This window comes from Nocardia sp. NPDC003269, assembly GCF_042888005.1.
GTDB lineage: Bacteria > Actinomycetota > Actinomycetes > Mycobacteriales > Mycobacteriaceae > Nocardia.
Genome location: NZ_JBIAPA010000001.1, coordinates 1,378,314 through 1,823,788, shown reverse-complemented (window position 1 = coordinate 1,823,788; position 445,475 = coordinate 1,378,314). Strand labels below are relative to the sequence as shown.

Genomic DNA, 445,475 nt, shown 5'->3' with positions numbered 1-445,475 from the left:
TCGCGGCGTCTACCGAGGTGACGACGTAGCCGGGGTGGGTGTGACATCGCGGGGTCGATCGCCGAATCCTGGGGTGTCATCTGGTGATTCGTCGGTCGGGGCCCGTACTCCGGTCCGAGGCGGTGGCAGTACCGCAGACCGATGCGCGTGGCGGTCGGCGATTTCTACCGTCGGATCATGCGTACCCGAGTTCTTGCTCTCGCGATCTGCACAACCGCCGTGCTGCTGTCGTCCTGCACGACCGGTGCGGCGGAACCGCTGCCCTCAGGGGTCGCCACCCGCGCGGACACCGTGCAGGCGGATCTCGATGGGCTGATCGGCTCCGGCGCTGTCGGCGCGCTCGCGACGCTCACCGACAACGGCACCATCGTCCTGGCCGCGGGCACGACCGACCTCACGACGCCGATGCCCACCGATCCGCCGCAGCATGTCCGGGTCGGCAGTATCACCAAGACCTTCACCGCAGCGGTCGTGCTGCAACTGGTGGCCGAGGGCAAGGTCGAGCTCGATCGACCGGTCGATATGTACCTCCCCGGGCTGCTCACCGGGGACGGCATCGACGGTCGCGTCATCACGGTCCGGCAGATCCTGGGGCATCGGAGCGGGCTGCCCGAGCCGATCGAGGCCCTGGGGGTGGACGAGCACACGGCGGCGGCGCGGCTCGGGCGTACCTTCACTCCAGCGGAGGAGATCGCCCTCGCTCTGCGGTACCCGGCGCGGTTCAGCCCGGGCGCGCGGTTCGAATACACGAATACCAACTACATCGTCGCGGGGATGCTGATCGAGGCGGTGACCGGACGCGCCTACGGTGACGAGCTGCGTGAGCGGATCTTCGCGCCGCTGGGGCTGTCGGGCACGTATCTTCCGGCCACCGGCGAGACCGGCCTGCGCGATCCGCATCCGACCGGCTACACCACCGTCGACGGCAGCGTCACCGACGAAACGCTGATGGAGCCGTCGGTGCCGTGGGCGTCCGGCGCGCTGGTCAGCACCGGGGCCGACCTCAATCGCTTCTACACCGCGCTGCTGGCCGGTCGGGTGGTGTCGCTGACACAACTGCTGCCCATGCTCGACGGGGTCGATATGGGCGGCGACGACGGCATGTCCTACGGCCTCGGCGTCGGCTACACCCGGCTTCCGTGCGGCGCCCGCTTCGTCGGCCACGTCGGTGGTGTGCGGGGCTTCACCGCCGTCTCCGGCGCCACCGAAGGCGGACGAGCGGTCACCTTCTCCTTCACCGGCACGCACACCGCCGCGGAGATCGGCACGCTGCTCACCCACGCGCTGTGTGACTGACCGGCAACGGAACGGCCCCGCACCGTGCGAACGATGCGGGGCCGGTCCGGGGAACTACTACTTGCCGCCCTGGCTGGCGACGGCGGCGGCGCCCGCGGCGGCGGCCTCCGGGTCCAGGTACTCGGCGGGCTTGACCGGGCGCAAGTTCTCGTCGAGCTCGTAGCGCAGCGGGATGCCGGTGGGGATGTTCAGGCTGGAGATGTCCTCGTCGGAGATGTTGTCGAGGTGCTTGACCAGCGCGCGCAGCGAGTTGCCGTGGGCGGCGACCAGGACGGTCTTGCCGGTGAGCAGCTCGGGGGCGATGGTGGTCTCCCAGTACGGGATCATCCGGGCCACGACATCCTTGAGGCACTCGGTCTTGGGGACCTCGATGCCCGCGTAGCGCGGGTCGCCTTCCTGGCTGTACTCGTTGTCGTCGGCGATCGGCGGCGGCGGGGTGTCGTAGCTGCGGCGCCACAGCATGAACTGGTCCTGGCCGTACTGCTCGCGGACCTGCTCCTTGTTCTTGCCCTGCAGGTCGCCGTAGTGGCGCTCGTTGAGCCGCCAGTCGCGGATGACCGGGATCCAGTGCCGGTCGGCGGCGTCGAGCGCGTTGTTGGCGGTGCTGATCGCGCGGCGCAGCAGCGAGGTGTAGACGATGTCGGGCAGAACGTCGTGCTCGGCGAGCAGCTCGCCGGCCCGCTTGCCCTCGGCGATGCCCTTGTCGGTCAGGTGCACATCCACCCAGCCGGTGAACAAGTTGAGGGCATTCCATTCGCTCTCGCCGTGGCGCAGCAGCACGAGGGTGTAGGTCATGGGGTCATTCTGGCATTTCGCCGATACTTCCGGCCCACCCACCTGCTATGCGGGCGCAATGGCCCCGAAGATCACGCCGCGTCCGCCTCCACCGCCAGCACCCCGGCGCCGACGAGTGTCGCGCCGTCGGCCAGCGTCGACAACTCCACCGTGAGCCCGCGGACGAACTCCAGCCGCGCGTGCCGGGCGACCGCCGCGCGCAACGGCCCCCACAGCGGCTCGCCCGAGTGCGCGAAGCCGCCGCTGATCACCACGCGGTCCACATCGAGCAGGGCGGCGGCGCTGGAAACCGCCTGTCCGAGTGCGGTTCCCGCCCGGGCCAGCGCGGCGGTCGCCACCCGGTCGCCCCGATGGGCGGCCTCGGCGAGTTCGATGCCGGTCGTGCCCGCCCAGCCGTGCTCGCGCGCCCAGCGCACCGTGGACAGCCCGCTCGCCACCGCCTCGACGCAGCCGAACCCGCCGCAGCCGCACGGGGTGTCGTCACCGGGGACGACGATGTGCCCGAGATGACCGCCGTTTCCGGTGCGCCCCACCAGGACTCGCCCGTCCGCGATGATCCCGCCGCCGACCCCGGAGGACACCGTCAGCGCCAGCCCGTCGGCCACCCCGCGCAGCCCGCCGACCCGATGTTCGGCCAGTACCAGGCACGCCCCGTCGATAGCCAGCCGCACTGCTGCGGCCGGGAACAGCGCCCGCACGTGCTCGACGATCGCGAATCCGTCGCGCCACGGCGGCAGGTTCAGCGGCCGGACGACACCGGCGGGCACGTCGACCGGGCCCGCCGAACCGATCCCGACGGCGGTCACCTCGGTGTCGCCCGCCACAACGCGCAGCAGGTCGCGACAGGCCGTCCACGGGTCGTCGGTCGCGGTGGCCGCGCGGCGCACGCCACGCAGCGTGAAATCCGGATCGACCAGTCCCGCAGCGAATTTCGTCGCCCCGATGTCGAGTGCGAGTGCCGTCATCACCCCTCCTGTCCGCGCGGTGCCCGGCACCTTGTCGTCGCAGCCCAACAGGGCCGTGCGGACCACGCGATGTGAGGGATCACAGCATGTGGCACACGACACTTTGACTACTGGTTGGTACGCACGGCCCATTTTCGTTAGATACTTCGACGCGGGTCGGGTCTAGTCAGCTGGGCAGCACAACTCTGATGAAGGATAGCTGTGTCGAAATTTGTCGTATTGGTGTTGAGCTTGCTGTCGGTGGGCTTCCTAGCCACACCGGCGGGGGCGAACCCGTTGTATCCGACCCCCGATCCGGATCCGTTCTTCGCGGCACCGAGTGACATCGCGGCGCTCGCGCCCGGTGACGTCGTGCGCAAGCGTCGCATCGACACCCTGCTCTACCCCGGGACCGAGGGCTGGCAGATCGCGTTCCGCTCCACCAACTCGGCGGGCAACGCGATCATGGGCGTCACCACCGTGCTGATGCCGATCGGCGTGAAGAACCCGCCGCTGGTGTCGTACCAGGCGCTGATCAACTCGATCGGCACCCGCTGCAACCCGTCGCAGTCGCTGTTCAACGGCGAACTGCAGGACGCGCCCGGCGCGATGCTGCCGTTGCAGCGCGGCTGGGCCATCTCGGTCCCGGACTACCTCGGCCCGACCGTCGCCTACGGCGCGGCCAAGCTCAGCGGCATGGTCACCCTCGACAGCGTGCGGGCCGTGCAGAAGGTCGCCGAGCTGGGTGTCGGGAACTCGCCGGTCGCGATCGCCGGGTACTCGGGCGGCGGCATGGCCACCGCGTGGGCGGGTGCGCTGCAGCCGACCTACGCGCCGGAGCTGAAGCTGTCGGCCGTGGTCGCCGGCGGCATCCCCGCCGACCTGGAGCTGATGGCCGACGCCCTCGGCTTCGCGCCGCACCCCGGCTTCGGCCTGGCCTTCGCCGCGGCGATGGGCATCGAGCGCGAGTACCCCGAGCAGGTGCCGGTCTCGGACCAGCTCAACGAGAACGGCCTGTGGTTCCGTGAGTTCACCAAGGACGCGTGCCGCCGGTTCCTGCTGTTCCACGGCATCTTCCGCAATGCCGAGCAGATGGCGGCGTCCAAGGAACTGATGACCAGCCAGGTCGCGCGTGGCGTGCTGCGTGAGAACAGCCTCGTGCACTTCACCGGCGCGCCCACCGCGCCGACCTACATCTGGCAGGGCAAGTACGACACCCTGACCCCGTACGGTCCGGTCGCCGAGTCGGTCGCGCACTTCTGCTCGAAGGGCGCCCCTGTGCAGCTGCAGACGATCGAGATCTCCGAGCACATGACCGCCGCCGCGGCCGGTTTCGTCGACGCCTGGAACTACGTCGAGTCCCGCTTCCGCAACGAGCCGGTCCCGTCGAACTGCTGACGTCGAACCGCTGACGTGACGAAGCCCCGCCGGTCGGTGACCGGCGGGGCTTCGTTGTCGGTGCCGAGCGACCGTCAGACCTGGTCGGCCTCGTCGATCAGGTGCTCGAAGGCGCGCAGGTTCTTGAGGGACTCGCCGCGGGAGACGCGCCACTTCCATTCCTTGCGGATGGATTCGGCGAAGCCGAGTTCGAGCAGGATGTTGAAGTCGGTGTCGACGGCCTCGAGGATCTGGCCGAAGACGCGGTCGAGCTCGTCGGGGGTGACCGACTCGGCCGACATGCGGCCGACGAGGTAGATGTCGCCGACGTTGTCGAGGGTGTAGGCCACGCCGTACAGGCGGCGGTTGCGGCGCAGCAGGTACTTGTAGACGCCTTCGAAGTTCTCGTCCGGCTTGCGGCAGACGAACGATTCGATGCGCACGCCGTGCTTGCCGACGGTGAGCATCACGGTGGTCTTGAGCTTGCGTTCGCCGGGCAGCACGACGATGAAGGTGTCGTCGGTGTGGCGGGTGTATTCGATCTCGCGGTCGCGCAGCGTGTCGTCGATGACCTGCGATACGGCGCTCACCTGCGTACTCCCGTCCGGCGCCGCCACAGCGCCCGCGATCTGGCCTGGCTGGTCTCGCCCGCGTGCAGGGCGATCGGGCCGCGTTCGGCGCGGAACCCGGCCATGGCGGCAGCGTAGCTGTCGAGCAGCCCCTCGGCGGTGTGCGCCCAGGAGAACTCGCTCGCGTGCGTGACGGCGGTGGCGCTCATCCGCGCCAGGCGATCGGGGTCGTCGAGCAGGGCGGCCAGGGCGTCGGCCCAGTCCGGGGTGCGGTGTCCCGGCACCAGCAGACCGGATTCGCGATGCCGCACGGCGGTGCCGAGGCCGCCGACGTCGGCGGCGAGCACCGGGGTGCCGCTGGCCTGCGCCTCGATGGCGACCAGGCCGAAGGATTCGTTGTAGCTGGGCACGGCGACGACGTCGGCCGCGCGGTACACCTGCACCAGCCGGTCCGCGGGCTGCGGCGGCAGGAAGGTGACGTGGTCGGTGATGCCGAGGTCGGCGGCCAGCTCGATCAGCGCGTCGGGGCGGGCCAGGCCGGAACCGGACGGTCCGCCGACGATCAGCACCCGCAGCTTGCGGCGGGGGTCGCGGCGCAGCAGCGCGGCCGCGGCGCGGACCAGCACGTCGGGGGCCTTGAGCGGCTGGATACGGCCGACGAAGGCGACGACCTGCTCGTCGGCCCGCAGGCCGAGCTCGGCGCGGGCCGCGAGCTTGTCGCCGGGCCGGTACCTGGTCAGATCGGCGCCGGGCGGCACCACGTCGATGCGATCAGGCGAGGCGCTGTACAGGTCGACGAGCTGGCGTGCCTCGTCACCGGTGTTGGCGACGAGCCGGTCGGCCTCGGCGATGACCTGCTTCTCGCCGATCACCCTGGTCTCGGGTTCGGGGGCATCGCCCTCGGCGAGCGCGGCGTTCTTCACCGCGGCCAGCGTGTGCGCGGTGTGCACCAGCGGCACCCGCCAGCGGTCGCGGGCCAGCCAGCCGACCTGGCCGGAGAGCCAGTAGTGGGAGTGCACGAGGTCGTAGTGGCCGGGCAGGTGGCGCGCCTCCTGGCGCAGCACCTCGGCGGTGAACGGGCACAGCTGGGTGGGCAGGTCGTTCTTGTCCAGGCCCTCGAACGGTCCGGCGACGACGTGGCGCACCAGCACGCCGGGCCCCGCCTCGGCCACCGGCGGCAGATCCGACGAGGTCGCGCGGGTGAAGATCTCCACCTCGGTGCCCCGTTTGGCGAGCTCGAGCGCGGTTTGCAGCACGTAGACGTTCATGCCGCCCGCATCGCCGGTTCCGGGCTGCGCCAGCGGTGACGTATGCACCGAGAGCACCGCGATGCGGTGGGGCAAAAGTTCCGGACGACGCTGACTCACACCCTCCAGTGTGCACGCCGCGACGCCGCCGCCGACATCCCTACCGGGATCGGTGACGGTCGTCACAGGGTATTCGTGAGTGAGTTCACGTGTGTGTCGACACGAGCCTGCCGGATTCGCGAGATCGGTGCCAGCGAATTCCGGACATCGCGTTCGCGGTGGGTCAGCGCCGCAGCGCCTTGTCGAACATCGGCCAGGACTTGTGCAGATCCTGCTGCCAGTAGCCCCACGAGTGGGTGCCATTGGGCCGCAGATCGACGGTCGCGGGGATGCCGAGCGATTGCAGCCGGTCGCGCAGCTGCTGGGTGCACGCGCCGGTGACCGCCTCCAGCGACGCGCCGAAGAGCAGCTCCATGGTCCGCTGCACCGGGTCGTCCTGGATGCCGATGGTGTCGAACGGCCCGGGAATCCCGTTGCCGGAGGACAGATACACCTCGGTGCCGCGGAAGGTCTCGGCGTGCAGGTAGGGATCGTGCGCCGTCCACGCCGGATCGGTCGGCGGCCCCCACATGTTGCGGACGTTGCCGAGCCTGCTGCCGACCACCGCGCTCACGATCGCCTGTCCGCGTAGGTCACTGGTGCGCACGCACCCGCTGTAGGACCCGATCGCCCGATACAGCCCCGGTTCGGCGAGCGCGAGCTGGAACACCGCGGTGCCCGCCATCGACAGTCCCGCGATGGCGTTGGCGCCGGTGCCGTCGAACGCGGCGTCGATGACCGGCGGTAGTTCCCTGGTGAGGAAGGTGGTCCAACGCTGCTTGCCGAGCACCGGATCGTCGGTGCGCCAGTCGGCGAAGTAGCTGCCCGCGCCGCCGAACGGGATCACCACATTGACCTGTTTGTCCTTGAAGAACTCGACGACATCGGTGCGATCGAGCCAGTTCCCGTCGCTGCCGCCGCCGACCCCGTTGAGCAGATACAGCGTCGGCGCAGGCGAATTCGGGTCGGCGGCCCGCAGCACCCGCACCCTGGCGACGGTATCCATCGCGGGCGAGTACACCCCGATGTCGATGGTGTGATCGGCCTCGATCCGCCGATCCTCGATCCGCGCCGCGGGTTCCGCCGCGGCGGGACCCGCGGCCACCGTCCCGGCGAGCACCGCCAGCACAACTCCGGCGATCCGAGTGCCCACTGCCCGACCGAACATCATCGAACTCCACTCTCGACGCCGAACCCACTTCCTCTGCGATCAAACGGCATTCCCGAACGCTACACACGAATTCACCGAAACATTGTGACGATTACCAGAAGATTTATCGGCGCCCTGTGTGTTCGAACTCCTTAGGCCCGAAGCACAATCACAGTCGTATCACATCGGCGTCCGACACCAACCCGACCTGCTGAAACATTGCCGATGACCTGCGCCGAAACCGTTCCCATAGAGCGCAATATTGCGAACCCAGCGGACAGCCGGAATCGCCTCGCATTTGCTGTGAAAAGACTCACCGGACTCTTTTCCGAGGACCGGTGAGCACGCGATCCGGCAGCAAATATCCGATTCAGCCGACGCGCAGGGCGCGGGCGAACAGCGGCCAGGAGCGATGCAGGTCGTCGGTCCAGTAGCCCCAGGAGTGGGTTCCGTTGGGGCGCAGGTCGACCGTGGCGGGGATGCCGAGTTCGCCGAAGCGGACGGCCAATTGGCGCGTGCACAGGCCGGTGACCGCGTCGAGCGCGCCGCCGACGAGCAACTGATCGATCAGCTTCATGGTGTCGCCGCCGATGCCGGGGCCCGCGGTGGTGTCGAGGTCGCCGGGCAGGCCGGTGCCGGAGGCCACGTAGATGGCCAGGCCGCGCAGCCGATCCGCGTGCAGGAAGGGATCATTGGCGGCCCAGAGCGGGTCGCCGGGTTGTCCCCACATGTTCACCGGGTCACCGTTCTGGCCGGAGACGACGGTATTGACGATGGCGTGCCCCTGCGGACCGCTGGTGGAGACGCAGCCGCTGTAACTGCCGACGGCGCGGTAGAGCTGGGGCGCGGCGAGGGCCAGCTGGAAGGCCGCGGTGCCCGCCATCGAGACACCGGCGATGGCATTGGCTCCGGTGCCGTGGAATTCGGCGTCGATCACGCGCGGGAGTTCGCGGGTGAGGAAGGTCGTCCAGCGCTGGCGACCGAGCACCGGATCGTCGGCGCGCCAGTCGGCGTAGTAGCTGCCGGCGCCGCCGATCGGCATCACCACGGTGACCTGCTTGTCGGCGAAGAACTGTTCGGAGTCGGTGCGGGTCAGCCAGTTTCCGCCGTCGCGCCAGTCACCGGTGGTGCTGCCGCCGTCGACCCCGTTGAGCAGGTACAGGACCGGCGCCGACGAGGCCCGGTCGGCGGCGGGCAGCACGGCGACGTGCACCGGCTTGCCCATCGCCCCCGAGTAGACGACCAGGTCGACGACCCGCCCCTGCCCCGGCGTCGCCGAGATCAGCCGCGCGGCATCGATGCCGCGCGGATCGGGCGGCGCCGCGCCGGCGACCGCTTGGGCGCAGACCAGCCCCGCGACGAGAAGCAACCCACACCGTGCCAGGACGCTCATGCGTCACCTCCCTGCCCGGCCGAGAACGAGACCGTGCGAGAGAGGTTAGGCAGGTCAGGCTGCCCGCACCCGCATTTCTGAAACATTGATAGTTCACAGCAAGAAAGGCGCGGTGCGGGCGCCGGAACTCAGTCCAGCGCGTCGATGAACGCGCTGACCTCGGCGAAGAAGCGCGGCCGGTCCTCGATGAAGAGCCCGTGCTGGGCGCCCTCCCAGAGCGAGATGCTGGCGTTAGGGGCATTGTCGGCGATGTACTGCCCGTTGGCCGCGGGCACCACCGGGTCCTCGGTGCCGTGCAGGACCAGGACCGGGATGTCGAGGCCGCGCAGGGTGCCGGTGTTGTCGACGGTGCGGTAGAACAGCGCCTTGCGGACCGAGGGCGGGGTGGCCAGGCTGATGCCGAACAGCCGCTGAGCATCGACGCCCTTGTCCGCGCCGGGACCGGTATTGGCATTGCCGAACACCGAGAAACCCCGCACCGCGCGACCGGCCGCCTCGTCGAAGACACCCGGAATCGCCTTCTCCATGGCCGAGCCGGGCGCCGCGCCGGGCACCTTCGGGCCGATACCGGCCTGCGACCCGCAGTAGACGGCCGCGGCGACGGCGGCGCTGCCGTGCGTGGCGAGGTAGTCGGTGGCGACGATGCCGCCGTAGGACCAGCCCAGCAACACCGCGCCCGATTCGATGCCCTCGGCCGCCAGCACGGCGGCGACATCGCCCGCCCACGCCTTGGGATCGTCGTAGCCCGCGCCCGGATCGTCGGAGTAACCGTGCCCGCGCAGGTCGACGGCGATGACCCGGTAGCGCTGGGCCAGATCGTCGGCGGCCCCGCCCCAGCAGCGCAGATTGCCCGCCCAGCCGTGCAGCAGCACCAGCGGCCTGCCGGTCTCCGGGCCGCTCACCCGGTAGACGATCCTGGTTCCGTCGGCACTGACAGCATCACGAATAGCCATGCCGACAGGCTAACGCCGGTACACATCACGGTGATCCCAGCCATGGCGACGGCGAATCCACGGCGAATAGGATCAATCCACATGAGCACTCGCACCGCCGTCGTCACCGGAGCCAGCTCGGGAATCGGTGAAGCCACCGCCCGGGAACTCGCCAAGCAGGGCTACCACGTCTACGTGGGTGCCCGGCGGTTCGATCGGGTGCGGCGCCTCGCCGAGGAGATCGGCGGCACCGCCGTCGAGCTGGATGTCACCGTCGAGGAGTCGGTGCGCGCGTTCACCGATTCGATCGACCGGGTCGACGTGCTGGTCAACAACGCGGGCGGCGCCAAGGGCCTGGCCACGGTCGCCGAGGCCGACCTCGACGACTGGCGCTGGATGTGGGAGACCAACGTCCTGGGCACCCTGCGCCTGACCAAGGCGCTGCTGCCGAAACTCGTCGACTCCGGCGACGGCCTGATCGTCACCATCACCTCCATCGCCGCCTTCCACGCCTACCCGAACGGCGCCGGCTACACCTCGGCCAAGCACGCCCAGGCCGTGCTGCACCGCACCCTGCGCGACGAGCTGCTCGGGCAGCCGGTGCGGCTGACCGAGATCGCGCCCGGCGCGGTGGAGACCGAGTTCTCCCTGGTCCGCTTCGACGGCGACGCCGAGCGCGCCGCCAAGGTCTACCAGGGCATCGATCCGCTCTACGCCCAGGACATCGCCGAGATCGTCGGCTTCGTCGCGAGCAGGCCCGCGCACGTGAACCTCGACACCATCGTCGTCAAGCCCCGTGACCAGGCGGGCCCCGGCAGCTTCGCGCGACGCTCCTGACCTGCGGCGTTCAATCCCCGGACCGGGCAACCGAATCCGGGGACCAGCGCTGCCCGAGTGGCGGCCCGGCCCGTCGGGGCCGATACTGCCCAGGACCGGCCGACGGCATAGCTACGAATTCGCTACCAGTTGGGGCGGTCGCTAGCATCACCACGTTTGCCGATAGCCAGTCTTAGGAGTGCTCCACCGATGCGCAGTATCAAGTCCGTGTTCGACGGGTTCAAAGACTTCCTGATGCGCGGAAACGTCATCGACCTCGCGGTCGCGGTGGTCATGGGCACCGCCTTCACCGCCGTCGTCACCTCGTTCACCAAGGGCATCGTCAACCCGCTGCTCGCGGTGTTCGGCTCGTCGAACGAGCTGGGCCTGGGCGTCCAGCTGATCGCCGACAAGCCGGCCACCTTCATCGCGCTCGGCCCGATCATCACCGCGTTCATCGACTTCTTCATGGTCGCCGCGGTGCTGTACTTCGTGCTGATGCTCCCGATGAAGTCGCTGAAGAACCGCTTCGGCACCACCAAGGCGGCCGAGCCCACCGAGACCGAGCTGCTCATCGAGATCCGCGACCTGCTGGCCAAGCAGCAGGGGCTCAGCACCGATCAGACCGAGACGCTGAGCAAGGAACGCGCGAGCGAGTCCGCCTAGCGGATAATCGCCCGCATGAGCGAACCACCGGACGGGCTACCGATCTACCGCGTGCTGACCGGCCCGGACGACGAGACGTTCTGCCGCCGGGTGAGCGCGGCGCTGGCCCTCGGCTACGAACTGCACGAGGGCCCCGCCGTCACCTTCAACGGCACGAACGTCATCGTCGCCCAGGCGGTGGTGTGGCCGACCGGCTAGCGACGCGGCAGCAGTAGCGCCGGGATCATCGCCAGCGCGATCATGACCGGGGCGATCCAGTAGGTGTGCTGGAAAGCCTCGGCCAGGGCCGGGGCCAGCTCGGCGCGTTCGACCTGGTCCATGCCGTGCAGGGCCTGGAGCCCGCCGGTCACCGGGAGCAGCGCGCCCAGCGTCACCGAGCTCACCGCGGTGCCGACCGCCATGGCCGTGGTGCTGATCATGTTCAGCACCGTCGACCCGGCCGGCTGCTGTTCCCGGCTCAGCGGCCGGGTGGCGGTGGTGATCACCGGCATCATGGTGCCGCCGCCACCGGCGCCCATCAGCAGCATGGTCAGGCCGAGCGCCCAGTACGGCGCGTCCGCGTCGAGCTGGAGCACGAACAGCACGAAACCGGTGAGCGCCACCGTGATCGACACCGGCAGGTAGCGACCGGGCGGAATCCGATCGATCAACCGGCCCGCCACCTGCATGGTGGCGCCCGACGCCAGCGCGAACGGAATCCCGAGCGCGCCCGCCACCAGTGCCGATTCACCGCGAACCACCTGGAAGTACAGCGGCAGCAACAGCATCGAACCGAAGTAGCCGCTCGCGAACAGCGCGAGCAGGGTCGCGGAGATCCCGGTCGTGCGGTTGCCCAGGACCCGCAGATCCAGCAGCGGCACCGGCGTGCTCAGCGAGCGCAGCACGAACGCGACGATGAGCCCGGCGCCCGCCAGCAGCGGCACCAGCACCGACGCCGAGACGAAACCGGCGTTCTCCCCCGCGGCGGTCACGCCGTAGATCACCAGCGCCAGGCCCGGCGACATCAGCAGCAGGCCGATCACGTCGAGCGGCCGCGGCGGCTCCGGCGCGTCGTCGGGCACCACCCGGGCCGCCAGCACCAGCACCAGCGCGCCCAGCGGCAGGTTCAGGAAGAACATCCAGCGCCAGGACACCTCGTCGATGAGGTAGCCGCCGATCACCGGACCCAGCAGCGGGCCGACCAGGATCGCCAGGCCGAGCGTGCTCATCAGGCGCCCCAGCCGCTCCGGTCCGGCCGCGCGCAGCAGAATCGTCATCGCGACCGGCATCAGCAGGCCGCCGCTCGCGCCCTGCACCAGCCGGAACGCGATGAGCGACTCGATGTTCCAGGCCAGCCCCGCCAGGACCGAGCCGACCGCGAACGCGGCGATCGCCGTCAGATACAGCCGCTTGGCGCCGAAGCGGCCGACCAGCCAGGCCGAGGTCGGCACCACGGCGCCGAGGGCGAGCGAGTAGCCGGTGGCCACCCACTGGATCGTGCTCAGTCCCGCGTCGAATTCGACGGAGAGTTTGTTGATGGCGACGTTGACGATCGTCTGATCGAGCGTCGCCATGATCATGCCGACCACCAGCACCAGCGCGATGCGCATGGGGTCGCGGGCGACGGGCGGGGTGGTCGCGGTCCTGGTCAGCACGGCGATCACTTCCCGTAGGGGCGGACGGCGCGGGCGGCGCGCAGGGCTTCGGCCCACCAGATCAGCTGGTCGAGCAGGACCGCGGCGGCGGCTTCGGCGGCGTCCGGGTCGGTCAGCGCGCCCGCGTCGTCGAATCTGCCCCAGGGATGGGGCAGGGCGACCGAGTCGCGGACGGTGACCGCGTGCAGTTCGGCGAAGACCGGGCGCAGGTGTTCCACGGCCCGCAGCCCACCGGAGATGCCGCCGTAGGAGACGAAGCCGACCGGTTTCGCCTGCCACTCGGTGTGGTGGGTGTCGATCAGGTTCTTGAGGGTGCCCGGGTAGCTGTGGTTGTACTCGGGTGTCACCACGACGAAGGCGTCGGCGCGGGCGAGCTTGCCGGTGGCCTCGGCCACGGACGGATGCTCGGCGGTGGCGCCGAAGGCACTGGGCAGTTCGACCCGACCGGTGTCGACCACGTCGACCTCGATCGTGTCGCGCAGCGAGGCCAGCCGGACGAACCAGTCGGCGACCGTGGGACCGAAGCGCCCCTCCCTGGTGCTGCCGATGACGACGACGACCCGCAGCGGGCGAATGGCGGTGCGGGCGTGCTCAACCGTGGCGCTCATGTGTTCCTCCGACTCAGGTGGCGGCCGCGTGGCCGCCGCTGCGCACAACGGTGCTACCTCAACTTCCCTTCAGGTCAAGCGGAGACTTTCCACCCCTTGACCGGAATACCCCCCATGGGTATATAGTTGCATCAGTACGCAGATAACAGACCATGCATGTCCGGGAGGGACGACCGTCATGACCACCTCACTGTTCGCCCACCGGGACTACCGCCTGCTGTTCACGGCGCAGGTCGCGGCCCTGTTCGGGACCGGGCTCACCACGGTCGCCCTCGGCCTGCTCGCCTACGAGCTGGCGGGCGGCGACGCCGCGATCGTGCTCGGCACCGCGCTGACGCTGAAGATGGTCGCCTACGTCATCGTCGCCCCGATCGCGGGCGCCTACGCGGGGCTCCTACCGCGCAGGCAATTCCTGATGGCGCTCAACGGCATTCGCGGCGGCATCGTGCTGGCGCTGCCGTTCGTCGACCAGATCTGGCAGATCTACGTGCTGATCACCCTGTTGCAGATCGCCTCGGCCGCCTACACCCCCACCTACCAGGCCGTGCTGCCGGACATCCTGCCCGACGAGCGCGACTACACGAAGGCGCTCTCGGCCGCCCAGCTGGCCGCGACCATGGAAACCCTGCTCAGCCCGATGCTGGCGGCGCTGGCGCTGAGCGTGATCAGCTTTCACTGGCTGTTCGTCGGCACCGGTATCGGCTTCGCGGTCTCGGTCGCCCTGGTGCTGGCGGCGCGCATCCCGAACGCGGTGGTGGGCGACGGCGCGATCGGGCAGCGGCTCGCCGCAGGCCTGCGGCTGTTCGCGGCGACCCCGCGACTGCGCGGCCTGCTCGGCCTGAACCTGGTGGTCGCGGCCGCGGGCTCGGTGGTCATGGTCAACACCGTCAACTACGCCCGCGACGTGCTCGGCGGCGACCAGTCCGGCGTCGCGCTGCTGCTGGCCGCCAACGGCTTCGGCACGATGCTCGTCGCGCTGACCCTGCCCAAGATCCTGGACCGGCGCGGTGAACGTCCGGTGATGCTCACCGGCGCGGCCGTGCTGGTCACCGGCCTGGTCGCCGCGATCACGCTGTCTACCACGGGCATCGGCGACTGGAGCTGGGCCGCCGCCCTGGCCACCTGGGCAACCATCGGCGTCGGCACCGCCCTGGTCCTCACGCCAACGGGCCGCGTCCTGCGCCGCTCGGCCCGGCCCGAGGATCGCCCGGCGATCTTCGCCGCCCAGTTCTCGCTGTCGCACCTCGCCTGGTTGATCACCTACCCGATCACCGGCTGGCTGGCCACCACCGCCGGCTTCACCACCACCTGGGTCACCCTGTCGGTCATCGCCGCCCTCGGCGCCATCGCGGCGATCCGGCTGTGGCCCCGCCAGGATCCCACCGAGATCACCCACATCCACGAGCTCGGCACCGTCGACCCGGCCATCCTCACCGACGCCGTCGAGATCACCCCCGGCCGCTACCAGCACACCCACTCATACGTGATCGACCGCAACCACCCCCGCTGGCCCAGCCGCACCCCGGCCCTGGTGTGACGAAACACCGGCAGAACAGCGCACCCCGCACGCGTTCAGCGTGCGGGGTGCGTCGGCATCCGGGCCATGGCGAAGTCCGGTACTCGCGCTAGCGTGGCCCGGCGGCCGATCCACCCGACGAGGAACCGGCGGGCAACGCCGACATGGACTGCCAGGTCGGCCAGTCGATGGCCCAGTCGTAGATGTCGCCGTCAGCCTGGGAGAGCTCGATGGAGGTGCCGGTGACCTCGACAGGGTCGCCGTAGCGGGCGGTCGGGAAGTAGGCCTGGGCGTCGGCGGGTGAGAGGTTGATGCAGCCGTTGGTCACGTTGGACGAGCCCTGGGCGGACAGGGATTCCGGATTGGCGTGGATGAATTCGCCGTTGTTGGAGATCCGGACGGCCCAGCGCTCGCGAACGTTGGTGTAGTACGGCGGATTCGACATCATGAAGTCCTCGTACTTCTCGGTGACCACGTGGGTGCCCGAGCGGGTGACGTTGCGCGGCTCGTTGCCCTCGCCGTAGGACACGGCGAAGTCGAAGACGGTGAGGCCGTCGCGGACCACCTGCATGCGATGGCTCGGGGCGTTGGCGATGACGATCTGGCTGCGGCCGATCGTGAAGTCGGAGGTGAGATCGGAGTCGCCGTACGCGCCTCCGCCGAGGTCGACGCCGTACAGCTTGGCCGCGACGTGCACGGTGGTGCCGGGGGTCCAGTAGTTCTTCGGCCGCCAGTGCACCCGCGAACCGCCGTCGTCGGGCAGCCACGCCCACGAGCCCTCGGTGCCCGGATCGGTGGTGACGGTGAGCGCCTTCTCCACCGCGGCCTTGTTCGTCACCGGGCCGGTGAACTTGATGATGATCGGGGCGGCGATGCCGACCTCCTGGCCGTCACCGATATTGATCGTGGCCGGGATCGTCGACTTCGGTGTCAGCGTGCGGAAGGTGCCGTCGATCGGGACCGGCTTGCCGTCGGTGCCGATCGCGGTGCCGGTCCAGGTGTAGGTGGCGTCGTAGCCGAGCGGCTCGGTGACCTGGTAGCTCGCGCGATCGGGGCCGAAGGTGCCCGCGACCTGCTTGCCGTTGGCGTTGGTGAGCGCGATCTGGTCGATCCGGCCGCCGTCGACCGTCACCGACACGGGGGTGACCGGCGCGACATCGGTCGCCCCCGCCGCCGGCGTCATGGTGACCCGCGCGACCGGCCCCGCCTGCGCGGCGTCGCCGCCGGACCGGTCGATCGTGCAGCCGGTCAGCACGACCAGCGCCGCCAGCAAGATCACCGCAACCACGGGGCGCCCGCGCCGAACACCCACGCCACCGCTGTCGGCGGCCAACGCGCGCCGGACATGCCGAACTGCCGTCCCGCGCGCACGCAACGAGGCGGTTACCGAAGGTTTGCTCACGGCATCGAATGTACGCCGGGCTACCGACCGCGCCGCGGCGCCGCCGGGCTCAGAGGGTGAGGCCGACCGTCACCGGCTCCGGTTCCAGCGTCACGCCGAAACGGTCCTCGACGCCGGCGCGGACCGTGCGGGCCAGCGCGACGATGTCGGCGGCGGTGGCCGCGCCGCGGTTGGTCAGCGCGAGGGTGTGCTTGGTCGAGAGCCGGGCCGCGGCCTGCTCGCCGGGGAAGCCCTTGGCGAATCCGGCGCGTTCGATCAGCCAGCCCGCCGAGAGCTTGGTGCCGTCGGGCGCGGGGTAGGTCGGCACCGATACTTCGCCGAGGTGCGCGGTGATGGCCGCTATGACCTGCGGCAACCGGTCCTCGGCCACGACGGGGTTGGTGAAGAACGAGCCGGCGCTCCAGGTGTCGTGGTCGGCGGAGTCGAGCACCATGCCCTTGCCCGCGCGCAGCCGCAGCACCTCCGCGCGCACCGCCGCGGCCGGGCGGGACTCCCCGTCGCCCGCGCCGAGCACCTTGGCGAGTTCGCCGTAGCGCAGCGGCGCGCTCAGCCCGGACGGGTCGAGCCCGAATTCCACCGCCAGCACCACCGCGGCGTCGCTGTGCTTGAGCACGCTGGTCCGGTAGGCGAAGCCGAGTTCGCCCGGCTCGGCCCAGCGGACCTCGCCGGTCGCGCGATCGAGCAGCCGCACCCGGCGCAGCAGCGTGGACACCTCGGCGCCGTACGCGCCGACGTTCTGCACCGGCGTCGCCCCGGCCGAGCCGGGAATCCCCGACAGGCATTCCAGTCCGCCCAGGCCGGCCGCCACCGTCGCCGCGACGACCTCGTCCCAGTTGGCGCCCGCCTCCGCGAACACACTGTCGGCACCGATCCGCACGCCGGTGGTCGCCACCCGGACGACGACCCCGTCGAAGCCGGCGTCGTCGATGAGCAGGTTCGACCCACCCGCGATCAGCAGCACCCGGATACCGGCCGTGTCCAGCGCCGACACCGTGGCGATCAGCGCCTCCGTGGTGCCGCACTCGGCGACCAGCGCCGGCCCGCCGACCCGCAGGGTGGTCAGTTCGGACAAACGCACCGATTCCCGCACCACCGCGCCGGTATCGGCGAGGAGGTCACGCACCTGATCGGCGGACACCACCTGTGTTGTTCCCACGTTTGAAGACGGTAGCCTGTCGCGCATGGCTACACCTCTGGCGTACACGGCTCGCTACACCAAGCCGGTCGCGGCCGTGCGCGCGGCGTTCTCCGACGAGCAGTACTGGAAGGCCCGTATCGAAGAGGTCGGCGGACCCGGCGCCCGGCTGGATTCCTTCAGTGGCACGGGTGACCAGGTGCGCGTGCAGATGGTCCAGTCGATCCCCGCCGATCAGCTGCCGCCCGCGATCACCGCGGTCCGCCCCGGCGACCTGGTGATTCCCCGCACCGAGAGCTACACCGGCACGACCGGCACCATCGAAGCCCACGTCGACGGCGCGCCCGCCAAGGTCAACGCCACCGTCACCCTGACCGACGAGGGCACCGGCTCGATCGCCACCATCAGCGGCACCATCGAGGTGAAGATCCCGCTGTTCGGCGGCAAGATCGAGGCCGCGATCTCCGAGCACCTGCTCGAGCTGCTGAGCAACGAGGCCGGCTTCACCGAGCAGTGGCTCGCCACCCACTGACCCGCACAGCCACCGGTCCGGGGCGCCCGCGTCGAGCGCCCCGGTAACGTGTCCCCTCATGGCACGTCGACTTGACTACTCCGCCCGCTACCCGCTGCACACCACCGAAGAGCTCTACGCGGCGCTGCAGAGCAGGGAATACTGGGAAGCGCGCGTCGCCGAGATGCGGAAGTACTCCCCGCACAACGAGGTGATCAGCCACGAGGTGAGCGACTCCGGCATCGAGGTGGTGCTGGCGCACACGCTGCCGCGCGAGATGCTCCCCGAGATCGCCCAGACGGTGATGCGCAAGGACATGGTCATCACCCGCAAGGAGAGCTGGGGCCGGTTCGACCACGACGAGACCGAGGGCCGCTTCTCCGCGTCCATCCCGGCCGGTCCGGGCAGTCTCACCGGTGACATCCGGCTGTTCCCCACCGAGACCGGCGCCACCATGCGCTTCTCCCCCACCGCCAAGGTGTTCATCCCGATGGTCGGCCCGCGCCTGGAGCAGCTGATGCTGGTGAACCTGGTCGACCTGTTCCGGGCCGAGCAGGAGGAGACCTCGCGCTGGCTGGAAGAGGCCGCCGCGAAGAAGTCGGTCTGACCCACCCGCAGGAGAGACGACCGCCGTGGACCGCAAACGACCGGCACCGGTCGGCACGATCACCCGCGGCACCACCGGCGTCAACCGCCTGCGCCGCAGCGACCGCTGGCTGACCAACGACGACCTGGTGACCGACCGCCTGCGCGCGGCCGCCGATCCGCTGGTCGTCGACCTCGGCTACGGCGCCGCGCCCTGGACGACGTTCGAACTGGCGGCCCGGCTGCGCACCGTCCGCCCCGATCTGCGGGTGGTCGGGCTCGAGATCGACCCGGCCCGGGTCGTCGACGGCCGCGACGGCGTGCGCTTCGCCCGCGGCGGCTTCGAGCTGGCCGGGCTGCACCCGGTGCTGGTTCGCGCGTTCAACGTGCTGCGCCAGTACCCGGAGGACGCCGTGCCCGACGCCTGGGCGCGGATCCGGTCGAACCTCGCGCCCGGCGGCCTGTTCGTCGACGGCACCTGCGACGAGCTCGGCCGCCGCTGCGCCTGGGTGCTGCTCGACCGGCAGCGTCCGCTGTCGCTGACGCTGGCCTGGGATCCGTTCACCGTCGAGCGCCCGTCCGATATCGCCGAGCGACTCCCGAAAGTGCTGATCCACCGCAACATTCCGGGCGAACCGGTGCACGCGCTGCTCACCGCGGCCGACCGCGCCTGGGACCGCGTGGCGGCGCTGGCACCGTACGGGCCGCGCGTCCGCTGGCGTGGCGCCGCGGAGCTGTTGCGCGAGAGCGGGTTTCCGGTGCGCGCGTACCGGCGGCGGATGCGCGACAACGTGCTGTCGGTGCCGTGGCCGGTGGTCGCGCCGAACGGCTGGTCAGACGCCGGTTAACGCCCGGCGCACCCGGGCGGCCGCGCGCGGGGCGAGTTGCTGTCCACCCCACCAGATCTCGTCGATGTCGCAGCGGTGGATGGCGATCGCGTCGGCCACCACCTCGTCCAGCGCCGACTGCGAGATCTCGGTCTCGGCCAGATCGAGCACGGTGCGCACCGGCGTGGTGACCAGGAACGGCCCGGCCGATTCGACATCGGGCCCGTCCAGCTTGCGCCGGGTGAGCACCAGGCGCGGTGTCACCGGCGGGCGCCCCGCCGACACCGACAGATGCAGGAACCGCGGCTGCAAGCGGCCGATCCCGTGCAGTTCGGCCGCGCTCTGATACGACACCGCCGCGGCGCCGTCGAACCAGGCCGCCCACATCGCGTACTCGTCGAGCGGTCCGGCCCGCCACTGCGCCAGCCGCATCATGCCGACGCCGGCCCTGGTCACCGATCCGTCGCCGAGCGCCGCTCTGACCTGCAGTTCACAGCCGGTTCGCAATACCTGACGGGTCGTGAAGAAGCCCGCGTGCCGACCGGCGAGCCGCCGCAGCACACGCCACCGATGATCCGCCGTCCCCTGCACCCGGCGCACACCCTCGCCAGTCATGGATCAAGGCTACGCCCGGTGAAGTGCTCCAGGTCACACTTTGCTGCGAAGGCTTTCACGCCCTCCTCAGAGCAGACACAGAAAGATCCGGAAGAATCCGATGCCATGACCACGCAGACACCCCAACGCCCCAAGGTAGGTCGGCGCACGCTGGTGATCGCCTTGGTCGTGGTCGCCGCGCTGCTGGTGGCCGCGATCGTGGGCACCGAAGCCTATGCCCGCCATCAGATCTCGCGCTGCATCAGCAGCTCGTTCGAGCAGCAGATGGGCTCGAGCATCGACGTGGGCTTCGGCCCGAAGCCGATGCTGCTCACCTACCTCGACGGCAAGGTCGGCTCGGTCACCATCGACAGCGAGGACAACAAGTTCGGTCCCGCGGTCGGCATGGTGGTGCACGCGGAGTTCGACGACATCGAGCTCACCGACCGCGGTCGCGGCGGCGGCACCATCGGCAGCTCCTCGGCCGAGGTGACCTGGAACAACGACGGCATCCAGCAGACCCTCGGCGGCATGGTCAGCGGCGTGACCTCCTCGCGCACCACCGGCGTGCTCACCCTCGACGTGATCGGCGGCCTGGCCCAGCTGCAGGTGCAGCCGATGGTCCGCGACGGCAATGTCGTGGTGGAGACCAAGTCGGCGCAGCTGCTCGGCATCGGCCTGCCCACCGACCTGGTGCAGGGCATCGTCGAGACCTTCACGCAGAGCCTGCAGAGCTACCCGCTCGGCCTGCGCGCGCAGGAGGTGCGGGTCACCGACGACGGCGTCACCGTGCTGCTCGCGGGCGGCAAGACCACGCTCGAGTCCGCGCCGAGCGGTCAGCAGGCCGAATTCACCTGCTGATGGCGTCAGCCGGGGAAACCGTCGAGCACCGCGGCGGACTTGGACAGCCCGAGCCGGGTGGCGCCCGCCGCGATCATCGCGGCCGCGTCCTCGGCGGTGCGGATACCGCCACTGGCCTTGACCCCGAGCCGGCCGCCGACGGTCTCGGCCATCAGCCGCACCGCGTGCACGCTGGCCCCGCCCGCCGGGTGGAAACCGGTGGAGGTCTTCACGAAATCGGCGCCGCCCTCCTCGGCGGCCCGGCACGCGCCGACGATCGCCTCGTCGGTGAGCGCGGCCGATTCGATGATCACCTTGAGCACGGCGCCGCGATCGGTGGTCGCCTCGCGCACCGTGATGACGTCGGTGAGCACGGCGTTGAAGTCACCTGCCAGCGCGGCGCCGACGTCGATGACCATGTCGACCTCGGCCGCACCCTGCTCGACCGCGAAGCGCGCTTCAGCACCCTTGACGAGCGAGTGGTGCTTGCCGGACGGGAAGCCGGCGACGGTCGCCACGACCAGCCCGGGCGCCCGCACCGGCAGCATCGAGGGCGACACGCAGATCGCGTACACACCGAGCGTGCGCGCCTCGGCGATCAGCTCCTCGACCTGGGCCGGAGTGGCTTCGGGGGCGAGCAGGGTGTGATCGATCATCGCGGCAACGTCGGCCCGGGTCAGCGGTGTCGAGACGGTCATGGACTCGAGCATGACACACCGCAACACGGCGGCCGCCGCGCAGGCCGCCACGTAAACAGCGTTGCGCGGGTCTACCCAAATCCGGGAGACTTAAGCGTGGCGGTTTTCGACCGGCGCCGGCCGCCGAGGATACGGAGACGATTGTGCTGATCCGTCGAGAGACCCCTGCGGACGCCGCGGCCATCGCCGCCATCCACCGCGACGCCTTCACCCCCCACTACGCCGACGACCCGTCGATCACCGAACCACCCGAGGTGGCACTGGTCGACGCGCTGCGCACCGACGAATCGTGGATGCCGACGCTGTCACTGGTCGCCCTCGAATACGAGACGGTCGTCGGGCACCTGTGCCTCACCAGGGCCGGGATCGGCCCGTTCCCGGTGCTCGCGCTCGGCCCGCTCGGCGTCGATCCCGACCATCAGAAGACCGGGGTCGGTTCGGCGCTGATGCACGCCGCGCTCGGCGCGGCCGACGCGCTCGACGAATCGGTGGTCGGCCTGGTCGGCAATCCCGACTACTACGCCCGCTTCGGATTCGTGCCCGGCGCCCGGCTCGGCATCGTGCCGGACGAGGCCGACTGGGCCGAGTTCTTCCAGGTGCGCCCGCTGACGGCCTACGACCCGGCCGTCACCGGCGAATTCCGCTACCCGGCACCGTTCTACGACCTCTGAGGACTACTCGAAGACGACCGTGCGGCGGCCGTGCACGAGCACCCGGCCCTCCAGATGCCAGCGCAGGCCGCGGGCCAGCACGACCCGCTCGATATCGCGGCCCTGCCGCACCATGTCGCGCACGTCGTCGGCGTGGTCGACCCGGATGACGTCCTGCTCGATGATCGGCCCCGCGTCCAGCTCGGCCGTGACGTAGTGGCAGGTCGCGCCGATCAGCTTCACGCCGCGGGCGTAGGCCTGGTGATACGGGCGCGCGCCGACGAACGACGGCAGGAAGCTGTGGTGGATGTTGATCGCCCGGCCCGCCCAGTGCTCGCACAGCTCGGCGGGCAGCACCTGCATGAAGCGCGCGAGCACGACGGCGTGCGGATCGTGCCCGTCGACGAGGTCGCGGACCTGCTCGAAGGCCGGGCCGCGCTCGGCCGGGTCCTTCGGGAACGGCACGTAGTGGAACTTCACGCCGTGCGCCTCGGTCATCCCGGCCAGGTCGGGGTGGTTGCCGATGACGGCCTCGATGGTGGCGGGCAGCTCGCCCGCGGCCGCGCGGCCGAGCAGGTCGTGCAGGCAGTGGCCGTCCTTGCTGACCAGCAGCACCGCCCGTCGCGGCGCCCCGGAGTCGTGCAGCTGCCACTCGGTCTCCGGACCGAACTCCGCGGCCACCTCGGCGAAGCGGGCGCGCAGTTCGTCGATGCCGAACGGCACCGTCGCGGCCTTGACCGCCTGCCGGGTGAAGAACCAGCCGATGTCACCGTCGGAGTGGTAGCCGGCCTCCACGATCGAGCCGCCGAATTCGGCGATGAACGAGGAGATCCGGGCGATGATGCCCGGCCGGTCCGGGCAGCCGAGGGTCAGCACGAACCGGCGGTCATCCGAGGTCACAGGGGCAGAACTCATCCGCCCATCCTCGCAGGCCCTCAGGCCAGCGCGCGCACAGGCTCACGCACGGCGGCCAGCACGCCGCGCAGCTCGGCGTTGAACAGGTCGTAGCGCTCGACATTGCCGAGGTGCCCGGTGGGGAGCACCGTGAACCCGGCGAGGTTGCCCGACTCGCGCAGCAACTCGGCCAGCCGCTCGGCGTGCAGGGCCGGGGTCATGTCGTCGCGATCGCCCGCCAGCACCGTGGTCGGCACGCTGAAGTTGCGCGCGGCGTCGCCCAGATGCAGCTCGGCGAGCAGCAGGCCGTAGCGCGACCGGGTCATCATCGGGCACCCGCGCACCACCGACAGCGCGTAGTTCAGCTTCTCGGCCGTGGTGTCCAGCGTCATCACCTGACGGGCGAAGATCCAGCGCACCGGCTTGATCGGCGGGAAGACGACCGGCGTGCCGAGGATGAGCCTGCCGAGCCAGTCCGGGGTCGGCATCTGGCGGCCGCCCAGGATCCGCAGCGGCTTGTTCAGCCCGGGGACCATGGTCGAGACCTCGACCAGCGAGTGCGCGCCGGTATTGGTGAGCACGACGGCGTCGGCCTGCTCGGCGACCCGCTCGGGGTAGCGGCCCGCCCAGGCGATGAGCGTCATGCCGCCCATGCTGTGGCCGACCAGGACCGCGCGCTGACCGGGCAGCAGGACCGCGTCGAGCACATCGCACAGGTCGTCGGCGAGCAGATCGGTGCTCGGGCGCGCGTAGCCGTTGGTGCTCTCACCGTGGCCGCGCTGGTCGTAGGCGACCACGCGGTACTCGCCGGCGAAGGCGTTGATCTGGGCGTTCCAGTATTCGATCGAGCAGGTCCAGCCATGCGCGAACACGATGACCGGCGCGTCGACGGGCCCGTAGGCGTGCACCCGCAGCCGGGCGCCGTCGGCGGTGACCACGGGGATCACCTCGGCGGGCACGGTCGGCGGATCGAACGCCGCGATCCCGTGGGTTCGGGTCCGCAGATCGGCCCGGTGGGCCGCCAGGGCGGTCTTGACCACGAGGGACGCGGAATCGACCAGGTTCAGCAGAGCCGTCGGCAGCTTTGCGCGCATCGGCACACTCCTTTGTGTTACTGCCAGATACAGTAACACCGCGTACCGCTTACCCGCGAGAGATCCGCGCCGGAAATCCGGCGCGCGTCGTCACCAGCGCGGGCCGCGCTGCACCTCGTCGACCTTGGGGCGCACATCCGCGAGGTAGACACCCGTCGCGATGATCGCGATGAACGAGGTCAGCATGCCGAAGCCGGCGATGCCGAGCAGCAGGAAGACCAGCGCGCCCGCGAGGATCGCCAGCCAGATCGGCTTGGTCATCTTGTCGACCGCCGTGAAGGCGTCCGCGCGCTGCCGCACGGCGTGGATCAGCGCGAAGACCGTCGCGCCGAAGGCCGCCACCCACAGGGCCAGCAGGATCAGCGACGTCAGACCGTTCACCATGTTCACTCCCCCATCATACGAACAGCGGCCCCGCTCACCACTGGTGCGCGGGGCCGCTGTTCGCGGTAGAAGATCAGGCCTTCTTGGGGGCGGCCTTCTTCGCGGGGGCCTTCTTGGCCGGGGCCTTCTTGGCGGCGGGCGCCTTGGCGGCCGCAGCCGGGGCGGGCTCCTCGGTGCTCACGGCGACGACCTCGGCGTCGACGACAGCCGCGACCTCGTCGGCGACGGTCTCGGCCTCGGCCTTGCCACGGCCCAGCAGGTCGGTGACCTTGGCGAGGGCATCCTCGGCGCGGGCGGAGGCGTCCTTGTACAGGCTCTCCACGCGGCCGATCTGCTCGTCGACGGCCTGGTTGGCGCGCAGCCGGTCGACGGTCTCCTCACCGCGGACGGCGAGGTCGGCGTAGATGTCGAGCGCCTGGCGGTAGTACTGCTCGGCCAGCTTGCGCAGCTCCTCCGGGGTGAACTTCTCGCGCAGGTCGGCGAGGTCCTCCGGCAGCTCCGACGGCAGGCCGGCGATGCGCTCGCGCAGGGTCTCGAACTGGGCCTGCACGTCGGCGGGCACGTTGGCGATGCGCTCACGGGCCTCGTCGACGCGGGCCTGGACGTCGGTGGCGCCGACGCGACCACGGACGTCGGCGACGACGTCGTTCACGGCGGTGTAGAGGGCGTCACCCGCGCCGACGGTGGCGAACAGCGGCTTGGTCACGGTAGCGGTCTTCTCGGTCATCAGTCTTCGTTCTCCTGGCGTGGCGGAGTGTCAGTTGTCGTGAACGAAACGTCGCTGTCCCGTTCGATCCCCCCTGAGCCGGTTTCTTCCCCGTTTTCCCGGCGAAACGACTCATAGATTTCCAGCAACACCTGTTTCTGCCGCTCGGTCACCGAAGTGTCCGCGAGCAGGGCGTCCCTGACCGGGCTGTGCGGACGCTGCTCGAGATATCCGGCCCGCACATACAACACCTCCGAGGACACCCGCAGCGCCTTGGCGATCTGCGCGAGTACTTCGGCGGAAGGGTTGCGCAATCCGCGTTCGATCTGGCTCAGGTACGGATTGCTCACCCCCGCCAGTGCGGCGAGCTGACGTAAGGACACCTGCGCTGCTTCACGCTGGGACCTGATGAACCCTCCGATGTCTTGTGCCGCGTGCGCTACACGTCCCTCGGGCTGGTCTGCCATCACTCACCTTCTGGCGGTTGTACGGTCAATACTAAATCAGGGTGCTAGCTATTGCAAGCACTTCTGTTAGCACAGGTTCGGCTAACGGTTCGGCTCAGTGGAACAACAACTGCGAGATCGTGTAGATGGCCAGGCCTGCCAGCGCGCCGACGACCGTTCCGTTGATCCTGATGAACTGCAGATCCCGGCCGACCTGCAGTTCGATCTTGCGGCTCGCCTCGTCGGCGTCCCAGCGCGCGACGGTGTCGGTCACCAGGGTCGTGATCTCGGCCGAGTAGTTACCGACCAGATAGCGGGCGCCGCGATCGATCCAGCCGTCCACCTTGCCGCGCATGGCCGGGTCGTCGCGCAAGCGTTCACCGAGCTGCTGCACATTCTCGGCCACCTTGCGGCGCAACGTGGAATCGGGGTCCTCGGCCGACTCCAGGATCAGCCGCTTGGCCGCGCGCCACGTCGCCTCGGCCATGCCGGTGATCTGCTCGCGGCCCATGATCTCGGCCTTGACCTTCTCCGCCTTGGCGATCATCGCGTCGTCGTGCTGCAGGTCGTCGGCGAAATCCTGGAGAAAGCGATCGGCGGCCTTGCGCAGTTCGTGGTCGGGATTCGAGCGCACCTTCCAGGTGAACTCGACCAGTTCCCGGTAGATCCGCTCGGACAGCAACGTGTTGACGAACTTCGGCGCCCACTGCGGCGCGTCCCGCAGCACGATCCGGTCGATCGTCTCCTGCGAACCCAGCGCCCACTGATGCGCGCGCTCGGCCAGCAGATCGATCAGCGGCAGCTGGCGATTGTCGGCGATCATCTCCGAGAGCACCCGGCCGATCGGCGGACCCCACAGCGGTTCGGCGATCCGCTTGACGATGGTGTTGTCGATGATCTGCTCGACGTCCTCGTCGCGCAGCACGCCGACCACCGCGGTCAGGATGGTCGCGCTCTCCTGCGCCACCCGCGCCGCGTGACCGGGGTCGGCCATCCAGGTCCCGACCCGCAGCGAGATCTGCGCCGAGTCCAGGCGCGCCGACACCACGTCCGGCGCGAGGAAGTTGGTGCCGACGAAGGCGCCCAGGCTCGACCCGAGCTGGTCCTTCTTCTTGCGGATGATCGCGGTGTGCGGGATCGGCAGCCCCAGCGGGTGCTTGAACAGCGCGGTGACCGCGAACCAGTCGGCCAGCGCGCCGACCATGCCCGCTTCGGCGGCGGCCCGCACATAGCCGACCCACTCACCACCGCCGCCGCGCGATTCGAGCCAGCGGCAGAACAGGTACACGACGCTGGCCACCACGAGGAATCCGGTGGCCAGCGCTTTCATCTTGAAGAGGTCACGTTTCTTGCCCGCCTCGTCGGTCATGACCGCGAAACCCGCTGGTCGCGCTGCGGGCTCGGTGCGCGGCGCGAGAACCGCCGTGTTGCCGGGAGCTTTCTCCATAGCCCCCATTCTGCTGTGCCCGTCGCGAGCGCGCCGCCGCGAACCCGCGTGGCGACCACAGAACCGCCCGGTTTGTCTTACGCGCGGGTAGACCAGCGGTGTGGTAAATGCCGCAACCTCGGCCAAACGAGCGCTACCCCACACCGGCGCGCCTAAGCTGTAGAACCAGAGACGCCACATCGATTAAGGGGGCTGTTCTGTCCACCGAAGACCTTGTCGAGATCGGCGAGCAGACCGGTCGCGCCACCGTACGCGGCGGCGGTCCTGTCGACGGCCGCAAACGGCGGTGGCGGCAGCACAAGATCGACCGGCGCGAAGAGCTGGTCGACGGCACGCTCAACGCCATCCGCGCGCGCGGCAGCCAGGCGGGCATGGACGAGATCGCCACCGAGATCGGCGTGTCCAAGACCGTCCTGTACCGCTATTTCGCCGACAAGAACGACCTCGTGCACGCCACCATGCAGCGGTTCATCGAGACCACGCTGCTGCCCCGCGTCTACGGCGCGATCAACCTCGACGCCGACGAGTACCAGCTGGTGCGCGCCGCGATGACCGAGTACGTCGGCACCGTCGACGACGACCCCGAGGTCTACCGGTTCATCATGAGCAACTCCGCGGGCGACAAGTCCTCGCTGGCGGAGTTCGAGCGGCTCTTCGCCGAGGTGGTCACGGCCGTGCTCGTCGACCGGGCCGGCGCCAAGGGCGTGCGCACCGACGGCGCCATGCTGTGGTCGTATGTGCTGGTCGGCGGCATCCAGCTGGCCACGCACTGGTGGACGACCACCGAGAAGGCGATGCCGCGCCAGGACGTCATCGACTACCTGACGATGATGGCGTGGTCGGCGATCGAGGGTGTCGCCAAGGCGGGCGGGTCGCCCGAGTACTTCACCTCGCAGAGCCACGAACTGCCCGAGATTCCCGTTCAGCCCTCCTGACCGGGCGATCCTCGCGTTCGCCGGAGCCGGGCTCGACATCGCGGCTCGGTTCGTTACGCTGAACCGAGCGGGGCGCTGTGGCTTGCGTCACCGCGGGTGGTCGCGCGCGCTGTATGGGCGGTGACCGCCCTGCGCGTCGGCACCAACGGAGGTACCTCGATGGCGAAAAACGTGCCGACATCCCGGCTTGCTCGCGGGACGAAGCTGGGGGCAGTAGCGGCGAGCTCGGTGATCCGCTCGAAGAAGACCAGGCTGTCCATGCGCGGGCGGTCCGAGGCCGTACGCGCCCGGATGGCCGAGGAATCGATGATCCGCACCACCGAGCAGGTGGTCATGGTGCTCGGCACCATGAAGGGCGTGGCCATGAAACTCGGCCAGATGATGTCGGTGCTCGACCTGGACCTGGTGCCGCCGGATCATCGCGACCGGTTCCAGCAGCGGCTGGCCGTGCTGCGCAACGCCGCCCCGACCGTCTCGTTCGAGGCGATGCGCGCGGTCGTCGAGGAGGACTTCGGCCGCCCGCTGCCCGAGGTGTTCGCCGAATTCGACCCAGAGCCGATCGCGGCCGCCTCGATCGGCCAGGTGTACCGGGCCACCCTGCACGACGGCCGGGCCGTCGCGGTGAAGGTCCAGTACCCCGGCGTCGACGTCGCGGTGCGCGCCGACCTGAAGAACCTGACCATGTTCCGCCGGGTGCTGGCCTCGGCGATGCCGTGGATCACCCCGGCCGTGCTCGACGAGCTGAAGCTCAACATGGAGGCCGAACTCGACTACGTGGCCGAGGCGGTCACCCAGTCCGAGATCGCGCACCTGTACCGCGACCACCCGTTCATCGTCGTCCCCGACGCGGTGCGCGAGCTCACCACCACCCGCGTGCTGGTCAGCGAGTTCATCGAGGGCACCGGCTTCGAGGACATCCGGAATCTGCCCGCCGCCGAGCGCGATCGGGTCGGCGAGATCATCTACCGCTTCTACGTCGGCTCGCTGTTCACCTTCAACGAGTTCTGCGGCGACCCGCATCCGGGCAATGTGCTGCTGGCCCGCGACGGCCGGGTGGCCTTCCTCGACTTCGGCCTGTTCAACCGCATGGACCCCAAGCTCGTGCACTTCGAGATCCTGTGCCTGCGCGCCGCCGCCGAGGACCGCGCGGAAGACCTGCGGCAGTTGATGATCGACCGTGGCGTGATCGATTCGCCGGACGAGATCGGCGCCGAGGAGTGTCTCGAGTACGTGCTCGCCGCCTCCGAATGGTGCCTGGTCGACGAGGAACTGACCATCACCCCCGAGCTCGCCAGCGGCGCGTTCCTGCTGGCCGTCGACCCGAGGGCCAGCGAGTTCACCGGCATGAAGCAGCAGAACCTGCCGCCGGAGCACCTGTTCTCCCGCCGGGCCGACTTCCTCACCTTCGGCATGCTCGGCCAGCTCGACAGCACCAACAACTGGCACCTGATCGCCCGGGAATGGCTCTACGACGAGCCGCCGGTCACCGAACTCGGTCTGGCCCACCGCGATTGGCTCGCCACCCATCCGCCGAAACCGACGAAGAAGCCGCGCGCCCGCAAGGCGAGCACTCGATGAAAGGCGCCCCTGTGCCGCAGTCCCGCGAATTCGACCTGATCCTGTTCGGCGCGACAGGTTTCGTCGGCAAACTCACCGCCGACTACCTGCTCACCGCCGCCCCCGCCGACGCCCGGATCGCGCTGGCGGGCCGCTCGGCCGACAAGCTCGCCGCCGTGCGCGCCGAACTCGGCCCCGCCGCGGCCGGGTGGGAACTGGTTCTCGCCGATTCGAACGATCCCGCCTCGCTCGCCGCGATGGCCGAGCGGACCAAGGTCGTGGTCACCACGGTCGGTCCGTACCTGCGCTACGGGCTGCCGCTGCTCGGCGCGTGCGCCACCGCGGGCACCCACTACGCCGACCTCACCGGTGAGCCGCTGTTCATCCACGACGCGATCGAGCAGTTCGAGCAGGCCGCAGTGGATTCCGGCGCCAAGATCGTGAATTCCTGTGGCTACGACTCGATTCCGTCGGACCTGAGCGTCTACGAGCTCTACCGCGCCACCGTCGCCGACGACACCGGCGAACTGGAGGACACCACCCTGGTGGCCTACCTCAAGGGTGGGATGAGCGGCGGCACCATCGATTCCGGCCGCGCCATGATGGAGGACATCGCCGCCGATTCCGGCCGCGGCAAGATCCTCGCGCACCCGTACTCGCTGAGCCCCGATCGCTCGATGGAGCCCGATGTGGGCCGGCAGTCCGATCAGGCGCTGGCCCGCGCCGACAGCATCGATCCGAGCCTGGACGGCTGGGTCACCACGTTCATCATGGCCTCGCACAACACCAAGGTCGTACGCCGCACCAACGGCCTGCTCGGCTGGGCCTACGGCAAGCAGTTCCGCTACCGCGAGGTGATGAACGCGGGCCGCTCGGCGGCGGCGCCGCTGGTGGCGGCGGGTATCGCGGGCGGCATCGTGGCGGGCATGGCCTCGGGCGCGGTGCTCTCGCGGGTCTCGTTCGGCCGCAAGCTGCTCGACCGGATCCTGCCCAAGCCGGGCACCGGCCCCAGCGAAAAGGCCCGCCTCAGTGGCTGGTTCACCATGAAGACCTTCGCCCGCACCAGCTCCGGCGCCAAGTACCAGGCCACCTTCTCCGGCACCGGCGACCCCGGCTACCAGGCCACCGCCGTGCTGCTCGGCCAGGCGGGCCTGAGCCTGGCCTTCGACGAACTCCCGCCGCGCGCCGGCATTCTCACCCCGGCCTCGGCCATGGGCGAAGCACTCACCGAGCGGCTGCGCGGCGCCGGCATGACCATCGAGGTCGCGCGGCAGTGAACCTCGCGCGCAAGACCATGAACGCGCCCGCGCTGGCCGCGGTCTACGAGCACGCGTGGCGACCCACGCTGTTCTACCTCGCCAGCGGCCGCACCACCGGCAGCGATCGGCGCGAGGCCGTCGACACGCTGCGGCTCGGCGGCGGTAAGAAGGTGCTCGACCTCGCCTGCGGCCCCGGCAATTTCACCCGGTACCTGAGCGAGTTCCTGGCCGGTGACGGCTTCGTCACCGGCCTGGACTACTCCGAGCCGATGCTGGCCAAGGCCGCCGCCGACAACGCGGGCCCCCGGGTCGGCTACGTCCGCGGTGACGCGCGGGTGCTGCCCTTCGCCGACGGAACCTTCGACGCCGTCTGCTGTTTCGGCGCGCTGTACCTGATCCCGGATCCGATCGCGGCCACCCGCGAGATGATCCGGGTGCTCGCGCCGGGCGGCCGGATCGCGATCACCACCAGCTACCGCGAGGACAACCTGTTCGGCCGGGCCAGCACCATGGCCGCGGGCCTGAGCGGGCTGCGGCTGTTCGACCGCGACACCTTCCCGCGCCTGTTCGCCGAGGCCGGGCTGGTCGAAATCGACCAGCGCGTGCACCGTTTCATGCAATACGTCGACGCCACCCGGCCCGCCTGACCTTTTCCCGGGTTGCCCGGCGGTAGCCTTCGCCGCATGGACACGCTGAACTCGGTCGTCGTCGATGTCAACGACGTGTTCTGGAACTGGCTGCTGATCCCACTGGTGATCGCGGCCGGGCTGTACTTCACCGTGCGCAGCGGTGTCGTGCAGTTGCGGATGCTGCCGGAGATGCTGCGGGTGGTCGCCGAGAAGGGGCAGCCCGCCGCCGACGGCAAGAAGTCGGTGTCGGCGTTCGGCGCGTTCAGCATCTCGGCGGCGGCGCGGGTCGGCACCGGCAACATCGCCGGCGTCGCCACCGCGATCAGTGTCGGCGGGCCGGGCGCGGTGTTCTGGATGTGGGCGATGGCGACCCTGGGCGCCGCGTCGGCCTTCGTCGAATCCACGCTCGCCCAGCTGTACAAGCGGCCGGAGCACGAGCCGGGCACCTTCCGCGGCGGGCCCGCCTACTACATGGAGTACGGGCTGCGACGGCGCTGGCAGGGCCTGATCTTCGCGGTCATCATCACGGTGACCTTCGGTTTCGTGTTCAACGCGGTGCAGTCCAACACCATCGTGGCGACCACGCGGGCATCACTGTCGGGCCTGGACGGTGACTGGTTCCCGCTCGCGGTCGGGCTCGCGCTGATCATCCTGCTCGGCGTGGTGATCTTCGGCGGGGTGCGCCGGATCAGCCACATCACCGAGGTGCTCGTGCCGATCATGGCGATCGTGTACCTGCTGCTCGGCATCGCGGTGGTGGTGCTGAACATCGACGATCTGCCGCGGGTGCTCGCCGATATCGTCGGCGGCGCGTTCGGCCTGCGCGAGGTGGTCGGCGGCGGGATCGGCGCCGCCATCGCGCAGGGCATCCGGCGCGGCATGTTCTCCAACGAGGCGGGCCTGGGCTCCTCGCCGAACGCCGCGGCCGCCGCCGACGTCTCGCATCCGGTGAAGCAGGGGCTGGTGCAGTCGCTCGGCGTCTACTTCGACACCCTGCTGATCTGCTCGATCACCGCGTTCATCATCCTGACCAGCGATCCCGACCTGTCCGAGCGGCGCAGCGCCGACCTCACCCAGAGCGCCCTGCAGCACAGCCTCGGCACCTGGGCCGGGCACGTGCTGACCGCCGTGGTGTTCCTGCTCGCGTTCAGCTCGATGATCGGCAATTTCTACTACGGCCGGGCCAATATCGAGTTCATCACCGACCGGCCGCAGGTGCTCACCGCGTTCCGGGTGGCCGTGCTGGTGGCCGTGTTCGGCGGCGCGCTCGGCTCGGTGAGCCTGATCTGGAACCTGGCCGACGTGTTCATGGGCGTGATGGCGCTGGTCAACCTGGCCGCGATCATCCCGCTCGGCGTCGTCGCGTTCCGGCTGCTGGCCGACTACCGCGCGCAGCAGGCGGCGGGCGCCGACCCGGTGTACGTGCACCGGCCCGAGATCGCCGATCCGGCCGGTGTGGCCTGCTGGCAGGCAACGATTGCGTCGAGCTTGCCGGTCGATCGCGCGCAGTAGTGGTAGGCATGGGAAATGGCGAAACACTGGGCCGAACCCGTCACCACCGCGCTGCGGGCCGACGGCCAGCGGATCATCGACCTCGACACCTCGGCGACGCCGGGATTCACCGGTGACAAGGCCCGCGGCAAAGAGCTGCTGACCGAGCGCGCCGCCGTGCTCTCGGACCTGCAGGAGAAGCTGTTCGCGCACGGCCGCACCGGCGGCAAGCACAGCGTGCTGCTGGTCCTGCAGGGCATGGACACCGCGGGCAAGGGCGGCATCGTGCGCCACGTGATCGGCTCGGTCGACCCGCAGGGCGTCGACCACGCGTCCTTCGGGGTGCCGACCGAGGAGGAGAAGCAGCACGACTTCCTCTGGCGCATCCGCAAGCGCCTGCCCGCGCACGGCCAGATCGGCGTGTTCGACCGCTCGCACTACGAGGACGTGCTGGTCGTGCGCGTGCACGACCTGGTGCCGCAGTCCGAATGGGAGCAGCGCTACGGCCTGATCAACGCCTTCGAACACGAGGTCGCCGACGCCGGGACCACCATCGTGAAGGTGGCCATGTTCGTCTCGCTCGAGGAGCAGAAGCGCAGGCTCCGCGAGCGGCTGGAACGCCCCGACAAGTACTGGAAGTTCAATCCCGCCGACATCACCGAACGCGGCTACTGGCCCGAGTACCAGAAGGCCTACCAGGCCGTGCTGGAACGCACCAACACCGATCACGCGCCGTGGTATGTGCTGCCCGCCGACCACAAGTGGTACGCGCGCCTCGCGGTGACCGAATTGCTGATCGACGCGCTGAACGGCCTGAAACTGGATTGGCCGCCCGCCGATTTCGATGTCGCCGAGCAGCTGCGCAGGCTCGACGCGTCCTGATCGGATCGTTGAAGAAACTCTCAGGTTCGGCCCGCATGATGTCCCCGGTGGGGAGACCACGAACGAAAGGCGTGTGACAACGGTGAGCACGGGCAAGCAGAATCCGCTGGCGGCGGCCGAAGCAGCCGACAGGAAGCGCAAGATCGCGATCCAGGTCGGCGTCGCCGCCGTCCTGGTGGCTCTGGTGGCGGCGATCGGCATCGGCATCGCCGTCAAGCAGTCCGACTCCGACAGCAGCACCACGTCGGCGGCCCAGCTGCCCGCGACCGGCGGTTCGGTGACCGACTCCGGCGCGGTGCGCATCGGCAACCCGGACGCCAAGGTGAAGGTTCGCGTCGTCGCCGACCTCCAGTGCCCGGCCTGCAAGCAGTTCGAGGCCGCCAACGGCGAGGCGCTGGCGCAGGCCGCGGCCGACGGCACCGCCGTGATCGACTACCAGATCATCTCGTTCCTCGATCGCGCGTCCACCACGCAGTACTCCTCGCGCGCGGCCAACGCCTCGTTCTGCGTGGCGAAGTCGGACCCGAGCAAGTACCAGACCTGGCTGCAGACCATGTTCGCCAAGCAGCCCGCCGAGGGTACCGCCGGGCTGAGCAACGAGCAGCTGATCCAGATCGCGACCGAGGTGGGCTACACCGATCCCGCGGTGGCCACCTGCATCAATGACAAGCCGTACAACGACTACATCACCCAGGTCACCCAGGAGACCCTGAACAGCGGCGTGCAGTCGACGCCGTCGGTGTTCGTCAATGGGCAGCTCATCCAGTCCGACGCCCTCTTCACCGAGAACGGCATGGCGTCCGTGATCGCCGACGCGGCCAAGTGATCACCGCCCCCGCCCGCTCGGCGTGGCTGCTGCTGATCGCCGGGCTGGCGGGGTGGCTGGCCTCGTTCACGCTGACCGTCGAACGCTTCAAGCTGTTCGTCGACCCGAACTACGTCACCTCGTGCAGCATCAATTCGGTGCTCTCGTGCGGGTCGATCATGAAGACCGACCAGGCCGCGGTCTTCGGTTTCCCCAACCCGCTGTTCGGCATCGTCGGTTTCTCGGTGGTGGTGACCCTCGGCGTCCTCGCCGTCGTCGGCGTCGGCTTCCCCCGCTGGGTCTGGGGCGGCCTCTGGCTCGGCACCGTCCTCGGCGTCGCCGCCATCTGCTGGCTCATCTTCCAGAGCCTCTACCGCATCAACGCCCTGTGCCCGTACTGCATGGTCGTCTGGGCGGTCACCCCCCTCCTGTTCGCCGTCACCACCCAGGAAACCTGGGGCCGCTCCCGCGGCATCATGGCCATCCTCGCCGAATGGCGCTGGACCCTCGTCGTCGTCTTCTACGCCGTCGTCCTCCTCCTCGTCTTCCTGAAGTTCCAGGACTACTGGCTGAGCCTGGTGTGAACCGGCCCCCTGGATCGCAGCGATGACCATCGATTCGAAACCCGCCGACCGGCTGGAGTACTGGCGGGGCGCGACGCTGGCGACAGCGGGCGCGATGGTCATCGGGGTGACCTTGTTCGGGGCGCTCGCCGCGTTGTCCGATCGTCGGCATCCCGACCTGGATCCGGGTGCGCCCGGCCTTGTCTCGATCGTCGTTCTGACGCTGTGCGTACTCGCGGCCGCGATCATCGCCGTCCGCAGGTCACCGCGACTGCTCGGAGTTGCCACCGGAGTGTTCGCCGCCGCGATGGTGATCGGCCTCGCCGGCCTGGTCCTGCGGTGACCGCGTCCGGCACGGAGCGATCCGCGGTGTTCGGACCCGAAAGCTTCCTGGCGACGCTGGCCGGATTCGCGTGTATCTCGTTGCCGTATCTCGACATGACGTTCCGGCAGGCGTGGTGGCTGATCGTGTTGCCGCCGGTGGTCGGGATCATCGCGCTGGCGCTCGGCGGGGACGCTTCTCCCCTGCGGTTGTCGTTGCAGCGGGTCGGTGTCGGGCTGCTGGTCGCTTTCGCCGGGTTCGTGCCGTCGGTGGCCGGGCTGCTCGGGGCGATCGGGATCGCTTCGCTGGTCTAGTTCGGGGTGCCTTCGGCGAGGACTACGTCGATGGTGCGGGTGGTGCCGTCGGGGGCGGTGATGTCGAGGCGGATGCGGTCGGCGGGTTTGCGGGTGTTGATCGCGGAGCTGAGGGCTCGGGCGGTGGTGATGGGGCGGCCGTCCAGGGCGGTGATGATGTCGCCGGTGGTGATGCCCGCGGCGCGGGCGGGTTGGCCGTAGAAGGCCCAGTTGACCTGGGCGCCAGCGGGTTTCGCGTCGACGACCTGAACGCCGAGGGTGGCGGTGGGGCCTATGTGGACGGTCTCGGTGGGGGTGCCGGAGCGGATCTGGGCGACCACCCGCATGGCCGTGTCGATCGGGACCGCGTAGCCGTTGGCCTGCTTCGGCGGCTCGCCGTCCGGGCGCTCGCCGGAGGCCGCGGTGATCACGCCGACGACCGCGCCCGAACTGTCGGCCAGCGCGCCGCCGGACTGCCCGCCGACCACGGGCGCGGCGATCTGCACCATGCCGCGCAGCGACTTGCGGGTCAGGTCGGCGGAGTTCATCGCGACGATGCTCGCGTCCAGGTCGGTGATCGGCCCGGCGACCGAGGTCGGCGCGCCGCCGTCGCCGCCCGCGTCGCCGATGGCCAGCACGTCCTGGCGGATCCGCAGCTCGGCCGATGACCCGAGCCGGGCGGTCGGCAGGCCGGACGCCCCGGCCAGCGACAACAGCGCGATATCGGCGGTCGAGTCGTACCCGAGTACGGTGGCCGCGTAGACCAGCCCGTTCCCGATATCGGTCACCGAGACCTCCTCGGCGCCTTTGATCACGTGATGGCTGGTCAGGATCTGCCCGTCGGGGGTGAGCACGATCCCGGAGCCGGCGGCGGTGGTCCCGAACACCGCGGCGTCGACGGAGATATTGACCAGCACGGGCTGCACCTGGGCCGCGACCAGCGCCGGGTCCAGCGGCACCTGCGGCGGCGCCTGCACGACCGCGACATAGTCCTGCGCGTGCGGTTTCCAGGGAAGTACCAGGTCACCGCGGTATCCCAGGAAAGCGCACACGCCGATCAGCGCGACGACCAGCGTCGCGAACACCCGTCCGACAGCGTGCACGCGCCCGTCCTCTCTCGCGAGCCGACACCTCCATTGTGACCCCGATACACAGTCATCCGGTATCGATCCGGCCGCGCCTGTTGGCAAACGACGCATGCGGCGGTAGGCATGACTCCATGAGTACCGCAGCCGCCTACGCCATCCCCGCCCCCGACGGGTCCTTCGAGAAGGTCACGATCGAGCGCCGTGAACTCGGCCCCGACGACGTCCTGATCGACATCAAGTACGCGGGTATCTGCCATTCCGACATCCACACCGCCCGCGACGAGTGGGGCGGCAGCAAGTACCCGTGCGTGCCCGGCCACGAGATCGCCGGCATCGTCGCGGCCACCGGCTCCGCCGTGCGCAAGTACAAGGTGGGCGACCGGGTCGGCGTCGGCTGCCTGGTGAACTCCTGCGGCAAGTGCGTGCCGTGTCTGGCCGGCGAGGAGCAGTACTGCACCAACGGCGCCACCTGGACCTACAACACCCCGGTCCCGGAGTCCGTGCAGCCCGGCGGGTACACGATGGGTGGTTACGCGACCCAGATCGTGGTCGGCGAGAGCTTCGTCGTCACCATTCCCGAGGGCATCGGCCTCGATGTCGCCGCGCCGCTGCTGTGCGCGGGCATCACCCTGTACTCGCCGCTGCGGCACTGGAACGCCGGGCCGGGCAAGAAGGTCGCGATCATCGGCATGGGCGGGCTCGGGCACGTCGGGGTGAAGATCGCGGCGGCGCTCGGCGCCGAGGTGACGGTGCTGAGCCAGTCGCTGCGCAAGCGCGACGACGGCCTGCGGATGGGCGCGCACCACTACTACGCCACCAGCGACCGGGAGACCTTCCGCCAGCTGCGCGGCTCGTTCGACCTGATCATCAACACCGTCTCGGCGAATCTGCCGATCGACCACTACCTGCGCCTGCTCGCGCTCGACGGCACCCTGGTGATCCTGGGCCTGCCCGATCAGCCGATGAGCGTCACCGGTCGCAACCTGGCCGCGTTCCGCCGGTCGCTGGCGGGTTCGATGATCGGCGGTGTCGCGCAGACCCAGGAGATGCTGAACTTCTGCGCCGCGCACGGCATCGGCGCGGAGATCGAGCTGATCTCGGCCGACGAGATCGATTCCGCCTACGAGCGCGTCGTCGCCAGCGACGTCCAGTACCGCTTCGTCATCGATACCGCGACCATCTGAGCCCCGCGCGCCAGCGCGCGGAAATCGGCGCGTCCTCGGTACCGTGACGTGGTGGCCGACGACGAATCGACTTCTGGTCCCGCCGCACCGGCGACCGGCCCCGCGCTGCCCGCGTTCTGGACGGTCCGCACGCCGCCGCGCTGGCTGCCGCGGTCGCTGCTCTACGCCGCGCTCGCCGTCGCCGGGCTGATCGCGGCGTTCTGGATCCTCGGCAAACTGCAGGGCCTGCTGACCGTGCTGCTGGTCTCGCTGTTCCTGGCGTTCGCGATCGAACCCGCGGTGAATTGGCTTGCCGCCCGCGGTGTTCGGCGCGGCGCCGGCACCGGCGCGGTGTTCGGGGTGCTGCTGCTGGTGATCGTCGCGTTCGTGTGGACGCTGGGCGCGCTGCTGATCAGCCAGGTGACGATGCTGGTCGCCAACGCGCCCGGCTACGTGCAGGACGTGGTCGACTGGATCAACAAGACCTTCGACCAGGACCTCTCCGGCGACGATCTGACCAAGTACGCCTCGGAGTGGAGCTCGACGATCGAGGGCTACCTGGTCGGGCTGGCCGGAAACGTCTGGGGCATCGGCACCGTCGCGATCGGCGCGATCTTCCAGCTGCTCGGCGTCTTGCTGTTCACCTTCTACTTCGCCGCCGACGGCCCGCGCTTCCGCACCTGGGTGTGCTCGCTGCTGCCGCCCAAGCAGCAGAAGCACGTGCTGCGGGCGTGGGACATCGCGGTCGAGAAGACCGGCGGCTACATCTATTCGCGCGCGCTGCTGGCGCTGTGTTCGGCGATCGCCCACTATGTCGCGCTGCGGGTGCTCGATGTGCCGTCGGCGTTCGCGCTCGCGCTGTGGGTCGGCGTGGTCTCGCAGTTCATCCCGACCGTCGGCACCTATCTGGCCGGCGCGCTGCCGGTGCTGGTCGCGCTGGTGCACGATCCGATCAGCGCGCTGTGGATCCTGCTGTTCATCGTCGGCTACCAGCAGTTCGAGAACTACGTGCTGCAGCCACGGATCACCGCGACCACCCTGGACATGCATCCGGCGGTGGCCTTCGGCGCGGTGATCGCGGGCGCGGCGCTGCTCGGGCCGACGGGCGCGCTGCTGGCCATCCCGGTGACCGCGACGATGCAGGGTTTCGCGGGCGCCTATGTGCGGCGCTACGAGGTCGCCGAGGACGCCGAGACCCCGGCGCCGCCGAAGAAGAAGCGCAAGTCCAAGCAGCCGGAGCCCACCGACCAGGCCGAGGAGTAGGCCGGCCATGGCGATCCTGCTGTCCCTGGTGTCGATGCTGTCGACGCTGTTCGGCGGCTTCGTCGCCATGCGGATCGGCGACCGCAGGCACCTGGTGCTCGGGCTGGCCGCGGGCGTCATGCTCGGGCTGGTCGCCTTCGACCTGATCCCGGAGGCGCTCGAACAGTCCTCGGGCGAGGTGTACGGCGTGCCGGTGGTGCTGATCGCGGCGGTGGTCGGATTCCTCAGCATCCACATCATCGAGCGCGCGGTCGCGATCCACACCGGCCACGAGAGTGAATTCGGCTCGCACCATCACGGATTCGAGTCGGTCGGACTGCTCGCCGCGGCGGGCCTGATCTTCCACAGCACCCTGGACGGTTTCGGCATCGGGATCGGTTATCAGGCGGGCGCGACCGTCGGCCTGTCGGTCGCGATCGCGGTGATCTGTCACGACTTCGCCGACGGCTTCAACACGTTCACCATCCCGACGCTGTACGGCAACGCCCGCAAACGTGCCCTCACCCTGCTCGGGCTGGACGCCATCGCCCCGGTCGTCGGCGCGATTCTCGGCACCCTGATCCACGTGCCCGAAGAGTGGATCGGCCTGTACCTCGGCTATTTCGCCGGTTTCCTGCTCTACCTGGCCACCGCCGACATCCTCCCCGAGGCGCACGCCGAGCATCCGTCCCGGCTGACCCTGCTGAGCACCGTCACCGGCGTGGCCGCGATGTTCGGCGTCGCCGCGATCAGTCACTGAACCAGGCGCACAACGGCGTCCACCGAGGACTCGACCAGGGCATCGTCGAGCGGCAGGTGACCGAACAGCGCGCGGAAGTAGATCGGCGCGGCCACCACGTCGAGAACGAAGTCGAGGTCGATGCCCGGGTCGACCTCGCCGCGCGCCATGCCCGCGCGCAGGGCGGCCGCGGTGCTCGCCCGGCGCGGTTCGAAGACCGTCGCCAGGAAGTGCGCGCGCAGCTCGGGGTCGTTGGCGAGGTCGGCGACCAGCGCGGGCAGTACCCGATCGAGCGAGGTGTCGCGCAGGGCCGCGACCAGATCACGCAGGGCCACGGTGAGATCCGCGCGCAGGTCGCCGGTGTCGGGGGTCGGACGCATCCCCAGCGCGTCGGCCACCACCGCGACCACCAGGTGCCGCTTCGACGGCCAGCGCCGGTAGATCGCGGGCCGGTGGATCCCCGACCTGGTCGCCACCTCGCCGATGGACAGGTCGGCGTAGCCGTTGTCGTCGAGCACCGCTCGGGTCGCGGCGAGCACCGCGGTGTCGATCCGGTCCTCGCGCGCGCGGCCCGGCATCAGAACACCGGCCGCGGCACGAGCATGACGATCCAGCCGTCCGGATCGGGAAAGGCCATGCCGCCGTTGGCCGCCCAGTACGGGTTCTCGGCCGGGACCGGTTCCGCACCGAACTCGCCGAGCCGCCGCACCGCGTCGAACATCGCGGAATCGCCGTCGAAGTAGAGCACCAGCAGGTTCTCGGCGCTCGGCGCGGCGCCGGGACTGCCGTCGACGTGGGTGGTGAATTCGAGGTGGTAGTCGGTGCCGGGCAGGCCGAGCATCACCCCGTCGTAGCCCGCGTGGTTCTCGAAGCGGTAGAGCTCGCGCAGCCCCAGCCCGTCGACGTAGAAGCGCACCACCTCGTCGAGCCGGTCCGTCGGGCGGGCGATCCGGACCTGCGCGACGCGCAGTGGGTCCGGCCAGGTCGTGGCGTCCATGCCAAAACAGTACAGTACGTACCGTAATGAAACCAGGGTTCAGGTCAGGTCGTGCAGCAGCTCGGTGAGGGTCAGGCGGAGCTTGTCCATGCGGGAGCGGCTGTAGAGAGCGGTGTCGTATTCGAGCTGGAGGGTGAGGCGGCCCGCGATGGTGAAGACGGTGAGCTTCGGCGGCATGGCCGGGCCCATGGCGAAGACGTCGTCGCGCAGGAAGGCGAGGTCGTCGGGGAACGAATGCGGCCGCAGGCGGCCGATATTGGAGATGGCCAGGGTCGGCGGGGCCGCCAGCAGGGCGGCGGTGAACTCGTCAGCGACCCGCTGGACGGCGAGCGGGAAGCGGGCGGGTTCGTGACGATCGAGTCCGGCGTGTAAGCCGTCGTCGACCAGCCGGGCCAGTTCGAGGGGACCGGCGTCGTCCGCCGCGCGCACGAGCATGCCGGAGCCCGAGGCGTAGTTGACCATGGCCTCCACCGGCACCGGCGGCCGCACCGCGCCGCGCACATCGGCCGCGTAGCCGAAGAACAGCGGCAGCGGGCCCGGCTCCGGGAACCGGGTGCGGACGGCGGCCAAGGCCGCGCCACTGACCACACTGTTCACCGAAACCCCCTGCTCGCGAGCCACTGCCACGAGGTGGGCGGTCGCCTCGGCGGTCAGCTCGATGCGCTGCATGGCGAATCGGCCCAGCGGGTCGGCGCCCGTGCCGTCGCCGTCGTGGGGCAGCATGCGCGGGGCGTCGCCGGGCCCCAGCGTCGTCGCGCCCGCCCGCAGGTCGTCGAGCCACGCGTCGGCATCGGCCGCCGTCACCACCTCGGCCAATCGGGTGTCCATCGCGGCAGGCAGACGCTGGTCCGGATCCGCCTGCGGCACAGCACCTCCGGTCACGTGCGCGGTGTAGTGCCGCCACAGCCGATCCAGCAGCGCGAATCCCGATCTGCCGTCGGAGATGCCGTGATGGACGACGAGCACGATCTGCTGTCGCACCCCGGCTCGCAGCAGGTACGCGCGGAACAGCCCGTCGCGCCAGTCCTGCGGCGTGTTGAGCAGCGCGAGGTACTCGGCCTCGTCGCCATCGAGCACATCGAAGCGGGGACGGAAACCGTCGTCACGAACGAGGTGGCCGTCCGCCACCCGGCTGCGCAACAGCGGGTGCGCGGCGGCGAGCTCGTCGAGCACCCGGCACAGGACCGCGAGGTCCAGCGTGCCGTAGACGGTGGTGCCGAGGAACAGCGGCATACCCGCGGTGGGCACGGTGCCGAGCGTGGTGCCGGTGCCGAAGTAGGTGGATTCCACCGTGCCCGGGTGGGAACCCGAGAAGATCTGCTCGACGCGGCCAAGCGCTGCCTCGCCGAACGCGGCTACGCCCGCACCACCGTGCGCGATATCGTCGCCGCCTCCGGCACCAACCTGGCGGCCATCAACTACCACTTCGGCACCCGCGACAAGCTGCTGCAACAGGCGATGCTGGAGTCCAGCGCCGCCGCGGTGCAGCACATCCTGGACTCACTGCCCGCCGACGACCCGGCCGACCCCACCGCCCGACTGGAAGACTTCTGGCAGCGCCTGATCACCTCGTTCGGCGAAGACCGCGCCCTCTGGCAGGCCAACGCCGAATGCCTCAACCAGGCCCTGCACTCCCCCGAACTGCGCGCCGAACTCGCGACCGCCCAGGATCTCGCCCGCACCGGCCTGTCCCAAGCCTTCGGCGCCGACTCCGATATCGGCGCGGTCCTGCAGACGATGATCGGCGGCCTGCTCCTGCAATGGCTGATCGACCCCGACCACGCCCCCACCCCCACCCAGCTCACCGCGGGCGTCCAGGCCCTGCGCCCCCGGACATGACGATGGGCGCACCGGATTCCGGTGCGCCCATCGCCTGGGGTCCTACTCCGCGGGTGCGACCTCCGCGGCCTCGGCGGCCAGGGTGCGGCGGCGCACGCGGCGGGCGGCGGCGACCATATTGCGCAGCGAGGGCTCGAGCTGCCAGTAGTGGCGGGTCTTCAGGCCGCCGTCGGGGTTGGCCCAGAGTCGTTGCGGGGTCACCGCTTCGGCGGCCTGGGTGAGCAGTTCGTCGAGCTCGTCGATATCGGGGATGCGGGCCGAGCGGCTCTCGTAGACGCCGGGGCCGACGCCGTGGCTGAGGCCGTGGCCGGTCGCGGCGTCCTCGGTGAGGGCCTGCATCACCCATTCGATCGAGCGGGTGGCCACGATCGCGGTGACGTCGGCGTCGAGCTGCTCGATCGCGTCGACCACCTCGGTGCGGCCGGAGTAGCCGATGTGGGTGTGGATCTGGGTGTCGGCCCGCACGCCGGAGGTGGCCAGCTTGAAGGCGCCGACCGCCCAGCGCAGGTACTCCTCGCGGCCCTGCGGGCGCGGCGGCAGCAGCTCGCGGATGGCGGGCTCGTCGACCTGGATGATCGCGATGCCCGCCTTCTCCAGGTCGACGACCTCGTCGCGGATGGCCAGGGCCACCTGGTCGGCCGTCTCGTAGAGCGGCTGGTCCTGGCGCACGAACGAGCGGGCCAGCATCGTCACCGGGCCGGTGACCATGCCCTTGACCGGCTTGTCGGTCAGCGACTGGGCGTAGGTGGTCCAGTCGACCGACATCGGCGCGGGCCGCGACACGTCGCCGTAGACGATCGGCGGGCGCACGCAGCGCGAGCCGTACACCTGCACCCAGCCGAAGCGGGTGGTGGCGAAGCCGTCGAGCTGCTCGGCGAAGAACTGGATCATGTCGTTGCGCTCGTGCTCACCGTGCACGAACACATCGAGGCCGATGTCCTCCTGGAGCCGGATCGTCGCTTCGATCTCGGCCTCGACCTGCTTGCGGTAGTCCTGCTCGGACAGCCTGCCCTGGGCCACCTCGTGGCGGGCCTGGCGCAGCTTGCCGCTCTGCGGGAACGAGCCGAGCGTGGTCGCGGGCACCACCGGCAGGTTCAGCCGTTCCTGCTGGGCGGCGCGGCGCTCGATGTAGGGCTCGCGCTCGCGCATCTCCGGGGTCACCGCGTACACGCGCTGACGCACGGCGTGCTTCTGCTTGAAGTGCACCTCGGTCGGGCGCTTGCGCCAGTTGTCCGACGGGCCCTCGGTGAGCGCCTTGGCCAGCGAGACCACCTCGCCCACCTTCTGCTTGGCGAAGGCGAGCCGGTCGGCGACATTGCCGTCGATGTCGTATTCGGCGAGCACGTCGTAGGGCACGTGCAGCAGCGTGGTTCCGGTCGACACGACCAGGTCGGGGCAGACCTCGGCGATCGAGTTCAGGTAGTTCAACGTGACGAAACGATCGGCACGCCAGACATTGGTGCCGCCGATGACACCGGCGTACAGACGCTTGCGCTTGATCCCCGGGATCGCGGCCAGCTCTTCCGGCGTCATCCGGTAGGACGCCAGGTCCAGGCCGATCGCCTCGACATTGCTCGCGGCCAGGATGCGCAGCGCCTCACCGAAATCGCCGTACTGGCCGGTGACCAGGATGCGCGGGCGCAGCGGGGCCTTGGCCAGCCGCTGGTAGGCCTTGTCGAAGGCGGCCAGCTCGGCGGCCGAACGCTCGCCGGTGAAGCAGGGTTCGTCGAGCTGCACGCAGGTCGAGCCGCGCTTGGCGAGGATCTCGAACAGTTCCTCGTAGAACGGCAGCAGCTTGTCGAGCAGGCTCAGCGAGTCGAACTCGGTCTCGCCCGGCACGTGACCGGCCTTGGACAGCAGCAGCAGCGACACCGGGCCGAGCACGACCGGGCGCAGCTCGATCCCGCGCGCGATCGCCCGGTCCCACTCGTCGAGCAGGGCCTCGGGGTGCAGCGAGAACGTGGTGTCGGCGTCGAGTTCGGGCTGGCGGTAGTGGTAGTTGGTGCCGAAGAAACGCACCAGCTCCAGCGGCGGCAGGTCCGGGTTGCCGCGAGCCATCAGGAAGTAGAAGTCCAGGGGGTGCATGCCCTCCTGGTGCTCCTTGAACCGCGACGGCACGGCGCCGAACAGCAGCGCGTTGTCCAGGATGTGGTCGTAGAAGGAGAAGGTGTTGCCGGGGACCTGGGTCAGCCCGGTCGCGGCCAGCTCGTTGAACTGGCGCTCCTGGATGTCACGGCCTACCGCGAGCAGTTCCTCGCGCTCCAGCGATCCGCGCCAGTACGCCTCGAGCGCACGCTTGAGCTCGCGGTGCGGACCGATCCTCGGGTATCCGAGAACGCTCGACCCGAATCCATCGGTGACGTTGACCATGACCGGGATACTCCCTTTCGATCACCTGCGCGGTCACCCGGACGCTCGCCGGTCCCCGCGCATTGCTGCGCTCGACATATCGCCGGGCCGCGCTGGCGCGTCCGGCTACAGCAGCTTAGGCCGCGAGCGCGACCCTTCGCTGTTCCCCCTGCAAACACCCCCGAAATGGCCGAAGGCCACCGTCATCGGGTCGTTGGTGATGACGGTGGCCTCCGGGGAGCAAACCCCTACTTGCCGTACTGGTAGAAGCCGGCGCCGGTCTTCTTGCCCAGCAGACCCGCCTCGACCATCCGCATCAGCAGCGGCGGAGCCGAGTACAGCGGCTCCTTGAACTCGGCGTACATCGAGTCCGCGATCGACTTCACGGTGTCCAGGCCGACCAGGTCGGTCAGCGCCAGCGGGCCCATCGGGTGGGCACAGCCGAGCACCATGGCCTTGTCGACGTCTTCCTTGGTGGCGAAGCCCGACTCGACCATCCGGATGGCCGAGAGCAGGTACGGCACCAGCAGCGCGTTGACGACGAAGCCGGAGCGGTCGGCCGAGCGGACGACCTGCTTGCCCAGGATGTCGGCGGCGAACTGCTCGGCGCGCTTGGCGACCGGCTCGCTGGTCTTGAGGGTGGTGACCAGCTCGACCAGCGGCAGCACCGGCACCGGGTTGAAGAAGTGCAGGCCGACCACGCGCTCGGGGTTCGCCGTGGCGACCGCGATCTTCATGATCGGGATGGAGGAGGTGTTGGAGGCGAGCACGGCGTCGGGGTCGGTGACGACCTTGTCCAGCTCGCTGAAGATGGCCGTCTTGACCTCTTCGTTCTCGACAACGGCTTCCACGACCAGCTGACGGTCGGCGAAGTCGCCGAGATCGGAGGTGAAGCGCAGCCGCCAGGCCGCCTGCTCCCGCTCGCGCTCGGTGATCTTGCCGCTGCTCACGCCACGGTCCAGCGAGCGCAGGATCCGAGCGCGGCCCGCAGCGGCGAGTTCGCGACTGGTCTCGTAGACGAGGACGTCGACGTGCGCGCGTGCGCACACTTCCGCGATGCCCGCGCCCATTTGTCCGGCGCCGATGATGCCGACGCGCTGAATCTTCTCGCTGCTCACGTCCCGCTCCTGCTGTGTGTCTGGCTCTGGGGTGGCTGGGGTGGTCATGACGACCAAGTTATAGGGATGCCCTCCCACGCCGGGGCTGTTCGGCGTGGGAGGGCGTACACCCCTACCGAGGTAGAGGAATGGTGTTGCTAGTCAAAGCAACCCCGGCGGATCAGTGGAACTGACCCTCTTCGGTGGAGCCCTTCAGGGCAGCCGTCGAGGTGTTCGGGTCCACGGTGGTGGCGATGGTGTCGAAGTAGCCGGCACCGACCTCACGCTGGTGCTTCACGGCGGTGAAGCCACGCTCGGCGGCAGCCTTGAACTCGCGCTCCTGCAGGTCGACGAACGAGGTCATGCCGTCGCGGGCGTAGCCGTACGCCAGGTCGAACATGCCGTAGTTCAGCGAGTGGAAGCCGGCCAGGGTGATGAACTGGAACTTGAAGCCCATCGCGCCGAGCTCACGCTGGAACTTCGCGATGGTCGCGTCGTCCAGGTGCGCCTTCCAGTTGAACGAAGGCGAGCAGTTGTAGGCCAGCAGCTGGTCCGGGAACTCGCTGCGGACGGCCTCGGCGAACTTGCGCGCGACCTCGAGGTCCGGCACGCCGGTCTCCATCCAGATGAGGTCGGAGTACGGGGCGTAGGCCTTGGCACGCGCGATGCAGGGCTCGATGCCGTTCTTCACACCGAAGAAGCCCTCGGCGGTACGGGTGCCGTCCAGGAACTCACGGTCGCGCTCGTCCACGTCGGTGGTGAGCAGGGTGGCGGCCTCGGCGTCGGTGCGGGCGATGATCACCGACGGCACGCCGGCGACGTCGGCGGCCAGACGCGCGGAGGTCAGGGTGCGGATGTGCTGCTGGGTGGGGATCAGCACCTTGCCACCGAGGTGGCCGCACTTCTTCTCCGAGGCCAGCTGGTCCTCCCAGTGGACACCGGCGGCACCAGCGGCGATCATCGCCTTCTGCAGCTCGTAGGCGTTCAGCGCGCCACCGAAGCCGGCCTCGGCGTCGGCCACGATCGGGGCCAGCCAGTTGGCGACCGAGTTGTCACCCTCGACCTTGGAGATCTCGTCGGCGCGCAGCAGCGCGTTGTTGATGCGACGGACCACCGACGGGACCGAGTTCGCCGGGTACAGCGACTGGTCGGGGTAGGTGTGGCCGGACAGGTTCGCGTCACCGGCGACCTGCCAACCCGACAGGTAGATGGCCTTCAGGCCGGCGCGGACCTGCTGCACGGCCTGGTTACCGGTGAGGGCACCGAGGGAGTTGATGTAGTCCTCGTTGTTGACGAGATCCCACAGGATCTCGGCACCACGACGGGCGAGGGTGTGCTCCTCGACGACGTTGCCCTGCAGGGCGACGACCTGCTCGGCGGTGTAGTTGCGGGTGATGCCCTTCCAACGGGGGTTGGTGTCCCAGTCGTTCTGGATCTCCGCAGCGGTCTTCGGGGTGCCGACAGTCGACATCTCTGACTCCACTTCCTCGGTGTGGTCGGTGCTCCTACGGTCCAGTCGTGAAACAACCGGCGGCTTAACGCTTTCGGTTGCGCGACTCGTACTGCTGAAGCAATTTGCAGGCTTGCTAGGACTAGCTAGGGCCTGAGGGGTGTACTTCCACACGATGGCACACCAGGAAATAGCCGTCTACCTGTTGCTTATGTGAATCTCAGCTAGGTTTGCCGCCGCGTTTGCTAACTTTGCGAAATTTGCGGGCTAATTGCAAGCACCCATCCTACCGACCGGTAGCGCTGACCAGGAGTTTTAGCATAACGCCCGTACTGTTAGCACTGCCCGCCCGGGCACTGCCCGACACGCCCAACTCTCGCACCCTGTGACCTGTTTCACACACCACGCCGGGCAGGAATGGTGTGCGTGTCGTCACTGAATCGCCCGACATCGCCGCCCACCCCGGAAATGGGGGCAGCGCGCGCAGTCCTGGACACTCGTCCGCGAAGACGAGAGGGTGACCCCATGAGGATTTCGAGGATCGCGGCGACGTCGAAGGTCGCGCTGGCGGTGGTCGCGGCGACGGCCGCGGTGAGTCTGGTGCCGACGGCGGCGGGCGCGCAGCCGGGACAGCGGGCCGGGAGTGTCGTCGGCGTCGAGGCGCTGTCCACCGCGGCGACGCTGCCGGGTGCGGCGCGGGCCGAGCGGCTGATCTACCGCTCGACGACGGCGGGCGACCAGCCGACGACCACCAGCGCGGCCGTGTACCTCCCGGCGGGGGCGGCGCCGGCGGGTGGGTGGCCGGTGATCGCGTGGGCGCACGGCACCGTCGGCCTCGGGGACGACTGCGCGTACAGCGTGGCCGGGCCCGCCGCGGTCGAGCGCGACTGGGCCTACCTCGGCACCTGGCTGAACCAGGGGTACGCGGTCGTGGCGGCCGATTACGCGGGCCTGGGTGGTCCGGGAGCGCATCCGTACCTGAACGGCGTGGTGGAGGCGCACAACGTGGTCGACGCGGTGCACGCGGCCACCGCGCAGTACCCGGAGCTGTCGAACAAGTGGGCCGTGGTCGGCCAGTCCCAGGGCGGCGGCGCCGCGGTGTTCACCGCCCGCTACGCCACCGAGTTCGGTGGTCCCGCCCTCGACTATCGCGGCGCCGTCGGCACCGGCGTGCCCGCCTACATCGAGGACGTCATCCAGCTGCTCGGCCCCGGCATGCCGCCGATGGCGCTCAGCGCGCACCTGTCGGCGTACGTGCTCTACATCCTCAACGGCCTGCGCACCACGTTCCCCGAGCTCGGCATCGACGGCCTGCTCACCGAGTCCGGCCGCGACTGGGTAGCGCGCGCCGAGACCGGCTGCATCGGCCCGCTCGGCGACGAACTCGCCGCCGCGAAGCCCAGCCTCGGCAGCCTCTTCGCCCGACCGATGTCGTCGATCCCCGACGTGCACGGCCTGCTCTCGCGCTACATGGGCCTGCCCGAATCCGGCTACGACCGGCCCGTGTTCCTCGGCCAGGGCCTGCGCGACACCGATGTCGTCACCCCCGAGACCCTGCGCTTCGCCGCGGTCCTCACCGCGAACCGCCAGCCGGTCACCGTCCGCACCTACCCCACCGACCACGACGGCACGGTCAACGCCTCCCTCGTCGACTCCCTCCCGTTCGTCCGGAATCTCTTCGCCTGAGCACGAGACCCGGCCCGCCATTCAGGGCCGGGCCTCGGCCAGCACCGCGCGCACGACCGCGGCGTACGCGGCCGGGTGCGTGAGGTTCCCGTTGTGGCCGCCGGGGAATTCGACCAGCGGCGTGGCGCGCAGGTCGGCCAGCTCCCGTGCGCATTTGTGGTCGAACACGTGGTGCGCCCGGTCGCGGGCACGGTGCACGAAGCGATGGCCTGGCGCCCATCGACGAATCAGCTCCAGGGGATCAGCAACAGTCCGCGCTACGAGGCGTGGCATCGATGGGATCTGGCAATCTCGCTGCGGCCATGCGGAATACACACCGCCAGTCGCCAAACGTGCACTGCCAGTGAAAGCATAGCTTCAAGATCGCTTGCACCGGCTCATCGCCAGATCGACACCACCCATACCGCCCCGATAGCATCAGGCTTCATGAGCAGCCCTGGGGGGGAACCGTCTCTGACGGTAGTTCCCGACAAAGTCCGAGAAGTCGGCAACTACGTCTATGGACTTGCCGATACTTTGCGAAGCGCTTTGGCGTCCGCGACTCGCGAAGTGGAAGCATGCGCAGGATCGAGTTGGACAGGGACCGCAGCGGACACGTTCGCCACCGGCTGGTCGGAAACCAACTCCGGCGGCCAGACCATAATCACGGCCCTGACCGACATGGCAGAGAAGCTTGGAGTCACCGCCGATACCTACACCGGATGCGATGAAACAAATTCGGCCGCGTTGGAATCATTCAGCCTCAACATGGAAGGTTGAGCAGTGGGAGACGAGTTCAATGTAGACCTCGATCATATCGATCAGATCGTTTCCAAGCTCTCCGGCCTTTCCGGATTTATTGGCGACCACCTCGACGAGATCGACGATAAGGTAGCAGGGCTCATCGGAACGGGGTGGGAGTCCATTGCCGCTCAGGCATATCAAACGGCACATCAGCAATGGTCCACTGGCGCTCGGGAATTCGTCGAAGGAATTCGAGAAATGAGCGACGCCGCGAAGTTTGCACACACAGCCTACTCCGAGGCAGTCGATGCCAATACCAGGATGATGCGGGGCAGCTGAAGCACCGATGAGCATTCGAGTAGACCCACAGACTTACTATGATGCAGCAACCAGATGCGCAAAATTGAACTCGGAGCTACTGTCCGAGTTCTCAAAACTTTGGAATTCATTACAATCAACCGAGAACATGGCCGGCAGCTACGACAAGGTTGCACGGTGGGCATCCGACTACGACAACGTATCTGCCGACCTGTTGGGAACATGCGCGTCGCTGTCGAATGCAATGGCCAACTTCTCCAACATTCTCAACACAGCGGGGAACAACTGGGCATACTCGAACTGGAAAGCAAATACAGATCCAAACAAAGGCGAAGCTCCATCCACACCTTTCCATATCCCTCAAGGAATGGTTTTCACCGAAGGCATTCAACCCGCACCGACATCGCTGGGAGGAAATTCACAAGGCCTGGATACCAGCATTCCAGGTTTGATTTCCGAGATCGGGTTCACCGTCCCCAACGGCGATCGTGACAAACTGCAGACCGCAGAGGATGCGTGGCGGAAATTCGCCGAGTCCGCCGCAGTCAAAAACATCAAATCCGAAATCGAGAAAATCAGTTCGTCTTTCGACTCCGCCCAGACGAAGGCGCCCGATCTAGCCGACGTCAAGGCACACTTCAGCACGCTTGCCAATGGTGGCGACGCACTGACGACTGTGGCTGGATCCACCTACAACGCCGTTGGCACGCACCGCACTGATCTAGTCGCATTCCGAAGCGACCTGGACAGCAAAGTCAACGACCTCATGCTCGAGCTGTTGGCTATCGCGGCAATCACCGTAGCGGTCGTCGTCCTCACCGAGATCCTGACAGTCGGTATCGCCACACTCGGCCCCGCTGAGGCAGAAGTAGCCGCAGGCACGGCGGCCGGCGCCGCGGCCGTCACCTCGGCGGCAGGCCGGATCAAGAAACTGTGGGAGATCTGCCGCCTGTTCCAAACCATTGAAATCGGACTGGGAATCGCAATCGCCACCGATGCCGCCCATCCGCTCGACATACAGTCAGCACTCGACGATCTCGCGGCCCTCACAGCCGTCACGGTAGCTGGCGCGTTCGTGGCCGCGATGGCGAAAGGTGGGCGCCAAAATGTGGGCGATACCGGAATTTTGCAAGAAGCACGTGACTTGATGGCACGCGAAGGCCTCACAGAGAAGCAGATATGCGAAGCCCTGGCTAAGATGTGGGATGAAGCAAAAGGGGACAGCGCACGTAGGAAGAGAATCTATTCCACCCAGAAGGCAAAGAACTGCAGACACTCAAGTCTCAGTGGCGATCGCTGACCTCGGAGGAGTAAAGCCATGTATAGCGGAAACATCGACAAAGACCTCAATTCGAGCGATCCAGACGTTCGGGTCGAAGCCCTGATAGAGTTGATCAAGCGAGATGATCGAACCTACGCGACAACTGTAGTCGACCTTTTCTCCGAACCGGACGAAGCCGTGCGAAGCGAAGCAGTGCGTGCCGCGGGGTATCTCGGACGGGACGCCCCGGATACCATTGGTCCATATTTGGTTGCCATGCTGTCCGATTCAGATGAGATGGTTCGCAGCCAGGCGGCGGACGCCCTGGGCCTTGTAGTCTTTCCTCCTGCCGCCGCGCCACTCAGTGAATGTCTGAAATCCGACCCGTCCTGGATCGTGCGGGCAGCAGCCGCGGAATCTCTCGGAAACTATGGCGGCGGGGGTTTGATCGAGTTGATGAACCGAGCCCTCGACGACACGGAATATCTCGCCGTTCAGCGATACGCGATCGAATCTTTGGGAAAATCGAACGGGTATCTCCCCCGCGCCGAGATGGAACGCCTGGTCACGGAGCTCGGCAACGATCCAGAACTCGGCGTTCAAGTGCGCATAGCCGCGTACCGATTCGGCATCGAAGAACAGCTCGCGTCCTTGAAACTTTTGGCCCCCGTGATCGACGAGCCTCAAACAGATTTCCTCATGAATGACTTCTGGGACATGCTCGGCCCTCCGCGCCCACCAAGCCTATTCAACGATGCTGAAACTATCAGTCAGATTCTCGATATCGTGGTCGTGCGCTGGCCGGTCTGGAAGTCTAGGGCCGAGGAGATTCGCCGTGTGGTGCGGAGAAGTTCACCGCCTAACGGTGATTGAAGTTCGCAAACCCCTTCGCCTGACCACGAGCTCCGGCCCCAACCTTCAAGAATGGGAACGGGTCTCGGCCAGCACCGCACGCACAGCTTCGGCGTAGGCGGTGGGGTGGGTGAGGTTGCCGTTGTGGCCGCCGGGGAATTCGACCAGCGGCGTGGCGCGTAGGTCGGCCAGTTCCCGTGCGCATTTGTGGTCGAAGACGTGGTGCGCGGTGGTGCGCCCAGTTGCGGGGACGATGCGCGTCGGCGAGTCGCGGAGCGCGGCGACGTCGATGTGGTCGGCCCGGACGGCGGTGAAGTCATGGTCGAGGAAGTACTCGAAGTTGCGCGCGCGGTCGGCGTCGATCGGCGCCAACCGCACGCCCGGCTCGATCTCCTGGTTCGCCGGATCGATGCCGAGGGTGCGCACCATCGGCGCCAGTGCCGCTCGCCAGCCCTGCGCGCGGAAGACCTCCTGGCATTCGGCCAGCTCCGCGAGGTGATGCGCGCGCTCGGTCGCGGCGAGCAGCCATGGACTCACCGGCTCGTGGGCGATCAGTGTGCTCAGCTGACCCGGATGGGTGACCGCCAGGTGCAGGCCGATCGACGCGCCCATGCTGCAACCGAGCATCGCCACCGGCGCGTCGGTGAGCGCGGCCAGCAGCCGGTGCGCGTCGTCGGCATGGGTGGCGATCGATCCGCCCGGCGTGCCGTGGATCCGGCTGCGCGAGAGTCCGCGCCGGTCGTAGGTGATGACGGTGAAGTCCGCTTCCAGTTCCCGCACCAGCGCCTCGCTGCGCCGCGCGCCCCCCTCCCCGCTCTGCGAGATCAGCAGCGTCGGGCCGCGACCGCGCATCTCGTAGTACAGCTCGGCGCCCGGAACCGGCAGCGTGTCGGCGTGAATCGTGCTCATGCCGTCCACCGTAATTCATCAAATTTGATTCATCAATAGTGATGCATCAACTGTGATGTATCTTGGTGGCATGGATGGAGTCGAACTGTTCCTGCTCGGGCGGACGCTGATGAAGATCGGCGAGGAGGCCCTGCCCACCGAGGGCCTCGGCAGCGGTCACCGGCCGGTGCTCGTCGTCACCAGCGACATCGTCGCCCATCCGGACAGCACAGTCGGCGAGATCGCGCGCCGCACCGGACTCCCGCAGAGCGCGGTGTCCACGGCCGTGGCCCGGCTCGAGGAAGCGGGCTCGATCACCACCGACACCGACCCGCGCGACCGCCGCCGCACCGTCATCCGCCCGGCCGACCGGATCTCCGCCCGGGTCGCCCAGATCCGCGCCTCCACCATCGATGCCGCCGTCACCGCGGCACTCCCCACCGACGACCCAGCCGCGACCGCCGAGGTGCTGAACGCCCTCGACATTCTTGCCCGGCACCTGCGCCCGAGAGCCACTACAACGCAATAGAACCGGCTGTACCTCGGAGATCGGTACTGCGGCGCAACAGAAACCGCGCATCCCCGAGTTCGATACTGCGGCGCGACGGAATCGCCGCGTCCCCGAATTCGAGAGCGCGGCGCGACGGAACGGACGCGCCCCCGAATTCGAGAGCGCGGCCGCACTTCTCACACCAGCGGCGGATGAACCTTGCGCCAGTGTTCGGCGATATCGATCCGCCGGGCGACCCAAACCCCGTCATGCGCTTGCACGTGATCGAGGAACCGTTCCAGCGCCGCTGTCCGGGCAGGACGACCCGCGAGGCGGCAGTGCAATCCGATCGACAACATCTTCGGACTGCCCTCGGCCCCTTCGCGATACAGCACGTCGAACGCGTCGCGCAGGTGCGCGAAGAACTCGTCGCCGTTGGCGAAGCCGGCCGGGGAGGCGTAGCGCATGTCGTTGGTGTCGAGGGTGTAGGGCACGACCAGGTGGTTCTGGCCGCGCACCTCGGTCCAGTACGGCAGATCGTCGGCGTAGGAGTCGGAGTCGTAGACGAAACCGCCGTGCTCGACCACCAGTTCCCTGGTGCTCGGCGAATCGCGCCCGGTGTACCAGCCCAGCGGTGCCGCGCCGGTCAGCTCGGTGAGCACGCGCACCGCCTCGGCCATGTCGACGCGCTCGATATCGCGATCGATGAGCTGGTAGGACTTCCATTGCAGCCCGTGACAGGCGATCTCGTGGCCGAGCTCCCGGAAGGCCGCCACCGCTTCGGGATTGCGCTGCATGGCCCGTGCCACCGCGAAGACGGTCAGCGGCAGGCCGCGCCGCTCGAAGGCGCGCAGTACCCGCCACAGCCCGGCGCGGGAACCGTACTCGTAGAGCGATTCCATGCTCATGTGCCGGTTCGGGAACGCCTCGGCCGGCGTCATCTCGGAGAGGAACGTCTCCGAGTGCGGTGACCCGTCGAGGACGTTGTTCTCCCCGCCCTCTTCGTAATTCAGCACGAACTGCACGGCGATCCGCGCGCCGTCGGGCCACTGCGGGTCCGGTGGATTCGGCCCGTAGCCGACGAAATCCCGGATGTCGCTCATGCGCCCAGCTCCCCGAAGAGCCGCAGCCGCGCGAGGCCGCCGTCGGGATAGATGTCGAGGCGCACCTCTTCCACCGAGGCGGCGGCCGGGGCGAGCGCGAAGCGGTGCCTGGTATCGGGCAGCAGGTCGGTGCGCGGCAGCAGTTCGACCTGGGTGCCGTCGTTGGTGAAGCCGGTGAGCGCGGCGGCGCCGGGGCTGTTGCCGAGGAAGCAGGAGGTGTCGATCTCGGCGAGCCGGATCGCGCCGGGGCCCGCCAATCTGATGCGTACCCAGTCGTTTCCGTCGTCGCGGCGGCGGGCGGTTTCCCAGCCGTCGCCCATGACCCTGGCCAGGCCGGGGTAGAGCAGCTGGTTCGGTGAGCTGTAGAAGCGGTTGGAGCAGTCCAGGACCAGCGCGCCGTTCTCCAGCGCGGCCAGGTCGAGCGGACCGAGCCCGAGCAGCGCCGGGTCCGGCCTGCCCTCACCGTGCACGCGCAGCCGGGCGACGCCGCCGTCCGGGTGCATGGTGAGTTTCACATGGGTCCAACGGTTCTCGTCGACGACGGCGAAGGGGTTGCGGCTGTCGCCACCGACCTTGACCCGGTCGAGCAGGGTGACCCAGTCGGTGCGGGCGGCGATTTCCTCGGCGGGCGGATAGCCCTCGATCGCCAGCGCCGACAGCGAGACCTCGGGCGGGTAATTGCCCTTGAACCAGGCGGTGTCCACCACGACGCCGCGGATCACGCCCGGCACGCCGAGCCGCACGATGGCGCTGTCGTCGCCGGGCCTGCCGCGGTGCCGCCGGGTCTCCCAGCCGTCGTAGACCTGCCCCTTGTGCCCGAACGTGGCGGGCTGATACTCCGACGGACCCGGGTTGACCAGGTTCTCCTTCTCCGCGAAGAACTCGTCGTTCGCCCAGATCACCGAACCACCGAGCGATCGAACCGCCAGGTCGGGGAGCAGCGTGAAATCGTCGCCGCCGAGGTGTGTGGTCACCGTTGCCTCCTATGCCTCAGGTGCTGCGGGCTCTCGCCCGCCATGGGGGTACTGCCTGTGCGTATCGCCGCGCTCGAATCAGCGTCGCGCCGCGGCCATCCGGTCGCGACATCGACCGAGCCGCATGGCGTTGGCCTGCCGATGCCCAGGCACTCCCCGGTGTGTCATCGCGCGTCCGGTGCCGAGTAGGTACGCGCGGCCAGCGCCTCGAGCACCGGGACGGTGAGTTCGGCGGCCCGCGTGGCGAGTTCGTCGGCGGTGACGGCGCCGCAGCGCAGGCCGCGCAGCACGGTGGTGGCGAGCGCTTCGGCGGTGGCCGGCTCGTCGATCACCCCGCCGGAGCGCCGGTCCAGGTAGGCCTGCAAGCGCGGGACGGCGACGTCGGTGGCGGTGCGGAAGAAGTCGTAGGTTGCCAGCCACCGGGTGACCAGGTGTCCGGGATGCATGTCCCAGCCCTGGTAGTAACCGCGCCGCAGGGCCCGCTCGACCAGGCGGTGGTGATTGCGGAAGGCGCCTTCGGGGTCGGCGTCCGGCACGATCTGGGTGGACCCGTCGCAGATCCACACCCCAGTCTGGGCGGCCGCGACCTGCATCACGGCCTTGGCGTGGTCGGCCGCCGGATGATCGAGGGCCTGATCGGTGGCGGCGATGCCGCAGGCGGCGGTGTAGTCGTAGGTGCCGAAATGCAGGGCGCTGCACCGTCCGTCGGCGAGGGTGATCATCCGGGAGATCGGCGCGCTGCCGTCGGGCGCGATGATCGCCTGTGGGCTCTCGATCTGGAGTTCGAAGCGCAACGTCCGCTCGGGCAGCCCGTGCACCGCCTCGATCCCGGCGCACAGGTCGACGATCGCCGAGACCTGTTCGGCCGCCCTGATCTTCGGGACGGTGAACACGAACCCGGGCGCCACCCCACCCGCCGCGTCGAGCACGAGTTCGAGGGTGCGCAGGGCCCGCCTGCGTTCGTTGGCGGCGAGGCCCTTGGTCCGGACACCGAACGAGGTGGGAGCGCCGGGCTGACCGGCCCAGCTCGCCAGCGCCTTGCCCGCGGCGGTGGCGGCCGCGTCCTCCTCCGCGTCGGCGCGGAAGCCGTAGCCGTCCTCGAAGTCGATCCGCAGGTCCTGCACCGGCTGCTCGGTCAGCCTGCGGCGCACCGCCGACAGCGCGTCGGTGACATCGAGGCCGACGAGGAAATCGGCGTGCCGGTGCAGCAGTTCGAGCGCGGCAGCGCCCCACTCGGCCGGGGTGTCGGCGGTGGTGCGGTCGGCGCCGACGTAGGCGGTGTGCACCGGCTGGATCCGGTCGCCCGCGCCCGGGTAGCGCGTCCGCAGACCTGCGTCGACGGCGTCGAGGGTGGCGTCGATGCGGGCACGGATATGTTCGGGTAGCTGGGAGTTCACCCGGCGGCTCCTTCCGCGATGATCCGCCACACGCGGTCGGCGGTCATCGGTAATCGGTCCGGTCGGGCGCCGACGGCGTCGCGGATCGCGTTCGCCAGGGCGGGCGCGACCGGGTTGTAGGGGGACTCACTCATCGATTTGGCACCCAGCGGGCCCAACTCGTCACTGGTTTCGGCGAAATACACCTCGGTGCGGGGCAGATCGGCGAACTGCGGAATGTGATAGTGCCGCAGCGTCCGGGTGGTCACCACGCCCGCGTCGGTGCGCATGTCCTCGTAGAGCGCGGTGCCCAGCGCCTGGGCGACACCACCCTCCACCTGGCCGCGCAACTGCACCGGGTTGACCACCGTGCCCGCGTCCGCCACCTGGATCGATTGCAGAATCCGCACCTCACCGGTGCTCGGCCGGACCGCCACCCGGAACGCGTGCACATTGAAACTCACCGAGCGTGGCGTCCCCGCGTGTGTGCCGTGCGCGACCAGCTCGCCGTCGGGGAGCAGCTGTTCGGCGGTCATCAGGTCGGTCCCGCACCGCACCCCGCCCGCCTCCAGCACACAGTCGCGTTCCGGATGCCCACTGACCTTCGCGGCCCTGGCCAGCAGCATCGCGCGCAGCTCCAGGGCGGCCGCGTAGGCGGCCTTGCCCGCGACCATCGTGCCGGTGGACCCGAACGCGCCGGTGTCGTGCCCGACGACATCGGTGTCGGACTGCCGGATCCGGATCCGGTCGGCGGTGGTGGCCAGCGCGGTCGCGGCCAGCTGCGCGTGCACCGTGGTGGTGCCGTTGCCGAATTCGGCGGTGCCGACGCCGATCTCGTAGGTCCCGTCGGCCAGCAGGCGCGCGGTGGCGTCGGCGTGGTGACCGCGCGGTGGCACGGTGGCGATCATCGCCACCGCCATGCCCTCGCCGATCCGCCACTCCGGCGCCGGCGCGGCGACGCCGTTGCCCCGGCGCAGGGCCCGCTGGGCGGTGTCGAGGCACTGGTCGAGGCCGTAGCTGCCGAAGGTCAGGTCGCCCTCGTCGACCTCGGCGCCGGTGAACCGGTCACCGGGCACGACCACATTGCGGCGACGGAATTCGAACGGGTCGATGCCGAGTTCGCGGGCGAGTTCGTCGATGGCCGACTCCACGCCGAAGATCACCTGGCCGAGCCCGTAGCCGCGGAACGCGCCGGAGGGAATGTTGTTGGTGTACACCGCCTGTGCGTCAACCCGCTTGTTCGGGCAGCGGTACACCGCCACGGATTCGCCGACGGCGTGGAACATCACGCCCGCGCTGTGATTGCCGTAGGCGCCCGCGTCGGTGAGCACGTCGACCGCGAGCGCGGTCAGCAGGCCCGCCGCGTCGGCGGCCGCGGTGACCGCGACCCGCATCGGATGACGGCAGGTGGCGGAGGTGAATTCGTCGGTTCTGGTGAACTCGTACTGCACGGGATGCCCGCTTCGCAGCACCGCCAGCGCGATCAGGTCCTCGGCCAGCATCTCCTGCTTGGCCCCGAATCCGCCGCCGACCCTGGCCGCGAACACCCGCACCTTGTCCCGCTCCAGCCCGAACACATGGCACAGTTCGTCGCGCACCAGGAACGGGACCTGGGTGCTCGTCCGGATGACCAGCCTGCCCGCGTCGTCCAGCCAGCCGATCCCGCCGTGTGTCTCCAGATGCACGTGCTGCACGCGCGGCGAATGCCACACCCCGCTGACCACTTTCGCGGCCCGCTCGATCCCCGCCTCGAAATCTCCGACTCCACCGTGGATCTCGGCCACGAGGTTGCGCTGCGGGTCGGCGATCCGCGCCGACTCCGGTTTGTCGGCGTGGAGCTTCGGCGCGTCCGCGGCGAGTGCGGATTCGGGCTCGAAAACAGCTGGTAGCAGCTCGTATTCGACGCGCAACGCACGCACTCCGGCACGTGCGGCATCGAGCGTCTCCCCTACCACCGCGGCCACCCGCTGGCCCGCGAACCGCACCGTGCGATCGAGGACGAAGGTGTCGTCGGGATCGTCCTCCCGCAGTTCGTGCCGGGCCGTCGAGAAGGCGGTGGACGGCGCGTCCGCATGGGTCAGCACCAGCCGGACACCCGGCACAGCCTCTGCCGCAGCAGAATCGATGGACACGATGCGCGCGTGCGGATGCGGACTGGCCAGCACCGCCAGGTGCCACGGCGCGACAGGCGGCATCCGCTCACCCGCCCCTGGCACCACATCCAGCGTGAACGCCTCGGCACCGCGCACGATCCGCGTGCCCGCCGGTGCCCGCACGCCGTCGCCCATCTGCCCCGGACCGTGCCTACCCCGCATTGCCGCCTCGACCGCCCCCACTGCGGAACTGCTGACCTCCGGTCCCTCCGCCGCCGGCACGACGGTGACCTCGGCCTCCCCCAGCCCCGACCGCCCGGCGGACGCCGCGAGCGCCGAGCCAACACCCTGATCGCCACGAGCCGGAGCGTCCACCGCCGACCTGCGGGGTTCGGGGGTGGACGTAGTTGTGCACAATGCTGCACAGGATCCAGTCAGCGCGTCGCCGATGGCGCGGTATCCCGTGCAGCGGCACAGGTTTCCCTTGAGCAACTCGGCCCGTTCGGCATCGATGACGGCGGAGTGGTCGGCCGGTGCCGCGGAGTCGCCATCGCCGGTCCGACCGGCCGCCAGACCCGTCGCCGTCACCACCATTCCCGCAGTGCAGAAACCACACTGGAACCCGGCGTGCTCGACGAAGTTGCGCTGCACCGCGTTCGGTCCGTCGTCGTCGGCCAAACCGGCGGCGGTGATGACGCTGCGGCCGTCGGCGCGGTGGGCCGGGATCAGACAGGAATGCACGGCCGCGCCGTCGAGCAGGACCGAGCAGGCGCCGCAATCGCCGGAGTCGCACCCCTTCTTGACCGCGAGTTCGCCCTGTTCGCGCAGCAGGGTGCGCAGGCATTGCCCGGGGCGCGCGGTCGCCTCGACCGCGCGTCCGTCGATCTCCAGTCTCATGAACCACCTCCTGGTGCCGTGGTCAGCACGAGCCGGCCGCGCAGGCCGCCCTCGGCGAGCCGGGTGTGGGCGCGCGCCGCGTGTTCCAGCGGCAGCGTGTCGGCCACGCGCAGCGTGAGATCGTAGGCGGCGATGGTCGCCAGGGCGGCACCGTCGGCGCTGATCCAGGTGTGGTGAACGCGGATGCCGCGCAACGGGATCGGGTCGGCGCCACCGACGACGGTGACGAAGGAGCCGCGATTGCGCACGGCGGCCAGCGCCCTGGTGCTCAGGCCCGCGGTGTCCAGCACGGCGTCGACCCCGCCGGGCACCAGCGCGCGCACGGCCTCGGCCAGATCGGTGACCTCGCGCGACACCACCCATTCGGCGCCCAGCGCCCGGACGAGATCGGCGTCGGCGTCGCCCACCTGCGCGACCACCCGCACCCCACGCCACCGCGCGGCGATCTCCACCGCGAACCCGCCGACCGCACCGGCCGCGCCGGTCACCAGCAGGGTCTCGCCCTCGGCGAGGTCGAGCAGGTCCAGCGCCTGGAACGCGGTGAGCCCGTTCAGCGGCAGGGTGGCCGCCTCGATCGCGGACCGTCCGGCGGGCGCGGGCGCCACGGCCGACGCGTCGAGCACCAGATAGTCGGCATAGCTGCCCAGCGACCGGTCGAGCAGATCCCGCAGCCCGATCACCCGCTGACCGGCGGCGAACCCGGCCACCCCGGCGCCGACCGCGTCGATCTCGCCCGCCACGTCCCAGCCGATCCCGGTCACCGCGCGCGGCGCCATCAGCCCGGCCTCGACCAGGGCTCCCGTCCTGGTCACCGCGTCCACGGGATTCACCGCCGCCGCCGCGACCCGGATGCGGACCTGCCCCGGTCCCGGTACGGGGACGGGAACGTCGACGATTTCGAGTGCTTCCGGTCCGCCGAAACTGTGGACGACCACTGCGCGCATGATGCTGTCTCTCTCTTCCGTAGGTACTTGTCGAACCTAGGGAGAGCTACTCTCTATCGGGAAGTACGCACCGCGAAGTGCGTACCGCACGCGAGGGAGAGCGATGACCACACGCACCGCCGCCGAACGCCGCGCCGAGGCGGGCGCGGCCTACAACGCCTACGTGGCCGCGTGCCCGGCCCGGCAGCTGCTGGACCGGATCGGCGACAAGTGGGTCAGCCTGGCGATCAACGCGCTGGCCGACGGCCCGCTGCGCTACAGCGAGATCAACCAGCGACTGGCCGGGGTGAGCCAGAAGATGCTCACCCAGACCCTGCGCAATCTCGAACGCGACGGCCTGCTGACCCGCACCGTGCTGCCCGAGGTGCCGGTCCGGGTGGACTACCGGCTGACCCCGCTCGGCCTGGAACTGCTGCCGGTCATGCGGACGATCAAGGGCTGGGCCGAGCAGCACATGGATCAGGTGCTGCTCGCCCGCTCCGCCTACGACGCGCGGTCCTGAGGTCACGCCGTCCCCCTGAGCTCGGCGGCCACCTCGGCGGCCAGCAGTCCGGTGACGTGCGCGCGCCAGTCCGGCGCGCCGTGTGGATCGTCGAACCACACCTCCGGTTCCAGCTCGGTCAGCGCGACCGCGAGATCGAATTCGGTGGGGACCGTGTCGAAGTCGAGCACCACCGGCCGCACCGTCGACGCGGTGACGGTGATCGCGCACCGCCCGTCGGCCTCGCGCCTGCCCATCACCACCGCGCCGGAGCGCCCGAGCGGGGCCAGCGCGATCTTGCGGAAGCTGGTGCGCGCCAGCAGACTCGCGGTCGGCACCAGGAAGGACCGCACGACAGCTCCGGCGGCGAGGATGTTCTCCCCGGGCCCGGTCACGAAGTCGCGCAGCGGAATCCGCCGCTCACCACCGCCGCGCGGCCAGATGACGGCGGTCGCGTCCAGCGCCACCAGCGCGCCGAGGACCGCACCGGCGGGTAGCGACAGGCAGACGTTCCCGCCGACGGTCGCGGTGCGCCAGATCTTGTGCGAGGCGAGCAGCGCCCGGCAGGACTGCGCGAACAGCGCCGTCCCCGGCCACCCCGGTCGCAGCACGTCCGACCCCAGTTCCCGGCCGGGATGCGCCCCGGCGAACTCGGCCAGCGTGCAGGTCGCGGCGATCTCGAGCCCGTCGCAGCGCTCCAGCAGCGGCGCCCAGCCGAGCGTGGTGATATCGACGAGCCGATCGAGCCGATCGTGCGGTTCGGAGAACAGGAATGTGCCGCCCGCCAGCACCGCGCTACCGGCGCCGACCTGTGCCAGGTCGGCGCGGTCACGGGCGAGAACCACCTCTCGAACAGTGTCCAGATCCACGTTCACCTCGCTTACCTCACCGGCCACAGTAGGGGCCGGGAGTTGCCACGATGTTGCGCGAAACCCGCGCCGGATTGCGACGCGGTTAACCCGGGGTACGCCATCCAGTGTGCCCCGAATTCGGCGTCATCGCTGTTCAGCGCACCGACCGCCGGAGTAACAAGATCATCGGCCCGCCCCCTCGCGCTCACGCACCAGCCAGCAGCGTCGACTGCGCCTCGGCGACATCGGCACCGACCGCCGCCTCGTCCACCGTGGTGACCACCCCGTCGCGCACCACTTCGCGCCCGTTCACCAGCAGCGCGGCCAGCGGCGGCGCCGACCCGAGGACCAGCGCGACGACCGGATCCTCGATCCCCGCGTGCGCGGGCGTGTCCAGCCGCCACAGCGCCAGATCGGCCAGCTTGCCCGGCTCGATCGAGCCGATCTCCGCGGCCCGGCCGAGCACCCGTGCCCCGCCCATGGTCGCCAGTTCCAGCGCGGCGCGCACGGTCATCGCCCGCGGCCCGCCGACGGCCCGCGCGTACAGCAGCGCGTTGCGCGGCTCCTCGATCATCGAGCTCGACTCGTTGCTGGCCGCGCCGTCCACACCGAGACCGACCGGCACGCCGGCGGCCACCAGATCCGCGGTCCGCGCGATGCCGGCGCCGAGCCTGCCGTTGGAGGTCGGGCAGTGCGCGACGCCGGTCCCGGTGCGCGCCATCGCGGCGATCGCCGGATCGTCGAGGTGCACGGCGTGGGCGTACCAGACGTCGTCGCCGAGCCAGCCCAGCTGTTCCATGTACTGCGCCGGGGTGCACCCGAAGGTCGACTGGCAGAAGTCCTGCTCGTCGATGGTCTCGGCCAGGTGGGTGTGCAGCCGCACCCCCGCCGACCTGGCCAGCGCCGCGGATTCCCGCATCAGGTCGGCGGTCACCGAGAACGGCGAGCACGGCGCGAGCGCGATCCGCACCATCGCGTCGGCGGACGGGTCGTGCCACCGCTCGATCGCCGCGCCGCTCGCCGCGAGGATGTCGTCGATCGATTCGACCACGTCGTCGGGCGGCAGCCCGCCCTTGCTCTGGCCCAAGTCCATCGACCCGCGCGCCGGTTGGAACCGCAGCCCGACCGCCGAGGCCGCGCCGATCTCGGCGGCGAGCAGGTCACCGCCGCCGCGCGGGAAGACGTAGTGGTGATCCGACGAGGTGGTGCAGCCGCTGCGCGCCAGCGAAACCAGCGCGCCGGTGGCGGCCACCCGCACCGACTTCTCGTCGATCCGCGACCACACCGGATACAGCGTGGTCAGCCATTCGAACAGGGTGTTGTCGGCGGCCAGCCCCCGGGTGATCCACTGGTACAGGTGGTGGTGGGTGTTGACCAGCCCCGGCGTCAGCACGCAACCGCGCCCGTCGATGCGGGTCACCTCGGGCCCGAGCTCCGGCGGCGCGCCCGCGCCGACCGCGTCGATCCGGTTGCCCCGCACCGTGACCCAGCCGTCGCGGTATTCGGTGCCCGCCGCGTCGACGGTCACCACCGCGCACCCGGCGATCAGCAGATCGGGCGCGCTCACGGCTGCCATGCGATCCCCGCCTCGGGTGCGTCCGCGCGCCGCAGGGTCGCGTGGATGGAGCCGTAGGGGCGGTCCGCCGCCCAGAACACCTCGCCGTTGTTCTCGACCCCGAAGCGGGCGAGGTCGTAGTCGAAGTGGTGCTTGTTCGGCGCCGACAACCGGATCTCGGCGAGCACCGGGAACCGTTCCAGCGCCGCGGTTCCCATCGCGTGCAGGGTCTGCTGGAGCGCCTTGGAGTAGGTCGTCGCGAACAGTTCGAGCAGCGTGGCCCGGATGCCGTCGTAGGTCTCGTCCCAGTCGAATCCGCTGGTCTCGGCGAAGCGCCACTGCACGATCAGCGAGGTGGCCAGCACCCGGTCGTGGGTGGGGGCCAGGGTCGTGTACTCGTCGGTGAGGAAGTCCGCGAACTCCGACCCGGTGGACTTGAGCACCACCAGGTCCTTGATCCCGCCGATCACCCAGGTGCGCTGGTCGGCGCCCTTGCCCGCCACCGTCACCGCGGCGGTGCGCACCTCCGGCCCCTGCCGCACCCAGGTGTGATCGTGTTCCTTCCCGTCGATCGATACCCGCTGCCACCCATAGGACTCCACATCGATCCGCGCGCTCGACACGGGCTCCACGGTGTCGGTGAAATGCTTCGCCAGCGCGATCGCGTAGTCCTCGACGGTGTCGAGTCCCGGCCGCTTCGCGAAGACGAAGGCCATGTTCTTCTGGGTGTCGGTGGGCAGGACGTGACGCTGGTCACCCTCGGTGTAGGCCGCCGCGAAATCACCACGGAGCGTGGTCGAGACGTTCACATCGCGGATCTCGTGGCGCGCGTTCTCCTTGTGGAAGCGCACCACCCGGTTCTCGGCCTTGCCGTAGCGATTGTCGGCCAGCTCGATCGGACCACTCAGTGGCATCTGGTTGCTCAGCTCCCTCGGTAGGTGGAATAGGCGAACGGCGACAACAGCAGCGGCACATGCAGATGCGGCTGCTCACCCACCGTGAACGCGACGCAGACCTCGGGATAGAAGGTCTCGACTCCCTGCGCCGCGAAATAGCTGCCGGTATCGAAGAACAGGCGGTAGTCGCCCGGATTCAACCCGGCGGCAAGCTCTTTCACCCGGCCGTCGGCATCGGTCAGCGCCTCGGTGAGACGCTGCTCGCCGCGGGTCAGCCACACGGCGACGCCCGCCGCGGGCACCCCGCGCACGGCGTCGAGCACGTGCGTGCTCAGCCCGGTCACGACGACGCCACCAGTCGGGCGAGCCGAAGCCGATTGATCTTTCCCAGTTCGGTGCGCATGACCTGCCTCTCGGTCGACGGATCGTTGTCCAGCCGTGCCCGCAGGACGGCGAGCAACTCCGCGCCGTCGCGCCCTGCCGCGCAGACCAGATAGAGATGGCCGAACTTGGCCTCGTAGTCGCGGTTGCCCGCGGCCAGCGCGGCCTTGACGTCGGCGCCCGCGACGCCCGCCTGCTCGCGGGCCGAGGCCGCCGAGGTCGGGCGATCCCCGATCCGCGGGTGACCGGCCAGCGCCGCGTCGAGCTCGGCGTCGTCGAGCGCGGCCGAGGCGGCGTCGGCCGCCGTGAGCAGCGCGTCCGTGCTGGTATAGGGCCGCGCGGCGGCGATCGCCCGCGCCCAGCCCGGTGCGGAGCAACAGGCGAGCAAGGCCGCTTCGGCGGCCGCGGCGGAGAGCGCGTTGAACTCCGCCAGGCCGATCGATTCGCTCGTCATCGATCCAGCATCTCCCCATCACCGACCGCGGGCCACCGATGTGCGGTCGGTCACGTCGGCGTGTCGTCGTCCTTGCGCTCCCCTGCTGTAATCGAGCGGCAACATTGCGCAATTACCTTCACCGTCATGCCCCCGATCGACCCTCCCGTGCCGTCGGCGTGCACGGGTGTCGTCCTCGCGGCGGGCGCGGGCACCCGCTACGGCAAACCCAAGGCACTCGCCGAAGACGGCGCCTGGCTGCGCGCGGCGATCACCGCCCTGCGCGACGGCGGCTGCGATCCGGTGATCGTTCTGCTCGGCGCCACCGGGCCCGATCCGGCCGCCGTGCACCTGCCGCCGGAGACCGAGTGGCGGTGGGTCGCGGACTGGGCCACCGGCCTCTCCGCGACCGTGCGCGCGGGCCTGCGCGCGGCCGCCGAGGCGGGCACCCGGTATGTGGCGTTCCTTCCCGTCGACACCCCCGATATCGGAGCCGATGTGGTCGCGCGGGTACTCGCCGCGGCCCGCGCGAGCGAGAGCGGACTGGCTCGTGGTGTGTTCTCCGACACACCTGGCCATCCCGCTGTGATCGAGAACAAGCACTGGGACGCCATTTCGGCGGAAGCCGTAGGCGATGTGGGAGCTGGTTCCTATTTGGGCGCCAGTCAGGATATGGTGTGCGTCACGTGCGACGACTTGGCGACAGGGAACGATCGCGATTTCCCGGTAGTCGGCGCACGGTGATCGGAGTTTTGGGATATGCGCGATATCGTCGATGACCTTCTGCGAGTGTGGCATTCGGGCCGTACCGGCGGCCTCGCCACCGTGGTCCGTACCATCGGCACGAACGCGCTGCCGATCGGGTCGGGAATGCTCGTCACCCCCAATGGCGGAGTCTTCGGATCCATTGCTTCCGGGCGCCTGGAAGAGACGGTCTACGAGGCGGCACTGGAAGCCGCGCAGACCGGCATCCGGCAACTACGTCGCTACAGCCTGATCACCGGAATGGAATCAGGATCCGACGACGGCGAACTGGTCGATATCTTCATCGAGCCGTTCTCCTGCCGCGATTTCCCGGAATTCCCCGCTATCGCCGCCGATATCCAGGCCCATCGCCGGGTCACCGTGTTCACCGTGGTGTGGAACCAGGATCCCGATGTCATCGGTCAGCATCTGGTCACCGATCGCAAACACGCCACCGAGCTGGTCGCCCTGCCCGAGTCGGACCTGTTCGTCGCCTCCTACTGCCCGCCGCCGCGCCTGATCATCTTCGGCGCCAACGCCTACGCCGCCACCCTGGCCGCCCAGGCCAGGATGATCGGCTACCGGGTCAGCATCTGCGATTCGCGTCCCGAGTTCGCCGATCCCGCGTCGTTCCCCGGCGCCGAGGTCGTCGTTGACTGGCCGCACCGCTACCTGAACACCCTCTCGGCCGCGGGCGAGATCGACAGCAGCACCGGCATCGTGGTGCTGGCCAACGAGCCCCGCTTCGAGATCCCGCTGCTCACCGTCGCCTTACGACTACCCGAGCTGGGCTACCTCGCCGCGCTCGGCTCGCCCGCCGACCAGGCCCGTCGCCTCGACGACCTGCGCGCAGGCGGCTTCGACGAGCCCACCCTGGCCCGCCTGCACGTGCCGGCCGGCCTCGAATCGGGCCCGCGCACGCCGGCCGAGACCGCCGTCTTCGTCACCGCCGACTTCCTCGCCTCGCGCGCGGGCCTGCGCCTGGCCGCCCGCCGCGACTACGGGTCGGCGGCGGTCGGCCTGGCGATCTAGGACTACTTCAACCCGGGGTTCTCCGCGTAGACCTCGCGCAGGATCGACAGGTCGAACAGCTGCTCGGCCTTGATGTCGATCTTCGCCGTGCGCAGCGCGGCGATGTTCTGCTCGATCAGCGCGTCGGTCATCGACAGCAGACCGTCGGTCTTGGTCGAGGCCGAGACGACCAGGTCGTTCTGCGCGATGGCCTCCTTGGTCTGCTCGCCCAGCTCGAGCTTCTGGTCCTTGCCGTAGACCTCGACGGCCAGCCGGGCCGACTCGGCGGGATCGGCGACCGCGTCGCGCCAGCCCTTGATCTCGGCGATCAGGAACGCCTTCAGCTTGTCGCGCTCGTTGTCGATGGTGTCCTGGGTGACCGTCAGCGTCTCGGCGACCAGCGGCAGGCCGAAATCGGCGAACAGGAAGTGGTCGTTGGCGAAGCCCTTGGCGGCCAGGGTGATCGGTTCGTTGGTCACGTAGCTGACCCAGCCGTCGACCTCGCCGTTGGCCAGCGGTGTCGGGTCGAACTGCGCGGGCACCACCGTCACCTCGCCCGGCTTGATGCCGTTGGCGGCCAGCAGGGCGCTGAAGATCAGCTGGTTGGTGTCCTGCACGCCGATCTTGCGGCCCTTCATGTCCGCGGGTGACTTGATCGGCTTGCCCGCCGCGCTGACGATCGCGAACGGATTCTTCTGATAGGTCGCGCCGACGATCTTCGCGGGCAGTCCCTCCAGGATCGCGGGCGCGGTGGTCTGCGGCGCGGACAGCCCGATCCACACCTTCCCGGTGTCGAGTCCGGCCTCCACCGAGGTACTCGCCGCGCCACCCGCGATGAGGTCTACCGCACCGAATCCCGCATCCTTGAAATATCCCTTCGAATCCGCGAAATACTCACCCGCGAATTCGATGTTCTTCAGCCACGACAACTGCACCGCGACCTTGCCGTATTTCGAGCCGTCGTCACTCGAACCGTTCGACGAACTCCCCGAACTGCTTCCGCACGCGGCCAGCAGTCCGGCCCCGCCGAGCGCGGCCCCGGTCAGCGCGGAATAGCGGAGAAAGGAACGACGGTCGATACTGTTCATGCGCCGAATGTAGTTTCGGTGCGTTTCGTTCTCTTTGCGTCTGCGTTCCGCCGCTATTCCTTCCCGATCAGGCCCGCCCGGCGCTCGGGCCGAACCGCGCGAGCACCAGATTCTCGACGACGCCGACGATCGCGTAGAGCAGCACCGACACCACCGTCACCACCACGATCGAGGCCCACAGCCGGTTGTACTGGAACATCGGAATGGCGCGCACCAGGCTGGCGCCCAAACCCGTTCCGCTGCCGAGCCATTCACCGAGCAATGCGCCGATCAGCGCGCCCGGCACCGAGACCCGGGCCGCGGCGAACACCGAGGGCAGCGCGGCGGGAACGGCGACCATCCGCAGCCGGGTCCACCGCGAGCCGCCGTAGGCGGTCACCAATTCCATGGCCTGCCTCGGCGCTTGGCTCAGCCCGGTCATGATCATCACCAGCGCCGGGAAGAACACCACGATCGCGGCCAGCACCGCGACGCCCACCGTGCCGCGGCCGAAGACCAGCACCACGATCGGGCTCAGCGCCACCAGCGGCACCGAGCGCAGCAGCATCGCTACCGGCATGAACGTCTGCCGCACAGCCGAATACAGCACGAACAGCGCGGCCACCCCCAGGGCGCCGAGCATGCCGACGGTGAAGCCGATCGCGGCGTCGCGCAGGGTGATCGCGAGGTCGTCGAGGATCGCCTGGCGGGCCGTTGCGGCGCCCGGCGCGGTCACCAGGTAGCGCCAGATGTCCGACGGCGTCTTGCCGACCCGCGGCCCGATCTGCGGGAACGCCCGCAGGAACAGCGACCAGATGACCAGCAGCAGGATCAGCGAGGTCGCCAGCGGCAGCAGGAAGCGGCCGATCCGGCGCAGCACGGTGGTCGTCATCGCCGCTCCTCCGTACTCGCCGTCCACGGCGTGATCAGTCGCGCGGCCACCGCGACGAGCAGATAGCCCAGCCCGGCCAGCGCGGCAGCGGCCAGTGCCATGCCCCAGGTGCGCGGCACGTTGTAGGCGGTCTGCGCGGCCGTCAGCGCGACGCCGATCCCGCTGTCGACACCGCCCAGGTATTCGCCGATGATCGCGCCGAGCACGGCCGACGGCGCGGCGATCTTCAAGGCGGCGAACGTATTCGGCAACGCCGCGATCGCCTGCACCCGGTACAGCCGCTGCCAGCGACCGCCGCCGTAGGCGCGCACCAGATCCAGGCTCGCCGGGTCGGCCGAGCGCAGGCCGGTGACCGCGCCGACCATGGTGGTGAAGAAGCAGTACATGGCGGCCAGGAACACCGTCGGGGTGCGACCGCCGAAGACCACCAGGATGATCGGGCCCAGCGCCACCAGTGGCGTGCAGTAACTCAGGATGGCCAACTGGGTGGCCAGCGGCTCGATTCGCGGGATCAGCATGATCAGCGCGGCGAGCCCGATCGCGAGGGCGTTGCCCCACAGGAAGCCCTGGAGCGCGCCCGCCGCCGTCACCCGGAAGTTCGGCCCGTACAGGCCCCAGCCGTCCGACCACATGGTCGACAGCACCCGCCAGGGCGTCGGCACCGTGCCACCGGCCACGCCCGCGGCCGCCAGCACCCACCACAGCGCGATCAGGGCGGCGACGCCCAACGCACCCGCCATCCGATGACCACGGAATCCCCCTCCGAGCCGCGCACGAATCGCGCTCACCGGCGGCTGCCCGCCCGTGGCCTCGACCAGCGGCTCCGACCCCGCGAGTGCCTCACTCATGCGACACCACCGCGGCCGAACAGCAGCTCGGAGAGGTAATCGCAGAGCTTGTGGAATTCCGGCGTCCGCATCATTTCGGGCGTGCGCGGGCGCGGCAGATCGATCTCGACCAGCTCCAGCACCCGTCCGGGACGCGGGCTCATCACCGCGACCACGTCGGAGAGGAACACCGCTTCCCCGATGCCGTGGGTGACCATCAGCGTGGTCGCGGGCTTCTCGGTCCAGATGCGCAGCAGTTCCAGGTTCAGCCGCTGCCTGGTCATGTCGTCGAGGGCGCCGAACGGTTCGTCGAGCAGCAGCACCGACGGCTGCACCACCAGTGCGCGGGCGATCGAAACCCGTTGGCGCATACCGCCGGACAACTGCGCGGGCTTGGCCTTCTCGAAACCCTCCAGGCCGACCAGCGCGATCAGCTCGGCGATCCGCTCCGGTTCGGCGGGCAGCCCGGCGACCTGCAGCGGCAGCCGGATGTTCGACTCGACGCTGCGCCAGGGCAGCAGCGCGGAATCCTGGAACGCGATCCCGAGCTGATGGCCGCCGCGCAGTCGCTCCGGCGTCAGCCCGTTGATCGTGGCGGTGCCCGCGGTGGGTTCGTCCAAACCGGCCAGAATTCGCAAAACGGTCGATTTGCCGCATCCCGACGGGCCGAGCAGGGAGAGGAATGCGCCGTTCGCGGTCCGCAGATCGACCGAGTCCAGCGCGCGCACGGTATCGCGACCCACCCGGAACGACTTGCTCAACCCGCTGATCTCGATCCCGGCCGACGCGCCGCCGGGGATTTCCTTACCCATGGCCGTCACCATAAGAGCGGCTGGTTGCGGCGGTATTTCCGATTCGCGGGCAGTATTGCGCGGTCGTTAACCGTGCTCGAGGTCACGGCGAATTGTGAACCAGTAACGATTCTGTCCCGCCGGAGGACATAGAGTGTCGGAGGATCTGACAGCCCCGCAGCCGTCGAGCGCGCATCGTTCGGCCAAGGGGGGAAGCACTGCGATGACGGAGCCGACACGGCCCGTGGACTGGAACCGACTGTTCGATGAAGCTCTCTGCTGTACGTACCGTGGCCGCCTTGCGCACCACCGCCGTAGCTCTGACCGCCGCGCTGTCGGTGGCCGTGATCGCGGGCGGCGGCGCCGCCTCGGCCGAACCCGAGAAGCCCTCTGCCGTGTCGTCGATCGTCAAGGACGGGCGCACCTGGCACCTGAAGGTGTACTCGGCGGCCATGAAGAAGGACATCACCGTCGACGTGCAGCGTCCGGTCGACGAGTCCAAGCCCGCCCCCAACCTCTACCTGCTCAACGGCCTCGACGCCGGTGAGGGCACGGCCAGCTGGGCCGCGCAGACCAACGCGCTCGGCTTCCTGGCCGACAAGCAGGTCAATGTCATCCAGCCGGTCGGCGGCCGCGGCAGCTACTACGCCGACTGGCAGAAGGAAGACGCCCGCCTCGGCCTGAACAAGTGGAACACCTTCTTCACCCAGGAGCTGCCGCCGCTGCTCGACAGCACCCTCAACTCGACCGGCCTCAACTCGCTGGCCGGCCTGTCCACCTCCGGCACCTCGGTGCTGCAGCTGGCCGAGGCCAAGCCGGGCCTGTTCAAGTCCGTCGCCGCCTACTCCGGCTGCGCGCAGATCGCCGACCCGATGGGCAGGCAGTTCGTCAAGTTCTCCGTGGAGACCTGGGCGGGTGGCGACACCGAGAACATGTACGGCCCGGACAACGACCCGGCCTGGGTCGCCAACGACCCGGTCCTCAACGCCGAGAAGCTGCGCGGCACCAACCTCTACATCTCCAGCGGTAGCGGTCTGCCGGTGATGGAGGACGTGCGCTACTACACCGAGGGCAACGGCCCGATGGGCGTGGTCAACCTCGGTCTCGGCGTCGCGATCGAAGCCGCGACCAACGCGTGCACGCAGAACCTGAAGACCAAGCTGGACTCGCTGGGCATCCCGGCCACCTACATGTTCAACCCGGTCGGCACCCACTACTGGCCGTACTGGGAGCAGGCGCTGCACGAGTCGTGGCCGATGCTGGCCCAGGGCATGGGCATCTGATTCTCCGCAGAACCGAAAAGGGAGGCGTCCGATCGGACGCCTCCCTTTTTCGTCGGCTCAGGTCGTCCGGGATGCTCAGGTCGGCAGTGCCGAAGGCCGGACCGACAGCCCGGACCGGATGAAATAGGCGATCTCGTCGCAGATCTCGTCGACCGAGATCGCGTCACCGGGAACGGTGGCGTGCACCATCTCCTGCGCCAGAGAATTCACCGCGCCGATCAGCGCGAGCGTGAACAGGTGCACACTGCGCGATTCCGCTTCCCCGCGCGCGGCGGCCCGCTGGGCCTCCCTGGTGAGCAGGCCGGAGACCGATCGCCGCTGCGCGCGCCGCCACTCCTCCACCGCCGGGCTCACCCCGACCACCTCGACGTAGAACACTCTGGCCGCGCGACGATCCCGGCAGGTCACGGCGAGAAAAGCCCGGAAGCTCTCCACCACGCGCACCACCAGCGGCTGCTCGCTGGTGCGTTCCAGCGCCTCGTCGACCCGGTGCAGCGCGGCGGTGTTGAGCCGGTCGACCAGGGCGATCAGCAGCGCCTCGCGACTGCCGATGTCCTCGTAGAAACTGCGGGTCGACACATTCGCCGTCGCGCACAGGCGCTCGATCGAGGTCGACGAATAACCCTGGGTACCGAATAGTTCCAGTGCGGCATCGGTCAACCGGTTTCGCCGCATGGCTACTCGCTGCTGGCGCGACAATCCACCGTAACTACGACCACTATCGGTTTCATCCACACGCCGAACCACCCGTGCATGCTAGCGCGCACCCGGCGGGCATCCGGGCGAATCGGAAATTGGTACTGCCACGAATTCCGCTGGCACAGCGGAATTGTCGCGCCGGTAACTCAGTCCTGTTCCGGCGCCGGTTCACCCTCGTCCAGCGGTTCGGCCAACGGCCAGCCACCGGCGGCCAGATGCGAAGCCACGCGCGAGACGTCGTCCGGCGCGGGCTGCTGCTTGGCGAAATCGGCGATCGCCGCCGCGATCTCGGCCTCGCTGATCGATTCCCGGTTCGGATTGGCCTCGATCAGCTTCTCGCCGATCACGACCACCTCGTAGTCGGTGAGGTGCCGGTGCAGGACCGCGAACAGCGCGACATAGTCCGATTGCGGGATGCCCTGCGGATATCCGGCGCGCAGCCAGCCGAGCACCCGCGAGAGCAGGTTGCGCCGGACGGCAGGCGTTGGAGTCGGATCTGTCATCGCGTCCTCGCTCATGCTTGACCGAACAGATGGATGCCGAACTGATGGGCGATGAAGGCCTTCGCGGTGAACAGGATTCCGGTGATCACCACCATGACGATGACGACCACGCAGATCAGCGCACCGGCCAGCGCCGGGTAGTTGCGGCGGACGCGACCGTCGGCGTCGACCGTCTCCGCCTGGGCCCACCACCGCACGGCGAAGGCGAAGACCGCGGGCACGCCGGCGCCGAAGACCAGCGCGGCCAGCACCACTTCCCACAGTGAACTCAGATTCGTGATCACGGATTGCACGATCGCTCCTTTACCCGGCGTGGTGCTGTTCGACCGACGACGGCGTCGCCGCGGGCGGCACACCCTCGGGCCACTCGTTGACATTGTGGGTGCCGACCGGATCGCGGCGCGACCGCAGATAGATGCCGAGCGCACCGCCGATCAGGATCGCGAACACCACCAGGACGCCGGGCAGGCCACCGATGAGGTGCGCGATGGCCCAGCAGATCGCGCCGACGATGCCCGCCATCGGCAGCGTAAGCAGCCAGGCGACGGCCATCCGGCCCATCACCCGCCAGCGCACCTCGGCGCCCTTGCCGATGCCGGTGCCGAGGATCGAGCCGGTCGCGGTCTGCGTGGTCGACAGCGGCAGGCCGAAGTGCGCCGAGGTGAGGATGATCGCCGCCGAGGTGGACTCGGCGGCCATTCCCTGCGGCGACTCGATCTCGACCAGGCCCTTGCCCAGGGTCCGGATGATCCGCCAGCCGCCGAGGTAGGTGCCGAGGGCGATCGCCACCGCGCAGGCCGCCATCACCCACAGCGGCATGTGGTCGTCCTTGTCGAGCGTGCCGTAGGCCACCAGCGCCAGGAAGATGATGCCCATCGTCTTCTGCGCGTCGTTGGTGCCGTGGGCCAGCGAGACCAGCGACGCCGACCCGATCTGGCCCCAGCGGAAGCCCTCGTTCGCCTTGTCCTCGTCGACGCCACGGGTGATCCGGTACACCAGGAAGGTGGCGATGGCCGCGACCAGCGCGGCGATCACCGGGGCCAGGATCGCGGGCACCACGATCTTGATCAGCACGCCCTCCGAGCCCGACGCCCAGATCACGCCGTTCCAGCCGAGCGCGGCGATCGTGGAGCCGATCAGGCCGCCGAACAGCGCGTGCGAGGAACTCGACGGCAGCCCGAGCAGCCAGGTCAGCAGGTTCCACAGGATGCCGCCGACCAGGCCGGCGAAGACGATGACGAGCAGGTCCTGCCCGCCCACGTCGTTCAGCTGCACGATGCCCTTGGCCACAGTCGCCGCCACCGATACCGACAGGAAGGCGCCGATCAGATTCAGCACGCCGGAGAGCGCCACCGCCACGCGCGGCTTCAGCGCCCCGGTGGCGATCGAGGTCGCCATGGCATTGGCCGTGTCGTGGAATCCGTTGGTGAAGTCGAATGCGAGAGCTGTGACGATGACGATCAACAGGACCATTAGTTCGGCGCTCACCCGAACAGTGTGTCGTATGCCGATACCGGATTGCCAAACTGTTGCAGGTAAGTCCCCGACGGGTCAGCTCACGACCCCCAGCGCGCGCACCGCGTCGATGGTGTCGGCCTGCTCGGGCTCCTTGTCCGGCCGGTAGCGCAGCACCCTGGCGAAGCGCAGGGCGACACCGCCCGGGTACCTGGTACTGGCCTGGACACCGTCGAGCGCGATCTCGACGACGAGCCGTGGGCGCAGGAACACGGCGTGCCCGTCGGTGTGGGTCTGGTGCCGGGGGAACTCCGCGGTCTGCCAGCGCAGCAGCTCGTCGGTGAGGCCCTTGAACGTCTTGCCGACCATCACCGGCTCGCCCGTCTCCGGGTCGCGCGCGGCCAGGTGCAGGTTCGACAGGAACCCGGTGCGCCTGCCGTAGCCCCACTCCGCGCCGATCACCAGCAGGTCGAGGGTGTGCGCCGGTTTGATCTTCTGCCACGCCTTGCCGCGCCTGCCCGCCGCGTACGGCGCGTCCAGTGCCTTGACCATCACGCCCTCGTTGCCGACGGCCAGCGCGTCGTCGTAGTACTCGGCGGCCGCCTCGGCGTCGGGGGCGACCAGCGCCGGGATGACGTGCTCGCCCGCCACCCCGGCCAGCGCGGCGCGGCGGGCCCGCAGCGGTTCGTCGATCAGGTCGACGCCGTCGAGGTGCAGGCAGTCGAAGAAGTAGGGGTGCAGCAGCAGGTCCCTGGCGTCCTCGCCGACGGTCGCGAACCGGCTCATCGTCTCCTGGAACGGGCGCGGCCTGCCCGCGTCGGTCAGCGCGAGGGTCTCCCCGTCCAGGACCACGCTCGTGCAGTCGAGTCCGGCGACCAGCTCGACCAGCTCGGGCACGCTCGCGGTGATGTCGCGCAGCGTGCGGGTGAAGACCCACACGCGCTCGCCGTCGCGGTGCACCTGGATCCGGGCGCCGTCGAGCTTGTGCTCGACGCTCACCTGCGGGCCGAGTTCGGCCAGCGCCTCGTCGAGCGAGCCGCCCGGTGACGCGAGCATCGGCGCGACCGGCCTGCCGACCTCGAGCCGGAACGCGGTGAGCGCCGCCTCCCCGCCGGTGACCGCGGCGACGGCGGTCGCGGGTAGCTGACCGGACAGCATGTGCGCGCGCCGCACCACCTCGACCGGGATGCCGGTGGCCAGCGCGAGCGCCTCGACGACGACCGCGGTGAGCGCGCCCTGGCGCAGTTCCCCGGTGAGCAGCCGGATCAGGAAGGACTGTTCGTCCTCGGTCGCGGCGGTGAACAGGGCCGTGAGCAGTTCCCGCCTGCGCAGTGTCGAGCCGGTGCCGCTGAGCCCGGTTAGTTCGGTGAAGACGCCGTCGACCTCGCCGACGGTCAGCCGCGGCGCGCCGCTCGGTGGCGTCTCCAGGCCGGCCACCGTGCGCCACCCCGCGCCGATCCGGCCCTGCACCAGGTCACCGGAGAGCCAGGCGACGACGGTCCCGATCTCCGCCGGGCCCGCGGCGGCGAAGAGCTCGGCCAGCGCGGCGATCTTCGCCTTGCGCGACCTGGTCGCTCGCACGGCCGCCGAGGCCGCGACGACATCGCTGAACAGCACCCGACGACGGTAGCGCGACGGTGTGACACATCGCTCAGCCCCCGCTGTTAAGAATCCATTGGCAAGGTTGCGAAACCGCCCATAAACTGGACATATGGCCAAGACCTATGTCGGTGCGCGGCTGCGCCAGCTGCGGACCGAGCGCGGGCTGAGCCAGGTCTCGCTGGCCCAGAAGCTGGAGATCTCGGCCAGCTATCTCAACCAGATCGAGCACGACGTGCGGCCGCTGACGGTGCCCGTGCTCAAGCGGATCAACGAGGTCTTCGGCGTCGATCCGGCCTTCTTCTCCGCCCACGACGACACCCGGCTCATCGCCGAGTTGCAGGAAGTCGTGATGGACGCCGAGCTCGGCATCGAGGCCGACACCCAGGAGATCGCCGACATGGTCTCGGCGCATCCGAGCATGGCGCGCGCCCTGGTCGCCATGCACAACCGGTACCGCAACACCAGCGCCCAGCTGGCCGCCGCCACCGAGGACCGGTTCTCCGACGGTTCCGGCAGCGCCGCGATCAGCAAGCCGCACGAGGAAGTGCGCGACTACTTCTACCAGCGCCAGAACTACATCGACGAACTCGACACCGCGGCCGAGGACCTCACCGCGCGCATCCGGTTCCACGGCGGTGAGGTGAGCACCGAGATCGTGCGGCTGCTGCGCGCGCACGGCGTGCGGATCGTCGAGCGGATCGACCTCGGCGAGGGCGTGCTGCACCACTACGACCCCGAGACCAAGCAGCTCGAGATCTCCCCGCACCTGTCCGGCGGGCAGCGCACCTTCAAGCTGGCCGCCGAACTGGCCTATCTCGAGTGCGGGCCGCTGCTCGACAAGCTGGTCGAGGAGGGCAATTTCGCCTCCGAGGCCTCGCGCAAGCTGGCCATGCTCGGCCTGGCCAACTACTTCGCCGCGGCGACGGTGTTGCCCTACACCCACTTCCACGAGGTGGCCGAGGACTTCCGCTACGACATCGAGCGCCTGTCGGCCTTCTTCTCACAGAGTTACGAGACCATCTGCCACCGGCTCTCGACGCTCCAGCGGCCGAGCCTGCGCGGCGTGCCGTTCTCCTTCGTCCGCGTCGACCGCGCGGGCAATATGTCGAAACGCCAGTCCGCCACCGGTTTCCACTTCTCCGCCAGCGGCGGCACCTGCCCGCTCTGGAACGTCTACGAGACCTTCGCCTACCCCGGCAAGATCATGACCCAGATCGCCCAGATGCCTGACGGCCGCAAGTACCTCTGGGTCGCCCGCACCGTCGAACGCCGCGCCACCCGCTACGGCCAGCCCAGCAAGACCTTCGCCATCGGCCTAGGCTGCGAACTCCGCCACGCGGGCCGCGTCGTCTACGCCGACGGCATCGACCTCGGCGAAGCCACCGCCACCCCGATCGGCGCCGGCTGCCGCGTCTGCGTCCGCTCCAACTGCCCCCAGCGCGCCTTCCCCCCACTAGGCAAGGCCCTCGACATCAGCGAACACCGCAGCTCGGTCTCCCCCTACCTGATCAAGTAGTCCACCGACTCAGCTACTCAGTTCACGCACTGAGGGGATGACGGGCCAAGTATTCGGCTACCGCCCGGCGCAGGACATCACTCGGCGTCGTCTCGGCCTGGTCGGCGTACGCTGCCAGACGCGCATCCAACTCGGCCGGAAGTCGTACAGTCCGGACCGGACTCTTCCCGCCGCGGGCCCCACCGATCGGCCGCCCCATCGTCAATTCGGGCCCCGCTTCGATCGGGCCGACGACCGCGTAGTCGCCGTGCTCGAACTCGGCAGCCATCGCTTCGTACTCTTCAGCACTTCGCTTTGCCATCAAGGACTCTCCGTTCCACTCCATGAACTCCGTTGCGGCCGTTGCCGGATCGCACACGGCAGCGAGATGCCTGCCAGCGCGTACACCTCGGCAGCAACTCGCGCGGTCAGCCGCATACCTCCCGGGTGATGTCCTCGACGCTCTCTGCCACCACCTCGAGCCACGGCTCGTTGTCCAGCCGCCCGACGAACACGAACACTGCCGCTTCCGGGTCCATCCTTGATCTCACCGCGCATCGCAGCATCGGATACGAGATGATCGCGCGAATCTCGTCTTCCAGGATGCCGTGCTTCAACGCAGATTGGTTGACGTGGATCCGCACCAGATAAGTGTATGACACTTACCTGGTGCACGCCACTACCTATCGGCGGCGGTCAGAAGGCTTCCTCCGGGATGGACATGATGTCGTTGTCGAGGGTGGCGAGGATGTTCCTGGTGGCGGTGAGTTCGGGGAGGACGTTCTTGGCGAAGAAGCTCGCCGCGGCCACTTTGCCCTGGTAGAAGGGGCGGTCCTTGGGGGCGGTGTCGGCGGCGAGGGCCGCGGCGGCGATGTCGGCCTGGACGAGCAGGCGCCAGGCGATGAGCAGGTCGCCGACCGACATCAGGAAGCGGACCGAGCCGAGGCCGACCTTGTAGAGCTCGGTGGGGTCGGTCTGGCCCGCCATGGCGTAGCCGGTGAGGGTGGACGCCATCGCGCCGATGTCGGCCTGGGCGGTGCGCAGCAGGGCGCGCTCGGTGGCGAAGCGGCCGGTGTCGCTGTCCAGGTAGGCGGTGATCTGCGCGTTCAGGTGCGCCAGCGCGGCGCCGCGATCGCGAATGATCTTGCGGAAGAAGAAGTCCTGGGCCTGGATCGCGGTGGTGCCCTCGTAGAGCGAGTCGATCTTGGCGTCGCGGATGTACTGCTCGATCGGATAGTCCTGCAGATAACCGGAGCCACCGAAGGTCTGCAGCGACTCGGTGAGCAACTGATACGCCCGCTCCGAGCCGACCCCCTTGACGATCGGCAGCAGCAGATCGTCCACCCGGTGCGCCAGCTCCGCGTCGGCGCCGGAGACGAGCTGTGCCACGTCCTCGTTCTGATGCGCGGCGGTATACAGATACACCGCGCGCAACCCTTCGGCGTACGCCTTCTGCATGGCCAGCGACCGCCGCACATCGGGGTGATGGGTGATGGTGACGCGCGGCGCCGCCTTGTCCGCCATCTGCGTCAGATCCGCGCCCTGCACGCGCGTCTTGGCGTACTCCAGCGCGTTCAGGTACCCCGTCGACAACGTCCCGGACGACTTCACGCCCACCGTCATCCGCGCGTTCTCGATCACCTTGAACATCTGCGCGATGCCGTTGTGCACGTCGCCGACGAGCCAGCCCTTGGCAGGCACCGCGGTGCCACCGAAGGTGACCTCACAGGTCGGCGAGGACTTGATCCCCATCTTGTGCTCGACCCCGGTCACGTACACGCCGTTGCGGTCACCGAGCTCGAACGTCTCGGGATCGAAGAGGAACTTCGGCACGTAGAACAGCGACAGCCCCTTGGTGCCGGGACCGGCACCCTCCGGCCGGGCGAGCACCAGGTGGAAGACGTTCTCCGCGATCTCACCCACATCACCACCGGAGATGAACCGCTTCACGCCCTCGATGTGCCACGATCCGTCGGGCTGCGGCACGGCCTTGGTCCGGCCGGCGCCGACGTCGGACCCGGCGTCGGGCTCGGTGAGCACCATGGTGCCCTGCCAGCCACGCTCGAAGCCGCCACGCGCCCAGCGTTTCTGATCCTCGGTGCCGACCTCGTAGAGCACCGAGCCCATCAGCGGGCCCATATTGAAGAAGCTGGCCGCCGGATTGGCGCAGATGACGAGCTCGTTGATCGCCCACATCAGCACGTTCGGGGCGGCGGTGCCGTCCATGCCCTCCGGCATGCCGAGGCGGAACCACCCCGCCTCCTGCACCGCGGCCACCGTCTTGCGTAACGGTTCGGGCACGGAGATGTCGAAGGTGTCCGGATGGAATACCACGGGGTGCCGGTCGGCGTCGGCGAACGAGTCCGCGATCGGCCCCTCGGCCAGCCGTTCGACCTCGGCGAGAATCTGGCGCACCGTCTCGGAATCCAGGTCGCCGTAGGCGCCGGTATCCAGGAGCTTGTCGAGGTTGAGCACCTCGAACAGATTGAACTCGATGTCCCGCACGTTCGCCTTGTAGTGCCCCACGTGGCGCCTCCTCGACTGACCACACACGGCCCGAGTGCCGCGTGCTCCGGCTGTTCGACGTCGTACGAATTCGAAGCGTGCCGCACCGTGGCGTCCCTACGCAACCGTAGGCGCGCAGCCGCCGACACCCGCCGCCGAGCAATTGTTCACATGGATGAAACAGACGAAACGGACACGTGACCGAGAGATATTCCGGTGCAACAAGTTCCCTCTACTGTTCCGCTCACGAATACAGCCGCTGTATACAACTCGGTGTACGTCCAGTCACCGGGGCAGACCGCGGTGGTGTTCGTTGTGGCGCGTGTGGCGCCGCCGTTACACCTGATGAGGAGAACCGCCCCATGTATCGATCCCGTTTGGCCAAGGCACTCGCGGTGCCCGCCGCGGTGGCCGTCACCGGCCTGTTGCTCACCGGTTGCGGTGCCCGTGACGACGCGTCGTCCGGCTCGACCGCCGCCTCGTGCGTCGACACCACCAAGGACACCATCAAGGTCGGCTCGCTGCACTCGCTGTCCGGCACCATGGCCATTTCCGAAGTCACCGTGGCCAATTCGACCAAGCTGGCGATCGACCAGATCAACGCCGCCGGCGGTGTGCTCGGCAAGAAGATCGAGATCGTCCTCGAAGACGGCGCCTCCGACCCGAAGACCTTCGCCGAGAAGGCGGAGAAGCTGATCAGCTCCGACTGTGTCGCCGCGGTGTTCGGCGGCTGGACCTCGTCGAGCCGCAAGGCCATGAAGCCCAAGTTCGAGAGCCTGAACTCGCTGCTCTACTACCCCGTGCAGTACGAGGGCCTGGAAGACAGCAAGAACATCTTCTACACCGGCGCCACCACCAACCAGCAGATCATCCCCGCGCTGGACTACCTGAAGCAGAAGGGCATCAAGTCCCTCTACCTGGTCGGCTCGGACTACGTCTTCCCGCAGACCGCCAACCGCGAGATCAAGGCCTACGCCGCGGCCAACGGCATCGAGATCAAGGGCGAGGACTACACCCCGCTCGGCTCGACCGACTTCTCCACCATCGTCAACAAGGTCCGTAATGCCAAGGCGGGCGCGGTCTTCAACACCCTCAACGGTGACTCCAACGTCGCCTTCTTCCGCGAGTACACCAACGCGGGCCTGAAGGCCGCCGAGATGCCGGTGGTCTCGGTGTCGATCGCCGAGGAAGAGGTCGCCGGCATCGGCGCGCAGAACATCGCGGGCCAGCTGACCGCCTGGAACTACTACCAGACCGTCGACACCCCGGTGAACAAGAAGTTCGTCGCCGACTACAAGGCCGCCTTCGGCGCCGACAAGCCCACCTCGGACCCGATGGAAGCCGCCTACGCCTCGGTCTTCCTGTGGAAGAACACCGTCGAGAAGGCCAAGTCCTTCGCCGTGGCCGACGTGCAGGCCGCCGCTGACGGCGTCAGCTTCGAAGCCCCCGAGGGCACCGTCACCATCGACGGCTCCAACCACCACATCACCAAGACCGCCCGGATCGGCGAGATCCGCCCGGACGGCCTGATCTACACGGTGTGGGACTCCGGCAAGGCGATCACCCCGGACCCGTACCTGAAGTCCTACGACTGGGCCAAGGGCCTCAAGTAAGTAGCCCGACAGGTGTGGGACGCGCCGTCCGGCGCGTCCCACACCGCCCCATTTCCAAGGAGTCCGCTGCAATGGACGTGCTGATCGGCCAGCTCTTCACGGGGTTGAGCCTGGGATCGATTCTTCTGCTCGCCGCCCTCGGTCTGTCGCTGACCTTCGGTCAGATGGGCGTCATCAACATGGCGCACGGCGAATTCATCATGGCCGGCTGTTACACCACCTACGTTGTGCAGCAAATCTTCTCGTCGGCGGGCGTCTCGCTGGTCGTCTCGTTGTTCATGGGCTTCCTGATCGGCGGCCTGCTCGGCGCCGCCCTGGAAATGGGCCTGATCCGCTACATGTACGACCGTCCGCTGGACACGCTGCTGGTCACCTTCGGCGTCGGTCTCGTGCTGCAACAGGCCGCGCGCGACATCTTCGGCGCGCCCGCCAAGAACGTGCTGGTGCCCGAATGGCTCAGCGGCGGTATCACCATCGCGGGCGCGGTGGTGCCCAAGACCCGCATCTTCATCCTGGTGCTGGCGATCGTCGCGGTGACCGCGCTGGCCGCCGTGCTCAAGACCACCCCGATGGGTCGCCGCATCCGCGCCGTCGTGCAGAACCGCGGCCTGGCCGAAACCTCGGGTATCTCTTCGCGATTCACCGATATCAGCACGTTCTTCATCGGGTCCGGCCTGGCCGGTGTCGCCGGTGTGGCGCTGACCCTGATCGGCTCGACCAGCCCGACCATCGGCCAGAGCTATCTGATCGACGCGTTCCTGGTGGTCGTCATCGGTGGCCTCGGCCAGATCAAGGGCACGGTGATCGCGGCGTTCGCGCTCGGCCTGCTCAACTCGTTCATCGAATACTCGACCACCGCGTCCATCGCGAAGGTCATCGTGTTCGTGCTGATCGTCATCTTCCTGCAGGTCCGCCCGCAGGGCCTGTTCACCGTGCGGACGAGGAGCCTGGCATGACCGCACTCAAGGACCGTCTCAGCGCCTACCCCCGGCTGACCCCGCTCGCCGGTTTCGCCGTCGCCGCCTTCATCCTGTTCGCGGTGGCACCGGCGGTACTCAGCGACTTCCGGCTGAACCTGCTCGCCAAGTTCCTCTGCTTCGCCATCGTGGCGGCGGGCATCGGATTGGCCTGGGGCCGTGGCGGAATGCTCACCCTCGGCCAGGGTGTGTTCTTCGGCATCGGCGCCTACATCATGGCCATGCACATGCAGCTGGCCGACGCCGCCCGCCTCGGCAACGACGTCCCGGAGTTCATGGAGATCTCCGGCATCAGCGAACTGCCGGGGTTCTGGCAGCCGTTCACCTCGGCGCCGGTGGCCATCCTCGCCATCCTGGTGCTGCCCGCGCTGGTGGCCGCCGTGCTCGGCTACGGCGTGTTCAAGCGCCGGGTGCGTGGCGCGTACTTCGCCATCCTGAGCCAGGCGCTGGCCGCGGCGCTGGCCATCCTGCTCACCGGCCAGCAGGCCATCGGCGGCTTCACCGGCCTGTCGGACTTCCGGTCCTTCTTCGGGTTCCGGCTCTCCGACCCGGCCAACCGCCAGATGCTGTTCTTCATCGCCGCGGGCACGCTGCTGCTGGTCGTCGCGCTGATCCGCCAGCTCAACCGCAGCCGCTACGGCGAACTGCTGGTCGCGGTGCGCGACGCGGAGGAGCGGGTGCGCTTCCTCGGCTACGACCCGGCCAACATCAAGATCGTCGCCTACGTGGTGGCGGCGTTCCTGGCCGGTATCGCGGGTGCGCTGTTCACCCCGATCGTCGGCATCATCTCCCCCGCCGACATCGGCGTCGTCCCGTCCATCGCGTTCCTGATCGGTGTCGCGATCGGTGGCCGTACCACGCTGCTCGGCCCGGTCCTCGGCGCGATCGGCGTCGCCTGGGCGCAGACCTCGCTCTCGGAGTCGTTCCCGTCGGGCTGGACGTACATGCAGGGCGTGCTGTTCATCGTGGTCGTCGGGTTCATCCCCGCCGGCCTGGCCGGGCTGTGGCCGCTGTTCAAGGGCTGGTGGCAGAGCCGGAAACCGGAACCCGCACCCGCACCGGCGCCGGCCGAACCCGCCGTCGTCACCGAGGAGAAGGTGGAAGCGCGATGACCACACACGAGCCCAAAGCGGGCGGCAACGCGGGCATGGACAGCGACTACCTCGAAATCCGTGGCCTCTCGGTGAGTTTCGACGGATTCAAGGCAGTCACCGATGTCGATCTGACGGTGCTGCAGGGCGACCTGCGGTTCCTGATCGGTCCCAACGGCGCGGGCAAGACCACGCTCATCGACGCCATCACCGGCCTGGTGCCGGCCACCGGCTCGGCTCAGAAGTCGGGCACCGAGCTGCTCGGCAAGAAGGTGCACCAGATCGCGCGGCTCGGCGTCGGCAGGACCTTCCAGACCGCGAGCGTGTTCGAGCAGCTCAGCGTGTTGCAGAACCTGGATATCGCGGCGGGAGCTGGCCGTTCGCCGCTGTCGCTGCTGCGGGCGCGCAAGTCGGTGCTGCCGAGCATCGAAGAGGCCCTGGAGACAACGGGTCTCACCGCGCTGCGGGACAAGCCCGCCGGGGTGCTGGCACACGGGCAGAAGCAGTGGCTCGAGATCGGCATGCTGCTGGTGCAGAACGCCTCGGTGCTGCTGCTCGACGAACCCGTCGCGGGCATGAGCGCCGAGGAGCGCGAGGAGACCGGAAACCTGTTGCGCCGCATCGGCGGTGACCGCGTGGTGATCGTCGTCGAGCACGACATGGACTTCATGCGCTCCTTCGCCACCTCGGTCACCGTCCTCGCGGGCGGCAAGGTGCTCAGCGAGGGCAGTGTCGAAGAGGTGCAGGCCGATCCGAAGGTGCAGGAGGTCTACCTCGGCACCGCGGCACTGGCCGGGGACGCGACGAACAAGGAGTCGGCCGATGCTTGAACTACACGACATCCACTCGGGCTACGGGCGCACCGAGGTGATCCACGGTGTCAGCCTGACCGTCCCGGACGACAGCGTGGTCGCCATCATGGGCCACAACGGCGCGGGCAAGACGACGCTGCTGCGCACCGCGGTCGGCCTGCTGCCGACCAAATCGGGCACGATCACCTTCGACGGCGACAAGATCACCAAGCTGTCCCCGTCGCAGCGGGTCAAGCGCGGCATCGCCTACGTGCCGCAGGGGCAGCAGAGTTTTCCCCAGCTGACCACCGCCGAGAATCTGCAGGTCGTCGCCGACGGGCGCAAGCGCGGCAAGGCGCTGATCGAGGAATCGCTGGAACTGTTCCCCGCCCTGCGTGAGCTGCTGACCCGCAAGGCCGGGCTGCTCTCCGGCGGTCAGCGCCAGCAGCTGGCCATCGCCCGCGCCCTGATCACCGAGCCCAAGCTGCTCATCCTCGACGAGCCGACCGAGGGCATCCAGCCGTCGGTGGTGGCCGAGATCGAGCGCACCATCATCGATCTCACCCAGCGCGGTGGCCTCAGCGTGCTGCTGGTGGAGCAGCACATCGGCTTCGCGTTGCAGGCCGCGCAGCACTACTACGTGCTGCATTCGGGACATCTCGGCTCGTCGGGTGCGGGCGGTGCCGGTGCGGAATCCGCGGTCCGCGCGGCGATGGCGATCTGACCGCAGGCCATGAACCGCAGGGGGCGGGTGTCTCTGGCCGAGCGCGTCTACCTGGCGCTGCGCGACGACCTCGCCACCGGGACCGTCCCGCCGACCGAACGACTACGCGCCGAACGGCTGGCCCAGCGGTACGGCGTCTCGCGCACTCCGGTGCGCGAGGCGCTGGCCCGGCTCCAGGCCGACGGGCTGATCCAGCGCCACCAGGACGGGCTCTATCTGTACCGGCCGCGCCTGGCCGAGCTGGACGAGCTCTACGAGCTACGAATAGTGCTGGAGGCCCGGGGTTTCCAGCGCATCAATGCCGCCGACTCGGTCCAGCCGCACAGTCCCGCCTCGCACGATCTGCCCGCCGTGCGCGCGGAACTGGAACGCTGGCGCGAGTACCGGGACACCCCGCCGGAACCGGGGCCGGAGCTGGTGGCGGCCGACGAGCGATTCCACACCGAACTACTACGGGCAGCGGGCAACTCGGCCCTCGCCGATGCGCTCACCGCGGTCTATGTGCGGGTGCGCCCGGTCCGCACCATGGACGTGCCGACCGCCGAGCGGGTCGCGGCGATGACGGCCGAGCACATCACCATCGCCGAACAGGTCCTGGCGGGCGCCGGCGAGGCGGCCCTGCACACCCTCACCGCGCACATCGATTCCTCCCGCGCGCATGTGAGGGTACGGGCCGAGCAGGCGATCGCCTTCACCAAACTCGGTCGCGCCGTGCGGGATTGAGCGCTCAGCAGCCGTTCTGGAACGGCCAGCACTCGACTGGCCGCTGACCGGCGGGCGTCGAGGACGGCACCCTGGTCGTGCTCTGCGAGGTGTCCGAGCTGGGGCGCGGCTGCGGCGAGTCCCGCAGCAGGGCCTGGCCGACCACCAGGAACACCACGAACACACCGAGCACGGCCACGGCGAACAGGATCAGCCCGACCAGCTTCCCGCGCTCGGCCGGCTGGGCGGGCGGCGGAGCCTGGATCGGTTCGGTGAACCTGCGCGGCTGCGGCGGGAGCGGCGCCGGCGCGGGGCGGCTGCCCGCGAAACCGTCGGCGGCCAGCTCGGCGCGCGGCGGCGTCAGGGTGCCGACGCCCAGCGCGGTGCAGGTGGTGAGCACCCGGTCGATGGTCCAGGCCGGGGGCCCGGCGGAGAAGCCCTCGAGGTAGACCCGCAACTCGTGCGCGTCGACGGTATTGGCGACCAGCACGTCCAGCCCCGGTCGCAGCGCGGTGCGCGCCGGCCGCACCACCACGCCCCGGTACGGCACCATCACCACCGCGCCGCTGACATGCCTGCTGTCCTGCAGCGCCTGCTCGAGCGCGACGCGCACGGCGTGGATCCCGTGTTCGAGCCGGTCGGTGAGGCCGCCCGAGGGGTCGGCGTCCAGGTCGAGCGGGCTGTCGCTGATCGTCCACTCGCCCGCCGCCGAGACCGCGAGCAGGCCGCTCTGCCGTCGCCGGAAGCCCTTCACCTCGATGACCGTGATCCCCCGTGGCGTCACGACCACCGCGCCGAGCCTGCGATCGCCCACCCGGCAATCCACCAGCGCGAGCCCCGTGCTCGGATAGGCGTGCAGGCAATCCACGAACTCCCGCTCGGCGCCGGTGAGCTCCGCATCCGGCCTGATCCGAACCAGCATTCCGATGTTCCCCTACCAGTGCTGCGACCTCACACCGCCGCTGCGCGCTGCGGTACCCACCGATCATGACGCGCAACTGTTGCGAAAACCACTGGAAACCAAAGAAAACCGGCACGACTCCCACAGTCGCCGTCGGGATCACGTACCGGCGAGTACGCTGCGAACCGGCCGGGCGAGCACGAGCAGACAGGTGGAGATGTGATGGATCCAGCGCCCCTACCACGGGTTTCCCCGGGACGGTTCGCCGAACTCGGACCGATCAACTGGGTTGTCTGGCAAGTGCTTTCCCGCGCGTCGGGCACCGATGACGCGCACCTGTTCAGCACCCTCGGGCGCACCGGCGGGCTGTTCCGCGGCTGGCTGCACTTTTCCGGCAAGCTCATGCCGGGCGGGCGGCTGCCGCGCGCCGAGGCTGAGCTGGTCATCCTGCGGGTCGCGCATCTGCGCGCCTGCGACTACGAGACCGACCATCATCGCCGCCTCGGCCGCAGGGCCGGGCTGACGGCCGTGGAGATCGACCGGGTCGCCGCCGGACCGGACGCGGAGGGCTGGACGCCGCGGCAGCGGGCGCTGCTCACGGTCGTCGACCAGCTGGTGACCGGCCGCGATGTCGACGACGCCGCGTGGGCCGGGCTCGTCGCGCACTACGACGAGCGGCTGCTCATCGAGATCGTGCTGCTGATCAACCAGTACGAGGGCCTGGCCGCCACCATCACCACGCTGCGGATCAACAGGGACAGCTTCTGAACATGTGACACAGGTCATACAGCGGAACCGGCGACCTCCTCGCCATCGTTAAAGGCGTACAACGTACGGAGTTCAACACCGAGGAGAGAACCCATGCAGATCACCGGCTCCGCCATCTCGCTCAATGTCGCCGACCCGCAGGCCTCGGCGACGTTCCTGATCGACCACCTCGGCTTCACCGAGCAGATGGCCGCCGACGGGTTCGTCTCGCTCCAGCGGCCCGATGCCGGGATGAACGTCATCTACCTGCGCACCGGCCTGAGCACGTTCAAGCCGGCGCGCATCGCGGGCAGCGCGGGCGACGGCACGCTGGTGGTGTTCGTCGTCGACGACATCGACGCCGAGTACGAGCGCCTGCGCGCCGCGGGCGTCCCGATCGAGACGCCCATCGAGACCGAGGAGTGGGGCGAGCGCTACTTCCAGCTGAGCGACCCGAACGGGATCGTCATCCAGCTGGTGCAGTGGGTGTGATCAGCGGCGCGCCACGCGCAGCGCGGCCACGACCATCGGGATCTGCAGCGGCAGCCGCGCCAGCACGCCTGCCTTGAACAGGCCGGGCGCCTTCGGGTTGCCCACCACGTCGACGGCCATCTGGATGTTCGCCGGGAAGACGCCGATGAACAGCGCCGCGGCCAGCCAGCCGCCGAGGCGACGGGTGCGCGGCACCGCGAGCGCCGTCGCCACGCCGAGCTCGGCGACCCCGGAACCGTAGGTGTAGGTCCGCGGGTTGCCGGGCAGCTGCGGCGGCACGATGCCGTCGAAGGGCTTCGGTGCGACGAAGTGCAGGACGCCCATCACGAACAGCAGCCCGCTCAGGTAGGAGTGCGTGCGTCGACGGGGAGTTTCGGTAGCCACACCCGAACTCTGCCACACGGCTCCCCGTCGGCCCACCCCCGGAAATCAGCCGAGGATGGCGCGGAACGCCTCGGCGGGCGGGGTCACCGGGCGGCCGAGGAGCTTGGCCAGATCACCCGTGCGGACCTCGAGCAGGCCGTCGGCGATGCCCGAGTCGGCGTCGGCCAGCGCCGCGGCCACGGGCGCGGGCAGGCCCGCCTGGCCGAGGATGGCCGCGTAGTCGGCTTCGGCGAGATTCTCGTAGCGCACCGGGGAGCCGGAGACCTCGGTGAGCACGGCGGCGATGTCGGCACCGCTCAGGGCCTCGTCACCGCCGAGCTCGTAGACGCGGCCCTCGTGGCCGTCGGTGGTGAGCACGACCGCCGCCGCCTGCGCGTAGTCGGCGCGCGGAGCGCCGGAGACCTTGCCCGCACCCGAGGCGCCGGCCAGCACCCCGGTCTGCGTGGCGTGCGCGGCGCCCGCCGCGTAGTTCTCCCAGTACCAGCTGTTGCGCAGCAGGACGGTCGGGATCGACGCGGTGGCGAGTACTTCCTCCGTGCCGCGATGCTCCTGCGCGAGGATCATCCGGTTGCCGTCCGCGACGGGAATGCTGGTGTAGGCGAGCAGCCGGACACCGGCGCGCTCGGCGGCCCGGAGGACAGTGGTGTGCTGGGCGACCCTGGCACCGAATTCGTTGCCGGAGACCAGCAGCACCCGGTCGACGCCGGCCAGCGCGGCGTCGAGCGCGGCGGGGTCGTCGTAGCTCGCCTGCCGGACCTGCGCGCCACGTTCGGCCAGGTCGGCCACCTTGGCGGGATCGCGCACGATCGCCACCGGCTGTTCGCCCGCCGCCAGCAGGGCTTCCACGACGAGCCTGCCCAGCTGTCCACTCGCTCCGGTCACCGCGACAGTCATGATCTACCTCCAGGGTTGGTACCGATTTTCTAGTACTAACTATTCGTAAGCACTATGCATTCCGCAAGCACTCTGGTCAAGAGCGGTACGATCGGCGGTATGAGCACGCAGCCCTCGTCGACCGACGACGATCAGGCGCTGGAAGCCGACGTCTTCGCGCGCAATTGCGAGTCGCGGCCGGTGCTGCAGAATGTCGCCGGCCGGTGGGGCGTCCTGGCCCTGGTGGCGCTACGCGAAGGCCCCTACCGGTTCAGCGCGCTGCGCAGACGGGTCGACGGCGTGAGCGAACGGATGCTGTCGCAGACCCTGCAGGGGCTCGAACGCGACGGGATGGTGCATCGCGAGGTACTCGAGGCCATCCCGCCCCGCGTGGAGTACACGCTCACCGAGCTCGGCGCGCAGGTGGCCGAACGCCTGGAGTCGCTGATCGTGGTCCTGGAGACCAACATGGACACCGTCCGGGCGGCCCAGGCGAGCTATCACCGTTCCGCCGCTCCGCGCGGCTAGGCCGGTGCTCGCCGCAGCAGGTCGGACACGGTGGTGAAGTCGTAGCCACGCGCCCGCAGGCCGGCCACGATCTCCGGGAGGGCGGCGGCGGATTCGCGGCCGTGCATGACGTGCAGCAGCACGATCGAGCCGGGTTTCGTCTGCGCCAGGGTGTCGTCGACGATGGCGGCGCGGGTGGCGCCGCCCGCGGAATCGGGTTCGACATCCCAGGTGACCGTGGTGCGGTCGTGCTCGGCGAGATAGCTCGGCAGCGCCCAGAGCTTCTTGCCGTAGGGCGGGCGGAAGGTGATCGGGCCCTGATAGCCGGTGCGGCGGATCTCGGCGTCGGTGCGCTCGATCTCCGCGCGCACCGTGTCACCGGAGATCAGCACCATGCGGCGGTGCGAGTACGAGTGGTTGCCGATCTCGTGGCCCGCCGCCGCGATCGCGGCACCGTATTCGGGATGGGCGGCCAGGTTGTCGCCGATCAGGTAGAAGGTCGCCGGGACCCGCAATTCGGCGAGCGTGCGCAGGATCTCGGGGGTGCGTTCGGTCGGCCCGTCGTCGAACGTCAGCGCGACCAGCTTCTCGTCGGTGTCGACGCGATCGACCAATCGGCCGGTCAGCTGGTAGGTCCGCGAATTCATGAGCACGTACAGCCCGGCGACGATCACCAGCAGCAGCGCGACCGCCGAGGCCCCACCGATCAACCACTTACGCACTGTTCCGCCTCTCCGCGTATTCAGGCCAGACTAAGGCGCGGGGGGCGTGAGCGTTGGCGGGCGGCGGCGGTTCACCGGGTCGGGTCAGCCCGTGCCCGGTGAGTTACCCATGTTCGTTCGTTCGGGCGTTGCTCAGTCGATGACCTGGGTGATGTCGCCGGGGTTCAGGTAGTCGAAGAAGCGGTGGGCGCCGTCCTCGGTCATCCGCACACAACCGTGCGACTTCGAATTGACCGGGCCGACATGGAATGCCATGTCACCGTTGAAGAAGGTGGCCCAGCGCATCGGCGCGTTGTGCATCGTGCTCCAGTGGAATTCCCGCTTGAAGGAAATCCGGGTGACGGCGGGCGGAGTTTCGTATCCGGCCATACCGTGCGAAATCGGCGTCGGGCCGAAGATCACCCGGCCGTTGTCGACGAGCCACGCCTCGTTCGTCGACAGCCGCATGCACGCCCTGGCCTCGACCACCGGGCACGGGGAGGCCGTCGGGAGGATGGCGGGAACGCCGGGAACGTCGGGGCCACCGGGGAAAAGCGGTTCGGCCATCGCGGGTGCCATGGTTCCGAATCCGGCCACCGCCACCAATGCCGCAGCACGAGCTACCCAACCGAAAATACGCATACGAGTCCGTTACCTCTCTGTCCGCCTCCCCGCGACTCTTGCCGGTCGTCGACAAGTCGAAAATCAGGGCGCCGGGCTGGCGGTCACGAGGAAGTCAGCTTGCGGGCGTGCCCGGCGAGTTACCCATGTACTCACGAGATCAGGTGTAGCGACTGACAGGCGAACGAAGAACTACACGGATCATCGTGGACGGCCCCCCAATTCGCCAAATCAACGCCCGCAATATTGGCCGAAAAGAAATACACGGAATTCGTGTCGCCGACACGACAGAGGGGCGGTCGCCCGGCGACCGCCCCTCGTGTCCTCGACAGATCAGAAGTTGATCATGTGGCCCGCGAGGCCGTGGATCGCTTCCTGCAACGCTTCGCTGAGCGTCGGGTGGGTGTGCACGTTGCGCGCGAGCTCGTTGACCGTGAGGTCCCACTTCTGGGCCAGGGTCAGCTCGGGCAGCAGCTCCGAGACGTCGGGGCCGATGAGGTGGCCGCCGATGAGCTCGCCGTGGGTCTTGTCGGCGATCAGCTTCACGAAGCCGGTCGGGTCGGCCAGGCCGTGCGCCTTGCCGTTGGCGGTGAACGGGAAGGTCGCGACCTTCACGTCGTAGCCCTCGTCGCGGGCCTGCTCCTCGGTGAGACCGAAGCTGGCGACCTGCGGCTGGCAGAAGGTGGCGCGCGGCATCATCCGGTAGTCGCCCAGGGTCAGCGTCTCGGCACCGGCGATGGTCTCGGCGGCGACCACACCCTGCGCCTCGGCGACGTGCGCGAGCTGCAGCTTGGCGGTGACGTCACCGATCGCGTAGATGCCCGGCACATTGGTGCGCATGTACTCGTCGATCTCGATGGCGCCACGGTTGGTGAGGGCGACACCGGTGGTCTCCAGGCCGTAGCCATCGACGCGGGGCGCGAAGCCGACGGCCTGCAGCACCTTGTCGACGGTGACGGTCTCGACCGCGCCGGACTTGTTGTCCTTGATCTGGACGGTGACCTTGGAGCCGTCGTCGTCGATCGTCTGCACGGCGGCACCGGTGGTGATGGTGATGCCGAGCTTCTTGTACTGCTTGGTGATCTCCTTGGAGACGTCCTCGTCCTCGTTGGGCAGCGCGCGGTCGAGGAACTCCACGATCCGCACGTCCACGCCGTAGTTCTTCAGGACGTAGGCGAACTCCATGCCGATCGCGCCCGCGCCGACGATCAGGATCGAGCCGGGCAGGTCGCGGGTGAGGATCTGCTCCTCGTAGGTCACCACGTTGGCCGAGAGCTGGGTGCCCGGCAGCAGCTTGGTGGTGGTGCCGGTGGCGATGATGACGTTGTCGAACGTGATCGCCTCGACGCCGCCCTTGGTGAGGGCCACATCCAGCGAGTTCGGGCCGGTGAAGGTACCGAGGCCGTCGAACTCGTCGATCTTGTTCTTCTTCATCAGGAAGTGCACGCCTTTGACGCGCCCGTCCGCCACCTTGCGGCTGCGGTCGAACGCCGCGCCGAAGTCGAAGCTGACCTCACCGGAGATGCCGAAGGTCTTGGCTTCCTTGTGGAAGATATGGGCCAGTTCGGCGTTGCGCAGCAGTGCCTTGGACGGGATGCAGCCCACGTTCAGGCACACGCCACCCCAGTATTTCTGCTCGACAATCGCTGTTCGCAGGCCGAGTTGAGCGGCACGGATCGCGGCGACGTATCCGCCGGGACCAGCGCCGAGAACGACGACATCGTAGTGGGAAGTCACGACCCCGAGCCTAACTCTGTTCCGGGGAGTTCACCCACCCGTCCCCCACTTCGGTGAGGTGCGCGCGAGCGGGCGCTACGGGCCGCCGAGCACCTTGCGCAGAGTGACGGCCACGGCCTCGAGTTCGGCGGCGCTCACGTTGGCACCGAGCCGACGTTCGATGCCGGCCAGATAGTGCGGCGCGGCCTCCCGGAACCGCTGCCTGCCGAGGTCGGAGATGGCGACGAGCGCGGACCGGCCGTCGTCGGGGTTGGACTCGCGGCGCAGCAGGCCGTTCGCCTCCAGTTCCGCGACGAGGCGGCTGACCCTGGTCCGGCTGAGGACGACCTTCTCGCCGAGGTCGCTCATCCGCATCGGTCCGGCCGCGTCGAGTTCCAGGAGGACGTCGTACCAGGTCAGCGGCAGTCCGGTGGCCCTGCGGAGTTCGGCGTCGAGCTCGGGGACGAAGGCCGCGTGCACCTGGAGCAGCGCGGCCCACGCGGCGACCGCGGCACGACGGGACGGCTGATCGGTGGGCACCGGACCAGCTTAGCCACTTGCGTGCGTGCGCACACAACTAGTAGCGTGTGCACGCACATAAATTTCCTCCGAACGACCGAGGTGACCCATGACCGCACTCATCACCCGCGACGAGCTGGCCGCGGAGATCGCGGCGAACACCGTGACCGTGCTCGACGCGCTGCCGCCGGACTACTACGCCAAGGCGCACCTGCCCGGCGCCCTCAACCTGGTCGAGGACGAGGTCGACGACCGCGCCCCCGACCTCCTCCCCGACCGCGACGCGGCGATCGTGACCTACTGCACGAACGCGGTGTGCGGCAACAGCCAAGTTGTCGCGAGCAAGCTGGAGGCCCTCGGCTACACCAATGTCCGCAAGTACCGCGAGGGCATTCAGGACTGGTCCGAGGCGGGCCTGACAGTCGAGACGTCGGCCTGATCCCTCGGCGTTCGCCCGGTCACCGCGGCCGGGCGAACGCGCACCGGGCCCTTCGCGTCGGCGCAGTAGGGTCGCAGAGGTGAGTGGTGTTGCGGCGGAGGGGATCGGTAGCCGTCTCGACGGCACGGTGTCCACCCATCTCCTCCGGCTGCTGCTGCGGGCCGCGCGGGCCGCGGGTGTGGCCGAGGACCAGCTGGCGCGCGTTCCCGGCACCGACGAGGTGATCCTGAGCGGCGAGCTCAACCGCATCCCGATGACCTCGCTGCTGCGCCTGTGGGAGCTGATCGCGCAGGCGCGCCCCGGTGCCGGGTCGGGGGCCGCGATCGCCGCCGCCGCGCCGCTCGGCTCCCTCAACACCTGGGACTACCTGGTGACCACCGGTGCGACACTGGCGGATTCGCTGCGCGCCGCCCAGCCGTATCACCGCCTGGTCACCGCGGCCACCGAGGGTTTCGACCTCACCGGCGACGGCGATCTCACCATCGGCTACCGGACCTCGGCCGGCGATCCGGCGGTGGCGGCCGTGGTCAACGAGTACGTCCTCGCCTACTACCTGCGCCGCGCGCGCGAAGCGCTCGGCCGACCGCTCGTGCCGACCCGGGTCAGCTTCGGCCACGCCGCACCGGCCGACCGCACCGGCCTGATCGCCGTATTCGGCACCACCGACATCGAATTCGACGCGGAGTCGGACGCGATCACCTTCCACGCCGACGACGCCACCGCCCCGCTCGCGCGCGCCGACCCGATGCTGTCGGACCTGATGCGCAGCCACGCCGACCTGGTCCTGGCCTCCGCCCGCCCGATCGCGGGCCCACTCGACGCCTTCCGCATCGCCCTCGGCGCGGCCCTGGACGCGGGCGACCCGGCCCTGGCCCGGGTCGCGAAAAGCCTCGCCATGAGCCAGCGCACCCTGCAACGCCATCTCGCCGACCACGGCACGTCCTGGCGCGACGAACTCGACCTGCTGCGCTACGAGCGCGCGAAAGCCCTGCTCGATCAGGGCCACAGCACCTCGACCGTCGCGCAGCGCCTGGCCTTCACCGACGACCGCGCCCTCCGCAAGGCCTTCCACCGCTGGACCGGTGCCTCGCCGACGAGCCGTTAGTCGGAATCGCCTGGCCGCAAGGTCTTTCCGATCTCGTCGGCGAGCAGGAAACTCGCCAGGCCGTGGCCGTGCTTCTCCCGGCGCACGAGCGAGATGATGTTCACGTCGAAGGCGTCGCGGACGTGCCGGAAGGCCAGCCGACCGTCCCGCAGTTCCTCGGCGACGTCGAATTCGCTGAGAAAGGCGATGGCCTCGCCGGACATCGCGAGCCGTTTCATCGTCTCGATCGAATTGGTGTGGAACGCGGGCTGGATATCGAGACCGGCGTTGGCGAAGGCCTCGGCGACGATGCCGTGAATCACCATCGAGCGGTCGGCGAAGATCAGCGGGAACGGCGTGCACTGCGCGAGCGGAATCGTCTCCATCGGAGCCAGCGGATGCTGCGGCGAGACGACGACGCCCAGCCGCGTGTTCATCTGCCAGCAGACCTCGAGCTGCGCGGACGCCGGGATGTTGAAGCCGAGGCCGAGGTCGGCCTCGCTGTTCTCGATCGCCTGCACGATGTCGAGGGTCGACATGGTGCGGATCGAGATCCGGATCTGCGGATGCCTGGCACGGAAGGTCGTGGCCGCGGTGGCGACGACGCTGCTGGCCAGGCCGGTCATGGTGGCGATCACGACCTCGCCGCTGCCGAGGGCGCGCAGATCACGGATGTCGGCCACGGTCTCGCGATACTGCCGCAGCGTCTGCCGGATGTGCACGAGCAGCGCCTCCCCCGCCGGGGTCAGGCGCATGCCGCGCGGCAGCCGTTCGAACAGCGGCTGATCGAGTTCGGCCTCCAGCAGCAGGATCTGCCGATTGATCGCCGAGGGCGCGACATGGAGCCGGGCACCGGCCGCGCGAATGGACCCGAGCCGCGCCACCTCGTCGATGTACTGCAGCAATCGTGAATGGAGCACCGCTCACCTCCCGGAATTAGTGTACGAAATTTTAGTACACCTCGTGCGAAAACGAATGCTTGTGGGCAACGGTACCGATCGCGTCCAATCGATACACGCACCCGACAGTGCGGGAATATCGAGGTGAGGACCCCTATGCCCCAGCAGAATTCGACGACCGAGGTTTCCACCCAGGACGATCACGTCCGCAGTATCTTCGCCATCCTGGAAGGCGAGCAGGAAGCCGACCTGCTGCTGCGCAATCTGCACATTCTCGATGTGCACAGCGAAACCGTGTACCCAGGCACCCTTCTCGTCCACGGCGGACGCATCATCGCGCTCAGCCCGGACGAATCGATCGTGCGTTTTCGCGAATCCTTCGATGGTGAGGGGCTTTACGCGATTCCCGGCCTGATCGACGCGCATCTGCACTTCGAATCCCAGCTCGCGCATCCGGCTGCTTTCGGGGAGGCGATCGTGCCGAGCGGCACGACGACGGTCTTCGGCGAGACCCTCGATTTCGCCAGCGCCGCAGGCGAGGAGGCGGTCGAGGCCGCGCGGGCGCTGTTCGCCGATCACGACAAACTCCCCTACCGGCTCTATGCCTTCGCCCCGGGAAAGAAGACCTCGCCCGAGGTGACCGAGGCGATGCTGGCGATGGATCCGGTGATCGGCCTCGGGGAACTGGCCCACCTGTCCTATATGACCGGCAATGCCGACGATTTCCGCAAATCCGCGCTCGGCCGGGCGAATGCCGGATTCGTGAACTGCCACTGGGGTGTCACGTCGCTGTCGGACATGCTGCTCAATTACATGCCCGCGATCGGCGTCGACAACAACCACGACGTGTGGAACGAAGCCGATATCGAGAAGAGCATCCGCTACGGCCTCAACACGCAGATCAAGTTCGGCGTCGGTAGTCCCGAGGTCATTCGAACGATGTTGCGCGCCATCGTGAAACGCCGCTGGCCCGCCGAGAACTTCCAGCTCTGCGCCGACAATATCTCCGTGGACCGGGTCCTGCGGCAAGGCCATATCGACTGGGTCGTCTCGCTGGCCGTGGAGATGGGGATGCCGCCGATCAAGGCGATCAAGATGGGCACGCTCTATGCCGCGCGCTCGTTCCACAAGGACCGTGATCTCGGCTCGCTGAGCCCGGGCCGATTCGCCGACATCGTGCTCACCGACAGCCTGTCCAAGATCAACCCGCGCTACGTCTTCAAGGGCGGCGAGCTGGTGGCCGCGGACCGGCGGCTGCTGGAGCCGGTCGGCATCGACTACTCGGTCCTGGCCAAGCGGCCCCGGCCCGGACTCGGCGACCTGCGGCCCGAATCGCTCGAGCTCACGCCGATCGAGATCTCGGCCGACGGCACCCTGGCGAAGGTGCTGCTCTTCGACGTCTACGGGCGCGGGCATCGCAAATTCGCGCAGGAGGTGTGGGTTCCGTACCGTGACGGCGCGGTCGTGCCCGAACACGACGGGGCGCGGCTCAACCGGATCTCGGTCGTGCAGCGCTACGCCGACGGCCCGCGGCACATCGTGAACGGCCTGTTCCAGGGCGTGTCGATCGATCGCGGCGCGGTCTCCACGTTCTGGCCCGCGCCGTCGGCCTACTTCGTGGTGGTCGGCTCCGACAGCGCCGAGATGTGCGACAACCTGCACCGGCTGGACGGTCTCGTGGGCGGCTGCGTCGTCACCGAGGACCGCGAGGTGAGGGCCGTGCTGCCGCTGGACTTCTACGGGGTCATGGCCGATATGGACCTCGCCGAACTCGTCGCGGCGACCAGGTCGATCGATGACGCGCTGCTGAGGCTCGGCCATCACAACGAAGGTGAACCGGTCGTCAACAAGCTGCTGACGCTGTTCATCTCGCTCGACCGCTTCGGCTTCATGAAATAGCCTCGGCTACCAGAGCAAGGGATCCACCGCTATGCAGCACGACAACGACGCGGCAGTCATCGACAACGGAAGCAAGGTGCGCCGCTGGATCACCTACGTCGCCGGTATCTACATCCTCACCCTCGGCCTCAGCCTGGCCATCAGGGCCGGGATCGGCATCTCCCCGCAGAGCAGCCTCACCCGCACGATGACGCTGGTGTTCACCCCGCTGAGCCAGGGCAATTACAACCTCATCCTCGAGATCATCATGCTCGGCCTGACCTTCCTGGTCAGACCGAAGGCCTTCAAAGCGAGCTACCTGCTCTCGATGATCCCGGCGCTGGTGCTGGCCCTCCTGCTCGATCTCAACCTGTGGCTCACCGACTGGATCCACCTCGAGCCGTACGTGGCCAACCTGGTCCTGCTGGTCTTCGCCGACGCGATGCTCGCCCTCGGCCTGTTCCTGATGATCCGCGCGAACCTCATCCTGATGCCGATCGACCTGTTCGTGAACACGATCCAGCAGAAGACCGGGCGCAAGTGGGGCAACATCAAGACCGTGTTCGACTGCACGCTGCTGGCGATCTCGGCGTTGATCGGCCTGGCCTTCCTCGGCGCACCGCATTTCATCCGCGAGGGCACGATCATCAACGCGATCCTCGTCGGCCAGTACGTGAAGGGGTACTTCTTCCTGGTCGAGAAGTTCTCGGCGCGCAAGCGCCCGGCCGTGCCGGTGCCCGTCGCCGACTAGCCGACCCGCCACCGCCCGGTCCTGTCGTGAACGGACCGGGCGGTGGCGTCCGCGGACCTGGGAGCGCGGGCACGGCCGCCATAACGTAGTCGGCACCGGAGAAAAACACCGGCTGACCTCGAAAGAAGGCTCGATCATGTCGAACTCGACCAGCGCCGCGCTGCCCACCACCACCCGGGAGATCCACCTGGCCGCCCGGCCGGACGGCGCTCCCGTCGCCACCGATTTCGCCCTGGTCGAGCGCCCGCTGCCCGAGCTCGCCGACGGCCAGATCCTGGTCCGCAACACCTGGATGTCGGTCGACCCGTACATGCGCGGCCGGATGGACGACAAGGAGTCCTACATCCCGCCGTTCGAACTCGGTGCGGCACTGGACGGTTCGGCCGTCGGCGAGGTGATCGCCTCGCGCTCGGCCGAGATCGCGGTGGGCGCCACAGTCTCGCACTTCGCGGGCTGGCGGGAGCACGCGGTCGTCGACGCGGCCACCGCGACGCCGATCGACCCGGAACTGGCCGCGCCGCAGCAGTTCCTGAGCGTGCTCGGCACGACCGGCCTGACCGCCTACGCCGCGCTCACCGATGTCGCCCCGGTGCGCCCCGGCGACACGGTGTTCGTCTCGGCCGCGGCGGGCGCGGTCGGCAGCGTCGCGGGGCAGCTCGCCAAGGCGCTCGGGGCGAAGCGGGTGATCGGCTCGGCGGGCGGGCCGGCGAAGACCAGGACGCTGCTCGACGAGTTCGGTTTCGACGCCGCCATCGACTACCGCGCGGGCGATCTCGGCGGGCAGCTCGCCGCGGCCGCGCCCGACGGCGTCGACGTCTACCTCGACAGCGTCGGCGGCGAGCACCTGAAGGTCGCCATCGAGGCGCTCAACCAGCACGGCCGGATCGCGCTGGTCGGCGCGATCAGCGGCTACAACGGCGCGGGCGCCCAGCAGATCCCGGACCTCTACCTGGCCGCGACGAAGGAGGCGACCCTGCGCGGCATGCTGGTGACCAGCTACTTCCCGCTCTTCGGCGAGTACATCGGCAAGGCGGCGGGCTGGCTGGCCGACGGGACCCTGCGCACGACCGAGACCGTCTACGAGGGCCTCGACCAGGCTCCCGCCGCCTTCCTCGGCGTCCTCACCGGCGCCAACACCGGCAAGATGCTGGTGCGCCTGGGCTGAGCCGGCGCGAGATCACTCAGGGACGTCAGTCGCGCCAGACCTGCCCCGCGACTCTGGCGAAGTTGCCGCCGAAGATCGCGGCGCGCTCCCCGGCGTGGAACCCCCGGTCGGCCAGCAGCTCGTCGAGGCCGGGGGCACCGGATTCACCGAGCAGGTCCTCCGGGGGAACCCACTGGAGCGGGCCCCATTTCGTGTACGACTCGGAGAAGGCGCCGGGGTTGGCGCGGATCTCGTCGTTGAACTCCTGGCCGTCGAAGGAGTAGTCCGAGCCGACGCCGATGTGGTCGAGCCCGACCAGATCGACGCCGTAGCGGATGTGGTCGGCCATCGCGGCGAGGCGGGCGGCGTGGTCGCCGGGGGCGTTGTGGCCCAGGAAGATTCCGACACCGTTGATGCCGATCACGCCGCCGGTCTCGGCGCAGGCGCGGGCCTGATCGTCGGTGATATTGCGCGGATGTTCCCACAGGGCGGCGAAATTGGAGTGGCTGTAGATCATCGGGACGGCGGTGCGGGTCGCGATGTCGAGGCCGGTGCGGCGCGAGCAGTGCGAGCCGTCGGCGAACATGCCGACCTCGTTCAGCTTGCGCACCAGGTCTTTTCCGTAGCCGGTGAGGCCGGTGTCGGCGGTGTCGAGGCAGCCGCAGCCCGCCGCGTTGGCGTGGTTGTAGCTCGGCAGCAGCGAGCGAACGCCGAGCCGGTAGAACAGCTCCACATTGTCGAGATCGCCGCCGAGCGGGCCGGAGTCCTCCAGGTCGAAGGCCAGCGCGATCGCGTCGTCGGCGCCGATGTCGGCGCGGCGCTCGACCAGCCTGAAGCGTGGATCGGCCGCCGCCTGGTCACGGAACCGGTGCACCAGTTCCAGCGAATCCGCGGTGGTCTGGGCCGAATACCCGACATTGACCGAGAGATACGACCCGAGCGGATACCGGGCGAGTTCGCCGATGCGCGCCGTGTGATGCAACGGCAGACAGCAGTGCTGCTCCCACAGGAAGGGCGCCATATTCACCTCCGGTCGTTGTTCGTGACCTGCGATCCTACGTTTCGCAACACAGCCGGAACCGTAGCGACGCTAACGCGATGTCTGATTAGTCCGATTAATCAGTACCTTCCTCCCACTGCCCGAAGGCGGTGCGACATGCGTCGCTTCCTCGTCCTGTTCACCACGCTCGCGGCCTGCGCGAGCCTGTGGACCCTCCCAGCTGCCGCCGCCCCGTCCTCCTGCGGCGTCACCTGGGGCTCGCTCGACAAGTCGAGCGCGAACTACTCCACCGCGACCGTCGGGGCTGTCCGGTCCGGCCGCCACGACTGCTTCGACCGGCTCGTCATCGATCTGTCGGGCCCGCTGGCCGGCTACCGCGTCGGCTACGTCGACACCGTGACGATGGACGGCTCCGGCGCCACCGTCCCGTTGCGCGGCGGCGCGTACCTCCAGGTGATGGTGCAGGCCCCGGCCTACGACGGCGCGGGCAACAGCACCTACCGCCCGGCCGACCGCACCGAACTCGTCGACGTGCGCGGCTACCCGACCTTCCGCCAGGCATCCTGGGCGGGCTCGTTCGAGGGCCAGACCACCCTCGGCCTCGGTGTCCGCGCCCGGCTGCCGTTCCGGGTCACCACCCTCGACGGTCCGGCGCGCGTGGTGATCGACGTCGCCCACGCCTGGTGACGGCGCTCCACCGGCCGGGCGAGCACCCCGGGCGGTGAGCTGGCCGAGGATGCGATCGGCCACATCGGCAACAATGTGGGGATGAGCGGCGTTGAGCAGGACGTGACGGATCCCTATCTCTGGCTCGAGGATGTGACCGACGAGGCCGCGCTGGACTGGGCGCGGGCCCGCAACGAGGTCGTGGCGCGGCGGTTCGCGGCGACGGAGCGCTTCACCGCGCTCGAGCAACGCGTCCTCGCGATGCTCGACGACGACACCAAGATCGCCTACCCCGGTCGGCGCGGACCCTGGCTGTACAACTTCTGGCGCGACGCCGAGCACCAGCGTGGCCTGTGGCGCCGGACCACCTTCGAGTCCTACGCGACCGATGACCCCGAGTGGGACGTGCTGATCGATGTCGACGCGCTCGCCGAGGCCGACGGTGAGAACTGGGTCTGGTCGGGCGCTGCGGTCCTGCGGCCCAGCCAGGAGCGCGCCATCATCCACCTATCCCGGGGCGGCGCCGACGCGACCGTCGAGCGTGAATTCGACCTGACGACAAGGGAATTCATCGCACCGGAGGACGGCGGGTTCTACCTGCCGGAGGCCAAGTCCCGGATCGGCTGGATCGACGCCGATACCGTCTATGTGGGAACCGATTTCGGCCCCGGCTCGCTCACCGATTCCGGGTACCCGCGCATCGCCAAGCGCTGGCAACGCGGCACCGAGTTGTCCGCGGCGGAGACGGTGTACGAGGGGAAGCCGGGCGATGTCTCGATCAGCGCCGGCTACGATCGCCACCCCGGCTACGAGCGACACTATCTGCACCGGTCGACGGACTTCTTCAACAGTGAGGTGTCCCTGCTCGACGACGGCGAGTGGCGGTTGATCGAAACGCCGACCGACGCCGACGTCGACTGGTACCGCGACTGGCTCCTGGTGCGCCTGAAGACCGCCTGGACACCGGGCGCGATCACCTACCCGCCCGGCGCCCTGCTGGTCACCGACGTGAACGACTTCCTCGCCGGCGCACGCGAATTCGAGGTGCTGTTCACCCCGGACCCGCACACCTCGCTGGAGACGTGGGGCTGGACCGAGAACCACCTGATCCTCACCACCCTGCGCGATGTGCAGACCGGGCTGCGCGTGCTCACGCCCGGACCCGACGGCTGGACCAGCGCCGAACTCGCCGACTCCCCCGCCATGTCCTCCACGTCGGTGAACAACCTCGACCCGCTCGAGGGCGGCGACGAATTCATGCTCACCACCACCGGTTTCACCACGCCGACAACACTGCTCAGCAGTGCCATCGGCGATCAGGCCACCGTACTCAAGCAGGCGCCCGGCTACTTCGACGCCACCGGCATCGAGACCGAGCAGTTCTTCGCGACCTCCGACGATGGAACGGCCGTGCCCTACTTCGTGATTCGTCACCGTGACCGTCGCGGCACGCCCGGACCGACGATCATGGACGGCTACGGCGGATTCGAGGTTTCGCGGACCCCGGTGTACCTGGGCGCCCCGGGGATGGCCTGGCTCGAGAAGGGCGGCACCTTCGTTTTGGCCAATATCCGTGGTGGCGGTGAATACGGACCCGAATGGCACACCGCCGCGCTGAAAGAGCACCGGCACCGGGCATTCGAGGATTTCGCGGCGATCGCGCGGGATCTGGTGGACCGCGGGATCACCACACCGGACCGGCTCGGCGCCAAGGGCGGCAGCAACGGCGGCCTGCTGATGGGCGTGATGCTCACCCGCTACCCGGAACTGTTCGGCGCGATCGTGTGCCAGGTGCCGCTGCTGGACATGCGGCGCTACCACCTGCTGCTGGCAGGCGCGTCCTGGGTGGCCGAGTACGGCGACCCGGACAAGCCCGAGGAATGGGCCTACATCAGCGAGTACTCGCCCTACCAGAACACCGACACCGACCGGCAGTACCCGCCGATCCTGCTCGCCACCTCCACCCGCGACGACCGCGTGCACCCCGGGCACGCGCGAAAGATGGCGGCGCTGCTGGAATCCCAGGACCGCACCGTCTGGTACTACGAGAACATCGAGGGCGGGCACGGCGGCGCGGCCGACAACAAGCAATCGGCCTTCCTGTCCGCACTGGTCTACGAGTTCTTCACGCAGATGCTGATGGAGGGCAGGCGCTCGGCGTAGGCGCTAGCGGTCGCGCAGCCACTTCTCGACGACGTCGACCGTGGAATCCGGATTGGTGATCCAGCCGTTGTGCCCCAGCGCTTCCGGCTGGAACCACCGGGTCACCGGCGCCGCGGGCAGTTTGCTCAGCAGGTGGTCGGCGGAGGTCTGCGGGGCCAGGTCGTCGCCGGCCACGGTGATCGACAGGACCGGGAACTTCAGCCGCGAGATCCGTTCCTCGTAGTCGATATCGGCGCCGACGGGCACGAAGCGCCCGGTCCGGGCCAGCCGCGCCCAGTCCGACATGAGCACCTTGGACTGCCTGCCGTAGGCACGGCGGCCGAACATGTCGCCCGGCCAGAAACCGGCCAGATTCGAGGCGACCGCCACCGCGGCCGTGCCGACCAGCACGCCGGGACCGAACACCCCGCGATAGCCGCGGAAGTAGGGGGTGCCGGAGGCGACCAGGATCAGCCCGGCGATCCGGCCGCGCGCCCTGGCCGCGTACAGGACGGCGAGCTGCCCACCCATGCTGTGCCCGAGCAGGTACGGCGTGCTCCCGGGGAACCGGTCGCGCACGGCCTGCAGCATCGCCGGGAAGTCGACGGCGGCCAGTTCGTGGTAGCCGTAGGCGCTCTCGGCGTCCGGGCGGTGGGTGCTGTCACCGTTGCCGCGCAACTCGCCGATGGCCACGTCGAAGCCGCGCTGGGCCAGCCGGTCGCCGAAGTATTCGTAGAACTCCCCTGGCACGGCGAGGCCGGGCACGATGACGACGACCGGCCGCGGCGCGTCCGGGGTCACCGGATGTCGATGCGGGCCACGGGCCGGGATGAGCCGCACGGGCAGGGTGGTGCCGTCGGGCACCTGGATCGGGACGACCTCGACCCGGGGCATCAGGCCCCTACCGCACCGAGGATCACCCGGCTCAGCACTTGGATCACGTCGTCGAGCGGCGGCCGCGGCTCGGAGCCGCTCCAGCCGTCGACGACATAGTTGACCGCGCCGATGATCGCCAGCACGCGCAGCTCGTAGTCACCGGAGGGGATCTCGCCGTGCATGGCGGCGTCCTCGGCGGCACTGGCCAGCAGCGAGCCCCACACCCGGCGTAGCTCCAGCCGGAACTTCTCCACCTTGGGACCCGCGCCGACCACCTCGACGAGCGCCACCCGCGCCTTGCGCGGATCGGCGCCGATCGCCTCGACGTAGGCGCGCACGGCGGCGTCGATCTGCTCGAGCACCGTCGCGTCGGTCTTCGCTTCGAGAGCAGTGGCGACCGCTTCGCGCGATTGCCGATCGATCTGCTCGTACAGTTCCAACAGCAGCGACTCGCGGCCGGTGAACTCCTCGTAGAACTGACGGGACGAGAGTCCCGCGTCCTTACAGATGGCACCGACCGAACTGTTGGCGTACCCGTCGCGCGCGAAGACCGTCAGGCCTGACTCCAGAAAACGCGCACGCCGCTGGCGTTGCCGGTCCTCTACGGGTTGCCCGGCATACATTCGTCCCGTATTCGCATCCTGTGACATTGTCGCTGACAATACCGAAGGGCCCGATCCCCTCGTCATGGATCGGGCCCTTCGGCCGCCCTTCCGGCTTACCGCGCGTTAGCCGAAAGTTGGCTACAGTCCGCTCAGTTGCCCGAGGCCTGCGCAGAACCGGTGCTGAGCGAGCTGGTGAGCAGGCCGAGCAGCAGGCTCAGGATGTTGCCGTCAGAGCTGTCATCGGTGATGTTGTAAAGCATGTGTCACTCCAAGTTGGTGCTTTGTGACTACGTTGTCACTGGCCATTTGCCGTCTCGGACGATACCGAGGCAAATGTGAACAGGGAGTGTTTTAGAGGAATTCTCTAGAACTTTTTTGTCGCTTGGCACAAGCCCCAGGAACTTCCGGCTCACCCATCGATCCGGACCGTCGCCCCGCCGCCGCGCATCGTCGGCGCGCTGGGACAACCAGAATGTGAAACGGGATTGTACCGACGCGCGGCAGTCGCAGCCGCCGAACCGCGAAGTACTCGCCGTCGCCGCGCTCGAATTCGGCAGCGCGGCCGCGACCTTCGCCGCTTCGCGGGTACGTGGCGGCGAGGGGCTTGCCGAGGTCGGTCGGGCGAACCATCCTTACCGGATGAGCGAGAAGCCGCCGGAGGTCGAGACATTCGTCGGATCGGCGCGCGAGTACTGCGCGGTCGTCGAAGGGCTCGGCGGCGAATGGGAGCCGGCGGCACTGGCACGGGCGCTCGTGCCGGTGCTGGCCGGGCTCGTCGCCGCCGGTTGCGCGCTACCGCAGGTGGAACCGACCTCCACCGCGGTGCCGGATTTCATCAGCCGCGACCGGTGGTTCGAGCGGTTCGAGCGGCTGAGCGAAGTCCTCGGCCGCACCGATCACTACTGGTCGAATCTCGACCTGACCACCGAAGCTCCGGTGAGTGCGGGCTCGCTGGCCGACGACCTGACCGACATCTGGCGCGACCTGCGCCACGGTCTCGACGCGCTCGACACCGGATCGAATTGGCGTGACGTGGTATTCGAGTGGCGGCTGTCCTTCATCGCGCACTGGGGCAGGCACGCGGTCGACGCGCTGCGTCCGCTGCACGCCGCCCTGCGCGCCGACCTCCTCCGGAAATAGGCGCCGCCCCCTGGCATGCTCTCCCGCATGACCGCGAACGAGGACGACGACACCGACTACGTGCGGGTGGTGTTCCGACTGCCGGAGGACCCCGCGGGCTGGCACGCGTTCAGCACGGAGCGGATGTGGGCGGTGCGGCTCGACGAGCGGCGGGTTCGGCTGGACAACATCCCTTTTCACGCGCGGGCCGTCGCGCTCGGCGATGTGGTCGCGGTCGAGGCGGACGACGAGGGTGTGCTGTGGGCCGGTGAGGTGCTCGAGCCGTCGGGGAACTGCACGATCCGGGTCATCCCGGCCGAGGGGTGTCTGCGCGCCGAGGTCCGTCAAGCCGTGCTCGACGCCTTCGAGCCGCTCGGCGTCGAGGGCGAGGGCAGCGGCACCGGCCTGGTCGCCCTGAACGTCCCCGCGAGCAGCGACCTCGAGGAGACCAAAGCCACCCTCGCCCAGGGCCACGCCGACGGCCTGTGGATCTACGACATCGGCGCGGCCACCGAGCAATGGCGCACCGCCACACCGGCACTCGCCGACAACAACCCCAGCGACCCACCCCCGGCGTCCTACGGCCTCGCCTTCCCCGCCGACCTCGCCGCCTTCGTCTACAACACCGTCGCCACCGGCGAGTGCCCCGCGCTGGTCGTCGTCCGCGACCCCGACGGCGAATGGATCATCGGCGACGGCTCCGACGCTCCCCTCGCCGCCGACACCGCCACCGTCCTCCCCATCCAGCACGTCACCGACACCGACTCGTCCGTCCTCGAACTGGCCGCCCTCCCACCGGCCAAACTCGCCTGGCGCGACCACCCCACCGACCCCTGGACCATCGAGGACTTCACCTACACCGACGAGGACACCGACCACCCGGAGTAGCGGCGGAGTCTCGTCGACCGGGCTCGAACCGGCGTCCACCCGGTCCGAGCCGGGCGCTCTACCACTGAGCTACGACGAGACCTCCGCTTGTGCTGTCGACCGGGCTCGAACCGGCGTCCGCCCGGTTAGGAGCCGGGTGCTCTACCGCTGAGCTACGACAGCTCCGCGATCGTGCCCCATCAGAGGTGCGGGTGTCCACCGGATTCCGCCGACAGTTCGGCGGCGTAGCCGGCCTTGACCGGCTTGCCGCTGAACGCGCCCGCGCTGCGAAGCAGCATGGCCCACAGCGGATCCGCGACTTCGACGCCGTGCACCAGCTCCGGCGTCGGGCGGAAGGTGCCGACCCGGCCCGGTGGTTTCGGTGCCGTCCAGCCACCACGCTCCGGATCGACCGCGGCGGCCGCGCAGGCCGCGCGGACGTCGGCCGCGGTGCAGGCGGCCCGGCCCGCGAGCACCTCCCACGGCAGTGGCAACGCCGCCCAGACCCGGGTATCCGGGTGCGGGCCGGATCCGGCCGCACTGTGCCACGCCGCCAGGTCTCCCGCGATCAGCATCATCGCCTTGCCGGGACAGACGGTGTCCAGCAGACCGGTGGCGCCACTCGCCGCGAGGCAGGACAGCCAGGCGGCGCGGGCCGCGTTGTACGCACCGCACAGCAGATTCCAGGTCGAGGAGTCGTTGCCGCGGCGGACCACCATGCCCTGCCGGTCGAATTCGCTGGAGTTCCAGACCTTTTCCAGCATCTCGGCCGTCGCGCGGAGCACGGCGGACCACCGGCCGACCAGCATGCCCCGTTGTTCGTCGGTGAGGCGGTCGAGCACCTCCGGCGTCGCGTAGGCCTGGGCGATCATCCACCAGTCGGTGTCGTCGTTTCCGCGGCAGCGGGCGAACAGGAGCTCGGCGACCTCGTCGAACGGATTCGCACGACCCTCCAGGGTGAACTCCCGGCGGAGCTTGCGCTTGGCCGTGTAGTAGGCGACGAAACAGGCCGCGTTCGGGTCGGCCCGGAACCGGTCGAGCGTGAGTTCCGCGGCGAACCCGGCGCGCGCCCGCACCGCGAGCTGCCTCTTGCGCCGCTCGGCCGCCAGCTTCTCCGCCTTGGCGGTCAGCCTGGTCAGCGCCCGGAATCGGCGGTTGTACTGGCGCTTGGAGACGTCCATGCCGGCGTCCGCACGCTGCTGCCGGTTGAGCCGATCGGCCAGGAAGTCGGTGCGTCGCGGGTCGAATCCGATCTCGGTACCGATCGACTCGGCGAAGGCCAGGAGCGAGGCCGGGGTGTCGGCATCGACCTTCGCGGTGACATCGAAGAGCCTGCTGGTCGCCGCGACCTGGTGCGCGCCACCGACCGGACGCGCGAAATCCTCGGTCATGGAACTCAATCCGTCCCACCTCCGCGCCGCCCCCGCGACCCCGGCCAGCCGAGCGTGCTCATCGCTGCGCAGATCCCGTTTCAGGCAGTACAACGCGAGCCGCGCCACACTCTCCGGCCGGTACCGCGCGTCCAACGACCGATGCAACTCGACCAGCGCCTCATCCCGCCCCATCGTCATGCGGTCGATCATCACAAGTCCCGACGTCGCGCTGCAACGCCAATTCGGCGGGTAGGTGGTCGATCATCGTTATGGTTGCAACGACCACTACCGTGGTGGCAGGATGGCCCGCACATGATGCGGGATATGGATAGTGCTCGGGACAGCCTCGAAGGGTTGTCGGTGGGAGATGCGTTGGGGGCGCAGTTCTTCGTGCCCGGTCGGTCGGTGGCCGAGCTGATGAGTGGGCGGGTGCCCGCTGGGCCGTGGGAGTGGACCGATGACACCGAGATGGCGTGTTCGGTGTTCACCGAGATCAGGGCGCGGGGGCGGATCGATCGGGACGCGCTGGCGGCCGTGTTCGCCGATCGGTGTGAACCGTATCGGGGGTACAGCGGTGGGACAGTTGTCGTGCTGCATCAGATTCGGGATGGTCGGCCGTGGCCGGAGGCTGCGGGGGCACTGTTCGACGGGCGGGGGTCGTGGGGGAACGGTGCGGCGATGCGGGTGGGGCCGCTCGGGGCGTATTTCGCCGGTGACCTCGATCGGGCGGCGGCGGAGGCGGCGTCGGCGGCCGAGGTGACGCATCGACACCCCGAGGCGATCGTGGGAGCGATGGTTGTCGCGGTGGCCGCGAGCTGGGCGGCGGCGAGTCGCGGCACGGACCGCGCGCCGGAGGAACTCCTGGCGGCGGTCGAGCCGTACCTCATTCCCGGGCGGACGGCGAATGGGGTGCGTCGCGCCGGGGAACTACTCGGGCGGTCGATCGCCGAGGCCGCGTACGAGCTGGGCAACGGCGCGCAGGTGAGCGCGCAGGACACGGTGCCGTTCACACTGTGGGTGGCGGCGAGCCACCTCGACGACTATCCGGCCGCGATCACCGCGTGCGTCGCAGCCGGTGGTGACGCGGATACCACCGCGGCGATCGTCGGCGGAATCGTGGCCGCGCGCACGGGGATCGGGACGCCGGGCGGTGTGCCCGAGGACTGGCGGGCAGCCAGGGAAGCGCTGCCGGCCTGGGTGGGTGAAGGCGCGATGTGACGACGCCCGCACAGGCCAGGGGCGAGCTGCGGAAAATCCGACCGGGGGCGGGGGCTTCGCGGGTCGACGATGCCTATGCTGTGCGTGACAGACCGTCACACCCATCCCGGAGGCACCGTTGCCGAACAATCTCGAAGCCAGCATCGACATCGCCGCAGCGCCGGAGAAAGTGTGGTCGATCCTGGCCGACCTGCGCCGCGTCTCCGAACTCAGCCCGACGACGCTCAAGATGATCGCCCTCGGCGGCGTCCGTGACGGCGCGTTCACCGTCAACGTCAACAAGGTCGGCTGGAAGATCTACCCGACCACCTCGCGCATCGTGACCTTCGAGCCGAACAAGTCCTTCGCGTTCCGGATGAACGAGAACCGCACGGTGTGGCGCTACGACCTCGTGCCCACCGCCACCGGCACCCGGGTGGTGGAGACCCGCACCGTCGATGCCAAGGGCCTGCCCGGCTGGCTGCGCGGGACCATCAAGGTGGCGATGGGCGGCGAGCAGAAGTTCGAGGCCGACCTGGTCGCCGGAATGCGGGAGACGCTGAGCAAGGTCAAGGCCGCCGCGGAGCGCTGACCCGCACGACACCCAGAGAGCCCGCCGGATGATCCGGCGGGCTCTTCGTCGTTCCCGGGGTCAGAGGTCGGCGCGGATCTCGTCGAGCGCCTCCGCCGTGCGGGTGAGCAGGGCCGTGACCGCGGCCAGTTCCGCGGCGGTGAACCGCGCGGCGAGGTCGCGTTCCACCGCGACGGCGCGGACGTCGGCGGCCGCGGTCACCTCCCGGCCCGCTTCGGTCAGCCGGGTCTCCAGCACGTTCTTGTGCCACTCGTGCGGTGTCCGCTCGACCAGGCCGCGGTCCTGCAGGTTGGTCAGCACGGTGTTCATGGTCGGCGGCGTCACCCCGGCCAGCCGTGCCAGCGCCGCGGCGGAGATGCCGGGGTTCTCGGCCAGGTGCAGCAGGGCGCTGTACTGCGGAACGGTCAGCCCGGCCGGCTTCAGCGCGGCGGTCTTCGCCGCGATCAGGGACTGCTCGGCGCGCTTGATATACGTGCCGAGCCTCTCGGCGGCGGGCATGGACGTCATGGGTGCATGCTATCCGCCCATCATCTCGTAATGCCCTTGACGATCATTAGAACTCTAACTTACATTCCTGCCTATTACTTGATGTCTGGCATTACATCACTGAGAGGCTTCATCATGATCAGGACCAGCGCCACCCTCGCCCTGGCCGTCGCCTGCCTGTCCCTCATCGCGTGCGGCACCGCCGCCACACCCCGGCTGAGCACCGCTTACGAGCTGCCCGGCAGCGCCGTCTATCCCGAGGGCATCGCGGTGGACGCGCGCTCCGGTGACAGCTATGTGGGCTCGTTCGCCGACGGCGCCGTCTATCGGGCCACCCCGGGCGCGACGCGAGCGGAGGTGTTCCTGCCCGCGGGCGCCGACGGCCGCAAGACCACCAACGGCCTGCGGGTCGACCGGAACGGCAGGCTGTGGGTGATCGATTCGAGCGCCGGCGTCGCCGTGTACGACACCGGGTCGCGCGCGCTGCTGGCCTCGTTCGCGGTGCCGGACAGCGCGCCACGATTCGTCAACGATCTCGACTTCGGCGCCGACGGCACCGCCTACCTGACCGACAGCTTGCGCAATGTCGTCTACCGGGTGAGCCCGGACCGGGTATCGAAGGGCAGCGGGGACTTGGACATCGGTTACGACCTGAGCCCGGTACTCGGTCCGCGCGATCCGCAGGTCTACGAGCTGAACGGCATCGTCGCCGATCCAGCGGACGGGTACCTGCTGGTCGTCGCGATGTCGGCGGGCGAGCTGTACCGGATCGATCCGAGCGGCGCCGAGCCGATCCGCAAGGTCGCGCTGACCGGTAGCGACGTCCGCCACGGCGACGGCATGGAACTGCGCGACGGCACCCTGTGGGTGGTCCACAACACCGAGAACACCCTCAGCCGGTGGACCGTCGCCGACCACGGTGCCACCGCGACGCGCGTCGCCGAATTCCACGATCCCGCACTGGCTGTCCCCACCACGATGGCGCACGTCGGCGATCGGGCGCTGGTCGTGTCGTCGCAGTTCGACAAGGGCGGACCGCTGGGCAGCGCCGGAACGCCGGGGACCTTCGTGGTGACGGCGGTCGACGGGTTCTGATCAGGTCTCGGCGACGAATTCCCGCAGTACCGCGACGAATTCGTCCGGCTGCTCGACCTGCGGGGAGTGCCCTGCGTGTTCGACCAGGTGGGTGCGCGCGCCCGCCGCGGCGTAGCGGTCCAGGGTGGCGGTGCTGTCCTAGAGGTGGTCGTGGCGGCCGTGGATCGCCAGGACCGGCAGGTCGAGGGCGGCGGCCCGAGCGTCGAGGGGACGCGCGGCGAGGTCGTCGCCCCGGGGACCGGCGGCGTAGGCCAGGCCGGCGGGCACGGCCGCGCGGAAGTCGCGCACCACCGCGTCGGCCAGGCCGGGCGCGGAGTCGTAGCGGAAGCGCGGCGCGAACGCCGTCCGGTTCGCCAGCCGGACCACCAGGGCCGGTGTCCAGCGCTGCGCCAGCCGGACCGTCCACGGGCGGACCACCCAGGTCGCCACCGCCGGGATCGCGGCGATGCGGTAGTCCGGCGCCTGGCCGACGACCACCGCCCTGGCCACCCGCGGGGAGACCGCGGCGAGTTCGAGGGCGATCTCGGCCCCGAACGAGTGCCCGACCACCGTGACCCGGTCGAGGTCCAGCTCGTCGAGGAGTTCGACGAGCGGCGCGGTCCGGACGGCGGCCGTGAAATCACCGGAGCCGGCGCCCTGATCGTGGACGTCGACGCGGATCACCCGGTACTCGCGCGCCAGCCGCTCGGCCACCGCCGCGAACCAATCGACCGAGCCGGGGATGCCGTGCACGAGCACGATCGCCGGGCCGGTCCGGGGGCCTTCGTCCAGAAACAGCACCTGTCCAGACTATCGAGACCGATCGGTTCGATCCCTGCCCCGTTCAGTCAGCGTGGCGCATCCTGCGCTCGGCGCGGGCCATCATGCGCGGGACCAGTCTGCGGTGCCCGATGCCGACGATCGTGAAATACAGCCGCCCCAGCGGATTTCGGTAGCGCACCAGCGTGGCGAGGGTGACGTGGCCATCGACGACGCGGACCGAGGCGACGAAGTCCAGCATCGGCATCGACTTGCCGGTCAGGTGTTCGGTCGGCGACACCGCCTGCTCGGGAAAGGCGTTGCGGCCGAAGATCGCCCGGGTCCAGGCCGCCGGGTCGGTGGTGGCGCCGGGCGGCACGTCGACGGAGTAGGCATCGGCGTAGTCGGGGTCGGGGATGGCCGCCTCGGCCAGCGGCGCCGCGGTGACGATCGGCATGGTCAACCTCCATACTGTCCCGTATGGATTCGACCATACGGTAGCGTATGTGAATGCCGCAAGAGGGGAACGCGAAGTCGGCGGGGCGCCGGCTCACCGCCGACGACTGGGCACAGGCCGCGCTCGAAGCCCTCGGCGAGGGCGGCCTGGCCGCGGTCGCGGTCGAGCCGCTGGCGAAGCGCCTCGGCGCGACCAAGGGCAGCTTCTACTGGCACTTCAAGGACCGGGCCGCGCTGGTCGACGCCGTTCTCGCACAGTGGGAGCGGCGCGGCACGCAGGACGTCATCGACGAGCTCGATCGATTGCCAGGGCCCGCCGAACGATTGCAGCAGCTGTTCACCCATGTCATCGACTACGCCGCGCACGGCAGGGAAGATCTCGCGCTGCTCGCTTCGGTGGATCAGCCCGCCGTCGCCGCCGCGATGCGCCGGGTCGCCGAACGCCGGATCGCCTACGTCGCCGCGCAATTGCGGCTGCTCGGGGTGCCCGATCCGCAGGCGGCCACCCGCGCGGCGGTCGCCGTCAGCATCTATCACGGGTTCAATCAGCTGGCCAGGGTCGCGCCGGGGACGCTGCCCGCCACCGACGAACTGGTCGACGCCGTGCTGCTCCGGCTGCTCGATCCGGCGGCGCCGAATCAGTCCGATTGACAGCGCGTTCACCCCGCGTAGCAGCCGATTTCGGGATCGGGGCGATGATTGTCGATGCACCAGTGGCGGTATTCGGCCTCGTCGAATACGCTTCGCCGCGGATGAAAACGCCTCATGGAGGGACGAGTGATCACTCCGAACAGGGCGGAGGACGTAGCCGAAGCCCGGCATACCGTGCCGTTGACACAGCTGATACACCTGATGGCGGAGTATCAGCACCTCGGCGCGCACCGTGACACCTTCCTCGCGACCCCGGCCGACGACACGTTCGTGCGCGGCTGCGGCATCGTCGCGGGGAGCATCGCCACCATCGGCGTCATCTGCACGGCTGTCGGCGCCTGGCAGGGTGGCGTCGCGCTGCTGACGATCGCCGCGGTCCCGGTGCTGCTGGCGTTCCGCCGCGGAATCCTCAACCGGCAGAACCGCGCCGCCCGCATCGACCTGTTCGACCACGGCGTCACCGTCTACCGCTCCGGCCAGCGCGTCGCCGGATTCCGCTGGGACAGCACCGAAGTCCGCCAGCAGATGATCCCGTTCCACGACACCATGCCGGTGTCGTACTACCTGGAACTCAGCGGCCCCGGCGGCGTCGAGGCCACCGTCGACGAGGAGGGCTTCGCCCGCGCCCGCGAATGGGCCAGGGCCATCCAATCCGCCGTCACCGCAACCCAACTCCCCGCCGCCGTCACCGCCATCGACAACGGCGACACCGTCGCCTTCGGCGAGCTCGCCCTCTCCCTCGACGCCCTCACCTACAACGGCGAGGCCTTCCCCTGGGAGAACATCCAGCTCATCGACGCCCGCAGCGGTCACATCCGCATCAAACTCGCCGGCATGTGGATCTCCCTGACCCCCGTCAGCACCATCCCCAACTTCTACATCTTCAACGAACTCGCCGAAAGACTGCGATTGACCCCGGTGGGGTGAGGGCTTCCCCGCACCACCGGATTACCGAGCCGGGTCCTTCTTCGCCAGGTCGATCAGCGCGGAGCAGCCTGCCCACAGCAGGACTGCGCCGATCGCGACCTTGACCCCGTCGATCACATTGTTGAAGAACTTCACGTCGGTGTAGTTCGCACCGGATTTCGACATCGAGCAGCCGTCGCCGGGGTTCATGTCGTAGCTGGAGAAGTCCAGGACGAAGACGTTCCAGGTGTGGCAGGTGACCACGTCGTTGCGCAGGCCGAGCAGGCCCGACACGATGAACCAGCCGCAGATGATCCCCATCAGGACGCAGAACACCCAGTACTTGCGGACCGTACGGACGATCGTCGTCGTCATCTCCCCCACACCCCCGAGGCTAGCCGACCCGCCCGCGCGTGGCCTGCTCCGGACAGGCCGAAGGCCGGTTCACTCGGGGAGTGGACCGGCCTTCGGTGACTTGCGGGAACTAGTGATCCGGGGGGATCAGAAGTCCATGCCGCCCATGCCGCCGGTCGGGTCGCCCGCGGGGGCGGCCTTCTCCGGCTTGTCGGCGACGACGGCCTCGGTGGTGAGGAACAAGGCCGCGATGGAGGCCGCGTTCTGCAGGGCCGAACGGGTGACCTTGACCGGGTCGGCAACGCCGGCGGCCAGCAGGTTCTCGTAGACGCCGGAGTCGGCGTTCAGGCCTTCGCCCTCGGGGAGGTTGGAGACCTTCTCGGCGACGACGCCGGGCTCGAGGCCGGCGTTGAAGGCGATCTGCTTCAGCGGGGCCGACAGCGCGACACGCACGATGTTGACACCGGTGGCCTCGTCGGCCGACAGGCCGCTGAAGCCGTCCAGCGCGGGGGCGGCCTGGAGCAGGGCCACGCCACCACCGGCGACGATGCCCTCTTCGACGGCAGCCTTGGCGTTGCGCACGGCATCTTCGATGCGGTGCTTGCGCTCCTTGAGCTCGACCTCGGTGGCGGCACCGGCCTTGATCACCGCGACACCGCCGGCCAGCTTGGCCAGGCGCTCCTGCAGCTTCTCACGGTCGTAGTCCGAGTCCGAGTTCTCGATCTCGGTGCGGATCTGCGCCACGCGGCCCTTGATGGCCTCCGCGTCGCCCGCGCCCTCGACGATGGTGGTCTCGTCCTTGGTGACGACGACCTTGCGGGCCTGGCCCAGCAGCTCCAGACCGGCGGTCTCCAGGGAGAGGCCGACCTCTTCGCTGATGACCTCGCCACCGGTCAGGATGGCGATGTCGGCGAGCTGCGCCTTGCGACGGTCACCGAAGCCCGGGGCCTTGACGGCGACGGACTTGAAGGTGCCACGGATCTTGTTCACGACCAGGGTCGACAGGGCCTCGCCCTCGACGTCCTCGGCGATGATCAGCAGCGGCTTGCCGGCCTGGATGACCTTCTCCAGCAGCGGCAGCAGGTCCTTGACGGTCGAGATCTTCGACGACACCAGCAGGATGTACGGATCCTCGAGGACCGCTTCCTGACGCTCGGGGTCGGTCACGAAGTAACCGGAGATGTAGCCCTTGTCGAAGCGCATGCCCTCGGTGAGCTCCAGCTGGAGACCGAAGGTGTTGCTCTCCTCGACGGTGATGACGCCTTCCTTGCCGACCTTGTCCATGGCCTCGGCGATGAGCTCACCGATGGACGCGTCGCCGGCCGAGATACCGGCGGTGGCAGCGATCTGCTCCTTGGTCTCGACCTCCTTGGCGGTGTCGAGCAGCTTGGCGGTGACGGCCTCGACGGCCTTCTCGATGCCGCGCTTCAGGCCCAGCGGGTTGGCGCCGGCCGCGACGTTGCGCAGGCCCTCACGCACGAGCGCCTGGGCGAGCACGGTGGCGGTGGTCGTACCGTCGCCGGCGACGTCATCCGTCTTCTTGGCGACTTCCTTGACCAGCTCGGCGCCGATCTTCTCGTACGGGTCCTCGAGGTCGATCTCCTTGGCGATGGACACACCATCGTTGGTGATCGTGGGGGCGCCCCACTTCTTCTCGAGCACGACGTTGCGACCCTTCGGGCCCAGCGTCACCTTGACAGCGTCGGCGAGGGCGTTCAGACCCCGCTCGAGACCGCGACGGGCCTCTTCGTCGTACGCAATTGTCTTGGCCATTGCGTTGAGATCCTCCACATGTCTATGGCTGACACACGAGACGACCACAGGTTGGATCGCCCCAAAGTACGCTGGCCAGGTGCGGTGCCCGCGACGGACGACCGAGGGTGTCGATGGATCCCGATCTCACCGTCCCGACCTGGCACTCAACAGACGTGAGTGCCAAAGCCATTTTTAGCACTCGGGTAGTGAGAGTGCAAGGTCGCGCCCGACGGGAGGACCGCGCCGGGCGCGTCCGCCGCCTCAGGACTCGTACTCCGCCGCGGCCAGGAACTGGTTCAGCAGCTCGACGAGCTCGGCTTCTACCACAGCCTTGTCCAGGCCGAGGCCGCTGAGCACGCCCGTGCCGTTCTCCTGCTCGAGCAGCGCGAGCAGGATGTGCTCGGTGCCGATGTAGTTGTGACCGAGGCGCAGCGCTTCGCGAAAGGTCAGCTCCAGCGCCTTCTTGGCGTCACCGTCGAACGGGATGAGCGCGGGGATGTCGTCGGTCGCGGGCGGCAGCGCGGCGAGGGCCGCCGCGCGGACCGCGTCCAAACTCACGCCCCTGGCCACGATCTCCTTGGCCGCCAGCCCCTCGGACTGATCGATCAGACCGAGAATGAGATGACCGAGGGTGATCTGGTTGTTGCCCGCGGACCTGGCCGATTCCTGGGAGCCGACCACGACCTGCCGCGCCCGGTCGGTGAACTTGGCGAACCCGGCCTGCGGGTCCATGGCCGCCGCGTCACCGGGCTGCTTGGGGACGAAGCGCTTCTGGGCGGCCTGCTTGCTGACGCCCATGCTGACGCCGATGTCGGTCCAGGAGGCGCCGGAGCGGCGGGCCTGGTCGACGAAGTGGCCGATGAGGTGGTCGGCCACCTCGCCGAGATGGCCCGCGGCCACCACGGCGTCGGAGAGCTGGTCGAGAACGTTGTCGGGACGGGCCTTCTTGATGCCGTCGATCAGGTCGTCGAGGCGAATGTTCGAAGTGCTCATGCGTCAACTCTAAGTTGACGATTCGTTGGCGTCAACCACTGGTTGACGACAGGTCGATGGCACCATGTCCGCATGGGGAGATTTCGGCGCACGGCCCGCTGGGCGCTGCGCATCGTGGGGATCGTCGTGACACTGGCCTGTGTGATCGGCCTCGGCCGGTTCCTGTGGCCGCAGCCGGGCATCGACGCGCAGCCCGGGTCGGCCGAACGTCAGCTGGCGTTCCTCCGGGACGCGCTCGACGACGGGGCGGATGTCGCCGCGCAGCGCCAGTTTCCGGAGGGGCACTTCTTCCTGAACGCGCTCTACGGGCTGTCGTGGGTGCAGGCCGCGCGCACCGATCCGGATCTGCGCGAGCAGGTGTTGCGCGAATCCCGCTGGGCGCTGCAACGATTGGAGTCGGCCGACGGGCGGGCGGTGTTCAGCCCGGCACTGCGGCCCGCGTACGGGGTGTTCTGGGCGGGGTGGACCAACTGGTTGCGCGGAGCGATCCTGTCGCTCGATGCCGGCGATCCCGCCGAGGTGCAGCGGTTCGAAGCGCACAGTGCCGAGATCGCGGCGGCGTTCGCGGCGTCGGAGACACCGTTCCTGCAGGCCTATCACGGGCAGGCGTGGCCGGTCGATTCCACCGTGGCGGTCGCGTCGCTGCGGTTGCACGACAGGCTTTTCGGCGAGCGATTCGGCGCGGTGACCACCCGGTGGCTGGACTCGGCGCGGGCACACCTCGATCCGGCCACCGGCCTGCTGCCGCACGACGTCACGCCGGACGGAACCCAGCTCGACGGTGCGCGGGCCACCTCGCAGACGGTGATCCTGCGGTTCCTGCCGGAACTCGACGCCGACTTCGCCCGCGACCAATACCGCCTGTTCCGCGACCAATTCCTCACCTACCCTGGCGGTTTCGGACCCGCGCTGCGCGAGTACCCGCGCGGCGTGGACAAGCCGGGCGATGTCGATTCGGGGCCGCTGGTCGCCGGGATCAGCCTGTCCGCCACGGTGGTCGGGCTCGGGGCCGCCCGGGTCAACGGCGACCACGAGCTGGCCGCCGCGCTCGGCGCCGAGGGCGAACTGCTGGGGCTGCCGGTGGATCTGCCCGGCTCCAAGCGGTACGCCTTCGGGCTGGTGCCGATCGGGGACGCGTTCGTGGTGTGGTCGTCGACCGCTCGACCATTCACCACGGAACCAGCTGCGGGCGAGCTGGATCTGCGCTGGTGGTGGCGGGTGCCGTGGCTGATCGTGCTCGGCGTGCTCGCTGTCGTCCCCTGGATCGGGTCACTCGTCGGAGCGCTCAGGAGAAACCCCGCCGCCTTCGGCCCGCGCGGGTAACGAGCGGCTGGGGGTGGACACGGCTCCGCGCTCAGCGCAGGCCGGCCGCTCGGCCCGCGATGCGGACGATCCGCTCCTTGACCCAGGCACCGGCGCGTCCACGGACGACACGGTTCGCCGGGCTGTCGTCGGCGTTGAGGAACTGGATGACGGCATCGTGGCGGCCCAGGCTGATGCACTGCAGCTGGTAGCGGAAGGTCATCGGCTTCGGCTCGGCGCCGCCCGCCCTGGCGACGATCGCCGTGGCGACGTAGGAACCCGCGGGCAGGGCGGTCGCGCAGGCCATCCGGAGGGGACGGTCGCCGGGGCCGTCGATCAGCGCGGCGTCGCCCGCGGCATAGACATCGGGGTGCGAGATCGAGCGCAGGGTGGCGTCGGTGCGGATACGGCCCTGTTCGTCGACGGCGAGGCCCGCGCGGCGGGCCAGGTCGGGCACGGTGAAACCGGCGGTCCAGACGACGGCCGCCGCGGACAGCACGGTGCCGTCCACCAGGCGGACACCGTCGGGCAGCACCTCGGCGACCTTGACGCCGGACCGGATCTGCACGCCGAGCCCGGTCAGCGTGGTGCGGATGTGCTCGGTGGCCGCGGCCGACAGCCAGCTGCCCGGCTCCTCCGAACCCAGCAGCGTGACCCGCGAATCCCGCTGCGACTCCGCCAGTTCGGCCGCCAGCTCGATGCCGGTCGACCCGGCACCGACGACGATCACCGGACCGGCGGGCAGCGCCCGCAGATCCTCGGGCGTGGCGACGGAGTGCGCGTGGTCGGCGACGCCAGGCACGCTCGCGCGGTCGGCGGCACTGCCCAGGGCGTAGACGAGGGTGTCGTAGCCCATCGACCACTCGCCGTCGAGCCACACCCGCTTCGCGTCCGGATCCAGGGCGGTGACCCGCGCCCGCACGAACTCGACACCCTTGCGCTCCAGCAACTCCCGCAGGTCCCAGCGCCCGATCGACTGGCCCGCGGCCGCCTGGTGCAGCCGCACCCGTTCGACGAACTCCGCGCGCGTATCGACCACCGTGATCGTGGTGTCGCGTGCCTTGCGCGCCAAGCGGCGGGCCGCGCTGAGTCCCGCGTAGCCCGCGCCGAGGACGACGATTCGCTGCTGCTGCCCGGTCATGGTGTGGCTCCTCTCGACAATGCCGACACCCTCCAGACCGGACAGCCCGCGATTTCCTGACAGGTCCCGGACGTGATCCGGGTCACGCCTCGGCAGCGACCAGAAAGCCCAGCTTATCGGGGTTGACGACGATGCGGATCGCGTCGACCCGGCCGTCGGCGTCGAGCTCGAAGAGCATGACCGAGCTCGCGACGACACCGTCCGCGCGCACCACCAGCGCGGGTTCGCCGTTGATCTCGTCGACCGAGAACGAGCTCGCCGGGGTGAGGAACTTGTTCAGGCCGACGAGGTAGCGCGCGACCGGATCGCCGCCGTGCACCGGGCGCCGGGCCGCGGTGATCTTGCCGCCACCGTCGGCGGTGGAGACCACGTCGTCGGCGAGCAGCGCGCGCAGGGCGGTGACGTCACCGGTCGAGGCGGCGAGCAGGAACCGGTCGATCAGCGTGCGGGCGTGCGCGGCGGGCACGGCGAAGCGCTGCTTGCCCGTGCGCACCCGCCCGCTCGCGCGGTGCAGGATCTGCTGGGAGTTGGCCTCGGTGAGGTCGAGCATCGCGGCGATCTCGGCGTGCGGGTAGCCGAACGCCTCGCGCAGCACGAAGACCGCGCGCTCGATCGGGCTGAGCCGTTCCATCGCGGTGAGCAGGGCCAGCGAGATCGACTCGCGGGCCTCGACCGTCTCCAGCGGGCCGAGGGCGCCGCGACCGGTCGGGACGGGTTCGGGCAGCCACGGGCCGACGTAGGTCTCGCGGCGGGCGCGGGCGGAGACCAGCGCGGTGCGGCAGAGATTGACCGTGACGGTGGTCAGCCAGGCTTCGGTGTTGCCGATCTCGGCGCGGTCGGCGGCGGCCCAGCGCAGGTACACCTCCTGCACCACGTCCTCGGCCTCACCGGCGGCGCCGAACATGCGATACGCGAGCGCGAACAATCGCGCCCGGTGCCCGAGGAACTCCTCGACCTCGTCGGATTCCACCCTGCCCCCTTCACCTCCGCCGCCGTGGCGACGCACCCACCGATGCCGGATTCGGCGCGGTATCCCGCTCCCCGGATACCGCGCCGACAGCCGACAACCTCGCGGCCCGCGGGCCGCCGGAACTCAATCCCGCGGACGACGCAACCGCAACCGGGCCGACCCGCGGATCGCCGGTCGCCGGATCTGCGGGATCCGGCTCTGCGCGCGGCGCTGAGCCCGCCGCTCGGACGGCTTGTGCTGCCAGGTCTCCGGGCGCGCCGCGACCCAGCGCGCCGAGCGCCAGGCGAACGGGATGTGCGCCAGGTAGAGGCCGACCAGGATGAGCAGCAGCACGATCGGGTAGGTCACCAGCAGCGCGGCGGCCAGCGCCACCAGCACCAGCAGGCCCGCGGCCGCCTGCGGGGCGACCGAGACCGACTTCATCGCCAGCGTCGGGATGGTGCTCACGCACAGCAGCGCGGCGAAGATCGTCCACGCGGCGACGAAGGCGAAGCCGTCCCACCAGCCGTCCCCGAACTGCACCTTCAGCGCGATCGGGACCAGGGCGATCAGCGCGCCCGCTGGCGCCGGCACGCCGACGAAGTACTCACGCGCCCAGTTCGGGCGGGAGTCGTCGTCGAGCAGGGTGTTGAAGCGAGCCAGCCGCAGCACCAGGCTCACCGCGTACAGCAGGGCGACGATCCAGCCCGCGCTGTAACCGTCGAGCAGGGTGACATAGAGGACCAGCGCGGGCGCCACACCGAAGGAGATCGCGTCGGAGAGCGAGTCCAGTTCGGCGCCCATCTTGCTGGTCGCGTCGAGCATCCTGGCCAGCCTGCCGTCGAGGGTGTCGAGCACGGCGGCGGCGCCGACCATGGCCAGCGCCACGTCCAGCTCGCCGTCGAGCCCGAACTTCACCGCGGACAGCCCGGCGCACAGCGCGAGGATGGTGACGACGCTCGGCAGCAACCGCACCGAGCGCGGGCGCTTGCGGCGGGCGGCCTGTTCGATCATCCCAGCACAGCCAGGACTGTTTCGGCCCCGATCGTGCGCTGGCCGGGGGCGACCAGCAATTCGGTGCCCACCGGGAAGTACGTGTCGACTCGCGAGCCGAACCGGATCAGGCCGTAGGTGTCGCCGATGGTGAGCACGTCGCCCGCGCGCGCGTCGCAGACGATGCGCCGCGCCAGCAGACCGGCGATCTGCACGACCACGACCTGCTTGCCGTCGGCGGTGTCGATCACCATGCTGTTGCGCTCGTTGGCGTCGCTGGCCTCGGGCAGGTCGGCCGAGAGGAACTTGCCCGGCTGATGCAGCACCTCGCGCACGGTCCCGGACACCGGGACGCGCTGCACGTGCACATCGAGGACCGACAGGAAGATGCTGACGCGCGGCAGCGGCTGATCGCCCAGGCCGAGCTCGGCGGGCGGCACCGCGGTGTCGACGAGGGCGACCTCACCGTCGGCGGGCGCGACGACGACGCCCGCCCGGTTCGGCGGCACCCGGTGCGGGTGCCGGAAGAACGCGGCGCAGGCGGCAGCGGCGGCGAGACCGGCCCGGCGCACCCATTTGTTCCGTCCGCCGACGACCGCGACCGCGAGCGGCGCCGCGACGAACGGCAGGCCGGCGGGGTGTAGCGGAGGTACAGCGGCCCGCACCAGGTCGACGACATGGCCGACGCCGGTGGTTTCGGGCGTGCCGGGCGGAGTGGGGCGGCGTGCCACGGGCTCCCTCTTTCGTGGTGTGACGACAACGCAAGCGTTCACACCTTACGGGAACCCCGCCGCATCCACCCGTGGTCAGTGTGCCGCTTTACGCCCTGTGAACAGCTTCACCAGGAACAGCAGGACGCAGGCGCCCGCCAGACAGGTGAAGAAACTGAAGATCCAGCCCGCGCCCTCGACGTCGACGCCGAAGAGACTGAGGACGAATCCGCCGAGCAGACCCCCGACGACGCCGACGACGATGTTGAGCAGGATGCCCTGCTGCGCGTCGGTCTTCATGAACTTGCTCGCAATCCAACCGGCGAGGCCGCCGATGATGATCCAACTGATTATCCCGAGTCCAAGCATGGTGTCCTCGTTCCCTCGATGGGTCGGCGAGCAATCGCCTTGTCTCCAAGGTATACCCCGGACCAGTTGTGACATAAGACACGAATCGGCCGGGCGAACGCGCTAATATGAGGAAGCCTCATGTCTGCCCGTTCACATGTTGTCCACGCGGGAGTCATGGGCGATGAGCGACGGATTTCGATGCTTCGGGTACACCCAGCGGTGCGACCGCAGGTTGACAGGTACATAGGAGACGCAACATGGCTGCTCGAATCGCCCAGACGACTGGGGCTGAGCACACCGCGATTCTCGGGCTGGGCGTCTACCGCCCGGCCCGGGTGGTCACGAACGACGAGGTCGCGGGGCCGATCGACTCGAGCGACGAGTGGATCCGCACCAGATCGGGGATCAAGACCCGGCGCTTCGCCTCGGCCGAGGAAACCATCCAGACCATGAGCGTCGCCGCCTCGCGCGACGCGCTGGCCGCGGCGGGCATGGCGGCCGACGAGGTCGACTGCGTCATCGTCGCGACGTCGACCCATCTGCTGCTCACCCCGGCCATCGGACCGCAGATCGCCACCGAACTCGGCATGACCGGCGCCGCCGCCTTCGACATCTCGGCGGGCTGCGCCGGGTTCTGTCACGCCCTGGCGCTGGCCTCGGATCTCGTGCGCGCCGGCACCTCGAAGAACGCGCTGGTGATCGGCGTGGAGAAGCTGACCGACACGGTCGACTTCACCGATCGCTCGACGGCGTTCCTGTTCGCCGACGGCGCGGGCGCGGTCGTCGTCGGCCCGGCCGAGGACCAGGGCATCGGCCCGACCGTCTGGGGTTCGGACGGCACCCAGCACCACGCCATCCGGCAGAACAAGGACTGGATGGAGTTCTTCGCCGAGATCGACGAGAAGGGCACCGACGCGGTGCGCCCCTACCTCGCGATGGAGGGCACCGCGGTGTTCCGCTGGGCGGCGCACTCGCTGGAGAAGGTCTGCCGGGACGCGATCGACCGGGCCGGCCTCACCACCGAGGACCTGAACGCGATGATCCCGCACCAGGCCAACGGCCGGATCATCGAGATCATGGCCAGGGTGCTCCAGCTGCCCGCGGACTGCGCGCTGGCCAACGACATCGAGGACTCCGGCAACACCTCGGCAGCGTCGATCCCGCTGGCCATGGAGGCCCTACTACGCAAGGGCGAGTCGAAGCCGGGTGACACCGCCCTGCTGATCGCCTTCGGCGCCGGACTGTCCTACGCCGCACAGGTTGTCACGCTGCCCGACTGGCGCTAGCCCGACCAGCAACTTCGCCCACCGCAACGGTGGTCTGCCCCGCGCAGGCCACCGAGCGGTGGGCTCGCCGTGTCCACGCTGTCCCGCTTGCACCAACTCGGACATGCTGGCAAACTCTTCGCTAATCGCCGTTGCTGATCGACGATGCTCAGCTCCCAGCGTTCCCGTCGTCAACCCGAGGTGATCGGCCGTGAAAATGCGCTCCTTCCTGCCACGCAGGCACACCAACGACGTCCCGCTGCTGCCGACCATCGAGCCGGAGGACGGCTCCGCGCTGCGCGCCGCCCTCACCCGCCGCAAACGCGACGAACGCCTCGAACGCCTGCTCACCCCCAGCGAACTGGATCTGGTGCTGCACAACCAGCTCTGACCGCGCGCGACGGCGCGGCACCGCCGCGGAGGGGGATACTTCTCTGGTGAGCACTCCAGCGGTAACCAAACCGGCCATTCTGAGCGTCGACGACGATCCCGGGGTCTCCCGGGCGGTGGTGCGTGATCTGCGCCGCCGCTACGGCGCGGACTACCGGATCCTGCGGGCCGAGTCGGGACCGCAGGCGCTCGAGGCGCTGCGGGAGATGAAACTGCGCGGCCAGCCGGTCGCGGTACTGATCGCCGACTACCGGATGCCGGGCATGGACGGCATCGAATTCCTGGAGCAGGCGATGGACCTGCATCCCTACGCGCGCCGCGTCCTGCTGACCGCCTACGCCGACACCAACGCCGCGATCGACGCGATCAACGTCATCGATCTCGACCATTACCTGCTCAAGCCGTGGGACCCGCCGGAGGAGAAGCTCTACCCGGTGCTCGACGGCCTGCTCGACGCCTGGCGCAGTGCCGAGCACCGCCCGGTGCACGAGACGAAGGTGGTCGGCGATCGCTGGTCGCCGCGCTCCTCGCAGGTGCGGGAGTTCCTGGCGCGCAACCAGCTGCCGTATCGCTGGTACCCGGTCGACGAGCCGGAGGGCGCGCGGCTGCTCGAGGCGGCGGGCGCCGATCCGCTGGCCTGTCCGGTGGTGATCACCGCGGCGGGCACCGCCCTGATCCAGCCCAGCGACAGCGAACTCGCCGAGAACGTCGGCCTGACCGTGCAACCCAGCGGTGACTTCTACGACCTGATCGTTGTCGGCGGCGGCCCGGCCGGGCTCGGCGCCGCCGTGTACGGCGCGTCCGAGGGCCTGCGCACGGTGCTGGTGGAACGCACCGCGACCGGCGGCCAGGCCGGGCAGAGTTCGCGGATCGAGAACTACCTGGGCTTTCCCGACGGCTTGTCCGGCGCGCAGCTGGCCGATCGGGCGCGGCGGCAGGCCACCAAGTTCGGCGCGGAGATCATCACCACCCGCGATGTCGTCGGGCTCGAGGTCAACGGCTCGGCGCGCACGGTGCGCTTCGCCGACGGCGGCACGCTGTGCGCGCACACGGTGCTGATCGCGACCGGCGTGGACTACCGGCGTCATCCGGCCCCCGGCGTCGACGAATTCACCGGTCGCGGCGTGTACTACGGCTCGGCGATGACCGAGGCGGCCGAGTGCGCCGAGCAGGACGTCTACATCGTCGGCGGCGCCAACTCCGCCGGGCAGGCCGCGGTGTTCCTGTCCCGCAACGCCCGTCGCGTGCACATCGTGGTCCGCGGCGACGCGCTGGAGAAGTCGATGTCGCACTACCTGATCCAGCAGATCGCGCAGATCCCGAACATCGTGGTGCACACCGAGACCGAGGTGGTCGGCGTCGACGGCGACGATCACCTGGAGCGGATCGTGCTGCGCGACAACCGCAACGGCACCGAGGACAAGGTCGAGGCGCAGCGGTTGTTCCTGTTCATCGGCGCCGCGCCGCAGACCGGCTGGCTCGACGGCGTCGTCACCCGCGACAACGCGGGCTACGTGGTGGCCGGACCCGACCTGATGGTCGACGGCGCCCGCCCGCCGGGCTGGGAACTGCCCCGGCCACCGCATCACCTGGAGACCAGCGTCCCCGGCGTCTTCGTCGCGGGCGACGTGCACGCCGAATCGGCCAAGCGGGTCGCCTCCGCGGTCGGTGAGGGCGCCATGGCGGTCATGCTCGTCCACCGGTACCTGGCATGAGAGGACAGCGGGCATGACCGACAGCATGCTGATCTGCGATCCGAACGAACTGCGCACCCTGTTCCTGTTCGAGAAGCTCGACGACGACCAGCTCGCGCAGCTGTGCGAGGCGGGCCGGATCGAGTACATCGACCCGGGCCCGGTCTACCGCGAGGGCGAACCGGCGACCTGCTTCTACGTGCTGATCGACGGCGCGGTGCGGCTGACGAAGCTGTCCGGCGGCATCGAGATCGAGATCAACCGCACCGACCACCGCGGCGTGTACGCGGGCGCCTGGATGGCCTATCTCGGCGACAAGGTGAGCCAGGACTACGCGGGCTCGATGTACGTCGAGCGGCGCTCCCGGTTCCTGGTGCTCGCGGCCGCCGACTTCGCGCGGATGGTCAAGGACTGGTTCCCGATGGCGGTGCACCTGCTCGAGGGCGCGTTCTACGGCGGGCAGAAGTCCAGCCAGCGGATCGCCGAGCGGGAGCGGCTGCTCGCGCTCGGTTCGCTCTCGGCCGGGCTCACCCACGAGCTCAACAACCCGGCCGCCGCCGCGGTGCGGGCCACCGCGGGCCTGCGCGAACGTGTCGCGGGCATGCGGCACAAGCTCAAGATGATGGCCACCGGCAAGTTCCCGCCCGAGGCGCTGGTGCACCTGGTCGACCTGCAGGAACAGGCGGCCGAGCGGGTCGCCAAGGCCCCCGATCTGTCACCGCTGGAGGCCGCCGACCGGGAGGACGCGCTCGCCGACTGGTTCGACGACCACGGCATCGCCGACGGCTGGAACCTGGCACCGACCTTCGTCCAGGCCGGCCTGGACATCGACTGGCTCGAGGGCGTGCACGCGACCCTGGAGGCGTGCCAGGCGCAGGTCTTCGAGGGCGCGATCCGCTGGCTGAACTACACCATCGAGACCGAGCTGCTGATGAACGAGATCGGCGACTCGACGGCCCGCATCTCCACCCTGGTCGGCGCGGCCAAGCAGTACTCGCAGATGGACCGCGCGCCCTACCAGGTGGTCGACCTGCACGAGCTGCTCGATTCCACGCTGGTGATGCTCAACCGCAAGCTCGGCGACGGCGTCCAGGTGGTCAAGGACTACGACCGCGCGCTGCCGCCGGTCCCCTGCTTCGCCGCCGAGCTCAACCAGGTGTGGACCAACCTGATCGACAACGCGGTCTACGCGATGGGCGGCACCGGCACCCTGACGGTGCGCACCTACAAGGAGAACGATTGCGCCGTCGTCGAGATCGGCGACACCGGCCCCGGCATCGCGCCCGAGGCCAAGGGCCGGATCTTCGAGCCGTTCTTCACCACCAAACCGGTCGGTGACGGCACCGGACTCGGCCTCGACATCTCGTTCCGGATCGTGGTCAACAAGCACAACGGCGACATCCGGGTCGAATCCGAACCGGGCGACACCCGTTTCATCGTCCGCCTGCCGCTCGACCCCCAGGCGGACAACGACAGCACCCCGTCGAACACAGGAGATCAGTGATGGCCGAAGAGTTCGAAGGTATCGATACCAGCGTCCCGCCGAGTGGCGCCGGTTGTCAGGAGTGCGACGCCGCGCGGGGCTGGTGGGTGCATCTGCGCCGCTGTGCCGAATGCGGGCACGTCGGCTGCTGTGACAGCTCGCCCAGCCAGCACGCGTCGAAGCACTTCGCCTCGACCGGGCATCCGTTCATGCAGAGCTACGAGCCCGGCGAGGACTGGTTCTACAACTTCACCACCAGCGAGATGTACAGCGGTGGTCCCGAACTCGCGGCGCCGACCAGTCACCCGATCGGCCAGTCCGTGCCGGGACCGGCCGACCGGGTGCCCGCGAACTGGCAGTCACTGGTCCACTGAGCAGCGCTACGGCGTGATCCCGGCGGCCTCGGCGACGGTCTTGTCGGCGTTGCCCGGCGCGAGGCAGACCAGCTTCGCGGTACCGAGTGCCACATTCGGGCTGCCCTCGAAGGGGCTGCCCGGGTTGGCCGCCAGGATCTGCTCGATCGCCTGCTTCTCACCCTCGGTGTCGAGTTCCTTGAACTGACCGCAGGTGATCTTCGCGCCGGTGGCGGCGGCGGTGGGTGCGGCGCTCGACGTCGTCGTCGCGCCCGCCTTGGTCGTGGTGGTGGCACTCGCGCTCGCGCTCGAGGTCGGTGTGCCCTTGCGCAGCCCGCTCGCGTCGGCGGTGTCGTCGGAACCGCATCCGGCCACCGTCAAGCACAACGCCCCAGCAGCCAGGACGACGAGGGAGATTCGATTCATCTGCAGCTTTCCCCGGTGGATCGCGGCGCCGGCACCTCCGGCGCGTCCGGTGCAGCGTACCGGCTGGTTGCGGTGGTTCGTCATGTCAGCCACTTTCGCCCCTCGACCTTGCGGTCTGCCAAAGGATCGCTCATCGCCGGAGCGAATTCGCCGGGACGCGGCAGAATGGCACAGTGGCTGAACTCTCGCTGACCGCCCGGCTCAACCCTTCGGCGGCCGATGCCCGGCGCGGGGTGGTGCGCCTGCACCCCGAGACGTTGACCGCGCTCGGCCTGCGCGAATGGGACGGCATCGGCCTGACCGGCGCCCGCAGGACGGCGGCGGTGGTGGCCAAGGCCCCGGCGGGCACCCCGCCCGGCGTGGCGCTGCTCGACGACGTGACGCTGTCGAATGTGGGGCTGCGGGAGAACGCGGCGGTGACGGTCGCGCCGGTGACGGTCTACGGCGCCAAGCAGATCTCGCTGAGCGGATCGGCGCACGCGACGGCCAGCATCCCGGCGGCCACGCTGCGCCAGGCCCTGCTCGGCAAGGTCGTGACGGTGGGCGACACGGTGTCGCTGCTGCCGCGCGATCTCGGCCCCGACATCAGCTCGGCGGCCGCCACCCAGGCGCTCTCGCGCGCCTTCGGCATCGCCTGGACCACCGAGCTGCTCACCGTCACCGCGATCGATCCGATGCCGGGACCGGTGAGCGTGCAACCCAATTCGGCCGTCGGCTGGGGCCGGGGCCCGGCCGCGATCATGCACGCGATGGAACGCGACGCCGATCCGGGCCAGAACGGACTGCCCTCGGACGTGGTGTCGGTGAGTTCGGGCAGCGCGCCGATCCAGGTGGAGGAACTGGCCGGGGTGCAGGGGCAGGCGGCCAAGCTGTCGGAGTGGCTGAGCCTGGCCCTCGACGAGCCAGAGCTGCTGAAAACACTGGGGGCACCGGCACATCTGGGTGTGCTGGTCACCGGACCGGCCGGGGTCGGCAAGGCGACGCTGGCCAGGGCGGTCGCCGCGCCGCGCCGGGTGGTGGAACTCGACGGGCCCAGCGTCGGCGCGATGGAGAGCGGCAGCAGGCTGCGCGAGGTCGCCGAGGCCGTCGGTGACGTCGCCTCGGGTCAGGGCGGCATCCTGCTGATCACCGATATCGACGCACTGCTGCCCGCCGAAGCCGAGCCGGTCGCCACGCTCGTCCTCGATCAGCTGCGCGCCGCGATGCGCGCGCCGTGCGTCGCCCTGCTGGCCACCACCGCCCATCCGGCGCAGGTGGATTCGCGCCTGCGCGCGCCGGACCTGTGCGATCGCGAACTCGCCCTGCCGCTGCCGACGGCGGTGGTCCGGCGCGCGCTGCTCGAGCAGCTGCTGCGCAAGGTGCCCGCCGGCACGCTCGACCTGGATCTGGTCGCCTCGCGCACACCGGGTTTCGTGGTCGCCGACCTGGCCGCGCTGTGCCGGGAGGCCGCGGTGCGCGCGGCCGGGCGGGCCAGTCGCGAGCAGACCGAGCCCGAACTCGCCCAGGAAGATCTGGTCGGCGCGCTCGACGTCATCCGGCCGCTGTCGCGTTCGGGGACCGAGGAATTGGCGATCGGCTCGCTCGACCTCGACGACGTCGGCGACATGGTGGAGACCAAGCAGGCGCTCACCGAGGCGGTGCTGTGGCCGCTGCGGCATCCCGATTCCTTCGCCCGGCTCGGCATCGACCCGCCGCGCGGGGTGCTGCTCTACGGTCCGCCGGGCTGCGGCAAGACCTTCCTGGTGCGGGCGCTGGCCGGGACCGGTCAGCTCAGCGTGCACGCGGTGAAAGGCGCCGAGCTGATGGACAAGTGGGTCGGCTCCTCCGAGCGGGCGGTGCGCGAGCTGTTCCAGCGCGCCCGCGATTCGGCGCCGTCGCTGATCTTCCTCGACGAGGTGGACGCGCTGGCGCCGCGGCGCGGGCAGAGCAGCGACTCCGGGGTCTCCGATCGGGTGGTCGCCGCGCTGCTCACCGAGCTCGACGGCGTGGAACCGCTGCGCGATGTGGTGGTCCTCGGCGCGACCAACCGCCCCGAGCTGATCGACCCCGCCCTGCTGCGGCCGGGACGGCTGGACCGGCTGGTATTCGTGCCGCCGCCGGACGCCGCGGCCCGGCTCGACATCCTGCGCACCGCGGGTCGCTCGGTGCCGCTGGCGGCCGACGTCGACCTGGCCGCCCTGGCCGAGGACCTCGACGGCTATTCGGCCGCCGACTGCGCGGCCCTGCTGCGCGAGGCGGCGCTCTCGGCGCTGCGCCGCGATATGGCGGCCGCCGACGTCACCGCCGAGGACGTCGCGACCGCGCGGGCGAGCGTGCGGCCGTCGCTGGATCCCGAACAGGTCGAGTCGCTGCGCCGGTATGCCGAGAGCCGGGCCTGACCGATCCCGAATCGTCGACAACGTCGCAGCTAGACGGGCCTTTCGGCGAGTATCGTCGAACTGTGCCCACGTTCGGGGATGGTGTGGATGCGGTCACGGCGTTCGCAGGTGCCGCGATCGCGGGAATCGCACTGTTCGTGCCGTTCACCTCCCGCTCCAGCACGGTGATCGACACCCCCTATCAGGTCGCCGGGTGGGCCAACAGCGTTCCCCGCGCGACCACGCTCGGACTCATCGTCGCCGTCGTCGTCGCCGCGCTGATCCGGCCCGGACTCGACTGGCTGGTCGCCGCCTGCGCCGCCGCGGCGCTGGGATTCAACTACTTCGTCGGCCACACCATGGACTCGGCCGAGGTGCTCACCACCCAGAACTATGTGAACGCGCTGTTCGGCGGCGTGATCTTCGGCGCCCTGTGCCTGTGCTCGCTGCGAATGCGCTGGGCCGCGGCCGGGTTCGCGCTCGGCTCGGTGGTGGTGTTCGTGTACGGCGAGGTGATCGCGCTGGTCACCGAGAACATGCTGACGACGACGGACCGGGCCGTGCACAGTCCGTCCGGGCTGATCATCGCCGCCGTCGTGCTGCTCGCCGTGAACACCGTCCGGCATCGGCAGACCATCAAGCCACCCGCCGGGCCGTCGGCCACCGCCGAGCTGCCGATGATCCCGATCGTGGCCGCGACGGTCCTGTCGCTGTCGCTGCTGCTGGCCACCGAATGGCTGCAGCGGGAGTTCGCCGAGGGCCCCCAGGGCTTCTGGCGGATCGCGGTCGCGGTGACGGTCACGGTCGTCGCCGCGTTCGTCGCGGCCACCCTGCTGCCCGGTCGCGACGGTGCTGGTGTGCTGGTCGCCGTCAGCCTGGCGGCCGCGGGCGACTCGGTCATCGACGGCCCGAGCCTGGGCTGGAAGATCGTGCTCGTGCTCGGCGCGGCGGCCGTGGGCGTCCTGGCCGGACAGCGGTGGGCCTCGCCGTGGGCCGCGCTGTGTTTCGTCGCCGCCATCTGCGTGTTCGTCACGTTCTCCGCCCGCCTGCCGTGGACGTTCGCCTGGACGGCAGGCGCGCTGGCGCTGGCCGTGGTCGCCGGGTACGTGTTCGGCTCGATCCGCGTCGCCCACGGGCCCAGCGCCGTGCTCGGCCTCGGCGCGGTGTACCTGCCGTCGATCCTGTGGTCGATACCCACCAGTCTGCGGAACTGGCCGACCGGCGCCGCCCCGGTGTCCGAAGCCACGGCGGGCCGGGTCGCGCTGGCCATCACGATCGGCGGCGCGGCCGCGCTGCTGCTGCTGTACCGGATCCGGCCCGTCGAGCCTGCGCCCACCGCCACGCCCTAGCCGTACCGGCGATCCGATCGTGATATCCCAGGTGGGACGGCGTTCGCCGGTATCGTCGAAGGGGTGCCCAAGATCCGGGATGGTCTGGACGCGGTGACGGCGTTCGCCGGGGCCGCGGCGGCGGGAATGTCGCTGTTCCTGCCGTTCACCTTCGGCGCCGAGTCGGTCGACTCGCCGTACCGGGTCACCAGCCTGATCAACAGCGTGCCGCGCGCGGCGGCGCTCGGGCTCATCGTCGCCGTCGTCGTGGCGGTGCTGGCCCGGCCGATCACCCGCCCCGGGCTGGTCTGGCTGGCCGCCACCGGCGGGGCGCTCGCCCTGGCGATCAACTATTTCGTCGGCCGGACGATGACCTCGACCGACGTGCTCACCACGCAGAACTACATCGACTCGCTCTGCGGCGGCGTGCTGTTCGGCGCGCTCGGCATCTGCGCGCTGCGCCTGCGCTGGCCCGCGGTCGGCTTCCTGCTCGGGGTCGTGACGGTGTTCGTCTACGGCGAGGTCGTCGCCGTGTTCAGCTCGAACACCTCGGCCACGGCCAGCAAGTCGGTGCACACCCCGGCCTGGCTGGTGATCGCCGCCGTCGTCCTGCTGACGCTGAACACCCTGCGGCACCGGCACGGCATGATGCCCGGTATCCCCCGTCTCGCCGCCGACCTGCCGATCACCCCGATCGTGGCCGCCACCGTGCTCGCGCTGACGCTGCTGGTCGCCACCGACTGGCTCGATCGCGAATTCGACGACCTGAACGGCAACACCTGGCAGATCACGCTGGCCGTGGTGGTCACCCTGGCCGCCGCCTTCGCCGCCGCCACCCTGCTGCCCGGCCGCGACGGCGCGGGCGTGCTGATCGCGGTCAGCCTGGGCGCCGCGGCCGACTCGCTGGCCGACGCGACGAGTCTCGGCTGGAATCTGCTGCTCGTCCTGCTCGTCGCCACCGCCGCCATCCTGGCCGGGCTGCGCTGGTCGAGCCCGTGGGCCGTGCTGCTCGGCGCGGCCGTGATCTGCCTGTTCGCCACCGTGGCCGAGCGGTTTCCGTGGGCGTTCGCGTGGACGGCGGGTCTGCTCGCGCTGACCGCCGTCGCCGGCTTCGCCGCCGGTTCGCTGCGGGTCGGCTACCTGCCCAGCGCCGTGCTCGGCCTCGGCGCGCTGTACCTGCCGTCGATCCTGTGGTCCATTCCCACCCGGCTGCGGCACTGGCCGACGGGCACGACCTCGGTCGACGAGAGCATTCCCGGCTGGGTCGCGCTGACCATCACCATCGGCGCCGCCGCCGCGCTGGCCGTGCTCTACCGAATCCGGCCCGCCGAAACGGAATCCGCGCCGCGGCGATAGCCGAGCACCCGGCGACATGGCCGACGCGACAGCGCCGGTGCCGCGAAACCCGGCACGATCGCCCGTAGGATCGGGGCGCACTACTCGACCGCCACCGACCCGACGGAGGAGGAGTTGCTCGCCGTTCTACTCGCCCACGCGCTGGCCGCACTGGTGGCCCCGCTGTGTGTACGAGTGCTGGGCCGCAACGCTTTCTACCTGCTCGCCCTGGTCCCGCTGGGCAGCCTCGGCTGGGTGCTCGCGCACTGGGGCACGACCGTGCGCACGCACGTGCAGTGGGCGCCGCAGATTTCGATGGACATCGACCTGCGCTTCGATTCCCTCGCCGCGGTGATGAGCACGCTGGTGCTCGGCATCGGCGCGCTGATCCTGGCCTACTGCGGCCGCTACTTCGATCGCGACGAGGTCCGGCTCGGGGTCTTCGCCGCCGAGCTGATCGGTTTCGCCGGTGCCATGTTCGGCCTGGTCACCAGCGACAACATGCTGCTGCTCTACGTGTTCTGGGAAATCACGACCGTGCTGTCGTTCCTGCTGGTCGGCCACTACGCCGAGCGGGCGGTGAGCAGGCGGGCGGCGATCCAGGCGCTGCTGGTGACCGGCGCGGGCGGGCTGGCCATGCTGGTCGGGATCATCGTCCTCGGCAACCGCTACGGCAGTTTCCTGCTCTCGGATCTGCTCGCGACCGCGCCGCCCGGCGGGACGGCGGTCTCGGTCGGGATCGGGCTGGTACTCATCGGCGCGATCAGCAAATCGGCGATCGTCCCGCTGCACTTCTGGCTCCCCGGCGCGATGGCAGCGCCGACCCCGGTCAGCGCGTATCTGCACGCGGCCGCGATGGTGAAGGCGGGCATCTATCTGGTGGCCCGGCTCGCGCCCGCCTTCGCCCAGACCCCGCCCTGGCACGCGATGCTGCTGCCGCTCGGTCTCGTCTCCATCCTGCTGGCGGGCTGGCGGGCGATGCAGGTGTACGACCTCAAGCTGGTGCTGGCGTTCGGCACCGTCAGCCAGCTGGGCCTGCTGATGACGATGATGGCGATCGGCACGCCGGACGCGGCGCTGGCCGGGATCACCCTGCTGGTGGCGCACGCGCTGTTCAAGGCCTGTCTGTTCATGGTGGTTGGCATCATCGATCACGGCGCGGGCACGCGTGACCTGCGCGAGCTGTCCGGGCTCGGGCGGCGGGCGCCGTGGTTGTGCGCGACCGCCGTCGTCGCCGCGCTGAGCATGGCCGGGATCGCGCCGCTGCTCGGCTTCGTCGGCAAGGAGTCGGCGCTGACCTCGGTGTGGTCGGCGGAGGTGCTGACGACCCCGGTCAAGCTGGCCGAGCTGGCCGGCATCGCGATCGGCTCGGCGTTCACGGTGGCCTACAGCACCCGGTTCATCTGGGGCGCCTTCGGCAAGACCGCGGATCCGGCCCGCCCGATGACCTGGCACGCGCCGGGCCCGCTGCTGCTCGCCCCGCCCGCGGTGCTCGCCGTGGCCGGCGTCGCGGGTGGGCTGGACACGACCGACGTCGACCGCTGGCTGAGTCCCTACGCCCAGACGCTGCCCGGCGAGCTGGACGCCCATCTCGCGCTCTGGCACGACCTCACCTGGCCGCTGGTGCTGACGCTGTTCATCATCGCCGCCGGTGTCGCGCTGTTCCTGATCCGGGGCCGGATCGACGAGCCGGTCCATCCACGCCTGGGCAACGCCGACCGCGCCTACGACGCCGCGCTGCGGGCGATGGACCGGCTCTCGCTGAAGATCACCGGCACCGTGCAGTCCGGCTCGCTGCCCGCCAGCCAGGCCACCATCCTCGGCACCCTGATCGTGCTGCCGACGGTGCTGCTGGCGGTGGGGACCCGGACCGGTGTGGAACTGCGGCTGTGGGATTCGCCGCTGCAAGCCGCGATCGGGGCGATCATGATCGCGATGGCGCTGGCCGCGACGGTACTGCGCAACCGGTTGGCCAGCGTGCTCGTCGTCGGGGTCACCGGGTACGGCTGCGGCGTGATCTTCGCGCTGCACGGCGCGCCCGACCTGGCGCTGACCCAGTTCCTGGTCGAGACGCTGACGCTGGTGATCTTCGTGCTGGTGCTGCGCGCGTTCCCCGCCGAGATCGCCGAGGACCAGGCGACCGCCTTCAAGGTCCGCCGGGCACTGCTCGCGATCGGCGTCGGGATCACCGTCGCGGTGCTGGCCGCGTTCGCCACCGCCGCGCGACGCGCCGAACCGATCTGGCAGGCCATCCCGGACGCCGCCTACCGGATCGGCGGCGGCAAGAACGCGGTGAACGTGCTGCTCGTCGACATCCGCGCCTGGGACACCCTGGGCGAGATCTCGGTGCTCGTCGTCGCCGCGACCGGCGTCGCCTCGCTGGTGTTCCGCAGCAGGCGCTTCGGCAGCGCGCCCCGCGCGGCCGACGCGCCGAACTACGATCCCGACGCGGTGAGCTGGCTGCCCGCCGCCCGGCTGGTCGACCGGCGCTACCGCTCGATGGTCCTGCAGATCACCACCCGGCTGATCTTCCCCACCATCATGGTGCTGTCGGTGTACTTCTTCTTCTCCGGGCACAACGCGCCGGGCGGCGGCTTCGCGGGCGGCCTGGTCGCCGGGCTCGCGCTGACCCTGCGCTACCTGGCGGGCGGACGCTACGAACTGGGCGAGGCGCTGCCGGTCGACGCCGGGCACCTGCTCGGCGCCGGGCTCACCCTGGCCGCGGGCACCGCGACCGCCTCGCTGCTGCTCGGCGCGCCGCCGCTGTCCTCGGCGATCATCGAGGTGACGCTGCCGGTGCTCGGCCACATCAAGCTGGTCACCGCGATGTTCTTCGACCTCGGCGTCTACCTGGTCGTGGTCGGCCTGGTCCTCGACGTGCTGCGCAGCCTCGGCGCCCGTTTGGACAAGGAACTCGTATGAGCGAGCGCAGCGAGCGGCAGATCAACACAGCCGCCATCGCGGTCATACCGGAACCGAGCGACAGCGAGGTGGAGGGATGAGCGCGAACCTGATTCTCCTGATCACCATCGGCGCGCTCACCGCGTGCGGGGTGTACCTGCTGCTCGAGCGGGTGGTCTCGAAGATGCTGCTCGGGATGATCCTGCTCGGCAACGCGGTGAACCTGCTGATCCTCACCATGGGCGGCCCCGACGGGCGGCCGCCGATCCTCGGCAGTTCCGACACCTCGCACGAGGGCATGGCCGACCCGCTGGCCCAGGCCATGGTCCTCACCGCCATCGTCATCACCATGGGGCTGGCCGCGTTCGTGCTCGCGCTGGCCTACCGCTCCTACATGCTGACCACCAGCGAGGACGTCGACAACGACCCCGAGGACGCGCAGATCGCCGCCCGGCGGGAACAGGAGGATCCCGAACAGTGACCCTGTCCCCGGATCTGCTCCCCACCCTCGCCGCGCTGCCGGTGCTGGTCCCGCTGCTCGGCGCCGCGGCGACCCTGGTGTTCGGCCGCCGCCCGCGGCTCCAGGCGATGATCTCGCTGAGCGCACTGACGTGCGTGCTGGTGATCAGCGCGCTGCTGCTGTACCTGGCCGATCGCGACGGCACCACCGCGGTCCAGGTGGGCGGCTGGCCGTCGCCGATCGGGATCACGCTGGTGGTGGACCGGCTCTCGGCGGCGATGCTGCTGGTGTCGGCCTTCGTGCTGCTGGTGGTGTCGATCTACGGTGCGGGCCAGAACATCTCCGACGGCGACGAGCACCAGCCGACCTCGATCTACCGGCCCACCTACCTGGTGCTGACCGCGGGGGTCTCGACCGCGTTCCTCGCCGGCGACCTGTTCAACCTGTTCGTCGGCTTCGAGGTCCTGCTGGTCGCCTCGTTCGTGCTGCTCACCGTCGGCGCGACCGAGGAGCGCATCCGCACCGGCATCGCCTATGTGATGGTGTCGATGGTGTCGTCGCTGATCTTCCTGATCGGCATCGGTATCACCTACGCCGCCACCGGAACCCTGAATCTGGCGCAGCTGGCCGTGCGCCTGGACGCCACCCCGAGCGGCGTGCGCACCGCCTGCTACGCGGTGCTGCTGGTGGCCTTCGGGATCAAGGCGGCGGTGTTCCCGCTGTCGAGCTGGCTGCCCGACTCCTACCCCACCGCGCCCGCGCCGGTGACCGCGGTCTTCGCCGGTCTGCTCACCAAGGTCGGGGTGTACGCGATCATCCGCACCCACACCCTGTGGTTCCCCGACGGCGCGTTCGACGACATCCTGCTGGTGTGCGGACTGGCCACGATGCTGGTGGGCATCCTCGGCGCGATCGCGCAGACCGATATCCGGCGACTGCTCTCGTTCACCCTGGTCAGCCACATCGGCTACATGGTCTTCGGCATCGGCCTCGCCACCACGGCGGGGCTGACCGGCGCGGTCTTCTACGTCGCCCACCACATCCTCGTGCAGACCGGGCTGTTCCTGGCCGTCGGTCTGATCGAACGCCAGGCGGGGTCGGTCTCGCTGCGCCGGATCGGCGGGCTGGCCACCGCGAGTCCGCTGCTCGGCGTGCTGTTCCTGGTTCCCGCGCTGAATCTCGGCGGCATTCCGCCGTTCTCGGGGTTCATCGGCAAGGTCGCGCTGCTGGAGGCGGGCGCGGCCGACGGCAGCGTGCTGGCCTGGGTGCTGGTCGCCGGCTCGGTGATCACCAGCCTGCTGACGCTGTACGCGGTGGCGCGGGTGTGGAGCAAGGCGTTCTGGCGGCCGCGCGAGGAGGCGCCGGAGGGTCATCTCACCGCGGCGAAACCGCCCACCCTGGTGGAGGACTCGACCGATGTGCACTACGAGGACCGCACCGACCCCGGCCGGATGCCCGCGCTGATGGTGCTGGCGACCGCGAGCCTGGTCACCGCCGGGCTGGCGCTGACGGTGCTCGCCGGGCCGATTCTCGGCATCGCCGAACGGGCGGCCGCCGACCTGGACGATCCGGCGGTCTACATCGGTTCCGTGCTCGGATCGGAGCCGCGATGACGCTCGGGCGGCTGGTCAACCGCGACAACGTGCTGCGGATCGGGGTGCTCGCGTGGCTGACCGCGGTCTGGGTCGCGCTCTGGGGCGACCTGAGCGCGGCCAATGTCGTGGCGGGCTTCGTCGTCGCGCTGATCGTGGTCTTCGCGCTGCCGCTGCCCATGGTCCCGGTGACCGGCCGGTTCCATCCGCTGTCGTTCCTCGAACTGATCGTGGTCAGCGCCTATTACGCGCTCGAGTCGAGCGCGCAGGTGGCCTGGTTCGCGATCCGGCCCGCCGGTCCACCGGTCTCCGGTGTGCTGCGCGTGCACCTGGGCATCCAGTCCGATCTGGTCCTGGTGATGGCCACCGACCTGCTGAACCTGATTCCCGGCACCATGGTGCTCGAGCTGGACCGGCCGCGGTGTGTGGTCTACGTCCACGTGCTCGACGTTGGCAGCGAGAAATCGGTGCTGAAGTTCTACCGCACCACCCGGCGATTGGAGCATCTGCTGATCAACGCCTTCGAACGGCCGAGCGAACGCCGCAGGCTCGACCCTGGCCCGGAGGTGCGGTCATGACGGTCGTCGCCGTGCTCGCCGGCATCCTGCTGACCGCCGCCGCGGTGATCACCAGCTATCGGGTGCTGGCCGGGCCGAGCACCCTGGACCGGGTCGTCGGGATCGACTCGCTGATGGCCATCGCCGCGTCCGGGCTCGCGGTCTGGGCCGCCTACAGCAACGACACCACGGTGATCCCGGCCATCGTGGCGCTGGCCCTGGTCGGCTTCCTCGGCTCGGCCGCGGTCTCGCGCTTCCGCGTCAGGGACGACCGATGACGGCGTGGGAGTGGGTCTCGGCCGTGCTCATCCTGACCGGCTGCGTGCTCGCGGTCACCGCCGCCATCGGCATCGTGCGCTTTCCCGACACTCTCACCCGCATGCACGCCGCGACCAAGCCGCAGGTGGTCGGGCTGGTCCTGGTGATGATCGGCACCGGCATCGACATCAGGGGCGACGTGAACGTCTGGATGCTGGTGCTGACCGGCCTGTTCACCATCATCACCGCGCCCGTCATCGCCCATCTCCTCGGCCGCACCGCCTACCGCGAACAGCGGCACCGCGACGGCCTGCTGCGGATCAACGAACTCGGCCGCGACGCCGACGACTAACCGGCCACCGGCGCGAGCTCCCGCCGCGGCGCCGCCGCGAACCAGGTCGCGTGGAACGCCGCGGCCACCGCGGCCAGCAGCCCGAGGACGACGGCGCCCGCGAGCACCGGGTACTCGGCCATCGGCACCGCGAGGTACCGGAACGACAGCAGCAGCCCGGCGAACACCACCGCACCGAAGCCGACCATCCGCACCCGGAACGCGCCCCAGCCGCGTTCGGGCGCCCGCAGCGCCGACTCGACGGTCAGGCACAGCACCGCGCCCGCCACCAGGTCGACGCCGTAGTGGTAGCCGAACCCGAGCGTGGCGGCCACGGTCGCGGCCAGCCAGAACGCGCCGCCCCAGCGCAGCCAGGCCGGCGCCCGCGACCCGTCGACATCGCGACGGGTGTGGATGAACAGCGACAGCGCCCAGGCGGTGTGCATCGACGGCATGCAGTTGCGCGGGGTGAACGCGTCGAACGGCAGCGCGGCCGGGTTGTGATCGATCGGCGGCAGCATCGAGGGCCAGAAGTTGCCGACCTGGAAGCCGTGCCCGTCCGCGCCGAACGCGAACATCGGCCCGACGACCGGGAACAGCACGTAGAACAGCGGACCGACCAGCCCGAGCACCAGGAACGTGCGCACCAGGTAGTGCGTCGGCCACTCCCCCGTCGGGACGACCCGGCGCAACTGCCACACCGCGACCACGATGGCCGCGACCGGCAGCTCGATGTAGACCCAGTGCAGCACGCCGTACACCTCGGGCCCGAGCACCTCGAGCACCCGGCCGAGGACCCAGGACGGGTCACCGAGCGCGTGATCGGCGAGGACCAGGTATTCGTCGAGCACCGAGGGCCGCACCGCCGAGGTGACGTGCAGCCACACATCGCCCACCTTGGTCGCGAGCACCAGCAGCGCGCCCAGCGCCGCCGCCTTCAGCGCGTCGGTGCGTTCGCGCCCACGCCAGCGCACGGCCGCCACGATCACCAGGCCGGTCAGGACGATGGTCGGTCCGTTGCCGACGGTGAACGGCTTGCCGTCGAGCAGCCGCAGCGCGGCGTAGATCGCGTCGATCCCGATCGCGGCGGCCACCGCGTACAACCGCCTGCGCGCGTTCACCCCGACGAGGGCGAGCAGCAGACCGGCCCACGGCACCGACATCGATTTCGGCGTCCCGATGTAGTCGCGCGCCAGGCTCGCGAGCGGGCCGTCGAACCCACTGACCCAGGCGGCGATCTGCAATCCGACCAGCAGCGCGAGCACCGCCGACACCGCGACGACGGCGAGGGTGCGTGGCTCACGCAGACGGTTCCGTAGGGTGGCACCCCCCGCATCGGTGCGCGGATGTTCGACAAGCATCCAGCCATCGTAAACGGCGGGTTAACGCCACCTCGCCGTGCAGCTGAACGCTACTGATCCAGCTCTCGCACCAGCGAATCCACGACAGCGACAAGATCACCCTGTGATTGCGCCGCGACTCGGCGTTGCCGCTGGTAGGAGGCACCGTGGCGGGGAATGTCGGCGACCGACGCCAATTCGTCCGAGCAGCCCAAACGCTTGGCGGTCGGCTCGAGTTTGTTCAGCAGTTCCATCAGATCGTCTGTGACCAAACGCTCATTGCTGGCGTCGTCGACGATCACGATCGCGTCGAGCCCGTAGCGCGCGGCGCGCCATTTGTTCTCCTGCACGTGCCACGGCGGCAGCGTCGGCAGGTCCTCGCCCGCGTCCAGCCTGCGCTCCAGATCGACGACGAGGCAGTGGATCAGCGCGGCCACCGCGGCCAGTTCGGCCCGGCTGGACAGCCCGTCGCACACCCGGATCTCGATGGTGCCCCACTTGGGCGCGGGCCGGATGTCCCAGTGCATGCCGCCGAGCTGTTCGAACACACCGGTTTTGAGCTGGTCGTGCACGAAACCCTCGAACTGCGGCCAGTTCTCGAACTGGAACGGCAGCCCGGCCGTCGGCAGCTGCTGGAACATCAGCGCGCGGTTGCTGGCGTAGCCGGTGTCGTCGCCGGACCACATCGGCGAGGAGGCCGAGAGCGCGAGCAGATGCGGGTACGACAGCAGCAGCGAGTTCAGGATCGGAAAGACCTTGTCCCGGTGCGAGACTCCCACGTGCACGTGCACACCCCAGATCAGCATCTGGCGGCCCCACCACTGGGTGCGCTCGATCAGCTCGTCGTAATGCGGTGAGCGGGTGAGCTGCTGGGCCGACCACTGCGCGAACGGATGGGTGCCCGCGCAGAACAGGTCGACGCCGAGCGGATCGGCCGCGCGGCGCACCGCGTCCATGGTGCCGCGCAGGTCCTCGACCGCGCCGCCGACCGTGTCGTGCACACCGGTCACCAATTCGACGGTGTTGCGCAGCAATTCCTTGGTCACCTGGGGCGTGCCGTCGTGGGCACGCCGGTCACCGACGGCGTCGAAGACCGCCGAGGCGGTGTTGGACAGATCACGCGTCACCTTGTCGACGAGCGCGATCTCCCATTCGATGCCGATGGTGGGCCGGGGCGAACCTGGGAAGGGTACCGACTGGATTGCCCCGGCCATGTGCGTCTCGCTAACCGACCACGCCGCAGGCGACCCGGGAGCCCGCGTCACCGGTGGACAGCGTGGTCTCGTCGGGGCCGGTGCCACCCTCGCGGGTGTACCGGGACGGGATGTTGCCGAAGTTGTCGGCGCCGGAGTGCACGATCAGCGCCTTGCCCTTGATGTTGTCCAGGGTGACGGTGTCGGTGCGGGTGACCAGCTTGGCGGTGCCGTCGGCACCGACCTGCAGCGAGGTCAGGTCGCCGCTGGCCGGGTGCGCGTTGGCCGCGCCGACCTGCAGATGACCGCCTGCCGAGGTGAAGTCGCCCTCACAGGTGCCGTTCTGGTGGAAGTGCAGGCCGTGGAAGCCCGGGGTGAGTCCCTGCGCCTCGACGGTGACCACCAGGTGGCTGCCCTCGGTGACGAAGGTCGCGGTGCCGACGCTCGCGCCGGAACCCGACTTGAGCTCGGTCTTCAGGCCGCCCGCCGCGGGCGCGCCGTGGTCGCCGCCGCCGTGGTTCGCGGTCGTCGGGGTGCCGTGGCCGCCGCCGTGCTCGGTACCGGAACCCGCGGGCGCGGCCGAGCTGGTCCACACCGGCGGCGTGGTTCCCTTGACGTCACTCGACTCCTGGCTGTTGGAGCAAGCGGCGAGCCCGAACGCGGCAACCGCCAGCACCGGGGTCACAATGCGCCAGGACGGGCGACGAGTTGTCGACGTGGCCATCAGGGAACTCCTTTACGAGTACCGAGTTTAACGAGTAAAGCTGGGTGGACAGGGGCTGTACCGCTCAAGATGATGCCACAGCGCACGTTCCCCACTCGGCACCGCGTGCCGAGCCTCGTTCAGCGACCGGTCAGTACGACGACCACGCCCGGCGAGGTGTCGCCGGTCTTCGGCGCGACGGTCCCGCCGATCTCCGCGGCGATCTCGGCGGCCGCGGCCTTGTCGCCCGCGCCGCCGCCGTAGAACACCGTGGTGGTGGTGAGGTTCTCGCCGCTGTAGTTGCCGGTGCTCACGTTGCTCCAGCCCGACGAGGTCAGCTCGCCCGCGGTGCGCGCGGCCAGGCCGGCGACCAGGCTGTTGTTCAGCACCCGCACGGGCACGCTCTGGTCGACCGTGGCCGCGGGCGCGGTGCTCGGCGCCGCCGTGGTGGTCGGCGCGACCGTCGTCGTGGTGGTCTTGGCGGTGGTCGGGGCAGCGACCGCGCTGGTGGTCGTCGCGACGGCCGTGGTGGCTGGCGCCTGCGCGACCACGCTCGACGTCGTCGTCTCGGTCGGCTCGGCCGAATCGGCGGAGTCGGCATCGGAGTTCGACAACGACATCGCACCCAGACCCGCGAAAACGATGGCCAGGGCGATCAACACCATCGCCAGCGCGCGCAGCGGCGGGCCGCCGGGGGTGGGATTCGGGTTGCTCACCCGCGCAACCCTAGTCGCAACCGGTGCTGTGTGGCCGTCATGTCAGACCTGGAAACCGAGTCGGCGTGCTGCGCGAGCCTTCTGCCTGCTGGCCCGCAGCCTGCGCAGGCGCTTGACCAGCATCGGGTCCGCCGCCAGCGCCTCGTCCTTGTCGACGACCGCGTTGAGCACCTGGTAGTACCTGGTGGCCGACATGGCGAACAGCTCGCGGATCGCGTCTTCCTTGGCGCCCGCGTACTTCCACCATTTGCGTTCGAAGTCGAGGATGTCGAGCTCACGGCGACTCAGCCCGCTGCCTTCGTCGGGGGCCGTGTCCTGTGTGGTTCCCGCCTCGATGTTGCGAGCCGCTGCGCCGTCCATCTTGCTCCCTCGCCGAGTATCACGAGATGAAAATGACGCTTGCACGTCGCGGATCATTCAACCACGCAGGAGCCGGATCCTCCGAGCGATGTCCCGGCGTGTTGACTACGGGCCAGTAGGGTGTCGTACCCCACAGGGGCCGCCGCTCACCCACGCGCGCGACCGGCGATAATGGCGCTCATGGCAATTCTCCCGATCGTGATCGTCGGTGACCCCGTCCTCCACAACCCCACCGCACCGGTGACGGAGACGCCGGCCGAGCTGGCCGACCTGATCGCGGACATGTACGACACCCTGGAGGAGTCCAAGGGTGTCGGCCTGGCGGCCAACCAGGTCGGGGTCGGCAAGCGGCTGTTCGTCTACGACTGCCCCGACTTCGACGCCGCGGGCAAGCCGATCCGCCGCAAGGGCCTGGTGATCAACCCGGTGCTGGAGACCTCCGAGATCCCGGAGACCATGCCCGATCCCGACGACGACGAGGAAGGCTGCCTGTCCGTGCCGGGCGAGCAGTTCCCCACCGGTCGCGCCGACTGGGCCAGGGTCACCGGGACCGACGAGAAGGGCGAGCCGGTCGACATCGAGGGCACCGGCTTCTTCGCCAGGATGCTCCAGCACGAGGTGGGCCACCTCGACGGCTTCCTCTACGTCGACGTGCTGATCGGCCGCAACGCCCGCGCGGCGAAGAAGGCGATCAAGCGCAACGGCTGGGGCACACCGGGTCTGAGCTGGATCCCCGGCACGGTGCCCGACCCGTTCGGCCATGACGACTGAGATCCCGCTCGGCCGCCGCGTCGTCATGCGGTACCAGCTCCCCGAGGGCTATCCCCAGCCGCTCACCGATGTGATCGGCGAGCTGGTGTCGCTGAGTCCGCCGTCGGTGCGGACCGCCGAGGGCGAACTGGTCTCGGTGGCGCCCGATCGGGTCGTCGCGCTGAAGGCCCTGGGACCGCGGCCGATTCGCACCAGGGAGATCCGCTCGCTGGAGACCGCGGCGGCCGCCGCCTGGCCGGGCAGCGCGCATCTGTGGATCGACGGCTGGCTCGCGCGAGCGGGCGCCGGTTACACCGGGCGCGCGAATTCCGCTGTGCCGCTGGGGGAGTCCGGCGTGCCCGCGGTGCTGTCGATCGACACCATGCACAAGATCGCGGACTGGTACACCGCCAACGGGCTGCCGCTGCTGCTGCAACTGCCCGATCGGCTGGCCCCGGTGCCGCCGGGCTGGAACACCTGGAGCGAGACCGTCGTCCTCGGGCTCGACATCGCGAATTTCGTTCTGCCGCAGGGCCCGTCGATGGTCAAGATCACCGGCGCGCCGAGCGAGAGCTGGCTGCGCACGCACCGGTATCGCGGCGAGATCCCGCTCGATCCCGCCGTCCGGGAACCGGACGTCGCGGTACTCACCTCGGTGATCGACGGCACGCTCGGGTTCGCCTCGCTCGGCCTGCCGGAGGCGCTGGCGATCGGCCGCGGCGCGGTCACCACCGCGCCGGACGGCAGGCGCTGGGTCGGGCTGACCTGTGTCGCGGTGGCAGCCGCGCACCGGCGCAACGGCCTGGCCTCGCTGCTGTGCGCCGAGCTGATCCGCTGGGGCGCCGAGCACGGCGCCACCCATGCCTACGTGCAGGTGGAGGTAGGCAACGCCACCGGACTCGCGCTCTACCGCGAGCTCGGCTTCCTGGAACACCACAGCTACCGCTACGCCGCGCCGCCGAGCGCGTCGTAGGAAAGGACCGCGACCCGTGCGTCTCGCCACCTGGAACGTCAACTCGATCCGCTCCCGCGTCGATCGGGTGACCGCCTTCCTGGACCGCCACGACATCGATGTCCTGGCGATCCAGGAGACCAAGTGCCGCGACGACCAGTTCCCCTACGAGCAGTTCGACCAGGCGGGCTACGAGGTCGCCCACGTCGGGCTGAACCAGTGGAACGGGGTCGCGATCGTGTCCAGGGTCGGTCTCACCGACGTCGAGACCGCGTTCTCCGGGCAGCCCGGTTTCGACAAGAACGCCGGTGACTCGCTGCTCGAATCGCCGGTGGTGGAGGCCAGGGCGATCGGCGCGACCTGCGGCGGGGTGCGGGTGTGGAGCCTGTACGTGCCCAACGGCCGCGCGCTCGACGACCCGCACTACGCGTACAAGCTCGACTGGCTGTCGACCCTGCGCGAGCGGGCGACCGACTGGCTGACCGAGGACCCGGCAGCGAAGATCGCGCTGGTCGGCGACTGGAACATCGCCCCCACCGACGACGACGTGTGGGCCCCGGAGCTCTTCGAGGGCAAGACCCACACGTCCGCGCCCGAGCGGGCCGCGTTCCAGGGCATGCTCGACACCGGCTTCCGCGACGTCATGCGCCCGTTCGCGCCCGGCCCCGGCGTCTACACCTACTGGGACTACACCCAGCTGCGTTTCCCCCGCAAGGAGGGCATGCGCATCGACTTCATCCTGGCCTCCGCCGCCCTCGCCGACCAGGTGAAGGACGCCTCGGTCGACCGGGAGGAGCGCAAGGGCAAGGGCGCCAGCGACCACGCCCCGGTCATCGCGGAGTTCTCCGACTGACCCGGCTCGCGTCGCCCGAGCGGTACCGTGGATGACAGGATCATCCGACCTGCGACGTAGCGGGAGGTGTGCTTGTGGCGTTCTACCGGCAGCTCGGGTCTGTGCCACCGAAGCGGCATACACAGCATCGGGATGGGAGCGGCAACCTCTATTACGAGGAGCTGATGGGCGAGGAGGGCTTCTCCGGTGACTCCTCGCTGCTCTACCACCGTGGCCTGCCGCCCGCGATCGTCGACTCGACCGTGTGGCAGCTCCCCGATCAGTCGCTGACGCCGAATCACCCACTGCGCCACCGTCATCTGCGCCTGCCCGCGCTGTTCCCCGGTGACACCCCCGCCAGGACCGACCCGGTGACCGGCCGCAGGCTGCTGCTGGCCAATGCCGACGTGCGCATCTCGTATGTGGTCGCCAAGGGCGCGTCCCCGCTGTACCGCAATGCCATCGGCGACGAGCTGGTGTACGTGGAATCGGGTGCGGCCGTGGTGGAGAGCGTGTTCGGCGCGGTCCCGGTCCGGCAGGGCGATCAGCTGATCATGCCGCGCGCGACCACCCATCGCTGGCTGCCGACGGGCGAGGAACCGTTGCGCGCGTATGTGATAGAGGCGTCCAGCCACATCACCCCACCCAAGCGCTATCTCTCGAAATTCGGCCAGCTGCTGGAGAATTCGCCCTACTGCGAACGGGACCTGCACGGTCCCGCCGAACCGCTGCTGGCCACCGGCACGGAGGTGGAGGTGCTGGTCAAGCATCGGCCGGGCGCGGAGGTGGTCGGCACCAGGATGATCTACGCGACGCACCCGTTCGATGTGGTCGGCTGGGACGGCTGCCTGTATCCGTACACCTTCAACATCGCCGACTTCGAACCGATCACCGGCCGGGTGCATCAACCGCCGCCCGCGCATCAGGCGTTCGAGGGGATCAACTTCGTGGTCTGCAATTTCGTGCCGCGCAAGGTGGACTATCACCCGCTGTCGATTCCGGTGCCGTACTACCACTCCAATGTCGACTCCGACGAGATCATGTTCTATTGCGGCGGAAACTACGAGGCGCGCAGGGGTTCCGGGATCACCCAGGGTTCGGTGTCGGTGCATCCCGGCGGTTACGCACACGGCCCGCAGCCCGGCGCCTACGAACGCAGTATCGGCGCCGAGTTCTTCGACGAACTGGCGGTGATGGTCGATACCTTCCGGCCACTCCAGCTCGGCGAGGGCGCGCTGGCCTGCGAGGACCCGGCCTACGCCTGGACCTGGTCGGGCCGCGGACCGGGGCCGCGATGAGCGGGCGGCTGCTGCGGGTCGAGGTGGCGCCGGACTCGCTGTTCGGGCCGGAGAACCTGCCCTACGGCGTCTTCGCGCCGCCGGGGGGCGGCTTCCGGGTCGGCGCCCGGCTGGGCGATACCGTGCTCGACCTCGTCGCGCTGCTCGGCGATCCGGTCTTCGCCCAGCCGTCCATGAACGCCTTCCTGGCCGCCGGGCCCGACCACTGGCGGACGGTCCGCGACCGGTTGCGGGAGCTGGCCGACACCGAGCTGCCGATCGAGGCGGTGCACCCGGTCAACGGCGTGGAGATGGCGCTGCCGATCCACATCGGCGACTACGTCGACTTCTACGCGAGCATCGACCACGCCACCAATCTGGGCAGGCTGTTCCGGCCGGACAGCGAACCGCTGCTGCCGAATTGGCGGCATCTGCCGGTGGGTTACCACGGTCGGGCCGGCACCGTCGTGGTGTCGGGGACCCCGATCATCCGGCCGCTGGGTCAGCGCCGCACCGATTCGGCCACACCGGATTTCGGGCCATCGCGGCGGCTGGATATCGAGGCCGAGCTGGGTTTCGTGGTCGGCACCGGGTCACCGCTCGGTGTTCCGGTGCGCGTCGACGAATTCAGCGACCACGTCTTCGGCGTCGCCCTGGTCAACGACTGGTCGGCCCGCGACATCCAGGCCTGGGAGTACCAGCCGCTCGGCCCGTTCCTCGGCAAGTCGTTCAGCACGTCGCTCGCGGCGTGGATCACCCCGCTCGCCGCGCTCGCCGATGCCCGCGTCCCGCTGCCGCCGCAGGACCCGCCACCCCTGCCCTACCTGCGGGGCAGCGACGATCACGGCCTCGACATCGACCTGGCGGTCCGCTGGAACGGCGAGGTGGTCGCACACCCGCCCTATGCGCGGATGTACTGGTCACCGGCGCAGATGCTCGCCCATCTCACCGCCAACGGCGCCTCGATCCGGCCCGGCGACCTCTACGCCTCCGGCACGATCTCCGGACCGGAACCCGACCAGCGTGGGTCGTTCATCGAATTGTCCTGGGGCGGTGCGCAACCCATCGCCGTCGGCGACGAATCGCGGACCTTCCTCGCCGACGGTGACACCGTCACGATCACCGCCACCGCGCCGGGCACCGCGGGCCGCCGGATCGGCCTCGGCGAGGTCAGCGGCCGAATCCTGCCCTCGCGGACGCCCTGACCACCCGGGTGACCCGGCTTCGATGATCACCGCGGCAACCACCCAGGGGCGGAGATGGTAGTGGTACAACCTCCACCTTGGGGTGGTATCGAGCATATTTCTTTGCGGGATACGGTGACGTCCGACGATCCCTAGCAGAGAGCTCGACGATGTTGACGAGAATCGCCCGCGCCGCCGTGGCCCGACCACGACTGGTCGTCGCGGTCGCCCTGTTGCTGATGATCCTGAGCGGCGCCATCGGCGCCACCGTGCACTCGCACATGAAGTCGGGCGGATTCGTCACCGATGATCTCGACTCGGTGCAGGCGAGCCAGTACCTGAGCGACCATTTCCCCGGCTCCGAGCCGAACTACGTGCTGCTGGTGACCGCCGAGGACGGCGCCGATTCGCCCGCCGCGCGCGCCGCCGCGGACACCGCGATCGCTCAGCTGCGCGGCCACTCCGACATCGTCAGCGGGGTGCAGTCGTACTGGACCTCGCGCCCCGATCTCCAGCAGGCGCTGCGCAGCAAGGACGGCAAGCGGGCGCTCATCCTGGCCAGCATCGAGGGCGACGACGCCCAGCTGCCGGACCGCGCGGGCAAGCTCAGCGAGGAACTCCGGGTCGACAGCGGGCCGGTGACGGTCGAAGCGGGCGGGCTCGCCGCCTCGTTCTCCGATATCAACACCCAGATCAGCAAGGACCTGGTGATCGCCGAGGCCGTCGCCATCCCGGTGACGGGCCTGCTGCTGGCCCTGGTGTTCGGCAGTGTCGTCGCCGCGGCGCTGCCCATCGCGATCGGCCTGTTCGCTATCGCGGCGGCGCTGGGCATCCTGCGCGTGCTGACCGCCGTCACCGACGTGTCGATCTTCGCGCTGAACATGACCACCGCGCTCGGGCTGGCGCTGGCGATCGACTACAGCCTGTTCATCGTCAGCCGGTACCGCGAGGAGCTGACCGCGGGCGCCACCCCGGCCGCCGCGGTGCAGCGGGCGATCCAGACCGCGGGCCGCACGGTGGTCTACTCGGCGCTGGTCGTCGCGCTGTCGCTGTCGGCGCTGCTGGTGTTCCCGCAGTACTTCTTCAAGTCGTTCGCGTACGCGGGTATCGCGGTGGTCGCCGCCGCCACCGCCGCCGCGGTGATCGTGCTGCCCGCGCTGCTCATCCTGGTCGGCGACCGGATCGACGCGATCGACCTGCGCGCACCGCTGCGCAGGCTGTTCCGGCGGCCGCCGCGGGTGGACAAGCTGCCCCAGCAGACGTTCTGGTATCGCCTGGTCACCGCCGTGATGAAGCGGCCGCTGCCGATCGCGCTGGCGACCACCGCGTTCCTGCTGCTGCTCGGGTCGCCGTTCCTCGGCGTCCAGTTCGGCTACCCCGACGACCGGTCGCTGCCCACCGGCGTGGCCAGTCGGGAGGTCGGTGACGTGCTGCGCACCGAGTTCGACGCCGACATGGCCGCGAGCGCGACCATCGTGCTGCCGGAGTTCCACGGCACCCCCGCCGAGCTGGACAGCTATGCCCTCGCCCTGTCCAAGGTGCCGGACGTGCCCGCCGTGCTCAGCAGCGCCGCCGTCTATCGCAACGGCTGGCGGGTGGCCTCGGGCGTGCCGGAGATGTCGGACCCGTCGGCGGGCGCGTACCTGTCGGTCGCGACCACGCTCGACCCCTACTCCGACGCGGGCCGGATCCAGCTCGACGCGATCCGGGCCGTCCCCGCGCCGTCCGATGCCCTGGTCACCGGTCCCGCCGCGCTCAATCAGGACTCCGTCACCGCGATCACCGGCAAGCTGCCGCTGGCCGGCGCGCTGATCGCGATCACCACCCTGGTGTTGCTGTTCCTGTTCACCGGCAGCGTGGTGCTCCCGGTGAAGGCGCTGGCGCTGAACATCCTGTCGCTGGCGGCGACGTTCGGCGCGATGGTGTGGATCTTCCAGGAGGGCAACCTGTCGGGGCTGCTCGGTTTCACCTCCACCGGCACGCTCAACCTGGCCATGCCGATCCTCATGTTCAGCCTGGCCTTCGGCGCCTCGATGGACTACGAGGTGTTCCTGCTGTCCCGGATCCGGGAGGAATGGCTGGCCGGGCCCAAGACGACCGAGGGCAATACCGAGGCCGTCGCCATGGGTGTGGCCCGCACCGGCCGCATCTTCACCGCCGCCGCGCTGCTCATGAGCATCGTGTTCCTCGGCGTGGCGACCTCCGGCGTGTCGATGATGAAGCTGTTCGGTCTCGGCTGCGCGCTGGCCGTGATCAGCGACGCCACCGTCATCCGCGGCCTGCTCGCGCCCGCCCTGATGCGGATGATGGGCACCTGGAACTGGTGGGCGCCCAAGCCGCTGGTGCGGCTGCACGACCGGTTCGGGCTGCACGAGGCCGACGAGCCCACCGTCGACAAGGTCGACCGGCCCGAGCCGACCCCGGTCTCGGTCTGAGCCGAGCGCGGCCCGCGCGGGACTTCCCGAGCGGGCCGCGCACCACGGCGGGTATCGTCGGCCCGGAAAATTTCACACACGCCAACGGGGGCTCGCACCAGCGGGCTGAGAGGACGGCTAGCCCATTTCTCGGGCGATCAGGGCCGTCGACCGTATGAACCTGACCGGGTAATGCCGGCGTAGGGAGGAATCACCATGGGCACAGCCACGTCTTCGACCGGGGCGGTCGACACCGTCACCACCGGGCCGATCCAGGGCAGCGTCAAGCACTACCAAGAGGTCGACGGCCTGCGCATTCCGGTGCGCCGGATCAACCTCACCAACGGCGAGCACTTCGACGTCTTCGACACCTCCGGCCCGTACACCGACGACAACGCGGTGATCGACCTCGAGGCCGGACTGCCGAAGCTGCGCGACGAGTGGGCCAAGCCCGCCGTCGACGGCCCGCCGACCCAGCTCGCCTGGGCCCGCCAGGGCATCATCACCGCGGAGATGCGCTTCATCGCCGCCCGCGAGGGTGTCTCCCCCGAGCTGGTGCGCGACGAGGTCGCCGCCGGTCGCGCGGTGATCCCGGCCAACCACAAGCACCCCGAGCTGGAGCCGACCATCATCGGCAAGAAGTTCCTGGTGAAGATCAACGCCAATATCGGCAACTCGGCGGTGACGTCGTCGATCGCCGAAGAGGTCGAGAAGATGGTGTGGGCCTCGCGCTGGGGCGCCGACACCATCATGGACCTGTCGACCGGCAAGAACATCCACGAGACCCGCGAGTGGATCCTGCGCAACTCCCCCGTCCCGATCGGCACCGTGCCGATCTACCAGGCGCTGGAGAAGGTGAACGGTGATCCCACCAAACTCACCTGGGAGATGTACCGCGACACCGTGATCGAGCAGTGCGAGCAGGGCGTCGACTACATGACCGTGCACGCTGGCGTGCTGCTGCGCTACATCCCGCTGACCGCCAAGCGGGTCACCGGCATCGTCTCGCGCGGTGGTTCGATCATGGCCGCGTGGTGTCTGGCGCATCATCAGGAATCGTTCCTGTACACGCACTTCCGTGAGCTCTGCGAGATCCTCGCGAAGTACGACGTCACCTTCTCCCTCGGTGACGGCCTGCGTCCCGGCTCCATCGCCGACGCCAACGACGAGGCCCAGTTCGCCGAGCTGCGCACCCTCGGCGAGCTCACCAAGATCGCGAAATCCTATGGCGTGCAGGTGATGATCGAGGGCCCCGGCCACGTGCCGATGCACAAGATCGTAGAGAACGTGAAGCTCGAGGAAGAGCTGTGCGAAGAGGCGCCGTTCTACACCCTCGGCCCGCTGGCCACCGATATCGCGCCCGCCTACGACCACATCACCTCGGCCATCGGCGCCGCGATCATCGCCCAGGCGGGCACCGCGATGCTCTGCTACGTCACGCCGAAGGAGCATCTGGGCCTGCCCAACCGCGACGACGTCAAGGTCGGCGTGATCACCTACAAGATCGCCGCGCACGCCGCCGACCTCGCCAAGGGGCACCCGCACGCGCAGGACCGCGACAACGAATTGTCCAAGGCGCGTTTCGAATTCCGCTGGCACGACCAGTTCGCGCTCTCGCTCGACCCGGACACCGCCCGCGAATACCACGACGAGACGCTGCCCGCCGAGCCCGCCAAGACCGCGCACTTCTGCTCCATGTGCGGTCCGAAGTTCTGCTCCATGCGGATCTCCGCCGACGTGCGCGAGTACGCCGAGAAGCAGGGTCTGACCGACGTGGCCGCCATCGAGGCGGGCATGGCCGAGAAGTCGGCCGAGTTCGCCGACCAGGGCAACAAGGTCTACCTGCCCGTCGTCTGATTCCGAGGTCCCCGGGACCGGCACGGCTGCGCCGCGCCGGTCCCGGCCCTGTCCGGGGCTAGCATTGTTCCGGCACAGAGCACCTGTGCGCAGCCTTTTCTGTACCGACCGGAAAGGGATCACTCGCATGTGCACTTCGTTCACCGTCACCGCCGCGGACGGTTCGGTCACCGCCGGACGGACCATGGAATTCGCCTTCGATCTCGAATCGCGCCTGCTCGTCTTCCCCCGGGGCATGTCCTACCAGGCCAAGAGCCCCGACCCCGACGCCCCCGGCTATTCCTGGCGCGGCTCCTACGGCACCGTCGGCATGAATCTGCTCGACCGGGAATGCCTGCTCGACGGTGTGAACGAAGCCGGTCTGTATTTCGGCGCGCTGTACCTGCCGAACTTCACCGAATACCAAGCGGTGCCGGTCGGCCGCGAATCCGAGTCGATGTCGCAGATCCACGATGTCGGCAATTACCTGCTGTCCACCTGCGCGTCGGTGAGCGAGGCGGCGGCCGCCCTGGAACGGGTGCTGGTGTGGGGCCAGCCCGATCCCAGCACCGGGCAGCCCATCGAACTGCATTACACACTGCACGACGCGAGCGGCAATTCGCTGGTCGCCGAATACATCGACGGCGAACTCCGGTTGCACGACAATCCGCTGTCGGTCCTGACGAATTCGCCCCCGTTCGAATGGCACCTGCTCAATACCGGCAATTACGTCAATCTCTCCGCCGTCAATGTCCCCGACCTGCCACTGTCGGGATACGACGTGAGCGCCCTCGGCCAGGGCAGCGGAATGCTCGGCCTCCCCGGCGATTTCACCCCGCCCTCCCGCTTCGTCCGCGCGGTCGCCCTCACCCAGGCCGCCGTACCGGCCCCCGACGCCCCCGGCTCCGCCATCGTCGCCGCCCACATCCTCGACAGCTTCGACATCCCCAAGGGCTTCGTCCGCGCCGGCGACAGCGGCCCCGACTCGATCGAATACACGGAATGGTCGGTCATCGCCACCCTCGCCGCCGACCACCGCCGCTATCTCGTCCGCTTCTACGACAGCCCGGTCTGGTGCGCGGTCGACCTGGCCGAACTCGACTTCGACCAGGCCGGGGTCACCACCGTCGACACCGGAGCGGCCTGGTGCGTCGACATCACACCCTCGACCTGACCGGGGACCGGGGCGTGAAGGCTCACCAGTCGTCGAGGTAGTAGAGGGTCAGGGAAACGGTGCCGTCGGGAAGTTCCCTGAGGCTGATGCTGGTTTCGTGGCGGTCCAGGGGCCAGCCTTCGAGGGGGCACTCGCCCCACCAGTAGCCATCGGTGGGGGTGGTTCCGCGGTTGTGTTCGAAGGCGCAGGAGCGGGTGTCGGTGAAGTGGCCGCGGAGGCGGTCGGTGATCTGGGTGGGGGTCGCGTCGGGGGCGCCGATGGCGAATTCGCGGGTGCAGCTGCTGTTCGACGAGAGGGAGGCGCAGTAGCCCGGCTTGGTCGAGCGCACGGAGAGTTCGGCGGGCAGCGGCTGGATCGCGTCGGCGGGCGGTATCCAGGACCAGCGGCCCATGAGGGTGAACATCGGGACGATGTACACCATCGCCAGCACCACCACGACGCAGCAGACATTGCTGATCACATAGCTGATTCGCCGACGGGTCGCGGTGGCCGGTGCTTCGTCTTCCACCTCACCCTCGACCGACGGCCCCGACACCAGCACGGCGATCGTCAGGCACACCAGGGCGGCCAGCATCGTGGCCTGCCCCTCGTAGAAGACCCACCGGCTGATCACCGCGTACTGCGCGAACGCGAGCGCGCCGAGCAGCCCGAGCCCGATCAGCAGACCCCGCCGGGTCGCCGCGATCAGCGGCCAGAGCACCAGCGGCAGGAAGAGCAGACTGAACCACACCACCAGGCGACCGTATTCGAGGGGCCCGGTGGTCCGCATGCGATAGCGGCACGGCGACCCGCGCCCGGCGCGACCTGACGGGCAGGTGCTGTCCTATCGACTTTCGTAGGGGGTGACAGCGCCGTTCGGCGGATTCGCCGGGTGGGCCGGATACCTAGGTTCGTGGCATGGGAAGCAGAGCGAGGGTGTTGGCGGCGGTCGCCGGGGCGGTCGTCGGGCTTGTCGTGCCAGCCGTAGCTGGGGCAGAGCCGGAACGGATCACTGTGTCCGCCACTGCTTTCGACGACTTTCTCGCCGAGTCGGTGCGCGATACCGGACTGCCGGGACTGTCGGCGGTGATCACCCGGAACGGGGAGATCGTGCACGCGGCGGGCTACGGGCGGGACTCCACCGGGGCGGCGATCACCGCGCGGACGCCGATGCGGATCGCCTCGCTGACCAAGGCGTTCACCGCGACGGCGGTGATGATGCTGGTCGAGGACGGGGTGATCGGGCTCGACCGGCCCGTGGCCGAGCAGCTGCCGGGGTTCCACACCGCCGACCCGCGCTCGGATCGGATCACGGTGCGGCAGTTGCTGAACCAGACCTCCGGGTTCGCCGATCGGACCGTCGACATCCGCGCGACGGAGTCCGCCGATTCGCTGGAGCGCTACACCGCGACGCTGCGGACCGCCCGGCTCGCCGCCGAACCGGGCGCCCGATGGGCGTATACGAACGTCAACTACAACCTCGCGGCGCGGCTGGTCGAGGTGGCGAGCGGGTCGGATTTCGGAGAATTCCTGCGGCAGCGGATCTTCGACCCGCTCGGTATGCCGGACAGCGCCCTCGGCGACGCCACCATCACTCCCACCGCCGGTTTCAACTCCCTGTTCGGCCACTGGACCGCCCGCGCCGAACTGCGGGGCTTCCTCGACGACAGCGGCAGCGGCGGGGTGGTCACCTCGGCGGCGGATATGGGCCGGTGGCTCATCGCCCAATCCGGCGACGGCCCACCGCTGGTCGGCGCCGACAGCCTGGCACTGATGCACGCGCCGACCCCGGCGCGCGATTACGGCATGGGCTGGGGCCTCGACACCGAGCACGGCGCGCCGCTGCTGACCCACTCCGGCAACCTGTTCACCTACACCTCGGCGGCCGCCCTCGACCCGGCCACCGGCTACGGCTTCGCGGTCCTGGCCAACAGCGCCGCCCTCCACGACAACGCCTACGCGATCCTCACCGGCCTGGTCGCGTTGGGCCGGGGCGAGCCGCCCGCACCGCTCGTCGACGCCAGGCTGCGCATCGAGGCCGCGCTCGCGGCTGTCATGGCGGGCGTGCTCGGACTGGGCGTCGCCGGGGTGCTCCGCTCCCGGCGCTGGGCCGAACGGCGTGGGGGCAGCCGGTGGTGGTGGATCGTGCCGCGCTGCGTGCCCGCCGCCCTGCCGATCGCGCTGTTCGCGAGCTGTCCCCAGGCGATGTCGGTGCTGATGAACGGACGGACCGTCACCTGGGCACAGCTCACCTATTTCCCCGCACCGCTCACCATAACCCTGCTGACCTGCGCGTTCACCGGAGCCGCGATCCTGATCGCCCGGCTGTCCCGGCTGCGCTCACTAAGCTCGGGCCGATGAGGAACTACGCCGGGCTCGCGCTGCTCGCGGGCGGGTGCGCGCTCAACGGGTTCTTCCTCGACGCGCTGCCCGCCTGGCGGCAGGCCGTGTTCGCCGGGCTCGCGGTCGCCGCGTACCTGTACGGCCGCCGGGTGCCGGTCACGCGAGGCTGGCTGGTGCAGGCCGTGGTCGCGGCGCCCGGCCTCCTCTACTGCGCGGTGGACTTCTCGATCGGGCTCGGGGCGATCCTGAGCCAGACCGTGTTCGTCGTGCTGCCGTGGCTGGCCGGACGATTCCGGCGGCAGCAGGCCGCGCTGATCGTGGCGGGCCGGGACCGGGTGGCCCGGCTCGAGCAGGAAAAAGCCCTGATCGCCGAGCGTGTCGCCCTGCGCGAGCGCGCCGCGATCGCTGCCGACATGCACGACTCGCTCGGGCACGACCTCGCCCTCATCGCCCTCCAAGCCGGGGCGCTCGAACTGTCCACCGATCTCGCCGAGCCGAATCGGGCTGCCGTGCAACGCCTGCGGGCCTCGGCGGTGGCGGCGACCGATCGACTGCGCGGCACCGTCGCGGTCCTGCGTGACGGTGCCGCGCCGTCCGTCCCTCGCGACGAACCCGTCGCAGTCTTGGTGGAGCGCGCGATCGACGCGGGAATGGCGGTCGATCTACATCTGCCGAACGACGGTGAACCGTTGCCGCCCTTGCTCGACCGCGCGATCTACCGGGTGGTCCAGGAATCCCTCACCAACGCGGCGCGCCACTCACCCGGTGCCCCGGTGACGGTCACCCTCGAACAGACATCGGCGCAAGCGACAGTCACCATCGCCAATCCCCTGCGCGACAACATCACCCGGCATCCATCGCGCGGCTGCGATGGCTCGCCCGCACGACCCGACCGGAAGGACGCGGGCGACGATGACGGCAGCGGACTCGACGGCCTGCGTGCCCGCGCACGCCTCGCCGGTGGCACGATGACGGCGGGCGTCGAGGGTGCCATGTTCGTGGTGCGCGCTCGATTTCCCACGGCGGCACCGTGATCCGGGTCCTGCTCGCCGACGACGAGGCGATGATCCGCGCCGGGATCCGCTCGATCCTCGGCACCGACCAGGGGATCGAGGTCGTCGCCGAGGCAGCCGACGGCCGGGAAGCCGTGGATCTGACCATCGCGCACCGACCCGATGTCGTGCTGATGGATGTGCGGATGCCGCGCCTGGACGGACTCGCGGCCGCCGCGGCGATCCGGGCGGTGGCACCCGAGATCGCCGTCGTCGTCCTCACCACCTTCGACGAGGACGACTACGTGACGGCGGCGCTCGACGCGGGCGCGGCCGGTTTCCTGCTCAAGGCCTCCGATCCGCGCGAACTGCTGCTCGCCGTGCACGCGGTCGCCGACGGCGGCGCCTACCTGTCGCCGCGTATCGCGAAGAAGGTGATCGCGCGCTGGGACGGGAGCGGTTTCGCGAACAAGACCGCGGCCCGGGCCCGGATCGCCGAACTCACCGACCGGGAGCGGGCGGTCCTGGCGGGCGTCGGCCGGGGGCTGGCCAACCAGGACATCGCCGCCGAACTGTTCGTCGCGGAATCCACGGTGAAGGCCCACGTCAGCGGCATCCTGCGCCGCCTCGGCCTGACCAACCGGGTCCAAGCCGCCATCCTCGCCCACGACGCGGGCCTGACCGGGCGCTGAGCGAGCCCAGGATTTCGGGGGCTTTCCCCGTGCGCCCCGGTCAGTAGGGTGCTGACATGCAAGCACGCACGAAACGCTTCGTCGCCGGCGCCGCCGCGGCCGCCGCACTGTCCCTCGCCGCCCCGCTCGGCACCGCCCAGGCCGCAACCCCCGTCGCCGACTCCGGCTCCGCGTCCCTCGGTTGCACCTCCACCGACATCAACCCCTGCCCCATCCGCCCCCTCCTCGACCTGCTCACCGCCCTGACCACCGGCTCCGCCGGAGGCGGGCAGTAGCCTGCGGTAGCGTCGGCGATATGGCCGATGCGTTCTATCTCCCCGATCCCGCGGACCCGAACCGGTTCGAGTCGACCGAGCTCACCCGCGGGCCCTGGTCGCCGGACGCGCAGCACGCCGGTCCGCCGTCGGCGCTGCTCGGACATGTGATCGAGCGGTGCGAGCCCCGCGAGGGGTTCCAGGTGGGACGGGTCGCGGTGGAAATCCTCGGGCCGGTGCCGCTCGCGCCGCTGACCGCGACCGCCGAGGTGGTGCGGTCGGGGCGGAGCGTGGAGCTCATCCAGGCGACGTTGTCGTCGGAGCGGGGGCCGGTGATGCAGGCCAACGCGTGGCGACTCAAGCGCAGTGAGCCCGCGCTCGATCTGCCGGTCGAATTCCTGCCGAGCGGCACGCGTCCGCTGCCGACGGCGACCGAACCCGAGGTGTTCCCCTCCGATCAGGCGATCGGATTCCACACCGGCATCGAATACCGTTTCGCCTCCGGCTCTTTCGGGCGACCGGGGCCCGCGGTGTGCTGGATCCGGTTGAAGTACCCGATCGTCGCGGGCACCACGCCGAGCCCGCTGGAGCGGACGCTGGCCGCGGCCGACTCGGGTAACGGGGTGAGTTCGGTGCTCGACTGGGCGAAGTACCTTTTCATCAACACCGACCTCACCGTCACCCTGCACCGGCAGCCGGTCGGCGAATGGGTGTGCCTGGACGCGGTGACCCATCCGCAGCCGCACGGCATCGGCCTCGCCGAATCGGCGCTGTTCGACGAGACCGGACCGATCGGGCGCAGCACGCAGACCCTGCTCATCGCGCCGCGCGGCTGATCAGCGCAGGGCGTCCAGGTTCACCAGGTCGTCGTTGCCGTGCTTGCGCAGTTCCAATTCCGCGGTGCTGGTGCGCCGGAACGGATCGCCCTGGCCGGTGGTGAGCAGGCCACGCAGGCTCGTGGTGAGGTAGGCGCCCCAGGCGTTGGAACACACCTCGTAGCATTCGCCCGCGGGCACCAGACCCCGATGGGTGAAACGGATTTCGGTGCCGTCCGCGCCTTCGGTGATGTCGAAGACGACGTCGGTGTCCTCCCATTCGGTGGTGTCGGCGATGAACGCGAGGTGCGAGTCGGTCACGTGCCAGACCAGGCGGCGGCCGGGCACGGACTCGGTGGTGGTCATGGTGCAGCGGTGGATGCCGGGGACCTCGAACAGGTAGCTGTCGCCGACAGTGCCGGTGCTGCCCTCGATGGTCTCCGACCACCAGGACCAGACGTCGTTGACGGCGGCGAAGGCCTCGTCGGGAGTCTTGTCGACGGTGATGGTGACGGTGAAATCGGTGTCGCTCATTGCTTTTCCTTTCGGCTCAGCCGTCCAGGTGACGGCGGAGCGCGTCCAGTGGGCCGTCCCAGTCGCGCGCCAGCGCGGCCAGGAACTGTTGGGCCACTCGCATGGGTGCGGAATCGAGGCGATAGCGCACGCGCCGCCGTTCGCCGGGTTCCGCGATCACCAGGCCGGCGTCTGCCAGCAGGGCGAGGTGTTTGGCGATCGCCTGCCGGGTGATCGGCAGGCGATCGGCGAGGTCGGTCGCGGTCGACGGCCCGTCCGCGGCGAGGGCGGCCAGGACCGACCGCCTGCTCGGATCGGCCAGCGCGACGAAGACCCGTTCGGCGGTGGCCTCCAGCTCAGGCCGCATCGAGGTACACGACGAGCTCGCCCAGCTCGCTCTTCCAGCCGCCGGTGTTGCCGTCGAACGCCTCCTTGTACTGCGCGTCGGGCAGCTGGGCGAAGCCGGCCTCGATCACGGTCAGCCTGGTACCGGCGCCGACCGGTTCGAGAGTGAATTCCACGTAGGTGCGACGCGGGTCGTCGTCGGGCAGGCCGTAGATCTGCCAGGTGTAGCCGAAGACGTTCGGCTCCTCGACCCGCTCGACCCGCATATTGGCCACGTGACCTTCCTTCCAGGTCATCCGGGCTTCCCCACCCGGGCGCAGGTCGATGGTGGCGGTGTTGCCGAACCAGCTCGCGAGCCCCTCGGCGGTGGTGAGCGCCGCCCACACCTTGGCGGGCGGATGGGCGAGCTCGACGGTTCGCACGATCTGATCAGGGAATCCCATGGCGTTCTCCTCAGTCAGTAGCAACCAGTTGGTTGCAACTCAGGGTATGGCAACCATTTGGTTGCGTCAAGGGTCAGTGCCCGCCGGTGACCCGGAACCCGCGCGGGACCAGCCACACCGCGCCGACCGCCACCAGCGCGACGACGATCGCGGAGATGTAGGACGTCGTGGTGAGCGCGGTGTCGAAGGCATGGCTCGCGGCGTCGACGAGCTGGGTGTGCGCGGGTTCGGGCAGTTCGGTGGCCACCTCGTAGGCCCCGCCGACCGACCCGCTCGCCTGCTCCACCTTGTCGGCCGGGACCGGCGGGTTCGCCATGTGCTGACTGAAGATCCTGGCGTGCAGACTGCCGAGCAGCGCGACGCCGAAGCCCACGCCGACCTCGTAGTTGGTCTCCTCGACCGCGCCCGCCTGACCGGCCCGATCGGCGGGCACGGCGCCGACGAGGACGGCCGCGGCCGCGGTCACCGCCATGCCGTCACCGAGCCCGAACGAGACGAGCACCAGCGCGACCACCGGATAGGTCGTCGGCTCCGGGCTCACCGCCAGCAGCAGGAACCCCAGCGACACCGCGCCGAGGCCGACCCCGAGCACCGCGCGGACGCCGAACTTGTCCATGAGCATCGGCGTCAGCAGCGAGGCGGTGAGCAGCGTGAGGGCCGCGGGCAGCATCCGGATGCCCGCCTGCGACGGGCTGTAGCCGTGGACGTATTGCAGCCACAGCGAGACCAGGAACATGGCCGCGCCGATGGCCATCATGGCGAGCAGGGTCGCGACGGCGGCCGCGGTGAACGCGCCGTTGCGGAACAGGCGCACGTCCAGCAGGGGATCGTCGGCGGTGAGCTGGCGGCGGACGAACCAGTACATCGCGCCGATGCCGACGAGCAGGATCACCCAGTCGACCGGTCCCGCTTCACCTTTCGCGAGATGCTTGATGCCCCAGGCCAGGCACACGATGCCGATCATCGACAGCGCCGCCGCGAACCAGTCGAGGCTGCCCGCCTGCGGCGCCCGGTATTCCGGCAGCACCCACAACCCGACCACCACCGTCACCAGGACCACCGGCACATTCAGCCAGAACGCCGAGGACCAGCCGAAGTGCTCGACCAGGAAACCGCCGATGATCGGCCCGACCGTGGCGCCGACGCCGGCGACCGCGGCCCAGATCCCGATGGCCATCGTGCGCTCGCGCGGGTCGGCGAAGATATTGCGGATCAGCGAGAGCGTCGATGGCATCACCATCGCGCCACCGATCCCGAGCAGCACCCGGCCGCCGATCAGCTGGGCCGCGCTGCCCGCGGTCGCCGCGACCACCGAGGCGATGCCGAAGAGCACGAAACCACTGATGAACAACAGCTTTCGGCCCACCCGGTCACCGAGCGCGCCCGTGGTGATGAGCAGCCCGCCGAGCACGAGGCCGTAGATGTCGATGATCCACAGCTGCTCGAGCGGACCCACCTGGAGATCGTCGATGAGCGAGGGCAGCGCGACATTGAGAATGGTGGCGTCCATCGCGACCAGCAACAGGCTGGCGCACAGCACCCCGAGCATCACCCACCGGATGGCACCGTAGGTCTTCGTCGTCTCGCTCACCATGCCGCCTCACCGCCGATTCCTGGTCGTGACCGGTTTCCGGATCCGTGGCGCTCGATCCGCTGCTCAACCTACCGAGTCGGCGGCGGTTCCGGCCGGAGCGAGCGCGGCGGCGCAGCGCACGCTCAGCGTTCGGGCAGCACCGCGTCGACGAGGGTGCGCGCGGCCCGCCCGGTGCGCTCCCGGTCACCGGTGATCACCCGATCCTGGATGATGCCGCGCAGTCCCGAGACGAGCAGGGTGGCGACCACCTCGGGATCGCCCGCCAGGCCCGACCGGCGCAGCGCGGCGGCGAGTTCGGCGACGAAGGTGGCGATGGCCGCGTTCGCGTAGTCCTGATACGGCGAATCCGGCGCGCACGCCGCGCCGAGCACCTGGAGCAGCACCCGCACGCTGTCGGCCTCGGCGCCGTCGGTGTTCAGGTCGAAGAAGCCGAGCAGCCGGGCGCGCAATCGCGTCACCTCGGTGACGTCGGCGAAGACCGCGGCCAGGTCGGGACGCTGCGTCGCCAGCGCCTGGACCAGCAGTTCCTCCTTGGTGTCGAAGTAGTAGATGAGCATGCGCGAGCTGGTGCCGAGCGCGGCCGCCAGCGGGCGCAGCGACAGTTCGGCCAGGCCGTGCGCGGCGATGTACGACACGACGCCGGCCAGCAGGTCGGCGCGTTTGCGGTGGTCGAGGGGACGGGCCATGGGTTGACTGTAGCGACTGCTACAGGTATTCATGACGGCGTGACTGTACCGATCGCTTCAGAAACTCGGCGCGGCGTCGTGGTGACCGCGTACGCGGCGACCACCGCCCTCGCCGACACCATGGACGAGACCTGGTCGCGCCTGCTGCGCGGGGAGAGCGGAATCCGCGCGCTGGCACCGGAATTCCTCGCCGAGCACGACCTGCCGGTCCGGATCGGCGGCCCGCTGGTCACCGCGCCCGATGCGGAGCTCACCCGGATCGAACAGCGCAGGCACTCCTACGTCGAGCGGATGGCACTGGTCCTCGGCCGACAGGTCTGGCAGGCGGCGGGCGCGCCGGAGGTCGACCCCGAACGGCTGTCCGTGGCCATCGGCACCGGGCTCGGCGGCGGTGACGCGCTGATCGACGCCGTCGACGCGATGCGGGCGGGCGGCTACCGCAAGGTCTCACCGCTGGCCGTTCCGATGGTGATGCCCAACGGCCCCGCGGCCACCGTCGGACTCGAGATCGGTGCGCAGGGCGGCGTTTTCGCGCCGGTCTCGGCCTGCTCGTCGGGGTCGGAGGCGATCGCGCACGCGTGGCGGCTGATCAGTACCGGCGAGGCCGACGTGGTGGTCACCGGTGGCGTCGAGGGCCATATCGACCCCGTTCCCATCGCGGGTTTCGCGATGATGCGGGCGATGAGCACCCGCAACGACGAGCCGGACCGCGCCTCGCGGCCGTTCGATCGCAACCGCGACGGCTTCGTCTTCGGCGAGGCGGGCGCGCTGCTCGTCCTCGAATCCGAACAGCACGCGCGAGCCCGAGGCGCGCGGATCCACGCCAGAGTGCTCGGCGCGGGCATCACCTCCGACGCCTTCCACATCGTGGCCTCCGATCCGGCCGGGGCCGGGGCGGCGCGCGCGATGCGCAAGGCGATTCGGACCGCGGGCCTGCGGGATTCCGATATCGACCACGTGAACGCGCACGCGACGTCGACGTCGGTCGGCGACGCCTCCGAAGCCACGGCCATCACCGCGGTCACCCCCGGCGCCTCGGTGTACGCGCCGAAATCGGCACTCGGCCATTCGATCGGCGCGGTGGGCGCGCTGGAGTCGGTGCTCACGGTCCTGAGCCTGCGCGAGCAGATCGTCCCGCCCACACTGAATTTCGACCACCCCGACCCGGCGGTCGAACTCGACATCGTCGCGAGAACGGCCCGGCCACAGCGCATCGACTACGCGCTCAACAACTCGTTCGGCTTCGGCGGGCACAACGTCGCCCTGGCGTTCGGAAAAGCGTAGCGGCGCCGCCGATCCGGGATCGACGGCGCCGCGTTCGGCTCGGTGGCGACTACGCCTTGTCGAATCTGGTGTCGACGAAGGACGCGAAGTCGACCTTGCCCGGGATGGCCTTGGCCGCGGTGAAGGCGTCGGCGATCTCCTGCTCGGACGCGATCACCTGATCGGTGAGCTTGATCGGCTCCTTGATCGAGCGGGTCCAGGTGGTGCGGGACGCGTCGACGCTGATCTGGGTGAGTTCGGCGTACTTGGTCGACCAGGTGTCGAGGTTGTCCGAGGACCACTTGGTGGCGGCGGCGTAGCGCTGGAAGAAGTCCGCGATCGCGGCCGACTTGCCCGCGTCGGCCACGGCGTGCTTGCCCGCCGCCCAGAAGTTGTAGCCGTTGGCGGCCTGATCGGCGGTGGCGATCGGCTTGGCGCCGATCTCCTTCTCGGCGATCGCGGTGTAGGGATCCCAGGTGGCCCAGGCGTCGACGTCGCCGCGGGTCAGTGCGGTGTAGCCGTCCGCGGGCGCCAGGTAGACCGGCTCGATGTCGCCGAGCGACAGGCCCGCCTTCCGCAACTGCAGCAGCAGATTGGCATTGGCCGAGCTGCCCTTGTAGACGGCGACCTTCTTGCCCTTCAGCGCCGCGACGGAGCCGATCGAGGAGTCCTTGCCGACCAGGATCGCGTCGCCCTTGCCGGTCGCCGAGAGCGCGCCGACGATCTTGATATCGGCATCGGACGCCGCACCGAAGATCACCGGGGTGTTGCCCGTCTGCGCGATGTCGATGCCACCGGCGCTGGCCGCCTCGACCAGCGGCAGGCCCGCGGTGAAGGTGGAGAACTCGATCTTGTAGGGCAGGTTCTCCAGCTGACCGGAGGCCTTCAGCAGCACTTCGATCGAGATCGCCTTCTGGTCACCGACTTTCAGCGTGACGGTGCTCAGGTCGACCGGGCCCGACGGCGCGGCGTCGGTCGCCGCGTCGTCCCCGCAGGCGCTCAGCGAGAGCGCGGCGACGACGGCGAGGGCGAGCCCGGCCAGGCGGGACTTCGGAGTGCGTTTCACGGGAACAACTTTCGTGCGGGGGTGGAAATCTCAGTGGGTGACGCCGAGCAGGGCCAGCAGGCGCGTCGCGTACTCGGCGACCTCCGGCGCGGCCGCGGTGCGCGGTCGCGGCAGCTCGATGGCCACCTCGGCGGCGATGCGGCCCTCGTCGAGGACCAGGACGCGGTCGGCCAGGGTGATCGCCTCGAGCACGTCGTGGGTCACCAGCAGCACACCGAACGCGTGCTGGGCGTGCAGGCCGAGCAGCAGCTCGTGCATGCTCAGGCGGGTGAGCGCGTCGAGAGCGCCGAAGGGCTCGTCGAGCAGCAGCAGCGTCGGCTCGGCCACCAGCGCGCGGGCCAGCGCCGCGCGCTGGGCCTCGCCGCCGGACAGGGTGAGCGGCCAGGCATCGGCGCGCCCGGCCAGGCCGACCTCGGCGAGCAGATCGCGCGCGGCCCGCTCGTCCGCGCGCCGGTTGCGCGGCTTCGGCCTGCCCAGCGCGACATTGCGGACCACCGGCTGCCACGGGATCAAGCGCGGTTCCTGGAACACGATCGTCGGCCTGCCCGCAACGGAAACCGCACCGCGACCGGCGGTATCGAGCCCACCGAGGATGCGCAGCAGCGTGGACTTGCCCGAACCGCTGCGCCCGACCAGCGCGACGATCTCACCAGCACCGATCTCGAGGTCGATCCCGTCCAGCACGGTCCGGTCACCGAACTTCTTGCCCAGACCGGTGATTCGGGTGGCGGGGGCGCGGTCGGCGGCCTCGGCCGAGATGGGTGTGACTGCGGCGGCGGTCATGACGGGATCCTCGCGGTAGAGCGGCGGCGGGTGGCGGGCCAGCCGAGGGCCGGGACGGGGTGGGTCCGGCGATCGGCGCGGGGAGCGGGGGGGGACATCAGCGATGGACCGCCGGGCGCCAGCGCAGGGCGCGGCGTTCGAGCAGGCGCACGACGGAGTCGGTGGCCAGGCCGAGCAGGCTGTAGATCACCAGGCCGAACACCACGATGTCGGTGCGCAGGAATTCGCGGGCGTTGTTGACGACGAAGCCGAGCCCCGCGCTGGCGTTGATCTGTTCGGCGACGATCAGCGAGAGCCAGGCGATACCGAGGCTCTGCCGCACGCCGACCAGGATCTGCGGCAGCGCGCCGGGCAGGATCAGCAACCGCAGCCGTTCGGCCAGGCCGAGTCGCAGGGCGCTGCCGAGCTCGAGCAGCTTGGGATCGAGCTGGCGGATGCCGGCGAAGGTGTTGAGGTATAGCGGGAAGAACACGCCGAGGGCGATCAGGTAGACCTTCGGTTCCTCACCGATGCCGAACCAGATGATGAACAGCGGGATCAGGCCGAACAGCGGGATCGTGCGGATCATCTGCAACGGCGGATCGACCGCGTACTCACCGATCTTGCTCAGCCCGGCCAGCACGCCGAGGGCCAGCGCCAGCACCGCGCCGAGCACGAAGCCGTAGAGCGCGCGCTGGCCGGAGACCAGCAGCGCTTCCCCGAGCTGACCCGAGCGGAAGGTCTCCAGCCCCGCGTCGAAGACGACCGAGGGGGCGGGCAGCTTCTTGGCCGGAATCCAGCCACTGGTGCTGCCGATCTGCCAGATCAGCAGCAGCACGACCGGCGAGAGCGCGCGCAGGAAGCCGGAGCGGCGGTACAGCGGGATCCGTCGCTCGTCGGTTTCGGTGGGGCTCGCCAACAGCATTCGTGCATGGTGCCCGGCCGCACGGGTCGCCCGACAGGGTTCGGATCAGCTCGAGGATTTCTCGGCCCGCGCCGAGATCTGCTGGACGGCCCAGCCGTTGCCGTCGGGATCGCTGAAGAAGACGAAGCCGACATTGTCGAGCGGATGCGGTGTCGGCCTCGGGTTCTGACCGAGTGACTGCACCTCGGTGACCTCGACGCCACGGGCCACCAATTCGGCGTGCGCCCGCTCGATATCGGGCACCACCAGCTGGAGCCCCTTCAGCGAACCGGGCGGCATCTCGGGCACCGCGCCCTTGCCGATCACGATCGAGCAGCCCGAGCCCGGCGGGGTGAGCTGCACGATGCGTACGTCGTCGGAGATCACGGTGTCGTGGTCGACGACGAAGCCGAGCTGATTCGCGTAGAAGTCCTTGGCCCGGTCGATATCGGAGACCGGGACGATGACGACTTCCAGGGTCCAGTTCACGGAGTGCCTCCCGAGGTGTGGTTCGGTCACGCGGTGGTGCCGAGTCTGCCATCGGCACCGGCTCGACGCGGGCTGAACAGGCTGTTCACAGCCTGCGCTCCCAGCGCCAGGCGTATTCGCCGTCGGCGGGTGGCGGACCGGGGAGGTCGCCTTCGGCGGTCATGCCGTCGAGCAGCAGAGCGAGCACCCGCTGGCGCAGCTGCGCGGTGCGCACCGGATCGGGCATGGTCACCGCGGCACACGCCTCCAGCAGCAGCCCGACGTCCTGCGGATCGAAATCGGCCCGCAACCGGCCGCTCGCGTGCGCCCTGCGCACCAGCTCCGCGCCCGCCTCGCCCGCGTGGATGACGTCGGGCAGCATCGCATCGTCGGGGGTGAAGGTGCCGGCGAGCTTCACCGTCAGCGAGTGCACATCGGCCTCGACCACCCGTTCCAGGAAGCCGACGAAGCCGCGCCAGCCGTCCGGATCCGCCAGTGCCGCATCGGCTTCGGCGTTGAACCGGCGCAGCCCCTCGTGGCACAGCGTGCGCAGCAGCACCTCCTTGCTCGGATAGCGCCGGTAGAGGGCACTGATGCCGACGCCGGCGCGGTCGGCGACGGCCGCGATCGGCGCGGTCGGATCGTCCAGGAAGACGGCGCGGGCGGCGTCGAGGATGAGCCCGTCGTTGCGCGCGGCCTGTGCCTTACGGCCGGACAGGCGGGGCTGAGCTGCGGTTTCGGTCTGGTTCGGCATGAATCCCAGAATACCACTTGAAACGGAATGATCCGTTCTGCTACGTTTGGAACAGAACGAAGCATTCCGTTTCGAAAACTAGGAGTCGACATGACCGCCACGGCCACCATCACCCCCTTCCGCATCGACGTGCCCCAGGCGAAGCTCGACGACCTCGCCGCCCGCCTGCGCGGCGCCCACTTCCCGGACGAGCTGCCCGGCGTCGGCGACGCCTACGGTGTCCCGGCCAACCGCGTCCGGGCCCTCGCCGAGTACTGGCTCGAGGAGTTCGACTGGCGCGCACTGGAATCCGAGCTGAACGCGTACCCGCAGTTCACCACCGAGATCGAGGGCGAGAACATCCACTTCCTGCACATCCGGTCCTCGCGGGCCGACGCGACGCCGGTGATCCTCACCCACGGCTGGCCGGGCTCGATCCTCGAGTACGTCGACGTGATCGCCCCGCTCACCGAGCCGGAATCGGCCGAGGATCCGGCCTTCCACCTGGTCATCCCGTCGCTGCCGGGCTTCGGTTTCTCCGGCCCGACCCGCAGCACCGGCTGGAACCGCTACCGCACCGCCCGCGCCTGGGCCGAACTGATGGCGCGCCTCGGCTACGAGCGCTACGGCGCCATCGGCAACGACGGCGGCTCGATGGTCTCCCCCGAGCTCGGCCGGATCGCGCCCGAGCAGGTGCTTGGCGTGCACGTCACCCAGCTGTACTCGTTCCCGTCCGGCGATCCGGCCGAGTTCGAGGGCCTCTCGGAGGCGGATATGGCCGCGCTGGCGCACCTGCAGTGGTTCCACGAGAACAAGATGGCCTTCAACACCCTGCACAGCCAGCAGCCGCAGACCCTGGCCTATGCCCTGGCGGATTCGCCGGTCGGGCTGCTCGGCTGGAACGCGCAGCTGTTCGGCGAGTCGATCGACGCGCGGTTCGTCGTCGCGAACATCGCGCTGTACTGGCTCACCGGCACCTCGGGCTCGTCGCTGCGGTTCTACTACGAGGACGCCCACACCACCGAGCACCCGACCGAGCCGACCACCGTGCCGACCGGGCTGGCCATGTTCGCCGGTGACTTCCAGTCGATCCGCCGGTTCGCCGAGCGCGATCACAGCAATATCGTCAGCTGGAATTCCTACGACACCGCCGCCGCGACGGGCGGCGCGAACGACGCGGCCGGACACTACGCCGCGCACGAGGCGCCCGAGGTGCTGGTCGGCGACATCCGCCGATTCTTCGCCGACCTCGCCTGATCCGGCTTCGGTGCCGCGGCCCACGCTCCCCTCATCGGTGCGTGGGTCGCGGCCCATTCGAATCATGCACCAGCGCAGTGTTATACGCGCACCAAAGAACGCAATCAGTGATGCTCGTGCAGGTCGCCCCAGGCCGGGAAGGGATCGGCGAAGCCGGCCCACCCGGCCGGACCAGTGGCGAACTCCGCGTCGGTGAGCAGCGCGGTGTCGAGGGCGCGCCGGACCGCGGGCGCGTCCAGGCGCACGCCGATGAACACGATCTCCTGACCGGCGGGCACGTCCAGCGCCGACCACCACGCGCCCGGCTCGAAGGTCAGGTTCGGACCGGCCTGCGACCAGATCGCGGCCAGCTCGGGGCGGCTGGCGATCCAGCAGAATCCCTTGCTGCGCAACATCCCCCGCAGCCCGGACAGCGCCTCGGCCAGCCGGTCCGGATGGAACGGGCGATCGGCGGTGTAGGCGAGGCTGCTGATCCCGTATTCCTCGGTCTCGGGCGTATGGCCGCCGGCCAGCTCCTCGGCCCAGCCCTCGGCCTCGGCGGCCACCACGGGGTCGTAGCGGCCGGTGGCGAGCACCTCGTCCAGCTCGACCACACCCTTCTCGGTGCGCAGGATGCGCGCCCTCGGGTTGAGCCTGCGGACGGTGGCCTCGACGGTGGCCGCCGCGTTCGCGCTCACCAGATCGGTCTTGTTGATCAGCAGCACGTCGGCGAACTCCACCTGGTCCACCAGCAGATCCGCGATCGTGCGCGTATCGCCCTCGCCCGCTTCGAGTTCCCGCTCGGCCAGCGCCTGGCCCTTCACCAGCTCGGCCAGGAAGGTCGACGCGTCGACCACGGTCACCATCGTGTCGAGGCGGGCCAGCTCGCCCAGGCGGAAGCCGTCCTCGAACTCCCAGTCGAAGGTCGCGGCCACCGGCATCGGCTCGGAGATGCCGGTGGACTCGATCACCAGCTGGTCGAACCGGCCGTCGCGGGCCAGCCGGGCGACGGCCTCGATCAGGTCCTCGCGCAGCGTGCAGCAGATGCAGCCGTTGGTGAGTTCGACCAGTTTCTCCTCGGTCCGGTCCAGATGACCCTGGCCCGCGACGAGCGCGGCGTCGATATTGACCTCGCTCATGTCGTTGACGATGACCGCGACCCGGCGGCCGTCCCGGTTGGCGAGGATGTGGTTGAGCAGCGTGGTCTTGCCCGCGCCGAGGAACCCGGACAGGACGGTGACGGGCAGGTGCGCGGTGGGAGCGGAGTTGGTCACGAGTTAATGATAATGGTTTTCATTTGCTTTTCGCGGGTGGGGTCTCCGAACGGCGCGCCCGGTCGTAGGGTTGGGGCGTGAAGATGTTGCCGCTGACCCCCGATGGCCAGACCCCTGTTCGCGCGCTCACCATCGCGGGTACCGACTCCGGCGGCGGCGCCGGTATCCAGGCCGACTCGCGGACGATGGCGCTGTGCGGCGTGCACGCGTGCGTGGCGGTGGCGGCGGTGACCGTGCAGAACACTGTGGGCGTCAGCGGATTTCACGAGATCCCGCCGCACATCGTGGCCGACCAGGTGCGGGTGGTCGTCCGCGATATCGGGATCGGCGCGGCCAAGACCGGCATGCTGGCCTCCACCGCGATCATCGAGGCCGTCGCCGAGGTGTGCCGCGAGGTCGGGATCGGGCGCGACGCCGCCGTGCCGCTGGTCGTCGACCCGGTCGCGGCGTCGATGCACGGCGACGCGCTGCTGCACGCCGAGGCGCTGGACGCGGTGCGCAACACCCTCATCCCGCTGGCCACGGTCGTCACCCCGAACCTCGACGAGGTCCGCCTGATCACCGGCATCGACGTGGTCGACGACGCCACCGCCCGCAAGGCCGCCGAGGCGCTGCACGAGCTGGGCGCACAGTGGGCGATCGTCAAGGGCGGACACCTGCGCTCCTCGGAGTACAGCACCGACCTGCTCTACGACGGCGACACCTTCCGCGAGTTCACCGCGCCGCGCATCGCCACCGGCAACGATCACGGCGGCGGCGACACCCTGGCCGCGGCCATCGCCAGCGCGCTGGCCAACGGCTATCCGGTGCCCGACGCGGTCGCCTTCGCCAAGGAGTGGACCTACCGCTGCCTGGCCGCGTCCTACGATCTCGGCGCGGGCCACGGGCCGGTTTCGCCGCTGTGGCGGCTGCACACCGACGCCTAGCGTGGCGTCGCGAACTTGTCGGTGGGTGGGTTCATACTGAACCCATCGCACCCACCACCGGTTCCAACGACGCAGCCGGCGAGAACAACGGAGTTCGCCTCGGGCGCGAAGACTTTCAGCCGACGACGAACGCGTCGCGCAACGGCCGCGACGGATCGATCCTGACTCCGTTGAACCGTGCGTGCGCCAGGGCCAGCGCCGAGATGCTCTCGGCCAGATAGTCGACGAATCGCTCCACCGGCATCGCCGAGACCTCGCGCTGATTCGCGCCGAGCCACCAGTCCGTGGCCGAGGCCACCGCGCCGAAAATCGAATAGTTCACCAATTCGATCCCCGCCACGTCGATCGATTCGGTCGGCAGCAGATCGGCGAAGAATTCCGCGGCGCGGCGTGCCGATTGCCTGGCCGCGACCAGCGCCCGTTCCGTTTCCTTGGCCTGCTGACTGAAATGGCTGTGCAGCATGAACCGGAAGACGTTCGGATGCTCGGAGACGACGGTCACGTATTCGGCGGCCGCGCGCCGGACCAGGTCGGCGACGGAATCGTCGGTGAGATTCACCCCGCTGAGCATCCGCTCCCACAGCATGTCGCGGACCCGGTCGACGATCGCGTTGTAGAGATCGGTCTTGTCCTCGAAATGCCGATAGAGCTTCGGTTTGGCCGCGCCCGCCTCCTTGGCGATATCGCCCATGCTCACATCGGGGCCGACCCGATCCAGCGCGCGGAACGCGGCGTCGACGAATTCGATCCGGACCTGCACCCGGTGTTCGCGCCACCGTTCCGTCCTGGCGTCGACACGACGGACCGGCTCGTCTGCTTTCCGGTAACCGCGTGTCACGGTCAGCAGCTTATTGGCGTGGTCGGCCTGGGTGCTGCGCGGGGCGACATTTGCCGAACCGGCAACCTTTCTTGCGGAATTGTCGCGGGTGCCCGCACCATCGAATCGTCTACGCGTCCGCCGACCGACAGGAGCCCCGATGACCGAGACCGCGCCGACCCCCGAACAGTTCTGGGAGGACTTCTACCGCGAGCGGGACCAGATCTGGACCGGCAACGCCAACAGGACCCTGGTCAGCGAGGCCACCGAGCTGACGCCGGGCACCGCGCTCGACCTCGGGTGCGGTGAGGGCGGCGACGCGATCTGGCTGGCCCGGCAGGGCTGGCAGGTCACCGCGGTCGACGTCTCCGCGACGGCGCTGGAGCGGGGCGCGCGGCACGCGGCCGACGCGGGCGTTCGCGTCACCTGGGAACGCCACGACCTGCAGACGAGCTTTCCGGCGGGCACCTTCGACCTGGTTTCCGCGCAGTTCCTGCACTCCCCGGTGGAACGCCCCGACGAGCGCGCGACCATCCTGCGCCGAGCCGCGGCCGCCGTCGCACCGGGTGGCTCGCTGGTGATCGGCAGCCACGCGCACTGGCCGACCTGGGTCACCACCCCGCCGCACGACGTGTCCTTCCCGACCATCGAGCAGATGCTCGCCCAGCTCGACCTCGGCCCCGAGTGGCACGTGGAGACCGCGGGCCTGATCACCAGTCCGTCGAAGAGCCCCGACGGCGTCGAGGGTGAGCGCGCCGACAGTGTGTTGCGCGTGCGGCGCGGTTAGTCGGAGGCCGCCCTGGGCAGCGCGTCGCCACCGCTTCGGCGGGACAGCAGATAGAGCACCCACATGACGATCGGCAGCAGGATGTCGGTCCACAGCGGGACGCCGATGTTGTACGGCTTCGTGTTGTCCTCGGCGATCCAGAAGTAGATGTGCCCGGCCGCGTCGCCCCAGTACTGAATGGTCAGGACGACGATCGTGCACAGCCAGAAGTGGCCGCGGAACCAGTAGGCCATGATGCCGACCACGCCGATGGCCAGATCGCCCATCGCGTTCTCCCACTGGAAGCCGCCGTCGCCCCGGGTGTAGCCGATCTGCTCGGCGACATTCGCGCCGTCGAAGATGTGCGCGGCGGCGCCGAGCACCGAGGCGACACCGACGACGGCCACCATCCACCAGACCAGGTGGATATCGACCGCGCGGCGGCCGGGCTGACGCCGGCTCTGGACGAACGCGCCGACGAGGGCGACCAGCACCGCGATGATGGTGGGCATCGCAACGCCTCCGACTCGGTAGTCGAGCACTGTTCCAGCAGGTAGTCGAGCCTTTCCAGTGTAGCGGCCCGGATCCCCAGGAACCTCCCAGCTCTGTCCCAGCTCGGTGGCAGCGCCGCCGTCGAGGGTAGGTTCCATGACCCAGACCGAGGCCGAGCCACAGCCCACGCAGAGCCGCCGCGCGCCGGTGCTCGACGTGGTGATTCCCGTCTACAACGAAGAGACCGACCTGGGCGTGTGCGTACGCAGGCTGCACGCCTACCTGCGGGACGGGTTCCCGTTCACCGCCCGGATCACGATCGCCGACAACGCCAGCACCGACGCCACCCTCGAGGTCGCGCGGCTGCTGGCCGCCGAACTCGACGGCGTCGGGGTGCTGCACCTGGACGCCAAGGGCCGCGGCCGGGCGCTGCGGGCGGCGTGGGCGGGGTCGGACGCGACGGTGGTCGCGTACATGGACGTCGACCTGTCGACCGATCTGAACGCGCTGCTGCCGCTGGTCGCGCCGCTGGTGTCCGGCCATTCCGACCTCGCGATCGGCACCCGGCTCGACGCGTCCTCGCGGGTGGTGCGCGGACCCAAGCGCGAGATCATCTCCCGCTGCTACAACCTGCTGCTCAAGACCACCCTGCGCGCGCACTTCTCCGACGCGCAGTGCGGTTTCAAGGCCGTGCGCACCGATGTCGCCCGTGAGCTGCTGCCGCTGGTGCGCGACGGGGAGTGGTTCTTCGACACCGAGCTACTGGTCCTGGCCGAACGCGCCGGCCTGCGCATCCACGAGGTGCCCGTCGACTGGATCGACGATCCGGACAGCCGGGTCGACATCGTCGACACCGCCCGCAAGGACCTGCGCGGCATCTGGCGGCTGACCAGGGCGCTGGCCACCGGCGCGCTGCCGCTGGACGAGCTGCGCGCCGCCGTCGGCCGCGAACCGCTGGTGGCGGGCGTGCCGCTCGGGATGGTCGGGCAGCTGGTGCGTTTCGCCATCGTCGGCGTCCTGTCCACGCTCGCCTACGTGGTGCTGTATCTGCTGCTGCAACCCTTCTTCGGCGGGCAGGGCGCGAACCTGGTGGCGCTGCTGGTGACCGCGGTCGGCAATACCGCCGCCAACCGGGCCTTCACCTTCGGGGTGCGGGGACGTGGTGACGCGATGACGCACCAGTTCCAGGGCCTGGCCATCTTCGCGTTCGGCCTGGCGATCACGAGCGGTTCGCTGTTCGCGCTGCACCGCTGGGCACCAGCGGCACCCGTCGCGGTGGAGCTCGGCGTCCTGATCGCCGCCAACCTTCTCGCGACGCTCACCCGATTCGTCGGACTGCGCTGGGTGTTTCGGAACGCGACCGAAGAGGCCGTCACCGCCGAGCCGGCGCGACGCGTCTCCGTGGAGGCGAACCGATGAGCACTACGCCGTCCCCCGTCGGCCGAGGCCACTCGTCCCCGCAGGCGATCACCGAGCCGATCACGCGCATCGGTGATGTCGGGTCCGACCGCGCGGCGATCACCGCCGAGCGGGCGGATTCGGCACCCGGCAGTTCGGAGGTGTCCCGATGACCGTCACGATCGCGTCACCGCGGACAGCGAGCACCGTGCCCGACCCCGCGCCTCGACCCCGCTGGGAACTCCCTGCATTGGCGGTTCTGCTGCTCGGCACCACCGTCGCCTATCTCATCAATCTCAGTGCCAACGGCTGGGCCAACGACTTCTATGCCGCTGCGGTGCAGGCGGGTTCGCGGTCGTGGGAGGCGTTCTTCTTCGGCTCCTCCGATGCCGCCAACTCGATCACCGTGGACAAGCCACCCGCCTCGCTGTGGGTGATGGAACTGTCGGTGCGGCTGTTCGGGCTCAACAGCTGGAGCATGCTCGTGCCGCAGGTGCTGCTCGGCGTCGCGACGGTCGCGGTGCTGTGGGCGACGGTGCGCCGATCCTTCGGCCCCGCGGCGGGTCTGATCGCGGGCACCGTGCTCGCGGTGACACCCGTCGCGGTGCTGATGTTCCGGTTCAACAACCCCGACGCCCTGCTGGTCCTGCTGATGACCGCGGCGGCCTGGGCGATGACCCGCGCCGTCGCCGACGGGCGCTGGCGGTGGCTGCTGCTCACCGGCGGCCTGATCGGCTTCGGCTTCCTGGCCAAGCAATTGCAGGTGCTGCTCGTCGTGCCCGCGCTGGCGCTGACCTACCTGTTCGCGGGCCCGCCGCGGCTGGGCAAGCGGATCGCGCAGCTCTTCGCCGCGGGCGCCGCGATGGTGGCCGCCGCGGGCTGGTGGCTGCTGACGGTGGAGCTGTGGCCCGCCGACCAGCGACCGTGGATCGGTGGGTCGCACGAGAATTCGATCATCGAACTGACCCTCGGCTACAACGGGCTCGGCCGGTTGAACGGCAACGAGCGCGGCAGCGTCGGCCCCGGCGGTGAACTGCCACCGGGCGGCAACGGCATGTGGGGCAGCACCGGGATCACCAGGCTGTTCGAGCCGGCGCAGGGCGGTCAGATCGCCTGGCTGATCCCGGCCGCGCTGGTCGCCCTGGTCGCCGGACTCGTCCTGTGCGGGCGGGCGCCACGCACCGACCGGCGCCGGGCCGCGCTGATCCTGTGGGGCGGTTGGCTGCTCGTCACCGGCCTGGTGTTCAGCTACATGGCGGGCATCTTCCACCAGTACTACACGGTGGCCCTCGCACCCGCCGTCGCCGCCTTGATCGGCATCGGCGCGGTGCAGCTGTGGGGCGCACGCGACCGGCTGTGGGTCCGCCTGACCTGCGCCCTCGCCATCGGTCTCACCACCGCCACCGCGTGGGTGTTGTTGTCGCGCAGCGCTTCCTTCCAGCCGTGGCTGCGCTGGACCATCCTGGTCCTCGGCGTCCTCGCGACCATCGCGGCCGCGTTCCCTCTGGCCCGCAGGCAAGCCCTGATCGCCGCCATCGCCGCCACCTTCGTCGGCATCGCCGGCCCCGTCGCGTACTCCATCGACACCCTCGCCACCGCGCACTCGGGCGCGATTCCGTCAGCCGGGCCGAATGCCGGTGGGATGCACGGGTTCGGGGGTCGTGGTGGACCGGGTATGCGGCCCGGGGGTGATGGGCGGATAGGCGCGATGCCGGGCACCGACGGTGCGAATTCGTCAGGTGGTGCCGCCGCGCAGGGTGGTCAGCTGCCGGGCGGCGCGAACACTCAGGGCGGCTTGCCGCCGGGCGGCGCGAATACGCAGGGCGGTCTGCCGCCGGGCAGCGCAAACACGCAGGGCAGTCTGCCGCCGGACGGCGCAAACACGCAGCGCGGCTTGCCGCCGGGCAACGCAAACACGCAGGGCGGCTTGCCGCCGGGCGGCGCCAACGCGCAGGGCGGTATGCCGCCGGACGGCGCCAACGCACAAGGCGGTCTGTCCTCGGGCGGCGCGAATGCGAAGGGCGGCGGTATGCCGTCGGGTGGAGCTCCGGGTGGCGGTACGCAGTCGGACGGTGGTGCGGCCCAGCAAGGTGCCGGTGACCAGATGATGGGCGGGCCCGGTGGGCTGCTAGGTGGCTCGCGTCCGAGTGAGCGGATCGTCAGCCTGCTCGAGCACGACGGCGAGAACTACACCTGGGTCGCGGCGACGGTCGGTTCGAACAGCGCCGCCGGATACCAGCTAGCCACCGAACTGCCGGTGATGCCGATCGGCGGGTTCAACGGCAGCGATCCCTCCCCCACTCTGGAAAAGTTCCAGCGCTACGTCACCGAGGGCAAGATCCACTACTTCGTGGCGGGCGGCCGGGGAGGCCCCGGCGGCAACAGCACGTCGACCAGTTCGGCGATCACCGCCTGGGTCACGGCGAACTACACCGCGACCACGGTCGACGGGGTGACGCTGTACGACCTCACCGAACCGAAGTAGTCGGCAGGCCGAACGCCCACAGCCGCAAGCACACTCGAGACCCGGCCCGGTCGGATCAGACCGATCCGGCCGGGCCGGCCTCGACGCCGGGTCGACACGCCCAGCCTCGATACCGAGTCGATCCGCCCGGTCTCGGTGCCGAGTCGTCAGCCCAGGTTTCACCGGCCGCAGGCAAATCGACCCCTCCGGTTTCGCCCTGTAGAAATGCCGAGCGGACCAGCCAGGGTTCGCCGGTGCCGCTCGCGGCGGGGTCGGCGTCGAGGATCCGGCCCGCGACCGAGAAGCGTGCCGCCCTGCGAGGCAAGTCAGCTCGCTCCGGCCGCCACCGGGACCGGGCGGCGACTCGGCAGTCGGTTGCCTTGGGGCACTGCGCTTCACCCGGCGACGGCGGGCACGCTCGCCGCGATCCATTCGGCGAAGGTCGGGCCCGCGAGGGTGGCGTGGGTGGACGGGAGGAGGGTGCCGTTCTCGAACTGTTCGCGGTCGGGGTTGGTGTTGTCGGAGATCTCGATGACCTGGCGGGTGTCGCCGCGGGCGGCGAACAGGGTGGTGGCGGCGGCCGCCATCGTGTCCGGCTGGGGACCGGCGATCTCGGGGAACGGGATGTCTTCGGCCGGAATCGGATTCGTCGCGAGGTCGACCAGGGCCTCGGCCACCGTGCGGGCGGCGACCAGCTGGGTGCGCATCGCGGGCAGGTAGGCCACCGCACCCTGGGTGCCCCACTGCGCCATCACCTCGACGAGTTCGTGGAACTGCGCGGCGCGCAGGATCTGCACGGGCACAGCGCCCTTCAGCAGTTCCTGCTCGTGGGCGAGCTTGGCGGCGTTGTACCCGGCGAGGGAGCCGTCGATGCCGATGATGGAGACCACGACGAGCCGCTCGACCCCGGCCCGCTCGCCCGCGGCGTGCAGGTTGCGGGCCGACGCGGTGAAGAACTCCGTCGCCACCTGCTGGTCGGCCGACGGGGTGCTGGACGCGTCGATCACGAGGTCGACGCCGGTCAGCGCCGCGTCGAGCCCGGCGCCGGTCTCGATGTCGACGCCGTTCGCGCGGGAGAACGCGACCACCTCGTGGCCGCGCTCGGTCAGCACGTCCACCACGTGCTTGCCCAGCCTGCCGGTCGCCCCCGCCACCGCGATCTTCTTCTGCTCACCCATGATCCGCTCCTTCTTCGCTTCTTTCGCGTTCACAGAGACGACGAAGTGGGGGCGGGGAGTGTGACATCGGATCAGGACGTGCCGAGACTCCCGCGCGGCGCGATCCAGCGATGGTTCAAGTCGACGACAGCGGCGACCGTTTCGAAGTCGGCGTCGTAGTGGAAAAGCACCAGCCGATGCTCCACGGCCAGCACCGACGCGAGCAGGTCATGGATGCCAACCGCACGATGACGACCCGACCGGGCGAGTTCACGCTGGATCGCGAAGGCGCTCTGCCAGTGTTCGTCATTGGTGTGCAGGTACTCGAACAGTGCGCGCCGGTCTGCTCTCACCTGCTCGTACTCGACCGGCGTGCGTGCGCTGTAGAGCACCTCCGCATCGATGGGTGCGCAGGTCGCGACGACACCCGCCTCGATCAGCGGAACGAGTTGGGCGGCGACTTCCGGGTGGCGCATCCGCGCCAGCGCGCTGGTATCGACGAGGTAGCGCGCCGTTATCGCCATACTTCGTCGCGCCGATCCTTGTCGGCCATCTCTTCCATTCCGCCGTTGATCAACCACTCGACATGGCGTGCGCGGGCAGCCGCCACCGTCGCCGAACGAAGCGCCGCCCGGACCGTATCGGAGACGCCCGAGGTTCCGAGCGCGTCCTGCGCGGACTCGAGTAGCTCGTCGTCGATCTCGATCAGCCGCTTGGTCATGCCACAATCCCTCGTTATATATTCCCCCATGCGAGGAATATATACTCGCCGCTGACCAGCGTCAATGGCGAAATCTCGCGGCTCAGCGCGGCGGGTTCAGCGCCGAGTGCAAGGTCACCGCCCACTGGTCGACGATCAATTTCCGGCGCGCTGAGTCGTCGGTGAGGACATCGGCCAGCCCGAGCCCGCGGGCCAGGTCGAGGGTCGCCTGAACGAGGTGATGGTTGACCGGATCGGAGTCGTCGACACCGAGCGCTTCGACCGCACGCCGATGCGCGATCCGGCCGAACCTGGCCTCGAGCGGGACGATGCGTTCGCGCAGCGCCGGGTCGGCGGCGGCGTGCGTCCACACCTGCAGGGCCGCCTTGAACAGCGGCGAGGTGTAGGACTCGACCAGCCCGGAGACGACGGCGCGGGTGCGGCCGACACCCTCGGCGACCTCGCTGATGGCGGCGGCCTCGGCGGCCGACTGATCCATCCTGGTGTCGAACATGTACTCGAGCGCGCCGGTGATCAGGTCTTCCCTGGTCGGAAAATGATGCTGGGCGGCGCCGCGCGACACCCCGGCCCGTTCGGCGACCACCGACACGGTGGCGGCTGCCCAGCCGGTCTCGGCCAGGCAGTCGATGGTCGCCTCGAGCAGCCGCTGCCGGGTGGCCCGGCTGCGGTCCTGCTTGGGTTCGTGGGGTGTCGCCATCGGACTATTGTGCCCAGCTGGGCGGGCGCTTCTGGAAGAAGGCGGTCATGCCCTCGATCACCTCGGGGGTACCGAAGAAACCGGCCGAGCGCTGCGCGAGCTCCTCGGCCTCGGCGTCGAAGCGCGCGAGCAGGGTCGAATTGACCAGCTTCTTGGACTCGGCCAGCCCCTGCGGCGAACCCTTGCGCAGCTCGCCACACAGGCGCTTCACCTCGGCGGCGGCATCGGCGGCCGCGATGGTGACCAGGCCGATCTCCCGCGCGGTCGCGGCGTCGAACTTCTCGCCGGTCAGGAAGTAGCGGCTCGCCGAGCGCTGGTCCATGCGCGGCACCAGGGTGAGCGAGATCATGAACGGCGCCATGCCGATGCGCACCTCGGTGAGGGCGAAGCTGCTGCCGGGCCCGGCCACGACGAGATCGCAGGCGCCGATGATGCCCATGCCACCGGCCCGGACATTGCCCTCGATCTGGGCGACGACCGGTTTGGGCGAGGCGAGGATCCCGCGCAGCACATCGATCATCACGCGGGTACGCTGATCGGCCGCGGTCGCCGGATCGGCGGTGCTCGCCTCCTTCAGGTCGGCGCCCGCGCAGAACGTGTCGCCGGTGTGCGCCAGCACGATGCCGCGGACGGCGGGATCGGTGTTCGCCGCGTCCAGTCCGGCCAGCAGCTCACGCACCAGCTTGGACGAGAGCGCGTTGCGGTTGTGCGGGGAATCGAAGGTCAGCGTGGCGAACCCGTCGACGACCTCGTAGCGGACGAACGGTGTTTCCGTCGCGTCACTCATCGGGACTCCTGTTCATCCGGGAGGAACGGCGGCCGCCCAGCTGAGCGGCCGCCGTAGGGCCTAGTACGAGCGTGGAAGACCGAGCGAGTGCTGGGCCACGAAGTTCAGGATCATCTCCCGGCTGACCGGCGCGATGCGCGAGATGCGCGCGGCCTGCAGCATGGCCGAGAGCCCGACCTCGCGGGTCAGACCTGAACCGCCGTGGGTCTGGATCGCCTGGTCGAGCGCCTTGATGCTGGCTTCCGCGGCCGCGTACTTGGCCATGTTGGCCGCCTCGGCGGCGCCGAACTCGTCACCGGCGTCGTAGAGCACCGCGGCCTTCTGCATCATCAGCTTGGCCAGTTCCAGCTCGATCTTGACCTGGGCCAGCGGATGCGAAATGCCCTGGTGCGCACCGATCGCCGACTTCCAGACCGTGCGCTCCTTGGCATACTCCACCGCCCGGTCGATGGCGTAGCGGCCGAGGCCGACCGCCATGGCCGCGCCCATGATGCGTTCGGGATTCAGGCCGGCGAACAGCTGGGCGATGGCGGCGTCCTCGGACCCGACGAGGGCGTCGGCGGGCAGGCGCACGTCGTCGAAGAACAGCGTGAACTGGTTGTCCGGCTCCACGATGTCCATCTCCTGGACGTTCTTCACCAGGCCGGGCGCGTCGACCGGCACGATGAACAGCGCGGGCTTGAGCTTGCCGGTCTTGTGGTCCTCGGTGCGCGAGACCACCAGGATGGCCTCGGCCTGATCGACACCGGAGATGAAGATCTTGCGGCCGTTGAGGATCCAGTCGCCGCCGTCGCGACGGGCAGTGGTGGTGATCTGGTGCGAGTTGGAGCCGGCGTCGGGCTCGGTGATCGCGAAGACCATCTTCGACGAGCCGTCGGCCAGCTTGGTCAGCCAGGTCTGCTTCTGCGCGTCGGTGCCGTACTTGGTGATGATGGTGCCGCAGATCGCCGGGGAGACGACCATCAGCAGCAGCCCGGCGCCCTGCGCCGCCAGTTCCTCCTGCACCAGCGCCAGCTCGTACATGCCCGCGCCACCGCCGCCGTACTCCTCGGGCAGGTTCACGCCGAGGAAGCCGAGCTTGCCCGCCTCGTCCCACAGTTCGGTGAGCGGCTCGTTCTTGCGTGAGAGCGGCAGCACGTAATCGCGGTAGTTGTACTTCGACGCCAGCGCGGCGACCGCCGCGCGCAGCGCCTTCTGCTCTTCGGTTTCGTGGAAGCTCATGCCTGCTCCTGCTCTTCTTCCTCGACGACGGCGAGGACGGTTCCGACCTCGACCTGCTGGCCGACGGTCACGTTGAGTGCACTGAGGACGCCGGTGGCCGGCGCGACGATCGTGTGCTCCATCTTCATGGCCTCCAGCCACAGGATGGGCTGCCCCTGGGTGACCTGGTCGCCCTCGGCGGCGCCGAGGCGGATCACGCTGCCGGGCATGGGCGCGAGCAGCGAGCCCGCCGCGACCTGCTCCGACGGGTCGGTGAAACGGGGCAGCCTGCGCGCGGCGACCGGGCCGAGCGGCGAGTCGACCGCGACGAGGTCGCCGTAGCGGGCGATCTCGAACTGGCGGCGCACCGGACCACGCTCGCCCGGTACCGCCAGCACCACGCGCTCGGGCGTCACCGAGATCAGCGCGAGGCCGTCGTGGCCGTCGACCTCGATGTCACCGGCCCTGGTGAACCGGTACCGCACCTCGTGCGTGCCGCTGGTGCGGCTCTCGTAGGACTTGCGCTGCGGCTGCGAGGCCAGGTTGCGCCAGCCGCTCGGAGCGAGCTTGGCGAACCGGTTCGTGGTGTGCGCCAGCGCCGCGTCGGCGAGGGCGGCGGCCACGATCGACAGCGCTTCGTCGGCGTCCGACACCAGCGGCGCGGACAGCGCGGCCAGGTCGTGGGTCGCGAAGAACGCGGTGTCGGTGTCACCGGCCAGGAACGCGGGATGCCGCAGCACCCGCACGAGCAGGTCGCGGTTGGTCACCAGGCCGTGGATCTTGGCCCGCTGCAACGCGGTGGCCAGCAGATGCGCCGCCTCGGCCCGGGTTTCGGCGTAGGAGATGACCTTGGCCAGCATCGGGTCGTAGTGCACGCCGACGAGCGAGCCGTCGACAACGCCGGTGTCGAGCCGCACGCCCGCCTGCTCGAGGACGGTGAACTCGCCTGCGGTGAACGGGATCTCGATCTTGTGCACCGGACCGCTCTGCGGCTGCCAGTCGTGCGCGGGATCCTCGGCGTAGAGCCGGACCTCGATCGAGTGGCCGCGCTGGGCGGGCTGGGTCGCGGGCAGCGGCACACCCGAGGCCACCTGCAACTGCAGGCGGACCAGGTCCAGGCCGGTGGTCTGCTCGGTGACCGGATGTTCCACCTGGAGGCGGGTGTTCATCTCCAGGAAGAAGAAGTCACCCTTCTCGTCGGCCAGGAACTCGACGGTGCCCGCGCCCTCGTAGCCGATCGCCTCGGCCGCCAGCCGGGCCGCCTCGAACAGCCGATCGCGCATGCCGTCGATCTTCTCGACCAGCGGCGAGGGCGCCTCCTCGACAACCTTCTGGTGCCGACGCTGGATCGAGCACTCACGCTCGCCCACCGCCCAGGTCGTGCCGAAAGTATCGGACATGACCTGGACTTCGATGTGGCGGCCGGTCTCGAGGTAGCGCTCGCAGAACACGGTCGGATCGCCGAAGGCCGACTCGGCCTCGCGCCGCGCGGCGGCGATCTGATCGTTCAGCTCACCGAGCTCACGCACCACGCGCATGCCGCGACCGCCACCACCGGCGGACGCCTTGATCAGCACCGGCAGGTGCGCCTCGGTGACCTCGGCGGGATCGAGCTCGGCGAGGACGGGGACACCGGCGGCGTCCATCATCTTCTTCGACTCGACCTTGGAGCCCATCTGCTCGATCGCCGCGACCGGCGGACCGATCCACACCAGGCCGGCGTCCAGCACCGAGCGCGCGAATTCGGCGTTCTCGGAGAGGAATCCGTAGCCGGGGTGGATGGCGTCGGCCCCGGCCGAGAGCGCGGCCTCGATGATCAGCTCGCCGCGCAGGTAGGTCTCGGCGGGGGTATTGCCGGGCAGCCGGATGGCCGCGTCGGCCTCGGCCACGTGCGGGGCCGAGGCGTCGGCGTCGGAGTAGACCGCGGTGGTGCCGATCCCCATCCGGCGGCAGGTGGCGAACACGCGGCGCGCGATCTCACCACGGTTGGCAACCAGAACGTTCGTGATACCCATGCTGTCGCGCCTCACATTCGGAAGACGCCGAAGCCCTCGGCGCCCTGGATCGGGGCTGTGTGAATGGCCGACAGGGCCATCCCCAGCACGGTGCGGGTGTCGCGGGGGTCGATGATGCCGTCGTCGAAGAGCCTGCCCGACAGGAACATCGGCATGGCCTCGGCCTCGATCTGCGCCTCGACCATGGCGGCCAGCCCGGCGGCGGCCTCCTCGTCGAACGGCAGGCCCTTGGCCTCGGCCGCGCCGCGCTGCACGATGGTGAGCACGCCGCCCAGCTGCGCGCCGCCCATCACGGCCGACTTCGCGCTCGGCCAGGCGAACAGGAAGCGCGGGTTGAACGCGCGCCCGCACATGCCGTAGTGACCGGCGCCGTAGGACGCGCCGACCAGCAGCGAGATATGCGGCACCGTCGAGTTGGCGACCGCGTTGATCATCATCGCGCCGTGCTTGATGATGCCGCCGTGCTCGTAGTCCTTGCCGACCATGTAGCCGGTGGTGTTGTGCAGGAACAGCAGTGGCGTGTTCTTCTTGTTCGCCAGCTGGATGAACTGGGTGGCCTTCTGCGATTCCTCGGAGAACAGCACGCCGCGCGCGTTGGCCAGGATGCCGATCGGGTAGCCGTTGATCTCGGCCCAGCCGGTGACCAGGCTGGAACCGTAGAGCGGCTTGAACTCGTCGAAGTCCGAACCGTCGACGACGCGGGCGATCACCTCGCGCGGGTCGAACGGGATCTTCAGATCCGAGGGCACGATGCCGAGCAGTTCCTCGGGATCGTAGAGCGGCGAGATGACCTCGGCGCGCGGCTCGGGGCCCTGCTTCTTCCAGTTCAGCCTGCGCACGATGTTGCGGCCGATCCGGATCGCGTCCTGCTCGTCGGCGGCCATGTAGTCGGCCAGACCCGAGGTGCGGGCATGCATCTCGGCGCCGCCGAGGGTCTCGTCGTCGGAGTCCTCGCCGGTGGCCATCTTCACCAGCGGCGGCCCGGCCAGGAAGACCTTCGCGCCCTCCTTGACCATCACCACGTAGTCGGACATGCCGGGGATGTAGGCGCCACCGGCGGTCGAGTTGCCGAACACCAGCGAGATGGTGGGAATGCCCGCGGCCGAGGCCTGGGTGAGGTCGCGGAACATCGCGCCGCCCGGGATGAAGACCTCCTTCTGCGTCGGCAGATCCGCGCCGCCGGACTCGACCAGCGAGATCACCGGCAGGCGGTTCTGCTTGACGATCTCGTTGATACGCAAGGTCTTACGCAGCGTCCACGGGTTGGAGGTGCCACCGCGCACGGTCGGGTCGGGCGCGACGATCATGCACTCGACGCCCTCGACGATGCCGATCCCGGCGATCGTGGACGCGCCGACGTGGAAGTCGCTGCCCCAGGCCGCGAGCGGGCACAGTTCGAGGAACGGCGAGTCCTCGTCGAGCAGCAGCTCGATGCGCTCACGGGCGGTGAGCTTGCCGCGCTTGTGGTGCCGGGCCACCTTGTCGGGGCCGCCACCGGCGATCGCCTTGGCGAACTCGGCCTCGACCTCGGTGAGCTTGGTGGCCATCGCCTCGGCGGCGGCGGTGTACTCCGGCGACGCGGTGTCGACGGCGGAACGGAAGGTCGTCACGACTGGTACCCCAATACTTTCGACGCCAGCATGGTCAGGATCTCGTTGGTGCCACCGCCGATGCCGATGATGCGCACATCGCGGTAGATGCGCTCCACCTCGGACTCGCGCATGTAGCCCATGCCGCCGTGCAACTGGACCGCCTGGTTGGCGACCCATTCCGCGGCCTCGACGGCATTGTTCTTGGCGAAGCAGACCTGGGCGATCTGGTTCGTGTCCCCGGCGACGAAGCGCTCGACCAGGGCCCGGGTGTAGGTGCGCGACACGTCGACCCGCTGGGCCATCTCGGTCAGCGTCATCTGCACCTTCTGGCGGCTGATCAGCGGGCGGCCGAAGGTCTCCCGGTCGCGGCACCACTGCACCGTGAGGTCGAGGGCGCGCTGGGCCAGCGAGTACGCCTGCACCGCGAGGCCGACCCGCTCGCTGACGAACGCGTTGGCGATCTGCGCGAAGCCGGTGTTCTCGCCACCGACCAGGTTCGCCGCGGGCACCCGCACGTCGACGTAGGACAGCTCGGCGGTGTCCGAGCACAGCCAGCCCATCTTCTCCAGCTTGCGGCTGACGGTGAAGCCGGGCGTCTCGGTGGGCACGATGATCAGCGAGACGCCCGCCGCGCCCGCGCCGCCGGTGCGGACCGCGGTGACGACGAAGTCGGCCCGCGTGCCCGAGGTGATGTAGGTCTTGGCGCCGTTGATGATGAAGTCGTCGCCGTCGCGCACCGCCGTCGTGGTCAGGTGGCCGACATCGGAGCCACCGCCGGGTTCGGTGATGGCCAGCGAGCCGATCAGATCACCGCGCAGCGTCGGCACGGCCCACTTCTCGATCTGCTCCCGATTGCCGGAAGCGATGATGTGCGGCAACGCGATTCCACAGGTGAACAGCGAGGCCCACAGCCCGCCGGAGGCACCGGCGAGATGGATCTCCTCGCCGACGATCATCGAGTCGATGATGCTGCCGCCCTCGCCACCCGCCGATTCCGGGTGCTCGATGCCGAGCAGGCCGAGTTCACCGGCCTTCTTGTGCAGTTCGCGGGGCAGTGCGCCGTCGCGTTCCCAGGTGTCGAGGTCGGGCAGGATCTCCCGCTCGACGAAACCGCGCACCGTGGCGCGCAGTTCCTTACGTTCCGGTGTGTCCCAAACAGATGTCATGCGAACAGCTCCGTCGGCATATCGATGTGGCGGGAGCGCAGCCATTCGCCGAGCCCCTTGGCCTGCGGGTCGAACCGTGCCTGGTAGGCGACGCCCTTGCCGAGCAGACCGGAAATGATGAAGTTGACGGCCCGCAGGTTCGGCAGCACGTGCCGGGTGACGGTCAGCTCGGCCGTCTCGGGCAGCAGTTCCTGGAGCTTGCCGACCGTGAGCGTGTGCACCAGCCAGCGCCACTGCTCGTCGGTGCGGACCCAGACGCCGATATTGGCGTCGCCGCCCTTGTCGCCGCTGCGGGCCAGGGCGATGGTGCCGAGCGGGACGCGAGCGGTCTCCGACGGCGGCAGGTCGGCGGGCAGCTCGGGCTCGGCGACCGGTTCCAGCACCGCGGTTTCCGCGGCGGGCTCGATGGCGACGCGGGTGCCGTCGGCCAGCACCGCGGTGTGCGGCACCTCGTGCGCGTCGACGAAGCCCGGCGTGAAGACGCCGTAGGGCGAGCCGTTGCCCGGCAGGGTGGTGAAGGTCGCGCCCGGGTAGCTGGCCAGCGCCAATTCCACGGCGACATTGGAGAATCCGCGGCCCACCTTGTTCGGGTCGGGGTCGCGCACCACGCAGCGCAGCAGCGCGCTGGCCTGCTCCTCGGTGTCGGCGTCGGGGCGGTCGAGCCGAGCCAGCGTCCAGGTCAGCTCGGCGGGCTTGGCGGGCAGCCAGGCTTCCAGCTGTCGTTGCGCCAGCGCGGCCTTGGCCTCGATCTCCAGGCCGGTGAGGATGAACTCCATCTCGTTGCGGAAGCCGCCGAGGGTGTTCAGCGAGACCTTGAGCTGCGGCGGCGGCGCCTCGCCGGTGACGCCGCTGATCAGCACCCGGTCCTTGCCGTCCTGGCTGAGCTCGATGCTGTCCAGGCGGGTGGTGACGTCGGGGCCCGCGTAGCGCACGCTCTGGATCTCGTACATGAGCTGGGCTTCGACGGTGTCGACCGTGACCGCGCCGCCGGTGCCGTCGTGCTTGGTGATGACGCTGGAACCGTCGCGGCGGATCTCGGCGATCGGGAAGCCCGGGCGGCCGATATCGCCGAGTTCGGTGAAGAAGGCGAAGTTGCCGCCGGTGGCCTGGGTGCTGCACTCGATCACGTGGCCCGCCACCACCGCACCGGCGAGGGCGTCGTAGTCGGTGCGGCCCCAGCCGAAGTGGGCCGCGGCGGGACCGACGATGACGGAGGCGTCGGTCACCCGGCCGGTCACGACGATGTCGGCGCCGGAGTTCAGGCATTCGACGATGCCCCACGCGCCGAGGTAGGCGTTGGCGGTCAGCGGCTGGCCGAGACCGAGGTCGGCGGCGCGGCCGATCAGGTCGTCGCCCTCGACGTGCGCGATCTTGGCGTCCAGGCCCAAGTCGGCGGCGACCTTGCGCAGCCGCTCGGCCAGCCCGGCCGGGTTGAGGCCGCCCGCGTTGGTGACGATCTGGACCTTGCGCTCCAGGGCGAGGGCCAGGCAGTCCTCGATCTGCTTCACGAACGTCTTGGCGTAGCCGAGGCTGGGGTCCTTCATCCGGTCGCGGCCCAGGATGAGCATGGTGAGCTCGGCGAGGTAGTCGCCGGTCAGCACATCGAGGTCGCCGCCCTCCAGCATCTCGCGCATCGCGCTGAGCCGGTCGCCGTAGAACCCGGAGCAGTTTCCGATCCGGATCAGGTCCGGGTCCGCCGAGAGTGCACTCATGAACCCCAGGATCACATCGGTTCAGAAAAAAAGCAAGCATGCGTGCTTGTTAATTGCGGGCAATCCACCAGGCAAGATGGAAGCCATGTCATCGGTCCTCCTCTTCGCCCTGGCCGGCTTCCTGCTCGGCGGCGCCTACACGACCTGGAAGAACAACCGCGCGATGTCGATCGCCCTGATCGCCGCCGCCGTCCTCGCCGCCATCGGCGCGGCCCTCTGGCTGCAGTAGCGTCACCAAGCATTTCGAAAGCGGCGGGCAAGCCCACCGCGATTAGCTTTCGCCGTCCTGTTGTCCGGCCTGTCGGCCGCCTCGCGTCGGGGGAAGCATCCATGTTCGATTGGTACGTCGGTCTGCTCGCGTTCAGTGGTATCGCGATGATCGTGATGGCGAACGTCAAGGGCGGGCAGAGTGAGTTCGCGCAGGTTCTCAACGCCGTCTTCGGTATCGGGTTCCTCGGCTACGCGGGCTACCTGGCGTTCGTCTTCGACGGCGGCAGCTACCTGATCTTCTTCCAGGCGTTCATCCTGCCGGTACTGCTGCTGATCAACTTCGTGAAGTCGACGAACTGGACCGCGCTGACCACCAGGCCGACGCCCACCCAGCAGGCCTGGCGCGCGTACCAGCGCGAACAGCAGCGGGGCTGAGCTCAGCTCGGGGCGCTGAGTTTGAAGATGCGGACGTCCTCGGGGACGCCGTTGAGGGGGGCCGCCCAGAAGTTGCGTTTGTAGGGCTTGACGGTGGCGCCCAGTTCGTCGAGGGTTTCCGGGCGCAGGGCGGCGAGCGTGGTGCTGGACAGCATCGTGTTGCCGTTGCCGCCCGCCTCCATCATGCGGGCGGCGATGTTCACGTCGACGCCGAGCCAGTCGCCGCCGATCTCGCGGGGGGAACCGGTGTGCAGGCCGACCCGCATGCGGGGCTTGTAGCCCTCCACCTCGACCGCGGCCAGATTGCGGCGGGCGGCGACGGCGGCGCGGACCGCGCGATCGGGGGACGAGAAGACCGCCATCAGGCCGTCGCCCATGCGCTTGACCACCTGACCGCCCCGCTCGGCGATCGGCGGCTCGATGGCCTTGGCGACCTTGCGCAGCAGTTCCAGGGTGCGCTCGTCGCCCGCGGACAGCGACCAGCTGGAGAACGCGACCAGGTCGGTGAACACGATGGTCACCTCCTCGGTACCGCGACCGCGGCCGATCCGCTCCAGCGCGGCCTGCCACACCTGGAGCGCGCCGAAACCGATCTCCCTGGCCGCGCTGGGCGTGCCACCCACGATCTTGTCCGCGGCACGGGCGACCGCGCGGGCGCCACCGGGACCGGAGACCGAGAGCGGATCGCCGAACGCCGGGTCACCGGGGAGCTGCTGACGAGCCTTGCGCACCGCACCGATCACATCGGCACGCCGATTGGCCGCCTGCAATTTCGAGGAGAACTGGACGCGCCGCCGACCGGACCGGGCATCGTCGGCGTCCGACGTCTCGGACCGCGCATTTTCGGTGGGCTCCAACGGGATAACCACCTCCGCGGCAGCGTCACGCCGCCGCGGATCCACCCCGCCAGAAGGCGTTTCACTCACGCCCAGATCGTACCTGTTCCGCCCCGCTGCTCTTCCAGACGAAAAGAAGCCCTCGGCGTCCGGGCAGCGGACGCCGAGGGCGGTCCCGGGCATCTGCGAGGGCAGCCCGGGACGTCTGTCAGGCGTCTCGGCGGTTGATCATCACCAAGGCACCGGCGAACACGATCGCCACGAACACAGCGAAGTAGATCAGACTGCCCCACACGCCCCAGTGCCAGTTGCCCGAAACGTCCTCGACGGTCAGGAAGCGGTTGGCGTTCTGGAACGGCAGGAACGGCTTGACAGTACGGCCGAAGCTGCCGAACGCGCCGAGCAGACCCTCCAGCAGCAGCGACCACAGCACGATCAGCGAGATCGCGGCGGCGGACTGGCGCACCAGCACGCCGACGCCGATGGCGAGCACCACGCACAGGAAGGCGTAGATCGGGATGCCGTAGATGGCGCGCCAGTTGCCGTCGAGCACCAGCTCCGGCGCCTCGTCGCCGACGAACAGCTTGGCCACCACGAAGGCGATCAGCGCGAGCACGCCGGTCAGCACCGCCGCGTACCCACCGACCAGGCCCGTCTTGGACAGCACCACCTTCGTGCGGTTCGGCACCGCGAGGAAGCTGGCGCGGATGACGCCGAAGCGGTATTCACTGGTGACCGTCAGCGCGGCCATGATCATCAGCACCATCACGCCGAAGCCGGAGACACCGGAGACCACCACGCTCGGGGTGAGCAGCGTCGGCACGTCCCCCGGCTGGGTGTTCTCGGCCTTGGTGACCAGCGCGATCAGCACGGCCAGGCCGATGCCGAGGAGCACGACGATCGCCGAGCACCACCAGGGCGACCGGGTCGAGGTGAGCTTGATTCGTTCCGCAGCGAGCACGCCCATCAGAGCGCACCTCCCATCACCTGGTCGAGGCCGGCGCCGTGGTACTCCACGGCGCCACCGGTCATCCGCATGAACGCCTCCTCGAGCGACGCCTGCTGCGGCGCCAGCTCGTAGAGCGTGACGTTGTTGGTGCCCGCCACCTTGCCGACCTCGTCGCTGGTCACCCCGGCGACGATCAGCGCGGCGTCGCCCTCTTCCCGCACGGTCATGCCGTGCGAGGTGAGCAGGCTGCGCAGCTGATCCAGCTGCGGGCTGCGGACCCGGACCGACTGCTCGGAAGCGCGGTCGATGAAGTCCTTGGTGGTGGTGTCGGCGATGAGCTGACCACGGCCGATCACGATCAGGTGCTCGGCGGTCTGGGCCATCTCCGAGAGCAGGTGGCTCGACACCAGCACGGTGCGGCCCTCGGCGGCCAGGCGCTGCATGAAGCGGCGGATCCAGAGGATGCCCTCGGGGTCGAGGCCGTTGACCGGCTCGTCGAACAGCAGCACCTTGGGATCGCCGAGCAACGCGCCCGCCAGGCCGAGCCGCTGGGACATGCCCAGCGAGAAGCCGCCGGCGTTCTTGCCCGCCACCTCGGACAGGCCGACCAGCCGCAGCACTTCCTCGACCCTGGACTTGGGGAGGTCGTTGGAGGCGGCCAGCCACTCCAGGTGCGCGCGCGCCGATCGGTTCGGATGCACCCACTTGGCATCCAGCAGCGCGCCGACCTGGGTCAGCGGACGCTCCAGATCCTCGTAGCGCTTGCCGTCGATCAGCGCGGTGCCCGAGGTCGGCCGGTCCAGGCCGAGGATCATCCGCATGGTCGTCGATTTACCGGCACCGTTGGGTCCGAGGAACCCCGTCACCTGTCCGGGATGGACGGTGAACGAGAGGTCCTGCACCGCGACGGTCTGGCCGAATTGCTTCGTCAGGCCCTTCAGCTCGATCATGCGCCCCAGCTTGCCGCACGAAGAACGCGAGCGCGTCGCCGTGAGGTCGCGAGTCGGGTCATCCTCGAGGATGACCCGACCCCGAGCCGGGGACTACCGGGCTGGGGAGGAAGCCTGAGCCCAGAAGCGCTTGGGGATGCGGCCCGCCTCGCGGGCCAGGTAGCCGGCGCGGACGGCGGCGGCCATGGCCGAGGCCATCAGTTCCGGGTCGCGTGCCCTGGTGACGGCGGTCGCCAGGAGGACGGCCGAGCAGCCCAGTTCCATGGCGAGGGCGGCGTCGCTGGCGGTGCCGATGCCCGCGTCGAGGATGACCGGGACGCCGGCGGCGGCCACGATCATCTCGATGTTGTGCGGGTTGCCGATGCCGAGGCCGGTGCCGATGGGGGCGCCGAGGGGCATCACCGCGGCGCAGCCCGCGTCCTCGAGCCTGCGGGCCAGCACCGGGTCGTCGTTGGTGTAGGGCAGGACGACGAAACCGGCGTCGACCAGCTGTTCGGCGGCGTCGAGCAGCTCGAACGGGTCGGGCAGCAGGGTGCGCTCGTCGGCGACGACCTCGAGCTTGACCCAGTTCGTCTCCAGCGCCTCGCGCGCCAGCTGCGCGGTGAGCACGGCCTCGGCGGCGGTGCGGCAGCCCGCGGTATTGGGCAGCAGGGTGATGCCGAGGCGCTGGAGCAGGTCGAGCACGCCGGTGCCGCCCGCGGCGTCGACTCGGCGCATGGCGACGGTGGTGAGCTCGGTGCCGGAGGCGATCAGGGCCTCCTCGAGGACAGCCAGGTTCTCGGCGCCGCCGGTGCCCATGATCAGGCGCGAGCCGAACTCCTTGTCCGCGATCCGCAGCGGCGCGGGCTCAGCCACCCTGCACCGCCGTCAGCACCTCGATGGTCCAGCCGCGGCCGACCGGCTCGTCCCAGCGCGACTTCGGGAACACCGCGCCGTCGACCGCGAGGGCAACGCCCTGACACGGCAATTCGAGCCTGGTCAGCAAGTCGCGGATGCTGAGCGGCTCGGCGAACTCGTGGTCGACACCGTTGACGGTGACGCCGATCGGGATGGTCGAGGTCATCGAACTCCTCCTGGGGACAGCCGCAGCGCCGGAAAGCGTTGCGGTGATGCGATCTCCGCGATGGCGGACGACTCGGCGTCGAGCAGTCCGGGGACGAGGGTCGCGGTGAGCGCGAGGGTGAGCATGCCGTTGCGGCCGTGGCCGGTGGCGGCGACGACCCGGTCGTCGAGCGCGCCGAGCAGCGGCAGGTTGTCGGGGGTGCCCGGCCGCGAGCCCGCGTTCGCCTCGGCCAGTTCGTATTCCGCGATGCCGGGCAGGATCGCCTCGGCGTCGGCGATCAGGTCGCGGACCCCGCCGACGGTCACCGCGGTGTCGAACCCGGCCTCGTATTGGGTCGCCCCGACGACGATCCCGTCCGCGCGCGGCACCAGATAGACCTGCCTACCGTGCACCCTGGCCCGGATCACCCGGCTCGGCGCCGGTTGCACACCCGGCCGGTGCCGCAGGCGCAGGATCTCGCCCTTGACCGGGCGCACCGGCAGCCCTGGCCACAGCTCGGCGGAGTGCGCGCCCGCCGCGAGCACGACCCGGTCGTGCGGCAGGTCGGCGAGGGCGGTGACGGCTTCGGTCCGGATCAGCACCCCGGCGCCTGCGCAGGCGGCGCGCAGGGCGGTCAGCACCCGGCGATTGTCGACGGCGGGTTCGGTGGTGGCCAGCAGCCCGGCGCGCACGGTGCGGGCCAGCGCCGGTTCGAGCGCGCGCACCCCGGCCCGGTCGAGGACGCGCAGGTCGTGACCGAATCCGGCGAGCCAGTCGGCGACGGTGCGCAGGTCGGCGGCATCGGCGCCGTCGAGGGCGACGGTGAGCGTCTCCTCGGCGACGAACACCGAATCACCGGTGATCGCTCGCAGCCGCTCGGCGAAAGCGGGCCAGGCGGCCAGCGCGGCGGCGCCGAAGGCCAGCACCCGGTCCTCCCCCGGCCAGCCCTCCGACAGCGGCGCGAGCATGCCGCCCGCCACGAACGACGCGCCGGAGCCGGGCGCCGGATCGAAGACGGTGACGGTCCAGCCCGCCTCGGCGGCCTGCCATGCGACAGCGAGTCCGACGGCGCCGCCGCCAACGACCGCCAGAGTCCGCATCACGTTCCACCTGTCTTTTTCCGCCTACCGAACGCCTCGGCGTTCGCGTCTCCACGGTAGCGCGACTACCGTCGACACTGTGCAGCCCTCCCATCCGAATCGTTCCGTCCCGCCCAGGGAGCGCCTGTCGAACGCGCTGCTGTATCTGTGCACCGACGCGCGCCGGGAGAAGGGCGATCTGGCCCGTTTCGTCGATGCCGCGCTAGCCGGTGGCGTCGACATCGTCCAGCTCCGCGACAAGGGGTCGCCCGGTGAGGCCGAGTTCGGCCCGCTGGAGGCCAAGGCCGAGCTCGGCGCGCTCGCCGAGATCAAGGCCGCGACCCGCAGGCACGGCGCGCTGCTCGCGGTGAACGATCGCGCCGATATCGCGCTGGCCGCCGGCGCCGACGTCCTGCATCTCGGACAGGGCGATCTCCCGCCCGCCTACGCGCGGCGCATCCTCGGCCCCGATGTCGTCATCGGCCGGTCGAGCCACAGTCGCGCCCAGGCGGGCCTGGCGGCGATCGACGGTCATCTCGACTACTTCTGCACCGGCCCGATCTGGACGACCCCGACCAAGCCGGGTCGCCAGGCGGCAGGCATCGATCTGGTGCGCTCCACCGCCGACGGGCACCCGACGATGCCGTGGTTCGCGATCGGCGGCATCGACACCGAACGCCTGCCCGAGGTGCTCGCCGCCGGTGCGCGCCGGATCGTCGTGGTCCGCGCGATCACCGCGGCCGCCGATCCCGAAGCCGCGGCGCGCGAGCTCAAGCAGGCGCTGGTCGCCGCGTCGGGATAACGGATTCAGGTCAGCAGCGCGGTGAGCGCCTCGGCCAGGTCATCGCTGGGCTCCGGGCCGATGGTCACCTCGTCGCCGGGTCCGTCGGGCTGCGCGTGCAGCCAGAAGAACCCGCGATCGGCGACTTCGACGGTCCGGGGCAGGTCGGCGACGGGCTCGGCGGCGAAGCGCAGACGCAGCGGCGCCGCGCGCAGCTCCACCCACGCCGCGGCGAAACCCGGGTGCAGCGGGAGGTCGTCGACCTCCTCCTCGGCCACCCAGACCAGCTCGGAGCTCTCCTTGTTGGCGACGGTGGGCAGCGGGAACTCGGCGTCGGCCAGCACGGTGGTGTAGGTCCAGCCGCTCGGCGCGGTCATCGTCAGCCGTTCGGCCCGCACGCGCAGCGCGTCGGCGGTGATGCCCGCTTCCTCCCAGGCCTCCCGGACCGCGGCGTGCTCGGCGCTCTCGTGGGAATCGCGCGCGCCGCCCGGGATCGCCCAGGTACCGCCCTGATGACTCCACGGCGCCCGGTGCTGTAGCAGCACCGCCGACCCACCCCGGGGCAGCGGCGCGCGCAGCAACAAACCCGCCGCGCCGTACTTGCCCCAGTGCCGAACTCCGCCCGGACTGTTCGACCAGCCGTCTCCGTCACCGCGCATCCAATACTCTTTCCTCCGTAGCAGCCGAGCAGCAACCGCTTCGGGGGTGTCTGAGGGGCTGCGCCACCGGTAGGACCACAATAAACTCCGCACCACGAGGGGTGCGCGGACAGCACGGGGAGGTGAACGATGGTCGAACCCGGGAATCGCGATGCCTCGACCGAGGTCGCGGCCGTTCGTTCCGGCCCGTCGTCGCAGGCCACGCAGGGTGCGCAGGGCTCGGTGGCGGCCGCGGCCGAGCCGGTGACGGGCCGCCGCGCCGCGTTGCGGAAACCGGCGATCGTCGTCGACCGGCCGCCCGCGCCGGATGTGAAGGCGCTGCGTGCGCAGTTCCACCCCGCCCGGATGCGCGGCTTCGTGCAATCGTCACCGGGCCGGCTGGTGGCTGCCGGACTGGTGCTGATGGTGCTCTGCGTCACCGCGGGCGCGGTGACTTCGACGACCGTCAGCGACCGCCAGCAAGCTCTCGGCGTCCTGCTCGACGACACCGAACCCGACGCCCACTCGGCCAATCACCTCTACACCTCGCTCTCCATCGCCGACGCCGCCGCGGGCACCGCGTTCATCGCGGGCGGGCTGGAGCCGAAGGCCGTGCGCGACCGCTACACCCAGGCCATCGGCGAGGCCGCCGCCGAACTGGTGACCCAGGCCGGGCACATCTCCGTCGAGGAGGCCGCCGACCCGTCGGGCACCGATCGCAAGCTCCGCACCGGCATCGCGACCGGGCTGCCGGTCTACACCGGCCTGATCGAGACCGCGCGCGCCAACAACCGCAACGGCTACCCGGTCGGCGCCGCCTACCTCAGCGAGGCGTCGCACCAGATGCAGACGACGCTGCTGCCGATGGCCGAGGAGCTGGAGAACCACCGCCTCGACGCGGTCACCGCCGCCCAGCACCGGCACGTGCTGCCGCCGTGGCCCGCGATCGTCCTGCTGATGGCGACCCTCGGCGCCCTGCTCTGGGTCCAGGTGGAGCTGGCCAAGCGCTCGCGCCGGGTGTTCAACATGGGTCTGCTGATCGGCACCGGCGCGCTCGCGCTGACGCTGGTGTGGACGGTGGCCGCCGGCTCGGTGTCGGCGGTGTCGATGATGCGCTGCCGCGACCAGGGCGCGGTGCCCGCCGCCCGGCTGGCCGAGAGCCGCATCCTGGTGCAGCAGGCCAGGTCGGCGGAGATGGTCAAGCTGGTCCGCCGCGACGCCACCGGCGACTACGACCGCATCTTCGACACCAACACCACCCGGCTCACCGAACTGCTCGCCGGCTACCCCCAGGACGCGCCGGCGCGCACCGAGGTCGCCGACGCCCGCGCCGCGCTCGCGCGCTGGCAGTCCGCGCATCAGCGGATGAACGACACCCTCGCGCGCGGCGATTTCACCGGCGCCGCCGCGGTCGCCACCGGACCGAGCGCCGCCGACGCGGCCGCCCAGGTCGACGCGATCGACCGCGCCCTGGACAAGGCCGCCGCGGCGACCAGGGACACCTTGCGCGACAAGGTCTCCCAGGCCATCGACGTGCTGGCCTTCCTCGCCCCAGGCGCGTTCGTCCTCGGCATCGTCGCGGCGGTCTGCGTCGCGCTCGGGCTCTGGCCCCGGCTGCGGGAGTACCGGTGAGCCGCGGGCGGATCGCCGCGGCGCTGCTGCTCACGGCGGCGGCGCTGCTCGGCGGCTGCGCCGACAGCACCCCGGCACCGGACGACAACAGCGTCTACTCCGAACCGCCCCTGCCCGCCAAGGCGATCCCGATCGGCACCGACACCCCGGTGCCCGCCCGCGGCGGCGAGCAGTGCGGCGACCCGACGGCCAGCCTGCGCCCCAGCACCTCGCGCGGTCCGACGATCGACGCCATCCGCGCCCGCGGCAGGCTGATCGTCGGCCTCGACGCCGGCAGCAACCTGTTCAGCTTCCGCGACCCGCTGACCGGCCGGATCGTCGGCTTCGACGCCGACATCGCCCGCGAGATCGCGCGCGACCTGCTCGGCAACCCCGATCTGATCGAATACCGCAGCCTCGCTTCGGAAGAGCGCGAACGGGCGCTGCAGGACCACACCGTCGACCTGATCGCCAAGACGATGACGATCACCTGCGAGCGCCGCCAGCGGGTGGCCTTCTCCACCGTGTACCTGCGCGCCGACCAGCGCGTGCTCGCGGTGAAGAACTCCGGCATCAACAGCCTGGCCGACCTGGCGGGCAAGCGGGTGTGCGTGGTGCGCGGCACCACCTCGCTCGACCACATCCGCCGCGATCAGCCCGCCGCCACCATCCTGACGGTGCCGACCTGGGCGGACTGCCTGGTGGTGCTGCAACAGCGCCAGGTCGACGCGGTGAGCACCGACGACGCGATCCTGGCCGGCCTGGCCGCGCAGGACCCCTACACCGAGGTCGTCGGCGAGAGCATCAGCGCCGAGCCCTACGGCATCGGCATCCCGAAGGGCGACGACGACCTGGTCCGCTTCGTCAACGCCACCCTGGAGCGCATCCGCAACGACGGCACCTGGACGCGCATCCACCGCCGCTGGCTCGCCTCCCTCGGCGAGACGCCGAGCCCGCCCGCTCCGACGTACCAGGACTGATCGACGATGACCACACCGACGAACGGTGAACCGGCGCAAGAGGATCCGGCGCGGCAGGAACCGACCCAGCTGGCCCACCGGCCCGAAGGCGAGCTGCCCGGCGGCTGGACGCTGCCGCCAGCTCCGGCCGACGACGAGACCATGCCGCTGCCGATCCAGGCGGGGCACGCGCCCACCGAGATCGCGGTCAGGCCCGCCGCACCGGACCAGCCACCGGCCACCCAGCGCGCCGCGCACGCGGTGACCGAACCGCCCGGCACCCAGGCCACCCCACCGCGATCCGGTTCCGGCGACGCAGCCTGGCCCTCCGGCGCCCAGACCGGGCCGAGCACGTCCAGGTCCGGGCGCAGTGTGCGCACCGCCAGGTCGCGCCCCACCCGCAGGCTCGGCGCCGGCCTGGTGCCGATCCCCACCGTCACCCCGGCCGACCCGCGCGAGGCGGTGCTGGCCGATCCGGTGGTCTCGGAGGGCAGGCGGTTCTGCTGGCGCTGCGGCGACCCGGTCGGCCGCTCGACCGCGACGCACGCCGGGACCTCGGCCGGGCAGTGCGCCACCTGCGGCGCCGCCTACGATTTCCGGCCGTCGCTGCACGAGGGCGACATGGTCGCCGGGCAGTACGAGATCCAGGGCTGTATCGCCCACGGTGGGCTCGGCTGGATCTACCTGGCCATCGACCGCAATGTCAGCGACCGGTGGGTGGTGCTCAAGGGCCTGCTGCACGCCGGTGACGCCGAGGCACAGGCCGTCGCGGTGGCCGAGCGCCAGTTCCTGGCCGAGGTGGCGCATCCGAGCATCGTCAAGATCCACAACTTCGTCGAGCACACCGCGGCCGACGGATCGAGCACCGGCTACATCGTCATGGAGTACGTCGGCGGGCACTCGCTGCGCGACATCCTCGACGCCAAGCCCGTCGGTGAGCGGATGCCGCTGGCCGAGGCCATCGCCTACGTGCTGGAGATCCTGCCCGCGCTGGACCACCTGCACTCGATCGGCCTGACCTACAACGACCTCAAGCCCGACAACGTGATGATCACCGAGGACCAGGTGAAGCTGATCGACCTGGGCGCGGTCGCCACCATCGAGGCCTACGGAAACCTCTACGGCACCAAGGGCTTCCAGGCGCCCGAGATCGCCAGGACCGGTCCGACCCCGGCCTCCGACGTGCACACGGTCGGCCGGACCCTGGCCGCGCTCACCCTGGCGCTGCCCACCGAGCACGGCCGCTATCTCGACGGCATCCCCGACCCCGCCGACGAGCCGCTGCTGGCCCGCTACGAGTTCTTCCACCGGTTCCTGCTCACCGCCACCGACCCCGATCCAGCCCGGCGGTTTCCGTCGGCGCGGGCGATGTCGGCCCAGCTGGCGGGGGTGCTGCGGGAGATCCTCGCCTACGACACCGGCGCCGAGCATCCCCAGCTGTCCACCGTGTTCAGTCCCCAGCGCACCAGCTTCGGCACCGAGGAACTGATCAGCCAGACCGACTCCTACCTCGACGGCGTCGGCCGCTCACCGCTGCTCGACTCCGGTGATGTGGTCGCCGCGCTGCCGATTCCGCTGATCGACCCGGCCGATCCGTCGGCTCCGCTGCTGGCCGCGACCGCGAACCTGGACCCGGAGCGGGTGCTGGAGGCCCTGCACGAGGCCCGCGAACGCGCCGAGGCCGACCCGGACAACGCGCCGGAGACCCTGGCGGGCGAACTGGTCTTCGCCGAGGCGCGGGCCCGGCTCGAACTCGGCGAATCGGCCGCGGTGCTGCACCTGCTCGACCGTGTCTCCGGTGAATCCGATTGGCGCGCCGACTGGTTCACCGGTCAGGCGCACCTGCTCGAGCTCGACTACGAGGCCGCCTTCGCCGCCTTCGAGGCGGTGCTGCGGGTGCTGCCCGGCGAGATCGCACCCAAGCTGGCACTGGCCGCCACCGCGGAACTGATTCTGCAGCACTGGGATTCCGACGCGCCCGAACAGTGGCGGGCCTTCGCCGAGCGCTACTACGACACCGTGTGGCGCACCGACCGCGCCGTCGTGAGCGCCGCCTTCGGCCTGGCCAGGCAGCTGGCGGTGGCGGGCCGGGTCGGCGAGGCGGTGCACGCCCTCGACGACGTCCCCGCGGCCTCGCGGCACTTCACCACCGCCCAGACCACCGCGATCCTGTTGCTGCTCACCAGCGCTCCCGTCGACCGGCTCGACGAGCAGGTGCTGCGCCTGGCCGCCTCGCGCGCCCAGTCCATCCCGCCCGGCGAGCACCGATCCACCCTCATGCGCACCCTGGTGCAGGGCACGGCACTGGCCTGGCTACAGGCCGGGAACACCCCGAAGCGCAAGGACGCCAAGCTGTTCGGCCGCCCCTTCGACGAACGCGATCTGCGCGACGGCACCGAGACCGGCCTGCGCGCGCTGGCCCGCAACGCCCCCGATCGCGTGCACCGCTACGCCCTGGTCGACCTGGCCAACTCGCTGCGCGCGAAGTCCTGGTTCTAGGCGGACCCGCCGACCAGCTCGTGCGCGGCCCTGGCGATCGCGAGCTCCTCGTTGGTCGGCACCACCAGCACGTGCACCGGCGCGAACTCCGGCGAGATGTGCCGGACGCCGGGGGTTCTGGTCTCGTTGCGGACCGGGTCGACCTCGATGCCGAGGTTCGCCAGGCCGGCGAGGGCGTCCGCGCGCACCGACGCGCTGTTCTCCCCAACGCCCGCGGTGAAGACGATGGCGTCGACGCCGCCGAGTTCCACCAGGTAGGCGCCGAGGTAGCGGCGCAGGCGGTGGATGTAGACGTCGTAGGCCAGCTTCGCGGCGGCGTCGCCGTTGTCGATGAGCTGCTGTAGCTCGCGGAAGTCGTTCACCCCGGACAGGCCCTTGATGCCGGAGTTGCGGTTGAGCAGCTGCTCGACCGCGGGCAGATCCAGCCCGGCGACATTCATCAGGTGCGGCATGATCCCGGGGTCGAGATCACCCGGCCTGGTACCCATCACCAGGCCCTCCAGCGGGGTCATGCCCATGGTGGTGTCGATCGCGACGCCCCCGGCCACGGCCGAGGCCGATGCCCCGTTGCCGAGGTGGAAGACGATCTGGTTCAGCTCCTCGACCGGCCTGCCCAGGTATTCGGCGGCCTTCGCCGACACGTACTGGTGTGAGGTGCCGTGGAAGCCGTACTTGCGGACACCGTGCGCGGCAGCCAGTTTCGCGTCGATCGCGTAGGTCTTGGCCGCCTCCGGCAGGGTGTGGAAGAAGGCGGTGTCGAACACCGCGACCTCCGGGATACCGGGCAGCAGCTCCCTGGTCGACTCGATGCCGATCACATTGGCCGGATTGTGCAGCGGCGCGAGGACCGACAGCTCGTCGATGGTGCGCAGCACCTCGTCGGTGATCAGCGTCGGCTGCCAGAACACCTCGCCGCCGTGCACCACCCGGTGCCCGACCGCGCCGATCCCGATCGTGGCCAGGTCGATGCCGGTCTCCTGGAACATCTCGAACGCCCGGCGCAGACCGGCCCGGTGATCGGCGATGACGCCCTCGTGCACCAGCTTTCGGTCACCGCACTCGTGCACGATCCGGCCGCCGTGCGACTCACCGATCTTCTCGACCAGCCCGGAGGCCAGCACTTCGGCCGAATCCGCGTGCAGCAGCTGGTATTTGATCGAGGAGGAGCCGCAGTTCAGCACCAATACCAGGTCGCTCACGCGTCTTCTCCCTGCGCCTGGATGGCGGTGATCGCCACGGTGTTCACGATGTCGGCGACGAGCGCGCCGCGCGAGAGGTCGTTGACCGGCTTGCGCAGACCCTGCAGCACCGGGCCGATCGCGACCGCGCCCGCGCTGCGCTGCACGGCCTTGTAGGTGTTGTTGCCGGTATTGAGGTCGGGGAAGACGAAAACCGTTGCCCGCCCGGCCACCTCGGAATCGGGGAGCTTGGTGCTGGCCACCGTCGGCTCGATCGCCGCGTCGTACTGGATCGGACCCTCCACCGGCAGTTCCGGTGCGCGTTCCCGCACGAGCTCGGTGGCGACCCGGACCTTGTCGACATCGGCGCCGGACCCCGAGGACCCGGTCGAGTACGACAGCATCGCCACCCGCGGGTCGATCCCGAACCGGGCCGCGGTGCCCGCCGAGGAGATCGCGATATCGGAGAGCTGCTCCGAGGTCGGATCGGGGACCACCGCGCAGTCACCGTAGGCGAGGACGCGATCGGCCAGGCACATCAGGAACACACTCGACACCGTCGCCACGCCGGGCACCGTCTTGATGATCTCGAAGGACGGCCGGATGGTGTGCGCGGTGGTGTGCGCGGCGCCGGAGACCATGCCGTCGGCGATCCCCTTGTAGACCATCATGGTGCCGAAATACGAGATGTCGGCCATGGTTTCGCGGGCGCGCTCGAGCGTCATGCCCTTGTGCTTGCGCAATTCGGTGTATTCGGCGGCGAATTCGTCGAGGTAGCCGGAGGTGCGCGGATCGAGCACCTGCGCGGCGGCGATGTCGACACCGAGTTCGGCGGCGCGGGCGCGCACCGCGGTCTCGTCGCCGAGGATGGTGAGGTCGGCGATCTTGCGCTGCAAGACCCGGCCCGCGGCGCGCAGGATGCGGTCGTCGTCGCCCTCGGGCAGCACGATCCGCTTGCGATCGGCCCTGGCCCGCTCGATCAGCCGGTACTCGAACATCTGCGGGGTGACCACGTTCGACGGCGGTACCTGGATGCGCCGCAACAGTTCCGGCGCGTCGACGCGCTCTTCCATCAGCGCCAGCGCCGTGTCCACCTTGAGCGGGCTGCCCGCCCACATCCGGCCGCGGGTGCGGTGCACCGCGCTGGCGGTGTCGTAGGTGCCGAGTTCGGTGGTGAGGATCGGCAGTTTGGGGTGCAGGCCCTCCATCAGGCGCGCGATGGCCGGATGCGGGCGGATGCCGCCGTTCATGATGACCCCGGCCAGCGACGGAAAGCCCGCCGCCTCATGGGCGTTCACCACGCTGAGCAGAACATCGGAGCGGTCGCCCGGGGCGATCACGACCACTCCGTCGGATAGTCGTTCCAGGATGTGCTCGGCGGTCATGCCGCCGACCATGATCCGCAGTGCCTCGCGCTGGAGCAGTTCCGGGTCGCCGCTGTAGATCTCGCCGTCGATGGCGCCGCACAGCTCGCCCATGGTCGGCGCCATCAGCAGCGGCACCTCGGGCAGCGTCCACGACGGAACGTCGAAACCGGCCAGGGCGCTGCCGATCTCGTCGATCTCGTCCGGCGCGCATCGATTGGCGACGACGGCGACCAGCTGGGCGTGCTCGGCGGCCAGCTCGGTCGAACACAATTCCACCAGCTGCTTGACCTCGGCGGGCGTGCGGTCCGCGCCGCGCACCACCAGCAACACCGGCGCGCCCAGGTTCACCGCGATGCGGGCGTTGTAGCGCAGCTCGCTCGGGCTGGCGACATCGGTGTAGTCGCTGCCGACGATCACCACCGCGTCGCAGGCCTTGGCGACATCGTGGAACCGCATCACGATCTCGCTGATCGCGGCGTCGGGGTCGCGGTGCACGTCCTCGTAGGTGACGCCGATGGCCTGCTCGTAGCCGATATCGGCGGTGCTGTGCTCGAGCAGCAGCTCGAGGATGTAGTCGGGCTCGGCGGTCGAGCGGGTGATCGGGCGGAACACCCCGACGCGCGCGGCGGTCGCGCACACCATCTGGAGCACGCCGAGCGCCACGGTGGATTTTCCGGTGTCACCCTCGGGTGAAGCGATGTACACGGTGGACGTGGCATGTTCGACCATGGTCGCGAGCTTAGTTAATCGATGGCGATTCGGGGGTTCGGTGTGGCGCGATCGGCCGCGTTATAGTCCGGCCCATGACATCGCAGTTCCCGGATCGGCAGTGGGGTTCGCGCACCAATCTCCTGTCCCGCGCCGCCAATCGTTTCGCCGCGACGAAGCCGGGTTCCTGGCTGATCCGCACGGTGACCCCGCTGGATCGGGCCCTGCTCGAACGGACCGACGCCAAGTACACCGTGCTCGGCCCGATCGGCGCCCCGGTGATCCTGCTTACCACCACCGGCCGCAAGTCCGGCGCGCAGCGCACCCAGCCGCTGCTCTACGTGCACGACGGCGACACCCTCTACGTGGTCGGCTCCAACTTCGGCCAGGAGCACCACCCGGCCTGGACGGGGAACCTGCTGGCGAACCCGGCGGCCACCGTGGCCATCGCGGGCGAGCGCATCCCCGTCGTCGCCACCCCGGTCCCCGACGCGGAGAAGGACCCCCTCTTCGCCCGCTTCATCGAGATCACCGGCGCCTACGCCGCCTACCGCGACCGAACCACCCGCAACCTGCGCATGTTCGCCCTGCGCCGGGCATAACCCGAGCCGCCGCGGCGTTCTTGCCTTGACGCCGACGGCAAGGTCTACCTTGACGGCCACGGTCATCGAGGAGGTCGCATGCTGATCGGCGAACTGGCGGAACGCACCGGTTCCAGCGCTCGCGCGCTGCGCTACTACGAGCAGCACGGGCTGGTCGAACCGCGCCGCGACAGCAACGGCTACCGGGTCTACGACGAGGTCGAACTGCGCGTCGTCCACAAGATCCACGCGCTGCGCACCGTCGGCTTCGAACTGGCCGACATGCACCCGTTCGTCGCCTGCCTGCGGGCCGGCGACGGCTCGGGCGACGGCTGCCCCGATTCCGTCGAGGAGTTACGCCGCAAACTCGACGAGGTCGACGCGGCCACCCGGCGCCTCGCGACCATTCGTGGGCAACTGGCCGCCCAGCTCGCCGACGCTCTCGCCGCCGAGCCGGGCGAGCCCGCCTGCGGCCTCCGCCGATCGGTCGTCCAGTGAAGTTCGCGATCAGCTACAACACCCCGCTCTACGGTACCGACCCCGATCGGCTCGTCGCCTTCGCCCAGCACGCCGAACGGTGCGGGTTCGAAGGGCTCTACCTGCCCGACCACATCGCACTGCATCCCGGCGCGACCGTCGGCGCGATCGAACTGGATCCGACGCTGGCATTCGTCGACCCGCTCGACACGCTGAGTTTCGTCGCCGCGTCGACGAGCCGACTGCTCCTCGGCACCGGCGTGCTGCTGCTGCCGTACCGGCATCCGGTGGTGCTGGCCAAACGGCTGGCCACCATCGACCAGCTCTCGCGCGGCCGGATGCGCCTGCTCACCGTCGGGCTCGGCGCGCTGCCCGCTGAGGCGGCGGCAGTGGGGGTCGACTATCGCAGTCGCGGCAGGCGGGCCGACGAGGCCATCCAGGTCTTGCGGGCGCTGTGGTCCGGCGATGCCGACGGCGTCGAATTCCACGGCGAGTTCTTCGATTTCGCCCAGCTGACCAGCTATCCCAAGCCCTACGGCACGGCCCGGCTGCCGATCCACGTCGGCGGTTCCAGCCGGGCCGCCGCGCGCCGGGCGGGCCTACACGGCGACGGCTGGTTCCCCGGCGGCATGCTCGCCCCGCTGGAGCGGGCTGAGCAATGGAAGCTGGTGCGCGACACCGCGATCGCGGCCGGGCGCGACCCGGCGGCGATCGACTACACCCGCTGGGGCTCGATCGATATGCCGCCCGAACGCGTGGAAGGCCTTGCCTCCCAGGGTGTCACGCGGATCGTCGTCGGCGCGACGGCGAGCGAACCCGCCCGGCAGTTCGACGAGATGTCGGAACTGGCCGAGCGGTTCGCGCTCACGGTCAGCCCAGGGCGCGCAGGCGCGGGGCCAGGTCGCGCTTGAACAGGTCGAGGAAGCGCAGCTGGTCGTGGCCGGGGGCGTGGAAGACCAGGTGGTTGAGGCCCGCGTCCAGGTAGGGCTTGATCTGGGCGACGGCCTCGTCGGGATCGCTGGCCACGATCCAGCGCTTGGCGACCTGCTCGATCGGCAGCGCGTCGGCGGCGGCCTCCATCTCGATCGGGTCGGTGATGTCGTGCTTCTGCTCGGCGCTCAGCGAGAGCGGGGCCCAGAAGCGCGTGTTCTGCAGCGCCAGTTCGGGATCGGTGTCGTAGGAGATCTTGATCTCGATCATCTTGTCGATGCCGGCGAGGTCGCGCTCGGCCTTGGCCGCGCCCTCGGCGACGGCGGGCAGCAGCTTCTCGGTGTAGAGGTCCATGCCCTTGCCCGAGGTGCAGATGAAACCGTCGCCCGCGCGACCGGCGTAGCGGGCCACGACCGGGCCGCCCGCGGCGATGTAGACGGGGATGCCGCCCTTGGGCACGTCGTAGATGGAGGCGCCGACGGTGTGGTAGTACTCGCCGTCGAAATCGGTGCGCTCGCCGGTCCACAGCGCGCGCATCAGCGACACCGATTCACGCAGGCGGGCGAAGCGCTCCTTGAAATCGGGCCATTCGCCCTTGTAACCGGTGGCGATCTCGTTGAGCGCCTCACCGGTGCCGACACCGAGCATGACCCGGCCCGGGTACAGGCAGCCGAAGGTGGCGAAGGCCTGGGCGATCACCGCCGGGTTGTAGCGGAAGGTGGGGGTGAGCACGGAGGTGCCGAGCATGATGCGCTCGGTGCGCTCACCGGTAGCGGCCAGCCAGGCCAGCGAGAACGGCGCGTGCCCGCCGTTGTGCCGCCACGGCTGGAAGTGATCACTGACGGTCGCGCTGTCGAGACCGTGTTCCTCGGCGGCCACCGCCAGCTCGACGAGCTCACGCGGCCCGAACTGCTCTGCCGATGCCTTGTATCCGAGCTTGAGATCAACCATCTCAGCCACTCCTGTCGTTCGCTTCGTCGCGGCCCCTGCCGCATCGACACTAACCAACACCGCCGCCGACTTCTCCGGTAGCGGTGGCTCGCACCGCCGCCGGTTTTAGCGGATGATTAGCTGGTGACCGCCAAGGATGAGCAGATCTTGTCGTACCTGACCGACATGGACGGCGTGCTGGTGCACGAGGATCAACTGATCCCCGGCGCCGACGAATTCCTCGCCGAGCTGCGCGACAACGAGATCCCGTTCCTCGTCCTCACCAACAACTCGATCCGCACCCCGCGTGATCTGCAGGCCCGGCTGCGCCAGACCGGCCTGGACATCCCCGAGGAATCCATCTGGACCTCGGCGCTGGCCACCGCCACCTTCCTCGACGACCAGCGCCCCAACGGCACCGCGTACGTGGTCGGCGAGTCCGGCCTGACCACCGCGCTGCACGAGATCGGCTATGTCCTCACCGATGTCGACCCCGACTATGTGGTCCTCGGCGAGACCCGCACCTATTCGTTCGAGGCGATCACCACCGCGATCCGCCTGATCGACCGCGGTGCCCGCTTCATCGCCACCAACCCCGACGCGACCGGCCCGTCCCGCGACGGCGTGCTGCCCGCCACCGGCTCGGTCGCCGCGCTGATCACCCACGCCACCGGCAAGGACCCCTATTACGTGGGCAAGCCGAACCCGCTGATGATGCGCTCGGCGCTGCGCCGGATCGGCGCCCACTCGCAGACCACGGTGATGATCGGCGACCGCATGGACACCGACGTCATCTCCGGCCTGGAAGCCGGCCTGCGCACGATCCTGGTCACCTCCGGCATCTCCACCAAGACCTCGGTCGAGAAGTACCCCTTCCGGCCCACCCTGGTCGTCGACTCGGTCGCCGACCTGATCGGCCGCACCCGCACCCCCTTCCCGGAGTAAGGTCGCCAATTCCGCGTCAGAGCTATGCTAGATCTGATCCAAACCTGCAACCAGGATGATGCATTCTGGTCGTGAATACGTCCACATAATAGAAAGATGCGAGGATAACCGGGTGGGAAATATTATCGAGGGTATCCATATCGAGAATTTTCGCTCTTTTCGGAAGACATGGATTGACACCCCCGGTGACGCACTACCCATTCTAGGGCTAAACTCGGCGGGAAAATCGAACATCCTAAGAGCGTTGGACCTATTCTTCAACGACTCGATTGACGGGCAACCGATCGACTTTACCCGAGACCTAAGCGCACACCTCCCCCGGAAGACCAAGAAGAAGATCGGAGTGGGAGTCCACCTTAATTACCCCCCAACGTTCGGACTCAAAGGAATTCAGGACTTCTTTCGCACCCATGGATTAGCGCACAAGATTGCTGTATACAAGGAATGGACCCTTGATCCCAGCAATACTCCGCAGTGCGCCGTATCCTTTGGCCCAAGCATCGACGGTCTCAATGCACCCAAGTCTGCGAGCGACCATGCCGCAGTTACATCGCTCATTCGGTCGATAAAATACCACTACGTAACAAATCACGTACGTCCCGCGGATAAGATCACCGAAATACTCGAGGCCTTGAAGCCTGAGATTATGAAGAGCTGGAAGAATACATATCGCCAGTCAGACGACTTCCTGGAACACTTAACCGCCGCCGCAAATCAAATGTTTGAACCTGTGTCGAGATTCGTATCGGAAGGCATACAGGGACTTCAAATTTCTGCGGCTGTACCTCAAGACATTGGCGAACTCGCTTTCGAGTTGGGCATGAATGCGATTGCAAACACTGACATCGCACACGAACTTGCGCAGGAGGGATCCGGAGCCCAAGCCTTTGCCCTTCTTCACTTTCTTGACCTGCAGGATAGCGCAGCCAGGAAGCGGAATTTCGGATGGGCCCAGGCGAGCATATGGGGACTGGAGGAGCCTGAGTCATTCCTACATGCCGGATTGCGGACCAGATTCGCCTCAGACCTTCGGCGCTACTCCGAAAGCGAACGTCGCCAATCTCTACTCACCACCCACGACGACGACTTTGTTCGAGCAGCACCAAATGCATTGATCGTGTCGGCAAGCACTGGCGGATCACATGTAGCAATGAGCAGCAGCCGATCGGCACTCGAAACTACAGCCAAATTGAGAATTACCTCGTTCCGGCACCCGCTGGTTACATTCGCAGACGAGCCACTCTTGCTTGTCGAGGGAAGAACCGACAAGATTTACTTGACGGCAGCAATCAAGAAAGCAAACATGCGACCGCGATGGCGGATCGTATCGCCAGATGACGACCTAGAGAACGGCACATCTGGCGACGCCTTACTTTCCTACCTCAAGAGCAATACCGCAGCCCTCTCAGCACGGCCAGACGAGGCTTTTATTCTCGTCCTGAGAGATTGGGAGGATCGAAAAGCCGAGGATAAGTACAGCAAAGCGCTGTCGTGCCATCAATTTTCCAGAGCAATCACATGCCCGGAGGAATTGTGCAACCCGAAGCTCGGGCAGAGATTTGTCGGAATTGAACGATACCTGCCAGACGAACTGATCAGAGATACCACAACCAAACTGGAAATCGGAATTGAGGACGGGGTGCTCGGTATCGACCGCACCCAACTTGAGCGAATCAAGCCGGAACTCGCATCAAGAGTCGAGCTCGGTGCTGATATTGGACATCACATGATCGATATCATCGAATGGCTTGATCTGGAATTCGAGAAGACGCTCTCGGCCGTACCAGTAGACCGCTTCCTATAGCCACGAACCACCGATCCTGGTCATCGAGACATTTTCCCTGAGCAGACATCGTTGCAACATAGTCAGGCTTGATGGTCTACACCTTCGACCATCAAGCCCGAGCTGTTCAATTATGTGAGCTGCCTCACAGCGGAATAGGTTCCCACCCTCGCTGGTTATAGTTGCCATGGCAACCAAAGCGAGTCGAGGAGGGCCCGTGCAGTTCGGAATCTTCACCGTGGGCGATGTGACCACCGACCCCACGAACGGCCGCACCCCCACCGAGGCCGAGCGGATCAAGGCGATGGTCGCGATCGCGCAGAAGGCCGAGGAGGTGGGGCTCGACGTGTTCGCGATGGGCGAGCACCACAACCCGCCCTTCGTGCCGTCCTCGCCGACCACCATGCTCGGCTACATCGCGGGCCGCACCGACAAGATCATGCTGTCCACCTCCACCACGCTGATCACCACGAACGACCCGGTCAAGATCGCCGAGGACTTCGCGATGCTGCAGCACCTGGCCGACGGCCGGGTCGACCTGATGCTCGGCCGCGGCAACACCGGCCCGGTCTACCCCTGGTTCGGCAAGGACATCCGCGACGGCATCCCGCTGGCCATCGAGAACTACCACCTGCTGCACCGGCTCTGGCGCGAGGACGTCGTCGACTGGGAGGGCAAGTTCCGCACCCCGCTGCAGTCGTTCACCTCCACCCCGCGCCCGCTCGACGACGTCCCGCCGTTCGTCTGGCACGGCTCCATCCGCAGCCCGGAGATCGCCGAGCAGGCCGCCTACTACGGTGACGGCTTCTTCGCCAACCACATCTTCTGGCCCACCGACCACTTCCAGCGGCTGATCGAGCTGTACCGGCGCCGCTACGAGCACTACGGCCACGGCAGCGCCGACCAGGCCATCGTCGGCCTCGGCGGACAGGTGTTCCTGCGCAAGAACTCCCAGGACGCGATCCGGGAATTCCGCCCGTACTTCGACAACGCGCCCGTCTACGGACACGGCCCGTCGCTGGAGGAGTTCACCGAGCAGACCCCGCTCACCGTGGGCAGCCCGGAGCAGGTCATCGAGAAGACGCTCACCTTCCGCGAGCACTTCGGCGACTACCAGCGCCAGCTGTTCCTGGTCGACCACGCGGGCCTGCCGCTGAAGACGGTGCTCGAGCAGCTCGACCTGCTCGGCGAGGAAGTGATTCCGGTGCTGCGCAAGGAATTCGCCGCCGGACGTCCCGCACACGTCCCCGACGCCCCGACCCACGAATCACTGCTCGCCGCCAAGACGTCCACGGAGGTGACCGCATGACGACCCGCATCGCGGTGGTGTCGGCCGGGCTCTCGCAGCCCTCGTCGACCCGGCTGCTGGCCGACCGGCTGGCCACCGCCACCGCACGCGAGCTGCGCGCCGCCGGGGCCGAGGTCGAACTCGACTTCGTCGACCTGCGCGATCACGCCCGCGACCTGGCCGACAACCTGATCACCGGTTTCCCGGCCCCGGCGCTGCGGTCGGCGATCGATCAGGTCGTCACCGCCGACGGCCTGATCGCGGTGACCCCGATCTTCAGCGCCTCCTACAGCGGTCTGTTCAAGACCTTCTTCGATGTGCTGGAACCGGATTCGCTCGCGGGCAAGCCGGTGCTGGCCGGGGCCACCGGCGGCACCGAACGGCACTCGCTCGCTCTCGAACACGCGGTGCGTCCGCTGTTCGCCTACCTGCGCTCGATCGTCGTACCCACCGCCGTGTACGCCGCGTCGACGGACTGGGGCGCCAACGGCGCCGACCAGTCGCTCAACAACAGGATCGACCGCGCCGCGGCCGAATTCGCCACCCAGATCCTCGGCAGGCCCGCCACCGGACCCGCCGACCCGTACGACGAGCCGACCCCGTTCGCGGATCTGCTCGCCGCCCACCTTCCGCGCTAGAACCCAACCCCCACAAGGAGTTCCCATGACCACCGCCATCGCCAACGGCCTCACCGCGGGCACCTGGGCCATCGACCCCACCCACTCGACCGTCGGCTTCTCGGTCCGCCACCTGATGGTGAGCAAGGTCCGCGGCCGCTTCACCGACTTCGACGGCGCCCTCGTCATCGGCGAAGACGGCACCGCCTCGGCCACCGCCGAGATCCGCGTCGACTCCCTCACCACCGACAACGCCCAGCGCGACGGCCACCTGCGCACCGCCGACTTCTTCCACGCCGAGCAGTTCCCGGTGATGACCTTCAAGTCCACCGGATTCCGTGGCGAGGGCAGCGATTTCGTCGTCGACGGCGAGTTCACCGTCCGCGGCAACACCAAGCCGGTCTCCCTCGAGGTCGAGTTCCTCGGCGTCAACGAGGGCATGGGCAACGGCCCGGTCGCCGGCTTCGAAGCCAAGACCGTCGTCTCCCGCCGCGACTTCGGCCTCGACATCGACATGCCGCTCCCCGACGGCGGCGCCGTCATCGGCGACAAGATCACCCTCACCCTCGAGATCGAGGTCGGCCTCCAGAGCTGACCCCGGCCCCTGTTCGACGCCCCCGTCGCCACTCCGGCGCCGGGGGCGTCGTGCTGCGTCAGCCGCCGCCCGGCGCCGTGGGGTTCATGGCCGCCGCACAGCCCGGGACCGCGGCGCGCGCTTTGTCCAGCTCCGGTGTCGGCTGCTTCTGCTGCTGCTGGAGTTCGAGCCCGCGAGTGGCGATTGCGGCGAGCACCTGCTGGAAGTCCTCGAAGGCCGAGTCCAGCGCTTCCTGTGACGTGGCCGAGCGGATACGGTTCGCGCTGTCCGCCAGTTCCCGCGCGGACAGGCGGGTGGCGGCCACAGCCTGTTCATCGGTGCCCGAGCTCTCCCCGTTCGGTGGTGCGCCCAGTTTCTCCACATCGGCCAGCAGGTCTTCGTAGGCACGCGCCATCTCCGCGATGATGGTGGCGAGGTCGGTCTGGATGGTCGGGCCGCCCACCTCCATCATCCGGCGGCTCAGATCATGCAAGCGGGTCTGGGTGCGCATCGTGATCTCACACTCGGACCTGACGTAGGCGTCGAGGCTGTTCACTTCCTCGCCGCTGCCGCAACCACTGAGCAAGACCGCGGCGAGCATTGCGGTCGACACGATAACCCGCAGGCGGGCGACAGAATCCAACATGGCATGCCTTCGTTCTTCTCAGCCGGTGTTGTCGGGCGGTACGGGGAGCTGGTCGCAGACCTGGATGTAGTCGATGTCCTTCGAGATCCAGTCCCGCCACTGGGCGTGGCTCATGTTCTGCGACACCTTGCCGCACAGGTCGTCGTGCCAGGCCGTCGGTCCCGGCCACAACCAGGCGCTGACGTAGTCGCCCGGTTCGATGTGCAGCGCCAGGATGCGCCTGCCGTCGGCACTCAACGCGACCCTGGCGACATCATCTTCGCCGCTGACCAGAGGATCACCGATCGCCATTCCGGTCGCGGCGTCCCAGAACCGCAGGGTGCGATCCTTGCTGCCGGAGACGATGATCCGGCCGTCGGCGGTTACCGCGACCCCGCCGATTAGGTTCGAGTGGCCCTGCATCGCCGTGCCGATCGGCGTCCCGGTGGGAATACTCCAGCGGCGCAACGCTTTCGATCCGCCGACGACGGCGAAATCGCCGACAGGGCTGACCGTCAGGCTGCCCGACACGTCAGGCCCGGTCACCGGTGAGCTGAGCTGTTCGTAGTTCCGGGCGTCCCACATGCGCACCGAGAACTGGCTCAGAGAGACGATCGTGGCGCCGTCCCCGCTGAATCCGACGGAGGTCACCTCGGATTCGTGCCCGGTCAGTCCAGCCAGATGGCCGCCGGTGGCCGTGTCCCACAGGTGGACGAGCTTGTCCGCACCACCCGCCGCGACGACCCTTCCGTCCGGGCTGAACACCGGACTCATGATCCCACCTGCGCTGCCTGGCAACGGCACACCGTCGGCGCCGCCGCCAGCCAGGTCCCACAGCCGGACCGCACCGTCCCCGCTCTCGGAGATCAGCCGTCCGCCGTCCGGGCTGAAGGCGAGCGCACGGATCCGGGCCCTGTGCCCGCTCAGCGTTCGATCCCGTGCACCGGACGCCGCGTCCCAGACGACGACGGTCCGGTCGGTGCCCCCGGAGGCGATCCAGCGGCCGTCGGCACTGACCGCGGTGACCTCGACCGGACCGGTGTGCCCACGCATCGGCGTGCCGACGGGCCGCCCGGTGTCGGTCTCGAACTGCCAGAGCGAACCATCGCGGTAGCCCGCAACCATTCGGCGGCTGTCCGGCGCGAAGGCCACACTCGACGGAACCGGAAGGCCGGCACCGATATTCGGTCCCGTGATGCGGTGACCGCCGGAAGCGTGGGTGTCGGTGTGCCAGATCCGTACCGTTCCGTCGAGGCTGCTCGAGACCAGCCGAGCGTCGTCACGGCTGAACGCCACGCTCATCACCCATCCGGTGTGCCCCGTCGCGTACCCGCGCGACGCGCGGGTCTCGGTGTCCCACAGGTGAACCACCGCGCCGATGCCGCCCGCGGCGAGCCGCCGTCCATCCGTACTGAACGTGACCGCCATGCCCGTGTCATGACCGTCGGCCGGGAGCGGGTCGCCCACCGTGCCGGAATCCGGATCGAACAGCCGGACGCCGCTCTGCGCGGTAACCGCGACCTGGCGATTGTCCGGGCTGAAAGCGACGGAATTCACTGTGTCGCCGATAGCGAGCGGCCCGCCGATCGCCGTCTGGCGCTGCGCGTCCCAGATCCGCACCGACTCGTCGCCACTACCGGAGACGATCCGGCGACCGTCCGGGCTGAACGCCACCCCGAGCACGTGGCCGGTGTGCTCACTCATCGACGCTCCCACCTGCTGCCGGGTGGTTGCGTCCCAGATCCGCACGGTCTTGTCGGCCCCGCCGGAGACCACCCGGGAACCGTCGGCGCTGAAGCCGACGCTGCGCACCATGCCGCGATGCCCGTCGAAGGTCCCGATCCGGGTCCGCGACTCCGCGTCCCACAGCTGCATGCCGAGCCCACCCGCGACGATCTTCCGGCCGTCCGGGCTGAACGCGACGCTTGTCACGGACAGCAGATTCGGGAACGAATCACCGATCGGCTGCCCGGTTTCGGTGTCCCACAGTTGAACTCGCGAGCCACCGGTCACCATGCGGCGACCGTCCGGACTGATCGCCGCGCTCCAGACCACGCCGATGCGCATCGGGTCGATGCCACCCTCGGGCTGAATGGTCAAGCCGGACAAGTACGGTTTCCCGACCCGGATGATCCGGTCGGTGTTCGACAGCTGCTTCAGCGTCCGGATGAGAACCCCGGGGTCGGCGCCCGGCGCGAGCCGTTCCGAAGCGAGCGCCTGCATGATGGCGCGCTCGTCGTCGCGCGACTTCGATCCGTTGAGCATGGACTCGGCATCGCCGGCCAAGCGCAGGCCGATGGCCGTATCCCGTTGCCGGATGGCCTCATTGCGCTGGTTTTCCGCCTCACGACGTTGCACGAAGGCGATCGAGGCCGCGAGCAGAGCCAGCACGGTGAGCACGACCAGCCCGGCGACGGCGGCTCGCCGCAAACGCCGGAAGCGGCGCAGCTCACGCACGTCCTCGCCGGCCAGCTCGGCCTTGTCCTTGCCGTGGATCGGCGCGGCCAGGTCGGTGATCTTCTCCCGGAACAGCGGCTCCGTCGGGTCCCACGGCGCGTCGTCGCCGACATCGACGTAGAACGGCTCGGTCGGCAGGGCCCCCGGCCTGGTGAGCACGGGCAGCGCGGCATCGGAGTGGTCCGGATCGAAGCGAGCGGTGGCCTCGTCCCACCGCAATTGCCCGTCGGCGAGGACGAACATCAGCCGATCGGGACCATGGACCGTCAGCCAGTGGGCGACCTCCCGGTCGACCCACCGCGACGCCGCCGCCTGCGGCGACAGCACCACGATCAGGTACCTCGCCCGATCCATCGCCGCGGTGACCTTGCCCCACAGATCCGGGCTGGCAGTCAAATCGGTCGAGTCCCGGAACACCCGTAGCGCCCGCAGCCTGCCGACCCGCCTGCCGATCCGATGCAATCCCCGCTGGATCCCGGCCGCCACCGGCCGGTCCCGGTGGGTATAGGAGATGAAGGCGTCGTAGTCGAACGCCGCTTGCCGAGGCTGGGTGAGGCCGGCCTCCAGGTCAGCCGTCACGGCCGTCTCCCTGTCCGAGCTGGCGCCTGGCCGAGGGAACCAGGACCATCCAAGCGTGACGTACCCACCACCCCGGTGTCGCGGGTAATGCACTACTCGCTCGCCACGTGACCGCCGCGATATTCGATCATGCGCAGGTCATGCCGCCGTGCGCGCTGGATCAGCCCGCGTCGGCGATCGCGTCCAGCACCGCGGACAGGCGGGTCAGCGTCGCGACGGTAGCCGCGAACTCTGTTGGTCCGAGCGCGTCGGCCAGCCGCCGCGCCATCACTGCGTGCTGCGGATTGATCCGCTGCACGGCGGCCTGGCCCGCCGCAGTGACGGCCACGAGCTTGGCCCGCTTGTGCGCCGGGTTGGGGCGGTATTCGCACAGGCCCTTGTCGACGAGCAGGTCGGCGATGCGCTGGACGCTCTGGCGGGTGATGCCCATCGCGCGGGCGATGCCCGCGACCGGGAGCGGTTCGGCGAGGACGGCGCCGAGGACCTGCCACCACGCGGCGGTCAGGCCGGCCGGGGCGGCCAATTCCTCGGCGATGGCGAGGAATTGGCCGTTGAGCTTGAACGAGGTGATCGCCGCGGTGGAGAAGAGTTCCTGGTCGCGGGCTGTCACGCGTGTGCGGCTTCGTATTCGGCGAGCACGGCGTAGGCCGCGGGGTCGCGGTGCGCGAACAGCTGGTACCACGCCTCGATGACGTGCGGCTCGGACACATCGAGCCGGGTGAAGACCTCCCTGGCGAACTCGAACGGCGACATGCCGTCGGCGGTGATCACGTCCCGGTCGGTGACAGCCGGTGCGTCGACGTAGTGCTCGGCGCCCGAGTATCCGCTGTAGACAAGATATTCGGCGGCATTGGAGGTGTGCGCGCGGTCGTCGAGCAGGCCCGCCTTGGCCAGGCCGAAGGTGGCTCCGCAGATGCCGGCGACCGGCACGCCCGCCGCGACGAACTCGCGCGCCTTGTCCGCGAACGGCACCAGTTCCTCGCCCTCCCAGAGATCGGCGCCGGGCAGGATCAGCATCGCACTGTCGGCCGGATCGAGATCGGCCAGCGCGAGGTCGGGCGTGACCCGCAGGCGGCCCATCGTGGTGATCGGTTCGGTGGTCAACCCGACGGTCTTCACCTGGAAGGTGCCCGGCTCGCGATGCCAGCTGCCATTGGCGAGCTGCGCGGTGGCGGCGCCCACCTCCCAGTCGGCGAGGGTGTTGTACACGGCCATGTGAACTGTTCGCATCGTCATGACAGTATCCTGTCATATTTGACAGCTTGCTGTCAATAAGAAAATTGAAACCCACCGAAAGGCCGTCCGCCGTACGCTGACGTCACTCGGTGCGAGACAAGGAGACTCAGCGCGATGACCGACCCGGTACACGGCCTGACGGGCACCCTCACGTCACCGATCCGGGCCGCGGGCGCGCTGGGCGAGGTACTCGTGGCGATCCGCGGGGGAACCGAGACCTACCTCGCGCGGGCCGACGAGCCGCTCGCGGCCGGCGCCACCGTACTGATAGTCGCGGTGCATCCCGGCCGGCTGGTCGACGTCGTCGCCTGGATTCCGCTCACCAAGGAGGACTGAACATGCTGGGTTATCACGTTCCCGATCCCGACGAGGCGATGCTGGTCAGCGGCGCCAAGACCAAGGACAACGCCCCCTTCAAGGTGGTCATCGGCCGCGGCGCCTGGGTGGTGCCGCTGTTCCGCAAGGTCCGCTACCTCTCGCTGGCCATGTTCGAATCCGAGATCAGGGAACGCTGCGTCACCAAACAGGCCATCCAGCTCGATGTGCGCGCGGTGATCGCGTTCAAGGTCGCCAACGACACCTCCTCGATCGTCAACGCGGCCCAGCGCTTCCTGTCCGAGCAGGAGCAGGAGATGTCGGTGCTCACCGGCCGCATCTTCTCCGGCCACCTGCGCTCCATCGTCGGCTCGATGACGGTCGAGGAGATCATCCGCGAGCGCCAGAAGCTGGCCGACGAGGTGCTGCTCGCCTCGAAGGTGGAGATGAGCAATATCGGCCTGTGGGTCGACTCGTTCCAGATCCAGTCGATCGACGACGGGAACCTCGGCTACATCAACGCCCTGGCCGCACCGCACAACGCGGCCGTGCAGCGCGACGCCCAGATCGCCCAGGCCCAGGCCGCCCAGCGCGCCGCCGAGGCCGAGCAGGAGTCGCTGCGCCGCCGGGCCGAGTACGAGCGGGAGACCTCGATCCTCAAGGCGCAGTACCAGCGCGATATCGACAAGGCCAATGCCGAAGCGGCCCAGGCGGGTCCGCTCGCCGACGCCATCGCCCGGCAGGAGGTCCTCACCGCCCAGGCCGAGCAGGCCCGCAAGAACGCCGAACTGCGGGAACAGGAACTGCAGGCCGAAGTCGTGAAACCCGCACTGGCCGAGGCGGAACGCGTCCGCATCCTCGCCGAGGCCGAGGCCGACCGCACCCGCATCCAGGCCGAGGCCGCCGCCTCCAACAACCGGATCGCCCTGGACCAGTTGCTCATCGAGCAGCTGCCCGAGATCGTCAAGCAGGCCTCCAACGGCCTCGCCAACGCGAATCTCACCGTCCTCAACGGCCCCGACGGCGTCGGCGAACTGGTCAACGGCATGGTCGGCCAGGGCCTGACCGTCTTCAACTCCCTGCAGAAGGCGCTGTCGAACGGCGATACCGACAGCGCCTGATCCCGGTATCCGGCCGGGCGCCATTAACGGCGCCCGGCCGGATGTCGATTCTCTGGCACGAACGCCGGGATCGACGCAAGGAATGACTGATGGGATTGTGGATCGGCAGCCCCGAGCTGGACGCCTCCGAGAAGGTGATCTGGCAGCAACTCGCCAATCGAACGCAGGGCGGCAGGGCCGTCGGTGGACGCCTCTACCTGACCGGAGCCCGCCTGCTCTTCGTGCCCAACCACCTGGACGCGCTCACCGGCGGCAAGCGCTGGGAGGTGTCCCTGAGCCAGGTGCGTGCCGTCGGCCGACAGAGCCCGGACGGCGGCCTGTTCAGCGGCGGCCTGCGCACCCGCCTGCTCATCGAGACCGACACCGGCACCGAGCTTTTCGTCATCGGCCAGCTCGACGAGGTGATCGGGATCCTCGAAACGGCGGTCCCGCTGTAGCGCCGCCGGGTCAGCCCCGCCAGTTCGACGGCGCCTGCTGGAACCCCGGCCGCGGAGTGTCGAAGGTCGCGATCACCTCGCGCACGACCCGCACCGCGGCACCCGGGCCGACCTCGGGCCATCGCTCGATCGCCTCGAACTTCACCGCCGAGCCGCTGTAGACGATCAGCTCGTCGGTCCGGGCGGGATAGAAGCCGTAACCGATGCCGTCGGTGGTCTCGTAGTACTCGTGCCGCGTCGAGTAGGCCGAGTCGATCCGACCCGGTTCGGGCAGCGACACGATGCCGTCGGCGACCGCGCGATCGAGAATCTTCCCCATGACCCCGGTGAGACCGATGGCCGTGGCGTAACCGACCTCCGCCGACCACGGGCCCCGGTGCTCCTCGCGCAGTGGCAGCTCGGCGGCGGGCCCGGTGAAGATCCGCCCTGCCCACGCCACGATCGCGTCGTCGATCGGGAAAGTCCAGGTGCGCTCGTCGAAGAGCTCTTTCGCCCGCTGCCTACGACGATCGTTCTCGGCGTAATAAGCCTGGAGTTCTTCGGCGTCCATCACCCGAAACTAACAGCGCGCCAGGACATCCGACGTCGATAGCCTGGCGCGCTGCGGGTTTTCAGCTCAGGGCGTGGTCGAGGTCGCCGAGGAGGTCTTCGATGTCCTCGAGGCCGACCGAGATGCGGACCACGCCATCGGACAGGCCTATCGACGCGCGGCCCTCGGGGCCCATCGCGCGGTGGGTGGTGGTGGCGGGGTGGGTGATCAGGGTCTTCGCGTCGCCGAGGTTGTTGGAGATGTCGATGATGCGCAGGCGGTTGAGGACCTCGAAGGCGCGCTTCTTGCCGTCGTCGCCTGCCAGCTCGAAGGTGACGACGGTGCCGCCGCCGGACATCTGCGCGGTGGCGAGGGCGTGCTGCGGATGCGATTCCAGGAAGGGGTATTTCACCCAGTTCACGGACTTGTTCGTCTCCAGGAACTTGGCGACCTTCAGCGCGGATTCGGTGGACTGGCGCACGCGCAGCGGCATGGTCTCGAGGCCCTTGAGCAGGGTCCAGGCGTTGAACGGGCTCAGCGCGGGGCCGGTGTGGCGCATCAGGTTCTTCACCGGGCCGTCGATGTAGTCCTGGGCGCCGAGGATGGCGCCGCCGAGCACGCGGCCCTGGCCGTCGATGTGCTTGGTGCCCGAGTAGACCACCACGTCGGCGCCGAGTTCGAAGCCGCGCTGCAGCAGCGGGGTGGCGAAGACGTTGTCCAGCACCACCTTCGCGCCCGCGGCGTGCGCGAGCTCGGTGACCTTGCGGACGTCCACCAGGGTCTGCATCGGGTTGGCCGGGGTCTCGAAGAACACAGCCTGGGTGGGCACCGAGAGCGCCTGCTCCCACTGCTCGAGGTCGTCACCGTCGACGAAGACGGTCTCCACGCCCCAGCGCGGCAGGATCTCGTTGCACACCACGAAGCAGGAGCCGAACAGGCTGCGGGCGGCGACGAGGCGGTCGCCCGCCTTCAGCAGCGCGCCCAGCGCCGTGAACACCGCGGACATGCCCGAGGCGGTCGCGAACGCGGCCTCGGCGCCGTCGAGCAGCCGGATGCGCTCCTCGAACATGGCCACGGTCGGGTTGCCGTAGCGGGAGTAGACGAAGTGCTCGACCTCGCCGGTGAACGACGCCTCGGCGGCCTCGGCGCTCTCGTAGACGAAGCCCGAGGTCAGGTAGAGCGCCTCGGAGGTCTCCTCGAAGCCGGAGCGGCGCAGCCCGCCGCGGACGCCGAGAGTGGCCGGGCCGACGCCCTCGGGCAGTGGCTTGTCGAACGAACCACCGGTGATCATGCGTTTCTCCTTATGCCTGACGCCACGGCAGGCCGACCGCGCGCCAGCCGACGCTGCCGCGCTGCCCGAACGCGTCGGGGCCGCCCTCGAAACCGTCCAGCACGTTGTAGGACGGGGTGAAGCCCGCCGCCGTCGCCACGGTCGCCGCGCCGATGGAGCGCTGACCGGAGCGACACAGGAACACCACGGGCGCGTCGTCCGGCCGCCCGGCCAGCGCCTGCTCGAGCTGCGCGCCGAAGTTCGGATTGCGGGTCCCGGTGCCGTCGACCCACTCGATGAAGTGGGCCGGGCGCTCGATCGAGCTGGTGTCGGGGATGCCGATCTGTGCCCACTCGCCTTCGGTGCGCACGTCGACCAGCACCGCGTCGGGGTGCTCGGTCAGGATCTCCCACGCCTTCTCAGGGGTGATGTCGCCGGCGTAAGTCATGTCGAACCTCCTGCGTGAATCCGCTCTTGCCGTGCCGGTTCTCCGGGCACACGGCCAGGTCGTCACCCGGAGCACCCCACCGCGGAGGAGGGTTGCCGACCAGCGAGCCGGGGCTTGGCGCTGGTACTCATGACCTTGCGATCTGAGATTGCCCCGGCGGAGGTCACCGTGTCAAACAGTTCTACGGGGTGCAGACCAGCCAGTTGCCATCCACCCTGGTCAGGTTCCAGGTGCTGGTGGACGACGTGTCGCCGATCCGCACGGTGGCGTCGATCTTGGCCCGGTCACCGTTCACCGTCGCCTTGTCGAAACCCTTCTTGTCGATCGTCACTTCCGATTTCGGGCCACCGAGCCGTTCCGACAGGCCCGACTTCTCCTCGTCGAAGCCGGGGCAGGCGACACCGGGCGGCGGACGCAACTCACTGCGCGAGCGCGCGTCGATATAGTTGGTGACGGCGGCCGCGAGCCGGTCGGCCTCTGTGACATTTTTCTCAGCGGGCGAGAGCAGCCCGCCGAGCACGATGCCGACGAGCACGATCACCGCGATCACCGCGGCCGCGACGAACGGGACGATGGAACGCTTGTCGGTCTGATCCACCACGATGGGCTGGTCTTCCGAGCCTGTCTGCTCCTCGTTCATGCTGTAATCCTGACAGACCAGGTGCGGGCAACCACACCGCACGCCGGGTGGCCACAACGCCGCAGATAGAATCGCCAGAATGCGGTGTGCCGCCGATCTCGAAGGCGGCTGCCAGCAGCCGGATCGTCAACTTAGCCTAAGCTAAATTGACGCCGTCAACAGTTCTCGACCAAAGGGTGCGCGTAGAAAATGACCGAACAGAGTGCAGCGACCCGCCCGCTCCGCATTGCGATCGTGGGCGCAGGACCGGCCGGTATCTACGCCGCCGACGCATTGATGAAGTCCGATGCCGATGTCAGCATCGACCTCTACGAGCGCATGCCCGCGCCCTTCGGCCTGATCCGCTACGGCGTCGCGCCCGACCACCCGCGCATCAAGGGCATCATCACCGCCCTGCACAAGGTCCTCGACAAGGACCAGGTGCGCCTGCTCGGCAACATCGACTACGGCACCGACATCACCCTCGACGACCTGCGTCAGTTCTACGACGCGGTCATCTTCTCCACCGGCGCCAACGCCGACCGCGCCCTGCCGATCCCGGGTATCGACCTCGACGGCTCCTACGGTGCCGCGGACTTCGTGTCCTGGTACGACGGTCACCCCGACGTGCCGCGTTCGTGGCCGCTCGAGGCGGAGAAGGTCGCCGTGCTCGGTGTCGGCAACGTCGCCCTCGACGTGGCCCGTGTGCTGGCCAAGACCGGTGACGAACTGCTGCCCACGGAGATCCCGCCGAACGTCTACAAGGGTTTGAAGGCCAACAAGGCCGTCGAGGTCCATGTCTTCGGCCGTCGTGGTCCCGCCCAGGCCAAGTTCACCCCGCTCGAGCTGCGCGAGCTCGACCACTCGCCGACGATCGAGGTCATCGTCGACCCCGAGGACATCGACTACGACGAGGGCTCCGAGGCCGCGCGCCGCAACTCCAAGCAGGTCGACATGGTCGCCAACACGCTCGAGCAGTGGGCGATCCGCGATCAGGGCAACCGCCCGCACAAGCTGTTCCTGCACTTCTTCGAGTCCCCGGCCGAGGTCATCGGCGAGGACGGCAAGGTCGTCGGCCTCAAGACCGAGCGCACCCAGCTCGACGGCACCGGCAACGTCAAGGGCACCGGCGAGTTCAAGCAGTGGGACGTGCAGGCCATCTACCGCGCCGTCGGCTACCTGTCGCAGAACATCACCCAGCTGCCGTTCGACGACCAGGCCGGCACCGTGCCGAACGAGGCCGGTCGCGTGATCTCCGACGAGACCGCAGAGGGCGACGCCCGCTTCATGCCCGCCACCTACGTGACCGGCTGGATCAAGCGCGGCCCGGTCGGCCTCATCGGCCACACCAAGGGCGACGCCAACGAGACCATCGCCTGCCTGCTCGACGACGCCAAGGACTTCGCCCCGGCGCCGCAGCCCGAGCTGGACGCGGTCACCACGTTCCTCGAGAGCAAGGGCATCCCGTTCACCACCTGGGCGGGCTGGTACCGCCTCGACGCCCACGAGCGCGCCCTCGGCGAGCCCGAAGGCCGTGAGCGCGTCAAGGTCGTGGAGCGCGAGGACATGCTGCGCGCCTCCGAGCCGAACAAGGTCTAGCCACGGACGTCGGGCCCGAACTGTTCCATTCCGCCGAACTCGAGGCATTCTGTACAAGTGTTCGATGCCCACGTCCACATCATCGATCCGCGGTTCCCGCTGATCGAGAACGAAGGCTATCTGCCCGACCCCTACACCATCGCGGACTACCGAAAGCGGATGGAGCACTTCCATGTTCGCGGTGGTGCGGTGGTCAGCGCGTCGTTCCAGGGTTCCGACCAGTCCTATCTGAAGGCCGCGCTGGCGGCCCTCGGTGAGGACTGGGTCGGGGTCACCCGGCTGGATCTGGACGCCACCGACGACGAGATCATCGAGCTGGATCGCGCCGGCGTGCGCGCGCTCCGGTTCAATCTCAAGCGCGCCGCCGCCGACATCACCGAGATGACGTTGCAGGCGCTGCGCGCGCACGAGCTGGCCGGCTGGCACGTGGAGCTCTACATCGACGGCCAGATGCTGGCCTCGCTGCAACCGGTGATCTCGAAACTGCCCGCGCTGTCCATCGACCACCTCGGCATGTCCGAGGAGGGCCTGCCCTACCTGCTGGATCTGGTCGATCGCGGCGCAAGGGTGAAGGCCACCGGTTTCGGCCGGGTCGACATGGACGTGGCCGAGACGCTGCGCCGCATCCACGCCGTCAACCCCGGCGCGCTGATGTTCGGCAGCGACCTGCCCGGCACCAGGGCGGGCAGGCCGTTCGCCGACGCCGATGTCGAACTGATCTGGCAGGTGGTCGGCGCCGACCTGCACGCGGTGCTCGAGGACAACGCCAGGGAGTTCTACCGGCTGCCGATCGCGGACCGATCAACGGCCGATCCGCTGCCGACGACGCCGATCCCGCGCACCGACAATCCGACCGTGCCGATCCCCCGCGACGAACTGCCCGGCGCGGGCGAGCACACCCGCCCGCTGCCGGTCATCGAATAACTCAGGCCAGCATCGCGCCGGTGAACCAGACACCGGCGGCGATCAGCGCGCCGAACAGCTCGACCAGCATCGACAGGCCGACACCCTTGAGCGCGTGCAGCGTCGCGGGCCAGGCCAGCTCGTTGGTCTTCAACCGGTACAGCTCGGCCAGGTACACGCCGAGCACGAAGCCGATGAACAGGCCGACGATCGGGATGACGAAGAAGCCGACGACCCCGAGGACCGCGCCGAACAGCAGCGCCTTGTTCGACACCCCCGCCTCGCGCATCCGCCTGCCCGGCCAGGTGTACTTGACGACGCCGGAGATGACCAGCGCGACCGAGGCGATCGCGAGCACCGTCCACGCGGTGCTGCCACCGGTCATGAAGGCCCACACCGCGATTGCCGCGAAGATCAGAATGACGCCGGGCAGAATCGGTACGATCACACCGATCAGGCCGACCAGAATGACGAGGCCTACAATGACCTCACCCCACACGCTCACTACCGGGTTCCTCCCATTGTGGCGCCGAGTCGCGCCACCGGAATTCTGACCCATGCCCTACCCGGCTCGCCATCCCGACGCTATTGTCAATGTGTCAATACCGTTCGACGATGAACAGAGGTCAGGTGTGAGCGAGTCCGCCGCCAAGCAGGGACCCCTCGCGGGTATCAAGGTCATCGAGCTGGCCGGCATCGGGCCCGGTCCCCACGCCGCGCTACTGCTGGCCGATCTCGGCGCCGATGTGGTCCGCGTGCAGCGTCCCGGCATGATGCCCGGATACATGGAGCGACCGCAGTGGCGCGGCCGGACCATCGTCGAGGCGAACCTGAAGGATCCGGCCGACGTCGCCAAGATCCTCGACCTGGTCGAGCGGGCCGATGTGCTGCTCGAGGGCTTCCGCCCCGGCGTCACCGAGCGCATGGGCCTCGGCCCCGACGACGCGCTGGCCCGCAACCCGCGCCTGGTCTACGGCCGGATGACCGGCTGGGGCCAGTACGGTCCGCTCGCCGATCGCGCAGGCCACGACATCAACTACATCTCGCTGACCGGTGTGCTCAACGCCATCGGCCGCAAGGGTGAGCGGCCGGTGCCGCCGCTGAACATGGTCGGCGACTTCGGTGGCGGCTCGATGTTCCTGGTGTTCGGCGTGCTGGCCGCGCTGGTCGAGCGGCAGAGCTCCGGGCAGGGCCAGGTCATCGACGCCGCGATGGTCGATGGCGCGCTTGCCCTTTCGCACATGATGTGGGGCATGCGCGGGGTCGGCCTGTGGTCCGACGAGCGCGGCACCAACCTGCTCGACACCGGCATGGCGTTCTACGACACCTACGAGACCTCCGACGGCAAGTACATGGCCGTCGGCGCGATCGAGCCGCAGTTCTACGCCCAGCTGCTGGCCGGGCTGGAGATCGACGCGGAGGGCCTGCCGATGCAGCTCGACCCGAACGGGCAGGACCAGCTGCGCAAGCTGTTCGCGGACAAGTTCAAGACCAAGACCCGCGACGAGTGGGCCGCGATCTTCGACGGCACCGACGCCTGCACCACCCCGGTGCTCACCTTCACCGAGGCCACCGAGAATCCGCACATCGCGGCCCGTACCGGCCTGATCGAGATCGAGGGCGTCGTCCAGCACGCGCCCGCGCCGCGGTTCTCCCGCACCCCCGGCGGCGTGCCGACCCCGCCGCCGTCGGAGACGACACCGATCGAATCGGTCTGGGCTGACTGATTCTCCGGCCTGTCGTCGGTAGTCTCAGCGACTATCGACGACAGGCCACGGATCCGAACCGGCCACCGGCCACCGAAGGTGCTCACCGCGCTGATCGCGGTCACCACCTTCGGCGCCGCGCTGCTCGCCTTCGCGGTGGCCGAGGCCCTGCTCGACGATCGCCACGCGCAGCTCGCCGAATCCCGTTGCCGCAGCGACCTGCCGGTCCCGATCACGGTCAGCCTGCTCAACGGGCTCGCGGCCGGGCTGCTGGCGGCCACCACCATCGCGCTGGTGTGCCTGCTGATGCTGCTGTTCCGCTATCCGTCCGCGCGCGGCGGCGTCGCCGTGCCGCTCACCACCGTGGCCATCGTGATCTCGACGCTGTTCATGCTCGGCGCCGGGTACGAGACCGTGCGGCCGCACCCGGCCACCTACCACTCGTGCGGATTCGGCTGACTCAGTAGCAGGTGAGCGGCTGGAGCGGATCGGCGGCGCGCGGGGTCAGCGCGTCGTAGGCGGCGGCGATGGATTTCACGGCCAGGCGCAGCTCGGCCTCCGGGTGGGTGAAGGGCAGGCGCAGGAACCGCTCGAACGCGCCCTGGACGCCGAAACGCGGTCCGGCGGCGAGCAATACGCCGTGATTGGGCGCGGTGGCGGCCAGTGCCGTCGACACCGGGCTCGGCAGCTGCGCCCACACCGACATGCCACCGGCGCCGGGCGTGATGTGCCAGCCGGGGAGATCCTCGGCGACGGCGTCGAGCAGGGCGGTGCGCTGGGCACGCAGCTGCTCGCGACGGCGCGCCAGGATCGGTTCGGCGTGCTCGAGCAGGTGCACGGTGGCGAGCTGGTCCATCACCGGGGTGCCGAGGTCGACGGTGGCGCGGATGCCGAGCAGCTTGGTGATCAGCGCCTGGTTGGTGCGGATCCAGCCGACCCGCAGGCCACCCCAGAACGACTTCGACGCCGAGCCGATGGTGATGATCTCCGGGCCCTTGGCGAACGCGGCGACCGGCGGCGGCATGGTGTCGCCGGACAGGTTCAGCTCGCTCATCGACTCGTCGACGACGATGGTCATCCTGGTGTCGCGGGCGATGGCCGCCAGTTCGGCGCGGCCGTCGGCGTCGAGCAGCAGGCCGGTGGGGTTGTTGAAGTCGGGGACCAGGTAGGCCAGCGTCGCCGCGGTCTGCCTGGCGGTGCTGCGCAGCCCGTCGAGATCCCAACCGGCGTGCGGTGATTCGGGCCGCAGCGGCACCGGGATCGGGCGGGCGCCGACATCGCGGATGGCCTCGATGGCGTTCGGGTAGCTCGGGTGCTCGATCAGCACGCGCGCGGCGGGCGAGGTGAGCACGTTGAGCAGCAGCCGCAGGCCGTGCTGAGCGCCGAGGGTCACCAGGATCTGGTCGGGTTCGGTGGGCAGGCCGCGGGCGGTGTAGCGACGGGCCAGCGCCTCGCGCAGGGCCAGCACGCCGACCGGGTCCATGCCGTGGGTGCCGAGGTAGGCCGGGATGCCTTGCAGCGCGGCGGAATACGCGTCGTGCAGTTCCGGCGGTGCCGACATGGCCGCGTAGGTCATATCGATGGTCGGCAGCTCGGGCTGGGCCATCAGGGCCATGATGCCGCGGGCGGGCTTGGAACCGTCGTGCTGGATCGCCGGCGGCAGCGCCACCGTGCTGCGCGAACCCTGGCGGCTGATCAGGTAGCCGTGCTCGCGCAGCAGCGAGTAGGTGGAGGTGATCGTCGTGCGGCTGACGCCGAGGGTGGCGGCCAGATCGCGCTCGCTGGGCAGCGCGACGCCGAGCGGGGCGCGGCCGTCGTGGATCAGCAGCCGGATGGCCTCGGCCAGGGCCAGATAGGCGGGCCGGTGCGGACGGCGCTCGGGGGAATCGCCGTCGGTTTCGGGGTCACGCCACCGGCCGAGGTCGCGGGCCAAGCCGGACGCGCCGATCACTCTTGTCGCCATGAAGTCCAGTATTCCGTAAGTGGATATTTCTAGGCAAGGCCAGTCGGAGGATTCTTACGTCATGACCACTTTTCTCGCCCTCGCCGTCGCCGCCGCCTTCGGATACGCGGTCTACCACTTCTCCCCGAAACAGGGCGAGCTGCCGTTCTGGCCGTTCCAGTCCTCGCCGCACGACCGCGCCTTCGGCACCTATGATGACCAGCGACTTTTCCGCGACCTCGATGCCGTGCGGGTACACGACGACGAGCCGCTGGGCGAAGCGCAGAAGGCCACGGAAACCAGTCCAGTCCAGTTGCCGGAAACTGGCCTTCTCGAGGCCGGTGAGCGCGGGCCACTCGCCGCGTGACCGGGGGCGGACCCGAATCTGTCACCGGGTCGGCGCACACTGTGCTCATGAGTTCCGGAACCCGGACCGAACCGGTTGCCGCGGCACTGTTCGACACCGCGATCGGCCTGTGCGCCATCGCCTGGCACGGCGACACCGTCGTGCGGTTCCAGCTGCCCGAGGCGAGCGAAGAGGAGACGCTCGCCCGGATCACCAGGCCGCTGGCGGGCGCGCCGGTCGTCGAGGACGAGCCGGGACCCGTGATCACCGCGGCGATCACGGGCATCCGCGCGCACCTGGCGGGCACGCTGGACACCCTGCGCTGGATCGACGTCGACCTGCGCGGCGTGCCCGAGTTCTACCGGGGCGTGTACGCCGTCACCCGCGACATCGACCCCGGCCACACCCTCAGCTACGGCGACATCGCCATCCGTCTCGGTGCTCCCGGCTCGGCCCAGGCCGTCGGACAGGCGCTGGGCCGCAACCCCATTCCGCTCATCATCCCGTGTCACCGCGTGCTCGCCGCCGACCACGCGCTGCACGGCTTCTCCGCACCCGGCGGCATCGGCACCAAGGCCCGGCTGCTGGAGATCGAGCGCACGCCCGGCTTCGGCGAGCCGATGCTGTTCTGACCCGGTCCGACCGATGAGTTCCCGGTCGCCGGGTGCGTCCGCATGGACGGTGGCGCAGCACGCGCACCTCGGGAAACCCGTGCCGACCTGCGATGGACGCGATCGCGTACCGTCGAGTCCGGTGGTCACACGGCCCGAATGCGAGAGGAACCACGATGCAGACTGTGACGTCGGCCGACGGCACCACGATTGCCTACGACCGGGTCGGGGACGGAACGGCGGGCACCGTCATCCTGATCGGCGGGGCGTTCAGCTACCGCGAGTACACGACCATGGTCGAGCTCGCGCAGACCCTGGCGACCGATTTCGGTCTGACGGTGCTCAACTACGACCGGCGCGGGCGCGGTGACAGCGCCGACTCCCCCGGCGTGTACGACGTGGCCAACGAGATCGCCGACATCGCCGCGCTGGTCGAGGCCGCGGGCGGGAACGCGGCGCTGTTCGGCTGGTCCTCGGGCGCCGCGCTGGCACTGCTCGCCGCGCGCGAGGTGGCGGGGGTGACCGCGGTGGTCGCATTCGAGCCGCCGTTCGTCGTCGACCCGAAAGACCATGTGCCGCCGAAGAACCTGGCCGACAAGCTGCATCCGATGATCGCCGCGGACAAGCGCAACAAGACGGTGCGGTACTACATGACCAAGGCGATGGGCATGCCGTGGCTGATGGTCTCCGCGATGCGGCTGACCCCGTTCTGGAAAAACCTTGCCGCGACCTCGAATTCGACGGCCCACGACTGGGCGGTGATGCGGCCGTTCATGCTCGGCAAGTCGCTCGATCCCGCCGACTGGAGCGAGGTGAAGGTCCCGGTCCTCGTCCTCGCGGGCGACCGCACCTCCCCGATGCTCACCCGGGGCGCCAAGGCCGCGGCCGCGGCCCTGCCCGACGCGACCTTCGCCGAACTCCCCGGCGTGAGTCACAACCCGAAGATCTCGATCCTGGCCCCCGCGATCGGCGATTTCCTCACCGCCACCCCCTGAACGGACCTGCTGATCAGGGTGGCGGTGGGTGATCGCGGTAGAACTGGCAGGGCTCGCCGGTGAGGTAGCCGTCCATACAGGCGAAGTAGGTCTGGACGCAGGCGTTGCTGGTGCAGCCCGCCGTGTACAGCATGCCCCGGATGCGCTCGTTGCGCTGTTGCGACGGCGCGAGGGTCTGCGCGGGCGGGAGCACCGAACTCACCGGCGCCGGGCTGGGTGGCGGCGTTGTCTCGCTGGGCGACGAGCAGCCGGACACGACAGCGACCGTCACCAGCGCTGACAAGGCCAGACCCGCGCGCACCGTCATCCGTCACCTCCGTCCGAAACCCGACTCGACGGTACTACCGAGGGTCCGGCCTGCCCAGGGCGGCGCGGTGGACACCGCCCGGTTCAGCGTCTAGAGCGTGGCGCCGTAGCCGCTGCCGAGCACACCGCCCGCGACCGCACCGGCAGCCGCGGCGGGGATTCCGAGCGCCGCGGCGCCGACGGCCGCGCCCGCGGCGGCACCGATCGCGGCGCCTGCCCCGGTGGTCGCCGCCGCGATCGGCCACGCAGCGGCGAAGCCGCCGGCGATAGCGGGGAGCGCGCCGGCGCCGGCGGTGGGAATGGCGGCCGCACCGGCGAGGATCGCGGTCGCGCCCGCGGTGCCCGCGGCACCGACCGCGAAGCCGACACCGGCACCGATTCCGGCGCCGATCACGCCACCGCCCACGGCGCCGACGGCGGCGGCGGGGACACCGACGAGGGCCGCACCGGCCAGCGCGCCACCGACCGTCGCGGCGGCGATCTTGTCGGAGCGGCTGGGGTTGATGCCGATCGAGCGGCCCTGGGTGGCGATGGCGGCCTCGACATCGGCGGCGGTGGTGTTCACGCCGTCGAGGACCTCGCCGGGAACCTCGTCGGGGACGGGGCTGGTGAAGTCGCCGACGCGCAGGGTGCGCGGGGGCGGGGCGATGGGCGCCACGGGCTCGACCGGCTCAGGGAGGTGCAGCTCCTCGATGACGATCGGCGGCGGCGGGGCGGTGTACTCGGGCACCGGACGCGATTCCGGGCGTTCGGGGGCGAGGCGCTCCAGGGTGTCGGGAACGTCGAAGTTCGCCAGATCGGAACGGCCGTCGTCGGCGGGCGCCGGCGTGTTCACGCCGGGCTGTTCCGGGTTGATCCCCGGCTGCGGCACTGCGATCGCGACACCGGCACAGGCGACGGCCAGCGCCATCGGCAGCACGCCGACGAGCGGGCGAGCGACCCGCCGCGCCGTCGAAGAGTTCACATCATCGGACCGACGGATCACGCCGAACACCCACTCACACACTCGACACAGTGCGGCACGTCCCCGCGTACCGCGCAGCGACGATAGCGGTAGCCGAGCGGATGCTGTCAAATCGATAGCGAGTCGACATCACTCGCGCGTGTCGACCCTGAACTGCGAAAATGGCCCCTCCCCGAGCACGGGAAGGGGCCATTCGCGAAGGAAACTCAGCCCAGCACGTCGTGGCGCACGATCGTCTGATCGCGGCCGGGGCCGACGCCGATGCACGAGATGCGCGCGCCCGAAAGCTCTTCCAGCCGCAGCACATACGCCTGCGCGTTGGCGGGCAGCTCCTCGAAGGTGCGGGCGTGCGAGATGTCCTCCCACCAGCCGGGCATCTCCTCGTAGATCGGCTTGGCGTGGTGGAACTCGGTCTGGGTGGTCGGCATCTGCTCGACCCGCTCGCCGTCGATCTCGTACGCGACGCAGATCGGCACGGTGTCCAGGCCCGACAGCACGTCGAGCTTGGTGAGGAAGTAGTCGGTGATGCCGTTGACGCGGGTGGCGTAGCGGCTGATCACCGCGTCGAACCAGCCGCAGCGCCGGGCGCGGCCGGTGGTGACACCCACCTCGCCGCCCTGCTTGGCCAGGAACTCGCCGAAGTTGTCGAACAGCTCGGTCGGGAACGGGCCGGAGCCGACGCGGGTGGTGTAGCACTTGAGGATGCCGAGCACCGTGTCGATCTTGTTCGGGCCGATGCCGGAACCGACCGCCGCGCCGCCCGAGGTCGGGTTGGACGAGGTGACGAACGGGTAGGTGCCGTGGTCGACGTCGAGCAGGGTGCCCTGCGAGCCTTCCAGCAGGATGGTGTCGCCACGCTCGAGCGCCAGGTTCAGCTCGAGGCGGGTGTCGGCGATGCGGTGCTTGAACGACTCGGCCTGGCCGAGCACCTCGTCGACCACCTGCTGCGGGTCCAGCGCGCGGCGGTTGTAGATCTTCACCAGCACCTGGTTCTTGAATTCCAGTGCGGCCTCGACCTTCTGGGTGAGGATCTTCTCGTCCAGCACGTCGGCGACGCGGACGCCGACGCGGGCGACCTTGTCCTGGTAGCAGGGGCCGATGCCACGGCCGGTGGTGCCGATCTTGCGGCTGCCGAGGAAGCGCTCGGCGACCTTATCGATGGCCACGTGGTACGGCATGATCAGGTGCGCGTCGGCCGAGAGCAGCAGGCCGGAGGTGTCCACCCCGCGCTCTTCCAGACCGGCCAGCTCCTCGAGCAGCACGCCGGGATCGACCACGACACCGTTGCCGATGACGTTCTGCACACCGGGGGTGAGGATGCCGGACGGGATCAGGTGCAGCGCGAACTTGTCGCCGTTGGGGAGCACGACCGTGTGGCCTGCGTTGTTGCCGCCCTGGTAACGAACGACCCACTGCAACCGCTCACCGAGCAGGTCGGTAGCTTTGCCCTTACCCTCGTCGCCCCATTGGGCGCCGATGAGGACGATTGCCGGCATTTCGCGTCTCCTACAGATCGACGGCAGCACACGGTGTACTGCAGCTACCTGCCGATTGAGGCGGTGGCCGGAGACACAGTCTAGTCGACGCCTGATCAGGGCCCTCCGACCTGCCCTGTCCGAGCACGCCGACCCCCGGCCGCTCCGGGTGCCACGATCGGTTACGGTTACTTGCCGGCAGGGGGTTTGGCCGTGTTCGAGGGCGACACACCGTCGACCCGACCGAGGAGGGTGTACCGCAGTTTGAGTACCCACGTTCTCCGATGTGGTGACATGCCGGTCCCGATCGCGCTGGCCTCGCAGCCGACCACGCAGACCGAGCCGGTGCCCGATACCGCCGTGATCGATGAGCTGCTGCCGGTGCTGGCCGCCGACAGCCTGCCGCGCCTGATCGTGCTCGGCTCCGACGCCGCCCTGGCCGCCGTGCTCACCCATCTGATGCGCACCGAACGCCTGCACGTCGAGGTCGGGTTCGTCCCGGTCGAGACGACCTACGCCTCGCGGGTCTATCAGACCGCGACCGGCAACGCCGCCGCGAAGATCGCGCTGGAGGGCCGGGCCATCGAGACCCCGCTGATCCGCGACGACACCGGCACCGTGCTCGTCGGCCGGGCCAGCATCACCGGCATCGACGGCGCCAAGCTCGAGGGCGAGGCCTACGTCGACGACACGCTGCTGTTCACCGGCATCGTGACGACCATGCTGATCTCACCGACGATGACGATGCCCGGTGTCCGCGCCAGGGTCCGCAAGGGCTTCCGCAAGCGCACCTGGGTGTCGGGTCGCGCCGCGCAGCTCGGCACGCCGGGCGCGATCGTCACCCGCGACGGGATCACCACCGAACGCAAGGTGCCCCGCTCGACCTTCTACCGCTTCGAACAACCCTGGCTCCTGGTGCGATGACGTCTTCCTTCCCCACCGGCAGGCGGACCGGCCACAGCGCCGTCCGCCCGAGCCCGGTCTTCCTGCTCATCGTGTTGATCACCGTGCTCGGCGGCGCGCTCGCCTGGGACGCCGACATCGAGTCGGTGCGCGCCAAGGTCGGCGTGTTCGTGCTCGTGGTGTTCGGCTGGATCATCAGCCTGTGCCTGCACGAATTCGCGCACGCCTATGTCGCGTGGCGCGCGGGTGATCATGAAGTGGAAGTGCGGGGATATCTCACCCTGAATCCGCTGAAATACAGCCACCCGGTGCTCTCGATCGGATTGCCGCTGATTTTCATCGCGCTCGGCGGTATCGGATTGCCCGGCGGCGCGGTGTATGTGGACACGACCCGATTCCGCTCGGCGGTGCAGCGGCTGGTCAGCGCGGTCGGTCCGGCGTCCAATCTGCTGTGCGCGGTGGTGCTGCTCGTGGTGATCCGCGCGTTCGGGACGATGCAGGAGCACGCCGGGTTCTGGTGTGGGCTCAGTTTCCTGGCGTTCTTGCAGATCACCGCGTTTCTGCTGAACATCCTGCCGGTGCCGGGCCTGGACGGGTTCGGGATCATCGAGCCCTCGCTGAGCTACGAGACCCGGCGGTCGCTCGACCAGATCAAGCCCTACGGAATGCTCGTTCTCTTCGCTGTCATCTTCTTCACACCATTGAGCCGGGTGTTTTTCGACGCTGTTTACGCTTTGTTCGAACTTTCCGGGGTACCTGACGGGTGGGCTGCCTACGGTAGCCACATGACCCGCTTCTGGCGTTGATAGCCTGTCGCCGGTCAACCTCGACTCTGGAACGGAAACGCGTATGGGCACCACCGAATCGCCCGTAGTCCTCTCTGTCGTCATCCCGGTACTCGACGAAGCCTCGGTCATCGCCGCCTGCCTGGAGCGGCTGGTCGGTCAGGACGCCATCGACGAGATCGTCGTCGTCGACAACGGCAGCACCGACCGCACCAGGGAGATCGTCGCCGAGCTAGCCGCCCGACATCCGAAGATCGAGCTGATCGACGAGCCGAATCCCGGCGTCGCGCACGCCCGCAACACCGGCTTCGACAAGGCGCGCGGCGACTACCTCGGCCGCATCGACGCCGACACCATGGTCGCGCCCGACTGGGGCGCCACCGTGCGCGCGCACCTCGACGCGCATCCGGACACCGTCGCGGTGACCGGCATCAGCACCTACCACGACTCCCCGATCGGCTTCTTCCTCGCCGCCGCGATCGGTGGCCAGCAGCGCCTCGGCCTGATCAAGCACCAGCCCGTCGGCAATGTGCACGGCGCCAATATGGCGATCCGGCGGACCGCGTGGGAGCAGGTGCACACGGACACCACCACCCGTCGCGACCTGCACGAAGACCTCGACCTCGCGCTCTGCCTGACCAAGGCGAAGCTGCGCATCGACCAGCTGCCGCAGCTGCGCGCGGAGATCTCGGCGCGCCGCCGCCAGACCCCGCCGAGCGTCTGGTGGAAGTACCAGCTGCGTGGCCTGGAGACCATCGCCAACCAGGGCTACAACGTGGTGGGCTTCCACCGCGCCGTGATCACCGGCGCCTGGGTGATGCACACCTCGCAGTGGCCGATCTACCGGGTGTGGGACTTCGACCGCAAGCGGTTCACGCTGCGTCCCGGCCGCCCCAGGGTCTCCCCCGTCGGCGACTGATCCCTCACTCTTCGGGCGTCACATACGGATTGGGCACGGTGGGCGGGAGCAGCGCCATCGCCGAGATGCGCTGCATCCCGCACACGACCATCAGATCCACCACGATCGACCGGATCTGCGCGAACACCACGTGCGCCGAAAGACCGGCCCCGACAACGAGTTCGGGCCTGGCCTTCTTGGCGACGCTGCGCAGCGCGCGGGTGGCCTCGGCCTGATCGGGCTGCTCGCCCGGATCGGCCAGCATCATCCTGCGGACCACATCGGTGGCGTTGCCGAGCTGGTCGACCAGGTCGATCAGGCGGGGGTCGAGCACCTCGTCGTCGCGGACGAGGGTCAGGGAACGGCGCAGCAGCACCCGGGTATTGCGGACGGCGTTGTCGAGCGGGTCGGCCGCCGAATGGATGCGGGCCAGGCGCTTGCGGGAGTTCCAGTACAGCGGCGAGATCCGGCTGACCTCGCGACCGCCCTCCAGCGCCGAGCGCAGGGCGTCGATCTGCTTCTGGGTGGCGCGCACCGCGGTCAGCGACTCGTGCACCTTGTCCGAGTCCTGCTCGAGCAGGCCGTCGGCGCAGGTGATCATCGACTTGCTCATCACCGACAGCACGTCGGCCGCGTGCTCGCGGGCCCGGCGCACCGGATGCAGCGGGATCAGCCCGACCATGAGCACGCCGACCAGCCCGCCGACCAGGGCGTCGATCATCCGGCTCGGGCCCGCCCCCGGCGATTGACTCAGCGTCGAGACCAGCACCGCCGACCCAGCGGCCTGGATGGTGATGATCGAGCCGCCGTCGAGGAATACCGAGCACGCCATCGCGGCGGCGACCACCAGGCCCACCTGCCAGACCCCGGTGCCGACCTGGGCGATGAACAGGTCACCGATGCCGATGCCGACGGCGACCCCGACCACCAGCTCCACCGAGCGCCGGATCCGGGCGCCGAAGGAGATGCCGATCGAGACGACCGCGGCGGTGGGCGCGAAGAACGGGTCGGGATGCCCGATGACGTTGTGCGCGATGAACCACGCCAGCGCCGCGCCGAGCGAGCACTGGATGATCGGGATGGTCGACAGACGCAGTCGCACCGCCGACGCCTTCAGGCGATCGACGGTGCTGTCCTTGGCGGCGGTGACGACCGGAGTCGCCGCGGCGACGACGGAATGGGGATCGCTCACCTACGGCTCGGATCCGGTCGCTCGCTCAATCCAGGCCGAGTTCGGCCGCCGCGTGCGGATCGCAGTCCTCGAGCAGGTCCAGGCAGCGGGCGTATTCCTCGGTCTCGCCGATGAGCTTGGCCGCCCTGGCCAGCGCGCCGACGCTGCGCAGGAAACCCTGGTTCGGCTCGTGATTCCACGGGACCGGGCCGAAACCCTTCCAGCCGTTGCGGCGCAGCAGGTCGAGGCCGCGGTGGTAGCCGGTGCGGGCGAAGGCGTAGGCGGCGACGGTGTCGTGGGTGACCTCGTCGCCGGCGCGCTCGAGCGAGGCCTCGGCCAGTTGCGCCCAGGCGATCGACGCGGCCGGATGATCGGCGGCGACCTTCACCGGGTCGGCGCCCGCCGCGATGGCGTCCTCGGCGTCGATCAATTCGGGAAGGAGGACCGGCTGCGGTCCGAGCAGGTCACCGAAGGAGGTCATGGGTTCATTGTGCACCGCGGCCCGTCACGACGTCGCCCGGCCCGCCGCGAGGCGATCGGCGAACCCCTCGGCGCGACGCGCACTAGGCTGAGGCGCGAGTGGAACGTTCGAGCCTGAGCGAGGGGTACTAGGTGTCCGACCCGACCGACGAGAACAACGCGGCAGCCGAATCTGCCGAGCCCGGCGCGACCGCCCAGCGCGGCGCCGATTCGTCGAGCACCGCGCCGTCGACCGGCGCGCCCAAGTCGACCCCCGAAGCGGTCACCGAACCGGGCAGGCCGACCGTTCCCCCAGGCACCACGGAGACCGTGGTCATCCGCCGCGGTGATCTGCCGGGTGCGGCCGGGCAGGGTTCGAGCCCGTCCGGACGGGCTGCCGACTCGGCCGGTGACGCGGCCGGTCCTTCGGGCGGATCGGGCAGTTCCTCGTCGGGACCCGGCAACGCGACCGGTGGCCTGCGCCCCGATGACCAGTCGACCGAGCGACATACGAACGCGCCCGGCGGACGCCAGTCGTCCGAACGACCCGCGAACGGCCCCGGCGGCCACCAGCCGTCCGCACCCGGCGGCCAGCGGCCGGGCAACCCACCGGCCGGACAGCAGCCGCCGGGGCGCCCCGGTGGCCCGCGCCCGCAGGCAGAACCCGCCGCACCTCCGCCACGCCGAGCCCAGCCGGTCCGTTCCTCGAACCCGGCTGCCGGACAGCAGCCTTCAGGCCCCGGCAGCCGTCCCAACGGCCCGGGCAACCCGCCCGCCGGACCTCGCCCCCAGGGTGGACCCGGCGCGCCGATCGGCCGTCCCACCGACGCGCCAGGTGGTCGTCCGGCCTTCGGTCCGGGCAACGCCCCCGGCGGGCCCCTCGGTCGTCCCGGCGGGCAGCAGCCCTCCGGCCCCGGCAACGCACCTGGCGGACAGCGCCCCGGCGGTCCCGGCAACGCACTCGGCGGACAGCGCCCTGGCGGTCCCGGCCCGCAGCAGGGCTTCGGCCCGAGCAATGCGCCCGGCGGCCAGCGGCCTGCGGGTCCCGGCGCTCAGCGCCCCTCGGACACCCGTGGACCGCAGGCATCCGGACCCGGTAATCCGCCTGGCCCGCAACGGCCTTCGGGTCCGGGCGCACCGCAGGTGGGTCGCGCGCCGGGCGCACCAGCCGGTGGTCGACCCGGCAATGCGCCTGGCGGACAGCCCGTTTCGGGTCCGGGCAACGGTGGTGGCGCCCCGGCCGGGGCCTCGCCGCTGGCTGGTCTCTCGCAGGGCCTGCCCGGTGGGGATCGCGCGAACCAGAGCGGTGTGGACCCGGCGGGACGCGGCAACGAGCGCCCCGCCGACCTCGCCGGACCGGACGCACCCACCACGGCGATGTCGATCCCGGGCCGGAAACCGTCCACCACCAAGGGTGATTCGGCCGACGACCGCACCGTCAAGGTCCCGAGCGCACAGTCCCGGGCCGCCCAGGCCGACATCTCGACCGCCGAGATGAACCAGGCCGACCGCCCGTCGAAGCCGGACGCGAAGCCCGGCAAGGAAACTGCCGCAGCAGCAGGCGTCGCGGTCGGCGCGGCCCTCGCCGGAGCGGCCGCCGTTGGCGCACGCGATTCCGACACGGACCAGGCGGCAGACGCGGCCACCGGCACCCCTGAAGACTCAGCACAAGCGGACCGCAGCGCCGCAGCCTCAGACATCGATGCCACAACCGCCGATGCGACCGATGCGACTCGAAGTGGCGAGTCGCCGGATGCCGACACCACGGCGGGTGCCGATGCAGCAGCAGCAGGCTCACCGACCAGCACAGGCGCCGCAGGCGCGGATACCGCAGGTGTAGGCGCAGGTGCCGCTGGCGCAGGCGCGACAGGCACAGGCGCGACAGGCACAGGCGGGCCAGGCACGGCGGGCGCAGGCGCGGGTGGGCCAGGCGCAGGTGGGCCAGGCGCAGGTGGGCCAGGCGCAGGTGAGGCGGCCGCAAGTGGCGCAGGCGAGGGCGCGGGCGCTGGCGCGGCAGGCGCTGGCGCGGCATCGAGCGCAGGTGCCAACGTTGCTGGCTCACAGACCGGCGCGGGCGCTGCGGCGGATGGATCGAACTCCGCTGTCGGAGATGCTGATTCGGTAGCGACGGGCTCTGCGGGGGCGAACGACAGCGCTGCGATGAAGGCAGGATCCGCGGCGGCCGCAGGCGCTGCCGCCCAGACCGCTGCATCCGCAAGCGGCCGCTCGGCTGCCGGCGCTGATGCTGCGGCGGACGGTAGCCGCTCGGCCGGCGGCACTGATGCTGCTGCGGCGGCAGACGGCACCGGGGCCGACGGATCGGCGGCCGCGGGTCCGGGGGCAGGCGGGGTGGGGGCGAACACCGGCGGTCCACGCGGTGCCGATGCCGCGCAGGCGGATGCCGACGCGCCCACGATCTCCGGAGTTGTCGCCGGCGAGGGTGTTTCGAGGTCTCGGGATTTCGACGCGACCGAGAAGTTCCAGACCGCAGCGGGTTCCGGCGACAAGGGCACGCCGCAGGGAGCGGGTGCCAAGCAGGAAGGCCGACCCGGCGCGGACGCGGGAAATCGGCCGGGCGCTGCCGCTGCGGCGGCGGGCGCTGCCGCTGCGGCGGCGGGCGCTGCGGCGGCCGGGGCGGCGGGTGCTGCCTCGTTGCGCAAGGGCGGGGGTGAGGTGCCCGCGTCGGAGGATCAGACGATCGCGATGCGGGTGGTGAATCCGGCGGACGCGCCGACCACCGCCATGCCGGTGCAGCGGCCGCAGGGGACGGATCGGGTGGTGCCGCCGTCGGGTGGCAGGCCGATGACGCCGCCGCCGAACACGCCGCGTGGGCCCGCGGGGCCGCGGCAGGCCGGGCATCAGGGACCCGCCGGGCCGCACGGGCCGGGGGTCGAGGAGACCCAGCCGTCGCCGCCGCGCGCGCCGATCGCCCCGCCCAAGCCGGCGTCGGCGCCGTCGCCCGCCGACATCCAGCCGACGCGCCCCGCGCAGCAGCTGGCCGAGGGCAAGCGTCAGGTCGCGCCGCCGGAGGCACCGCGCCCGGTCGCGCCGCCGCAGCGGATCGAGGCTCCGCAGGAGCCCGCGGCCGACAAGCCGGCCCGCTCGAAGCGCTGGCTGCTGGCGGCGGCAGGTGCCGCGGTGCTGGTCATCGCCCTGATCGTGACCGTGGTGACGCTGATGACCGGCGGGGACAACTCGCCGGAGGGCCAGGTCCGCACCGCGATCGGCGCCTACGCCGACGCGCTGGGCTCCGGCGACCTGGACGACCTGCGGTCGAGCACGTGCGGCCAGCTGCACGACTTCTACCAGGGCATCACCGCCGACCAGTTCAAGGGCGTGCACCAGCTCTCGACCGAGCGCGGTTCCATCCCGGTCGTCGCCAGCGTGGATGCGGTGCGCATCACAGGCGACACCGCGCTGGCCGAGGCGACCGTGTACACCTCGGCCGATCCGGCGAAGCGGACCGCGCGGACCTTCGACCTGCAGCGCACCGACGGTAGCTGGAAGGTCTGCGACCCCGCGGGCACCCCGTAGCGGCGGTGTCGACCCGTCGTAGCGGCAGTTCATGGCCGCTATGACGGGTCACACATAACTGGTCATCCGCTTGGGTACTCGAGTAACATTTTCCGGATCATGAGCAGGGAACAGACAGTGTCGCCGCCGGGCACCGAAGCTGTGGTCCCGGACGCGGCGCTGGTCGGCCAGCGCTTCGGTTTCCGCGATCACTACGAGGTCGGCCGCGAGAAGATCCGCGAATTCGCCAGGGCCGTGCAGAACACGCACCCCGCCCACCACCAGGAAGTCGACGCGCGCAAGCTCGGGTACGACGGCGTCATCGCGCCACCGACCTTCGCCTCGGTGATCGGGATGAGCGCCACCAGGGCGCTGCTCGACAGCGTGCTCACCGAGTACGACCTCTCCCAGGTGCTGCAGACCGACCAGGTCTTCGAGATCTACCGGCCCATGCTGGCCGGCGACCGGATCCGCACCGAGATCGAGATCGAGTCGATCCGCCAGTTCGGCGACAACGACTTCGTCAACGTCGGCTTCAAGCTGATCAACTCCGACGACCAGATCGCCGTGCAGGGCACCACCACCATCGTGGCCCGCCGCGGTGTCGAGGTGGACCCGAACATCGTCGAGGCCGTCGAGAACATCAGCATGCACGCCCGCCCGGCGGCCATCGCCGGCGTCGACACCGACGACATCCTGATCCGCCGCACCGGCCCCGCACCCGCCACCCCGGAACGTGAGTTCGCGCCGGTCAACACCGTCCCCGAGTTCGGCTCCGTGGCCAAGGGCGACGAACTGCCCGCGGGCATCGCCAAGGTGACCCGCGGCGACCTGGCCAACTACGCCGGCGTCTCCGGCGACCCGAACCCGATCCACTTCAGCGATCGCGCCGCCGAACTGGCGGGCCTGCCGACCGTCGTGGCCCACGGCCTGCTCACCATGGGCCTGGCCGCCCAGTACCTGAGCGACTGGCTCGGCGACCCGACCGCCATCGCGAAGCTGGCCGTGCGCTTCTCCGGTTTCGTGCCGGTGCCGCCTGCCGCCGCGGGCGTCATCGAGTTCTCCGGCAAGGTCAAGTCGGTCGACCCGGAGCGCCGTGGCGCCACCATCCTGCTGAGCGGAATCTCCGAGGGCCGCAAGCTCTTCGGCCGCGCCGTCGCAGAAGTCCGCCTCACCTAGCCGCTGATCGCCGGTGGCCCGGGCGAATCGCCTAGGCCACCGCGATGAACGTCAGGATCGTCGCGCCGATGCGGATGAGGTCGCCGTCGGCGAGCAGGGCGCCGCTGTCGATCGGCACCTCGTTCACGTAGACGCCGTTGGCCGAATGCAGATCCTTGATCAGCAGGCCGGCGCGGCTCGGCATGATGTGGGCGTGGTAGCGGCTGGCCTTCGGGTCGTCGAGGACCAGCTCGTTGTCGGTCATCCGGCCGATCCGTAAGCCGCCGTGCGGAATCGGGATGGTGCGGCCGTCGGCGAAGCGCAGATTGCCGTTGCGGATCGAGCGCGGCACCTCGGTGACCGTCTCGGTCATCGCGGCCGCGAGCTGCTCGGATCGCTTGGCCTCCACCACATTCAGCGGTTCCTGCCGCAGCACCCGCTGTTCCAGGTCGATCAGCGCGGCACCGGGGTCGATGCCGAGTTCCTCGGCCAGCACGGCGCGCACCCGGCGGCACGCCTCCAGCGCGTCGGCCTGGCGCCCGGACAGGTAGAGCGCGGTGATCAGCTGACCCCACAGCGGCTCGCGCAGCGGGTGCTCGTTGGTCATCGAGACCAGCTCACCGATCACCGAAGACGCTCGGCCGCAAGCGATCTCGGCGTCGACGCGGGCGGAGACGGCCAGCAGCCGCTCCTCGTCCATCGCCGTGGCGAAACCGTCGGCGAACTGCAGCCCGGCCAGGTCGGCCAGCGCGCGGCCGGACCACTCCCGCAGCGCAGCGCCGAACAGATTGGCCGCGCCGGGGTGGTCGCCCACCTCCAGGCAGCGGCTCCCCGCCTCGCGCGCGTTCTCGAAGCGGCCGAGATCGCACGCGGTGTCCGGGATCTCGAGCCGATAGCCCGCACCCTCGGTGCGCAGGACCTGAGCCGAGTCGATGCCCGCGTTGCGCAGGGCCTTGCGGATGTTCGAGACGAACACCTGCAGGCTGGCGGCGTAGGAGTCCGGCGGATCCTCGTTCCAGACCATCTCGGCCAGGACGGCAGAAGACACCGCGCGCCGTCGATTGACGGTGAGCGCGGCTAGCAGAGCGCGCGGCTTGGGCCCGCCGACCGCCACCGGCTCACCGCCGACCAGCAGTCGAACGGGCCCGAGCACACGGACATCAAGACTCATGAGCTCGGGCCCCGTTTGATTGTCGCGAAAAGGCCGATCAGGAACCGCTGACGGAGCGTCCGGCCGACTTCAGGTCGTTGCAGGCCTCGACGACGCGCGCGGCCATCGAGGTCTCGGCCTTCTTCAGGTAGCTGCGCGGGTCGTAGACCTTCTTGTTGCCGACCTCACCGTCGATCTTCAGCACACCGTCGTAGTTGGCGAACATGTGGCCGGCGACCGGGCGGGTGAAGGCGTACTGGGTGTCGGTGTCGACGTTCATCTTCACGACGCCGTAGCGCAGCGAGTCCTCGATCTCGGACTTCAGCGAGCCCGAACCACCGTGGAAGACGAAGTCGAACGGCTGCGAGCCCTCGGGCAGCGCCAGCTTGGCGGCCGCGACGCGCTGGCCCTCGGCCAGCACCTCGGGCTTGAGCACCACGTTGCCCGGCTTGTACACGCCGTGCACGTTGCCGAAGGTGGCGGCCAGCAGGTACTTGCCGTTCTCCCCGGCGCCGAGCGCGTCGATGGTCTTCTCGAAGTCCTCGGGCGAGGTGTAGAGCTTGTCGTTGATCTCGGCCTCGACGCCGTCTTCCTCGCCACCGACGACGCCGATCTCGACCTCGAGGATGATGTTGGCGGACTTCGAGAGCTTCAGCAGCTCCTTGGCGATCTCGAGGTTCTCGTCGATCGGGATGGCCGAGCCGTCCCACATGTGCGACTGGAACAGCGGGTTCAGGCCGTTGTTCACCCGCTCCTGCGAGATGGCCAGCAGCGGACGCACGTAGGTGTCCAGCTTGTCCTTGGGGCAGTGGTCGGTGTGCAGCGCGATGGTCACGTCGTACCTGGCCGCCACCACGTGCGCGAACTCGGCCAGCGCCACCGCGCCGGTGACCATGTCCTTCACGCCGAGACCGGAGCCGAACTCGGCGCCACCGGTCGAGAACTGGATGATCCCGTCGCTGCCCGCGTCCGCGAAGCCCTTGATGGCGGCGTTGATCGTCTCCGACGAAGTGCAGTTGATAGCCGGGAATGCGAACGAGTGCGCCTTGGCCCGGCCGAGCATCTCGGCGTAGACCTCCGGAGTCGCGATAGGCACAGCAGTGACCTCCGTGTGTGGGGAGCGAAAAACCAATTCTGTCAGGCGTCAGCCTACTGTGGGCCACTCATGTCACAGATTCGCCCGGTACTGTGGGGGCCGTGACTTTGCTGGCGGTATCCGATGCGGTGACGAACAACCTTGCGTTGACCCAGTTGCTGGACCCGATGTATCTGCTCCAGGAGACCTGGCTCAAGAACGCGGTCCTACCCGCCATCCTGGCGATCGTCTTCATCGAGACCGGTCTGCTGTTCCCGTTGCTGCCCGGTGACTCGCTGCTGTTCACCGGCGGCATGCTCGCCGCGCAGCCGAACCCGCCGGTCTCCATCTGGGTGCTCGTGCCGCTGGTGATCCTCGTCGCGTTCGCCGGTGACCAGTGCGCCTACTGGATCGGCAGGCGGATCGGTCCGGCGATCTTCCGCAAGGAGGACAGCCGCTTCTTCAAGAAGCAGTACATCACCGAGACGCACGAGTTCTTCGAGAAGCACGGCCCCAAGACCATCATCCTGGCCAGGTTCGTGCCCATCGTGCGCACGTTCATGCCGGTGCTGGCCGGGGTGTCCAAGATGGACTACCGCAAGTACGTGGCGTTCGACATCGTCGGCGCGGTGCTCTGGGGTGGCGGCGTCACGGTGCTCGGCTACTTCCTCGGCAACGTGCCCTTCATCCGCGACCACATCGAGGGCATCTTCCTGCTGATCGTGTTCGTCTCGATCCTGCCCGCGATCATCACCGTCGGTAAGAAGGTGCTCGACAAGCGTCGCGGTACCGCGCCCACCGAGGACGCGCCCGCCGCCGAGCTGGCCGCTTCGGCGAACGAGATCCGCTGAGCAAGTGACCGCAGTACCGTCGACCCTGGCACTGGGCAGCTTCGATCCACTGATCTCGGCAGGCCCCGCCGTGGTCTGGACGGTTGTACTCGTCTTCGTCTTCCTCGAATGCGCCTTCATCATCGGGCTGTTCCTGCCCGGTGACTCGATGCTGATCACCGCAGGCATCGTGATGGCCTCGCACGCCAACGGCGAAGCCCAGGTCTGGGCCTTGTCGCTGGGCACCATGGTGGCCGCGATCGCGGGTAACCAGGTGGGCTATGTTGTGGGCCAGCGCACCGGGCATCACCTGGTCGCGCGCAAGAACGGCCGCTATATCAACACCAGGAATCTGGCCAAGGTCACCGCGCTGCTGGAGAAACACGGCTTCCTCGCCGTGCTGGTGGCGCGCTGGATTCCCTGGGTGCGCACGCTGTGCCCGATGGTGGCGGGCGCGGCCGGGATGGACCATCGCCGCTACACCGTCGCCAGCACCCTCGGCGCGATCATCTGGGCCCCGGTGCTGCTGCTGATCGGCTACTACGCGGGCGAGTTCCTCGAGCAGGTGCCGTGGCTGATGCCCGCGGTGATCGGCACGATGATCGTCGGCCTGATCATCGGCACGATCCTGGGCCTGCGCCACTACCGCCAGGAGATGGCCAAGCCGGCCGAGGACTTCGATGTCGAGCGGGCGCCCAGCGTCGTCGGCGAGGCCGAGCGCTGACGCTCACAGCCCGGCGGCGGTGACCTGGTAGGCGGCTTCCATCAGCATCCAGCCGGACAGCTGCACCGACAGGTCGCGTTCCGGCACGACCGAGGCCGTCACGGAGCCGCCCGCCGTGAACTTGCCCGCACCGGCCGTGCCGCCGGGTAAGCGGGCGGGCTTGCTCCAGTCGTGGCCGAACAGCGGCTCACCCTCGACCTCGAGCCGGTTGGCCCAGGCCGCGGTGGCGGACGCCTTCACGATGGCCGCCGCGGTCCGCCGATCGGTCTCCTGCTGCTTGCCCTCGCCGGGCAGCATCAGCGCGACGACCGCCAGGTAGCGGGCCAGGATGCCGTTGAACAGGCCGCCGTCACCACCGCCACCGCCGGAGATCACCAGGCGGGTGGTCATGTGCTCCTCGACGGCGGCCAGCAGGCGGCCGACCCGGGCGATGTGCCGCTCGTCGTCGTCGATGTGCACGGCCAGCTCGGTCTCCAGACCGAGCACGACGCCCTGGCAGTAGCTGAACACCGGCCGTTCGATCTCACCGGACGGCAGGTGGATGCCGTCGAGGATCAGGCCGGACTCGGGATCGCGCAGGGTGGCGTCGATCCAGTCGGCCATCTCCTGCGCGCGCTCGACCCGGCCCAGCCGCAGCAGCGCGATGCCCGCCGGGCCGTTGGCGGGCGCGTTGAAGAAGTCCGAGCGGACCCGCCACGGGATGCCGCCGCCGGTGTCCGGGTCCCAGGCGCCGTAGAGCTGCTGTTCGAGCGCGGCCAGGCCGCGCCGGGCCTCGGTCAGGTCCTGGGTGCGCTCGGCGCGTTCCAGCGCGATCGCGAGCCAGGCCATGTCGTCGTAGTAGCGGTTGGTCCAGCCGGTGATGTTGCGCATGCGGATGGCGCGGGCGATCGCGCCGATCCGCCTGCGCCGGGCGGGGGTGGGCACCCGGTTGGCGGCGTCGACCGCGATGTCGAGCAGATGCGCCTGCCACCAGTAGTGCCAGCCGGCGAAGGCCCGTTCGCGCCGGGTGGCCGGCCAGCCGACGACACCCAATTCCGTTCCGGGACAACCCCACAGCATGCGCAGGTGCCGCGAGATGATCGCGGACTCGGCCATGTCGGCGCGCTCGGACCACAGCGCCGGTGTCGGCACGGATCCGGCGCGATCAGTGGGCTGTGGGCGCCGGCCGCTGCGCGAGGTCATAGCACCATGGTGCCAGTTGCTGCCCGGTTTCCGCGCCCGTTCTGTTACCGATTCGAGGCTGATTCGATCACAACCGGGCCGATACACACATGGAGACGGTCAGGAACCGACCGCTACCAGGCCAGCGAGAGGTCGGCGTGTTGCCTGATCCAGGCGTGCATGGCGATCCCGGCGGCGACGCCCGCGTTGATGCTGCGCGTCGAACCGAACTGGGCGATCGAGACCGTCAGCGCCGCAGCGTCTTTCGCGTCGTCGCTGACGCCGGGCCCTTCCTGGCCGAACAGCAGCAGGCAGTCGCGGGGCAGTTGCGCGGTCTCCAGCGGGACGGCGCCGGGCACATTGTCGACCGCGACGACGGTCAAACCCTGCGCCGCGGCGAATTCGCGCAGCTCGGCCAGGTCGCTGTGGTGCACGAGGTGCTGGTAGCGGTCGGTGACCATGGCGCCGCGCCGGTTCCACCGCCGCTTGCCGACGATGTGCACCGCGGCCGCGGCGAAGGCGTTGGCGGTGCGGACCACCGTGCCGATATTGGCGTCGTGCCCGAAGTTCTCGATGGCCACGTGGAAGGGGAAGCGACGCGCGTCGATGTCGGCGACGATCGCCTCGCGGGTCCAGTACCGGTAGGCGTCGACGACATTGCGCCGGTCACCCTCGGCCAGCAGCACCGGGTCGTAGCGTTCGCCGGTGGGCGCCGGGGTGCCGTACTCCTGCTCCCACGGCCCGAGCCCGTGCGGATGCTCGCCCCATTCGGTCGGACCCGCGACCTCGACCTCGGGCGATGGCACTGACTCGTTCACCCGGAGAATGCTAGGTGGACCTCGGCTAGGCCGTTGATTCGGCTGCCCCCACGAGGACGAACACCACCACACTCGCCACGGTGACGAGCAGCGCCACCACGAGCACCGCGGTGCCGACGATCCCCATGATGTAGCCGGCGTACGCCTGCGAACGGCCACCGACCCGGCCCTGCGACGCGTCGATCTCCGCGAGCACGGAGCGGCCCTTCGCCCAGGCGAACGGCGCGAGGATGCCGCACAGCGCGAGTCCGAGGATGCCGAGGATCAGCGCCGTGGTCGCCTGCGGATGATCCGGCGGCGGCCCGTAGCCGGGATATCCCTGCGGCGGGGGCTGAGTGCTCATGCGCGAATCGTAATCCCGGACGCCCCGAAGCGGGCGGTGACGCGACCTATCCTGGAGGCGTAGGGCTCACGGGTGGTTGTCGGTATGGAGCACACGCGCATTGTTCAGGCGCTGACCTGCGTCGTCGCGATGTATCTGGTCGCGCTGGCGGTGTGGCTCGGCTGGCTCGCCCCGCATACGCCGCCGGGCACGATGCCCTATCAGGTCCTCATCATGGTCGGGCTGTTCGGCTCCTGCGCCGGTATCGCCATGGCGATCGCGTCCATGCCGACCAGGGCCGACCGCAAACTGCGCAGGCACGGGCTGGAGGGCTGGGCGCGCATCGACGGCATGCGCCCGCTGGCGCGCACCGATCATTCCAGTGAGCTCACCGAATTCGATGTCGAGCTGACCGTGCCGGGGTCGGCCACCTATCACGGGAAGATCGTGGTCGACGTGATGCCGGTCGACAAATCCCGGATGACGATCGGCCAGACCATCCCGATCCGCGTCGACCCGCTGAACAGGAATCGCATCATGCTTGTGCTGTAGCCCCCGGCGTCGGCAGGCCGACGATCGGTTTGCCGCGGCGCAGGGTGCGTTGCCAGCGCTGGAAGTCGAAGACAGCGGGTTCGGTGCTGTCGATGAAGGCGCGGATCAGTTTCACGAAACGGTCCGGGTCGTAGTGGTGCGGGAAATGTCCAGCGCCGTCGAAGATCTCGAGCATCGAGCCGGGGAACGCGCGGTGGGCGCGTTCGGCGTGGCCGGAGGGGATGACGGTGTCGCGGGTGCCGCCGATGATGAGCGTCGGCAGGTGCGCGGCCAGGTAGCCGCGGTCGAGCATGGTGATGGACTGCCCGTGCCGGTCGGCGGCGGCGCGGATGGTGCGCAGGAACGCGTTGCGCGCGCCGGTGTCGGACAGCTGGCCGTAGAGGCGCAGCACGTAGTCGACGTCCGGGCCGAGACCGAGGCCACCGAGCCCGTTGACCACCGGGATCGCCGCGCGCACGACGGTGCGCACCGGCCAGCTGGTCACCGCCATCAGTCCGGGACCGGCGCCGGGCAGCGTGGCCAGCCGGAACGCCGGATGCACCCCAGCGCCCATGCCCGCCGGGCAGACCAGCGCCAGCCGCTCCACCTTCTCCGGGAACTGGTAGGCGAACTGCATCGCGACGCCGCCGCCGAGCGAATGCCCGACCACGGTCACCCGCTCGAAGCCGAGCACGCTGAGCAGATCACGCATGCCGTTCGCGTAGGCGGCGACGGCGTAGTCGGCCCGGGGCTTGTCCGATTCACCGTGGCCGAGCAGGTCGGGCGCGAGCACGGTGAAGTGCTCGGCGAGCGCGTCGAACACCGGCGCCCAGGTCCCCGAGCTGTCGGAGATGCCGTGGATGAGCAACAGCGGCGGCCCCGACCCCGCCATCCGGAACGCGCGGCGATAGCCGTGCACCTCGATGAACTGCACTTCCCCGGTCATCTTCGAAGCGTGCGCGGCCGGTGTTGCCGCCCGAGGACGCCCAGGTAAGCGCTGTGTGACAGGGAGTATCAGGCACCGCGCCGAGGCGTGCCGACCTCCGGATCGGTGAGGAGGTACTGCGCGGCCGCGTAGGTCGCCAGGATGACGCCTTCGCTGATCCGGCGGGTCCGGTCGTCACGCGCGAACAGGCGGCGCAGCACGATCAGGCCGTCCGACACCGTGAACAACAGCGCGCCGACGCCCAGCCTGCTGCGCGGGTCGCCGTTCGGGATGTTCAGTCCGGCGACATTGCGCGCACCGGGCGCCAGGGCCGGATCGGAGGCCAGCGTCGCGGCGGTGCCGAGCGTGGCGCCGTAGGCGGTCAGCGGCACCGCGAGCACCGGGGCCTTGGCCCGCAGCAACCCGGCCGCACCCGCCCACGCCACCAGCCGGGGCGCGGCGATCGCGGCACGCGGCCTGGCACCGCGTCGCCACCACAGCATCGAGTAGCCGGTCTGCATGACGGCGAACGAGGACGCGCCCGCGATCAGGCGCTTGTCGTCGTCGGGGTCGATCAGCAGCACGTCACCGACGGTGGCCGCGGCCAGCGAGCCGAGCAGGATGCGGCGTTCGGCCGGATCGAGCTCGACCCCGCTGGTGACGGTGTCGGCCGCCAGCAGTGGCATGAGCAGTGGCTTGGTCAGCCATTGCAGCCGTTCGCGACCGGTGACGGCACCGAAGACGGTGACCGCCGCCGCCGCGAGATATCCGGCTCGCAGCGGTCGCACGTCAGAAGCTCGTTTCCTTCGGGGCGGGCGGCAGGGTGACGACCTGGCCCGCGTAGCTCAGTCCGGCGCCGAACCCGAGCAGCAGCGCCAGCTGACCACCCTTCGCCTTGCCGGTGACCAGCATCTCCTCCATCGCCAGCGGGATCGAGGCGGCCGAGGTGTTGCCGGTGTTCTCGATGTCGTTGGCCATCGGGATGCCGTCGGCCAGGCCGAGGTTCTTCTTCATCAGCTCGTTGATCCGCGCGTTGGCCTGGTGCGGGATGAACACCTCGATGTCCTCCTTGGCCACGCCGGAGGCGTCCAGCGCCGCCGACAGCGCGCGCGGCAGCGTCACCGCGGCCCAGCGGAAGACCTTGGGGCCCTCCATGTGCAGCGACATCCGGCCGATCGGCTCGACCGCGGGGTCGGTGCCCTGCATGGCCTGGGCCTTGTTCATGTACGCGAGGAAGTCGACGTCCTGGGCGATGGCCTCGGCGTTCTCGCCGTCGCTGCCCCAGACCGTCGGCGAGATGCCGTTCTCCTCGGCCGGGCCGACGACGACGGCGCCCGCGCCGTCACCGAAGATCATCGCGGTGCCGCGATCGGTCGGATCGAGGCCGACGGTCATCGTCTCGGCGCCGATCACCAGCACGTATTCGACCGAACCGGCCCGGATCAGGTCGGCGGCGACGCCGAGGCCGTACCCGAAGCCGCCGCAACCGGAGGTGAGGTCGAAGGCCGCGACGCCGTTGAGACCGAGGTCGGAGGCCACCGAAGGCGCGCCGTGCGGGGTGAGCTTGAGCCAGCTCGAGGTGCACAGCAGCACCGCGCCGATCTTGTCGCGCTCGATCGGGGTGTTCTTCAGTGCGCGATCACCCGCGGCGACGGCGATCGACCGGATGGTCTCGTCGCCACTGATCCAGCGGCGGTTGTGGATACCGGTGCGCTCGAAGATCCACTCGGGCGTCGAGTCGAGCTGTTCGCACACTTCAGCATTGCTGACGATGCGCTGCGGTCGGTACGCACCGATCCCGAGCATCGCAACGTTGTCACGACTCTTGTTAACTGCAATGCTCACCACAGGTGACTCACACGTCCTTCAGACTTACCGGACGACCACATCGTCATCCAGGTTTGGCGTTGTTCAGGCTAACCCAGAGCAAGGTCATCGAGACCGAGGATGGACCGATACTCCAGTCCCTCCGCGGCGATGACCTGGTCAGCACCGGTTTCCCGGTCGACGACGGTGGCGACGCCGACCACGATCGCGCCCGCGTCGCGCAGCGCGCGAACCGCGGTCAGCGGCGAGTTGCCGGTGGTGGTGGTGTCCTCGACGACCAGCACCCGTTTGCCGACGATGTCGGGGCCCTCGATCTGGCGCTGCATGCCGTGCGCCTTGGCGGCCTTGCGGACGACGAACGCGTCGATCGGACGACCCGGCGCGTGCATGACCGCCATCGCGACCGGATCGGCGCCCATGGTGAGTCCACCGACGGCGTCGAAGTCCCAGTCGGCGACCAGCTCGCGCAGCAGCGAACCGATCAGCGGGGCGGCCTGGTGGTGCAGCGTCGCGCGGCGCAGGTCGACGTAGTAGTCGGCCTCCTTGCCCGAGGACAGCGTCACCTTGCCGTGCACGACCGCGAGCTCGCGCACGAGCGCGGCCAGCTGGTCGCGATCCGCCTCGGTGAGCGCCTGACGTGCCTGGTCGATCATCGTTTGCGTGTCCTTTCGGTCATGAGCCGGGCCGGTGATAACGCTACGCGCTGCTTCTCGGCCCAGCGCTCATGCCCTAGGTCCGTCCGCGCGCGTTGAAGAGTCCGCGATTGAGGCGGGTCACCAGGGTGCGTGGGACGAACCCCGCCACCGCGGTGAGCACCTTGTACTGCACACCGGGCACGCTGATCACCTTGCCGGAATCCAGATCCTGCAGGCACCCGTCGACGACCTGGTCGACGTCGAGCCACAGGCGCTTCGGCAGCGAACCCATCTCGATGCCTGCGCGCTCGTGGAACTCGGTGTGCACGAACCCGGGGCACAGCGCCTGGACGCGGACACCGGTGCCCGCCAATCCACCCGCCAACCCCTCCGAGAAGGATACGACGTAGGCCTTGGAGGCCGAGTAGGTCGACCCCCGGCCGGGGATCAGCCCGGCCACGCTCGCCACGTTCACGATCGACCCGCTCGCCGCGGCGATCATCGCGGGCAGCGCGGCCCGGCTCAGCTGGAGCACCGAGGTGACGTTGACGTCGAGCTGGGCCTGCAACTCGGCGGGCTCGAGCGTCCAGAACTCCCCCGAATGCGCGAAACCCGCGTTGTTCACCAGGAATTCGAGGCCCTGGGCGGCGCGCTCGGCGACCCTGGCGCGGTCCTCGTCGTCGGCGAGGTCGGCGACGAGCACCTCGGCGGAGGTGGCGTAGCGGCGGCCGAGCTCGTCGGCGAGCGCGCGCAACCGCTCCTCGTTCCTGGCGACGAGCACCAGGTCGTAGCCGAGGCTGGCGAGGCGGTGGGCGAAACCCTGCCCGATCCCGGACGTCGGTCCGGTGATCATGGCGACGGGACGGTGCACGCCGGGGAGGCGCACGGGACTATCGGTCATCGCTGGTCGATTCCACTGGTCACTTCGGTACCGGACCCTGATACGGGCGGAACCCCGGATGGAACGGCCCGCCGGGCTGTCCCGATTCGGCGTCGTCGCCCTGCGGCAGCGGCGGTTCCACGCGCGGCCGCGGTTCGGGGACGACGGCCAGCGACGGGCGCTTGGGCGGCTCGCCGAGGGGACGGCGGCCGGGCGCGGGCTGATCCTCGAAATCGGGATCGTCGAGGTCGGGGTCGTAGTCGTCGGCGGTGTAGGCGGGCCTGCCCGCCGGGCGACGGCCGTACTCGTAGTCGTCGGGCGCGGCGGCGGCCTGCGGCGCGGCGCCGCGCGAGCCGTAGCCCGGCTCGTCGCGATAGCGATCGGCGTCGTCGTCGAGGTCGTCGTCCGGGCCGGGGAACCGGGCGCGGCCGTGGTCGGAGTAGTCCTCGGCGACCGGGCGGCCTGCCGCGAACTCGCTCGGCGACCGCTCGTCGTCGAAGTCGTCGTCCTCGTCGTAGGCCGGTCGCGGGGGCGCGGTCAGCGGCTGGTCGGCGTTGCTGCGCGGACGGGTGAATTCGCTCGGTTCGGCGACCGGCGGCAGCACGTGCAGCAGCCCGGACAGGCGCAGCACCGCGTCGATCGCGGTCTCCCAGTCCTTGGCACCGCTGCCGACGGGCAGCATGCCGAGGGTCCAGTTGCCCTCGCTCCACAGCATCTGCACGGTGTCGGTGAGCGACTCGATGAAGCCGACCATCCGCTGGTCGACCGCGTGCCTGGCGATCTCGGGATCGGTCGCGAAGACGACGCGGTCACCGATCGCGCCGAGCAGTTCCAGATCGTGGTCCTTCGGCGGCGACGCGGTCTTGAGCCGCATGTCGACGTCGATCTCGGAGCCGATCTGCCTGCGCACGGCCACCAGGGTCGCCGCGTCCTCCAGGTCGAAGAGCACGAACTTCTCGCCCTTGCGGATGCCGGAGACCACGTCGACCGCGGAGAGGTAGCCGAGCTTGGCCAGTGCGCCACGACGCCACGTCGAGGCGAGCGCCGGCTCGACCGAGACGTAGGTATAGCCCTGGGACTTCGCCCAGACCTGGCGGGCGTGCCCGGTCCGCTGTCGCTGGACCCGATCGAAATACAGCAGTACGACCGCACCCACGAGTGCGATCGCCGCTAACCCGAACCACATAGCCGTCATCGTCGCCTAGCCTATCCAGCCGTCGCCGTGATCGCCCGGCAGTGCCGGGCTTTCGACGCGCGGGTCGCTCATCGGGGGCCGCTTGGTAACGCCGTACTGATGATGATCTTGGCGTGGATCGACCCGTCTGGGTTCTTGTCGCCCTGCACCATAACCATGTCGCCGACGGGCAGCTCGCTCGCCTTCGTGCTGGTCAGCGAGATCACCTGGGTGGCATCGTCGATCAGCACCCGGACCGTCGACCCGCCGAGGGTGCTCATGGTGATCTCGGTGCCGGTGTTGGCGGTGATGCTGCCCATCGTGGCGCCGAGATCGTCGCCACCGCCGAGGCCGGGCAGCCCGGGCAGGCCGCTCGCGCTGGGCGGCACGACCGGAGTGGTCTGCCGATTGGTCGGCGGCACCAGCACCTGGCTGGTCGTCGCCCCCGACGCGGTGTTGTCGTCATCGGACTTGTTGCCGCTCAGCACCAGGCCGGCGAGCACGCCGCCGACCGCGATCAGCGCGAGCACGCCGAGGCCGAGCGCGATCCACAGACCGGTGTGCCGCTTCGGCGGTTCGCCCTGGTCACCGTCCTGTGGCCGGGGCGGATAGCCCGGTGGCGGGGCGCCGGGGTAGCTCTGGCCGTAGCCGGGTGGCGGCTGGTGCGGTGGTGGTTGCGCTGCGGGATAACCACTTTCGTAGGCGCCCCACTGCGCGTCGTGCGGAGGTAGTGCCTGCGTCGGGTTCGACGGCTGCCCCCACTCGTCGAAGCCACCGCCGCCGTACGGCTTGGTCGAATCCATGCCCGGCGAACCCAACCGTTCGGTCGGCGAATCCTCCGGGCGTTGCCCCCACGGATCGTTCGGGTTCGTCATGAGCTCCAGCGTAGGTCAGCGCGGTGCGTTGGGAGGTCCCTACGCACCGCGCTGTGGATTATTCACGAGCTGTGGACAGCCTCCCGGCCGACGACCAGCTTGTCGGCGGCGTCGTCCACACTCACCCGCACCGTGTCGCCGTCGACGACCGCGCCGGAGAGCAGTTCCTTGGCCAGGCTGTCGCCGATGGCCTGCTGGATCAGCCTGCGCAACGGCCGCGCGCCGTAGGCCGGGTCGTAGCCGCGCACCGCCAGCCACTGCTTGGCCTCGTCGGTGACATCGAGGGTCAGCCGCCGCTGCGAGAGCCGCTTCTGCAACTGCCGCAGATTGATGTCGACGATCGACTCCAGCTGCTTCGCGTCGAGCGCGTGGAACATCACGACGTCGTCGAGCCGGTTGAGGAACTCCGGCTTGAACGCCCGCCGCACCGCCTCCATCACGTGCTCCCGATCGCCGCCCGCACCCAGGTTGGAGGTGAGGATGAGGATCGTGTTGCGGAAGTCGACCGTGCGGCCCTGGCTGTCGGTCAGCCTGCCCTCGTCGAGGACCTGCAGCAGGATGTCGAAGACGTCGGGATGGGCCTTCTCGATCTCGTCGAACAGCACCACCGAGTACGGCCGCCTGCGCACCGCCTCGGTCAGCTGGCCGCCCTGGTCGTAGCCGACGTAGCCGGGCGGGGCACCGACCAGGCGAGCCACCGAGTGCTTCTCGCTGTACTCGCTCATATCGATGCGGACCATGGCGCGTTCGTCGGCGAACAGGAAGTCGGCCAGCGACTTCGCCAGCTCGGTCTTGCCGACGCCGGTCGGCCCGACGAACAGGAACGACCCGGTCGGGCGGTTGGGATCGGCGACCCCGGCCCGTGCCCGGCGCACCGCGTCGGACACCGCCTGGACCGCTTCCTCCTGCCCGACGACGCGCCCGGCGACCTCGGTCTCCATCCGCAGCAGCTTGGCGGTCTCGCCCTCGAGCATCCGGCCGACCGGCACGCCCGTCCACGACGACACCACGTCGGCGATGTCGTCGGGGGTGACCTCCTCGTTCAGCATCACGTCGCCGTCCGGCGCCGCGCCGCTGACCTGCTCGGCCGTGGCGAGCTCCTTCTCCAGCGCGGGAATCCGGCCGTAGCGCAGCTCGGCGGCCTTGCCGAGGTCACCGTCGCGCTCGGCCCGCTCGGACTCCCCGCGCAGCGCCTCGAGCTGCTCCTTGAGCCCGCGCACCGAGTCGATCGCGTTCTTCTCGTTCTGCCAGCGCGTGGTGAGCTGGCTGAGCTTCTCGCGGTCGTCGGCGAGTTCGGAGCGCAGCTTCTCCAGCCGCTGCTTGGAGCCCTCGTCGGTCTCCTTCTCCAGCGCGACCTCCTCGATCTCGAGGCGGCGCACGGCCCGCTCCACCTCGTCGATCTCGACCGGGCGGGAGTCGATCTCCATGCGCAGCCGCGAGGCCGACTCGTCGATCAGGTCGATCGCCTTGTCGGGCAGGAAGCGGGAGGTGATGTAGCGGTCCGACAGCGTCGCGGCCGCCACCAGCGCGGAATCGGTGATCCGCACGCCGTGGTGCACCTCGTAGCGCTCCTTGATGCCGCGCAGGATGCCGATGGTGTCGGCCACCGACGGCTCACCGACCATGACCTGCTGGAACCGGCGCTCGAGCGCCGCGTCCTTCTCGATGTACTTGCGGTACTCGTCGAGCGTGGTCGCGCCGACCAGGCGCAGTTCGCCGCGCGCGAGCAGCGGCTTGATCATGTTGCCCGCGTCCATCGCGGAGTCGCCGGTGCCGCCCGCGCCGACGATCGTGTGCAACTCGTCGATGAAGGTGATGATCTCGCCCGCGCTGTTCTTGATGTCGTCGAGCACGGCCTTGAGCCGCTCCTCGAACTCACCGCGATACTTCGCGCCCGCGACCATCGCGCCCAGGTCGAGCGAGACGACCTTCTTGTTGCGCAACGACTCCGGGACGTCGCCCTCGATGATCCGGCGCGCCAGACCCTCCACGATGGCGGTCTTGCCGACGCCCGGCTCACCGATGAGCACCGGGTTGTTCTTGGTGCGCCGCGAGAGCACCTGCACCACGCGGCGGATCTCGGTGTCGCGACCGATCACCGGGTCGAGCTTGCCCGCGCGGGCGGCCTCGGTGAGGTCGGTGGAGTACTTCTCCAGGGCCTGGTAGCTGGCCTCCGGGTCGGGATTGGTGACCCGCGCGCTCCCGCGCACCGTGGTGAAGGCGTCGCGCAGCGCCTCCGGGCTCGCGCCGTGCCTGCGCAGCAGCTTGGCCACCTCGGAGTCGCCGTCGGCGAGGCCGACCAGCAGGTTCTCGGTCGAGACGTACTCGTCGCCGAGTTCGGTGGCCAGGCGCTGCGCGGCGGCCAGGGCGGCCAGGGCCTCGCGGCCGAGCTGCGGGGTCGTGGTCGCGCCGGTCGCGCGCGGCAGCCGGTCGACGATGTCGCCCGCTTCGCGCTCGACGGTCGCCGGGTCGACACCGATGGCCTTCAGCAGCGGGGCGGCGATGCCATCGGTCTGATCCAGCAACGCCACCAGCAAGTGCGCCGGACGGATCTCCGGGTTGCCTGCCGCCGAAGCGGCCTGAAGGGCGGCGGTCAGCGCCGCCTGTGTCTTGGTGGTGGGATTGAACGAGTCCACAGATCTCCTCCGGGGTAGGTCAGGTATCGACTGGTTCAACGCTCACAAAGTTGAGTCTGTTCCACTCAACTTCAACTTTTTCCGGCGGACACCGAATCGGTGTTCACGCTACGCCGCGACACCACCGAAGACGATCAATCACCGCACGTCGCAAGGCTGTCCGCCTAGGATTGCCGTGCCCGGACCACCCGAGGAAGAGGAGCCGACCGATGCGCGCGATCGTGGTTCAGAAGTTCGGTACCACTCCCGAACTCGCCGATATGCCGGTGCCGGAGCCCGGGCGCGGGGAGGTGCAGGTCGCGCTGGACGCCGCCGGCGTCAACCCGTTCGACCTGAAGATGGCCGACGGCATCCTCGAGGGCAAGATGCCCACCGACTTCCCGATGATCCTCGGCGTCGACGGCGCGGGCACGATCTCGGCGGTCGGCGCGGGCGTGCGCTCGTTCGCGGTCGGCGACCGGGTGGTCGGCAAGTTCCTCACCGCCCCCGCCGGGCACGGCAGCTGGGCGCAGTACGCGACCCTGCCCGAGGACGCCACGCTGGTGCCCATCCCCGACGGCGTCACCTCGGTCGCGGCCGCCGCGCTCCCCGTCGCGGGCGTCACCGCCCAGGACCTCGTCGACACCGCGCAGATCCGGCCCGGCCAGACGGTGCTGATCGTCGGCGCGACCGGCGGCGTCGGGTCCTTCCTGGTCCAGCTCGCCAATATCGCGGGCGCGCACGTCATCGCCACCGCCCGCGGCGACGCCACCGACCAGGTCGCCCGCCTCGGCGCCGCGGAAACCATCGACTACACCCAGATCCGCCCCGCCGACCCGAACGTGGTCGACCCCGACCCCGCCACGAAACGCGACTCCAGCATCACCGGCGCCGTCCGCTTCACCCACCCCGACGGCATCGACGTCCTCTTCGACCTGGTCAGCAGCCCCGCCGACTTCGCCACCCACGCCACCCTCGTCCGCCGCGGCGGCCGCGCCTACTCCACCACCTGGGCCGCCGACGAGAACGCCCTGCGCGAACACGACATCACCGGCGGCAACTTCGAATCCAAGGGCCGCGGACCGGAACTCAGCCGCCTGCTCGCCCGCGTCGCTTCGGGCGACGTAGTCGTCCCCGTCGAAGCGACCGTCCCCCTGGAAGCCGCCCCCGCCGTCCTCGGCGCAGGCCGCGCCCGCGGAAAAACCGTCCTGGCCATCTGATTTCAGCAGACGCCACCTTCGCCGATCACCCATAGCCATTGCGCGACGATGGCGTGTGCGACCCGTCTTCACCCACCCCATGTGGTGTGACTATACACCATCATGGTGTATAGTCACACCACATGGTGAGCAGGGGGCGGCACCCGAAGAAGGCGATCAATACGGCGCTTGCCGAGCTCGATATCGACCTTTTCGAAGTCGAGGAAGTGCACCGAGGGCATCGTTGGGGTGTTGTCCGTCATCGGGCGACCGGTGACACGATTGCCATTTGGTCGACCCCACGCGTACCCGAGGACAACGCTGATGCCATCCGACGGTTCGCGCGGCAACACACCGACACGAAGGAATCGATATGAGTCACCACGAGTTCACGCTGGTACTCGATCACACACCGACCGACGACGAACTCGACGCGCTGTACGACGCCGGGCTCGACGACACGACGCCGGAGTTCGGGCCACGAACCACCCCGGTACTGCACGTACATCGCGATGCCGATTCGCTGGCATCGGCCATCATCAGCGCGGTCGGGCAGACGGAAGCGGCGGGGTTCGCCGTGGTGGGTGTCCGGACCGAGAACCTCGTGACGCTCAAGACGATCGCGGGCAGGACCAACCGGACCTATGAAGCCGTTCGCAGGCTTGCCAACGGCGAGCGGGGGCCCGGCGGGTTCCCGGCCGCGATGAGCGGCGATGGCTACGCCCTGTACTCCTGGACAGAAGTCGCGCGCTGGTTCGCCGAGCACTACGGGATCCCGGACACGACGACTCGATACGACCGAATTATCGCAGCAGCAGACCATCTGGTGCGTGCTCGTCGACTACTGGGTGGCGAGGCCGGGGAACTCACGGCACTCGCCAGTTGAGCGGCGCGGTGGTCAGTGGGGGCGGTAGGTGCCGGTGCGGGCCTTGGTGGCGGTGGTGGTGAGGATCGAGGCGAGGGTGGTGTGGAGGCGGGTGGGGGTGGTGGGTTTGGCGATGAAGGTGGATTCGCCGTAGAAGACGTAGCGGCCGTCGTTGGTGAGGTCGTGGAGCTGGAAGTCGTCGCGGCCCTCGGTGTGGCGGTTGTCGACGCTGGCGTGCGCGTAGACGCCGATGTGGGTGAGGGTGTCGGTGGGTTTGGCGAGGAAGGTTTCGAGTTGTTCGCGCGGGGTGGGGTTCCAGCGGTCGCGGACATGCGGGCGGGGGGCCGCGAGTTCGGCTGCGGTGACTTTGATTTCACGGCCGGTGCCGGGGCCGACCTTGGGGAGGGTGGACAGCACGGCGGCGGCCAGGTCGTCGGGGGCCATCAGGTGCAGCGCGATGTCGCCCGGGTCGGATTCCTCACCGGGGGCCTGAACGGCCAAGGCGGCGTAGGTGTCCCGGGTTCCGCCGTGCGCGCGGATCGTTCGTGTGGTGCCGCACGCGCCCGCCACTTCGACGCGCGCGTGCGGCGCCAGCAACGCGGCCATGGCGGCGTCGAGGTCGCTGTCGAACTCGGCCATCATGTTCTCGGCGGCCTTGCTGCGCAGCCGGAGGATCTCCGCCCGGGATTCGACACCGACGTGGCGGTGGTGCAGGGGGTACGGCAGGACGTCGCGGCCCGCCGCTTCCCACAGGGTGCGGAAGTCTAGAGCGGTGAGATGCCAGGTACGCACGGGAGATCTACTCTGTTCCATCAGGTTTCGCGATTCAGTCGGCGCCGATGACGGGCGGCACCAGCTTGGGCAGGTTGTCCAGACCGGTGAGTTCGTCACCGTGTTCCTGGGTGACCAGGTAGTCGGGAATGCCCCTGGTGGATTCGTCGTCCTTGCCACCGCCCCTGGCGCCAGGGGCGCCCATGCCCGGCATGCCGGCCCGGCCCGCGGCACCGCTGCCCGCGCCCGCCGCCCGCGCGCCCGCTGTCGTGGTGCCCGCGGCCGCGCCGCCACCGGGGACCGCGCTGCCCGGCGCGGGCGAGCCCGGCGAGCCGGAGCCGGGAGTTCCCGCGCCGCCGGGTGATCCGGACGGTGACCCGGATCCGGGCGTGGTTCCGCTCGGCGTCGTGGATGCCGGCGTGGTCGCGCCAGGGTCGGTCGACTGGGGGGCGGTCGACTCGTCGTCGGTCGTCGTGTCGTCGCCCGCGGTCGTGTCGTCGTCGGTGGTGTCGTCGTCGGCCGGGGTGGTCGACGCCGGAGTGGTGGCCGCGGGGTCGGTCGCCGGTTGCCCGGTGCCCGGGGTGGTCGAATTCGGGTTGTTCGAGTTCGGCCTGGTCGACCCGCCGGTGTCGTCGGGATCTCCGCCGCCGTTCTCGACGGTCTTCGGAATGGGTATGACCGGAACCTTCGTATCGGATTCGATGATCACCGGGGCATAGACCGATGTCAGGACGCGAACCGCCTCGACCCGCGCGTTCTCCTGTGCGACATCGTCATTGCGCCAGGCGCGGCCGGTGAAGAGGCCACCGAAATTGTCCAGACCGCTGCGATGTTCGGGCTCGAACGGAACCAGCCGCTTCGTCGGTTCGAGGCCGGTGCGCAGTTCGTCCAGCTTGCTCCTGGTGAGCGCGGCGGCGGTGGTGACCTTCTTGCCCGTAGCGTCGTAGGCCGCGACGGTCTGCGCCGCCGCGGTCGCTGCCGCCCCGGACCAGACATCGGGTGCCATGCCCCGGGTGATCTGCTTGCGGAACTCGTCGAGCGAGGTGCTGTTGCGGGTGGAGATCTCGTTCCACGCGCTGATCAGATCGTTGACGGCGTCGAGGTCGATCTTGTCCACCTTCGCCCGCAGCTGGGCGACGGTGCCGAGGAAGTCGTCGGTCTTCGTCACCATCGCGGGACGGAATTCACCGTCGAAACCGAGTTCGGCCGCCCGCTGCCGGTTGGTCGTGCGCTGGTCGTTGTAGCGATCCTGGACGTCCGCGATGTCGGAGGCGTCGAGTTCGCCGTCGTCGCCGAACGGGGACATGACGAAATTGCGGAGGCCGCCGAAGAGGTCGAGTCCGGCGATATTGGGCTGCATCTACTTCACCTGCTCGGTGGTGTAGTCGAGGGCGTTGGCGTTTTCGATGTCCTGGCCGGTGAGGTGTTTGAAGGAGATTGAGAAGACTTCGCGCAGTTGTTTGACGGCTTCGATGTCTTTCATGATGACGGCGTCGACGGAATTGTCGTCACCGGTCGCCTGCCGGAGGAACTGCTTCTCCAGCTGCCTGGCCATGTCGAAGTCGCCGAAGCCGCTGACGGCCTGCGCTCGAATAGCCACGGCGCGTAGCGAATCCAGATCGGTGAGCCGCTTATCGCACGCCTTGTACATGTGGTACGCGGCCGCTTCGTCGTTCAGATAGACCTCGCCCGCGCGCGCCTTTCCGAGCAGGTCCGAATACGGGGATTCAGCCATGTCCGCCCCCTCATCTCGGGAAGGTCGGAACGAGGGTCTCCCCCACGCGCACCAAGGACACGCACGGATCCGTCAGCCCGTCCAGACTCGCGCGGTTCAGGACCTGCAACTGCACGACGCCTTGCGAGACCGGGAACACGACGTTGCAGTCGAGCTTCTTCGACGCGCCTTCGACGCGGAATTCTTCCCCGGATCGCCCGGCGATCGTGACGGTGCGGAAGTCGACATTGCCGGGCTTGGACTTGAACTGATCCACAGCCTTGTTCGTGGCGTAGACGGTGACGGCGAACGTCGGCCCGTCCCATCCACAGATCTCCCACCCCGACTGCGGAACCCCGGCAACCCCCTTCTCCTCGGAGGCCGGATCCACCCCCGCCGCCGTCAGCGCGTCATCCGAAATCTCCGTGCACGGGTTCCACAGCGTTGGCTTCGCCGTCGTGGTCGCCCCCTTCGACGACGTCTCCCCCGAGTCGCACGCGGCCAGCCCGACCACCGCAAGGCCCGCCACGATCAATGCTGTACCTGCGCGTTTCAATCCCCGCCCCTTCTCGCCGTCCACTGCTCTGACCTGGGACATTAGCATGGGAAAGAGTGGTTGAGCCCGGCCGCGTAGGTTGGTCGACCATGAGTGGACTTCGACTTTCGGCGCCGTTCGACGGGCGCGATCCCGGGGGCAAACCGGTGGTGAATCGGCCCGGGCTCGACGCGCGGGTTCGGGATGTGCCGTTGAACTTCCACACCGACGGGGTGTTCGTGTGGCCGGGAGCGGTTCCGCATTACCTGCGCAAGTACGGGGTGCCGCCGGAGCCCGCGTTGGTCCAGCACATCGTCGGCAAGAAATTCGAGATCGGGGAGGTCGGGGAGGACGCGCGGCAGGCGGCGGTGCGCTTGGTCACCGGCTGACCCGGCGGCGGACCAGATCGCTGACGTCGCGGCCGGTGAGGAGCAGGAGCAGGTCGAGGGTGGTGCCGCGGATCTCGGGTCCGGAGCCGACGGTCCAGGGCGAATCCTCGGCGACGAGGGTGACGTCGGCGAGGCGGCGCTTGGCCCAGAACGGCCAGCCCATGGTCCAGACCCGTTGGGCCGCAACGGCCGCCGCGGCGGGATCGACGGTGATGGTGCGACCGAGGGGCCGGGCGATGTCCTGGGCGTGCACGATGACGTCGTAGTGGATGTTGCGGTAGTTGGTGACGACGGGCAGGCGGCGGGAGTCGGCGACGGCCGACAGGTCGGCGGCGAGGTCGGGGGTGGCGTCGGCGTGGCGGACGGCGATGTCGTGATTGAGGCGGTGGAAACTGCCGCGGGCGCGGGCCGCCTCGCGGAGCATGCCGAGGGGGCCGGGCGGTTGCGGAGCCAGTGCCACGTGGGCGGCGACGTCGCGAATACGCCAGCCGTCGCAGAGCGAGGGGCTGTCCAGCTCGGCGGGGGTGAGGGTGGTGAGCAGGTCGGCGATGGCGCGGCGCTGCTCGGCGATGATCCGCCAGTGTTGATCGACATCCACGGTCGGCCTCCAACTCGTCAGCCTTTCTGACTAATATAGTCAGTGAAGCTGACCGGATCAAGGAGCAGGATGACCGACGACGACGCCCTCAACCTCGGGGTTCTGCTCTTCGTTCCCTATCGGGAGATGGAGCGACGCGTGCTCGTCGCGCTGACCGAGAGCGGATTCGCGGATCTGACGCAGGCGCAGGCGCGACTGGTCGCGCGGATCGGGCCGGAGGGGTCGCGGCTGACCGACCTCGCCGCGCAAGCGCAGGTCACCAAGCAGACCGCGGGGGTACTGGTGGATCAGCTCGTACGGGCGGGCTACCTGGCACGTGAGCCCGACCCGAGCGACGGCCGCGCCAGGCTGCTGCGGCTGGCGGAGAAGGGGCAGCAGGCAGTCGCGGTGGCCAATCGGGCGGCAGTCGAGGTGCAGGCAGAATGGGTCGCACACCTGGGGCCGAGGCGTGCCGCCACCCTGCGAAAGTCCCTCGTCGCACTGCGGGAGATCACCGACCCCTACCGAAAGAGCTCGATGGCCGGCCCCGATCTGCCGCCCGGTCAGGCGCTCAGACGGCCACCAGTGTGAGCACCGGGTCCAGACCGCGGAAATCATCGACATTGCTGGTGTAGAGCGGTAGGTCGTTCGCGGAGGCGATCGCGGCGATCATCAGATCCATCTTGCGCGGCTTCGGATTTCGCCCGCCGGCGATGACGAGTTTGGCCATCGTCGCGAATCGGCGCGCGGCCGCGGAGCACAGCGGCAGGGCGTCGAACGCGTGCTCCACTTCCAGCATGCGCTCGGTACGGAGGGCGAGCGTTTTCGGCTCTGTCGCCAACGCGATCCCGATCCCGAGTTCGACCAGGGTGACCGTGCTGATCCGCGAACGGATCGGGAGCTTCGCGTCATCGATTCGCGGGAGATCGATGAGTACACAGGTATCCAGCAGTCCGACCGGGTGCCGCGGCGGAGTCTCAGTCATCGAGACGCTCGGCGCCGAAAGCCGCGTCGATCTCCGCTCGCTCTTCCGCCGCGGTGCCCGCATCGGCGAAACGCGCGAGTCGTGCCTTCAGCTCGGCCGTGCCGATGTCGCGCTGCGGGCGGATCGGGCGCAGCTCGCCGACCGGATGGCCGTTGCGGGTGATGATGAAGTCGTCACCGGCCTCGAGGGCATCCATCACCCCGGCACTGCCGTTGCGCAGCTCAGCTTGGGTAATCATCCTGGTCACGCCCCCAGGATAGCAAGCGATGCTATGCGTCGCTAGATCCTCCTCGGACGCCGCACGCATCGAGGACGCGGTCCGAGCAAGATCACCGACCCGTATCGATCAGGGCGACAGCGTGCCAACCCGCGATCGACGGCTTACGATCCGTCCGGCGAATGGGACGGTGACGAGCATCCCTGCACCCAGCGGCATGTTTCGGGGGATACTTGAGGAGGTGCCCGTCGCGAGGCGGGGCCACATCGCAGCAATTTCAGGGAAAGGGAGCTTGACGACGTGGATGCGCGTTCGCTTGCGCTGGTCCGCGCCGATTTCCGCGGGGTGTCGGAGACGCCCGGTGGTGCAGAGCGGCTGATCAGCGCTTTCTACGGTCACCTGTTCGCGCAGAACCCGGCGTTACGGGAGCTGTTCCCCCCCGCCATGGACATGATGCCCAAGCGTCTGGTGACGGCGCTGCAGTATGTCCTGGACAATCTGGAGGACTTCGAGCGCGCGCAGAAGTTCCTCGAGCAACTGGCCCGCGACCACCGCAAATACGGGGTCGAGGCGGACCACTACGACATGGCGGGCCGGGCGCTGCTCTCGGCCCTGCGTTCCTTCCACGGCAACCGGTGGACCAAGGAACTGCACGAGGGCTGGAGCGATATCACCATCCTCGTCTCGGCCTCGATGGCGATCGGCGCCAACGAGGACAAGTCGCAGCCGTTCTGGGGCGCGACGGTGGTCGGGCATCGCAAGGTGCTCGACGATCTGGCCATCGTGCGACTACAGGCCGACGGACCGATTCCGTTCAAGGCCGGTCAGTACGTGCCGGTGCAGGTGCCGCAGCGGCCGAACATGTGGCGCTACTTCTCCCCCGCCATCCCCGCCAACCCGTACGGCGAGATCGAGTTCCACGTGCGCCGGATCAGCGGCGGCTGGGTGAGTCCCGCGATCGTCAACGACACCAAGGTCGGCGATCGATGGAAGATCGCCGGTCCGCTCGGCGGCCTGCACGTCGACCGGGAATCCGGGCGCGACGTGCTGTTCATCGGCTCCGGCACCGGGATCGCGCCGCTGCGCGCGCAGCTGATCGAGATGAGTCAGCGCGGGATCAATCCGCGCGTGCACTTCTTCGTCGGCGGCCGCTTCCCCGGCGACCTCTACGACGTCGACAACATGTGGCAGCTCTCCCAGTCCAACCCCTGGCTGACCGTGGTGCCGGTGTGCGAGGAACGCGACGATCCGTGGTGGTATCCGCAGCGTCCCGCGTCGACGCCGACCGGCATGTACCGTCGCCTGGTCGGTAATCTGGGTGCGGTGGTGACCAGCTTCGGCGCGTGGGCCGACCGGCAGATCCAGCTCGCCGGCTCGCCCCGGATGATCGCCGACACCCGCCGCGCCCTGATCCGGGCCGGCACGCCGCCGCAGATCATCGCCGCCGACCCGGTCGGCTGAGAACCCGTCCCGCACCACCCGTTTCGCGAAAGAGACCGATGAGCGAGATTCCCGCCCCGGCCTGGACGGCGACTGTCGTCGGCCACCACCGTCTGCGCAACGACATCGCCGTGATCCGGCTGATCGGCGACTTCGTGCCGTTCGCGGCGGGCGGTTCGGTCGAGGTGGAGGTGCCCCAGCATCCCGGCGTGCGGCGCAGGCTCTCCCCCGCGCTGCCGCCCTCGCTGGACGGCAAGCTGGAATTCCACGTGCGCACGGTGCCCGGCGGCTGGTGCTCGAGTTCGATCGTCGCCGACACCAAGCCCGGCGATCAGTGGCGGATCAACGCGCCCTATGGCGTCTTCCACGTCGATCCCGAGGCCACCGAGGTGGTGATGGTCGCGGGCGGCACCGGTCTGGCGCCGATGCGCGCCCAGATCCTGGAGCTGGCCCGGCGGGAGAATCCGCCGCGCACGTACCTGTTCTACGGTGGCCGCTCCCCGCGCGACCTCTACGCCTCGGACATGCTGTTCCTGCTGTCCGGCGAATTGCCCTGGCTGACGGTGATTCCCGTGGTCGAGAGCCCCGACGATCCGTCGATCCGCGACGAATGGCACGAGCACTCCCGCGTCGACATCGGCTTCGCCCCCGCCGAGATGCTGCACGGCACGCTCGCGGACGTGGCCGCCGCGCACGGCCCGTTCGGTCAGCAGGTCCTGGTCTGCGGCTCCCCCGCCATGGTCCGCACCACGGTCGACCGGCTGATCGAATCCGGCACTCCCCCGGCGAACATCACCGCCGAGGGGGCCTAGAACAGGGGGTCGTGGCGGATCGACTTGGCCTGGGTGCCCGCGGCCATCAGGCGGAACTTGGTGGTCTGGACCATGGAGGGCGAGCCGACGATCTGGACGTCGCGGTCGGCCCAGGGGCCGTAGCTGGCGACGACCTTGCCGATCTGGCCGGTCATCCGGGGCTCGAGGCCGGGGAGTTCGGCCTGGGGTTCGCCGGAATCGTAGAACCACCAGGGGTTCTCGTCGCTCTCGCTGACCGGGGTGACGGTGAGCCACTTGTTGGCGATGGCCAGCTGGCTCAGGACCTGCAGGTCGTAGAGGTCGCAGGGGTGGTGGCCGCCGACGAACAGGTGGACCTTCGGGTTCACCCGGCGCTGGGCCATCGCCATGATCTGCGCGCGCAGCGGCGCGATGCCGGTGCCGCAGCCGACCATCAGCATCTTGCGCTTGGTGTTGCGGGGCACGCCGAGCCCGCCGAGCGGCGAACCGAGCAGCCACTGGTCGCCGACGGTGGTGTGCGAGACCATGGCCGGGCTCACCCAGCCGCCGAGCACGCTGCGCACGTGGAACTCGATCTCACCGTTGGCGTTCGCCGGGTTGGCCGGGGAGAGATAGCGCCACATCCGGGGCCGCGCGGGCACCTGGACGCTGAGGTACTGGCCCGCCGCGTACTGCATCGGCTGATCGAGCTGCACCCGGATGACCGCGAGATTGCGCAGCACCTCCCGGCGTTCGACCACGGTCGCGCTCCAGGCGGCGGGCGTCGTCTCCTTGTCGGCGGCGCTGATCATCGCGCCGCTGATGGTGGCCAGGCCCTCGTCCCAGGCGCTGGCGACCTCGTCGGTCCACATCTCGGTGCCGGCGAACTGGCGCATGGCCGACTTCAGCGAGTTGGCGACCGCGACGTAGTGCGCGGGTTGCACGCCGTACTTGCGGTGATCGCGCCCGAGCTGGGCCAGGAAGGGAAGCAGCTTGTCCGGCTCTTCCAGCCGGTCGAGCGCGTAGGAGATCGCCTTGACGAGCCGGTCACGCTGGGAGTCCATGGCGGCCGGGAAGTAGTCGCGGACGCCGGGATAGTCCGTGAACAGGATCGAGTAGAACGACCTGGCTAGCTTCTCGGGCCCACCGTCTTCCGCAGCAACCGCCTTGAACGTAGTTCGGATCAAAGCGACAGTCCGCGAATCCATATGTGTCACAACCTCGTTTCGCCATCGAACGCTAGCCGCGCCGGCGAGTGACGGGCTGGGAGGACACTCGTCAGCAGCCGATGCGAGAAGTCTAGGCGAGGTTTGCCAGCTTCGTAATCGTACTCTTAAACATCACGAGTGTAATTCTCTAAAAACCATACGGTACTCATCAGTATCACCTGAAAACATACCTCAAGATCGTTAAAGACGGGTGAACGCTACCTCACACTTTGCTGATCTTGCCCGCAAAAGCATCAATCCCGCACCGATGTGCCTGGTAGAGCGACCCTTCCGCTACGAATCCGCAGCCCCGAAATCCGACGCGCCGTGCCGCGACACGCGGGGAGGGCGGGTCGGAGCGCCGGGATTCTCCTGCGGAAACAGGCTCCGATTGGTCCGAATTCAGCGTCCTTCCAGCAAACTTCCGTGATGGTTCCGAGATATATCCCCACCTCACAGCGTTGCACCGGGTGACAGCCGGAGCAAGATCACGAATAAAGAGGTTGCTGGAGAATCACCAGCCGGTCGCCGGGGATTGACCGAGCCCCCGGCCCGCGACCGCGGGAGCGGATCGCGAACCGGGGGCCCGGTCGAAACGTGGAACTCAGCGCCGGTGCCGTGGCTGCCAGACCACGAGCGCGGTGCTGCGCTGGGGCGGTGACAGGTCGGGCCGGTAGCCCGCCCGCAACTGCTCCAGCTCGGCGCTCATCTCCTCGACGCGCTGTTGCAGCGCCTCCACCTGATTGGTGAGCTCGATGATGCGCTTGATGCCGGCGAGGTTGACGCCCTCGTCCTGCGACAGCCGCTGCACTTCGCGCAGCAGCTCGACGTCGCGGGCCGAGTACCGGCGTCCGCCACCCGAAGTGCGTTGGGGGGTGACCAAACCCAGCCGGTCGTACGTGCGCAGCGTCTGCGCGTGCATACCCGCCAGCTGAGCCGCCACCGAGATCATGAAGAACTCGGCACGCGAGGTCCCACCCGACGCGGACTTCGGATCATCGGCCATCAAGCACCCGCCCATCCTGCACGCGGATCGAAGCCACCGGCCCGCTCGGCCTCCTGATAGCGCTTGAGCGCATCGGTGGCGTCGGAGTCCAGGTTCTGCGGAACCGCGACCTTCACCGTGACCAGCAGGTCACCGGCGCCGCCCGCCGCGCCGCGCTTGGGCACACCACGACCGCGTACCCGCAGGATACGCCCGTCGGCGGTGCCCGGCGGCACCTTCACGCCGACCCGGCCGTCCAGCGTCGGCACGGAAACAGTTGTCCCCAGCACCAATTCGCTGTAGCTCACCGGGAGCACCAGGGTGAGGTCGTCGCCCTGACGGCCGAACACCTTGTCCTGGCTGACGTGCACGGTCACGTAGAGGTCGCCCGAGGGCGCCCCACGCAGGCCCGCTTCGCCCTGCCCGGCGAGCCGGATCTTCTGCCCGTCACTGACACCCGGCGGGATCCGCACCGTGATGGTGCGGGTCCGGTTCTGGATGCCGGTGCCCGAGCAGTCGGTGCAGGGGTCGTCGATGATCGACCCGGTGCCGCGGCAGTCGTCACAGGGCTCGCTGAATCCGAACGCGCCCTGATTACGGCTGACCACACCGGAACCGTTGCAGTGCGGACACACTCGCGGGCTGGTGCCCGGCTTGGCGCCGCTGCCGTGACACGTGGTGCACGGCGACGGACTGGTCATCCGCAGTGGAACGGTGACGCCCTGCGCCGCCTCGCGGAAACCCAGCGTCGTCTCGGTCTCCACATCGGAGCCACGGCGCGGACGGCTCGCGCCACGCGCGCCGCCCCGGTTGAACAGCCCGCCCAGCAGATCGCCGAGCCCACCGTCGCCCGCACCGGCGCCGCCGGCCTGGCCGAAGATGTCACCGATGTTGAAGTCCTGCGAGAAGCCGCCGCCGGCGCCGGGGGTGAACCCGCCGCCGCCGTAACCGCGCCCGCCGCCGCCCGCGAACAGGCGACGGGTCTCGTCGTACTCCTTGCGCTTGGCCGGATCCGACAGCACGGCATTGGCCTCGCTGACCGCCTTGAACCGCTCCTCGGCCTTGGTGTCACCCGGGTTGGAGTCCGGGTGCAGGTCGCGGGCGAGCTTGCGGTAGGCCTTCTTGATCTCGTCCTGCGAGGCGCCGGAGGAGACACCCAGCTCCTTGTAGAAGTCCTTCTCGATCCACTCCCGTTGGCTCACCGGGCATCTCCTCCTCTCGAGTTGTTATTGAGTGTCGCCGTCGGCATCCGAATCCGATGCCCCCACGGCCTCGGCATCGGTTACCCCGACCAGCGCGTGCCGAAGCACCCGGTCGCCGAACCGATAGCCCTTGCGCATGACCAGGCCGATCACCGGATCCGCGCCCGAACCCTCGTGCTGCACGGCCTCGTGCAGCGTGGGGTCGAACGGGTCACCGACGCCACCGAATTCGACGAGACCCTGCTTGGTCAGCGCGGTCTCGAGCTTGTCGGCGACGGCCTTGAGCGGGCCGGTCTCCAGGTCGCCGTGCGCCCTGGCCCGGTCCAGATCGTCGAGCACACCGAGCAACTCGGTCACCACCGCGGCCTTGGCCGCGTCGATGTTCGCCTGACGATCCCGCTCCACCCGGCGGCGGTAGTTCGCGTATTCCGCGGTCAACCGCTGCAGGTCGGCGGTGCGCTCGGCCAGCTCGTCGCTGACCGGCGCGTCGGCCGCGCCGTCGGTGGACGGCTCCGCCGCCGCGTCGGCGGCGGAGTCGGCATCGATGACGATGTCTTCGATCAGCTCCTGCTCGGAGTTGGCCTCGGTCACTTCTTCTCCGTGTCGACCGGCTCGTCCACGACCTCGGCGTCGACGACGCCGTCGTCATCGGCGGGGCCCGCGCCGTTGCCCTCGGCGGCGGCGTCGGCGGCCTGCGACTCGTAGAGCGCCTGGCCCAGGGCCTGCGACTCGGTCGCCAGCTTCTCCACCGCGGTCTTCACGGCCGCGATGTCGGTGCCGGCCAGGGCGGTGTTCGCCTCGGCGATGGCCTCTTCCACCTTGGACTTGATGTCGGCCGGGACCTTGTCCTCGTTGTCCTTGATGAACTTCTCGGTCTGGTGCACCAGCGACTCGGCCTGGTTGCGGGTCTCGGCCTCCTCGCGGCGGGCCTTGTCCTCGGCGGCGTGCGCCTCGGCGTCCTTGACCATCCGGTCGATCTCTTCCTTGGACAGGCCGGAGCCGTCCTGGATCTTGATCTTGTTTTCCTTACCGGTGCCCTTGTCCTTGGCGGTCACGTGCACGATGCCGTTGGCGTCGATGTCGAAGGTGACCTCGATCTGCGGCACGCCACGCGGGGCCGGGGGCAGGCCGGTCAGCTCGAAGGAGCCGAGCAGCTTGTTGTGCGAGGCGATCTCGCGCTCGCCCTGGAAGACCTGGATCTGCACGGACGGCTGGTTGTCGTCGGCCGTGGTGAAGGTCTCCGAGCGCTTGGTCGGGATGGTGGTGTTGCGCTCGATGAGCTTGGTCATCACGCCACCCTTGGTCTCGATGCCCAGCGACAGCGGGGTGACATCGAGCAGCAGGACGTCCTTGACCTCACCCTTGAGCACACCGGCCTGCAGAGCGGCGCCGACGGCGACGACCTCGTCCGGGTTCACGCCCTTGTTCGGCTCACGGCCACCGGTCAGTTCCTTGACCAGGTCGGAGACGGCGGGCATACGGGTGGAGCCACCGACGAGCACGACGTGGTCGATGTCGGCCACGTTGATGCCGGCGTCCTTGATCACCGACTGGAACGGCGCGCGGGTGCGGTCCAGCAGATCGGAGGTGATCTTCTGGAACTCGGCGCGGGTCAGCTGCTCGTCGAGGAACAGCGGGTTCTTGTCCGCGTCGACGGTGATGTAGGGCAGGTTGATCGAGGTCGACTGGCTCGACGACAGCTCGATCTTGGCCTTCTCGGCGGCCTCGCGCAGGCGCTGCATGGCCATCTTGTCCTTGGTCAGGTCGATGCCCGAGGACGCCTTGAACTTGTCGACCAGCCAGGACACGACGCGCTCGTCCCAGTCGTCGCCACCGAGGTGGTTGTCACCGGAGGTCGCGCGGACCTCGACGACGCCCTCGCCGATCTCCAGCAGCGAGACGTCGAAGGTGCCGCCACCGAGGTCGAAGACCAGGATGGTCTGCTCTTTGTCACCCTTGTCCAGGCCGTACGCGAGCGCGGCCGCGGTGGGCTCGTTGACGATGCGCAGCACGTTCAGGCCGGCGATTTGGCCGGCTTCCTTGGTGGCCTGACGCTGGGCGTCCTCGAAGTAGGCCGGGACGGTGATGACCGCGTCGGTGATCTCCTCACCGAGGTACGCCTCGGCGTCGCGCTTCAGCTTCATCAGCGTACGCGCGGAGATTTCCTGCGGGGTGTACTTCTTGTCGTCGATCTCGACGTTCCAGTCGGTGCCGATGTGGCGCTTGACCGAGCGGATGGTGCGGTCGACGTTGGTGACGGCCTGGTTCTTGGCAGGCTGACCGACGAGAACCTCACCGTTCTTCGCGAAAGCGACGATCGACGGGGTGGTGCGTGAGCCTTCCGAATTCGCGACGACGACCGGCTCGCCGCCTTCGAGAACGGAGACGACAGAGTTCGTGGTCCCGAGGTCGATTCCGACCGCACGAGCCATAGTGATTCCTCCTGTTTGACGAACTTGGGGGTAACAGTCTCAGTAACACTGAGTGTGGTGGGCTCAATCCTGCCCTCGAGATCCATCCCGAGTCAACCCAGACTTGAGTGACACACGCTCAATGTTGTCGATCTGCACAACCAGCAGCTGCGGCGATTCATTCCCGCCGCCCGAAAAAACTTCCCGACCCCGGGCCATTCTTGCGCCGACCTCGCTCAACCGCAGCACCCGACACCACATCGTGACCGGCTGGAGATCTCCGTCAGCGAGTGAGGCCGGGGTGGATGCCGGGGCGCAGACCGTTGCCCGCGGCGGTGCGCTGGAGGAGGTCGAGGAAGGTGGCCCGCTCTTCGGGGGCGAGGGGGGCGAGGAGTTCGGCGTCGAGGGATTCGACGACAGCTTCGGCCCGCGCCAGGAGGGCGTGGGCGGCGGGGAGGAGGTAGACGGCGTGGGCGCGGCGGTCGGTGGGATGCCGACGGCGTTCGACCAGGCCGCGAGCCTCGAGGTCGTCGACCAGGGTGACCATCACGTTGCGGTGGATATCGAGCGCCTCGCCGAGTTCCTGCTGGGTGCGGCCGTCGTGCTGGCCGAGCAGCTTCAGCATGCCGAAATGCCGGGGCTTGATGTCGAGCGGGGCGAGCAGGTCGGCGAACCGGTACGCGGTATGGAAGCCCAGCTGGCCGACGAGGAAGGCGGCGTGGGCGGACAGCGGGGCGGCGGCATCGGTCACACAGCGAGGATACCCAATCCATGCACGAGTAGTGATTGCACTCTTGTGTGATTATCACTTGAGGTGCATAGTTTGAGAGGTCTCCACCACCGACCAGAAGAGGGACCTCCCGTGACTTCCCCAACCACCACAGCGGACCCGCGCCGCTGGATCGCGTTCGCGGTGGTGCTCGCCGCCGGGTTCATGGACCTGCTCGACGTGACCATCGTCAATGTGGCGGTGCCGAGCATCCAGAGCGATCTGCGGGCCGAGTACTCGCAGATCGAATGGATCATCGCCGCCTACGTCCTCGCCTTCGCCGCCGTCCTCATCACCGGCGGACGACTCGGCGACATCTACGGACGCAAACGCGTCTTCCTGCTCGGCATGGCCGGTTTCACCCTCGCCTCGGCGGCGTGCGGACTCGCCACCGACCCGGATGTGCTGATCGCGGCCCGATTCGCGCAGGGCGCGATGGGCGGGCTGATGGTGCCGCAGATCCTCGCGATCATCCAGACCACCTTCCCGAAGGAGGAGCGGGCCAAGGCGATCGCCGTCTACAGCGGCGTCGGCGGCTCGGCCTCGGCCGTCGGGCTAGCCCTCGGCGGCATCCTGGTGCAGGCCGATCTGTTCGGCCTGGGCTGGCGGACGATCTTCCTGGTGAACATTCCCGTCGGCATCGCGGCGTTCGTCGCGGCCTGGTTCGTGATGTCGGATTCGAAGTCGCCCGCCGCGCCGAAGCTGGATCCGGTCGGCATGGTGCTGGCCATGGCCGCGGTGCTGCTGCTGGTGTTCCCGCTGGCCGAGGGGCGCAGGCTCGGCTGGCCCGCGTGGACCTTCGCGATGATGGCGGCCGCCGCCGGCGTGTTCGCGGCCTTCCTCTTCTATGAGCGATCGCTGACCCGGGCCGGGCGCTCGCCACTGGTCGACCTCGGACTGTTCCGGTCCCGGCCGTTCGCCGTCGGCCTCGGCTCGTGGCTGCTGTTCTGGATCGGCATGGGCGGGTTCTTCCTGGTGTGGACGCTGTTCATGCAGGCCGGGCTCGGCTGGACGCCGATGCGCGCCGGACTCACCGCCGTGTTCTTCGCGGTGGGCGCCGGGGTGGGCGCCGGCGTCTCGGTGGGCGTGCTGGCCGCGCGGTTCGGGCGCCGGGTGCTGATCATCGGCGCGCTGATCAACGCGGCCGGGTTCGGGATCTACGGCGCGATGGCCGTGCGCTACGGCAGCGAGTTCGCCTCGTGGCAGATGGTGTTGCCGCTGATCGTCACCGGCGCGGGCTTCGGCATGGTGGTCGCCCCGACCATCGACCTGCTGCTCGGCCAGGTGCCGGTGCGCGAGGCGGGCTCGGCGTCCGGACTGCTCAACACCGGGCAGCAGCTGGGGACCGCGCTCGGCGTCGCGCTCGTCGGGGTGCTGTTCTTCACTGTGCTCGACCATGATTCGGACCGGGGCGTGGCGGCGGTGACGCCGCAGATCCGCGCGGAGCTGGCCGCCGATGGCGTGCCGGTGTCGGTGCAGGATCAGATCGTCGCCGGGTTCGGGGCGTGCGTGGGCGACCGCTCGGCCCAGGCCGATCCGACCGTGGTGCCGGACAGCTGCCTGCCGCCGGCGAATCTGCCTGGCGGCGAGGAGGTCTCGCGGCTGCTCGCCGACGCCGGGGCCGAGGCCAACGCGGTGAACTTCGCCGAGACCTTCCGGTACACGCTGTATTACGGCATGGGCATCCTGCTGCTGGTCTGCCTCGGATTCTTCGCGCTACCGAAGGAGGCCAAACTGGAACAGCGCCCACTCGACCCCGAACCGGAAATCGTCACGGTATGAAACCCAGGGTGGGCGTGCGGGACAGCGCGCCCACCCGCTCCCGATCGGAGGAAGCACATGTACACCGTGGATCTGCTGATCGTCGGCCGCAGCCGTCGCGTCGTCGACACCGCCACCGCCTACCTCGCCACCGTCGACATCCACGCCCTCGGCGCGACCGAGGACGACGAAGCCCTCGCCATCCTCGACCGCGAGCGGGTCCGGATGTTCGTCATGGGCGGCGGTGTGGAATCGGAATCCCGAAAGATACTGACAGCCAAGGCCGAGGAACGCGGGACGGCGATCATCGCCGCGAAGCGCGCCGGACGAGAGGTCGAGCAATACCTCGCCGAGGAAGTCGTCCCTCTCTTCCGGGCCGATTCCTGATCACCGTCGAGCCGCCCTGCCCCGGGGATTGGGGGCAGGGCGGTGGGTGGGTTGGTGGGTTAGTTTCGGGGGATGTTGAAGCGTGGGATCTGTGGGTTGCTGGTGAGTGGTGCGGTGGTTTTCGGGGGCGCCGGGGTGGCGTCGGCGGAGACCGGGGTGGTGGCCGATGACGGGTGCACGTTCTCGTCGGTGGGTGGGTCGTGCAGTGATCCGGGGCCGGTGGGGCACGCGTTGATCGCGGTCAGGGAGTTCGCCAAGAGCCTCGGTTACGGGACCGGGAGTTCCTCGGGGACCGCGTACTTCATCTGACCGGGCGGGAGAGTTCGGCCAGGATTCCTTCGGCGCTACGGGCCGCCGCGCGACAGGCGGTGGCGGTGGCCTGATCGGCCAGCGGGTGCGCGGCCCTGGTGCGCCAGGTGCGCACCGCGCTGAAGGCCGTGGCGCGGACGGTTTCCAGGTCGGCGTCGGCCGGGAGGCCGAGTCGCAGGTGGGCCGCCACACCCGCGCCGCCGAGGATGCGATGTAAATCGGCGAGAACCGGTGCGGGCAGCGGGAGTTCGTCGGTGCGCAGGCGGCCGAGCAGACGCAGTTCGGTGAAACCGTGGACGTCGGCGAGCCGGGCCCGCACCCGGGGACGGAGCTGGTCGGCCTCGGTGCCGGAGTAGGCGACGAGGATCCGGTCCAGGGTGCTCAGCGCCGAATGCGCCTTCAATTCCTCGGCGCGCTGGCCGAACTGGACCTCGAGCACCGAGCGCAGTTCATCGATACCGCTGCGCGCGGCCAATTCCGCGGCCAGCGAGGCGGAATCGCGCACGCCGAGGCGAATCAGCATGGTGGCCATGCGGATACCGAACAGGCCGAAGCGATCCGCCAGCTGCGCCCGCAGTTCCGGCGCCACCGGCAGCGCGATATCGGCGCGGGCGAACCGGTCCGCCGAGAGCAGGGCGACGCCGAGATCCTCCGCGGGCACCGTGGCCAGCGCCTCGAACGCGGCGAACTCCGGCTGCCGCAGGGTGGACGCGGCGAACGCGAGCAGCCCCGCCACCGGAATCACCGCCTGGCACAACCCGGTTCGCTCCAGCTCACCCGCGAAGCGGGCCGCGACATCGCGCGCGGAATGCAGGGCGTCGATGCGACCCGCGCCGATCTCGTCGGCGCGCGACACCACGCCGATCACCCCGAGCGGTCCGGCGCCACCGGCACCGGCGCCGATCTGTTCGAGGAACTGCACGTCGGTGGCGTCGAGGCGGCGCAGCAGGTAGACCACGGCGTCCGCGCCGGGCGCCGTGATCGCCGACCCGCGCGGATCGGTCCCGGCGGCGGCGGGTGTGAGCAGCCGCGCGGTGCGCTGCGACACCTCACGCGACAGCGACGAGGTGCCGGGGGTGTCGATGATCGTGGTCTGCGCGAGCGCGGCCGACGGCCAGCCGACCTCGAGATGATCGACCTCGCGGGGGCGCCCGCCCTCCCAGTTCAGGGCGTTCAGGTCGAAGGTGAGACCGTGCGCGCCGCTGCCGCGGCGCACGATCACATTGGCGCGGGCACCGTCGGCCGCGTGCGCGGTGACGGTGGGGGTGGCGCCGTCGCGGTACCAGGTGACCACGCGGGTGCATTCCGTGGCATCGGTCGGGGCCACGGCCTGCCCGACCAGCGCGTTCAGCAACGTCGACTTGCCCGCCTTGATCGAACCGGCCAGGGCGACGCGCAGCGGCTCCCGCAGGCGGTACTCGCACTCGGCGAGCAGGGCGCGCGCGTACTCGTCCCGGCCGAGCATCCGCGCCGCCGCGCCGACCAGCTCGTGCGCCTCGGCCAGGATCCTGGGTGCGGCCTGCGGTGCGGCGGTGTCGAAACGGTGGGTCACCCAGATACCGTACCGTCGGCCCGTCCCAGCTCGGCTTGCATGGAATCCGCGTAGCGGCGCAGTTCCGCGACGGCGGTCAGCTGGCGTTCCAGCACGACGGTGCGCTCGGCCCGGTTGGTCGCGGCCATCGTCGCCGCGTCCTGCGCGGCCCGCAGCGAGGCATCGATCGAGCGCAGGCTGCGCTCGGCGACCCCGGCGAAGTGATCGCGCAGGGCACGGTGGATGCGGTGCAGGCGGTCCTTGGTGTCCTTGCTCGCCTGGAACGCCACGTCGTCGAGGAAGCGGCGCACCTCCGCGTTGCCCTCGATCCGGCGGCGGGCCAGGCGCGCGGTCTTGTCGTCGCGATAGGCCTTGCCACCCACGATCAGGCCCGCGCCGAGGGAGATCGGGTTGAGCATCGCCAGACCGGCGAAGGTGGTGGCCAGGCCGACCATCAAGACACCGCCGTAGGAACCGCGCATGCCCACCAGCACCTTGCTGGCGAAACCGATGTCCGGTTCGAGGTCGGCCAGGGAACCCGAGCCGGCCAGATTCCGCTCGTCGTCCATGCCGGTGTGGACATCGGGCAGGTCGACGGCGCCGACCTCGGCGAAGTGACCGGCGATGCGTTCGGCGAGCAGTTCGGCCCGGCGATGGGTGAGCAGCAGGTTGTCGCCCAGCGCGGTGTCGACGGCGCCGGTGAGCCACTCGGCGATCGCGCCCCAGTGCCTGCCGGGATCGTGGTCGTCGATCCATTCCTGACCGGTGCGGGCGACGCCGCGCAGGCGCTCGCGCAGGTCGTGGTCGACATCGCCGACGAGGTCGGTGATGCCGTCGGTCAGCGTCTGCTGCCAGCTCGCGGTGCGGCGCTGGAGATCCTCGGCGGCCGCGCGCGCCGCCTGGAGCTCGGTGACGGCGGCCGAGCCGAGCGCCGGATCACGCAGCGCGACCAGCTCGCTGCCGAGCGCGAGCGCCAGATGTTCTGCCGCCGAAGACAATTCGCGGGCGACCGCCTGACGGGTGGCGACCTGGTCGCGGGCGACCACCCGGTCGCGCAGGAAGCCGAAGAGCGCGCCGAAGCCGGACTCCGCGCCGAGCTGCGCGTCCTGCAGGCGCAGCGCGTGCGCGCGCAGCAACGCCGACACCGGGATCAGCGAGACGTCGGTTTCCGCGCGGGTCAGGTGCGCGCGATCGGCATCGAGCACCTGGTGCCAGTGCGGATACAGGTCGGTCTTGGTGAGCAGCACCGCGACCGTGGGGCACAACTCGCGGATCTGCCGGAGGAAGGTGAGCTCGGGGGCGGTGAGCTCGGTGGAGGCGTCCGACAGCACCAGCACCGCGTCGGCGGCCGCCGCGATACCGAGAACGCCTGCGGCGCTCGCGTTTCCGTGACCACCGACGCCCGGGGTGTCGATGAGTACGACGCCGTCGGCCAGCAGCTGGTTCGGCAGTTCGGCCTCGATCCGCACCACCTGCCTGCCCTGCGCTACCTGGCTGCGCGGATCGACGACGCCGATCTCGTCGAACGGGATCTCCACCCGCGACTCGTCGACGCCCGGCGCGGTGAGGACCAGGAACGCGCGCTGCTGCTCGCCGTAGGCCAGTTGCAGCGGGAGGACGGTGGTGGTGTCGTCACCGACCCGGCACACGTCCAGCCCGAGCAGCGCGTTCACGAACCGGCTCTTGCCCTGGCCGAGCTGGCCGGTGACGACGATCCGGTGCCGCGGATCGCGCACCCGGACCGCGACCTTCTCCAGGCGCCCGACCAGGTCGTCCCGACCAGCGGCGCGGGCCGCTGCGACGGTGTCGGTCAACACCGTCGTCAGCGGCACCGCGTTCGGTGCGAGAGTCCCCATCGCAGCGCCCGTTTCGCTCAGTGGAACAGTCCGTCGGTGTGGGTGTCCACACCGGTCTCGGCGACAGTACTCGACTCGCCGAACAGCGACGCATCGCCACCACCGAGGGCCGAACCGTGCAGGCCGGAGCCGAACGCACTGGACACATCGACCGAGGACCAGGTGTCGGCCGCGGTCGTCACCGCCCCCTGCGCGGTGCCGCCGAGCGCGCCCGACGTGTCGGTGTGCGATGTTCCGGTGAGGTCGCCGGTCACGGCGGTGCTGCCCTGGGTCGCCCCGCTCACCGTGCCGCCGAGCTGCGCGCCGGTGCTCGTCGCGCCGGACAGGCCCGCGTCGGCGACGCCGTTCAGGCCCGCCTGCGTGCTGCCCGCGACCGAGCCGGACAGGCCGGTGCTCGCGTCGACGGCACCGCCGAGGCCGGACTGGGCGCCACCGGCCACCGAACCCGTCAGGCCCGTGCCCGCGTCCACTGCGCCACCGAGACCGGACTGGGCACCGCCGGCCACCGAACCCGTCAGGCCCGTGCCCGCGTCGACGAAGCCGCCGAGACCGGCCTGCGCGCCGCCTGCGGCCGAACCCGCAAGGCCGACACCGGTTTCCGCCAGACCCGACAGGCCGGACTGCGCACCACCGGCCACCGAACCCGTCAGGCCCGTGCCCGCGTCGACCATGCCGCCGAGGCCGGCCTGCGCGCCGCCTGCGGCCGAACCCGCAAGGCCGACACCGGTTTCCGCGAGGCCCGACAGGCCTGCCTGCGCGCCACCGGCCAGGCCGAGGCCGGAATCCACGGCGCCGCCGAAGCCGGCCTGGGCGCCGGTGGTCAGGTCGGTGCCGAGGGTCGCGGCGGTGTCGAAGCCGGCGCCGGTCGTGGCGGACAGGCCCGTTTCCAGACCGGAGGAGACCTCGCCGCCGCCGGTGAGCAGTCCGTCGAGCCCGAAGCCGCCGCCTGCGCTACCGGTCAGGCCACCGATCAGGCCGGTTCCGGCCGACGCGGCACCGCCCAGCCCGGTCTCCAGGCCGGTCCCGAATTCCGCACCGGCGCCGACGGCGCCGTCGAGACCGGTGATAGCGGTGGTGGTCGCCGCCGCGCCGAGGCTGCCCGCGGCCTGCGCACCGGCCGAGGCTGCCGCACCCAGCCCGCCCGCCGCGGTGGTCGCGCCGCTCACGCCGGCGTTCAGCCCGCCGCCGAGCTGCGCGCCCGCCTCAGCGCCGAGACCGGCGGCGCCGTCCACCAGGCCGGTCAGAGCCGTGCCCAGCCCGGTGCCGAGCGCACCACCGGCACCGGCCGCACCGGTCAGCGCACCGTCGAGTCCGGCACCAGCCGCACCCGTCAGCGCACCGCCCACACCGGCGCCCACATCCACAGCTCCGCCCAGCCCGGCCGCGAGATCGGCGCCCGCGCCGACCGCCCCGGTCAACGCACCACCGACCCCGACATCGACCGCACCGCCCAGCCCCGTCTCGAGACCGGCACCCGCACCCAGCGCACCCTCGAGACCGGCGCCCACCGCCCCGCCCACACCGGCGGCGACATCAGCTCCGGCGCCCACCGCACCGTCGAGCCCGGCACCGACGGCACCGCTCAACGCACCGCCCGCACCGGCGGCGAGGTCAGCACCCGCGTCGAGTGCGCCGTCGAGGCCTGCACCAAGTCCGGCGTCCGCGTCGACAGCACCACCGAGACCGGCACCGACCGCACCGCCCAGCCCGGTCTCGAGACCAGCGCCCGCACCCAGCGCTCCCTCCAGGCCCGCACCTACGGCGCCGCCCACACCGGCGGCAACATCGGTTCCGGCACCCACCGCTCCACCGAGACCGGCACCGAGCGCGCCGTTCAGCGCACCGTCCGCTCCGGCAGCGAGGTCAGCGCCTGCATCGACGGCACCGCCGAGACCGGCACCAAGCGTGCCCTCGAGCGCACCGCCCGCTCCCGCACCGAGGTCAGCACCCGCATCGACGGCACCGCCGAGACCGGCACCGAGCGAGCCGTCCAGAGCACCGCCGATCCCACCGCCGACGGCGCCGTCCAGCGCACCGCCCACTCCGGCAGCCAGGTCAGCGCCTGCACCAACAGCACCGCCGAGACCGGCACCGGCACCCAGCGCACCTTCGAGGCCCGCACCGACCGAACCGTTCAGGCCGGTCGCGAGATCGGCGCCCGCACCGAGCGCGCCATCCAGACCGGCGGCAAGATCAGCGCCCGCGCCCACAGCACCGTTCACAGCGCCGTCGAGACCGGCACCCGCGTCGATCGCACCGTTCAGCGCGCCGCCCGCACCGGCAGCAAGGTCAGCACCGGCGCCGAGTGCGCCGCCGAGACCCGCGCCTGCACCCAGGGCACCCTCGAGGCCCGCACCGACCGCACCGTCCAAGCCGGTCGCGAGATCAGCACCCGCACCCAGCGCTCCATCGAGACCCGCGCCCGCGCCCAAGGCACCCTCGAGGCCCGCACCGACCGCACCGTTCAGGCCGGTCGCGAGGTCCGCTCCCGCACCGAGTGCGCCATCGAGACCGGCGCCCACACCGGCCGCACCGTTCACGGCGCCACCGAGACCAGCGGCAAGATCAGCGCCCGCGCCCACAGCGCCACTCAGCGCACCGTCCAGACCCGCACCGGCACCAGCAGCACCGTTCAAGGCACCGCCGAGCCCGGTAGCGAGATCGGCGCCCGCACCGACAGCGCCGTTCAGCGCACCGTCCAGACCCGTGCCGACACCAGCCGCGCCGTTCAAGGCACCGCCCAGACCGGCCGCAAGATCAGCGCCCGCGCCCACAGCGCCATTCAGCGCACTGTCCAGACCCGTGCCGACACCAGCCGCACCATTCAACGCGCCGCCCAGGCCTGCGGCGAGATCGGCGCCCGCGCCTACCGCACCGTCCAGACCAGCGCCGACCCCGATCGCGCCGTTCAGCGCGCCGTCGAGACCGGCAGCGAGATCTGCGCCCGCACCGACAGCGCCGTTCAGCGCGCCACCGAGACCCACACCGGCACCAGCAGCGCCGTTCAGCGCGCCACCCAGGCCGGCAGCGAGATCAGCGCCCGCGCCGACAGCCCCGTTCAGACCCGCGCCAGCGCCGATCGCGCCGTTCAGCGCGCCGCCGAGACCGGCCGCGAGGTCGGCGCCTGCGTCCACCGCGCCGTCGAGACCGGCGCCGATCGCGCCACTCAGGCCCGCGCCAGCGCCGATCGCGCCGTTCAGGGCACCACCGAGACCAGCCGCGAGGTCGGCGCCCGCGCCGACTGCGCCGTTCAGGCCTGCGCCGATCGCGCCGTTGAGGCCGGCGCCCGCGCCGATCGCGCCGTTCAGGGCGCCGCCGAGGCCGGCGGCGAGGTCGGCGCCCGCGCCTACTGCGGCGTCGAGGCCGATGCCGGTGCCGAAGGCGGCGGCGATGTCGGTGGCCAGTTCGCCGCCGACGTTCACGCCTGCGCCGATGTCGGTGTCGATGTCGACGTTCGCGCCGGTGACGGCCGACAGGGCGGCTTCGAGGCCCGCGCCGACCTGGGCCGCGGCGCCCGCGACGGCCGAGGCGGCCGCGCCGAGGCCGACGTCGAGGCCGATGCCGAGCTGGGCGTCGGTCGCGGTCGCCGCTGTGACGGCGGCGGCCGCGGTGGCCGTCGAGGCGAGGGCGGCGGTCGTGCCGGCCGCGGCGCCGGCCGCGACGATCGCCTGCAACTGGGAGCCGCCGCTGACCAGCGCGGATTCCGCCACCATCGGGGCGACGGCGGAAATATCCTCGGGCGTCACGTCGAGCCCGGCCACAGTCAGGGCCTGGCACGGGTTCGCGCAGTAGCTCGCGGCGGCCTGGGGGTCGCGCAGCAGGTTGAGGATGAATTCCAGAATCGCATTCGGTGTCATCGAGATCAGCTCCTCCAGATCATGGGCGATCCGTTGTCGTCGGAATGTCTTTCACGCTAGGTCCGCGAGCCGTTACAGGTAACGGGGCGAATACCTAGTTCACGCGGGGCGTCCCCCATTAGGGGCGCACCGCCGATTAGGGGAATTTCCCCGTACTTCCCCCGGCACAGGTAACAGCTGTCCCCTAGCAACCGACAGTTCGAGTGGGACGCCGACCACCCCGGCGATCTCGCTGTATTCACCTTTTCCGGTCCGCCGGAAGTCCTGCGAACGGGGTTGTCCAATGACAGAGCGGCTGGCGCTCGGCATTACCGTCGGGGCCGCGAATTCGGTCGCCGCGGCCACGACGGCCGACGGGTCCGGAACCACCGTTCGCGCGCACCACAGTGCCCTGCTGCTCGGCGCCGACGGCTCGACCGGCTTCGCCGACGCCGCCCAGCACGCGCGCGGCGTGGTGGTCGACGACTACCTGTCCCGGGTCGGCGACCCGGTAGACCTGCTGGCAGAGGACGGTTCCAGCCACGACGCGGCCGACCTGGTCGCCGCCGCGACGCACGCGCTGGTCACCGAGCTGGCCGGCCGGGCGAGCGCCGAGGCGACCATCGTGGCCTGCTACCCGGCATGGTGGTCGGAACCGACCGTCGAGACGACGCGCGCGGCGCTCACCCGCGCGGGCCTGCCCGAGGTGACGCTGGTGCCAGAGCCGATGGCCGCGGTGCGCCGCTACGAGATGGAGAACGGTCTGCTCGACGACGGCGCGCTGGCCGTCTACGACTTGGGCGCGAGCGGCCTCACGGTCACGGTGCTACGCACCGGCGACCAGGCGGGCATGCTCGGCGCACCCCTGCACAGCACGGCGATCGCCGGTACGGAATTCGATCTGCTGACGATGCGCTATGTTCTGGCTAACGCGCTGGACGGTCAGGATATCGATCCATTCGACCCCGTTGTCGAGGCGGAATTATCGGCCTTGCGCGCCCGCTGCAGAAATGCGAAAGAAGAGCTGTCCAGAATTACCGCGACGGTGATCCCGGTGGGTCTGCTCGGGGCAGCGCACACCGCACAGGTCCGGCTGACCCGCGGTGAACTCGAAGACCTGCTGCGCCCGACCCTGTTCGATTCGATGAACCTGCTGCACGACGCGGTGCGCCGCGCCGGACTCACCATGGGCGATATCAGCCGGGTGCTGCTCACCGGCGGTGGCGGGGCGATCCCGCTGGTCGCCGAGCTGATCTCGACCGAGTTCGGGCTGCCGGTCGCCGCCTGCGCCGACCCCGCGTCCTGCACCGCGCACGGCGCCGCCGAGATCGCCCTGGACGTGGCCGCGGTCTCCGTGCCCACCGAGGCCATTCCCGCCGCCGTCGTGGCGCTGCCCGCGGTGGCGGCACCGGTCGTCGACGACATCGCGCTCCCGGCGGACGAACCCGCCCCCACCAAGATGTTCACCGCCAAACGGGCGGCGATCATCGCGGCGGCCGCGGTGACGATGGCCGCGCTGGCCACCGGCACCCTCGCGCTCGGCGGGGTCACCACCCCGTCCACACCGAGCGGGCCCGTCGCGACGACGAGCGGGGCGCCCGTGCCCGGCGCCACCGCCGCTACCAGCACGGGTGGCGCGCCCGGTGCGGTCGACGGCACCGACTCGACCGTCGCCGACCCGACCCGTCCCGGCGCACCGAGCACCGCGACACCGCCGGGCCAGACCCAGGCGGGCACCACGCAGCCGGGGACGCCGGGCAGCGCCCCCGCGGCCGCGGGCAGCCCGGCACCGGCAGGCGCGCAGGCGGGCGACAGCCCGGCACCGGCCCCCGCGGCCGGACAGCCCGCTCCGGCCACCCAGCAGCCCGCCGAACAGGCCCCCGCACCCGCCCCGGCTCCGGCTCCGGCGCCCGCTCCGGCCCCAGCGCCTGCTCCCGCCCCGGCCCCGGCACCGGCGCCCGCCCCGGCACCCACCAGACCGACGCTCCCGCCCATCAAGGTGAACCCCGGCGACCTGCTCGACGGCGTGGGCGGCGCGGTCGACGAAACCCTCGAGACGGGCACCCAGCTGCCGGGCCAGATCCTCGGAGGAAATGGTGGCTGACATCGCCCTCGACTCCCTGCCCAGCGCGCGCACCGTCATCCGCGAACTCGATACCGCCGACAAGCAGCCGGTGCTGCTGATGATCCGCGGCCGGGCCGGTACCGGAAAGTCCGTGCTGCTCAACGCGGTTCGCTCACATCTGCGCGATCGCGGCATCCCGATGACCGACTCGGTGCACGACGACGCGACCGACCGGGCCGTGCTCATCGCCGACAACGTGCACCGGTACAGCGCCGTCGACCTGCGAAACCTGTGCGCCGCCATCGAATCCGGCCGCCGCTCGGTGGTGCTGGCCACCCAGCCGCGCCCGCACGATCCCCGACTACGCGCCCTGTCCGACATCGTCTCGCGGCACGGCCGCACGGTGGAGCTGCGCGCGCTCGGCAGCGCCGACACCGCGTCGTTCGCCAGGGAACTCGGGGTGGCGGTGTCGCAGCCGCTCGCGCTGCGCATCCATCAGCTCACCGCGGGCATTCCCGGCGGCGTCGTCGCGGCGCTGGCCGCCGCGCGCACCGCCCCGCTGGAAACCTGCGTGACCGCCGTCGACGAGGCGATCACCGCGTGGACCCGATCGATGCTCGACGCGGCCGAACCCGAGCTGCTCGACACGCTCGTGATCGCCGCCACCGGAACGGGTTTGGACGCCACCGAACTCACCGAGGTGCTCGGCGTCGACACCGCCACCGCCCACGATCTGATCGACCGCGCGCGAGCGGGCGCGCTGGTCACCGACGCCGATCTGCTGCTCACCCCCGCCGTCGGCCCGCTGCGCATCCTGCTCGGCGACCGCCGCTATGTCGAGGTGCAGCGCCGCCTGCTCGCCGCGCGACTCGACGCGGGACTGCTGCGTGACTGCACGGCGCTGATCCTGGCCGAGTCGGGCGTGGTCGACTCGCGCCTGGCCGAATTCCTGTGCCGCACAGCGGAGAAATCGGGACAGCCCGCGCGCTACTACGCGGCCGCGGCCGCCGCGGGCACCCCGGTCGAGTCGATCGCGCTGCGCTGGGCCGAGGCCGCCGCGCGCGCCGGCGACGCCGACACCGCGCTGCGGCTGGCCCAGCCGCTGCTCACCGCGGACGGCATCGCCGCCACCGATCTCGTTGCCGCGGTGCGGATCTGCGCGGCCGTGCTCACCCGGCGCGGTCTGGTGAGCCGCGCGGCCGGGTTGTACACCTGGCTCGGACCCGATCGGGTCGGCGCCGACTGGGCGCCCGCCGCGATGGTGCTCACTCTGGCCGGGGAGACCGCGGGCGCGACCCGGATGGCCGCCGCGGCCCAGCTGTGGCCACCGACCGAGGCCGACGCGGGCGCGCGGCTCATCGCCGGCGCCCTGCACGAATCCCTCGACCCGCACGGAACCGGAACGGCCGCCGCGATTTCCGCGCTGATCCAGGCGGGCAACACCGACACCGACGACCGCTACCTCCCCTGCTCGGCCGTCTCGATCGCCACCCTGCTGTGCCTGGGCACCGGCGAACCCCGCCGCGCGGGCGACGCGCTGCGCCGCGCCGCCGGCCGGGGCGCGGGCACTCAGCTGCCCGTGCTCACCGCCTGGGCCGCGCTGCTCGGCGGCGACGAGCAGCGCGCCGCGAACACCCTCGCCGAGGTCGACATCGCCGCGCTCGAACCGCGCGATCAGCTGCTCGCGCACGCGCTGGCCGTCGGCCTGGCCCGTCGCGGCGGCGACCACGCGGCGCTGACCCGCGCGTGGCAGGCCGCCAGCCCGCTGTTCGACGAACTGGAAGCCGACCTGCTGAGCCTGCTGCCGATCGGCGAACTGTGGCTGGCCGGCCTCCGGTTGCGCGATGTGCGCCGGATCGAACCGCTCGTCGACGCGGCCCGCGGATTGCTGCGCAAACTGGGCCGCGCGCCCGCCTGGACCAACCTGTTCCATTGGTACGGCGTCCAGGCCGCGCTCGCCGACGAATCGCCCAGCGACCTGCTCCCGCACGCCCACGCGCTCAAGACCGCCGCGGCGGCGGGCGACCAGCAGGCCGCCGCGCTGGCCGACGCGGGCCGCACCTGGGTGCTCGTGCTGCGCGGTCAGGTGGTGGCCGCCGAGGTGCAGGCCGCGGTGTCGGCGCTGGCCGAGTTCGGTCTCACCTGGGACGCCGCCCGCCTGGCCAGCGAGGCCGCGCTCGCCGTCGGCGACTCCGCCACCGCGACCACACTGCTCAAACTGGCCCGCTCGGTGCGCGTGCGGGCGCAGCCGGTGGAACAGCCACTGCCCGCGACGCAGCCGCTGCCGCAGGGCGCGGAGCAGCCCGCCCCGCGCCCGCCCGACACGGCCGCGCTCAGCGATCGCGAGCGGGAGGTTGCCGAGTTGGTGCTGCTCGGTCTGACCTATCGGGAGATCGGCGCGCGGCTGTACATTTCCGCCAAGACCGTGGAGCATCACGTCGCGCGAATCCGACGCCGGATAGGCGCGCGCTCACGATCCGAATTATTGTCAATGCTCCGCGCCATGGGACACGGTTCACTGCTTGTGTAACACGACGCGGCCTGTCGTCGTCGCCCGAAGCGAGGTAAACCGGATGGCCACTGGGGTCGGCCTGCGCATCGCCGATGACGAGTGCATCGCGGCGGTGGTCACCGAGGACGGCACGGTGCGGCTCGTCGAACGCGACGCACTGCTGCACATGTCCGACGAGGGCGACGCCGCGCTCGGCGGACCGGCTCCCACCGGGCACGCGCACTCGATCGCCGGTTTCGTGCGCGCGATCGGCGACCCGGCGGGCATCGATGTCGACGGCGGCGAGGCCTACCGCGCCGAGGACCTGCTGGCGACCGCGATGTTCTGCCTGATCGACCTCACCACCGAGCACCTCAGCGGCCCGGCCGAGTTCTACGCGACGCATCCGGCGCAGTGGACGCCCGAGGTGGTGCGCGGCGTGCGCGAGGCACTGGACTATCTGGGCCTGAAGTCGGTGGCGCTGCTGGGCGAGGACGAACTACCCCCGCCCGCCGACGGCATCGATCCCGGCCGCTCGTTCGCGACGTCGGCCGCGGAGGCCGCGCTGGTCGCGGTGCTGGCGACGCCTGCGGGCGCGACGCCGCCCGATCCGATCGTCACCGAGAACTCCCTCGTCGTCACCGACGTGATCCCCGCGCTCGCCCGGCCGGCGGCGACCGCGCAGGCCTATTCGGCGGCGATGCCGGTGACGGCGCAGCCGACGAAGGCGCTGGCCACCCCGACCTCGGCGCTGCCGGTCGTCGCGGTGGAACCGCAGGAACCCCAGCGCAGCCGGACGCCGCTGCTGATCGCCGCCGCCGCGCTGATCGGGCTGCTGCTCGGCGGCGTCGCGGTCTCGGTGATGCTGCGCGGTAGCGACACCACCCCGCCGCCACCGATCTCCGACGCCCGCCCCGATTCGCTGACGGTGACCCCGACGCCCGCGCCCGCGCTGCCCCCGCCGCCGCCGGTCGTCGAACCGACCACGCGCGCACCGGTCGTCACCACGACGCCCGAGCCCGAGCCGGAGCCGTCGACCAGCACCGAAGCGCCGCCGACGACCACGCCGGAACCGACGACCACCGACCCGTCGACCCCGCCCGGCCGCAGCACGACCCGCCCGCTGCTGCCGTTCCAGACGTACCCGCCGGGGTATCTCCCCTCGCCCATGCGGATTCCCGGATACAACTGATCCGGTGCGGGGGTACGGTAACCGCGCCCTCCGCGCGCCCGTGCCCTAGAGTGATGCGCTGATCGACATCACAGCCGCCGGCGGTGGTCTCGATCACTCGTGCCGACGAAGGGATTTCATGCGCAAGTTGGTGGCGCGTCGCGCCGCAGTCAAGGCAGCCTCCGCCGGTTTCGCCGCGACTGTTCTCCTGGCACCTCTGTTCGGCCCCGGCGTCGCGACCGCGGAACCTTCGGCGCCCCTTCAGCTGTCGGCCGACGCCTTACCGGCCGAGCTGGTGACGGCACTCTCGCGCGACCTCGGGATGACCCCGACCGAATACCTCGACCGCGCCGCCCGCGCGCAGCAGCTGCGCGACTACGCCAGCGACTTCCGTGCCGAGAACCCCGACACCTTCGCCGGCGCCTGGATGACGCCGGAAGGCAAGGCCGTCATCGCCGTGACCAACGCCGAGGCGGGCAAGATCGCCGCGGCCGACGGCTACCAGACCCACCTCGCCCCGATCTCGGCAGGCGGCCTGGAGGGCGCGCTGGTGCAGCTGGCGCAGTGGATCGCGAGCCTGCCGCGCGAGATCTCCGCGCCGATCAGCTCGATCGCCATCGACGCGCTCAACAGCCAGCTGGTGCTCAACATCGCCAACACCGGCCCCGGCCACCTGCTCAACCTGCCGACCCTGATCGCCACCATCAAGGTCGTGCTCTCCCCCGGCGGCGGCGGTCCGGTCGAGTACAAGCCGATGGGCGGCGACACCTACATCACCGCGACCAAGGACCTGCACGACACGACGCTGCGCGGCGTCGACGTCTGCTCGTTCGGCTTCAACAGCACCGATGCCGCGGGCAACGCGCTCAACATCTCGGCGGGCCACTGCAACCCGAACGTCGACAACGGCGGCACCGCGCCTGTCTACGTGCCGAACGTGCGCGACATCCCGAACAGCCCCGAGGTCGGCTCGTTCGCCAAGGCCGTGCTCGGCGGACCCGCCGCGCTGGACTACTCGGTGATCAAGCTGAACGAGCGCGCGGTCAACGCGGGCATGGACCAGCCGCGGGTGCGCGGCGCGAACGGGACGTCGCTGTACATCACCGGCACCGCCGAACCGGTCACCGGCGCCCCGGTCTGCAAGACCGGCCAGTCCTCCACCTTCACCTGCGGTTTCGTCTCCGCCGACCATGTGGAGACCCAGCTGTTCACAGCCGAGGGCGTCAGCAAGACGATCCGCGGCTTCGCCAGCAGCGCCTGCACGCTCGGCGGTGACAGCGGCGGCGCGATCGTCACCGGCACCCTGGCACTCGGCATCACCAGCGGCTCCAACGCCGCCGAGGCGCCCAACTGCACCGAGGCCAACACCCAGCTGGCCCCGTACGGCGGCACCGCCTCGCTCGGCGTGCCGATCCGGCCGATCCTGACCGATATCGAGGCCACCTCCGGTGGGGGTCTCGGTAGTGGAATCGCCGTGCGTACCAAGCCGAACGCAGGCTGACCTCACAACGAATCGCCGGACCGGACCGGGTGAGCGAAATCTCTTGCCCGGTCCGAGTAGGCATAACCCGCTCCAGCCCATATAGTTCGATCATGCTCCTGCCACGTATGGGTCGCACCCCGTCCGCGCGAAGCTCGAGAAGAGCTCGGAAGTCCGTGATCGCCGCTTCGGCGGCGATTCTGCTGTTCGGCCCCACCATGGCAGTCGCCGACGCGCAGCCCGCGCCCGCTGCCGACCTGCCCGCGCAGCTGATCGAGGCGGTCACCCGGGATCTGAAGATCTCCCCCGACGAGTACCTGCGCCGCGCCGATGTCGCGCAGCAGGTCGCCGCGTTCTCCACCACCGCGCAGCGCCAGTTCCCGCAGGCCTTCGCCGGCGCGTGGCTCAACGACGCCGGTAACGCCGTCGTCGCGCTCGCGCAGGGCCCCGGCGCCGACCAGGCCCGCGAGGCCGCCCAGTCGGCCGGTTTCGAGGTCCGCAACGTCGCCAAGAGCGAGTCCGCGCTGCGTGGCGAGAAGACCGCGTTCGAGAACTGGCTGGCCGCCGCGCCGCCGGAGGTCGCCAACCTGGTCCGTGGCGTCGTCATCGACACCGTGAACAACGCGATCGCGGTGCGCGTGGAGCAGGCCGGTCTGCCGCTGCCGAGCTTCATCGACCCGTCCCGTGTCGTCGTCACCGCGCCGCCGGTGGCGGGCGAGCGCGTCGACCTGTCGGCCACCCCGGTCGCCGGCGACGGCAACGGCGCCCTGGCCGGCGGCGACGGCTTCGCCTCGGTGATCGGCCGCAGCTCGCTGCGCTGCTCGCTGGGCTTCAACGGCACCGACCGCGCGGGCAACGTCATCAACATCTCGGCGGGCCACTGCAACCCCGACATCGGCTCGGCGGGCACCGGCAACGCCGCGGCCGTCTACGAGCTCAACGGTGATCGCGCGGGCGCCCAGCTGGGCACCTTCCAGAAGTCGGTGCTCGGCGAGCAGGACTACTCGATCATCCGGATCAACGACAACGCTCGGGCGCGCTTCGAGAACAACCTGGTCCGCGTGCCGGGCAACGCCCCGATCGCGGTCGACGGCGTGGCCACCCCGGTCGTCGGCGCCCCGGTCTGCAAGTCGGGTTCGCGCACCGGCTTCAGCTGCGGCATCATCAACGGCGTCGACCAGACCGTCCAGGTCGGCGACCGTCAGCTCACCCAGAGCTTCTCGGCCAACATCTGCGCCCTGCCCGGCGATTCGGGTGGCGCGATCGTGACCGGTCGCCTGGCCCTCGGCATCTCCAGCGCGTCGTCGGTCGCCGACTACCCGATCTGCGAGATCCCGAACATCATCGGCGCGATCACCGGTGACGTCCCGCAGCTGTTCGCGCAGCCGCTGAGCGTCGTCCTCTCGGACAACCCGGGCCTGGCGGTCCGCACCAACTGATCGCGGGTCACACCGCAGGCACAGAGCAGCCAGAAAAGGCCGGTAGCAGTGCGCTACCGGCCTTTTCGGTGTCCAGGGCATGCTTGGGGTCATGTGTCTGGTTCTGCTCGCCTGGCGAGCGCACCCCGAGTACCGGCTGATCGTGGCCGCCAACCGGGACGAGTTCTACACCCGCGCGACGGAGTCGCTGCGCTACTGGCCGGAGGAGCCCGGACTGCTGGCCGGGCGTGACCTGGGCGCGATCGCGGTGGGCACCTGGCTCGGCCTGCGCACCGACGCGGCCCGCTTCGCCGCGGTCACCAATGTCCGTGATCCCCAGGACACCCCGGCGCGCCCGCGTTCCCGCGGGGCGCTGCTGATGGACTACCTGCGCGGCGCGGACCGCCCGCCCGAGTATCTGGCCGCGGTGGCCGGGGCCGCACCCGACGCCTACGTGGGCTACAACCTGCTGGTCAGCGATCTGCGCAGCCTGTGGTGGCAGTCGAACCGCAGCGGCGTCGGCCCCACCGAGCTGGCACCGGGGCTGCACGGGCTGTCCAACGCGGCGCACGTGGCGACCGTGCCCGGATCCGTCCACAGCCATCCCCAGGTCCGCCCGACGGTGCTCGGCGCCGGCGCCCCGCCGCTGTGGCCGAAGGTCGACAGCGGCCTGACCGGCCTGCGCGACATCGTCGCCACCGCACCGGATTCCGTCGACGACTACTTCACCCTGCTCGCCGACCGCACTGAGGCGCCCGACGACCGCCTGCCGCACACCGGCATCCCCCTGGAATTCGAGCGGTCCGTCTCCGCGCGCTTCGTCGCCCACGACCTGCACGGCACCCGCGCGAGCACCGTGCTGCTGATTCGCGAGGACGGTCGCTACACCATGGCCGAGCGCACGTTCGGCCGCCACGGGGTCACCGGCGGTGCGGAATCGGTGTCCGGGGAGCTGGTCCTGGACTGAGAAACGCGGAAGGCCCCGCTCCGGGATCGGAGCGGGGCCTTCGCGGTACGGCTGTGGATCAGTTGGCCGGAGCGGCTTCCGGCGCGGGAGCGGCGACAGCCTTCGGCTTCTCGGCCCACACGGTGGTGCCCTCGGGCGCCTGCATCACGCTGAGCAGCTCGACGCCCGCGGCCAGCATGGTCGGGCCGCCGATGGCGATCATGCCGAGGATGCCACCGACAGCGGCACCCAGCGGCAGGCCGGCGAGGCAGCCGACACCGAACAGCGGCAGACCGAAGACGCAGCCGACGAGGGCGCCGATGGCGGTGCCGACGAAGGTGCCGATGGCGGTACCGATGCTGAACTTGCTGGCGAAGTCGTTGATCGCCTTCTGGTTCTCCTGCGCGGAGGCGATCGGCGAGGCCTTGAGGACCGGCTTCACGCCGACCGGCTCGGTGCCCAGCTGCAGGCCCTCGGGCTTCTCCGGGGTCAGCTCGAGGACGGTGCTGTCCTTGGTGACGGCGGACTTGGTCGGGATCTCGGTGCCGTTGACGGTGAAGTCGATCGGCAGCGACACGACCGTGGCACCGGTGGTGTCCTTGATCTCGGCGACCTTGGTCTTCGGCGCTTCGGGGGTCTCGCCGTCCTGCTCGACGATCGCGAAGGTGCCGTTCTGCAGGGTGGCGACGATGGTCTTGTCGACCAGCTTCACCGAGTACTTGATGTCCTGAGCCGCGGGAACGGGCTCAGCGTGCGCGGTCCCCAGCGACACGGTCATGGCGCCGATAACCAGTGCGGCAGCCGCAGTGGTCCTACGGAAGTTCATTAAGGTTCCAATCCATCAGGTGTGGTGCGGCGTGCGATCCGCGACACGCGAGACTCGTCAAGCAGAGACACACCGTGAGGTGTCCCTTACTTCTCCCCGAGCAGTGTGAAGACCGGCACAGCAGACAGAACAGCTGGAGCCTAATGGACCGAATCCGCTGAGGCCAGAAGGAATCTCGACAGCCGGAGTAAGCCTGTCCTTAGCTCCGTCGCAGATCACGCACGGTTTACGGTGTTCACCAGCAGCCCTAGGAACCTTTCGGCAAACATTTATGTGACATTGCTCACAGGCAAAACCTAGGTCAAGCCGCAGTAAACAAGGTCAGAGCGCAAATGCCGATCCTACGGTGGACACCGGTAGTTACTGGCCGGTAACTTAGCGCCGGTTACGATACGAGCCAACCGGGTGAGTCCGTCTCACCCAAGACCCTCGTGTTGCCTCTAAAGAAAGGTCGCGACATGAATGCCCTGACAATCACGTTGGGCACGATTGGAGCACTGCTCAGCCTGTTGTGTTGGGCGTCGTTCCTCAGCGGCGCGTGGAAGATCGGCAAGGCCGTGACGATCGGCCAGTCCGCGCCGGATCGGTGGCGACCGTTCTTCCCGCGATTCAAGACCATGATCGTGGAGTTCATCGCGCACACGCGGATGAACAAGTTCCGCACCGTCGGCTGGGCGCACTGGCTGGTCATGATCGGCTTCCTCGCCGGTGCGCAGTTCTGGTTCATGGCCTACGGGCAGACCTTCGATCCCACCTGGTCGTGGCCGTTCATCGGCGAGACCTGGTGGTTCCATCTCGGTGACGAGATCCTCGGCGTCGGCACCGTCGTCGGCATCGCGACGCTGATGATCATCCGCCAGCTGAACCACCCGCGCCTGCCCGCGCGCCTGTCGCGCTTCAGCGGCTCGAAGTTCGGTCCGGCGTACTTCGTCGAGTGGGTCGTGCTCACCGAAGGCATCGGCATGGTGCTGGTGAAGGCCGGTGTGCTGTCGCTGACCGGGCACTCCACCTGGACCGACCCGATCACCGGGCAGATCGCCAAGATCATCCCGGCCAACGTCACGCTGATCTCGATCTTCGCGTTCGTCAAGCTGATGTCCGGCATGGTCTGGCTGTTCGTGGTCGGCCGCAACATCACCTGGGGCGTGGCCTGGCACCGGTTCTCGGCCTTCCCGAACATCTACTTCAAGCGTGAGGCCGACGGCGGCGTCGCCCTCGGCGCGGCCAAGCCGATGATCTCCAACGGCAAGGTCCTGGACATGGAGAACGTCGACCCCGATGTCGACAACCTCGGGGTCGGCCGCATAGAGGACTTCTCCTGGAAGGGCTGGCTGGACTTCAGCACCTGCACCGAGTGCGGTCGCTGCCAGTCGCAGTGCCCCGCCTGGAACACCGGCAAGCCGCTCTCGCCCAAGCTGCTGATCATGTCGCTGCGCGACCACGGCTACGCCGCCGCGCCGTACCTGCTGGCCGGTGGCCGCAAGGATCCCGGCGGCGACGAGATCGGCCTGGTCGACGCCGACGGCAAGCCCGACGAGGCGAAGCTGGCCAAGATCCCCGAGGCCGCGCGCCTCGAGGCCGAGCGCCCGCTGATCGGCGGCGAGGACGTCAACGGCGTCATCGACCCCGAGGTCCTGTGGAGCTGCACCAGCTGTGGCGCCTGCGTCGAGCAGTGCCCGGTGGACATCGAGCACGTCGACCACATCATCGACATGCGCCGCTACCAGGTGCTGATCGAGTCGGAGTTCCCGTCCGAGCTCGCCGGTCTGTTCAAGAACCTGGAGAACAAGGGCAACCCGTGGGGCCAGAACTCCAAGGACCGCCTCAACTGGATCAAGGAAGTCGACTTCGACATCCCGGTCTTCGGCAAGGACGCCGACAGCTTCGACGGCTACGAGTACCTGTTCTGGGTCGGCTGCGCCGGCGCCTACGAGGACCGCGCCAAGAAGACCACCAAGGCGGTCGCCGAGCTGCTCGCCACCGCGGGCACCAAGTTCATGGTGCTCGGCGCCGAGGAGACCTGCACCGGTGACTCGGCCCGCCGCGCGGGCAACGAGTTCCTCTTCCAGCAGCTGGCCATGCAGAACATCGAGGTCATCAACTCGGTGTTCGAGGGTGTCGAGCAGTCGAAGAAGAAGATCGTCGTCACCTGTGCGCACTGCTTCAACGCGCTCAACAACGAGTACCCGCAGGTCGGTGGCACCTACGAGGTCGTGCACCACACCCAGCTGCTGAACCGCCTGGTGCGGCAGAAGAAGCTGGTGCCGGTGGCCTCGGTGTCGCAGAACATCACCTACCACGATCCCTGCTACCTGGGTCGGCACAACAAGATCTACAACGCGCCGCGTGAGCTCATGGAGGCCTCGGGTTCGACCCTGGTCGAGATGCCGCGCCACGGCGAGCGGTCCATGTGCTGTGGTGCCGGTGGCGCCCGGATGTGGATGGAAGAGCAGCTCGGCAAGCGCATCAACGTCGACCGCGTGGACGAGGCACTGTCCACCAACCCGACCAAGATCGCGACCGGCTGCCCGTTCTGCCGCGTCATGCTCACCGACGGTGTCACCGCGCGTCAGGAGCAGGGTCAGGGCGAGGGCGTCGAGGTCGTCGACGTCGCGCAGCTGATGCTCGACTCGATCACCCGGGTCGACGCCGCCGAGCTGTCGGCGAACCTGCTCGTCGTCCAGGAGCCGAAGGCCGAACCGGAGCCCGAGCCCGAGCCGGAACCCGCGCCGGTCGCCGAGGTAGCCGAGGAGGCCGCCCCGAAGGCCGCGCCGACCGGTGGTGGCCTCGGCATGAAGGGCGCCGCCAAGGCGCCCGGTGGCGGACTGGGCATGAAGGGTGCCGCGAAGGCACCCGGCGGTGGACTCGGCATGAAGGGTGCCGCCAAGGCGCCGGGTGCGCAGGCACCCGCCGCCGAAGCCGCGCCCGCCGCGGCCGCACCCGCCAAGGGTCTGGGTATGAAGGGTGCCGCCAAGGCGCCCGGCGGCGGACTCGGCATGAAGGGCGGTGCGAAGGCGCCGGGTGCGAAGGCAGCCGACGCGGCGCCCGCCGCCGAGACCGCGGCCCCCGCGGCTCCGGTCAAGGGTCTGGGCATGAAGGGTGCCGCCAAGGCACCCGGTGGCGGACTCGGCATGAAGGGTGGCGCGAAGGCCCCCGGCGCGAAGGCTCCGGCCGCTCCCGCCGAGGCCGCGGCGCCCGCCGAAGCCGCACCCGCACCGGCCGCCCCGCCGGTCAAGGGTCTCGGCATGAAGGGCGGTGCCAAGGCTCCGGGTGCGAAGGCTCCCGGCGCGAAGGCCCCCGCCGCCGCGGCTCCGGCCGCCGCTCCGGCAGCAGCAGCGGCCCCGGCCGCCGAAGCTCCCGCCGCGGAGCCGGTCTCGGCCCCCACCGAGACCAAGCCGACGGTCGCCGCCAAGGGCCTGGCCATGAAGTCCGGCTTCAAGCGCCCCGGCCCGAAGGCCCCCGGCGCCGCAGCCCCGGCCACCCCGGCCCCGGCTGAGCCGACGGCCCCGGCTGAGCCCGAAGCCACGGCGGAACCGGCCACCCCGGCCGAGCCCACCAACGGCAACGGCACCCCGCCGGTGGCCCCGCCGACCGCCAAGCCCGGCGGCCTCGGCTTCAAGTCCGGCGCGAAGGCCCCCGGCCGCAAGAACTGACAACTGAACACAGCGAGAGGCGCGGATTCTTCGGAGTCCGCGCCTCTTCGCTTCTCGTGTGGACCCCGATCCCGCGGACCGGTTCGTGCATGAGCACCATGGTCGCGCTCCCCCGGGAAATCGTTCCGAGGGTAGAGGTGGTGGCCGACAGGTCGACCTAGGGTGAGCGAATGGTCGATGAACGAGTCGCGGTCTGGCTGCGCGCGCGGACGGCGCACGCGGACGCGGTCATCGTGATCGCGCTGATCACAGTGTGTTTCCTGGCCGGAGCACTGGTCGACGCCGGGCCGGACTACTTCGCCTTCTCGGTGGCCCTGCTGGTTCCGCTGACCTGGCGGCGGAGATGGCCGGAGTGGTCGGCCGCAGTCGTCGCGGTGGTGGCGCTCGTCCAGTGGGCGACGGTCCAGGCCACGACCGGCGCGCTGCCCGCCGATATCGCCGTGCCGCTCGCGGTCTACACCCTCGCAGCCTATGCCGATCGGTGGGCGAGCCGCGCGGGTCTCGTGGCGGGGTTGGCTGGGGCGGCGCTGGGCGGCTGGAGTTGGCCGCAGCTTCCGATGCCGGCGTCGGCGCATGTGCTCGTCGGGGTGTCCTTGGCGGGCGCGGTCGTCGCGGCATGGCTCGGCGGCGCCTGGCAGCGTGCCCGTCGCGGCGAGTTCGAGGCGCTGGCTCGACAGACCGCGCTGCTCGAGCGCGAGCAGGAACAGCGGACCCGGATGGCGGTGCTGTCCGAGCGGAACCGGATCGCCCGCGATATCCACGACATCCTCGCGCATTCGCTGGCCGTGATCGTCGCGCAGTCCGACGGTGGTCGCTACGCGGCGCCGGCCGAACCGCGGCGCGCGGTCGAGGCGCTGACCGCCATCGGTGACCAGGGCCGCGCCGCCCTCGCCGAAACCCGCCGCGCCATCGGCGTCCTCCGCGAGGACGACCGCGACGAGCCCGATCCCGCCCCGGCACCGGGGATCTCGGACTTGACCCGCCTGGCCGGCGACCTGAGCGACGCCGGCCTGCCGGTGGACCTGACCGTCGACCTGGCCGGGGAGCCGCTCGACACCGGCGTGAGCCTGGTCGTCTACCGCCTCGTCCAGGAAGGTCTGACCAATATCGTCAAACACGCCGGAGCCGGTGCGCGCGCGGAGGTTTCGGTGCACGTCGACGATGCCTGCTTACAGGTCAGCGTCCGGGACGACGGACACGCCGAGGGTGGGTCCGTCAGTGCCGGATACGGCCTCGTCGGCATGCGCGAGCGCGTCGCCGCCTACGGCGGCAGCATGGAGTTGCGCCGCCGCTCCGACAGCGCCGGGCATCTCCTCCAGGCCCGCATTCCCCTGGCGGTCCACCGATGATCGGGGTGCTCCTGGTCGAGGACCAGGCCCTGGTGCGGGCCGGGTTCCGCATGGTGGTCGATTCCCAGCCAGATCTTCGGGTAGTCGGCGAGGCTGCCGACGGCGCCGCCGCCCTCGCCGCGGCCGGGCGGCTGGCGCCGGATGTGGTCGTCATGGATGTCCGGATGCCGGGGATGGACGGCATCGAGGCCACCCGTCGGCTGACGGCCGCGCGTCATCCGCCCAAAGTGCTGGTCCTCACGACCTACGACCTCGACGATTACGCGGTCGCCGCCGTGCGCGCGGGCGCGAGCGGATTCCTGCTGAAAGAGGCGCCGGCGGAGGTCTTCCTGTCCGCGGTGCGCAGCGTGCACGGCGGTGACGCGGTGCTCGCCGCGTCCACCACCCGGCGCCTGCTCGATCGGCTCGCCCCGCCGATCGATCCGGCGGCGCGACAGCTGGTGGCCACCCTCACCGGCCGCGAGCGCGACGTACTCACCGAAATGGCCAGGGGATCGTCCAATGCCGAGATCGCGATGGCGCTCGACATCGGCGCGGGCACCGTGAAAACCCATGTGCGCCATATCCTCACGAAACTGTCGGCGCGAGACCGGGTGCGGGCGGTCATCATCGCGCACGAAGCCGGACTCGCCCGCGGCGGGCCGCGTTAGCCGTCACTCCCGTCGGCACTGGAGGTCGGCCGCGGGCAGGACACCGTCGAGCAGATACCGCTCGACGGCGGTGTCGACGCAGCGCGAGCGCTCGAACAGGTAGACGCCGTGCCGGAACACGCCGGTCATCGTCACCGAGCGCGACCCGGACAGCGCCGCGCGCAGTGCCCGCTGCCCGGCGATCGGTGCGACCGGATCTCCCTCGGCGCCGACGAGCAGCGCCGGGGCCGAGGTATCGATCTCGGTGGCGGGTTCGACCGGGCGCGTCGGCCACACCGCGCACGGGGTGAGGTGACGGGCCAGGGCGCCGAACAGCGGTTCGGCGACGCGATGCTCCTCGATGTCGGCGTAGTGGGCTTCGACATCCCTGGCGGCTCGATCCGCGCATTGATTGGCGACTGTCGCGCTGAACCCGAATTCGGGGATCACCTCGGTCTCGGCGTAGAGGGCGAGCTTGGCGGCCGAACTCGGCGGCAGGTCGACGACCAGGCCGCGCGACGCGTCGGACAGCGCGCGCACGAGCGCGCCGAACTCGGTGTACGACTCGTCGGTGTCGTCGACGGTCAGCAGCAGGCCGGGAACCATGTCCGCCGTGAGCGTGATCCCGGCGACCACAGGAGGACGCTCGGCGATCCGGGCGGCCATGGCGTCCACTTCGGCGAGCACCGCCTGCTGTGTCGTACCGAGGCCGAGTTCCGGGTCGTGGTCGGCGGCCCAGCGGGCCCAGTCCGCCAGCGCGGCCGCGGTGGCCGGTGCCGTGGCGCGGGTGAGATCGGGGCCGGGCGCCCGCGGATCGAGGGCGCTGTCGAGCACCATCCGGTCGACGGTGTCACCGAACATCTGCAGGTAGACGGCGCCGAGATAGCTGCCCCACGACCAGCCGAGATACGACAGCCGTTGCTGGCCGAGCAGTGTCCGCAGCAGATCGAGGTCGCGCGCCACGGCGCGGGTCGAGGCGTGCGGCAACAGTTCCCGATGCGGTGCGCACCGCTGCGCCAGATCCCGCGCCACGTCGACGGTGCGGTCGAACCCGGCGCGGTCGGTCGGCGCGCCCTGTGCGATGCCGAGATACTCGCCCGTCGGCCAGCCACACTCGAGCGGACTGCTCGCACCGAAGAATCGCGGGTCCAGCGCGACCAGGTCGTAGCGCTGCGCCAGTTCCGGCGCGGCCGGATAGCCACCCTCATGGCCCTCGACCAGCATCGGCACCCCCTCGCGTGACGGGCCGGGTCCGCCGGTCTCCACGACCAGGGTCCCGAGCCGCCGGACTGGATCGCTCGCGGGCCGCAGCGCGACCGCGATCGTGACCGTCGGCCCGAACGGACGCGCGTAATCCACCGGCGCCTGGAACTCCCCGCACCGCGCGCCCACCGCGGCCAGCCCGCGCCCCACCGCGTCCTCCGGCGAAGTGTCGCAGTCGTGCCATTCGATCCGCTGGTTCCCGATCCGATCCGGCAGCGTTCCGTGCGACGGCGCCACCTGCTCAGGTGCCGCACAACCGATCACCGCTGCCGCGGCACACCCCGTCGCGACCGCGGCCGCGCTCCGTCCACTGGTGAAGATTCCCATGGTCGAACGGTATTTCCGCCCCGCCGTCGCCCGCGTCTACCGGCTGAGTGACTTTGTCGGCCGCGCATTCCGCCGCCGGGAAGAGGCCACCTCAGCAGTCGGCGAACCAGGCCTTGACGTACCCCGCCGACTGATAGGCGTAGTCCCAGGCCCAGCGGGCCGGGGAGAGGTGGGGTTTCGGGTCGACGAAGAGGAGTTCGCCCGGCCAGCAGGTGCCGAGGATGTAGCGGGCTCGGGAGACGTGTGGGGTGAAGGTGACGACGATGACGCGGGACCAGCCGGTGCCGAGGCGGGCCAGTTCGCGGCCTTCGCCGAGGGTGGTGCGGGGGCTGGGGTCGAAGCAGATGACCTCGAAGCTGTAGCCGCCGTGGCAGATCCGGTTCACCATCGGGCTGTGTTCGTAGGGGTTGGAGACGAGGACGCGCGGTGCGTAGCCTTCGGCCGCCAGTCGCAAGCCGAGCTGTTCGCGACCGTCGTGGGCGCCGCCGAGGACCAGGATCGCGTCGGCGGGCAGCGGCGCGTCGACGCGCGGACGCACATACACCGGCCACAGCGCGGCCACCGCGACGATCACCGCGAGCAGCAGCGCACCGAGGACGACAACGGACCGGCGCACCGGCCCGATGCTAGCGACGCGCCGCCACCCGACCCCACCGACACGTCCACACCCGCGGACACCCTGCACACCCACGATCCGAACCTTGCACCCCAACAGCACCCATCACCGCAGGTAGCAGCCTCGCGAATGCCGCCGACCAGCCGATGTCTCCCCCTGTACACCAGATGTTGCGCCCGCTCTTGCCTCGCTGACGCGGCGTAGCCACGCGCGCGGCTTACCAACAGAACTATGCGATGCACAGTCTTCGGAACGGGGTACCTGGGGGCCACGCATGCCGCGTGTATGGCCGAGCTGGGGCACGATGTGGTCGGGGTGGATGTGGATCCCGGCAAGGTGGCCAAACTGGCCGACGGTGTGGTGCCGTTCTACGAACCCGGTCTGGACGAGGTGCTCCAGCGCAACCTCGCCGCGGGCCGCCTGCGGTTCACCACCGACTACGAGGACGCCGCGGCCCACGCCGACGTGCACTTCCTCGGTGTCGGCACACCGCAGAAGAAGGGCGAGTACGGCGCCGACCTGAAATACGTCCACGCCGTGGTCGACACGCTGGCGCCGATGCTGGAGCGCCCGGCGATGATCGTCGGCAAGTCCACCGTGCCGGTCGGCACCGCCGCGGCCCTGGGGGAACGGGCCCGCGCGGCCGCGAACGTCGACGTCGAGGTGGCCTGGAACCCGGAGTTCCTGCGCGAGGGCTTCGCCGTGCAGGACACCCTGCGCCCGGATCGCCTGGTCCTCGGCATCGACCACGCCCGGGAACGATCGACGTGGGTCGAGGAGCAGATCCGCGAGATCTACGCCGAGCTGATCGCCGCCGAGATCCCCTTCCTGCTCACCGATCTGGCCACCGCCGAACTGGTGAAGGTCTCGGCGAACGCCTTCCTGGCGACCAAGATCTCGTTCATCAACGCGGTCTCGGAGGTCTGCGAGGCGACCGGCGCCGATGTCACGATGCTGGCCGACGCGCTCGGCTACGACGCCCGCATCGGCCGCCGATTCCTCAACGCCGGACTCGGTTTCGGCGGCGGCTGCCTGCCCAAGGACATCCGCGCGTTCATGGCCCGCTCCGGTGAGCTGGGCGCCGACCACGCGGTGGCGTTCCTGCGCGAGGTCGACAACATCAACATGCGCCGCCGCACCAAGGTGGTCGACATGGCCGCGCGGGCCTGCGGCGGCTCGCTGCTCGGCGCGAACGTGGCGGTCCTGGGCGCGGCGTTCAAGCCGGAGTCCGACGACGTGCGCGATTCGCCCGCGCTCAACGTCGCCGGGATGATCCAGCTGCACGGCGCGGTCGTCACCGTGTACGACCCGAAGGCGGTGGAGAATTCGCGCCGGGTCTTCCCGACGCTGAACTACGCCACCTCGGTCGCCGAGGCCTGCGATCGCGCCGACGTGGTCCTGGTCCTGACCGAATGGAACGAGTTCACGGCATTGACCCCCGCCGATCTGGATCCGGTGGTGCGGACCCGGTCGATCATCGACGGCCGCAATTGCCTGGACCGTACTGCCTGGCGGGACGCCGGGTGGGTGTACGCCGGACTCGGTACCCCGTAGAGTGGCGATCCAAGCGGGGGCTGCCGGGCATCGTCCCGAGTGTGCAGGCTCCGCATGTCGTGCAGTAGGGAACGAGATGGGCAGCTGATGAGCGCGGTATTGGGAGTATCGGTGGGCGCCGGCACGGTGCGCCTCGCGCGCCCGCAACACGGTGGCCCCCACGGATTCGTCCCGCCGTATTCCTTCGAACTGCACACCATTTCGATGCCCGAGCACCAGGCCGAGGAATCGGCCGCCGACACGATCGCCGCGACGCTGGCCGCCGCGCCCGAGGTCGCGGCCACGACGGTCACCTTCCGCAGTGAACCGCAGGCCAGGGCGATCCGGGCCGCGATGGCCCGGCGTCAGCTCACCAACTATCAGCTGGTTCCCGAAGCGGTTGCCGCCGTGCACTTCGCGCACGCGACCACCGACATGCGCGAGGTGTCCACGCTGGCGGTCTACGACCTGGGCAGCTCGGGTCTGACGGTGAGCGTGGTCAACGCCCGCACCAGCGACGTCTACCAGTGCGAGCGGATCAGCGACATCAGCGGCGACTACCTGGATTCGCTGATCCGGGAGCAGCAGATCGCCTCGGGCCGGATCGCGCATCCGGCCGACCCGGTGGGTCTGGCCGAGCTGGACGCGCTGTGCCGGGCCGCCAAGGAGCAGCTGTCGAGCACCAATGCCGTCGCGCTGCCCAGTGAGCAGGGCCTGGTGCTGCTCACCCAGGAGAACTTCGAAGCGCTGATGATGCTGGCGATCGAGTCGTCGGCGCGGATGACCCGCGATGTGATCATCCGCGCGCAGCATCCGGTGCAGGCGATCATGGTGATCGGCGGCGGCGCGCGGATTCCGCTGATCGCCCGGGTGCTGGAACGCACGATCGGGGTGCCGGTGATCGTGCCCGCCGAGCCGGAGACCGCGCTGGCCCGTGGCGCCGCGCTGCTCGCGCGGCCCGCGCAGGTCCAGCAGGCGCCCGCGAGTCCGGCGCCCGCCCCGACGACCGAGATCGACGACGCGACACCGGCCTGGCTGACCGCGCCCGCACGCCGTCGTCGGCCGCTGAGTTCGCTGACCAGCCGCAACGGCAACAATCGCCGCGAACTGAACGCCGCCGTGCTGACGGTGAGCTCGCTCGTGGTGGTCGCCGCGATCGGCCTCGGGCTCGGTTACGGCCCCGAGGTGCTCGAGCGCGGCAATTCCAGCGACGGCTCCCAGGCGGTGCCCGAGTCGACCGCGCCCCGGCCGACCCTGGCCGGCCCGTCCTCGGCGGCCGCCCCGACCACCGACGCGGTGCACGCGACGGTGGCCGCGCCGCCGGTGACCAGGCAGGACTCGCAGCCGACCACCTCGACTCCGCCGCCGCAGGGCCCCAACACCATCACCGTGGTACCGGGGCTGCCGCCGATCATCGTCCCGACGATCCCGCCGGTGGTGTTGCCCGGCTTCCCGCCGGCGGGTCAGTAGCGCTCAGTTCCTGGCGTGCCGGGCCCGCTGCGGCGGCGCGGCGACCTGCTTGGCGCCGAACGGCCGGGCCAGCAGCACCGCGATCAGGGTCGTCAACGGCACCGACAGGGCCAGTGCGATGCCACCGACCGCCGACCGCGCGATCTCGATGGCGACGGCGTCGCCGGTGAGCACGTCGTTGATGGACCGCCCGGCGACGCTGAACAGCAGCAGCAGCGGCAGCGCGCCACCGGCGTAGGCGAGCACCAGGGTGTAGACGGTGCTGGCGATGTGGTCGCGCCCGACCCGCATGGCCGCGGTGAAGATCGCCCCGCGGGACGCGCCTTGGTCGAGCGCGGCGAGCTCGAACGCCGCCGAGGCCTGGGTGATGGTGACGTCGTTGAGCACACCGAGCGAACCGATGATGAAGCCGGCCAGCAGCAACCCGGTGATGCTGACGTGCTGGATGTAGGTGGCCACGTTGGTGTTCTGCTCTTCGGAGAGCCCGGTGAGATTGGTGATCTCGAGCGCCACCCAGGACAGCAGCGCCGCGACGAGCATCGAGGCGAGCGTGCCGAGCAGCGCGGAACTGGTCCGCAGGTTCACCCCGTGGGCGAGATAGAGCACCACGTAGAGGATCAGCGCGCCCGACACCAGCGCCACCGGGATCGCGGGCTTGCCGTCGAGCAGCGCGGGCAGCAGGAACATCACGACGACCGCGAACGCGAACACGAGCCCGAGCAGCGCCCGGAACCCGCGCCACCGCGCGACCACACAGATGACGATCACGAACGCGAGCACGATCACCAGCAGCGGCAGTCCGCGCGAGTAGTCGTCGAAGTCGTAGATGGTCGTGCCGCTGGGGTCGGCCGCGCGCACGATCCGGATGTCGTCGCCCGCCCGCAGGTCGGGCTGTCCCGGTCCCGGCGCGATTTCGAACAGCGTCTTCTTGCCCTCGTCCGGCCCGGAGCGGATGTCGACCACGCTGCGCTGACAGGTGTAGGAGGCGGCCCGCGGCTCGACCGGCTGCCCGGTGAACACCCGCCCGTTCGACGGACTCCCGCACGGCCCGATGTCCTGCAGCACCACGGTCCCGGCCTCGGTCTGCACCGCCCCACCCGACACGGTCTGCATCGGCAGCGGAATCTCGACATGCTGCGCGCTCGGCCACAGCATCGCGGTCGCCACCAGCACCACCACCCCGATCACCGCGAGCAGCCCCACAACGACCTTCGCCGCCGTATCCCCGATAGCGATGGGCCCCGAATGATCGTGATGGTGATGGTGGTGATGATCGCTCACCGCCAAAGCTTAAAGGATGTCGTTTTCAAGAACGACCCGACGCAACCCCGCGATCACGCGAGAACATGGGTAACTCACCGGGAACGGGCTACCGAAACCCACCCACCAACCACCGGCCGCCAACGCAAAACTCCCCGGGACTCGGTCTGGCCTGAATCCCGGGGAGGCGGTGCTGCGCTGTGGGGGCGGCGGAGAGCAGGGGGATGTCTCCGCCGCCCGCAGGCAGGCGCCCAGGGGGGTAGGCGCGCTTACCTGAGGCTCTCGATTGTCCAGGGGGGGTAGACAACCGGGCCGGGCGCCGAAGCGCCGAGGACTACTGTACACAAAACTTGGACTTTTGCACTAGTAGCTCTTCAAAATCTCCGAGATTCCGAACTTGGAGTCTGTTTTGGTCTATCTATACAGATGACCAGGTTGCCCAAACCCCTGAAACTCACTGGTCACAGCCCCGCGCGGTGAGGACTCACTGACGGTAGCTGGCGAGGAAGTTGCCGAACCGCTCGATCGCCACCGCCAGATCCCGCGCCCAGGGCAGGGTCACGATCCGCAGGTGGTCGGTGTCGGGCCAGTTGAACCCGGTGCCCTGCACCATCAGGATCTTCTCTTGCAACAACAGATCGAGCACAAGCTTCCCGTCGTCGTGGATCTCGTGCACATTCGGATCCAGTCGCGGGAAGGCGTACAGCGCGCCCCGCGGCTTCACGCAGGACACCCCGGGGATCATGTTGAGCCGCTCCCACGCCACGTCGCGCTGCTCGAGCAACCGCCCGCCGGGCAGGATCAGGTCCTCGATGCTCTGGTGCCCGCCGAGCGCCACCTGGATCGCGTGCTGGGCGGGCACGTTCGGGCACAGCCGCGAGGAGGCGAGCAGATCGATGCCCTCGAGGAAACCGGCCGCGTGCTCCTTGGGCCCGGTGATGGCCAGCCAGCCGGAGCGGTACCCCGCCACCCGGTACGCCTTGGACAGGCCGTTGAACGTCAGGCACAGCAGATCGGGCGCCAGCGAGGCCAGCGAGATGTGCTTGGCGTCGTCGTAGAGGATCTTGTCGTATATCTCGTCGGCCAGCAGCAGCAGGCGATGCTTGCGCGCCAGGTCGACGATCTGCTGCAGCACCTCCGCCGAGTACACCGCACCCGTCGGGTTGTTCGGGTTGATCACCAGCAGGGCCTTGGTCTTGTCGGTGATCTTCGATTCGATATCGGCGATATCGGGCTGCCAGCCGTTGGCCTCGTCGCACAGGTAGTGCACCGGGGTGCCGCCGGCCAGGCTGGTCATGGCCGTCCACAGCGGGTAGTCGGGCGCCGGGATCAGCACCTCGTCGCCGTTGTCGAGCAGCGCCTGCATGGTGACGGTGATCAGCTCGGAGACGCCGTTGCCCAGGTAGACGTCGTCGACGTCGAGCTCGGGGAAGCCGGGCACCAGCTCGTATCTGGTGACGATCGCGCGCCGCGCCGACAGGATGCCCTTGGACTCGGAGTACCCCTGCGCGTACGGCAGCGCCGCGATCATGTCGCGCATGATCACGTCGGGCGCCTCGAACCCGAACGGGGCTGGATTGCCGATGTTCAGCTTGAGGATGCGGTGCCCCTCGGCCTCCAAACGCGCCGCGTGTGCGTGTACCGGCCCACGGATCTCGTAGACCACGTCCTGCAGCTTCTTCGACTGCTCGAGAACGCGCGGCGGCACATGCGGCGATTGAGGACTCACCCGACCAATGGTGCCATCCGCCGCAAACCGGTTTCCGGCGCACCGCCCCTCATCTGCCTGGTGGCAGGCCCGCGGCGGCGGTGGCGCCGCAGAATTCCTCGATCCGCTCGTCGAGCTGGCGGGCCTCGAGCGCGTCGCGATAGGCGGGCGCGGCGATCCGGCGCCGCACCCCGGTCAATCGCTCGCCGAGCTGGGCGATGCGGCGGTCCTCGGGCAAGCCCAGGACCGGGCGCAGGGCGTCGGCGGCGCCGTCGATGCTGCCGTTGATGAGGTGGGCCGCGGCGTTGTCGACCCGGGCCAGTGACTCGGCGCCATAGGAGCGCTGCAGGGCGGGCCCGCTGGAGTACAGGGTGATGGCCCGTTCGGTGGCGGCCAGCGCCTGCTCGGCGCGGCCGAGCTGGATGCAGGTGGCGCCCGCGTAGTAGGCGGCCTTCGGCGCGCCGAAGCCGAACACGCCGCCGATCTCGTCGTGCAGTTCGTCGCGCCGGTCGCTGACGACCGTCTCGGCGGCACGCAGGCACCGGTCGGTCTCGGCGTCGCTGCCCAGCCGCGCCCACACCCTGGCCTCGATATTGAGCAGCCGGACCCGGGCCAGGCCCTGCCCGGCGAATTCCTGGCCGCTGCGCGCCAATTGGACCGCGTTGCGCGGCCGGTCCGACCAGTTCTCGATCAGCGCGTGCATGCCGCGGGTCCACGCGCGTAAGCCGTTGTGCCCGCTGAGTTCGGCGTATGCCCAAGCGGCCCTGATCTGTTCGCCCGCGGCGTCGAGGTACCCCAGGTCGGTGCTGGCGTTGGCCATCAGACCAGACAGGGTGCCCGCGAGCAGGTAGAGGTGACTGGTGTCGCCGGGCTTCTGCTGCCCGTCGAGTAGTCGGTACACCCGGCGCCGCACCCGCAGCATCTCGACCATCATCGGCGCGGGCGCGGCGTGCACGTACTCGTTGGCGATGCGCCGGACGTCGGCGTCGAGCTGTGCCAGCGTCGTCGCGCCCACATTGGTGCTCTCCGCCGCGGCCGCGTGTTCGCTCGCCTCGTGCGCAGCCGCCATGATCAACTCCCTCTCCGACATCACCTCGGACACAGCGCCTTTGATCGCACCGGCGTCGACGAAAGCGAGCAGGTCGGCGTCGGCGCCGGTGGGCGCCAAAAGAGTAGAGAAACGTGCGCGGACGACGTCGTCGGACCGAGCCAGCGACGTGTCGAGCGCGGCTTGATTCACCGGCCGCGGACGCACCCGCGCGCCACCGGCCTCCCATTTCGAGACCAGGCGTTCGTGCACGCCGAGATGAGCCGCGAACTCCCGGATGCTCATTCGTTTGGCATCGCGAAGAGCTCTGGCCTCCCTGCCTGTCCACTCCCCGACCACGGCGTCACCTCATCCGACGGACTACTGCCTCCAGAGTACGAGTGCGACAGTGAGACACACCACATCTTCGCGGAATCGGTTGCCTGAGGCAGTGAAAGGGCGGTGCGGGGCAGTGGTCGCGCGCACGCGTAGCAGCGATCCTGGAAAGGTGGAAGCCAGAACTGTCGATGACTGGGTGTCTTGCTACCAGCGCGAATTCGGGCTACCCGTTCGCGAGCGCGGTGGCTTCGTGATGCTGCCGATCACCGATCGGCTCTGCGTGGTGCATCTGCCGACCACGCGGGCCGAGTCGGTGCTCGCGACCTTACGGGAGCAACGCCGGGCCGGTCCGGTGCTGGCCAGGCAGATCCGCTGGAGCCTGCTCACCGAACCCGACGCCCGGCCACCGGCCGAGGTGATCACCGAGCTGGCGGGTCTCGATATCGATATCCCCGGCGTCGGCAGCGCGGTCATGCTGCCGACCAGCCTGGGCCGCTGGAGCCGCGAGGGCTGTCACTGGGTGCGGCCACCGAGCCGCGAGGACGTGCTGCCGCCGCTGTCGCTGGTGCTGCACCTGGCGCTGGCGGTGACCCCTCAGCGGGTCTCGACGGCGCTGAGCGAGGCGGGCGGCAAGGGGAAGTTGAGGTACGACCGCGACGGCGTCGGCCCGCGCTGCCCCTGATACTTCGAGCCTGCCGCGGCGCTGCCGTACGGGTGCTCGGCCGGGCTGCTCAGCCGGATCAGGCACAGCTGCCCGATCTTCATTCCCGGCCACAGCGTGATGGGCAGGTTCGCCACGTTCGACAGCTCCAGGGTGATGTGCCCGCTGAACCCCGGGTCGATGAACCCCGCCGTCGAGTGGGTGAGCAGCCCGAGCCTGCCCAGGCTCGACTTGCCCTCCAGCCGCCCGGCCAGGTCGTCGGGCAGCGAGCACACCTCGAGGGTGGACCCGAGCACGAACTCGCCCGGGTGCAGCACGAACGGCTCACCCGGCTTGGGCTCGACCAGGCTGGTCAGCTCGTCCTGCTGCATGGCCGGGTCGATGTGGGTGTAGCGACTGTTGTCGAACACCCGGAACAACCCGTCCAGGCGCACGTCGATGCTCGACGGCTGCACCATCGAATCCAGCATCGGTTCGACACCGAGACGCCCAGCGGCGATCTCGGCCCGGATGTCACGATCGGAGAGCAGCACGCGCCCAGTGTAAGCAGCCTGATGCCGCAGGTAGACCGCCCCCACCCCCGGAGCGCGCGGGCACCCGTGTCGGTGGCCTCGGCGAATCGATGTCACCGGCGAGACCACCGACGGCGGAATGCCGGGCGTTACTGCGTCGGCTGGACGATGCCGCCGGGCCCGGTCGGCGGGGACTTCACGGTCGGGTTGACGATGCCGCCCGGTCCCGTCGGCGGCGGCGCCACCGTGGTCGGGTTGACGATCCCACCCGGGCCGGTCGGCGGTGGCGCCTCGGTGGTCGGGTTCACGATCCCGCCCGGCCCGGTCGGCGGCGCCTCGGTGGTCGGGTCGACGATGTCGCCCGGCCCGGCCGGAGGGACCGGCGCGTTGGTCTCGACCGGCGGTGCGGTCGATTCCTGGTGACCGCCGTGCTCGGCCGACGTGGTCGTCGTCGCGCTGGTGGTCGTCTTACTGGTGGTAGTCCCGGTCTCGGACCCGGAATCGTCCGAGCACCCCGCCCCGAGCACGGCCAGCGCCGCGATCGCCGGAACCAACAGAACCCGCTTCATGCAGTCAGCCTTTCGCCATCCCGGCCCCACCCGACCCGACGCCACCGAGCCGAAACATCGAACCGGAGAACCTGTTACGCCGCACACCGCGACCCAACCGACCCCGCACGCAACGCTGACCAACTGTGCGGACCCGTCGACGCACTGTAGAACGCCACCCCACCGAAACGGCCCGGTTTCACCCCGCCCACCCGTCAACACCGGTCGACGCCCACTCGCCGAATCAAAGAGTTGACCGGCACACGAGCCGGTCTGATAGAGTCGCGAACGCGCTCGATGAACGCACGCCGATGTAGTTCAATGGTAGAACTTCTGCTTCCCAAGCAGACAGCGCGGGTTCGATTCCCGTCATCGGCTCCAGCACGAAAGCCCCCAGGTCACCCGGGGGCTTTCGTCGTTTCCGCCGGGTATGCGCACTCGGGCTCCGTGCCACACACGTGCCACTTCGGCCCGTAGATCACCAGTGAAAGACGCTCGGGGGTTCGCTCGGCGGCGGTTGTGGAGGATCGAGCGCAGGTTCGGGTGGCCGTCGACGCGCGAGCACCGCGAGCAGACCAGGAAACACAACCCAGCCGGTGACCAACACCAACCAGAACAACGGTGGTACCGGGACCGGGCCAGGCTCGGGATGCTCGAACGTAAAAGTCCTGAAAACCCCCGAAGCCCAAACGAGCCACAGCGCGAAATCGGCGAAGAACAACGAGCAGCCACCGATGATTACCCACCGCCACCCGCTCGCCGCACCGACGATCAATGCCACACCCGCCATCCCCGCGACAATCAGCTTGGCGACGAGCAGGGCACGACTACCTGCCGAGACTTCCTCGTCAGGCATACCTCCGACCAGCAGAAAAAACGCGTAGACCAACGCCAGAACGCCAGCGACACAGGCGCCGAGCCCGGACAAAACGCGCGTCCAGACACTCGATGACAACATGACGGCATGGTAGTCAGTCGATCTCGACGCTCCAGTACGAAAGCCCCCAGGTCACCCGGGGGCTTTCGTCGTTTCCGCGCTATTGACCCTTCAGGGCTCGGTCGGCGCGGTTGACCAAGGCCGCGGTGGTGAAGGTGCCGATGGTGAGGGCGACCATCAGGATCTTCGCGGGCCATGGCCCTTCGATGACGGCGCCGACGGTTCCCATCAGGACGAGGCCGCTCGCGGTGACCAGCATCGTCATCGCCCGGGTGGTTCCGTTGATCTCGCCGCGCAGAATCCGCCGTGACGCCGTGAGCAAGCTGAGGGCGAGAATCCCGGGCAGCAGCGCGACCACGCAGACGACGATCAGGTACTGGCGATCGACCAGGCCGGCCACCACGAGTCCGGCGGAGCAGGCCGCGAGCACGCTACCCAGCGCGATCCCGGCGGATCCGGCGAGGCGGGTCGATCGTCGAACCGCGGGCTGGTTCGCGTAGGGCGACGGCACGCCCGCCCGCATCGCATCGATCTGAGACATTCGAAAACCCCCGTGTGACAGTGGAAATGGCGGGCGAGAACGGCTTTCCGCAGCTCGTGCCGACTGTCCGAATCCCCCCGCCCGAAGGCTACCGTCCCCGATCACCCGCGAACAACCGATACCGAGCGTTCGAGGCAGCGCCGCCATCGACGACGAAGGCCCCGATCGTCGGATCAGGGGCCTTCGTCGTCGAATCAGCCCGCGTGCAGCGTGCGGAACTTGCTGCCGTGGAACACGAGTGGGTCGAGGTCCTCACGCGCGGCGACGCGGTTGACGCGCAGGATGACGACGAGGTGGTCGCCCGCGGGGACGTGGGTTTCCGGGACGCCCTCGATCCAGGCGGTGGCGCCGTCGATGAAGACGGCCTCGCCGGTGCCGCGGTGCAGGGCGGTCTCGCGGAAGCGGTCGCCGTTGCGGGCGCCGAGGGCCTTGGCGGCCGCCTGCTGGTCGGTGCCGAGCAGACTGAGGCCCAGGTGGCCGGCGCCGGCCAGTTTCGGCCAGGTCGACGAGGAGTTCTGCACGCAGAACGAGACCAGCGGCGGGTCGAGGGAGACCGGAACGAAGGTGCTCACCGCCAGGCCGTGCGGTGTGCCGTCGATCTCCGCGCACACCGCGACGACCCCGCTGGGGAAGTTCGCGAAGGCGCGGCGCAGCCCGGTGCCGTCGGCGGGAAAGTCCAAGAGTTCACGCATGATTCGTCGCCTCCACCGGCTGTTCGAGCAATGCCGTGACGACGGGCGCCCAGCGTTGGGCATACGCCTCGATGACGCCGTCCTCGGCGAAACCACGATCGGCGAGATAGAGCCCCGGCAGCGCCGCGGTCCCGCCGATCTCCACCAGCACCGGCTTGAGCAGCAGATCCGGCGCGAGCGCGTGGGCCGGCCCGGCGCCGAGCATCACCGGCACGGTGACCACGCCCGCCAGCCCGGTGCCGCCGTCGAACTGTTCGAGGAACAGTTTCAGCAGCCCGGTGTAGGTGGCCTTGAAGGTCGGGCTGGCGAAGACCACCAGCTCCGAGGCGGCGACGGCGCGCGCGGCCGCAGTGACCTCGGGGTCGCCCCAGCCGAGCAGGCCGGGGCCGAGAGTCACGAGATCGATCACCTCGGGTTCGGCGCCGGGGCGCAGCGCCCGCGCGACCCGCACGGCCGCGTCCAAGGTGCGAGACGCCGGCTTCGGATTGCCGACGACGACGGTCACTGTCACTGGATGTACCTCACTCTGTCTTTCGTCCGTGCTCAGATGACGCCGTGCAGCGGCGGCGGCCGATCGTGCAGCACCGCCCGGCCGATGTGCTGGTACTTCCAGCGCACCGGGTCGTGCAGGGTGTGGGTGCGCGCGTTGCGCCAGAAGTGGTCGAGCCGATGCCCGGCCGCGGCGCTGCGCGTGCCACCCACCTCGAATATCGCCGCCGACGCCTCGTTCGCAGCGCGATCGGCGAGGACCTTGGCGGTCGCGACCGCGATCGATGCCCGCGCGGCGTCGTCCCGGTGCTCGCCCGCGTCGGCCCGCTCGGCCGGGGGACGGAGGGCGTCCCCCGCCGCCGAGGTTCCGCGGATCGCCGCGTCGACCGCCGCACCGGCGACGACCAGCGAGGATTCCGCCGCGGCCACCGACACGGCCAGCTCGCCGAAGCGCTGCACCACCAGCGGATCATCGATCGCCCTGTCGACCCCGGCTTCGAACCACGGCCTGCTCCGCGTGCGCACGAATTCGGCGGCGGCTTCCAGCGCGCCCCGCGCGATGCCCGCATCGATCGCGGCGTGCAGCAGCTGGGCGAACGCGCCGTAGCCGGTCGGCGCGTGCACCGCGGCGGCGCGCGGGACCAGCTGGTCGGCGTCCACGGTCACCGCGTCGAACTCGACGGTGCCGCTGCCGGTCGTCCGCTGGCCGAGCGCGTCCCAGTCGTCGACGATGCGCACGCCCGGTTCCAGCGCGGCGACGAAGGCCACGTACTCCCCCGGCTCCCGGCCCGAAACACCCTGCGGGTCATCGAGTCTGGTCAGCACCGCGAGCACGTCGGCGAACAGCGACCCGGTGCAGTAGTACTTGGTGCCGTCGACGACGAACCGCCCGTCGACCGGACGCACCGTCGTGGCGATGTCGGCGACGGTGGCCCCGCCCCGTTCGGACTGCGCGTTGGCGATGCGCGCGCCGGCGAGCACCCGCCCGAAGTACTCCCGCTGCTGCGCGGGAGTTCCCGCCAGCCGCAACAGGTTCAGATACACGAAGTGACTGTGCGGCACCTGCGCGATGTTCGGATCGGCGCTCGCCAGGACGCGGAACACCTCGGCAACCACGCTCGGCGGCAGGTCGGCACCGCCGAAGGCCGCGGGCACCGTGATCGCCAGCAGCCCACTGGCCGAGAGCTGATCGAGTTCCTCGTGCGGCAGCCTGCGCGCGTGATCCCGCTCGGCCGCGCCGCGCGCGAAGTCGGCGGCGAGTTCGGCGGCGATCGCCAATGCCTGTGCGGCCGTGGTGATCCGCTCGGCGGTCACCACGGTCATCAGCGTCCCACCGCGACCGGGGTTGCGGCGGCCTCCAGCTCACGCACCAGCGGCAGCACCTTGGCGCCGAAGTACTCGATCTCCTCCTGGAAGTGCAGGAATCCGGCCAGGATGAGGTCGACACCGAGCGCCCGGTACGCCACGATCCGCTCCGCGATCTGCTCGGGCGTGCCGATCAGCCCGGTGCGGAAACCGTCGTTGTACTGGACCAGGTCCTCGAACGTGGAGTCGGCCCACATGCCCTTGCGATCGGCGGTCGAGGCCCCGGCCTGCTGCACGGCGTCGCGGAACCCCTGCACCGCGGGCTTGTTCGCCTTCTCGACGATCTCGCGCAGGGTGTCGCGGGCTTCGCGCTCGGTGTGGCGGGCGATGATGAAGCCGTTGAGCCCGAACTTCACCTCGCGGTCGTTGTCCCTGGCGACGGCGCGCAGATCGTCCAATTGCTCGGTGACACCGTCGAAGTCCTTGCCGTTGGAGAAGTACCAGTCGGCGTAGCGGCCGCCGTTGCGGCGCGCGGCGGTGGAGTTACCACCTTGGAACAGTTCGGGATTCGGCCGTTCCGCAGTGTTGAGCGGCTTGGGCTTGAGGGTGAAGTCGCGGATGCGGTAGAAGTCGCCGCCGTAGTTCACCGCGTCCTCGGTCCAGATCTTGCGGATCACCTCGAGGAATTCGGCACTGCGCCGGTACCTTTCGTCGTGCTCGAGCCACGGCTCGCCCAGCGCCTGGAACTCACCGGCGAACCAGCCGGACACGACGTTGATCGCGAACCGCCCACCGGAGAGGTGGTCGGCCGTCGCGCCGAACTTGGCCAGCACGGCCGGATGCCACAGCCCCGGATGGACCGCGGCGATCACCTTCAGCCGCTCGGTCGCCCCGAGCAGCGCGAGGCTGAACGAGGTCGACTCGTGCTGGTACTCCGCGCCATAGGAGGCGGTGTAGCGGACCTGGGAGAGCGCGTAGTCGAAACCGTTGCGCTCGGCGGTCTGCGCGAGCTTCTTGTTGTATTCGAAGTCCCAGCCGGTGCGCTGCTCGATCTCGCTGGTCACCAGCCCCCCGCTGACGTTGGGGACCCAGTAGGCGAACGAGACCTGGTCGGCGATTCTCTCCGTTGTCATAGCGGCTCCTTCTCGTCGGCGTTTCCAGTGCAACACCGGCGTGGGAGCCCGACGAGGGTTTGAATCGCCGCGATCGATACGGCCCGCGGCTCAGCGGCCCAGGTGCACGCAGTTCTCCGCGATCTTGGACTGCGCGGCGCCCACCTTGGCGGCGTCGTCCTGACCGAGCAGCTTGGCCGGATCACCGGACTGCGCGTTGGACACCATCACCCGCAGCCCGTCCTGCGACATGCCCGAATCCAGGAAGACCTGCGCCGCGCAGTCGGCCAGCTCCGGATTGGTCAGCCCCTTGTCCTGCAACGACTTCGACAGCTCCGCCTGGGTGACCGCGGGCGCCTCGTCGCCGCCGCCACAAGCAGATAGCACCGGCACGGCGAGCAGCGCCGCGGCGAGCAAACAGATCCGCACTCTCGAGTCCTCTCGATCGGCGCGCATCGGCCGATGCGCAGCCGTGGAGGATCATGCCGCACCGCCGCCGCGAGGGCCACACCGTCCTGCCCACGCAGAACTGACTCGCGAGTAAGGTAGCCCCATGGGAGACCACATCACCGTGCGCTTCGACAGCGATCGCGCATATATCGCCTTGAACCGGCCGGGCAAACACAACGGACTGACGCTGGAAATGCTCCGCGATCTCGTCGCCGCGGCCCGAAAAGTGGCCGAGCACAAAGAGACCCGGGTCGTCATTGTCAGCGGTAACGGTCCCAGTTTCAGTAGCGGACTCGATATCGCGGCGGCCACCCGCGATCCGCTGGCTATCGTCCGGGAATTTCTCCCGCGACCGTGGCGCGGAACGAATACTTTTCAGGAAGCCTGCTGGGCCTGGCGCCGCCTCGACGTGCCGGTGATCGCCGTGGTACACGGACGCTGCTACGGCGGCGGCCTCCAGCTCGCGCTGGCCGCCGACTTCCGGATCGCCTCGCCGACGGCGGAGTTCTCGGTGATGGAGGCCGCCCACGGCCTGATTCCGGACATGTCGGGCGTCGCCACGTTGTCGCAGCTCATCGGCATAGACCAGGCCATGCTGCTGACCATGACCGCCGACCCGATCGACGCCGCCCAGGCCGCCCGGATCGGCCTCGTCACCGAGGCCGCCGACGACCCGCAGGCCGCGGCCGCCGCCCTCGCCGACCGGATCACGGCCCGCGATCCGCGCGCCGTCGCCGCCGCCAAGCGCCTGTTCGACCGATCCTGGCAGCGGAATTCCCGCGCGACCTTCGCCGCCGAACGCGCGGCCCAGGTGCCATTGCTCCTGCGTAAGGCCCTGAATCGTAGCTAGTGACAGGCAACTGATCATTTGTTCATGCCGAGCCACGATCCGATGTACCACACCTCACACCGATCGGCTGTTAGCATCGCTGCGATTCGCCCAATAGTCGAAATGTGGTCCCCGACACAGGTGAACCTGAAGCGGGCTCGAATTTCGGCGTGACCCGGAGGCTCCGACGACCGTGAAGAAGACCGGTTCCATCCTGCTTGCCGCGTTCGCCGGAGCCACGGCGATGCTGGTGAGCGGGGCGACGCCCGCCGTCGCGAATCCCAACGCGATCAACCCGATCCCGGTGCTCAACGGAACCAACGGCCTGCCCGCCCTACACGGGCGCACGCAGGCCGTCTTCCAGGTCACCGGCATGGCCAGCCCGAACAACACCCAGAACTACAACGTCCTGGGCACCGACCTCGGGATCATGTGGGACAACGGCCGCGGCGAGATGCTGACCGCCTTCGGCGACACCGCGGGCATCGGCTTCCCCAACCTGCTGGCGGGCAGCACCTGGGCGTGGCGCTCGAACATCCTGGTCCGCAGCCACACCAAGGACCCCGCGGGCGGCGTCTTCTTCGACAGCGTGGTGCGCGATGTGGTCGGCCAGGCGCGCGACCTCATCCCCAGCCCGAAGATCCCGTTCCTGGAGATCAGCCGCATCCCGACCGCGGGCATCTCGGCCAACGGCGTGCAGTACATGTCGCTGATGTCGGTGAAGACCTGGGACGCCCCCGGCGAGTGGACCACCAGCTTCTCCGGCCTGGCCGCCTCCGCCGACAACGGCGAGACCTGGGCCGACCTCGGGCACACCCGGCGCCCCGACGAGGGCGGCAACACCAACTTCCAGATGAACGCCTTCCTCAAGGACGGCGGCTTCGTCTACGAGTACGGCACCCGCTCGGGCCGCAACAACGACGCCTTCCTCGCCCGGGTGCCGGAGGCCCAGATCGAGAACCTCGGCGCGTACGAGTACTGGGACGGCGGCGGCTGGAAGCTCAACGACGTGAACGCGGCCGCGCCGATCATGGGCGGCGTCGGCGAGCTGTCGGTGATGTACAACGAGTACCTCGGCCAGTTCGTCTCGCTGACCACCGACCCGTTCAACTCCGTGGTCATGCGCCGCGCGTCGTCACCGGAGGGCCCGTGGAGCGCCCCGGAGGTCCTGATCGACGCCCGCGAACTCCCCACCGCCTACGCCCCGTCGATCTTCCCGTACCAAACGGGCCGCGACCTCTACTTCATGACGACCATCCACACCCAGTACAACGTCGTCCTGATGCGCACCCGGCTGTAGCGCCGCCCCATAGACTGGCGGTATGGACGCGGCGGAATGGGATGCCAGGTATGCCCATAGCGAATTGATCTGGGGCGCACCGCCGAACAGCACGGTGGTCGAGTACGTCTACGGCCTCGACCGCCGGATCCAGCTGCTGCCCGACGAACCGGGCGGCACCCCACCCGCGCTGCCCCGCGCGCTGGACCTGGCCTGTGGCGAGGGCCGCCACGCCCTGTGGCTGGCCACGCACGGCTGGCAGATCGACGCCGTCGACTTCTCCCAGGTGGGGATCGACAAGGGCCGCACGGTCGCGGCCCGGCTGTCCCGCTCGGTCCGCTCGCGGGTGAACTGGCACTGCGCCGACATCACCGAGCTGGCCGACGCGGGCATCACCGGGCCGTACGAGCTGATCCTGATGGTCTTCGTGCACCTGCCCGCCGACCAGCGCGGAGCATTGCTGCGCGAACTCGCGGGCATGCTCTCCCCCGGCGGAGTCCTGCTGGTGCTCGGTCACGACACCCGGAATCTGACCGACGGCTACGGCGGCCCGCAGGACCCGGCCATCCTGTTCACGCCCGACGACATCCGCGCGGAGCTGGGCGCCGCGGGCGAGCACCTCACCATTCGCATCGCCGACGCGGTGCTGCGGCCCACCGAGGGCCCTGACGCGATCGACGCGCTGGTCCTGGCCGAACGGGACCTGCCGGAATCAGGCGAACCGACCGCGTAGCTGCTCGGCGAAGCCGCGCGCCGAGGTCAGATCGTCGGGGCTGGGACGGCCCTTGTTGAGCCCGCCGACCAGCGCGAGCGGACCCATCGTGTCGAGTCCACGACAGGCGAACCCGCCCACCACCTCGAAGCCCTTCTCGGTCAGCTGGTCACCGAGATTGCGCAGGTAGGGCCGGAATTTCGGCTCGGGCAAGCCGCTGGTGGCGAAGACGAACGCCTCGCGTCCCTGCCCGGCGGGCAGTTCGTCGACGAACTCGCGCAGGCGCGCGTCCAGGGCCATCCAGTACACCCCCGACCCGAATCCGACGAGGTCGTAACCGGCGAGTTCGGCCGCGGTGATCTCCGCCGGGTCGACCACCCGCGCGTCGAGCACCGACCCGATGGTGTCGGCGACCTTCCTGGTGTTGCCGTGCGACTTGGACGTGCAGACGATGAGCGCCTTCATGCCGTGCCCCCTGCCTCGATCGAAGCGTGCTTGCGCGGCCAGCCTAGCGCCAGCGGGCGAACCAGGGTTCGACTGTCGCGGCGATCACGTCGAACCCCGTGCGGAACGAATGTGCCTGCTTGGGGATCACTTTCACCTCGGCGGCATCGGCGGGATCGGGCACGCCGAACGGGTCGCTGCCGCCGTTGATCACCACGACCTCGATGTCCCCCGGCGCGAGCAACTCCGCCCGCCTGCTCTTGTCCGGCTTCCCGGGCGGATGCAACGGGAACGACAGCGCGATCACCCCGCGCGCGCCGACCGCCACGGCGGTGCGACACGCCACGCGCGCGCCGTTGCTGCGACCCCCCTGAACAATCGGCACCCCGTCAAACCTGGCCCGCAGCGCGGCCACGATCTCGAGCCACGCCTCGTCCTGCTTGTCCGCCGACCCCGGCGCCCGGCGCCCGGCCACCCGGTACGGCTGCACCACCCTGGCCACCGCGCCACCGGCTTCGACCGCCGAATCACGTACTGCCAGAATGTCTTTCGCATCGACACCGCCACCGGCGCCGTGCGTGATCACCAGCAGGAAAGCCGGGTCGTCGACCTGGTCGAGCTCGATCTCGGCGGGTCCGGCACTCGTCTCGATGCGCACACCTCACGGTAGCCCCGCCGTCGCGGCGAGCAACGTTTCGGCGCCCGTGCGTGTTTTTCACGTCACATTGCCCCCAGCCCCTTTGCCGAGACGATTACTCACCGGTAATATGGTCCATAAGTTACCCGCGAGTAGCATGCGGAAAACCGGCACGCTACCCGGTGGACGTCACACGGGCGGGAACGGCGCACAACCGACCGCACCAGAACTCAACGGAGAGTGAGTACTCACATGGGCCACTACAAGGCAAACGTTCGCGACCTCGAGTTCAACCTCTTCGAGGTCCTCGGCATCGACAAGCTGCTCGACGCGGGCACCTTCGGTGACCTGGACACCGACACCGTCAAGGAGATGCTCTCCGAGGTCCGTCGCCTGGCCGAGGGCCCGCTGGCCGAGTCGTTCGCCGACGCGGACCGCAACCCGCCCACCTTCGACCCGAACACCCACACGGTCACCCTGCCCGAGTCCTTCAAGAAGTCCTACAAGGCGCTCGAGGACGGCGAGTGGGCCAAGGTCGGCGTCGTCGAGGAGCTCGGTGGCCTGAACGCTCCCTCCGCCATCACCTGGGCGCTGTCCGAGATGGTGCTCGGCGCCAACCCGCCGATCCAGATGTACGCCGCGGGCGCCGGCTTCGCCCAGGTGTTCTTCAACAACGGCACCGAGGAGCAGAAGGGCTGGGCGGCCAAGATCGCCGAGCGCAACTGGGGCGCCACCATGGTGCTGACCGAGCCCGACGCGGGCTCCGACGTCGGCGCAGGCCGCACCAAGGCGGTCAAGCAGGAAGACGGCTCGTGGCACATCGAGGGCGTCAAGCGCTTCATCACCTCGGGTGACTCCGACGACCTGTTCGAGAACATCATGCACCTGGTGCTGGCTCGCCCCGAGGGTGCCGGCCCGGGCACCAAGGGTCTGTCGCTGTTCTACGTCCCGAAGGTCCACTTCGACTTCGAGACCGAGACCTACGGTGACCGCAACGGCGTGTTCGTCACCAACGTCGAGCACAAGATGGGCATCAAGGCCTCGGCCACCTGTGAGGTCACCTTCGGCGGCCACGGCGTGCCCGCCAAGGGCTGGCTGGTCGGCGAGGTGCACAACGGCATCGCGCAGATGTTCGACGTCATCGAGAACGCTCGCATGATGGTCGGCACCAAGGCCATCGCGACCCTGTCGACCGGTTACCTGAACGCGCTGGAGTACGCCAAGACCCGCGTCCAGGGTGCCGACCTGACCCAGATGACCGACAAGGCCGCGCCCCGCGTGACCATCACCCACCACCCGGACGTGCGTCGTTCGCTGGCCACCCAGAAGGCGTACGCCGAGGGCCTGCGCGCGATCTACCTCTACACCGCCGCGCACCAGAACCCGGAAATCGCCGAGGCGGTCTCCGGTGCGGACAAGGACGTCGCGTTCCGCGTGAACGACCTGCTGCTCCCGATCGTCAAGGGTGTCGGCTCCGAGCGCGCCTACCAGTACCTGACCGACTCGCTGCAGACCTTCGGCGGCTCCGGCTTCCTGCAGGACTACCCGATCGAGCAGTACATCCGCGACGCGAAGATCGACTCGCTCTACGAGGGCACCACCGCCATCCAGGCGCAGGACTTCTTCTTCCGCAAGATCGCCCGCGACCGCGGTGTGGCCCTGGCCCACGTGGCCGGCCAGATCCAGAAGTTCATCGACGCCGAGGGCGCCAACGAGCGCATCAAGGGCGAGCGCAAGCTGCTCGCCACCGCGCTCGAGGACGTCCAGACCATGGCCGCCACCCTGACCGGCCACCTGATGGGCGCCCAGGAGCAGCCGACCGAGCTGTACAAGGTCGGCCTGGGTTCGGTCCGCTTCCTGATGGCGGTCGGCGACCTGTTCATCGGCTGGCAGCTGCTGCAGCAGGCCGAGATCGCCCTCGCGGCCCTGGACAACGGCGCCACCGGCTCCGACGTCGCCTTCTACACCGGCAAGGTCGCCTCGGCGCAGTTCTTCGCCCGCAACGTCCTGCCGGAGCTGACCGCGACCCGCGCGATCCTGGCCAACCTGGACAACGACATCATGGAACTGGACGAGGCCGCCTTCTGAGGTTGACGGTCTGACCGATTCCCGAACGGCCCGGAGTCTTCCGACTCCGGGCCGTTCGTCGTTTCCTGACTATCCGGCGAACCAGCCGGAGGGGCCGACTTCGGTGCCCATGCGGGGGACGTACTGGTCGAAGTAGACGCGGGCGATGAGTTCGCGGCGGCTGCGGACGCCCGCCTTCTCGAAGATCGACTTGAGGTGGTCCTGGACGGTGTAGGCCGAGACGTGCAGGGCCGCGGCGATCTCCTTGGTCTCCACGCCCTGGAGGACGAAGCGGGTGACGTCGTGCTCGCGCGGGGTCAGGCCGAAGGCGGCGACGACCAGGGTGACGATCTCCGGCGGCCGCGCCTCTTCGATGGTGACGACGACATCGCCGACGGCGCCGTCGCGCCCGGCCAGCGGTGACGCGTGCAGCACCAGCCACACCCCGGACGGGGTCCGCACCCGCGCCCTCGGCATCGCGGCGCCGGGCGTCCCCAGCATCCGCCGCGCCGCGCTGACCAGCGAGATCACCAGGCTCAACGGATCGCCGCTGTGCACCGACGACCGTAATTGGGCGAAGCGTTCCTCGGCGCCGAGGCTGATCTGGGACACCTCGTCGTTCGCGTCGACGATGACGACGGCCGGACCCGCGGTCTCGGCGCCCAGCTCCGGGGCGTCGGCGAGCCGCGTCAGCACGCCCGCGCGCACGCCACGGGCGAACGCGCCGGACAGCGAGGCCAGATAGTCGACCTCGTCGTCGGCGAAGGCCGGGTCGTCGGTGCCGCGGAACAGCGCCAGGCACCCCCACGCGCCCGAAGCGTCCCGGAACACCAGTCGCGCTTCGTCGGCGAAGCCGTAGAGCGGGCGCATCAGCCGCGACATCCGCTCGCAGCGGTCGATGTCGTCGCCGAGGACCGCGTGCATGCCGATCGCGCGCCGGTCGGAGACCGCGAGCGAGCGGAACGAGGTCGCGTCCTCGGTGCCGTACTCGATGAGGCCGAAGAGCCGGTCGTGCTCGTTCGCCGACACCAGCGACCCGTACTTGCGCGCGCTGGTGAGCATCATCGTCGCGGGATCGTGGGTGCCGACGCACGCGGCCACCGCCGGTACCGCCCGGCGCACCGCGTCGGTCGCCTCGACGAGGAATTCGTCGAGATCGAGACCGGCACGTGAGAGCACATCCAGATCGCTCCGCACGCGCTCGGGGACAAGCCGGCTGCGCATGTCCCCCAGTATGCGCCGCGGACCATAGGCCGCCATATCCCAGACGGCTGGGATATCCGATTCCCCAAACGGCTGGGATGGCCCCGACCAGGGCGAACGCGCGAATCTGGAGCACGTGACCATCACCATCGAGACGAACTCGGTCGACGAGTCGGGCCGCCTCGTGCACGCCGAGGACGCCGCCGCACAGCTGTGCCTGGCGTTCGAGCGGCTCGAGTCGGCGCTGGCCGCGCACGGGCTCGGTGCGTCATCGATCGTGCGTCTGCGGGTCAGCGCCCGCGCGCCCGCCGACGCCGCCGATCTCGCCGATCTCGTCATGGAATGGCTCGACGGTGCCCCGGTGCCCGTCGACCTCGTCGATGTCGCGCACCTCGCGCTACCCGGCACGCTCGTCGAGCTCAGCGCGCTCGTGATCCCCACTCCCTCCGATCCGAAGGACCGACCATGAACCCGACCACGACCGCCCTGCGCGACCTCGCGCTCCTGCCCGGCGACCCCGGCTACGACGCGGCCTGCACCCCGTGGAACCTCGCCGTCCGGCAGCGCCCCGCCGCCGTGGCGGTGCCGCGCACGGTCGACGAGGTCGTCGACATCGTCCGGGCCGCCACCGCGCTCGGCCTGCGGATCGCGCCGCAGAGCACCGGGCACGGCGCCGCCGCCCTCGCCGATCTCCAGGACGTGCTGCTGCTCCGGCTGCACGAGCTGACCGGCGTCACCGTCGATCCGGTCGCCCGTCGCGCGCGCGTCACCGGCGGCACGCTCTGGCGCGATGTGCTCGCGGCGACGGCACCGCACGGACTCACCGCCCTGCACGGCAGTGCCGGTGATGTCGCGGTGGCCGGGTATCTGCTCGGCGGTGGTCTGTCGTTCTACGGCCGCGAACACGGTCTGGCCAGCTCGGCCGTGCGCGCGATCGACATCGTCACCGCCGACGGATCGCTGGTGCGGGCGACCGCCGAGGAGCATCCCGACCTGTTCTGGGCCGTGCGCGGTGGCGGCGGCGGTTTCGGCGTCGTGGTGGCGATCGAACTCGAGCTGCTCCCGCTCGCCGACGTCTTCGCGGGCATGCTGCTGTGGGATATCGAACGCGCGCCCGAGGTGCTGTCCGCGTGGCGGGACTGGACCGCCGCGGTCCCCGAGTCGGTCACCACCTCGGTGCGGCTCATGCGGTTTCCCCCGCTGCCCGAGCTGCCGCCGTTCCTGTCCGGACGCGCCCTGGTGGTGATCGACGGCGCCGTGCTCGAAGCCGACGACCGCGCCGCCGAGCTGCTCGCCCCGCTGCGCGCGCTGGCCCCCGAACTCGACACCTTCGCCCGCATCCCGGCCGCCGCCCTGCTCGACGTGCACATGGACCCGCCCGGCCCGACCCCCGCTGTGAGCGATCACGCGCTGCTCACCGACCTCCCGGCAGCAGCCGTCGAGGCCCTGCTCGCCGTGGCGGGCCCCGGCGTGCAGACCCCGCTGATGTTCGCCGAACTCCGTCACCTCGGCGGCGCGCTCGCCCGTCCCCAGGACGCCGCGCTGACCCACCTGGCCGGCGCGTACGCCCTGTTCGCGGTGTCGCCCGCACCGACCCCGGAACTCGCCGCGCTCGGCGAGACCGTCACCACCGGCGTCGTCGCGGCGCTGCGGCCCTGGGCGGCGCCGACGTCGTTCCTGAACTTCGCCGACCGCCCGATCGACCCGGCCACCGCCTTCGGCCCCACCGAATGGCAACGGCTCCAGCACATCCGCGACACCTACGACCCGGCCCGGGTCTGGGTCGCCGCGCACGCCGTCGACGCGTAGCCGAGCTCACGACGGTGCCGCGCGGACGAGGGGTTCGCGCGGCATCACTCGTGACCTGTTTTCCTGATCTCTCCCTCCGAACCCGGCGTACCCTGGGAATTGCCGTCGGTCGGGGTGAGGCTCGGGGGTCGTGATGGGTGAAAGTACCGCGCTCAGTGTGTATTTGCGGGAACGCCGGATGGCGGCGGGCCTCGCGCGAACCGAGCTGGCCGCGCGGGCGCAGATGGCGCCGCTGCTGATCAGCCAGATCGAGTCGGGCGCGCTGGTCCCGAATTCCCCTATGCTCCAGCGTCTTTTCGATTCCCTCGATGTGCCGCTGTGGTATCGCAAGCACATCCTCGTGCTCGGCCTGCCCGCCCTGGATTCCGGCACCCCACCCGCCGCGCCGACGGCGGAGGACCTAACGGACCTGGCCAGCCTCACGCATCCGGCGTGCTTCCAGCGCTTCCCCACCATGGACGTGCTCGCCGCGAACGCCGAATACCAGCGCCTGTTCCCCGGGCTCGGCGCCGGAGTGAACGCGCTCGAATGGATGTTCCTCGACCCGACGGCCAAGAAGGTGTTCATCGACTGGACCACCGAGGCGCAACTGCTGGTGCACGCGTTCCGCATGCTCGCTCCGCTGGCGCCGACCCAGCGGGTCACCGCGATCACCGAATCCTGCGGTCAGTCCCCCGACTGGGACCCGATCTGGACCAGCGACGTCCGCCCCCAGGACATCGCCCGCCGTCACCTGCGCATCCGGGAACGCAGCACCGGCATCGAACGCCGCCTGCTGCTGCGGATCTACGACCCGGCCTTCCCGTCCCGCCCGTGGTGGCTCTACCGCCTGATCCCCGCCAGGTAGATGACGGAAAACGGCGCCCGTCGCATCCGACGGGCGCCGTGAAATCCCAGGTAGCTCAGGCTGCCGAACCGCTGGCGAACGCGAGCAGGATGGGCAGGATCTGGACCAGGCTGTCGAACATTTCTTCTCCTTCTAGACGAATACTGAGTTCCTATCACGGCAGAATTACGCGAAACATAATTCAAATGAACGTGAGGAGAACTCGTCGTCACAGGGCGAGCCGTCACGCTGTGCGATAGCGGTCAGCCGAGGCGGAACCGGTTCCGGTATTCGGTCGGGGTCGTGTCGAGGCGGCGCCGGAAGGCCCGGGTCAGGGTGTCGACGGTATTGAAACCGCAGGTGGTGGCGACCCGCGCGAGGGTGTCGTCGGTCGTCTCCAGCCGGTGTCGCGCCACCTCCACCCGCGCCGATTCGAGATAGGCGGCGGGCGTCATGCCGAGTTCGGTGCGGAAGATCCGGGTGAGCTGACGCTCGCTCACATGCGCCTGGTCGGCCAGATCGGTGACGGTGAGCTGGGTACCGATATTGCCGGAGATGTAGTGCCGGAGATCGTCGATGCGGCGCGTGGTCGACACCGGCTCCAGCGACACACTGAATTGACTCTGCCCACTGGGCCGTTTCAGATACATCACCAATTGCCGCGCCACCCGCAGCGCCAGCTCGTCGCCGAAATCGTCGGCGACCAGTGCCAGCGTCAGATCGAGGCAGGCGGTGAGTCCCGCTCCGGTCCAGATGTTCTCGTCGCGGATGTAGATCGGATCAGCGTCCACCTCGATCGCGGGATGCTCGGCCGCGAGTTGCTGCGCGGTCGACCAGTGCGTGGTCGCGCGCCTGCCGTCGAGCAGCCCGGCGGCCGCGAGAATATGCGCGCCGACGCACACCGAAGCGACCCGCCGCGCGTCCTTCGCCAGCACCGTCACCGCGTCGACGACCCCGGGATCCACCAGTGCCCGCACCCGGCGGCTGCTGTCGGTCTCCACCGCGCCCGGCACGACCACCGTGTCGATCCGCCGCGCCGCGACCTCGGCGAAGGTCACGTCGGGCAGCACCCGCACCCCCGCCGACGTGGTCACCGGCGCCATCGTCTCGGCGGCCAGCACCACCTGATACCCGGTCGGCTCGTCCATCTCCCGCTGCAACAGCGAGAACACCTCGGGCGGACCGGTGACATCGAGCAGGTCGACGCGATCGAACAGCACGATCACCACGAGCCGATCCGCCACCCCAACACCTCCATGTCCGAATCTGCAGGTTACATGACATTGCCGACATTCCCGCCGCTCCCTAGCGTGGAACGCATCCCCGATAGGAAGGCTTTCCGATGGCTTCGACCACCCTCCGCCAGCTCAACGGTTTCGACGAGACCCCGGCCGCCCTGGCCGACTCCACCCTGATCCTGATCGACTACCAGAACACCTACACCCAGGGCGTCATGGAGCTGACCGAGTGGAAGCCCGCCCTCGATGCCGCCGCCGAATTGCTCACCAAGGCACGCGAATCCGGCGCGACGGTCATCCACGTCATCAACGACGGCGGCGCGGGCACTCCCTACGACATCACCGCCGAGATCGGCCGCATCCACGACGCGGTCGCCCCCACAGCCGACGAACAGGTCATCATCAAGACCGTCCCCAACGCCTTCGTCGGCACCGACCTGGGCGACCTCGTCGACGCGGCGGGCCACGACACCGTCGTCATCGCCGGCTTCATGACCCACATGTGCGTCACCTTCACCACCGAAGGCGCCTTCCTCCGCGGCAACAAGCCGACGGTCGTCGCCGACGCCTGCGCCACCCGCCCCCTCGCCGACGTCACCGCGAGCCAGCTCCACGACAGCGCCCTCGCCGCCCTCGCCGACCTCTACGCCGTGGTGGTGCCGACCGGCGCCGCACTGCGCTGACCAGCCCCGGACGAACGACTCCCGCACGGACCACGGCGGGAGTCGTTCGCCGGTTCAGGCGATCGGCGCCGGGGTCGGCCGGGTTCGCGCGTCCATCCTGGCCATCACCCGATGACCGAGGCGCAGGAAGGGTTGCTCGATCTTGTTGTAGGTCAGCGTGGCCAGGCCGATCGCGACGACCATCCACGTGCTCCAGGTGAGCCAGGCCGCATTGCCGCCGAAGATCGACTCCGGCCACTTGGGCACGACATTGTTCACCAGGCCGTGCACCAGATACAGCGAGAAACTGATCCGTCCGAGGAACAGCAGCGGCCGGGGGAAAGAATAGCGGCGCAGCAGCAGCATCACCGCGAACAGCAGGTAGGCGACCACGATTGTGAACGCCGGACCTACCAACCCGCCCCATTCCGCGGCACCGGCGGAATCCGAGACGGTCTGCTGAACGAATCGCGGCGCGAGCAACAGACCCGCGGCGATCCCGAACACTCCCCAGCCGACCCAGGCGGAGATCTCGCCGGCTGTCATCCGATAGAGCACCGTGCCGACGAACATCGTCGCGAAGATCGCCGCGGAATACCCGGACGCCCCAGGCTGATTGAGCACCAGCGGGACAGCGAGCACCGCGATCAACACCGCCGTGCCCGCCGAATTACCCCGAGCGGCCGCGCGGTACCCGAAGAAGACCGCGACAACCACCGTCACCGCCGCGACCATCAGTCGAGTGGCGAGGTTCGCCTCGGGCCCGCCGACCAGCGCGGTCGGCAGGAACAGCGCCGCCAAGGGAATCACGCCGATCGCCAGGCAGGCCACCGGCACCGATCGCCGGTTGATCCCGCCGAGGAACAACAGCGACACGAACGCGTAGAAGGCCAGCTCGTACGAGAGCGTCCACGCGACGATGAGAATCTCCGAATAGTGCCCGGCGAGAAACAGATGCGCCATCGTGGCATTCGTCGCGAGATTCCACACCGGGTCGACCATGAAGCCCGGCGGCCCGCCGTACATGCCCACGTAGTGCAGCACCACCGCCGCGATCAGGAACACCCAGAACAGCGGGAACAGCCGGAAGAACCGGCCCACCCAGAACGCCCCGAGCGACTTTCCCCGCTCCAGCGATGCCGGAATGATGTAGCCGCTGACGAGGAAGAAAGCGAAGACACCGAACACGCCGAAATTGAAGTACTGGCCGATGATTCGACCGTACGACGACCACAGCGGGTCCGTGAAATGCTCGATCACCACCGCCAGCGCCGCGATCCCGCGCAGCGCGTCAAGAAACTCGAACCGACCACCGCGGGTACGTCCTCGCTGTTCGACCGCTTCGGCCGAATCAGCGTCCCCCTCGACAGATTTCATAACTCCCCACCACTGGACAATCGAATCGGATCACACACATAACGTCACCCCACCGCGATCACCCAGCTCTGCTGACTACCGACCGCCTGGCCGATCTCGCCGACGAGCAGCCCGGCGGGCGCGTCGACATTCTTTCTCGTCACCACGACACGAGCACCCGTCGCCAATTCGTCGGGAGTGCAAACGAACGCGGCGGTGACCAACAGCTCCATCATCGGGGCATCGTCGGCGCAGACCCGCACGCCCTCGCGAGCCCCGGCCAAGACGAGCGGAACGACCTCGGCCCACGCCTCGTGCGGTCGGCGCTCCAGAACGATCGGCCGACCACCCGCGGCCGCCGCCATCGCGTCCAGAGCGGCCGGAATGCCGATCATTTCGTGTCGCCGATTCGCCAGCGAGTTCGTCAGCCCAATCACCACGAGCCCGACGACGAGCAAACCGGCGACGGCGTATTTCAGCCACCCGATCCGCTGGGTGAGGCCGATCAGGGCGAGCATGATCATGAACAACGGGATCGCGTAGGAGAAGTAGCCGATGTACGCCTCGCCGATCTGGTCGATGCCGATCATCGCGTAGACCGTCATCAGCACCGCGGCCGCCGCGCAGAATGCCACACCACTGGCCAGGAACTTCTCACCCCGCGCCAGCCGCGCGACGAGCGCGAACAGCACGACGAACACGATCAGGCCGACGATGCGGTTCGGCCCCCAGAATTGCACGGTGTAGGCCAACGCCGTCCACGGCAGATGGATCCCGTGCCCACCCCCGTACCCGACGTACTTCGGGAATTCCCCGGGGAAATTCACGATCGTATTGAGCAGAATCGGCGCCGCGAATACCGCCGCGACCCCACCGAACCGCCACCAATCCCGCTCGGCGACAACCAGTTTCCCGCGCCACGCGAGGTACAGCGGCACCCCACCCAGCAACGGCACGAAGAACAGGAACTCCGCGTGCCCGTGGATCAGCAAGCCGCCCGCGAGCGCGACGATCCACAGGTGTTCGGTCCGCCGGGCCACCACCGAGGACACTGCCACCAGAAACACCAGGAACGGCGCAAAATACACATAGGGAAACCAGAGACCGCTGAGCAGCTCGCGATACACGGTGAGAAACAACAGGCTCGCCCCACCGAGCCCCGCGACCAGCGTCCACGACGGATACCAGGCGTAGACAATCCACAATGCCAGCGCTACCAGCGCGGCATTGAGCAGCAGAATGGCGACCGCCTGCCCGTTCCACGGCGACGGCACCCACCGCAGCACATCGTAGAAAAGCCACTCCCCGAACGCCTGCACATAGATGAACGCGGGCCCGGGATGATGGAATCCGACCCGGGAATAGTTCCCGACCAGCAGCTCGAAATCCTTCGCGGCGAGCACCTGGATCGAGACAGTCGCCGCGTCACCCTCCTCGAATACCACCCGGGTGAACAGGTCCCGGCTGCTCATCAACAGCGCTGTGGCATAGGCGAGCCAGGCGGTGAGGAAAACCCACAGGGAACCGAACCGACCACGCCCGGCGGATAATTCTCCGGTGGTCGAGGAGCGCACCGCGTCCTGTTCCACGGTGAGCGACTGTGGTGCCGACATGGCACTCCCCCCATCGAAACAATCATCCGGCGCACACCGACCGAACACGGGTGCGCCCGACCGCACAGTAGGGCCTGTCACCCTTGCACACAAACGGACCGAATCAGAGTGCGTACCGCATCGACCGAGCAAGAATCGAAGGCCACGCACCGCCGGTACGTGGCCTTCTCGTCGATGACGACTACGCGCCGGCGCCCGTGCCCGGGTCGGTGCCGCCGCCGGTGCCCGGGTCGGTCGGGTCGGGGGTTTCGGCGGAGCCGGTGGTGAGGGCCTTCAGGATGGCGGCGAGGCTTTCGGCGGAGCCGGTCTCGGGCTCGGCGATCGGGGTGACGCGGGCGGCGGGCGTGGTTTCGGTGCCCGGGTCGGTGGGGTCGGTCGGGTCCGTGGCGCCGGCGGAACCGGTGGTCAGCGCCTCGAGCACGGCGGCGAGGCTTTCTGCGGAACCGGTGCTGGGCTCGTCGGCGGCGGTGGCGATGCCGGTGCCGAACATGGCCATTCCGGCCGCGAGAACGAGACCGAAACCGAGCGTGCGGATCTTCTTCATGAAGTGAAACCCCTTGGGATGAATGGTGATCGTCGACCTCCCTGCCGACTGGAAGTTTCTAACACGCGTGTCAGTCGCCACCACAGCCCCGAGTTTTCGGGACATTCGCCTGTCGGATGCTGAAAGATTGCCAGCGCCAGTCATTCTGCGGATCGGCACCATGCAATCCCTCAGATCAATTCATCGGTGCGCAGGCCTCGCGGATCGAGTGATCGACCTTGAATGTCACGTAAGCACTGATCAATCGATCGAACCGGGGGGCTACTCGCGAGGAAACAACAAAGCGAGGCCATGAAGGCCTGGCATACCAGTGGTGAACCCTTATGAATTCCCCGCTATCACCCGGTTTACACCATGATAGATATCACTTCTCGAACCGGTAACGGTTGGTGATCTCAATACGATTGGCACCGCCATCATTGGAGATCGAGATCGAGCGACCGCTTCCACACCGGCAGGGAGCGCGTCGCCACGCCACCTGTTTTCTGAGTGATGTCTGCGATGTAGCCAGATTCCATCCAGGGGGATGCTGTGCGAAAAATGGCCGCGCAGGCCTCACCGACCCCCATGTCACAGTGACGAATCAGGGCAGTGGAGCACGAATCCAGCTCTCTACCCGCCGAATACAGATCGGGCGGCCCGGAGAGTTCCGGACCGCCCGATGTCGCCTGCCGCTACGACGGGCAGTTGACCGTGTACTCCCACTGCGTGTCGTCGGGGCCGCTGACCCGGACGGTCACCGTGGTCGCGGTGCCGCCGGGGAGGGAGACGACGGCGGAGCCGGTGCCCTGGTTCAGGTTGTCGCCGACGTAGCCGGTGTCGAGCACCTGACCACCTTCGTAGAAGACCTGGATTCGGTCGGGGATGTTGAGGGTTTCGTAGGACAGGACGAAGGAGGTCGGGCCCGCCACGCCGAGCTGATGCGTGGTGGTGGTGACGCCCGCGCCGCCGGACTTGGTCGAACGATTGCAGGGCTGCACGCTTTCCGACGAGCCACCCGAGCTGCCACCGAGGATGCCGCTGCCGGTGTCGAGTAGGTCGCCGAGAATGCCACTGCCGGTGTCGATCACACCACTGCCGGTCGAGCCGCTGCCGGTGTCGGCGCCGGCCAGGCCGGGCACCACCATCAGCGACCAGGCCGCCGTCGTCATCGCGATAGCCATCGTCTTCTTCACAACGCTTCCTCCACACCACTTCGAGCCAACGGATCATCAGGTGAAATGCGCTGGGCGGCCGCAGGATCGCCGCCCGATCGGGGAGTCGAACATCCCAGGTTTGCCAGCCCCGCAGACTGGGCACAGCAGTTCTAACACGCGTTTCCGGGCACGGGAACGGACCGGAATCGGGGCAGCGGACTGTTCGGATGCCGGAGGGTAACCGGAATTTCCGGCCCGGAATATTGGCATCACGGCAACACCGGATCGCCCGCCCAGCAGGCGTCAGGCAATTTCTTAGCTCGGAGAAGAAAGCACCGGTCGGTAGACCAAGTTGCCGGGAAAAGCGAAGTGCCGCAACCGATCAGCGAACGCAATTCGCGAAAATGAGTAATCTCACAGCGAATTCGCGTAACGGTGGATTCGCGGCCACCGATCGGGCCGCCGAAAAAGGAACGGGCCGCACCTCCGGAAGGGAGATGCGGCCCGTGGGGTACCGGGGTCAGCGCAGGGTTGCGGTGAGGTGGGGGTAGCCCTTCTTGGGGTTCAGCATGGAGAGGTCCCAGCCGGAACCGACCTGCTCGGCGTAGATGTTGACCGAGGCGGGCAGGAAGACCGGCTTGCCGAATTTGACCGTGTAGGTGGTCTTCTCGGGGATGCGGCCCTCGACGGTGCCGAGGATGTTCGCGGCCGACCACATGCCGTGGGCGATGGTCTTCGGGAAGCCCATGGCCTTGGCGCCCAGTCCGGAGACGTGGATCGGGTTGTGGTCACCCGAGGCGGCGGCGTAGCGGTTGATCATCTTCTGATCGACGCGCTGCACGCGCAGCGGCGGCGGGGGGACCTCGTCGGCGGGCGGCGCCGACTTCGGGCCGCCCGACAGGGAGGTGCGCTGCTGGTGCAGGAAGGTGGTGACCTGCCGCCAGACCAGCTCCCGGCCGACGCGGATCTCGGTGATCGCGTCGACCAGCAGGCCCTTCGGGTGCTCGCGCAGGTTCTCGATGTGCGCCGTGAAATCGAGCGGCTCGGCGACCGAGATCTCCCTGGTGCGCTCGATGACGTTCTCGAAATGCACCGCGCCGACCGCGCTGAACGGGAAGTCCCGCGCGACGACCAGCTGCATCGCCAGCGGGAACGCCAGGATGAACGGGTAGGTCAGCGGCAGGGTGTCGCTGAAGCGCAGGCCCGTCGCGTGGCAGTACGCCGCCAGATGGTCCGGGTCGACCTGGAAACCGTCCAGGACGACGCGGCGGTCGGGCAGGGTGGGCTTGCGACCCGACAGCGGGGCGGGCAGCGGGACGGCGCCCAGCGCCGCCTTCGCGTACAGCCCGCCGTTCTTCGGAACCTCGGAGAGGGTGATCGTCTGGGTCATCAGGCGCCGATCAGGCTCTGACCGCAGACGCGAACCACGTTGCCGCTCACCGCGTTCGACGCCGGGCTGGCGAAGAAGGCGATGGTCTCGGCGACGTCGACGGTCTGGCCACCCTGCAGCAGCGAGCTCATCAGGCGACCGGCCTCGCGGGTGCCGACCGGGATCGCGGCGGTCATCGCGGTCTCGATGAAGCCGGGGGCCACCGCGTTGATGGTGATGCCCTTCTCCGCCAGCAGCGGGGCCTCGGCGTCGACCATGCCGATGACGCCGGCCTTGGAGGCGCCGTAGTTGGTCTGGCCGCGGTTGCCCGCGATGCCTGCGATGGAGGACACGTCGATCACGCGGCCGCCCTCCTTGAGCACACCCTTGGCCACCAGGCCGGAGGTGATGCGGTGCGGGGCAGCGAGATTGACGTTGATGACCGAGTTCCAGCGGCCCTCGTCCATGTTCGCGAGCAGCTTGTCGCGGGTGATGCCCGCGTTGTGCACGACGATGTCGATGCCGCCGAACCGCTCGGTGGCGAACTCGGCGAGGCGCTCGGCGGCGTCGGGAGCGGTGACGTCCAGGGCCAGGGCGGTGGCGCCGACCTTGTTCGCGGTCTCGGACAGGGCCTCACCGGCGGCGGGGATGTCGGCGACGATGACGGTGGCGCCGTCACGGGCGAAGACCTCGGCGATGGTGGCGCCGATGCCGCGGGCGGCACCGGTCACGACGGCGACCTTGCCGGCCAGCGGCTTGTCCCAGCTGGCCGGGGCGACGGAATCGGCCTTGCCGACCCGGATGACCTGGCCGTCGACGAAGGCCGACTTGCCCGACAGCAGGAAGCGCAGGGTGGACTCGAGGCCGGTCGCGGCCGCGCCCGCCTCGGGATGCACGTAGACGAGCTGACCGGTGGCGCCGCGCAGCAGTTCCTTGGCGACCGAGCGGGTGAAGCCCTCGAGCGCGCGCTGGGCGATCTGCTCGTCGACCGAGCCGACGAGTTCCGGCGTGGTGCCGATGACGACGACACGCCCCGAAGGTGCGAGGTTGCGCATCGCGGGCTGGAAGAATTCGAACAGCTGCGAGAGCTTGTCGATGGAATCGATGCCGGTGGCGTCGAACACCAGGGCGCCGTACTTGGTGCCCGAGTCGAGCGAATCCGCGACGGTGTAGTCCGCGAGCAGCGCGCGGATCGGCTCGGCGAGACGGCCCTTGCCGCCCAGCAGGACCGGGCCGGGGAGCGCGGGCTCGCCGGCCTTGTAGCGGCGCAGCTCCGCCGGCTGGGGCAGGCCCAGCTTGCTCGCCAGGAACGCGCCGGGGGCGGAGTGGATGAAGGATCCGTAGAGGTTGGGTGCACCCTTGCTCTTGGCTGCCACTGTTCCTACCTTCTCTGTGCTCGACGTGTTGTATGACCGTGCTCGCCCAGTGTCCCCCGTGTGAATCACATTTGCGGGTACGGTGTCGACAACGAACTTACTCCAGAGTAAGTTTAATGTAAACCGATACGCCCGGCGTACCCGGAACCGACGAGACCATGGAGAACTCGAGTGACAAGCAAAGCCCGCTCGGCGAAGACCCCGGCCAAGACCGCGAAGACCCAGCGCCCGGTCGCGATCGTTGGCGGTAACCGAATCCCGTTCGCTCGCTCCGACAAGGCCTACGCGAAGGCCTCCAACCAGGACATGTTCACCGCCACCCTGGACGGACTGGTCAGCCGGTTCGGTCTGCAGGGCGAGCGGCTCGGCATGGTCGTCGGCGGCGCGGTGCTCAAGAAGGTCGGCGAGCACAGCCTGATCCGCGAGAGCGTGCTCGGCTCCAAGCTCTCGCCGTACACCCCGGCCCACGACCTGCAGCTCGCCTGTGGCACCGGCCTGCAGTCGATCGTCACCGTGGGTGACGCGATCGCGCTCGGCCGGATCGAGTCGGGCATCGGCGGCGGCGCCGACACCACCTCCGACGCGCCGATCGGCGTCAGCGAGGACATGCGCGAGTGGATGCTCACGGCCAACCGCGCCAAGACCAACAAGGACCGGGTCAAGCTGGTCGGCCAGCTGCGGCCCTCGATGCTGGGCATCGAGATCCCGCGCAACGCCGAGCCGCGCACCGGGCTGTCGATGGGTGAGCACGCCGCCATCACCGCCAAGGAGTTCGGCATCGCCCGCGAGGCGCAGGACGAGCTGGCCTACCTCTCGCACAAGAACATGGCCGCCGCCTACGACCGTGGCTTCTTCGACGACCTGATCACCCCGTTCCTCGGCCTGACCCGCGACGACAACCTGCGTCCCGGCTCGACCGTGGAGAAGCTGGCCACCCTCAAGCCGGTGTTCGGCACCAAGCTGGGCGACGCCACCATGACCGCGGGCAACTCCACCCCGCTCACCGACGGCGCGTCGGCGGTGCTGCTGTCGAGCGAGGAGTGGGCCGCGCAGCGCAACCTGCCGGTGCTCGCGCACCTGGTGGACTCCGAGGTCGCCTCGGTGGACTACATCCACGGCCCCGACGGCCTGCTGATGGCGCCCACCTACGCGGTGCCGCGCCTGCTGGCCCGCAACGGCCTGACCCTGCAGGACTTCGACTACTACGAGATCCACGAGGCCTTCGCCTCCGTGGTGCTCTCCACGCTGGCCGCGTGGGAGTCCGACGCCTACTGCAAGGAGCGCCTGGGCCTGGACGGCGCGCTCGGCTCGATCGACCGCAGCAAGCTCAACGTCAACGGCTCCTCGCTCGCCGCGGGCCACCCGTTCGCCGCCACCGGCGGCCGCATCGTCGCCTCCACCGCGAAGATGCTGGCGGAGAAGGGCTCCGGCCGCGCGCTGATCTCGATCTGCGCCGCGGGCGGGCAGGGCGTCGTGGCGATCATCGAGCGCTAGTCACGGGCCGATACGACGACGGCGGGTGGTTTCCGGAGATCGGAAACCACCCGCCGTTTCACGTTGTCAGCGGCACATCGGGTTGGGGTGGGGCTGGGTGGAGCCCCAGGGGCCGCAGACGAGGAGCTTGAGGAGGCCGAGGGGGAGGTCGATGGCGGCGGAACCGGTGCCCGCGGAACCGGATTCGGCGATCACCGCCGGGGCAGCGGGGGCCGCGATGGCCGGGGAGGCACCGGCGGCGATGCCGGCGATGGCTGCGGTGGCGACCAGGATGCGGACCATACGACGTTGCATGACAAGCCTTTCGAGAACAAATGATCTGAGCTAACAACATCATCGTTGGGTTCAATGTGCTTGTTATCCAGAACTTTTCGGGGCTTGACGCCGCGATACGCGACCGATCGTTCTAGTTGGCTCCGATAGCGTCCGCGATCATCGGCCAGGAGTTGTGCAGGTCCTGTTCCCAGTACTTCCAGGTGTGGGTGCCCGCGGCCCGGAACTCGGTCTGGGCGGGGATGTTCAGTTCCTGGAGCCGGGCGGCCAGGCGCTGGGTGCACACGTTGGCCGCGGCCTCGATGGCGCCGCCGAGCAGGATCTGGTCGGTCATGCCGATGACCTTGCCGGGATTCGCGCCGGCCGGGAGGGTCTCGGCGACGCCGGGCAGGCCGGTGGCGCTGGAGAGGTAGATGGCCTTGCCGCGCAGGCGTTCCGCGTTCAGGTACGGGTCGTTGGCGCGCCAGGCCGGGTCGTCGGGCTCGCCCCACATATTGGCGGGGTCGGCGCCGGCGCGGGCGAAGACGATGTCGACGTAGGCCCGGCCCATCGGGTCGGCGACCGAGGCGCAGCCGCTGTAGGCGCCGACGGCACGGTAACGGTCGGGGGCCGCGATGGCCAGGTTCAGCACCGCGGTGGCCGACATCGACAGTCCGGCGATGGCGTTGACGCCGCTGGCGTGCAGCGTGTCGTCGATGATCGGCGGCAGTTCCTCGGTCAGGAAGGTCTGCCACTTGTTGCGGCCGAGCTTGGGATCGTCGCGCTGCCAGTCGGTGTAGTAGGAGAACTTGCCCGCGGCGGGGGTGATCACGTTGACGTTCTTGTCGGCGAAGAACTGCACGATATCGGTCTGGTTGTACCAGTTCGCCTTGTCCTCACCGCCGCCCGCGCCGTTGAGCAGATACAGCGTCGGGCGCGGAACGGAGTTGTCGGCCGCGGTGATGACCTGTAGCGGGATCACCCGATCCATCGCCGCCGAGTACACGTGCAGCACCTGCTGCCGCTGCCCGGGCCGCTCGATGTGGTCGAGCCGGGAGCCGTCGGCGCCCGCGGTGCCGATCGAAGCGACCGAGAGCAGCACCAGCGCCATGGCCGACACCGCGACCGCGCGGGAACGGGAGAACACGAACATCAATCCTCACTACAGAAGGGGCGGCCCGAGGGCCCAGAGCGCCGGGACGGCAGCGCGAGACCGTCCCGGCGACCAGGTGCTACGCGATCAGCTACCGATCAGATTGCGCAGCACATCGGAGATGACGTCGCTGAGCGAGCCGGTGGAGCTCAGCTGACCGTCGGAGGAGCCGAGGCCGTTGTCGCCCAGGCTGCCGATCACGGTCTCGCCCGCGTTCGCGCCGCGCGCGGTGAAGCAGGCGGTCAGACCCGGCATCTCGTTGCTGACACCCACGGTGCCCGCGACGCCGACGCCACCGCTGGTGATCTGCTGACCGGCCTTCACGCTGTCCGGCACCGGGTAGGTGATGGTCAGGGTGACCGGGTTGCCGGAGTTGACGAACCAGCCGGTGCTGGTGACCTTCCAGCCACCGGCGTTCGGCTCGGGGGTGACGTCCTCGGTCACCTGGCCGCCGATCGCGTGGTAGGCGGTGATGGTGGTCTTGGTCGGGGCCCCGAAGCCGACCGGCGGGAAGTCGGTGATGGTGTTGACGTAGGGATTGCCGATCCCCGTGGTGCCGACGACCACCTTGTAGGTCACCGAGGTGCCGACACCGATCTGCTCGGCGCTGGCCGTCTTGTCGTAGACGTGCGTGATGCCGACGGTGCTGGCATCGCGCTTCTCGGCGTGGCTGGTGACCGAGCAGGAGCCAGCCGCGACGGCGGTGCCGGAACCGAGAGCGACACCGACACCGGCGACGACCAGAGCGGTGGTGGCGACGCCCGCGGTGATACGCGAAGTCCGGATCATGATTTTCCTCCAAGCCCCGGCGAAGTCGGCCGGGACGAATTCCTCATCGAGTGGTCTATCCCCCTCTGACCAGAAGGTATCCGCTGGACTGGACGGTTGTCCTGGAAAATAAGAACGTGTTCTCATCTTTGTGGAAGATTATCGTTTCACTCTCGAGGAGGGGTCACCGGGGGTAGCATCCGAGATTTTTCGGCATCGGCGAATCCGCCCGAAAAGCGCACACCGGCCCTCCGCCGGGGCAGCGAAGGGCTGGCAAACGTCGTCAATACCCCTGGACGGACTACTTCCCCGGGAGCTCGTTGTGGCCGCCGAACGCCTTGCGCATGGCCGAGAGCATCTTGTCGGCGTAGAGCGCCTCACCCCGCGAGGAGAAGCGCTGGAACAGGGCCGCCGACAGCACCGGGACCGGCACCGCCGTGTCGATGGCGGCGTCGATCGTCCAGCGGCCCTCGCCGGAGTCCGAGACGCGACCGCTGTACCCGTCCAGGTTCGGGTCGGCGTACAGGGCGCTCGCGGTGAGGTCGAGCAGCCAGGACGCGACGACCGAGCCCCGGCGCCACACCTCGGTGATGTCCGGGATGTCCAGGTCGTACCGGTAGTACTCGGGGTGCTCCAGCGGGGTCTCCTCCGCCGAGTGCTCGCCGTCGCCCTGCGTGGCGCCCACGTTGGCGTGCTGGAGGATGTTCAGGCCCTCGGCGTAGGCGGCCATCGCGCCGTACTCGATGCCGTTGTGGACCATCTTCACGAAGTGGCCAGCCCCGGCTGGGCCGCAGTGCAGCCAGCCCTGTTCGGCCGGGGTCGGCGCGCCGGTGCGGCCGGGTGTGCGCGGCGCGGCCTCGACACCGGGCGCGATGGACTCGAACAGCGGCTGGAGGTAGCTCACCTGCTCGGCCTCGCCGCCGATCATCAGGCAGAAGCCGCGCTCCAGGCCGAACACGCCACCCGAGGTGCCGACGTCGAGGTAGTGGATGCCCTTGGGCGCCAACGCCTTCGCACGCGCGATGTCCTCGTGGTAGCGGCTGTTACCGCCGTCGATGATGATGTCGCCCGGTTCGAGCAGCTCGGCCAGATTGTCGATCGCGGCGCCGGTCGCGCCCGCGGGGATCATCACCCAGACGACGCGGGGGGCGTCGAGCATGGCGACGAACTCCTTCAGGTCGGTGCTGCCGTCGAAGCTGTCGCCGAGCTCGGCCTTCAGCTCGTCGATGTGACCCTGATGGCGTTCGTGACCGACGGCGGTGTTCCCGTCGCGCACGATGCGACGCACGATATTGGCACCCATCCGGCCGAGGCCGATCATTCCCAGCTGCATCAGTTCTCCCTCGTTGCGCGCTACCTGGTGTCGAGTCTCACGTGCGATTGTCCCGCGCGAGGGCCCGGATCGGCGCGGTGGCGCCGCCGGGGGCCGCCGAAACTGCCCGGAAAAACGGCTGTAACGCCCCGGAACGGGCCGCGATAAACAGATCGGCTCCGTGTAGTTGCCAGACCCCCGACCCGGCAACTACGCGGAGCCTTCCTGCTGTCCATCCACTGTTGCCAGGGTGCCGAGGACGACGAACACCGTTACCCTTGGCCGAGGCCCCGCAAACATCTGGGGCCGGGCGCACCTGATCCAGGACGACGCCATAACACCCAACGGAAGGACCTCCGTGCCCAGCGAGTCGAATGTCGGCGGACCGGCCGACCGACCAAGGGGCGAGGTCGGACTACGCAAGCTGCTCGAAGCAAATCGCACTTTCGATGCCGACGTCACCGCCGCCCTGCCCACCCAGCCCCTCGCCACCGTGACCCGTGACCGCTGGTCGCCTGCGCCCGCCCCGGCGGCGCCGCAGCCGTCGACCGGCGCCGGTACCCCGCAACTGGCCAAGCGGATCGGCATCGCCGTCGGCGCCGTGTTCGCCGTCGGCGCCGCCGCCTACCTGGCCGACCTGGCCCTGAGCAACGGCGAGGTGCCGCGCGGCACCGTCGTCGCCGGGGTCGACATCGGCGGCATGGACGAGTCCGAGGCGAACGCGCTCCTGCACGCCGAGCTCGGCCCCAAGGCCGAGCGACCGCTGCCGGTCCGGATCGGCGACGTGCAGGCCAGCATGGTGCCCGCCACGGCCGGTCTGCAGGTGGACTGGGACGGCACCTGGGACGCCGTCGGCGACCAGCCGCTCAATCCGGTGAGCAGGCTGATCTCCCTGTTCGGCACCCGGGACGTCGCGGTGGTCAGCACCGTCGACGCGGCGGCGCTGGATCAGCAGGTGGCCGGTTTCCAGGCGCACGACAACCCGACCGTGGAAGGCACGGTGCGGTTCGTCAACGGCAAGCCGGTCGCGGTCGCGCCGGTGCCCGGCCGGGTGCTCGACACCGCGGCCGCACGTACCACGATCACCGAGCGCTGGGCGTCGAGCAGCGAACTGGACCTGCCCGTGGTGGCCGCGCCCGTGGCGGTGCGCACCGAGGCCGTGCAGGCCGCGCTGCGCGATATCGCCACGCCGGCGATCTCCGCGCCGATCACGGTGAGCGGCAAAGACATTCGCGCCACGCTCACGCCGGAGCAGATCGCCGGGGTGCTCGGCTTCGTGCCCGACGGGAACGGTGGCCTGGCGCCGAAGATCGACAACGACGCCGCGATCGCCCTGCTCGCACCGCAATTGGCGGCCTCCGAGGTGGAGCCCAAGGACGCCACCTTCACCGTCGGCGCGGGCAAGCCGACCGTGGTGCCCGCCGTGGTGGGCAACAAGGTCGACTGGCCCAAGACGCTGGAGAAGCTGCCCGCCCTGCTCACCGCCACCGGTAACCGCAGTACCGAGGCGGTGTACCAGCGGATCGAGCCCAAGCTCACCACCGACGCCGCCAACGCGCTCGGCATCACCGAGATGGTCGGCCAGTTCACCACCGGCGGCTTCAGCGGCCCGTCCGGCGTGAACATCCGCACCGTCGCCGCCAAGGTCGACGGCGCGGTGGTGAAGCCGGGAGATACCTTCTCGCTCAACGAGTTCACCGGTCCGCGCACCGCCGCGGAGGGCTACGTCGAGTCCGGCATCATCGACAAGGGCAGGCCGAGCACGGCGGTCGGCGGCGGCATCAGCCAGTTCGCCACCACGCTGTACAACGCGGCCTACTTCGCCGGCATGGAGGACGCGGGCCACACCGAGCACAGCTACTACATCTCGCGGTACCCGGCGGCGCGCGAAGCCACCGTGTTCGACGGCGCGATCGACCTGGCGTTCCGCAACACCACCGCGACCGGCGTCTACATCCAGGCGGTCGCGACGGGCTCGGACATCACCGTGCGCCTGTGGGGCACCAAGACCGTCGACGTGGAGTCGATCACCGGCGAGAAGTCGAAGCCGACCGAGCCGCAGGAGATCACCCTGCCCAAGGGCAAGGACTGCATCGCCTCCGAGGGCGCGCCCGGGTTCACCATCTCCGACACCAGGGTGATCACCGATCGCAAGACCGGCGCCCAGGTCTCCCGGCACACCCGGACCGTGAAGTACGACCCGATCCCGATCGTGAAGTGCGAGTGAGGGTTTCCTAGCAGTTGCAGTTGCAGTCGCAGCTGCAGCAGTCGCCGCACCCGCAGTCCTCACCGCAGCAGTTGCCGCAGCAGTCACCGCAGTCGCAGCAGCTGCCGCAGTCGCAGTGCTTGGCCCAGGCGTCCTTCTGCTCACCGGTGCACGGACTGGTGTGGTCGACGCAGCAGGCGACGCCGGTGCAGTAGACGCCCAGGATCAGCCCGCCCGCCTTCAGCGGACCGGGCCTCCTGGTCGGCCGCTGCCCGGGAGGGGTCGGGAACTGGTACGGCGAATGCTGCTGCGCGACCGCGGAAGTGCGGCAGACATGGCCGACGGCGAGACCGAGGCCCTGCCCCATTCTGCGCAGCAGCGCGGACAGCGGGTCGAGCAGCGCCCAGCGGACGGTGGGCAGCTGGTCGAGCTTCGCTTCGGCGGCGGCCGCGCGGATACGAGATTCGCTCTCGCGCAGCAGATCATAGGCGCGCGGCATGTCGGTGCCGGTCGCTTCCAGTGGGTTGAAGCGGCCGCGCAGACGGTCGCGTTCGAGGTCTTCGATGGCATCGGCGAGATGCGCGATCCGGCCGACATGGCGACCGATCTCCTGCAGGGCCGCAACGTTTTCCGGGCGGCCCGCCAGGGTGGCGGTGTGGCCGAACAGGGTGGCCGCGCAGAGCTGGGTCGGGCCGGTCAGCTGATCGAGGGCGATCGGCGTGGTACTCGAGTCGTCGGTGCGAGCCATGGTCGGCCCATGCGGCTTCGCGGGCGACGACGCGGCGCCGACCCACCCCGCCGCCTGCCGAACGGCGACCGCCGCTTCGGTGACGCGGCCGGGGCCGTTCGCCGCGGCGAGCGCCTCCAGCGCAGCCTGACTGTCGATAGCCGTGAACAACGGGCCGACGTCGAGGCCGATCCGGTCGGCCTGCGCCTGGGCGGCCGCCGACCAGATCCCGGCGACCCGCCCCATCGGACGGCGAGCGAGCCGACCAGCGTCGCCGTCGTCGACGTGGTCGCGAATCTTGGCCGCGCCCAACAGCAGTGAGGCCGTGGCGGCCAGCTGCACACCGGGCGCGTCGGCCGCGACCACCGACGCCCGGCGCATCCCACGCAGCGGGCACGGCCCGGCGGTGGTGCGGGCGTCGGCGTCACCGGACTGAGCCTCGGTGAGCACACTCAGCACGATCGCGTCGGTGTTGGTCGCCGCGCGCGCCAGCTGTCCGTGCCCGTCGCGCAGGCCGAGACACAGCCCGCACATGTGCGCCTGCCAGTGCCCCGGATCGATGCCGTATTTCGCCGCGCCGTGCGCACACGGCTTCAACACACCGAACACTGCCACCCCGTCTGTCGTGGAACTCCCGGGCGCCCGCACCGCGGCCCCGCCCGGTCCGACGATGGCCGCGCCTCAGCGCCCGCTGTCGAGCACGATGGCAGGTCGGACGAGCGCGAGCAACCGGTGGCGGGCTATTCCGCCTTCTTGCGACCGGCCAGGCCGCGCCAGGCCAGATCGTCGAGCAGGTCGACGGCCTCGGCCACCTCGATCCGGCCGCCGGCGACCCGGTCGGCGATCGCCTCGCCCGCCCCGATCACCGCGGCCGCGACGACCTCGAAATTGGTGCCGGGATCGGCGTGCTTGGCACTGGACTCGAGCAGTTTCGCGGTGAGCTCGATGACCCGCTCGCGCGCGTTGTCGATCTCGGACGCGAAAGCTTGCTGACCGATTGCCTGCCGATAGAGCACCTGCCACGACTGCCGGTTGCGGTCGACGAAGTCGAGGAAGCCCTCCAGCGCCGTGCGCACCTGCTCGTGCGGGGTGAGTTGCGGGTTGCCCGCGGGCGCCACCGCCTCGATGAAGCGCAGGCCCTCGCGCTGGATGCAGGCCCGGAACAACTCGTCCTTGGAGCCGTAATACAGGTAGAGCATGGGCTTGGAGATTTTCGCCTCGGCGGCGATGGCGTCCATCGAGGTGTCGTGGAAGCCCTTGCGTGCGAACACCTCGACGGCGGCGTCGAGCATCTGTTGCTCACGAACCGCCCGGGGAAGTCGCTTCGTTCCGCCCGCCATCCACTCTCCTACCGCAGGGTGAACCCCTATATTACTCCAAGGTAAGTTCGCCCGTGCCCATTTGCCGCACAGTCGCCGGACCGCCTCAGCAGCCCAGCTGTACGCCCTTGTAGCGCGCCATCCGCAGCACGGAGGCGTCGACCCGGTCGGCGGGCAGTTTGCCACTCGCCACCGACTGTTCCAAACGGTCGAGCACCTGGGGCACCGCGTCGGTACTGATCCACAGGGCATTGTCGGCGCCGGCGACCAGTGCCGCCTCCACCGCGTCGGAGATCGACATGCGGGCGGTGATGGCCGCCATGCCGCCGAGATCGTCGGTGAAGATCGGGCCGTTGTACGGCGGCGCGCCGTAGCCGGTGCCCTCGCGCAGCAGCGACATCACGGCCGGGCTGATGCTGGCCGGGACGTCGGGCTCGGTCAGGCCGGGCACGTCGAGGTGGCCGACCATCACGGCCGCGCCGGAGTTCACCAGATTGCGGAACGGGACCAGGTCCTTGTTCTGCAGCTCCGACAGCGGCGGCGTCCGGACCGCGCCGGTGTGCGAGTCACCGGAACCGGAGCCGTGGCCGGGGAAGTGCTTCATGACCGCGCCGAGGCCGACCTCGTTGGAGGCGCGGATGTAGGCGCCCGCGTACTCGGTGACGACCTGCGGGTCGTCGCTGTAGGAGCGGTCGCCGATGACGCTGTCGGCGGGCTGGCTGCTCACGTCGACATCGGGGGCGAAGTCGACGGTGACGCCGAGGTCCTTCAGGGCCTTCGACCTGGTCAGCGTGTTCTGGTAGTGCTGCTCCGGCGTCTGGGTCTGCGCGATCTCCCTGGCCGACGGCGCGACGCCGATGAGGTTCTTGGCGCGCGAGACCCGCCCGCCCTCCTCGTCGATGGTGACCATCAGCGGTGCCTTGGCCAGCGCCTTCACCGCGTCCAGCTGGGTGTTGTTCAGCAGGCCGGGATCGGTCCAGCTGCCGATGAAGATGCCGCCGACCTGCTCGGTGCTCACCACGTTCGTGGCGTCGGCCGAGCCGGTGATGCCGACGGTCAGCAGCTGCGCGAGTTTCTCGCGCTGGGTGAGTTTCGCGAGATAGTCGGCGCCGCAGGCGGATTGCGCGGGCGTGCCGGTCACCGGCGAGGTCGGGTCACCCCCCTGCGCGGCGGAGGGGACGCCGGTTCCGCTCGCCGTCGGTGTCGTCTCGGTCGACGATCCTCCCGAACAGGCGGTGGCGACGGCGGCTAGGACTGCGAACACGACCACAGGCGATTTCCGCATGCGCTCCACGGTAGTCCCGGCCGGGCCCGACCCGCGGCACCGGATCCGGTTGGACCCGGTCGGGCGGGGGTAATCTGACTGCACAAGACGCTGTACCAGCGCAGGAGGTCGTCATGGCTTGCGATCGGATGCTCATCGCCTACGACGGTTCCGAACACGCCAAGCGGGCCATCGAGTACGCGGGCCGCTTCCTCACCGCCGAGCGCGCCATCCTGCTCACCGCCTGGGAACCGATGGTGCGCCAGGCGGCCCGCATCTCCGGGCTGGCCGGGGTGATGCAACCGGACTGGGTGCCCGACGAGGAGATCGAGGACATCGCCTACACCGATGCCCGCAAGATCAACGCCGAGGGCGTGCACCTGGCCGAACTGGCGGGCATCCACGCCGAACCGCGCACCGCCGAGTGCACCACGACCATCTGGAACGCGATCGTGGACTGCGCCGACGAGCTCGACGTCGACATCATCGTCGCGGGCACCCGCGGCGCCACCGGACTGCGCGCGCTGCTGCACAGCAGCGTGGCCGAGGCGGTGCTCAAGCACGGCCACCGGCCCGTCCTGCTGGTGCCGCCGGAGCACTGAGAGTTCGATCGCTCCCCCGTTCCCGGCCACGGTCGGCGCGGCTATGGTCGAACCACCATGAACCGATTCCTGCTGGCCCGCCCCGACGGGGTGCTGCGCGCGGCGGGGGTGCGCGCCAGCTACCCCGACCCGCGGCAGGCGGTCGACACGCTGCGCCGGTGGACGGCGCCCGGCAGCGGGACCGGTCCGCGGCTGATCGTCGGCGCGCTGCCGTTCGACCCGGAGGAGCCCGCGGCGCTGTGGCAGCCGGAGACCGCGCTGCACACGGCCGGACCGTGGCGGCCCGCCGCACTGCCCGCGCTGCCCGCCGTTCGGGTCGTCGCCGAGCTGCCCACCGCCGCCGAGCACGTGGCGCGGGTGACGAAGCTGGTCGAACAGCTCGGCGATCCCGGCACCGAGCTGCGCAAGGTGGTCGCCGCGCGGACCCTGCTGATCGAGGCCGACGCGCCGCTGGAACCGGAGGTCGTCGCCGGTCAGCTGCTGACCCGGCATCCCAACGCCAATGTGTACGCGGTGGACCTGACGGCGGCCGGGCGACCGGGCGAGACGCTGCTCGGCGCGACGCCGGAGGTGCTCGTCGCGCGGCACGGCACCCGCGTCAGCCTGCATCCGCTGGCGGGCACGCTGCCCCGGCTCGCCGATCCGGACGCCGACGCTGCACAGGCCCGGGAACTGCTGTCCAGCGCCAAGAACCACGACGAGCACGGGTACGTGATCGAGTGGATCCGGCAGCAGCTCACCCCGGTCTGCCGGGAGCTGCACATCCCCGACGCGCCCGAACTGCTGAGCACCGAACAGGTCTGGCATCTGGCCACCCCGATCCACGGCGTGCTGCGCGACCCGTCGACCACCGCACTCGACCTGGCGCTGCTGCTGCATCCGACACCCGCCGTCAACGGGACGCCGTTCGCCGCCGCGCTGGCCGCGATCACCGCCGACGAACCGCGCCGCGGTTTCTACGGCGGCGCGGTCGGCTGGTGCGCCGACGACGGCGACGGCGAATGGGTCGTCGCGATCCGCGGCGCCGAGCTCGCGGCCGACGGGCGCACGCTGCGCGCGAGCGCGGGCGGCGGGATCGTGGCGGCGTCGGATCCGGCGGCCGAGCTCGCCGAGACCACCGCCAAATTCCGGACACTGCTCGGCGCGCTGCATTGCGACGTGCCCGATCACTGACCTGACGGCCGACACCTGCTAGGTTGACCGAGGTACCACCCCGACGTCGAGCGTATTGGAGTGCGCGATGAAGTTTGCTGTTCCGGCTGTTGCCAGCGCGGTCGGCGGCGCCCTGCTGAGCGCTATCGCCGTCTTCGCGATCACGGCCGCGGTGCAGCAGAACTCGGCGCCCTCGATCGACCGCAGCGGTGACAAGGATTCCTCGCTGCTCAACGCTCCTGAATACGGCAGCCGCTGAGTCCGACGCCCGCGCGTCACGCCCCCTAGCGGGGCACCCGGACACGGCTCCACTGGGTTGGCGCTGGTTCGTCGGCACGGTCGTAGCCGCCTTCGTCCTGACGTTCGCGCAGGCGCCAGGGCTCACCGTCGCGGACACCAAGTACGACCTCGCTCAGAACCCGCTCGGATTCCTCGCACGGGCATCGCACCTGTGGAGCAGTCAGGCTCCGATGGGCCAGGTGCAGAACCAGGCCTACGGCTACTTCTTCCCGCACGGCACCTTCTTCTCCGCCGGTCATCTGCTGCAGCTGCCCGCGTGGGTGACCCAGCGCGTCTGGTGGGCGCTGCTGCTGCTCGCCGGGTTCTGGGGCATCGTCAAGCTGTGCGAGACGCTGGGGATCGGCGCGCGCGGGTCGCGGGTGATCGCCGGTATCGCGTTCGCGTTGTCGCCGCGGGTGCTCACCACGCTCGGCTCGATCTCCTCGGAGACGCTGCCGATGATGCTGGCGCCATGGGTACTGCTGGCACCAGCCGCCCTCGGGGTCGCGGTACGGAACCGGCGGGATGCGGGCGGGCCCGGTGCGGCAGCGACCAAGGGGAACAGGCGGGGCGGGGCGCTCTCACCCGCCGGTAGCGCGCTCGCACTGGCTCTGATGGGCTCGGTGAACGCCGTCGCGACCGTGGCCGCGTTCCTGCCCGCCGCGCTCTGGTGGGCCTCCTACCGGCCGAATCGGCGCTGGTGGCGGTTCACGGCCGCGTGGATTCCGCTGCTGGTGCTGGCGACCTTCTGGTGGGTCGTGCCGCTGCTGCTGCTCGGCAAGGTGAGCCCGCCGTTCCTCGACTACATCGAGTCCTCGGGGGTGACGACGCAGTGGGCCTCGCTGGCCGAGGTGCTGCGCGGCACCGACAGCTGGACCCCGTTCGTCTCGCCGGAGCGGATCGCGGGCGCGGTGCTGGTCACCCAGCCCGCCGCGGTGCTCGCGACCGGGCTGCTCGCCGCGGCGGGCATGGCCGGGCTGGCGCGGTCGTCCATGCCGTACCGGGGGCGGTTCACGCTGATCCTGCTGGTCGGGCTGGCCGGCATCTGCGCGGGCTACGTCGGCACGCTCGGCGGTCCGTTCGCCGAATCGGTGCGGGTGTTCCTCGACTCCGGCGGCGCGCCGCTGCGCAATGTGCACAAGCTGGAACCGCTGATCCGGCTGCCGCTGGTGGTCGGCCTCGCCCACCTGCTCGGCCGGGTACCGCTGCCCGCCTCGGTGCCGCTGCGCGAGTGGCGCAACACCTTCGCCCACCCGGAGCGGGACCGGATCGTCGCCGTCGCCGCGCTGATCCTGGCCGCGCTCACGCTGGCCACCTCGCTGGCCTGGACCGGCAAGCTCGCGCCGCGCGGCGCCTACGACCGGGTGCCCGCGTACTGGACCGACACCGCCGAATGGCTGGCCGACAACGCCGCCGACACCCGCGCGCTGGTCGTGCCAGGCGCGCCGTTCGGCAGCCAGATCTGGGGCCTGACCCGCGACGAACCGCTGCAAGCCCTGGCCGAGACGCCCTGGGCCGTGCGCGACTCGGTGCCGCTGAATCCGCCGGGCACCATCCGCGCGATGGATTCGGTGCAACGGCTCATCGCCGACGGCAGGCCGTCGACCGGGCTGGCCGCCACCCTCGCCGATCAGGGCATCGGCGTCCTGGTGTTGCGCAACGACCTCGACCCCGAGACCTCCCGCTCGACCCGGCCGATGCTGGCGCACCGGGCGATCGAGGGCTCGCCGGGGCTGACGAAGGTGGCCGAATTCGGCGACCTGATCGGGCCGCGCGCGGCCGACGCGGGCCTGGTCGTGGACAACGACCTCCAGCCCGCCTACCCGGCGATCGAGATCTATCGGGTCGAGGTGCCCTCGCCGGGCACCCCGGTGACGGTGCGCGGCGGGACCGGCGCGCCGCCGGGATTCCCGGGCGCGTACACCGTGCCGCTGGACACCGTGCCCGTCGTCCAGGGTGGTCCCGAGGTGCTCGAGCGCGTTCGCCGCGACACCGGAAACCCCACGGCCCCGGTGCTGCTCACCGCCGACGCCGCGCGCGCCGGGCTGCCGCCGAAGCCGGTCCTGCTGACCGACACCCCGATGGATCGCGAGGCCGATTTCGGCCGGGTCGACAACCACAACTCCGCCGTCCGCGCCGCCGACGACGCCCGCCGCACGCACAACCTGGTGCCCGACTACCCGGTCGAGGGCACCCCCCTCGTCCGGGGCGAATGGTCCGGCGCGAAGGTGACCGCGTCCAGTTCCGCCGCCGACGCCACCCAGATCGGCGGCGCCGCGCCCGGCAGCTCGACCGCCGCCGCCGTCGACGGCGATCCGAGCACCGCCTGGATCAGCAACGGCGCCGAACCCGCGCTCGGCCAGTGGCTCCGGCTCGATCTGGACAAGCCGATCACCGTCGGCTCGCTGCGTTTCACCACCACGGCCGCCGCGCTGGGCGACCCGGTGAAATGGGTGGAGGTCCGTACCTCCCGCGGCACTGTGTCGGCGCGGATCACCGAACCCGGTGCGCCGGCGACGGTTCCGCTGCCCGCGGGCGAGACGGACTGGGTGATGATCACCGCCGCGCGGACCGAAACCGGTACCAGCGGTGGCCAGTTCGGGATCAGCGAACTCACCCTCGACGACTACAGCGTGCGTGACGCCCCGGTGCGGGTCGACATCCGGCACCGGGTCGTGCTGCCCGACGTCGCGCCGGGCACCACCGTCACCGGCTGGGACCTCGGCCAGGAATTCCCCGGCCGCAGTGCCTGTTTCGACGGCCCCGACCGGGTGCATTGCAGCAAGGGACTCGGCCTGCCCGCCGAGGAGCCGGGCGTCTTCGGGCGCACGCTCGCCGTGCCCGAACCACTCACCGCCAGCACCGACCTGACCGTGCGCACCCGGCCCGGCCCGGCGCTCGAGGCCCTGCTCACCGACCACACCCGGCCGGTGGCGCGCGGCAAGGCCGACGTCGGTGACCTGCGCGGCGCCGCCTTCGCCGCCACCGACGGCGATCCGAAGACCACCTGGACCGCGCCCGAGGCCACGGTCCGCGGGCTCGCCGGGGCCAAACCCACCCTGGTGCTGGAACTTCCGGAACCCGCCGAGGTCACCGGACTCGACATCACCACCGCGCTCGGCGGGCTCCCCGCCACCGCCACCGCCGTCATCGTCAACCTCGGCAACGGTCCGCAGGTGCGCGAACTGCCCGAGCGCGAACACGGCGAACCCGCGCGGATCTCGCTGTACCCCACCGTCACCGATCGCGTCGAGATCAGCATCCAGAGCTGGAACGAGGTGCTCGACCGCACCGCGCTCGGCTTCGTGCTCACCCAGCCGACCGGCCTGGCCGAGGTCGAGGTGCTCGGCCCCGAGTATCCGGCGCACGCGGCGGGCGACCGGCTGGTCACCATCGGCTGTGAAGACGGTCCGGTGATCGCGATCGGCGGTCGCACCGTGCAGACGACGATCACCGCCACCGCCGACGAACTCCGTTCCGGCGCACCGGTGTCCGCGCGGGCCTGCGCGGCGGACGCGGCCGATCTCGAGCTGCTCCCCGGCCATCCCGATCTCACCGTCGCGCCGACCGAGCTGTTCACCGTCGACCGGTTGCGGCTCGTGCGCACCGATCCGATCGCGCCCGCGCCCGCCGATCCGGGCACCCAGCTGCTCGTTCTGCCGCTGAGCACCAATGTGGGCTGGCAGGCGCACACCGCCGACGGGCGCGCGCTGTCACCGGTGGTCGTCGACGGATGGCAGCAGGCGTGGCTCGTCCCGGCGGGCACGACCGGGGAGATCACCGTCTCGTTCCCGGCCGACCGCTGGTACCGGCTCGCCATCTTCGGTGGGCTGCTGCTGCTGATTCCGCTGGTCCTGCTGGCGATTCCGCGGCGGCGCGAGGTGCCCGACGCCGGGCCTGCGCCGGTGACCTGGGGCGTGCGCTGGGCCGCCGCGCTCGGGCTGACCGGTGTCGTGACCGTGGTGTCGGGGCCGGTGGGCGCGGTGTTCACGCTGCTCGCGCTGGCCGGTAGCCGGTTCCGCCCCGCGCTGACCGCGCGGACGCTGCCGTGGGTGGCCGGGCTCGGGACGCTGATCTCGGCGGCCGCGCTGTCCACCGGCACGTGGCGTTCGGGCAGCCCCTACATGGGCGGCTCGCTGTGGGCGCAGGCGCCCGCGGTCATCGCCGTGATCGCGGTCGGTGTCGCGGCGCTGCCACGTCGTCGGCGTTAGCGCGACGCGGCGACCGCCTCGGCCCGCGCGGCGCGGCGGGCGGCCGCGGCCTTGTCCCAGCGCCGGGCCAGCCGCCGCGCCGGGTCCTCGATCAGCGCGAAGCTCGCGGCGGCCAGCGGCAGGGTCAGCGCGGTGGTGAGCACCAGGACGTAGCCGAAGTTGCCGTTGAACGGGAGCAGGCCGAACACCGGGAACACCATGGTGAGCACCACCAGGTGCCACAGGAAGATGCCGTAGGACCAGCGACCCAGCGTGGCGGCGGTCGGCGATTCCAGCCAGCGGTGCGGCGCGGCGTCTCCGGGGCGCAGCACCAGCGGGGCGAGCAGGCCGAACCCGATGATCGTGCCGAGCAGCATCTTCATCGCGTACTGCCACGGCTCCGCCCGCTCCAGGCCGGCCGGGCCGCCGAACTCGGTGGCCGAGAGCAGGAAGGCGGCCAGCGCGATCGCCCACATCAGCGGTTGACTGGCGAACGGCGCGCGCCACCAGGCCTCGGGCCGCGCCTGGTAGATCAGCTCGGCGAGCAGCATGCCCGCCGCGAACCACGGCAGATAGCCGGGCAGCCAGTTGTCGGCGTGGATGGCGTCCGGGGTCGGGACGGGCCACAGATTCCAGGTCAGCGTGACCGCCATCAGCGCGCAGATCACCGGGACGCGCCAGCGCGCGGCGGCGCCGCGCAGCCGCACGATCGCGAAGGCCAGCAGCGGCAGCACCAGATAGAACGCCACCTCCACCGACAGGCTCCACATCTGGGTGAGCCCCTCGGTCAGGGTGAGCGGCACGAACACCTGCAGCAGGAACAGGTTCGACACCCACACCCGCAGATTCGCCGACTGCGCCGCGCCGGGCAGCAGCACCAGCACGAACACCACCACCGCCCAGTACGCGGGGATGATGCGCATGAGGCGATGCAGCAGATAGCGGATCGTGCCGGGGGCGGTGCCGAGCCCGCGCGCTGCGGCCGCGTGCGGGCGCCACAGCAGATAGCCCGACAGCGCGAAGAACACCGCGACCGCCATGTCGAAGCGCTCCAGGATCGGGCCGATGACCGCGATCCCGCTCGCACCGGTCTGGAACGCGACGTGGGTCAACAGCACACCGAGTGCCGCCATTCCGCGCATCCCCTCGAGGGCGGGATTGAAGGCGCGGGGCGGTGAAACGGGGGCGGTAGCGGTCGTCATCACGCTCCAGTCTGCCGTGTCGGCGATTTACCGGGCGCAGCACGGCACACTGCGCAGTCGGGCTGTTAGTGTCGGGGCTCACGAGGGCTAGGTGCAATACCAGACCACCGGAGGATCCGGTGTTCGAACGACGAGGAGAGTTTGCATGGCACTGAGTGCCGGTACCAGAAGGACGGTCGCCTGCGTGCTCGTGGGTCTGGGCGCGGCATTACTCGTCGCCGCGCTGATGATCCCCACCTACACCGTGAGCAAGGTGGCCAAGACTCCGCTCGACCTCGAGATCACCACGATCGCCGAGAACCAGAAGGGCGAGGACAGTCTCGTCCTCGACTCCAAGTCGCTGACCACCGGCGACGGACCCGCCGTCGTGAACAAGGACGTGCCGCTGGTCTCGCAGCGCTTCGTCACCGTCGAGGAGCCCTCCGACGCCGACGAGATGACGCTGCAGGCAGGCCAGACGCTGCGCCGCACCGACGTGCAGGGCGACACCGGTCTGCTCACCGCCACCATCGACCGCGTCACCATCGACCGCGTGACCGGCATGCCGGTCGACACCGAGCCCAACGGCTCGATCGCGGTCACCGTCAACAAGGACGGCAGCGTCATGGAGCCGGTGCAGCACACCGGCCTCGGCTACCGCTTCCCGATCGGCACCGAGAAGAAGACGTACCCGTACTTCGACATCAACGTGCGCAAGTCCTTCGACGCGAACTTCATCGAAGAGACCGAGATCAACAGCACGAAGGTCTACCACTTCCAGATGACCGCGCCGGTCACCAGCACCTGGGACGTCGTGCAGTCGCCGACCAACCGGCTGACCCTGCCCGCGTCGAAGTGGGGCGTCACCGACGTGCCCGCCGATCAGCCGGTCACCATGACCCGCTACTACACCAATGTGCGTGACCTGTGGGTCGAGCCGGAGACCGGCACCGTCATCAAGGGCGGCGAGTCGATCCACCTGTTCTACGCCCGCTCGGCCGACAAGCCCGAGGTGACCGCGCTCAAGTCGCACATCGTGTTCGACGAGAACACCATCGAGTCGCAGATCGCGATCGCCAAGGAGAACACCGACAAGCTGTCGCTGTTCGGCCGCGTCGTGCCGATCGTGTTCGGCATCCTCGGCGTGATCGCCCTGCTCGCCGGCCTGTTCCTCGGCCTGCGCGGCGGCGGCAGCACCCCGCAGCACGCCAGCCCCCGCGGCGCCCGTCCGACCCCGGCCCCCACCGCCGCCCCGGACGACACCGCGAGCTGGGACGCCGACGACGCGCCGACCACCCAGTTCAACCGGGGTGACTACGACGCGCCGACCGAGCAGATCGATATCAACAAGCGTCCCTGAGGGATGTAGTTCCCGCGCACGGCCCCGGTCATCACGACCGGGGCCGTTGTCGTTTCCTGGCCTCGCTCACGTCGTTGTCCACAGATGATGTGGATGCCTGTGGAACCACGCGACTTTCGTTCCCGGGCTACGAGACGCTGCCTGTCGAGACGGTGGGGGCGGGGTTGCGGGTGGTCGCGCGGGCGGCGGTGCGCAGGACGACGACGGCGACGATCAGGGTGGTGACGGCGGCGACCGAGACCGCGGTGGTGATCAGTGCGCCGATGGTGCGGGCGAAGGTGAGCATGAGGGTCACTTCGAGGACCAGGCCGATCCAGGTGACGGCGGCCAGGGCGGTGCGTTCGACGGCGATCGCGGACAGCAAGGCGCCCTGGAGGACGGCCAGGATCGCGCCGTGCAGCGCGAACAGCCACAGCATGCCCTGGATCGGCGCGTAGTCCTGCCCGGCGAACAGCGGGGCGAGCGGGGCAGCCAGCGCGGCACCGAGCACCGCGACGACGCCGATGATCGACAGCACCGACAGCGCGTCGCGGATCGCGCGGGCCGAGTGCGTGGGCTGGGCCATGCGCGGATACAGCACGACGCCGACGGCCTGGGGCAGCCAGAACGCGATCTTCGTCGCGATGGTGCCCAGCGAGTAGCGGCTCGCGTCGACGTCGTCGAGCACGATCCGCACAACGATCAGGTCCGCCGAGGACAGCGCCATGAGCGCCGCCTGCACCTGCACGGCCCGCAGCACCGGCAGCACACCGATCGTCCGGTTCTTCGCCCCGGCGGACTCACGGTCGTCCGTCGCGCCGCGCCGCGATACACCCGCACCGACCTGCGGCGACGCCGACGCAGGGATCGACGAAGCCGCACGCACCCCGGCCTGCGGACCGCCCTCGGCGGACTCGCGGTCGTCCGTCGCGTCGCGCCGCGATCCGCCCGCACCGACCTGCGGCGACACCGAGGCCACGATCGACGATCCCTCGCGCACCCCGGCCTGCTGCGGGTGCGCGGCCGCTCTGGCGTCCGGCTCGCGCCCGGCTTGCTCCGGACGCGCAGCCGCTCCGGCGTCCAGCTCGCGCCCGGCCTGCCCCGGATGCGCGGCTGTCCTGGCGTCCGGCTCCGGCTCGCGCGCGGTCGAGCGGGCGATGCGGCCCGCGATGATCGCCGCGCAGACGATGCCCGCCGCGCCCGCCCACAGCGCACCGGCCGCGCCGCCGCCGAGGGCGAGGGCGAGCAGCGCGGGAGCGACGCGTGCCGTTCCGGCCATCGCGAGCACGGCGGCCAAGGCACGGAAGTGGTTGCCGCCTTGCAGGATTCCCTGTTCGCCGGAGAGCACGACCAGCGCGGGAGCCGCACCGAGCGCGGCGGCGGCCGCCCACACGCCGACGTGCAGCAGCCCGGCGACCACCGGGACCAGCACCACCGCGACCGCGGCGACCAGCGCGGCACACCGCCACTGCATCGCCCGCACCGCGCGCAGATCCGCGCCGCGGACCACCTCGCGCGCCACCACGTTCTGCATGGCCAGCGCGGGCACGGCGCACAGCAGCTGCACGGCGAGCAGGCTCGCGAACTCGCTGTACCCGGCGACGCCGAGCCAGCGGCCTGCGAGCAGTTGCAGCAGGTACCCGGCGACGTTGGCGGTCATCGCGCCTGCCGTCACCCAGGTCAGGTCAGCAACGACAGGGGGGCGACGGACCGAGGACACGCCTCATCGTCGCACCTCCGCGCCCTTCGTATCACCAGTACCCCGAAAATGTGAGTCCGGCCGGACTCACCTTGGTGCCGCCAGCCCGCCGGGCCCGCGACCGATCGACGGGACGTAAGGTGCACTGGCGTGACGGGAGATCGGCGTGCGAGGGCCTGGGTGGCCGGATATTGCGCGCTGCTCGCGCTGATCATCGTCGGACCGCTGGCCGGTTCGGGGTACCTGCTGCTCCGCGACGCCGTCAGCACGCCCCGCTCCTACCTCACCGATTCCGCCCTCGGCCTCGGCGCCGCCGCCCCGCGCGCCGTCCCGCAGGACGCACTGCTCGCCGTATTGTCGCCGGTGATCGACGGTGGCCTGCTGGTCAAGGCGATCCTGATCGTCGCCCTGTGGGCCGCCGGCTACGGCGCTGCCGCCCTCACCCGCGAATTCCTCACCGCATCCACCCCCGCCCAACTCGTCGCCGCCACCATCGCCCTCTGGAACCCCTACGTCGCCGAACGCCTCCTCCAGGGCCACTGGAGCCTCCTCACCGGCTACGCCGCCCTCCCCTGGATCGCCCTGGCCGCCGCCCGCGTCCGACAAGCGACGCAGCCCCGCAGCCAGGCGGTCTCGGGCACGAGTGCGACTAACGGCATCCAGGCCGACGGGGCATCCTCCGGCAGGAACGCGGTACACGGCACCACGGCCGACGGCACGACAACCTCCGGCAGGACCGCGGCACACGGCACCACGGCCGACGGCGCAGCATCCTCCGAGAGGAGCGCGATACACCGCACCACGGCCGACCGCGCAGCGCCCTTCGACAGCAGCGCGACACACCGCACCACGGCCGACCGCGCAGCGCCCTTCGACAGCAGCGCGACACACCGCACCACGGCCGACGGCAACACGTCTTCCACGAAGAGCGCGGCGATCGGCGCCTGGGCTGCGCTGACAGCGGGTTTCGCGGCGGCCGGGCTGACGCCGACGGGGTCGCTGCTGGCCGCGATCATCGGGCTCGCGCTGGTCGGGCGGCGGGCTTTCCTGCCCGCCACGGTCCTGTGGATCCTCACGTGCGCGCCCTGGCTGACCGCGACGGCGCTCGGCTCCGGCGCCGAACCGTCGGATCCGGCGGGCGTGTCGGCGTTCGCGGCCAGGGCCGAGCCGTGGCTCGGCACGCTGGGAAGCCTGGCCGGGCTGGGCGGGATCTGGAACAGCGAGGCGGTACCCGCCACCCGGACGACGCCATTGGCACTGGTCGGCACCGTGCTGTTGCTCGGCATCGTCGCGCTCGGCGTGCGCACTGTGTGGACGCTGGGCCGCGACGGCCGGGCACTGCTGGTGATCGCCGCGCTGGCGATCGTGCTGCCCGCACTCGGCGCGACCGGCCCCGGTCTCGCGGTCGGCGAGTGGCTGGTGGTGCACGTCCCCGGCGCGGGCCTGCTGCGCGACACGCAGAAGTACGTCGCGCTGGCGTTGCCCGCCTACGCGCTGTGCGCGGCAGCGGCGTGCGGAACGGTCCTCCGCTGGGCCCGCCGGACAGCATCGGCACAACCGGGTCCAACGACAAGCCAAGACGTCCAGCACGCCGGTCCGGCGGGCACACCCCTCGCCGGCCCGACAAACTCCGTCGAAGCCGATCCGACGGAGTCGACCCACGCCAAGCCCACCGGCTCGATCGACGCCGGTCCGGCGGACGCCAGCCGGGCTGCACCAACAGACTCCATCGACGCCGGTCCGGCGGATGCCAGCCGGGCTGCACCAACAGACTCCATCGACGCCCATCCAGCGGACGCCAGCGCAGCCGCACCGACAGACTCCATCGACGCCCATCCAGCGGACGCCAGCGCAGCCGCACCGTCACACTCCATCTACGCCAATCCAGCGGACGCCAGCCGGGCTGCACCGACAGGCCCGGTCGATGCTGCACCGACAGCCTCGGACCACGCAGATCCGGGGAACACGGACATCGCCACTCCGACAGCGGCTACCGCACGAACCGAACGCGGAACCTCCACGGTGGCCGTCCTTTTCATAGCCCTGCTGATCCTCCCGCTGGCCGATCTGGCCTGGGGTGTCGGCGGCGAGATGCGGCCGGCGCACTACCCGGCGGGGTGGGCGCAGGTTGTCGAGCGAATGGACGCGCCCGGCGATGTGGCCGTTCTCCCGACCGGCATGTTCCGCCGATTCCCCTACAGCGGAACAGCTCCCGTGCTCGATCCGGCGCCACGCATCCTGCCGAACGACGTGCTGCAAACCGGTGAGCTGCGGGTCCGGGGCTACGCCGTCAACGGTGAGGGCAACCGGGCGCGCCGGGTCGAGGACGCGCTGCTCAGGGGCGCGGCACCCGCTGAGATCGCCGCGCTCGGCGTCGGCTGGATCGTCGTGGAACGCACGACGCCGGGCCCGCTGGGCGACTCCGGGAAGACCCTCGCCGCGGCGGAACTGGCTTATCAGGACGCGGATCTGGCCCTGTACCGGGTCGCGGACCACGCCCCCACCGATATCGCCACGCCGGCGCAACGGTGGATTTCCGCGGCGGCGCACCTGCTGTGGGCGACGCTGCTGATCGGCGGATTGCTCACCGCCGCACTGCTTCCGCGCCTCAGTCCCGCGCGGGCGGGGCGACCAATCCGGTGACGAACGCGCCGCGGGCGGCGGCGGACAGCACCTCGTAGACCCCGGAACCGGTCTGCTCCCAGGAGAATTCCCGTGCGCGGGCCCGCGCCTTCTCGCCCATCATGAGCCGGGTCTCCGGATCGGCCAGCAGGTCGGCGGCCGCCTCGGCCAGCGCGGGGGCGTCGTCGACGAGCAGTCCGGTGACGCCGTCGACGATGGAGTCGGTGAGGCCGCGCGAGCTGCGGTAGCCGATGGTCGGCACGCCGTGCTGGGCCGCCTCGATGACGGCCAGGCCCCAGCCTTCCTTGCGCGACGGCATCACATGCACCCACGCGGTCGACAGGATCTCGTGCTTGCGCTGTTCGTCGACGTGGCCGTGGAAGGTGACGGCGTCGGCGATGCCGAGCTCGTCGGCGCAGGCGCGCAGGTTCGGCGCCCACCAGCCGTCGCCGATCACGTCGAGGTGCACGTCGGGGAAGCGCCCGCGCAGGGCGGCGACGGCGGTCAGCGCGTCTTCGATCTGCTTGTGCGGAACGAGGCGCGACAGCACGGCGATGCGCGGATGCGCGGCGCGGGTGCCGTCGGCGCCGGGGACGACCTCGGCGGGCACCGGCTCGGCACCGTTGCGCACGACGGCGATGCGCTCGCGGTCGACGCCGAGCACCGCCAGCTCCTCGGCCGAGGGCAGCGAGACGGTCAGGTACTGGTTGTCGCGGTGCACGCGCGGCGAGAGCCGCGACTCGATCCACCAGCCGATCCGCCCGACCAGCTTGCCGGCGACCGGCCACTGCTCCCGGTGGCCGTGGTGCACCAGCACCACCGAGGGCACACCGGTGGCCGCGGCGAAGAAGGGAATGCCGTTCTGGGTGTCGATCACGACGTCGGGACGCACTCCGCGCAGGGGGCCGATGCCCAGCCGACCTGCGACGATGGCGGCCAGCGCCCGGGGATAGACGGTGAAGCGCCCGCCAGCGCGGCTGATGTCGATGCCGTCGATCCGCTCGCGGCGCGCCGCGCCCGGGTAACCGGCCGTCCGCAGGGTGACCTTGATCCCGCGGGCGGCCAGCTGGGCGCCGACCTGCTCCAGGTACCGCTCGCTGCCGCCGCCCTGCGGGTGCCCCGTGTCACGCCAGCACAGCAGGAGGACTTCACGCACGGTCGGGGCTCGCAATCGGTTCGGTCGAGGACAAAGGTCGGCACCCACCCTAGCGGGTGTGGTCTGCGCGACACATCTGTATCGGCACGTCCGTCCCGCTGTGTCCCGCCGGACCACGCGATCGGCCCCGGTGACGCTGCCCATAAACTCTGGCCGTGCCGACCGCATCCCTGCCGAGAACCGAGCAGCCCGTCCAGCGCCGCGACCAGTCCAGGTTCGCGCGCCGCGCGACGCTGCGCCGCTCCCTGCGGCTGCTCACCAGCTTCCGGTTCGAGCAGTCCGACCCGGCCAGGTTCTACGGCGGCATCGCCACCGACAGCGCCGACCTGATCGGCGACTTCTACGCCGACATCACCGGCCGCGACCTCACCGGCACCGTCGTCCTCGACGTGGGCGGCGGCCCCGGGTACTTCGCCGACGAGTTCACCGCGGCGGGGGCGCGCTACGTGTCGGTCGAGCCCGATCCGTCCGAGATGCACGCCGCCGGCCTGCGGGTCTCCGGGTCGGTCCGCGGATCGGGCATGGCACTGCCGTTCCGTGACGACGCCTTCGACGTCTGCTTCTCCTCGAACGTGGCCGAGCACGTGCCGCACCCGTGGGTGATGGCGGAGGAGATGGTGCGCGTGACCAAGCCCGGTGGCCTCATCGTGTACTCCTACACGGTGTGGCACGGGCCGTTCGGTGGTCACGAGACCGGCCTCTGGCACTACCTCGGTGGCGAGTACGCGGCCCGCCGGTACCGCCGTAAGCACGGCAGGGAACCGAAGAACAGGTTCGGCAGGTCACTGTTCGCGGTGACCGCCGCCGACGGTTTGCGCTGGGCGGCAACGACTTCAGCCGACGTCCGGACGGTCTTCCCCCGGTACCACCCGCGCTGGGCGTGGTGGCTGGTTCGAGTTCCGGTGATCCGCGAGCTACTGGTGAGCAACCTGGTGGTCGTGGCCACCAAGGGCGATCAGGCCAGCCAGCTCAATCGACGCGACCGGCGGACCGGCTCGGGTAGCGCGGCCACCCACGGCGACTCCTGAATCGCCAGGCCCACCGTCTCCAGCGTGGTCAGGCCGACCTGATCAGCCAGCGCCCCGACCATCGCGACCGCCTCAGCGGCCTGAATGGCGGCAGTTGCCTGCTCGATCGTGAGCGTCCGGCCGGGCAGGAATGACACAACCCATCCCCCGCTGCCTACACTCTTCGCTTGATGGTCGGTCTGGTCGCTGGTCATCAACGATCGGCCGATCACTTGCACAGCCATGAGTCGGTCTCCCCAATTCGCTGTAAAGGTCTGATGAATCGAGCGAGCTGATCAGTAGCTAAAGCATCCCCTTTTCAACAACAGAACGCAATAGTGCGTTTACCCGAAAAGCGAACCGACAGGTTGGAATTCGCCCTGTTCACAGTCGTTGCGGCACAGCGAATTAGAACGTGTTGCAGACAACCCGGCCACAAAACTGTAACGTGTTCTTATGCACTACGACAGTCTGTTCATCGGCGGGAAGTGGACCACCCCTGCCGGTAGTGACCGCATTTCCGTGGTCTCACCCGCAACGGAGGAGACCGTCGGCAGCGTGCCCGCGGTGACGAAGGCCGATGTGGACGCCGCGGTCGCCGCGGCCCGCGACGCCTTCGACAGCGGACCGTGGCCATCCACACCGCCACTGGAACGAGCAGAGGTGCTCACCAAGGCGGCCCGACTGATCGAGCAGCGTTCGCCCGAGTTGCTCGCCGCGCTCACCGCGGAGATGGGCGCGCCTTCGTTAGCCGCCTTGACGCTCAACCAGCTTCCGGCCGTCGCCGCGCTGGACGCGTGGGCGGCGCTGGCGAAGACCTTCCAGTGGAACGACACTCGCACCGGCCTGTTCGGAACCTCGCGCGTCTCACGGGAACCCCGCGGCGTCGTCGCGGCGATCACCGCCTGGAACGTCCCGCTGTTCCTGGCCGCCAACAAGCTCGGCCCCGCCCTGCTGGCCGGCTGCACCGTGGTGCTCAAGCCCTCGCCGCTGACCCCGCTGACGGCCAACATCCTCGCCGACATCTTCACCGAGGCCGGTCTGCCGGACGGCGTGCTCTCCGTCCTGCCCGCCGACGCCGCGGAGAGCGAGTACCTCGCGAGCCACCCCGGCGTCGACAAGGTGACCTTCACCGGCAGCACCGCGGTCGGCCGCAAGCTGGCCGCGATCGCGGGCGAGCAGCTCAAGACGGTCTCGCTGGAGCTCGGCGGCAAGTCGGCCGCCATCGTGCTCGAGGACGTCGACCTCGCCGCCAGCATTCCCGTGCTCGCGTTCTCCGGGTTGATGAACAGCGGACAGGGCTGCGTCGCCCAGACCCGCATCCTCGCCCCGCGCAGCCGCTACGACGAGATCGTCGACGCGCTGGTCGCGCACGTCAAGACCATGCAGGCGGGCGACCCGACCGACCCGGCCACCCAGCTCGGCCCGCTGATCAGTGAGAAGCAGCGCGAGCGGGTGGAAGGCTACATCGCCAAGGGCAAGGAAGAGGGCGCGCGCCTGGTCCTCGGCGGCGGCAGGCCGGCCGGCGTCGAGCGCGGCTGGTTCGTCGAGCCGACGATCTTCGCCGACGTCGACAACGCGAGCACCATCGCCCAGGAGGAGATCTTCGGCCCGGTGCTCTCGGTGATCCCGTACGAGACCGAGGAGGAGGCGATCGCCATCGCGAACGACTCCGACTACGGCCTCGCCGGTTCGGTGTGGACCACCGACATCGACCACGGCCTCGAGGTCGCGGCGAAGGTGCGCACCGGCACCTACGCCATCAACTGGTACGCCTTCGACCCCACCGCGCCCTTCGGTGGGTACAAGAACTCGGGCATCGGCCGCGAGAACGGCCCGGAGGGCCTGGACGCGTTCTGCGAGCAGAAGTCCGTGCTGATGCCGATGGGCTGGACGGCGGAGTAGTCGTTCAGTTCTCCGGCATCTGCACCCGCAGTACCGGCTGTCCGGCCACTTGACCGCGGGGTGGCAGGTCGACCACGTCGACCCGCCACCCCGGCGGCAGTGCGCTCTGCAAACGTCCCGCCACGCGTTGCAGCGGGGTACTCGAGTAGGTGTCGGACCCGTATCCGGTCACCACATCGGTCATGCGTCAACCACCTCTCAGCGTCGATCTCATCGGGACCGCATCGGCGGTGCTGGAGTCTCGAAAGGGAGTTAGCTCGGATGGTGCGACGTGCGGAGGAGCCTGACCAGGAATATAAGTCACGACTCCCGCCCAACGGCAGCGACCCTCTGACATCGACAGATGTACCCAGAATCGAGTCGGGGAAATCGTCCACGCCGGATTCTGTCCGGAAACTCATAGTTCGCTTGTCCAGTTCATCACCGCCCGCCGCCCCGAAAACCGCGGCGAAATCGGGATTCCGACGGAACCGTGTCAGTGCCGCAGCGAGCGGCGATAGGCCGACGGCGTGAGCCCGGTGGCGAGGCGCAGATGATCACGCAACGCCGTCACACTGCCGAACCCGGCGCGCTGCGCGACCGCCTCCACCGGAAGGTCGGTGCGCTCGAGTAGTTCCCGCGCGCGACCGAGCCGTTGCGCGTCGAGCCAGGCGCCCGGGGTGGCACCGACCTCCGCCTTGAAGCGGCGGATGAACGTGCGCTCACTCATCAGCGCGTGCGCGGCCATGGCCGAGACATCGCGGGCGACTTCGGGATTCGCGGCCGCCCAGGTCAGCGTGGCGGCCAGGCCGCCGTGCGGATCGGGGCCGCCCATCGGCTGCGGGATGTACTGCGCCTGGCCGCCCTCGCGATGCGGCGGCACCACATTCCAGCGGGCGAGGTCGGCGGCCGCGGCCGCGCCGAGTTCCCGGCGCACCAGGTGCAGGCACAGATCCAGGCCGGCCGACAGGCCCGCCGAGGTGAGGATGTCGCCGTCGTCGATGTAGAGCGCCGTCGGGTCGAGTTTCACCGCCGGATAGAGCTCGGCGAACTGATCGCAGTAGCCCCAGTGGGTGGTGGCCGGGCGGTCGTCGAGCAGCCCGGCCTGGGCGAGCACGAAGGCGCCGATGCAGATGCTGGCGATCGTCGCGCCGCGATCGGCCGCCGCGCGCAGGGCTTCGAGCACGGGTTCCGGCGTCGGCAGCGTCGGCAGGCCGATGCCGGGGACGACGATCAGATCGGCCTCGGCCAGGAGCTCGAGACCGTGCTCCACCCGCAGGTCGAAGCCGTTCGGCGTCCACACCGGACCGGGCCTGACCCCGCAGGTGCGCATCGCGAAGCCCACCGGTTCACCGGTGACGCCGGGCCCGTGCCGGAACGTCTGCACCGCGCAGGCCAGGTCGAACGTCATCACCCCGTCCAGTGCCAGCGCGGCGACCTCGATCATGTCTCCAGTTTGGCACGAATCCACGCATTGCTGGCATTTCCGCCACTTCACCGGCCGGGTCCGCTCCGCGACACTCGACGGACATCGCGAAACACGCGTCGGAGGAGATCGAACATGCTCACCGTGACACCCGCCCTCGACTGGGAGTGGGCCACCAGCACCGGCGGGAATCTGACCGCCGCCCAGCGCCGGGCCCTCACCGTGCGCCTGCTGCGCACTGTGCCCGCGATGGTGCCGGGCCGCGTGCGGCAGGCACTCGGCAAGCGCGGCTCGGGGCGGCTGGCACTGGCCGAACTGCGGCTACCGGACACGGCGCTCGCTCGCGCCGCCGAAGCCGAAGCGCGCGAACGGCTTTCGGACACGATGCTGGCGCACTCGTACCGCACCTACTTCTTCGCCCGCGCCCTCGCCGAGCTCGACGGCGTCGACCACGACGACGAGATCGGCTACGTGGCCAGCCTGCTGCACGACCTGGAACTCGAACAGCCGACGCCGGGCCGGTGTTTCGCCGTGGTCGGCGGCGAGACGGCGAACGCGTTCGCGGTCCGGCACGGCGCGCCCGCCGAGCGCGCGGCGGCGATCGGCGCCGCGATCGCCGCCCACCTCAACCCGGACGCGGCCGAGAACCTCGCCGATCCCGGCGGTTTCGTCTCCGCGGGCGCCTCGGTCGACGTCCTGGGCCGACGGCTGGCCGATCTCGACGCGGGCTTCGTCGACGACCTGCTCGTCCGGCACCCACGCCAGGACTTCAAGCGGCACCTCGTCGCCTGCTTCACCGCCGAGGCCGCCGCCGTCCCCGACGGCCGCATCCACTGGCTCACCGGCGCGGGCTTCCTGCCGATGATCAAGCTGGCGCCCTTCGCCGAATAGACGAAACCGCCCGTACCGCATGCGGTACGGGCGGTTCGCTGTCGCGGGGCGGATCAGCCCAGGCGCTCCTTGAGTGCCTCGAACTCGTCACGCACGCCCGAGGGCAGCTTGTCACCGACGAACTGGAACCACTCCTCGATCGACGGGATCTCGTTGCGCCACTCCTCGACGTTCACCGCGAGCGCCTCGTCGACATCGCCGACGACCACGTCGAGGCCTTCCAGGTCGAGGTCGGAAGCCGACGGGACGTTGCCGACCGCGGTCGCCTCGGCACCCGAACGGCCCTCGATACGGCCGACGATCCACTCCAGCACGCGGGAGTTCTCACCGAATCCGGGCCACAGGAAGCGGCCGTCGCCACCACGGCGGAACCAGTTGACGTAGAAGATCTTCGGCAGCTTGTTCGCGTCGGCGTTCTTGCCGAGGTTGATCCAGTGGTTGAGGTAGTCGCCCACGTGGTAGCCGAGGAACGGCAGCATCGCCATCGGGTCGCGGCGGACGGTGCCGACCTTGCCCTCGGCGGCGGCGGTCTGCTCCGAGCCCATGGTGGCGCCCATGAACACGCCGTGCTCCCAGCCGAACGACTCGGTCACCAGCGGGACGGTGGTCTTGCGGCGACCGCCGAACAGGATCGCCGAGATCGGCACACCCTGCGGGTCGTCCCACTCGGGGGCCAGGATCGGGCACTGCGACATCGGGGTGCAGTAGCGCGAGTTCGGGTGCGCGGCCAGGGTCTCCGACTCGCGGAGGTTCCAGTCGTTGCCCTTCCAGTCGATCAGGTGATCGGGCTCGCCCTCGAGGCCCTCCCACCACACATCGTTGTCGTCGGTCAGGGCGACGTTGGTGTAGACGGTGTTGCCCGCCTCGATGGTGGCCATCGCGTTGGGGTTGGAGCTGCGGTTGGTGCCCGGCGCGACGCCGAAGAAGCCGAACTCCGGGTTCACGGCGTAGAGCCGGCCGTCCTCGCCGAAGCGCATCCAGGCGATGTCGTCGCCCAGGGTCTCCGCGCGCCAGCCCGGGATGGTCGGCTGGATCATCGCGAGGTTGGTCTTGCCACAGGCGCTCGGGAACGCGGCGGCGACGTAGTAGTTCTTGTTCTCCGGCGAGATCAGCTTGAGGATCAGCATGTGCTCGGCCAGCCAGCCCTCGTCGTGGGCCATCGCCGAGGCGATCCGCAGCGAGTAGCACTTCTTGCCGAGCAGAGCGTTGCCGCCGTAGCCGGAACCGAAGGACCAGATCTCACGGTCCTCGGGGAAGTGGGTGATGTACTTGGTGTCGCTGCACGGCCACGGCACGTCGGCCTCGCCCTCGGCGAGCGGGGCGCCCACCGAGTGCAGCGCCTTCACGAACGGCTTGTCGGCGCCCAGCTTGTCCAGCGCGGCCTGGCCCATGCGGGTCATCACGCGCATCGACACGACGACGTACTCCGAGTCGGTGATCTCGACGCCCAGCTTGGGGTCCTCGGCGCCGAGCGGGCCCATGCAGAACGGCACCACGTACATGGTGCGGCCCTTCATCGAGCCGCGGTACAGCTCGGTCATGGTGGCGCGCATCTCGGCGGGGTCGACCCAGTTGTTGGTCGGACCGGCGTCGGCCTCGGTCTTGGAGCAGATGTAGGTGCGCGACTCGACGCGGGCGACGTCGGACGGGTCCGACAGCGCCAGGAACGAGTTCGGCTTCTTCTTCTCGTCGAGCTTCTTGAAGGTGCCCGCCTCGACCAGCTGGGTGGTCAGGCGATCCCATTCCGCGTCGGAGCCGTCGGCCCAGACCACGCGATCCGGCTGAGTGAGCTCTGCGACTTCCTGTACCCAGGCGAGCAGTTCACTGTGCTCGGTCGGCGCCGTGCCGTCGGATCCACGAAGACCAGGAATGGTCGCTGAGGTCATGAAAACTCTCCTGAGATGGGCGGTTCTTCGATGCGAAGTCCATCGATCGCCACCGGGCGGGAAGGCGTCCGCAGCGAACCAACCACCGCACAACCCCAAATGGACGGCGTACAGCGACGTCCATGGACGGAGGCCGCGCATCGACTGGCACGGAGCGGACGCCCAGGTTCCTGGTTAAAGGTTAACGCGATATGACGATCGATATTGAATCGGGTTGGGAATCCGGTTCACTGTTAACTACCCACAGGTCGATCACCCAATCACGGCCTCGGCGCGATCCAGCGCGGCGAGGTCTCGCTCGCACGCCGCCAGCTGCGCCGGGCGCTCGGCGACGAGGCGTCGCGCGAGGGTGTCCAGCTCGCCGACCCGGCGGTCGACCGCGACCGCGCGCGCCGTCGATTCCCGGATGACGTGCTCGGCCAATTCTGCCTCGACATCCACCAGAACCGCGGCGACACGCTGCTCGAGCTGGGCTTTCACATTCACCAGCGCCTCGGCCACCCACTGCGAGAGGTGATTGCGCTCGGCCAGCTGACCCCGCGCGCGCACCACCCAGTAGGCCGCGCCGGCGCCGAGCAGCAGCGTCACCGGGACGCTCGCGGCGTCCAGCGCTGGCACCAGCGACAGCGGCGCGACGACCAGTCGACCGAGGCCGACGCCAGCCGACGCGCCGAGCGCGATCATGAGGTGATCTTCGACACCACGGTGTCTCGGCTCGGGATCGGGGCCGACCTGCGGGGCCGGATCGTGCCTGCGTGCCGCGGGCGGGGCGGTGCCGACGCGGCGGGCGGTCTCGATCACCCTGGCGTCGATCGCGGTGTCGACCGCCACCGACAGCTCGGCCACGGCCTGCCGCAACCGCTGCGGGTAGGCGCGCAACTCGGCGCGGTCGCAGCGGTCGAGTTCGGTGCGCGAGCGGGTGTGCAGGGCGCGCACCAGCGCGCCGACCTCGGTGGTCAGGTCGACGCGGGCCAGCTGGACCTGGCTGCGCACCGCGGACAGCCCGGTCTGGCGGCCGCCGTCCCGCTCGGCCAGCAGCGCCACCCGTTCCTCGCGCAGCCGGGTCGACTCGGCGCCCGCCCGCAGCGCGGTGACCTGCTCGGTGATCCTGGCCCTGGTGTCGGCGAACACCCTGGTCAGCACGACCGAGCGGCGCACGGTGCCGTCGGTGGGCCGGTGCGCGGTCGCCGCGGCCAGCGCGGCGTGCAGCGCGGCCAGGCCGGAGCGGTCGAGCAGGGCGGAGTCGTCGGCGGCGCGGGCCGCGGCGGACAGCCGGGCCGAGACCGGCAGCACGGGCAGGTCGGTGATGCCGCGGGCCGCCAGCAGGGCGAGGCTGCGTTCGCGGGTCGCCTGCCAGTCCTGATAGGCGTGGAAGCCGTTCATGGCGAGCACGATCCGCTCGCCCGCGGCGCGCAGGCGGTCGATCACGGCGAGCATGTCGGCGCCGAGCACGCTGCCCGCGTCGAAGACGATCAGGGCGGCGACGGGATCGGCCGACGCGGTGACGGCGGCCGGGTCGGTCAGGTCGACGCGCGGTTCGAAACGAGCCAGTTCGGTCCGCAGCAGGGTGGTGTTGGCGTCGTCGACCGCGTAGAAGGCGACGGTCGATCCGGCGCCCGCCTGCGCCATCGCCCGCAGCAGGGCGGCGCCCTGCGGGTTCCAGCGCTCGACGACGGCGGCGAGCTCGTCGGACAGCGGCTCGTCCGGTTGCTCAGAGCCCGGCACTCGTCATCCGTTCCCAGGCGCGCACATAGCCGTTGTGTACGCGCAGGGCGGCGCGGCGGGCGGCGGGCGGCATGTCGCTGGAGACCACGGCCCGCCAGCGGGTGGCGCGGGCGAGCGCCTCGTCGGCGTCGGCGGGCGCGGGCGAGGGGTAGCCGGCGGCCAGGTGGGCGACCTGCGGGCAGGCCAGTCCCGCGCACAGTCCCGCCCACAGCGCGTCGTCGCCGACGAGATACTGCTCGATCAGCTCGCGGGCGCGGCCGCCGTCGGCGGGCACGGCGCGCGCGGCGAGCCGGACCAGTTCGTCGAGCAGTTCGCCGCCGCGCACCGCCTCCACCTGCTCGTAGCGGCGGTGCACGAGCCGGTGCAGTGGATCGACGCCACCGGCCGAGTGCAGGATCTGGATCAGCGCGGCCGAGGTCAGGTCGGGGTCGGCGCGCAGCGCGGTGAGGGCGCAGTCGACGCCGTAGAGGTCCCAGTTGGCGATCAGCCGCCTGCGCGCGTCCTGGTCGGAGCCGGTGCCGATGAACAGGTCGGCCGACAGCACCGACGGCACATCGGGGCCGACCGCGAGCCTGCGCAGGTCGGACAGGTCGGCGGCGTCCACCGCGCCCGCCCTGGTCCGCGCGGCCAGCGAGGCGACGACGGGCACGATCGGCAGCCCCAGCTCGCGGGCCGACCGCTCGGCGGCCGCCACCGCGTCACCCCAGCGCGCCCCGACCGCGTCGGCCTTGTTCAGCACCACGACCCCGCGACCCGGCGGCACCGTGGCGAGCACGCGGTGATCGGCGGCCTGCGGCGCACCGGCGAGGACATAGATGACGAGGTCGCCGTCGAGCACCGGGTCCGGCTGATCGGGCTGATCGACCGGCGCGGTCTCCTCCGCCGACAGCAGCGCCAGCGCCCGCAGCACGGTGGTCCGCCCGCTCAGCGCCCGCCCCGCGACCTGGATGTGCAGCGGTCGGCGGCGCCGGGCGACCGCCGCGGCCAGCCGATCGGCGATCGCCGGATCGGTCCCCCGCCCGGCACCGATGGCCCCGATCAGCTGGTCGAGCTGGTCGGATGCCCGTGACTGTGCGGATTCGGTGGCTGTCGACATTCTGCACACCCCCTTTTCGGAGGGCATTCTGTCAGATCCGGGTGCCGGTGGCCGTCGCGAACCATCTCCCCGACCTGGGGCAACACCGCCGCTACACCGTGCGGATCGCTGGTGCGCGGTCCGGACCAGCGCACGCGCCTGCGACGTAGCTCGGCGCATGCTGGACAATGGACGGCGTGAACGACGCCGCCAACCACCCTGTCGAGTCGGCGCCGGGGCAGCCGTCCACCGGCTCGACCCATCCCAAGCTGTCCGAGATACCGCACGAGGCGGGCCGCCGCTCGACCACGGGCTCCCGGCTCTACCCCCGCGTCACGAGCTTCCGCTCGCGGCGCGGCGCGCTGACGCCGAATCAGCAGGTCTCCTGGGAGCGCACCTGGCCGGTGATCGGCCGCGACGTCGCCAACGAGCCGCTCGACGCCGACACCTGGTTCGGCCGCAGCGCGCCGCTGGTCATCGAGATCGGCTGTGGCACCGGCACCGCGACGGCCGCGATGGCCCAGGCCGAGCCGCACCTGAACCTGATCGGCATCGAGGTGTACCAGCCGGGTCTGGCCCAGCTGGTCTGTCAGATCGAGCGCGAGGAGATCGGTAACATCCGGCTGCTGCGCGGCGACGCCGTCGATGTGCTGGAGAACATGGTTGCCCCGGAGTCGCTGACCGGCGTCCGGGTGTTCTTCCCCGACCCGTGGCCCAAGGCGCGCCACCACAAGCGCAGGCTGCTGCAGGCGCCGACCTTCGCGCTGATCGCCAGCAGGCTGAAGCCGGGCGGCGTGCTGCACGTCGCCACCGACCATGCCGATTACGCCGAGCACATCCTGGAAGTAGGCTCGGCGGAACCGCTGCTCACCGGCCTGAACGACACCACCGGCGGCGACAGCGCCGCCAACCGCGTCACCGCGCCGATCGGTTTCGAACGGCCCGTCACCAAGTTCGAGGGCAAAGGCCTGCGTGCCGGTAGCGCCATCAACGAGTTCATATGGGGGAAGATCGACAGATGAGCGTGAGTGAGATCGCCACCGAGATGCCGGAAATCGCCCAGGGAGCAGCCGGCAGCGAGGCGTTGAGCAGTTCCGGCTCCGATGTCCGACGCGTCCTGCTCGTCTGGGACGCGCCGAACCTCGACATGGGACTCGGCGCCATCCTCGGTGGTCGTCCCACCGCCGCCTATCGCCCCCGTTTCGACGCGCTCGGCCGCTGGCTGCTCGCGCGCACGGCCGAGCTGTCGGTCGGCGCGAAGGGCCGCGTCGAACCCGAGGCGACCGTCTTCACCAATATCGCCCCCGGCACCGCCGATGTGGTCCGGCCGTGGGTCGAGGCGTTACGCAACGTCGGTTTCGCGGTCTTCGCCAAGCCCAAGATCGACGAGGACTCCGACGTCGACGCCGACATGCTGGCGCATATCGCGATGCGCGAGCGCGACGGCGGTCTGGCGGGCATCATGGTGGCCTCGGCCGACGGTCAGGCCTTCCGCGAACCACTGGAAGCCATCGCCGCCAAGGGAATCCCCGCTCAGGTTCTCGGTTTCCGTGAGCACGCGAGTTGGGCGGTGACTTCCGATACTCTCGAGTTCGTCGACCTCGAGGACATCCCGGGAGTATTCCGGGAGCCGCTACCGCGGGTGAGCCTCGATTCGCTGCCCGACGAGGGTGCCTGGCTGCAGCCGTTCCGGCCGCTGTCGGCACTACTCACGTCTCGCCCTGGTCAAGGAGTCGCTTAAGTGTTCACCCGCTGGGGCGATCTGGTCTATCGGTTCCGCTTCGCCGTCATCGTGGTCGTCGGTGGGGCGATGTTGGCGCTGGGTGCCTACGGCATGGGCCTCGGCCCGCGCCTGTCGCAGAGCGGCTGGTTCGATCCGGGCTCGGAGTCGGTGCAGGGCGCGCAGATCGCCGACGGCTCGTTCGGGCGCGACCACAACGCCGACGTGATCGTCATGTACAACGCCCCAGAGGGCAAAACGATCGATGACCCCGAGTTCGCGCAGAAGGTCGTCGGCAGTCTGACCACGATCCTCGCCGAACATCCGGATCAGATCAGCAAGATCAACGGCACCTACTGGAAGGTGGGCGACGCGCCCGCCGTGCCGTCGGCATTCGGGTCCAAGGACAAAAAACACGGCTTCGCCGCCATCGCCCTCGTCGGCGACAACGACACGGTCATCATGGCCAATTACCGTGCCGTGCAAGATGTCTTCGCCATTCCCGGCGTCGATGTCGAGGTCTCGGGCCTGCAGCCCATCGCGGTCACCCTGACCGACACCATGGATCACGACGTCAAGCGGATGGAAGTGCTTGCCCTCCCCGCGGTGGCGATCCTGCTGTTCTTCATCTTCGGCGGCATCGTCGCAGCCGCGTTGCCGCTGATCATCGGCGGGTTGACGGTTCTCGGCGCCACCGGCGTCGTCATGGCGTTGACCAACTTCGTCGAGGTCAACTTCTTCGTCACCGCTGTCGTCTCGATGATCGGTCTCGGCCTCGCGATCGACTACGGCCTGTTCATCGTCAGCCGCTTCCGCGAAGAACTAGCAGAGGGCTACACCACGCCTGCCGCCGTCCGGCGATCGGTGATGACCGCTGGACGAACAGTGGTGTTCTCCGCGACGATGATCGTCGCCAGCGTCGGCGGCATCCTGATCTTCCCGCAGGGATTCCTGCGCTCGGTCGCCTACGGCACCATCGCCGCAGTCTCGCTGGCGGCGCTGACCGCGGTCACGATCCTGCCCGCGATGCTGGGCATCCTCGGCCCGCGCGTCGACATGCTCGGTCTCAAGTGGTTCCGCAAGACCAGGACCGCCGAGGAAGTCGAGAACGGTTTCTGGGGCAACCTCACCCGCTGGGTGATGCGGCACCCGCTCAAGATCGCGATCCCCGTGACGGTCGGCCTGTTGTTGCTGATCATCCCGGTCAAGAATCTGGCATTCGGCGGGATCAACGAGAAGTACCTGCCGCCGGACAATGAGACCAGGGCCGCGCTCGAGCACTTCTACCAGGTCTTCCCGCAGAAGAAGACCGACCCGATCCAGCTGGTCTTCGTCTCCGACAACACGGTGGCGATCGGCAAGGTCTGGAAGGAAGCCAACCAGGCTCCCGGGCTGGTCGGCCCGTTCGAAGTACCGACCAAGTCGCCGACCAATCCCGAGGTGTTCCGCACCTCGGCGACCCTGGTCGATCCCACCGGCGGTGCCGAACCGACGATCGACTACCTGCGCTCGATCGAGGTTCCCGACGGCGTCACCATGTACGTCACCGGTCAGCCCACGCTCATGGCCGACAGTATCGACACGCTGCTCGAGCTGATGCCGTGGATGATCCTGATCGTCCTGTTCACCACCTTCGTGCTGATGTTCCTGACGTTCGGTTCGCTGGTGCTGCCGATCAAGGCCGCGCTGATGAGCGCGCTCGGACTCGGCTCGACCCTGGGCATCCTCACCTGGATTTTCGTCGACGGCAACGGTTCCGGGATTCTCAACTTCACCCCACAGCCGATCAGCGCCCCGGTGCTGATGCTGATCATCGCGATCATCTACGGCCTGTCGACCGACTACGAGGTCTTCCTGCTCTCCCGCATGGTGGAGGCACGCGCGCAAGGCGCGTCGACCACCGAGGCCGTGCGGATCGGCACCGCCCAGACCGGCCGCATCATCACCGCCGCCGCGCTGATCCTGCTGGTGGTGACCGGCGCGTTCGCGTTCTCCGACATGGTGATGATGCAGTACATCGCCTACGGCATGATCGCGGCGCTGTTCATCGACGCGACCGTGCTGCGCATGCTGCTGGTGCCCGCGATCATGAAGCTGCTCGGCGACGACTGCTGGTGGGCGCCGAAGTGGATGAAGCGGATCCAGGAGAAGATCGGGCTCGGCGAGCCCATTCTCGACGACGAGCGGCCGCAGAAGGGCGCCGTGGTCGACCTGGTGAAGACCACGCCGATCACCGATCCGCCGACCATGCAGATGACGGTGGTCCCCGACAGCAAGCTGGCCAAGACCCCGCGCCGCCCGCGCACGGTCGCCGAGATCGAGGCCGAGGCGCCGACCGCGCACCTGGACAAGATCACCGAGCACACCGACCCCGCCGAGCCGGCGCGGCCGCGGCCGCCGATGTCGCCCGATCCGACGCGTCCGCGCGCGCCGATGCTGTCGGGCGAGCCGACCCGGGTGCTCCCGGTGGTCAAGCCGGGCGCCGAACCGCCGAAGCCCGAACCGGATTCGGCCGCGAAGGCGCCGGAGGCCACGCCGCCGTCGATGTTCACCACCGGTGAGCCGACGCAGATCCTGCCGGTCGTCAAGCCCGGTGCCGAACCGCCGAAGTCCGAGCCTGTCCCCGATCGTCCGGGCCGGGACGCGCCGCGCGGCGAGGTGGGTTTCCGTGCGCCGGAGGCGAACTCCGCCGCGCCCGCGACGCCCGGCGATTCCGGGGTGATCGGTGGCGAGAGCACCGGACCCGCGATCGACGGCGTCATCGGTGGACGCGACCTGTCTGCCTTCGCTCCCGCCCCGGCACCCAATCGTGGTCGGGGTGCCGTCCCCGGTTCGGCTCCCGCTTCCGGCCCGACTCCGGCCCATGGCTCGGGTCCGGCCGCTGGCTCGGCTCCGGCTCCTGGCTCGGCTCCGGCCCATGGCTCGGGTCCGACCGCTGGCGCGACTCCGACCCACGGCTCGGCTCCGGCTCCTGGTGCGGCGTCGGCCCCCGGCTCGGGCCCGGCCGCTGGCTCGGCTCCGGCTCCTGGCTCGGCTCCGGCCCACGGATCGGGTCCGGCCGCAGGCTCGGCGCCGGCTCCTGGCTCGGCGCCCGCTCGTGGTCAGGGTGGCGCTCCCGGTCCGGCCGCCGCCCGTGGTCAGAGTGCCGTTCCTGGTTCAGCTCACGCTTCCGGCCCGACGCCGACACATGGCTCGACTCCGGCCCCGGCCGCTGGCTCGACTTCCGCCAGCCCGGGCGCGGCGCCGAGCCGCGATACCCCGCCGCCGCGCGGATCGGCGCGGGTGCAGCCGCCGAGCGGCTACAGCCCGTCCGCACCCCGGGTGTCGACCCCGGGTGAGGCGCCCGGATTCGGCGCGCCCGCAGAGGATTCCGACGCGCGGCCGAGCATCGTGCCGCCCGCCCGGCCGAGCATCGTCAACCCGCAGCCGCGTGGTGTGGTGCCGCCGCCTGCGCCGAGCATCGTGAACACGCCGCCGCCCGGTGTCGTGCCGCCGCCGGCGCCGAGCATCGTCACCCCGCCGCCGAGCATCGTGTCGCCGACGCCGCGACCGGTCGAACCGCCCGCGGGCGGGACGTTCAGCGGATTCACCCCGCTGACCGGCTTCGAGCCGACGCCTCGCGAGGAGGCGCCGGAACCGGAGCCGCGCAGCACGGCGTCGGCGAGCGACGATCTGTCGGTGACGCCGGGCGCGCATCGCGCCGAGTCGCCCGCGAACGACGTCGCGCGGCCCGCGCAGGACGACGAGCCGCGTGGTGTGTTCGGCACCTCGGTTCCCGTCGAACCGCAGCAGCCGACCTCGCCGTGGAACGGCAGCCCGGCCGCGCCGAGCGGATTCACCGCCCCCGAATCGGACAGCGGACCCCGGTTCACCCCGGTCACGCCGTCGCCGGAGCAGGACTCGGCGCGACCGGAGGTGCGCCCGCAGGTGGCCCCGCCCGGTTTCACCGCCGTCCCGTCCGGCGAGGTGCCCCCGGCAACCGAGCCGATGCCGCAGACCGAAACCGCCGAACCGCCGTCGAACCCGAGCCGGTGGCAGGCCCCTGACGGCTTCACCGCCGTGCCCGCGCCGACGGCCGCCGAGCCCGAGGCGCCGTCCACGCCGGAGCCCGCCACGGACGACAGTGCCACCAGCGCACCGGATCTCGACGAGCCGCAGGCGGACAGCCGCAACGAGATCGAGAACTGGATGGCCCAGCTGCGTTCCTCCCGGCGCGGCACCGCCGCCGCCGAGGAGGGTCGGCACAGCGGCAACGAAGGGCGCACGGTCAGTGTGAACGAGCTGCTGCGCCGTCGCGAGGACGACTCCAACTGAGCCGAGCCGCGCTCGAACGCAAGGAAACCCACGGCGACCTTTCGCCGTGGGTTTCCTCGTTCAGCGCTCAGCCGAGCGGTAGCACCTGCCGCCGGGGAACGTCTCGATCAGCCGGTGCCCGCGGACCATGGCGACGGCGGCGTGTCTCGCTCGGATCGGCTGAGTCCCTTTCGATTTCGCTTCATCCGACAACCACCGGGCCGGTCCGATGAGGGGCGCGCTCACAACGGCACCGCCCTCGGCGGGGGCCCGCTAGCTGTTCGGGCGGGTGGGCGCCGCGTCGGCGAAGGCACGCGCGTAGCGAGTTCCGGTGAGCAGCAGGAGCATTCCGACCACCAGGAACGCGGCCACGCGGACCAGGCCGGACAGTGTCGACAGGTCGAACAGGAACAGCTTGGCCAGTGCGGCGGCGGCCACCAGCAGGCCCGAGACCAGGCAGACCTTGGCGACGGCGGGCGAGCGGGACAGTCGGCGCAGGCCGTAGAACAGCGCGGCCGTGGCCGCGGCCATCCACACGATGGTGGCGATGCTGTGGCCGAGGATGAAACCGTCCGGCCCGCCGAGGGATACGCCCAGCGAGACCGACGCGACCAGCACGTAGTAGAGCCCGGCGACACTCACCGCGATCCACACCCCGGTGACGAGCGCCTGCTCACCCCAGCCCCGCACCCGGGGCACCGTCCACGCCACCATGGCCGCGACGCCGAGCCCGAGGACGGCGGCACCGGCGGTCGCGAGGTCGAGGCGCTGGTCGGCGAGGCGGTGCAGCGCCAGGGTTTCCGGCGTGGCCATCGCCAGCAGCACCAGTCCACCGAGTGCGGCGAAGGCGATGCCGAGGCCGGCGCTCACCCGCGTCCGGCTCGTCGCCGCGACCGCGAGGAAGGCCAGGGCCACCGTCGCGAACGCGATCGGCAGCAGCCGCGGCTCACCGCCGGTCCCGGTGACGCAGGTCAGCAGCAGGGCGACGGCGCCGGTGAGCGCAGCGACCAGCGCGGTGTGCCGGGGAATCCCGATACGCTCGGCGAGCCCGGCGACCAGCGTCGTCGCCGCCAAGCCGAGCAGGATCGCGGCCTGCGTGCCGGTGATCGCCGTGGTCACCGGGCGGTCGAACAGCAGCGCGGCGGCGAAGACGGGCAGCGCGGTGAGCGCGATCGTGACGCTCGCGGTGATGTCACCGGAGCGGCGCCGGACCACCAGCAGCGCGCCGGTCAGCCCCACCACCGCGCTGGCGACGGCCGCTGCCAGCAGCCCGCCGCGCTCCTCGACGACCTCGTCACCGGCGATGGCCGCCGACAGCCCGCTCAGGGCGATCATGCTCAGCGCGGCCAGCACCACCGGCAGGGTCCGCGCCACGTGCAGCACCGGCCACTCCCGGCGCATCTGCACCGGCACCCCCGCCGCCTGCAACACCACCAGGAACCCCAGCAGCAGGAGCTCGGTCGTCAACACGGGCGACAGCACCGCCGCGCCGAGCACCACCCCCACCGCCAGCGGTTGCGACTGCCACCGCATCGCGATCCCGACCCCCGCCGACGCGACCCCCAACGCCACCGCGAGCCCGATCCCCGGCGCCACCCAGTGGTAATACCCGGTCACCGCGACCACATCCAGGTAGGCACCGGCAATACCGGTGGCCACCAACGCGATTCCGCCGACCCGCCCACCGGGCCGCCCGAACACCCGCCACCCGGCCGCGACCAACCCGACCGAAAGCACTCCCCCGGCAACAACTCTCGCCACCGGCCCGAAGAACCCGGCCTGCGCCGCCAGCACCAGCAACATCAGCACACCGATGAGCGTCACCCCGACACCCGCCACCGCCAGCGCCCGCGAAATCACCCCTTCCCGCTGCCACCACGGCGTCCGCGGCTCCCGCACCACCGGCGCCACCCACCCCCCACCGGGCCGCCCCGCCCCATACCCCGACGCCCGGTTCCACCCCCCGTATGACGGCGGAACATGCTGCGCCCCAGCCATTTGCCGCACCTGCCCATACCCCGGCGCCCACGGCGACTGCCCCACCCCAGCACCACCAGGCACCCCACCGATGAACTGCCCACCCGGGCCGAACCCACCCACCGGCGGCTGCCCACCAACCGGCACACCCCCGACCACGTCGCCACCACCGACCGGCACACCACCAGCCACCTGGCCACCAACCGGCGCAGCGCCAGGCGCCTGGCCGCCACCGACCGGTGCAATGCCGGGGATCTGTCCACCGGCGACAGGCACTCCGCCCGGAGCCGGAATACCGCCGCTCGCTGCGACATTCGATGCCGCAGCGCCGGGAACTCCGGAATTCGATACCGGCCCGGCAATTCCGGCGGGGGCACCCGTCGACGCGGCCGCAGGGGAAACCCCCGGAATCGATCCAGCTCCAGCGCCTGTGGGAGCGCCCCACGGCGGAACCGCCGCCGGTGCATCGCGAACCGCGCTGTCAGCGACCACACGCCCGTCCGCCTCCGCGGCAACCGCCCTTCCTGGCGGATCGCCCGGTATCGCCACATCTCCGGCAACGCCTTCGCCCGAGTCGGACGCACCACCGTCCGTCCCACGGGTAGGCGAGGTGGTGATGCCGGTAGCAGCCGGAGCCCCGGATGCCGCATCGAGCATCGGCCCAGCCGGTACCGGATCGGGCGAAGTCGCATGCGGAGTCGCTGTCGCGCCCGGATAGGGCGACGCCGGAGTCGGCGCCGGTGCCGCCACGAACCCGGGGTACACCGCGGTCCGACCCGGCGCGGGCGCACCCGCGATCTCCCCCTGCAACTGTGCGCGCAGCACCTCCAGGTCACCGCCGAGCTGCCCCATCCGGGCACCCAGCGTGGTGAACTCGCCCGAGAGGCGGGCGACGAGCGCGGGATCGATCGAAGTACTCATGTCCTCATCGTCGGCGCGCGGGCCGCGCGGGACATGAGTAGAAACCCCTGCCGGGGTGCCAGTTCCTACCCGAAAACGGTCAGGAGCCGAGGAAACGCCGCCACTGGACCATGAGCGGGTACTTCGCGGTGACCGAGCCGAACCGGACGCGGCCGTGCACGACCAGGTGCAGCGGGCCGATGGGTGGGCCGGTGCGGACCTTGTTGGTGACGCCGGAGCCGATGAGTTCCAGGCCGTTGAGGTCGACGGTGGCCGCCGCGGGGACCAGCAGGGTGAGGCCGCTGAGGTAGTCGTCGACCTTGATCTCGACGATCTGGGTCTGCATGACCGCCTCGGTGAAGTCCAGGGTGACGCCCGAGAGCAGGTTGTTCAGGTGCAGGACCGGCGGCACCTGCCAGGGTCCGCGGCGGTGCACGCCGGAGAGGCGGCTGCGCATCAGGCCGGGGATCGAACCGCCGGGCGGGACCGGGCGCGGCCGCGGCATCGCGGCGGGCTGCGGCGCGCCCGCCACCCGCATGCCGGGCAGGTCGACGAGCACGGCGTTGAGTTCACCGCGGGTCTTCGCGGCGAGCGCGGTGTCCATGCGTTCGGTGAACTCGCCGAGCGAGAGCATGCCGAGGCCGACGGCGCGTTGCAGCAGCTGGCCGACGTGCTCGCGTTCGGCGTCGGAGACGCGCAGGTCCCGGTCGCCGACGGGGCCGGCCGTCGTGGCGCCGGGTACGAAGAGGGATTCGGGACCGCCCATGTCATCGAGGGTAGCGACGGCGGCACCCCCGGCACATCAGGGCAAACCCCTATTCGAGTCCCTGTTCGATGGCGTACCGGGTGAGTTCGACCCGGTTGGCGAGCTGGAGTTTCCGCAGCGTCGCCTGCACGTGGTTCTCCACGGTGCGATGGGAGAGATTGAGCCGCGAGGCGATCTGCTTGGCGGACAGGCCCTTGGCGACCATCCGCAGCACCTCGGTCTCCCGCTCGGTCAGCGACGGGCGATGCGGTTCGTCGGCGGCGGTCGGCGCGGTCGCCATCCGCCGGTACTCGCCGAGCACGAGGCCGGCGAGGCCGGGCGTGAACACCGGCTGCCCGGCGGCGGTGGCCCGCACCGCGTCGATCAGCTCGGCGGCCGACGCGCTCTTGACCAGATAACCGCTGGCCCCGGCCTTGATCGCGTCGAGCACGTCGTCGCGCTCGGCCGACGCCGAGAGCACGAGCACCCGGCTGTGCGGGGAGACCCGCAGCACCTCGGCGGTGGCGGCGGCGCCGTTGCCGTCGGTGAGCTGCATGTCCATCAGCACCACGTCGGGCTGGACCGCGGCCGCGCGGCGGGTAGCGGTGCCGACCCCGTCGGCGGTCGCGGGGACGGCGAATCCGGCCTCGGTGAGGTCGCGGGAGACGCCCTCGCGCCACATCGGGTGGTCGTCGACCACCATCACCGTGATCGCCTGGTCCGTCATCGCGGCTCCTTCGCTCAGCGCGCCGGGTGGCGCGGAATCCGGAATTCCCATTCGGTGCCGAAGTCCTCGCCCTCGGTCAGCAGTTCGGCGGTGCCGCCCAGCGCCTCGACCCGGCCGACGATGGAGCGGGAAACCCCCATCCGCCCCTCGGCTTCGGCCGCGGCGAGCCGCCCCGCCGGGATACCGATCCCGTCGTCGCGCACGCTCACCACCAGCATGTCACCGGTGTCCTCCAGCAGCACATAGGCTTTCGCGTCCGGCCCGGCGTGCAGGTCGACGTTCGACAGCGCGGTGGCCACGGCGGCGGCGATCTCCTGCGCGGCGGTCCTGGCGATCAGCACCGGGTCACCCGGTGTCGCCACCGAGACCTCCGGCGTGGCCCGTGCGGTGAGCATCGGCCGCAGATCCACCTCGGCCGCACCGGAATCCGGCTGTTCGGCCTGCTCGGACAGCAGGACCCGCAGCGCCACTTCCTGTTCCCCGGCGCGCTGCGCGAGTTCGGTCGCCGGTCCACCGATCTCGGTGCCCCGCCGCTTGATGAAGGCCAGCACTTGCAGCACGCCGTCGTGCACTTCGCGGGCCAGCCGCTCCCGTTCCTGCGCGGCGGCGGTGATCCGCAGCGCCCGCTCGAGCTGGCCCTGGGCGCGGCGCGCGGTATTGGCCGCCAGGCCGAGCGCGAGGCCGACCGAGACCAGCACCGGCGCGGTCGCGTCGCCCCACACGTCCTGTCCCCACTGCTCACGCACCGTCACCACCACCGCCGACATCCCGAGCCCGGCGAGCACCCCGGCGACCGGACCGCGCAGGATCGCCATCGAGATCACCGAGTTGGCGATCCACAGCGTGGTCGGCAGCGTCTGATGACCGTGGTACCAGTCGTAATCGGCGACCAACCGGGTGGAGGCGATCAGCAGGATCGTCACGACCTGGTCGCCGAAGACCACCCAGCCCCGGATCCGGCCGGTCGCGGTGGGGAAATACCACTGCGAGAGCAGCAGCGCGGACGTGCCCGACCAGATCGCCATCAGCGCGATCAGCACCCAGCTCAGCCGCGGGTGCTCGTAGTAGGACACCGACGCGATCTGCTGGCCGATCGCGTACAGCAGCGTGACCAGCCGAAACGCCTGGGCGGCCCGCCACAGGGGCGCGGTCGCCGCGTCGGCCGAGCTCAGCTCAGCTGTGTGCGTCCGCATCGCCGGGCTCCGCCTCGGTCTTGCTCTCTTCCTTGCGCAGCGTGCGCGCGATGTCGAACCGGCCCGGCTCCGGTTTGTCCGGCTCGGCGGCGAACATTCTTCGGTCGTCGCCGACGAGTTCGCCGTAGACCTCCTCCGGACTGTCGGCGAGCAGATAGCGGATCGCGGTATTGCCGACCGCGATCAACGGCACCGCCAGCAGCGCGCCCGCGATCCCGCCGACCACCAAGCCCGCGGTGATCGCCAGGACGACGGCCAGCGGATGGATGCTCACCGCCCGGCCCAGCAGCAGTGGTTGCAGCACATGCCCCTCGAGCTGCATCACCGCGATGATGATGCCGAGCACGATCAGCGCCGTGACCGGCCCTTTGGTGACCAGCGCGATGAACACCGCGACGAACCCGGCGAAGAACGCGCCGATGATCGGGATGAACGCGCTGATGAACACCAGCGAGGCCAGCGGCAGCGCCAGCGGGACGTGCAGGATCGCCAACCCGGCGCCGATGCCGATCGCGTCCACCGCGGCCACGACGACGGTGGCGCGCACGAACCCGACCAGCGTGCCGAAGCCCAGCTCACCGGCGGTGCGGACCTTCTCCCGGTGCGCGGTGGGGATGATCCGGGTGACGAAGTGCCAGATCTGGTCGCCGCCGTAGAGGAAGAAGATGAGGATGAACAGGATCAGGAACGCGCCGGTGAGGATGTGCCCGATCGCGGTGGCGGTGGTCAGCGCGCCGCTGGTCAGGCTCTCGCGGTTGTCCTGGATGGTGCGCACGATGGTGTCGCCCGCGCTGCGGATCTGCTGATCGCTCAGGTGCGGCGGGCCGTTGATCAGCCAGTCCTGCACCTTGTGCACGCTGTTGGTGACCTCGTTGGACAGCCCGGGCACACCGTCGACGAACTGCTCGACGACGAAGGTCAGGATCCCGGCGAGCAGCCCGATCGACCCGACCAGCGCGACGAACACGCCGAGCGAACGCGGGATTCCGACCCGCTGCATCCAGTCGACCAGCGGCGCGAGCAGCGCGGCCGCGAGCAGCGCGATCGCCAGCGGAATCACCACGGTGGCGAACTTCTGCACCAGCATCCCCACCGCGAGCAGGGCGGCGAAGATGATCAACAGCCGCCAGCTCCAGGCGGCGGCTTTGCGGACCAGGGGATGGACTGCCTCGGCGTCCGCGCGCCACGGCACGGACGTGGGCCCGGAATCTACCTTCTGGTCGGTCACCCGAGAGAGCCTATCGGTCCGAACGCTAGATTGGTGGTCGTGTCGGCGCCCCTGGAAGCGGTCAAACAGACCATGCGAACGCGCTGGCCGCTGTATCTGACCTCGGTACTGCTGGCCAATGCCTTCGGCGCGGTCCTGGTGTGGGCCTTCATCCAATACGGCCTGCCCGTTCCCGAGGGCGATCCCGGTGGCGTGCGCCAGACCGGTTTCCTCGCGCCGGTGCTGGTCTTCGGTGCCGCCGCGGTGCTGAGCATCGCCGGTGCCGCGCTGATGCTGCGGCCGGTGATGCGCTGGCAGATGCGCGGCGGCCCGCCCAGCAGGCAGGAACAGATGGCGGCGCTGCACGTGCCGCTGCGCCAGTCGATCCTGCACCTGGTGCTGTGGATCATCGGCGGCGGCATCCTCGCGGCGCTGATCATCGTCGAGTCGCCCGAGCTGGCCGGCGCGGTGATCGTCACCGAGTGTATGGCCGCCACCATCGTGTTCGGCTTCACCTACATGCTCGGCGAGCGCATCCTGCGCCCGGTCGCCGCCGAGGCGCTGACCGAGGGCACCTTCGACCACACCCTCACCCCCGGCGTCGGCACCAGGATGGCGATGACCTGGGGCATGGGCACCTTCGCGCCGACCATCGCGATCGTGCTGCTGTGCGTCACCCAGATCTCCTCCGATGTGAAGTTCTCGGCGAAGTCGCTGGCCATCTCGATCCTGCTGCTCTGCGGCGTGGTGATCATGCAGGCGCTGGCGCTGTCGATGCTCACCGGCTCCTCCATCTCCGACCCGGTGCGCCAGCTGTCCCAAGCCATCAACAGGGTGCAGGGCGGCGCGCGCGACGTGCAGGTGGAGGTCTACGACGGCAGTGAGATCGGCCTGCTCCAGGTCGGCTTCAACCGGATGATGGAGGAGGCGGCCAAGCGGCGCAAGCTCCAGGAACTGTTCGGTCAGCACGTCGGTGAGGACGTGGCCCAGCGCGCCCTGGACTACGGCACCGAGCTGGGCGGTGAGACCAGGTTCGTCGCCGTGCTGTTCGTCGACATGGTCGGGTCGACCGCCGCCGCGGCCGAGCGTCCGCCGACCGAGGTCGTCAGCCTGCTCAACGAGTTCTTCCGGGTGGTGGTCGACGTGATCGACCGCCACCACGGTTTCGTCAACAAGTTCGTCGGTGACGCGGCGCTGGCCATCTTCGGCGCGCCGCTGGACCGGCCCGACGCGCCGAGCGCCGCGCTGGCCGCCGCCCGCGACCTGCGCGAAGCGCTGCGCGAGGTGACCAGCCTCGACGTCGGCATCGGCGTCTCGGCGGGCCTCGCGGTCGCCGGCAACATCGGCGCCGCGAATCGTTTCGAATACACCGTGATCGGCGACCCCGTCAACGAGGCGTCGCGGCTCACCGAATTGGCCAAAGATCAACCCGGCCGCGTTCTCGCTTCGGGCAGCGCGCTCTACTTCGCCGACGAAAGCGAGCAAGACCATTGGGAAACCGGCGACGAGGTGCAACTGCGTGGCAGACGCAGGAAAACCCGCCTGGCCTGGCCGAAACCGCCGAGCGCCGCACCCGGAGCGGACGAGGAAGAACAGCTCCGTTCGTTAGGCTGAGACCGTGACGGCCGACGGCGACCTAGCAGGCGATCCCGCCTCGCCTCCGGCCGAGCGCCGCCGCCGGTTCCGGTGGGTGAAATGGGTGCTCGGCGCGGTGCTGCTCGCGCTGCTCATCGGCGAAGGCGTCTACCTGTGGCCGCGCCTGCACGAATCGTGGCGCACGCTGACCGAGATCCACTGGGGCTGGCTCGTGCTGTGCATCGTGTTGCAGGCGATGTCGATGAGCGGATTCGGCCGGGTGCAGAAGCAGCTGCTGCACGCGGGCGGGGTGGACGTCAGCCAGGGCAAGTCGGTGTCGGTGGTCTACGGCGCCACCGCGATGTCGGTGACCCTGCCCGCCGGGCAGGTCTTCTCCACCGCGTTCACCTACCGCCAGACCCGGCGCTGGGGCGCGAGCCCGATCGTGGCGTCCTGGCAGCTGGTGTTCTCCGGCGTGGTCGCCGCGGCCGGGCTGGCGCTGCTCGGTATCGGCGGTGCGGCGCTGGTCGGCAATCAGATCGGTCCGAAGCTCATCGGGTCGGTGGTGATCCTGGCCGTGCTGCTGATCGCGGGCAACTACCTCGCCCGGCATCCCGGCACGCTGGAGGCGATGCTGCGCCGGGTGCTCGCGCTGGTGAACCGGCTGCGCAAGAAACCCGCCGGTCACGGCATCGCCAAGCTGGGCGAGATCCGGCGGCAGCTCGAATCGGTGGACCTGGGCAAGAAGGACGCCGCGCTGGTCGGGCTCTGGGCGCTGGTGCACCGGTTCGCCGACGTGGCCTGTCTCGGCGCGGCCTGTTACGCCGTCGGCGCCGATCCCAAGTTGTCCGGCCTGCTCATCGCGTTCACCGCGGGCAAGGCCGTCGGTTCCATCCCGTTCGCGCCGGGCGGCATCGTCTACGTCGACGCGACCCTGATCTACGGCCTCACCGCGGGCGCGGGCCTGCCCGCGTCGCAGGCGGTGGCCGCGGCGTTCGTCTACCGGCTGGTCAGCTTCATCCTGGTCGCCATCGTCGGCTGGATCGTGTTCGCGTTCCTGTTCCGCACCCCGCAGGCCGACGACGAGGAATACGAGGAAGAGTTCAAGCAGCAGCGCCGGATCTGAGCTCAGCGCAGGGCGCTCAGCGCGGCTCGCCAGCCCAGCAGGAACAGGGCCAGTACACAGCTCGCGACGATGATGAAGCTCACCGCCACCCCCTGACCGCTGACCGCGCGCAGCACCATCCCGCCGACCAGGGTGCCGAGCCAGATCAGGATGCCGCTGGGCCACAGCACCGTCGCGTCGAAGCGGGTGCCGCGGGCGACCAGCACTGCCAGCGCCCAGCCGATCAGCAAGCCGATCGCGAAGGGCCACACCGTTTTCACGAGACCGGCGATGACCGCTTCGTCGTGACTGCGCCTGCCGATCGCGCAGAAAACGATCACCAACAGGGCATCAGCGGCGAACGGCGCGAACTTCTTCACCCGAGCAGCCTAACCGTTCGTGATCTTCATCGAGCCCGCGCCGAGCCCCACTGATCAGTGCACACTCTGTGCGTGCAGCCGCGCTACGGCTCGGGCGACGCCAGCGATTTCAGCAGGACGGCGGCCAGCCGCGAGGTCGCGTCGCCGCTGTCGGCGTCGGCGATGTGCACCGCGAAGACCAGGTCGCCCATGGTGGCCAGCAGCCAGCCGTCGGGGCCGCCGGTCGCCGCGAAGGCGGTGACATCCCGGAAGCCACGCAGCGCAGCGGTTTCCGGCTTGCCGATGCCCTCCATCATCAGGCCGCGCAGCCGGTCGACCGCGGGCTGGGTGAGCGCGGGCACCGGCGTGTCGGTGGTGCTCGGCTTGCCGTTCTCGATCATCGGCGGCACCACCGAACCGCGCGAGATCGCGGCGGCGGCGATCGCCATGCCGAAGGGACTGACCAGCACCGCGTCCGACCCGGCGCCCTGCCGGACCTGCTCGGTGCTGCGGCCGGGGGCGCTGATCCGCCCGGTCACCTCGTCGAGCCCGTGCACCTTGAAGTCGACGCCGACGCCGAGCGCGGTGGCCGCCTCCGCGGCCTCCTGCACCGAGACATCCTGCGGCGCTTTGTTCTTCGCGGCCGCGGCGACGGTACGGAACAGTTCCATGGTGCCGCCGGCCGGGTACAGCCCGGTGAACGCGATCGGGCCCTTCTCGGTGGCGTAGCTGTTCTGCGCGACGGCCACCACCGCGCCGGTCGACGGCTGGATCGCGACCACCGAGGCGGGCGTGCCGACGCTGACCACCGCGTCCTCGGCCGCGCGCTGCAGGCGCTGGTCCATGGTCGCGGAGATGTCGGGCCCGGCCGGGCCCTGGTAACCGGCGACCTGGTTGACGAACCGGCCGTCGGCCTCGAAGATCTGCACGCCCCAGCCGGAGGTGGTCTCCTGGCTGTCCTTCCACACCTCGCGCAGCGCGTCCAGCATCGGCGACCAGGTGCGGCGATCGGCGGAGATCAGCTTGGGCTGCTTCTCCATCACCACGCCGGGCACCCGCGCCATCCGCGGTTCCAGGATCGCGAAATCGCCCTCGCGCAGATTCACCGCGACGACCGGCTGACCCTGCGACGCGGCCAGCTGCTGCATCAGCGACGGCCCGGTGATCAGCGGCGCGACCGGTTCGATCGCGTCGGCGAGCGCGTTCGTCGACCCCACCAGGTCGCCGGTGCGGCTCGGATCGATCTTGATGACATTGATCGTCTGCTCGGTCATCAACAGCTCACCGGGCAGATCGACCACGCGCGGCGGCGGCTTGGCGGTGGTCCGCACCAGCTTGACGGTGCGATTGTTGGCCAGCTGCGGCATCACGACGGCCGGGTCCCAGGAGATCCGCCAGCCGATCGCGAGCTTGCGGACGGTGCCCTGCAGTGTGTAGGTCCAGTCCTTGTGCTCGCCGAAGTTCCAGGCGACCTCCATGCTGAAGATCGCCGACTGCCGGTCGAGGTCGATGACCTGGCTCGGCTCGTAGTCGACCTTGCCGGTCGCCAGACCCTCGAACATTTGCTTCATGGTTGCCGAAGCGGCGGCGGGGTACGAGGTCAGGTCGGCGGCTTTGGTGTAATCCTGCGCGTCCAGCAGATCGGTGAACCGCTGGACAACCGACTCCGACTCACTCGGCTTCCCACCCACTCCGCACGAGCACAGCGCGATGGCGAGGGTCGCAACCCCCGCGATCGCCATTGCGCCCCGTGCGCGAAAGCGGCGGGATCCCCACACATCCATATCGCCCACTCTTCACTCTTGCCACTCCGGTAACAAATCCACCGTACCGGAAGTTGACCCGTCTCCGATGCCCCGGTAACACGGGACGCTACCCGACCTCAGCACCTAGATTGTGCCCGAAATCTCGCCCCGATGAGGGTCTGATTTCGAACCTCGCCCAGCCAGTGGCAACATCTGGCGCGCTAACCGTACCGACCGGCGCGCCGAGTTGTGCGGATCTCGCATTGTCCGGCGATTCAACGTCGGGGTACCCAGCCCGGCCGGCGCTCAACCCAACGCCCCCGACCCGGGCCGACCGGGAACACTCGCGTTCACGCAGAGCATAAACCGCTACGCATATATCGGCGTAATCTTGTAATCATCGCAACGTGCGCAACAGAGATAGCAGGTGATTTCCATGCGGAACGCCCATCGCGAACGCGGATTCGGCCGACCCGGCGGTTGGCAGCAAGCAGACCTGCCCGACCCGGCCGACGCCGCCGACTGGTTCGCCGGACGATTGCCCGACGACTGGTTCACCGGCCCGCCCGAGATCGAGATCGACCGTGACGAGATCGTGGTCGTCGGCGAACTGCCGGTGCCACAGCCCAAGTCGGCCGACGCCGACGCGCCGCCGGTCTCGGCGGCCACGAAAGAGGGAGCGCTGGCCCGCTTCCGCGAGTCCACCCGCCCGGCCAGGATGCGGATCGCCGACGAGGCCCAGCGCCGCTACGGGCGCAGCGTCGCCTGGGGCGTGCAGGTCGACGGCGAGCGAATCCTGTTCACCCACCTCGCGGTTCCGGTGATGACGCGGCTTCGGCAGCCCGAGCGCCAGGTCCTCGACACCCTGATCGACGCGGGCGTGGCCCGTTCCCGCGCCGACGCGCTGGCCTGGACGGTGAAACTGGCGGGCAAGCACGCGGAGTCCTGGCTCGCGGAACTCCGCGAGGCCATGCGCAAGGTCGACGACCTGCGCTCGGAGGGCCCGACCGGCCTGTGAATTAAGGTGGCCTGCATGGCAGACACCGTGCAGGCCACCGGCCCGATCCTCGTGCTCAACGGGCCGAACCTGAACATGCTCGGCACCCGCCAGCCCGAGATCTACGGCGCCGACACCCTCGACGACGTCATCGCCCTGTGCGAACGGACGGCCGCCCGGTTCGGGCGCGAGGTCGTGACGTTCCAGTCCAATCACGAAGGCGCGCTGATCGACCGGATCCAGCAGGCCCGCGGCGAGGTGTCGGCCATCGTGATCAATCCCGGCGGCCTGACCCACACCTCGGTCGCGCTGCGCGACGCCCTGGTGATCCCCGAGGTGCCGATCGTCGAGGTGCACATCAGCAATGTGCACGCCCGCGAGGAATTCCGGCACCACTCGTTCGTGTCCCCGATCGCCACCGCGGTCATCGCGGGCCTCGGCATCCAGGGCTACGCCGCGGCCATCGAGTTCTTGAGCAAAGACTAGGCCAGCCGGAAAACCGGGAACCCCGGTGCGATAGCGGCGAGTTCGGCATCGGTCGCGTTCTTGTCGACGCCCTCGAAGAACTTGCCGACCTCCCAGCCCCACTTCTCCAGGTAGAGGCGCAGCAGCGGGACCTTGTCGGCATCGGCGATCTCGGTGGCCGTGAAGGATTCGACCTTGCGGCCCAGCCGCAGTTCACCGTCGCCCGCGACGCGCAGGTTGCGCACCCACTGGGTGTGCCCGCGCGGGGCGACCAGGTAGCGCGCGCCGTCGGCGGCGGTCATCACGTTGACCATGGTGGTGCGCCATTCGCCGCTCTTGCGACCGCGCACGGCCAGCAGCCGCGAGCCCATGACGCTGATCCCCAGCTTGGGCAGCAGGTTCGCGATCTTGTTCATGATCGGGTCGAAGCCGGTGGGGCCGAGGTAGCGGGTCGCGTTGTCCATCTTGATCACTCCTGAACTGTGAGCACTGCTCTCTGTTGAGTACAAGCATGCGCGCTCGGCGGCGACATGTCAAGAGCACTGCTCTCACTTTCCGAAATGCCCGATTCGGCCGAAGTATTGCCGCGATGAAATGTAGTACGTATGCTACATCTCATCGAAGGTTAATGACTGGGAGGACTCATGACTTCGAGTAACAGCGTTGTGCTCGACGTGCGACAACTTCGGATGCGCTACGACGACACCGACGTCCTGCACGATGTGACATTTCAGGCCGCTCGCGGCGAAGTACTCGTCATGCTCGGGCCCAACGGCGCGGGCAAGACCACCACGATCGAGATCCTCGAGGGGTTTCGCAGGAGGTCGGCCGGCCGGGTCGACGTGCTGGGGACCGATCCCGAACACGGTGACGAACAGTGGCGCGCGCGCATCGGCGTCGTGCTGCAGTCGTGGCGTGACCACGCCAAATGGCGTGTGCGCGAACTACTTCAGCATCTCGGCTCGTATTACGTGCCCTATGCCACCGCGCGCACCCCACGGCCGTGGGACATCGATGAGCTCATCGAGCTGGTCGGCCTGACCGACCACGCGAACGCCAAGATCTCCACCCTGTCGGGCGGTCAGCGCCGCAGGCTGGACGTGGCGATCGGCATCGTCGGCAAGCCCGACCTGCTGTTCATGGACGAGCCGACGGCGGGCTTCGATCCGGCCGCGCGCCGCGACTTCCACGACCTGGTGCACCGGCTGGCCGATCTGGAGGACACCACGGTGCTGCTCACCACGCACGACCTGGACGAGGCGGAGAAACTGGCCGACCGGCTGCTGATCCTGGCAGGCGGCCGGATCATCGCCGACGGCTCGCCCGACGAGCTGTCGCGCTCGGTGGCGGGCGAGGCCCAGGTGAGCTGGACCGTGGACGGTCAGCGATTCGTGCACACCACCACCGAGTCGACCAAGTACGTGCACGAACTGTTCAAACAGCACGGCGAGGCCATCGGCGATCTGGAAGTCCGCCGGGCCTCCCTGGAGGACACCTACATGGCCCTGGTCCGCCGCGCCGAATCCGGCGACGCGGGCGCGCCGGTGCGCACTCTCGCGGAGGTCACCCGATGAACGTCACCGCCATTCGCGCCGGTCTCGCCCGCGGCGGGATCGAATTGCGCCAGCTCTACACCAACGCCCCCGATCTGATCGGGCAGTTCCTCACCCCGGCGCTCTCGCTCGCGGTGCTGTTCCTGCTGCGGAACAAGATGTACGGCGAGAGCGGGCTGTCGGTCGCCGAGCTGGCCGTGCCCGGTCTGCTCGGCGCCATCATCGCGTTCAACGGCCTGTACGCGATCCTCAATGTGCTCGTCCTCGACCGCGAGGACGGCACGCTGCTGCGGGCCAAGGCCGTGCCCAAGGGCCTCAGCGGCTACTTCGTCGGCAGGATCACGGCGGGCGCGGGCGCGGTGCTCGCGCAGGTGGTTATCGTGCTCGGTGTGGGCATGGTGATCATCGGCGGTTCCTCGCTGACCGACGCGGGCGCGATCGCGACCTTCGCCGGGATACTGGCGCTCGGTCTGCTGGCCGTGCTGCCCTTGGGCACGATCCTGGGCAGCCTGCTCGACAGCCGCTCGTCGTTCCTGCTGACGATCCCGCTGATGGGCCTGGTCGCCATCTCCGGCATCTTCTATCCGATCACCGCGCTGCCGGGCTGGCTGCAAGCCGTCGGACAGGTGTTCCCGATGTACTGGCTCGGCCTCGGCATGCGCTCGGCGCTGCTGCCCGCCGACGCCGTCGCCGTCGAACTCGGCCAGTCCTGGCGGCACCTGGAAACCGTTGCGGTGCTGGGCCTCTGGGCGGCGGCCGGGTTGCTGATCGCGCCGGTCGTCCTGCGCCGGATGGCGGCGCGCGAATCCGGCTCGGCGATGGCGGCGCGCAGGGACAAGGCGATGCAGCGTGCCTTCTGAGGTCATCTACAACCGCATCGCGATGCTGCGCGCCGAGCGCGGCATCTCGCGGCGGGACCTGGCCGAGGCGCTGGGTGTGCACTACCAGACCGTCGGCTACCTCGAGCGGGGCGAATACAGCCCCAGCCTGCATCTCGCCCTGCGGATCGCGGCCTATTTCGAGGTGGCGGTCGAGGTGGTGTTCGCCACCGAACCGTTCCCCCGGCTCGGCGCCGAGACCGCCTGACCACCCGAACCGTCCGGTGCCCGCGGGCCCGGACGGTTCCGGCGTGTCCGGCTCAGGCCGCGCCGCGGATCAGCTCGAAGGTCGACACCGGCTTGCCCGCCGCCTCGCTGGCCTCGACCGCCCTGCGCCAGTACGACTGGGCCAGGTGCGAGAAGCCCGCGTCGACCCCGACCTCCTCGCTGGCGTCGATGATGTGCTGCGCACCGGCCACCATCATCTTCAGCGAGGCCAGATCGGCCCAGCCGCCGTTCTGGTTGGCCACCGAGAACTCCTCCATGAAGTACGGGTAGGCCTGGCTGGACCGGATCGCGAACGGCACGAACTGCGCGATGTCGTGGCCGGACTTCGCGATCATCGCGGTGGCCTGGTCGAAGGCCAGCAACCAGGGGTGGAAGGTGATCAGCAGCGCCTGGTAGAAGACCTGCGCCAGGCCGTCGTCGGCGCCCAGGTACTCCTGCGGGCTGAGCGGGCGCAGCAACTCGGCGTGCGCGTCGAACACCTCCTGCGGACCGCTGTAGAAGATGTAGGACGCGGGGTGCTCGATATTGTCGCCCGCCGACATCACCCCGCCGGAGAGGAACTGCGCGCCCCGCTCGCGCACCCAAGCCGCACCGGCCCTCGCCTTCTCCGGCGAGTCCGAGGACAGGTTGGCGATCACCTTGCCCGCCAGGGCTTCCGGCGCCTGCCCGAGCACGTCGTACATGGCGGCGTAGTGGGTCAGGCTCAGGACCGACACCTCGTTGGCGGCCAGCGCCTCGGCGACGGTGGCGGCGCGCTTCGCGCCGAGCGCGACCATCGCGTCGACCTTGTCGGTGCTGCGGTTCCACACGGTGACCTCGACGCCGGCCGCCAGGAAGGCGCGGACCATGGCCTGGCCCATCGGGCCGAGGCCGAGGACGGAGACGGAGCGGGTGGACTGTTCGGACATCTGATGCCCCTTCGGTTCTCGATGGTTCGATGGTTCGGCGCCGGAATCCATGGTGGTCGGCGCGGGTATCGTCGGGAAGACCGAACGTCGGGGTGTGGTTGCTTACCCCGAGGTCCGAAATACGGTCGGAAGGGGTGCACCAACGATGAACAGTGACGCAGATCACGATGTGTGCGGCATGAGCCTGGCGATCGACGTCGTCGGCGGCAAGTGGAAACTGCACCTGATGTGGGTGCTGGGCGCGGGCCCGCAGCGGTTCGGGCAGATCCGGCGGATGCTCGACGGGGTGAGCGAGAAGGTGCTCACCGAGAACCTGCGCCAGCTGGAAGCCGCGGGCGTGGTGCACCGGGAGATCTACCCGGAGATCCCGCCGCGCGTCGAGTACTCGCTGACCACCCTGGGCGACACCCTGCGGCTCGCGCTGGAACCCCTGGAGGCCTGGGGCGACACCAATCGCGCCACGCTCGCCGCGAACACCCGCCCGAGCGCGCCCGTGGTCACCGCGGTCGGGCTGTAGCGGGTCTCACCAGCGGTCGAGCGCGATCCGTTCGCCGATGCGTTCGAGCAGCGCGGCCGCGTTCGCGATCGATCGCGCCGGGTTCGGTTCGAGGTCGGCCAGGGCGTAGCAGCCGGCGAACCCGGCGGCCCGGATCTCCCCGGGCGACAGCATCGTCCGGCCCACCGCGGCGACCACCGGCACCCCGGCCGCCTTGGCCGCGGCGGCCACCCCGACCGGCGCCTTGCCGTGCATGCTCTGGTGATCCAGCGACCCCTCACCGGTGACCACCAGGTTCGCCCCGGCCACCAGCGCCGGGAATTCCAGCAGCTCGAGCAGCACATCGATGCCGGGGCGGACCTGCGCGCCGAGCACGGCCAGCGCGCCGAACCCGGTACCGCCCGCAGCGCCGGCACCGCCGATCTCGGCGTAGCCGGTGCCGAGGACGGCGGCCCAATTCGTCAGCGCTGCTTCGAGATTCACCATCCGGCAGGCGTCGGCGCCCTTCTGCGGCGCGTAGACGGCCACCGCGCCCGCTGGCCCGAGCAGCGGGTTGTCCACATCGCAGGCCAGCGTGAACCGCGCCTGCGCGATGGCCGGATGCAGCGCGGCGCGATCGACCGACACCACCCGGCTCAGCAGTGCGACGACATCGAATCCGGCGGCGTCACCGCGCAATTCGCGACCGTCACGATCGAGCAGGCGCAGGCCGAGCGCCTGTAGGAACCCCGCGCCGCCGTCGGTGGACGCGCTACCGCCGAGCCCGAGGACGATCTCGCGGGCGCCGTGGTCGAGCGCGTGCGCGACCACCACCCCGAGACCGAACGTGTTGGCCCGGATCGGCTCCAACCGGCCGCCGGGGAGTTTGACCAGGCCGACCGCCGCGGCCAGCTCGACCACCGCGGTGTCGCCGTGCACGGCGTAGACCGCGGTCGACGGCTCCCCGGTCGGGCCGGGTGCCGGGACGACGACGCGCTGCCAGCCCGCGGCGGCGAACGCGTCGACCATGCCGTCGCCGCCGTCGGCGACCGGCACACAGCGCACGTCGACGGACGGCGCGGCCCGGCGGATCCCGGCCGCCAGCGCGATGGCGACTTCGGGCGCGGTGAGAGAACCCTTGAACTTGTCGGGAGCGAGCACCACACGTGCGGTCATCCCGACATTGTCCGGGCTCGGACCGAAACCCGCCATACACAGACGCCACCGTCGAATGTCGCGGACCGGGGTAGTTTCGACGCATGGCGACCGAGGTCCGCAACAACGCCGCGCTCGAGCGGTTCGAACTCACCGCCGACGGGGTACCCGCCGGCTATATCGAGTACCAGGACACCGGGGCCGAGCGCGCCCTCGTGCACACCGAGATCCATCCCCGCTTCGAGGGCCAGGGCCTGGCCAACGTGCTCACCCAGGCCGCGCTGGACGCCAGCCGCGCCGAGGGGTTCGGCGTGCTGCCGCTGTGCCCGGTGGTCCTGCACTTCGTCAAGACCCACCCGGCCTACATCTCGCTGGTGCCGCAGCGGGCGCGGGAACTGTTCGGGCTGCCTCAGTAGCTCGCGACGGCGGCGTCGACCGCCAGTTGCAGTTCGTCCTTGACCGTGCGGGCGATGTCGGCGGGCCGCTGCGGGAGCTCCAGCACCGGCTCCCGGAAGTAGAACCGGGCGGAGACGACCTCCGCGGCGGTCGGCTCGACCTTCGGGTCGGGCCGCGGCCCGTAACTCATCGCCAGGGCGACCAGCGCCGGTGGCGCGTCCAGCTTGGCCGCGCGGAAAGCGATATGACCGATCCCGCTGCCGACGGACTGCACCGTCGCCGGGTCGACGTCGTTGCAGGTGCCCTCGGGGAAGATCGCCAGGTGATCACCGGCGGCCAGGCGCTGCGCGCAGACATCCATCATGCGCTGCCCCGCGGCGTTGACGGCCCTGATGCCGTGGTCCTTGCCACGGAACACCGGGATGCCGCCCATCATGTCGACCTTGCGGCGCTGCTCGGGATCGACGAACAGTTCGTCCTTGGCCAGCACCCGCACCCGGCCGATCTTGCGGCGCAGCGGTGAGCGCCACGCCGTCGCGGCGACGGTGTACGGATCGCTGGTGGAGAGGTGATTGATCGCGAAGATCACCGGGCGCCCACTGCGCACCAGCGCCTTCAGCCGCTGCTCGGCGCCGTCGGCGAAGGCCACCCGCGGACGGAACCGCCGGGCCAGCACGGCATAGGACGCCAGCGCCTGCCAGCGGTTCTGCTGATGTCGCTGGTAGTAGTCGTACACGGCGTCACTGTTTTCGAGAAGGACCTCGGGCGAGTGCATGCCGCGACCCTACCGGGCGGGCCCGCGGCCGGTCGGACCAGAAAATTTCCGGTGCGTGGCGGTCTGCGGGGAGCGCGCGACACCGGTCCAATGCGATGATGACTCGGTGGCACGCGGAGACGACCCGGACGAGCGACGGACTCGCGACGGGCACGGCGACGACCGGCGGCACGGGCAACCGGCGGTGGGCGTCCGCGCGGGCAACCTGCTGGTGTCGGCGATCGACCTGGTGGAACCGACTTTCCGGCGGACCGTGGTGTACGTCATCGAGCACAACGACGCGGGCAGCCTCGGCGTGGTGCTGAACCGGCCGAGCGAGACCCCGGTCCTCGACGTCCTGCCCGCCTGGGCCGAGCTGGCCGCCCAGCCCACCGACCTCTACATCGGCGGGCCGGTCAAACGCGACGCGGCCCTGTGCCTGGGCACCCTGCGCACCGGCGCCGACATCTCCGAGGTGCGTGGCCTGCGCCGGGTCGACGGCCGGGTGGTGCTGGTCGACCTGGACGCCGATCCGGCCGAGATCGGCCCGCTGGTCGAGGGCATCCGGATCTTCGCCGGGTACGCGGGCTGGTCGATGGGCCAGCTCGACGGCGAACTCGACAACGACGACTGGATCGTGGTCTCGGCGCTGCCGTCGGATCCGCTGGCCACCGACCGGCACGATCTGTGGGCGAGCGTGCTGCGCCGCCAGCCGCTGCCGCTGTCCTTGCTCGCGACGCACCCGATTGAACTCGAACGCAACTGATCCCGTTACTCCTTCGACAGATCAGGAGTGACACCATGAATATCGACGAGCAGTGATCCGGACCGCCGATGGACGACGGTCGCGACGAACTGATGCGCGCGCTCTACGCCGAGCACGCTCCCGCGCTGTGGCGCTTCACCCTGGGCCTGGTGCGCGATCCCGGCCGGGCCGAGGACATCGTGCAGGAGACGCTGCTGCGGGCCTGGCAGCGGCCCGCGGTGCTGGAGCAGACCGAGACCTCACCGCGCGCGTGGCTGTTCACCGTGGCCCGTAATCTAGCCGTCGACGAACACCGCAGCGCGCGACATCGCCGGGAGTTCGGCACCGACACACCGCCGGAGCAGGTGAGTCCCGACCAGTCCGACCGGGCGCTGGACGGCTGGCTCGTCGCCGACGCGCTCAGCACGCTGAGCCAGGATCATCGCGAGGTGATCGTGCGGGCCTACTACCGCGGTCTGGGCATGCAGCAGATCGCCGACGAGCTGGGCATTCCGCCGGGCACGGTGAAGTCGCGGCTGCACTACGGCATGCGCGCCATGCGCTTGGCCTTACAGGAGATGGGGGTGACGAACCGATGACCGATCTCTTCGACGAGTACAGCACCTGGGACGCCGCCTACGTCCTCGGCTCCCTGGGCGCCGACGAGCGCCGCGAGTACGAGACGCACCTGCACGACTGCCCGCACTGCACCGAAGCGGTCGCCGACCTGGCGGGCATGCCGGGCATGCTCGCGCTGGTCGATCGCGACACCGCGCTGTCGATGATCGAGGCCACCGACCCCACCGCCGCCCCGGCCCCCGACCTGCTCCCCTCGCTGGCCGCCGCGGCCGAGAAGCGACGGCGGCGCAATCGCTGGATCGGGATCGGCAGCGCGGTCGCGGCCGCCGCGGCCGCCGTGGCGATCGCCATCCCGGTGACGGTCACCGTCGCCCGCTCGGACGCCCCGGCCGAACAGGTCGTCGCCGCCCAGCAGATGCGGGCGGTGGAGCAGACACCGGTCAGCGCCGAGGTGAAGCTGGTGCGCGACGGCGATCGCACCCGCCTGGTGATGACCTGCCGCTACGCGCCGAGCAGCTACGGCTCCGGCTACAGCTGGACCTACGGCCTGGTCGTCACCGCGGGCGAGCAGCGCTTCGAACTCGACCAGTGGCCCGCGGGCCCCGGCACCGAGCTCACCGTCGACCGCACCATCGACGCGCCCCCCGAGTCGATCAGCAAGGTCGAGATCACCTCGATCAACTCGGGCCGCACGATCCTGGAAGCCCAGATCTGAGCACACGCGAAAGCCCCGGAGGGAATCCCTCCGGGGCCTCGCGACGTGAACTCAGCTCTGCTTGCTGAAGATGGACTTCGACCAGAGGTAGCCGCCACCGGCGATCACGGCGCACCAGCCCAGCGAGACCCAGCCGTTGACGCCGATCTCGGTGCCCATCAGCAGCCCGCGCAGGGTCTCGGTGATGGGGGTGAAGGGCTGGTACTCGGCGAACTGGCGCAGGCCGACCGGCATGGTGTCGGTGGCGACGAGGCCGCTGCCGAGGAACGGCATCATCACGATGGGAAACGGTGCGTTGCTCGCGCTTTCGGGGTTGGGCGAGAGCAGGCCGAGCGCGATGGCGAGCCAGGTGAAGGCGAAGGTCACCAGGGTGAGCAGACCGAAGGCGGCCACCCATTCGACCAGGTTCGCGTTGGGCCGGAAGCCGATCAGCAGCGCGACACCGGTCATCACGGCCATGCCGCCCAGCGCCTGGATGAGCGCGCCGAACACGTGCCCGGTGAGCATCGAGGACTGCGAGATCGCCATCACCCGAAAGCGATTCACGATGCCCTTGCTCTTGTCGGTGGCGATCGAGACGGCCACCGACACCGTCATGTACGCGGGCAGCAACAGCAGCATGCCCGGCGCCAGGTAGTCGATGTACTCGCCGCCGGAGGACTTCTCCAGTGCCCCGCCGAAGACGTAGTTGAACACCAGCAGCAGCACGGTCGGCATGATCAGGATGCCGAAGACCATGCTCGGGTAGCGCTTGGCGTGGATGATGTTGCGCCGCAACATGGTCATGGTGTCGGCGAAGGCGTGCTTGTTCGCCACGGTGGTGGTGCTCATGCGAGGGACTCCTGCTCGGTGGTGGCGCGGCTGTTGTCATGGGGCAGGAGCTGGCGGCCTGCGTGGTCACGCTCCGCTTCCGCCTCCGGCCGCTGAGCGCTCCTGCCCGTGAGGGTGAGGAAGACGTCGTCGAGGTTCGGGGTGTGCACGGAGATGCCGCCCGCTTCGATGTTCTCGGCATCGAGCAGGTCGAGCACCGCGCGCAGCGAGCGCACGCCGCCGTCGCTGGGGACTGCGAGGGTGAGACCGTCGCCCGCGTCGAGCACCCGCGCGGAGGGGCCGAGCGCGTACTGCGCGGCGGCCAGGGCCCGCTGATCGGCGAAGTCGATGCGGATGTGCCCGCCGGGGATCAGCCGCTTCAGTTCCGCCGCGGTGCCCTCGGCGACGATGCGGCCCTGGTCGAGCACCGCGATGCGGTCGGCCAGCTGATCGGCTTCCTCGAGGTACTGGGTGGTGAGGAAGACGGTGACGCCGAGGTCGTCGACCAGGCCGCGGATGATGTCCCAGATGGCGCGGCGGCTGCGCGGGTCGAGGCCGGTGGTCGGCTCGTCGAGGAAGATCACCCGCGGATTGCCGACCAGGGTCATGGCCAGGTCGAGCCTGCGGGTCATGCCGCCGGAGTAGGTACTGGCCGGCTTGTCGGCGGCCTCGACCAGGTCGAAGCGCTCGAGCAGCTCGGTGGCCAGGCTGCGGGTGTCGCGCCGGGGCAGGTGGTTGAGATCGCCCATCATGTGCAGGTTCTCGCGGCCGGTGAGCAGTTCGTCGACGGCGGCGAACTGTCCGGTGACGCCGATCAGCTCGCGGACGCCGTCGCGTTCGGTCACCACATCGTGGCCGCCGACGGCGATCTCGCCGCCGTCGGCGCGGATGAGCGTGGTGAGGATCTGCACCGTGGTGGTCTTACCCGCGCCGTTGGGGCCGAGCAGGGAGAAGATCGTGCCCTCGGCGACGGTGAGGTCGATGCCGTCGAGGACCGTGTGCTCGCCGTAGGCCTTGCGCAGGCCCCGAGCCGTGATGGCCGAGTTGACCATGGTCATCCCTTTCCAGAGAATTTCATTCATTACTGCGAATAAGTGCATTAGTCATCGACACAGCCCCTAGGGGCTGCGGTTGCTGGTGTGGTGTGTGGTTGTGTCCGGCAGCGGCGGGAACTAGATGTCGAGTTCCTCGATCTGCGGGTGGGACTGGATGTCCTCGACCTTGCGGTAGAGCTTGTCGGGGATGCGGCCCTTCAGGTCGCCCACCTCGTCGACGACCTCGTACTCGTAGTCGCCCCAGTCCCAGGGCCGGTCGCCGATGCCGAACATCCGGCGCCAGTACTTCCAGTCCTTCAGGTCACCGGCGGCCTCGCCGGTCGGGTAGTCCTTCCACAGCGCCGTGTGCGTGTGCAGCACGAGCTTGCCCTTACGACTGCGGTAGACCTGCTGGTGCAGCACCCGCTCGTCCCCGACGTCGCGCCATTCGCCGAGCAGCGTGCCCTGGAAGCGCACCTGCCGCACGCCGTCGCGACCCACCTGCAAGACGACCTCGTCGAAGCCGGCCTGGCGGCCTTCCTCCAGATCGATGAACCGGCGCAGCGCGGCGACCACCGCGCCGGAGATGTTGCCGCCGACGAGTTCCTGCGCCCGCTGGAACAGGGGCAGATCATCGTCGGCTACGTAGATCGTCTTGTTGGGCATGCACTCACTATACGTAGATGTATACGTACACACAAGGGGTGGATCTCACCCACCCTCTGAACCGGGGTCGAAGCCACGCCGTATTCCTCGTGTACGCGACGTTCCGTCCGCCGGTACCCGCTGGTCAGACCGGGTGCCGACCGATGGACGCAGCACGCGAGGAAAAGGAGGGCCGATGCCGGACAGAGTGGTCGACTACCTCGTCGACGCGGTATCCGGACTGGGGGTCACGCACCTCTTCGGCGTCGACGGCGCCAATATCGAAGACCTGTACGACGCGATCTTCGACGCGGGCGGACGCCCGGCGGGCATCGTCGCCAAGCACGAGTTCTCGGCGGCCACCATGGCCGACGGATACGCGCGCAGCACCGGCGGTCTCGGCGTCGTGGTCGCGACCTCCGGCGGCGGGGCGATGAACCTGGTCGCCGGACTCGCCGAGTCCTTCGCGTCCCGGGTGCCCGTGCTCGCGCTGATCGGCCAGCCGCCGACCGCGTTGGAAGGCCATGGGGCGTTTCAGGATTCGAGTGGACTGGCCGGGTCGATCGACGCCACGGCGCTGTTCTCGGCGGTGAGCCGATACTGCGCGCGCGTCACCGATCCGGCCGAGCTGCCCACCCAGTTGGCGGCGGCCGTCGCGGCCGCCGAGGGTGGCGGGCCCGCCGTGCTGCTGATCCCGAAAGATGTCCAGCAGCAGTCGATGCCGGATCCGGTGCCGCGGCCGATCCGGGTCGAGACCGCCGTGGCGCCGGTGCTCGACGCTCTCGTCGACGAGCTGGCCGCCGCCCGGCGCACGGGCAAGATCGTCATCGTCGCGGGCGATCAGGTCGCCCGCGACGACGCCCGCGACGAACTGGCCGAGCTGGTCACCGCGCTCGACGCCTCGATCGGCCTGGCACCCGACGCCAAGGACGTCTACCCGAGTACCGGACCCGGCTACCGCGGCGTCGCGGGCAGCATGGGACACGCCGAACTCGCCGAAGCGCTGGCGACGGCGAGCGCGTGCCTGCTGATCGGCACGCGGCTGCCCGTCACCGCCGCCGCGGGCCTGGACGCGGCACTCGCCGACGTCACCGTCCTCAGCATCGGCGCGCTGCCGCCCTACCCGGCCGCGCACCACACCACGACCACCGACCTCGCCGCGACCATCAGCGACCTGCTGACCCGCGTCGACGGCACCCCCACCCACACCGATCCCCCGGCCGACCCGACCCCGATGACAGTGCCCGACGCCGCCGGACCCGGCCTGCGCTACCGCACCGTCGTCGAAGCGATCCAGCGCGAATTGCCCACCGGCGCCGATATTTTCGCCGACGCTGGTAACACCGGGGCCAGCGTGGTGCATTACCTGAGGGTGCCCGAGGGTGGACGGTTCGTCGTCGCCCTCGGGATGGGCGGCATGGGCTACGCGTTCGGCGCAGGCATCGGTTCCGCCTTCGCCCGGCACGACGCCGCCGACGGCCCGCACCGCACCATCGTGATCGCCGGCGACGGTTCCTTCTACATGCACGGCATGGAACTGCACACCGCCGTGGAGCACGACCTGCCGATCACCTTCGTGGTGTTCAACAACAACGCGCACGCCATGTGCGTCACCCGCGAACAGCTCTACTACCGGGATCGCTACAGCTTCAACCGATTCCACCCCGCACACCTGGGAGCGGGCATCGCCGCCATGTTCCCCGGGCTGCCCGCCCGCACCGTCGACGAACCCGGTGACCTCACCGCCGCCCTGCGCGACAGTTTCACCGCCACCGGCCCCTCGTTCCTCGAAATCCTCTGCGACCCCGACGAAATACCGCCCTTCCTGCCCTTCCTGTCGACTATCGACGCCTCGAGGAGTACCCCGTGACAACCAGCGCCCTGCCCGCACTCAGCGATATCCCCGACGAGGTGATCCCCGGCGTCCTGCGCATCGAGAATTCCGATCGGGAGACGACGACCCCGATCATCATGGACATGCTCCGGTCGGTGTATCCGCACGACCAGATCTACGGCGACTTCTGCCCCGTGCAGACCTATATCGCCGCACCGCCGCGCGAGGTCTTCGAATATCTCGCCGACACCCGCTCGCTGGAGGAATGGACCTACAGCCTGCGCGGATTCACCGAGACCGACGAACCGGGACTGTGGCTGTCCTACGACCGGCTCGGCGACGCGACCAAGTGTTTCACCAGGACCGTCGCCCACGCCGACGCCATGACCGTGGACTACCACTGCGCCTGGGACCAGTCCGCGCACCTGTGGATGATCTACCTGATGCGGGTCGTCGACGCCCAGGTGGTCTTCAACAAGCCGGGGTCGGTGGTGCTGTGGGTCAACTGCAAGCACCCCTTCTACGACGAGAACGGTTATCCGGAGACCGCGCCGCCCAAGCGGCCGGTGTGGGTCGGTGATTTCTGGGAGATGTTCTCCGCGGGACACCAATTGGAACTGGACAACCTCAAAGCCATCTGTGAATACCGCGCGGCTCACGGGCTGCCGATCAAGCCGGAGTGGATGCAGTGAACATGCCCCCAGTGAGTCTGGTCGACGTCGCGAGTTATCTGCCCGGCGACCCGGTCCCGACCGAATACTTCACCCAGTTCTCCCGTTCCGAGCGGATGGCCAAGAACGTGATGTTCCGGTCGCCGACCGGCCGCCATCACATCACCCGCGACGAAACCGCCGTCGATATGGCCGAAAAGGCCTTCGCGCCGCTGCGGGAACGCCACGGCGACGAGCTGGTGGCCGAGATCGACATCATCATCACCCACACCCAGCTGCCCGACAATCCGGTGCTGGGCGCGGGCCCCGAGCTGGCCCGGCGCCTCGGCGCGACGCCGTCGCACGTCCTGGACGTGCACAACGGTGGCTGCGCGGCGTTCGTGCACATGATGGCGCTGGCCCGGATGATCATGGCCACCAGCGACGCCAAGACCGCGCTGATCGTCGCCGCGCAGAACTGCGCGGGCCCGGTGTTCACCCAGCCCGACATCCGCAAGCTCGCGCAGGCGCCGGTGCCCGGCGACGGCTGCGGCATCGGGCTGCTGCGCAAGGACGATTCGGCGCCGATCCTCGACATCGAATGCCGCACCTATCCCGAATTCGCCGGTGACATGGACTTCTCCACCAACGGTCCGCGCAAGTACTGGGAGCCGGGCGAGGGTCAGGGCTGCGTGAGCTTCACCGAATCGAAGATCACCAAGGTGTTCGCGCGCGGGAACCGGCTCGTGCCCGAGGTGGCGCTGGCGGTGTGCGATCACATCGGGGTGAAGGGCCGCGATATCGACACCTTCGTCACCAATCAGCCCAATCGGCTGTTCCTGCGCAACTGGCACGACGCGCTGGAACTGCCCGCCGAACGTCATCCCGACACCTTCGACCAGTGCGGAAACCTGTTCGCCGCGGGCATTCCGGTGACCCTGGACATCGAGAACCGGGCGGGCCGGCTGCGCAACGGCTCGGTGGTGCTGCTGTCGGCGTTCGCGCACGCCGGTGACTTCGCCGGCGCGGCCGCCGTGCGCTGGGGCGCGGCGCGATGACCACCCGCCTCGCGGAACCGACGATCCCCTCCCGTCGGTTCCGCACCTCGGCCACGCCGATGCTGTTCGACCTCTCGCTCAGCGAGAACCCGTTCCCACCATTGCCTTCGGTGGTCACGGCGGTGAACGACACCCTCGCCCAGGCGAATCGGTATCCGGAGTTCCTGCCCGAACAGCTGCCCCGGATCATCGCCGAGCGCCTCGGCGTTCGGCCCGAACAGGTCGTGGTCGGCGCCGGTGCCACCGGGGTCGCCCAGCAGGTGATGCGGGCGCTGTCCGGCGGTGAACTCGTCACCAGCACACCCACTTTCGACGGGTACCAGATGCTGGCGGACATGACCGGGATGACGCTTGTCCCGGTGCCGCTCGACGCCACGGGCGAGCAGGATCTGGCCGCCCTGCGCCGCGCGGTGAACCGGCGCACCGCGCTGGTCGTGCTTTGCAGGCCGCACAACCCGACCGGAACGGTGCTCGACGCGGGCGCGGTGCGCTCGTTCCTGTCCGCGCTCCCCCGCCGGGTACCGGTGCTGCTGGACGAGGCCTACGTCGAATTCCTCGACCCGGCCGACCGCCTCGACCTGCACGCCCTGCTGAACCGATCCCCGAATCTGCTGATCCTGCGCACCTTTTCGAAGGCCTACGGTTTGGCAGGGCTGCGCATCGGCTATTGCGTCGGCCGGGGCGAGCTGATCGATCGCATCCGCCGTCAGCAGCTGCCCTTCGGCATCGGCACCGCGGCCGTGGCGGCGGTGCGCGCCGCCTACGCCGCCGACGACGAGCTGCACGATCGCATCCAGCGGATCAATCAGGAGCGCGACGCTCTCCGAACGGTGTTGCGCGCCTGCGGCATCGACGTCTACCGCAGCCACGCCAACTTCCTGTATCTCCCCGGCCCCGGCGTGGCCACCGCATTGCGGAGAGCGGGCATCAAGGCCAAGTCCTATCCGGACGGCAGCGCCCGGATCGCCGTCGGCGACCCTCTGGCGGGCCGGGCCGTGCACGCGGCCCTGATCGGCCTGCGCGGAGCGGTCGGCCGATAGCCGGATGACCTGGTGGCACCCCCTTCGCCACCAGGTCATCCACCGCCGAAGTCAGCTGCCCCCACCACAACTGCTCGAACTTCCCCCACCGCAGCTGCTGGAACTACCGCTGCTGCAACTGCTCCAGCTGCTCGACCCCGAGTCGCTGCCACCGGACCAGCTGCTCGACCCGGAGTCGGTCCAGCCGCTACCACTGGACCAGCTACCGCCTGCCCGCTGTCGCGTCCGGTTGCGCACCTGCCGGTTCCGCCGCTGCTGGGGCGACTCGGTCGCCGCCCGGACGATCGCCACGATGATCAGCACCGGCACCATCACGAACATCGCGATTCCGATGATGACGATGACGCCCGCGAAGACGGTCACGATCAACTCGCTCATGGATCCACCCCTTTCGGCCTGGTGTGTCGATACCGAAGGTAAGACCGCCCCCTTGCAATCCCCTTTCGACCGACCTGCACCCCGGCCGACGAGTCGGCAGGCTCAGCCGCCGCCCCCGCCACCACCGCCACAGCCGCCACCACCACCGCCGCCACAGCCACTTCCACCGCCGCCACAGCCGCCGCTACTGCCACCACCATCGCCGCCGGTGGTGTCCCCGAGATCGCTGCCGCTGCCGTTGCCGCCTCCGCCGCCACCTTGGCTCACGCCACCGACAGTGGCCGTCCCGCGAGTGCGCCCGGTGGACTCACCCGCCCGCCACCCGGCAGCGCGCTGTCCGGCCCCCGAGGCCGACCCGAACATCGAGCCCTCGCGACGGACATCGCGGATTCCGCCGACCAGAATCACCCCGGCGATGGCGAACAGCGGAAGACCGGCCATGAGTGATTTCCCGACCACCGTCGCACCGATCACGGCCAGCAACAACGCGGAGACGAAGAACATATCGAACCCCCAATGAGTTCTGATCCAGTTGTACCCCGGGGTGATTCCCCCGAAACGGCGGCAGGCTCAGCCGCCGCCCCCGCAACCGCCGCCACCACATCCGCCGCCACCGTCCCCGCCGTCGAAGAAGCCGGCGAACCAGGCGCCACCACCGGCATGACCGGACCGGCGCCGCTTGCGCTTACGGGACTTCGTCGGGCGGAAGGCGATACGGAAGATTCCGTAGCAGGCCAGTGCCAGGGCGACGGCGAACACGGCGAGAGCGGCGATCACCGAGGTGCCGCTGAACACCGTCGTGCTGAGGGCGACGACGAACGCCGCGACGATGTACCGCATGACACGGCCTCAGCCCTCGCTGCCGGTATCGGCAGCCACGAACATTTCCATGAGATCCCCCCGGATCGATCAGTCGCTACCGCCACCGCAGCCACCCGACGACCCACCGTCGTCGTGACCGCTGTCCTCGTCACGCAACTTGCGCAGTGTGCGCGACGCGCTGGTGAGCCCGTCCGCGCTCGCGCCCCACACCCAGCGCGTTGGTTGACCACGCCGGGCGACCCGGCGCGGACGGTGGCGCACCCCCACGATCACCAGCAGCGCGGCGGCGACGCCGAGCAGCGCGATACCGGCGACCGGTACGAAGCCGAGCGCGATCGCACCGACGAGAACGAGCAGCACCGCCGCGCCGAGCACCATGGCAGACCCTTCCGACCGCGCGCGGTCAGCTACCGCCGCCGCACCCGCCGCCACCACCACAGCCGCCACCACCGCCACCGTCGCCATGGCCCGAGTCACCACCACCACCGGCGATCCAGAAGCCACCCGCACCCGCCGCCCCGGACCCAGCGCCCCAGCCCCGCCCCGCCGTGGACCCGCCACGCGAAGCACGCACCCAGCCGACGACGAGCAGCACCACCGCGAGCACGAGCAGCGCGATGCCGATGCTCGCCGAGACGATGGTGGTGACGAGGCCGATCAAGGCCAACAGCAGAGCGGAAAAGATCAACCGCATGATTCCCCCCGGAAATCGAGTCCTGCCTCCGTTGTACCGGAACGGCGGGCACACGGCCAGGGTGATTACCCGGCGGGGGCGCGTGAGGTCAGCTGGCGGGGGCGCAGGTGTCGCGGAGGGAGCAGCCGCCGCAGGAGGAGCCGCAGCCGCCGACCGGGGCGGGCGGGAGGAGGGGTTCGACGGCGCGGGCCGCGGCGTTGGCGCCCGCGCCCAGGGTGAAGATGGCGAGCACGGCGACCACGACGGCCACGCCGAGGGCCGGGAGACCGCCCGCGACCAGGGCCACCAGGCCACCGGCGAACAGCAGGGCGCCCGCGCCGACGGAGGTCGGGGCGGCGATGCGGTTGGCGATGCGGAAATTGTCGTCGCTGTGCAGGGCGGCCTCGGTGGTGACACCGAGGAAGCGGTTGCGGGGCAGTTTGCCGATCAGTCCGAGCACGCCGGTCACGATGGCGACCGCGGCCAGCGCGAACAGCAGGAGAGCGACGACGACCATTCCTGCAGGCTAGCGCACCACCGTCGGGGCCGGATCGCGCGCTCCCCGCCGAGGTGACCGCCCACACACCGCAGTGCCCGTGGGAAATCACCTGGCATCGACGTTCTACCCTGTTAGACGATGTTTACCGGGGATCGGCGAGAACAAGAAGGCAGGACCGTGCAGGACACTCGTGCAACCGAGAGTGACGTACCTCAGCACCGGTACAACGCCGAGCTGGCTGGGCGGATCGAGCGGCGCTGGCAGCAGAACTGGACCGAGCGCGGCACCTTCCACGCGCCCAACCCGGTCGGCCCGCTCGCCGGCGCGACGCCCGCGGACAAGCTGTTCATCCAGGACATGTTCCCGTTCCCCTCGGGCGCCGGCCTGCACGTCGGCCACCCGCTGGGCTACATCGCCACCGATGTGTTCGGCCGCTACCACCGCATGCACGGCCGCAACGTGCTGCACGCGCTGGGCTACGACGCCTTCGGCCTGCCCGCCGAGCAGTACGCGGTGCAGACCGGCGCGCACCCCCGGGTGACCACCGAGTCCAACATCGCCACCATGCAGCGGCAGCTGGACCGGCTGGGCCTCGGCCACGACCCCCGGCGGTCCTTCGCCACCACCGACCCCGAGTACTACCGGTGGACGCAGTGGATCTTCCTGCGCATCTACAACGCCTGGTACGACCAGGAAGCCGGTAAGGCCCGCCCGATCGCCGAGCTGGAACAGCAGTTCGCCACCGGCGCCCGCCCCGTGCCCGACGGCGGCGACTGGAACGCGCTGTCGGCCGCCGAGCGCGGCGCGCTGCTGGACTCGTATCGCCTGGTGTACCAGTCGGATTCGATCGTCAACTGGTGCCCCGGACTCGGCACCGTGCTGTCCAACGAAGAGGTCACCGCCGACGGCCGCAGCGAGCGCGGCAACTTCCCGGTGTTCCGCAAGCGCATGTGGCAGTGGATGATGCGGATCACCTCCTATGCCGATCGCCTGGTCGACGACCTGGACACGCTGGACTGGCCGGACAACGTGAAGTCCATGCAGCGCAACTGGATCGGCCGCTCGCGCGGCGCGCAGGTGCGCTTCGACGCGCCCGATGGCGAGCAGATCGAGGTCTTCACCACCCGCCCCGACACGCTGTTCGGCGCGACCTACGTGGTGCTGGCCCCCGAGCACGAACTGGTCGACAAGCTGACCGCCGCCGCCTGGCCGGACAGCACCGTCGCCGCCTGGACCAACGGCGGCGCCGCGAACCCGGTGGAAGCCGTCGCGGCGTACCGCAAGTCGATCGCGGCCAAGACGGATCTGGAGCGCCAGGAGAACAAGGAGAAGACCGGCGTCTTCCTCGGCTCCTACGCGACCAACCCGGCCAACGGCAAGCAGGTGCCGATCTTCATCGCCGACTACGTGCTGAGCGGCTACGGCACCGGCGCGATCATGGCCGTGCCCGGCCACGACCACCGCGACTGGGACTTCGCCACCGCGCTGGAACTGCCGATCATCGAGGTGATCGACGGCGGTGACGTCACCGAGGCGGCGCACGCGGGCGAGGGCAAGCTGATCAACTCCGGCTTCCTCGACGGCCTGGCCGTCGACGAGGCCAAGGCGACCATGATCGGTCACCTGGAGGCCGAGGGCCACGGCACCGGCACCGTCCAGTACAAGCTGCGCGACTGGCTGTTCGCCCGGCAGCGCTACTGGGGCGAGCCGTTCCCGATCGTCTACGACGCCGATGGTGTCGCGCACGCGCTGCCGGAATCCATGCTGCCCGTGGAACTCCCGGAGATGGAGGACTTCGCGCCGGTCACCTTCGACGCCGACGACGCGAACTCCGAGCCGTCTCCGCCGCTGGCCAAGGCCACCGATTGGGTCACCGTGGAACTGGACCTGGGCGACGGGCCAAAGCAGTACCGCCGCGACACCAACGTCATGCCCAACTGGGCCGGTAGCTCCTGGTACCAGCTGCGCTACGCCGACCCGACCAACGCCGAGACGTTCTGCGCCGAGGAGAACGAGAAGTACTGGCTGGGCCCGCGCACGGCCGAGCACGGCGCGAACGACCCGGGCGGTGTCGACCTGTACGTCGGTGGTGTGGAGCACGCGGTGCTGCACCTGCTGTACGCGCGGTTCTGGCAGAAGGTGCTGTTCGACCTGGGTGACGTCTCCGGCAGCGAGCCCTACCGCCGCCTGTACAACCAGGGCTACGTGCAGGGCTACGCCTACACCGACGAGCGCGGCGCGTACGTGCCCGCCGCCGAGGTCGTCGAGCGCGACGGCAAGTTCTTCTGGACCGGCGCCGACGGCGTCGAGATCGAGGTGAACCAGGAGTACGGCAAGATCGGCAAGTCGCTGAAGAACGCCATCTCCCCCGACGAGATGTGCGATCTGTACGGCGCCGACACCTTCCGCTTCTACGAGATGTCGATGGGTCCGCTGGACACCTCGCGGCCGTGGGCGACCAAGGACGTCGTCGGCGCGCACCGCTTCCTGCAGCGGGTGTGGCGCCTGGCGATCGACGAGGAGTCCGGCGCGGTGAAGGCCACCGACGCGGCCCCCTCGGACGAGACCCTGCGCCTGGTGCACCGCACCATCGCCGGTGTCGACGAGGATCTGGCCGCGCTGCGCGACAACACCGCGGGCGCCAAGCTGATCGAGCTGACCAACCACCTCACCAAGAACTACCCCGACGGCGCCCCGCGCGCGGCCGTGGAGCCGCTGGTGCTGATGCTGGCTCCGCTCGCCCCGCACATCGCCGAGGAACTGTGGGAACGCCTGGGGCACACCACCTCCCTGGCCCACGGCCCCTTCCCGATCGCCGATCCCGCGCTGCTGGTCGCCGATTCGGTGGAGTACCCGATCCAGGTGAAGGGCAAGGTGCGCAGCCGGATCCAGGTGCCCGCCGACGCCGACCCGGCCACCATCGAGGCCGCCGCGCTGGCCGACGAGAAGGTCGTCGCGCTGCTCGAGGGTCAGGCGCCGCGCAAGGTGATCGTGGTGCCGGGCAAGATGGTCAACATCGTCCCGTAGCCGTGTACGACGAAGCGCCCCGGTTCTTTTCGGACCGGGGCGCTTTCGCGTAGATCAGGCCTGCACCTGGAGGACGTCGTCGAGCGTCACCAGCGCGAGGTTGCGCTCCTTGATGATGTCGACCAGCTGGCCGTAGCAGCGGGTGACCGGCGGGAAGTTCGCGTGACCGATGACGATCGACTGCGCCGCGAAGTACTTCTGCGCGCACTCGATCAGGTACTCCTCGGTGATCAGGCCCGAGTCCGACAGCGAGCCGTACCACATGGCGGGCACGGTGTAGCCGAGGTCGGCGGCGATCTTGTCGACGGTGGCGTTGTGATAGCCGAACGGCGGCCGGTAGAACGGGGTGCCGTCGACACCGAAGTTGTTGCGCAGGAAGGTCTTCGTGCGGCCGAGCTGGTCGGCCACGGCGCTCTCGCCGATCTTGGTGAGCGCGGCGTGGTCCCAGGTGTGGTTGCCGAGCTGGATCTGGCCCGACTCGACCAGCGGGCGCAGCGCGGCGCGGTGGATCGTCCAGGACTCGTAGTAGCCGGTGACGAAGAAGGTGAAGCGGGCGCCGGTGTCCTTGGCCCACTGCACGTAGGCGCCTACCACCTCGGGGCTGGCGCCGTCGTCGACCGTGAGCGCCATGCTGGAGCCCGGACCGGGCAGCGCGGTGATGGTCTTGGCCGGGATGATCGACTTCGGCCCGCCGGGCGGCGGCAGGAGCCGCGGTTCGGGCGGGAGGGGCGCGATCTTCGGCGGGTCGGGGATATCGCCGAGGGAACCGGCATCGACGGTCTCACCTTCCGCGGTCGCGCAGCCGGTCAGCGCCACCGCGCCACCGGCGGCGAGCAACGCGAGCATCCGACGTCTGTCCACTTACGCCAACCCCTACTCGAAACAGGTGCACCGCAGAAGGCCGGGCACGACTCACAAACAGCGGGACCGTACCCGCCGAATCCGGCGAACAGCTGAACCGGCGGGGACATGCGGGCGAACGGCGGCGACCCCCGGCCGCATCGTTCACACGAGAAGCGAGGCTACCGAATCAGCCGCTGCCGCGCCGGACCGGGCGCAGGCTGATCGTAATCGCCGCCGTCACCGCGGGATGGGCATCGGTCCTGGTCAGCGTGGTCGCAGCACGATCTCGGTGGGGTGCCCGTCGACGGGGGTGTCGATCGCGGTGCGGACCGCGCGCGCGACCGTCTCGGCGGTGAGGAATTCCTCGGGGCGGTACTCGCGGCCCTCGTCGGCGACGATCGCGCGCTGCATGTCGGTGTCGATCCGGCCGGGGAAGATCGAGGTCACCCGCAGGGCGGGCTCTTCCAGGCGCAGCGCGTCCGCGAAGGCGCGCAGGCCGAACTTGCTGGCCGCGTAGGAACCCCAGCCGGGATTGGCGCGCAGGCCCGCACCCGAATTGATCAGCACCACATGGCCGTTCGCGGCGCGCAGGGCGGGCAGCAGCAGCCGGGTCAGCTCGGCGACCGCGATCAGGTTCACCTCGAGCGTGGTTCGCCACTGCTCGACCGAGGACTCGGCGACGGTGCCGAGGTCGGCGACGCCCGCGTTGTGCACCAGCACGTCGAGCCGCTCGACGCGCTCGGCCGCCGCGGCGACCGCCGGATAGTCGGTCAGCGGTACGGGCCAGCCGGTGGCGGTGGGCAATTCGGCCAGGATCGGGGCGAGCGAGGCGGCCGAGCTCGCCCCGAGGAGCAGCTCGTGGGTCGGCGCGAGATCACGGGCGATCGCCGCGCCGAGGCCACGGCTCGCGCCGGTGATGAGGGCGGTCGGGGCGGGAGTACTGGTCACCGTCATGCGTCCCACGCTAACCGGCCGCGCCGGGCGCTTCGCCGCCCGAACACCGCACCGACGCCGCCGATCCACCGCCTTCGCGCCGTGCCCGGCGGCAGTCCGCATTCCTGGCAAACCCGACGAATCGACCGCCCGCACTCGACACCACCGCCGTTTCGGCGCAGATCAGCAGCCGACGCTAGTACCGTCGAAGCATGACCGATCCCCGGTACAACTACGGACCAGCGAACCCGCAGTATCCCCAGGGGCAGGAGCAGCCGCCCGAACCGAAGGTCAATATCGGCAAACTGTGGGCGGGCGGCATCGGCACCGCCGTGGTCGCCGCGCTGCTGGTCGTCGTCGCGATCATGCTGGTGCGCGGGGTCCTCGGCATCGCGATCCTCTCGCCGGAGGGCGCTGGCGCCTACGGCACGGTGTCCACCACGTCCTACGCGCTGGCCGCGGCGGGCGCGGCGCTGCTGGCGACGGCCCTGCTGATGGTGCTGCTGCTGGCCATGCCGAGTCCGCTGACCTTCTTCACCTGGATCTGCCTGCTCGTCACCGCCGTCGCGGTGATCCTGCCGTTCACCCTGGTCGCCGACATGGACGCCAAGATCGCGACCGCGGCGATCAATCTCGTCGTCGGCCTGTGCATCACCACGATGCTCGGTTCGGTCGGCTCCGCGGCGCAGAACGACGCGCGTCAAGTGGGGTACTGACCGTCACAGCCGTGCCGGGATGCCATCCGGCCTGGTCGGTCGCAGAATAGACAGATGACAGACCCAGGGTTCACCTCCACGCAGCTCGCGGCCCGCGCCGCCTATCTCCTGCGCGGCAACGACCTGGGCACGATGACCAGCGCCGCGCCCCGCCTCTACCCGCACATGTGGAGCTGGGACGCGGCGTTCGTCGCGGTGGGGCTGGCCCCGCTGAGCGTGGAGCGCGCCGTCGTCGAACTCGACACGCTGCTGTCGGCGCAGTGGAAGAACGGGATGATCCCGCACATCGTCTTCGCCAACGGCGTCGACGGCTATTTCCCCGGACCGGCCCGCTGGGAATGTCGCAGGCTGGCCGCCAACGCGCCGGACGGGCCCGATACCTCCGGCATCACCCAGCCGCCGGTGCACGCCATCGCGGTGCAGCGCATCCTCGATCATTCGCGCAGGCACGGCCGCTCGACCAGGGCCGTCGCCGAGGAGTTCCTGAACCGCCGCTGGCCGGATCTGGTGCGCTGGCACCGCTGGCTCGCGCACGCCCGCGACCCCAAGGAGACCGGGCGCGTCACGCTGTACCACGGCTGGGAGTCCGGGATGGACAACTCCCCGCGCTGGGACCGCGCCTACGCCAATGTGGTCCCCGGCGACGATCTGCCGCCGTACCGGCGCGCCGACACCGCCATCATCTCCGACCCCACCCAGCGCCCGAGCGACCGCGAATACGACCGCTACCTGTGGCTGGTCGAGCAGATGCGGCGGGCGAACTACGACGACTACCAGCTCACCTCGGTGATGAGCTTCGCCGTCGAGGACGTGTTCGTCTCGGCGATCTTCGCGCTGGCCTGCGAGGTGCTGGCCGACATCGGCGAGGAGTACAAGCAGCCGCACGCCGACGTCCGTGAGCTGCACGGCTGGGCCGACCGATTCCGCACCGGCGTCGTGGCCACCACCGACGAACGGACCGGCGCCGCACGCGATTACGACGTGCGGCTGCAACGCTGGATCGGCACCGAGACGCTGGCGATGTTCGCGCCGCTGCTCTCGGGTGGGCTGCCGAGGTCCGCCGAGCGCGCCCTGCTCAACACGTTCGAAGGCCCGCGTTTCTGCGGCCACCCGGACCTGCGCTACGCGCTGCCGCCGTCGACCTCCCCGGTGTCCAAGGACTTCCGGCCGCGCGAGTACTGGCGCGGCCCGGTCTGGCCGGTGATGAGCTGGCTGTTCTCCTGGGCGTTCGCCCGCCGCGGCTGGGCCGAACGCGCCTACATGCTGCGCGCGGAGGGACTGCGCCAGGCCAGCGACGGCAGCTTCGCCGAGTACTACGAACCGTTCACCGGCGCGCCGCTGGGAAGCATGCAGCAATCCTGGACCGCCGCTTCGGTTCTCGACTGGCTCGGCTGACTCAGTACTCCCCGCCGACGGCCTGCGGTTCGACGGTGATGCCGAGCTCGCGGGCCAGGGTCGCGGCCAGTGATTCCAGGTCGCCGCCCTGGATGGTAGCCCCGCGCAGGGCGGTCAGGCCGTAGACGCCGGTCAGGTCGCACTCCTCGAACCGCAGGTGCTGCTGCGGCCTGGCGTCGCTGAACCTGGCGCCGGTGAGATTGCAGCGCTCGAAGCGGACATGACGGAACTCGGTGCGCTGGAAATCGGCCTGGCGCAGGTCGCAGTCGCGGAAGACGACGGTCCGCAACCGGGATTCGGCGAAGGAGGCCATGTCCGCGCGGCTGGAATCGATGAGCACGTCGCGCAGCACACCCGCCGTCCAGGACAGGCCGGTGAGCCTGCCGCCCGCGATCTCGGTCTCGAACATCGAGGAGTCGTCGGCCTGCACATTGGCGAGATCGCAGACGCGCAGGGCGGATTCGCTGATGGTGGCCTGGCGCAGGGTGCTCGGGAAACGGACGCTGTCGAACAGGCAGCCCTCGGCGGTGAAGCCGTAGACGTGGACCTCGGCGAAGTCGGCGCCGCGATACTCCACGGCGGCCGCGGTGCGATCGTCGGCCGGGTCGTCGGCCGGGGTCGCCTGCCGCAACCCGCCCGGGGTCGCCACCGCAGGCTCGAACCGCACCTCACGCTTGCGCGCCATCGCCCATCACTCCCGTCGTCGGATGTCGGCACCAAGATACGGGCACCCACCGACCGGTCCGGGCGGTCCAGGCCGCTGACCGGGTGCTCGGCCAACTATTCGACAACACCTCATCAGTAACACTGGCCCCACCCGCATCAATGACCTACGGTCGAGGGCCATGGACACCAAGCGCTGGAGTTCGACGGTTCGCCGCAGTTGCACCGCGCTCTCGCTGGTCGCGCTGGCCGGGTTCGTGCCCGTGACCGCGCAGGCCGGGCCGAGCGGTCCCGATGTGTCGTCCTGGCAGCATGTGGACGGCCGGATGATCGACTGGCACGCGGTCCGCGCGGCCGGACACCAATTCGCCATGGTCAAGGCCACCGAGGGGCTGCACTACGTCAATCCGTACTTCGTGCCGGACAGCCTGCTCATGCGCACGGCGGGCGTGGCCCGCGGCACCTACCATTTCGCCAGGCCGGAGCTGCCGCCCGAACCGCAGGCCGCGCTGTACGCGGCGACGGTCCTCGGCCAGAACGGCCCGCTCGACCTGCCGCCGGTGCTTGACCTGGAGACCTCGGGCGGCCTGCCGCCGGACGCCCTGATCGACTGGACCCAGCGCTACCTGCACACGGTCCAGGCCCTCACCGGCCGCGCCCCGATCATCTACACGTACCCGAACTTCTGGAAGACGGCGATGGCCGACACCAGCCTGTTCACCCGCTACCCGCTCTGGATCGCCGACTACCGCGGCGAGGCCGAACCCGAAGTCCCCGGCAACTGGCCCACCTGGACCTTCTGGCAGACCACCGACCGCGGCAGCATCCCCGGCATCGGCGGCGCCACCGACCTCAACCTCTACAACACCGCCCAGGGCGACTTCGCCCGCTTCGCCAACATGCCCAGCTTCGGCAGCAGCTGACCCGATCAGACGTCGACTCGTTTGAAGGTGGCGTCGGCGGCGAGCTTGGGCGCCTTGTCGTCGACGAAGACGTGGAAGTTGCGGTGCCGGATGAAGCGGCCGGGGAAGTTGACCGATTCGTAGGAGCGCCAACCCTGTTCCGGGTCACCGGAGAGTCCGTTGCGCCTGCGGAACGAGGAGTCGTTGCGGAACAGCTGGGACCCGTCGTCCGCGGTGAGCACGATACGGAAGTCGCTGTGGCGCAGGAACTTGTCGGGAAAGTTCTTGGACCGGAAGCGGACGATCGAGAATCCGTCCCCATCCTTGCGCAGGAACTCCTCCTCCCAGGCGAAGTCGTCGGCGAAGCCGGGCGAGTTCAGCTCCATCAGCTCGCCTTCGAAGTTCTGATGACGGACGAAGAATTTCGGAAAGTTGAACGACTGCAGCCGAATCGCCATGGCCGAATCCTTTCGATGGAAGTGCGACGAATGCGGGATTCAGTGTCGGCGGCGGGTGCGGTCGGGGCGCGAGTAGGCGGCTACTCGAAACCAGCGCCCGGAGATGACAAAACCGCTACTCGCCCAGTCGAGTAGCGGTTTCGTCAGCGGGACGGGATTCGGCTAGACGCCGATGCGGCCGCCGTTCTTCTTCCACACGACCGCGACGGCCGGGCGGGGCTGGGCCGCGCCGCCGTCGGGCCAGTGCGACTGCGGGTTGTCGGGGGTGGCGTCGTCGGCCTCGCCCGGGTGCTGAACCGAGACGATGACGCGCTGCTCGGTGACGATCGGCCCGCAGGTCTCGGCGCCCTTGGGGACGGTGAGGAACTGCTTGGTCTCACCGCGGTTGGGGCCGTCGAGGATCACCGAGAACAGGCCGTCGTTGGTCTTGAGGGCATTGCCGTCGGTGGAGATCCACAGGTTGCCGTAGGGATCGAAGGCCAGGTTGTCCGGGCAGGAGATCGGGCTGACCTTGGTCTTGTCGAAGCCGGCGAAGTAGGTGTCGGCGGCGGCCGGGTCACCACAGACCAGCAGCAGCGACCAGGTGAAGTCGGTGCCGGTGTGGTTGTCGGTGAGCTCGAGGACCTGGCCGTTCTTGTTCAGCTTGCGCGGGTTGGCCTCGTCGACGCCGGCCACCTTCTCGTCCTTGGCGCGGTTGTCGTTGTTGGTCAGCGCCACGTAGACCTTGCCGGTGAACGGGTTGGCCTCGAAGTCCTCGGGGCGGTCCATCTTGGTGGCGCCGACCTTGTCGGCGGCCAGGCGGGTGAACACCGCGACCTCGGCGGCGGACATGCCCTCGACGTGCGACTTGCCCTTGCCGTCGGCGCCGGTCTCCAGCAGCGGAATCCACTGGCCCTTGCCGGTGAAGCCCTTGTCGGAGGGGACGGTGCCGCTGCCGTCGATCTTGTCTGGGTGGTCGCCGGTGAGCTTGGCGACGTAGAGGGTGCCCGCGTCGAGGATGGTCAGGTTGTGCCGCATGGCCGAGGCGCCGGTGCCGGACTGGATCTTGCGCGAGGACACGAACTTGTACATGTAGTCGAACTTCTCGTCGTCGCCGGTGTAGGAGACGACGTCACCTTTGTCGGTGACGTAGATCGACGCGCCCTCGTGCTTGAGCCGCCCCATCGCCGAGTGCTTGATCGGCGTCGAGGACGCGTCCCACGGGTTCACCTCGACGACGTAGCCGAAACGGTTGGCCTCGTTGGGTTCCTGACTCAGGTCGAACCGCTTGTCGGTGCGCTCCCACTGGTTGGGGGTGCCGCCCTTGGGGAAGCCGTAGCGCTTGACCCGGCCCTGCGGATCGGAAGCCTTGTCGCCGTTGGCGAAGTAGCCGTTGAAGTTCTCCTCGCCGGACAGCACGGTGCCCCACGGGGTCACGCCGCCCGCGCAGTTGGCGAAGGTGCCGAGCACCTTCGTGCCCGCCGGGTCGGCGCCGGTGACGGTGAACGCGCTGCCCGCGGCGGGGCCGGTCAGCGTGAACTCGGAGTCGGCGGTGATGCGGCGGTTGTACTTGCCGAAGACCGGGGTCAGCTTGCCGGTGCCGGGCTCGCCCTTGACCTCGACGACGGCCATGCCGTGCGCGGCCTTGGTGATCGCGATCTGCTCGTCGGTCGGGTTGGCCTTGTCGTAGCCGCGGAACATCATCGGGCCGGTGGTGTACTCGTGGTTGACCACGAGCAGGTAGCTGTTGGCCTGGCCCTCGATCGGCAGCAGCGCGGCGAAGTCGTTGTTGTAGCCGAACTGCTTGGCCTGCGCGGCCGCGGTCTGCTTGTCGAAGTCGAACGCGGGGGCGTCGGCGAAGATCGGGTCGCCCCAGCGGAGCACCACCTGCTGCTCGTAGCCGTCCGGGATGACCAGCGCGTCTTCCTTGTTCGGCGCGACGGCGGTGAACGCCGTTCCGGTGCCGGGGGTTCCGGCCGGGGTGGGCGCCGGGGTGACGGCGGCCTCGGAGGCGTCGTCGCCACAGGCGGCGAGCGCGCCCGCCGCACCGATGGCGAGCACGGCGGCGGCGCCGCCCTTGATCAGGCCGCGACGGTTCAGGCCACTGACGATGTCACCGAAGTAGGCGCCCTCGGACGTGTTCGGCGGCTCGTGGAAGCAAGCGTTGCCACACTTGTATTCACAGGTCAGGGCGGCGCGTGCCGACTGGCCGTCGTGCTTGACGAACAGGGCGAGCGGTTTCGGACTCACGGTGACTCCTGAGTAGGTCGGACTTCGCCGCACGGTAGGCAGTCCAGGCGAGCCAGCGGGAACGCGAAGATGAACACACGACCAAAACTCGGCGAGTGCTGTCCTCGCCGAGTTCGGGTGGGTTCGATTGTCATCAGGCGTTGACCGGCAGGGAGATCACCACCTCCTGCTCGTTGCCGGGCAGGTAGTGCACCTGCAGGATCCGGCCGACCTGCACGTGGCCGATGGCCGTCGGCGGCAGGAACTTCTCGGCGCTGGTCTGGAAGGTGCTGCCGTCCGGGCGGGTGACCACCAGGCCCAGGATGATCTCGGTGTAGCCGCCCCGGATCCGGCCGGGGACGTCGAGGCTGCGGACCACCGCCTGGGCGGCCAGGCCGCGCTCGGCGATGTCGAGCTTGCCGCGGGTGGTGATGCCCTTGCGGATGAGCGATTCGTTCATCGCCCGCTGCGCGGCGCCCGCGTCGCCGGAGCGGTCCACCTCGACCTTGTCGGTGCGGCCCGGCAGATACCGGACCGGCAGCACCACGCCGGGCTGCAGCAGCGCCAGCTCGGTGAGCGGCACGATCATCTTGGCGTGCGAGTCGAAGACCTTCCCGTCGGCGCCTTCCACGCGGAATTCGATTCGCACCTGCGGCTGATCGTTGACCGAGACCCCGGTCTGGCGGAACGCGGTGATGGTGCCGATGCCCACCTCGCCGTGCCGGAACTCGCCGCTGTTGCGGCCGGTGAAGGCCTCCATGATGCCGTCGCCGGTGAAGGCGAAGACCATCGGCACGATGGTCAGGGCGATGATCGGCAGCGCCATCTGCGGGCCGACCCAGCCGAGCATGCCGCCGGTGAACTCGTCGGGGGTGTAGGTGAGGCCGTAGTAGAGGTAGTAGCCGACGGACAGGACACCGAAGGCGACCGCGGCCGCGCGGAGCTTGGATTTCATGATTCCTCCTCGTGAAGTGATGCGACCGGGTCGCGAACGGATCAGGCGATGGTGGTGCAGGCGAAGGTGATGTCGAACTTCGCGGTGGTCGGGCCGGCCAGCGGGTTGGTCATGTCGGCGCTGACACCCTCGCCGGTGATGCGGAAGGTGTTGCCGTCCTTGGCGAGCTTGGCCGAGCCGCCGGGCTGGCCGTTGCCGTAGCCGACCGCGTAGGGCAGGCCGTTCGAGCCGCCCTGGGTGCCGCCGATGGCCACCGCCTGGACCGCGTCGCCCTCGACCGTGGCGCTGACCGACAGGTTGCCGTAGGTGGCATTGGCCAGGTCGGTCAGCGACAGCGCCAGGACGCCGCCCTGCTTGGCGCAGATGGTGTCGAACTTGGCGGCGAATTCCTTGCCGTCGACGCTGGCGGAGGACTTGCCCGCGGCCGGGGCCGGGGCGGCCGAGCCGGTGCTCGACGGGGTGGAGCTGGTGCCGGAGTCGCTGCAGCCGGTGACGAACAGCGCGGTGGCGGCGGCGGAAGCGGCGAGGGCGGCGATCAGCTTGGTGTTCATGGTGTTTCCGTTCTCTCGGTCGAGCGGGCCGGTTGTCGTTGACCCGTTGAGAGAAAGGTAGAAATCCTCGCCGACCTACCGATCCCAACTTTTCCGGGCGCCACCCGCCGGAAATGTCGTTAACCTGGTCGAATGCGAAGACCCCGCGCCCTGGTGCTCGACGAGGTGTGGCGCGGGCTCGATGGTGTCGACGCCCTGAGCGGGCCCCAGGGCGGCCCGCTGCGCCGCACCGTGAAGCTGATCCTCGATCCGCTGGTCATCCGGCCGGTGCAGCATCCGCTGTGCGCCGGGACCGTGCTCTCCGCCGACGGCGCCACCCTGCTGACCTCACTGGTGCTGGCCCGATCCGACGTGCTGCGGGCCTGCGCGGACTGGTTCACCGTGCTCAAGCAGGTGCGCCGAGCGCTGCGGATCACCGAGGGCAACGCCCAGGACCTGTACTTCCAGCGCTGCTTCGAACTCGCGACCGTGCACGGCGCGCCCGGCCCGGACGCGCGGGCGCGGGCCGAGGCGATGCTGCGCGAGGTGCACGAGAGCACCGGCGGGCGCACCACGGCGGCCTTGAAAGACCATGTGACCGACCCGAATCGGCTGGTGGAGCTCACCGCGCTGGTCGAGGTCGCCTGGAACCGGCGGCCGCTGTCGGATTTCGGGGTGCGCGATCTGGCACCGGCGCTGACCGAACTGCTCGAGGCGAGCACCCTGGCCCGCGACGGTGATCCCGCCGACGCGGGCCCGTTGCTCGACGAGCTGATCGAGGACCAGGCGGGCACCCATCGCGGCATCGCGCTGTGGCGGGCGCATCCGGCGCACGGCGCCGACGACCTCGGACTGACCGTGCACACCTGTCCCCAACGTCCCGACCTTGGCGCGTCGGCGTCGACCGCGAATCTCGGACTGCCGTTCGACCGGACGATCTACGAGCGGGTCTTCACGGTGCTCCAGGGCAGTGTCGACCGCACCGATCTGCCGGACATCCCGGAACTGGTCACCACGGAGATCTCGCGCGGCTGCTCCCCCTGGGCACTGCTGGACGAATCGCTGCGACTCGCGGCGGCGGTGGGTTGCGAACTGGCGCTCGGCCTCTCGCCGATCGGCACCGCCGACGGGGCGAACCCGAACCTCGCGGCGGCCACGGACCAAGGCGATCCCGCGACTTCGCGCGCGCACGACATCGTGAACAAGCGCTGGCGGCGGGAAGCGTATGTGCTGCAAGCGCGTCGGTACGCCGTGCACGGACCCGGCGCGACCGGCCCGCTGGCCACCGTGGCCGCCGAGCTGCGCACCCCGTGGCGACCGTATCTGCGCAGGTTGTGGGTCCGCCTGCACGGCCGCGATGTGCGGGAGATGCCGGTCTACGAACCCGGTGAGCTGTGGGATCTGCTCGACGGCGTCGCCCGGTCGGTGATCCTCGACCATCGCGCCCGGGTGAAACAGGCGCTGACCATCCTGGGTCAGCCCGTGGCGGAAGCGAGGGCGAGCTGATGACCGCGATCCGCGTCGCGCGCGCGGCGGAGCTCGTGACGCTGCTGCCGCCGGGCGCTCCGACGGTGCTCGATGCCGCGCCCGGGCTGGATGTCCTCGTGCTCGAGGTGGCGGGCGGCCACCTGACCTGGAGCCTGCTCGCCGGGCCCGACCTGCCCGCCGCCGTGCTGGACGATCCGGACGCCGCCCAGGACTGGCTGTGGGCGGTCTACGGCGAGGAGGTCGCGCTCGCCGTCGCCGACGCTCACGAACGCCGCGCCGTCGTCGACCCGGCGCTCGCCACGAGCGTGCCCACGGCCGCGTCCCTCCGGCCGGACCTCGCCGCCGCGCTGCGGCGACTCGCTTACGCGCACTGGGCCTCTCGATGGTGGCCCGCGTCGACCGTCGACGGCATCCCCGCGCTCGACCCGACGCTGCTGGCCGCCGATATCGACGAGCTCACCGAGGTGTGCGATATGGCCCTCGACATCGAGCCGCCGACGCCACTCGACCGCCCGGCCGGATTCGGAGTGCCCGACCGTACGTCAGCAGCGGATTCAGGGGCACGACGCGGCGACGATCCGGGCAGATCAGCGCACCCGACCGGGCCCGAGCCGTTCGATCCGCAGTCCGGCCACTCGGCATCACTCGGGTCCGAGCAGGCAGCCGCCGGGCCGCGACCGGAGGCCGCCCGCGCGGACGACTACGCGCTCGCCGCCGGCGGCCCAGGCAGCACCGGCGGCCTCGTGTTCGCGCGCGGCAGTGGTGAATGCGACTGGCGCCGGTGCCCGCCCGGCATCGTCGACGCGGGCGGTGGCGCGGTGTCGTGGCAGGCCGTGCGGGCAGCGGGAGCATCGACGGTGCAGGTCAGCGTGGTCGCGGCGCCCGGTGGCCCGCGCGAGGTGCCCGCGCATCTGCGCCCGCATGCCCGCGTCACGGCCGGAGCCGAGGTCGCCGAGGTGGCGTTGCGACGCCAGGGTGACGCCTGGGTCGGCACAGTCCGGGTCGGCGAGTTCCTCGGCAAGGAACTGGCCGTCGACGTCTTCGTGCCCGGTGTCGGACCGGCGGGCCCGCGGCCGGACGAGACATCCGCGCGCGGATTGATCCGGGAATTCGCCCGGCAGCGGCTCACCGGATCGATGCCCGGTGAACTGCTACTCGGTGCCGAAGCCGTTGCCGCCGCAGATGATTCGGACTTCTGATGCTCGCGCCGAGCACCGCAGAACATCCGTCGGCGCACTCGGCCCGGCCCTGCCTGCCGCGCCTTCGTCGGTCGGCGGAGAGCAGGCCGTCCCCCGATTTCGAGCGGCCGACAGCCGAACTCGACGACCGTCCCCGACCGAGGCGAGGGAGCAGATGGCAGCCGTAGGGAAGACCTCCGACAAGGACGACGCCCAGCTCACCGAGGGATACGCGGCGTATCAGCGCGGCGATCTGGTCGGCGCGCTGGCGATCTTCGAGCGGATCGCCGATGGCGCGGCGCCCCGGCTGCGCAGTGCGGCGCTGATCAATGCCGCGAGCATGGCCGACGAGATCGGCGAGCATCGGCGCTCGGTCGAGCTGTTCCGGACCGCGCTGGCCGTCATGCCGGAGGACGCGGCGCACCAGCGACCCGCCGCCCTGGTCAACCTCTCGCAGGCGCTCCAGCACCTCGGTGAACTCGACGCCGCGCAGCAGGCGCTGGAAGAAGCGCGCGAACTGCTCACCGGCACCACCGACCAGGGCATGGTCCGGGTGGCCTGCCTGCTCTCGCTGACCGCGGTGGCGCTGCATCGCCAGCAGTGGGCGCACGCCGCCGAGCTGGCCAACGAATCACTGGGCGTCACCGAGCGTTTCGCGCCCGAACTGGCGGGTCATCCGCTGATGAACCTGGCCGCGAGCTCGTTCGAGACCGGCAGGCACGAGATGGCCTTCGACTTCGCCCGCCAGGCGATGACCGCCTTCGCCGCCACCGGCGATCGGGCGGCGGTCGCGGAGGCGTCGCAGAACCTGGCGATCATGCTGGTCCGGGCGGGCCGCTACGACGAGGCCGAGGAGCCGCTGCGGTCCAGCCAGGCGTTCTTCGAAGGCGCCGAGCTGGGGCACTGGTCCGGAATCGGCTACAAGACACTGGGTTTCCTCGCCGAGGGCCGCGGTGACTACGACGCCGCGCGGGCCGGCTACCTGCGCGCGCTGGAGCGGTTCGACAGCACCGGCGCGGTCATCGACGCCGCCGACGTCCGCTTGCGGCTGGCCACCACCTTGTTCGCCCTCGGCGACCCGGCGGGCTGCGAGGAACTGCTCGCCGCGGCCTTCGCCGAGTACTCGGCGCACGCCCTCGGCCTGCACTGCGCCCAGCTCGACTACTGGCACGCGGAACTGCTGCACACCGCGATAGAGCAGGCCGCGCAACCGGATCCGGCCCTGGTCGCGCAGGGCGTCGGGCTCGCGGTGCCCGCCGCGCTGGCGATCGACGCGGTGCGCCACACCCTGCCCAACGGCAACCAGCGGGAGCACTGGCATCGCGCGGTCGCCGAACCGGCCATGCGGCTCGCGTTCCGGTTCGCGGTGTTGTCCGGGGACGGACAGCTGGTCAGCGATCTGATCGATACCCAGTGCGCGGGAACCGGTCTCGACCCGGCGGCGTTCGACGACGCACTCACGCCGACGCTCGGTTTCGAGCTGCTCGACGCACCCGACGAGGAGACCGTCGCCGCCCCCGCACTCCAGCTGGGCACCGCGCTCGCCGAGGTCGCCGCGGCCGCGGGCATTCCCGTCGCGCCCCCGCCGAGACTGTCCGACCACGGTCGAATCGTGCTGTCGGACTTCATCTCCTATGCCGAGCGACGTTACGCGCGACCGGTACGCGACGACCGGGTGATCGCGCTATGAGCGCCCCCACCGCCCTGATCAGAATGGCCGACGCGGGCGATGTCTACGTGTCGTGGCGCTGGCTCGACGACACCGCCGCACGCGGCGTCGGGATCCTGCCCAGAGATCAGGTCCGCGAGGTGCTGGAACTGCTGGCCGACGCGGTCCCCGATCCCGGGCGGCCCGACGAGCTGCGACGGGTGATAACCGAGGGCGCGCTGGCGGACCCCGCCGCGGAAAAGGAACTGGCCCAAGCTCTTTCCCGGGCCCTGCTGCCGTATGGGCTCGCCGTGCAGCTCTACGAGCTGTCCCAGCGCGGCATCCGGCCGCACCTGCGGATCCAGCCGTCCCCGCGCCTCGCGCAGGTGCCGTGGGAGATCATCGCGCCCGATCCCGAGCTCCGGCTGCTCGATATCGCCGATGTCAGTCTGCTCGCACCCGCCTCGGTTGTGCACGCGCCGGAGCGGGTCGTGCACCACTGGGCCGACACCGCCGAGCTACCGGTCGTCGCGGTGCTCGATCCACGGATACCCGGCTACCGGGCCGACTCCGAACTGGGCTCCGTCCTCGGCAGGCCGAGCGCGGAAACCCTGGTCGCCCGGCATTTCGGCCGCTACGACGGCAGGCTCCTGCCACACGCGGGCGATCCGGTCGACCTGTTCCGCCGCACCGACACCGACCGCGAATGGCTGTCCACGGTGCTGCGGGCGGGCGCGAGCCGACTCGTCTACGTCGGCCACGTCACCGCGCCGCCGCCGGAATCCGGGGAGAGCGAGCACGCCGAACTCCACCTGAGCTGCACCGCCGCGGCCCGCGGCCTGGCGACCCCGACCCGCACCCATCGTCCGCTGTCGGCCAAGGACCTGCTGCTCGGCACGCACACCATCGACCCCGTGCCGACGGCCGGCCGCGAACTGTGGCCGATGCCGAGCCGGGTCGCCCTCATCGCCTGCGAAAGCGGTGGTGACCTGCGCTTCACCGAGGCGCTCGGGCTCACCACCGCCGCGCTGTCGGCCGGGGCGGAACTGGTCACCGCGACCCGCTGGCCGCTCCCCACCGACCACGCCTTCCACACCCTCACCAGCGCGACGGGCCATCCTCTACAGGCCGCCATCTGCGCCGTTGACACGGCCCACGATTCGTCCACACCCATCCCCACGCTGCTGACCTGGCAGCGCGCACAGCTGGCCGCGTGGCGCGCCGACCCGGCCCCCGAGAATGCCCCGCTGCTGTGGGCGGCCTTCGCCACCGTGACGGACTGAGCGCCTACTCGGGCAGGCCGAGCCCCGCGGCGAGCACCGGCCACGACCGGTGGAACGCGTCGCGCCAGTAGCCCCACGAGTGGGTACCGGTGGCCTGGCGGTCGAAGGTGGCCGGAATGCCCAGCTCGCCGAGCTTGGCCTCGAGGTTGCGGGTGCACCAGTTGACCGCGGCCTCGATGACCCCGCCGACGATGAGCTGGTTCGCCAGGCCGACCGGCGTCGGATTCATCATGTACGGGTCGTCGATACTGTCGTGCGGGCCGGGCAGACCGGACGAGTCGGAGACGAACAGCCTTGTCCCGCGCAGCTTCTCGGCGTGCAGGACCGGATCGTTGGCGGCCCAGGCCGGGTCGTCGTCGGCGCCGTACATATTGCGCACGTCACCACCGCCGTAGGTCTCCACCACCAGCTTGGTGAACTGCTGACCGATCGGATCGGCGATCTGCGCGCACCCGCTGTACCCGGCGACGGACTGGTAGAAGCCCGGCCTGGCCTCCGCGAGCTGGAGCACGGCGGTGGCGGTCATAGAGTTGGCGGCGATGGCGTTGACACCGTTGGTCCCCAGGGCCTGGTCGACCAGCGGCGGCAGCTCGTCGAGCAGGAAGGTGCGCCACTTGTTGCGGCCCAGCGTCGGATCGTCGCGCTGCCAGTCGGTGTAGTACGCCCAGGCGCCACCGATCGGCATCACCACATTGACGTCCTTGGTGGCGAGGAAATCGCCGACGTCGGTGTTCTGCCACCAGGTCGCCCGGTCCTCGCCGCCGCCCGCCCCGTTGAGCAGGTAGAGCACCGGTCGCGGCTGCGAGGCGTCCTTCGGGCGCTGCACCTTGATCGTGATCGCCTTGTTCATCGCGGCCGAGAAGACCAGCATGCTCAGATCGCGCTCGCCGATCCGGCTGGAGACGATGTGCGAGCCGTCGGCGGTGGTCGGCGTCGCGAGCAGCTTCTTCGACTCGACGATCGGGTCGCCGCCGCCCTCGGCCAGGCCGGTGCCGACGCCGAGGACGGCGGCGCAGACCGCCAGCACGCTCGCGGCGGTCCCCAAAGCCAGTGCGCGCCTGATTGTTCTGACCATCCGCCGAGCTCTCCCCAGAAAAACATGAATCGGCAGACATTCAGCTGACCGCCAGGACACCGAACAGTATCCGGCGGAGGATCGGCCGTCGAGCCGACAGTATTACGGGCGCGCGAGCGCGCTCAGCGGATCAGTGGTCGTCGTAGTGACCGTTGTGCGCCGCGTGCCGGTGGCCGTCGTGGATGTAGTCGACATGGTCACCGTGCGGCACCGCGACATGCCCGCAGCCGGGGCCGTGCACGTGGTCGTGGGCGGAGTGCTCGACGTGTGCGGCGGTCTCGCACTCGTCGAAGTGGCCGTCGTGTTCGCGATGCAGGTGGCCGTCGTGGACGTAGTCGACGTGGTCACCGTGCGGGACCGCGACGTGCCCGCAGGTGGGGCCGTGGACGTGGGTGTGTTCTGGATGCTCGACATGTGCCGTTGTCATCGGTGCTCTCCCTGTACTCGTACCGGTCGATTCACACTGGAACACCTCTGACATTAACAGTTGCGCATTTGTTGCTGTAATCGCGTTCGAGCTGGTCAGAGGACCTGATCGAGGAAGCGGCGCAGACGCGGGGTCTCCGCGTTGTCGAAGACGGCATCGGGGGTGCCGGTCTCCACGACGACGCCCCGATCCATGAACACGACGCTGTCGGAGACGCTGCGGGCGAAGCCCATCTCGTGCGTCACCACGATCATCGACATGCCGCCCGCGGCGAGGTCGGCCATCAGCGCGAGCACCCCCTTCACCAGCTCCGGGTCCAGCGCCGAGGTGGCCTCGTCGAAGAACATGAGCTCCGGCTTCATCGCCAGCGCGCGGGCGATGGCGACGCGCTGCTGCTGACCGCCCGACAGCGACGCGGGCCGGGCGTCGGCCTTGTCCGCCAGCCCGACGATCTCGAGCTGTTCCAGCGCCAGCGCCCGCGCCTGCTCGGCGGACAGCCCGCGCAGCTTGCGCGGGCCGAGCGCGATGTTGTCGGCCACCGTCTTGTGCGGGAACAGGTTGAAGTGCTGGAACACCATGCCGATGCGCTGGCGCAGCTTGTCGGGATCGTCGCGCAGCACCGACTTGCCGTCGAGCAGCACGTCGCCGGAATCGGGTTCGTGCAGGCGGTTGAGCACCCGCAGCAGGGTCGACTTGCCCGAGCCGGACGGGCCGATGACGGTCGTCGCGTGGCCAGCCTCGACGTGGATGTCGACCCCGCGCAGGATGTGGTTGTTGCCCAGCGTCAGGTTGAGGCCGGTACCGGTCAGGGAGGCACTCATGCTCCGCGTCCTTCCGTGATGACGGCCTGCTCGATCGGGTCGGCGGGCGTCGGTCTGCCGGTGCGCATCCGCCCGTCGATGTAGTTCACCAGGTGGGTGAGCGGGATGGTCAGCACGAGATACATCAGACCGGCCGCGACCAGCGGGGACAGGTTGCCGGTCTGGGCGTTGAGGTCGCGGCCGACGGCGAACAGCTCACGCTGGGAGGCGAGCAACCCGAGGAAGTAGATCAGCGACGAATCCTTGATCAGCGCGATGAACTGGTTCATCAGCGCGGGCAGCACCCGCCGCACGCCCTGCGGGATCACCACCAGCGTCATCGCCTGCCGGTAGCCGAAGCCGATGGCACGGGCGGCCTCTAGCTGTCCCGGCTCCACCGATTGGATGCCGGAGCGGAAGATCTCGCCGATATAGGCGGCCGCGAGCAGCGCCAGCGCGATCGCGCCGAGCCAGTACGGGTTGCCGCCGGTGATGCCGCGGACGACGGGGCCGACGCCGAGGCCGATCAGCAGGATGATCACGACGGCGGGCAGGCCGCGGAAGATGTCGGTGTAGACGCGGGCGGGCCAGCGCAACCAGCGGGTGCGCGAGATGCCCATCACCGCCAGGATCATGCCGAGCACCGTGCCGAGCACGCCCGAGACCAGCGCCAGGATCAGCGTGTTCGGCAGACCGGTCTTGATCAGGTCGGGAAAGGCCTTGCGGTACAGGGACCAGTCGAAGAACGTGTCCTTCAGCTGCTCGAGGGTCGACTTCTGCTGCACCTGCTCGGTCTGCCCCGGTTCCCGCTCCGCGGCGATGGCCGCGAAGTCCGGAAGTTGCGGGGCCGGCGCGGCTTTGGAGCCGGGCTTCCAGCCGGGCGGCAGTTCGCGCGGCACCCAGTCCTCGTAGAGGCGGGCGTAGGTGCCGTCGGCGATCACCGCGTCGAGCCCGGAGTTCAGCGCGTCGATGAGCGGCTGGTTGGTCTTGGCGACGGCGTAGCCGACGAAGTTGTCCAGGCTGAAGGTGTTCTCCGAGACCACGATTCCGTCGCCGGGCTTGATCGCGCCCTCGGCCTGCGCCGACGGGGCGACCCAGGCGTCGACCTGGCCGGACTTCAGATTCGCGTACGCGGTGTTGTAGTCGGGGAACTTCACCGGGTCCAGCTTCAGCTGGTTCACCACGAATTCGTCCTGCACGGTGCCCTGCACGACCGCGATCCTGGTGCCGCTGTTCAGGTCGCCGAACCCTTTGATCGCGCTGCCCTGTGGCACGACCAGCGAGAAGTAGCCGAAGTCGTAGCCGTTGGTGAAGCCGACCAGCTCGCGCCTGGCGTCGGTGGTGGTGATGTTGGACGAGCCGACATCGAAGCGCTTGCCCGAGACCTGCGCGAGCAGACCGGCGAACTCGGTGCCGGCGAACTCCACCCGCAGCCCGAGCTTCGCGCCGATCGCCTTCAGCAGTTCGTTGTCGAATCCGGTGAAGGTGCCCTGGCTGTTCACGCAGATGCTCGGCGGTGCGTCCGACAGGGTGCCGACGCTGAGCGTCCCGGGATTCAGCAGGCCGAGCTTGCCGGTGTCGATCGACTCGACCGGCGCGGTGGTCGCGGTGGTGTAGCGATCGGTGCCCGCCGTCGCCGAGGAGGCGAGGTTGGTCGGCGCGGCCGTGGCCGCGCTCGCGCCGGGCGGGGAACACAGATCACGCGTCGCCGTGTCACCGCCGTCGCCGCAGCCGGTCGCGGCCACGCCGACGAGCAGTAACAACGCGGCTATCCGCGCCCGGGTTCGCACAGCACGCACACCTGCCATGGCGATAGACCCTAGCCGCAACCTTGCACGGCGAGGGTTACGCGCACCCCGCGTCGGGACGGATCAGCAGGTCAGGCGAGGCCTTCCAGGAGTTCGGGGTTCACATCGTCGCGCCATTCGATGGCCTTGCGCACGGTGCTCAGGTCGTAGTCGGGGCCGGAGACTCCGACGGTGAACAGCGTGACACCGGCGGCGTGCAACGCGTCAGCTTGCTCGCGGCCCTGCCACTGCACCGACCGCTCGATCCGGACGGCGTCGGCGCCGATGTCGGCCGCGTGCTCGGCGAGGACCTTGTTCTTGTGCGCCAGCGTCGCCACGTCGACGAAGGAGTGCCAGATGTCGGCGTACTCGGCGACCAGCCGCAGCGTCTTGCGCTCGCCGCCACCGCCGATCAGGATCGGGATGTCGCGGACCGGTGCCGGATTCAGCTTCTTCAGCCTGGCGTCGATGCGGGCGAGGCTGTCCTTCAACAGGTTCAGCCGGGTGCCCGGGGTCCCGAAGTCGTAGCCGTACTCGTCGTAGTCGCGCTGGAACCAGCCGGCGCCGATCCCGAGGATCAGCCTGCCGCCGCTGATCTGGTCGACCGTGCGGGCCATGTCCGCGAGCAGATCGGGATTGCGGTACCCGCCACCGGTGACCAGCGCGCCGAGTTCGACCCGCTCGGTCTGCTCGGCCCACGCGCCGAGCATGGTCCAGCATTCGAAGTGCGCGCCGGCGGGATCACCGGTCAGCGGGAAGAAATGGTCCCAGTTGAAGACGATGTCCACGCCCGCGTCCTCCGCGCGCAGCACCGCGTCGCGGATGAGCGCGTACTCGGGCGCATGCTGCGGCTGAAGCTGGACTCCGATACGGACCGGACGACTCATACCGTGCTCCTCGGCACTCGGGTGGGCTCCGTGCCCGAGGCTACCCGCCCGCGGGCCCGGGCTCAGAACATGCGCCGGTGCGCACCCACCGCATCGATCAGGCAACCAACCGGCGTGCACGACGATCGACGGAAAGCGCCGGGTCACAACCTTGTCGCGCGCGCCTCCCGCCGATTCAGTTACCTTGCGGCACTATCCGAATGGCGGACATCCTCGAACGGCGGGAGTGGTCTATGTCGGAGCACGAGACGGAGCAACGGCCCCAACTGGGCCGCGAACGCTGGGCCGCCCTCGGGGTACTCGCGCTCGGGTTGTCCATGGTGGTGCTCGACGGCACCATCGTCTCCGTCTCGCTGCCGGTGATCATCGCCGACCTCGACCTGAATTTCACCCAGGCCCAGTGGATCACCAGTATCTACGCGGTCGTCCTGGCCGCGCTGCTGATCACCGGCGGTCGTCTCGGTGACCGCCTCGGTCGCCGCAACATGTTCGCCATCGGCGTCGTGATCTTCGTGGCGGGCAGTGTCCTCGCGGCGGCGGCCGACTCGATCTGGCCGCTCATCCTCGGCCGGGTGGTGCAGGGCATCGGCGCGGCGGGCATCATGCCGGGCACCCTCGCCACGATGAACGCGATCTTCCGTGGGCGGGACCGCGTCGTCGCGTTCGCGGTCTGGGGTTCGGTGATCTCCGGGGTCGCCGCCATCGGCCCGCTGCTCGGCGGCTGGATCACGACCTACTACACCTGGCCGTGGATCTTCCTCGTCAACGTGCCGTTGGGCGCGTTGGTGCTGATCGGCCTGTTCCTCTTCGTTCCGGAGACCAGGATGGGCGCGGCCGCCCCCGGTCTGGACGTCGACGGATTCCTGCTCAGTGCGGCGGGTTTCGCGCTGCTGGTGTTCGCGCTGATCGAGGGCCAGACCTACGGCTGGTGGACGCCGCTGCGCGACTTCCCGATCCTGGGCTGGACCTGGCCCGCGAGCGCCCCGATCTCCCCGATCCCGGTGCTGCTCGCGCTCGGGGTGCTCGCGCTGGTCCTGTTCGTCCGGTGGGAGCAGCACCGCCAACGGGTCGGCCGGTCGGCGCTGCTCGATCCGGCGCTGTTCACCATCAAGAGTTTTCGCTGGGGCAACATCACCGCCTTCGCCGTGGCGCTCGGCGAATTCGGCCTGCTGTTCGTGCTGCCCCTGTTCATGGTCAATGTCCTCGGCCTGTCCACCCTCGGGGCAGGGTATGTCCTGGCCGCGATGGCGGTCGGCGCGTTCCTGGCGGCGGGCATCGCCGAGGGCCTGGTGCACAAGTACGGGCCGGTCCGGGTGGTCCAGCTCGGGCTGATGCTCGAAACCGTGGCCATCGCGCTGACCGCGCTGTTCGTCACCCCGCACATCTCGGGCTGGTGGCTCGCGGCGCTCCTGGTCGGCTACGGCATCGGCCTCGGGATGGCCTCCGCCCAGCTCACGGGCACCGTCCTGGCGGACGTCCCGCCGCAGAACTCGGGCCAGGGTTCGGCCACCCAGAGCACCGTGCGTCAGGTCGGCTCGGCCTTCGGCACCGCGGTCGTCGGCGCGCTGCTGTCGGTATCGCTCGGCCGCGAGCTGCCCGCGCAGTTGGCCGAGGTGCCCGGCCTCCCGGCGGAGCAGGCCGACTCCCTCGCCACCGCGACCCGCGAATCCGCCGGTGGCGCCATTGCCGGCGTCCGCGAGCACGGGCACACCGACGCGATCGTCGACGCCCTGTGCCGCGCCTTCACCGATGCCACCCGGACCACCCTGCTCGCCGCCGCGCTGTTCCTCCTCGTCGGCCTCGCCGCCGCGTTCCGGATTCCGCGCGGCACACGCGTCACCGGCGACTGATCCGGCCGCTACGATCCCTGCGACCCTGTACTCGGATCGTCCGGCACGTTCCTGCCGGGATGGGATGTTGAACCACGCATGGCTACTGTCACCTTCGACCGCGCCACCAGGCTCTACGCCGGTGCGACCACGCCGGCCGTCGACGCACTCGACCTGGAGATCGCCGACGGCGAATTCCTGGTCCTCGTCGGCCCGTCCGGCTGCGGCAAGTCCACCTCGCTGCGGATGCTGGCCGGCCTCGAGGAGGTCAACGGCGGCCGCATCCTGATCGGCGACAACGACGTCACCAACGCCGAACCCAAGGATCGCGACATCGCGATGGTGTTCCAGAACTACGCGCTCTACCCGCACATGTCGGTCGCGGAGAACATGGGCTTCGCGCTGAAGCTGGCCAAGGTGTCCAAGGCCGAGCGCGACGAGCGGGTGCTGGCGGCGGCCAAGCTGCTCGACCTCGAGCAGTACCTGGACCGCAAGCCCAAGGCGCTGTCCGGTGGTCAGCGTCAGCGGGTGGCGATGGGCCGCGCGATCGTGCGCCAGCCGCAGGTCTTCCTGATGGACGAGCCGCTGTCGAACCTCGACGCCAAGCTGCGCGTGCAGACCCGCACCCAGATCGCCCAGTTGCAGCGCAGGCTGGGCACCACCACCGTGTACGTCACCCACGACCAGGTCGAGGCGATGACGATGGGCGACCGCGTCGCCGTGCTCAAGGACGGCCTGCTGCAGCAGTGCGCGTCGCCGCGCGACCTGTACCGCGATCCGGCGAACATGTTCGTCGCCGGGTTCATGGGCTCGCCCGCGATGAACCTGTTCACGCTGCCCGTCGCCGACGGCGCGGTCACCATCGGCGGCTACCCGGTGCGGGTGCCGCGCGCGGTGGCCGACGCGGGTGAGGGCGAGGTCGTGCTCGGCATCCGGCCCGAGCACCTCGAGGTGGGCAACGGCGGGCTGCGGATGGAGGTCGACGTGGTCGAGGAGCTCGGCTCCGACGCCTACGTCTACGGTCGCGCGGTCTCCGACGGGGCGAGCGGGCAGACCGGGGAAACCATTGTCGCGCGGGTGGATTGGCGCAAGCCGCCGGCCAAGGGCGAGCTGCTCCAGCTGGTCGCCGATCCCGAGCACGTGTACTTCTTCAGCGCGACGGACGGTCGTCGCCTGCGCTGAGCGGGACCGGGCGGGCGGCTGCCGCCGCTCGCCCGCCACACCCGATTCAGCTCTGCGCGTAGTCGCTCGGCGGGTGCCCTCACCTGGACCTATGCTGTTCGGGCCCGGTGCTCGCCGGGCTACTCGACAGACGAGGTAGCGGAATGCGCGTAGCAGTACTCGGGACAGGGCAGGTCGGCCGTCGGCTGGCGAGCAAGCTGGTCGAGGTCGGGCACACGGTGACGATGGGATCGCGCACGGCCGACAATGCCGACGCCACCGCCTGGGCGGCCGAAACCGGCGGCGCCCACGGCACTTTCGCCGACGCGGCGGCCGATGCCGAACTGATCGTCAACGCCACCTCCGGCACCGTCTCACTGGCCGCGCTCACCGCGGCGGGGGCGGACAACCTGCGCGGCAAGGTCGTCGTCGACGTGTCCAACCCGCTCGACTTCTCCCAGGGCTTCCCGCCGAAACTCGTTGTGCCCGAAGAGGGCAGCGTCGCGGAGTCCCTCCAGGCCGCGTTCCCCGACGCGTTCGTCGTGAAGACGCTCAACACCACCAACAACCAGGTGATGGTCGACCCGGGCCGGATCCCCGGCAAGCACAGCATCTTCCTCAGCGGTGACGACGCCGCCGCCAAGAAGACGGTCACCGAGCTGCTGCTCGCGTTCGGCTGGGCACCGGATCAGCTCATCGACCTGGGCCCACTGCACACCGCACGCAGCACCGAGCCCATGGTGCTGCTCTGGGTGAGTCTGTTCCAGGCCCTCGGCACCGAGGACGTGAACATCGGCATCTTCACCGCCTGACCGAACGGCGCCGGTCACCGACCGCCATCAGGGCGTGGCGTCCCTGTGCTTCGCGCGCTCGGCGTCGCGGTAGCGGAGGTAGTCGGGGTTGACGCGGACGGCCAGTTGTTCGAGGGGGACCTCGGTGCCGTCCGCGCTGCGGAGTTCGGCGCGGACGGGTTCCCCCGTGGTGACGTCGACGCGATGCAGGGGTGCCGGGCCCGGTTGGAGGTAGGTGTCGCCCCACTGCCACAGGGCGACGACCGCCGGGAGCAGGTCGCGACCCATGGGGGTGAGCACGTACTCGTTCCGGGTGCGCTTGCCTTCTTCCTGGTAGGGGCGCTTTTCCAGGAGCCCGGCCGCGGTGAGTTTGCGGAGCTGGCTCGCGGCGGCGGCGTCGGTGATGCCGACGCGGCGGGCGAAGCCGTCGAAGCGGGTGGTGCCGTAGTAGGCCTCGCGCAGGATGAGTACCGCCGAGCGGGTGCCGATCAGGTCCATGGCCCGCGCGATCGAACAGCCCTCGGTACCCCACTTGCTCAGATCGGCCAGTGGCCCTTCCATCACGGCTGCCATGACCGACATCATACCCAACTCTGACTTGAGGAGATGATAGTTAGGGCCTACGCTGGCTATTGTTGGATAGAGCCAGCGTTGGCTCACCGTCGAAAGAGGACTCCCATGCGAGACGCGGTCATCGTCGAAGCGGTACGCACCCCCATCGGGCGGGGCAAGCCGAACGGCGCACTCCACGACGTTCATCCCGTCGATCTGCTCGCGCACAGCCTGCGCGCGGTGGTCGACCGCAGCGGCATCGATCCGGCTCTGATCGACGACGTCATCGGTGGCATCGTCACCCAGGTCGGGGAACAGGGTTCGAACATGACCCGGCGGGCCGCCCTCGCCGCCGGCTATCCCGAGTCGGTGGCGGCCACCACCGTCGACCGGCAGTGCGGCAGCAGTCAGCAGGCCATCCACTTCGCCGCCCAGGGCGTGATCGCGGGCGCGTACGACATCGTCGTGGCGGCAGGCGTGGAGTCCATGGGCCGGGTTCCCATGGGCGCCAACCTGATCGGGGCCACCGACCTGTCCGGCGTCGCGTTCGCCGAGCGCTACCCGGACGGGCTGGTGCCCCAGGGGATCAGCGCCGAGCTCATCGCCGCGAAGTGGGGGCTGACCCGCACCCAGCTCGACGAGTTCGCGCTCGGCAGCCACGAGAAGGCCGCCCGCGCGACCAAGGACGGACTCTTCGCCGCCGAGCTGGCGCCGCTGCACGGGCTCGACACCGACGAGGGCATCCGGGTGGGCTCCACCCTGGAGACCCTGGGCAAGCTGAAGCCCGCCTACTACGACCCGGCCATGGCGGCGCGCTTCCCGCAGATCGGCTGGGAGATCACGGCGGCCTCGGCCAGCCAGGTCAGCGACGGCAGCGCCGCGGTGCTGATCATGTCCGGCGAACGCGCCGCCGAGCTGGGCCTGCGCCCACTGGCCCGGCTGCACAGCTTCGCCGTCGCCGGCGACGATCCGCTGCTCATGCTCACCGCCGTCATCCCCGCCACCGAGAAGGTGCTGCGCCGGTCCGGCCTGACCCTCGATGACATCGACCTGGTCGAGATCAACGAGGCCTTCTCCCCGGTTGTCCTGGCCTGGGCCCAGGAAACCGGCGCCGACCTGAGCAAGGTGAACGTCAACGGCGGCGCCATCGCCCTCGGTCACCCCCTCGGCGCCTCCGGCGCCCGCCTCACCACCACCCTCGTCCACGCCCTGCACCAGCGCGGCGCCCGCTACGGCCTCCAGACGATGTGCGAAGCAGGCGGCCTCGCCAACGCCACCATCATCGAACGCCTCTGAACCCCCGCCCGTGTCGGCGCCCGACGCCGACACGGACACGTTCAGGCCCAGCTGGCGACCTCACCACCGATGCAGAACGTGATGAGCATGAAGAGGGCACCGGCGAGGGGGACGTAGCCGACGCGATGGCCCTTGGCGATCCCGATCGCGATCCAGATCAGGGAACCGGCGACCGATAAGCCGGCACCGGCCCATGCGATGTAGACGCCGGGGGTCACCCAGCGGGTGTAGCAGCCGCCGTAGTACCCGCAGGTGTGGTTCGAGACCTCGAAGTAGGCGGCCAGCATCGCCACCACTCCCGCGCAGGGGACGAGTGCCACGAGCAGTGTCAGGGCGATGATCTGGTCGATTACGCGGCGGGCGGGAGCGGTCATGACTCCAGGATCGTGCGAAGCGACGCGTGGCGACGCCGTGGAACTACTCAGAGTGTGGGAGCGGGACTACCCGGGTTCTACGATCGGGGCGTGGGCGCCGAGATGTTCGTTTATGCGATTCCGCTGCGTACGCGGTTTCGGGGGATCACTGTGCGGGAGGGGATGTTGGTTCGGGGGGAGTTGGGGTGGGGGGAGTTCTGTCCGTTTCCGGAGTATGGGGATCGGGAGGCGGTGGGGTGGTTGGGGACCGCGGTCGAGCAGGCGATGGTGGGGTGGCCCGCGCCGGTGCGGGAGCGGGTGCCGGTGAATTGCACGGTGCCTGCCGTCGATGGGGAACGGGCCGGGCGGATCGTGCGGGAGTCGGGGTGTGCGACAGCGAAAGTGAAGGTCGCTGATCATCCCGGGTCGTTGGCGGAGGATATGGCGCGGGTCGCCGCCGTGCGGGAGGCGATCGGGGCGGACGGTGCGATTCGGGTGGACGCCAACGCGGTGTGGGATGTGGACACGGCGGTGCGGCATATCGGTGAGATCGACCGGGCCGCTGGTGGATTGGAGTATGTCGAGCAGCCGTGCCGGACGGTCGAGGAATTGGCCGAGGTGCGGCGGCGGGTGGGGGTGCCGATCGCGGCGGACGAGTCGATCCGGCGGGCCGAGGATCCGCTGCGCGTCGCGGTGGCCGGGGCCGCCGATGTCGCCGTGCTGAAGTGCACTCCGCTGGGCGGCGTTCGGCGGGCGCTGGCCGTCGCCGACGCGGCGGGCCTGCCGACGGTGGTGTCGTCGGCGCTGGAGACGAGCGTCGGGCTGGCCGCCCAGATCGCCCTGGCAGGTGCCCTGCCGCAGCTCGAGTTCGCCTGCGGGTTGGGGACCCTCGCCCTGTTCGAGGGCGACCTCGTTGCCGAATCGCTCCGGCCGGTGAACGGCTGGCTGACCGTCCCGACCACCGCGCCGGAACCCGACCCGGCCCTGCTCGACAAGTACCGGCACCCCGATCCGGACCGCACGGCCTGGTGGCTGGACCGGTACGCACGCGTCAGCGCACTGCTCGACGCGCCCGAAGCCGAGTAGTCGACTACCCGCGACCCACCCGCCCGTCGGCGGCAGGCTCGAAGCGTGATCACCCTGCACGCGGCACCGTGGAGGCGAGCGGTGGACGACGACGATCGAGGGACCGAGCTGCGCGCCCGGCTGTGGAACGACCCGGCGCCCGGCCGGGAGCCCGACGACCGCGCCTATGACAGCGCCGTGCTCGAGCAATACCGGCTCTACGTGGAGATGGCCGACCGCGTGAGCGCGCGGCGCGGGCTGGCGAACTCGTTCTTCCTGACGCTCAATACCGGCATCTTCACGCTGGTCACCGTGTTCGGGAAGTCACCGCCCCCGGATACCGCGAGGTGGCTGGTGATCCCGTTGATCGCGGTGCTCGGGCAGTGTTTCGCCTGGTTCTACCTGGTGCGCAGCTATCGGTTGCTGAACGGCGCGAAGTATCAGGTGGTGGGGGCACTGGAGGAACGGTTGCCCGCGTCGCCGTTCTGGAAGGGCGAGTGGTGGGCGCTCGGGGAGGGGCGGGATCGGGCGCGGTATTGGCCGCTGTCGCATATCGAGCAGTGGGTGCCGGTGCTGTTCGGGGTGGCGTACGTCTCGGGGTTCCTCGCCATCGCCTTCCACTGAATGGTTGTGCACAACTTAATTGTGGGCTACATTGTTGACATGACCGACGGACTCACCCTCGACGAGCAGCTCTGCTTCCCGCTGTACGCCGCTTCGCGGGCGATGACGGCGGTCTACCGGCCGAAGCTGGAACGGCTCGGGCTCACCTATCCGCAGTATCTGGTGATGCTCGCGCTCTGGGAGCGCGACGGGCGCAGCGTCGGCGAGCTCGGCAAGACGCTCGAACTGGACTCGGGAACGTTGTCTCCGCTGCTCAAGCGGCTGGAGGCGACCGGGTTCGTCGAGCGCCGGCGGGCGGCCGACGACGAACGTCGCGTCGACATCGTGCTCACCGACCACGGCCGGAACCTGCGCGCCGAGGCGTGCCGGATCCCGGTCGAGATGGCCCAGATCGCGGGACTGTCCACCGACGAGGTCACCGCACTGCGCGGACTACTCCGCAAACTCACCGACACCCTCACAGAGAAATGAGAGCTCCCATGCAGGTCCTCTACACCGCCGAAGCCCTCGCCAGCGGCGAAGGCCGCTCCGGCACCGCGCGCAGCACCGACGGCAAGCTCGACGTCGTGCTCGCGCCGCCGAAGGAGATGGGCGGCGACGGCGCGGGCACCAACCCCGAGCAGCTGTTCGCGGCCGGTTACGCCGCGTGCTTCCACTCGGCGCTGCGCCTGGTCGGCAAGAAGGCGGGCGCGAACGTCGCCGATTCCGCGGTCGGCGCGCAGGTGTCGATCGGCCCGAACGACAACGGCGGTTTCGGACTGGCCGTGACGCTCGAGATCACGCTGCCGCACCTGTCCCGCGAGGAGGCGCAGGCGCTGGCCGAGCAGGCCCACCAGGTCTGCCCGTACTCCAACGCCACTCGCGGCAATGTCGAGGTGGACCTGCGGGTCGCCGAGGACTGATCAACCCTCCCCGAATCCCGCTGGTGCCGTGGCACCGGCGGGATTCGCCGTGTCTGCGCCGCAACACGCCACCGCGCCCGCGGCCACGTAGTCGGCGGCCGTGCGGCAGGCGGCCTATGGACGGACCGGCGGTCGCGAACCGCAACGGCGGCGAGCCGCTGGGAACAGATCTCAGCCGAAGCGAACCCCACAGCCCGCGAACGTCGCGCGGACCAGCAGGGCCGCCTCGGGACCGATGACACCCTCGACCAATTCGACGTAGCGAGAGCAGAATTCGGGGCCGTGCGGCACCTCCCCCTCGGCGGGCGCGAGATGGTGCGCGAGTTCGTGCAGCACCACCAGCTCCCGCAGGGCCCACGCCGTCGCGCCCGTGTGCAACGGCACGGCCAGCACCGCGTCGGCGGGTTCGTAGTGGGCGGCCGACGCGCCCGCCCGCGCGCGGACCCGGACCGGCACCCCGGCCCTGTCCCACTGCGCGCGCACCCAATTCAGCGCGAGCACCTTGTCCGCGTACGACTGCACCGACTCCACGGACGCGAAGCGGCGCTCGACCGGCAGCGTGAGCTGCGACCCGTAGACCTCGACCGTGCGGTGCCCGAACTCCTGCGCGCGATCGAACACACCCCGGACCAGCTGCTCGGCGTCGTAGACCTTGGCCCGCTGGGCATCCCGGCGACGACCGAGATCAGGCGATGCCACTGCGCGCTCCGGACGACGTCTTGTCCATGCCTGCGGGCGACTCGGAGACGAGCGAGCCGACCAGCCGCGCTGTCATCGGCCGAGTTTCGCCCGGGCGGCGGGCAGTTCCGGTGCGGTGCCCAGTCTCGCCGCGCGCCCGGCCCGGTCACCGGCGCGGCGAGCGGCGACGGAATGCCCGGTGGACGTCTGCGGTCCGCGCCAGGTGCCCCGCGCCTCCGAGGTGGCCGTATAGAAGTCGGTGAGTGCTACTTCCTTGTCGCGCAGGGCCAGCGCGGTGCCGGTCGACGCGGCCGGGGCCTGCTCGGCGACGACCTCGGCCTTCACCTCGGCCAGGCGGGCGCCGACGCGGGCGGCGAAGGCCATCTGGAAGTTCAGCCGCGCGGTGACCCCGGCCACCGGCGCCTCCACCTTGCGGCGGACGGTGCGCCCGAAGCGCTTCTCGGCGACGATCTTGATCACCGTCGCCTCCCGGTACGCGCCGGACTTGATGTAGTGATCGGACGCGCGCACCATCTGGATCAGCAGGCTCGCGTACAGCGCCTCGCAGGTGTCGATATCGGCCGCGAAGCCGTAGGCGTAGACCTGCGCGGAGCTGCGAGCGACATCGCAGCGCACATCGTTGGCGGCGGCGATCGCGACGAACAGCTGGACGTAGGTGCGCAGTCCTTTTCGCCCCGGCTCACCGATCGGGATGATCCGCTGCACCGGCGTGGACCTGCGCTCCCGGTCGGCGACGTGCGATCGCGCCACCGCCAGGTCGATCGAGGATTTCGTGGCCAGCCGCTGGGCCGCGGCCAGGAACGCCTCGGCCTCGTGTTCGTTGTCGGTGGCCTCGGCCTTGCGCAGCAAACCCCCGATGCGCGAGAGCATCCGGTCGGGCGTCGACGGCAATGGACTGGTCACCCCGTCGAGGGTAGGGCACCCCACCGACTGTGATCCGTTCGTGAACTGACCGGAAAGTATGTGATTGGACAGGACGATCGGACGTGACACCCACCCACCATGTATGTTGACCCGTGCACCGCACGGGTGTGCTGCTGCTCACGTCTCGACCCTGGAGTGTCTGCGATGGCCTTGAAGTTTGTCCCCAGAGCGACGATGGCTGCTGCCTCGATTGCGTTGCTTACCGCATCGTTCGCCAGTGCCTGCTCGAGTGACAACGGCGGCAACGCGCTCGACCAGAACCTGACCGGCCGCGGCCCGATCACCTACGTCGAGGGTAAGGACACCACCGAGACCGGTGTGGTCAAGCAGCTCATCGACCGCTGGAACGCCGCGCACCCGAACGAGCAGGTGACGTTCAAGGAGCAGTCGGCCGACGCCAACCAGCAGCACGACGACCTGGCCGAGCACTTCCGCGCCAAGCAGGACGGCTACGACGTCGTCGCCCTCGATGTCCCGTGGACCGCGGAATTCGCCGCGAAGGGCTGGATCCAGCCGCTCAAGGACACCTTCGCGATCGACACCGCGCCGCTGCTCGCGCCGACCGTCGCCAGCGCCACCTACAACGGCACCCTGTACGCGGCCCCGCGCAACACCAACGGCGGCCTGCTGTACTACCGCAAGGACCTGGTGCCCAACGCGCCGCGGACCTGGAGCGAGATGCTCGGCCAGTGCCAGGTGGCCCGCGACAACAACATCGGCTGCTACGCCGGTCAGCTCGCCCCCTACGAGGGCCTGACGGTGAACACCTCCGAGGTCATCAACGCCTTCGGCGGCAGCTTCGTCGGCGCCGACGGCAAGACCCCCACCGTGAACAGCCCGGAGTCGAAGGCGGGCCTGAAGGTCCTCGTCGACGCCTACAAGAGCGGTGACATCCCCAAGGAAGCCATCACCTTCAAGGAGGGCGAGAGCGCCAGCGCGTTCGAGTCCGGCAAGCTGCTGTTCCTGCGCAACTGGCCGTACCTGTACGCCCAGGCCAACGCCGACACCTCCTCGGTGAAGGACAAGTTCGGCGTGGCCCCGCTGCCAGGCAACACCGGCGTCGGCGCGTCCACCCTCGGTGGCTACAACGCCGCGATCAGCGCGTTCTCCAAGAACAAGGCCACCGCTGCCGATTTCGTGCGCTACCTGATCAGCGAAGAGGCGCAGCAGATCATCGCCTCGGGCGCGCTGCCGTCCGTGCGCGCCTCGCTCTACGACGACCCGGCCCTGATCGCGAAGATGCCGTACCTGCCCGCGCTGAAGGAATCCATCGCCAGCGCCGTGCCGCGCCCGGTCACCCCGTTCTATCCGGCGGTGTCGAAGGCCATCCAGGACAACGCCTATGCTGCCCTGAACGGCACGAAGTCCGTCGACGACGCTGTCGCCGGCATGCAAAAGGGCATCGAGACCGCCGGTTCGTAGCGGAGCGCGCAGCGGACCCGACCAGACCGTAGGAGAGTAGAAACGGTGTCGGATCCTTCGGGAGCCAAGCAGCGCGGGCTAGCGCTGGAACTGCGACAATCCGGCAAGGCGTGGCTGTTCGTCACGCCCGTGCTCGTCGCGCTGGCCGTGGTCATCGGGTATCCGGTGGTCCAGGCGATCATCATGTCCTTCCAGAAGGACTCCGGGATCGACCCGGCCACCGGCATGTTCGTCGAGGGCGGCGGCGCCGGGCTGAGCAACTACACGCACTGGCTGCTGCAGCAGTGCAACACGCTCAGCGGCACCGTCGCCTGCCCGACCGGCACGCTCGGCTCCCAGTTCTGGTCGGCGGTCGGGGTCACCCTGTTCTTCACGGTGGTGACCGTGACGCTGGAAGTGGTGCTCGGCCTCGGCATGGCCGTGGTGATGGGCAAGACCTTCCGCGGCCGGGCCCTGCTGCGCGCCGCCGTGCTGATCCCGTGGGCCATCCCCACCGCCGTCACCGCGCGGCTGTGGGAGTTCATGTTCCAGTACGACGGCGTGGTGAACCGGGTGCTCGGCACCCACATCCTGTGGACCTCCGACGTCTGGGCCGCACGGTTCGCGGTCATCATCGCCGACGTGTGGAAGACGACCCCGTTCATGGCGCTGCTGATTCTGGCGGGCCTGCAGGTCATTCCGGCCGACGTGTACGAGGCCGCCAAGGTCGACGGCGCGTCGGCGTGGCAGCGGTTCGTGCACATCACGCTGCCGCTGCTCAAGCCCGCGCTGCTGGTCGCGGTGCTGTTCCGCACCATGGACGCGCTGCGCATGTACGACCTGCCCGCGATCATGACGCTGGGCAACCCCGCGACGAACACCCTGTCGATCCTGGTGGTCGAGCAGGTGCGCCAAGGTCCCAACAGCGCCGCCGCGCTCTCGACGATCACCTTCCTGCTCGTCTTCGCTATCGCGTTCGTGCTGGTGAAGGTGCTGGGCGCCAACGCCGTTCGCACGCAGGAAGAACAGCGGAAGGCGAACTGATGAGCATCTCGATGACGAAAGAGGCGCCCGTCGAGCGCGCGGAAGCGCCCGTGCAGCCGGTGTCGTTGCGCAAGCGGATCGGCACCGTGCGGATGTACCTCGGTGTGCTGATCGTGCTGGTGTGGGGCCTCGGGCCGTTCTACTGGATGACGGTCGTCGCGTTCCGCGATCAGGCCTACACCTTCGACAGCACCCCGTGGCCGACCCACGTGACGCTGGACAACTTCCGCAACGCCTTCGACACCAGTCGCGGCAACAACTTCGGGCAGGCGCTGCTCAACAGCGTGATCATCGGCGCCGCGACCACCGCGGTGGCGCTGCTGCTCGGCGTGCTGGCCGCGTACGCGCTGGCCCGGATGGCGTTCGCGGGCAAGTACCTGGTCTCCGGGCTGATCCTGTCGGCCTCGATGTTCCCGGCCGTCGTGCTGGTGACGCCGCTGTTCCAGCTGTTCACGGATCTGGGCTGGATCGGCCACTACCAGGCGATGATCATCCCGAACATCTCCTTCGTGCTGCCGATGACGGTGTACATCCTGGCGTCGTTCTTCGCCGAGCTGCCCTGGGAGCTCGAGGAAGCCGCGCGGATCGACGGCGCCACCAAGTTCCAGGCGTTCCGGCTGATCATGCTGCCGCTGGCGGCGCCCGCGGTGTTCACCACCGCGATCCTGGCGTTCATCGCCTCGATCAACGAGTACCTGCTGGCCCGGCTGCTGTCGGGCGAGAAGACCCGGCCGGTGACGGTGGCGATCGCCCAGTTCTCCGGCAACGATCCGCTGGTGCAGCCGTACGCGGCGATCATGGCCGCCGGCGTGATCGTCACGGTGCCGCTGGTGATCATGGTCCTGGTGTTCCAGCGCCGGATCATCTCCGGTCTGACCGCCGGTGGCGTGAAGAGCTGATCGTGCGGGGCGGCGCGTTCGCCGCCCCCACGCGCTCCTCCCGGGTTCCACGACACCCGGCGGGTAGAGTCTTCCGAGTCGATGGCACGTCGGTACAGGTGGGTTCTTCCCCTCGCTCCGGAAGGAGATGGTCGTGGCCTCCGAGGGCGGGCGCAGGCGTTCCGGATCGGACGCGCCGTACACCTCGATCGCCGGTTTCAAGGACCCGCTCGGCCGGGACCAGCCACCGCGCAAGGGCTCGGCGCGCCGTGCCCAGGCCGCCCGGCTGGCCGCCGACGGTGACGGCGAGGAACCCCGCGCGCCACGCACCAGAGGCCAGAAGATCCGGCGGTTGCTGCTGGCGCTGTTCGTGATCTTCGTCTGTGTGCCCGCGCTGCTGTTCTTCGCGATCTACTGGAGCTCGGAGATCCCCGAGCCCGCCGAGGTCGCGGTCGAACAGCCGGCCACCGTGCTGGCCGCCGACGGCACCACCGTGCTGACGAAATTCATCCCCCCGCGCGGCAATCGGATCCCGATCCCGCTCACCGACGTGCCGATGCCGGTGCGCGATGCCGTGCTCGCCGCCGAGGACCGCAATTTCTACACCAACCCCGGCTACTCGACGAGCGGGTTCCTGCGCGCGGCCCGCGACAATCTGCTCGGCCACGACAACGCGGGCGGTGGGTCGACGATCACCCAGCAGTACGTGAAGAACGCCTTCCTCACCTCCGAGCGCACCGTCACGCGCAAGATGCGCGAGCTGATCATCGCGGCGAAGATGTCGCGGCAGTGGAGCAAGGACGAGATCCTCGCGGCCTATCTGAACACCATCTACTACGGGCGCGGGGCGTACGGCATCGCCGCGGCGGCGAAGGCCTACTTCGACAAGCCGGTGCCCGAACTGACCCTGGCCGAGGGCGCCGTGCTCGCCGCGGTGATCCGCTCGCCCTCGGTGCTCGACCCGGAGACCCACCTCGACCAGCTGAAGGCGCGCTGGCAGTACGTGCTGGACGGCATGGTGGAGATGAAGGTGCTCGCGCCGGGCGAGCGCGACGCGACCGTGTTCCCCGCGATCATCCCGCTGCCCGACCTCCCGGCCGAGCCGGTGCCGCTCGGGCCGGAGGGCCACATCCGCACCCAGGTGCTGCGTGAGCTGCGCGCCGCAGGCCTGACCGACGCCGACATCAACACCGGCGCCTTGCAGATCACCACCACCATCGACCCGGTGGCCCAGGCGGGCGCGGTCGACACCGTGCGCCAGCGGCTGGAGTGGCAGCCACCGGAGCTGCGCGCCGCCGTCGTCTCGATCGACCCGCGCAGTGGGGCCGTGCGCGCCTACTACGGCGGTGAGGCGGGCACCGGCTTCGACTTCGCCCAGGCGCCGTTGCAGACCGGGTCGTCGTTCAAGGTGTTCGCGCTCGTCGCCGCGCAGCGCCAGGGCATCCCGCCGACCAGGGCGATCGACAGCTCCCCCGTCGTCGACCGCGGCACCACCATCACCAACGCCGACGGCGACTCCTGCGGCCGCTGCACGCTCACCGAGGCGCTCAAGCGCTCGCTGAACACCAGCTTCTACCGGCTCACGATGACGATGGCCGACGGCCCGCGCTCGATCGCCGAGGCCGCCCATCTGGCGGGCATTCCCGAGCACATCCCCGGACTCGACGTCGAAACCCTCACCGAGGCAGGCGAAGCGCCGCTCAACGGAATCGTGCTCGGGCAGTATCTGGTGCGCCCCTTGGACATGGCCTCGGCGTA

At 69.8% G+C, this 445,475-nt stretch carries 441 protein-coding genes, 3 tRNA genes and 2 riboswitches (1 of these 446 only partly in view); of the genes, 206 read left to right on the top strand and 238 right to left on the bottom strand.

Going from position 1 to position 445,475, the window contains the following annotated elements; all coding sequences use genetic code 11:
* Window positions 1–177: 177 nt before the first annotated feature.
* Window positions 178–1,296 carry a serine hydrolase domain-containing protein gene (locus ACFYWJ_RS08490; RefSeq protein WP_355274043.1) on the top strand — a complete coding sequence of 373 codons (1,119 nt, stop codon included), beginning with the start codon at window positions 178–180 and terminating at the stop codon, window positions 1,294–1,296.
* Between the two features lie 57 nt (window positions 1,297–1,353).
* Here ACFYWJ_RS08490 and ACFYWJ_RS08485 read toward each other — a convergent pair whose 3' ends face one another.
* A complete protein-coding gene (locus ACFYWJ_RS08485) occupies window positions 1,354–2,091 on the bottom strand; it encodes a phosphoglyceromutase (RefSeq protein WP_355274046.1) in 738 nt (245 codons plus the stop codon).
* A 71-nt stretch (window positions 2,092–2,162) separates the two neighbouring features.
* Complete coding sequence (locus ACFYWJ_RS08480) at window positions 2,163–3,056, bottom strand: ROK family protein (protein ID WP_355274049.1); 894 nt, start codon at window positions 3,054–3,056, stop codon at window positions 2,163–2,165.
* Window positions 3,057–3,257: 201 nt separating this feature from the next.
* On the opposite strand from ACFYWJ_RS08480, the gene ACFYWJ_RS08475 reads away from it, so the two are divergent.
* Window positions 3,258–4,433: a lipase family protein gene (locus tag ACFYWJ_RS08475; protein ID WP_355274052.1), complete on the top strand. Its 1,176-nt coding sequence runs from the start codon at window positions 3,258–3,260 to the stop codon at window positions 4,431–4,433.
* Between the two features lie 74 nt (window positions 4,434–4,507).
* Here the strand turns inward: ACFYWJ_RS08475 and ACFYWJ_RS08470 are convergent, their stop codons facing one another.
* The 5 genes from ACFYWJ_RS08470 to ACFYWJ_RS08450 all read right to left on the bottom strand — a co-directional run bounded on the left by ACFYWJ_RS08470 (window position 4,508) and on the right by ACFYWJ_RS08450 (window position 9,823).
* Complete coding sequence (locus tag ACFYWJ_RS08470; protein WP_355274055.1) at window positions 4,508–5,002, bottom strand: YbjN domain-containing protein; 495 nt, start codon at window positions 5,000–5,002, stop codon at window positions 4,508–4,510.
* Entirely contained in the window at window positions 4,999–6,357 is a 1,359-nt protein-coding gene (mshA, locus tag ACFYWJ_RS08465; protein ID WP_355274654.1) for a D-inositol-3-phosphate glycosyltransferase, read from the bottom strand. The genes ACFYWJ_RS08470 and mshA overlap by 4 nt, the downstream gene beginning before the upstream one ends.
* A 154-nt stretch (window positions 6,358–6,511) precedes the next feature.
* On the bottom strand, window positions 6,512–7,495 hold the full coding sequence (locus ACFYWJ_RS08460) for an alpha/beta hydrolase (protein ID WP_387161196.1): 984 nt from the start codon (window positions 7,493–7,495) through the stop codon (window positions 6,512–6,514).
* Window positions 7,496–7,847: 352 nt separating this feature from the next.
* Window positions 7,848–8,870 carry an alpha/beta hydrolase family protein gene (locus ACFYWJ_RS08455; protein WP_355274058.1) on the bottom strand — a complete coding sequence of 341 codons (1,023 nt, stop codon included), beginning with the start codon at window positions 8,868–8,870 and terminating at the stop codon, window positions 7,848–7,850.
* 128 nt (window positions 8,871–8,998) lie between these two features.
* Window positions 8,999–9,823, bottom strand: coding sequence for an alpha/beta hydrolase (locus ACFYWJ_RS08450; RefSeq protein ID WP_355274060.1), 825 nt, complete (start codon window positions 9,821–9,823; stop codon window positions 8,999–9,001).
* Window positions 9,824–9,904: 81 nt separating this feature from the next.
* Here ACFYWJ_RS08450 and ACFYWJ_RS08445 point away from each other — a divergent pair, with 81 nt between their 5' ends.
* From ACFYWJ_RS08445 to ACFYWJ_RS08435, 3 genes are all read left to right on the top strand, one after another.
* Window positions 9,905–10,639 (top strand): SDR family NAD(P)-dependent oxidoreductase, encoded by a 735-nt coding sequence (locus ACFYWJ_RS08445; protein ID WP_355274063.1) that lies wholly within the window; start codon window positions 9,905–9,907, stop codon window positions 10,637–10,639.
* Between the two features lie 189 nt (window positions 10,640–10,828).
* Entirely contained in the window at window positions 10,829–11,284 is a 456-nt protein-coding gene (mscL, locus tag ACFYWJ_RS08440) for a large conductance mechanosensitive channel protein MscL (protein WP_378823972.1), read from the top strand.
* A gap of 15 nt (window positions 11,285–11,299) precedes the next feature.
* Window positions 11,300–11,482, top strand: coding sequence for a DUF1737 domain-containing protein (locus ACFYWJ_RS08435; RefSeq protein WP_355274065.1), 183 nt, complete (start codon window positions 11,300–11,302; stop codon window positions 11,480–11,482).
* Here ACFYWJ_RS08435 and ACFYWJ_RS08430 read toward each other — a convergent pair.
* Together ACFYWJ_RS08430 and ACFYWJ_RS08425 are read right to left on the bottom strand one after the other, a co-directional pair.
* Entirely contained in the window at window positions 11,479–12,918 is a 1,440-nt protein-coding gene (locus ACFYWJ_RS08430; RefSeq protein WP_355274068.1) for a DHA2 family efflux MFS transporter permease subunit, read from the bottom strand. The two genes, ACFYWJ_RS08435 and ACFYWJ_RS08430, sit on opposite strands and share 4 nt — an antisense overlap.
* Window positions 12,919–12,923: 5 nt before the next feature.
* The gene (locus ACFYWJ_RS08425; RefSeq protein WP_355274071.1) at window positions 12,924–13,526 is read right to left on the bottom strand and encodes an NAD(P)H-dependent oxidoreductase; all 603 of its coding nucleotides are present in this window, start codon (window positions 13,524–13,526) and stop codon (window positions 12,924–12,926) included.
* 178 nt (window positions 13,527–13,704) lie between these two features.
* Between ACFYWJ_RS08425 and ACFYWJ_RS08420 the strand changes: the two genes are divergently transcribed.
* Complete coding sequence (locus ACFYWJ_RS08420) at window positions 13,705–15,063, top strand: MFS transporter (protein ID WP_355274074.1); 1,359 nt, start codon at window positions 13,705–13,707, stop codon at window positions 15,061–15,063.
* 88 nt (window positions 15,064–15,151) lie between these two features.
* On the opposite strand, the gene ACFYWJ_RS08415 is transcribed toward ACFYWJ_RS08420, so the two are convergent.
* Both ACFYWJ_RS08415 and ACFYWJ_RS08410 read right to left on the bottom strand, forming a co-directional pair.
* The gene (locus ACFYWJ_RS08415; protein ID WP_355274077.1) at window positions 15,152–16,330 is read right to left on the bottom strand and encodes an Ig-like domain-containing protein; all 1,179 of its coding nucleotides are present in this window, start codon (window positions 16,328–16,330) and stop codon (window positions 15,152–15,154) included.
* 163 nt (window positions 16,331–16,493) lie between these two features.
* Window positions 16,494–17,627: a UDP-N-acetylmuramate dehydrogenase gene (locus tag ACFYWJ_RS08410; protein ID WP_387161188.1), complete on the bottom strand. Its 1,134-nt coding sequence runs from the start codon at window positions 17,625–17,627 to the stop codon at window positions 16,494–16,496.
* On the opposite strand from ACFYWJ_RS08410, the gene ACFYWJ_RS08405 reads away from it, so the two are divergent.
* From ACFYWJ_RS08405 to ACFYWJ_RS08395, 3 genes are read left to right on the top strand one after another with little or no spacing between them, the layout of a single operon-like run.
* The gene (locus ACFYWJ_RS08405; protein WP_355274080.1) at window positions 17,626–18,111 is read left to right on the top strand and encodes a DUF2505 domain-containing protein; all 486 of its coding nucleotides are present in this window, start codon (window positions 17,626–17,628) and stop codon (window positions 18,109–18,111) included. The genes ACFYWJ_RS08410 and ACFYWJ_RS08405 overlap by 2 nt on opposite strands.
* 58 nt (window positions 18,112–18,169) lie before the next feature.
* Window positions 18,170–18,697, top strand: coding sequence for a DUF2505 domain-containing protein (locus ACFYWJ_RS08400; RefSeq protein WP_355274083.1), 528 nt, complete (start codon window positions 18,170–18,172; stop codon window positions 18,695–18,697).
* A 25-nt stretch (window positions 18,698–18,722) separates the two neighbouring features.
* Window positions 18,723–19,523 carry a class I SAM-dependent methyltransferase gene (locus ACFYWJ_RS08395; protein WP_355274086.1) on the top strand — a complete coding sequence of 267 codons (801 nt, stop codon included), beginning with the start codon at window positions 18,723–18,725 and terminating at the stop codon, window positions 19,521–19,523.
* Here the strand turns inward: ACFYWJ_RS08395 and ACFYWJ_RS08390 are convergent.
* The gene (locus ACFYWJ_RS08390; RefSeq protein ID WP_355274089.1) at window positions 19,509–20,117 is read right to left on the bottom strand and encodes a hypothetical protein; all 609 of its coding nucleotides are present in this window, start codon (window positions 20,115–20,117) and stop codon (window positions 19,509–19,511) included. The genes ACFYWJ_RS08395 and ACFYWJ_RS08390 overlap by 15 nt on opposite strands.
* Window positions 20,118–20,222: 105 nt before the next feature.
* On the opposite strand from ACFYWJ_RS08390, the gene ACFYWJ_RS08385 reads away from it, so the two are divergent.
* A complete protein-coding gene (locus tag ACFYWJ_RS08385) occupies window positions 20,223–20,957 on the top strand; it encodes a DUF2993 domain-containing protein (RefSeq protein ID WP_355274092.1) in 735 nt (244 codons plus the stop codon).
* Window positions 20,958–20,962: 5 nt separating this feature from the next.
* Here ACFYWJ_RS08385 and deoC read toward each other — a convergent pair whose 3' ends face one another.
* Window positions 20,963–21,634 carry a deoxyribose-phosphate aldolase gene (gene deoC / locus ACFYWJ_RS08380; RefSeq protein WP_355274095.1) on the bottom strand — a complete coding sequence of 224 codons (672 nt, stop codon included), beginning with the start codon at window positions 21,632–21,634 and terminating at the stop codon, window positions 20,963–20,965.
* Between the two features lie 143 nt (window positions 21,635–21,777).
* Between deoC and ACFYWJ_RS08375 the strand changes: the two genes are divergently transcribed.
* Complete coding sequence (locus ACFYWJ_RS08375) at window positions 21,778–22,305, top strand: N-acetyltransferase (protein WP_355274098.1); 528 nt, start codon at window positions 21,778–21,780, stop codon at window positions 22,303–22,305.
* A gap of 3 nt (window positions 22,306–22,308) precedes the next feature.
* Here the strand turns inward: ACFYWJ_RS08375 and purU are convergent, their stop codons facing one another.
* The 6 genes from purU to ACFYWJ_RS08345 all read right to left on the bottom strand — a co-directional run bounded on the left by purU (window position 22,309) and on the right by ACFYWJ_RS08345 (window position 27,255).
* Window positions 22,309–23,199 (bottom strand): formyltetrahydrofolate deformylase, encoded by an 891-nt coding sequence (gene purU, locus ACFYWJ_RS08370; protein WP_355274101.1) that lies wholly within the window; start codon window positions 23,197–23,199, stop codon window positions 22,309–22,311.
* Between the two features lie 20 nt (window positions 23,200–23,219).
* Complete coding sequence (locus ACFYWJ_RS08365) at window positions 23,220–24,272, bottom strand: alpha/beta hydrolase (RefSeq protein ID WP_355274103.1); 1,053 nt, start codon at window positions 24,270–24,272, stop codon at window positions 23,220–23,222.
* Between the two features lie 90 nt (window positions 24,273–24,362).
* Complete coding sequence (locus ACFYWJ_RS08360) at window positions 24,363–24,656, bottom strand: DUF2516 family protein (protein WP_342800085.1); 294 nt, start codon at window positions 24,654–24,656, stop codon at window positions 24,363–24,365.
* A gap of 73 nt (window positions 24,657–24,729) precedes the next feature.
* A complete protein-coding gene (locus tag ACFYWJ_RS08355) occupies window positions 24,730–25,383 on the bottom strand; it encodes a heparin-binding hemagglutinin (protein ID WP_355274105.1) in 654 nt (217 codons plus the stop codon).
* On the bottom strand, window positions 25,383–25,829 hold the full coding sequence (locus tag ACFYWJ_RS08350) for a helix-turn-helix domain-containing protein (protein WP_071932013.1): 447 nt from the start codon (window positions 25,827–25,829) through the stop codon (window positions 25,383–25,385). The genes ACFYWJ_RS08355 and ACFYWJ_RS08350 overlap by 1 nt, the downstream gene beginning before the upstream one ends.
* A gap of 94 nt (window positions 25,830–25,923) precedes the next feature.
* On the bottom strand, window positions 25,924–27,255 hold the full coding sequence (locus ACFYWJ_RS08345; protein ID WP_355274107.1) for a DUF445 family protein: 1,332 nt from the start codon (window positions 27,253–27,255) through the stop codon (window positions 25,924–25,926).
* Window positions 27,256–27,362: 107 nt separating this feature from the next.
* Between ACFYWJ_RS08345 and ACFYWJ_RS08340 the strand changes: the two genes are divergently transcribed.
* The 10 genes from ACFYWJ_RS08340 (at window position 27,363) to ACFYWJ_RS08295 (ending at window position 36,012) form a co-directional block, all read left to right on the top strand.
* Complete coding sequence (locus tag ACFYWJ_RS08340; RefSeq protein WP_355274109.1) at window positions 27,363–28,190, top strand: TetR/AcrR family transcriptional regulator; 828 nt, start codon at window positions 27,363–27,365, stop codon at window positions 28,188–28,190.
* A 159-nt stretch (window positions 28,191–28,349) separates the two neighbouring features.
* A complete protein-coding gene (locus ACFYWJ_RS08335) occupies window positions 28,350–29,768 on the top strand; it encodes an AarF/UbiB family protein (RefSeq protein WP_355274112.1) in 1,419 nt (472 codons plus the stop codon).
* Window positions 29,765–31,024, top strand: a complete 1,260-nt coding sequence (locus ACFYWJ_RS08330; protein ID WP_355274113.1) for a saccharopine dehydrogenase NADP-binding domain-containing protein — start codon at window positions 29,765–29,767, stop codon at window positions 31,022–31,024. The genes ACFYWJ_RS08335 and ACFYWJ_RS08330 overlap by 4 nt, the downstream gene beginning before the upstream one ends.
* The gene (locus tag ACFYWJ_RS08325; protein ID WP_355274115.1) at window positions 31,021–31,653 is read left to right on the top strand and encodes a class I SAM-dependent methyltransferase; all 633 of its coding nucleotides are present in this window, start codon (window positions 31,021–31,023) and stop codon (window positions 31,651–31,653) included. The genes ACFYWJ_RS08330 and ACFYWJ_RS08325 overlap by 4 nt, the downstream gene beginning before the upstream one ends.
* 36 nt (window positions 31,654–31,689) lie before the next feature.
* A complete protein-coding gene (locus ACFYWJ_RS08320; protein WP_355274117.1) occupies window positions 31,690–33,147 on the top strand; it encodes an alanine/glycine:cation symporter family protein in 1,458 nt (485 codons plus the stop codon).
* A gap of 15 nt (window positions 33,148–33,162) precedes the next feature.
* Entirely contained in the window at window positions 33,163–34,008 is an 846-nt protein-coding gene (locus tag ACFYWJ_RS08315) for a polyphosphate kinase 2 family protein (protein WP_355274120.1), read from the top strand.
* 73 nt (window positions 34,009–34,081) lie between these two features.
* A complete protein-coding gene (locus ACFYWJ_RS08310; protein WP_355274122.1) occupies window positions 34,082–34,834 on the top strand; it encodes a DsbA family protein in 753 nt (250 codons plus the stop codon).
* Window positions 34,831–35,397, top strand: a complete 567-nt coding sequence (locus ACFYWJ_RS08305) for a vitamin K epoxide reductase family protein (protein WP_355274125.1) — start codon at window positions 34,831–34,833, stop codon at window positions 35,395–35,397. The genes ACFYWJ_RS08310 and ACFYWJ_RS08305 overlap by 4 nt, the downstream gene beginning before the upstream one ends.
* A 22-nt stretch (window positions 35,398–35,419) precedes the next feature.
* Window positions 35,420–35,719, top strand: a complete 300-nt coding sequence (locus ACFYWJ_RS08300; RefSeq protein WP_355274126.1) for a hypothetical protein — start codon at window positions 35,420–35,422, stop codon at window positions 35,717–35,719.
* Window positions 35,720–35,745: 26 nt separating this feature from the next.
* Window positions 35,746–36,012, top strand: coding sequence for a hypothetical protein (locus ACFYWJ_RS08295; protein WP_355274129.1), 267 nt, complete (start codon window positions 35,746–35,748; stop codon window positions 36,010–36,012).
* Here the strand turns inward: ACFYWJ_RS08295 and ACFYWJ_RS08290 are convergent.
* On the bottom strand, window positions 36,009–37,094 hold the full coding sequence (locus tag ACFYWJ_RS08290) for a trypsin-like peptidase domain-containing protein (protein WP_355274131.1): 1,086 nt from the start codon (window positions 37,092–37,094) through the stop codon (window positions 36,009–36,011). The two genes, ACFYWJ_RS08295 and ACFYWJ_RS08290, sit on opposite strands and share 4 nt — an antisense overlap.
* Before the next feature lie 116 nt (window positions 37,095–37,210).
* On the opposite strand from ACFYWJ_RS08290, the gene ACFYWJ_RS08285 reads away from it, so the two are divergent.
* Genes ACFYWJ_RS08285 through ACFYWJ_RS08275 form a run of 3 tightly spaced genes read left to right on the top strand, consistent with a single transcriptional unit; the run spans window position 37,211 to window position 40,244 of the window.
* Window positions 37,211–38,263, top strand: coding sequence for an NAD(P)-dependent alcohol dehydrogenase (locus ACFYWJ_RS08285; protein ID WP_355274133.1), 1,053 nt, complete (start codon window positions 37,211–37,213; stop codon window positions 38,261–38,263).
* A 51-nt stretch (window positions 38,264–38,314) separates the two neighbouring features.
* Window positions 38,315–39,505, top strand: coding sequence for an AI-2E family transporter (locus tag ACFYWJ_RS08280; protein WP_355274134.1), 1,191 nt, complete (start codon window positions 38,315–38,317; stop codon window positions 39,503–39,505).
* Between the two features lie 7 nt (window positions 39,506–39,512).
* A complete protein-coding gene (locus ACFYWJ_RS08275) occupies window positions 39,513–40,244 on the top strand; it encodes a ZIP family metal transporter (RefSeq protein WP_355274137.1) in 732 nt (243 codons plus the stop codon).
* Here ACFYWJ_RS08275 and ACFYWJ_RS08270 read toward each other — a convergent pair.
* The 3 genes from ACFYWJ_RS08270 to ACFYWJ_RS08260 are packed head-to-tail and all read right to left on the bottom strand — an operon-like array spanning window position 40,238 to window position 42,510.
* Window positions 40,238–40,801, bottom strand: coding sequence for a TetR/AcrR family transcriptional regulator (locus tag ACFYWJ_RS08270; RefSeq protein WP_355274139.1), 564 nt, complete (start codon window positions 40,799–40,801; stop codon window positions 40,238–40,240). The two genes, ACFYWJ_RS08275 and ACFYWJ_RS08270, sit on opposite strands and share 7 nt — an antisense overlap.
* A complete protein-coding gene (locus ACFYWJ_RS08265; RefSeq protein ID WP_355274142.1) occupies window positions 40,801–41,220 on the bottom strand; it encodes a VOC family protein in 420 nt (139 codons plus the stop codon). Before ACFYWJ_RS08265 ends, ACFYWJ_RS08270 begins: the two co-directional genes overlap by 1 nt.
* Before the next feature lie 39 nt (window positions 41,221–41,259).
* The gene (locus ACFYWJ_RS08260) at window positions 41,260–42,510 is read right to left on the bottom strand and encodes a hypothetical protein (protein ID WP_355274144.1); all 1,251 of its coding nucleotides are present in this window, start codon (window positions 42,508–42,510) and stop codon (window positions 41,260–41,262) included.
* 9 nt (window positions 42,511–42,519) lie between these two features.
* Between ACFYWJ_RS08260 and ACFYWJ_RS08255 the strand changes: the two genes are divergently transcribed.
* The gene (locus tag ACFYWJ_RS08255) at window positions 42,520–43,059 is read left to right on the top strand and encodes a TetR/AcrR family transcriptional regulator (RefSeq protein ID WP_355274145.1); all 540 of its coding nucleotides are present in this window, start codon (window positions 42,520–42,522) and stop codon (window positions 43,057–43,059) included.
* A gap of 42 nt (window positions 43,060–43,101) precedes the next feature.
* Here the strand turns inward: ACFYWJ_RS08255 and metE are convergent, their stop codons facing one another.
* The 3 genes from metE to aceA all read right to left on the bottom strand — a co-directional run bounded on the left by metE (window position 43,102) and on the right by aceA (window position 47,976).
* Window positions 43,102–45,429, bottom strand: a complete 2,328-nt coding sequence (gene metE, locus ACFYWJ_RS08250; RefSeq protein WP_355274147.1) for a 5-methyltetrahydropteroyltriglutamate--homocysteine S-methyltransferase — start codon at window positions 45,427–45,429, stop codon at window positions 43,102–43,104.
* Between the two features lie 227 nt (window positions 45,430–45,656).
* A complete protein-coding gene (locus ACFYWJ_RS08245; RefSeq protein ID WP_218722035.1) occupies window positions 45,657–46,526 on the bottom strand; it encodes a 3-hydroxybutyryl-CoA dehydrogenase in 870 nt (289 codons plus the stop codon).
* A 160-nt stretch (window positions 46,527–46,686) separates the two neighbouring features.
* Window positions 46,687–47,976, bottom strand: coding sequence for an isocitrate lyase (gene aceA / locus ACFYWJ_RS08240; protein ID WP_355274148.1), 1,290 nt, complete (start codon window positions 47,974–47,976; stop codon window positions 46,687–46,689).
* A 504-nt stretch (window positions 47,977–48,480) separates the two neighbouring features.
* Between aceA and ACFYWJ_RS08235 the strand changes: the two genes are divergently transcribed.
* Window positions 48,481–49,641 carry a lipase family protein gene (locus ACFYWJ_RS08235; RefSeq protein WP_355274151.1) on the top strand — a complete coding sequence of 387 codons (1,161 nt, stop codon included), beginning with the start codon at window positions 48,481–48,483 and terminating at the stop codon, window positions 49,639–49,641.
* Window positions 49,642–49,662: 21 nt separating this feature from the next.
* Here the strand turns inward: ACFYWJ_RS08235 and ACFYWJ_RS08230 are convergent, their stop codons facing one another.
* Complete coding sequence (locus ACFYWJ_RS08230; RefSeq protein ID WP_355274153.1) at window positions 49,663–49,839, bottom strand: hypothetical protein; 177 nt, start codon at window positions 49,837–49,839, stop codon at window positions 49,663–49,665.
* A 228-nt stretch (window positions 49,840–50,067) separates the two neighbouring features.
* Here ACFYWJ_RS08230 and ACFYWJ_RS08225 point away from each other — a divergent pair, with 228 nt between their 5' ends.
* The 4 genes from ACFYWJ_RS08225 to ACFYWJ_RS08210 all read left to right on the top strand — a co-directional run bounded on the left by ACFYWJ_RS08225 (window position 50,068) and on the right by ACFYWJ_RS08210 (window position 52,816).
* Window positions 50,068–50,400: a WXG100 family type VII secretion target gene (locus ACFYWJ_RS08225; protein ID WP_355274156.1), complete on the top strand. Its 333-nt coding sequence runs from the start codon at window positions 50,068–50,070 to the stop codon at window positions 50,398–50,400.
* 3 nt (window positions 50,401–50,403) lie between these two features.
* Window positions 50,404–50,703 carry a WXG100 family type VII secretion target gene (locus ACFYWJ_RS08220; RefSeq protein WP_355274159.1) on the top strand — a complete coding sequence of 100 codons (300 nt, stop codon included), beginning with the start codon at window positions 50,404–50,406 and terminating at the stop codon, window positions 50,701–50,703.
* A 127-nt stretch (window positions 50,704–50,830) separates the two neighbouring features.
* On the top strand, window positions 50,831–51,982 hold the full coding sequence (locus tag ACFYWJ_RS08215) for a polymorphic toxin type 34 domain-containing protein (RefSeq protein WP_355274162.1): 1,152 nt from the start codon (window positions 50,831–50,833) through the stop codon (window positions 51,980–51,982).
* An 18-nt stretch (window positions 51,983–52,000) separates the two neighbouring features.
* The gene (locus ACFYWJ_RS08210) at window positions 52,001–52,816 is read left to right on the top strand and encodes a HEAT repeat domain-containing protein (protein WP_355274164.1); all 816 of its coding nucleotides are present in this window, start codon (window positions 52,001–52,003) and stop codon (window positions 52,814–52,816) included.
* Between the two features lie 45 nt (window positions 52,817–52,861).
* Here ACFYWJ_RS08210 and ACFYWJ_RS08205 read toward each other — a convergent pair whose 3' ends face one another.
* Window positions 52,862–53,704 carry an alpha/beta hydrolase gene (locus ACFYWJ_RS08205; RefSeq protein ID WP_355274166.1) on the bottom strand — a complete coding sequence of 281 codons (843 nt, stop codon included), beginning with the start codon at window positions 53,702–53,704 and terminating at the stop codon, window positions 52,862–52,864.
* A 70-nt stretch (window positions 53,705–53,774) separates the two neighbouring features.
* Here ACFYWJ_RS08205 and ACFYWJ_RS08200 point away from each other — a divergent pair, with 70 nt between their 5' ends.
* Window positions 53,775–54,212, top strand: a complete 438-nt coding sequence (locus ACFYWJ_RS08200) for a MarR family transcriptional regulator (protein ID WP_355274169.1) — start codon at window positions 53,775–53,777, stop codon at window positions 54,210–54,212.
* Window positions 54,213–54,370: 158 nt separating this feature from the next.
* Here ACFYWJ_RS08200 and puuE read toward each other — a convergent pair whose 3' ends face one another.
* From puuE to ACFYWJ_RS08175, 5 genes are all read right to left on the bottom strand, one after another.
* The gene (gene puuE / locus ACFYWJ_RS08195) at window positions 54,371–55,276 is read right to left on the bottom strand and encodes an allantoinase PuuE (RefSeq protein ID WP_355274171.1); all 906 of its coding nucleotides are present in this window, start codon (window positions 55,274–55,276) and stop codon (window positions 54,371–54,373) included.
* Entirely contained in the window at window positions 55,273–56,250 is a 978-nt protein-coding gene (gene alc, locus ACFYWJ_RS08190; protein ID WP_355274174.1) for an allantoicase, read from the bottom strand. Before alc ends, puuE begins: the two co-directional genes overlap by 4 nt.
* Window positions 56,251–56,414: 164 nt before the next feature.
* Window positions 56,415–57,647 carry a DUF6986 family protein gene (locus tag ACFYWJ_RS08185; RefSeq protein ID WP_355274175.1) on the bottom strand — a complete coding sequence of 411 codons (1,233 nt, stop codon included), beginning with the start codon at window positions 57,645–57,647 and terminating at the stop codon, window positions 56,415–56,417.
* On the bottom strand, window positions 57,644–60,616 hold the full coding sequence (locus ACFYWJ_RS08180) for a molybdopterin cofactor-binding domain-containing protein (RefSeq protein WP_355274178.1): 2,973 nt from the start codon (window positions 60,614–60,616) through the stop codon (window positions 57,644–57,646). The genes ACFYWJ_RS08185 and ACFYWJ_RS08180 overlap by 4 nt, the downstream gene beginning before the upstream one ends.
* Window positions 60,613–61,560, bottom strand: coding sequence for an NADP-dependent oxidoreductase (locus ACFYWJ_RS08175; protein WP_355274181.1), 948 nt, complete (start codon window positions 61,558–61,560; stop codon window positions 60,613–60,615). Before ACFYWJ_RS08175 ends, ACFYWJ_RS08180 begins: the two co-directional genes overlap by 4 nt.
* A gap of 103 nt (window positions 61,561–61,663) precedes the next feature.
* Between ACFYWJ_RS08175 and ACFYWJ_RS08170 the strand changes: the two genes are divergently transcribed.
* On the top strand, window positions 61,664–62,062 hold the full coding sequence (locus ACFYWJ_RS08170) for a helix-turn-helix domain-containing protein (protein ID WP_355274184.1): 399 nt from the start codon (window positions 61,664–61,666) through the stop codon (window positions 62,060–62,062).
* Between the two features lie 2 nt (window positions 62,063–62,064).
* Here ACFYWJ_RS08170 and ACFYWJ_RS08165 read toward each other — a convergent pair whose 3' ends face one another.
* The 5 genes from ACFYWJ_RS08165 to uraD form a co-directional block, all read right to left on the bottom strand.
* The gene (locus tag ACFYWJ_RS08165) at window positions 62,065–62,886 is read right to left on the bottom strand and encodes an FAD binding domain-containing protein (RefSeq protein ID WP_355274187.1); all 822 of its coding nucleotides are present in this window, start codon (window positions 62,884–62,886) and stop codon (window positions 62,065–62,067) included.
* A 211-nt stretch (window positions 62,887–63,097) separates the two neighbouring features.
* A complete protein-coding gene (locus ACFYWJ_RS08160) occupies window positions 63,098–64,468 on the bottom strand; it encodes an 8-oxoguanine deaminase (protein WP_355274189.1) in 1,371 nt (456 codons plus the stop codon).
* Window positions 64,456–65,361, bottom strand: a complete 906-nt coding sequence (gene pucL / locus ACFYWJ_RS08155) for a factor-independent urate hydroxylase (RefSeq protein ID WP_355274192.1) — start codon at window positions 65,359–65,361, stop codon at window positions 64,456–64,458. Before pucL ends, ACFYWJ_RS08160 begins: the two co-directional genes overlap by 13 nt.
* Before the next feature lie 8 nt (window positions 65,362–65,369).
* A complete protein-coding gene (uraH, locus tag ACFYWJ_RS08150; RefSeq protein ID WP_355274195.1) occupies window positions 65,370–65,687 on the bottom strand; it encodes a hydroxyisourate hydrolase in 318 nt (105 codons plus the stop codon).
* Window positions 65,684–66,178, bottom strand: coding sequence for a 2-oxo-4-hydroxy-4-carboxy-5-ureidoimidazoline decarboxylase (uraD, locus tag ACFYWJ_RS08145; RefSeq protein WP_355274197.1), 495 nt, complete (start codon window positions 66,176–66,178; stop codon window positions 65,684–65,686). The genes uraH and uraD overlap by 4 nt, the downstream gene beginning before the upstream one ends.
* Before the next feature lie 126 nt (window positions 66,179–66,304).
* Between uraD and ACFYWJ_RS08140 the strand changes: the two genes are divergently transcribed.
* The gene (locus tag ACFYWJ_RS08140) at window positions 66,305–66,901 is read left to right on the top strand and encodes an NTP transferase domain-containing protein (protein ID WP_355274200.1); all 597 of its coding nucleotides are present in this window, start codon (window positions 66,305–66,307) and stop codon (window positions 66,899–66,901) included.
* A 15-nt stretch (window positions 66,902–66,916) separates the two neighbouring features.
* Window positions 66,917–67,933, top strand: coding sequence for an XdhC family protein (locus tag ACFYWJ_RS08135; protein WP_355274203.1), 1,017 nt, complete (start codon window positions 66,917–66,919; stop codon window positions 67,931–67,933).
* 2 nt (window positions 67,934–67,935) lie between these two features.
* Here the strand turns inward: ACFYWJ_RS08135 and ACFYWJ_RS08130 are convergent, their stop codons facing one another.
* The 4 genes from ACFYWJ_RS08130 to ACFYWJ_RS08115 all read right to left on the bottom strand — a co-directional run bounded on the left by ACFYWJ_RS08130 (window position 67,936) and on the right by ACFYWJ_RS08115 (window position 71,510).
* Window positions 67,936–69,000: an ABC transporter substrate-binding protein gene (locus ACFYWJ_RS08130; protein ID WP_355274206.1), complete on the bottom strand. Its 1,065-nt coding sequence runs from the start codon at window positions 68,998–69,000 to the stop codon at window positions 67,936–67,938.
* 67 nt (window positions 69,001–69,067) lie between these two features.
* Complete coding sequence (locus tag ACFYWJ_RS08125; protein ID WP_355274209.1) at window positions 69,068–69,871, bottom strand: ABC transporter permease subunit; 804 nt, start codon at window positions 69,869–69,871, stop codon at window positions 69,068–69,070.
* Window positions 69,868–70,719 carry an ABC transporter permease gene (locus tag ACFYWJ_RS08120; RefSeq protein WP_387161166.1) on the bottom strand — a complete coding sequence of 284 codons (852 nt, stop codon included), beginning with the start codon at window positions 70,717–70,719 and terminating at the stop codon, window positions 69,868–69,870. Before ACFYWJ_RS08120 ends, ACFYWJ_RS08125 begins: the two co-directional genes overlap by 4 nt.
* A complete protein-coding gene (locus ACFYWJ_RS08115; protein WP_355274212.1) occupies window positions 70,716–71,510 on the bottom strand; it encodes an ABC transporter ATP-binding protein in 795 nt (264 codons plus the stop codon). Before ACFYWJ_RS08115 ends, ACFYWJ_RS08120 begins: the two co-directional genes overlap by 4 nt.
* Window positions 71,511–71,755: 245 nt before the next feature.
* Between ACFYWJ_RS08115 and ACFYWJ_RS08110 the strand changes: the two genes are divergently transcribed.
* A complete protein-coding gene (locus ACFYWJ_RS08110; RefSeq protein WP_355274214.1) occupies window positions 71,756–72,772 on the top strand; it encodes an alpha/beta hydrolase family protein in 1,017 nt (338 codons plus the stop codon).
* A gap of 75 nt (window positions 72,773–72,847) precedes the next feature.
* On the opposite strand, the gene ACFYWJ_RS08105 is transcribed toward ACFYWJ_RS08110, so the two are convergent.
* The 5 genes from ACFYWJ_RS08105 to ACFYWJ_RS08085 form a co-directional block, all read right to left on the bottom strand.
* Complete coding sequence (locus tag ACFYWJ_RS08105; RefSeq protein WP_355274217.1) at window positions 72,848–73,432, bottom strand: TetR/AcrR family transcriptional regulator; 585 nt, start codon at window positions 73,430–73,432, stop codon at window positions 72,848–72,850.
* 185 nt (window positions 73,433–73,617) lie between these two features.
* Entirely contained in the window at window positions 73,618–73,974 is a 357-nt protein-coding gene (locus ACFYWJ_RS08100) for a DUF3349 domain-containing protein (RefSeq protein WP_355274220.1), read from the bottom strand.
* An 11-nt stretch (window positions 73,975–73,985) separates the two neighbouring features.
* Complete coding sequence (locus tag ACFYWJ_RS08095) at window positions 73,986–74,267, bottom strand: hypothetical protein (RefSeq protein ID WP_355274223.1); 282 nt, start codon at window positions 74,265–74,267, stop codon at window positions 73,986–73,988.
* A 10-nt stretch (window positions 74,268–74,277) separates the two neighbouring features.
* Window positions 74,278–75,462, bottom strand: a complete 1,185-nt coding sequence (locus tag ACFYWJ_RS08090; protein WP_355274225.1) for an inorganic phosphate transporter — start codon at window positions 75,460–75,462, stop codon at window positions 74,278–74,280.
* Window positions 75,463–75,525: 63 nt separating this feature from the next.
* Window positions 75,526–77,046 (bottom strand): ATP-dependent DNA ligase, encoded by a 1,521-nt coding sequence (locus ACFYWJ_RS08085; protein ID WP_355274228.1) that lies wholly within the window; start codon window positions 77,044–77,046, stop codon window positions 75,526–75,528.
* A 94-nt stretch (window positions 77,047–77,140) separates the two neighbouring features.
* Here ACFYWJ_RS08085 and ramB point away from each other — a divergent pair, with 94 nt between their 5' ends.
* The gene (gene ramB / locus ACFYWJ_RS08080; RefSeq protein WP_355274231.1) at window positions 77,141–78,547 is read left to right on the top strand and encodes an acetate metabolism transcriptional regulator RamB; all 1,407 of its coding nucleotides are present in this window, start codon (window positions 77,141–77,143) and stop codon (window positions 78,545–78,547) included.
* Between the two features lie 22 nt (window positions 78,548–78,569).
* On the opposite strand, the gene ACFYWJ_RS08075 is transcribed toward ramB, so the two are convergent.
* The 3 genes from ACFYWJ_RS08075 to ACFYWJ_RS08065 form a co-directional block, all read right to left on the bottom strand.
* Window positions 78,570–78,848 carry a ribbon-helix-helix protein, CopG family gene (locus tag ACFYWJ_RS08075; protein WP_355274233.1) on the bottom strand — a complete coding sequence of 93 codons (279 nt, stop codon included), beginning with the start codon at window positions 78,846–78,848 and terminating at the stop codon, window positions 78,570–78,572.
* Between the two features lie 106 nt (window positions 78,849–78,954).
* The gene (locus tag ACFYWJ_RS08070) at window positions 78,955–79,170 is read right to left on the bottom strand and encodes a hypothetical protein (RefSeq protein ID WP_355274236.1); all 216 of its coding nucleotides are present in this window, start codon (window positions 79,168–79,170) and stop codon (window positions 78,955–78,957) included.
* A 52-nt stretch (window positions 79,171–79,222) separates the two neighbouring features.
* On the bottom strand, window positions 79,223–81,052 hold the full coding sequence (locus ACFYWJ_RS08065; RefSeq protein ID WP_355274239.1) for an acyl-CoA dehydrogenase: 1,830 nt from the start codon (window positions 81,050–81,052) through the stop codon (window positions 79,223–79,225).
* A gap of 341 nt (window positions 81,053–81,393) precedes the next feature.
* Between ACFYWJ_RS08065 and urtA the strand changes: the two genes are divergently transcribed.
* The 6 genes from urtA (at window position 81,394) to ACFYWJ_RS08035 (ending at window position 86,950) form a co-directional block, all read left to right on the top strand.
* Entirely contained in the window at window positions 81,394–82,644 is a 1,251-nt protein-coding gene (gene urtA / locus ACFYWJ_RS08060; RefSeq protein ID WP_355274241.1) for an urea ABC transporter substrate-binding protein, read from the top strand.
* A 71-nt stretch (window positions 82,645–82,715) separates the two neighbouring features.
* Entirely contained in the window at window positions 82,716–83,600 is an 885-nt protein-coding gene (urtB, locus tag ACFYWJ_RS08055; protein ID WP_355274244.1) for an urea ABC transporter permease subunit UrtB, read from the top strand.
* Window positions 83,597–84,733: an urea ABC transporter permease subunit UrtC gene (gene urtC / locus ACFYWJ_RS08050; protein ID WP_355274247.1), complete on the top strand. Its 1,137-nt coding sequence runs from the start codon at window positions 83,597–83,599 to the stop codon at window positions 84,731–84,733. Before urtB ends, urtC begins: the two co-directional genes overlap by 4 nt.
* Window positions 84,730–85,542 carry an urea ABC transporter ATP-binding protein UrtD gene (gene urtD / locus ACFYWJ_RS08045; RefSeq protein ID WP_355274250.1) on the top strand — a complete coding sequence of 271 codons (813 nt, stop codon included), beginning with the start codon at window positions 84,730–84,732 and terminating at the stop codon, window positions 85,540–85,542. The genes urtC and urtD overlap by 4 nt, the downstream gene beginning before the upstream one ends.
* Complete coding sequence (gene urtE, locus ACFYWJ_RS08040) at window positions 85,535–86,227, top strand: urea ABC transporter ATP-binding subunit UrtE (RefSeq protein ID WP_355274253.1); 693 nt, start codon at window positions 85,535–85,537, stop codon at window positions 86,225–86,227. Before urtD ends, urtE begins: the two co-directional genes overlap by 8 nt.
* A gap of 9 nt (window positions 86,228–86,236) precedes the next feature.
* The gene (locus ACFYWJ_RS08035; RefSeq protein ID WP_355274255.1) at window positions 86,237–86,950 is read left to right on the top strand and encodes a GntR family transcriptional regulator; all 714 of its coding nucleotides are present in this window, start codon (window positions 86,237–86,239) and stop codon (window positions 86,948–86,950) included.
* A 4-nt stretch (window positions 86,951–86,954) separates the two neighbouring features.
* Here the strand turns inward: ACFYWJ_RS08035 and ACFYWJ_RS08030 are convergent, their stop codons facing one another.
* On the bottom strand, window positions 86,955–87,851 hold the full coding sequence (locus ACFYWJ_RS08030; RefSeq protein WP_355274257.1) for an NERD domain-containing protein: 897 nt from the start codon (window positions 87,849–87,851) through the stop codon (window positions 86,955–86,957).
* Between the two features lie 201 nt (window positions 87,852–88,052).
* Between ACFYWJ_RS08030 and ACFYWJ_RS08025 the strand changes: the two genes are divergently transcribed.
* Complete coding sequence (locus ACFYWJ_RS08025; RefSeq protein WP_355274259.1) at window positions 88,053–88,598, top strand: carboxymuconolactone decarboxylase family protein; 546 nt, start codon at window positions 88,053–88,055, stop codon at window positions 88,596–88,598.
* A 93-nt stretch (window positions 88,599–88,691) separates the two neighbouring features.
* The gene (locus ACFYWJ_RS08020; protein WP_355274262.1) at window positions 88,692–89,069 is read left to right on the top strand and encodes a VOC family protein; all 378 of its coding nucleotides are present in this window, start codon (window positions 88,692–88,694) and stop codon (window positions 89,067–89,069) included.
* Here the strand turns inward: ACFYWJ_RS08020 and ACFYWJ_RS08015 are convergent, their stop codons facing one another.
* Complete coding sequence (locus ACFYWJ_RS08015) at window positions 89,070–89,393, bottom strand: hypothetical protein (protein ID WP_355274668.1); 324 nt, start codon at window positions 89,391–89,393, stop codon at window positions 89,070–89,072.
* 105 nt (window positions 89,394–89,498) lie between these two features.
* Entirely contained in the window at window positions 89,499–90,347 is an 849-nt protein-coding gene (locus tag ACFYWJ_RS08010; RefSeq protein WP_355274265.1) for an SDR family oxidoreductase, read from the bottom strand.
* 99 nt (window positions 90,348–90,446) lie between these two features.
* On the opposite strand from ACFYWJ_RS08010, the gene ACFYWJ_RS08005 reads away from it, so the two are divergent.
* Window positions 90,447–90,854 (top strand): helix-turn-helix domain-containing protein, encoded by a 408-nt coding sequence (locus tag ACFYWJ_RS08005; RefSeq protein WP_355274267.1) that lies wholly within the window; start codon window positions 90,447–90,449, stop codon window positions 90,852–90,854.
* On the opposite strand, the gene ACFYWJ_RS08000 is transcribed toward ACFYWJ_RS08005, so the two are convergent.
* The 4 genes from ACFYWJ_RS08000 to ACFYWJ_RS07985 all read right to left on the bottom strand — a co-directional run bounded on the left by ACFYWJ_RS08000 (window position 90,851) and on the right by ACFYWJ_RS07985 (window position 94,411).
* Window positions 90,851–91,555, bottom strand: coding sequence for a polysaccharide deacetylase family protein (locus tag ACFYWJ_RS08000; protein ID WP_355274270.1), 705 nt, complete (start codon window positions 91,553–91,555; stop codon window positions 90,851–90,853). The genes ACFYWJ_RS08005 and ACFYWJ_RS08000 overlap by 4 nt on opposite strands.
* 132 nt (window positions 91,556–91,687) lie before the next feature.
* Entirely contained in the window at window positions 91,688–92,101 is a 414-nt protein-coding gene (locus tag ACFYWJ_RS07995) for a L,D-transpeptidase (protein ID WP_355274273.1), read from the bottom strand.
* 387 nt (window positions 92,102–92,488) lie between these two features.
* On the bottom strand, window positions 92,489–93,892 hold the full coding sequence (gene lpdA / locus ACFYWJ_RS07990) for a dihydrolipoyl dehydrogenase (RefSeq protein WP_355274275.1): 1,404 nt from the start codon (window positions 93,890–93,892) through the stop codon (window positions 92,489–92,491).
* A 75-nt stretch (window positions 93,893–93,967) separates the two neighbouring features.
* Window positions 93,968–94,411, bottom strand: coding sequence for a MarR family transcriptional regulator (locus ACFYWJ_RS07985; protein WP_355274277.1), 444 nt, complete (start codon window positions 94,409–94,411; stop codon window positions 93,968–93,970).
* 88 nt (window positions 94,412–94,499) lie between these two features.
* Between ACFYWJ_RS07985 and ACFYWJ_RS07980 the strand changes: the two genes are divergently transcribed.
* Together ACFYWJ_RS07980 and ACFYWJ_RS07975 are read left to right on the top strand one after the other, a co-directional pair.
* Window positions 94,500–94,829, top strand: a complete 330-nt coding sequence (locus tag ACFYWJ_RS07980; protein ID WP_355274280.1) for a rhodanese-like domain-containing protein — start codon at window positions 94,500–94,502, stop codon at window positions 94,827–94,829.
* A gap of 79 nt (window positions 94,830–94,908) precedes the next feature.
* Window positions 94,909–95,934 carry an AraC family transcriptional regulator ligand-binding domain-containing protein gene (locus ACFYWJ_RS07975; protein WP_355274282.1) on the top strand — a complete coding sequence of 342 codons (1,026 nt, stop codon included), beginning with the start codon at window positions 94,909–94,911 and terminating at the stop codon, window positions 95,932–95,934.
* On the opposite strand, the gene ACFYWJ_RS07970 is transcribed toward ACFYWJ_RS07975, so the two are convergent.
* The gene (locus ACFYWJ_RS07970; protein WP_355274285.1) at window positions 95,931–96,833 is read right to left on the bottom strand and encodes a LysR family transcriptional regulator; all 903 of its coding nucleotides are present in this window, start codon (window positions 96,831–96,833) and stop codon (window positions 95,931–95,933) included. The genes ACFYWJ_RS07975 and ACFYWJ_RS07970 overlap by 4 nt on opposite strands.
* Between ACFYWJ_RS07970 and ACFYWJ_RS07965 the strand changes: the two genes are divergently transcribed.
* From ACFYWJ_RS07965 to ACFYWJ_RS07955, 3 genes are all read left to right on the top strand, one after another.
* Window positions 96,825–98,711, top strand: coding sequence for an adenine deaminase C-terminal domain-containing protein (locus tag ACFYWJ_RS07965; protein WP_355274288.1), 1,887 nt, complete (start codon window positions 96,825–96,827; stop codon window positions 98,709–98,711). The genes ACFYWJ_RS07970 and ACFYWJ_RS07965 overlap by 9 nt on opposite strands.
* Before the next feature lie 31 nt (window positions 98,712–98,742).
* A complete protein-coding gene (locus tag ACFYWJ_RS07960; RefSeq protein WP_355274290.1) occupies window positions 98,743–99,441 on the top strand; it encodes a DUF6198 family protein in 699 nt (232 codons plus the stop codon).
* A gap of 136 nt (window positions 99,442–99,577) precedes the next feature.
* Window positions 99,578–100,606, top strand: a complete 1,029-nt coding sequence (locus ACFYWJ_RS07955; protein WP_355274293.1) for an NADP-dependent oxidoreductase — start codon at window positions 99,578–99,580, stop codon at window positions 100,604–100,606.
* A 25-nt stretch (window positions 100,607–100,631) separates the two neighbouring features.
* Here the strand turns inward: ACFYWJ_RS07955 and ACFYWJ_RS07950 are convergent, their stop codons facing one another.
* Window positions 100,632–101,606 carry a membrane dipeptidase gene (locus ACFYWJ_RS07950; RefSeq protein ID WP_355274296.1) on the bottom strand — a complete coding sequence of 325 codons (975 nt, stop codon included), beginning with the start codon at window positions 101,604–101,606 and terminating at the stop codon, window positions 100,632–100,634.
* Window positions 101,607–101,741: 135 nt separating this feature from the next.
* Between ACFYWJ_RS07950 and ACFYWJ_RS07945 the strand changes: the two genes are divergently transcribed.
* Together ACFYWJ_RS07945 and ACFYWJ_RS07940 are read left to right on the top strand one after the other, a co-directional pair.
* The gene (locus tag ACFYWJ_RS07945) at window positions 101,742–102,272 is read left to right on the top strand and encodes a hypothetical protein (RefSeq protein ID WP_355274298.1); all 531 of its coding nucleotides are present in this window, start codon (window positions 101,742–101,744) and stop codon (window positions 102,270–102,272) included.
* Window positions 102,273–102,353: 81 nt separating this feature from the next.
* Complete coding sequence (locus tag ACFYWJ_RS07940; protein ID WP_355274300.1) at window positions 102,354–104,414, top strand: prolyl oligopeptidase family serine peptidase; 2,061 nt, start codon at window positions 102,354–102,356, stop codon at window positions 104,412–104,414.
* Between the two features lie 3 nt (window positions 104,415–104,417).
* Here the strand turns inward: ACFYWJ_RS07940 and ACFYWJ_RS07935 are convergent, their stop codons facing one another.
* Window positions 104,418–105,287 carry an alpha/beta fold hydrolase gene (locus ACFYWJ_RS07935; protein ID WP_355274302.1) on the bottom strand — a complete coding sequence of 290 codons (870 nt, stop codon included), beginning with the start codon at window positions 105,285–105,287 and terminating at the stop codon, window positions 104,418–104,420.
* Complete coding sequence (locus ACFYWJ_RS07930; RefSeq protein WP_355274303.1) at window positions 105,287–105,892, bottom strand: TetR/AcrR family transcriptional regulator; 606 nt, start codon at window positions 105,890–105,892, stop codon at window positions 105,287–105,289. The genes ACFYWJ_RS07935 and ACFYWJ_RS07930 overlap by 1 nt, the downstream gene beginning before the upstream one ends.
* A gap of 357 nt (window positions 105,893–106,249) precedes the next feature.
* On the opposite strand from ACFYWJ_RS07930, the gene ACFYWJ_RS07925 reads away from it, so the two are divergent.
* Complete coding sequence (locus ACFYWJ_RS07925) at window positions 106,250–107,014, top strand: DUF5063 domain-containing protein (RefSeq protein ID WP_387208161.1); 765 nt, start codon at window positions 106,250–106,252, stop codon at window positions 107,012–107,014.
* A gap of 27 nt (window positions 107,015–107,041) precedes the next feature.
* Complete coding sequence (locus ACFYWJ_RS07920; RefSeq protein WP_355274307.1) at window positions 107,042–107,881, top strand: DUF4265 domain-containing protein; 840 nt, start codon at window positions 107,042–107,044, stop codon at window positions 107,879–107,881.
* Between the two features lie 8 nt (window positions 107,882–107,889).
* Here the strand turns inward: ACFYWJ_RS07920 and ACFYWJ_RS07915 are convergent.
* From ACFYWJ_RS07915 to ACFYWJ_RS07905, 3 genes are all read right to left on the bottom strand, one after another.
* Window positions 107,890–107,960 (bottom strand) — tRNA-OTHER (locus ACFYWJ_RS07915).
* An 11-nt stretch (window positions 107,961–107,971) separates the two neighbouring features.
* A tRNA-Arg gene (locus ACFYWJ_RS07910) sits at window positions 107,972–108,043 on the bottom strand.
* 17 nt (window positions 108,044–108,060) lie between these two features.
* Window positions 108,061–109,251: a hypothetical protein gene (locus ACFYWJ_RS07905; RefSeq protein ID WP_355274309.1), complete on the bottom strand. Its 1,191-nt coding sequence runs from the start codon at window positions 109,249–109,251 to the stop codon at window positions 108,061–108,063.
* Between the two features lie 294 nt (window positions 109,252–109,545).
* On the opposite strand from ACFYWJ_RS07905, the gene ACFYWJ_RS07900 reads away from it, so the two are divergent.
* Window positions 109,546–110,451: an ADP-ribosylglycohydrolase family protein gene (locus tag ACFYWJ_RS07900; protein WP_387161432.1), complete on the top strand. Its 906-nt coding sequence runs from the start codon at window positions 109,546–109,548 to the stop codon at window positions 110,449–110,451.
* Window positions 110,452–110,569: 118 nt separating this feature from the next.
* Entirely contained in the window at window positions 110,570–111,022 is a 453-nt protein-coding gene (locus tag ACFYWJ_RS07895; RefSeq protein ID WP_355274313.1) for an SRPBCC family protein, read from the top strand.
* Window positions 111,023–111,082: 60 nt separating this feature from the next.
* Here the strand turns inward: ACFYWJ_RS07895 and ACFYWJ_RS07890 are convergent, their stop codons facing one another.
* A complete protein-coding gene (locus ACFYWJ_RS07890) occupies window positions 111,083–111,529 on the bottom strand; it encodes a MarR family transcriptional regulator (protein WP_355274315.1) in 447 nt (148 codons plus the stop codon).
* A gap of 114 nt (window positions 111,530–111,643) precedes the next feature.
* Here ACFYWJ_RS07890 and ACFYWJ_RS07885 point away from each other — a divergent pair, with 114 nt between their 5' ends.
* Entirely contained in the window at window positions 111,644–112,603 is a 960-nt protein-coding gene (locus ACFYWJ_RS07885; RefSeq protein WP_355274318.1) for a superoxide dismutase, read from the top strand.
* Between the two features lie 138 nt (window positions 112,604–112,741).
* On the opposite strand, the gene ACFYWJ_RS07880 is transcribed toward ACFYWJ_RS07885, so the two are convergent.
* Both ACFYWJ_RS07880 and ACFYWJ_RS07875 read right to left on the bottom strand, forming a co-directional pair.
* Window positions 112,742–113,383 carry an alpha/beta fold hydrolase gene (locus ACFYWJ_RS07880; RefSeq protein ID WP_355274321.1) on the bottom strand — a complete coding sequence of 214 codons (642 nt, stop codon included), beginning with the start codon at window positions 113,381–113,383 and terminating at the stop codon, window positions 112,742–112,744.
* Window positions 113,384–113,426: 43 nt separating this feature from the next.
* Complete coding sequence (locus ACFYWJ_RS07875; RefSeq protein WP_355274324.1) at window positions 113,427–113,798, bottom strand: hypothetical protein; 372 nt, start codon at window positions 113,796–113,798, stop codon at window positions 113,427–113,429.
* A gap of 53 nt (window positions 113,799–113,851) precedes the next feature.
* On the opposite strand from ACFYWJ_RS07875, the gene ACFYWJ_RS07870 reads away from it, so the two are divergent.
* A complete protein-coding gene (locus ACFYWJ_RS07870; RefSeq protein WP_355274327.1) occupies window positions 113,852–114,448 on the top strand; it encodes a TetR/AcrR family transcriptional regulator in 597 nt (198 codons plus the stop codon).
* 201 nt (window positions 114,449–114,649) lie between these two features.
* Entirely contained in the window at window positions 114,650–115,375 is a 726-nt protein-coding gene (locus ACFYWJ_RS07865; protein WP_387208158.1) for a DUF6585 family protein, read from the top strand.
* 21 nt (window positions 115,376–115,396) lie between these two features.
* Here ACFYWJ_RS07865 and ACFYWJ_RS07860 read toward each other — a convergent pair whose 3' ends face one another.
* The 3 genes from ACFYWJ_RS07860 to ACFYWJ_RS07850 form a co-directional block, all read right to left on the bottom strand.
* Entirely contained in the window at window positions 115,397–115,729 is a 333-nt protein-coding gene (locus tag ACFYWJ_RS07860) for a hypothetical protein (protein WP_355274329.1), read from the bottom strand.
* Window positions 115,730–115,855: 126 nt separating this feature from the next.
* On the bottom strand, window positions 115,856–117,481 hold the full coding sequence (gene groL, locus ACFYWJ_RS07855; protein WP_355274330.1) for a chaperonin GroEL: 1,626 nt from the start codon (window positions 117,479–117,481) through the stop codon (window positions 115,856–115,858).
* Between the two features lie 243 nt (window positions 117,482–117,724).
* Window positions 117,725–118,456, bottom strand: coding sequence for a Clp protease N-terminal domain-containing protein (locus ACFYWJ_RS07850; protein ID WP_355274333.1), 732 nt, complete (start codon window positions 118,454–118,456; stop codon window positions 117,725–117,727).
* 72 nt (window positions 118,457–118,528) lie between these two features.
* On the opposite strand from ACFYWJ_RS07850, the gene ACFYWJ_RS07845 reads away from it, so the two are divergent.
* Window positions 118,529–119,779 (top strand): hypothetical protein, encoded by a 1,251-nt coding sequence (locus tag ACFYWJ_RS07845; RefSeq protein ID WP_355274335.1) that lies wholly within the window; start codon window positions 118,529–118,531, stop codon window positions 119,777–119,779.
* A gap of 31 nt (window positions 119,780–119,810) precedes the next feature.
* Here the strand turns inward: ACFYWJ_RS07845 and ACFYWJ_RS07840 are convergent, their stop codons facing one another.
* The 5 genes from ACFYWJ_RS07840 to ACFYWJ_RS07820 form a co-directional block, all read right to left on the bottom strand.
* Window positions 119,811–120,899, bottom strand: coding sequence for an FAD-dependent oxidoreductase (locus ACFYWJ_RS07840; protein WP_355274338.1), 1,089 nt, complete (start codon window positions 120,897–120,899; stop codon window positions 119,811–119,813).
* Window positions 120,900–120,981: 82 nt separating this feature from the next.
* The gene (locus tag ACFYWJ_RS07835) at window positions 120,982–121,869 is read right to left on the bottom strand and encodes an RNA polymerase sigma-70 factor (RefSeq protein WP_355274341.1); all 888 of its coding nucleotides are present in this window, start codon (window positions 121,867–121,869) and stop codon (window positions 120,982–120,984) included.
* 123 nt (window positions 121,870–121,992) lie between these two features.
* Window positions 121,993–122,862: a phosphatidylcholine/phosphatidylserine synthase gene (locus tag ACFYWJ_RS07830; protein ID WP_355274344.1), complete on the bottom strand. Its 870-nt coding sequence runs from the start codon at window positions 122,860–122,862 to the stop codon at window positions 121,993–121,995.
* Window positions 122,859–123,572 carry a phosphatidylserine decarboxylase gene (locus ACFYWJ_RS07825; RefSeq protein ID WP_355274346.1) on the bottom strand — a complete coding sequence of 238 codons (714 nt, stop codon included), beginning with the start codon at window positions 123,570–123,572 and terminating at the stop codon, window positions 122,859–122,861. The genes ACFYWJ_RS07830 and ACFYWJ_RS07825 overlap by 4 nt, the downstream gene beginning before the upstream one ends.
* Before the next feature lie 75 nt (window positions 123,573–123,647).
* Entirely contained in the window at window positions 123,648–123,920 is a 273-nt protein-coding gene (locus tag ACFYWJ_RS07820) for a GlsB/YeaQ/YmgE family stress response membrane protein (RefSeq protein ID WP_355274349.1), read from the bottom strand.
* 239 nt (window positions 123,921–124,159) lie between these two features.
* Here ACFYWJ_RS07820 and ACFYWJ_RS07815 point away from each other — a divergent pair, with 239 nt between their 5' ends.
* From ACFYWJ_RS07815 to ACFYWJ_RS07795, 5 genes are all read left to right on the top strand, one after another.
* Entirely contained in the window at window positions 124,160–125,188 is a 1,029-nt protein-coding gene (locus ACFYWJ_RS07815; RefSeq protein WP_355274351.1) for a beta-ketoacyl-ACP synthase III, read from the top strand.
* Window positions 125,189–125,378: 190 nt separating this feature from the next.
* A complete protein-coding gene (locus tag ACFYWJ_RS07810) occupies window positions 125,379–125,558 on the top strand; it encodes a hypothetical protein (protein WP_355274354.1) in 180 nt (59 codons plus the stop codon).
* 46 nt (window positions 125,559–125,604) lie between these two features.
* Window positions 125,605–127,272: an FAD-dependent oxidoreductase gene (locus tag ACFYWJ_RS07805; RefSeq protein WP_355274357.1), complete on the top strand. Its 1,668-nt coding sequence runs from the start codon at window positions 125,605–125,607 to the stop codon at window positions 127,270–127,272.
* 13 nt (window positions 127,273–127,285) lie between these two features.
* Window positions 127,286–128,755, top strand: a complete 1,470-nt coding sequence (locus tag ACFYWJ_RS07800) for an ATP-binding protein (protein WP_355274358.1) — start codon at window positions 127,286–127,288, stop codon at window positions 128,753–128,755.
* Entirely contained in the window at window positions 128,755–129,108 is a 354-nt protein-coding gene (locus ACFYWJ_RS07795; protein WP_355274360.1) for a UBP-type zinc finger domain-containing protein, read from the top strand. Before ACFYWJ_RS07800 ends, ACFYWJ_RS07795 begins: the two co-directional genes overlap by 1 nt.
* Before the next feature lie 6 nt (window positions 129,109–129,114).
* Here ACFYWJ_RS07795 and ACFYWJ_RS07790 read toward each other — a convergent pair whose 3' ends face one another.
* The gene (locus ACFYWJ_RS07790) at window positions 129,115–129,513 is read right to left on the bottom strand and encodes a hypothetical protein (protein WP_355274363.1); all 399 of its coding nucleotides are present in this window, start codon (window positions 129,511–129,513) and stop codon (window positions 129,115–129,117) included.
* 173 nt (window positions 129,514–129,686) lie between these two features.
* Here ACFYWJ_RS07790 and ACFYWJ_RS07785 point away from each other — a divergent pair, with 173 nt between their 5' ends.
* From ACFYWJ_RS07785 to mnhG, 9 genes are all read left to right on the top strand, one after another.
* Window positions 129,687–131,891, top strand: a complete 2,205-nt coding sequence (locus ACFYWJ_RS07785; RefSeq protein ID WP_355274365.1) for an AAA family ATPase — start codon at window positions 129,687–129,689, stop codon at window positions 131,889–131,891.
* A 62-nt stretch (window positions 131,892–131,953) separates the two neighbouring features.
* Window positions 131,954–133,219 (top strand): hypothetical protein, encoded by a 1,266-nt coding sequence (locus ACFYWJ_RS07780; RefSeq protein WP_355274367.1) that lies wholly within the window; start codon window positions 131,954–131,956, stop codon window positions 133,217–133,219.
* A 63-nt stretch (window positions 133,220–133,282) separates the two neighbouring features.
* Window positions 133,283–134,554: a hypothetical protein gene (locus tag ACFYWJ_RS07775; protein WP_355274369.1), complete on the top strand. Its 1,272-nt coding sequence runs from the start codon at window positions 133,283–133,285 to the stop codon at window positions 134,552–134,554.
* A 114-nt stretch (window positions 134,555–134,668) separates the two neighbouring features.
* Window positions 134,669–137,455 (top strand): Na+/H+ antiporter subunit A, encoded by a 2,787-nt coding sequence (locus ACFYWJ_RS07770; RefSeq protein ID WP_355274371.1) that lies wholly within the window; start codon window positions 134,669–134,671, stop codon window positions 137,453–137,455.
* A gap of 76 nt (window positions 137,456–137,531) precedes the next feature.
* Complete coding sequence (locus tag ACFYWJ_RS07765; RefSeq protein WP_355274374.1) at window positions 137,532–137,915, top strand: Na(+)/H(+) antiporter subunit C; 384 nt, start codon at window positions 137,532–137,534, stop codon at window positions 137,913–137,915.
* The gene (locus ACFYWJ_RS07760) at window positions 137,912–139,507 is read left to right on the top strand and encodes a Na+/H+ antiporter subunit D (protein ID WP_355274375.1); all 1,596 of its coding nucleotides are present in this window, start codon (window positions 137,912–137,914) and stop codon (window positions 139,505–139,507) included. Before ACFYWJ_RS07765 ends, ACFYWJ_RS07760 begins: the two co-directional genes overlap by 4 nt.
* Window positions 139,504–140,064: a Na+/H+ antiporter subunit E gene (locus tag ACFYWJ_RS07755; protein ID WP_355274378.1), complete on the top strand. Its 561-nt coding sequence runs from the start codon at window positions 139,504–139,506 to the stop codon at window positions 140,062–140,064. The genes ACFYWJ_RS07760 and ACFYWJ_RS07755 overlap by 4 nt, the downstream gene beginning before the upstream one ends.
* Window positions 140,061–140,321, top strand: a complete 261-nt coding sequence (locus tag ACFYWJ_RS07750) for a monovalent cation/H+ antiporter complex subunit F (protein ID WP_355274380.1) — start codon at window positions 140,061–140,063, stop codon at window positions 140,319–140,321. The genes ACFYWJ_RS07755 and ACFYWJ_RS07750 overlap by 4 nt, the downstream gene beginning before the upstream one ends.
* Entirely contained in the window at window positions 140,318–140,653 is a 336-nt protein-coding gene (gene mnhG, locus ACFYWJ_RS07745; RefSeq protein WP_355274383.1) for a monovalent cation/H(+) antiporter subunit G, read from the top strand. Before ACFYWJ_RS07750 ends, mnhG begins: the two co-directional genes overlap by 4 nt.
* On the opposite strand, the gene ACFYWJ_RS07740 is transcribed toward mnhG, so the two are convergent.
* From ACFYWJ_RS07740 to ACFYWJ_RS07720, 5 genes are all read right to left on the bottom strand, one after another.
* Window positions 140,650–141,993 (bottom strand): DUF5933 domain-containing protein, encoded by a 1,344-nt coding sequence (locus ACFYWJ_RS07740; RefSeq protein ID WP_355274386.1) that lies wholly within the window; start codon window positions 141,991–141,993, stop codon window positions 140,650–140,652. The two genes, mnhG and ACFYWJ_RS07740, sit on opposite strands and share 4 nt — an antisense overlap.
* A 50-nt stretch (window positions 141,994–142,043) precedes the next feature.
* The gene (locus ACFYWJ_RS07735) at window positions 142,044–143,186 is read right to left on the bottom strand and encodes a glutamate--cysteine ligase (protein ID WP_355274388.1); all 1,143 of its coding nucleotides are present in this window, start codon (window positions 143,184–143,186) and stop codon (window positions 142,044–142,046) included.
* A gap of 10 nt (window positions 143,187–143,196) precedes the next feature.
* Window positions 143,197–143,889, bottom strand: a complete 693-nt coding sequence (locus ACFYWJ_RS07730; protein ID WP_355274390.1) for a superoxide dismutase family protein — start codon at window positions 143,887–143,889, stop codon at window positions 143,197–143,199.
* A 119-nt stretch (window positions 143,890–144,008) separates the two neighbouring features.
* On the bottom strand, window positions 144,009–144,584 hold the full coding sequence (locus ACFYWJ_RS07725; protein WP_355274393.1) for a LytR C-terminal domain-containing protein: 576 nt from the start codon (window positions 144,582–144,584) through the stop codon (window positions 144,009–144,011).
* A gap of 42 nt (window positions 144,585–144,626) precedes the next feature.
* A complete protein-coding gene (locus ACFYWJ_RS07720) occupies window positions 144,627–144,944 on the bottom strand; it encodes a DUF3263 domain-containing protein (protein ID WP_355274395.1) in 318 nt (105 codons plus the stop codon).
* Window positions 144,945–145,124: 180 nt separating this feature from the next.
* On the opposite strand from ACFYWJ_RS07720, the gene ACFYWJ_RS07715 reads away from it, so the two are divergent.
* The 8 genes from ACFYWJ_RS07715 (at window position 145,125) to ACFYWJ_RS07680 (ending at window position 155,363) form a co-directional block, all read left to right on the top strand.
* Window positions 145,125–145,715 carry a peptide deformylase gene (locus ACFYWJ_RS07715; protein WP_355274398.1) on the top strand — a complete coding sequence of 197 codons (591 nt, stop codon included), beginning with the start codon at window positions 145,125–145,127 and terminating at the stop codon, window positions 145,713–145,715.
* Window positions 145,705–146,667, top strand: coding sequence for a GNAT family N-acetyltransferase (locus ACFYWJ_RS07710; RefSeq protein WP_355274401.1), 963 nt, complete (start codon window positions 145,705–145,707; stop codon window positions 146,665–146,667). The genes ACFYWJ_RS07715 and ACFYWJ_RS07710 overlap by 11 nt, the downstream gene beginning before the upstream one ends.
* 16 nt (window positions 146,668–146,683) lie before the next feature.
* Window positions 146,684–147,499, top strand: a complete 816-nt coding sequence (locus ACFYWJ_RS07705) for an exodeoxyribonuclease III (RefSeq protein ID WP_355274404.1) — start codon at window positions 146,684–146,686, stop codon at window positions 147,497–147,499.
* Window positions 147,500–147,573: 74 nt separating this feature from the next.
* Complete coding sequence (locus ACFYWJ_RS07700; RefSeq protein WP_355274407.1) at window positions 147,574–148,776, top strand: homogentisate 1,2-dioxygenase domain-containing protein; 1,203 nt, start codon at window positions 147,574–147,576, stop codon at window positions 148,774–148,776.
* Window positions 148,773–149,960 (top strand): fumarylacetoacetase, encoded by a 1,188-nt coding sequence (fahA, locus tag ACFYWJ_RS07695; protein ID WP_355274408.1) that lies wholly within the window; start codon window positions 148,773–148,775, stop codon window positions 149,958–149,960. The genes ACFYWJ_RS07700 and fahA overlap by 4 nt, the downstream gene beginning before the upstream one ends.
* A 149-nt stretch (window positions 149,961–150,109) precedes the next feature.
* Window positions 150,110–152,374 (top strand): MMPL family transporter, encoded by a 2,265-nt coding sequence (locus ACFYWJ_RS07690; RefSeq protein ID WP_355274411.1) that lies wholly within the window; start codon window positions 150,110–150,112, stop codon window positions 152,372–152,374.
* A gap of 74 nt (window positions 152,375–152,448) precedes the next feature.
* Window positions 152,449–152,577, top strand: a riboswitch (TPP riboswitch).
* The gene (gene thiC, locus ACFYWJ_RS07685) at window positions 152,570–154,210 is read left to right on the top strand and encodes a phosphomethylpyrimidine synthase ThiC (RefSeq protein WP_355274414.1); all 1,641 of its coding nucleotides are present in this window, start codon (window positions 152,570–152,572) and stop codon (window positions 154,208–154,210) included. It overlaps the preceding riboswitch by 8 nt.
* Before the next feature lie 127 nt (window positions 154,211–154,337).
* Window positions 154,338–155,363 carry a choloylglycine hydrolase family protein gene (locus ACFYWJ_RS07680; protein WP_355274417.1) on the top strand — a complete coding sequence of 342 codons (1,026 nt, stop codon included), beginning with the start codon at window positions 154,338–154,340 and terminating at the stop codon, window positions 155,361–155,363.
* A 22-nt stretch (window positions 155,364–155,385) separates the two neighbouring features.
* Here the strand turns inward: ACFYWJ_RS07680 and ACFYWJ_RS07675 are convergent, their stop codons facing one another.
* On the bottom strand, window positions 155,386–156,096 hold the full coding sequence (locus tag ACFYWJ_RS07675) for a hypothetical protein (RefSeq protein WP_355274420.1): 711 nt from the start codon (window positions 156,094–156,096) through the stop codon (window positions 155,386–155,388).
* 260 nt (window positions 156,097–156,356) lie between these two features.
* On the opposite strand from ACFYWJ_RS07675, the gene ACFYWJ_RS07670 reads away from it, so the two are divergent.
* Genes ACFYWJ_RS07670 through ACFYWJ_RS07650 form a run of 5 tightly spaced genes read left to right on the top strand, consistent with a single transcriptional unit; the run spans window position 156,357 to window position 160,459 of the window.
* Window positions 156,357–157,703 (top strand): serine hydrolase domain-containing protein, encoded by a 1,347-nt coding sequence (locus tag ACFYWJ_RS07670; protein ID WP_355274422.1) that lies wholly within the window; start codon window positions 156,357–156,359, stop codon window positions 157,701–157,703.
* Complete coding sequence (locus ACFYWJ_RS07665; RefSeq protein WP_355274424.1) at window positions 157,700–158,719, top strand: histidine kinase; 1,020 nt, start codon at window positions 157,700–157,702, stop codon at window positions 158,717–158,719. Before ACFYWJ_RS07670 ends, ACFYWJ_RS07665 begins: the two co-directional genes overlap by 4 nt.
* Window positions 158,716–159,369, top strand: a complete 654-nt coding sequence (locus tag ACFYWJ_RS07660; RefSeq protein ID WP_355274427.1) for a response regulator transcription factor — start codon at window positions 158,716–158,718, stop codon at window positions 159,367–159,369. Before ACFYWJ_RS07665 ends, ACFYWJ_RS07660 begins: the two co-directional genes overlap by 4 nt.
* A 56-nt stretch (window positions 159,370–159,425) precedes the next feature.
* Window positions 159,426–159,644: a hypothetical protein gene (locus ACFYWJ_RS07655; RefSeq protein WP_355274430.1), complete on the top strand. Its 219-nt coding sequence runs from the start codon at window positions 159,426–159,428 to the stop codon at window positions 159,642–159,644.
* 20 nt (window positions 159,645–159,664) lie between these two features.
* Window positions 159,665–160,459 carry a thioesterase family protein gene (locus tag ACFYWJ_RS07650; RefSeq protein WP_355274432.1) on the top strand — a complete coding sequence of 265 codons (795 nt, stop codon included), beginning with the start codon at window positions 159,665–159,667 and terminating at the stop codon, window positions 160,457–160,459.
* Here ACFYWJ_RS07650 and ACFYWJ_RS07645 read toward each other — a convergent pair whose 3' ends face one another.
* From ACFYWJ_RS07645 to ACFYWJ_RS07625, 5 genes are all read right to left on the bottom strand, one after another.
* Window positions 160,460–160,972 (bottom strand): SRPBCC domain-containing protein, encoded by a 513-nt coding sequence (locus ACFYWJ_RS07645; protein ID WP_355274435.1) that lies wholly within the window; start codon window positions 160,970–160,972, stop codon window positions 160,460–160,462.
* Window positions 160,973–160,988: 16 nt separating this feature from the next.
* Window positions 160,989–161,318, bottom strand: a complete 330-nt coding sequence (locus ACFYWJ_RS07640; protein WP_355274437.1) for a metalloregulator ArsR/SmtB family transcription factor — start codon at window positions 161,316–161,318, stop codon at window positions 160,989–160,991.
* Window positions 161,308–161,739 carry an SRPBCC domain-containing protein gene (locus tag ACFYWJ_RS07635; RefSeq protein WP_355274440.1) on the bottom strand — a complete coding sequence of 144 codons (432 nt, stop codon included), beginning with the start codon at window positions 161,737–161,739 and terminating at the stop codon, window positions 161,308–161,310. The genes ACFYWJ_RS07640 and ACFYWJ_RS07635 overlap by 11 nt, the downstream gene beginning before the upstream one ends.
* 73 nt (window positions 161,740–161,812) lie before the next feature.
* Window positions 161,813–163,333, bottom strand: a complete 1,521-nt coding sequence (locus ACFYWJ_RS07630) for an MFS transporter (RefSeq protein WP_355274443.1) — start codon at window positions 163,331–163,333, stop codon at window positions 161,813–161,815.
* Window positions 163,334–163,455: 122 nt separating this feature from the next.
* Window positions 163,456–164,019 carry a TetR/AcrR family transcriptional regulator gene (locus tag ACFYWJ_RS07625; protein WP_355274446.1) on the bottom strand — a complete coding sequence of 188 codons (564 nt, stop codon included), beginning with the start codon at window positions 164,017–164,019 and terminating at the stop codon, window positions 163,456–163,458.
* A 39-nt stretch (window positions 164,020–164,058) separates the two neighbouring features.
* Between ACFYWJ_RS07625 and ACFYWJ_RS07620 the strand changes: the two genes are divergently transcribed.
* Complete coding sequence (locus ACFYWJ_RS07620; RefSeq protein WP_355274448.1) at window positions 164,059–165,303, top strand: KasA/KasB family beta-ketoacyl-ACP synthase; 1,245 nt, start codon at window positions 164,059–164,061, stop codon at window positions 165,301–165,303.
* 49 nt (window positions 165,304–165,352) lie between these two features.
* Here the strand turns inward: ACFYWJ_RS07620 and ACFYWJ_RS07615 are convergent, their stop codons facing one another.
* From ACFYWJ_RS07615 to ACFYWJ_RS07595, 5 genes are all read right to left on the bottom strand, one after another.
* Entirely contained in the window at window positions 165,353–166,348 is a 996-nt protein-coding gene (locus tag ACFYWJ_RS07615; protein ID WP_355274451.1) for an ABC transporter substrate-binding protein, read from the bottom strand.
* A 30-nt stretch (window positions 166,349–166,378) separates the two neighbouring features.
* Window positions 166,379–167,131, bottom strand: coding sequence for an ABC transporter ATP-binding protein (locus tag ACFYWJ_RS07610; protein ID WP_355274454.1), 753 nt, complete (start codon window positions 167,129–167,131; stop codon window positions 166,379–166,381).
* Window positions 167,132–167,228: 97 nt separating this feature from the next.
* Entirely contained in the window at window positions 167,229–168,035 is an 807-nt protein-coding gene (locus ACFYWJ_RS07605) for an ABC transporter permease (RefSeq protein WP_355274457.1), read from the bottom strand.
* A 45-nt stretch (window positions 168,036–168,080) separates the two neighbouring features.
* Complete coding sequence (locus ACFYWJ_RS07600; protein ID WP_355274459.1) at window positions 168,081–168,503, bottom strand: VOC family protein; 423 nt, start codon at window positions 168,501–168,503, stop codon at window positions 168,081–168,083.
* Between the two features lie 85 nt (window positions 168,504–168,588).
* Window positions 168,589–169,236: a helix-turn-helix domain-containing protein gene (locus ACFYWJ_RS07595; RefSeq protein ID WP_355274462.1), complete on the bottom strand. Its 648-nt coding sequence runs from the start codon at window positions 169,234–169,236 to the stop codon at window positions 168,589–168,591.
* A gap of 90 nt (window positions 169,237–169,326) precedes the next feature.
* Between ACFYWJ_RS07595 and ACFYWJ_RS07590 the strand changes: the two genes are divergently transcribed.
* Window positions 169,327–170,472: an epoxide hydrolase gene (locus tag ACFYWJ_RS07590; protein WP_355274465.1), complete on the top strand. Its 1,146-nt coding sequence runs from the start codon at window positions 169,327–169,329 to the stop codon at window positions 170,470–170,472.
* Window positions 170,473–170,576: 104 nt separating this feature from the next.
* On the opposite strand, the gene ACFYWJ_RS07585 is transcribed toward ACFYWJ_RS07590, so the two are convergent.
* On the bottom strand, window positions 170,577–171,725 hold the full coding sequence (locus tag ACFYWJ_RS07585; RefSeq protein WP_355274468.1) for a GTP-binding protein: 1,149 nt from the start codon (window positions 171,723–171,725) through the stop codon (window positions 170,577–170,579).
* Window positions 171,726–171,802: 77 nt separating this feature from the next.
* Here ACFYWJ_RS07585 and thiD point away from each other — a divergent pair, with 77 nt between their 5' ends.
* The gene (gene thiD / locus ACFYWJ_RS07580; protein ID WP_355274471.1) at window positions 171,803–172,651 is read left to right on the top strand and encodes a bifunctional hydroxymethylpyrimidine kinase/phosphomethylpyrimidine kinase; all 849 of its coding nucleotides are present in this window, start codon (window positions 171,803–171,805) and stop codon (window positions 172,649–172,651) included.
* A 115-nt stretch (window positions 172,652–172,766) separates the two neighbouring features.
* Here the strand turns inward: thiD and ACFYWJ_RS07575 are convergent, their stop codons facing one another.
* Window positions 172,767–173,489, bottom strand: coding sequence for a TetR/AcrR family transcriptional regulator (locus tag ACFYWJ_RS07575; RefSeq protein WP_355274472.1), 723 nt, complete (start codon window positions 173,487–173,489; stop codon window positions 172,767–172,769).
* A gap of 139 nt (window positions 173,490–173,628) precedes the next feature.
* Between ACFYWJ_RS07575 and ACFYWJ_RS07570 the strand changes: the two genes are divergently transcribed.
* Window positions 173,629–174,255: a class I SAM-dependent methyltransferase gene (locus tag ACFYWJ_RS07570; RefSeq protein ID WP_355274475.1), complete on the top strand. Its 627-nt coding sequence runs from the start codon at window positions 173,629–173,631 to the stop codon at window positions 174,253–174,255.
* Here ACFYWJ_RS07570 and ACFYWJ_RS07565 read toward each other — a convergent pair.
* Window positions 174,252–174,746, bottom strand: coding sequence for a DUF6790 family protein (locus ACFYWJ_RS07565; RefSeq protein ID WP_355274478.1), 495 nt, complete (start codon window positions 174,744–174,746; stop codon window positions 174,252–174,254). The genes ACFYWJ_RS07570 and ACFYWJ_RS07565 overlap by 4 nt on opposite strands.
* A 136-nt stretch (window positions 174,747–174,882) precedes the next feature.
* On the opposite strand from ACFYWJ_RS07565, the gene ACFYWJ_RS07560 reads away from it, so the two are divergent.
* From ACFYWJ_RS07560 to ACFYWJ_RS07550, 3 genes are read left to right on the top strand one after another with little or no spacing between them, the layout of a single operon-like run.
* Window positions 174,883–176,145 carry a bifunctional glycosyltransferase family 2/GtrA family protein gene (locus ACFYWJ_RS07560; RefSeq protein WP_355274479.1) on the top strand — a complete coding sequence of 421 codons (1,263 nt, stop codon included), beginning with the start codon at window positions 174,883–174,885 and terminating at the stop codon, window positions 176,143–176,145.
* Complete coding sequence (locus ACFYWJ_RS07555) at window positions 176,142–176,297, top strand: hypothetical protein (protein WP_355274482.1); 156 nt, start codon at window positions 176,142–176,144, stop codon at window positions 176,295–176,297. Before ACFYWJ_RS07560 ends, ACFYWJ_RS07555 begins: the two co-directional genes overlap by 4 nt.
* Window positions 176,294–178,609 carry a glycosyltransferase family 39 protein gene (locus ACFYWJ_RS07550; protein WP_355274483.1) on the top strand — a complete coding sequence of 772 codons (2,316 nt, stop codon included), beginning with the start codon at window positions 176,294–176,296 and terminating at the stop codon, window positions 178,607–178,609. The genes ACFYWJ_RS07555 and ACFYWJ_RS07550 overlap by 4 nt, the downstream gene beginning before the upstream one ends.
* 374 nt (window positions 178,610–178,983) lie before the next feature.
* Here ACFYWJ_RS07550 and ACFYWJ_RS07545 read toward each other — a convergent pair whose 3' ends face one another.
* From ACFYWJ_RS07545 to ACFYWJ_RS07500, 10 genes are all read right to left on the bottom strand, one after another.
* Window positions 178,984–179,766, bottom strand: coding sequence for an NAD(P)H-binding protein (locus ACFYWJ_RS07545; RefSeq protein ID WP_355274485.1), 783 nt, complete (start codon window positions 179,764–179,766; stop codon window positions 178,984–178,986).
* A 71-nt stretch (window positions 179,767–179,837) separates the two neighbouring features.
* Window positions 179,838–180,269, bottom strand: coding sequence for a PIN domain-containing protein (locus tag ACFYWJ_RS07540; RefSeq protein ID WP_355274487.1), 432 nt, complete (start codon window positions 180,267–180,269; stop codon window positions 179,838–179,840).
* Window positions 180,260–180,466 carry a DUF2191 domain-containing protein gene (locus ACFYWJ_RS07535; protein WP_355274490.1) on the bottom strand — a complete coding sequence of 69 codons (207 nt, stop codon included), beginning with the start codon at window positions 180,464–180,466 and terminating at the stop codon, window positions 180,260–180,262. The genes ACFYWJ_RS07540 and ACFYWJ_RS07535 overlap by 10 nt, the downstream gene beginning before the upstream one ends.
* Window positions 180,467–180,548: 82 nt before the next feature.
* Window positions 180,549–181,163, bottom strand: a complete 615-nt coding sequence (locus ACFYWJ_RS07530; RefSeq protein ID WP_355274491.1) for a TetR/AcrR family transcriptional regulator — start codon at window positions 181,161–181,163, stop codon at window positions 180,549–180,551.
* 4 nt (window positions 181,164–181,167) lie between these two features.
* A complete protein-coding gene (locus ACFYWJ_RS07525) occupies window positions 181,168–181,950 on the bottom strand; it encodes an enoyl-CoA hydratase family protein (RefSeq protein WP_355274494.1) in 783 nt (260 codons plus the stop codon).
* 60 nt (window positions 181,951–182,010) lie between these two features.
* Window positions 182,011–183,171, bottom strand: a complete 1,161-nt coding sequence (locus ACFYWJ_RS07520) for an acyl-CoA dehydrogenase family protein (RefSeq protein ID WP_355274496.1) — start codon at window positions 183,169–183,171, stop codon at window positions 182,011–182,013.
* A complete protein-coding gene (locus ACFYWJ_RS07515; protein WP_355274498.1) occupies window positions 183,168–185,165 on the bottom strand; it encodes a biotin carboxylase N-terminal domain-containing protein in 1,998 nt (665 codons plus the stop codon). The genes ACFYWJ_RS07520 and ACFYWJ_RS07515 overlap by 4 nt, the downstream gene beginning before the upstream one ends.
* Before the next feature lie 11 nt (window positions 185,166–185,176).
* Window positions 185,177–186,775: a carboxyl transferase domain-containing protein gene (locus ACFYWJ_RS07510; protein ID WP_355274500.1), complete on the bottom strand. Its 1,599-nt coding sequence runs from the start codon at window positions 186,773–186,775 to the stop codon at window positions 185,177–185,179.
* Entirely contained in the window at window positions 186,772–187,923 is a 1,152-nt protein-coding gene (locus ACFYWJ_RS07505) for an acyl-CoA dehydrogenase family protein (protein WP_355274502.1), read from the bottom strand. Before ACFYWJ_RS07505 ends, ACFYWJ_RS07510 begins: the two co-directional genes overlap by 4 nt.
* The gene (locus ACFYWJ_RS07500; protein WP_355274505.1) at window positions 187,920–189,635 is read right to left on the bottom strand and encodes an acyclic terpene utilization AtuA family protein; all 1,716 of its coding nucleotides are present in this window, start codon (window positions 189,633–189,635) and stop codon (window positions 187,920–187,922) included. The genes ACFYWJ_RS07505 and ACFYWJ_RS07500 overlap by 4 nt, the downstream gene beginning before the upstream one ends.
* 85 nt (window positions 189,636–189,720) lie before the next feature.
* Between ACFYWJ_RS07500 and ACFYWJ_RS07495 the strand changes: the two genes are divergently transcribed.
* Window positions 189,721–189,864 carry a hypothetical protein gene (locus ACFYWJ_RS07495; RefSeq protein WP_355274678.1) on the top strand — a complete coding sequence of 48 codons (144 nt, stop codon included), beginning with the start codon at window positions 189,721–189,723 and terminating at the stop codon, window positions 189,862–189,864.
* 101 nt (window positions 189,865–189,965) lie between these two features.
* A complete protein-coding gene (locus tag ACFYWJ_RS07490; protein ID WP_355274507.1) occupies window positions 189,966–190,280 on the top strand; it encodes a hypothetical protein in 315 nt (104 codons plus the stop codon).
* A 2-nt stretch (window positions 190,281–190,282) separates the two neighbouring features.
* On the opposite strand, the gene ACFYWJ_RS07485 is transcribed toward ACFYWJ_RS07490, so the two are convergent.
* The 6 genes from ACFYWJ_RS07485 to thiO form a co-directional block, all read right to left on the bottom strand.
* Entirely contained in the window at window positions 190,283–191,050 is a 768-nt protein-coding gene (locus ACFYWJ_RS07485; RefSeq protein ID WP_355274673.1) for an adenylate/guanylate cyclase domain-containing protein, read from the bottom strand.
* A 274-nt stretch (window positions 191,051–191,324) separates the two neighbouring features.
* Window positions 191,325–192,083 (bottom strand): ABC transporter permease, encoded by a 759-nt coding sequence (locus ACFYWJ_RS07480; RefSeq protein ID WP_355274510.1) that lies wholly within the window; start codon window positions 192,081–192,083, stop codon window positions 191,325–191,327.
* A complete protein-coding gene (locus tag ACFYWJ_RS07475; RefSeq protein ID WP_355274513.1) occupies window positions 192,083–193,015 on the bottom strand; it encodes an ABC transporter ATP-binding protein in 933 nt (310 codons plus the stop codon). Before ACFYWJ_RS07475 ends, ACFYWJ_RS07480 begins: the two co-directional genes overlap by 1 nt.
* Window positions 193,016–193,108: 93 nt before the next feature.
* Window positions 193,109–193,870, bottom strand: a complete 762-nt coding sequence (locus ACFYWJ_RS07470; RefSeq protein ID WP_355274516.1) for a thiazole synthase — start codon at window positions 193,868–193,870, stop codon at window positions 193,109–193,111.
* Window positions 193,863–194,078: a sulfur carrier protein ThiS gene (gene thiS / locus ACFYWJ_RS07465; RefSeq protein WP_336087772.1), complete on the bottom strand. Its 216-nt coding sequence runs from the start codon at window positions 194,076–194,078 to the stop codon at window positions 193,863–193,865. The genes ACFYWJ_RS07470 and thiS overlap by 8 nt, the downstream gene beginning before the upstream one ends.
* Window positions 194,075–195,157 (bottom strand): glycine oxidase ThiO, encoded by a 1,083-nt coding sequence (gene thiO, locus ACFYWJ_RS07460; protein ID WP_355274519.1) that lies wholly within the window; start codon window positions 195,155–195,157, stop codon window positions 194,075–194,077. The genes thiS and thiO overlap by 4 nt, the downstream gene beginning before the upstream one ends.
* A gap of 79 nt (window positions 195,158–195,236) precedes the next feature.
* Here thiO and thiE point away from each other — a divergent pair, with 79 nt between their 5' ends.
* Window positions 195,237–195,938, top strand: coding sequence for a thiamine phosphate synthase (thiE, locus tag ACFYWJ_RS07455; protein ID WP_355274522.1), 702 nt, complete (start codon window positions 195,237–195,239; stop codon window positions 195,936–195,938).
* A gap of 5 nt (window positions 195,939–195,943) precedes the next feature.
* On the opposite strand, the gene ACFYWJ_RS07450 is transcribed toward thiE, so the two are convergent.
* Complete coding sequence (locus tag ACFYWJ_RS07450) at window positions 195,944–196,576, bottom strand: NUDIX hydrolase (RefSeq protein ID WP_355274525.1); 633 nt, start codon at window positions 196,574–196,576, stop codon at window positions 195,944–195,946.
* 129 nt (window positions 196,577–196,705) lie between these two features.
* Between ACFYWJ_RS07450 and ACFYWJ_RS07445 the strand changes: the two genes are divergently transcribed.
* From ACFYWJ_RS07445 to ACFYWJ_RS07435, 3 genes are all read left to right on the top strand, one after another.
* Entirely contained in the window at window positions 196,706–198,187 is a 1,482-nt protein-coding gene (locus ACFYWJ_RS07445) for a hypothetical protein (protein ID WP_355274528.1), read from the top strand.
* Window positions 198,184–199,146, top strand: coding sequence for a glutamate ABC transporter substrate-binding protein (locus tag ACFYWJ_RS07440; protein ID WP_355274530.1), 963 nt, complete (start codon window positions 198,184–198,186; stop codon window positions 199,144–199,146). The genes ACFYWJ_RS07445 and ACFYWJ_RS07440 overlap by 4 nt, the downstream gene beginning before the upstream one ends.
* A 141-nt stretch (window positions 199,147–199,287) precedes the next feature.
* Window positions 199,288–201,624, top strand: coding sequence for a serine/threonine-protein kinase PknG (locus tag ACFYWJ_RS07435; RefSeq protein WP_387161428.1), 2,337 nt, complete (start codon window positions 199,288–199,290; stop codon window positions 201,622–201,624).
* Here the strand turns inward: ACFYWJ_RS07435 and ACFYWJ_RS07430 are convergent.
* Together ACFYWJ_RS07430 and pta are read right to left on the bottom strand one after the other, a co-directional pair.
* Window positions 201,621–202,823: an acetate kinase gene (locus ACFYWJ_RS07430; RefSeq protein ID WP_355274535.1), complete on the bottom strand. Its 1,203-nt coding sequence runs from the start codon at window positions 202,821–202,823 to the stop codon at window positions 201,621–201,623. The two genes, ACFYWJ_RS07435 and ACFYWJ_RS07430, sit on opposite strands and share 4 nt — an antisense overlap.
* Complete coding sequence (pta, locus tag ACFYWJ_RS07425; protein WP_355274538.1) at window positions 202,820–204,898, bottom strand: phosphate acetyltransferase; 2,079 nt, start codon at window positions 204,896–204,898, stop codon at window positions 202,820–202,822. Before pta ends, ACFYWJ_RS07430 begins: the two co-directional genes overlap by 4 nt.
* Window positions 204,899–204,972: 74 nt before the next feature.
* Here pta and ACFYWJ_RS07420 point away from each other — a divergent pair, with 74 nt between their 5' ends.
* The 3 genes from ACFYWJ_RS07420 to ACFYWJ_RS07410 all read left to right on the top strand — a co-directional run bounded on the left by ACFYWJ_RS07420 (window position 204,973) and on the right by ACFYWJ_RS07410 (window position 206,846).
* A complete protein-coding gene (locus ACFYWJ_RS07420) occupies window positions 204,973–205,479 on the top strand; it encodes a nitroreductase/quinone reductase family protein (RefSeq protein WP_355274541.1) in 507 nt (168 codons plus the stop codon).
* Between the two features lie 78 nt (window positions 205,480–205,557).
* Window positions 205,558–205,956, top strand: coding sequence for a MerR family transcriptional regulator (locus tag ACFYWJ_RS07415; protein WP_355274545.1), 399 nt, complete (start codon window positions 205,558–205,560; stop codon window positions 205,954–205,956).
* A complete protein-coding gene (locus ACFYWJ_RS07410; RefSeq protein ID WP_355274548.1) occupies window positions 205,953–206,846 on the top strand; it encodes a TIGR03619 family F420-dependent LLM class oxidoreductase in 894 nt (297 codons plus the stop codon). The genes ACFYWJ_RS07415 and ACFYWJ_RS07410 overlap by 4 nt, the downstream gene beginning before the upstream one ends.
* On the opposite strand, the gene fgd is transcribed toward ACFYWJ_RS07410, so the two are convergent.
* Window positions 206,806–207,816, bottom strand: a complete 1,011-nt coding sequence (fgd, locus tag ACFYWJ_RS07405; RefSeq protein ID WP_355274550.1) for a glucose-6-phosphate dehydrogenase (coenzyme-F420) — start codon at window positions 207,814–207,816, stop codon at window positions 206,806–206,808. The two genes, ACFYWJ_RS07410 and fgd, sit on opposite strands and share 41 nt — an antisense overlap.
* A 165-nt stretch (window positions 207,817–207,981) precedes the next feature.
* On the opposite strand from fgd, the gene ACFYWJ_RS07400 reads away from it, so the two are divergent.
* From ACFYWJ_RS07400 to ACFYWJ_RS07380, 5 genes are all read left to right on the top strand, one after another.
* Window positions 207,982–208,740 carry an HAD-IIA family hydrolase gene (locus ACFYWJ_RS07400; RefSeq protein WP_387161426.1) on the top strand — a complete coding sequence of 253 codons (759 nt, stop codon included), beginning with the start codon at window positions 207,982–207,984 and terminating at the stop codon, window positions 208,738–208,740.
* A 112-nt stretch (window positions 208,741–208,852) separates the two neighbouring features.
* Entirely contained in the window at window positions 208,853–210,544 is a 1,692-nt protein-coding gene (locus ACFYWJ_RS07395; protein ID WP_355274555.1) for an AAA family ATPase, read from the top strand.
* A gap of 196 nt (window positions 210,545–210,740) precedes the next feature.
* On the top strand, window positions 210,741–211,832 hold the full coding sequence (locus ACFYWJ_RS07390) for an LLM class flavin-dependent oxidoreductase (protein ID WP_355274558.1): 1,092 nt from the start codon (window positions 210,741–210,743) through the stop codon (window positions 211,830–211,832).
* Complete coding sequence (locus ACFYWJ_RS07385) at window positions 211,829–212,449, top strand: FMN reductase (protein ID WP_355274561.1); 621 nt, start codon at window positions 211,829–211,831, stop codon at window positions 212,447–212,449. The genes ACFYWJ_RS07390 and ACFYWJ_RS07385 overlap by 4 nt, the downstream gene beginning before the upstream one ends.
* Window positions 212,450–212,474: 25 nt before the next feature.
* Window positions 212,475–213,023: a YceI family protein gene (locus tag ACFYWJ_RS07380; protein WP_355274564.1), complete on the top strand. Its 549-nt coding sequence runs from the start codon at window positions 212,475–212,477 to the stop codon at window positions 213,021–213,023.
* Between the two features lie 58 nt (window positions 213,024–213,081).
* Here the strand turns inward: ACFYWJ_RS07380 and ACFYWJ_RS07375 are convergent, their stop codons facing one another.
* The 4 genes from ACFYWJ_RS07375 to ACFYWJ_RS07360 all read right to left on the bottom strand — a co-directional run bounded on the left by ACFYWJ_RS07375 (window position 213,082) and on the right by ACFYWJ_RS07360 (window position 217,893).
* Entirely contained in the window at window positions 213,082–213,648 is a 567-nt protein-coding gene (locus ACFYWJ_RS07375) for a hypothetical protein (RefSeq protein WP_355274567.1), read from the bottom strand.
* An 18-nt stretch (window positions 213,649–213,666) separates the two neighbouring features.
* Window positions 213,667–216,756, bottom strand: a complete 3,090-nt coding sequence (locus ACFYWJ_RS07370; protein WP_355274570.1) for a TIR domain-containing protein — start codon at window positions 216,754–216,756, stop codon at window positions 213,667–213,669.
* A gap of 67 nt (window positions 216,757–216,823) precedes the next feature.
* Complete coding sequence (locus ACFYWJ_RS07365) at window positions 216,824–217,273, bottom strand: MarR family transcriptional regulator (RefSeq protein ID WP_355274572.1); 450 nt, start codon at window positions 217,271–217,273, stop codon at window positions 216,824–216,826.
* Window positions 217,270–217,893 carry a DJ-1/PfpI family protein gene (locus ACFYWJ_RS07360; protein ID WP_387161103.1) on the bottom strand — a complete coding sequence of 208 codons (624 nt, stop codon included), beginning with the start codon at window positions 217,891–217,893 and terminating at the stop codon, window positions 217,270–217,272. Before ACFYWJ_RS07360 ends, ACFYWJ_RS07365 begins: the two co-directional genes overlap by 4 nt.
* Window positions 217,894–218,013: 120 nt before the next feature.
* Here ACFYWJ_RS07360 and ACFYWJ_RS07355 point away from each other — a divergent pair, with 120 nt between their 5' ends.
* The 3 genes from ACFYWJ_RS07355 (at window position 218,014) to ACFYWJ_RS07345 (ending at window position 219,772) form a co-directional block, all read left to right on the top strand.
* Window positions 218,014–218,235, top strand: a complete 222-nt coding sequence (locus tag ACFYWJ_RS07355) for a hypothetical protein (protein WP_355274578.1) — start codon at window positions 218,014–218,016, stop codon at window positions 218,233–218,235.
* Window positions 218,236–218,237: 2 nt separating this feature from the next.
* Entirely contained in the window at window positions 218,238–219,335 is a 1,098-nt protein-coding gene (locus ACFYWJ_RS07350) for an SPFH domain-containing protein (RefSeq protein WP_355274581.1), read from the top strand.
* Between the two features lie 89 nt (window positions 219,336–219,424).
* Window positions 219,425–219,772 carry a hypothetical protein gene (locus tag ACFYWJ_RS07345; RefSeq protein ID WP_355274584.1) on the top strand — a complete coding sequence of 116 codons (348 nt, stop codon included), beginning with the start codon at window positions 219,425–219,427 and terminating at the stop codon, window positions 219,770–219,772.
* 10 nt (window positions 219,773–219,782) lie between these two features.
* Here ACFYWJ_RS07345 and ACFYWJ_RS07340 read toward each other — a convergent pair whose 3' ends face one another.
* From ACFYWJ_RS07340 to ACFYWJ_RS07325, 4 genes are all read right to left on the bottom strand, one after another.
* Window positions 219,783–220,322, bottom strand: coding sequence for a hypothetical protein (locus ACFYWJ_RS07340; protein ID WP_355274587.1), 540 nt, complete (start codon window positions 220,320–220,322; stop codon window positions 219,783–219,785).
* A 61-nt stretch (window positions 220,323–220,383) separates the two neighbouring features.
* A complete protein-coding gene (locus ACFYWJ_RS07335; RefSeq protein WP_355274590.1) occupies window positions 220,384–221,592 on the bottom strand; it encodes an O-succinylhomoserine sulfhydrylase in 1,209 nt (402 codons plus the stop codon).
* A 10-nt stretch (window positions 221,593–221,602) separates the two neighbouring features.
* The gene (locus ACFYWJ_RS07330; RefSeq protein WP_355274593.1) at window positions 221,603–222,019 is read right to left on the bottom strand and encodes a rhodanese-like domain-containing protein; all 417 of its coding nucleotides are present in this window, start codon (window positions 222,017–222,019) and stop codon (window positions 221,603–221,605) included.
* 17 nt (window positions 222,020–222,036) lie between these two features.
* A riboswitch (SAM riboswitch) is annotated at window positions 222,037–222,154 on the bottom strand.
* Between the two features lie 46 nt (window positions 222,155–222,200).
* Entirely contained in the window at window positions 222,201–222,659 is a 459-nt protein-coding gene (locus ACFYWJ_RS07325; RefSeq protein ID WP_355274596.1) for a hypothetical protein, read from the bottom strand.
* Window positions 222,660–222,848: 189 nt separating this feature from the next.
* Here ACFYWJ_RS07325 and ACFYWJ_RS07320 point away from each other — a divergent pair, with 189 nt between their 5' ends.
* Together ACFYWJ_RS07320 and ACFYWJ_RS07315 are read left to right on the top strand one after the other, a co-directional pair.
* Window positions 222,849–224,237, top strand: coding sequence for an FAD-dependent oxidoreductase (locus tag ACFYWJ_RS07320; protein WP_357342248.1), 1,389 nt, complete (start codon window positions 222,849–222,851; stop codon window positions 224,235–224,237).
* Between the two features lie 57 nt (window positions 224,238–224,294).
* Window positions 224,295–225,161 carry an amidohydrolase family protein gene (locus ACFYWJ_RS07315; protein ID WP_355274688.1) on the top strand — a complete coding sequence of 289 codons (867 nt, stop codon included), beginning with the start codon at window positions 224,295–224,297 and terminating at the stop codon, window positions 225,159–225,161.
* A gap of 1 nt (window position 225,162) precedes the next feature.
* On the opposite strand, the gene ACFYWJ_RS07310 is transcribed toward ACFYWJ_RS07315, so the two are convergent.
* Complete coding sequence (locus tag ACFYWJ_RS07310; RefSeq protein WP_355274691.1) at window positions 225,163–225,645, bottom strand: DUF456 domain-containing protein; 483 nt, start codon at window positions 225,643–225,645, stop codon at window positions 225,163–225,165.
* A gap of 127 nt (window positions 225,646–225,772) precedes the next feature.
* Here ACFYWJ_RS07310 and ACFYWJ_RS07305 point away from each other — a divergent pair, with 127 nt between their 5' ends.
* Together ACFYWJ_RS07305 and ACFYWJ_RS07300 are read left to right on the top strand one after the other, a co-directional pair.
* Complete coding sequence (locus ACFYWJ_RS07305; protein WP_355274694.1) at window positions 225,773–226,867, top strand: CaiB/BaiF CoA-transferase family protein; 1,095 nt, start codon at window positions 225,773–225,775, stop codon at window positions 226,865–226,867.
* A gap of 78 nt (window positions 226,868–226,945) precedes the next feature.
* Window positions 226,946–227,305 (top strand): hypothetical protein, encoded by a 360-nt coding sequence (locus tag ACFYWJ_RS07300; RefSeq protein WP_355274696.1) that lies wholly within the window; start codon window positions 226,946–226,948, stop codon window positions 227,303–227,305.
* A gap of 1 nt (window position 227,306) precedes the next feature.
* Here ACFYWJ_RS07300 and ACFYWJ_RS07295 read toward each other — a convergent pair whose 3' ends face one another.
* Window positions 227,307–228,809 (bottom strand): PLP-dependent aminotransferase family protein, encoded by a 1,503-nt coding sequence (locus ACFYWJ_RS07295; protein ID WP_355274699.1) that lies wholly within the window; start codon window positions 228,807–228,809, stop codon window positions 227,307–227,309.
* Between the two features lie 61 nt (window positions 228,810–228,870).
* Between ACFYWJ_RS07295 and ACFYWJ_RS07290 the strand changes: the two genes are divergently transcribed.
* The 3 genes from ACFYWJ_RS07290 to ACFYWJ_RS07280 all read left to right on the top strand — a co-directional run bounded on the left by ACFYWJ_RS07290 (window position 228,871) and on the right by ACFYWJ_RS07280 (window position 230,740).
* Window positions 228,871–229,155, top strand: coding sequence for a hypothetical protein (locus tag ACFYWJ_RS07290; protein ID WP_355274701.1), 285 nt, complete (start codon window positions 228,871–228,873; stop codon window positions 229,153–229,155).
* A gap of 47 nt (window positions 229,156–229,202) precedes the next feature.
* Entirely contained in the window at window positions 229,203–229,766 is a 564-nt protein-coding gene (locus ACFYWJ_RS07285; RefSeq protein ID WP_355274703.1) for a methylated-DNA--[protein]-cysteine S-methyltransferase, read from the top strand.
* Between the two features lie 155 nt (window positions 229,767–229,921).
* A complete protein-coding gene (locus ACFYWJ_RS07280; protein ID WP_355274706.1) occupies window positions 229,922–230,740 on the top strand; it encodes an alpha/beta hydrolase in 819 nt (272 codons plus the stop codon).
* Between the two features lie 13 nt (window positions 230,741–230,753).
* Here ACFYWJ_RS07280 and ACFYWJ_RS07275 read toward each other — a convergent pair whose 3' ends face one another.
* The 3 genes from ACFYWJ_RS07275 to ACFYWJ_RS07265 form a co-directional block, all read right to left on the bottom strand.
* Entirely contained in the window at window positions 230,754–231,047 is a 294-nt protein-coding gene (locus ACFYWJ_RS07275; RefSeq protein ID WP_355274708.1) for a hypothetical protein, read from the bottom strand.
* 90 nt (window positions 231,048–231,137) lie between these two features.
* Window positions 231,138–232,010, bottom strand: coding sequence for a hypothetical protein (locus tag ACFYWJ_RS07270; RefSeq protein WP_355274710.1), 873 nt, complete (start codon window positions 232,008–232,010; stop codon window positions 231,138–231,140).
* Between the two features lie 206 nt (window positions 232,011–232,216).
* A complete protein-coding gene (locus ACFYWJ_RS07265; RefSeq protein WP_355274712.1) occupies window positions 232,217–233,506 on the bottom strand; it encodes an adenylosuccinate synthase in 1,290 nt (429 codons plus the stop codon).
* A 273-nt stretch (window positions 233,507–233,779) separates the two neighbouring features.
* Here ACFYWJ_RS07265 and ACFYWJ_RS07260 point away from each other — a divergent pair, with 273 nt between their 5' ends.
* Genes ACFYWJ_RS07260 through ACFYWJ_RS07250 form a run of 3 tightly spaced genes read left to right on the top strand, consistent with a single transcriptional unit; the run spans window position 233,780 to window position 236,092 of the window.
* The gene (locus tag ACFYWJ_RS07260; protein ID WP_355274714.1) at window positions 233,780–234,409 is read left to right on the top strand and encodes a hypothetical protein; all 630 of its coding nucleotides are present in this window, start codon (window positions 233,780–233,782) and stop codon (window positions 234,407–234,409) included.
* A complete protein-coding gene (locus ACFYWJ_RS07255) occupies window positions 234,406–235,194 on the top strand; it encodes a site-2 protease family protein (protein ID WP_355274716.1) in 789 nt (262 codons plus the stop codon). Before ACFYWJ_RS07260 ends, ACFYWJ_RS07255 begins: the two co-directional genes overlap by 4 nt.
* 43 nt (window positions 235,195–235,237) lie before the next feature.
* Complete coding sequence (locus ACFYWJ_RS07250) at window positions 235,238–236,092, top strand: glycosyltransferase (protein ID WP_355274718.1); 855 nt, start codon at window positions 235,238–235,240, stop codon at window positions 236,090–236,092.
* Window positions 236,093–236,096: 4 nt separating this feature from the next.
* Here the strand turns inward: ACFYWJ_RS07250 and ACFYWJ_RS07245 are convergent, their stop codons facing one another.
* The 3 genes from ACFYWJ_RS07245 to ACFYWJ_RS07235 form a co-directional block, all read right to left on the bottom strand.
* The gene (locus ACFYWJ_RS07245; RefSeq protein ID WP_355274720.1) at window positions 236,097–237,263 is read right to left on the bottom strand and encodes an FUSC family protein; all 1,167 of its coding nucleotides are present in this window, start codon (window positions 237,261–237,263) and stop codon (window positions 236,097–236,099) included.
* Between the two features lie 25 nt (window positions 237,264–237,288).
* Window positions 237,289–237,723: a DUF3151 domain-containing protein gene (locus ACFYWJ_RS07240; protein WP_355274722.1), complete on the bottom strand. Its 435-nt coding sequence runs from the start codon at window positions 237,721–237,723 to the stop codon at window positions 237,289–237,291.
* A 127-nt stretch (window positions 237,724–237,850) separates the two neighbouring features.
* On the bottom strand, window positions 237,851–238,021 hold the full coding sequence (locus ACFYWJ_RS07235; RefSeq protein WP_355274724.1) for a hypothetical protein: 171 nt from the start codon (window positions 238,019–238,021) through the stop codon (window positions 237,851–237,853).
* A 2,029-nt stretch (window positions 238,022–240,050) separates the two neighbouring features.
* Here ACFYWJ_RS07235 and ACFYWJ_RS07230 point away from each other — a divergent pair.
* Together ACFYWJ_RS07230 and ACFYWJ_RS07225 are read left to right on the top strand one after the other, a co-directional pair.
* Complete coding sequence (locus ACFYWJ_RS07230) at window positions 240,051–241,235, top strand: hypothetical protein (RefSeq protein WP_355274727.1); 1,185 nt, start codon at window positions 240,051–240,053, stop codon at window positions 241,233–241,235.
* Window positions 241,236–241,334: 99 nt separating this feature from the next.
* Complete coding sequence (locus tag ACFYWJ_RS07225) at window positions 241,335–242,393, top strand: fused (3R)-hydroxyacyl-ACP dehydratase subunits HadA/HadB (RefSeq protein WP_355274729.1); 1,059 nt, start codon at window positions 241,335–241,337, stop codon at window positions 242,391–242,393.
* 31 nt (window positions 242,394–242,424) lie between these two features.
* On the opposite strand, the gene ACFYWJ_RS07220 is transcribed toward ACFYWJ_RS07225, so the two are convergent.
* Together ACFYWJ_RS07220 and fbaA are read right to left on the bottom strand one after the other, a co-directional pair.
* Window positions 242,425–243,543: a BTAD domain-containing putative transcriptional regulator gene (locus ACFYWJ_RS07220; RefSeq protein ID WP_355274732.1), complete on the bottom strand. Its 1,119-nt coding sequence runs from the start codon at window positions 243,541–243,543 to the stop codon at window positions 242,425–242,427.
* A gap of 37 nt (window positions 243,544–243,580) precedes the next feature.
* Window positions 243,581–244,618, bottom strand: a complete 1,038-nt coding sequence (fbaA, locus tag ACFYWJ_RS07215) for a class II fructose-bisphosphate aldolase (protein ID WP_355274735.1) — start codon at window positions 244,616–244,618, stop codon at window positions 243,581–243,583.
* A gap of 167 nt (window positions 244,619–244,785) precedes the next feature.
* On the opposite strand from fbaA, the gene ACFYWJ_RS07210 reads away from it, so the two are divergent.
* Together ACFYWJ_RS07210 and ACFYWJ_RS07205 are read left to right on the top strand one after the other, a co-directional pair.
* Window positions 244,786–245,448 (top strand): VTT domain-containing protein, encoded by a 663-nt coding sequence (locus ACFYWJ_RS07210; protein ID WP_355275405.1) that lies wholly within the window; start codon window positions 244,786–244,788, stop codon window positions 245,446–245,448.
* 4 nt (window positions 245,449–245,452) lie between these two features.
* The gene (locus ACFYWJ_RS07205) at window positions 245,453–246,151 is read left to right on the top strand and encodes a DedA family protein (RefSeq protein ID WP_355274738.1); all 699 of its coding nucleotides are present in this window, start codon (window positions 245,453–245,455) and stop codon (window positions 246,149–246,151) included.
* Window positions 246,152–246,154: 3 nt separating this feature from the next.
* On the opposite strand, the gene ACFYWJ_RS07200 is transcribed toward ACFYWJ_RS07205, so the two are convergent.
* The 3 genes from ACFYWJ_RS07200 to ACFYWJ_RS07190 form a co-directional block, all read right to left on the bottom strand.
* Window positions 246,155–247,246: a glycoside hydrolase family 76 protein gene (locus ACFYWJ_RS07200; protein ID WP_355275407.1), complete on the bottom strand. Its 1,092-nt coding sequence runs from the start codon at window positions 247,244–247,246 to the stop codon at window positions 246,155–246,157.
* Window positions 247,247–247,446: 200 nt separating this feature from the next.
* Window positions 247,447–248,130, bottom strand: a complete 684-nt coding sequence (locus ACFYWJ_RS07195; protein ID WP_355274741.1) for a TrmH family RNA methyltransferase — start codon at window positions 248,128–248,130, stop codon at window positions 247,447–247,449.
* Between the two features lie 25 nt (window positions 248,131–248,155).
* Complete coding sequence (locus ACFYWJ_RS07190; protein WP_355274742.1) at window positions 248,156–248,473, bottom strand: DUF4190 domain-containing protein; 318 nt, start codon at window positions 248,471–248,473, stop codon at window positions 248,156–248,158.
* Window positions 248,474–248,557: 84 nt separating this feature from the next.
* Here ACFYWJ_RS07190 and ACFYWJ_RS07185 point away from each other — a divergent pair, with 84 nt between their 5' ends.
* A complete protein-coding gene (locus ACFYWJ_RS07185; protein WP_355274744.1) occupies window positions 248,558–249,004 on the top strand; it encodes a hypothetical protein in 447 nt (148 codons plus the stop codon).
* Here the strand turns inward: ACFYWJ_RS07185 and ACFYWJ_RS07180 are convergent.
* The 8 genes from ACFYWJ_RS07180 to clpB form a co-directional block, all read right to left on the bottom strand.
* Window positions 248,988–249,929, bottom strand: a complete 942-nt coding sequence (locus ACFYWJ_RS07180) for an alpha/beta fold hydrolase (RefSeq protein WP_355274747.1) — start codon at window positions 249,927–249,929, stop codon at window positions 248,988–248,990. The two genes, ACFYWJ_RS07185 and ACFYWJ_RS07180, sit on opposite strands and share 17 nt — an antisense overlap.
* A 68-nt stretch (window positions 249,930–249,997) precedes the next feature.
* Window positions 249,998–250,696, bottom strand: a complete 699-nt coding sequence (locus ACFYWJ_RS07175; protein ID WP_355274750.1) for a lysoplasmalogenase — start codon at window positions 250,694–250,696, stop codon at window positions 249,998–250,000.
* 1 nt (window position 250,697) lies between these two features.
* The gene (locus ACFYWJ_RS07170; RefSeq protein WP_355274753.1) at window positions 250,698–251,756 is read right to left on the bottom strand and encodes a beta-ketoacyl-ACP synthase 3; all 1,059 of its coding nucleotides are present in this window, start codon (window positions 251,754–251,756) and stop codon (window positions 250,698–250,700) included.
* Window positions 251,757–251,824: 68 nt separating this feature from the next.
* The gene (gene pyrE, locus ACFYWJ_RS07165) at window positions 251,825–252,388 is read right to left on the bottom strand and encodes an orotate phosphoribosyltransferase (protein ID WP_019049751.1); all 564 of its coding nucleotides are present in this window, start codon (window positions 252,386–252,388) and stop codon (window positions 251,825–251,827) included.
* Between the two features lie 76 nt (window positions 252,389–252,464).
* The gene (locus ACFYWJ_RS07160) at window positions 252,465–253,271 is read right to left on the bottom strand and encodes an SDR family NAD(P)-dependent oxidoreductase (RefSeq protein WP_355274757.1); all 807 of its coding nucleotides are present in this window, start codon (window positions 253,269–253,271) and stop codon (window positions 252,465–252,467) included.
* Between the two features lie 19 nt (window positions 253,272–253,290).
* On the bottom strand, window positions 253,291–254,406 hold the full coding sequence (locus ACFYWJ_RS07155) for a hypothetical protein (protein WP_355274760.1): 1,116 nt from the start codon (window positions 254,404–254,406) through the stop codon (window positions 253,291–253,293).
* Between the two features lie 107 nt (window positions 254,407–254,513).
* Window positions 254,514–255,299, bottom strand: coding sequence for a DUF5666 domain-containing protein (locus ACFYWJ_RS07150; RefSeq protein ID WP_355274763.1), 786 nt, complete (start codon window positions 255,297–255,299; stop codon window positions 254,514–254,516).
* A gap of 62 nt (window positions 255,300–255,361) precedes the next feature.
* Window positions 255,362–257,935: an ATP-dependent chaperone ClpB gene (gene clpB, locus ACFYWJ_RS07145; protein ID WP_355274766.1), complete on the bottom strand. Its 2,574-nt coding sequence runs from the start codon at window positions 257,933–257,935 to the stop codon at window positions 255,362–255,364.
* Between the two features lie 209 nt (window positions 257,936–258,144).
* Between clpB and ACFYWJ_RS07140 the strand changes: the two genes are divergently transcribed.
* A complete protein-coding gene (locus ACFYWJ_RS07140; protein WP_355274769.1) occupies window positions 258,145–259,134 on the top strand; it encodes an NADP-dependent oxidoreductase in 990 nt (329 codons plus the stop codon).
* 113 nt (window positions 259,135–259,247) lie between these two features.
* Here ACFYWJ_RS07140 and ACFYWJ_RS07135 read toward each other — a convergent pair whose 3' ends face one another.
* The gene (locus tag ACFYWJ_RS07135) at window positions 259,248–259,376 is read right to left on the bottom strand and encodes a hypothetical protein (protein WP_355274772.1); all 129 of its coding nucleotides are present in this window, start codon (window positions 259,374–259,376) and stop codon (window positions 259,248–259,250) included.
* A 110-nt stretch (window positions 259,377–259,486) separates the two neighbouring features.
* Here ACFYWJ_RS07135 and ACFYWJ_RS07130 point away from each other — a divergent pair, with 110 nt between their 5' ends.
* On the top strand, window positions 259,487–259,999 hold the full coding sequence (locus ACFYWJ_RS07130) for a hypothetical protein (protein ID WP_355274775.1): 513 nt from the start codon (window positions 259,487–259,489) through the stop codon (window positions 259,997–259,999).
* 12 nt (window positions 260,000–260,011) lie between these two features.
* On the opposite strand, the gene ACFYWJ_RS07125 is transcribed toward ACFYWJ_RS07130, so the two are convergent.
* Genes ACFYWJ_RS07125 through ACFYWJ_RS07110 form a run of 4 tightly spaced genes read right to left on the bottom strand, consistent with a single transcriptional unit; the run spans window position 260,012 to window position 263,043 of the window.
* Complete coding sequence (locus tag ACFYWJ_RS07125) at window positions 260,012–260,770, bottom strand: ESX secretion-associated protein EspG (protein WP_355274777.1); 759 nt, start codon at window positions 260,768–260,770, stop codon at window positions 260,012–260,014.
* A 34-nt stretch (window positions 260,771–260,804) separates the two neighbouring features.
* Entirely contained in the window at window positions 260,805–262,109 is a 1,305-nt protein-coding gene (locus tag ACFYWJ_RS07120) for a hypothetical protein (RefSeq protein WP_355274780.1), read from the bottom strand.
* Complete coding sequence (locus ACFYWJ_RS07115) at window positions 262,110–262,484, bottom strand: hypothetical protein (RefSeq protein WP_355274783.1); 375 nt, start codon at window positions 262,482–262,484, stop codon at window positions 262,110–262,112.
* Window positions 262,485–262,494: 10 nt separating this feature from the next.
* Window positions 262,495–263,043 carry a DUF3558 domain-containing protein gene (locus tag ACFYWJ_RS07110; RefSeq protein ID WP_355274785.1) on the bottom strand — a complete coding sequence of 183 codons (549 nt, stop codon included), beginning with the start codon at window positions 263,041–263,043 and terminating at the stop codon, window positions 262,495–262,497.
* 65 nt (window positions 263,044–263,108) lie between these two features.
* On the opposite strand from ACFYWJ_RS07110, the gene ACFYWJ_RS07105 reads away from it, so the two are divergent.
* Window positions 263,109–263,387 (top strand): hypothetical protein, encoded by a 279-nt coding sequence (locus ACFYWJ_RS07105; RefSeq protein ID WP_355274788.1) that lies wholly within the window; start codon window positions 263,109–263,111, stop codon window positions 263,385–263,387.
* Here ACFYWJ_RS07105 and ACFYWJ_RS07100 read toward each other — a convergent pair.
* Complete coding sequence (locus ACFYWJ_RS07100; protein ID WP_355274790.1) at window positions 263,377–263,985, bottom strand: maleylpyruvate isomerase family mycothiol-dependent enzyme; 609 nt, start codon at window positions 263,983–263,985, stop codon at window positions 263,377–263,379. The genes ACFYWJ_RS07105 and ACFYWJ_RS07100 overlap by 11 nt on opposite strands.
* A 69-nt stretch (window positions 263,986–264,054) precedes the next feature.
* Here ACFYWJ_RS07100 and ACFYWJ_RS07095 point away from each other — a divergent pair, with 69 nt between their 5' ends.
* Window positions 264,055–264,555, top strand: a complete 501-nt coding sequence (locus ACFYWJ_RS07095; protein ID WP_355274792.1) for a MarR family transcriptional regulator — start codon at window positions 264,055–264,057, stop codon at window positions 264,553–264,555.
* On the opposite strand, the gene ACFYWJ_RS07090 is transcribed toward ACFYWJ_RS07095, so the two are convergent.
* Both ACFYWJ_RS07090 and ACFYWJ_RS07085 read right to left on the bottom strand, forming a co-directional pair.
* On the bottom strand, window positions 264,536–264,949 hold the full coding sequence (locus ACFYWJ_RS07090) for a type II toxin-antitoxin system VapC family toxin (protein ID WP_355274795.1): 414 nt from the start codon (window positions 264,947–264,949) through the stop codon (window positions 264,536–264,538). The two genes, ACFYWJ_RS07095 and ACFYWJ_RS07090, sit on opposite strands and share 20 nt — an antisense overlap.
* Window positions 264,942–265,196 carry a type II toxin-antitoxin system Phd/YefM family antitoxin gene (locus tag ACFYWJ_RS07085; RefSeq protein ID WP_387161076.1) on the bottom strand — a complete coding sequence of 85 codons (255 nt, stop codon included), beginning with the start codon at window positions 265,194–265,196 and terminating at the stop codon, window positions 264,942–264,944. Before ACFYWJ_RS07085 ends, ACFYWJ_RS07090 begins: the two co-directional genes overlap by 8 nt.
* Window positions 265,197–265,466: 270 nt before the next feature.
* Between ACFYWJ_RS07085 and ACFYWJ_RS07080 the strand changes: the two genes are divergently transcribed.
* Window positions 265,467–266,627, top strand: a complete 1,161-nt coding sequence (locus ACFYWJ_RS07080; protein ID WP_355274796.1) for an FAD-binding oxidoreductase — start codon at window positions 265,467–265,469, stop codon at window positions 266,625–266,627.
* A 38-nt stretch (window positions 266,628–266,665) separates the two neighbouring features.
* The gene (locus ACFYWJ_RS07075) at window positions 266,666–267,418 is read left to right on the top strand and encodes an FAD-binding oxidoreductase (protein ID WP_355274798.1); all 753 of its coding nucleotides are present in this window, start codon (window positions 266,666–266,668) and stop codon (window positions 267,416–267,418) included.
* Here ACFYWJ_RS07075 and ACFYWJ_RS07070 read toward each other — a convergent pair.
* The 6 genes from ACFYWJ_RS07070 to ACFYWJ_RS07045 all read right to left on the bottom strand — a co-directional run bounded on the left by ACFYWJ_RS07070 (window position 267,415) and on the right by ACFYWJ_RS07045 (window position 273,933).
* Window positions 267,415–268,584 (bottom strand): FAD-binding oxidoreductase, encoded by a 1,170-nt coding sequence (locus ACFYWJ_RS07070; RefSeq protein ID WP_355274800.1) that lies wholly within the window; start codon window positions 268,582–268,584, stop codon window positions 267,415–267,417. The two genes, ACFYWJ_RS07075 and ACFYWJ_RS07070, sit on opposite strands and share 4 nt — an antisense overlap.
* Before the next feature lie 604 nt (window positions 268,585–269,188).
* Window positions 269,189–269,590 carry a heat shock protein transcriptional repressor HspR gene (locus ACFYWJ_RS07065; protein ID WP_355274801.1) on the bottom strand — a complete coding sequence of 134 codons (402 nt, stop codon included), beginning with the start codon at window positions 269,588–269,590 and terminating at the stop codon, window positions 269,189–269,191.
* Window positions 269,590–270,771: a molecular chaperone DnaJ gene (gene dnaJ / locus ACFYWJ_RS07060; RefSeq protein ID WP_355274804.1), complete on the bottom strand. Its 1,182-nt coding sequence runs from the start codon at window positions 270,769–270,771 to the stop codon at window positions 269,590–269,592. Before dnaJ ends, ACFYWJ_RS07065 begins: the two co-directional genes overlap by 1 nt.
* 24 nt (window positions 270,772–270,795) lie before the next feature.
* Complete coding sequence (grpE, locus tag ACFYWJ_RS07055) at window positions 270,796–271,362, bottom strand: nucleotide exchange factor GrpE (protein ID WP_387161070.1); 567 nt, start codon at window positions 271,360–271,362, stop codon at window positions 270,796–270,798.
* The gene (gene dnaK / locus ACFYWJ_RS07050) at window positions 271,359–273,203 is read right to left on the bottom strand and encodes a molecular chaperone DnaK (protein ID WP_355274807.1); all 1,845 of its coding nucleotides are present in this window, start codon (window positions 273,201–273,203) and stop codon (window positions 271,359–271,361) included. Before dnaK ends, grpE begins: the two co-directional genes overlap by 4 nt.
* Window positions 273,204–273,465: 262 nt before the next feature.
* Window positions 273,466–273,933: a MarR family winged helix-turn-helix transcriptional regulator gene (locus tag ACFYWJ_RS07045; RefSeq protein WP_355274809.1), complete on the bottom strand. Its 468-nt coding sequence runs from the start codon at window positions 273,931–273,933 to the stop codon at window positions 273,466–273,468.
* A gap of 111 nt (window positions 273,934–274,044) precedes the next feature.
* On the opposite strand from ACFYWJ_RS07045, the gene ACFYWJ_RS07040 reads away from it, so the two are divergent.
* The 3 genes from ACFYWJ_RS07040 to ACFYWJ_RS07030 all read left to right on the top strand — a co-directional run bounded on the left by ACFYWJ_RS07040 (window position 274,045) and on the right by ACFYWJ_RS07030 (window position 276,408).
* Window positions 274,045–275,733: an MFS transporter gene (locus tag ACFYWJ_RS07040; RefSeq protein ID WP_355274811.1), complete on the top strand. Its 1,689-nt coding sequence runs from the start codon at window positions 274,045–274,047 to the stop codon at window positions 275,731–275,733.
* Between the two features lie 57 nt (window positions 275,734–275,790).
* Complete coding sequence (locus ACFYWJ_RS07035; protein WP_355274814.1) at window positions 275,791–276,099, top strand: hypothetical protein; 309 nt, start codon at window positions 275,791–275,793, stop codon at window positions 276,097–276,099.
* 72 nt (window positions 276,100–276,171) lie between these two features.
* On the top strand, window positions 276,172–276,408 hold the full coding sequence (locus tag ACFYWJ_RS07030) for a hypothetical protein (RefSeq protein ID WP_355274817.1): 237 nt from the start codon (window positions 276,172–276,174) through the stop codon (window positions 276,406–276,408).
* Here ACFYWJ_RS07030 and ACFYWJ_RS07025 read toward each other — a convergent pair.
* The 3 genes from ACFYWJ_RS07025 to ACFYWJ_RS07015 all read right to left on the bottom strand — a co-directional run bounded on the left by ACFYWJ_RS07025 (window position 276,401) and on the right by ACFYWJ_RS07015 (window position 283,652).
* Window positions 276,401–277,873: a dynamin family protein gene (locus tag ACFYWJ_RS07025; RefSeq protein WP_355275412.1), complete on the bottom strand. Its 1,473-nt coding sequence runs from the start codon at window positions 277,871–277,873 to the stop codon at window positions 276,401–276,403. The genes ACFYWJ_RS07030 and ACFYWJ_RS07025 overlap by 8 nt on opposite strands.
* Window positions 277,874–277,956: 83 nt before the next feature.
* Window positions 277,957–279,795 carry a dynamin family protein gene (locus ACFYWJ_RS07020; RefSeq protein WP_355274820.1) on the bottom strand — a complete coding sequence of 613 codons (1,839 nt, stop codon included), beginning with the start codon at window positions 279,793–279,795 and terminating at the stop codon, window positions 277,957–277,959.
* Window positions 279,796–279,812: 17 nt separating this feature from the next.
* Complete coding sequence (locus tag ACFYWJ_RS07015) at window positions 279,813–283,652, bottom strand: IniB N-terminal domain-containing protein (RefSeq protein WP_355274823.1); 3,840 nt, start codon at window positions 283,650–283,652, stop codon at window positions 279,813–279,815.
* Window positions 283,653–283,935: 283 nt separating this feature from the next.
* On the opposite strand from ACFYWJ_RS07015, the gene ACFYWJ_RS07010 reads away from it, so the two are divergent.
* The 6 genes from ACFYWJ_RS07010 (at window position 283,936) to ACFYWJ_RS06985 (ending at window position 293,223) form a co-directional block, all read left to right on the top strand.
* Complete coding sequence (locus ACFYWJ_RS07010) at window positions 283,936–285,735, top strand: Hsp70 family protein (protein ID WP_355274826.1); 1,800 nt, start codon at window positions 283,936–283,938, stop codon at window positions 285,733–285,735.
* The gene (locus ACFYWJ_RS07005) at window positions 285,728–288,226 is read left to right on the top strand and encodes a LuxR C-terminal-related transcriptional regulator (protein ID WP_387161065.1); all 2,499 of its coding nucleotides are present in this window, start codon (window positions 285,728–285,730) and stop codon (window positions 288,224–288,226) included. The genes ACFYWJ_RS07010 and ACFYWJ_RS07005 overlap by 8 nt, the downstream gene beginning before the upstream one ends.
* 43 nt (window positions 288,227–288,269) lie before the next feature.
* A complete protein-coding gene (locus ACFYWJ_RS07000; RefSeq protein ID WP_355274830.1) occupies window positions 288,270–289,379 on the top strand; it encodes a hypothetical protein in 1,110 nt (369 codons plus the stop codon).
* Window positions 289,380–289,497: 118 nt separating this feature from the next.
* On the top strand, window positions 289,498–290,859 hold the full coding sequence (locus tag ACFYWJ_RS06995; protein ID WP_355274833.1) for a S1 family peptidase: 1,362 nt from the start codon (window positions 289,498–289,500) through the stop codon (window positions 290,857–290,859).
* Between the two features lie 155 nt (window positions 290,860–291,014).
* On the top strand, window positions 291,015–292,277 hold the full coding sequence (locus tag ACFYWJ_RS06990) for a S1 family peptidase (protein WP_355274836.1): 1,263 nt from the start codon (window positions 291,015–291,017) through the stop codon (window positions 292,275–292,277).
* Window positions 292,278–292,368: 91 nt separating this feature from the next.
* Window positions 292,369–293,223 carry an NRDE family protein gene (locus tag ACFYWJ_RS06985; RefSeq protein ID WP_355274838.1) on the top strand — a complete coding sequence of 285 codons (855 nt, stop codon included), beginning with the start codon at window positions 292,369–292,371 and terminating at the stop codon, window positions 293,221–293,223.
* A 58-nt stretch (window positions 293,224–293,281) separates the two neighbouring features.
* Here the strand turns inward: ACFYWJ_RS06985 and ACFYWJ_RS06980 are convergent, their stop codons facing one another.
* Window positions 293,282–293,980: a hypothetical protein gene (locus ACFYWJ_RS06980; RefSeq protein ID WP_355274841.1), complete on the bottom strand. Its 699-nt coding sequence runs from the start codon at window positions 293,978–293,980 to the stop codon at window positions 293,282–293,284.
* A 506-nt stretch (window positions 293,981–294,486) separates the two neighbouring features.
* On the opposite strand from ACFYWJ_RS06980, the gene ACFYWJ_RS06975 reads away from it, so the two are divergent.
* From ACFYWJ_RS06975 to ACFYWJ_RS06965, 3 genes are all read left to right on the top strand, one after another.
* Window positions 294,487–297,681 (top strand): (Fe-S)-binding protein, encoded by a 3,195-nt coding sequence (locus ACFYWJ_RS06975; protein ID WP_355274844.1) that lies wholly within the window; start codon window positions 294,487–294,489, stop codon window positions 297,679–297,681.
* A 170-nt stretch (window positions 297,682–297,851) separates the two neighbouring features.
* Window positions 297,852–299,030: a histidine kinase gene (locus ACFYWJ_RS06970; RefSeq protein ID WP_355274847.1), complete on the top strand. Its 1,179-nt coding sequence runs from the start codon at window positions 297,852–297,854 to the stop codon at window positions 299,028–299,030.
* Entirely contained in the window at window positions 299,027–299,680 is a 654-nt protein-coding gene (locus ACFYWJ_RS06965) for a response regulator transcription factor (RefSeq protein ID WP_355274850.1), read from the top strand. Before ACFYWJ_RS06970 ends, ACFYWJ_RS06965 begins: the two co-directional genes overlap by 4 nt.
* A 3-nt stretch (window positions 299,681–299,683) precedes the next feature.
* Here ACFYWJ_RS06965 and ACFYWJ_RS06960 read toward each other — a convergent pair whose 3' ends face one another.
* Together ACFYWJ_RS06960 and ACFYWJ_RS06955 are read right to left on the bottom strand one after the other, a co-directional pair.
* Complete coding sequence (locus ACFYWJ_RS06960) at window positions 299,684–301,249, bottom strand: alpha/beta hydrolase (RefSeq protein WP_355274852.1); 1,566 nt, start codon at window positions 301,247–301,249, stop codon at window positions 299,684–299,686.
* A gap of 91 nt (window positions 301,250–301,340) precedes the next feature.
* Window positions 301,341–301,865, bottom strand: a complete 525-nt coding sequence (locus ACFYWJ_RS06955) for a YdcF family protein (RefSeq protein WP_355274855.1) — start codon at window positions 301,863–301,865, stop codon at window positions 301,341–301,343.
* A 231-nt stretch (window positions 301,866–302,096) separates the two neighbouring features.
* On the opposite strand from ACFYWJ_RS06955, the gene ACFYWJ_RS06950 reads away from it, so the two are divergent.
* Window positions 302,097–303,419 carry a UDP-glucose/GDP-mannose dehydrogenase family protein gene (locus tag ACFYWJ_RS06950; protein WP_355274858.1) on the top strand — a complete coding sequence of 441 codons (1,323 nt, stop codon included), beginning with the start codon at window positions 302,097–302,099 and terminating at the stop codon, window positions 303,417–303,419.
* Between the two features lie 87 nt (window positions 303,420–303,506).
* The gene (locus ACFYWJ_RS06945) at window positions 303,507–304,868 is read left to right on the top strand and encodes an Hsp70 family protein (protein ID WP_355274860.1); all 1,362 of its coding nucleotides are present in this window, start codon (window positions 303,507–303,509) and stop codon (window positions 304,866–304,868) included.
* Window positions 304,869–304,871: 3 nt separating this feature from the next.
* On the opposite strand, the gene ACFYWJ_RS06940 is transcribed toward ACFYWJ_RS06945, so the two are convergent.
* The 3 genes from ACFYWJ_RS06940 to ACFYWJ_RS06930 form a co-directional block, all read right to left on the bottom strand.
* The gene (locus ACFYWJ_RS06940; protein WP_355274862.1) at window positions 304,872–306,149 is read right to left on the bottom strand and encodes a YibE/F family protein; all 1,278 of its coding nucleotides are present in this window, start codon (window positions 306,147–306,149) and stop codon (window positions 304,872–304,874) included.
* Window positions 306,150–306,612: 463 nt separating this feature from the next.
* Window positions 306,613–307,866 carry a pyridoxal phosphate-dependent aminotransferase gene (locus ACFYWJ_RS06935; protein ID WP_218716750.1) on the bottom strand — a complete coding sequence of 418 codons (1,254 nt, stop codon included), beginning with the start codon at window positions 307,864–307,866 and terminating at the stop codon, window positions 306,613–306,615.
* A gap of 40 nt (window positions 307,867–307,906) precedes the next feature.
* Window positions 307,907–309,169, bottom strand: a complete 1,263-nt coding sequence (locus tag ACFYWJ_RS06930) for an XRE family transcriptional regulator (protein WP_355274864.1) — start codon at window positions 309,167–309,169, stop codon at window positions 307,907–307,909.
* Between the two features lie 229 nt (window positions 309,170–309,398).
* Between ACFYWJ_RS06930 and ACFYWJ_RS06925 the strand changes: the two genes are divergently transcribed.
* Window positions 309,399–309,884, top strand: coding sequence for a hypothetical protein (locus ACFYWJ_RS06925; RefSeq protein ID WP_355274867.1), 486 nt, complete (start codon window positions 309,399–309,401; stop codon window positions 309,882–309,884).
* Here the strand turns inward: ACFYWJ_RS06925 and dcd are convergent.
* The gene (gene dcd / locus ACFYWJ_RS06920) at window positions 309,797–310,396 is read right to left on the bottom strand and encodes a dCTP deaminase (protein WP_355274869.1); all 600 of its coding nucleotides are present in this window, start codon (window positions 310,394–310,396) and stop codon (window positions 309,797–309,799) included. The two genes, ACFYWJ_RS06925 and dcd, sit on opposite strands and share 88 nt — an antisense overlap.
* A 128-nt stretch (window positions 310,397–310,524) precedes the next feature.
* The gene (locus ACFYWJ_RS06915; protein WP_355274872.1) at window positions 310,525–310,944 is read right to left on the bottom strand and encodes a hypothetical protein; all 420 of its coding nucleotides are present in this window, start codon (window positions 310,942–310,944) and stop codon (window positions 310,525–310,527) included.
* A 286-nt stretch (window positions 310,945–311,230) separates the two neighbouring features.
* Here ACFYWJ_RS06915 and ACFYWJ_RS06910 point away from each other — a divergent pair.
* Window positions 311,231–311,304: transfer RNA gene (locus ACFYWJ_RS06910), tRNA-Gly, on the top strand.
* A 97-nt stretch (window positions 311,305–311,401) separates the two neighbouring features.
* Here ACFYWJ_RS06910 and ACFYWJ_RS06905 read toward each other — a convergent pair.
* The 7 genes from ACFYWJ_RS06905 to ACFYWJ_RS06875 form a co-directional block, all read right to left on the bottom strand.
* Entirely contained in the window at window positions 311,402–311,881 is a 480-nt protein-coding gene (locus ACFYWJ_RS06905) for a hypothetical protein (protein ID WP_355274875.1), read from the bottom strand.
* Window positions 311,882–311,960: 79 nt separating this feature from the next.
* A complete protein-coding gene (locus ACFYWJ_RS06900; RefSeq protein WP_355274876.1) occupies window positions 311,961–312,401 on the bottom strand; it encodes a hypothetical protein in 441 nt (146 codons plus the stop codon).
* 194 nt (window positions 312,402–312,595) lie between these two features.
* Window positions 312,596–313,093, bottom strand: coding sequence for a flavin reductase family protein (locus ACFYWJ_RS06895; protein ID WP_355274879.1), 498 nt, complete (start codon window positions 313,091–313,093; stop codon window positions 312,596–312,598).
* On the bottom strand, window positions 313,086–313,604 hold the full coding sequence (locus ACFYWJ_RS06890; protein ID WP_355274881.1) for an NAD(P)H-dependent oxidoreductase: 519 nt from the start codon (window positions 313,602–313,604) through the stop codon (window positions 313,086–313,088). The genes ACFYWJ_RS06895 and ACFYWJ_RS06890 overlap by 8 nt, the downstream gene beginning before the upstream one ends.
* A 32-nt stretch (window positions 313,605–313,636) precedes the next feature.
* Complete coding sequence (locus ACFYWJ_RS06885; RefSeq protein WP_355274883.1) at window positions 313,637–314,905, bottom strand: SfnB family sulfur acquisition oxidoreductase; 1,269 nt, start codon at window positions 314,903–314,905, stop codon at window positions 313,637–313,639.
* Complete coding sequence (gene sfnG, locus ACFYWJ_RS06880; protein WP_355274886.1) at window positions 314,905–316,020, bottom strand: dimethylsulfone monooxygenase SfnG; 1,116 nt, start codon at window positions 316,018–316,020, stop codon at window positions 314,905–314,907. The genes ACFYWJ_RS06885 and sfnG overlap by 1 nt, the downstream gene beginning before the upstream one ends.
* A 90-nt stretch (window positions 316,021–316,110) precedes the next feature.
* Window positions 316,111–316,428 carry a hypothetical protein gene (locus ACFYWJ_RS06875; RefSeq protein ID WP_355274888.1) on the bottom strand — a complete coding sequence of 106 codons (318 nt, stop codon included), beginning with the start codon at window positions 316,426–316,428 and terminating at the stop codon, window positions 316,111–316,113.
* Between the two features lie 124 nt (window positions 316,429–316,552).
* Here ACFYWJ_RS06875 and ACFYWJ_RS06870 point away from each other — a divergent pair, with 124 nt between their 5' ends.
* From ACFYWJ_RS06870 to ACFYWJ_RS06860, 3 genes are all read left to right on the top strand, one after another.
* Window positions 316,553–317,299: a crotonase/enoyl-CoA hydratase family protein gene (locus ACFYWJ_RS06870; RefSeq protein ID WP_387161052.1), complete on the top strand. Its 747-nt coding sequence runs from the start codon at window positions 316,553–316,555 to the stop codon at window positions 317,297–317,299.
* A gap of 172 nt (window positions 317,300–317,471) precedes the next feature.
* Window positions 317,472–318,578 (top strand): DUF4185 domain-containing protein, encoded by a 1,107-nt coding sequence (locus tag ACFYWJ_RS06865; protein WP_355274890.1) that lies wholly within the window; start codon window positions 317,472–317,474, stop codon window positions 318,576–318,578.
* A 22-nt stretch (window positions 318,579–318,600) separates the two neighbouring features.
* Window positions 318,601–319,290 carry a class I SAM-dependent methyltransferase gene (locus ACFYWJ_RS06860; RefSeq protein ID WP_355274893.1) on the top strand — a complete coding sequence of 230 codons (690 nt, stop codon included), beginning with the start codon at window positions 318,601–318,603 and terminating at the stop codon, window positions 319,288–319,290.
* Here ACFYWJ_RS06860 and ACFYWJ_RS06855 read toward each other — a convergent pair.
* On the bottom strand, window positions 319,270–319,734 hold the full coding sequence (locus ACFYWJ_RS06855) for a flavodoxin family protein (protein WP_355274896.1): 465 nt from the start codon (window positions 319,732–319,734) through the stop codon (window positions 319,270–319,272). The genes ACFYWJ_RS06860 and ACFYWJ_RS06855 overlap by 21 nt on opposite strands.
* A gap of 43 nt (window positions 319,735–319,777) precedes the next feature.
* Window positions 319,778–320,371: an alpha/beta family hydrolase gene (locus tag ACFYWJ_RS06850; RefSeq protein WP_355274899.1), complete on the bottom strand. Its 594-nt coding sequence runs from the start codon at window positions 320,369–320,371 to the stop codon at window positions 319,778–319,780.
* Between the two features lie 231 nt (window positions 320,372–320,602).
* On the opposite strand from ACFYWJ_RS06850, the gene ACFYWJ_RS06845 reads away from it, so the two are divergent.
* Window positions 320,603–322,438 carry an acyl-CoA dehydrogenase gene (locus ACFYWJ_RS06845; RefSeq protein ID WP_355275414.1) on the top strand — a complete coding sequence of 612 codons (1,836 nt, stop codon included), beginning with the start codon at window positions 320,603–320,605 and terminating at the stop codon, window positions 322,436–322,438.
* Between the two features lie 69 nt (window positions 322,439–322,507).
* Here the strand turns inward: ACFYWJ_RS06845 and ACFYWJ_RS06840 are convergent, their stop codons facing one another.
* Window positions 322,508–323,641 carry a helix-turn-helix transcriptional regulator gene (locus ACFYWJ_RS06840; RefSeq protein WP_355274901.1) on the bottom strand — a complete coding sequence of 378 codons (1,134 nt, stop codon included), beginning with the start codon at window positions 323,639–323,641 and terminating at the stop codon, window positions 322,508–322,510.
* Between the two features lie 115 nt (window positions 323,642–323,756).
* Between ACFYWJ_RS06840 and ACFYWJ_RS06835 the strand changes: the two genes are divergently transcribed.
* The 3 genes from ACFYWJ_RS06835 to ACFYWJ_RS06825 all read left to right on the top strand — a co-directional run bounded on the left by ACFYWJ_RS06835 (window position 323,757) and on the right by ACFYWJ_RS06825 (window position 326,276).
* Window positions 323,757–324,089: a Rid family hydrolase gene (locus tag ACFYWJ_RS06835; RefSeq protein WP_355274904.1), complete on the top strand. Its 333-nt coding sequence runs from the start codon at window positions 323,757–323,759 to the stop codon at window positions 324,087–324,089.
* Window positions 324,086–325,429 carry an FAD-binding oxidoreductase gene (locus ACFYWJ_RS06830; protein ID WP_355274907.1) on the top strand — a complete coding sequence of 448 codons (1,344 nt, stop codon included), beginning with the start codon at window positions 324,086–324,088 and terminating at the stop codon, window positions 325,427–325,429. The genes ACFYWJ_RS06835 and ACFYWJ_RS06830 overlap by 4 nt, the downstream gene beginning before the upstream one ends.
* 133 nt (window positions 325,430–325,562) lie before the next feature.
* Complete coding sequence (locus ACFYWJ_RS06825) at window positions 325,563–326,276, top strand: helix-turn-helix domain-containing protein (RefSeq protein WP_355274908.1); 714 nt, start codon at window positions 325,563–325,565, stop codon at window positions 326,274–326,276.
* 242 nt (window positions 326,277–326,518) lie between these two features.
* On the opposite strand, the gene ACFYWJ_RS06820 is transcribed toward ACFYWJ_RS06825, so the two are convergent.
* A complete protein-coding gene (locus ACFYWJ_RS06820) occupies window positions 326,519–327,499 on the bottom strand; it encodes a DJ-1/PfpI family protein (RefSeq protein WP_355274910.1) in 981 nt (326 codons plus the stop codon).
* A 98-nt stretch (window positions 327,500–327,597) separates the two neighbouring features.
* On the opposite strand from ACFYWJ_RS06820, the gene ACFYWJ_RS06815 reads away from it, so the two are divergent.
* Window positions 327,598–328,176, top strand: a complete 579-nt coding sequence (locus ACFYWJ_RS06815) for a cysteine hydrolase family protein (protein ID WP_355274912.1) — start codon at window positions 327,598–327,600, stop codon at window positions 328,174–328,176.
* Between the two features lie 54 nt (window positions 328,177–328,230).
* On the opposite strand, the gene ACFYWJ_RS06810 is transcribed toward ACFYWJ_RS06815, so the two are convergent.
* The 6 genes from ACFYWJ_RS06810 to ACFYWJ_RS06785 all read right to left on the bottom strand — a co-directional run bounded on the left by ACFYWJ_RS06810 (window position 328,231) and on the right by ACFYWJ_RS06785 (window position 335,549).
* The gene (locus ACFYWJ_RS06810) at window positions 328,231–329,532 is read right to left on the bottom strand and encodes an acyltransferase (RefSeq protein WP_355274914.1); all 1,302 of its coding nucleotides are present in this window, start codon (window positions 329,530–329,532) and stop codon (window positions 328,231–328,233) included.
* A 44-nt stretch (window positions 329,533–329,576) separates the two neighbouring features.
* A complete protein-coding gene (locus ACFYWJ_RS06805; RefSeq protein WP_355274917.1) occupies window positions 329,577–331,124 on the bottom strand; it encodes a hypothetical protein in 1,548 nt (515 codons plus the stop codon).
* A gap of 181 nt (window positions 331,125–331,305) precedes the next feature.
* A complete protein-coding gene (locus ACFYWJ_RS06800; protein WP_355274920.1) occupies window positions 331,306–331,752 on the bottom strand; it encodes a hypothetical protein in 447 nt (148 codons plus the stop codon).
* A gap of 590 nt (window positions 331,753–332,342) precedes the next feature.
* A complete protein-coding gene (locus ACFYWJ_RS06795) occupies window positions 332,343–332,843 on the bottom strand; it encodes a hypothetical protein (RefSeq protein ID WP_387161045.1) in 501 nt (166 codons plus the stop codon).
* Between the two features lie 481 nt (window positions 332,844–333,324).
* Window positions 333,325–334,194: a MaoC/PaaZ C-terminal domain-containing protein gene (locus ACFYWJ_RS06790; protein WP_355274923.1), complete on the bottom strand. Its 870-nt coding sequence runs from the start codon at window positions 334,192–334,194 to the stop codon at window positions 333,325–333,327.
* A complete protein-coding gene (locus ACFYWJ_RS06785; protein ID WP_355274925.1) occupies window positions 334,194–335,549 on the bottom strand; it encodes a 3-oxoacyl-ACP reductase in 1,356 nt (451 codons plus the stop codon). Before ACFYWJ_RS06785 ends, ACFYWJ_RS06790 begins: the two co-directional genes overlap by 1 nt.
* Window positions 335,550–335,720: 171 nt before the next feature.
* Here ACFYWJ_RS06785 and ACFYWJ_RS06780 point away from each other — a divergent pair, with 171 nt between their 5' ends.
* Complete coding sequence (locus ACFYWJ_RS06780) at window positions 335,721–337,043, top strand: acetyl-CoA C-acetyltransferase (RefSeq protein WP_355274928.1); 1,323 nt, start codon at window positions 335,721–335,723, stop codon at window positions 337,041–337,043.
* A 66-nt stretch (window positions 337,044–337,109) separates the two neighbouring features.
* Here the strand turns inward: ACFYWJ_RS06780 and ACFYWJ_RS06775 are convergent, their stop codons facing one another.
* From ACFYWJ_RS06775 to gnd, 4 genes are all read right to left on the bottom strand, one after another.
* Window positions 337,110–337,337, bottom strand: coding sequence for a hypothetical protein (locus ACFYWJ_RS06775; RefSeq protein ID WP_355274930.1), 228 nt, complete (start codon window positions 337,335–337,337; stop codon window positions 337,110–337,112).
* 112 nt (window positions 337,338–337,449) lie between these two features.
* Window positions 337,450–338,448, bottom strand: a complete 999-nt coding sequence (locus tag ACFYWJ_RS06770) for an alpha/beta hydrolase (protein WP_387161041.1) — start codon at window positions 338,446–338,448, stop codon at window positions 337,450–337,452.
* Window positions 338,449–338,535: 87 nt separating this feature from the next.
* Window positions 338,536–339,237, bottom strand: a complete 702-nt coding sequence (locus tag ACFYWJ_RS06765) for a hypothetical protein (protein WP_355274932.1) — start codon at window positions 339,235–339,237, stop codon at window positions 338,536–338,538.
* A gap of 280 nt (window positions 339,238–339,517) precedes the next feature.
* Entirely contained in the window at window positions 339,518–340,549 is a 1,032-nt protein-coding gene (gene gnd, locus ACFYWJ_RS06760; RefSeq protein WP_355274933.1) for a phosphogluconate dehydrogenase (NAD(+)-dependent, decarboxylating), read from the bottom strand.
* A gap of 337 nt (window positions 340,550–340,886) precedes the next feature.
* Between gnd and ACFYWJ_RS06755 the strand changes: the two genes are divergently transcribed.
* On the top strand, window positions 340,887–342,755 hold the full coding sequence (locus tag ACFYWJ_RS06755) for a VanW family protein (RefSeq protein ID WP_355274935.1): 1,869 nt from the start codon (window positions 340,887–340,889) through the stop codon (window positions 342,753–342,755).
* Between the two features lie 7 nt (window positions 342,756–342,762).
* Here ACFYWJ_RS06755 and ACFYWJ_RS06750 read toward each other — a convergent pair whose 3' ends face one another.
* From ACFYWJ_RS06750 to ACFYWJ_RS06740, 3 genes are all read right to left on the bottom strand, one after another.
* Window positions 342,763–344,070: a DUF5685 family protein gene (locus tag ACFYWJ_RS06750; RefSeq protein ID WP_355275420.1), complete on the bottom strand. Its 1,308-nt coding sequence runs from the start codon at window positions 344,068–344,070 to the stop codon at window positions 342,763–342,765.
* 131 nt (window positions 344,071–344,201) lie between these two features.
* On the bottom strand, window positions 344,202–344,801 hold the full coding sequence (locus tag ACFYWJ_RS06745; RefSeq protein ID WP_218716025.1) for a TetR/AcrR family transcriptional regulator: 600 nt from the start codon (window positions 344,799–344,801) through the stop codon (window positions 344,202–344,204).
* 85 nt (window positions 344,802–344,886) lie between these two features.
* Window positions 344,887–346,065: a glycoside hydrolase family 3 N-terminal domain-containing protein gene (locus ACFYWJ_RS06740; RefSeq protein ID WP_355274938.1), complete on the bottom strand. Its 1,179-nt coding sequence runs from the start codon at window positions 346,063–346,065 to the stop codon at window positions 344,887–344,889.
* Between the two features lie 113 nt (window positions 346,066–346,178).
* Between ACFYWJ_RS06740 and ACFYWJ_RS06735 the strand changes: the two genes are divergently transcribed.
* The 4 genes from ACFYWJ_RS06735 (at window position 346,179) to ACFYWJ_RS06720 (ending at window position 352,288) form a co-directional block, all read left to right on the top strand.
* Window positions 346,179–346,646 carry a universal stress protein gene (locus ACFYWJ_RS06735; protein WP_355274941.1) on the top strand — a complete coding sequence of 156 codons (468 nt, stop codon included), beginning with the start codon at window positions 346,179–346,181 and terminating at the stop codon, window positions 346,644–346,646.
* A 57-nt stretch (window positions 346,647–346,703) separates the two neighbouring features.
* The gene (locus ACFYWJ_RS06730) at window positions 346,704–347,819 is read left to right on the top strand and encodes an isochorismate synthase (protein WP_355274944.1); all 1,116 of its coding nucleotides are present in this window, start codon (window positions 346,704–346,706) and stop codon (window positions 347,817–347,819) included.
* A 67-nt stretch (window positions 347,820–347,886) separates the two neighbouring features.
* Window positions 347,887–348,057, top strand: a complete 171-nt coding sequence (locus tag ACFYWJ_RS06725) for a DUF2613 domain-containing protein (RefSeq protein ID WP_181698846.1) — start codon at window positions 347,887–347,889, stop codon at window positions 348,055–348,057.
* Window positions 348,038–352,288, top strand: a complete 4,251-nt coding sequence (locus tag ACFYWJ_RS06720; protein ID WP_387161422.1) for an alpha-(1->3)-arabinofuranosyltransferase — start codon at window positions 348,038–348,040, stop codon at window positions 352,286–352,288. Before ACFYWJ_RS06725 ends, ACFYWJ_RS06720 begins: the two co-directional genes overlap by 20 nt.
* Here ACFYWJ_RS06720 and ACFYWJ_RS06715 read toward each other — a convergent pair.
* A complete protein-coding gene (locus ACFYWJ_RS06715; protein WP_355274948.1) occupies window positions 352,285–353,469 on the bottom strand; it encodes an acyltransferase in 1,185 nt (394 codons plus the stop codon). The genes ACFYWJ_RS06720 and ACFYWJ_RS06715 overlap by 4 nt on opposite strands.
* A 145-nt stretch (window positions 353,470–353,614) precedes the next feature.
* Between ACFYWJ_RS06715 and ACFYWJ_RS06710 the strand changes: the two genes are divergently transcribed.
* Window positions 353,615–354,808, top strand: coding sequence for a DUF3068 domain-containing protein (locus ACFYWJ_RS06710; RefSeq protein ID WP_355274951.1), 1,194 nt, complete (start codon window positions 353,615–353,617; stop codon window positions 354,806–354,808).
* 127 nt (window positions 354,809–354,935) lie between these two features.
* On the opposite strand, the gene ACFYWJ_RS06705 is transcribed toward ACFYWJ_RS06710, so the two are convergent.
* A complete protein-coding gene (locus tag ACFYWJ_RS06705; protein WP_355274953.1) occupies window positions 354,936–356,447 on the bottom strand; it encodes a polysaccharide biosynthesis protein in 1,512 nt (503 codons plus the stop codon).
* Window positions 356,448–356,636: 189 nt separating this feature from the next.
* Here ACFYWJ_RS06705 and ACFYWJ_RS06700 point away from each other — a divergent pair, with 189 nt between their 5' ends.
* A complete protein-coding gene (locus ACFYWJ_RS06700) occupies window positions 356,637–359,129 on the top strand; it encodes a hypothetical protein (protein ID WP_355274956.1) in 2,493 nt (830 codons plus the stop codon).
* Here the strand turns inward: ACFYWJ_RS06700 and ACFYWJ_RS06695 are convergent.
* A complete protein-coding gene (locus tag ACFYWJ_RS06695; RefSeq protein ID WP_355274958.1) occupies window positions 359,095–360,264 on the bottom strand; it encodes a glycosyltransferase family 4 protein in 1,170 nt (389 codons plus the stop codon). The genes ACFYWJ_RS06700 and ACFYWJ_RS06695 overlap by 35 nt on opposite strands.
* 155 nt (window positions 360,265–360,419) lie before the next feature.
* On the opposite strand from ACFYWJ_RS06695, the gene ACFYWJ_RS06690 reads away from it, so the two are divergent.
* Window positions 360,420–361,292 carry a class I SAM-dependent methyltransferase gene (locus ACFYWJ_RS06690; RefSeq protein WP_355274961.1) on the top strand — a complete coding sequence of 291 codons (873 nt, stop codon included), beginning with the start codon at window positions 360,420–360,422 and terminating at the stop codon, window positions 361,290–361,292.
* Here ACFYWJ_RS06690 and ACFYWJ_RS06685 read toward each other — a convergent pair.
* Window positions 361,220–361,516 carry a hypothetical protein gene (locus tag ACFYWJ_RS06685; RefSeq protein WP_355274964.1) on the bottom strand — a complete coding sequence of 99 codons (297 nt, stop codon included), beginning with the start codon at window positions 361,514–361,516 and terminating at the stop codon, window positions 361,220–361,222. The genes ACFYWJ_RS06690 and ACFYWJ_RS06685 overlap by 73 nt on opposite strands.
* A 211-nt stretch (window positions 361,517–361,727) precedes the next feature.
* Between ACFYWJ_RS06685 and ACFYWJ_RS06680 the strand changes: the two genes are divergently transcribed.
* On the top strand, window positions 361,728–363,176 hold the full coding sequence (locus ACFYWJ_RS06680; RefSeq protein WP_355274967.1) for an aldehyde dehydrogenase: 1,449 nt from the start codon (window positions 361,728–361,730) through the stop codon (window positions 363,174–363,176).
* Window positions 363,177–363,180: 4 nt separating this feature from the next.
* Here ACFYWJ_RS06680 and ACFYWJ_RS06675 read toward each other — a convergent pair whose 3' ends face one another.
* Window positions 363,181–363,360 (bottom strand): hypothetical protein, encoded by a 180-nt coding sequence (locus tag ACFYWJ_RS06675; protein WP_355274970.1) that lies wholly within the window; start codon window positions 363,358–363,360, stop codon window positions 363,181–363,183.
* Between the two features lie 291 nt (window positions 363,361–363,651).
* On the bottom strand, window positions 363,652–364,602 hold the full coding sequence (locus ACFYWJ_RS06670; RefSeq protein ID WP_355274973.1) for a helix-turn-helix domain-containing protein: 951 nt from the start codon (window positions 364,600–364,602) through the stop codon (window positions 363,652–363,654).
* Window positions 364,603–364,716: 114 nt separating this feature from the next.
* On the opposite strand from ACFYWJ_RS06670, the gene ACFYWJ_RS06665 reads away from it, so the two are divergent.
* Window positions 364,717–365,472: a phosphohydrolase gene (locus ACFYWJ_RS06665; RefSeq protein ID WP_355274975.1), complete on the top strand. Its 756-nt coding sequence runs from the start codon at window positions 364,717–364,719 to the stop codon at window positions 365,470–365,472.
* 53 nt (window positions 365,473–365,525) lie between these two features.
* Here the strand turns inward: ACFYWJ_RS06665 and ACFYWJ_RS06660 are convergent, their stop codons facing one another.
* The 3 genes from ACFYWJ_RS06660 to ACFYWJ_RS06650 form a co-directional block, all read right to left on the bottom strand.
* A complete protein-coding gene (locus tag ACFYWJ_RS06660; protein ID WP_355274978.1) occupies window positions 365,526–367,358 on the bottom strand; it encodes a phosphoenolpyruvate carboxykinase (GTP) in 1,833 nt (610 codons plus the stop codon).
* Window positions 367,359–367,610: 252 nt separating this feature from the next.
* On the bottom strand, window positions 367,611–369,083 hold the full coding sequence (locus ACFYWJ_RS06655) for a hypothetical protein (RefSeq protein WP_355274979.1): 1,473 nt from the start codon (window positions 369,081–369,083) through the stop codon (window positions 367,611–367,613).
* Window positions 369,070–370,179 (bottom strand): hypothetical protein, encoded by a 1,110-nt coding sequence (locus ACFYWJ_RS06650; protein WP_355274982.1) that lies wholly within the window; start codon window positions 370,177–370,179, stop codon window positions 369,070–369,072. The genes ACFYWJ_RS06655 and ACFYWJ_RS06650 overlap by 14 nt, the downstream gene beginning before the upstream one ends.
* Before the next feature lie 167 nt (window positions 370,180–370,346).
* Here ACFYWJ_RS06650 and trmB point away from each other — a divergent pair, with 167 nt between their 5' ends.
* From trmB to ACFYWJ_RS06635, 3 genes are read left to right on the top strand one after another with little or no spacing between them, the layout of a single operon-like run.
* The gene (gene trmB, locus ACFYWJ_RS06645) at window positions 370,347–371,180 is read left to right on the top strand and encodes a tRNA (guanosine(46)-N7)-methyltransferase TrmB (protein WP_355274985.1); all 834 of its coding nucleotides are present in this window, start codon (window positions 370,347–370,349) and stop codon (window positions 371,178–371,180) included.
* Window positions 371,177–371,899 carry an NYN domain-containing protein gene (locus ACFYWJ_RS06640; protein WP_355274987.1) on the top strand — a complete coding sequence of 241 codons (723 nt, stop codon included), beginning with the start codon at window positions 371,177–371,179 and terminating at the stop codon, window positions 371,897–371,899. Before trmB ends, ACFYWJ_RS06640 begins: the two co-directional genes overlap by 4 nt.
* Window positions 371,900–376,192 (top strand): MMPL family transporter, encoded by a 4,293-nt coding sequence (locus tag ACFYWJ_RS06635; protein ID WP_355274990.1) that lies wholly within the window; start codon window positions 371,900–371,902, stop codon window positions 376,190–376,192. It begins immediately after the preceding gene.
* 252 nt (window positions 376,193–376,444) lie between these two features.
* Here ACFYWJ_RS06635 and ACFYWJ_RS06630 read toward each other — a convergent pair whose 3' ends face one another.
* The 5 genes from ACFYWJ_RS06630 to ACFYWJ_RS06610 form a co-directional block, all read right to left on the bottom strand.
* Window positions 376,445–378,073: a DUF2339 domain-containing protein gene (locus tag ACFYWJ_RS06630; protein ID WP_355274993.1), complete on the bottom strand. Its 1,629-nt coding sequence runs from the start codon at window positions 378,071–378,073 to the stop codon at window positions 376,445–376,447.
* Window positions 378,074–379,148: 1,075 nt separating this feature from the next.
* Complete coding sequence (locus tag ACFYWJ_RS06625) at window positions 379,149–379,814, bottom strand: DUF1707 domain-containing protein (RefSeq protein WP_355274996.1); 666 nt, start codon at window positions 379,812–379,814, stop codon at window positions 379,149–379,151.
* A gap of 49 nt (window positions 379,815–379,863) precedes the next feature.
* Window positions 379,864–380,520, bottom strand: coding sequence for a response regulator transcription factor (locus tag ACFYWJ_RS06620; RefSeq protein WP_355274999.1), 657 nt, complete (start codon window positions 380,518–380,520; stop codon window positions 379,864–379,866).
* Window positions 380,521–380,534: 14 nt separating this feature from the next.
* Window positions 380,535–381,713 (bottom strand): MacS family sensor histidine kinase, encoded by a 1,179-nt coding sequence (gene macS, locus ACFYWJ_RS06615; RefSeq protein WP_355275002.1) that lies wholly within the window; start codon window positions 381,711–381,713, stop codon window positions 380,535–380,537.
* A complete protein-coding gene (locus tag ACFYWJ_RS06610; RefSeq protein ID WP_355275004.1) occupies window positions 381,694–382,941 on the bottom strand; it encodes an AI-2E family transporter in 1,248 nt (415 codons plus the stop codon). Before ACFYWJ_RS06610 ends, macS begins: the two co-directional genes overlap by 20 nt.
* A gap of 72 nt (window positions 382,942–383,013) precedes the next feature.
* On the opposite strand from ACFYWJ_RS06610, the gene ACFYWJ_RS06605 reads away from it, so the two are divergent.
* On the top strand, window positions 383,014–384,534 hold the full coding sequence (locus tag ACFYWJ_RS06605) for an adenylate/guanylate cyclase domain-containing protein (protein WP_355275424.1): 1,521 nt from the start codon (window positions 383,014–383,016) through the stop codon (window positions 384,532–384,534).
* 4 nt (window positions 384,535–384,538) lie between these two features.
* A complete protein-coding gene (locus ACFYWJ_RS06600) occupies window positions 384,539–385,621 on the top strand; it encodes a YbhN family protein (RefSeq protein ID WP_355275007.1) in 1,083 nt (360 codons plus the stop codon).
* A gap of 2 nt (window positions 385,622–385,623) precedes the next feature.
* Here ACFYWJ_RS06600 and ACFYWJ_RS06595 read toward each other — a convergent pair whose 3' ends face one another.
* Both ACFYWJ_RS06595 and ACFYWJ_RS06590 read right to left on the bottom strand, forming a co-directional pair.
* On the bottom strand, window positions 385,624–385,980 hold the full coding sequence (locus ACFYWJ_RS06595; RefSeq protein ID WP_355275010.1) for a DUF3054 domain-containing protein: 357 nt from the start codon (window positions 385,978–385,980) through the stop codon (window positions 385,624–385,626).
* 83 nt (window positions 385,981–386,063) lie between these two features.
* Window positions 386,064–387,701, bottom strand: coding sequence for an NTF2-like N-terminal transpeptidase domain-containing protein (locus tag ACFYWJ_RS06590; protein ID WP_355275013.1), 1,638 nt, complete (start codon window positions 387,699–387,701; stop codon window positions 386,064–386,066).
* A gap of 439 nt (window positions 387,702–388,140) precedes the next feature.
* On the opposite strand from ACFYWJ_RS06590, the gene ACFYWJ_RS06585 reads away from it, so the two are divergent.
* A complete protein-coding gene (locus tag ACFYWJ_RS06585) occupies window positions 388,141–388,722 on the top strand; it encodes a hypothetical protein (RefSeq protein WP_355275014.1) in 582 nt (193 codons plus the stop codon).
* A 15-nt stretch (window positions 388,723–388,737) separates the two neighbouring features.
* The gene (aroQ, locus tag ACFYWJ_RS06580) at window positions 388,738–389,187 is read left to right on the top strand and encodes a type II 3-dehydroquinate dehydratase (RefSeq protein ID WP_355275016.1); all 450 of its coding nucleotides are present in this window, start codon (window positions 388,738–388,740) and stop codon (window positions 389,185–389,187) included.
* On the opposite strand, the gene ACFYWJ_RS06575 is transcribed toward aroQ, so the two are convergent.
* On the bottom strand, window positions 389,184–389,630 hold the full coding sequence (locus ACFYWJ_RS06575) for a nitroreductase family deazaflavin-dependent oxidoreductase (protein ID WP_355275426.1): 447 nt from the start codon (window positions 389,628–389,630) through the stop codon (window positions 389,184–389,186). The genes aroQ and ACFYWJ_RS06575 overlap by 4 nt on opposite strands.
* Before the next feature lie 180 nt (window positions 389,631–389,810).
* On the opposite strand from ACFYWJ_RS06575, the gene ACFYWJ_RS06570 reads away from it, so the two are divergent.
* Genes ACFYWJ_RS06570 through ACFYWJ_RS06560 form a run of 3 tightly spaced genes read left to right on the top strand, consistent with a single transcriptional unit; the run spans window position 389,811 to window position 391,805 of the window.
* On the top strand, window positions 389,811–390,740 hold the full coding sequence (locus ACFYWJ_RS06570; RefSeq protein ID WP_355275018.1) for an ABC transporter ATP-binding protein: 930 nt from the start codon (window positions 389,811–389,813) through the stop codon (window positions 390,738–390,740).
* Entirely contained in the window at window positions 390,737–391,579 is an 843-nt protein-coding gene (locus ACFYWJ_RS06565) for an ABC transporter permease (protein WP_355275020.1), read from the top strand. Before ACFYWJ_RS06570 ends, ACFYWJ_RS06565 begins: the two co-directional genes overlap by 4 nt.
* The gene (locus tag ACFYWJ_RS06560) at window positions 391,569–391,805 is read left to right on the top strand and encodes a helix-turn-helix transcriptional regulator (protein WP_232995771.1); all 237 of its coding nucleotides are present in this window, start codon (window positions 391,569–391,571) and stop codon (window positions 391,803–391,805) included. The genes ACFYWJ_RS06565 and ACFYWJ_RS06560 overlap by 11 nt, the downstream gene beginning before the upstream one ends.
* A 52-nt stretch (window positions 391,806–391,857) precedes the next feature.
* On the opposite strand, the gene ACFYWJ_RS06555 is transcribed toward ACFYWJ_RS06560, so the two are convergent.
* Window positions 391,858–392,784, bottom strand: a complete 927-nt coding sequence (locus ACFYWJ_RS06555) for an NAD(P)-binding domain-containing protein (protein ID WP_355275022.1) — start codon at window positions 392,782–392,784, stop codon at window positions 391,858–391,860.
* Window positions 392,785–392,878: 94 nt separating this feature from the next.
* Here ACFYWJ_RS06555 and ACFYWJ_RS06550 point away from each other — a divergent pair, with 94 nt between their 5' ends.
* A complete protein-coding gene (locus ACFYWJ_RS06550) occupies window positions 392,879–393,250 on the top strand; it encodes a helix-turn-helix domain-containing protein (protein WP_355275024.1) in 372 nt (123 codons plus the stop codon).
* 6 nt (window positions 393,251–393,256) lie between these two features.
* Here the strand turns inward: ACFYWJ_RS06550 and ACFYWJ_RS06545 are convergent, their stop codons facing one another.
* Complete coding sequence (locus ACFYWJ_RS06545; protein WP_355275026.1) at window positions 393,257–394,384, bottom strand: glycerate kinase; 1,128 nt, start codon at window positions 394,382–394,384, stop codon at window positions 393,257–393,259.
* Between the two features lie 83 nt (window positions 394,385–394,467).
* Between ACFYWJ_RS06545 and ACFYWJ_RS06540 the strand changes: the two genes are divergently transcribed.
* The gene (locus ACFYWJ_RS06540) at window positions 394,468–394,779 is read left to right on the top strand and encodes a GNAT family N-acetyltransferase (protein WP_355275028.1); all 312 of its coding nucleotides are present in this window, start codon (window positions 394,468–394,470) and stop codon (window positions 394,777–394,779) included.
* Here ACFYWJ_RS06540 and ACFYWJ_RS06535 read toward each other — a convergent pair.
* The gene (locus ACFYWJ_RS06535) at window positions 394,773–395,534 is read right to left on the bottom strand and encodes a 1-acyl-sn-glycerol-3-phosphate acyltransferase (protein ID WP_355275030.1); all 762 of its coding nucleotides are present in this window, start codon (window positions 395,532–395,534) and stop codon (window positions 394,773–394,775) included. The genes ACFYWJ_RS06540 and ACFYWJ_RS06535 overlap by 7 nt on opposite strands.
* Before the next feature lie 106 nt (window positions 395,535–395,640).
* Here ACFYWJ_RS06535 and ACFYWJ_RS06530 point away from each other — a divergent pair, with 106 nt between their 5' ends.
* The 3 genes from ACFYWJ_RS06530 to ACFYWJ_RS06520 all read left to right on the top strand — a co-directional run bounded on the left by ACFYWJ_RS06530 (window position 395,641) and on the right by ACFYWJ_RS06520 (window position 397,552).
* Complete coding sequence (locus tag ACFYWJ_RS06530) at window positions 395,641–396,279, top strand: YqgE/AlgH family protein (protein WP_355275032.1); 639 nt, start codon at window positions 395,641–395,643, stop codon at window positions 396,277–396,279.
* Window positions 396,280–396,347: 68 nt separating this feature from the next.
* Entirely contained in the window at window positions 396,348–396,857 is a 510-nt protein-coding gene (locus tag ACFYWJ_RS06525) for a sigma-70 family RNA polymerase sigma factor (RefSeq protein WP_218718536.1), read from the top strand.
* Window positions 396,854–397,552, top strand: a complete 699-nt coding sequence (locus tag ACFYWJ_RS06520; RefSeq protein ID WP_355275033.1) for a zf-HC2 domain-containing protein — start codon at window positions 396,854–396,856, stop codon at window positions 397,550–397,552. The genes ACFYWJ_RS06525 and ACFYWJ_RS06520 overlap by 4 nt, the downstream gene beginning before the upstream one ends.
* Before the next feature lie 51 nt (window positions 397,553–397,603).
* On the opposite strand, the gene ACFYWJ_RS06515 is transcribed toward ACFYWJ_RS06520, so the two are convergent.
* The 3 genes from ACFYWJ_RS06515 to ACFYWJ_RS06505 all read right to left on the bottom strand — a co-directional run bounded on the left by ACFYWJ_RS06515 (window position 397,604) and on the right by ACFYWJ_RS06505 (window position 400,062).
* On the bottom strand, window positions 397,604–398,383 hold the full coding sequence (locus ACFYWJ_RS06515; RefSeq protein ID WP_355275035.1) for an ABC transporter permease: 780 nt from the start codon (window positions 398,381–398,383) through the stop codon (window positions 397,604–397,606).
* On the bottom strand, window positions 398,380–399,414 hold the full coding sequence (locus ACFYWJ_RS06510; protein WP_355275428.1) for an ATP-binding cassette domain-containing protein: 1,035 nt from the start codon (window positions 399,412–399,414) through the stop codon (window positions 398,380–398,382). Before ACFYWJ_RS06510 ends, ACFYWJ_RS06515 begins: the two co-directional genes overlap by 4 nt.
* A gap of 120 nt (window positions 399,415–399,534) precedes the next feature.
* A complete protein-coding gene (locus ACFYWJ_RS06505) occupies window positions 399,535–400,062 on the bottom strand; it encodes an EXLDI protein (protein ID WP_355275037.1) in 528 nt (175 codons plus the stop codon).
* A gap of 175 nt (window positions 400,063–400,237) precedes the next feature.
* Between ACFYWJ_RS06505 and ACFYWJ_RS06500 the strand changes: the two genes are divergently transcribed.
* From ACFYWJ_RS06500 to ACFYWJ_RS06485, 4 genes are read left to right on the top strand one after another with little or no spacing between them, the layout of a single operon-like run.
* On the top strand, window positions 400,238–401,911 hold the full coding sequence (locus tag ACFYWJ_RS06500) for a thiamine pyrophosphate-binding protein (protein WP_355275039.1): 1,674 nt from the start codon (window positions 400,238–400,240) through the stop codon (window positions 401,909–401,911).
* Window positions 401,908–402,567: an SRPBCC family protein gene (locus tag ACFYWJ_RS06495; RefSeq protein ID WP_355275041.1), complete on the top strand. Its 660-nt coding sequence runs from the start codon at window positions 401,908–401,910 to the stop codon at window positions 402,565–402,567. The genes ACFYWJ_RS06500 and ACFYWJ_RS06495 overlap by 4 nt, the downstream gene beginning before the upstream one ends.
* A gap of 2 nt (window positions 402,568–402,569) precedes the next feature.
* Window positions 402,570–403,583: a 3-oxoacyl-[acyl-carrier-protein] synthase III C-terminal domain-containing protein gene (locus ACFYWJ_RS06490; protein ID WP_355275042.1), complete on the top strand. Its 1,014-nt coding sequence runs from the start codon at window positions 402,570–402,572 to the stop codon at window positions 403,581–403,583.
* On the top strand, window positions 403,580–404,623 hold the full coding sequence (locus ACFYWJ_RS06485; protein WP_355275044.1) for an aminotransferase class I/II-fold pyridoxal phosphate-dependent enzyme: 1,044 nt from the start codon (window positions 403,580–403,582) through the stop codon (window positions 404,621–404,623). The genes ACFYWJ_RS06490 and ACFYWJ_RS06485 overlap by 4 nt, the downstream gene beginning before the upstream one ends.
* A gap of 51 nt (window positions 404,624–404,674) precedes the next feature.
* Here the strand turns inward: ACFYWJ_RS06485 and ACFYWJ_RS06480 are convergent, their stop codons facing one another.
* The 6 genes from ACFYWJ_RS06480 to ACFYWJ_RS06455 form a co-directional block, all read right to left on the bottom strand.
* Entirely contained in the window at window positions 404,675–405,001 is a 327-nt protein-coding gene (locus ACFYWJ_RS06480; protein ID WP_355275046.1) for a hypothetical protein, read from the bottom strand.
* A 102-nt stretch (window positions 405,002–405,103) separates the two neighbouring features.
* Window positions 405,104–405,505 (bottom strand): hypothetical protein, encoded by a 402-nt coding sequence (locus tag ACFYWJ_RS06475; RefSeq protein WP_355275048.1) that lies wholly within the window; start codon window positions 405,503–405,505, stop codon window positions 405,104–405,106.
* 66 nt (window positions 405,506–405,571) lie between these two features.
* Window positions 405,572–405,841: a hypothetical protein gene (locus ACFYWJ_RS06470; protein ID WP_355275050.1), complete on the bottom strand. Its 270-nt coding sequence runs from the start codon at window positions 405,839–405,841 to the stop codon at window positions 405,572–405,574.
* Between the two features lie 69 nt (window positions 405,842–405,910).
* On the bottom strand, window positions 405,911–406,201 hold the full coding sequence (locus tag ACFYWJ_RS06465) for a hypothetical protein (protein ID WP_355275052.1): 291 nt from the start codon (window positions 406,199–406,201) through the stop codon (window positions 405,911–405,913).
* 25 nt (window positions 406,202–406,226) lie between these two features.
* A complete protein-coding gene (locus tag ACFYWJ_RS06460) occupies window positions 406,227–406,511 on the bottom strand; it encodes a hypothetical protein (RefSeq protein WP_355275054.1) in 285 nt (94 codons plus the stop codon).
* A 94-nt stretch (window positions 406,512–406,605) separates the two neighbouring features.
* Window positions 406,606–407,013, bottom strand: a complete 408-nt coding sequence (locus ACFYWJ_RS06455) for an SdpI family protein (protein ID WP_355275056.1) — start codon at window positions 407,011–407,013, stop codon at window positions 406,606–406,608.
* Between the two features lie 159 nt (window positions 407,014–407,172).
* Between ACFYWJ_RS06455 and leuS the strand changes: the two genes are divergently transcribed.
* The gene (gene leuS / locus ACFYWJ_RS06450) at window positions 407,173–410,022 is read left to right on the top strand and encodes a leucine--tRNA ligase (RefSeq protein WP_355275057.1); all 2,850 of its coding nucleotides are present in this window, start codon (window positions 407,173–407,175) and stop codon (window positions 410,020–410,022) included.
* Between the two features lie 54 nt (window positions 410,023–410,076).
* Here leuS and ACFYWJ_RS06445 read toward each other — a convergent pair whose 3' ends face one another.
* Together ACFYWJ_RS06445 and ACFYWJ_RS06440 are read right to left on the bottom strand one after the other, a co-directional pair.
* Complete coding sequence (locus ACFYWJ_RS06445; protein ID WP_355275430.1) at window positions 410,077–410,868, bottom strand: polysaccharide deacetylase family protein; 792 nt, start codon at window positions 410,866–410,868, stop codon at window positions 410,077–410,079.
* A gap of 261 nt (window positions 410,869–411,129) precedes the next feature.
* Window positions 411,130–411,819: an SDR family oxidoreductase gene (locus ACFYWJ_RS06440; RefSeq protein ID WP_355275059.1), complete on the bottom strand. Its 690-nt coding sequence runs from the start codon at window positions 411,817–411,819 to the stop codon at window positions 411,130–411,132.
* Between the two features lie 191 nt (window positions 411,820–412,010).
* Between ACFYWJ_RS06440 and ACFYWJ_RS06435 the strand changes: the two genes are divergently transcribed.
* Both ACFYWJ_RS06435 and ACFYWJ_RS06430 read left to right on the top strand, forming a co-directional pair.
* Window positions 412,011–412,514: a DUF6069 family protein gene (locus ACFYWJ_RS06435; protein WP_355275061.1), complete on the top strand. Its 504-nt coding sequence runs from the start codon at window positions 412,011–412,013 to the stop codon at window positions 412,512–412,514.
* A gap of 54 nt (window positions 412,515–412,568) precedes the next feature.
* On the top strand, window positions 412,569–413,909 hold the full coding sequence (locus ACFYWJ_RS06430; RefSeq protein ID WP_355275063.1) for a glycogen debranching protein: 1,341 nt from the start codon (window positions 412,569–412,571) through the stop codon (window positions 413,907–413,909).
* Window position 413,910: 1 nt separating this feature from the next.
* Here ACFYWJ_RS06430 and ACFYWJ_RS06425 read toward each other — a convergent pair whose 3' ends face one another.
* On the bottom strand, window positions 413,911–414,594 hold the full coding sequence (locus ACFYWJ_RS06425; RefSeq protein WP_355275065.1) for a pentapeptide repeat-containing protein: 684 nt from the start codon (window positions 414,592–414,594) through the stop codon (window positions 413,911–413,913).
* A gap of 160 nt (window positions 414,595–414,754) precedes the next feature.
* On the opposite strand from ACFYWJ_RS06425, the gene ACFYWJ_RS06420 reads away from it, so the two are divergent.
* On the top strand, window positions 414,755–415,495 hold the full coding sequence (locus tag ACFYWJ_RS06420) for a glycoside hydrolase family 25 protein (protein ID WP_355275066.1): 741 nt from the start codon (window positions 414,755–414,757) through the stop codon (window positions 415,493–415,495).
* 5 nt (window positions 415,496–415,500) lie between these two features.
* Here ACFYWJ_RS06420 and ACFYWJ_RS06415 read toward each other — a convergent pair whose 3' ends face one another.
* The 4 genes from ACFYWJ_RS06415 to ACFYWJ_RS06400 all read right to left on the bottom strand — a co-directional run bounded on the left by ACFYWJ_RS06415 (window position 415,501) and on the right by ACFYWJ_RS06400 (window position 419,646).
* Window positions 415,501–415,932 carry an AbfB domain-containing protein gene (locus ACFYWJ_RS06415; protein WP_355275067.1) on the bottom strand — a complete coding sequence of 144 codons (432 nt, stop codon included), beginning with the start codon at window positions 415,930–415,932 and terminating at the stop codon, window positions 415,501–415,503.
* Between the two features lie 162 nt (window positions 415,933–416,094).
* Window positions 416,095–418,161, bottom strand: coding sequence for a PhoX family phosphatase (locus ACFYWJ_RS06410; protein WP_355275069.1), 2,067 nt, complete (start codon window positions 418,159–418,161; stop codon window positions 416,095–416,097).
* 133 nt (window positions 418,162–418,294) lie between these two features.
* Entirely contained in the window at window positions 418,295–419,095 is an 801-nt protein-coding gene (locus tag ACFYWJ_RS06405) for a hypothetical protein (protein WP_355275071.1), read from the bottom strand.
* Window positions 419,096–419,136: 41 nt separating this feature from the next.
* Complete coding sequence (locus ACFYWJ_RS06400; RefSeq protein WP_355275073.1) at window positions 419,137–419,646, bottom strand: lipoprotein LpqH; 510 nt, start codon at window positions 419,644–419,646, stop codon at window positions 419,137–419,139.
* A gap of 132 nt (window positions 419,647–419,778) precedes the next feature.
* On the opposite strand from ACFYWJ_RS06400, the gene ACFYWJ_RS06395 reads away from it, so the two are divergent.
* From ACFYWJ_RS06395 to ACFYWJ_RS06380, 4 genes are all read left to right on the top strand, one after another.
* The gene (locus tag ACFYWJ_RS06395) at window positions 419,779–421,131 is read left to right on the top strand and encodes a hypothetical protein (protein ID WP_355275075.1); all 1,353 of its coding nucleotides are present in this window, start codon (window positions 419,779–419,781) and stop codon (window positions 421,129–421,131) included.
* On the top strand, window positions 421,131–422,312 hold the full coding sequence (locus ACFYWJ_RS06390; RefSeq protein ID WP_355275077.1) for a hypothetical protein: 1,182 nt from the start codon (window positions 421,131–421,133) through the stop codon (window positions 422,310–422,312). Before ACFYWJ_RS06395 ends, ACFYWJ_RS06390 begins: the two co-directional genes overlap by 1 nt.
* Window positions 422,313–422,466: 154 nt before the next feature.
* The gene (locus ACFYWJ_RS06385) at window positions 422,467–423,981 is read left to right on the top strand and encodes a tetratricopeptide repeat protein (protein WP_355275079.1); all 1,515 of its coding nucleotides are present in this window, start codon (window positions 422,467–422,469) and stop codon (window positions 423,979–423,981) included.
* Window positions 423,978–425,222, top strand: coding sequence for a CHAT domain-containing protein (locus ACFYWJ_RS06380; RefSeq protein ID WP_355275080.1), 1,245 nt, complete (start codon window positions 423,978–423,980; stop codon window positions 425,220–425,222). The genes ACFYWJ_RS06385 and ACFYWJ_RS06380 overlap by 4 nt, the downstream gene beginning before the upstream one ends.
* A gap of 4 nt (window positions 425,223–425,226) precedes the next feature.
* On the opposite strand, the gene ACFYWJ_RS06375 is transcribed toward ACFYWJ_RS06380, so the two are convergent.
* From ACFYWJ_RS06375 to ACFYWJ_RS06355, 5 genes are all read right to left on the bottom strand, one after another.
* The gene (locus tag ACFYWJ_RS06375) at window positions 425,227–426,297 is read right to left on the bottom strand and encodes an alpha/beta hydrolase family protein (RefSeq protein ID WP_355275082.1); all 1,071 of its coding nucleotides are present in this window, start codon (window positions 426,295–426,297) and stop codon (window positions 425,227–425,229) included.
* A 130-nt stretch (window positions 426,298–426,427) separates the two neighbouring features.
* The gene (locus ACFYWJ_RS06370; RefSeq protein WP_355275084.1) at window positions 426,428–426,724 is read right to left on the bottom strand and encodes a hypothetical protein; all 297 of its coding nucleotides are present in this window, start codon (window positions 426,722–426,724) and stop codon (window positions 426,428–426,430) included.
* A 95-nt stretch (window positions 426,725–426,819) separates the two neighbouring features.
* On the bottom strand, window positions 426,820–427,545 hold the full coding sequence (locus ACFYWJ_RS06365; protein WP_355275086.1) for an amino acid ABC transporter ATP-binding protein: 726 nt from the start codon (window positions 427,543–427,545) through the stop codon (window positions 426,820–426,822).
* The gene (locus tag ACFYWJ_RS06360; RefSeq protein ID WP_355275088.1) at window positions 427,542–429,332 is read right to left on the bottom strand and encodes an ABC transporter substrate-binding protein/permease; all 1,791 of its coding nucleotides are present in this window, start codon (window positions 429,330–429,332) and stop codon (window positions 427,542–427,544) included. Before ACFYWJ_RS06360 ends, ACFYWJ_RS06365 begins: the two co-directional genes overlap by 4 nt.
* 71 nt (window positions 429,333–429,403) lie before the next feature.
* The gene (locus ACFYWJ_RS06355) at window positions 429,404–430,198 is read right to left on the bottom strand and encodes an LLM class F420-dependent oxidoreductase (protein WP_355275090.1); all 795 of its coding nucleotides are present in this window, start codon (window positions 430,196–430,198) and stop codon (window positions 429,404–429,406) included.
* Between the two features lie 233 nt (window positions 430,199–430,431).
* Between ACFYWJ_RS06355 and ACFYWJ_RS06350 the strand changes: the two genes are divergently transcribed.
* The 3 genes from ACFYWJ_RS06350 (at window position 430,432) to ACFYWJ_RS06340 (ending at window position 434,000) form a co-directional block, all read left to right on the top strand.
* Window positions 430,432–432,048: an MFS transporter gene (locus ACFYWJ_RS06350; RefSeq protein WP_355275091.1), complete on the top strand. Its 1,617-nt coding sequence runs from the start codon at window positions 430,432–430,434 to the stop codon at window positions 432,046–432,048.
* 78 nt (window positions 432,049–432,126) lie between these two features.
* On the top strand, window positions 432,127–433,209 hold the full coding sequence (locus ACFYWJ_RS06345) for a sn-glycerol-3-phosphate ABC transporter ATP-binding protein UgpC (RefSeq protein ID WP_355275093.1): 1,083 nt from the start codon (window positions 432,127–432,129) through the stop codon (window positions 433,207–433,209).
* Window positions 433,210–433,352: 143 nt separating this feature from the next.
* On the top strand, window positions 433,353–434,000 hold the full coding sequence (locus ACFYWJ_RS06340; RefSeq protein WP_355275095.1) for an NAD(P)-binding domain-containing protein: 648 nt from the start codon (window positions 433,353–433,355) through the stop codon (window positions 433,998–434,000).
* A gap of 27 nt (window positions 434,001–434,027) precedes the next feature.
* Here the strand turns inward: ACFYWJ_RS06340 and ACFYWJ_RS06335 are convergent, their stop codons facing one another.
* Window positions 434,028–434,564: a helix-turn-helix domain-containing protein gene (locus ACFYWJ_RS06335; RefSeq protein ID WP_355275097.1), complete on the bottom strand. Its 537-nt coding sequence runs from the start codon at window positions 434,562–434,564 to the stop codon at window positions 434,028–434,030.
* Window positions 434,565–434,657: 93 nt separating this feature from the next.
* Between ACFYWJ_RS06335 and ACFYWJ_RS06330 the strand changes: the two genes are divergently transcribed.
* Window positions 434,658–435,827, top strand: coding sequence for a thiolase family protein (locus tag ACFYWJ_RS06330; protein WP_355275099.1), 1,170 nt, complete (start codon window positions 434,658–434,660; stop codon window positions 435,825–435,827).
* 41 nt (window positions 435,828–435,868) lie between these two features.
* On the opposite strand, the gene ACFYWJ_RS06325 is transcribed toward ACFYWJ_RS06330, so the two are convergent.
* Window positions 435,869–436,201: a hypothetical protein gene (locus tag ACFYWJ_RS06325; protein ID WP_355275101.1), complete on the bottom strand. Its 333-nt coding sequence runs from the start codon at window positions 436,199–436,201 to the stop codon at window positions 435,869–435,871.
* Between the two features lie 102 nt (window positions 436,202–436,303).
* Here ACFYWJ_RS06325 and ACFYWJ_RS06320 point away from each other — a divergent pair, with 102 nt between their 5' ends.
* From ACFYWJ_RS06320 to ACFYWJ_RS06305, 4 genes are all read left to right on the top strand, one after another.
* Complete coding sequence (locus ACFYWJ_RS06320) at window positions 436,304–437,266, top strand: o-succinylbenzoate synthase (protein ID WP_355275432.1); 963 nt, start codon at window positions 436,304–436,306, stop codon at window positions 437,264–437,266.
* An 81-nt stretch (window positions 437,267–437,347) separates the two neighbouring features.
* A complete protein-coding gene (locus tag ACFYWJ_RS06315) occupies window positions 437,348–437,869 on the top strand; it encodes a hypothetical protein (RefSeq protein ID WP_355275103.1) in 522 nt (173 codons plus the stop codon).
* A 39-nt stretch (window positions 437,870–437,908) separates the two neighbouring features.
* A complete protein-coding gene (locus ACFYWJ_RS06310; RefSeq protein ID WP_355275105.1) occupies window positions 437,909–438,340 on the top strand; it encodes a MarR family transcriptional regulator in 432 nt (143 codons plus the stop codon).
* Between the two features lie 8 nt (window positions 438,341–438,348).
* Window positions 438,349–438,771, top strand: coding sequence for an organic hydroperoxide resistance protein (locus tag ACFYWJ_RS06305; protein ID WP_355275434.1), 423 nt, complete (start codon window positions 438,349–438,351; stop codon window positions 438,769–438,771).
* A 171-nt stretch (window positions 438,772–438,942) separates the two neighbouring features.
* Here the strand turns inward: ACFYWJ_RS06305 and ACFYWJ_RS06300 are convergent, their stop codons facing one another.
* Together ACFYWJ_RS06300 and ACFYWJ_RS06295 are read right to left on the bottom strand one after the other, a co-directional pair.
* The gene (locus ACFYWJ_RS06300; RefSeq protein WP_355275107.1) at window positions 438,943–439,470 is read right to left on the bottom strand and encodes a TIGR04338 family metallohydrolase; all 528 of its coding nucleotides are present in this window, start codon (window positions 439,468–439,470) and stop codon (window positions 438,943–438,945) included.
* A 72-nt stretch (window positions 439,471–439,542) separates the two neighbouring features.
* The gene (locus tag ACFYWJ_RS06295) at window positions 439,543–440,340 is read right to left on the bottom strand and encodes a DUF2786 domain-containing protein (protein ID WP_355275435.1); all 798 of its coding nucleotides are present in this window, start codon (window positions 440,338–440,340) and stop codon (window positions 439,543–439,545) included.
* 198 nt (window positions 440,341–440,538) lie between these two features.
* Between ACFYWJ_RS06295 and ACFYWJ_RS06290 the strand changes: the two genes are divergently transcribed.
* From ACFYWJ_RS06290 to ACFYWJ_RS06275, 4 genes are all read left to right on the top strand, one after another.
* Entirely contained in the window at window positions 440,539–441,816 is a 1,278-nt protein-coding gene (locus tag ACFYWJ_RS06290) for an ABC transporter substrate-binding protein (RefSeq protein WP_355275109.1), read from the top strand.
* Window positions 441,817–441,861: 45 nt separating this feature from the next.
* Window positions 441,862–442,839 carry a carbohydrate ABC transporter permease gene (locus ACFYWJ_RS06285; RefSeq protein ID WP_387160989.1) on the top strand — a complete coding sequence of 326 codons (978 nt, stop codon included), beginning with the start codon at window positions 441,862–441,864 and terminating at the stop codon, window positions 442,837–442,839.
* Window positions 442,840–442,850: 11 nt separating this feature from the next.
* On the top strand, window positions 442,851–443,738 hold the full coding sequence (locus ACFYWJ_RS06280; RefSeq protein ID WP_387161418.1) for a carbohydrate ABC transporter permease: 888 nt from the start codon (window positions 442,851–442,853) through the stop codon (window positions 443,736–443,738).
* A gap of 127 nt (window positions 443,739–443,865) precedes the next feature.
* On the top strand, window positions 443,866–445,475 hold the 5' portion of the coding sequence (locus ACFYWJ_RS06275) for a transglycosylase domain-containing protein (RefSeq protein ID WP_355275110.1). 754 nt of this gene lie beyond the right edge of the window; 1,610 of the gene's 2,364 nt are visible here — the first part of the coding sequence; it begins with the start codon at window positions 443,866–443,868; its stop codon lies beyond the right edge, outside the window.

Excerpts from the sequence above, each read along its gene's own strand:
- ACFYWJ_RS07640 (WP_355274437.1), bottom strand. The coding sequence starts at position 161,318 with ATGCGGCCTGAGCTGGAGGCCACCGCCGAACGGGTCTTCGTCGCGCTG.
- ACFYWJ_RS06320 (WP_355275432.1), top strand. The coding sequence starts at position 436,304 with ATGTTCGTTTATGCGATTCCGCTGCGTACGCGGTTTCGGGGGATCACT.
- ACFYWJ_RS06305 (WP_355275434.1), top strand. The coding sequence starts at position 438,349 with ATGCAGGTCCTCTACACCGCCGAAGCCCTCGCCAGCGGCGAAGGCCGC.
- gnd (WP_355274933.1), bottom strand. The coding sequence starts at position 340,549 with ATGCAGCTGGGAATGATCGGCCTCGGCCGGATGGGTGCCAATATCGTG.
- ACFYWJ_RS08235 (WP_355274151.1), top strand. The coding sequence starts at position 48,481 with ATGAGGATTTCGAGGATCGCGGCGACGTCGAAGGTCGCGCTGGCGGTG.
- ACFYWJ_RS08400 (WP_355274083.1), top strand. The coding sequence starts at position 18,170 with ATGGCACGTCGACTTGACTACTCCGCCCGCTACCCGCTGCACACCACC.
- ACFYWJ_RS06840 (WP_355274901.1), bottom strand. The coding sequence starts at position 323,641 with ATGCGCAGCCGGCTTGTCCCCGAGCGCGTGCGGAGCGATCTGGATGTG.
- ACFYWJ_RS07265 (WP_355274712.1), bottom strand. The coding sequence starts at position 233,506 with ATGCCGGCAATCGTCCTCATCGGCGCCCAATGGGGCGACGAGGGTAAG.
- ACFYWJ_RS07380 (WP_355274564.1), top strand. The coding sequence starts at position 212,475 with ATGACCACCGCCATCGCCAACGGCCTCACCGCGGGCACCTGGGCCATC.
- ACFYWJ_RS07075 (WP_355274798.1), top strand. The coding sequence starts at position 266,666 with ATGAGCGAGATTCCCGCCCCGGCCTGGACGGCGACTGTCGTCGGCCAC.
- ACFYWJ_RS07755 (WP_355274378.1), top strand. The coding sequence starts at position 139,504 with ATGACGCTCGGGCGGCTGGTCAACCGCGACAACGTGCTGCGGATCGGG.
- ACFYWJ_RS06790 (WP_355274923.1), bottom strand. The coding sequence starts at position 334,194 with ATGACCCAGACGATCACCCTCTCCGAGGTTCCGAAGAACGGCGGGCTG.
- ACFYWJ_RS06885 (WP_355274883.1), bottom strand. The coding sequence starts at position 314,905 with ATGACCGTGGTGACCGCCGAGCGGATCACCACGGCCGCACAGGCATTG.
- ACFYWJ_RS06930 (WP_355274864.1), bottom strand. The coding sequence starts at position 309,169 with ATGAGCATCCGGGAGTTCGCGGCTCATCTCGGCGTGCACGAACGCCTG.
- ACFYWJ_RS07555 (WP_355274482.1), top strand. The coding sequence starts at position 176,142 with ATGAGCACTACGCCGTCCCCCGTCGGCCGAGGCCACTCGTCCCCGCAG.
- ACFYWJ_RS07655 (WP_355274430.1), top strand. The coding sequence starts at position 159,426 with ATGCAAGCACGCACGAAACGCTTCGTCGCCGGCGCCGCCGCGGCCGCC.
- ACFYWJ_RS07105 (WP_355274788.1), top strand. The coding sequence starts at position 263,109 with ATGAGTGGACTTCGACTTTCGGCGCCGTTCGACGGGCGCGATCCCGGG.
- ACFYWJ_RS07240 (WP_355274722.1), bottom strand. The coding sequence starts at position 237,723 with ATGACCTCCTTCGGTGACCTGCTCGGACCGCAGCCGGTCCTCCTTCCC.
- ACFYWJ_RS06805 (WP_355274917.1), bottom strand. The coding sequence starts at position 331,124 with ATGTCGGCACCACAGTCGCTCACCGTGGAACAGGACGCGGTGCGCTCC.
- deoC (WP_355274095.1), bottom strand. The coding sequence starts at position 21,634 with ATGACCGTCTCGACACCGCTGACCCGGGCCGACGTTGCCGCGATGATC.
- ACFYWJ_RS07715 (WP_355274398.1), top strand. The coding sequence starts at position 145,125 with ATGGCAATTCTCCCGATCGTGATCGTCGGTGACCCCGTCCTCCACAAC.
- urtB (WP_355274244.1), top strand. The coding sequence starts at position 82,716 with ATGGACGTGCTGATCGGCCAGCTCTTCACGGGGTTGAGCCTGGGATCG.
- ACFYWJ_RS08115 (WP_355274212.1), bottom strand. The coding sequence starts at position 71,510 with ATGGGTAAGGAAATCCCCGGCGGCGCGTCGGCCGGGATCGAGATCAGC.
- ACFYWJ_RS08215 (WP_355274162.1), top strand. The coding sequence starts at position 50,831 with ATGGCCGGCAGCTACGACAAGGTTGCACGGTGGGCATCCGACTACGAC.
- ACFYWJ_RS06475 (WP_355275048.1), bottom strand. The coding sequence starts at position 405,505 with ATGTTCTTCGTCTCCGCGTTGTTGCTGGCCGTGATCGGTGCGACGGTG.
- ACFYWJ_RS07560 (WP_355274479.1), top strand. The coding sequence starts at position 174,883 with ATGACCCAGACCGAGGCCGAGCCACAGCCCACGCAGAGCCGCCGCGCG.
- ACFYWJ_RS06390 (WP_355275077.1), top strand. The coding sequence starts at position 421,131 with ATGACCGCGATCCGCGTCGCGCGCGCGGCGGAGCTCGTGACGCTGCTG.
- ACFYWJ_RS06395 (WP_355275075.1), top strand. The coding sequence starts at position 419,779 with ATGCGAAGACCCCGCGCCCTGGTGCTCGACGAGGTGTGGCGCGGGCTC.
- ACFYWJ_RS07000 (WP_355274830.1), top strand. The coding sequence starts at position 288,270 with ATGGCCACTGGGGTCGGCCTGCGCATCGCCGATGACGAGTGCATCGCG.
- ACFYWJ_RS08035 (WP_355274255.1), top strand. The coding sequence starts at position 86,237 with ATGAACCGCAGGGGGCGGGTGTCTCTGGCCGAGCGCGTCTACCTGGCG.
- ACFYWJ_RS06440 (WP_355275059.1), bottom strand. The coding sequence starts at position 411,819 with ATGACGGTGACCAGTACTCCCGCCCCGACCGCCCTCATCACCGGCGCG.
- ACFYWJ_RS06280 (WP_387161418.1), top strand. The coding sequence starts at position 442,851 with ATGACGAAAGAGGCGCCCGTCGAGCGCGCGGAAGCGCCCGTGCAGCCG.
- ACFYWJ_RS07185 (WP_355274744.1), top strand. The coding sequence starts at position 248,558 with ATGGAGCACACGCGCATTGTTCAGGCGCTGACCTGCGTCGTCGCGATG.
- ACFYWJ_RS07865 (WP_387208158.1), top strand. The coding sequence starts at position 114,650 with ATGGCGGAGTATCAGCACCTCGGCGCGCACCGTGACACCTTCCTCGCG.
- ACFYWJ_RS07115 (WP_355274783.1), bottom strand. The coding sequence starts at position 262,484 with ATGGCTGAATCCCCGTATTCGGACCTGCTCGGAAAGGCGCGCGCGGGC.
- thiC (WP_355274414.1), top strand. The coding sequence starts at position 152,570 with ATGGGCACAGCCACGTCTTCGACCGGGGCGGTCGACACCGTCACCACC.
- ACFYWJ_RS08300 (WP_355274126.1), top strand. The coding sequence starts at position 35,420 with ATGACCATCGATTCGAAACCCGCCGACCGGCTGGAGTACTGGCGGGGC.
- pyrE (WP_019049751.1), bottom strand. The coding sequence starts at position 252,388 with ATGATCGACCAGGCACGTCAGGCGCTCACCGAGGCGGATCGCGACCAG.
- ACFYWJ_RS07070 (WP_355274800.1), bottom strand. The coding sequence starts at position 268,584 with ATGGATTCGCGGACTGTCGCTTTGATCCGAACTACGTTCAAGGCGGTT.
- ACFYWJ_RS06420 (WP_355275066.1), top strand. The coding sequence starts at position 414,755 with ATGGACACCAAGCGCTGGAGTTCGACGGTTCGCCGCAGTTGCACCGCG.
- ACFYWJ_RS08200 (WP_355274169.1), top strand. The coding sequence starts at position 53,775 with ATGGATGGAGTCGAACTGTTCCTGCTCGGGCGGACGCTGATGAAGATC.
- ACFYWJ_RS08335 (WP_355274112.1), top strand. The coding sequence starts at position 28,350 with ATGGCGAAAAACGTGCCGACATCCCGGCTTGCTCGCGGGACGAAGCTG.
- ACFYWJ_RS06625 (WP_355274996.1), bottom strand. The coding sequence starts at position 379,814 with ATGGGCGGTCCCGAATCCCTCTTCGTACCCGGCGCCACGACGGCCGGC.
- ACFYWJ_RS06740 (WP_355274938.1), bottom strand. The coding sequence starts at position 346,065 with ATGCGGAAATCGCCTGTGGTCGTGTTCGCAGTCCTAGCCGCCGTCGCC.
- ACFYWJ_RS06915 (WP_355274872.1), bottom strand. The coding sequence starts at position 310,944 with ATGAAGCGGGTTCTGTTGGTTCCGGCGATCGCGGCGCTGGCCGTGCTC.
- ACFYWJ_RS07650 (WP_355274432.1), top strand. The coding sequence starts at position 159,665 with ATGGCCGATGCGTTCTATCTCCCCGATCCCGCGGACCCGAACCGGTTC.
- ACFYWJ_RS07375 (WP_355274567.1), bottom strand. The coding sequence starts at position 213,648 with ATGTTGGATTCTGTCGCCCGCCTGCGGGTTATCGTGTCGACCGCAATG.
- ACFYWJ_RS07415 (WP_355274545.1), top strand. The coding sequence starts at position 205,558 with ATGCTGATCGGCGAACTGGCGGAACGCACCGGTTCCAGCGCTCGCGCG.
- ACFYWJ_RS07935 (WP_355274302.1), bottom strand. The coding sequence starts at position 105,287 with ATGCCCCGGGTCGAGGTCGTCCCGATCCAGGTGCCCGACGGCACCACC.
- ACFYWJ_RS07625 (WP_355274446.1), bottom strand. The coding sequence starts at position 164,019 with ATGGCCCGTCCCCTCGACCACCGCAAACGCGCCGACCTGCTGGCCGGC.
- ACFYWJ_RS07260 (WP_355274714.1), top strand. The coding sequence starts at position 233,780 with ATGCCGGTCCCGATCGCGCTGGCCTCGCAGCCGACCACGCAGACCGAG.
- ACFYWJ_RS07285 (WP_355274703.1), top strand. The coding sequence starts at position 229,203 with ATGAGTTCCGGAACCCGGACCGAACCGGTTGCCGCGGCACTGTTCGAC.
- ACFYWJ_RS07445 (WP_355274528.1), top strand. The coding sequence starts at position 196,706 with ATGGTCGAACCCGGGAATCGCGATGCCTCGACCGAGGTCGCGGCCGTT.
- ACFYWJ_RS07065 (WP_355274801.1), bottom strand. The coding sequence starts at position 269,590 with ATGGCCGATGATCCGAAGTCCGCGTCGGGTGGGACCTCGCGTGCCGAG.
- ACFYWJ_RS06970 (WP_355274847.1), top strand. The coding sequence starts at position 297,852 with ATGGTCGATGAACGAGTCGCGGTCTGGCTGCGCGCGCGGACGGCGCAC.
- ACFYWJ_RS07140 (WP_355274769.1), top strand. The coding sequence starts at position 258,145 with ATGCGCGCGATCGTGGTTCAGAAGTTCGGTACCACTCCCGAACTCGCC.
- ACFYWJ_RS08225 (WP_355274156.1), top strand. The coding sequence starts at position 50,068 with ATGAGCAGCCCTGGGGGGGAACCGTCTCTGACGGTAGTTCCCGACAAA.
- ACFYWJ_RS08120 (WP_387161166.1), bottom strand. The coding sequence starts at position 70,719 with ATGAGTGAGGCACTCGCGGGGTCGGAGCCGCTGGTCGAGGCCACGGGC.
- ACFYWJ_RS06650 (WP_355274982.1), bottom strand. The coding sequence starts at position 370,179 with ATGTCGACAGCCACCGAATCCGCACAGTCACGGGCATCCGACCAGCTC.
- ACFYWJ_RS07570 (WP_355274475.1), top strand. The coding sequence starts at position 173,629 with ATGACCGAGACCGCGCCGACCCCCGAACAGTTCTGGGAGGACTTCTAC.
- ACFYWJ_RS07095 (WP_355274792.1), top strand. The coding sequence starts at position 264,055 with ATGACCGACGACGACGCCCTCAACCTCGGGGTTCTGCTCTTCGTTCCC.
- ACFYWJ_RS06520 (WP_355275033.1), top strand. The coding sequence starts at position 396,854 with ATGACCGATCTCTTCGACGAGTACAGCACCTGGGACGCCGCCTACGTC.
- ACFYWJ_RS08160 (WP_355274189.1), bottom strand. The coding sequence starts at position 64,468 with ATGGCAGCCGTGAGCGCGCCCGATCTGCTGATCGCCGGGTGCGCGGTG.
- ACFYWJ_RS06505 (WP_355275037.1), bottom strand. The coding sequence starts at position 400,062 with ATGCCCAACAAGACGATCTACGTAGCCGACGATGATCTGCCCCTGTTC.
- ACFYWJ_RS06330 (WP_355275099.1), top strand. The coding sequence starts at position 434,658 with ATGCGAGACGCGGTCATCGTCGAAGCGGTACGCACCCCCATCGGGCGG.
- ACFYWJ_RS07905 (WP_355274309.1), bottom strand. The coding sequence starts at position 109,251 with ATGACCGAGGATTTCGCGCGTCCGGTCGGTGGCGCGCACCAGGTCGCG.
- dnaK (WP_355274807.1), bottom strand. The coding sequence starts at position 273,203 with ATGGCTCGTGCGGTCGGAATCGACCTCGGGACCACGAACTCTGTCGTC.
- thiS (WP_336087772.1), bottom strand. The coding sequence starts at position 194,078 with ATGACCTCGACCATCCCGATCGGCGTCACCGTCAACGGTGTCGACCAC.
- ACFYWJ_RS06870 (WP_387161052.1), top strand. The coding sequence starts at position 316,553 with ATGGGAGACCACATCACCGTGCGCTTCGACAGCGATCGCGCATATATC.
- ACFYWJ_RS07350 (WP_355274581.1), top strand. The coding sequence starts at position 218,238 with ATGCTGGGTTATCACGTTCCCGATCCCGACGAGGCGATGCTGGTCAGC.
- ACFYWJ_RS07420 (WP_355274541.1), top strand. The coding sequence starts at position 204,973 with ATGACATCGCAGTTCCCGGATCGGCAGTGGGGTTCGCGCACCAATCTC.
- ACFYWJ_RS07900 (WP_387161432.1), top strand. The coding sequence starts at position 109,546 with ATGATGCGGGATATGGATAGTGCTCGGGACAGCCTCGAAGGGTTGTCG.
- purU (WP_355274101.1), bottom strand. The coding sequence starts at position 23,199 with ATGAGTTCTGCCCCTGTGACCTCGGATGACCGCCGGTTCGTGCTGACC.
- ACFYWJ_RS07500 (WP_355274505.1), bottom strand. The coding sequence starts at position 189,635 with ATGAGTGCACTCTCGGCGGACCCGGACCTGATCCGGATCGGAAACTGC.
- ACFYWJ_RS06680 (WP_355274967.1), top strand. The coding sequence starts at position 361,728 with ATGCACTACGACAGTCTGTTCATCGGCGGGAAGTGGACCACCCCTGCC.
- ACFYWJ_RS06435 (WP_355275061.1), top strand. The coding sequence starts at position 412,011 with ATGACCGATCCCCGGTACAACTACGGACCAGCGAACCCGCAGTATCCC.
- ACFYWJ_RS06340 (WP_355275095.1), top strand. The coding sequence starts at position 433,353 with ATGCGCGTAGCAGTACTCGGGACAGGGCAGGTCGGCCGTCGGCTGGCG.
- ACFYWJ_RS06360 (WP_355275088.1), bottom strand. The coding sequence starts at position 429,332 with ATGGCAGGTGTGCGTGCTGTGCGAACCCGGGCGCGGATAGCCGCGTTG.
- ACFYWJ_RS08270 (WP_355274139.1), bottom strand. The coding sequence starts at position 40,801 with ATGCCGGGCCGCGCGCGCGAGGACCGGATCGACACCGCGGTGCTCGCC.
- ACFYWJ_RS07495 (WP_355274678.1), top strand. The coding sequence starts at position 189,721 with ATGTCATCGGTCCTCCTCTTCGCCCTGGCCGGCTTCCTGCTCGGCGGC.
- ACFYWJ_RS08010 (WP_355274265.1), bottom strand. The coding sequence starts at position 90,347 with ATGACTGTCGCGGTGACCGGAGCGAGTGGACAGCTGGGCAGGCTCGTC.
- ACFYWJ_RS07960 (WP_355274290.1), top strand. The coding sequence starts at position 98,743 with ATGCAGCACGACAACGACGCGGCAGTCATCGACAACGGAAGCAAGGTG.
- ACFYWJ_RS08015 (WP_355274668.1), bottom strand. The coding sequence starts at position 89,393 with ATGGGCGTCCTGCACTTCGTCGCACCGAAGCCCTTCGACGGCATCGTG.
- ACFYWJ_RS06585 (WP_355275014.1), top strand. The coding sequence starts at position 388,141 with ATGCGGAACGCCCATCGCGAACGCGGATTCGGCCGACCCGGCGGTTGG.
- ACFYWJ_RS08450 (WP_355274060.1), bottom strand. The coding sequence starts at position 9,823 with ATGGCTATTCGTGATGCTGTCAGTGCCGACGGAACCAGGATCGTCTAC.
- ACFYWJ_RS07335 (WP_355274590.1), bottom strand. The coding sequence starts at position 221,592 with ATGATCACCGGTGGTTCGTTCGACAAGCCACTGCCCGAGGGCGTCGGC.
- ACFYWJ_RS06510 (WP_355275428.1), bottom strand. The coding sequence starts at position 399,414 with ATGGTCAACTCGGCCATCACGGCTCGGGGCCTGCGCAAGGCCTACGGC.
- ACFYWJ_RS06900 (WP_355274876.1), bottom strand. The coding sequence starts at position 312,401 with ATGTCTCAGATCGATGCGATGCGGGCGGGCGTGCCGTCGCCCTACGCG.
- ACFYWJ_RS08100 (WP_355274220.1), bottom strand. The coding sequence starts at position 73,974 with ATGACAGATCCGACTCCAACGCCTGCCGTCCGGCGCAACCTGCTCTCG.
- ACFYWJ_RS08030 (WP_355274257.1), bottom strand. The coding sequence starts at position 87,851 with ATGCTGGTTCGGATCAGGCCGGATGCGGAGCTCACCGGCGCCGAGCGG.
- ACFYWJ_RS06665 (WP_355274975.1), top strand. The coding sequence starts at position 364,717 with ATGCTCACCGTGACACCCGCCCTCGACTGGGAGTGGGCCACCAGCACC.
- ACFYWJ_RS08025 (WP_355274259.1), top strand. The coding sequence starts at position 88,053 with ATGGATCCAGCGCCCCTACCACGGGTTTCCCCGGGACGGTTCGCCGAA.
- ACFYWJ_RS06660 (WP_355274978.1), bottom strand. The coding sequence starts at position 367,358 with ATGACCTCAGCGACCATTCCTGGTCTTCGTGGATCCGACGGCACGGCG.
- ACFYWJ_RS07450 (WP_355274525.1), bottom strand. The coding sequence starts at position 196,576 with ATGCGCGGTGACGGAGACGGCTGGTCGAACAGTCCGGGCGGAGTTCGG.
- urtE (WP_355274253.1), top strand. The coding sequence starts at position 85,535 with ATGCTTGAACTACACGACATCCACTCGGGCTACGGGCGCACCGAGGTG.
- ACFYWJ_RS07885 (WP_355274318.1), top strand. The coding sequence starts at position 111,644 with ATGATCAGGACCAGCGCCACCCTCGCCCTGGCCGTCGCCTGCCTGTCC.
- ACFYWJ_RS06830 (WP_355274907.1), top strand. The coding sequence starts at position 324,086 with ATGAACCCGACCACGACCGCCCTGCGCGACCTCGCGCTCCTGCCCGGC.
- ACFYWJ_RS07355 (WP_355274578.1), top strand. The coding sequence starts at position 218,014 with ATGACCGACCCGGTACACGGCCTGACGGGCACCCTCACGTCACCGATC.
- uraD (WP_355274197.1), bottom strand. The coding sequence starts at position 66,178 with ATGACGAGCGAATCGATCGGCCTGGCGGAGTTCAACGCGCTCTCCGCC.
- ACFYWJ_RS07955 (WP_355274293.1), top strand. The coding sequence starts at position 99,578 with ATGTCGAACTCGACCAGCGCCGCGCTGCCCACCACCACCCGGGAGATC.
- trmB (WP_355274985.1), top strand. The coding sequence starts at position 370,347 with ATGGACGGCGTGAACGACGCCGCCAACCACCCTGTCGAGTCGGCGCCG.
- ACFYWJ_RS06335 (WP_355275097.1), bottom strand. The coding sequence starts at position 434,564 with ATGATGTCGGTCATGGCAGCCGTGATGGAAGGGCCACTGGCCGATCTG.
- ACFYWJ_RS08005 (WP_355274267.1), top strand. The coding sequence starts at position 90,447 with ATGAGCACGCAGCCCTCGTCGACCGACGACGATCAGGCGCTGGAAGCC.
- ACFYWJ_RS07190 (WP_355274742.1), bottom strand. The coding sequence starts at position 248,473 with ATGAGCACTCAGCCCCCGCCGCAGGGATATCCCGGCTACGGGCCGCCG.
- ACFYWJ_RS06470 (WP_355275050.1), bottom strand. The coding sequence starts at position 405,841 with ATGCGGTACATCGTCGCGGCGTTCGTCGTCGCCCTCAGCACGACGGTG.
- macS (WP_355275002.1), bottom strand. The coding sequence starts at position 381,713 with ATGCGGACGCACACAGCTGAGCTGAGCTCGGCCGACGCGGCGACCGCG.
- ACFYWJ_RS06705 (WP_355274953.1), bottom strand. The coding sequence starts at position 356,447 with ATGACCGCCAACGTCGCCGGGTACCTGCTGCAACTGCTCGCAGGCCGC.
- ACFYWJ_RS06950 (WP_355274858.1), top strand. The coding sequence starts at position 302,097 with ATGCGATGCACAGTCTTCGGAACGGGGTACCTGGGGGCCACGCATGCC.
- ACFYWJ_RS07690 (WP_355274411.1), top strand. The coding sequence starts at position 150,110 with ATGTTGACGAGAATCGCCCGCGCCGCCGTGGCCCGACCACGACTGGTC.
- ACFYWJ_RS08075 (WP_355274233.1), bottom strand. The coding sequence starts at position 78,848 with ATGGCAAAGCGAAGTGCTGAAGAGTACGAAGCGATGGCTGCCGAGTTC.
- ACFYWJ_RS08125 (WP_355274209.1), bottom strand. The coding sequence starts at position 69,871 with ATGACGACCACCGTGCTGCGCCGGATCGGCCGCTTCCTGCTGCCGCTG.
- ACFYWJ_RS06725 (WP_181698846.1), top strand. The coding sequence starts at position 347,887 with ATGAAGTTTGCTGTTCCGGCTGTTGCCAGCGCGGTCGGCGGCGCCCTG.
- ACFYWJ_RS08140 (WP_355274200.1), top strand. The coding sequence starts at position 66,305 with ATGCCCCCGATCGACCCTCCCGTGCCGTCGGCGTGCACGGGTGTCGTC.
- ACFYWJ_RS08390 (WP_355274089.1), bottom strand. The coding sequence starts at position 20,117 with ATGACTGGCGAGGGTGTGCGCCGGGTGCAGGGGACGGCGGATCATCGG.
- ACFYWJ_RS07765 (WP_355274374.1), top strand. The coding sequence starts at position 137,532 with ATGAGCGCGAACCTGATTCTCCTGATCACCATCGGCGCGCTCACCGCG.
- ACFYWJ_RS06375 (WP_355275082.1), bottom strand. The coding sequence starts at position 426,297 with ATGGTCAGAACAATCAGGCGCGCACTGGCTTTGGGGACCGCCGCGAGC.
- ACFYWJ_RS06815 (WP_355274912.1), top strand. The coding sequence starts at position 327,598 with ATGGCTTCGACCACCCTCCGCCAGCTCAACGGTTTCGACGAGACCCCG.
- ACFYWJ_RS08355 (WP_355274105.1), bottom strand. The coding sequence starts at position 25,383 with ATGACCGAGAAGACCGCTACCGTGACCAAGCCGCTGTTCGCCACCGTC.
- ACFYWJ_RS07605 (WP_355274457.1), bottom strand. The coding sequence starts at position 168,035 with ATGCTGTTGGCGAGCCCCACCGAAACCGACGAGCGACGGATCCCGCTG.
- mnhG (WP_355274383.1), top strand. The coding sequence starts at position 140,318 with ATGACGGCGTGGGAGTGGGTCTCGGCCGTGCTCATCCTGACCGGCTGC.
- ramB (WP_355274231.1), top strand. The coding sequence starts at position 77,141 with ATGGCCAAGACCTATGTCGGTGCGCGGCTGCGCCAGCTGCGGACCGAG.
- ACFYWJ_RS07130 (WP_355274775.1), top strand. The coding sequence starts at position 259,487 with ATGAGTCACCACGAGTTCACGCTGGTACTCGATCACACACCGACCGAC.
- ACFYWJ_RS08490 (WP_355274043.1), top strand. The coding sequence starts at position 178 with ATGCGTACCCGAGTTCTTGCTCTCGCGATCTGCACAACCGCCGTGCTG.
- ACFYWJ_RS07680 (WP_355274417.1), top strand. The coding sequence starts at position 154,338 with ATGTGCACTTCGTTCACCGTCACCGCCGCGGACGGTTCGGTCACCGCC.
- ACFYWJ_RS08350 (WP_071932013.1), bottom strand. The coding sequence starts at position 25,829 with ATGGCAGACCAGCCCGAGGGACGTGTAGCGCACGCGGCACAAGACATC.
- sfnG (WP_355274886.1), bottom strand. The coding sequence starts at position 316,020 with ATGACAACGGAGAGAATCGCCGACCAGGTCTCGTTCGCCTACTGGGTC.
- ACFYWJ_RS06975 (WP_355274844.1), top strand. The coding sequence starts at position 294,487 with ATGAATGCCCTGACAATCACGTTGGGCACGATTGGAGCACTGCTCAGC.
- ACFYWJ_RS08330 (WP_355274113.1), top strand. The coding sequence starts at position 29,765 with ATGAAAGGCGCCCCTGTGCCGCAGTCCCGCGAATTCGACCTGATCCTG.
- puuE (WP_355274171.1), bottom strand. The coding sequence starts at position 55,276 with ATGAGCGACATCCGGGATTTCGTCGGCTACGGGCCGAATCCACCGGAC.
- ACFYWJ_RS07180 (WP_355274747.1), bottom strand. The coding sequence starts at position 249,929 with ATGACCGGGGAAGTGCAGTTCATCGAGGTGCACGGCTATCGCCGCGCG.
- ACFYWJ_RS07400 (WP_387161426.1), top strand. The coding sequence starts at position 207,982 with ATGGACGGCGTGCTGGTGCACGAGGATCAACTGATCCCCGGCGCCGAC.
- ACFYWJ_RS07320 (WP_357342248.1), top strand. The coding sequence starts at position 222,849 with ATGACCGAACAGAGTGCAGCGACCCGCCCGCTCCGCATTGCGATCGTG.
- ACFYWJ_RS07565 (WP_355274478.1), bottom strand. The coding sequence starts at position 174,746 with ATGCCCACCATCATCGCGGTGCTGGTCGCCCTCGTCGGCGCGTTCGTC.
- ACFYWJ_RS07035 (WP_355274814.1), top strand. The coding sequence starts at position 275,791 with ATGTACACCGTGGATCTGCTGATCGTCGGCCGCAGCCGTCGCGTCGTC.
- ACFYWJ_RS06295 (WP_355275435.1), bottom strand. The coding sequence starts at position 440,340 with ATGCTCTCGCGCATCGGGGGTTTGCTGCGCAAGGCCGAGGCCACCGAC.
- ACFYWJ_RS06515 (WP_355275035.1), bottom strand. The coding sequence starts at position 398,383 with ATGAGCACCACCACCGTGGCGAACAAGCACGCCTTCGCCGACACCATG.
- ACFYWJ_RS07550 (WP_355274483.1), top strand. The coding sequence starts at position 176,294 with ATGACCGTCACGATCGCGTCACCGCGGACAGCGAGCACCGTGCCCGAC.
- ACFYWJ_RS07710 (WP_355274401.1), top strand. The coding sequence starts at position 145,705 with ATGACGACTGAGATCCCGCTCGGCCGCCGCGTCGTCATGCGGTACCAG.
- ACFYWJ_RS06570 (WP_355275018.1), top strand. The coding sequence starts at position 389,811 with ATGACTTCGAGTAACAGCGTTGTGCTCGACGTGCGACAACTTCGGATG.
- ACFYWJ_RS07150 (WP_355274763.1), bottom strand. The coding sequence starts at position 255,299 with ATGACGAACCCGAACGATCCGTGGGGGCAACGCCCGGAGGATTCGCCG.
- ACFYWJ_RS08425 (WP_355274071.1), bottom strand. The coding sequence starts at position 13,526 with ATGAGCGCCACGGTTGAGCACGCCCGCACCGCCATTCGCCCGCTGCGG.
- thiO (WP_355274519.1), bottom strand. The coding sequence starts at position 195,157 with ATGCGGACTCTGGCGGTCGTTGGCGGCGGCGCCGTCGGACTCGCTGTC.
- ACFYWJ_RS08345 (WP_355274107.1), bottom strand. The coding sequence starts at position 27,255 with ATGGAGAAAGCTCCCGGCAACACGGCGGTTCTCGCGCCGCGCACCGAG.
- ACFYWJ_RS07520 (WP_355274496.1), bottom strand. The coding sequence starts at position 183,171 with ATGAGCTTCCACGAAACCGAAGAGCAGAAGGCGCTGCGCGCGGCGGTC.
- ACFYWJ_RS08175 (WP_355274181.1), bottom strand. The coding sequence starts at position 61,560 with ATGCGCGCAGTGGTCGTCCACAGTTTCGGCGGACCGGAAGCACTCGAA.
- ACFYWJ_RS08130 (WP_355274206.1), bottom strand. The coding sequence starts at position 69,000 with ATGAACAGTATCGACCGTCGTTCCTTTCTCCGCTATTCCGCGCTGACC.
- ACFYWJ_RS07475 (WP_355274513.1), bottom strand. The coding sequence starts at position 193,015 with ATGATCGAGCTGAAGGGCCTGACGAAGCAATTCGGCCAGACCGTCGCG.
- ACFYWJ_RS06575 (WP_355275426.1), bottom strand. The coding sequence starts at position 389,630 with ATGGACAACGCGACCCGCTACCTCGGCCCCACCGGCTTCGACCCGATC.
- ACFYWJ_RS08110 (WP_355274214.1), top strand. The coding sequence starts at position 71,756 with ATGAAGCTCTCTGCTGTACGTACCGTGGCCGCCTTGCGCACCACCGCC.
- ACFYWJ_RS07750 (WP_355274380.1), top strand. The coding sequence starts at position 140,061 with ATGACGGTCGTCGCCGTGCTCGCCGGCATCCTGCTGACCGCCGCCGCG.
- ACFYWJ_RS07595 (WP_355274462.1), bottom strand. The coding sequence starts at position 169,236 with ATGCCGAACCAGACCGAAACCGCAGCTCAGCCCCGCCTGTCCGGCCGT.
- ACFYWJ_RS07815 (WP_355274351.1), top strand. The coding sequence starts at position 124,160 with ATGGCTGCTCGAATCGCCCAGACGACTGGGGCTGAGCACACCGCGATT.
- urtA (WP_355274241.1), top strand. The coding sequence starts at position 81,394 with ATGTATCGATCCCGTTTGGCCAAGGCACTCGCGGTGCCCGCCGCGGTG.
- ACFYWJ_RS08445 (WP_355274063.1), top strand. The coding sequence starts at position 9,905 with ATGAGCACTCGCACCGCCGTCGTCACCGGAGCCAGCTCGGGAATCGGT.
- ACFYWJ_RS06405 (WP_355275071.1), bottom strand. The coding sequence starts at position 419,095 with ATGAAATCCAAGCTCCGCGCGGCCGCGGTCGCCTTCGGTGTCCTGTCC.
- fahA (WP_355274408.1), top strand. The coding sequence starts at position 148,773 with ATGAGCGGGCGGCTGCTGCGGGTCGAGGTGGCGCCGGACTCGCTGTTC.
- ACFYWJ_RS06345 (WP_355275093.1), top strand. The coding sequence starts at position 432,127 with ATGGCTACTGTCACCTTCGACCGCGCCACCAGGCTCTACGCCGGTGCG.
- ACFYWJ_RS06535 (WP_355275030.1), bottom strand. The coding sequence starts at position 395,534 with ATGCACTCGCCCGAGGTCCTTCTCGAAAACAGTGACGCCGTGTACGAC.
- ACFYWJ_RS06605 (WP_355275424.1), top strand. The coding sequence starts at position 383,014 with ATGCGAACGCGCTGGCCGCTGTATCTGACCTCGGTACTGCTGGCCAAT.
- ACFYWJ_RS07645 (WP_355274435.1), bottom strand. The coding sequence starts at position 160,972 with ATGAGCGACACCGATTTCACCGTCACCATCACCGTCGACAAGACTCCC.
- ACFYWJ_RS07845 (WP_355274335.1), top strand. The coding sequence starts at position 118,529 with ATGGGGAGATTTCGGCGCACGGCCCGCTGGGCGCTGCGCATCGTGGGG.
- ACFYWJ_RS06325 (WP_355275101.1), bottom strand. The coding sequence starts at position 436,201 with ATGACCGCTCCCGCCCGCCGCGTAATCGACCAGATCATCGCCCTGACA.
- ACFYWJ_RS07735 (WP_355274388.1), bottom strand. The coding sequence starts at position 143,186 with ATGGCCGGGGCAATCCAGTCGGTACCCTTCCCAGGTTCGCCCCGGCCC.
- pucL (WP_355274192.1), bottom strand. The coding sequence starts at position 65,361 with ATGCCACTGAGTGGTCCGATCGAGCTGGCCGACAATCGCTACGGCAAG.
- ACFYWJ_RS07945 (WP_355274298.1), top strand. The coding sequence starts at position 101,742 with ATGCGTCGCTTCCTCGTCCTGTTCACCACGCTCGCGGCCTGCGCGAGC.
- ACFYWJ_RS08180 (WP_355274178.1), bottom strand. The coding sequence starts at position 60,616 with ATGAGACTGGAGATCGACGGACGCGCGGTCGAGGCGACCGCGCGCCCC.
- ACFYWJ_RS06675 (WP_355274970.1), bottom strand. The coding sequence starts at position 363,360 with ATGACCGATGTGGTGACCGGATACGGGTCCGACACCTACTCGAGTACC.
- ACFYWJ_RS07535 (WP_355274490.1), bottom strand. The coding sequence starts at position 180,466 with ATGACCAAGCGGCTGATCGAGATCGACGACGAGCTACTCGAGTCCGCG.
- ACFYWJ_RS07940 (WP_355274300.1), top strand. The coding sequence starts at position 102,354 with ATGAGCGGCGTTGAGCAGGACGTGACGGATCCCTATCTCTGGCTCGAG.
- ACFYWJ_RS06550 (WP_355275024.1), top strand. The coding sequence starts at position 392,879 with ATGAACAGTGACGCAGATCACGATGTGTGCGGCATGAGCCTGGCGATC.
- ACFYWJ_RS07225 (WP_355274729.1), top strand. The coding sequence starts at position 241,335 with ATGAGCAGGGAACAGACAGTGTCGCCGCCGGGCACCGAAGCTGTGGTC.
- ACFYWJ_RS06770 (WP_387161041.1), bottom strand. The coding sequence starts at position 338,448 with ATGTTCGTGTTCTCCCGTTCCCGCGCGGTCGCGGTGTCGGCCATGGCG.
- ACFYWJ_RS06500 (WP_355275039.1), top strand. The coding sequence starts at position 400,238 with ATGCCGGACAGAGTGGTCGACTACCTCGTCGACGCGGTATCCGGACTG.
- ACFYWJ_RS08320 (WP_355274117.1), top strand. The coding sequence starts at position 31,690 with ATGGACACGCTGAACTCGGTCGTCGTCGATGTCAACGACGTGTTCTGG.
- ACFYWJ_RS07010 (WP_355274826.1), top strand. The coding sequence starts at position 283,936 with ATGACAGAGCGGCTGGCGCTCGGCATTACCGTCGGGGCCGCGAATTCG.
- ACFYWJ_RS07160 (WP_355274757.1), bottom strand. The coding sequence starts at position 253,271 with ATGACCGATAGTCCCGTGCGCCTCCCCGGCGTGCACCGTCCCGTCGCC.
- ACFYWJ_RS07890 (WP_355274315.1), bottom strand. The coding sequence starts at position 111,529 with ATGACGTCCATGCCCGCCGCCGAGAGGCTCGGCACGTATATCAAGCGC.
- ACFYWJ_RS08315 (WP_355274120.1), top strand. The coding sequence starts at position 33,163 with ATGGCGAAACACTGGGCCGAACCCGTCACCACCGCGCTGCGGGCCGAC.
- ACFYWJ_RS07965 (WP_355274288.1), top strand. The coding sequence starts at position 96,825 with ATGGAGCACCGCTCACCTCCCGGAATTAGTGTACGAAATTTTAGTACA.
- ACFYWJ_RS06290 (WP_355275109.1), top strand. The coding sequence starts at position 440,539 with ATGGCCTTGAAGTTTGTCCCCAGAGCGACGATGGCTGCTGCCTCGATT.
- ACFYWJ_RS08205 (WP_355274166.1), bottom strand. The coding sequence starts at position 53,704 with ATGAGCACGATTCACGCCGACACGCTGCCGGTTCCGGGCGCCGAGCTG.
- ACFYWJ_RS07090 (WP_355274795.1), bottom strand. The coding sequence starts at position 264,949 with ATGACTGAGACTCCGCCGCGGCACCCGGTCGGACTGCTGGATACCTGT.
- ACFYWJ_RS06490 (WP_355275042.1), top strand. The coding sequence starts at position 402,570 with ATGCCCCCAGTGAGTCTGGTCGACGTCGCGAGTTATCTGCCCGGCGAC.
- ACFYWJ_RS07840 (WP_355274338.1), bottom strand. The coding sequence starts at position 120,899 with ATGACCGGGCAGCAGCAGCGAATCGTCGTCCTCGGCGCGGGCTACGCG.
- ACFYWJ_RS07015 (WP_355274823.1), bottom strand. The coding sequence starts at position 283,652 with ATGACACCGAATGCGATTCTGGAATTCATCCTCAACCTGCTGCGCGAC.
- ACFYWJ_RS08285 (WP_355274133.1), top strand. The coding sequence starts at position 37,211 with ATGAGTACCGCAGCCGCCTACGCCATCCCCGCCCCCGACGGGTCCTTC.
- ACFYWJ_RS07590 (WP_355274465.1), top strand. The coding sequence starts at position 169,327 with ATGACCGCCACGGCCACCATCACCCCCTTCCGCATCGACGTGCCCCAG.
- metE (WP_355274147.1), bottom strand. The coding sequence starts at position 45,429 with ATGGTCAACGTCACCGATGGATTCGGGTCGAGCGTTCTCGGATACCCG.
- ACFYWJ_RS08420 (WP_355274074.1), top strand. The coding sequence starts at position 13,705 with ATGACCACCTCACTGTTCGCCCACCGGGACTACCGCCTGCTGTTCACG.
- aroQ (WP_355275016.1), top strand. The coding sequence starts at position 388,738 with ATGGCAGACACCGTGCAGGCCACCGGCCCGATCCTCGTGCTCAACGGG.
- ACFYWJ_RS07030 (WP_355274817.1), top strand. The coding sequence starts at position 276,172 with ATGTTGAAGCGTGGGATCTGTGGGTTGCTGGTGAGTGGTGCGGTGGTT.
- ACFYWJ_RS06640 (WP_355274987.1), top strand. The coding sequence starts at position 371,177 with ATGAGCGTGAGTGAGATCGCCACCGAGATGCCGGAAATCGCCCAGGGA.
- ACFYWJ_RS07860 (WP_355274329.1), bottom strand. The coding sequence starts at position 115,729 with ATGACGACGACGATCGTCCGTACGGTCCGCAAGTACTGGGTGTTCTGC.
- ACFYWJ_RS06430 (WP_355275063.1), top strand. The coding sequence starts at position 412,569 with ATGACAGACCCAGGGTTCACCTCCACGCAGCTCGCGGCCCGCGCCGCC.
- ACFYWJ_RS07120 (WP_355274780.1), bottom strand. The coding sequence starts at position 262,109 with ATGCAGCCCAATATCGCCGGACTCGACCTCTTCGGCGGCCTCCGCAAT.
- ACFYWJ_RS07870 (WP_355274327.1), top strand. The coding sequence starts at position 113,852 with ATGCCGCAAGAGGGGAACGCGAAGTCGGCGGGGCGCCGGCTCACCGCC.
- ACFYWJ_RS06715 (WP_355274948.1), bottom strand. The coding sequence starts at position 353,469 with ATGACGACCGCTACCGCCCCCGTTTCACCGCCCCGCGCCTTCAATCCC.
- ACFYWJ_RS07295 (WP_355274699.1), bottom strand. The coding sequence starts at position 228,809 with ATGGCGACAAGAGTGATCGGCGCGTCCGGCTTGGCCCGCGACCTCGGC.
- urtC (WP_355274247.1), top strand. The coding sequence starts at position 83,597 with ATGACCGCACTCAAGGACCGTCTCAGCGCCTACCCCCGGCTGACCCCG.
- ACFYWJ_RS06465 (WP_355275052.1), bottom strand. The coding sequence starts at position 406,201 with ATGGTGCTCGGCGCGGCGGTGCTGCTCGTTCTCGTCGGTGCGATCGCG.
- mscL (WP_378823972.1), top strand. The coding sequence starts at position 10,829 with ATGCGCAGTATCAAGTCCGTGTTCGACGGGTTCAAAGACTTCCTGATG.
- ACFYWJ_RS07830 (WP_355274344.1), bottom strand. The coding sequence starts at position 122,862 with ATGATCGAACAGGCCGCCCGCCGCAAGCGCCCGCGCTCGGTGCGGTTG.
- ACFYWJ_RS06455 (WP_355275056.1), bottom strand. The coding sequence starts at position 407,013 with ATGGTCGTCGTCGCTCTCCTGCTGTTCGCGCTGGCCGCGGTCGCCATC.
- ACFYWJ_RS07635 (WP_355274440.1), bottom strand. The coding sequence starts at position 161,739 with ATGGGATTCCCTGATCAGATCGTGCGAACCGTCGAGCTCGCCCATCCG.
- ACFYWJ_RS08405 (WP_355274080.1), top strand. The coding sequence starts at position 17,626 with ATGGCTACACCTCTGGCGTACACGGCTCGCTACACCAAGCCGGTCGCG.
- ACFYWJ_RS07505 (WP_355274502.1), bottom strand. The coding sequence starts at position 187,923 with ATGACATCTGTTTGGGACACACCGGAACGTAAGGAACTGCGCGCCACG.
- ACFYWJ_RS06620 (WP_355274999.1), bottom strand. The coding sequence starts at position 380,520 with ATGACGGACCAGGCGATCACGGTGATGGTGGTCGACGACCACCCGATG.
- ACFYWJ_RS08360 (WP_342800085.1), bottom strand. The coding sequence starts at position 24,656 with ATGGTGAACGGTCTGACGTCGCTGATCCTGCTGGCCCTGTGGGTGGCG.
- ACFYWJ_RS06860 (WP_355274893.1), top strand. The coding sequence starts at position 318,601 with ATGGACGCGGCGGAATGGGATGCCAGGTATGCCCATAGCGAATTGATC.
- ACFYWJ_RS08340 (WP_355274109.1), top strand. The coding sequence starts at position 27,363 with ATGCCGCAACCTCGGCCAAACGAGCGCTACCCCACACCGGCGCGCCTA.
- ACFYWJ_RS06685 (WP_355274964.1), bottom strand. The coding sequence starts at position 361,516 with ATGGCTGTGCAAGTGATCGGCCGATCGTTGATGACCAGCGACCAGACC.
- ACFYWJ_RS07850 (WP_355274333.1), bottom strand. The coding sequence starts at position 118,456 with ATGAGCACTTCGAACATTCGCCTCGACGACCTGATCGACGGCATCAAG.
- ACFYWJ_RS07290 (WP_355274701.1), top strand. The coding sequence starts at position 228,871 with ATGACCACTTTTCTCGCCCTCGCCGTCGCCGCCGCCTTCGGATACGCG.
- ACFYWJ_RS08455 (WP_355274058.1), bottom strand. The coding sequence starts at position 8,870 with ATGAGCGTCCTGGCACGGTGTGGGTTGCTTCTCGTCGCGGGGCTGGTC.
- ACFYWJ_RS06380 (WP_355275080.1), top strand. The coding sequence starts at position 423,978 with ATGAGCGCCCCCACCGCCCTGATCAGAATGGCCGACGCGGGCGATGTC.
- ACFYWJ_RS07515 (WP_355274498.1), bottom strand. The coding sequence starts at position 185,165 with ATGGGTATCACGAACGTTCTGGTTGCCAACCGTGGTGAGATCGCGCGC.
- ACFYWJ_RS06965 (WP_355274850.1), top strand. The coding sequence starts at position 299,027 with ATGATCGGGGTGCTCCTGGTCGAGGACCAGGCCCTGGTGCGGGCCGGG.
- ACFYWJ_RS07980 (WP_355274280.1), top strand. The coding sequence starts at position 94,500 with ATGACCGCACTCATCACCCGCGACGAGCTGGCCGCGGAGATCGCGGCG.
- ACFYWJ_RS06745 (WP_218716025.1), bottom strand. The coding sequence starts at position 344,801 with ATGGCGGGCGGAACGAAGCGACTTCCCCGGGCGGTTCGTGAGCAACAG.
- ACFYWJ_RS06365 (WP_355275086.1), bottom strand. The coding sequence starts at position 427,545 with ATGAGTGCCTCCCTGACCGGTACCGGCCTCAACCTGACGCTGGGCAAC.
- ACFYWJ_RS06765 (WP_355274932.1), bottom strand. The coding sequence starts at position 339,237 with ATGATCCGGACTTCGCGTATCACCGCGGGCGTCGCCACCACCGCTCTG.
- ACFYWJ_RS08485 (WP_355274046.1), bottom strand. The coding sequence starts at position 2,091 with ATGACCTACACCCTCGTGCTGCTGCGCCACGGCGAGAGCGAATGGAAT.
- ACFYWJ_RS06540 (WP_355275028.1), top strand. The coding sequence starts at position 394,468 with ATGGCGACCGAGGTCCGCAACAACGCCGCGCTCGAGCGGTTCGAACTC.
- ACFYWJ_RS06565 (WP_355275020.1), top strand. The coding sequence starts at position 390,737 with ATGAACGTCACCGCCATTCGCGCCGGTCTCGCCCGCGGCGGGATCGAA.
- ACFYWJ_RS06825 (WP_355274908.1), top strand. The coding sequence starts at position 325,563 with ATGGGTGAAAGTACCGCGCTCAGTGTGTATTTGCGGGAACGCCGGATG.
- ACFYWJ_RS06960 (WP_355274852.1), bottom strand. The coding sequence starts at position 301,249 with ATGGGAATCTTCACCAGTGGACGGAGCGCGGCCGCGGTCGCGACGGGG.
- ACFYWJ_RS06355 (WP_355275090.1), bottom strand. The coding sequence starts at position 430,198 with ATGAGTCGTCCGGTCCGTATCGGAGTCCAGCTTCAGCCGCAGCATGCG.
- ACFYWJ_RS07490 (WP_355274507.1), top strand. The coding sequence starts at position 189,966 with ATGTTCGATTGGTACGTCGGTCTGCTCGCGTTCAGTGGTATCGCGATG.
- ACFYWJ_RS07820 (WP_355274349.1), bottom strand. The coding sequence starts at position 123,920 with ATGCTTGGACTCGGGATAATCAGTTGGATCATCATCGGCGGCCTCGCC.
- ACFYWJ_RS07360 (WP_387161103.1), bottom strand. The coding sequence starts at position 217,893 with ATGCGAACAGTTCACATGGCCGTGTACAACACCCTCGCCGACTGGGAG.
- ACFYWJ_RS07025 (WP_355275412.1), bottom strand. The coding sequence starts at position 277,873 with ATGCTCGGCCGGGACGAGTACGCGCGCGCCCTGCTCGCCGAGTGCGAG.
- ACFYWJ_RS07210 (WP_355275405.1), top strand. The coding sequence starts at position 244,786 with ATGTATCTGCTCCAGGAGACCTGGCTCAAGAACGCGGTCCTACCCGCC.
- ACFYWJ_RS06445 (WP_355275430.1), bottom strand. The coding sequence starts at position 410,868 with ATGCTCGCGTTGCTCGCCGCCGGTGGCGCGGTGGCGCTGACCGGCTGC.
- ACFYWJ_RS06730 (WP_355274944.1), top strand. The coding sequence starts at position 346,704 with ATGAACCGATTCCTGCTGGCCCGCCCCGACGGGGTGCTGCGCGCGGCG.
- ACFYWJ_RS07220 (WP_355274732.1), bottom strand. The coding sequence starts at position 243,543 with ATGAGTCTTGATGTCCGTGTGCTCGGGCCCGTTCGACTGCTGGTCGGC.
- ACFYWJ_RS07525 (WP_355274494.1), bottom strand. The coding sequence starts at position 181,950 with ATGAGTGACGCGACGGAAACACCGTTCGTCCGCTACGAGGTCGTCGAC.
- urtD (WP_355274250.1), top strand. The coding sequence starts at position 84,730 with ATGACCACACACGAGCCCAAAGCGGGCGGCAACGCGGGCATGGACAGC.
- ACFYWJ_RS07790 (WP_355274363.1), bottom strand. The coding sequence starts at position 129,513 with ATGAATCGAATCTCCCTCGTCGTCCTGGCTGCTGGGGCGTTGTGCTTG.
- ACFYWJ_RS07930 (WP_355274303.1), bottom strand. The coding sequence starts at position 105,892 with ATGTATGCCGGGCAACCCGTAGAGGACCGGCAACGCCAGCGGCGTGCG.
- ACFYWJ_RS08020 (WP_355274262.1), top strand. The coding sequence starts at position 88,692 with ATGCAGATCACCGGCTCCGCCATCTCGCTCAATGTCGCCGACCCGCAG.
- ACFYWJ_RS06980 (WP_355274841.1), bottom strand. The coding sequence starts at position 293,980 with ATGACCGTGTCGCTGGGGACCGCGCACGCTGAGCCCGTTCCCGCGGCT.
- ACFYWJ_RS08460 (WP_387161196.1), bottom strand. The coding sequence starts at position 7,495 with ATGTTCGGTCGGGCAGTGGGCACTCGGATCGCCGGAGTTGTGCTGGCG.
- ACFYWJ_RS07545 (WP_355274485.1), bottom strand. The coding sequence starts at position 179,766 with ATGGGTGAGCAGAAGAAGATCGCGGTGGCGGGGGCGACCGGCAGGCTG.
- ACFYWJ_RS07800 (WP_355274358.1), top strand. The coding sequence starts at position 127,286 with ATGACCGACAGCATGCTGATCTGCGATCCGAACGAACTGCGCACCCTG.
- ACFYWJ_RS08170 (WP_355274184.1), top strand. The coding sequence starts at position 61,664 with ATGACCACACGCACCGCCGCCGAACGCCGCGCCGAGGCGGGCGCGGCC.
- ACFYWJ_RS06525 (WP_218718536.1), top strand. The coding sequence starts at position 396,348 with ATGGACGACGGTCGCGACGAACTGATGCGCGCGCTCTACGCCGAGCAC.
- ACFYWJ_RS06545 (WP_355275026.1), bottom strand. The coding sequence starts at position 394,384 with ATGACCGCACGTGTGGTGCTCGCTCCCGACAAGTTCAAGGGTTCTCTC.
- ACFYWJ_RS07345 (WP_355274584.1), top strand. The coding sequence starts at position 219,425 with ATGGGATTGTGGATCGGCAGCCCCGAGCTGGACGCCTCCGAGAAGGTG.
- ACFYWJ_RS07720 (WP_355274395.1), bottom strand. The coding sequence starts at position 144,944 with ATGGACGGCGCAGCGGCTCGCAACATCGAGGCGGGAACCACACAGGAC.
- ACFYWJ_RS07630 (WP_355274443.1), bottom strand. The coding sequence starts at position 163,333 with ATGGTGAGCGAGACGACGAAGACCTACGGTGCCATCCGGTGGGTGATG.
- ACFYWJ_RS08265 (WP_355274142.1), bottom strand. The coding sequence starts at position 41,220 with ATGGACGCCACGACCTGGCCGGACCCACTGCGCGTCGCGCAGGTCCGG.
- ACFYWJ_RS06555 (WP_355275022.1), bottom strand. The coding sequence starts at position 392,784 with ATGGATTCCGGCGCCGAACCATCGAACCATCGAGAACCGAAGGGGCAT.
- ACFYWJ_RS07740 (WP_355274386.1), bottom strand. The coding sequence starts at position 141,993 with ATGCTTGTCGAACATCCGCGCACCGATGCGGGGGGTGCCACCCTACGG.
- ACFYWJ_RS08135 (WP_355274203.1), top strand. The coding sequence starts at position 66,917 with ATGCGCGATATCGTCGATGACCTTCTGCGAGTGTGGCATTCGGGCCGT.
- ACFYWJ_RS07020 (WP_355274820.1), bottom strand. The coding sequence starts at position 279,795 with ATGGGGACTCTCGCACCGAACGCGGTGCCGCTGACGACGGTGTTGACC.
- ACFYWJ_RS07920 (WP_355274307.1), top strand. The coding sequence starts at position 107,042 with ATGACCGCGAACGAGGACGACGACACCGACTACGTGCGGGTGGTGTTC.
- ACFYWJ_RS08435 (WP_355274065.1), top strand. The coding sequence starts at position 11,300 with ATGAGCGAACCACCGGACGGGCTACCGATCTACCGCGTGCTGACCGGC.
- ACFYWJ_RS07385 (WP_355274561.1), top strand. The coding sequence starts at position 211,829 with ATGACGACCCGCATCGCGGTGGTGTCGGCCGGGCTCTCGCAGCCCTCG.
- ACFYWJ_RS07795 (WP_355274360.1), top strand. The coding sequence starts at position 128,755 with ATGGCCGAAGAGTTCGAAGGTATCGATACCAGCGTCCCGCCGAGTGGC.
- ACFYWJ_RS07875 (WP_355274324.1), bottom strand. The coding sequence starts at position 113,798 with ATGCCGATCGTCACCGCGGCGCCGCTGGCCGAGGCGGCCATCCCCGAC.
- ACFYWJ_RS07200 (WP_355275407.1), bottom strand. The coding sequence starts at position 247,246 with ATGGCCGAGTCCGCGATCATCTCGCGGCACCTGCGCATGCTGTGGGGT.
- groL (WP_355274330.1), bottom strand. The coding sequence starts at position 117,481 with ATGGCCAAGACAATTGCGTACGACGAAGAGGCCCGTCGCGGTCTCGAG.
- ACFYWJ_RS06905 (WP_355274875.1), bottom strand. The coding sequence starts at position 311,881 with ATGTTGTCATCGAGTGTCTGGACGCGCGTTTTGTCCGGGCTCGGCGCC.
- ACFYWJ_RS08275 (WP_355274137.1), top strand. The coding sequence starts at position 39,513 with ATGGCGATCCTGCTGTCCCTGGTGTCGATGCTGTCGACGCTGTTCGGC.
- ACFYWJ_RS06995 (WP_355274833.1), top strand. The coding sequence starts at position 289,498 with ATGCGCAAGTTGGTGGCGCGTCGCGCCGCAGTCAAGGCAGCCTCCGCC.
- ACFYWJ_RS06710 (WP_355274951.1), top strand. The coding sequence starts at position 353,615 with ATGGCACTGAGTGCCGGTACCAGAAGGACGGTCGCCTGCGTGCTCGTG.
- ACFYWJ_RS06855 (WP_355274896.1), bottom strand. The coding sequence starts at position 319,734 with ATGAAGGCGCTCATCGTCTGCACGTCCAAGTCGCACGGCAACACCAGG.
- ACFYWJ_RS06350 (WP_355275091.1), top strand. The coding sequence starts at position 430,432 with ATGTCGGAGCACGAGACGGAGCAACGGCCCCAACTGGGCCGCGAACGC.
- ACFYWJ_RS06480 (WP_355275046.1), bottom strand. The coding sequence starts at position 405,001 with ATGAGCGAGTTGATCGTGACCGTCTTCGCGGGCGTCATCGTCATCATC.
- ACFYWJ_RS06810 (WP_355274914.1), bottom strand. The coding sequence starts at position 329,532 with ATGAAATCTGTCGAGGGGGACGCTGATTCGGCCGAAGCGGTCGAACAG.
- aceA (WP_355274148.1), bottom strand. The coding sequence starts at position 47,976 with ATGTCGACTGTCGGCACCCCGAAGACCGCTGCGGAGATCCAGAACGAC.
- fgd (WP_355274550.1), bottom strand. The coding sequence starts at position 207,816 with ATGGTTGATCTCAAGCTCGGATACAAGGCATCGGCAGAGCAGTTCGGG.
- ACFYWJ_RS06670 (WP_355274973.1), bottom strand. The coding sequence starts at position 364,602 with ATGATCGAGGTCGCCGCGCTGGCACTGGACGGGGTGATGACGTTCGAC.
- ACFYWJ_RS07610 (WP_355274454.1), bottom strand. The coding sequence starts at position 167,131 with ATGACCGCCGCCGCAGTCACACCCATCTCGGCCGAGGCCGCCGACCGC.
- ACFYWJ_RS06895 (WP_355274879.1), bottom strand. The coding sequence starts at position 313,093 with ATGCGTGAACTCTTGGACTTTCCCGCCGACGGCACCGGGCTGCGCCGC.
- ACFYWJ_RS06400 (WP_355275073.1), bottom strand. The coding sequence starts at position 419,646 with ATGAACACCAAGCTGATCGCCGCCCTCGCCGCTTCCGCCGCCGCCACC.
- ACFYWJ_RS07480 (WP_355274510.1), bottom strand. The coding sequence starts at position 192,083 with ATGGGCGTGCTCGCTGCGGAACGAATCAAGCTCACCTCGACCCGGTCG.
- ACFYWJ_RS07325 (WP_355274596.1), bottom strand. The coding sequence starts at position 222,659 with ATGAACGAGGAGCAGACAGGCTCGGAAGACCAGCCCATCGTGGTGGAT.
- ACFYWJ_RS06310 (WP_355275105.1), top strand. The coding sequence starts at position 437,909 with ATGACCGACGGACTCACCCTCGACGAGCAGCTCTGCTTCCCGCTGTAC.
- ACFYWJ_RS06590 (WP_355275013.1), bottom strand. The coding sequence starts at position 387,701 with ATGGCGATCGCGGGGGTTGCGACCCTCGCCATCGCGCTGTGCTCGTGC.
- ACFYWJ_RS07530 (WP_355274491.1), bottom strand. The coding sequence starts at position 181,163 with ATGGCGACACCCCACGAACCCAAGCAGGACCGCAGCCGGGCCACCCGG.
- ACFYWJ_RS07665 (WP_355274424.1), top strand. The coding sequence starts at position 157,700 with ATGAGGAACTACGCCGGGCTCGCGCTGCTCGCGGGCGGGTGCGCGCTC.
- ACFYWJ_RS07435 (WP_387161428.1), top strand. The coding sequence starts at position 199,288 with ATGCCGCTGCCGATCCAGGCGGGGCACGCGCCCACCGAGATCGCGGTC.
- ACFYWJ_RS08385 (WP_355274092.1), top strand. The coding sequence starts at position 20,223 with ATGACCACGCAGACACCCCAACGCCCCAAGGTAGGTCGGCGCACGCTG.
- ACFYWJ_RS08210 (WP_355274164.1), top strand. The coding sequence starts at position 52,001 with ATGTATAGCGGAAACATCGACAAAGACCTCAATTCGAGCGATCCAGAC.
- ACFYWJ_RS07995 (WP_355274273.1), bottom strand. The coding sequence starts at position 92,101 with ATGGCCGAACCGCTTTTCCCCGGTGGCCCCGACGTTCCCGGCGTTCCC.
- ACFYWJ_RS07135 (WP_355274772.1), bottom strand. The coding sequence starts at position 259,376 with ATGACGGACAACACCCCAACGATGCCCTCGGTGCACTTCCTCGACTTC.
- ACFYWJ_RS08365 (WP_355274103.1), bottom strand. The coding sequence starts at position 24,272 with ATGCGCGCAAAGCTGCCGACGGCTCTGCTGAACCTGGTCGATTCCGCG.
- ACFYWJ_RS07330 (WP_355274593.1), bottom strand. The coding sequence starts at position 222,019 with ATGACTTACGCCGGCGACATCACCCCTGAGAAGGCGTGGGAGATCCTG.
- ACFYWJ_RS07950 (WP_355274296.1), bottom strand. The coding sequence starts at position 101,606 with ATGGCGCCCTTCCTGTGGGAGCAGCACTGCTGTCTGCCGTTGCATCAC.
- ACFYWJ_RS07280 (WP_355274706.1), top strand. The coding sequence starts at position 229,922 with ATGCAGACTGTGACGTCGGCCGACGGCACCACGATTGCCTACGACCGG.
- ACFYWJ_RS06385 (WP_355275079.1), top strand. The coding sequence starts at position 422,467 with ATGGCAGCCGTAGGGAAGACCTCCGACAAGGACGACGCCCAGCTCACC.
- ACFYWJ_RS06485 (WP_355275044.1), top strand. The coding sequence starts at position 403,580 with ATGACCACCCGCCTCGCGGAACCGACGATCCCCTCCCGTCGGTTCCGC.
- ACFYWJ_RS06775 (WP_355274930.1), bottom strand. The coding sequence starts at position 337,337 with ATGCAACGTCGTATGGTCCGCATCCTGGTCGCCACCGCAGCCATCGCC.
- ACFYWJ_RS07340 (WP_355274587.1), bottom strand. The coding sequence starts at position 220,322 with ATGGACGCCGAAGAACTCCAGGCTTATTACGCCGAGAACGATCGTCGT.
- ACFYWJ_RS06945 (WP_355274860.1), top strand. The coding sequence starts at position 303,507 with ATGAGCGCGGTATTGGGAGTATCGGTGGGCGCCGGCACGGTGCGCCTC.
- ACFYWJ_RS08480 (WP_355274049.1), bottom strand. The coding sequence starts at position 3,056 with ATGACGGCACTCGCACTCGACATCGGGGCGACGAAATTCGCTGCGGGA.
- ACFYWJ_RS06985 (WP_355274838.1), top strand. The coding sequence starts at position 292,369 with ATGTGTCTGGTTCTGCTCGCCTGGCGAGCGCACCCCGAGTACCGGCTG.
- ACFYWJ_RS06735 (WP_355274941.1), top strand. The coding sequence starts at position 346,179 with ATGGCTTGCGATCGGATGCTCATCGCCTACGACGGTTCCGAACACGCC.
- ACFYWJ_RS06845 (WP_355275414.1), top strand. The coding sequence starts at position 320,603 with ATGGGCCACTACAAGGCAAACGTTCGCGACCTCGAGTTCAACCTCTTC.
- ACFYWJ_RS07250 (WP_355274718.1), top strand. The coding sequence starts at position 235,238 with ATGGGCACCACCGAATCGCCCGTAGTCCTCTCTGTCGTCATCCCGGTA.
- ACFYWJ_RS06370 (WP_355275084.1), bottom strand. The coding sequence starts at position 426,724 with ATGACAACGGCACATGTCGAGCATCCAGAACACACCCACGTCCACGGC.
- ACFYWJ_RS06425 (WP_355275065.1), bottom strand. The coding sequence starts at position 414,594 with ATGGCGCGCAAGCGTGAGGTGCGGTTCGAGCCTGCGGTGGCGACCCCG.
- ACFYWJ_RS07255 (WP_355274716.1), top strand. The coding sequence starts at position 234,406 with ATGACGTCTTCCTTCCCCACCGGCAGGCGGACCGGCCACAGCGCCGTC.
- ACFYWJ_RS08410 (WP_387161188.1), bottom strand. The coding sequence starts at position 17,627 with ATGCGCGACAGGCTACCGTCTTCAAACGTGGGAACAACACAGGTGGTG.
- ACFYWJ_RS07730 (WP_355274390.1), bottom strand. The coding sequence starts at position 143,889 with ATGGCCACGTCGACAACTCGTCGCCCGTCCTGGCGCATTGTGACCCCG.
- ACFYWJ_RS07275 (WP_355274708.1), bottom strand. The coding sequence starts at position 231,047 with ATGACGGTGCGCGCGGGTCTGGCCTTGTCAGCGCTGGTGACGGTCGCT.
- ACFYWJ_RS06415 (WP_355275067.1), bottom strand. The coding sequence starts at position 415,932 with ATGGCGATTCGGCTGCAGTCGTTCAACTTTCCGAAATTCTTCGTCCGT.
- ACFYWJ_RS07540 (WP_355274487.1), bottom strand. The coding sequence starts at position 180,269 with ATGGCGATAACGGCGCGCTACCTCGTCGATACCAGCGCGCTGGCGCGG.
- pta (WP_355274538.1), bottom strand. The coding sequence starts at position 204,898 with ATGGTCGAACATGCCACGTCCACCGTGTACATCGCTTCACCCGAGGGT.